Origin of the sequence: Halobaculum magnesiiphilum (assembly GCF_019823105.1) — an archaeon.
Lineage (GTDB): Archaea > Halobacteriota > Halobacteria > Halobacteriales > Haloferacaceae > Halobaculum > Halobaculum magnesiiphilum.
Map to the genome: position 1 here is coordinate 163,592 of NZ_CP081958.1, position 452,239 is coordinate 615,830.

Annotated in this window: 439 protein-coding genes, 10 tRNA genes, 3 rRNA genes, 1 other RNA gene and 5 pseudogenes (1 of these 458 only partly in view); 247 read left to right on the forward strand and 211 right to left on the reverse strand. The window is 69.8% G+C overall.

Annotated features, from left to right (window positions below):
* Positions 1-62 precede the first annotated feature (62 nt).
* From K6T50_RS00905 to K6T50_RS00930, 7 genes are all read left to right on the forward strand, one after another.
* On the forward strand, positions 63-383 hold the full coding sequence (locus tag K6T50_RS00905) for a hypothetical protein (protein WP_222607580.1): 321 nt from the start codon (positions 63-65) through the stop codon (positions 381-383).
* The gene (locus K6T50_RS19100; protein ID WP_275673108.1) at positions 383-505 is read left to right on the forward strand and encodes a hypothetical protein; all 123 of its coding nucleotides are present in this window, start codon (positions 383-385) and stop codon (positions 503-505) included. The genes K6T50_RS00905 and K6T50_RS19100 overlap by 1 nt, the downstream gene beginning before the upstream one ends.
* Positions 502-711, forward strand: a complete 210-nt coding sequence (locus K6T50_RS00910; RefSeq protein ID WP_222607581.1) for a hypothetical protein — start codon at positions 502-504, stop codon at positions 709-711. The genes K6T50_RS19100 and K6T50_RS00910 overlap by 4 nt, the downstream gene beginning before the upstream one ends.
* A gap of 38 nt (positions 712-749) precedes the next feature.
* Positions 750-1,736: a tyrosine-type recombinase/integrase gene (locus K6T50_RS00915; protein WP_345778664.1), complete on the forward strand. Its 987-nt coding sequence runs from the start codon at positions 750-752 to the stop codon at positions 1,734-1,736.
* 367 nt (positions 1,737-2,103) lie between these two features.
* On the forward strand, positions 2,104-2,508 hold the full coding sequence (locus tag K6T50_RS00920; protein WP_222607583.1) for a type IV pilin domain-containing protein: 405 nt from the start codon (positions 2,104-2,106) through the stop codon (positions 2,506-2,508).
* A 6-nt stretch (positions 2,509-2,514) separates the two neighbouring features.
* Complete coding sequence (locus K6T50_RS00925; RefSeq protein ID WP_222607584.1) at positions 2,515-2,952, forward strand: type IV pilin domain-containing protein; 438 nt, start codon at positions 2,515-2,517, stop codon at positions 2,950-2,952.
* A gap of 112 nt (positions 2,953-3,064) precedes the next feature.
* Positions 3,065-4,492 carry a DUF7289 family protein gene (locus K6T50_RS00930; protein WP_222607585.1) on the forward strand — a complete coding sequence of 476 codons (1,428 nt, stop codon included), beginning with the start codon at positions 3,065-3,067 and terminating at the stop codon, positions 4,490-4,492.
* A 43-nt stretch (positions 4,493-4,535) separates the two neighbouring features.
* Here K6T50_RS00930 and K6T50_RS00935 read toward each other — a convergent pair whose 3' ends face one another.
* From K6T50_RS00935 to K6T50_RS00980, 10 genes are all read right to left on the reverse strand, one after another.
* Positions 4,536-5,294, reverse strand: coding sequence for a DUF7289 family protein (locus K6T50_RS00935; RefSeq protein ID WP_222607586.1), 759 nt, complete (start codon positions 5,292-5,294; stop codon positions 4,536-4,538).
* Positions 5,291-5,782: a DUF7266 family protein gene (locus K6T50_RS00940; RefSeq protein ID WP_222607587.1), complete on the reverse strand. Its 492-nt coding sequence runs from the start codon at positions 5,780-5,782 to the stop codon at positions 5,291-5,293. The genes K6T50_RS00935 and K6T50_RS00940 overlap by 4 nt, the downstream gene beginning before the upstream one ends.
* A complete protein-coding gene (locus K6T50_RS00945; RefSeq protein ID WP_222607588.1) occupies positions 5,775-6,794 on the reverse strand; it encodes a DUF7261 family protein in 1,020 nt (339 codons plus the stop codon). The genes K6T50_RS00940 and K6T50_RS00945 overlap by 8 nt, the downstream gene beginning before the upstream one ends.
* A complete protein-coding gene (locus K6T50_RS00950) occupies positions 6,782-7,363 on the reverse strand; it encodes a DUF7288 family protein (RefSeq protein WP_222607589.1) in 582 nt (193 codons plus the stop codon). Before K6T50_RS00950 ends, K6T50_RS00945 begins: the two co-directional genes overlap by 13 nt.
* Positions 7,364-7,365: 2 nt before the next feature.
* The gene (locus tag K6T50_RS00955) at positions 7,366-7,932 is read right to left on the reverse strand and encodes a DUF7287 family protein (RefSeq protein WP_225935345.1); all 567 of its coding nucleotides are present in this window, start codon (positions 7,930-7,932) and stop codon (positions 7,366-7,368) included.
* A complete protein-coding gene (locus K6T50_RS00960; protein ID WP_222607590.1) occupies positions 7,929-9,986 on the reverse strand; it encodes a type II secretion system F family protein in 2,058 nt (685 codons plus the stop codon). Before K6T50_RS00960 ends, K6T50_RS00955 begins: the two co-directional genes overlap by 4 nt.
* Positions 9,987-13,049, reverse strand: a complete 3,063-nt coding sequence (locus K6T50_RS00965; protein ID WP_222607591.1) for a type II/IV secretion system ATPase subunit — start codon at positions 13,047-13,049, stop codon at positions 9,987-9,989.
* A 396-nt stretch (positions 13,050-13,445) separates the two neighbouring features.
* Positions 13,446-13,518: transfer RNA gene (locus K6T50_RS00970), tRNA-Arg, on the reverse strand.
* Positions 13,519-13,568: 50 nt separating this feature from the next.
* Positions 13,569-13,871, reverse strand: coding sequence for a Sec-independent protein translocase subunit TatA/TatB (locus K6T50_RS00975; protein WP_222607592.1), 303 nt, complete (start codon positions 13,869-13,871; stop codon positions 13,569-13,571).
* A gap of 294 nt (positions 13,872-14,165) precedes the next feature.
* On the reverse strand, positions 14,166-14,756 hold the full coding sequence (locus K6T50_RS00980) for a zinc-ribbon domain-containing protein (protein WP_222607593.1): 591 nt from the start codon (positions 14,754-14,756) through the stop codon (positions 14,166-14,168).
* A gap of 239 nt (positions 14,757-14,995) precedes the next feature.
* Here K6T50_RS00980 and K6T50_RS00985 point away from each other — a divergent pair, with 239 nt between their 5' ends.
* Positions 14,996-15,814 (forward strand): HD domain-containing protein, encoded by an 819-nt coding sequence (locus K6T50_RS00985; RefSeq protein WP_225935428.1) that lies wholly within the window; start codon positions 14,996-14,998, stop codon positions 15,812-15,814.
* Positions 15,815-15,931: 117 nt separating this feature from the next.
* Positions 15,932-17,239, forward strand: a complete 1,308-nt coding sequence (locus K6T50_RS00990; protein ID WP_222607595.1) for an MFS transporter — start codon at positions 15,932-15,934, stop codon at positions 17,237-17,239.
* A gap of 150 nt (positions 17,240-17,389) precedes the next feature.
* Here K6T50_RS00990 and K6T50_RS00995 read toward each other — a convergent pair.
* From K6T50_RS00995 to K6T50_RS01020, 6 genes are all read right to left on the reverse strand, one after another.
* A tRNA-Gly gene (locus K6T50_RS00995) sits at positions 17,390-17,461 on the reverse strand.
* A gap of 141 nt (positions 17,462-17,602) precedes the next feature.
* Positions 17,603-18,745, reverse strand: coding sequence for an NAD(P)/FAD-dependent oxidoreductase (locus K6T50_RS01000; RefSeq protein ID WP_222607596.1), 1,143 nt, complete (start codon positions 18,743-18,745; stop codon positions 17,603-17,605).
* A gap of 131 nt (positions 18,746-18,876) precedes the next feature.
* Positions 18,877-19,602 (reverse strand): class I SAM-dependent methyltransferase, encoded by a 726-nt coding sequence (locus K6T50_RS01005; protein WP_222607597.1) that lies wholly within the window; start codon positions 19,600-19,602, stop codon positions 18,877-18,879.
* A complete protein-coding gene (locus K6T50_RS01010; protein ID WP_222607598.1) occupies positions 19,599-21,731 on the reverse strand; it encodes a type II secretion system F family protein in 2,133 nt (710 codons plus the stop codon). Before K6T50_RS01010 ends, K6T50_RS01005 begins: the two co-directional genes overlap by 4 nt.
* Before the next feature lie 3 nt (positions 21,732-21,734).
* Complete coding sequence (locus K6T50_RS01015; protein ID WP_222607599.1) at positions 21,735-23,615, reverse strand: type II/IV secretion system ATPase subunit; 1,881 nt, start codon at positions 23,613-23,615, stop codon at positions 21,735-21,737.
* 130 nt (positions 23,616-23,745) lie between these two features.
* Positions 23,746-24,279 carry a DUF7549 family protein gene (locus tag K6T50_RS01020; RefSeq protein ID WP_222607600.1) on the reverse strand — a complete coding sequence of 178 codons (534 nt, stop codon included), beginning with the start codon at positions 24,277-24,279 and terminating at the stop codon, positions 23,746-23,748.
* Positions 24,280-24,408: 129 nt separating this feature from the next.
* Here K6T50_RS01020 and K6T50_RS01025 point away from each other — a divergent pair, with 129 nt between their 5' ends.
* Positions 24,409-24,882 carry a DUF5793 family protein gene (locus K6T50_RS01025; RefSeq protein ID WP_222607601.1) on the forward strand — a complete coding sequence of 158 codons (474 nt, stop codon included), beginning with the start codon at positions 24,409-24,411 and terminating at the stop codon, positions 24,880-24,882.
* Between the two features lie 25 nt (positions 24,883-24,907).
* Here K6T50_RS01025 and K6T50_RS01030 read toward each other — a convergent pair whose 3' ends face one another.
* On the reverse strand, positions 24,908-25,435 hold the full coding sequence (locus K6T50_RS01030) for a GNAT family N-acetyltransferase (protein WP_222607602.1): 528 nt from the start codon (positions 25,433-25,435) through the stop codon (positions 24,908-24,910).
* Positions 25,436-25,548: 113 nt separating this feature from the next.
* On the opposite strand from K6T50_RS01030, the gene K6T50_RS01035 reads away from it, so the two are divergent.
* The gene (locus K6T50_RS01035) at positions 25,549-26,286 is read left to right on the forward strand and encodes a uracil-DNA glycosylase family protein (protein WP_222607603.1); all 738 of its coding nucleotides are present in this window, start codon (positions 25,549-25,551) and stop codon (positions 26,284-26,286) included.
* 69 nt (positions 26,287-26,355) lie between these two features.
* Here the strand turns inward: K6T50_RS01035 and K6T50_RS01040 are convergent, their stop codons facing one another.
* A complete protein-coding gene (locus tag K6T50_RS01040; protein WP_222607604.1) occupies positions 26,356-27,651 on the reverse strand; it encodes a sensor histidine kinase in 1,296 nt (431 codons plus the stop codon).
* A gap of 235 nt (positions 27,652-27,886) precedes the next feature.
* On the opposite strand from K6T50_RS01040, the gene K6T50_RS01045 reads away from it, so the two are divergent.
* Both K6T50_RS01045 and K6T50_RS01050 read left to right on the forward strand, forming a co-directional pair.
* The gene (locus K6T50_RS01045) at positions 27,887-28,909 is read left to right on the forward strand and encodes an MBL fold metallo-hydrolase (protein WP_222607605.1); all 1,023 of its coding nucleotides are present in this window, start codon (positions 27,887-27,889) and stop codon (positions 28,907-28,909) included.
* Positions 28,910-29,064: 155 nt separating this feature from the next.
* Positions 29,065-29,373, forward strand: coding sequence for a DNA-directed RNA polymerase subunit L (locus K6T50_RS01050; protein WP_222607606.1), 309 nt, complete (start codon positions 29,065-29,067; stop codon positions 29,371-29,373).
* Positions 29,374-29,505: 132 nt separating this feature from the next.
* Here K6T50_RS01050 and hisF read toward each other — a convergent pair whose 3' ends face one another.
* On the reverse strand, positions 29,506-30,336 hold the full coding sequence (gene hisF, locus K6T50_RS01055) for an imidazole glycerol phosphate synthase subunit HisF (protein ID WP_222607607.1): 831 nt from the start codon (positions 30,334-30,336) through the stop codon (positions 29,506-29,508).
* A 119-nt stretch (positions 30,337-30,455) separates the two neighbouring features.
* Positions 30,456-30,782, reverse strand: coding sequence for a hypothetical protein (locus tag K6T50_RS01060; RefSeq protein ID WP_222607608.1), 327 nt, complete (start codon positions 30,780-30,782; stop codon positions 30,456-30,458).
* Positions 30,783-30,915: 133 nt separating this feature from the next.
* Between K6T50_RS01060 and K6T50_RS01065 the strand changes: the two genes are divergently transcribed.
* Positions 30,916-31,074 carry a DUF7550 family protein gene (locus tag K6T50_RS01065; RefSeq protein WP_222607609.1) on the forward strand — a complete coding sequence of 53 codons (159 nt, stop codon included), beginning with the start codon at positions 30,916-30,918 and terminating at the stop codon, positions 31,072-31,074.
* Between the two features lie 7 nt (positions 31,075-31,081).
* Here K6T50_RS01065 and K6T50_RS01070 read toward each other — a convergent pair whose 3' ends face one another.
* Together K6T50_RS01070 and purL are read right to left on the reverse strand one after the other, a co-directional pair.
* The gene (locus K6T50_RS01070; protein ID WP_222607610.1) at positions 31,082-32,488 is read right to left on the reverse strand and encodes a hypothetical protein; all 1,407 of its coding nucleotides are present in this window, start codon (positions 32,486-32,488) and stop codon (positions 31,082-31,084) included.
* Positions 32,489-32,581: 93 nt separating this feature from the next.
* Entirely contained in the window at positions 32,582-34,735 is a 2,154-nt protein-coding gene (purL, locus tag K6T50_RS01075; protein ID WP_222607611.1) for a phosphoribosylformylglycinamidine synthase subunit PurL, read from the reverse strand.
* A gap of 129 nt (positions 34,736-34,864) precedes the next feature.
* Between purL and K6T50_RS01080 the strand changes: the two genes are divergently transcribed.
* Positions 34,865-35,548, forward strand: coding sequence for a PHP domain-containing protein (locus K6T50_RS01080; RefSeq protein ID WP_222607612.1), 684 nt, complete (start codon positions 34,865-34,867; stop codon positions 35,546-35,548).
* 20 nt (positions 35,549-35,568) lie between these two features.
* Entirely contained in the window at positions 35,569-36,690 is a 1,122-nt protein-coding gene (locus K6T50_RS01085) for an asparagine synthase C-terminal domain-containing protein (RefSeq protein ID WP_222607613.1), read from the forward strand.
* Positions 36,691-36,902: 212 nt separating this feature from the next.
* Here the strand turns inward: K6T50_RS01085 and K6T50_RS01090 are convergent, their stop codons facing one another.
* Positions 36,903-37,385: an NUDIX hydrolase gene (locus K6T50_RS01090; RefSeq protein ID WP_222607614.1), complete on the reverse strand. Its 483-nt coding sequence runs from the start codon at positions 37,383-37,385 to the stop codon at positions 36,903-36,905.
* A 78-nt stretch (positions 37,386-37,463) separates the two neighbouring features.
* Complete coding sequence (locus K6T50_RS01095; RefSeq protein ID WP_222607615.1) at positions 37,464-38,453, reverse strand: transcription initiation factor IIB; 990 nt, start codon at positions 38,451-38,453, stop codon at positions 37,464-37,466.
* Positions 38,454-38,848: 395 nt separating this feature from the next.
* Here K6T50_RS01095 and gatC point away from each other — a divergent pair, with 395 nt between their 5' ends.
* From gatC to K6T50_RS01110, 3 genes are all read left to right on the forward strand, one after another.
* Entirely contained in the window at positions 38,849-39,160 is a 312-nt protein-coding gene (gene gatC / locus K6T50_RS01100) for an Asp-tRNA(Asn)/Glu-tRNA(Gln) amidotransferase subunit GatC (protein ID WP_222607616.1), read from the forward strand.
* Positions 39,157-40,515: an Asp-tRNA(Asn)/Glu-tRNA(Gln) amidotransferase subunit GatA gene (gene gatA / locus K6T50_RS01105; protein ID WP_222607617.1), complete on the forward strand. Its 1,359-nt coding sequence runs from the start codon at positions 39,157-39,159 to the stop codon at positions 40,513-40,515. The genes gatC and gatA overlap by 4 nt, the downstream gene beginning before the upstream one ends.
* 73 nt (positions 40,516-40,588) lie before the next feature.
* Complete coding sequence (locus K6T50_RS01110; protein WP_222607618.1) at positions 40,589-40,804, forward strand: hypothetical protein; 216 nt, start codon at positions 40,589-40,591, stop codon at positions 40,802-40,804.
* A 22-nt stretch (positions 40,805-40,826) separates the two neighbouring features.
* Here K6T50_RS01110 and K6T50_RS01115 read toward each other — a convergent pair whose 3' ends face one another.
* The gene (locus tag K6T50_RS01115) at positions 40,827-42,452 is read right to left on the reverse strand and encodes a TrkH family potassium uptake protein (RefSeq protein WP_222607619.1); all 1,626 of its coding nucleotides are present in this window, start codon (positions 42,450-42,452) and stop codon (positions 40,827-40,829) included.
* 156 nt (positions 42,453-42,608) lie between these two features.
* Here K6T50_RS01115 and K6T50_RS01120 point away from each other — a divergent pair, with 156 nt between their 5' ends.
* The 6 genes from K6T50_RS01120 (at position 42,609) to K6T50_RS01145 (ending at position 46,308) form a co-directional block, all read left to right on the forward strand.
* Positions 42,609-42,932, forward strand: a complete 324-nt coding sequence (locus K6T50_RS01120; protein WP_222607620.1) for a DUF7471 family protein — start codon at positions 42,609-42,611, stop codon at positions 42,930-42,932.
* The gene (locus K6T50_RS01125; protein WP_222607621.1) at positions 42,929-43,462 is read left to right on the forward strand and encodes a winged helix-turn-helix transcriptional regulator; all 534 of its coding nucleotides are present in this window, start codon (positions 42,929-42,931) and stop codon (positions 43,460-43,462) included. Before K6T50_RS01120 ends, K6T50_RS01125 begins: the two co-directional genes overlap by 4 nt.
* 140 nt (positions 43,463-43,602) lie before the next feature.
* Positions 43,603-44,598 (forward strand): metal-dependent hydrolase, encoded by a 996-nt coding sequence (locus K6T50_RS01130; RefSeq protein ID WP_222607622.1) that lies wholly within the window; start codon positions 43,603-43,605, stop codon positions 44,596-44,598.
* Between the two features lie 85 nt (positions 44,599-44,683).
* Positions 44,684-45,322, forward strand: coding sequence for a hypothetical protein (locus K6T50_RS01135; RefSeq protein ID WP_222607623.1), 639 nt, complete (start codon positions 44,684-44,686; stop codon positions 45,320-45,322).
* On the forward strand, positions 45,319-45,993 hold the full coding sequence (locus K6T50_RS01140; RefSeq protein ID WP_425601393.1) for a DUF2238 domain-containing protein: 675 nt from the start codon (positions 45,319-45,321) through the stop codon (positions 45,991-45,993). The genes K6T50_RS01135 and K6T50_RS01140 overlap by 4 nt, the downstream gene beginning before the upstream one ends.
* Positions 45,994-46,107: 114 nt before the next feature.
* On the forward strand, positions 46,108-46,308 hold the full coding sequence (locus K6T50_RS01145; RefSeq protein WP_222607624.1) for a dodecin: 201 nt from the start codon (positions 46,108-46,110) through the stop codon (positions 46,306-46,308).
* Positions 46,309-46,322: 14 nt separating this feature from the next.
* Here K6T50_RS01145 and K6T50_RS01150 read toward each other — a convergent pair whose 3' ends face one another.
* Positions 46,323-47,381 carry a mechanosensitive ion channel family protein gene (locus K6T50_RS01150; RefSeq protein WP_222607625.1) on the reverse strand — a complete coding sequence of 353 codons (1,059 nt, stop codon included), beginning with the start codon at positions 47,379-47,381 and terminating at the stop codon, positions 46,323-46,325.
* Positions 47,382-47,554: 173 nt separating this feature from the next.
* Here K6T50_RS01150 and K6T50_RS01155 point away from each other — a divergent pair, with 173 nt between their 5' ends.
* From K6T50_RS01155 to K6T50_RS01165, 3 genes are all read left to right on the forward strand, one after another.
* Complete coding sequence (locus tag K6T50_RS01155) at positions 47,555-48,472, forward strand: proteasome assembly chaperone family protein (protein ID WP_222607626.1); 918 nt, start codon at positions 47,555-47,557, stop codon at positions 48,470-48,472.
* A 113-nt stretch (positions 48,473-48,585) separates the two neighbouring features.
* A complete protein-coding gene (gene trmB, locus K6T50_RS01160) occupies positions 48,586-49,623 on the forward strand; it encodes an HTH-type sugar sensing transcriptional regulator TrmB (protein ID WP_222607627.1) in 1,038 nt (345 codons plus the stop codon).
* A 79-nt stretch (positions 49,624-49,702) separates the two neighbouring features.
* Entirely contained in the window at positions 49,703-49,867 is a 165-nt protein-coding gene (locus K6T50_RS01165; RefSeq protein WP_222607628.1) for a hypothetical protein, read from the forward strand.
* Positions 49,868-49,925: 58 nt separating this feature from the next.
* Here K6T50_RS01165 and K6T50_RS01170 read toward each other — a convergent pair whose 3' ends face one another.
* Positions 49,926-50,990, reverse strand: coding sequence for a zinc-binding metallopeptidase family protein (locus K6T50_RS01170; protein WP_222607629.1), 1,065 nt, complete (start codon positions 50,988-50,990; stop codon positions 49,926-49,928).
* A 152-nt stretch (positions 50,991-51,142) separates the two neighbouring features.
* On the opposite strand from K6T50_RS01170, the gene K6T50_RS01175 reads away from it, so the two are divergent.
* Positions 51,143-51,418: a hypothetical protein gene (locus K6T50_RS01175; RefSeq protein WP_222607630.1), complete on the forward strand. Its 276-nt coding sequence runs from the start codon at positions 51,143-51,145 to the stop codon at positions 51,416-51,418.
* 79 nt (positions 51,419-51,497) lie between these two features.
* Here the strand turns inward: K6T50_RS01175 and K6T50_RS01180 are convergent, their stop codons facing one another.
* Positions 51,498-52,361, reverse strand: a complete 864-nt coding sequence (locus K6T50_RS01180; protein ID WP_222607631.1) for a M14 family metallopeptidase — start codon at positions 52,359-52,361, stop codon at positions 51,498-51,500.
* Between the two features lie 129 nt (positions 52,362-52,490).
* Here K6T50_RS01180 and K6T50_RS01185 point away from each other — a divergent pair, with 129 nt between their 5' ends.
* The 4 genes from K6T50_RS01185 (at position 52,491) to K6T50_RS01200 (ending at position 56,795) form a co-directional block, all read left to right on the forward strand.
* Positions 52,491-53,009, forward strand: a complete 519-nt coding sequence (locus K6T50_RS01185; RefSeq protein WP_225935346.1) for a DUF6789 family protein — start codon at positions 52,491-52,493, stop codon at positions 53,007-53,009.
* A 109-nt stretch (positions 53,010-53,118) separates the two neighbouring features.
* Positions 53,119-53,925: a cytochrome c oxidase subunit II gene (gene coxB, locus K6T50_RS01190; RefSeq protein ID WP_222607632.1), complete on the forward strand. Its 807-nt coding sequence runs from the start codon at positions 53,119-53,121 to the stop codon at positions 53,923-53,925.
* Positions 53,922-56,513, forward strand: coding sequence for a cbb3-type cytochrome c oxidase subunit I (locus tag K6T50_RS01195; RefSeq protein ID WP_222607633.1), 2,592 nt, complete (start codon positions 53,922-53,924; stop codon positions 56,511-56,513). Before coxB ends, K6T50_RS01195 begins: the two co-directional genes overlap by 4 nt.
* Before the next feature lie 12 nt (positions 56,514-56,525).
* On the forward strand, positions 56,526-56,795 hold the full coding sequence (locus K6T50_RS01200) for a cytochrome C oxidase subunit IV family protein (RefSeq protein WP_222607634.1): 270 nt from the start codon (positions 56,526-56,528) through the stop codon (positions 56,793-56,795).
* Positions 56,796-56,854: 59 nt separating this feature from the next.
* Here the strand turns inward: K6T50_RS01200 and K6T50_RS01205 are convergent, their stop codons facing one another.
* The 5 genes from K6T50_RS01205 to K6T50_RS01225 form a co-directional block, all read right to left on the reverse strand.
* The gene (locus K6T50_RS01205) at positions 56,855-57,577 is read right to left on the reverse strand and encodes a DUF7546 family protein (protein ID WP_222607635.1); all 723 of its coding nucleotides are present in this window, start codon (positions 57,575-57,577) and stop codon (positions 56,855-56,857) included.
* Between the two features lie 6 nt (positions 57,578-57,583).
* Entirely contained in the window at positions 57,584-58,018 is a 435-nt protein-coding gene (locus tag K6T50_RS01210; protein WP_222607636.1) for a hypothetical protein, read from the reverse strand.
* Between the two features lie 86 nt (positions 58,019-58,104).
* Complete coding sequence (locus K6T50_RS01215; protein WP_222607637.1) at positions 58,105-58,509, reverse strand: hypothetical protein; 405 nt, start codon at positions 58,507-58,509, stop codon at positions 58,105-58,107.
* A 96-nt stretch (positions 58,510-58,605) separates the two neighbouring features.
* On the reverse strand, positions 58,606-59,637 hold the full coding sequence (locus K6T50_RS01220; protein WP_222607638.1) for a M42 family metallopeptidase: 1,032 nt from the start codon (positions 59,635-59,637) through the stop codon (positions 58,606-58,608).
* An 83-nt stretch (positions 59,638-59,720) separates the two neighbouring features.
* The gene (locus tag K6T50_RS01225; protein ID WP_222607639.1) at positions 59,721-60,206 is read right to left on the reverse strand and encodes a DUF309 domain-containing protein; all 486 of its coding nucleotides are present in this window, start codon (positions 60,204-60,206) and stop codon (positions 59,721-59,723) included.
* A gap of 223 nt (positions 60,207-60,429) precedes the next feature.
* Here K6T50_RS01225 and K6T50_RS01230 point away from each other — a divergent pair, with 223 nt between their 5' ends.
* The 3 genes from K6T50_RS01230 (at position 60,430) to K6T50_RS01240 (ending at position 61,296) form a co-directional block, all read left to right on the forward strand.
* A complete protein-coding gene (locus tag K6T50_RS01230) occupies positions 60,430-60,627 on the forward strand; it encodes a hypothetical protein (RefSeq protein WP_222607640.1) in 198 nt (65 codons plus the stop codon).
* A gap of 71 nt (positions 60,628-60,698) precedes the next feature.
* A tRNA-Leu gene (locus K6T50_RS01235) sits at positions 60,699-60,782 on the forward strand.
* Positions 60,783-61,089: 307 nt separating this feature from the next.
* The gene (locus K6T50_RS01240) at positions 61,090-61,296 is read left to right on the forward strand and encodes a hypothetical protein (protein ID WP_222608951.1); all 207 of its coding nucleotides are present in this window, start codon (positions 61,090-61,092) and stop codon (positions 61,294-61,296) included.
* Between the two features lie 114 nt (positions 61,297-61,410).
* Here the strand turns inward: K6T50_RS01240 and K6T50_RS01245 are convergent, their stop codons facing one another.
* Together K6T50_RS01245 and K6T50_RS01250 are read right to left on the reverse strand one after the other, a co-directional pair.
* Complete coding sequence (locus K6T50_RS01245) at positions 61,411-61,662, reverse strand: hypothetical protein (protein ID WP_222607641.1); 252 nt, start codon at positions 61,660-61,662, stop codon at positions 61,411-61,413.
* A gap of 145 nt (positions 61,663-61,807) precedes the next feature.
* Positions 61,808-62,122 (reverse strand): DUF8101 family protein, encoded by a 315-nt coding sequence (locus K6T50_RS01250; protein WP_222607642.1) that lies wholly within the window; start codon positions 62,120-62,122, stop codon positions 61,808-61,810.
* A 90-nt stretch (positions 62,123-62,212) separates the two neighbouring features.
* Between K6T50_RS01250 and K6T50_RS01255 the strand changes: the two genes are divergently transcribed.
* From K6T50_RS01255 to K6T50_RS01275, 5 genes are all read left to right on the forward strand, one after another.
* Complete coding sequence (locus K6T50_RS01255) at positions 62,213-63,034, forward strand: inositol monophosphatase family protein (protein WP_222607643.1); 822 nt, start codon at positions 62,213-62,215, stop codon at positions 63,032-63,034.
* Positions 63,035-63,125: 91 nt separating this feature from the next.
* Positions 63,126-63,575, forward strand: coding sequence for an Lrp/AsnC family transcriptional regulator (locus tag K6T50_RS01260; protein ID WP_222607644.1), 450 nt, complete (start codon positions 63,126-63,128; stop codon positions 63,573-63,575).
* Positions 63,576-63,697: 122 nt separating this feature from the next.
* Positions 63,698-64,342 (forward strand): helix-turn-helix domain-containing protein, encoded by a 645-nt coding sequence (locus tag K6T50_RS01265; protein ID WP_222607645.1) that lies wholly within the window; start codon positions 63,698-63,700, stop codon positions 64,340-64,342.
* Positions 64,343-64,460: 118 nt separating this feature from the next.
* Positions 64,461-64,772, forward strand: a complete 312-nt coding sequence (locus K6T50_RS01270) for a HalOD1 output domain-containing protein (RefSeq protein ID WP_222607646.1) — start codon at positions 64,461-64,463, stop codon at positions 64,770-64,772.
* 131 nt (positions 64,773-64,903) lie between these two features.
* Positions 64,904-66,079: an HD domain-containing protein gene (locus tag K6T50_RS01275; protein WP_222607647.1), complete on the forward strand. Its 1,176-nt coding sequence runs from the start codon at positions 64,904-64,906 to the stop codon at positions 66,077-66,079.
* Between the two features lie 41 nt (positions 66,080-66,120).
* On the opposite strand, the gene K6T50_RS01280 is transcribed toward K6T50_RS01275, so the two are convergent.
* A complete protein-coding gene (locus K6T50_RS01280) occupies positions 66,121-66,861 on the reverse strand; it encodes a DUF7537 family lipoprotein (protein WP_222607648.1) in 741 nt (246 codons plus the stop codon).
* Between the two features lie 130 nt (positions 66,862-66,991).
* Here K6T50_RS01280 and K6T50_RS01285 point away from each other — a divergent pair, with 130 nt between their 5' ends.
* The 5 genes from K6T50_RS01285 (at position 66,992) to K6T50_RS01305 (ending at position 70,906) form a co-directional block, all read left to right on the forward strand.
* On the forward strand, positions 66,992-68,239 hold the full coding sequence (locus K6T50_RS01285) for an HD domain-containing protein (RefSeq protein ID WP_222607649.1): 1,248 nt from the start codon (positions 66,992-66,994) through the stop codon (positions 68,237-68,239).
* A complete protein-coding gene (locus tag K6T50_RS01290) occupies positions 68,236-69,285 on the forward strand; it encodes an amidohydrolase family protein (protein ID WP_222607650.1) in 1,050 nt (349 codons plus the stop codon). Before K6T50_RS01285 ends, K6T50_RS01290 begins: the two co-directional genes overlap by 4 nt.
* 37 nt (positions 69,286-69,322) lie before the next feature.
* Positions 69,323-69,769: a hotdog family protein gene (locus tag K6T50_RS01295; protein WP_222607651.1), complete on the forward strand. Its 447-nt coding sequence runs from the start codon at positions 69,323-69,325 to the stop codon at positions 69,767-69,769.
* A gap of 73 nt (positions 69,770-69,842) precedes the next feature.
* The gene (locus K6T50_RS01300; protein WP_321170118.1) at positions 69,843-70,064 is read left to right on the forward strand and encodes a hypothetical protein; all 222 of its coding nucleotides are present in this window, start codon (positions 69,843-69,845) and stop codon (positions 70,062-70,064) included.
* Positions 70,061-70,906: a beta-keto acid cleavage family enzyme gene (locus K6T50_RS01305; protein WP_222607652.1), complete on the forward strand. Its 846-nt coding sequence runs from the start codon at positions 70,061-70,063 to the stop codon at positions 70,904-70,906. The genes K6T50_RS01300 and K6T50_RS01305 overlap by 4 nt, the downstream gene beginning before the upstream one ends.
* Positions 70,907-70,993: 87 nt before the next feature.
* Here K6T50_RS01305 and K6T50_RS01310 read toward each other — a convergent pair whose 3' ends face one another.
* Together K6T50_RS01310 and tmcA are read right to left on the reverse strand one after the other, a co-directional pair.
* Positions 70,994-71,485: a DUF456 family protein gene (locus K6T50_RS01310; RefSeq protein ID WP_222607653.1), complete on the reverse strand. Its 492-nt coding sequence runs from the start codon at positions 71,483-71,485 to the stop codon at positions 70,994-70,996.
* Between the two features lie 101 nt (positions 71,486-71,586).
* Positions 71,587-73,938, reverse strand: coding sequence for a tRNA(Met) cytidine acetyltransferase TmcA (tmcA, locus tag K6T50_RS01315; RefSeq protein ID WP_222607654.1), 2,352 nt, complete (start codon positions 73,936-73,938; stop codon positions 71,587-71,589).
* A 93-nt stretch (positions 73,939-74,031) separates the two neighbouring features.
* On the opposite strand from tmcA, the gene K6T50_RS01320 reads away from it, so the two are divergent.
* The 6 genes from K6T50_RS01320 (at position 74,032) to K6T50_RS01345 (ending at position 80,141) form a co-directional block, all read left to right on the forward strand.
* The gene (locus K6T50_RS01320) at positions 74,032-74,361 is read left to right on the forward strand and encodes a 4Fe-4S dicluster domain-containing protein (RefSeq protein ID WP_222607655.1); all 330 of its coding nucleotides are present in this window, start codon (positions 74,032-74,034) and stop codon (positions 74,359-74,361) included.
* A 142-nt stretch (positions 74,362-74,503) separates the two neighbouring features.
* Positions 74,504-75,355, forward strand: coding sequence for an electron transfer flavoprotein subunit beta/FixA family protein (locus K6T50_RS01325; protein WP_222607656.1), 852 nt, complete (start codon positions 74,504-74,506; stop codon positions 75,353-75,355).
* Positions 75,356-75,357: 2 nt separating this feature from the next.
* A complete protein-coding gene (locus tag K6T50_RS01330) occupies positions 75,358-77,109 on the forward strand; it encodes an electron transfer flavoprotein subunit alpha/FixB family protein (RefSeq protein WP_222607657.1) in 1,752 nt (583 codons plus the stop codon).
* Positions 77,102-78,817, forward strand: coding sequence for an FAD-dependent monooxygenase (locus K6T50_RS01335; RefSeq protein WP_225935347.1), 1,716 nt, complete (start codon positions 77,102-77,104; stop codon positions 78,815-78,817). Before K6T50_RS01330 ends, K6T50_RS01335 begins: the two co-directional genes overlap by 8 nt.
* 7 nt (positions 78,818-78,824) lie before the next feature.
* Positions 78,825-79,250: a DUF8055 family protein gene (locus K6T50_RS01340; protein ID WP_222607658.1), complete on the forward strand. Its 426-nt coding sequence runs from the start codon at positions 78,825-78,827 to the stop codon at positions 79,248-79,250.
* A gap of 156 nt (positions 79,251-79,406) precedes the next feature.
* Positions 79,407-80,141 (forward strand): GNAT family N-acetyltransferase, encoded by a 735-nt coding sequence (locus K6T50_RS01345; RefSeq protein WP_222607659.1) that lies wholly within the window; start codon positions 79,407-79,409, stop codon positions 80,139-80,141.
* On the opposite strand, the gene K6T50_RS01350 is transcribed toward K6T50_RS01345, so the two are convergent.
* Positions 80,142-80,336, reverse strand: a complete 195-nt coding sequence (locus K6T50_RS01350; RefSeq protein ID WP_222607660.1) for a DUF8014 family protein — start codon at positions 80,334-80,336, stop codon at positions 80,142-80,144. It lies immediately after the preceding gene.
* Between the two features lie 140 nt (positions 80,337-80,476).
* On the opposite strand from K6T50_RS01350, the gene K6T50_RS01355 reads away from it, so the two are divergent.
* The 11 genes and pseudogenes from K6T50_RS01355 (at position 80,477) to K6T50_RS01405 (ending at position 87,778) form a co-directional block, all read left to right on the forward strand.
* Positions 80,477-81,178, forward strand: a complete 702-nt coding sequence (locus tag K6T50_RS01355) for a cyclase family protein (protein ID WP_321170119.1) — start codon at positions 80,477-80,479, stop codon at positions 81,176-81,178.
* A 210-nt stretch (positions 81,179-81,388) separates the two neighbouring features.
* Positions 81,389-81,751: a 50S ribosomal protein L7Ae gene (gene rpl7ae, locus K6T50_RS01360; RefSeq protein ID WP_159669356.1), complete on the forward strand. Its 363-nt coding sequence runs from the start codon at positions 81,389-81,391 to the stop codon at positions 81,749-81,751.
* Between the two features lie 6 nt (positions 81,752-81,757).
* Positions 81,758-81,982 carry a 30S ribosomal protein S28e gene (locus tag K6T50_RS01365; protein ID WP_222607661.1) on the forward strand — a complete coding sequence of 75 codons (225 nt, stop codon included), beginning with the start codon at positions 81,758-81,760 and terminating at the stop codon, positions 81,980-81,982.
* A gap of 4 nt (positions 81,983-81,986) precedes the next feature.
* Positions 81,987-82,157 (forward strand): annotated as a pseudogene (locus K6T50_RS01370) (50S ribosomal protein L24e); the annotation flags it as partial.
* Positions 82,158-82,159: 2 nt separating this feature from the next.
* The gene (gene ndk / locus K6T50_RS01375) at positions 82,160-82,633 is read left to right on the forward strand and encodes a nucleoside-diphosphate kinase (protein WP_222607663.1); all 474 of its coding nucleotides are present in this window, start codon (positions 82,160-82,162) and stop codon (positions 82,631-82,633) included.
* 200 nt (positions 82,634-82,833) lie between these two features.
* On the forward strand, positions 82,834-83,826 hold the full coding sequence (gene cofD / locus K6T50_RS01380; protein ID WP_222607664.1) for a 2-phospho-L-lactate transferase: 993 nt from the start codon (positions 82,834-82,836) through the stop codon (positions 83,824-83,826).
* A gap of 65 nt (positions 83,827-83,891) precedes the next feature.
* Positions 83,892-84,692 carry a tRNA-dihydrouridine synthase gene (locus K6T50_RS01385; RefSeq protein WP_222608783.1) on the forward strand — a complete coding sequence of 267 codons (801 nt, stop codon included), beginning with the start codon at positions 83,892-83,894 and terminating at the stop codon, positions 84,690-84,692.
* Entirely contained in the window at positions 84,689-85,582 is an 894-nt protein-coding gene (locus K6T50_RS01390; RefSeq protein ID WP_222607665.1) for a triphosphoribosyl-dephospho-CoA synthase, read from the forward strand. Before K6T50_RS01385 ends, K6T50_RS01390 begins: the two co-directional genes overlap by 4 nt.
* Entirely contained in the window at positions 85,579-86,319 is a 741-nt protein-coding gene (locus K6T50_RS01395; RefSeq protein ID WP_222607666.1) for a DUF447 domain-containing protein, read from the forward strand. Before K6T50_RS01390 ends, K6T50_RS01395 begins: the two co-directional genes overlap by 4 nt.
* A 64-nt stretch (positions 86,320-86,383) precedes the next feature.
* A complete protein-coding gene (locus K6T50_RS01400) occupies positions 86,384-86,578 on the forward strand; it encodes a 30S ribosomal protein S17e (protein ID WP_222607667.1) in 195 nt (64 codons plus the stop codon).
* A 96-nt stretch (positions 86,579-86,674) separates the two neighbouring features.
* The gene (locus tag K6T50_RS01405; RefSeq protein ID WP_222607668.1) at positions 86,675-87,778 is read left to right on the forward strand and encodes a DUF63 family protein; all 1,104 of its coding nucleotides are present in this window, start codon (positions 86,675-86,677) and stop codon (positions 87,776-87,778) included.
* 48 nt (positions 87,779-87,826) lie between these two features.
* On the opposite strand, the gene K6T50_RS01410 is transcribed toward K6T50_RS01405, so the two are convergent.
* The 3 genes from K6T50_RS01410 to K6T50_RS01420 all read right to left on the reverse strand — a co-directional run bounded on the left by K6T50_RS01410 (position 87,827) and on the right by K6T50_RS01420 (position 90,987).
* Positions 87,827-88,198, reverse strand: a complete 372-nt coding sequence (locus K6T50_RS01410) for a nuclear transport factor 2 family protein (RefSeq protein ID WP_222607669.1) — start codon at positions 88,196-88,198, stop codon at positions 87,827-87,829.
* Positions 88,199-88,325: 127 nt separating this feature from the next.
* On the reverse strand, positions 88,326-90,194 hold the full coding sequence (locus K6T50_RS01415; protein ID WP_222607670.1) for an acetyl-CoA carboxylase biotin carboxylase subunit: 1,869 nt from the start codon (positions 90,192-90,194) through the stop codon (positions 88,326-88,328).
* A gap of 130 nt (positions 90,195-90,324) precedes the next feature.
* Positions 90,325-90,987 carry a helix-turn-helix domain-containing protein gene (locus K6T50_RS01420; protein WP_222607671.1) on the reverse strand — a complete coding sequence of 221 codons (663 nt, stop codon included), beginning with the start codon at positions 90,985-90,987 and terminating at the stop codon, positions 90,325-90,327.
* Positions 90,988-91,080: 93 nt separating this feature from the next.
* Here K6T50_RS01420 and K6T50_RS01425 point away from each other — a divergent pair, with 93 nt between their 5' ends.
* Entirely contained in the window at positions 91,081-92,541 is a 1,461-nt protein-coding gene (locus tag K6T50_RS01425) for a cytochrome P450 (RefSeq protein ID WP_222607672.1), read from the forward strand.
* A 31-nt stretch (positions 92,542-92,572) separates the two neighbouring features.
* Here the strand turns inward: K6T50_RS01425 and K6T50_RS01430 are convergent, their stop codons facing one another.
* From K6T50_RS01430 to moaA, 16 genes are all read right to left on the reverse strand, one after another.
* Positions 92,573-92,851: a DUF8022 family protein gene (locus K6T50_RS01430; RefSeq protein WP_222607673.1), complete on the reverse strand. Its 279-nt coding sequence runs from the start codon at positions 92,849-92,851 to the stop codon at positions 92,573-92,575.
* 1 nt (position 92,852) lies between these two features.
* Positions 92,853-94,397, reverse strand: coding sequence for an acyl-CoA carboxylase subunit beta (locus K6T50_RS01435; RefSeq protein ID WP_222608784.1), 1,545 nt, complete (start codon positions 94,395-94,397; stop codon positions 92,853-92,855).
* An 85-nt stretch (positions 94,398-94,482) separates the two neighbouring features.
* A complete protein-coding gene (locus K6T50_RS01440) occupies positions 94,483-95,493 on the reverse strand; it encodes an ATP-dependent ribose-1-phosphate kinase (RefSeq protein ID WP_222607674.1) in 1,011 nt (336 codons plus the stop codon).
* Positions 95,490-96,491 (reverse strand): ribose 1,5-bisphosphate isomerase, encoded by a 1,002-nt coding sequence (locus tag K6T50_RS01445; RefSeq protein ID WP_222607675.1) that lies wholly within the window; start codon positions 96,489-96,491, stop codon positions 95,490-95,492. Before K6T50_RS01445 ends, K6T50_RS01440 begins: the two co-directional genes overlap by 4 nt.
* Before the next feature lie 77 nt (positions 96,492-96,568).
* Entirely contained in the window at positions 96,569-97,306 is a 738-nt protein-coding gene (locus tag K6T50_RS01450; RefSeq protein WP_222607676.1) for an enoyl-CoA hydratase/isomerase family protein, read from the reverse strand.
* Between the two features lie 127 nt (positions 97,307-97,433).
* The gene (locus K6T50_RS01455) at positions 97,434-97,904 is read right to left on the reverse strand and encodes a dCTP deaminase/dUTPase family protein (RefSeq protein ID WP_222607677.1); all 471 of its coding nucleotides are present in this window, start codon (positions 97,902-97,904) and stop codon (positions 97,434-97,436) included.
* Positions 97,905-97,979: 75 nt separating this feature from the next.
* Positions 97,980-98,453: a BGTF surface domain-containing protein gene (locus K6T50_RS01460; RefSeq protein WP_222607678.1), complete on the reverse strand. Its 474-nt coding sequence runs from the start codon at positions 98,451-98,453 to the stop codon at positions 97,980-97,982.
* A 262-nt stretch (positions 98,454-98,715) separates the two neighbouring features.
* The gene (locus tag K6T50_RS01465) at positions 98,716-99,798 is read right to left on the reverse strand and encodes a methionine synthase (RefSeq protein ID WP_222607679.1); all 1,083 of its coding nucleotides are present in this window, start codon (positions 99,796-99,798) and stop codon (positions 98,716-98,718) included.
* Entirely contained in the window at positions 99,795-100,823 is a 1,029-nt protein-coding gene (locus tag K6T50_RS01470) for a 5-methyltetrahydropteroyltriglutamate--homocysteine methyltransferase (protein WP_222607680.1), read from the reverse strand. The genes K6T50_RS01465 and K6T50_RS01470 overlap by 4 nt, the downstream gene beginning before the upstream one ends.
* A 59-nt stretch (positions 100,824-100,882) precedes the next feature.
* Positions 100,883-101,545: a HemK2/MTQ2 family protein methyltransferase gene (locus K6T50_RS01475; RefSeq protein WP_222607681.1), complete on the reverse strand. Its 663-nt coding sequence runs from the start codon at positions 101,543-101,545 to the stop codon at positions 100,883-100,885.
* A complete protein-coding gene (locus tag K6T50_RS01480; protein WP_222607682.1) occupies positions 101,538-102,803 on the reverse strand; it encodes a mechanosensitive ion channel family protein in 1,266 nt (421 codons plus the stop codon). The genes K6T50_RS01475 and K6T50_RS01480 overlap by 8 nt, the downstream gene beginning before the upstream one ends.
* Complete coding sequence (locus K6T50_RS01485) at positions 102,800-103,660, reverse strand: 16S ribosomal RNA methyltransferase A (RefSeq protein WP_222607683.1); 861 nt, start codon at positions 103,658-103,660, stop codon at positions 102,800-102,802. Before K6T50_RS01485 ends, K6T50_RS01480 begins: the two co-directional genes overlap by 4 nt.
* A gap of 121 nt (positions 103,661-103,781) precedes the next feature.
* The gene (locus K6T50_RS01490; RefSeq protein WP_222607684.1) at positions 103,782-104,465 is read right to left on the reverse strand and encodes a DUF655 domain-containing protein; all 684 of its coding nucleotides are present in this window, start codon (positions 104,463-104,465) and stop codon (positions 103,782-103,784) included.
* Positions 104,466-104,567: 102 nt separating this feature from the next.
* Positions 104,568-104,924 carry an RNA polymerase Rpb4 family protein gene (locus tag K6T50_RS01495; RefSeq protein ID WP_222607685.1) on the reverse strand — a complete coding sequence of 119 codons (357 nt, stop codon included), beginning with the start codon at positions 104,922-104,924 and terminating at the stop codon, positions 104,568-104,570.
* A gap of 5 nt (positions 104,925-104,929) precedes the next feature.
* Entirely contained in the window at positions 104,930-105,223 is a 294-nt protein-coding gene (locus tag K6T50_RS01500; RefSeq protein WP_222607686.1) for a 50S ribosomal protein L21e, read from the reverse strand.
* A 99-nt stretch (positions 105,224-105,322) separates the two neighbouring features.
* Entirely contained in the window at positions 105,323-106,333 is a 1,011-nt protein-coding gene (moaA, locus tag K6T50_RS01505) for a GTP 3',8-cyclase MoaA (protein ID WP_222607687.1), read from the reverse strand.
* A 170-nt stretch (positions 106,334-106,503) separates the two neighbouring features.
* Here moaA and K6T50_RS01510 point away from each other — a divergent pair, with 170 nt between their 5' ends.
* Positions 106,504-107,577 (forward strand): Mrp/NBP35 family ATP-binding protein, encoded by a 1,074-nt coding sequence (locus K6T50_RS01510; RefSeq protein ID WP_222607688.1) that lies wholly within the window; start codon positions 106,504-106,506, stop codon positions 107,575-107,577.
* Positions 107,578-107,683: 106 nt separating this feature from the next.
* Positions 107,684-107,983: a DUF7976 family protein gene (locus K6T50_RS01515; protein ID WP_222607689.1), complete on the forward strand. Its 300-nt coding sequence runs from the start codon at positions 107,684-107,686 to the stop codon at positions 107,981-107,983.
* Between the two features lie 164 nt (positions 107,984-108,147).
* On the opposite strand, the gene K6T50_RS01520 is transcribed toward K6T50_RS01515, so the two are convergent.
* The gene (locus K6T50_RS01520) at positions 108,148-110,409 is read right to left on the reverse strand and encodes a CDC48 family AAA ATPase (RefSeq protein WP_222607690.1); all 2,262 of its coding nucleotides are present in this window, start codon (positions 110,407-110,409) and stop codon (positions 108,148-108,150) included.
* On the reverse strand, positions 110,406-110,660 hold the full coding sequence (locus K6T50_RS01525) for a DUF7127 family protein (RefSeq protein WP_222607691.1): 255 nt from the start codon (positions 110,658-110,660) through the stop codon (positions 110,406-110,408). The genes K6T50_RS01520 and K6T50_RS01525 overlap by 4 nt, the downstream gene beginning before the upstream one ends.
* Before the next feature lie 169 nt (positions 110,661-110,829).
* Between K6T50_RS01525 and K6T50_RS01530 the strand changes: the two genes are divergently transcribed.
* Positions 110,830-111,600, forward strand: coding sequence for an alpha/beta fold hydrolase (locus K6T50_RS01530; RefSeq protein WP_222607692.1), 771 nt, complete (start codon positions 110,830-110,832; stop codon positions 111,598-111,600).
* Positions 111,601-111,779: 179 nt separating this feature from the next.
* On the opposite strand, the gene panB is transcribed toward K6T50_RS01530, so the two are convergent.
* Positions 111,780-112,592 carry a 3-methyl-2-oxobutanoate hydroxymethyltransferase gene (gene panB / locus K6T50_RS01535; protein WP_222607693.1) on the reverse strand — a complete coding sequence of 271 codons (813 nt, stop codon included), beginning with the start codon at positions 112,590-112,592 and terminating at the stop codon, positions 111,780-111,782.
* 136 nt (positions 112,593-112,728) lie between these two features.
* Here panB and K6T50_RS18830 point away from each other — a divergent pair, with 136 nt between their 5' ends.
* The gene (locus K6T50_RS18830; RefSeq protein ID WP_345778298.1) at positions 112,729-112,965 is read left to right on the forward strand and encodes a DUF5822 domain-containing protein; all 237 of its coding nucleotides are present in this window, start codon (positions 112,729-112,731) and stop codon (positions 112,963-112,965) included.
* Positions 112,966-112,989: 24 nt separating this feature from the next.
* Here K6T50_RS18830 and K6T50_RS01545 read toward each other — a convergent pair whose 3' ends face one another.
* Both K6T50_RS01545 and K6T50_RS01550 read right to left on the reverse strand, forming a co-directional pair.
* Positions 112,990-113,517 (reverse strand): HAD family hydrolase, encoded by a 528-nt coding sequence (locus K6T50_RS01545; protein WP_222607695.1) that lies wholly within the window; start codon positions 113,515-113,517, stop codon positions 112,990-112,992.
* A gap of 4 nt (positions 113,518-113,521) precedes the next feature.
* A complete protein-coding gene (locus K6T50_RS01550; protein WP_225935348.1) occupies positions 113,522-114,685 on the reverse strand; it encodes an acyl-CoA dehydrogenase family protein in 1,164 nt (387 codons plus the stop codon).
* Positions 114,686-114,838: 153 nt separating this feature from the next.
* Between K6T50_RS01550 and K6T50_RS01555 the strand changes: the two genes are divergently transcribed.
* Positions 114,839-116,155 carry a hypothetical protein gene (locus K6T50_RS01555; protein WP_222607696.1) on the forward strand — a complete coding sequence of 439 codons (1,317 nt, stop codon included), beginning with the start codon at positions 114,839-114,841 and terminating at the stop codon, positions 116,153-116,155.
* 56 nt (positions 116,156-116,211) lie between these two features.
* On the opposite strand, the gene K6T50_RS01560 is transcribed toward K6T50_RS01555, so the two are convergent.
* The 6 genes from K6T50_RS01560 to K6T50_RS01585 all read right to left on the reverse strand — a co-directional run bounded on the left by K6T50_RS01560 (position 116,212) and on the right by K6T50_RS01585 (position 121,914).
* Positions 116,212-117,429, reverse strand: a complete 1,218-nt coding sequence (locus tag K6T50_RS01560) for an alanyl-tRNA editing protein (RefSeq protein ID WP_222607697.1) — start codon at positions 117,427-117,429, stop codon at positions 116,212-116,214.
* Between the two features lie 174 nt (positions 117,430-117,603).
* Positions 117,604-118,152 (reverse strand): helix-turn-helix domain-containing protein, encoded by a 549-nt coding sequence (locus K6T50_RS01565; protein WP_222607698.1) that lies wholly within the window; start codon positions 118,150-118,152, stop codon positions 117,604-117,606.
* Between the two features lie 84 nt (positions 118,153-118,236).
* Positions 118,237-119,211 (reverse strand): D-2-hydroxyacid dehydrogenase, encoded by a 975-nt coding sequence (locus tag K6T50_RS01570; protein WP_222607699.1) that lies wholly within the window; start codon positions 119,209-119,211, stop codon positions 118,237-118,239.
* Positions 119,212-119,325: 114 nt separating this feature from the next.
* A complete protein-coding gene (locus K6T50_RS01575; RefSeq protein WP_222607700.1) occupies positions 119,326-120,042 on the reverse strand; it encodes a fumarylacetoacetate hydrolase family protein in 717 nt (238 codons plus the stop codon).
* 99 nt (positions 120,043-120,141) lie between these two features.
* Entirely contained in the window at positions 120,142-121,446 is a 1,305-nt protein-coding gene (gene aceB, locus K6T50_RS01580; RefSeq protein WP_222607701.1) for a malate synthase AceB, read from the reverse strand.
* 96 nt (positions 121,447-121,542) lie between these two features.
* Complete coding sequence (locus K6T50_RS01585; protein WP_222607702.1) at positions 121,543-121,914, reverse strand: VOC family protein; 372 nt, start codon at positions 121,912-121,914, stop codon at positions 121,543-121,545.
* Positions 121,915-122,055: 141 nt separating this feature from the next.
* On the opposite strand from K6T50_RS01585, the gene K6T50_RS01590 reads away from it, so the two are divergent.
* Complete coding sequence (locus K6T50_RS01590) at positions 122,056-125,094, forward strand: FAD-binding and (Fe-S)-binding domain-containing protein (RefSeq protein ID WP_222607703.1); 3,039 nt, start codon at positions 122,056-122,058, stop codon at positions 125,092-125,094.
* 29 nt (positions 125,095-125,123) lie between these two features.
* Here the strand turns inward: K6T50_RS01590 and asd are convergent, their stop codons facing one another.
* Both asd and K6T50_RS01600 read right to left on the reverse strand, forming a co-directional pair.
* Positions 125,124-126,164, reverse strand: coding sequence for an aspartate-semialdehyde dehydrogenase (gene asd / locus K6T50_RS01595; RefSeq protein WP_222607704.1), 1,041 nt, complete (start codon positions 126,162-126,164; stop codon positions 125,124-125,126).
* 227 nt (positions 126,165-126,391) lie between these two features.
* Positions 126,392-127,594 (reverse strand): cystathionine gamma-synthase, encoded by a 1,203-nt coding sequence (locus tag K6T50_RS01600; protein ID WP_222607705.1) that lies wholly within the window; start codon positions 127,592-127,594, stop codon positions 126,392-126,394.
* Between the two features lie 205 nt (positions 127,595-127,799).
* Here K6T50_RS01600 and K6T50_RS01605 point away from each other — a divergent pair, with 205 nt between their 5' ends.
* A complete protein-coding gene (locus tag K6T50_RS01605; protein ID WP_222607706.1) occupies positions 127,800-128,912 on the forward strand; it encodes a pyridoxal-phosphate-dependent aminotransferase family protein in 1,113 nt (370 codons plus the stop codon).
* 246 nt (positions 128,913-129,158) lie between these two features.
* Here K6T50_RS01605 and K6T50_RS01610 read toward each other — a convergent pair whose 3' ends face one another.
* Entirely contained in the window at positions 129,159-129,632 is a 474-nt protein-coding gene (locus K6T50_RS01610; RefSeq protein WP_222607707.1) for a GNAT family N-acetyltransferase, read from the reverse strand.
* A 142-nt stretch (positions 129,633-129,774) separates the two neighbouring features.
* Here K6T50_RS01610 and K6T50_RS01615 point away from each other — a divergent pair, with 142 nt between their 5' ends.
* The 4 genes and pseudogenes from K6T50_RS01615 to K6T50_RS01630 all read left to right on the forward strand — a co-directional run bounded on the left by K6T50_RS01615 (position 129,775) and on the right by K6T50_RS01630 (position 134,402).
* Entirely contained in the window at positions 129,775-130,986 is a 1,212-nt protein-coding gene (locus tag K6T50_RS01615; RefSeq protein WP_222607708.1) for a DUF502 domain-containing protein, read from the forward strand.
* 156 nt (positions 130,987-131,142) lie between these two features.
* Positions 131,143-131,547 (forward strand): annotated as a pseudogene (locus K6T50_RS01620) (archease); the annotation flags it as partial.
* Positions 131,548-131,643: 96 nt separating this feature from the next.
* A complete protein-coding gene (locus K6T50_RS01625) occupies positions 131,644-132,849 on the forward strand; it encodes a DoxX family protein (protein WP_222607710.1) in 1,206 nt (401 codons plus the stop codon).
* 35 nt (positions 132,850-132,884) lie between these two features.
* Positions 132,885-134,402, forward strand: coding sequence for an RtcB family protein (locus tag K6T50_RS01630; protein WP_222607711.1), 1,518 nt, complete (start codon positions 132,885-132,887; stop codon positions 134,400-134,402).
* Between the two features lie 189 nt (positions 134,403-134,591).
* Here K6T50_RS01630 and K6T50_RS01635 read toward each other — a convergent pair whose 3' ends face one another.
* On the reverse strand, positions 134,592-135,008 hold the full coding sequence (locus K6T50_RS01635) for a DUF7969 family protein (RefSeq protein WP_222607712.1): 417 nt from the start codon (positions 135,006-135,008) through the stop codon (positions 134,592-134,594).
* A gap of 101 nt (positions 135,009-135,109) precedes the next feature.
* On the opposite strand from K6T50_RS01635, the gene K6T50_RS01640 reads away from it, so the two are divergent.
* From K6T50_RS01640 to K6T50_RS01650, 3 genes are all read left to right on the forward strand, one after another.
* On the forward strand, positions 135,110-135,502 hold the full coding sequence (locus tag K6T50_RS01640) for a nuclear transport factor 2 family protein (RefSeq protein WP_222607713.1): 393 nt from the start codon (positions 135,110-135,112) through the stop codon (positions 135,500-135,502).
* The gene (locus tag K6T50_RS01645) at positions 135,502-135,723 is read left to right on the forward strand and encodes a hypothetical protein (RefSeq protein ID WP_222607714.1); all 222 of its coding nucleotides are present in this window, start codon (positions 135,502-135,504) and stop codon (positions 135,721-135,723) included. Before K6T50_RS01640 ends, K6T50_RS01645 begins: the two co-directional genes overlap by 1 nt.
* 62 nt (positions 135,724-135,785) lie before the next feature.
* The gene (locus K6T50_RS01650; protein WP_222607715.1) at positions 135,786-136,160 is read left to right on the forward strand and encodes an avidin-fold protein; all 375 of its coding nucleotides are present in this window, start codon (positions 135,786-135,788) and stop codon (positions 136,158-136,160) included.
* A 27-nt stretch (positions 136,161-136,187) separates the two neighbouring features.
* On the opposite strand, the gene K6T50_RS01655 is transcribed toward K6T50_RS01650, so the two are convergent.
* Complete coding sequence (locus tag K6T50_RS01655; RefSeq protein WP_222607716.1) at positions 136,188-137,192, reverse strand: zinc-dependent metalloprotease; 1,005 nt, start codon at positions 137,190-137,192, stop codon at positions 136,188-136,190.
* Positions 137,193-137,326: 134 nt separating this feature from the next.
* On the opposite strand from K6T50_RS01655, the gene K6T50_RS01660 reads away from it, so the two are divergent.
* Complete coding sequence (locus K6T50_RS01660; RefSeq protein WP_222607717.1) at positions 137,327-138,721, forward strand: NAD(P)/FAD-dependent oxidoreductase; 1,395 nt, start codon at positions 137,327-137,329, stop codon at positions 138,719-138,721.
* A gap of 33 nt (positions 138,722-138,754) precedes the next feature.
* Here the strand turns inward: K6T50_RS01660 and K6T50_RS01665 are convergent, their stop codons facing one another.
* From K6T50_RS01665 to K6T50_RS01675, 3 genes are all read right to left on the reverse strand, one after another.
* Positions 138,755-139,027, reverse strand: a complete 273-nt coding sequence (locus tag K6T50_RS01665) for a DUF7111 family protein (protein ID WP_222607718.1) — start codon at positions 139,025-139,027, stop codon at positions 138,755-138,757.
* 136 nt (positions 139,028-139,163) lie between these two features.
* An RNA gene (gene ffs / locus K6T50_RS01670) (signal recognition particle sRNA) lies at positions 139,164-139,478 on the reverse strand.
* 74 nt (positions 139,479-139,552) lie between these two features.
* Positions 139,553-139,966 carry a DUF7548 family protein gene (locus K6T50_RS01675; RefSeq protein ID WP_222607719.1) on the reverse strand — a complete coding sequence of 138 codons (414 nt, stop codon included), beginning with the start codon at positions 139,964-139,966 and terminating at the stop codon, positions 139,553-139,555.
* A gap of 136 nt (positions 139,967-140,102) precedes the next feature.
* On the opposite strand from K6T50_RS01675, the gene K6T50_RS01680 reads away from it, so the two are divergent.
* The 3 genes from K6T50_RS01680 to K6T50_RS01690 are packed head-to-tail and all read left to right on the forward strand — an operon-like array spanning position 140,103 to position 142,172.
* Positions 140,103-141,260 carry a thiolase domain-containing protein gene (locus K6T50_RS01680; RefSeq protein ID WP_222607720.1) on the forward strand — a complete coding sequence of 386 codons (1,158 nt, stop codon included), beginning with the start codon at positions 140,103-140,105 and terminating at the stop codon, positions 141,258-141,260.
* On the forward strand, positions 141,257-141,694 hold the full coding sequence (locus K6T50_RS01685) for an OB-fold domain-containing protein (RefSeq protein ID WP_225935349.1): 438 nt from the start codon (positions 141,257-141,259) through the stop codon (positions 141,692-141,694). The genes K6T50_RS01680 and K6T50_RS01685 overlap by 4 nt, the downstream gene beginning before the upstream one ends.
* Positions 141,695-141,722: 28 nt before the next feature.
* Complete coding sequence (locus tag K6T50_RS01690) at positions 141,723-142,172, forward strand: hypothetical protein (protein ID WP_222607721.1); 450 nt, start codon at positions 141,723-141,725, stop codon at positions 142,170-142,172.
* A 31-nt stretch (positions 142,173-142,203) separates the two neighbouring features.
* Here the strand turns inward: K6T50_RS01690 and K6T50_RS01695 are convergent, their stop codons facing one another.
* Positions 142,204-143,238: a DUF7547 family protein gene (locus K6T50_RS01695; protein ID WP_222607722.1), complete on the reverse strand. Its 1,035-nt coding sequence runs from the start codon at positions 143,236-143,238 to the stop codon at positions 142,204-142,206.
* 74 nt (positions 143,239-143,312) lie between these two features.
* Positions 143,313-144,410: an NADH:flavin oxidoreductase/NADH oxidase gene (locus K6T50_RS01700; RefSeq protein WP_222607723.1), complete on the reverse strand. Its 1,098-nt coding sequence runs from the start codon at positions 144,408-144,410 to the stop codon at positions 143,313-143,315.
* Positions 144,411-144,549: 139 nt separating this feature from the next.
* Between K6T50_RS01700 and K6T50_RS01705 the strand changes: the two genes are divergently transcribed.
* Positions 144,550-145,389: a hypothetical protein gene (locus K6T50_RS01705; RefSeq protein ID WP_222607724.1), complete on the forward strand. Its 840-nt coding sequence runs from the start codon at positions 144,550-144,552 to the stop codon at positions 145,387-145,389.
* Positions 145,390-145,471: 82 nt separating this feature from the next.
* Positions 145,472-145,645, forward strand: a complete 174-nt coding sequence (locus K6T50_RS01710) for a hypothetical protein (RefSeq protein WP_222608952.1) — start codon at positions 145,472-145,474, stop codon at positions 145,643-145,645.
* 133 nt (positions 145,646-145,778) lie between these two features.
* On the opposite strand, the gene dpsA is transcribed toward K6T50_RS01710, so the two are convergent.
* Positions 145,779-146,327: a DNA starvation/stationary phase protection protein DpsA gene (dpsA, locus tag K6T50_RS01715; RefSeq protein WP_222607725.1), complete on the reverse strand. Its 549-nt coding sequence runs from the start codon at positions 146,325-146,327 to the stop codon at positions 145,779-145,781.
* A 68-nt stretch (positions 146,328-146,395) separates the two neighbouring features.
* A complete protein-coding gene (locus K6T50_RS01720; protein WP_225935350.1) occupies positions 146,396-147,229 on the reverse strand; it encodes a carbon-nitrogen hydrolase family protein in 834 nt (277 codons plus the stop codon).
* Between the two features lie 92 nt (positions 147,230-147,321).
* On the opposite strand from K6T50_RS01720, the gene K6T50_RS01725 reads away from it, so the two are divergent.
* Positions 147,322-148,635 carry a HEAT repeat domain-containing protein gene (locus K6T50_RS01725; protein ID WP_222607726.1) on the forward strand — a complete coding sequence of 438 codons (1,314 nt, stop codon included), beginning with the start codon at positions 147,322-147,324 and terminating at the stop codon, positions 148,633-148,635.
* 30 nt (positions 148,636-148,665) lie between these two features.
* Here the strand turns inward: K6T50_RS01725 and K6T50_RS01730 are convergent, their stop codons facing one another.
* Complete coding sequence (locus tag K6T50_RS01730) at positions 148,666-148,905, reverse strand: hypothetical protein (RefSeq protein WP_222607727.1); 240 nt, start codon at positions 148,903-148,905, stop codon at positions 148,666-148,668.
* Between the two features lie 130 nt (positions 148,906-149,035).
* On the opposite strand from K6T50_RS01730, the gene K6T50_RS01735 reads away from it, so the two are divergent.
* A complete protein-coding gene (locus tag K6T50_RS01735; RefSeq protein ID WP_222607728.1) occupies positions 149,036-150,769 on the forward strand; it encodes a phospholipase D-like domain-containing protein in 1,734 nt (577 codons plus the stop codon).
* A gap of 61 nt (positions 150,770-150,830) precedes the next feature.
* On the opposite strand, the gene han is transcribed toward K6T50_RS01735, so the two are convergent.
* Entirely contained in the window at positions 150,831-152,747 is a 1,917-nt protein-coding gene (han, locus tag K6T50_RS01740; protein ID WP_222607729.1) for a Hef-associated nuclease, read from the reverse strand.
* 138 nt (positions 152,748-152,885) lie between these two features.
* Here han and K6T50_RS01745 point away from each other — a divergent pair, with 138 nt between their 5' ends.
* Positions 152,886-153,374 (forward strand): Mov34/MPN/PAD-1 family protein, encoded by a 489-nt coding sequence (locus K6T50_RS01745; RefSeq protein ID WP_222607730.1) that lies wholly within the window; start codon positions 152,886-152,888, stop codon positions 153,372-153,374.
* A complete protein-coding gene (locus tag K6T50_RS01750) occupies positions 153,367-153,882 on the forward strand; it encodes an FAD synthase family protein (RefSeq protein WP_222607731.1) in 516 nt (171 codons plus the stop codon). The genes K6T50_RS01745 and K6T50_RS01750 overlap by 8 nt, the downstream gene beginning before the upstream one ends.
* Before the next feature lie 84 nt (positions 153,883-153,966).
* On the opposite strand, the gene K6T50_RS01755 is transcribed toward K6T50_RS01750, so the two are convergent.
* From K6T50_RS01755 to K6T50_RS01765, 3 genes are all read right to left on the reverse strand, one after another.
* Entirely contained in the window at positions 153,967-154,293 is a 327-nt protein-coding gene (locus K6T50_RS01755) for a hypothetical protein (RefSeq protein WP_222607732.1), read from the reverse strand.
* A gap of 144 nt (positions 154,294-154,437) precedes the next feature.
* Entirely contained in the window at positions 154,438-155,373 is a 936-nt protein-coding gene (locus K6T50_RS01760; protein WP_222607733.1) for a DUF1028 domain-containing protein, read from the reverse strand.
* 147 nt (positions 155,374-155,520) lie between these two features.
* A complete protein-coding gene (locus tag K6T50_RS01765) occupies positions 155,521-156,036 on the reverse strand; it encodes a VOC family protein (RefSeq protein ID WP_222607734.1) in 516 nt (171 codons plus the stop codon).
* Between K6T50_RS01765 and K6T50_RS01770 the strand changes: the two genes are divergently transcribed.
* Complete coding sequence (locus K6T50_RS01770; RefSeq protein ID WP_222607735.1) at positions 156,035-156,814, forward strand: DUF7117 family protein; 780 nt, start codon at positions 156,035-156,037, stop codon at positions 156,812-156,814. The two genes, K6T50_RS01765 and K6T50_RS01770, sit on opposite strands and share 2 nt — an antisense overlap.
* A 47-nt stretch (positions 156,815-156,861) precedes the next feature.
* On the opposite strand, the gene K6T50_RS01775 is transcribed toward K6T50_RS01770, so the two are convergent.
* Together K6T50_RS01775 and glyA are read right to left on the reverse strand one after the other, a co-directional pair.
* Complete coding sequence (locus K6T50_RS01775) at positions 156,862-157,746, reverse strand: tetrahydrofolate dehydrogenase/cyclohydrolase catalytic domain-containing protein (protein ID WP_222607736.1); 885 nt, start codon at positions 157,744-157,746, stop codon at positions 156,862-156,864.
* Between the two features lie 116 nt (positions 157,747-157,862).
* Positions 157,863-159,110 (reverse strand): serine hydroxymethyltransferase, encoded by a 1,248-nt coding sequence (gene glyA / locus K6T50_RS01780; protein ID WP_222607737.1) that lies wholly within the window; start codon positions 159,108-159,110, stop codon positions 157,863-157,865.
* Positions 159,111-159,205: 95 nt separating this feature from the next.
* On the opposite strand from glyA, the gene K6T50_RS01785 reads away from it, so the two are divergent.
* Positions 159,206-161,287 carry a hypothetical protein gene (locus tag K6T50_RS01785; RefSeq protein ID WP_222607738.1) on the forward strand — a complete coding sequence of 694 codons (2,082 nt, stop codon included), beginning with the start codon at positions 159,206-159,208 and terminating at the stop codon, positions 161,285-161,287.
* Positions 161,288-161,323: 36 nt separating this feature from the next.
* On the opposite strand, the gene K6T50_RS01790 is transcribed toward K6T50_RS01785, so the two are convergent.
* Positions 161,324-161,518, reverse strand: coding sequence for a hypothetical protein (locus K6T50_RS01790; protein WP_222607739.1), 195 nt, complete (start codon positions 161,516-161,518; stop codon positions 161,324-161,326).
* A 143-nt stretch (positions 161,519-161,661) separates the two neighbouring features.
* On the opposite strand from K6T50_RS01790, the gene tbsP reads away from it, so the two are divergent.
* From tbsP to K6T50_RS01815, 5 genes are all read left to right on the forward strand, one after another.
* A complete protein-coding gene (tbsP, locus tag K6T50_RS01795) occupies positions 161,662-162,480 on the forward strand; it encodes a transcriptional regulator TbsP (protein WP_222607740.1) in 819 nt (272 codons plus the stop codon).
* A gap of 81 nt (positions 162,481-162,561) precedes the next feature.
* Entirely contained in the window at positions 162,562-164,280 is a 1,719-nt protein-coding gene (locus K6T50_RS01800; protein WP_222607741.1) for a YcaO-like family protein, read from the forward strand.
* Positions 164,281-164,679: 399 nt separating this feature from the next.
* Positions 164,680-166,230, forward strand: coding sequence for a bifunctional metallophosphatase/5'-nucleotidase (locus K6T50_RS01805; RefSeq protein ID WP_222607742.1), 1,551 nt, complete (start codon positions 164,680-164,682; stop codon positions 166,228-166,230).
* 96 nt (positions 166,231-166,326) lie between these two features.
* Positions 166,327-166,779 carry a universal stress protein gene (locus tag K6T50_RS01810; RefSeq protein ID WP_222607743.1) on the forward strand — a complete coding sequence of 151 codons (453 nt, stop codon included), beginning with the start codon at positions 166,327-166,329 and terminating at the stop codon, positions 166,777-166,779.
* Positions 166,776-167,801: a biotin--[acetyl-CoA-carboxylase] ligase gene (locus K6T50_RS01815; protein WP_222607744.1), complete on the forward strand. Its 1,026-nt coding sequence runs from the start codon at positions 166,776-166,778 to the stop codon at positions 167,799-167,801. Before K6T50_RS01810 ends, K6T50_RS01815 begins: the two co-directional genes overlap by 4 nt.
* Positions 167,802-167,888: 87 nt before the next feature.
* On the opposite strand, the gene K6T50_RS01820 is transcribed toward K6T50_RS01815, so the two are convergent.
* The 8 genes from K6T50_RS01820 to K6T50_RS01855 all read right to left on the reverse strand — a co-directional run bounded on the left by K6T50_RS01820 (position 167,889) and on the right by K6T50_RS01855 (position 173,356).
* Positions 167,889-168,335 carry a universal stress protein gene (locus K6T50_RS01820; RefSeq protein WP_222607745.1) on the reverse strand — a complete coding sequence of 149 codons (447 nt, stop codon included), beginning with the start codon at positions 168,333-168,335 and terminating at the stop codon, positions 167,889-167,891.
* Between the two features lie 198 nt (positions 168,336-168,533).
* Positions 168,534-168,800: an elongation factor 1-beta gene (locus K6T50_RS01825; RefSeq protein ID WP_222607746.1), complete on the reverse strand. Its 267-nt coding sequence runs from the start codon at positions 168,798-168,800 to the stop codon at positions 168,534-168,536.
* A gap of 2 nt (positions 168,801-168,802) precedes the next feature.
* Positions 168,803-168,988 (reverse strand): HVO_2753 family zinc finger protein, encoded by a 186-nt coding sequence (locus K6T50_RS01830; RefSeq protein ID WP_073309961.1) that lies wholly within the window; start codon positions 168,986-168,988, stop codon positions 168,803-168,805.
* A 141-nt stretch (positions 168,989-169,129) separates the two neighbouring features.
* The gene (locus K6T50_RS01835; RefSeq protein WP_425601394.1) at positions 169,130-170,386 is read right to left on the reverse strand and encodes a tripartite tricarboxylate transporter permease; all 1,257 of its coding nucleotides are present in this window, start codon (positions 170,384-170,386) and stop codon (positions 169,130-169,132) included.
* A 178-nt stretch (positions 170,387-170,564) separates the two neighbouring features.
* On the reverse strand, positions 170,565-170,915 hold the full coding sequence (rpl12p, locus tag K6T50_RS01840) for a 50S ribosomal protein P1 (protein WP_222607747.1): 351 nt from the start codon (positions 170,913-170,915) through the stop codon (positions 170,565-170,567).
* Positions 170,916-170,933: 18 nt separating this feature from the next.
* Positions 170,934-171,977: a 50S ribosomal protein L10 gene (locus tag K6T50_RS01845; protein WP_222607748.1), complete on the reverse strand. Its 1,044-nt coding sequence runs from the start codon at positions 171,975-171,977 to the stop codon at positions 170,934-170,936.
* Positions 171,974-172,612 (reverse strand): 50S ribosomal protein L1, encoded by a 639-nt coding sequence (locus K6T50_RS01850; protein WP_222607749.1) that lies wholly within the window; start codon positions 172,610-172,612, stop codon positions 171,974-171,976. The genes K6T50_RS01845 and K6T50_RS01850 overlap by 4 nt, the downstream gene beginning before the upstream one ends.
* A gap of 255 nt (positions 172,613-172,867) precedes the next feature.
* Positions 172,868-173,356, reverse strand: a complete 489-nt coding sequence (locus tag K6T50_RS01855) for a 50S ribosomal protein L11 (protein ID WP_222607750.1) — start codon at positions 173,354-173,356, stop codon at positions 172,868-172,870.
* 151 nt (positions 173,357-173,507) lie between these two features.
* Between K6T50_RS01855 and K6T50_RS01860 the strand changes: the two genes are divergently transcribed.
* The 15 genes from K6T50_RS01860 (at position 173,508) to K6T50_RS01930 (ending at position 192,056) form a co-directional block, all read left to right on the forward strand.
* Positions 173,508-174,476, forward strand: a complete 969-nt coding sequence (locus K6T50_RS01860) for an aldo/keto reductase (RefSeq protein WP_222608789.1) — start codon at positions 173,508-173,510, stop codon at positions 174,474-174,476.
* A gap of 139 nt (positions 174,477-174,615) precedes the next feature.
* Positions 174,616-175,593: an aldo/keto reductase gene (locus K6T50_RS01865; protein WP_222608790.1), complete on the forward strand. Its 978-nt coding sequence runs from the start codon at positions 174,616-174,618 to the stop codon at positions 175,591-175,593.
* Between the two features lie 78 nt (positions 175,594-175,671).
* Positions 175,672-176,736, forward strand: a complete 1,065-nt coding sequence (locus K6T50_RS01870; RefSeq protein WP_222607751.1) for a TrmB family transcriptional regulator — start codon at positions 175,672-175,674, stop codon at positions 176,734-176,736.
* A gap of 251 nt (positions 176,737-176,987) precedes the next feature.
* Entirely contained in the window at positions 176,988-178,496 is a 1,509-nt protein-coding gene (locus K6T50_RS01875; RefSeq protein WP_222607752.1) for an extracellular solute-binding protein, read from the forward strand.
* A 57-nt stretch (positions 178,497-178,553) separates the two neighbouring features.
* Complete coding sequence (locus tag K6T50_RS01880) at positions 178,554-179,564, forward strand: carbohydrate ABC transporter permease (protein WP_425601395.1); 1,011 nt, start codon at positions 178,554-178,556, stop codon at positions 179,562-179,564.
* On the forward strand, positions 179,561-180,502 hold the full coding sequence (locus K6T50_RS01885) for a carbohydrate ABC transporter permease (RefSeq protein WP_222607753.1): 942 nt from the start codon (positions 179,561-179,563) through the stop codon (positions 180,500-180,502). The genes K6T50_RS01880 and K6T50_RS01885 overlap by 4 nt, the downstream gene beginning before the upstream one ends.
* Positions 180,503-180,508: 6 nt before the next feature.
* Positions 180,509-181,693 carry an ABC transporter ATP-binding protein gene (locus K6T50_RS01890; RefSeq protein ID WP_222607754.1) on the forward strand — a complete coding sequence of 395 codons (1,185 nt, stop codon included), beginning with the start codon at positions 180,509-180,511 and terminating at the stop codon, positions 181,691-181,693.
* Between the two features lie 2 nt (positions 181,694-181,695).
* The gene (locus K6T50_RS01895; protein ID WP_222607755.1) at positions 181,696-181,890 is read left to right on the forward strand and encodes a DUF8005 family protein; all 195 of its coding nucleotides are present in this window, start codon (positions 181,696-181,698) and stop codon (positions 181,888-181,890) included.
* 66 nt (positions 181,891-181,956) lie between these two features.
* Positions 181,957-183,039: a Gfo/Idh/MocA family protein gene (locus K6T50_RS01900; RefSeq protein WP_222607756.1), complete on the forward strand. Its 1,083-nt coding sequence runs from the start codon at positions 181,957-181,959 to the stop codon at positions 183,037-183,039.
* A 91-nt stretch (positions 183,040-183,130) separates the two neighbouring features.
* On the forward strand, positions 183,131-184,210 hold the full coding sequence (locus K6T50_RS01905) for a CNNM domain-containing protein (RefSeq protein ID WP_222608792.1): 1,080 nt from the start codon (positions 183,131-183,133) through the stop codon (positions 184,208-184,210).
* 129 nt (positions 184,211-184,339) lie between these two features.
* Positions 184,340-185,308, forward strand: coding sequence for a sugar phosphate isomerase/epimerase family protein (locus K6T50_RS01910; RefSeq protein ID WP_222607757.1), 969 nt, complete (start codon positions 184,340-184,342; stop codon positions 185,306-185,308).
* Between the two features lie 26 nt (positions 185,309-185,334).
* On the forward strand, positions 185,335-186,459 hold the full coding sequence (locus K6T50_RS01915) for a Gfo/Idh/MocA family protein (RefSeq protein WP_222607758.1): 1,125 nt from the start codon (positions 185,335-185,337) through the stop codon (positions 186,457-186,459).
* A gap of 78 nt (positions 186,460-186,537) precedes the next feature.
* On the forward strand, positions 186,538-188,097 hold the full coding sequence (locus K6T50_RS01920) for an NADH-ubiquinone oxidoreductase-F iron-sulfur binding region domain-containing protein (RefSeq protein WP_222607759.1): 1,560 nt from the start codon (positions 186,538-186,540) through the stop codon (positions 188,095-188,097).
* Positions 188,094-191,549: a formate dehydrogenase subunit alpha gene (fdhF, locus tag K6T50_RS01925; protein ID WP_225935351.1), complete on the forward strand. Its 3,456-nt coding sequence runs from the start codon at positions 188,094-188,096 to the stop codon at positions 191,547-191,549. The genes K6T50_RS01920 and fdhF overlap by 4 nt, the downstream gene beginning before the upstream one ends.
* A 42-nt stretch (positions 191,550-191,591) precedes the next feature.
* Entirely contained in the window at positions 191,592-192,056 is a 465-nt protein-coding gene (locus K6T50_RS01930; protein ID WP_222607760.1) for a hypothetical protein, read from the forward strand.
* A 42-nt stretch (positions 192,057-192,098) separates the two neighbouring features.
* On the opposite strand, the gene K6T50_RS01935 is transcribed toward K6T50_RS01930, so the two are convergent.
* Entirely contained in the window at positions 192,099-192,953 is an 855-nt protein-coding gene (locus K6T50_RS01935; protein WP_222607761.1) for an eIF2B alpha/beta/delta subunit family protein, read from the reverse strand.
* 132 nt (positions 192,954-193,085) lie between these two features.
* On the opposite strand from K6T50_RS01935, the gene priS reads away from it, so the two are divergent.
* From priS to bcp, 3 genes are all read left to right on the forward strand, one after another.
* Positions 193,086-194,255, forward strand: a complete 1,170-nt coding sequence (gene priS, locus K6T50_RS01940) for a DNA primase small subunit PriS (RefSeq protein ID WP_222607762.1) — start codon at positions 193,086-193,088, stop codon at positions 194,253-194,255.
* Between the two features lie 23 nt (positions 194,256-194,278).
* The gene (locus K6T50_RS01945) at positions 194,279-195,247 is read left to right on the forward strand and encodes a DNA replication complex subunit Gins51 (RefSeq protein WP_222607763.1); all 969 of its coding nucleotides are present in this window, start codon (positions 194,279-194,281) and stop codon (positions 195,245-195,247) included.
* Positions 195,248-195,311: 64 nt separating this feature from the next.
* Positions 195,312-195,788 (forward strand): thioredoxin-dependent thiol peroxidase, encoded by a 477-nt coding sequence (gene bcp / locus K6T50_RS01950; protein ID WP_222607764.1) that lies wholly within the window; start codon positions 195,312-195,314, stop codon positions 195,786-195,788.
* Positions 195,789-195,827: 39 nt separating this feature from the next.
* On the opposite strand, the gene K6T50_RS01955 is transcribed toward bcp, so the two are convergent.
* The 3 genes from K6T50_RS01955 to K6T50_RS01965 form a co-directional block, all read right to left on the reverse strand.
* Positions 195,828-196,613: a DMT family transporter gene (locus K6T50_RS01955; protein WP_225935352.1), complete on the reverse strand. Its 786-nt coding sequence runs from the start codon at positions 196,611-196,613 to the stop codon at positions 195,828-195,830.
* Positions 196,614-196,850: 237 nt separating this feature from the next.
* Positions 196,851-197,900 (reverse strand): geranylfarnesyl diphosphate synthase, encoded by a 1,050-nt coding sequence (gene idsA3 / locus K6T50_RS01960; protein ID WP_222607765.1) that lies wholly within the window; start codon positions 197,898-197,900, stop codon positions 196,851-196,853.
* A 2-nt stretch (positions 197,901-197,902) separates the two neighbouring features.
* A complete protein-coding gene (locus K6T50_RS01965) occupies positions 197,903-199,255 on the reverse strand; it encodes a ribonuclease J (protein WP_222607766.1) in 1,353 nt (450 codons plus the stop codon).
* A 337-nt stretch (positions 199,256-199,592) separates the two neighbouring features.
* Here K6T50_RS01965 and K6T50_RS01970 point away from each other — a divergent pair, with 337 nt between their 5' ends.
* The 3 genes from K6T50_RS01970 to purF all read left to right on the forward strand — a co-directional run bounded on the left by K6T50_RS01970 (position 199,593) and on the right by purF (position 201,801).
* On the forward strand, positions 199,593-199,808 hold the full coding sequence (locus K6T50_RS01970; RefSeq protein WP_222607767.1) for an LSM domain-containing protein: 216 nt from the start codon (positions 199,593-199,595) through the stop codon (positions 199,806-199,808).
* Positions 199,805-199,981: a 50S ribosomal protein L37e gene (locus K6T50_RS01975; protein ID WP_159669710.1), complete on the forward strand. Its 177-nt coding sequence runs from the start codon at positions 199,805-199,807 to the stop codon at positions 199,979-199,981. Before K6T50_RS01970 ends, K6T50_RS01975 begins: the two co-directional genes overlap by 4 nt.
* 281 nt (positions 199,982-200,262) lie before the next feature.
* Positions 200,263-201,801: an amidophosphoribosyltransferase gene (gene purF, locus K6T50_RS01980; protein ID WP_222607768.1), complete on the forward strand. Its 1,539-nt coding sequence runs from the start codon at positions 200,263-200,265 to the stop codon at positions 201,799-201,801.
* A gap of 413 nt (positions 201,802-202,214) precedes the next feature.
* Here the strand turns inward: purF and K6T50_RS01985 are convergent, their stop codons facing one another.
* Complete coding sequence (locus K6T50_RS01985) at positions 202,215-202,805, reverse strand: DUF420 domain-containing protein (protein WP_222607769.1); 591 nt, start codon at positions 202,803-202,805, stop codon at positions 202,215-202,217.
* Positions 202,806-202,977: 172 nt separating this feature from the next.
* On the opposite strand from K6T50_RS01985, the gene K6T50_RS01990 reads away from it, so the two are divergent.
* From K6T50_RS01990 to K6T50_RS02020, 7 genes are all read left to right on the forward strand, one after another.
* A tRNA-Leu gene (locus K6T50_RS01990) sits at positions 202,978-203,062 on the forward strand.
* A 184-nt stretch (positions 203,063-203,246) separates the two neighbouring features.
* Complete coding sequence (locus K6T50_RS01995; RefSeq protein ID WP_222607770.1) at positions 203,247-203,834, forward strand: thymidine kinase; 588 nt, start codon at positions 203,247-203,249, stop codon at positions 203,832-203,834.
* Positions 203,835-203,928: 94 nt separating this feature from the next.
* Positions 203,929-204,531, forward strand: a complete 603-nt coding sequence (locus K6T50_RS02000) for a YIP1 family protein (RefSeq protein WP_222607771.1) — start codon at positions 203,929-203,931, stop codon at positions 204,529-204,531.
* A gap of 169 nt (positions 204,532-204,700) precedes the next feature.
* A complete protein-coding gene (locus tag K6T50_RS02005) occupies positions 204,701-206,860 on the forward strand; it encodes a DHH family phosphoesterase (RefSeq protein ID WP_222607772.1) in 2,160 nt (719 codons plus the stop codon).
* A 401-nt stretch (positions 206,861-207,261) separates the two neighbouring features.
* Positions 207,262-209,028: a tRNA uridine(34) 5-carboxymethylaminomethyl modification radical SAM/GNAT enzyme Elp3 gene (locus K6T50_RS02010; protein WP_222607773.1), complete on the forward strand. Its 1,767-nt coding sequence runs from the start codon at positions 207,262-207,264 to the stop codon at positions 209,026-209,028.
* 120 nt (positions 209,029-209,148) lie between these two features.
* The gene (locus tag K6T50_RS02015; protein WP_222607774.1) at positions 209,149-210,351 is read left to right on the forward strand and encodes a mechanosensitive ion channel family protein; all 1,203 of its coding nucleotides are present in this window, start codon (positions 209,149-209,151) and stop codon (positions 210,349-210,351) included.
* A 117-nt stretch (positions 210,352-210,468) separates the two neighbouring features.
* Positions 210,469-211,308 (forward strand): ZIP family metal transporter, encoded by an 840-nt coding sequence (locus tag K6T50_RS02020; RefSeq protein WP_225935353.1) that lies wholly within the window; start codon positions 210,469-210,471, stop codon positions 211,306-211,308.
* Positions 211,309-211,518: 210 nt separating this feature from the next.
* On the opposite strand, the gene K6T50_RS02025 is transcribed toward K6T50_RS02020, so the two are convergent.
* Positions 211,519-212,778: a M20 family metallo-hydrolase gene (locus K6T50_RS02025; protein WP_222607775.1), complete on the reverse strand. Its 1,260-nt coding sequence runs from the start codon at positions 212,776-212,778 to the stop codon at positions 211,519-211,521.
* A 164-nt stretch (positions 212,779-212,942) separates the two neighbouring features.
* On the opposite strand from K6T50_RS02025, the gene thrS reads away from it, so the two are divergent.
* Together thrS and K6T50_RS02035 are read left to right on the forward strand one after the other, a co-directional pair.
* Positions 212,943-214,877 carry a threonine--tRNA ligase gene (gene thrS / locus K6T50_RS02030; protein WP_222607776.1) on the forward strand — a complete coding sequence of 645 codons (1,935 nt, stop codon included), beginning with the start codon at positions 212,943-212,945 and terminating at the stop codon, positions 214,875-214,877.
* A 323-nt stretch (positions 214,878-215,200) separates the two neighbouring features.
* Positions 215,201-215,569, forward strand: coding sequence for a DUF8009 family protein (locus tag K6T50_RS02035; protein WP_222607777.1), 369 nt, complete (start codon positions 215,201-215,203; stop codon positions 215,567-215,569).
* Between the two features lie 4 nt (positions 215,570-215,573).
* Here K6T50_RS02035 and K6T50_RS02040 read toward each other — a convergent pair whose 3' ends face one another.
* The 3 genes from K6T50_RS02040 to K6T50_RS02050 all read right to left on the reverse strand — a co-directional run bounded on the left by K6T50_RS02040 (position 215,574) and on the right by K6T50_RS02050 (position 218,772).
* Positions 215,574-215,768, reverse strand: coding sequence for a cold-shock protein (locus K6T50_RS02040; RefSeq protein ID WP_222607778.1), 195 nt, complete (start codon positions 215,766-215,768; stop codon positions 215,574-215,576).
* Between the two features lie 338 nt (positions 215,769-216,106).
* Positions 216,107-217,603 carry a zinc ribbon domain-containing protein gene (locus K6T50_RS02045; protein ID WP_225935354.1) on the reverse strand — a complete coding sequence of 499 codons (1,497 nt, stop codon included), beginning with the start codon at positions 217,601-217,603 and terminating at the stop codon, positions 216,107-216,109.
* Entirely contained in the window at positions 217,600-218,772 is a 1,173-nt protein-coding gene (locus K6T50_RS02050; RefSeq protein WP_222607779.1) for a thiolase C-terminal domain-containing protein, read from the reverse strand. Before K6T50_RS02050 ends, K6T50_RS02045 begins: the two co-directional genes overlap by 4 nt.
* Before the next feature lie 329 nt (positions 218,773-219,101).
* Between K6T50_RS02050 and K6T50_RS02055 the strand changes: the two genes are divergently transcribed.
* Together K6T50_RS02055 and K6T50_RS02060 are read left to right on the forward strand one after the other, a co-directional pair.
* Positions 219,102-220,112 (forward strand): transcription initiation factor IIB, encoded by a 1,011-nt coding sequence (locus K6T50_RS02055; RefSeq protein WP_222607780.1) that lies wholly within the window; start codon positions 219,102-219,104, stop codon positions 220,110-220,112.
* Between the two features lie 143 nt (positions 220,113-220,255).
* Positions 220,256-220,435 (forward strand): DUF7836 family putative zinc-binding protein, encoded by a 180-nt coding sequence (locus K6T50_RS02060; protein WP_222607781.1) that lies wholly within the window; start codon positions 220,256-220,258, stop codon positions 220,433-220,435.
* Positions 220,436-220,470: 35 nt separating this feature from the next.
* On the opposite strand, the gene K6T50_RS02065 is transcribed toward K6T50_RS02060, so the two are convergent.
* A complete protein-coding gene (locus K6T50_RS02065) occupies positions 220,471-220,875 on the reverse strand; it encodes a translation initiation factor IF-2 subunit beta (RefSeq protein ID WP_222607782.1) in 405 nt (134 codons plus the stop codon).
* 254 nt (positions 220,876-221,129) lie between these two features.
* Between K6T50_RS02065 and K6T50_RS02070 the strand changes: the two genes are divergently transcribed.
* A complete protein-coding gene (locus K6T50_RS02070) occupies positions 221,130-221,372 on the forward strand; it encodes a UPF0058 family protein (RefSeq protein WP_222607783.1) in 243 nt (80 codons plus the stop codon).
* A 124-nt stretch (positions 221,373-221,496) separates the two neighbouring features.
* On the opposite strand, the gene K6T50_RS19200 is transcribed toward K6T50_RS02070, so the two are convergent.
* Positions 221,497-222,039 carry a DUF555 domain-containing protein gene (locus tag K6T50_RS19200; protein ID WP_222607784.1) on the reverse strand — a complete coding sequence of 181 codons (543 nt, stop codon included), beginning with the start codon at positions 222,037-222,039 and terminating at the stop codon, positions 221,497-221,499.
* An 89-nt stretch (positions 222,040-222,128) separates the two neighbouring features.
* On the opposite strand from K6T50_RS19200, the gene K6T50_RS02080 reads away from it, so the two are divergent.
* Both K6T50_RS02080 and thiD read left to right on the forward strand, forming a co-directional pair.
* The gene (locus K6T50_RS02080; RefSeq protein ID WP_222607785.1) at positions 222,129-223,058 is read left to right on the forward strand and encodes a sulfide-dependent adenosine diphosphate thiazole synthase; all 930 of its coding nucleotides are present in this window, start codon (positions 222,129-222,131) and stop codon (positions 223,056-223,058) included.
* A gap of 3 nt (positions 223,059-223,061) precedes the next feature.
* The gene (thiD, locus tag K6T50_RS19180) at positions 223,062-224,507 is read left to right on the forward strand and encodes a bifunctional hydroxymethylpyrimidine kinase/phosphomethylpyrimidine kinase (protein WP_222607786.1); all 1,446 of its coding nucleotides are present in this window, start codon (positions 223,062-223,064) and stop codon (positions 224,505-224,507) included.
* Between the two features lie 25 nt (positions 224,508-224,532).
* Here thiD and K6T50_RS02090 read toward each other — a convergent pair whose 3' ends face one another.
* The 3 genes from K6T50_RS02090 to K6T50_RS02100 all read right to left on the reverse strand — a co-directional run bounded on the left by K6T50_RS02090 (position 224,533) and on the right by K6T50_RS02100 (position 228,196).
* Positions 224,533-225,462, reverse strand: a complete 930-nt coding sequence (locus K6T50_RS02090; RefSeq protein ID WP_222607787.1) for a DNA-3-methyladenine glycosylase family protein — start codon at positions 225,460-225,462, stop codon at positions 224,533-224,535.
* A 117-nt stretch (positions 225,463-225,579) separates the two neighbouring features.
* Positions 225,580-227,160: an APC family permease gene (locus K6T50_RS02095; RefSeq protein WP_222607788.1), complete on the reverse strand. Its 1,581-nt coding sequence runs from the start codon at positions 227,158-227,160 to the stop codon at positions 225,580-225,582.
* Between the two features lie 73 nt (positions 227,161-227,233).
* Complete coding sequence (locus K6T50_RS02100; RefSeq protein ID WP_222607789.1) at positions 227,234-228,196, reverse strand: mechanosensitive ion channel family protein; 963 nt, start codon at positions 228,194-228,196, stop codon at positions 227,234-227,236.
* 160 nt (positions 228,197-228,356) lie between these two features.
* Here K6T50_RS02100 and K6T50_RS02105 point away from each other — a divergent pair, with 160 nt between their 5' ends.
* The 3 genes from K6T50_RS02105 to K6T50_RS02115 all read left to right on the forward strand — a co-directional run bounded on the left by K6T50_RS02105 (position 228,357) and on the right by K6T50_RS02115 (position 230,214).
* The gene (locus K6T50_RS02105) at positions 228,357-228,608 is read left to right on the forward strand and encodes a DUF8015 family protein (protein WP_222607790.1); all 252 of its coding nucleotides are present in this window, start codon (positions 228,357-228,359) and stop codon (positions 228,606-228,608) included.
* Between the two features lie 90 nt (positions 228,609-228,698).
* On the forward strand, positions 228,699-229,697 hold the full coding sequence (locus tag K6T50_RS02110; RefSeq protein WP_222607791.1) for an ornithine cyclodeaminase family protein: 999 nt from the start codon (positions 228,699-228,701) through the stop codon (positions 229,695-229,697).
* Between the two features lie 37 nt (positions 229,698-229,734).
* The gene (locus K6T50_RS02115) at positions 229,735-230,214 is read left to right on the forward strand and encodes a hypothetical protein (RefSeq protein WP_222607792.1); all 480 of its coding nucleotides are present in this window, start codon (positions 229,735-229,737) and stop codon (positions 230,212-230,214) included.
* A 6-nt stretch (positions 230,215-230,220) separates the two neighbouring features.
* Here the strand turns inward: K6T50_RS02115 and K6T50_RS02120 are convergent, their stop codons facing one another.
* The 7 genes from K6T50_RS02120 to K6T50_RS02150 all read right to left on the reverse strand — a co-directional run bounded on the left by K6T50_RS02120 (position 230,221) and on the right by K6T50_RS02150 (position 238,767).
* Positions 230,221-231,540: an MFS transporter gene (locus K6T50_RS02120; RefSeq protein WP_222607793.1), complete on the reverse strand. Its 1,320-nt coding sequence runs from the start codon at positions 231,538-231,540 to the stop codon at positions 230,221-230,223.
* An 86-nt stretch (positions 231,541-231,626) separates the two neighbouring features.
* A complete protein-coding gene (locus K6T50_RS02125; protein WP_222607794.1) occupies positions 231,627-232,163 on the reverse strand; it encodes a GNAT family N-acetyltransferase in 537 nt (178 codons plus the stop codon).
* A 2-nt stretch (positions 232,164-232,165) separates the two neighbouring features.
* Complete coding sequence (locus K6T50_RS02130) at positions 232,166-233,233, reverse strand: mRNA surveillance protein pelota (protein WP_222607795.1); 1,068 nt, start codon at positions 233,231-233,233, stop codon at positions 232,166-232,168.
* An 89-nt stretch (positions 233,234-233,322) separates the two neighbouring features.
* Positions 233,323-234,051, reverse strand: coding sequence for a DUF4013 domain-containing protein (locus K6T50_RS02135; RefSeq protein ID WP_222607796.1), 729 nt, complete (start codon positions 234,049-234,051; stop codon positions 233,323-233,325).
* A gap of 24 nt (positions 234,052-234,075) precedes the next feature.
* Positions 234,076-234,798 (reverse strand): DUF4013 domain-containing protein, encoded by a 723-nt coding sequence (locus K6T50_RS02140; protein WP_222607797.1) that lies wholly within the window; start codon positions 234,796-234,798, stop codon positions 234,076-234,078.
* 3 nt (positions 234,799-234,801) lie between these two features.
* Positions 234,802-236,925 (reverse strand): ribosome rescue protein RqcH, encoded by a 2,124-nt coding sequence (gene rqcH / locus K6T50_RS02145; protein WP_222607798.1) that lies wholly within the window; start codon positions 236,923-236,925, stop codon positions 234,802-234,804.
* A gap of 507 nt (positions 236,926-237,432) precedes the next feature.
* Positions 237,433-238,767: an MFS transporter gene (locus tag K6T50_RS02150; RefSeq protein WP_222607799.1), complete on the reverse strand. Its 1,335-nt coding sequence runs from the start codon at positions 238,765-238,767 to the stop codon at positions 237,433-237,435.
* Positions 238,768-239,007: 240 nt separating this feature from the next.
* Here K6T50_RS02150 and K6T50_RS02155 point away from each other — a divergent pair, with 240 nt between their 5' ends.
* Together K6T50_RS02155 and K6T50_RS02160 are read left to right on the forward strand one after the other, a co-directional pair.
* Positions 239,008-239,376 (forward strand): hypothetical protein, encoded by a 369-nt coding sequence (locus K6T50_RS02155; protein ID WP_222607800.1) that lies wholly within the window; start codon positions 239,008-239,010, stop codon positions 239,374-239,376.
* A 48-nt stretch (positions 239,377-239,424) separates the two neighbouring features.
* Positions 239,425-239,754, forward strand: a complete 330-nt coding sequence (locus K6T50_RS02160) for a DUF5785 family protein (RefSeq protein ID WP_222607801.1) — start codon at positions 239,425-239,427, stop codon at positions 239,752-239,754.
* 158 nt (positions 239,755-239,912) lie between these two features.
* On the opposite strand, the gene udk is transcribed toward K6T50_RS02160, so the two are convergent.
* Entirely contained in the window at positions 239,913-240,590 is a 678-nt protein-coding gene (gene udk / locus K6T50_RS02165; RefSeq protein WP_222607802.1) for a uridine kinase, read from the reverse strand.
* Positions 240,591-240,713: 123 nt separating this feature from the next.
* Here udk and K6T50_RS02170 point away from each other — a divergent pair, with 123 nt between their 5' ends.
* The 6 genes from K6T50_RS02170 to K6T50_RS02195 all read left to right on the forward strand — a co-directional run bounded on the left by K6T50_RS02170 (position 240,714) and on the right by K6T50_RS02195 (position 245,697).
* Entirely contained in the window at positions 240,714-242,063 is a 1,350-nt protein-coding gene (locus K6T50_RS02170) for an ABC transporter substrate-binding protein (protein ID WP_222607803.1), read from the forward strand.
* A gap of 198 nt (positions 242,064-242,261) precedes the next feature.
* On the forward strand, positions 242,262-243,410 hold the full coding sequence (locus K6T50_RS02175) for a metal-dependent hydrolase family protein (RefSeq protein WP_222607804.1): 1,149 nt from the start codon (positions 242,262-242,264) through the stop codon (positions 243,408-243,410).
* A gap of 89 nt (positions 243,411-243,499) precedes the next feature.
* On the forward strand, positions 243,500-243,655 hold the full coding sequence (locus tag K6T50_RS02180; RefSeq protein ID WP_222607805.1) for a DUF7563 family protein: 156 nt from the start codon (positions 243,500-243,502) through the stop codon (positions 243,653-243,655).
* Between the two features lie 129 nt (positions 243,656-243,784).
* A complete protein-coding gene (locus K6T50_RS02185; protein ID WP_222607806.1) occupies positions 243,785-245,125 on the forward strand; it encodes an amidase in 1,341 nt (446 codons plus the stop codon).
* A 103-nt stretch (positions 245,126-245,228) separates the two neighbouring features.
* A tRNA-Glu gene (locus tag K6T50_RS02190) sits at positions 245,229-245,303 on the forward strand.
* Between the two features lie 208 nt (positions 245,304-245,511).
* Positions 245,512-245,697: a DUF1328 domain-containing protein gene (locus tag K6T50_RS02195; protein WP_225935392.1), complete on the forward strand. Its 186-nt coding sequence runs from the start codon at positions 245,512-245,514 to the stop codon at positions 245,695-245,697.
* 184 nt (positions 245,698-245,881) lie between these two features.
* Here the strand turns inward: K6T50_RS02195 and rrf are convergent.
* The 3 genes from rrf to K6T50_RS02210 form a co-directional block, all read right to left on the reverse strand.
* Positions 245,882-246,003: ribosomal RNA gene (gene rrf, locus K6T50_RS02200) — 5S ribosomal RNA — on the reverse strand.
* A gap of 111 nt (positions 246,004-246,114) precedes the next feature.
* Positions 246,115-249,033, reverse strand: a 23S ribosomal RNA gene (locus K6T50_RS02205).
* A gap of 349 nt (positions 249,034-249,382) precedes the next feature.
* Positions 249,383-250,854 (reverse strand): 16S ribosomal RNA (locus K6T50_RS02210).
* The 16S, 23S and 5S rRNA genes sit together here, the layout of an rRNA operon.
* Before the next feature lie 326 nt (positions 250,855-251,180).
* Here K6T50_RS02210 and K6T50_RS02215 point away from each other — a divergent pair.
* Positions 251,181-252,752: an HTTM domain-containing protein gene (locus K6T50_RS02215; RefSeq protein ID WP_222607807.1), complete on the forward strand. Its 1,572-nt coding sequence runs from the start codon at positions 251,181-251,183 to the stop codon at positions 252,750-252,752.
* 164 nt (positions 252,753-252,916) lie between these two features.
* Here the strand turns inward: K6T50_RS02215 and K6T50_RS02220 are convergent, their stop codons facing one another.
* The 3 genes from K6T50_RS02220 to K6T50_RS02230 all read right to left on the reverse strand — a co-directional run bounded on the left by K6T50_RS02220 (position 252,917) and on the right by K6T50_RS02230 (position 258,126).
* Positions 252,917-254,206, reverse strand: a complete 1,290-nt coding sequence (locus tag K6T50_RS02220) for a Cdc6/Cdc18 family protein (RefSeq protein ID WP_222607808.1) — start codon at positions 254,204-254,206, stop codon at positions 252,917-252,919.
* 1,103 nt (positions 254,207-255,309) lie between these two features.
* Positions 255,310-257,268 carry a helix-turn-helix transcriptional regulator gene (locus K6T50_RS02225; protein ID WP_222607809.1) on the reverse strand — a complete coding sequence of 653 codons (1,959 nt, stop codon included), beginning with the start codon at positions 257,266-257,268 and terminating at the stop codon, positions 255,310-255,312.
* Between the two features lie 183 nt (positions 257,269-257,451).
* Positions 257,452-258,126: a DUF7504 family protein gene (locus K6T50_RS02230; protein ID WP_222607810.1), complete on the reverse strand. Its 675-nt coding sequence runs from the start codon at positions 258,124-258,126 to the stop codon at positions 257,452-257,454.
* Positions 258,127-258,425: 299 nt separating this feature from the next.
* Between K6T50_RS02230 and K6T50_RS02235 the strand changes: the two genes are divergently transcribed.
* Complete coding sequence (locus K6T50_RS02235; protein ID WP_222607811.1) at positions 258,426-259,214, forward strand: N-acyl homoserine lactonase family protein; 789 nt, start codon at positions 258,426-258,428, stop codon at positions 259,212-259,214.
* 54 nt (positions 259,215-259,268) lie between these two features.
* Here K6T50_RS02235 and K6T50_RS02240 read toward each other — a convergent pair whose 3' ends face one another.
* A complete protein-coding gene (locus K6T50_RS02240; protein WP_222607812.1) occupies positions 259,269-260,249 on the reverse strand; it encodes a winged helix-turn-helix domain-containing protein in 981 nt (326 codons plus the stop codon).
* 120 nt (positions 260,250-260,369) lie between these two features.
* On the opposite strand from K6T50_RS02240, the gene K6T50_RS02245 reads away from it, so the two are divergent.
* From K6T50_RS02245 to K6T50_RS02260, 4 genes are all read left to right on the forward strand, one after another.
* A complete protein-coding gene (locus tag K6T50_RS02245) occupies positions 260,370-260,951 on the forward strand; it encodes a biotin transporter BioY (RefSeq protein WP_222607813.1) in 582 nt (193 codons plus the stop codon).
* Between the two features lie 9 nt (positions 260,952-260,960).
* The gene (locus tag K6T50_RS02250; RefSeq protein WP_222607814.1) at positions 260,961-261,809 is read left to right on the forward strand and encodes an energy-coupling factor ABC transporter ATP-binding protein; all 849 of its coding nucleotides are present in this window, start codon (positions 260,961-260,963) and stop codon (positions 261,807-261,809) included.
* Complete coding sequence (locus K6T50_RS02255; protein WP_222607815.1) at positions 261,803-262,531, forward strand: energy-coupling factor transporter transmembrane component T family protein; 729 nt, start codon at positions 261,803-261,805, stop codon at positions 262,529-262,531. Before K6T50_RS02250 ends, K6T50_RS02255 begins: the two co-directional genes overlap by 7 nt.
* Before the next feature lie 135 nt (positions 262,532-262,666).
* Complete coding sequence (locus K6T50_RS02260; protein ID WP_222607816.1) at positions 262,667-262,861, forward strand: hypothetical protein; 195 nt, start codon at positions 262,667-262,669, stop codon at positions 262,859-262,861.
* 47 nt (positions 262,862-262,908) lie between these two features.
* Here the strand turns inward: K6T50_RS02260 and K6T50_RS19105 are convergent, their stop codons facing one another.
* Entirely contained in the window at positions 262,909-263,034 is a 126-nt protein-coding gene (locus K6T50_RS19105) for a hypothetical protein (protein WP_275673109.1), read from the reverse strand.
* Positions 263,035-264,348, reverse strand: coding sequence for a phosphoribosylamine--glycine ligase (locus K6T50_RS02265; RefSeq protein ID WP_222607817.1), 1,314 nt, complete (start codon positions 264,346-264,348; stop codon positions 263,035-263,037).
* 217 nt (positions 264,349-264,565) lie between these two features.
* Here K6T50_RS02265 and K6T50_RS02270 point away from each other — a divergent pair, with 217 nt between their 5' ends.
* The 4 genes from K6T50_RS02270 (at position 264,566) to K6T50_RS02285 (ending at position 267,873) form a co-directional block, all read left to right on the forward strand.
* Complete coding sequence (locus tag K6T50_RS02270; protein ID WP_222607818.1) at positions 264,566-265,327, forward strand: TetR/AcrR family transcriptional regulator; 762 nt, start codon at positions 264,566-264,568, stop codon at positions 265,325-265,327.
* Positions 265,324-266,799: an MATE family efflux transporter gene (locus tag K6T50_RS02275; RefSeq protein WP_222607819.1), complete on the forward strand. Its 1,476-nt coding sequence runs from the start codon at positions 265,324-265,326 to the stop codon at positions 266,797-266,799. The genes K6T50_RS02270 and K6T50_RS02275 overlap by 4 nt, the downstream gene beginning before the upstream one ends.
* 313 nt (positions 266,800-267,112) lie before the next feature.
* A complete protein-coding gene (locus K6T50_RS02280) occupies positions 267,113-267,415 on the forward strand; it encodes a DUF7967 family protein (RefSeq protein WP_222607820.1) in 303 nt (100 codons plus the stop codon).
* An 80-nt stretch (positions 267,416-267,495) separates the two neighbouring features.
* Positions 267,496-267,873 carry a DUF8124 family protein gene (locus K6T50_RS02285; protein WP_222607821.1) on the forward strand — a complete coding sequence of 126 codons (378 nt, stop codon included), beginning with the start codon at positions 267,496-267,498 and terminating at the stop codon, positions 267,871-267,873.
* Between the two features lie 44 nt (positions 267,874-267,917).
* Here the strand turns inward: K6T50_RS02285 and K6T50_RS02290 are convergent, their stop codons facing one another.
* The gene (locus K6T50_RS02290) at positions 267,918-268,811 is read right to left on the reverse strand and encodes a hypothetical protein (protein WP_222607822.1); all 894 of its coding nucleotides are present in this window, start codon (positions 268,809-268,811) and stop codon (positions 267,918-267,920) included.
* A gap of 96 nt (positions 268,812-268,907) precedes the next feature.
* On the opposite strand from K6T50_RS02290, the gene K6T50_RS02295 reads away from it, so the two are divergent.
* From K6T50_RS02295 to K6T50_RS02310, 4 genes are all read left to right on the forward strand, one after another.
* Positions 268,908-269,456 carry a hypothetical protein gene (locus tag K6T50_RS02295; RefSeq protein ID WP_222607823.1) on the forward strand — a complete coding sequence of 183 codons (549 nt, stop codon included), beginning with the start codon at positions 268,908-268,910 and terminating at the stop codon, positions 269,454-269,456.
* Between the two features lie 77 nt (positions 269,457-269,533).
* Positions 269,534-270,094 carry a TATA-box-binding protein gene (locus K6T50_RS02300; RefSeq protein ID WP_159668101.1) on the forward strand — a complete coding sequence of 187 codons (561 nt, stop codon included), beginning with the start codon at positions 269,534-269,536 and terminating at the stop codon, positions 270,092-270,094.
* Positions 270,095-270,247: 153 nt separating this feature from the next.
* Positions 270,248-270,880 carry a hypothetical protein gene (locus K6T50_RS02305; protein WP_225935355.1) on the forward strand — a complete coding sequence of 211 codons (633 nt, stop codon included), beginning with the start codon at positions 270,248-270,250 and terminating at the stop codon, positions 270,878-270,880.
* Between the two features lie 84 nt (positions 270,881-270,964).
* Positions 270,965-272,902, forward strand: a complete 1,938-nt coding sequence (locus tag K6T50_RS02310; RefSeq protein WP_222607824.1) for a DEAD/DEAH box helicase — start codon at positions 270,965-270,967, stop codon at positions 272,900-272,902.
* Positions 272,903-272,919: 17 nt separating this feature from the next.
* On the opposite strand, the gene K6T50_RS02315 is transcribed toward K6T50_RS02310, so the two are convergent.
* Positions 272,920-273,501, reverse strand: a complete 582-nt coding sequence (locus K6T50_RS02315) for a cupin domain-containing protein (RefSeq protein WP_225935356.1) — start codon at positions 273,499-273,501, stop codon at positions 272,920-272,922.
* Positions 273,502-273,503: 2 nt separating this feature from the next.
* On the reverse strand, positions 273,504-274,286 hold the full coding sequence (locus K6T50_RS02320) for a hypothetical protein (protein ID WP_222608799.1): 783 nt from the start codon (positions 274,284-274,286) through the stop codon (positions 273,504-273,506).
* Positions 274,287-274,406: 120 nt separating this feature from the next.
* Between K6T50_RS02320 and K6T50_RS02325 the strand changes: the two genes are divergently transcribed.
* A tRNA-Tyr gene (locus tag K6T50_RS02325) sits at positions 274,407-274,480 on the forward strand.
* A gap of 272 nt (positions 274,481-274,752) precedes the next feature.
* Entirely contained in the window at positions 274,753-275,586 is an 834-nt protein-coding gene (locus K6T50_RS02330) for a DUF4097 family beta strand repeat-containing protein (RefSeq protein ID WP_222607825.1), read from the forward strand.
* Between the two features lie 137 nt (positions 275,587-275,723).
* On the opposite strand, the gene K6T50_RS02335 is transcribed toward K6T50_RS02330, so the two are convergent.
* The 4 genes from K6T50_RS02335 to K6T50_RS02350 form a co-directional block, all read right to left on the reverse strand.
* Positions 275,724-276,449 (reverse strand): sensor domain-containing protein, encoded by a 726-nt coding sequence (locus K6T50_RS02335; protein ID WP_222607826.1) that lies wholly within the window; start codon positions 276,447-276,449, stop codon positions 275,724-275,726.
* A gap of 94 nt (positions 276,450-276,543) precedes the next feature.
* Positions 276,544-276,828 (reverse strand): DUF7521 family protein, encoded by a 285-nt coding sequence (locus tag K6T50_RS02340; RefSeq protein WP_222607827.1) that lies wholly within the window; start codon positions 276,826-276,828, stop codon positions 276,544-276,546.
* On the reverse strand, positions 276,815-277,165 hold the full coding sequence (locus K6T50_RS02345; RefSeq protein WP_222607828.1) for a hypothetical protein: 351 nt from the start codon (positions 277,163-277,165) through the stop codon (positions 276,815-276,817). Before K6T50_RS02345 ends, K6T50_RS02340 begins: the two co-directional genes overlap by 14 nt.
* Positions 277,162-277,506, reverse strand: a complete 345-nt coding sequence (locus tag K6T50_RS02350) for a helix-turn-helix domain-containing protein (RefSeq protein ID WP_222607829.1) — start codon at positions 277,504-277,506, stop codon at positions 277,162-277,164. Before K6T50_RS02350 ends, K6T50_RS02345 begins: the two co-directional genes overlap by 4 nt.
* Positions 277,507-277,673: 167 nt before the next feature.
* On the opposite strand from K6T50_RS02350, the gene K6T50_RS02355 reads away from it, so the two are divergent.
* Entirely contained in the window at positions 277,674-278,441 is a 768-nt protein-coding gene (locus tag K6T50_RS02355) for a sensor domain-containing protein (protein WP_222607830.1), read from the forward strand.
* A gap of 12 nt (positions 278,442-278,453) precedes the next feature.
* Here the strand turns inward: K6T50_RS02355 and K6T50_RS02360 are convergent.
* Positions 278,454-278,633, reverse strand: a pseudogene (locus tag K6T50_RS02360) ((2Fe-2S)-binding protein); the annotation flags it as partial.
* A gap of 130 nt (positions 278,634-278,763) precedes the next feature.
* Here K6T50_RS02360 and K6T50_RS02365 point away from each other — a divergent pair.
* The 4 genes from K6T50_RS02365 to K6T50_RS02380 all read left to right on the forward strand — a co-directional run bounded on the left by K6T50_RS02365 (position 278,764) and on the right by K6T50_RS02380 (position 282,081).
* Positions 278,764-279,252 (forward strand): 6-pyruvoyl trahydropterin synthase family protein, encoded by a 489-nt coding sequence (locus tag K6T50_RS02365; RefSeq protein WP_222607831.1) that lies wholly within the window; start codon positions 278,764-278,766, stop codon positions 279,250-279,252.
* A 2-nt stretch (positions 279,253-279,254) separates the two neighbouring features.
* Positions 279,255-280,085, forward strand: a complete 831-nt coding sequence (locus K6T50_RS02370) for a 7-carboxy-7-deazaguanine synthase QueE (RefSeq protein ID WP_222607832.1) — start codon at positions 279,255-279,257, stop codon at positions 280,083-280,085.
* Between the two features lie 5 nt (positions 280,086-280,090).
* On the forward strand, positions 280,091-280,903 hold the full coding sequence (queC, locus tag K6T50_RS02375; RefSeq protein WP_222607833.1) for a 7-cyano-7-deazaguanine synthase QueC: 813 nt from the start codon (positions 280,091-280,093) through the stop codon (positions 280,901-280,903).
* Between the two features lie 254 nt (positions 280,904-281,157).
* Positions 281,158-282,081: a DMT family transporter gene (locus K6T50_RS02380; protein ID WP_225935357.1), complete on the forward strand. Its 924-nt coding sequence runs from the start codon at positions 281,158-281,160 to the stop codon at positions 282,079-282,081.
* 44 nt (positions 282,082-282,125) lie between these two features.
* Here K6T50_RS02380 and K6T50_RS02385 read toward each other — a convergent pair whose 3' ends face one another.
* Positions 282,126-282,611: an SRPBCC family protein gene (locus K6T50_RS02385; protein ID WP_222607834.1), complete on the reverse strand. Its 486-nt coding sequence runs from the start codon at positions 282,609-282,611 to the stop codon at positions 282,126-282,128.
* A gap of 139 nt (positions 282,612-282,750) precedes the next feature.
* A complete protein-coding gene (locus K6T50_RS02390) occupies positions 282,751-282,927 on the reverse strand; it encodes a hypothetical protein (protein ID WP_222607835.1) in 177 nt (58 codons plus the stop codon).
* Between the two features lie 173 nt (positions 282,928-283,100).
* On the opposite strand from K6T50_RS02390, the gene K6T50_RS02395 reads away from it, so the two are divergent.
* Positions 283,101-284,525 (forward strand): class II fumarate hydratase, encoded by a 1,425-nt coding sequence (locus tag K6T50_RS02395; RefSeq protein WP_222607836.1) that lies wholly within the window; start codon positions 283,101-283,103, stop codon positions 284,523-284,525.
* Positions 284,526-284,547: 22 nt separating this feature from the next.
* Here the strand turns inward: K6T50_RS02395 and K6T50_RS02400 are convergent, their stop codons facing one another.
* Positions 284,548-285,150, reverse strand: a complete 603-nt coding sequence (locus K6T50_RS02400) for a winged helix-turn-helix transcriptional regulator (RefSeq protein ID WP_222607837.1) — start codon at positions 285,148-285,150, stop codon at positions 284,548-284,550.
* 214 nt (positions 285,151-285,364) lie between these two features.
* Between K6T50_RS02400 and K6T50_RS02405 the strand changes: the two genes are divergently transcribed.
* From K6T50_RS02405 to K6T50_RS02415, 3 genes are all read left to right on the forward strand, one after another.
* Entirely contained in the window at positions 285,365-285,532 is a 168-nt protein-coding gene (locus K6T50_RS02405) for an HVO_2901 family zinc finger protein (RefSeq protein WP_222607838.1), read from the forward strand.
* Between the two features lie 101 nt (positions 285,533-285,633).
* The gene (gene gatE / locus K6T50_RS02410; protein ID WP_222607839.1) at positions 285,634-287,508 is read left to right on the forward strand and encodes a Glu-tRNA(Gln) amidotransferase subunit GatE; all 1,875 of its coding nucleotides are present in this window, start codon (positions 285,634-285,636) and stop codon (positions 287,506-287,508) included.
* 449 nt (positions 287,509-287,957) lie between these two features.
* Positions 287,958-288,554, forward strand: a complete 597-nt coding sequence (locus tag K6T50_RS02415) for a uracil-DNA glycosylase (RefSeq protein ID WP_222608801.1) — start codon at positions 287,958-287,960, stop codon at positions 288,552-288,554.
* Positions 288,555-288,590: 36 nt separating this feature from the next.
* Here the strand turns inward: K6T50_RS02415 and K6T50_RS02420 are convergent, their stop codons facing one another.
* Positions 288,591-288,809, reverse strand: a complete 219-nt coding sequence (locus K6T50_RS02420; RefSeq protein WP_222607840.1) for a hypothetical protein — start codon at positions 288,807-288,809, stop codon at positions 288,591-288,593.
* 60 nt (positions 288,810-288,869) lie between these two features.
* Here K6T50_RS02420 and K6T50_RS02425 point away from each other — a divergent pair, with 60 nt between their 5' ends.
* Positions 288,870-289,616, forward strand: coding sequence for a hypothetical protein (locus K6T50_RS02425; RefSeq protein WP_222607841.1), 747 nt, complete (start codon positions 288,870-288,872; stop codon positions 289,614-289,616).
* 115 nt (positions 289,617-289,731) lie between these two features.
* A tRNA-Ser gene (locus tag K6T50_RS02430) sits at positions 289,732-289,813 on the forward strand.
* A gap of 47 nt (positions 289,814-289,860) precedes the next feature.
* On the opposite strand, the gene K6T50_RS02435 is transcribed toward K6T50_RS02430, so the two are convergent.
* A complete protein-coding gene (locus K6T50_RS02435) occupies positions 289,861-290,295 on the reverse strand; it encodes a DUF3054 domain-containing protein (protein ID WP_222607842.1) in 435 nt (144 codons plus the stop codon).
* 60 nt (positions 290,296-290,355) lie between these two features.
* On the reverse strand, positions 290,356-290,940 hold the full coding sequence (locus K6T50_RS02440) for a class I SAM-dependent methyltransferase (RefSeq protein ID WP_222607843.1): 585 nt from the start codon (positions 290,938-290,940) through the stop codon (positions 290,356-290,358).
* 66 nt (positions 290,941-291,006) lie between these two features.
* Here K6T50_RS02440 and K6T50_RS02445 point away from each other — a divergent pair, with 66 nt between their 5' ends.
* The 3 genes from K6T50_RS02445 to K6T50_RS02455 all read left to right on the forward strand — a co-directional run bounded on the left by K6T50_RS02445 (position 291,007) and on the right by K6T50_RS02455 (position 292,897).
* Positions 291,007-291,651 carry a GNAT family N-acetyltransferase gene (locus tag K6T50_RS02445; RefSeq protein WP_222607844.1) on the forward strand — a complete coding sequence of 215 codons (645 nt, stop codon included), beginning with the start codon at positions 291,007-291,009 and terminating at the stop codon, positions 291,649-291,651.
* An 89-nt stretch (positions 291,652-291,740) separates the two neighbouring features.
* Positions 291,741-292,718, forward strand: a complete 978-nt coding sequence (gene fen, locus K6T50_RS02450; protein ID WP_222607845.1) for a flap endonuclease-1 — start codon at positions 291,741-291,743, stop codon at positions 292,716-292,718.
* 104 nt (positions 292,719-292,822) lie between these two features.
* Positions 292,823-292,897 (forward strand) — tRNA-Glu (locus K6T50_RS02455).
* A 148-nt stretch (positions 292,898-293,045) separates the two neighbouring features.
* On the opposite strand, the gene K6T50_RS02460 is transcribed toward K6T50_RS02455, so the two are convergent.
* The 5 genes from K6T50_RS02460 to K6T50_RS02480 form a co-directional block, all read right to left on the reverse strand.
* Entirely contained in the window at positions 293,046-293,846 is an 801-nt protein-coding gene (locus K6T50_RS02460; RefSeq protein ID WP_222607846.1) for an HpcH/HpaI aldolase family protein, read from the reverse strand.
* Between the two features lie 102 nt (positions 293,847-293,948).
* Complete coding sequence (locus K6T50_RS02465) at positions 293,949-295,940, reverse strand: SpoVR family protein (RefSeq protein WP_222607847.1); 1,992 nt, start codon at positions 295,938-295,940, stop codon at positions 293,949-293,951.
* Position 295,941: 1 nt separating this feature from the next.
* Positions 295,942-297,282: a DUF444 family protein gene (locus K6T50_RS02470; RefSeq protein ID WP_222607848.1), complete on the reverse strand. Its 1,341-nt coding sequence runs from the start codon at positions 297,280-297,282 to the stop codon at positions 295,942-295,944.
* Positions 297,273-299,558, reverse strand: a complete 2,286-nt coding sequence (locus K6T50_RS02475) for a PrkA family serine protein kinase (RefSeq protein ID WP_222607849.1) — start codon at positions 299,556-299,558, stop codon at positions 297,273-297,275. Before K6T50_RS02475 ends, K6T50_RS02470 begins: the two co-directional genes overlap by 10 nt.
* 2 nt (positions 299,559-299,560) lie before the next feature.
* Entirely contained in the window at positions 299,561-301,675 is a 2,115-nt protein-coding gene (locus K6T50_RS02480; protein ID WP_222607850.1) for a PrkA family serine protein kinase, read from the reverse strand.
* A gap of 563 nt (positions 301,676-302,238) precedes the next feature.
* Here K6T50_RS02480 and K6T50_RS02485 point away from each other — a divergent pair.
* From K6T50_RS02485 to K6T50_RS02495, 3 genes are all read left to right on the forward strand, one after another.
* Positions 302,239-302,631 (forward strand): DUF5820 family protein, encoded by a 393-nt coding sequence (locus K6T50_RS02485; protein WP_225935394.1) that lies wholly within the window; start codon positions 302,239-302,241, stop codon positions 302,629-302,631.
* Positions 302,632-302,740: 109 nt separating this feature from the next.
* The gene (locus tag K6T50_RS02490) at positions 302,741-303,196 is read left to right on the forward strand and encodes a UPF0179 family protein (RefSeq protein WP_222607852.1); all 456 of its coding nucleotides are present in this window, start codon (positions 302,741-302,743) and stop codon (positions 303,194-303,196) included.
* 15 nt (positions 303,197-303,211) lie between these two features.
* Positions 303,212-304,021, forward strand: a complete 810-nt coding sequence (locus K6T50_RS02495) for a DUF7537 family lipoprotein (RefSeq protein WP_222607853.1) — start codon at positions 303,212-303,214, stop codon at positions 304,019-304,021.
* Positions 304,022-304,089: 68 nt separating this feature from the next.
* Here the strand turns inward: K6T50_RS02495 and K6T50_RS02500 are convergent, their stop codons facing one another.
* On the reverse strand, positions 304,090-304,791 hold the full coding sequence (locus K6T50_RS02500) for a hypothetical protein (RefSeq protein WP_222607854.1): 702 nt from the start codon (positions 304,789-304,791) through the stop codon (positions 304,090-304,092).
* A gap of 391 nt (positions 304,792-305,182) precedes the next feature.
* Here K6T50_RS02500 and K6T50_RS02505 point away from each other — a divergent pair, with 391 nt between their 5' ends.
* Positions 305,183-307,981, forward strand: coding sequence for an AAA domain-containing protein (locus K6T50_RS02505; protein ID WP_222607855.1), 2,799 nt, complete (start codon positions 305,183-305,185; stop codon positions 307,979-307,981).
* Positions 307,982-308,023: 42 nt separating this feature from the next.
* Here K6T50_RS02505 and K6T50_RS02510 read toward each other — a convergent pair whose 3' ends face one another.
* The 3 genes and pseudogenes from K6T50_RS02510 to K6T50_RS02520 all read right to left on the reverse strand — a co-directional run.
* Complete coding sequence (locus K6T50_RS02510; protein ID WP_222607856.1) at positions 308,024-310,030, reverse strand: PH domain-containing protein; 2,007 nt, start codon at positions 310,028-310,030, stop codon at positions 308,024-308,026.
* Positions 310,030-310,488, reverse strand: a complete 459-nt coding sequence (locus tag K6T50_RS02515; protein WP_222607857.1) for a PH domain-containing protein — start codon at positions 310,486-310,488, stop codon at positions 310,030-310,032. Before K6T50_RS02515 ends, K6T50_RS02510 begins: the two co-directional genes overlap by 1 nt.
* Positions 310,489-310,658: 170 nt before the next feature.
* A pseudogene (locus K6T50_RS02520) lies at positions 310,659-315,158 on the reverse strand (ATP-dependent helicase); the annotation flags it as partial.
* A gap of 132 nt (positions 315,159-315,290) precedes the next feature.
* On the opposite strand from K6T50_RS02520, the gene K6T50_RS02525 reads away from it, so the two are divergent.
* The 3 genes from K6T50_RS02525 (at position 315,291) to K6T50_RS02535 (ending at position 318,812) form a co-directional block, all read left to right on the forward strand.
* The gene (locus K6T50_RS02525) at positions 315,291-316,163 is read left to right on the forward strand and encodes an MBL fold metallo-hydrolase (protein ID WP_222607859.1); all 873 of its coding nucleotides are present in this window, start codon (positions 315,291-315,293) and stop codon (positions 316,161-316,163) included.
* A 13-nt stretch (positions 316,164-316,176) separates the two neighbouring features.
* Positions 316,177-317,160 (forward strand): DMT family transporter, encoded by a 984-nt coding sequence (locus K6T50_RS02530; RefSeq protein WP_222607860.1) that lies wholly within the window; start codon positions 316,177-316,179, stop codon positions 317,158-317,160.
* A 107-nt stretch (positions 317,161-317,267) separates the two neighbouring features.
* Positions 317,268-318,812: an ATP-binding protein gene (locus tag K6T50_RS02535; RefSeq protein ID WP_222607861.1), complete on the forward strand. Its 1,545-nt coding sequence runs from the start codon at positions 317,268-317,270 to the stop codon at positions 318,810-318,812.
* A gap of 25 nt (positions 318,813-318,837) precedes the next feature.
* Here the strand turns inward: K6T50_RS02535 and K6T50_RS02540 are convergent, their stop codons facing one another.
* A complete protein-coding gene (locus K6T50_RS02540; protein ID WP_222607862.1) occupies positions 318,838-319,584 on the reverse strand; it encodes an isopentenyl phosphate kinase in 747 nt (248 codons plus the stop codon).
* Positions 319,585-320,601 carry a mevalonate kinase gene (gene mvk, locus K6T50_RS02545; protein ID WP_222607863.1) on the reverse strand — a complete coding sequence of 339 codons (1,017 nt, stop codon included), beginning with the start codon at positions 320,599-320,601 and terminating at the stop codon, positions 319,585-319,587.
* A gap of 358 nt (positions 320,602-320,959) precedes the next feature.
* On the opposite strand from mvk, the gene K6T50_RS02550 reads away from it, so the two are divergent.
* Positions 320,960-321,307: a hypothetical protein gene (locus K6T50_RS02550; RefSeq protein ID WP_222607864.1), complete on the forward strand. Its 348-nt coding sequence runs from the start codon at positions 320,960-320,962 to the stop codon at positions 321,305-321,307.
* Between the two features lie 188 nt (positions 321,308-321,495).
* Here the strand turns inward: K6T50_RS02550 and rpsB are convergent, their stop codons facing one another.
* The 17 genes from rpsB to K6T50_RS02635 all read right to left on the reverse strand — a co-directional run bounded on the left by rpsB (position 321,496) and on the right by K6T50_RS02635 (position 333,638).
* Positions 321,496-322,272 carry a 30S ribosomal protein S2 gene (rpsB, locus tag K6T50_RS02555; RefSeq protein ID WP_222607865.1) on the reverse strand — a complete coding sequence of 259 codons (777 nt, stop codon included), beginning with the start codon at positions 322,270-322,272 and terminating at the stop codon, positions 321,496-321,498.
* Positions 322,269-323,480 (reverse strand): phosphopyruvate hydratase, encoded by a 1,212-nt coding sequence (gene eno / locus K6T50_RS02560; RefSeq protein ID WP_222607866.1) that lies wholly within the window; start codon positions 323,478-323,480, stop codon positions 322,269-322,271. The genes rpsB and eno overlap by 4 nt, the downstream gene beginning before the upstream one ends.
* Before the next feature lies 1 nt (position 323,481).
* The gene (locus tag K6T50_RS02565) at positions 323,482-323,664 is read right to left on the reverse strand and encodes a DNA-directed RNA polymerase subunit K (RefSeq protein ID WP_222607867.1); all 183 of its coding nucleotides are present in this window, start codon (positions 323,662-323,664) and stop codon (positions 323,482-323,484) included.
* Complete coding sequence (locus tag K6T50_RS02570; RefSeq protein WP_222607868.1) at positions 323,661-323,855, reverse strand: DNA-directed RNA polymerase subunit N; 195 nt, start codon at positions 323,853-323,855, stop codon at positions 323,661-323,663. The genes K6T50_RS02565 and K6T50_RS02570 overlap by 4 nt, the downstream gene beginning before the upstream one ends.
* Before the next feature lie 12 nt (positions 323,856-323,867).
* On the reverse strand, positions 323,868-324,266 hold the full coding sequence (locus K6T50_RS02575) for a 30S ribosomal protein S9 (RefSeq protein ID WP_222607869.1): 399 nt from the start codon (positions 324,264-324,266) through the stop codon (positions 323,868-323,870).
* Positions 324,260-324,727: a 50S ribosomal protein L13 gene (locus K6T50_RS02580; protein WP_222607870.1), complete on the reverse strand. Its 468-nt coding sequence runs from the start codon at positions 324,725-324,727 to the stop codon at positions 324,260-324,262. The genes K6T50_RS02575 and K6T50_RS02580 overlap by 7 nt, the downstream gene beginning before the upstream one ends.
* Entirely contained in the window at positions 324,724-325,080 is a 357-nt protein-coding gene (locus tag K6T50_RS02585; RefSeq protein ID WP_222607871.1) for a 50S ribosomal protein L18e, read from the reverse strand. The genes K6T50_RS02580 and K6T50_RS02585 overlap by 4 nt, the downstream gene beginning before the upstream one ends.
* Before the next feature lie 63 nt (positions 325,081-325,143).
* A tRNA-Leu gene (locus K6T50_RS02590) sits at positions 325,144-325,228 on the reverse strand.
* Positions 325,229-325,372: 144 nt separating this feature from the next.
* Complete coding sequence (locus tag K6T50_RS02595) at positions 325,373-326,122, reverse strand: DNA-directed RNA polymerase subunit D (protein ID WP_222607872.1); 750 nt, start codon at positions 326,120-326,122, stop codon at positions 325,373-325,375.
* Positions 326,123-326,125: 3 nt separating this feature from the next.
* Entirely contained in the window at positions 326,126-326,521 is a 396-nt protein-coding gene (locus K6T50_RS02600; protein WP_222607873.1) for a 30S ribosomal protein S11, read from the reverse strand.
* Positions 326,522-327,046 carry a 30S ribosomal protein S4 gene (locus K6T50_RS02605; RefSeq protein ID WP_222607874.1) on the reverse strand — a complete coding sequence of 175 codons (525 nt, stop codon included), beginning with the start codon at positions 327,044-327,046 and terminating at the stop codon, positions 326,522-326,524. It lies immediately after the preceding gene.
* The gene (locus K6T50_RS02610; RefSeq protein WP_222607875.1) at positions 327,043-327,579 is read right to left on the reverse strand and encodes a 30S ribosomal protein S13; all 537 of its coding nucleotides are present in this window, start codon (positions 327,577-327,579) and stop codon (positions 327,043-327,045) included. Before K6T50_RS02610 ends, K6T50_RS02605 begins: the two co-directional genes overlap by 4 nt.
* A gap of 19 nt (positions 327,580-327,598) precedes the next feature.
* Positions 327,599-327,682, reverse strand: a tRNA-Ser gene (locus tag K6T50_RS02615).
* A 242-nt stretch (positions 327,683-327,924) separates the two neighbouring features.
* On the reverse strand, positions 327,925-329,472 hold the full coding sequence (locus tag K6T50_RS02620) for a sensor histidine kinase (protein ID WP_222607876.1): 1,548 nt from the start codon (positions 329,470-329,472) through the stop codon (positions 327,925-327,927).
* A gap of 90 nt (positions 329,473-329,562) precedes the next feature.
* Positions 329,563-330,198, reverse strand: a complete 636-nt coding sequence (locus tag K6T50_RS02625) for an IS6 family transposase (RefSeq protein ID WP_222606963.1) — start codon at positions 330,196-330,198, stop codon at positions 329,563-329,565.
* Positions 330,199-330,266: 68 nt separating this feature from the next.
* Positions 330,267-331,736 (reverse strand): CoA-acylating methylmalonate-semialdehyde dehydrogenase, encoded by a 1,470-nt coding sequence (locus K6T50_RS02630; RefSeq protein ID WP_222607877.1) that lies wholly within the window; start codon positions 331,734-331,736, stop codon positions 330,267-330,269.
* Positions 331,737-331,844: 108 nt separating this feature from the next.
* Entirely contained in the window at positions 331,845-333,638 is a 1,794-nt protein-coding gene (locus tag K6T50_RS02635) for a glutamate--tRNA ligase (protein ID WP_222607878.1), read from the reverse strand.
* Positions 333,639-333,973: 335 nt separating this feature from the next.
* On the opposite strand from K6T50_RS02635, the gene K6T50_RS02640 reads away from it, so the two are divergent.
* Positions 333,974-334,420, forward strand: coding sequence for a MaoC family dehydratase (locus tag K6T50_RS02640; protein WP_222607879.1), 447 nt, complete (start codon positions 333,974-333,976; stop codon positions 334,418-334,420).
* Positions 334,421-334,479: 59 nt separating this feature from the next.
* Here the strand turns inward: K6T50_RS02640 and K6T50_RS02645 are convergent, their stop codons facing one another.
* Positions 334,480-335,292: an RNA methyltransferase gene (locus K6T50_RS02645; protein WP_222607880.1), complete on the reverse strand. Its 813-nt coding sequence runs from the start codon at positions 335,290-335,292 to the stop codon at positions 334,480-334,482.
* Positions 335,289-335,882, reverse strand: a complete 594-nt coding sequence (locus K6T50_RS02650; protein WP_222607881.1) for a DUF8114 family protein — start codon at positions 335,880-335,882, stop codon at positions 335,289-335,291. The genes K6T50_RS02645 and K6T50_RS02650 overlap by 4 nt, the downstream gene beginning before the upstream one ends.
* Before the next feature lie 172 nt (positions 335,883-336,054).
* Between K6T50_RS02650 and folP the strand changes: the two genes are divergently transcribed.
* The 3 genes from folP to K6T50_RS02665 all read left to right on the forward strand — a co-directional run bounded on the left by folP (position 336,055) and on the right by K6T50_RS02665 (position 338,805).
* Positions 336,055-337,200 carry a dihydropteroate synthase gene (gene folP, locus K6T50_RS02655; RefSeq protein WP_222607882.1) on the forward strand — a complete coding sequence of 382 codons (1,146 nt, stop codon included), beginning with the start codon at positions 336,055-336,057 and terminating at the stop codon, positions 337,198-337,200.
* Between the two features lie 128 nt (positions 337,201-337,328).
* Entirely contained in the window at positions 337,329-338,003 is a 675-nt protein-coding gene (locus tag K6T50_RS02660; protein ID WP_222607883.1) for a 6-hydroxymethylpterin diphosphokinase MptE-like protein, read from the forward strand.
* Positions 338,004-338,094: 91 nt separating this feature from the next.
* The gene (locus tag K6T50_RS02665; RefSeq protein WP_222607884.1) at positions 338,095-338,805 is read left to right on the forward strand and encodes an Ntn hydrolase family protein; all 711 of its coding nucleotides are present in this window, start codon (positions 338,095-338,097) and stop codon (positions 338,803-338,805) included.
* Here K6T50_RS02665 and K6T50_RS02670 read toward each other — a convergent pair.
* Positions 338,775-339,917, reverse strand: coding sequence for an ArsR/SmtB family transcription factor (locus K6T50_RS02670; RefSeq protein WP_222607885.1), 1,143 nt, complete (start codon positions 339,915-339,917; stop codon positions 338,775-338,777). The two genes, K6T50_RS02665 and K6T50_RS02670, sit on opposite strands and share 31 nt — an antisense overlap.
* Positions 339,918-340,049: 132 nt before the next feature.
* On the opposite strand from K6T50_RS02670, the gene K6T50_RS02675 reads away from it, so the two are divergent.
* A complete protein-coding gene (locus K6T50_RS02675) occupies positions 340,050-341,534 on the forward strand; it encodes a cryptochrome/photolyase family protein (RefSeq protein WP_222607886.1) in 1,485 nt (494 codons plus the stop codon).
* An 18-nt stretch (positions 341,535-341,552) separates the two neighbouring features.
* On the opposite strand, the gene K6T50_RS02680 is transcribed toward K6T50_RS02675, so the two are convergent.
* Positions 341,553-341,693 carry a hypothetical protein gene (locus tag K6T50_RS02680; RefSeq protein ID WP_222607887.1) on the reverse strand — a complete coding sequence of 47 codons (141 nt, stop codon included), beginning with the start codon at positions 341,691-341,693 and terminating at the stop codon, positions 341,553-341,555.
* Positions 341,694-341,800: 107 nt separating this feature from the next.
* Between K6T50_RS02680 and K6T50_RS02685 the strand changes: the two genes are divergently transcribed.
* Positions 341,801-342,424, forward strand: coding sequence for a DJ-1/PfpI family protein (locus K6T50_RS02685; protein WP_222607888.1), 624 nt, complete (start codon positions 341,801-341,803; stop codon positions 342,422-342,424).
* Positions 342,425-342,460: 36 nt separating this feature from the next.
* Here the strand turns inward: K6T50_RS02685 and K6T50_RS02690 are convergent, their stop codons facing one another.
* Complete coding sequence (locus K6T50_RS02690) at positions 342,461-343,429, reverse strand: bile acid:sodium symporter family protein (RefSeq protein WP_390182299.1); 969 nt, start codon at positions 343,427-343,429, stop codon at positions 342,461-342,463.
* Between the two features lie 243 nt (positions 343,430-343,672).
* On the opposite strand from K6T50_RS02690, the gene sod reads away from it, so the two are divergent.
* The 5 genes from sod (at position 343,673) to K6T50_RS02715 (ending at position 347,032) form a co-directional block, all read left to right on the forward strand.
* A complete protein-coding gene (sod, locus tag K6T50_RS02695) occupies positions 343,673-344,272 on the forward strand; it encodes a superoxide dismutase (RefSeq protein WP_222607890.1) in 600 nt (199 codons plus the stop codon).
* 159 nt (positions 344,273-344,431) lie between these two features.
* Positions 344,432-345,133 (forward strand): MBL fold metallo-hydrolase, encoded by a 702-nt coding sequence (locus K6T50_RS02700; protein ID WP_222607891.1) that lies wholly within the window; start codon positions 344,432-344,434, stop codon positions 345,131-345,133.
* A 123-nt stretch (positions 345,134-345,256) separates the two neighbouring features.
* The gene (locus tag K6T50_RS02705; protein WP_222607892.1) at positions 345,257-345,718 is read left to right on the forward strand and encodes a cupin domain-containing protein; all 462 of its coding nucleotides are present in this window, start codon (positions 345,257-345,259) and stop codon (positions 345,716-345,718) included.
* A 118-nt stretch (positions 345,719-345,836) separates the two neighbouring features.
* Entirely contained in the window at positions 345,837-346,196 is a 360-nt protein-coding gene (locus K6T50_RS02710; protein ID WP_222607893.1) for a DUF5827 family protein, read from the forward strand.
* Entirely contained in the window at positions 346,193-347,032 is an 840-nt protein-coding gene (locus tag K6T50_RS02715) for an ATPase (RefSeq protein WP_222607894.1), read from the forward strand. The genes K6T50_RS02710 and K6T50_RS02715 overlap by 4 nt, the downstream gene beginning before the upstream one ends.
* Positions 347,033-347,108: 76 nt before the next feature.
* Here K6T50_RS02715 and K6T50_RS02720 read toward each other — a convergent pair whose 3' ends face one another.
* Positions 347,109-347,735, reverse strand: coding sequence for an MBL fold metallo-hydrolase (locus K6T50_RS02720; protein ID WP_222607895.1), 627 nt, complete (start codon positions 347,733-347,735; stop codon positions 347,109-347,111).
* Positions 347,736-347,831: 96 nt separating this feature from the next.
* Between K6T50_RS02720 and thyA the strand changes: the two genes are divergently transcribed.
* The 4 genes from thyA (at position 347,832) to K6T50_RS02740 (ending at position 350,958) form a co-directional block, all read left to right on the forward strand.
* On the forward strand, positions 347,832-348,839 hold the full coding sequence (gene thyA / locus K6T50_RS02725; RefSeq protein ID WP_222607896.1) for a thymidylate synthase: 1,008 nt from the start codon (positions 347,832-347,834) through the stop codon (positions 348,837-348,839).
* Positions 348,839-349,417, forward strand: coding sequence for a dihydrofolate reductase (locus tag K6T50_RS02730; protein WP_222607897.1), 579 nt, complete (start codon positions 348,839-348,841; stop codon positions 349,415-349,417). Before thyA ends, K6T50_RS02730 begins: the two co-directional genes overlap by 1 nt.
* A 70-nt stretch (positions 349,418-349,487) precedes the next feature.
* Positions 349,488-350,498, forward strand: coding sequence for a lamin tail domain-containing protein (locus K6T50_RS02735; protein ID WP_222607898.1), 1,011 nt, complete (start codon positions 349,488-349,490; stop codon positions 350,496-350,498).
* A 52-nt stretch (positions 350,499-350,550) separates the two neighbouring features.
* Positions 350,551-350,958, forward strand: a complete 408-nt coding sequence (locus K6T50_RS02740) for a tautomerase family protein (protein WP_222607899.1) — start codon at positions 350,551-350,553, stop codon at positions 350,956-350,958.
* A 28-nt stretch (positions 350,959-350,986) separates the two neighbouring features.
* Here the strand turns inward: K6T50_RS02740 and K6T50_RS02745 are convergent, their stop codons facing one another.
* Positions 350,987-351,742: a class I SAM-dependent methyltransferase gene (locus tag K6T50_RS02745; RefSeq protein WP_222607900.1), complete on the reverse strand. Its 756-nt coding sequence runs from the start codon at positions 351,740-351,742 to the stop codon at positions 350,987-350,989.
* Between the two features lie 148 nt (positions 351,743-351,890).
* Between K6T50_RS02745 and K6T50_RS02750 the strand changes: the two genes are divergently transcribed.
* Together K6T50_RS02750 and K6T50_RS02755 are read left to right on the forward strand one after the other, a co-directional pair.
* Positions 351,891-352,280: a DUF7522 family protein gene (locus K6T50_RS02750; protein ID WP_222607901.1), complete on the forward strand. Its 390-nt coding sequence runs from the start codon at positions 351,891-351,893 to the stop codon at positions 352,278-352,280.
* Positions 352,281-352,326: 46 nt separating this feature from the next.
* A complete protein-coding gene (locus K6T50_RS02755; protein ID WP_222607902.1) occupies positions 352,327-353,019 on the forward strand; it encodes a YqjF family protein in 693 nt (230 codons plus the stop codon).
* A gap of 59 nt (positions 353,020-353,078) precedes the next feature.
* On the opposite strand, the gene K6T50_RS02760 is transcribed toward K6T50_RS02755, so the two are convergent.
* From K6T50_RS02760 to K6T50_RS02780, 5 genes are all read right to left on the reverse strand, one after another.
* Entirely contained in the window at positions 353,079-355,916 is a 2,838-nt protein-coding gene (locus tag K6T50_RS02760; RefSeq protein WP_222607903.1) for a DEAD/DEAH box helicase, read from the reverse strand.
* Between the two features lie 84 nt (positions 355,917-356,000).
* Complete coding sequence (locus tag K6T50_RS02765; RefSeq protein WP_222607904.1) at positions 356,001-356,150, reverse strand: rubrerythrin-like domain-containing protein; 150 nt, start codon at positions 356,148-356,150, stop codon at positions 356,001-356,003.
* A 104-nt stretch (positions 356,151-356,254) separates the two neighbouring features.
* Positions 356,255-357,397: an NAD(P)/FAD-dependent oxidoreductase gene (locus K6T50_RS02770; RefSeq protein WP_222607905.1), complete on the reverse strand. Its 1,143-nt coding sequence runs from the start codon at positions 357,395-357,397 to the stop codon at positions 356,255-356,257.
* A 304-nt stretch (positions 357,398-357,701) separates the two neighbouring features.
* Positions 357,702-358,703: a phosphomevalonate decarboxylase MvaD gene (gene mvaD, locus K6T50_RS02775; protein WP_222607906.1), complete on the reverse strand. Its 1,002-nt coding sequence runs from the start codon at positions 358,701-358,703 to the stop codon at positions 357,702-357,704.
* A 117-nt stretch (positions 358,704-358,820) separates the two neighbouring features.
* Entirely contained in the window at positions 358,821-359,678 is an 858-nt protein-coding gene (locus K6T50_RS02780) for a 3-hydroxyacyl-CoA dehydrogenase family protein (RefSeq protein ID WP_222607907.1), read from the reverse strand.
* Between the two features lie 137 nt (positions 359,679-359,815).
* On the opposite strand from K6T50_RS02780, the gene K6T50_RS02785 reads away from it, so the two are divergent.
* From K6T50_RS02785 to K6T50_RS02800, 4 genes are all read left to right on the forward strand, one after another.
* A complete protein-coding gene (locus K6T50_RS02785) occupies positions 359,816-360,553 on the forward strand; it encodes a DUF7409 domain-containing protein (RefSeq protein ID WP_222607908.1) in 738 nt (245 codons plus the stop codon).
* An 86-nt stretch (positions 360,554-360,639) separates the two neighbouring features.
* Complete coding sequence (locus K6T50_RS02790) at positions 360,640-361,455, forward strand: class I fructose-bisphosphate aldolase (protein ID WP_222607909.1); 816 nt, start codon at positions 360,640-360,642, stop codon at positions 361,453-361,455.
* Entirely contained in the window at positions 361,455-362,384 is a 930-nt protein-coding gene (locus K6T50_RS02795; protein ID WP_222607910.1) for a class 1 fructose-bisphosphatase, read from the forward strand. The genes K6T50_RS02790 and K6T50_RS02795 overlap by 1 nt, the downstream gene beginning before the upstream one ends.
* A 49-nt stretch (positions 362,385-362,433) precedes the next feature.
* Positions 362,434-362,661 carry a hypothetical protein gene (locus K6T50_RS02800; RefSeq protein ID WP_222607911.1) on the forward strand — a complete coding sequence of 76 codons (228 nt, stop codon included), beginning with the start codon at positions 362,434-362,436 and terminating at the stop codon, positions 362,659-362,661.
* 270 nt (positions 362,662-362,931) lie between these two features.
* On the opposite strand, the gene K6T50_RS02805 is transcribed toward K6T50_RS02800, so the two are convergent.
* Positions 362,932-364,827, reverse strand: coding sequence for a S9 family peptidase (locus K6T50_RS02805; RefSeq protein ID WP_222608802.1), 1,896 nt, complete (start codon positions 364,825-364,827; stop codon positions 362,932-362,934).
* 180 nt (positions 364,828-365,007) lie between these two features.
* Between K6T50_RS02805 and K6T50_RS02810 the strand changes: the two genes are divergently transcribed.
* From K6T50_RS02810 to K6T50_RS02825, 4 genes are all read left to right on the forward strand, one after another.
* A complete protein-coding gene (locus K6T50_RS02810; protein WP_222607912.1) occupies positions 365,008-366,825 on the forward strand; it encodes an acyl-CoA carboxylase subunit beta in 1,818 nt (605 codons plus the stop codon).
* Between the two features lie 422 nt (positions 366,826-367,247).
* Positions 367,248-373,454, forward strand: a complete 6,207-nt coding sequence (locus K6T50_RS02815; RefSeq protein WP_222607913.1) for a malectin domain-containing carbohydrate-binding protein — start codon at positions 367,248-367,250, stop codon at positions 373,452-373,454.
* A gap of 333 nt (positions 373,455-373,787) precedes the next feature.
* Positions 373,788-375,794: a PKD domain-containing protein gene (locus K6T50_RS02820; RefSeq protein WP_222607914.1), complete on the forward strand. Its 2,007-nt coding sequence runs from the start codon at positions 373,788-373,790 to the stop codon at positions 375,792-375,794.
* A 45-nt stretch (positions 375,795-375,839) separates the two neighbouring features.
* Positions 375,840-376,817 carry a hypothetical protein gene (locus K6T50_RS02825; RefSeq protein WP_222607915.1) on the forward strand — a complete coding sequence of 326 codons (978 nt, stop codon included), beginning with the start codon at positions 375,840-375,842 and terminating at the stop codon, positions 376,815-376,817.
* Positions 376,818-376,900: 83 nt separating this feature from the next.
* Here K6T50_RS02825 and K6T50_RS02830 read toward each other — a convergent pair whose 3' ends face one another.
* From K6T50_RS02830 to K6T50_RS02845, 4 genes are all read right to left on the reverse strand, one after another.
* Positions 376,901-377,506, reverse strand: a complete 606-nt coding sequence (locus K6T50_RS02830) for a PH domain-containing protein (RefSeq protein WP_222607916.1) — start codon at positions 377,504-377,506, stop codon at positions 376,901-376,903.
* Entirely contained in the window at positions 377,503-378,174 is a 672-nt protein-coding gene (locus K6T50_RS02835; protein WP_222607917.1) for a PH domain-containing protein, read from the reverse strand. Before K6T50_RS02835 ends, K6T50_RS02830 begins: the two co-directional genes overlap by 4 nt.
* A gap of 53 nt (positions 378,175-378,227) precedes the next feature.
* Complete coding sequence (locus tag K6T50_RS02840) at positions 378,228-378,920, reverse strand: hypothetical protein (RefSeq protein ID WP_222607918.1); 693 nt, start codon at positions 378,918-378,920, stop codon at positions 378,228-378,230.
* A 123-nt stretch (positions 378,921-379,043) separates the two neighbouring features.
* A complete protein-coding gene (locus K6T50_RS02845; RefSeq protein WP_222607919.1) occupies positions 379,044-379,517 on the reverse strand; it encodes a MaoC family dehydratase in 474 nt (157 codons plus the stop codon).
* A gap of 133 nt (positions 379,518-379,650) precedes the next feature.
* Between K6T50_RS02845 and K6T50_RS02850 the strand changes: the two genes are divergently transcribed.
* Entirely contained in the window at positions 379,651-380,535 is an 885-nt protein-coding gene (locus K6T50_RS02850; RefSeq protein ID WP_222607920.1) for an HpcH/HpaI aldolase/citrate lyase family protein, read from the forward strand.
* Between the two features lie 43 nt (positions 380,536-380,578).
* Here the strand turns inward: K6T50_RS02850 and gdhB are convergent, their stop codons facing one another.
* Positions 380,579-381,895, reverse strand: a complete 1,317-nt coding sequence (gdhB, locus tag K6T50_RS02855) for a glutamate dehydrogenase GdhB (RefSeq protein WP_222607921.1) — start codon at positions 381,893-381,895, stop codon at positions 380,579-380,581.
* Positions 381,896-382,106: 211 nt separating this feature from the next.
* On the opposite strand from gdhB, the gene K6T50_RS02860 reads away from it, so the two are divergent.
* The 3 genes from K6T50_RS02860 (at position 382,107) to K6T50_RS02870 (ending at position 385,226) form a co-directional block, all read left to right on the forward strand.
* A complete protein-coding gene (locus tag K6T50_RS02860) occupies positions 382,107-383,363 on the forward strand; it encodes a Glu/Leu/Phe/Val family dehydrogenase (protein WP_222607922.1) in 1,257 nt (418 codons plus the stop codon).
* Between the two features lie 140 nt (positions 383,364-383,503).
* Positions 383,504-384,583, forward strand: a complete 1,080-nt coding sequence (locus K6T50_RS02865) for a DUF3179 domain-containing protein (RefSeq protein WP_222607923.1) — start codon at positions 383,504-383,506, stop codon at positions 384,581-384,583.
* The gene (locus K6T50_RS02870; protein WP_222607924.1) at positions 384,573-385,226 is read left to right on the forward strand and encodes a hypothetical protein; all 654 of its coding nucleotides are present in this window, start codon (positions 384,573-384,575) and stop codon (positions 385,224-385,226) included. The genes K6T50_RS02865 and K6T50_RS02870 overlap by 11 nt, the downstream gene beginning before the upstream one ends.
* A gap of 43 nt (positions 385,227-385,269) precedes the next feature.
* On the opposite strand, the gene K6T50_RS02875 is transcribed toward K6T50_RS02870, so the two are convergent.
* The 3 genes from K6T50_RS02875 to K6T50_RS02885 form a co-directional block, all read right to left on the reverse strand.
* On the reverse strand, positions 385,270-386,952 hold the full coding sequence (locus K6T50_RS02875) for an integrin alpha (RefSeq protein ID WP_222607925.1): 1,683 nt from the start codon (positions 386,950-386,952) through the stop codon (positions 385,270-385,272).
* A 341-nt stretch (positions 386,953-387,293) separates the two neighbouring features.
* Entirely contained in the window at positions 387,294-388,532 is a 1,239-nt protein-coding gene (locus K6T50_RS02880; protein ID WP_222607926.1) for a mandelate racemase/muconate lactonizing enzyme family protein, read from the reverse strand.
* Between the two features lie 92 nt (positions 388,533-388,624).
* On the reverse strand, positions 388,625-388,849 hold the full coding sequence (locus K6T50_RS02885) for a hypothetical protein (protein ID WP_222607927.1): 225 nt from the start codon (positions 388,847-388,849) through the stop codon (positions 388,625-388,627).
* Between the two features lie 897 nt (positions 388,850-389,746).
* Here K6T50_RS02885 and K6T50_RS02890 point away from each other — a divergent pair.
* The 3 genes from K6T50_RS02890 to K6T50_RS02900 all read left to right on the forward strand — a co-directional run bounded on the left by K6T50_RS02890 (position 389,747) and on the right by K6T50_RS02900 (position 393,342).
* Positions 389,747-390,904 (forward strand): S26 family signal peptidase, encoded by a 1,158-nt coding sequence (locus tag K6T50_RS02890; RefSeq protein ID WP_222607928.1) that lies wholly within the window; start codon positions 389,747-389,749, stop codon positions 390,902-390,904.
* Between the two features lie 97 nt (positions 390,905-391,001).
* A complete protein-coding gene (locus K6T50_RS02895) occupies positions 391,002-392,318 on the forward strand; it encodes a hypothetical protein (RefSeq protein ID WP_222607929.1) in 1,317 nt (438 codons plus the stop codon).
* A gap of 91 nt (positions 392,319-392,409) precedes the next feature.
* A complete protein-coding gene (locus K6T50_RS02900) occupies positions 392,410-393,342 on the forward strand; it encodes a DUF835 domain-containing protein (protein ID WP_222607930.1) in 933 nt (310 codons plus the stop codon).
* 19 nt (positions 393,343-393,361) lie between these two features.
* Here the strand turns inward: K6T50_RS02900 and K6T50_RS02905 are convergent, their stop codons facing one another.
* Positions 393,362-393,937: a DUF7344 domain-containing protein gene (locus K6T50_RS02905; protein ID WP_222607931.1), complete on the reverse strand. Its 576-nt coding sequence runs from the start codon at positions 393,935-393,937 to the stop codon at positions 393,362-393,364.
* 721 nt (positions 393,938-394,658) lie between these two features.
* Between K6T50_RS02905 and K6T50_RS02910 the strand changes: the two genes are divergently transcribed.
* The 5 genes from K6T50_RS02910 (at position 394,659) to K6T50_RS02930 (ending at position 400,115) form a co-directional block, all read left to right on the forward strand.
* On the forward strand, positions 394,659-395,336 hold the full coding sequence (locus K6T50_RS02910; protein ID WP_222607932.1) for a hypothetical protein: 678 nt from the start codon (positions 394,659-394,661) through the stop codon (positions 395,334-395,336).
* 244 nt (positions 395,337-395,580) lie between these two features.
* Positions 395,581-396,090 (forward strand): hypothetical protein, encoded by a 510-nt coding sequence (locus tag K6T50_RS02915; RefSeq protein ID WP_222607933.1) that lies wholly within the window; start codon positions 395,581-395,583, stop codon positions 396,088-396,090.
* A 123-nt stretch (positions 396,091-396,213) separates the two neighbouring features.
* Positions 396,214-398,340, forward strand: coding sequence for a PKD domain-containing protein (locus tag K6T50_RS02920; protein ID WP_222607934.1), 2,127 nt, complete (start codon positions 396,214-396,216; stop codon positions 398,338-398,340).
* A 157-nt stretch (positions 398,341-398,497) separates the two neighbouring features.
* Positions 398,498-399,517, forward strand: a complete 1,020-nt coding sequence (locus K6T50_RS02925; protein ID WP_222607935.1) for a DUF5305 family protein — start codon at positions 398,498-398,500, stop codon at positions 399,515-399,517.
* A gap of 175 nt (positions 399,518-399,692) precedes the next feature.
* Positions 399,693-400,115, forward strand: coding sequence for a DUF5658 family protein (locus tag K6T50_RS02930; RefSeq protein WP_222607936.1), 423 nt, complete (start codon positions 399,693-399,695; stop codon positions 400,113-400,115).
* A gap of 477 nt (positions 400,116-400,592) precedes the next feature.
* Here the strand turns inward: K6T50_RS02930 and K6T50_RS02935 are convergent, their stop codons facing one another.
* A complete protein-coding gene (locus K6T50_RS02935; RefSeq protein ID WP_222607937.1) occupies positions 400,593-400,772 on the reverse strand; it encodes a hypothetical protein in 180 nt (59 codons plus the stop codon).
* 344 nt (positions 400,773-401,116) lie between these two features.
* On the opposite strand from K6T50_RS02935, the gene K6T50_RS02940 reads away from it, so the two are divergent.
* Positions 401,117-401,992, forward strand: a complete 876-nt coding sequence (locus K6T50_RS02940; protein WP_222607938.1) for a shikimate kinase — start codon at positions 401,117-401,119, stop codon at positions 401,990-401,992.
* A gap of 29 nt (positions 401,993-402,021) precedes the next feature.
* A complete protein-coding gene (locus K6T50_RS02945) occupies positions 402,022-402,360 on the forward strand; it encodes a chorismate mutase (RefSeq protein WP_222608803.1) in 339 nt (112 codons plus the stop codon).
* Between the two features lie 38 nt (positions 402,361-402,398).
* Here K6T50_RS02945 and K6T50_RS02950 read toward each other — a convergent pair whose 3' ends face one another.
* The gene (locus K6T50_RS02950; protein ID WP_222607939.1) at positions 402,399-403,460 is read right to left on the reverse strand and encodes a DUF2891 domain-containing protein; all 1,062 of its coding nucleotides are present in this window, start codon (positions 403,458-403,460) and stop codon (positions 402,399-402,401) included.
* A gap of 67 nt (positions 403,461-403,527) precedes the next feature.
* Entirely contained in the window at positions 403,528-404,217 is a 690-nt protein-coding gene (locus K6T50_RS02955; protein WP_222607940.1) for a carbonic anhydrase, read from the reverse strand.
* A gap of 267 nt (positions 404,218-404,484) precedes the next feature.
* On the opposite strand from K6T50_RS02955, the gene K6T50_RS19110 reads away from it, so the two are divergent.
* The 5 genes from K6T50_RS19110 (at position 404,485) to K6T50_RS02975 (ending at position 409,110) form a co-directional block, all read left to right on the forward strand.
* Positions 404,485-404,613 carry a DUF7989 family protein gene (locus K6T50_RS19110; RefSeq protein WP_264083997.1) on the forward strand — a complete coding sequence of 43 codons (129 nt, stop codon included), beginning with the start codon at positions 404,485-404,487 and terminating at the stop codon, positions 404,611-404,613.
* 202 nt (positions 404,614-404,815) lie between these two features.
* Complete coding sequence (locus K6T50_RS02960; protein WP_222607941.1) at positions 404,816-405,019, forward strand: hypothetical protein; 204 nt, start codon at positions 404,816-404,818, stop codon at positions 405,017-405,019.
* 128 nt (positions 405,020-405,147) lie between these two features.
* A complete protein-coding gene (locus tag K6T50_RS02965) occupies positions 405,148-406,056 on the forward strand; it encodes an ABC transporter ATP-binding protein (RefSeq protein WP_222607942.1) in 909 nt (302 codons plus the stop codon).
* Entirely contained in the window at positions 406,053-407,915 is a 1,863-nt protein-coding gene (locus K6T50_RS02970; protein ID WP_222607943.1) for a PrsW family intramembrane metalloprotease, read from the forward strand. The genes K6T50_RS02965 and K6T50_RS02970 overlap by 4 nt, the downstream gene beginning before the upstream one ends.
* Positions 407,916-408,000: 85 nt before the next feature.
* Complete coding sequence (locus tag K6T50_RS02975) at positions 408,001-409,110, forward strand: ABC transporter permease (RefSeq protein WP_222608804.1); 1,110 nt, start codon at positions 408,001-408,003, stop codon at positions 409,108-409,110.
* Positions 409,111-409,142: 32 nt separating this feature from the next.
* Here the strand turns inward: K6T50_RS02975 and K6T50_RS02980 are convergent, their stop codons facing one another.
* From K6T50_RS02980 to K6T50_RS03000, 5 genes are all read right to left on the reverse strand, one after another.
* A complete protein-coding gene (locus tag K6T50_RS02980; protein WP_222607944.1) occupies positions 409,143-410,570 on the reverse strand; it encodes a small ribosomal subunit Rsm22 family protein in 1,428 nt (475 codons plus the stop codon).
* A 117-nt stretch (positions 410,571-410,687) separates the two neighbouring features.
* On the reverse strand, positions 410,688-411,530 hold the full coding sequence (locus K6T50_RS02985) for a prephenate dehydrogenase/arogenate dehydrogenase family protein (protein WP_222607945.1): 843 nt from the start codon (positions 411,528-411,530) through the stop codon (positions 410,688-410,690).
* Positions 411,531-411,658: 128 nt separating this feature from the next.
* Positions 411,659-412,075: a hypothetical protein gene (locus tag K6T50_RS02990; RefSeq protein WP_222607946.1), complete on the reverse strand. Its 417-nt coding sequence runs from the start codon at positions 412,073-412,075 to the stop codon at positions 411,659-411,661.
* Between the two features lies 1 nt (position 412,076).
* Positions 412,077-413,285, reverse strand: coding sequence for a M24 family metallopeptidase (locus K6T50_RS02995; RefSeq protein WP_222607947.1), 1,209 nt, complete (start codon positions 413,283-413,285; stop codon positions 412,077-412,079).
* A gap of 91 nt (positions 413,286-413,376) precedes the next feature.
* On the reverse strand, positions 413,377-413,556 hold the full coding sequence (locus K6T50_RS03000) for a hypothetical protein (RefSeq protein WP_222607948.1): 180 nt from the start codon (positions 413,554-413,556) through the stop codon (positions 413,377-413,379).
* 183 nt (positions 413,557-413,739) lie between these two features.
* Between K6T50_RS03000 and aroA the strand changes: the two genes are divergently transcribed.
* From aroA to aroC, 5 genes are all read left to right on the forward strand, one after another.
* Positions 413,740-415,062: a 3-phosphoshikimate 1-carboxyvinyltransferase gene (aroA, locus tag K6T50_RS03005; RefSeq protein ID WP_222607949.1), complete on the forward strand. Its 1,323-nt coding sequence runs from the start codon at positions 413,740-413,742 to the stop codon at positions 415,060-415,062.
* A gap of 156 nt (positions 415,063-415,218) precedes the next feature.
* A complete protein-coding gene (locus K6T50_RS03010; RefSeq protein ID WP_222607950.1) occupies positions 415,219-415,743 on the forward strand; it encodes an ester cyclase in 525 nt (174 codons plus the stop codon).
* A 60-nt stretch (positions 415,744-415,803) separates the two neighbouring features.
* Entirely contained in the window at positions 415,804-417,039 is a 1,236-nt protein-coding gene (locus K6T50_RS03015; protein WP_222607951.1) for an iron-containing alcohol dehydrogenase family protein, read from the forward strand.
* A 99-nt stretch (positions 417,040-417,138) separates the two neighbouring features.
* Positions 417,139-418,515 (forward strand): cytochrome P450, encoded by a 1,377-nt coding sequence (locus tag K6T50_RS03020; RefSeq protein ID WP_222607952.1) that lies wholly within the window; start codon positions 417,139-417,141, stop codon positions 418,513-418,515.
* A gap of 95 nt (positions 418,516-418,610) precedes the next feature.
* Positions 418,611-419,798, forward strand: a complete 1,188-nt coding sequence (gene aroC / locus K6T50_RS03025) for a chorismate synthase (protein ID WP_222607953.1) — start codon at positions 418,611-418,613, stop codon at positions 419,796-419,798.
* Between the two features lie 54 nt (positions 419,799-419,852).
* Here the strand turns inward: aroC and K6T50_RS03030 are convergent, their stop codons facing one another.
* The 4 genes and pseudogenes from K6T50_RS03030 to K6T50_RS19205 form a co-directional block, all read right to left on the reverse strand.
* Positions 419,853-420,560, reverse strand: coding sequence for a DsbA family protein (locus tag K6T50_RS03030; RefSeq protein ID WP_222607954.1), 708 nt, complete (start codon positions 420,558-420,560; stop codon positions 419,853-419,855).
* A complete protein-coding gene (locus tag K6T50_RS03035) occupies positions 420,557-421,222 on the reverse strand; it encodes a CAP domain-containing protein (RefSeq protein WP_222607955.1) in 666 nt (221 codons plus the stop codon). The genes K6T50_RS03030 and K6T50_RS03035 overlap by 4 nt, the downstream gene beginning before the upstream one ends.
* Before the next feature lie 95 nt (positions 421,223-421,317).
* Positions 421,318-423,381 (reverse strand): PKD domain-containing protein, encoded by a 2,064-nt coding sequence (locus tag K6T50_RS03040; RefSeq protein WP_225935397.1) that lies wholly within the window; start codon positions 423,379-423,381, stop codon positions 421,318-421,320.
* A 357-nt stretch (positions 423,382-423,738) separates the two neighbouring features.
* A pseudogene (locus tag K6T50_RS19205) lies at positions 423,739-424,035 on the reverse strand (PKD domain-containing protein); the annotation flags it as partial.
* Between the two features lie 318 nt (positions 424,036-424,353).
* On the opposite strand from K6T50_RS19205, the gene K6T50_RS03045 reads away from it, so the two are divergent.
* The 5 genes from K6T50_RS03045 (at position 424,354) to K6T50_RS03065 (ending at position 429,830) form a co-directional block, all read left to right on the forward strand.
* Positions 424,354-426,246 carry a 2-oxoacid:acceptor oxidoreductase subunit alpha gene (locus K6T50_RS03045; protein ID WP_222607957.1) on the forward strand — a complete coding sequence of 631 codons (1,893 nt, stop codon included), beginning with the start codon at positions 424,354-424,356 and terminating at the stop codon, positions 426,244-426,246.
* Positions 426,247-426,248: 2 nt separating this feature from the next.
* Positions 426,249-427,187 carry a thiamine pyrophosphate-dependent enzyme gene (locus K6T50_RS03050; RefSeq protein WP_222607958.1) on the forward strand — a complete coding sequence of 313 codons (939 nt, stop codon included), beginning with the start codon at positions 426,249-426,251 and terminating at the stop codon, positions 427,185-427,187.
* Positions 427,188-427,346: 159 nt separating this feature from the next.
* Positions 427,347-427,775 (forward strand): HTH-type transcriptional regulator LrpA1, encoded by a 429-nt coding sequence (lrpA1, locus tag K6T50_RS03055; RefSeq protein WP_222607959.1) that lies wholly within the window; start codon positions 427,347-427,349, stop codon positions 427,773-427,775.
* Between the two features lie 144 nt (positions 427,776-427,919).
* Positions 427,920-429,359 (forward strand): DNA polymerase IV, encoded by a 1,440-nt coding sequence (gene dinB, locus K6T50_RS03060; RefSeq protein WP_222607960.1) that lies wholly within the window; start codon positions 427,920-427,922, stop codon positions 429,357-429,359.
* 69 nt (positions 429,360-429,428) lie between these two features.
* Entirely contained in the window at positions 429,429-429,830 is a 402-nt protein-coding gene (locus K6T50_RS03065; protein ID WP_222607961.1) for a hypothetical protein, read from the forward strand.
* 95 nt (positions 429,831-429,925) lie between these two features.
* Here K6T50_RS03065 and K6T50_RS03070 read toward each other — a convergent pair whose 3' ends face one another.
* The gene (locus K6T50_RS03070) at positions 429,926-430,798 is read right to left on the reverse strand and encodes a halocarboxylic acid dehydrogenase DehI family protein (protein WP_222607962.1); all 873 of its coding nucleotides are present in this window, start codon (positions 430,796-430,798) and stop codon (positions 429,926-429,928) included.
* 204 nt (positions 430,799-431,002) lie between these two features.
* On the opposite strand from K6T50_RS03070, the gene K6T50_RS03075 reads away from it, so the two are divergent.
* The 9 genes from K6T50_RS03075 (at position 431,003) to K6T50_RS03115 (ending at position 440,793) form a co-directional block, all read left to right on the forward strand.
* A complete protein-coding gene (locus K6T50_RS03075; protein ID WP_222607963.1) occupies positions 431,003-432,877 on the forward strand; it encodes a helicase HerA domain-containing protein in 1,875 nt (624 codons plus the stop codon).
* A gap of 4 nt (positions 432,878-432,881) precedes the next feature.
* Positions 432,882-433,172 carry a hypothetical protein gene (locus tag K6T50_RS03080; protein ID WP_222607964.1) on the forward strand — a complete coding sequence of 97 codons (291 nt, stop codon included), beginning with the start codon at positions 432,882-432,884 and terminating at the stop codon, positions 433,170-433,172.
* A 272-nt stretch (positions 433,173-433,444) separates the two neighbouring features.
* Complete coding sequence (gene hflX, locus K6T50_RS03085; RefSeq protein WP_222607965.1) at positions 433,445-434,791, forward strand: GTPase HflX; 1,347 nt, start codon at positions 433,445-433,447, stop codon at positions 434,789-434,791.
* Between the two features lie 36 nt (positions 434,792-434,827).
* Positions 434,828-435,190, forward strand: coding sequence for a hypothetical protein (locus K6T50_RS03090; protein WP_222607966.1), 363 nt, complete (start codon positions 434,828-434,830; stop codon positions 435,188-435,190).
* A gap of 103 nt (positions 435,191-435,293) precedes the next feature.
* Entirely contained in the window at positions 435,294-436,388 is a 1,095-nt protein-coding gene (hisC, locus tag K6T50_RS03095) for a histidinol-phosphate transaminase (protein ID WP_222607967.1), read from the forward strand.
* On the forward strand, positions 436,385-436,915 hold the full coding sequence (locus K6T50_RS03100; RefSeq protein WP_222607968.1) for an adenylate kinase family protein: 531 nt from the start codon (positions 436,385-436,387) through the stop codon (positions 436,913-436,915). Before hisC ends, K6T50_RS03100 begins: the two co-directional genes overlap by 4 nt.
* Positions 436,912-437,529 (forward strand): CDP-alcohol phosphatidyltransferase family protein, encoded by a 618-nt coding sequence (locus tag K6T50_RS03105; protein ID WP_222607969.1) that lies wholly within the window; start codon positions 436,912-436,914, stop codon positions 437,527-437,529. The genes K6T50_RS03100 and K6T50_RS03105 overlap by 4 nt, the downstream gene beginning before the upstream one ends.
* A gap of 83 nt (positions 437,530-437,612) precedes the next feature.
* Complete coding sequence (locus tag K6T50_RS03110; protein ID WP_222607970.1) at positions 437,613-438,509, forward strand: DUF7504 family protein; 897 nt, start codon at positions 437,613-437,615, stop codon at positions 438,507-438,509.
* A 49-nt stretch (positions 438,510-438,558) separates the two neighbouring features.
* Positions 438,559-440,793: a hypothetical protein gene (locus tag K6T50_RS03115; RefSeq protein WP_222607971.1), complete on the forward strand. Its 2,235-nt coding sequence runs from the start codon at positions 438,559-438,561 to the stop codon at positions 440,791-440,793.
* Here K6T50_RS03115 and K6T50_RS03120 read toward each other — a convergent pair.
* Positions 440,777-440,914 carry a DUF7503 family protein gene (locus tag K6T50_RS03120; RefSeq protein WP_222607972.1) on the reverse strand — a complete coding sequence of 46 codons (138 nt, stop codon included), beginning with the start codon at positions 440,912-440,914 and terminating at the stop codon, positions 440,777-440,779. The genes K6T50_RS03115 and K6T50_RS03120 overlap by 17 nt on opposite strands.
* Positions 440,915-441,072: 158 nt before the next feature.
* On the opposite strand from K6T50_RS03120, the gene K6T50_RS03125 reads away from it, so the two are divergent.
* Together K6T50_RS03125 and tpiA are read left to right on the forward strand one after the other, a co-directional pair.
* The gene (locus K6T50_RS03125; RefSeq protein WP_222607973.1) at positions 441,073-441,603 is read left to right on the forward strand and encodes a multiprotein bridging factor aMBF1; all 531 of its coding nucleotides are present in this window, start codon (positions 441,073-441,075) and stop codon (positions 441,601-441,603) included.
* 144 nt (positions 441,604-441,747) lie between these two features.
* Positions 441,748-442,407: a triose-phosphate isomerase gene (gene tpiA / locus K6T50_RS03130; RefSeq protein WP_225935165.1), complete on the forward strand. Its 660-nt coding sequence runs from the start codon at positions 441,748-441,750 to the stop codon at positions 442,405-442,407.
* Positions 442,408-442,411: 4 nt separating this feature from the next.
* On the opposite strand, the gene K6T50_RS03135 is transcribed toward tpiA, so the two are convergent.
* From K6T50_RS03135 to malQ, 4 genes are all read right to left on the reverse strand, one after another.
* Positions 442,412-442,768, reverse strand: a complete 357-nt coding sequence (locus tag K6T50_RS03135; RefSeq protein WP_222607974.1) for a hypothetical protein — start codon at positions 442,766-442,768, stop codon at positions 442,412-442,414.
* A 68-nt stretch (positions 442,769-442,836) separates the two neighbouring features.
* Positions 442,837-443,574 (reverse strand): fumarylacetoacetate hydrolase family protein, encoded by a 738-nt coding sequence (locus tag K6T50_RS03140; RefSeq protein ID WP_222607975.1) that lies wholly within the window; start codon positions 443,572-443,574, stop codon positions 442,837-442,839.
* 104 nt (positions 443,575-443,678) lie between these two features.
* Positions 443,679-444,287, reverse strand: a complete 609-nt coding sequence (locus tag K6T50_RS03145) for an archaellin/type IV pilin N-terminal domain-containing protein (RefSeq protein WP_222607976.1) — start codon at positions 444,285-444,287, stop codon at positions 443,679-443,681.
* 139 nt (positions 444,288-444,426) lie between these two features.
* The gene (gene malQ, locus K6T50_RS03150) at positions 444,427-445,926 is read right to left on the reverse strand and encodes a 4-alpha-glucanotransferase (protein WP_222607977.1); all 1,500 of its coding nucleotides are present in this window, start codon (positions 445,924-445,926) and stop codon (positions 444,427-444,429) included.
* A 196-nt stretch (positions 445,927-446,122) separates the two neighbouring features.
* Here malQ and K6T50_RS03155 point away from each other — a divergent pair, with 196 nt between their 5' ends.
* Positions 446,123-447,193 (forward strand): glycosyltransferase family 4 protein, encoded by a 1,071-nt coding sequence (locus K6T50_RS03155; protein ID WP_345778650.1) that lies wholly within the window; start codon positions 446,123-446,125, stop codon positions 447,191-447,193.
* Positions 447,194-447,234: 41 nt separating this feature from the next.
* Here the strand turns inward: K6T50_RS03155 and K6T50_RS03160 are convergent, their stop codons facing one another.
* Positions 447,235-447,687, reverse strand: coding sequence for a DUF7510 family protein (locus tag K6T50_RS03160; protein WP_222607978.1), 453 nt, complete (start codon positions 447,685-447,687; stop codon positions 447,235-447,237).
* Positions 447,688-447,797: 110 nt separating this feature from the next.
* On the opposite strand from K6T50_RS03160, the gene malA reads away from it, so the two are divergent.
* Together malA and K6T50_RS03170 are read left to right on the forward strand one after the other, a co-directional pair.
* Positions 447,798-449,735, forward strand: coding sequence for an alpha-amylase MalA (gene malA, locus K6T50_RS03165; protein ID WP_222607979.1), 1,938 nt, complete (start codon positions 447,798-447,800; stop codon positions 449,733-449,735).
* Between the two features lie 142 nt (positions 449,736-449,877).
* A protein-coding gene (locus tag K6T50_RS03170; protein ID WP_222607980.1) for a DUF7997 domain-containing protein crosses the window boundary here: on the forward strand, positions 449,878-452,239 show its 5' portion. 2,198 nt of this gene lie beyond the right edge of the window; only the first 2,362 of its 4,560 coding nucleotides appear in the window; it begins with the start codon at positions 449,878-449,880; its stop codon lies off the right edge, out of view.

A 452,239-nucleotide genomic window follows, 5' to 3' on the forward strand; every position in this document is an offset into this window, starting at 1 on the left:
TTCCGCCGGCGCGGTGCTGCAACACCGCGCCGGGGGCGGGTTTCGTGCGGAAGCACGAACCCATGTCAGCGAAACCAGTCGCGGGCGATCAAGCCCGCACCGACGGAGAGGAGTCGATTTCTGATAACAGCAGCGGATGCGCCGCCTGCGGAGCGGCCCCCGACGGCGTCCGCGTTCTCGGGAACAAGCAGGTTCCCGTGTGCGCCGAGCACGCGAGCGCCGACCCCCGCGAGGGCGACACCATCGTCTACGACGTGGGGATGCGCACCCGCGGCGTCGTCATCGGTCGCAACGGCGACAGCGTCCACGTCGCCGGCGTCGCCGAGGAATGGATCACGGTCGGGCAGGTGCTCGACGTGATCGAGCGCGACGGAGGTGCCTGATGGCCCGCACCACCTACACGGTCGCGGGCGGCCGCTACGGCACGACCGACTCGGCCGAGGTCGCCGAAGTGTGGTCGCGGGCGGGCGTTCCCGTCACCGCCGTCACGGAGCCCGACGCATGAGCGTCGACGTACTGCCCGAGGTCGCCTACGAGAGCGACAAGCGCGGGGCCAACGGCGGAAAACTCCACCTCGTCCCGGACTGTCCACAGCTCGCGGCGACGACGCCGCGGGAGGTGTCGCTCGACGCCTTCCCGCCCGCCCATCGGAACTGGTGCGGCGTGTGCGGCCCGGACGACGATCCCGACGCCGGAGGTGCGTCCGCGTGACGAACCTCCAACCGCTCGGGCCGAGCGAGGCCGTCGAGATGTACTTGCAGAGCCGCGAGCCCGAGGTCTCCGTGAAGACGCTGCAGAACCACCGGTACCGACTCAGCCACTTCGTCGCGTGGTGTCGCGAGGAGGAGATCGAGAACCTCAACCGCCTCACGGGGCGGATGCTCCACCAGTATCGGACGTGGCGCGCCGAGCAGGTGAAACGCGTCACGCTCGTCAACGAGCTGCGGACGGTGCAGCAGTTCCTCGGGTTCGCGGCGTCGATCGACGGCGTCGAGGAGGGGATGCGCGAGCGCGTCCGTATCCCGCCGCTCGATCCGGAGGAGGAGGCGCGCGATGTCCGGCTCGAAACTGAGCGCGCCCAGGAGATCCTCACGCACATGGAGCGGTACGAGTACGCCAGCCGCGACCACGTCATCATGCTGCTGCTGTGGCACAGCGGGATCCGGCTGGGGACGCTCCGGTCTATCGACGTTGACGACTACGATTCGGACGGCCGGTGCATCGACATCCGGCATCGTCCGGAGTCCGAGACGCCGCTGAAGAACGGCGATGCGGCCGAGCGGGCGATCTCGGTGTCTGAGCACTACTGCAAGGTGCTCGACGATTACATCGAGCACAACCGGCACAACGTCCGCGACGACTACGGTCGCCGACCGCTCATTTCGAGCCAACACGGCCGGCTTTCGTCGGCGCCGATCCGACAGGCGGTGTATCAGTGGACGCTACCGTGCACGATCGGCTCGTGCCCACACGACCAAGACCCGGAGACGTGCGAGTGGGCCGTTCGCGATTCGAGGGCGGGGTGTCCGTCCTCGCGGTCGCCGCACGCGATCCGCCGCGGCGCGATCACGCACCAACTGCGGAACCACGTTCCCCAGAACGTCGTTGAGGAGCGGAGCAACGTCTCCGGCGAGGTGCTGGAGCAACACTACGATCAGCGCACCGAGCGCGAGAAGATGGAGGTGCGTCGTGAGTTCCTCGACGCCCTCGACAGCGATACGGAGGGTACCCGATGATTCAATTCAATTTTACCTCGTGGACGGTAGAAATCGAATCGAACTGGCAGACGGCGGCGGGGTCGCGAGTCACCGACCCCCACCGAGTCCACTCGAAATTTACCTTCTGGAGAGGGAGCGCTACTCCCCGATTCCAGCCTTCTCACGGGTGTTTTCGGGCGGAGTCCGTCGACCGTGAGCGGCGTCCGCGTCCGTGGATGGTCATCTCAGCACCCGTACCGATGACAGTGACGGGTCGGTTATCCACCGATAGTTATCACTTTTGATTCTCTCTCCGATCCAATTATTACACAGAAGGGTCGTACCGTATCAACACAGTACCGCCGGGGGGCGACTCCCTTCGGGGAGGGCTGTGGAACGAGAACAAATGAACTTCAACGCACTCTTCGACGACGACCGTGCAGTCAGCCCGGTGATCGGTGTGATCCTGATGGTGGCGATCACGGTGATCCTCGCGGCTGTCATCGGTTCGTTCGTCTTAGGTCTGGGGAACAGCGTGCAGCAAACGGCACCGAACGCGAACTTCCAGTTCAATTACAATGATACCGATGGAGTTGCAGCCACTCACACCGGCGGCGACTCGATTCCGGAGAGTCAGCTAAACGTAACGACTGGTGAACAGACTACCAGCGACTGGAGCGGAAGTGGCGATGTCTCCGCTGGAGACAACTCCAGTTACATCGTTTATGGAACCGATGACACCGTTCGCGTGATCTGGACCTCGGAGAACGGCGACACGACCCAGACGCTCGCGCAGGAGTCGACGCCCTGAACCACGATGAACTTCAAACAACTCCTCGACTACGACCGCGCGGTTAGTCCGGTGATCGGCGTGATCCTGATGGTCGCCATCACGGTGATCCTCGCGGCAGTTATCGGCTCGTTCGTCCTCGGGTTGGGGAACAGCGTCCAGCAGACGACGCCGAACGCGAACTTCCAGTTCGACTACAGCGAGACGGACGGCGGTGACTACAACGTCACTGCTACTCATACGGGGGGAAGCACGCTGAACGACCAGAACACGGGGCTGGTTTCGTTGAACGCCAGCGGTGGCCCGTCAAAGGCGTTCGGGCTCCCCGTATCCGCCGGGACCTCGGCCAATCTGAGCACCGACCACGGCGGGAATGTCTCCGCCGGGACCACCGTCCGCGTGCTCTGGACCTCGCAGAACGGCGAGACCTCGCAGGCGCTCGCGACCGGCGAGACGCCCTCGTAACGTCCCCGACAGTCTTTTCGCCAGTTATCGCCGACGAACGGAACTCGCCACAGCAATCAACCCTAATACTCGGGAACGAACGTTTATTTCACAGGCCGCCGTCGATACGACGATGCCTTTGTGGGGGGATGACGACCGGCGGGCACAGGGCGACGTGATCAGCGTCGTCCTCCTGCTGGCGATCACCATCGCGGGCGCGACGGCGGTCGTCGCGCTCGGCGGCGACGCCATCGGCGGGATCCAGCAGTCGGCCACGACGGGCGCGGCCGAACAGTCGATGACGCAGCTCGACTCGAAGGCGAGCCTCGTCGCCCACGGCGGGAGCGACACCCAGCGGGTGCGACTGGTCGGCAGTTCCGGTGCGACGCGACGCGTCGAAGCAGACGCGGGCTGGATGAACATCTCGGTGTACAACGCCAGCACGGGCGACTTCGAGTACGAGATCACGAACACGACGCTGGGCGCGGTCGTCTACCGCGACGGCGACACGTCCGTCGCGTACCAGGGCGGGGGCATCTGGCGGCGGTCCGGCAACGGCAGCGCGATGGTGTCGCCGCCGGAGTTCCACTACCGCGGCACGACGCTGACGCTCCCGCTCGTGTCCGTCGGCGGCGACGAGCGCCTCGATGGCGAGGTCGTCGTCCGGCGTTCGAGCGACCCCACCGCGGTATACCCGGACGAGGACTCCGACCGCGCGAATCCCCTCGACGAGGGGGTCGTCGTGATCACCGTCGGCAGCGAGTACTACGACGCGTGGGGCCGGTTCTTCGAACAGCGCACCAGCGGCGAGGTGTCGATCCACCACGGGAACCGAACCGCGCGGACGGAGCTGGTCGTCCCGTTCGAGACCGAGTTCGACAACGTCGTCGCCTCGACCTCCGCGGGCGGGATCTCGGCCAATCCCGGGCCGCCGCCGGAGCCGTACCGCGACGGGGTCGTGCAGCCGTCCGCAGACGACGTGATCGAGTCCCACATCGAGGAGTGCCAGACGGACCCCGACGCCTGCGTCGACGAGACCGAGAGCGACTTCGACACCGGTGACATGGACGGCGGCGAGACGTACTTCTTCGACGGCGACTACGGCGGCGACCTCTCGATCGACACGTCCGACGGGAACGTCTCGGTCGTCGTCGACGGCGACTTCGACGCCGGCGACGTGGACGTGACCGGGGGGAACTCGACTACCTGGTACGTCCGCGAGGACTTCTCCGTGAGCGGCGATGTCAACCCCGACGGTCCCGCGAGCCAACTCCGCGTGCTCGTCCACTCCGACGGGGACGTCTCGTTCAACGGGAACTACCTGTTCGTCGGGTTCGTGTACGCGCCCGGATCCGACGTGGACCTCAACGGCGGGGGCGGTCCGGGGACGAACTTCGAGGGCGGCCTCGTCGGCGACACGATCGACGTGAACGGACAGCCGAACGACTTCGAGTACGACCCGAGCGTCGGGACGATCGACCTCGACGTGAGCGCGTCGAACGCCCCCCGGATCACCTACCTCCACGTTTCGGTCACCGAGATCGAGGTCGACGAGGACTGAGCCGCGCCGAACCTCGAAGGGGACCTCCGCCGGTCAGATCGTGTTACCCCTCTAACTCCACGGAGACGGTCGTCTGCTGGACGACCACGCTGTCCACCTCGAACCGGTAGGTGACCTCGCCGTCGTCCGGGTCGTCGTCGACGGCGGTGAACCCCTCGGACTCGAAGTAGCGCTTCCAGGCGTCCGCCCGGGGCGATTCCACGGTGACGGTAACCGTCACATCGTCGTCATCGTCACCCGCGGCGACTTTGCCCGCGATGCCCCGCCCCGTCACCTGCCCACGGATCAGCACGGTTGAACTCCCGCCGAACGCGACGCGATCGCCGGTTCGGTCGGTGACGACCAGCGGGATCAGCGCGTGGTCGTCGTCGATCACCCACCCCGGCTCCGAGCGCATCACGGCGGCGTCGCCGTCCTGCCTGAACACCGCGCCGTGCGCGGAGGCGACCGTCGTGTCGCCCTCGCTGTAGGTGATCGGCGTGCTCTCGTCGGAGACGGTGAAGTTCTCCCCCCTGGCGGGGTTCGGCGTCGTCGCGTTCACCGTGATCGTCGTCGACCCGTTCACCGCCAGTGTGCCGCCGTTGAGCTTGATCTCGGTCGCGCGGCTGGGCGCACCCTCCCGCGAGAGGTCGTCGAGATTGTCGTCGAGCACGTCGAACGCCCGCTCCATGTTTTCGAGCTGTTCGCCCGTCCGGAACTCCTCCAACGCCGGGTACCCCGCTGCGTACACGGTCCCGACGGTGAGCACGATCAGGGAGAACACCAACACGAACCCGATCGCGTCGCTTTGCGCGCGGCTCACGCCTCCCGCACCTCCAGTTGGCCGCCGGCGTAGACGATCTCCACGTCGCCGCCCGACAGGGTCGTCTCGGCGACGGGCGTGCGCGTCGGGGCCGCCACCGTCACCGAGACTCGCGTGCCTGTCGCGGTCAGCTCGATCGTCGCTGGTGACCCTGGCTCAATGGCGATCGAGTAGGTGCTGCCGGCGACCGTCTCGGGGTACGTACCCCGTACGCTTACCTCGCTCCCGCCGGCGGCGACGAGGCGGTCCGCGGCCATGAGGCGCGAGGAGAGCTGCTGGCCGACCACCTCCATCGCCTCGCGCGTCGTGTCCTCGCGCTGGCTCTCGACGGCGCCGCCGGCCGCGACGAGCAGGCCGCTGATCAGCAGCGCCGTGATCCCCAGCGTCAACACGTACGAGAGGGTCGTCGCGGTCCCGCGGTCCCGGTGGGGTCGCGACCTCGCCCCGTCCGATCGCGTTCCGGCGCCCGGTCGACGAGGGTCACTCATCGCGTTCCCCCGGCGCGACGCGGACGGTTTCCGCGTACGTCACCTCGCTGGTTCGGTAGTCGATCGGCACCTCGACCGCGTACACCGCCGGCACACTGTACGGCTCGTCGGCCGACGGCGTCGCCGAGAGGTTCCCCGCCGAGACCGACCCGGACCCGGCCGTCCGGACCGTCAGGTCGTACCCGCCGGCGGCGCGGTCGCCGTTGCGGACGAGCATGTCGTACCCGTCGGTCGTCGCGCCGCCGGCAACGTCGCCGCCGAACGCCAGCCCCGGGCAGTCGACGCCGCCGAGGCGTCCCCCGGTGAAATCGACCGTGGCGTTCGACGCCGACACCGAGCAGACCTGGCTCGTCGCCGATGCGGGCTCGCCGGCCGGCTTGACGGCGACGGCGATCGTTCCGCTGCTGCTGTTCTCGTACACGTACGCGTGCCACGCCGCGCTCCCGTTGGTCACCACGACGTGGAAGGCGTCGTCGGGATCGCTCTCGGAGGCCGGTTCCAGCGAGTTCGCCGTCACGACGGCGACGAACCCGCGCGTCGCGTTGCCGTCGCTGGCGCGTTCCAGGTCGGTCGCGACGGTCCAGTCGGCGTCATCGCTGACGTTCGTGAACTGCCGCGGGTCGTCCGCAGTCCCGTTCTGCCGCACCAGCGATCCGTTGGTGTAGGTTGCGGCGTCCACGTCAGCGCGGGCGCTGGCGGCGCGCCGGGCGGCTGACTCGCGCAACTCCGAGTCGAGGGCGGCGAGCCCCGCGGTGACGTTCTCCTCCAGCGGCTCACGATCGTCGTACTCGGCGGCGTTCTCCCGGTCGACGATCCCGCCGGCGCCGTCGACGACGGACGAGCGATAGCCGAGTACGTCGCGCTCGCCGACGCCGTTGTCGCGGGTCGCGAGGTTCTCGGTGAAGATCGCGGTGTTCGCGAGCAACACCAACGCGACGAGCACGATCGCGAGCGCGAACCCCGCGACGAGCACGAGCTGTCCGCGGCCGTCGCCGTCCATCAGATCCGCCATACGACGATGCGCACCTCCATGACGCCGTACAGCGGCCCGTCGTCCGTATCGTCCGCGTAGAACTCGCGGTCCGGGTCGGACGCGACCTCCGCGAGCGTCCCGGAGCCGTCGCCCACGGGGTCGTCGTCGAACAGTACCACCGTCCGGGTCGCCGCGACGGCGTTGTCGCTAGGGGAGCCCATGTACACCATCCGCGTCCGACCGCGGCCGCCCGGAGTTCGAAAGCTCACCTCGACGTTGAACGCGATACGGTCCTCGCCGAACGTCTCGTTCAGCGTGTGGCCGAACGGGGTCGGCGGTCCCCTGCCGGTGTACACTCCGTCCGATCCGGAGCCGATGAACCGCTCGCCTGATGAGTTCCACTGGAGCAGCGCCGGCGCGAGCGTCCCGTTCGCTTCGGCGGCGGCCAGTGTCCCCTCGGCGACGGCCGCCTGTTGGTTCTCGATGTGCTGGTTCGAGGTACTGGCCGTCAGCGGCGTCACCGCGGTCGCCTGCAGCGCGAAGAGGACGCCGCTCAACACGATGACCGCGGCCGCGAACCCCTCCAGCGTGTGTGCCTGTGCGCGCATTGTTACCACACCCGTACGACCACGGTCGCGTCCGATCCGTCGAGCAGGACCGCCCGGCGGGCGACCGACACGTCCGCGTCCCGCGGCGGCGACGGTCCCGCCGCGAGCGTCGACCCGTCGTCGACGACGGTCACGTTCACCGTCCGTGCCGGCGAGATCACGCCGAGGGCGCCCTTCAGGTCCGTGGCGTTCGCGTCATAGCGGCAGTCGTCCGACCGGTCCGGCCCGTCGGTATCGAAGAACGCTTGGGTACAGGTGGCGTTCAGGACCGTCGGTCGCGCCGGGTTCTCGACGAGCAGGTCGTTCGCGACCCGGTCGGCCGACCGATCGGCGACGACGACGGCGTCGGTCGCGTCGCCGGTGAACGGCGCGGTGAGCGACGGGGCGAACGCGAACACGAAGGCGACGACCAGCAGGAAGACGCTCACCCCGACCGCGTAGTCGATCGTCGTCTGTCCGCGTTCGCCGGCGTCGCCACCCGGGTCCGCGGCGTCGCCACCGCGGTCGCGTCCGTCACCGTCCGGTCTCTCGCCGCCGCTCCCTCCCGAACGCCACGGGTCGGCGCTCACGCAACCACCACCCACACGCCGAGTGCGACGGTGAGCAACACGACCACGTACTTCATCCCGCTCACGATGTCGGCGCTGCGGATGTACCCCGCGATGACCCCCGAGAGCACCGCCTGTATCGTCACCGCATGAAAGAACAGCACCGACAGGCGGTCGACGTTGACGTTGCCGCCGAAGCCGCCGGATCCGAGCCCGCCGCCCCCGCCCGTCGCGGTGCCGGCACCGCCGCCTCCGCCGCCAGTCTGGGCGGTCAGCCCCGCGAGCACGTCGAGGAACCGGAGCTTCAGGATCGCCATCACCGCGAGCAGGGTGAGGTACGTCATCAGGATGATCGCCACCTGCATCCGGGTGCGGGAGATCCGTTCGCGTTCGATGTCGTCCTGGTTCTCGGAGGCCTGCGCCGCGGTCGTCAGCACGTCCGTGATCTGGCTGGACGCCTGCTGGGCCTCCGAGATGAGCTTCACTGTGCGGGCGAGCCGCGGGATATGGTACTTGTTGTTGAACTCGACGAGCGCCTCCCGGAGGCTCATCCCGTAGTTCACCTTCGCGTACATCACCTCGAACTCCTCGGCGAGCTTCCCGCTCGAGGTGTCGGCCGTCGTCCGGATCGACTCCAACAGCGTCTGCCCGGTATCGTTGGCCGAGGAGAGCTTCCGGAGGTTGTCCGAGAGCTTACCGGTGATCCCGCCGCGCCGGAGCTGGTGCCATTCGTAGAAGACCACCAGCGGGATCAGCGTGACGTACGCGGGGACGTACACCCACACGAACGTCGACCACACCGGGTTCTCGACGAACCCCTGAAACGTGAGCGGCGCGTCGCCGGAGGCGACGCCGAACCCGACCAACACGAGCGCGGCGGGCCCGGTCAGCGCGAGCGTGAACAGGGGGTTGTCCCGGAAGAACACGTGCGGCGCCTTCAGCAGTTGCCCGGTCTTGTACGTCCCCTCGCGCGACCGGATCCGATCGAACAGCGAGAAGTCGCCGACGAACGCCTCGACGAGCCCGAGGTGGAGCAGTCCCTCGCGCTGCTCCTCGGCGAAGTGCTCGTCGACGCCGCCGGGGTCGAGGTAGCCGTCGCCCGGCTCGTCCTGCTTCACCGTCGACACGAGCACGAGGAAGCCGACGCCGATGAGCGGCGTGAGCAGGTACACGGTTGCCGTCAGCAGGAAGTCCTGTCCCTGCCCGAGCATCGACATGATGACGAGGATGATGATGAGCAGGAGGGGAAACAGCGACAGCGTCATGTACATCTCGCCGAACAGCTCCAGCGTCTCCAGCGTCAGCTCCTGCTGCTGTTTCGACGTGCGCAGGTGTTTCTCTTTTTTATCGTAGAGGAACCGCTCCATGTCGCCGCCGGAGTTGATGATCGACAGCATGTCCGTGAGGAACTGCGAGAACTCCTCGCTGGGCGTCTCGATGGACTGCTGGCGGACCGCGTTGCGGTAGTCGGTGCCGAAGTAGCTCGTCTCCTGGACGATGCTCTGGAACTCCTTTGCCACCTCCCCGTACGTGTCGTCGGCCTCCGCCATCGCCTCGAAGATCTCCAGTTGGTTCAACCCGCCCACCGAGAGGGCGTACATGAACGAGACGCCGTCCGCGAGCAGCATATTGATCTCGCGCTTTCGGGCGTCCGCCCGTTGGTACGGGATCGCGAGCAGCGTCCCGAACCCGAGCCCGAACCCGACGCTTCCGAAGACGACGCCGCTGACGATCACGGCCGCGGGCTCGGTGAGCGACTCCAACAGCGCCGCCTGCCCCGGAGAACTCACTGGGATTCCCAGCCCGATCGACTCAGCCTGGACGATCCCGAACGCGAACAGCCCCCAGCCAAGCAGTATCCCGACCAGCCACAGCGCCAGCCCCACGAGTACGCCGACACCGAGCGCCCGGGAGACGTACAGCTCGACGGGTTGGTTCATCCGCGCCTGCGTCAGTTTCGTATCGACGGTGTCGACGAAGTCCCCGTCCTCGTCGAACAGCCGCCGGAACAGCGGGTAGAAGGCGTCCGCGAAGCCTCGCGCGCTCCCGAAGCCCGAGTCGGTGTCGAGGCTCATCTACGTCTTCCCCTCTTCGCCGTCCGCTCCGTCCGTCGGGTCGTCGCCGTCGTCGTGTTCGCCGTCGTCGGGTTCAGCGACCTCCCCGAATCCCCAGTCGTCGATCACCTCCTCGTCGGGGGATGCCCCGTCGACGACGGGGTCGGACGCGTCCCCGTCGTCGTCTGGCGTGCCCGCGTCGATCGCCGTGTCGCCGTCCGAACGGGCGTCGTCCGGTCGGTCGTCGTCGAACTGATCGATCGCGTCGAACGCGTCGGTCGCCTCGCCGGTCGGGTCGGCCGCGCCGTCGTCCGCGTCATCTGTGTTGTCCGCGTTGGTCGCGTCATCCGACCCACCCGTGTCGAACGATCGGCCGACATCGAGCGGCTCCGGACCGATCCCGTCGAACGGTGCGCCGCCGGCGGTCGCGTCCGCGTTCGTGTCCGCGTCGCCGGCGAGCGCCTCCCCCGCCCCCGGCTCGGCGGCGACATCGCCGGCCGGCTCGACGGCGCCCAGGGCTGCCGCGACGCCGTCGGTGCGCTCGCCGCGGAACTCCGCGAGGATCGGGTCCGCCTCCTCGAGGATCGACTCCGCCTCCGCCGCCTGCGCCTCGGAGGGCTCCGGACGGGGAACCATCTCCTCTTTGTCCTCGTCCACGTCGATCAGGACCGACTCCATCTCCCGGAGGTCGTCGAGGCTCGTCTCCAGCCGTTCGTTCGCCATCAGCGAGAGGATCGTCTCGGGGTCGTTGATGAACGCTTGGAGCGTCGCCGCAACCTGCGTGTACGTGTTGAGCCCGCGGTCGATCAGGTAGGCGATCACCGCGCGCCGCTTGAGCAACTCCTCCTCGAGCGTCTCGTGACTCCATCCACGGTCGAACATGATCTCCTCGAGGGTGTTGGAGTCGCCCATGTGGAGGAACTCGTCCGTCTCGGCCTGCCACTGATAGACGTCCTGAACGTTGATCTCGTCGTTCTCGGCGTCGTAGTGGTTGATCTCCGTGAGTGATTTGTTCCGGCGGACCTTCCGACCCTGCACCCGGGTCGACGCCTGCACCGACACGAGATCCAGCGCCGTGAACATCGTCTTCGAGACGTTGATCGGCTCGGTGGTGAACCGCTTGAGTACCTCGCCGACGTTGTCCGCGTGGAAGGTCGTGTACGTCGTGTGCCCGGTCGACATGACCTGAAAGAGGGTGCGGCCCTCCTCGCCGCGGATCTCGCCCATGACGATGTAGTCGGGCCGCTGGCGCAGCGCGGCCTCCAGCAGGTCGAACTCGTCCACGTCGCCGCCGTCGTCGTCCGCGAACGAGGGGCGGGTGACGGAGGCGATCCAGTTGCGCTGGGGCAGCTCCACCTCGCGGGTGTCCTCGATGGAGACGATCTTCGAGTTCGAGGGGATGAACAGCGAGACGGCGTTCAGGCTGGTCGTCTTCCCGGAGGCGGTGCCGCCCGCGAAGATCACGCTCTTGTGGTTCTCGATGCACAGCCACAGGAACGCCATCTCGTCGAGGCTGAACGTGTTCCAGTTGATGAGGTCGATCGGCGTGAACGGGACGTCCTTGAACTGCCGGATAGTGTAGTTGGTCCCGTGGTCGGACACCTCCTTGCCGAGGGTTAGCTGTGCACGCGAGCCGTCGGGGAGCGTGGCGTCGACCTGCGGGCGGCGCTTCGAGATCCCCTTCCCCGATCGCTGGGCGAGTTTGACGACGAAGTCGTCCAACTCCTGCTCGCCGTGGTAGACGTTCGAGATGATCTGCTCGTAGTCGGAGTGGTAGACGAAGACGGGGGAGTTGTACCCGTCACAGGAGATGTCCTCGACGTTGATGTCGTGTTTGATGCCGTCGATGCGCTCGTAGCCGACGAAGTCGCGTTCGAGGTAATACAGCGCCTTCGTCACGGTGTACTCGGTGAGCGTGTCCGGGTCCTCCGCGAGAACCGCGGGCTCGGGGCGCGCGGCGATGCCCTCGATCTCGCCGTCGGACTCGCGGGGGGCGACGCCGAGCGCGCGGATCAACCGACCCGCGGCGCCCTCATCGTCGACCTCGACGCCGAACAGCTCCGCGAGCTTGTCGCCGAGCTGCGGGCCGGCGTCGCGGGTGTAGAGGTCGTACCGGTCCAGCAGGTCGTACGTCTCCTCGCGGATCGTCAGCCGCCGGTGATCGTCGTCGGTCGCGACGGCGCCCTCGTCGGCGTACTTGATCGCCGAGCGGAGCTTCCCCTCGAGGAACTCGAACAGGTCCTCCTCGATGGCGTTGCGGTACGGCTCGACGACGTAGTACTTCTTCTCGTTCTCCTTCGTCGAGTGAAAGACGATCACGAACGAGTACGGCTCGTTCACCCAGTACCGCTCGACCTCGCGGAAGTGGCGCTTCTTCGGCATCGGCACCGCCTTCTCCAGGTCGTAGCGGTTCGCGACCGTCGTCGTCCCGGCGGCGTCGCTGAAGAACGCGTCCTCGTCGACGTCGTCGGCGACGTCGACCGTCCGATCGTCGACCACCTCGTCCAACTCCGGCGCGCGCTTCGCGAGGTGCCCGAGCGTCTCCTCGACGCGGTTCGGGTCGAACCCCAGCGCCTCGGCCTTGTCGGCGTCGGTGAACTCCAGGGGCTCGTCCTCCTCGTCGGTCGGCGGGTTCCCCTCCTCGTCGAGGAAGTACTCCTCGCGGTAGTCGTCCCACGTGTAGATGTCCTTCCAGACCGGGGTCTCGTCGTACGCCAGCAGCGGGGAGCGGTCCGCGATCGACTCGCCGAGCGCGCCGGCCGAGCCGACGGTCGTCGGGACATCGCCGGGGTCGATCCCGAGCGCCCCGGCGGCGACATCGGCGACGCCGAGCGCCGCCAGGTCCTCGGCGGTCGCGGCGCGGACCTCGATCCGCACGACCTCCTCGCCGTCCTCGTCCTCCTCGAGGACCTCCGTCCGGAGGCGTTCGACGAGTTCGTCGGCAGCGTCCTCGTGTCCGTGATCCCGCAGGAAGTCCGGCCACGTGTACTCCCCGACGACGGCCGCATCCCCCGAGCGCGTCGCCGACCCGGATCCGTCCTCGAATCCGGAGCCGGCGGCCGCGTCAGCCTCGTCGGTAGCCATTAAGTTGACTCAATTCGGGCGCCACGTTAAATGCTTGCCCTCCATATCACCGCTGAGAAGCGACGGTACACACGTTACATAGCCGGTTTTCGAGGGAACTCGCTTCCGTCCTGTTCGGTTTGTAATGAGTTGCTCGAAGTCGGAAAGAATTCGGCAATCGGGGTACTCGCTCGTCCCGAGCAACGCGCGATATCACTCACGGATCGCTTCGTTCGTCGTTCGATTCGAGGTCTCGCTACGCTTGACCTCGCGACGGGCGTGACGGGAGTCACGCGAGCGAGCGGAGCGAGCGAGTGTTACTACGTCACGGACGTGAACGAGCGAAGCGAGTGAACGGGCTCACGGGTCGCTTCGCTCCCCGTTCGCATCGAGGTCTCGCTGCGCTCGACCTCGCAACGGGCGTGACGGGATTCGAACCCGCGATCTAGCGGTTAGGAACCGCTCGCCGTATCCGCTTGGCCACACGCCCCGCGATGGGGAGTGTTCGGCGGGCGGGTAAAAACGGTCCGGGACGGCGCCTTAGTTTTTCTCCGTGTCGGTCTCGACGCTGTCGTCGGTCGAGCCGGTGGACGAGTCGGCCGTCGAATCGACGGTCGAGTCGGCGGCGATCTCGTCGTCCTCGTCGATCTCGCCCTCCTGCATCTCCTGAAGCTCCTCTTCGACCTGCTCGCGGCCCTTCTTGAACTCGCCCATCGCCTGCCCGGTCGAGCGGGCCAGCTTGGGGATCTTGTTCGCGCCGAACAGCAGCACCAACACGAGCAGGATGATGAGCATCTCCGGACCGCCCGGGATGGCGCCGAACAGGGGTAGGGTGGTAGGCATCTCTACTCCCGGCTTACCCGGTGGCAATTATAGGCTTTTTGGACCGAACGGTACGGCCTCCACAGGCGTTCTTGCACGGAACAACCGGAATATCCCCGTTTGACGGAGGGACGGTGTCGATCCGAAGTCGCCTCCACGGCGGGCCCGAGATCGGCAGTCGAGACGTGAACGGTGACCAGCCTGGGAAGATGTTGAGCGCAGTTGGTACGGAACCGTCGGCAGCTCGACTGCGACCGGCGCGGTGCGCGCCGGCGCGTGCATCGTGCGCCGACGGCCACCGCCGTGTCGACGGACCTATAGGAACATCATCGCGCCGAAGATCATCCCGACGACGAGGGCGAGACCGCCCCAGGCGGCCACCGCGATCCCCTGCGCTTCGTCGAAGTCCCGGTACACCCGGTAGCCGCAGTAGATCGAGAGCGGACCGAACACGATCGGAAGCAGGACGAACGCGATCAGGCCGGAGACGGCGCCGCCGACGAGGAACGTGTTCTTTCCCGTCGACGACCCGCCGGCCGCAGTTCCGGAAGCCGGGGTGCCCGTCGAACGCGAGCCGGAGACCCCGGTGTTGCCCGTCGCTACCCCACACTCTGGGCAGAGCTCGGCGTTCTTCTTGATGACCGCACCACAGGAGGAGCAGTACATGTCGTTGGGCCCCTTCTCACGGGAATCCGCGTCGTCGGGGTCCTCGTGCAGTTCCTCCGTGGCCTGTTCGGCGCCCTCGACTGAGCCGCCGCCGGTCGGGTTCTCCGTCGACTGCCCGACCCCTTCGGCGGTGCCGTCGTCAGTCGGTTTCCTTCCGGACTGTTCCACACCGTCACCGGGGTCGTCGCCGGTCGATCCCTCCGGAGAGCGCCCCGCTCCGTCGGTCGGATCGGTCACCATGCCGGGCGCATCACAGCATTCGTAAGTAATTGTTTCGACAGATCCGGTCGGAACGGGCGGTCGGAAGACGATCTCCGAGCGTCGATCCATGCCGCCGAACCCTCCAGCGCAACGATTGCGGAGGATCGAGGGAGAACCACGGGAGAGGCCGAGCCCTTTTGCGGGCGCCCCACGTCCGCCGTGGTATGAGCGACAACGCCGGTTCGACGGAGACGACTCCGGACGACGACCCGAACAAGATGAGCGTTCGGCAGTACGACCCCGACGCCGAGCACGCGTTCCCCGACGAGCGCGTGAACGAGGTGTTGGCAGCCATCGAGTCCGATCCCGAGATCCGGACGTACCTCCGCGCGCAGAACGTCAACGCCGTCACGCGCAAGGGGTACAACGACCACGGCGCCAAGCACATCGAGATCGTCCGCAACCGGGCGTTGCGACTGTACGACCTGCTGAAGCGCGGCGGCGTCGAGTTCAACGGCGCGAGCGAGCAGGGGCTCGACGAGGCCGACGAGGCGGTGATCGTCGCGCTCGCGGCCACGATCCACGACATCGGCCACGTCGTCCACCGCGACGATCACGCCTACTACTCGATCCCGCTGGCGGCCGACCTGCTGGATCGGTTCCTCCCGCAGTTCGACTACTACGGAACCGAGGAGGCCGTCCGCGTGAAAGCGGAGGTCCTCCACGCCATCCTCTGTCACCACACCGAGGAGACGCCGCTCACCCGCGAGGCGGGCGTCATCCGCGTCGCCGACGCGCTCGACATGGAGCGGGGTCGCTCCCGGATCCCCTACGAGAAGGGCGGTCGCGGCATCAACACGCTCTCCTCGCAGGCCATCAGCAACGTCGACCTCAAGCCCGGCAGCGAGGCCGACGGCCACGACGGCGACGCGATGCCCGTGCTCGTCGAGATCGAGATGGTGAACGCCGCGGGCGTCTATCAGGTCGACAACCTCCTCAAAGCGAAGCTTCGCGACTCGCTCATCGAGGACCTCGTCCGCATCGTCGCGATCAACACGAAAAGCGACGACCAGCTCGTCGAACGGATCGAGCTGTAGCGGCGTCGCCGCCGGAGCGATCCGGGGATTGCGATGAACGTACACCGTGAGAACTCACCCCGTATCCGGCCGCGATGATGGAATTTAAGCGCACCCTGTGTGTTTCGGAACGTAACAGTGGTGCAGTTCGGCAACTCCGTCGCCCTCCTGCGCGACAAGGAGTTCTCGGCGCTGGCGGGCACTGCGTTCGCGCGCAGTCAGGCGTACTCGACGCTGCTCATCGCGCTGGCGCTGTACGCCGAGGACTTCGGGACGACCGGCACGGTCGAGGGACTGTTCGGCACCGCCTTCGCCGTCGTCCAGTTGCTCATCGTCCTCCCGCTCGGCCGGAAGGTCGACACGAGCAACGCGAAACACTGGCTCCTGCTGGGGCTCGCGATCAACGTGGTCGTCTTCTTCGGGTTCATGCTCGTCGAGAGCGCGACGCACGTCATCCTCGTCCGGGTCTTGCAGGGCGTCGGCGCGTCCGTCCTCTGGATCACGGGCTCGACCGTCGTCGGCCACATCGCGCCGGACGACCAGAACGGCCGCTGGCTCGGTTCGTACAACCAGGTCGCGGCGTTCTCCAGCCTCGCGGGGGACGTGGTCGGCGGCTACCTCCTGTTCGCGGAGGGGTACACGTTCACGTACGTCGTCCTCACCGCGGTCACGATCCTCGCGTTCGTCCTCGTGTTCCTCAACCTCCGCGACGATCCCGGCGGCGGCACCGAGAACGACGCCGGCGACGGCGTCGCGACGCTGAAGGCGCTGCTCGACCTCCCGATGATCCGCGCGCTCGTCGTCTTCCGGCTCGCGTTCTCGGTCGGCAAGATGGCGGTGATCATCTTCCTCCCCATCCTCGCGCGCACCGAGTTCGGAACAACCGCGTTCGCAATCGGCTGGATCCTCGCGGGCGGGAAGCTCACGAAGTCGATCACTCAGGGGTACGTCGGCGACCTCTCCGACCGCGTCGGCAACAAGGAGTACTTCGTCGTCGCCGGCGCGTTCCTGTACGGGATCGGCACGGCGCTCATCCCCCTGAGCTACTACTTCGAGGGGACGGTCGACCCGGTTCGGTTCGTCGCCTTCGGCGGCGAGCAGGTGCTCGGCGGCGCGTTCTTCAGCCTCTTCGGGGCGTACATGATCCTGGGTGTCGCCGACTCGATCCGCCTGCCGGCGTCGATGTCGCTGTTCGTCGAGGAGGGCGAGCGCTACGACTCCGTCGCCTCAGCGATGAGCCTCCGATCGATCTCCTGGAAGGTCGGGCAGGTCGCGGGGCCGGTCGGCATCGGGGCCATCAAGCAGTACGTCTCCACGAGCGCCGCTTTCTACACGGCCGCGGGGTTCATCGTCGTCGCTTCCGGCGTCTTCTGGGTCGTGTTCCGCCGGGCGTCGGCGCGGGAGGCGGCGCTGGAGGAACTGGACGCGGACCCGGCAGACGACTGATCCCGTCGGCGCCGCTGGCGACGTGGAACCCACAAGAACTGCGCCGGCCGGGATTTGAACCACGCCCGGACGTGCTCACACCGCTGCGCGCGTCCGGTCTACTTTAAATCCCTCGAAGGCGAGTACGTCTCTCACTTCGTTCGGCAAAAATGCGCCGGCCGGGATTTGAACCCGGGTCGTTGGCTTGGAAGGCCAAAGTCATACCAGCTAGACCACCGGCGCACATCGCTCGCTTCGCTCGCTCGTGCGCCGTACCTCGCAAACCCTTCTGTTTGCTCACCACCGGCGCGCGGGAGCTACCTCACGCTTTCCGGTCCAAGAATAAGGGGTTTGCCGTTTCCGTCGGCCGGTCGTCGTCCCGGATCAGTCGTCGGCGGTCGCCTCGCCCTCGACCTCATCTGCGTCCGCCCGCGGGCCGCCTGCGTGCCCCTCGTGGGCGACGGCGGTCGCCATGAGTTCGGGGGAAACGGCCGGCACCTCGCTCTCGTCGACGGGGCCGAGGTCGGCGATGTCGTCGGTCGACCGCGGGAACGCCCGCAGGTCCATGTGGATCGCGATGCCGCACTTGGCGCCCTCGCCCATCGCGACGGGGATCTGGTTGTGACCCGGAGTGAGGTCGCCGACGGCGTACACGCCCTCGAGGGAGGTCCGCCCGTGGTCGTCGACGGCGACCTCCCCCGAGTCCTCCCGCTCCAACCCGAGCGCGTCGGCGAGTTCGGCGTGGTAGTCCGAGCCGTACATCGGGAAGCCACCCTTGTACTCGCGGACGGTCCCGTCCTCGAACTCGAAGCTCTCCAGCCAGCCGTCGTCGTCCTTGTTCATCCCCGTGATCTCCTCTCGGACCACGTCGACCGGGTGGTTCTCCAGCATCTCCGCGGTGTCGTCGGACCAGTCGGGTTCCTCGCCGCGCAGGAGGACGTCCACCTCGTCTGTGAAGTTGAGCATGATCATCGCGACGTAGGCGGCGGAGTCGCCCGTCCCCATCACGTACACCGACTCGTCGACGAACATGTACGCGTCACAGTGGAGGCAGTAGTGCAGCCCCATGCCGGTGCGGGGCAGCGGCGGGTCGGGGCGCTCGTCGGAGAACCCGGTCGCGAGCACGACGCGTCGCGTCGTCAACTCCTCGTCGCCGGTGTCGACTCGGAACCCGTCGGGGGCGCCGTCGTCCCCCTCGTCTACGTCGCCGTCGTCCCCACTGCCTCTGCTGTCGCTGTCCCCGCCGCCTCTACCGATCGCCTCGACGTGCTCCACGAACCCGCGACGGTACTCCCCGCCGTAGCTTTTGACCTGCTCCTGGGCGGTCTTGAGGAACTCGTTGCCCGAGGTCTCCTCGGTGACCCCGATGACGTTGTGGGTGTCGCGCATCATCGCCGCGCGGCCGCCGCCGCGGTTCACGACGAGCGTGTCGAGACCGAGCCTGGTCGCGTACAGCGCGCTCGTCAGCCCCGCCGGACCGGCGCCGACAACCGTCACGTCGAAGTCGAACTCGTCGTCGCTGATCATCTGTCTCGACGTTGGGTCGGCCCCCGTATAAAAACGCGTCCGGTCGTGCGGCCGGCGTATCCACCCGGCAGGCGTTCACATACACACGGACACCGCTCGCCGGCCGGTTCCATGGGCTGCGGCTCGGAAGCTCACTCCGGCGCGACGACCGCATAACAGTTGCCGCTGGAGACGACCGACCTGACGACCCGCAAGTCGGACGCGGCCAGGTCCGCGTCGAACTCCCGCGGCGCGTAGATGTGATAGAAGCGGGGCACCGTCTCCCCGCCCGGAAGGGTCCAATCGACCGTCGTGTCGAACCCTGCCTCCGAGTCCGCGTCGGCGTCGAAGCGGTCGTGGGCGGTGCTCCACGCGCTCACCAGCGCCCGACCGTCGGGCGCGAGCGCCCGGGCGAGCTCCGACAGCGAGGCGACCCGTCGCTCGCGCGGACGGAGGTGATGGAGCGCGGCGACGTACACCGCCAGATCGACGCGACTGTCGGCGACGGGAAGCGCGGCGGCGTCGCCGCGAACGAAGGACACGCCCGAGTCGTACCCGCACTCGCTGGCTCTCGCGCCAGCCTCCAGCAACAGCCCCCGGCTCACGTCAACGCCGACGACCCGGTCGACACGGTCGGCGAGCGGTTCGCAGTGACGACCGTTGCCGCAGCCGACGTCGAGCCCGACCCGCCCTGAGCGACCGTCGAGGAACGACTCCACCTCCGGCCAGGCGTGTTCACGCGTCTTCGAGAAGTGGGTCGCGATGCGGTCGTACGTCGACGCGGCCGACGGCGGCGACCGTGACGGGTCGGACGCGTCGACGCCGTCGCCTTCGGTGGGGTCCGAGTCGTCAGTGTGGGTCGGGTTGTCCGGGGTCATCCGACGATCACGAACGTGAGGTACGCGAGCAGGAGCATGACGGTCGCGTGTTTCACGCCGTCGCTGACGTTCCCCTCGCCCAACTGTCCGGCGATGAGCCCCGACGCGACCGCCTGGATCGCGGATGCGTGATAGAATATCAGGACGTAGCTGTCGGTGTCGACGCCGCCGATCCCCTCGAACACGCCGGTCGAGACGCCGGAGACGCCGCCGGGGGACGACAGCTGCGCCCCCTCGACGGCCGGAATGAACGCCACCGTCAGCGCCCCGATGATGCCGAGAAACACCGCGAAGGAGACGTAGATCACGAGCAGGTACGTCACCATGACCTGTCGTCGCTCCCTGCGGAGCCGCCGCGTCGAGCGCGCCTCGTCGGCCGCGATCTCCAGGACCGGCGCCACGTCGCCGCTCGCGTCGACGGCGTTCGTGACGAGCGCGATCGCCCGCGACACCATCGGCGAGTGAACCCGCCGGCGGAACCTGTCGAGCGCCGTCGTCACGGTCGCACCCCACTGCACGTCACGCCACGTCCGCTCTAACTCCGGGGTGAGCCGCCCGAGGTCGGATCTCGTGAGCCGACGGAGGCTCTCGATGACGCTCACGCCGGCGTCGTTGACGCTCGCCATCCGATCGAGGAAGTCGGGTACCGCGCGTTCGATCGCCCGGATCCGTCGCTTCTCGATCTCGTAGGCGAGGCCGTAGGCTGCGAGCACCAGCAGCGCCGCCTCGATCACCGGCGAGTCGACCGCCCGGGCGAACGCCGTCGGCGTGGGCCGGAACGACGGCGTCCGCATCCACACCCACCACAGCCCGACCGGAACCGTGAGGAGCGCGGTCAGCTCCGGCCGTTCGAGCACGATCCCCGCCGGGCGCCGGGCGGCGTCGAGCACGGCCTCGATCCGGTCGTACGCGGCCAGCCGTTCCCTGCTCGCCGCCCACCGATCCCCTCGCTCGGCGCCGCCGCGGTCGACGCCCGTCGCGCCCCCGTCCGTCCGAGCGCCCGAACCGTCGCCGAATCCGTCTGCGTTCGACCGGGTCACCGCGTCGAGGCGCGCGTCTCCCACCGGCTGGTCCGCCGCGATCGCGTCGCCCGTCGACCGAGTGATCGAGTCGATGTAGACGACGAAGCCGAAGCTCGCCAGCGGGATCGCGAGGTAGACCACCGCGCGCAACAGCGGAAGGGTGTCCGAGAGGACGATCCCGATGACGACCAGGATCGTGATGAAGAACAGGGGTCCCGCGACGAGTACGGTTACGTACGCCTCCGCGAACGTCGAGATGAGCTCGAGATACTGCTCCTGTTGGGACTCCGCCTCCTCCTGATACCGCTCGTACTGGTCGCGCAGGAACGCCGACAGCTCCTGGCCGCTGCCGAGCACGGACGCGAGGTTCTCGCCGAACTCGGCCATGTTCTGGGAGGGCGTTCGCTCGGCCATGTGTTCGAGCGCGGTGAGGACATCCGTTCCGAACGTGTTCATGTCGCGGACGGCGACGCCCAGCTCGCGGGCGGCCTCGCCGTACACGTCCTCGTTTCGCGACAGCGTCTCCAACACCGCCGGCAGCGCCATCCCCGAGCGCGACAGCGCGTACACGAACGCGACCGTTCGGGGGAGCGTCGCCTCGATCTGTGTCGCTCTCGCGTGTGCCCGCTGGTCGAGGATCTCCCACCGGAAGAGGTACACGGCGACGGCCGACCCGACGCCCACGGTCGCCGAGGAGAGCAAGAGGAGGGGGAACAGCTCCGTGACCGTGAGCTGGCCGATCCGGGTCAAGTCCGCGAGAAAGCCCAGCAATGCGGGCAGTGCCGTCCGGATCGCCTCCCCGCCGATCCGCAGGAGCGCCAGCGTCGCCGCGGCGACGTACACGCCGAGGACGCTCCCCGAGACGCCGGCGACGGCGGCGTACAGCAGCGTCTTCGAGGCGTACAGCCGGTGGGTGACGCCGACGTGTGCCGCCCGAAGGCGGTCGCGTTGGCGGTGCTTCCGGGGCCGGTCGGCGCCCACGTAGTCGCCGAAGGCGTGAACCGCAACCCGGGTCACTGCGAGGTTCGCCCCCGGGCTCACCGACGCCGCGGCGACGGGTGCCAGGAGGAGCAGCGTCCCGACCAGCGGCAGGAACGACAACACCATCCGTCAGTCCCCGCCGCCGGTGTCCGACCCACCCGAATCTGTCGAACCGTTCGGGTTCGTTGAATCGTCCAGTTCCGGCGAGTCGTCCGGGTCCGTCGAGCCTCCCGGGTCCGTCGGGTCGTTCCGATCCGCCGACCGATCCCGATCCGTCGGGTCGTCGCCGGCGGGGCCAACGGCTCGGTCGTCGTCCGCGGTTGGGCCGGTTGGGCCGGTTGGGCCGAGGTCAGCCGGATCCGCCGTGTCCGATCCGAGCGCTTCGCCCTCCGTGCCGTCCTCGGCCTCCTCGATCCGGGCCATCACGCGGTCGGCATCGGCGTAGTACTCGTTGACGAGCGCGGTGAACCGCCGGTAGTCGGTGACGCCGCGGTCGTGGAGGTGTTCGAGGAACCGTCTGCGGTCGCGAAGCTCCGACAGCAGCTCCGCCCGGCTCCACCCCCGTTCCGATTGGATCTCATCGAGCAGCGAGGAGTCCCGGCTGGCGAAGCTGTCCGACCCCGCCTCCCACTCGAACACCGACGAGTAGTCCAACTCGCCGGTCCGCTGGTCGATCCCGCCGATCTCGCCGACGGTCTTCGCGCGGCGCACCCTCCCGCCCTCGAAGCGGGCGAGCGTCTGCACCGACAGCAGGTCCAGCGACCGGACCATCGCCCGCGGGACGTTGATCGGCTCGTTCTCCAGGCGGTTGATCACGGTCTCGATGGAGTCCGCGTGCATCGTCGAGAACGTCGTGTGGCCGGTGTTCATCGCCTGGAACAGGGTGAGCGCCTCCTCGCCGCGCACCTCGCCGACGATGATGTATTCGGGACGGTGCCGGAGCGCCGAGCGCAGGAGGTCGTACATGTCGATGTCCTCGCCCTCGCCCATGCGCTCGCGGGTGACCGACGAGAGCCAGTTGTCGTGATACAGCGACAGCTCGCGGGTGTCCTCGATGGTGAGCACCTTCGAGCGCGGCGGGATGAACATCGACACCGCGTTCATCGAGGTGGTCTTCCCCGAGGCGGTGCCGCCGGCGAAGATGAGGCTCTTGTTGTGCTCGATGCACAGCCAGAAGTAGGCCATCTGCTCGATCGAGAAGGTGCCGTACTCGATCAGGTCGATCGGCGTGAACGGCTCCTCGGCGTACTGGCGGATGGTGAACGCCGACCCGCGCGGGGTGACCTCCTCGCCGAGCGCCAACTCGGCGCGCGAGCCGTCCGGGAGCGTCGTCTCGACGATGGGATCGCCGACGGAGATGTGTCGGCCCGACCGCTGGGCCAGGCGGATGACGTAGTTGTCGAGTTCGTCGGGGCCGAAGACGACGTTCGTCTCGATGTCGCTGTACTCGTCGTGATAGACGAAGATCGGGAGGTCGTAGCCGTCACACGAGATGTCCTCGATGTGTCGGTCCGACAGGAGCGCGTCGACCTTCCCGTACCCGCGGAAGTCGCGCCGGAGGTAGTACGACAGCGCGTGAAACGTCGACATCGACGCGTCGACGCCGTACTGTTCCAACAGCGCCGCAAGCTCGTCGCGAAGGGTCTCGTCGTCGGCCTCGTTCGGGTCGTCGCGGAACAACAGCGGGTCGCGGATGTCGTCGACGACGCGCTGGAGCAGCTCGAACTCGAAGTCGTCGAGTTCGGGTTCGACGACGTGGTAGACGTGGTTGTCGTCCTCGGTGTCGTAGGTGACGACGACGTACGCGTACGGGGCGTTCACCCAGTAGCGGTCGACCTCCTCGTGGTCGGGGGGCGGGTCGAACGACGCCAGCGGGCCGTCCTCGCCCGGGAGGAACGGCCGAACGTCGAGGTCGGCGCCCCTGAGCACCTCGATCGTCCGTTCGAGGCGCCGCCTGAGCGTCGACAGGGGGCTGTCCTCGGCCGTGGCGTCAGCGGCGTCCCCCGACATCGGTTACTGGTTGTCGTAGGGAAGTCCGGTACTTAACTTCACCACCGGCGCTCACAGATCTGATACCGTCGCGGTCCGCCCCGACGAACGGGACCCGACGTCACCGTTCTCGGTCCGTTCGTCGCGTTCCTCAGTTCACTCGGTCCGCCCGCAGGAGCACGCCGCCGAGCACGAGCTGGAGCACGGCGCCCACCGGGATCGACACGCCGGGGATCCCGCCGCCGATGCCGAAACCGATCCCGAAAAAGCGCTCCGGAAGCAACACAGAGGCGACGAGGAACAGCACGGCGGAGGCGACGAGCAGGCCGCCCAGCACGTCGACGGGATCGACGCCCCACGACTCGGCGCGCTCCTCCTCGCGGTAGTAGTACACGGAGATCACGAGCGCGACGAGATACACGGCTGCGCCGACGAGCCAGAGCCCGTAGGCGACCTGCACGGAGGTGCCCGACTGGAGGAGGAACGCCGACACCGGCGAGGAGACGCTCGTCGCCCGGACGAACGGGAGGCCGAAGGCGTAGCGGATCTGAAACAGCGGGAAGCGGACGAACAGCACCGACCCCCCGGCGACGGCGCCGTAGAACACGTTCCACGGGAGCAGCGCCGCGACCCACGTCGAGAGGACGGCCAGCTCCCCCGCGTACTCCGATCGGACCCAGACCATGTTCCCCGGAGCACGCCCCGCCGAAATAAATCGATTGGACCGTCGACCGCGCGGACGGGGGCCCACAACCGTCGTACGTTCCCGGGGCGTTACGTACTTACACACCGATCCCGTACGACCGTTCACGGAATGAGGCGCGACTACTTCGAGTTGACTGTGGAGCACATCGACTGGGTCGAGACCGACGCTGATCCCGCCAAGCCCCACGTATATATCGACTTTCACGGCCAGGAGGACCTCCTCCGGGAGCGCCTCACCGGGACCGACGGCGAGCTGCTCGACGCCGGGGAGACCGACGTGGCGTTCCGGCTCCAGTCCGACCACGAGCGCGACCCCGAGGCGACGGGCGTCGTCGGGGTGACGAACCGCCACACCGGCGATTTCGTTCTCGAACTCAACGAGTCCGCCGACGACGTGCTCCGGTTCATCCGCGCGGCCCGCGAGTACGGCCGCGCCAGCGACGGCGACGGCCGCTACCGCGTCGAGATCGACGTCGACGGCGACCCCCTCGTCACCTACGAGAAGGAGACGTTCCTCGTGTACGACGCCGAGGGGAACCTGCTTCGCCACGAGAGCCTGATCCCGTCCGGCGTCGAACTCTGACCCCGGGGCGACGTCGTCGAGGGGGTCACCGCGTTCGTCGCAGCGTGTAGTTCGTCTCCGGATACGCCTCGCCGCCGATCGTCGTCTCCGCCTCCCCCGTCCGTTCGAAGCCGAACGATCGGTAGAACTCGTTTCCGGGCTCGTTCTCCCTCAGCACCGTCGCGTGGATCCGGTCGACGCCGCGGTCGAACAGGTCGTCGCGGACCCGTTCCAGCAGCCGACGCCCACGTCCCTCGCCACGGGCGTCCGGGTGGACGTACAGCCGGAGGACGTGACCGGCGCCGGCGTTCCCGTCGACGACGCCGTGGGCGAATCCGACGATTTCCTCGGCATCGGCGGCGTCGGCAGTGGTGTCCTCGCCGCGCTCGGCCACGTACAGCAGCTCGTCGTCGGCCTCGACCGCTCCCCGGACGCGGGCGGGATCGTACCACTCCTCGACCCCGGACTCGACGCTCTCCCTGCTGAGGATCGACGGGTAGTCCGCCTCCCACGAGTCGCCGGCGATCCGCCGGATAGCGTCCGCGTCGCCGACGGTCGCGCGTCGAATTGTCATATGGTATCATACCGCTCCCTCGACGTATCCGTTTCGGCTGTCCGTCCCGCCTGCCTCACGGCCGAGCGCGCGAACCGGAAGCGCCATGTGGCTCAGACGGCCAACGAGTGTCCGTGAAGAACGTCACCGACCGCGTCTCGAACCCCTTCGGGATGGACCCGGGCTGCGAGCGGTTCGTCCCCGGGTACGGCGACGCGAACGCCGACTTCCACGTCGTCGGCGACCACCCCGGCGCTCACGGGGGCCTCGACACGGGCGTCCCGTTCACCGGCTCGCCCGCCGGGGAGCGGTTACTCGACGCGCTGGTCCGCGCCGGGCTATTGGAGTCGGCGGGCGACGCCCCGGTCGTCGACTCGACGTACCTCTCGTATCTCCACATGTGCGAGGCGACCGGCGACCGCCTCGGCCCCGACGGGGCGCCGACACAGGCCTCGTACGACGACATGGAGCGGTTCTTCGACGCCGAGCTTCGCGCCATCGCCGCCCACGTCCTGCTTCCGGTGGGCGAGCGCGCGACCCGACACGTGCTGGAGCAGTACACCGCGCAGGCGCACAAGACCCCGATCGTGATGGACGACCTTCACGGCCGCGAGATCCGCGGCTCCGGCTGGCTCGTCCTCCCGGTCAAGGAGCCCGCCGAGTGGATCCCCGGCGCCGGCGAGGCCGCCGAGTCGACCCGGGCGGCCGGCGCGACCGACGGCGGCGACGCGCCGGCTCCCGGCAACGCCACCGCCTCCGGCGACGCCGACCGGCTGATCGAGTCGCTCGCGACACTCCGGGCGACGGATTACCGGCGCGAGTCGGATCTCGGGCGGTTCATCGCCGGCTCGGACCCGTACCTCGTTCGGTGACCGTCGAGCGGACCGTCTCGCCGTTCATCGCTCGTCGGGGCTCCGGAACGTTTTCGGGCTCCGCCCCGACTATTCCGGCGGATCGGCGGCGGGAAACTCCACCGTGACCGCGGTACCCGTCTCGTCGATGTCGAAGGAGACCCGTCCCCCGGATTCCTCCGTGATCCACACGACGAGCCACAGCCCCAGTCCCGACGAGTGGGTGACGGCCGTCTCGGCCTCGGTCTGGAACGTCCGAAGCTCCTGACTGGGGATCCCCGGGCCATCGTCGGCGACCGTCACGGCGACGTACTCGCCTGATTCTCTGACGGTGACCTCGATGCCCGGTCGCTCGCGGTGGCTGTGTTCGATCGCGTTCTCGATGAGGTTCACGAACACGGTGTCTATCAGTCCGGTCGCGGTGATCCACGCCGACTCGGGGGCGTCGACGGTGACCTGCGGGTTCACGGACGGGTACTCCATGGCGAGCCCCTCGACCTGCGCGCGCACCAGCCCGGCCACGTCGAGTCGCGATCTGGCGGACACGTCCACGTCCAACGTCGCCTCGACGTGGCGAACGGTTTCCGCGCGGTCGAGCATCGTCTCGGCGGCGCCGGTGATCCGGTCGAGCGCGGTCGTCGCCTCGTCGTCGGGGGCGTCCTCGGGCGCGTCGCTCCCGGCTGCCTCTCGTCTGAGGCGGTCTTCGATCAGTTCGGTGTACCCCAGAACGACGTTCATCTCGTTCCGGAGGTCGTGTCGGAGGAGCCGGTTCAACACACCCACCCGCCGGCGAAGCCGGTGTTCGTCGGTCGCGTCGCGGAAGGTGAGAACCCGGCCCGCCAGCTCGGGTCGGCCGAACCGGGAGACGTGAAGGTCGTAGTGGCGTTTCCCCTCGTCGGTCATCCGGGTGAGACGCGTCGTCCCGCTCGCGTCAACGTCCGTGGCCGTGTCCGTGTCGGCCGCGACCTGATCGTCCTCGTCTGCGACCAACTCATCGCCGTCTGCGACCCGATCGTCGTCTGCGACCCGATCGTCGTCTGCGACCTGGTCGTCGCCGTCGGCGGCGATCGACTCGTCGACCCGAGCGGCGATTTCCGGATCGAGCGCCTCGATCGGCTCGCCGATGGCGAGCTCCTGATCGACCCCCATCGCGTCGGCCGCGGTTCCGTTACACTCGACGACGACGCCGTCGCTATCGACGACGACCACCCCCTCGGTCGCGCCGTCGACCGCGACCTCGCGTGCGATCGCCCGCGGGGCGGCCGACGGGTCCGCGGCGTCGCCGTTCCCGTACCGGACGGCGGCGGCGGAGGCCCACGCGCCGGCGGACGCCAGGACCGCGGCGACGGCGCCGCGCAGGCGGTCGCGAACGGACCGCCGGGTCATCGACACCCACCTCGGCTGCCCCGGGCTCCTGCGTTCCGGTGTGGCCGACCGCGACGATGACTGGCGCGCTGTACGGTGAACACTCGCGGGTACTTCCCGTGTTCCCGTCCGTGAAAAATGTACGTGTCGCCGCGAGGGCTGGCAGATCTTGCAACGGGTGGCGGATCGTCCCCCGTCGCGGTCGCCGTGATCCGAGTCGGAAGGGTTCTTGCCACGGGGGAGCCCATCCGTCGGCATGGAACGGATCCGTCTCACCAACACCGTCTTCGAGGGGCTGAACAACGTGTACGTGCTCGACGGCCCCGCCGACGGCGGTGACCCGGACGAACTCGTCCTCGTCGACGCCGGCGTCGCCCTCCCCGAGGTTCGCGAGCAGTTGGCCGACGGCCTTGCCGACCTCGGGTACGGGATCGCGGACGTTGACCGCGTCCTGCTCACGCACTGGCACGCCGACCACGCCGGCCTCGCGGGCGCGATCCAGTCGGAGTCGGGCGCGACGATCCACGCCCACGAGGCTGACGCGCCGCTCGTCGCCGGCGACGAGGACAGCCTCCTGGAGGAACGACGGCTCCAGGGCGAGAAGTTCCGCGAGTGGGGGATGCCGGAGGGGCCCCGCGCCGAGCTCGTCGACTTCCTCGAGGGCCACGCCGACCTCGGGGGCGAGCCGTGCGACGTGGAGCCGTTCGCCGACGGCGAGGAGTTCGCCGTGAACGACCGCACCCTCGAAGCCGTTCACCTTCCCGGACACGCAGCCGGGCTCACGGCGTTTCACGACCCCGCGGCCGACGAGGCGTTCGTCGGCGACGCCATCCTCCCGAAGTACACCCCGAACGTCGGCGGCGCGGACGTTCGCGTCGAGGCCCCCCTCGCGAGCTACGTCGGGAGCCTGCTGGAGTTGATCGACCTCGATCCAGGGACGGCGTGGCCGGGTCACCGCGACCGCATCGACGACCCCGCGGGGCGGGCGGCGACGATCCTCCGGCACCACGTCGAGCGCACCGAGAACGTCGTCGACGCGCTCGCCGACCTCGGCCCGTCGACGCCGTGGGAGGTGAGTGCCGCGCTGTTCGGCGACCTCCACGGGATCCACGTCCTTCACGGCCCGGGCGAGGCGTACGCCCACCTCGACCACCTCGCCGAGGCCGGCGTGGCCGAGCGCGACGGAACGCGCTACGCCCTCGTCGACGCCGACCCGGACGTGTCGGCGCTGTTCCCCGATCCGGGGATCGACCGCGTGGTCGAGTGGGCCGGGGAGTGACCGCCCGGGTCGCGAGCGCCGGAGGCGACGATCCGGTCGGACCCCCGGTGACGACCCGACACGGCGGCGACGACCCCACCCGCCGGCGACGAGACGGCGACGCGCGAATCCGCGGAACACAAGCTTGAAACGCGCCTGCGGCGAACGCTCCGGCAATGGAACTTCGCGTCATCGACAAGACGGACGAGGAACTCCGCATCGAGATCGCGGGCGAGGACCACACGTTCATGAACGTCCTCAAGGGGCAGCTCCTCAGGGCCGACGGCGTCGCCGCGGCGACGTACGACATGAACCCCGAGCAGTCCGGCGGTCAGACCGAGCCGATCCTCTCGATCAAGACCGAGGACGGGCTGGACCCGCTGGACGCCCTCGAACAGGCCGCCACGGGCGTCTCGGACAACCTCGAAACGCTGTACGACCGGATCGAGGCCGCCTTCGACGACGCCCCGGCCGCCGAGGCCTGAGCCGGGACCCGTCGCAGTCCGTTCCTTCGTTCTCGCTCGGTGCTCGTTCCGTGCTCGTCGGGCAGCGTCTCGCTCTTCGGAACCGCCACGTCGATCCAGTTCTCCGCCGGGACGAGCGGGCGCTCGATCGGCTCAGAGCCGGACGGGGACGCCGTGCTCGTCGAGGTAGCGCTTCACCTCGTCGATGCCGTACTCGTCGAAGTGGAAGATGCTCGCCGCGAGCCCCGCGTCGGCGCCGGCCTCGACGAACACCTCCTCCATGTCCTCGGGGCCGCCACAGCCGGAGGAGGCGATCACCGGCGTCGACACGGCGTCACACACCGCCTTCGTGAGCGGGATGTCGTAACCGTCCTTCGTGCCGTCGGCGTCGATTGAGTTGACGAACAGCTCCCCGGCGCCGCGCTCCTCGGCCTCCGTCGCCCAGGTGACCACGTCCATCCCGGTTCCCTCCCGCCCGCCCTTGACGGTGCACTCGAACCAGCACTCCTCGGTCTCGCCGTCCTCGCGTTCGATCTCGACGTAGTGGTCGCCCTCGTCGTCGAACCGCCGCCGGGCGTCGACAGAGATGACGATGCACTGGCTGCCGAACGCGTCGGCGCCCTCGGCGATCAGTTCGGGGTTCTCGATGGCGCCGGAGTTGATGGACACCTTGTCCGCCCCCGCCCGCAGCGTCTCCTTGATGTCGGCTTTCGTTCGGATGCCGCCGCCGACGGTCAGCGGGATGAAACACTCGTCGGCGACCGCCGACACGGTATCGAGCATCGTCTCGCGCCCCTCCGCGCTCGCGGTGATGTCGAGGAAGACGAACTCGTCGGCGCCGACCTCGTTGTACTTCTTCGCCATCTCGACGGGGTCGCCGGAGTACTCCAGGTTCTCGAAGTTGACGCCGGTGTAGACGGCGGCGTTCCCGTCGTCGTCGAGATCGACGTCGATACACGGGATGATCCGCTTCGTGAGGGTCATACGTTCGATAGCCCCGAACCGGGTTTCATCGTTTCGCCTGTCGGCGTGGGCGCCGCCACACCGCGAGGCGACTGCGCCCACTTCATCGTTCGTGATTCACCCGGACCCCGCTGTCCGGCTCACTGCTTCCAGCCGGCGACGGTTCCGCCGCCGTACAGCCGATCGCGAATGCGGGTGACGACCGAGTGGAGGAGGACGAACAGCACGAACACGTACGCGAGACCGACCACCGCCTGCGCCATCGGCTCGACCCGAGCGGCGACCGTCGGGAGGACGTACCGGAAGTAAAGGTACCCCCCGCCGACGACGCCGCCGAGGCTGATGGCGGCGACGCTGACGGCGTAGCAGACGAAGACGGACCACCAGATGGCCTCGGCGACGTACTCGTTTCGCTGTGCCGACCGCCGGACGAATCGGAGGAGCGACGTGTGTCCTCGGGGGACCATGCAGTCGTGTGCAGGTGTCCGTGTCAAAACCCTGATGGCCGTCGGGGCGGAGGGGCGGCCCTCCCGGCCCCGGGCGCGCGCCGCGGACCACGACGGATTAAGTACCAGCGCGACGCCCCCTCGATCACGAACCATGGCCGACCACCACGAGCACGACCACTTCAAGGAGTTCGACTACGAACGCGTCACCTCGCCGATGCAGGAGATCACGAGCGGACAGGCGGCCACCGGCGCGATCGTCGCGCTCGTCGGCATCCTCGTCACCTTCGTGGTGCCGCTGTTGCTGGTCTAACTTCGGATCATTCGGTCCCGTTCACACGGACGGTGACTGCGCCGTCCGTGCCGGATGCCGTGGCGCGCCTCACGAACCGCTCGTCCCCGAGCAGCAGCACGACCGTCCCCGGCGCGGCGCGAACGAGCCGCACCGTCGACGCGTTCGCCGGACGGTCCGCCCGCCACGTCTCGAACGCCGCCGCGAACGCCGTCGCGTTGGAGGCGTCCTCAAATCGGATCGCCCACGCGTAGCCGGTGTGTGTCGACCCGTCGTCGGCGTGCGCGACGAACCGCCGTCGCACGTCGTTGTCCCAGCCGTGTGCGGCATCGGCCGCCGTCGGCTCGTCGACGCTCGTTTCCAACAGCGTGCGGACGAACAGCTCCCCGTAGGTGTCCCTCGCCCGTCCGTCGCTGGTCCACCCGTCCCCCGGCGCATCGCGAACGGCCAGCGCCGCGAGCGGCTCGCTCCCGGGCGGGCGGTCGTGGAGCAACTCCTCGGCCGTGCGGGGCGGATCGGCGTACACCACGCGAACCTCGCCGGGATCGGACACGCGCGCGTCGACGTAGCGCGCGCCGGCGAGATACGGCGCGGTCCCGAGGCGCGTCGCCGGCGAGCCGTTCGCCGCTCGCGCGCGCAGCGGCTCTGTCGGCGTCGGTGCCTCCGGCGCGTACCTGCGGACGTACTCCCCCTGCACGTACGTCGCCGACCCCTCGACGATCGCCGCCCGGAGCAGCCGCGAGGCAGTCGATCCCGTCGGCGTCGCCGCAGTTCCCTCAAGGTTCTCGAACGCGCCCGTCCGGAACTGGACGACGTGAACCGACTCGTGGGCCAGCGTCGACTCCGCGCCCGCGGCGTCCGCGAGGACCGCCTCGTTGACGACGACCGCCTCCGGCGACGCGACGTACGCCGCCGCGGTGAGCGCGCGCCCGCGCTCGGCACCCACCCGGAAGCCGAGCAGCCGGTAGAACTTCGGATACGCGCTCCCGCCAAACTCCATCGACTCGTTCGGCTCGATGCGGACGACCGACGGCGGTTCGACCGTCGGCCGGTCCACCGTCACCGCGACCCGGGCGAACACCAGCGGGTACTCGACCGGCAGCGACCCGCCCGACACGCGAACGTCGTACCCGTCCGCGAGCGCCCGGGGCGACGGCGAGGCAGTTTCCGACGTGTTCGCGGCCGTACCGTCCGCGCCCGGCGACGACTGCGGCGACGGCTGCGGCGACTCTGCCGGCGGCTGCGCCGACTGTGGCGACTGTGCCGACGGCGTCGACGGTGACACCGTGGATATCGTGGCATCCGGCGATCCCCCGCTCGTCGTGTGGCGGTCCGAGACGGCGGGGTCGCCCTCGGTCGTCGCCGGGGGGACCGCGGGGGCCGCACAGCCGCCGATGACGAGGAGGGCTGCGAGGAGGAGGGCACGGATCGACACGACGTATTGTCAACGTGAGAACCAAAAAGCGCTCGTTCGATTCTCACGATGTCACGTCCCTGGAACGGCCGACCGGTCCGTCGACGCAGGCCGTCAGTCCAGTTCGCGCTCGATGACCGACCGGAGGTCGCGGATCGACCCGGCGTCGCGCGTCAGTTCCGAGTCGCCGACCGAAAGCGAGAGCGTCCCGTCCGCGGTCGCCTCGCCGATCTCCTCGACCGGCGCGACGCCGTCGAATGCTGCCCGGACCGCGTCCGGGTCGGCCGTCTCGATCACCGCGCGACCGGGGCTCTCGTCGAACAGCGCGAGCGCGTCGTCGAGCGCGACTTCGGCGCCGGCGTCGTCGGTCACCATCTCCGCGAGCGCGACCGCGAGTCCCCCGTGACTCACGTCGTGCACCGCGAGGGTGTCGTCGCCGTCGGCGACCGCCGCGAGCGTCTCCACGACCGCCGGCGCGTTCTCCGGAAGGGCGGGGAAGCGGTCGCTCCCGCCCGCCTGCGCGAGATACTCCGAGCCGCCCAGCGCGCCGCCGGCGGCGCCGACCGCGAGCACGCTCCCCTCGCCGGCGAACGCCGCCGGGGGCGCGTCGAAGCCCGCCTTCGTCCCGATGACCGCCAGCGTCGGCGTCGGCGGGATGGGGCCGGCGACCGAGTCGTTGTACAGCGAGACGTTGCCGCCGACGACAGGCATCGAGAGGTCCGCGCACATCTCGGCGAGGCCGTCGACGGCGGCCGCGAAGCCGCCGTACACGTCCGGCTTCTCCGGGTTGCCGCCGTTGAGGCAGTCGACCGCCGCGAGGGGGGTCGCGCCCTTCGCCGCGAGGTTCGTCGCGTTCTCCAGCGCGACTGCGCGGGCGCCCTCGTACGGCGCCGCCTCCGTCCACCGCGGCTCGGAGCCGGAGGACAGCGCCAGCCCGACCGGGTCGCCGCCGTCGGTTTCGGCCTCGCGGATAGCCATCACCGCGGCGTCGTCGCCGGGGAGCACCGAGGTCCGGACGCCGACCTCGTGGTCGTACTGGCGGTACACCCAGCGCTTGCTCGCGGTGTTCGGGTGGCCGACGACGGCGTCGAACGCCTCGCCGAGCGCGTCCGGATCGGGCTCCTCGTCCGCGACAAGTACGGGGAGGTCGCGCTCGGGCCGGCTCGGCCCCTCGCGGTCGAGGTCGTTCATCGGCGCGCCGTCGGCGAGGTACTCGGCGGGCGCGTCGACGACCGTCTCGCCCTCGAAGGTGCACACGTAGTTGCCGTCGGTCACCTCGCCGATGACCGAACAGCCCAGGTCGAACCGCTCGGCCAGCTCGGCGACGCGGTCGGTGTCCTCGGGCCGGACCTCGTACACCATGCGCTCCTGGCTCTCGGCCAGCAGGATCTCCATGGCGTTCATGTTCGGCTCGCGCTGGTGGACGCGGTCGAGGGCGATATCGGCGCCGAGGCCGCCCTTGGCGACCAGCTCGGAGGACGCGCCCCCGAGCCCGGCCGCTCCCAGGTCGCGCGCGGCGACGAGCAGTCCCTCGTCGACGAGCGCCTCGTTGCACTCGATGAGTCGCTTCTCGGCGTACGGGTCACCGACCTGAACGGCGGGGCGGTCCTCCGTCTCGGCATCCTCCGCGAGGTCCTCCGAGGCGAAGGAGGCGCCACCGAGGCCGTCGCGGCCGGTAGCGTTGCCCACGAGCACAAGCGCGTTGCCGGGCGTCTCGGCCGTCGCCGTGACGAGCCGATCCGGCGTCGTCAGCCCGACGCAGGCGACGTTGACGAGCGGGTTCCCCTCGTACCCGTCGTTGAACGCGACGGAGCCGGCGACCGTGGGGACGCCGATGCAGTTGCCGTAGTGGCTGATCCCCTCGACGACGCCCTCGAACAGGTACCGCGAGTGCTCGCGGTCGAAGTCGCCGAAGTACAGCGAGTCTGCCAGCGCGATCGGGTACGCGCCCATCGACATCGTGTCGCGGACGATGCCGCCGACGCCCGTGGCGGCCCCGTCGAAGGGGTCGACGTACGAGGGGTGGTTGTGGCTCTCGATGCCGAGCGTGGCGTACGTGTCCTCGTCGAGCGCGACGACCGCGGCGTCGTCGCCGGGGCCGATCACGACGTCCTCGGACTCGCTCTCGAAGGCGCCCAACAGCGGGCGCGACGAGCGGTACGCGCAGTGCTCGCTCCAGAGGTTCTCGAACAGCGCGGCCTCGGCTCGGGTGGGCTCCCGTCCGAGTTCCGCCTCCACCAGTTCGCGGTCCGCGTCGGCGAGGGGCATTCACGAGTACGGTCAACATCGCCGCTCAAATGGCTTTCTATGTGCACGGTCGTGCGTATCCTCGTCGGGCGCGACGGAGCGGCCGATCGGACCGGATTCCTTTTCTACGGTCCACGAGTATCCGCGACCGTGCTATCGGTCGAGCTGCACAGTCACTCCGCGCTCTCACACGACGGCCGCGACCCGGTCGACATGCTCCTCGAACAGGCGGCCGCGGTCGGGCTCGACGCGCTGGCGGTTACCGACCACGACGAACTCGATGCGAGCCTGGAGGCCGCCGATATGGCGGACGACTACGGGCTCGTCGGTATCCCGGGCATGGAGATCACCAGCGCCGCCGGTCACGTGCTCGCGTTCGGTATCGAGGAGCTGATCCCCGCCGGCCTCGACTACGACGAGACGCTCGACCGGATCCACGACCAGGGCGGCCTCGCGGTCGTCCCGCACCCGTTCCAGAAGTCCCGCCACGGCGTCGCCCCCCACATCACCGACGACCAGTTGGCGACCGCCGACGCGATCGAGGTGTACAACTCCCGGCTCCTCACGGGCCGTTCGAACCGACAGGCGGAGACGTTCGCGGTGAACCGCGGGCTCCCGATGACCGCCGGAAGCGACGCGCACATCGCCGAGATGGTGGGGCAGGCCGTCACCGAGGTGGGCGCCGACGAGCGCTCGGTCGACGCGATCCTCGAGGCGATCCGTGACGGCCGCACGAGCGTGGTCGGCAAGCGGACGCCGTGGTACATCTCCTTCCGGCAGGCCGCCGGCGGCGCCAAGCGCCGGATCGGCCGCCGCGTCGCCGACTTCCTGTGACTCGCGAGCGTCGACCCGGGGTGACGGACTTCGACGGCGACGGAGACGCCGCGGACCCCGCGGTCGTCCGCGCCGCGCTCGCGGACGGCGACCCGCTGCCCGGAACCGACGGGTTCGCGGGCGTCGTCGACGGGACGCTCGTTCGCGACGTGCTCGGTCGTCGGCCGCTGTTCGTGGACGCCGACGACCCGGACCGCTGGAGTCGCAGCCCCGACGGTCTCGAACGCCCGCGATCGCTTCCGGCGGGACACGCGCTCGACGGCGACGGCGAGCGACGCGTCTGGGCGCTTCCCGACCCCGATCCGCCGGGCGACGAAGCCGCGCTCGGCGCGGTCGCCGACGCAGTCGACACGAGCGTTCACGCGGTCGACCCCGACGGCCTCGCGGTGGCGTTCTCCGGCGGCGTCGACTCGGCGGTCGTCGCCGCCGGCGTCCCCGGGGCGCCGCTGTACGTCGCCGGCTTCGAGGGCGCCCACGACGTGGCGGCCGCTCGCGACGCCGCCGAAGCGATGGACCGCGACCTGCGGGAGGTCAGCCTCTCGCACGCGGATCTCGAACGCGCCGTCCCCGAGATCGTCGCCGCGACCGGACGGCGCAACCCGATGGACGTGGCGATCGCGCTCCCGCTGTATCTCGTCGCGGAACGTGCGGCCGCCGACGGCTACGACCGCCTCGCCGTCGGTCAGGGTGCCGACGAGCTGTTCGGGGGCTACGCGAAGCTGGTCGACCCGGCCGATGACCCCCGAGTCGACGCCGACACCGTCCGGGGTGCCCGCCGAGAGACGGTCGCGACGCTCCCCGACCAACTGGAGCGCGACGTGCTGGCGCTGCGGGCCGCCGGCGTCGAGCCCGTCGCGCCGCTGCTGCACGACCGCGTCGTCGCCGCGGCGCTGGCGCTGCCCGGACACCTGCTCGTCGCCGACGGCGAGCGGAAGGTGGCGCTGCGCGCCGCCGCCGAGGGACTCGTCCCCGAGCGCGTCCGCTCGGCGGAGAAGAAGGCCGTCCAGTACGGCACCTACGTCTCGCGAGAACTCGACCGCCTCGCCCGACAGGCGGGGTTCAAACGGCGGATGGACGACCACGTCGGTCGCTACGTCGCCGACCTATGCGGCGAGGAGTACCCGCCGGATGGCGACGCGTAGACGCCGCTCGCGGACGAACGATGGCTGACAGGCGACACGACCTCACGGGACACCGCCGGGCGACGCGGTGTCGCACACCCGCTGTGCGCCGCCCGTCTTGGGTCACTCGATGGCGGCTGTAGTCCCGGCTTCCCCGAAGAAGGTTCGCGGCGACACCGGTGCAGTCGCTCCGCGAACCGACGGCATCGATCGCCCACACCGACTTCCGTTCGTTACTCCTCGCTCGCGGCGGCGACGGTCTCGATGGCCTCGATGCCGATCCGCGTGGTGTCGCTATCGATGTCGCTCCCGCGGAGGTCCTCGGGGGTGTACCACGCCCAGGCGTCGGCGCCGACCTCGTCGTCGCCGTTCGGATCGATCCGGCGGCCGTCGACGGCGGCGAAGTAGATCGAGTCGATGTGCTGGTGACCGACGGTTCCGTCGTCGTGGACGTCGATGTCGTACAGCATCGTGTGCCGGGGGGCCGGGAGGGTCTCGCCGGCGGGTGCCTCGATATCGGGCGTGTCGTCGACGAGCGTCGGATCGAGGCCGGTCTCCTCGCGTGCCTCGCGCAGCCCCGCCTCGTGGGGGAGTTCGTCGCGGTCGACGTGGCCTCCAGGGGGGATGCGGATCCCGAGTTTCGGGTGTTCGTGCAGCGCGGTCGCGCCGTCGTGGACGAGATAGACGGTCGCGGTGAAGTGGCGCGTGGTTTCCATACCCGTGGCTGGCGGGTGGGTGGCTTCGACGTTACGAAAGCGCGAGCGCGTTCGGGGCCGACGAGAGAGACGCCAGAATCAGCCGAGCTGGACTTCTTCCTCGGCTTCCAGCAGCTCGTGGTAGCGGTTCCGGATGGTGACCTCCGAGATGTTCGCCACCTCGCTCACCTCGCTTTGGGTCACCTTCTCGTTGGTGAGCAGCGACGCGGCGTAGACGGCCGCGGCGGCGAGTCCCACCGGCGACTTGCCCGAGTGGACGCCCTCCTGTTTTGCCGTCTGAAGGAGCTGTCTGGCGCGACGCTCGGACTCGTCGGACAGGTCCAGGTCGGAGGCGAACCGCGGGACATAGCTCTCGGGGTCGGCCGGCTGGATCTCCAGCTTCAGTTCGCGGACGACGTAGCGGTACGTCCGGGCGATCTCGTCCTTCTCGACGCGCGAGACGTTCGTGATCTCGTCGAGGCTTCGAGGTGTCCCGGCCTGTCGAGCAGCCGCATACAGGCTCGCGGTGGCGACACCCTCGATGGAGCGGCCCGGGAGGAGATCCTCGTCGAGCGCGCGACGATAGATGACGGAGGCGGTCTCGCGAACGTTGTCCGGGAGTCCGAGGGCGCTCGCCATGCGGTCGATCTCGCCGAGCGCCTGCTTGAGGTTGCGCTCCTTGGAGTCGCGCGTGCGGAAGCGCTCGTTCCAGGTACGCAGGCGCTGCATCTTCTCGCGCTGGCGGCCCGACAGCTGGTTGCCGTAGGCGTCCTTGTCCTGCCAGCCGATGTTGGTCGACAGCCCCTTGTCGTGCATCATGTTGGTCGTCGGGGCGCCGACGCGGGACTTCTCGTCCTTCTCCTTGGAGTCGAACGCGCGCCACTCCGGCCCGTGGTCGATCTCGTCCTCCTCGACGACGAGGCCGCAGTCGCGACACACCGTCTCGCCGCGCTCGGTGTCGTTCACGAGGTCGCCGCCGCACTCGGGACACTCGAGCTGTTCTCCCTCCGACTCGGACGCCGACTCGTCCTCGTCGATGGTGGCCGTACTCGATCGGTCGTCCGTGTAACTTCGGACGTTCTCACTCATTGTGGGGTTGGGGAACGAAAGCCAGAGAGGCGTCTCTCTGCCTGGTTCGCTGTACCCATTGCAGGTTCGCAAGCCACTTATACCTGCTGGCGGATTACGACGGGGCGTCCGTGAAAATCTACCCGACGGCGACGGGGTCGGATCGCGCCGATCCGATCGCGGCGAACCGTCCGCTCGATCACTTGATCTATTGATCCCCACGCAGGAGTACCCGTCGCCGAACGCGGCAGTCGATCCCGGCTAACCGTGGATCGTCGTGGATGATCGTGGATCGTCGCCGAGTGTCGTGGTCTGAACGTTGGATGTTCGGGGTGGCCCGAGGGAACAGCGTCGCCCCGAGATCCGGTGTCGGGGGTATCGAAACCCTTACTCGCGGTCCGCGGCACCCATCGCACATGACAGCGACGGACGAGGGCGACGCGTCGGCCGCCGACGCGGACGCCGTCGATCCCGACGAGGTCCGCCACGTCGCCGATCTCGCCCGGGTCGACCTCGACGACGAGGAGGCAGCGGCGTTCGCCGAGCAGTTCGCGGACGTGCTCGACTACTTCGCGGCGCTCGACGAGGTGCCCGAGGTCGCGGACGACCCCGACCTGGTGAACGTGATGCGCGCCGACGAGGTGCGCGAGGGCCTCTCCCAGGAGGAGGCGCTGGCGAACGCGCCCGACTCGGAGGCGGGCTTCTTCAAGGGGCCGAAGGTCTCATGAGCGCCGACGACGCCCCCGACGGCGACGCGGCGGGCGACCTGAACGCGTTCCTCACCCGCGAGACCGTCGAGGGCGACGCCGACGGGCCGCTCGCGGGCAGGACGGTCGCGGTGAAGGACAACATCTCCACCGAGGGGATCCCCACGACCTGCGGCTCGGCGATGCTCGCTGACTACGTGCCGCCGTACGACGCCACGGTCGTCGAGCGCCTCCGCGACGCCGGCGCGACCATCGTCGGCAAAACGAACATGGACGAATTCGGGATGGGCGGCACCACCGAGACCTCGGCGTTCGGACCGACGAAGAACCCCGTCGACCCCGAGCGCGTCCCCGGCGGCTCCTCGGGCGGCTCGGCGGCGGCCGTCGCCGCCGGCGAGGCGGATCTGGCGCTCGGCTCCGACACGGGCGGCTCCGTTCGCAACCCCGCCGCGTTCTGCGGCGTCGTCGGGATCAAGCCGACGTACGGGCTCGTCTCGCGGTACGGCCTCGTCGCGTACGCCAACTCGCTGGAGCAGATCGGTCCGTTCGCTCGCACCGTCGAGGACGCGGCCGCGCTCCTGGACGCGATCGCTGGCCCCGACGAACACGACGCGACGACGCGCTACGACGCCGCCGAGGGCGGCGCGGCCGACGCGCCCGGCGTTCCGGACGACACCCACCCCGCGGACGCGACCGAGTACGCCGCCGCCGCCGACGGCGACGTGGACGGCATGACCGTCGGCGTCCCGACCGAGCTGGTCGAGGGCGCCGACGACGAGGTCGTCGCGGTGTTCGAGGACGCGCTCGCGGACCTGGAAGCGAAGGGCGTCGAGACCGTCGAGGTGTCGCTCCCCTCCGTCGAGCACGCGGTGCAGGCGTACTACGTCATCGCGATGTCGGAGGCGTCCTCGAACCTCGCGCGCTTCGACGGCGTCCGCTACGGCGTCGACGGCGGCGAGGGCAACTGGAACGAGTCGTTCGCCCGGTCGCGCGAGGAGGGCTTCGGCGACGAGGTGAAACGGCGGATCCTGCTCGGGACGTACGCGCTCTCGGCTGGCTACCACGACAAGTACTACAAGAAGGCCCAGGACGCCCGGGCATGGGTGAAGCGCGACTTCGACGAAGCGCTCTCGGAGGCCGACGTGCTGGCGACGCCGACGATGCCCGTTCTCCCCCCGAAGCGCGGCGAGAGCCTCGACGACCCGCTCTCGCTGTACCTCATGGACGCCAACACCGTGCCGGTGAACCTCGCGAACCTCCCGGCCATCTCGGTGCCGGCGGGCGAGGCCGACGACCTCCCCGTCGGGATGCAGTTCGTCGGCCCCGCCTTCGGCGAGGAAGCGGTCATCCGCGCCGGCAGCGCCGTCGAGGAGTAGGCTGCGCGGCCGCCGGCCAGTCGGGGAGTCGCCCCATCAGTACGCTTTTGCTCCCGAGTTTAACGCTCCAAGTATGGACGAGGCCCTCCACCGGCGACTCGGCGCCGTCGAACGTCGCCAGCGGATCGTGATCACGCTGCTGGTGATACCCTACGTGCTCGCCGCGTTGTGGTTCCTGTTCGGAACCGGCGCCGGCGGGCTCGTGTTCACGGTCGTCGGGACGTCGTTCCTCCTGCTGATCGGTACCCTGTATCTCGGATATCGCGGGCGACGGCCGTCGCGGCGGTAGCGTCGCCGCCGACCCGAACCCCTCACCGTCGCCAGTACTCCGGCGTGAAACAGACCAGCACCGGGATGATCTCCAGTCGGCCGATCCACATGAGGAAGATCATGTACAGCCTGCTCGCGTTCGTGAACGGGAGGTAACTCCCCATCGGGCCGAGCGCGCCGAACCCCGGCCCGACGTTCCCGAGCGTCGTCGCGGCGGCGCTCAGGATCTCGAGGACGGAGAAGGCAGTGTCCGCACGGACGCTGTCGAGGAACAACACCAGTGCCGAGAGGAAGAACAACGAGATGTACAGCAGCGTGAACGCGAAGATGCCGCGCACGCCGCGCTCGTCGAGCGCGCGGCCGTTGAGCCGCACCGGCCGGACGGCGTCGGGGTGGGCCGTCGTAAACAGTTCGCGCCGCAGCGACTTCGCGATGACGACCCACCGAATGATCTTGATCCCCCCGCCCGTCGACCCGGCCGAGCCGCCGAGGAACATCCCGAACAGGAGGACGTACTGCGCCGCCGGCGCCCACGTGTTGAAGTCGATGCTGGCGTACCCGGTGGTCGTCACGATCGCGAGCGACTGGAACACCGCGTGCCGGAGCGCGGGTTCGAGGTTCCCGGAGACCGCGGCCGTCACCTGCGCCAGGTAGTCGGCGTCGAAGGTGGCGTCGCCCGCGGGCACCGCGTCGACGAACCCGCCCGTGAACAACAGCCCCGCCAGGAGGACGGCGACGGCGCCCACGGCGCCGACGTACGCCCGGAACTCCACGTCGCGGAGCATCCCTCGCGGGTTCCCGGTGATCACACCCCAGAACAGCGCGAAGTTGATCCCGGCGGCCACCATGAACGGGACGATGACCCACTGCACCGCCGCGGAGAACGCCTCGATCGATCGAGCCTCCGGCGAGAACCCGCCCGTCGGCATCGTCGTCAGCCCGTGGGCGACGGCGTTGTACAGCGTCATGTTCGGGGCGAGCTCCGGCATCCCGAGCGCCGGGCCCGCGACGTGCATCCCGTACAGGAGGACGATCTCGAGGGCCGTGATGCCGGCGTAGACGCCCCACAGCACGCGGGCGGTCTCGGCGATCCGCGGCGTGAGCTTCTCGATGCCCGGGCCGGGCGCCTCGGCGTCCATGAGCTGGGCGCCGCCGACGGAGAGCTCGGGGAGGATCGCGACCGCGAGGACGACGATCCCCATCCCGCCGAGCCACTGGGTGAGCTGGCGCCACAGCATGATCCCGCGACCGTGGGTGTCGAAGGAGATGTCGCCGAGGACTGTCGCGCCCGTCGTCGTGAAGCCGGACATCGACTCGAACAGGGCGTTCACGGGGTTCGCGAGCGTCGAAGCCGGCGCGAGGGGAGCGACGATCCCGGGGACCCCGTGGGCCTCGATCAGGTACGGGACTGCCCCGACGAGCCCGACCGCCAGCCACGTGACCGCGACCATCAGGAACCCCTCGCGGGCACCCAGTTCGGGCTCGGGGTCGAGGCGTTCGAGCCCGGTGCCGACCCCCAGCGCGAGCGCGATGGTGACGAGGAACGGGGCGACCGACTCGCCGTAGTACACCGAGACGAGAAGCGGCGCCACTAGCGGCACCGAGAGGTAGCGCACGACTGTGCCGACGAGGCTCAGGCTCGCCCGGTACTCGACGCGGAGGTTCACTCTCGAATCGCGCGGTCGCGTCCGTGTTCAACGTATCGTTCTCTCGTCGACCTCCCGTCCTCGTCCTCTCGTCTTCGATCTCGCCGTTCTGCGGCGATCCATCCGGTGGCCGAGCCACCGCGCAACGGTCAAGTCGCTCGGCGAGCGATCCCGTGTATGGACACGGTACTTCACCTCGCGCCCGCCGCCCACGGCGTCGTCTACGCGCTCGTCGTCGCCCTCGGCGGGCTCGCCGGCGCCGGCCTGCTCGGGCTCGGACTCGCGGCGTTTCTTCGGCGCCGGTCGCGGTCGTACCTCCTCGTCGCGCTCGCGCTCGGCACCCTCTCGCTGCGGGCGGGGCTCGCGGGCGCGACGGCCTTCGGCCTCGTCGGCGCGGAGGCGCACCACTTCGGCGAACACCTCCTCGACGTGGTCATGGCCGGCCTCGTCGTCGCGGCGGTGTACTACGCCCGGACGATCCGGACGGAGGCGGCGTCGTGAGCGATCGCGCCACGCCGGCGACCGGGCGCCCGACCCGCGAGCGCGTCGCGGACTACGTGGTCGCCAACCCCGGACTCCACTTCAACGAGCTGGTCCGACGCCTCGATCTCGCGCCGGGGCAGGCGCAGTACCACCTCCGGCGGCTCGCGCGCGCCGACCGCGTCGTCGGCGAGCAGGTCTCCGGGCGCACGCACTACTTCGACCCCGCGCTCGACCCGCTCGAACGCCGCCGGATCGCGTTGTTCAGACGCGAGACCGCCCGCGACGCCGTAGTCGAACTCCTCGACGCCCCCGCCTCCCCCGACGCCGTCGCCGAGGCGGTCGGCGTCGCCCGCAGCACGCTCGAGCACCACCTCGACGGCCTCGTCGACGCCGGCGTCGTCGAGAAGCGCCGCGACAGCAGGGGCCGAGTGACCCTCGCACTGACCGACCCCGAGGCGACCGCCCGGTCGCTGCGCCGCATCGAGCCGTCGCTCCCCGACCGGCTGCTCGACCGGTTCACGCGGCTGGTCGACGCCCTCCTGGAGTAGCGCCACCCCCGGACTGCGGCCGCCCCGTTTTCCAGCCCGGAAGGGACACTCACCACGTGTGCCCTCCGCCGGTGTGTCGCGCGCTACCGTGTTACACGTTCTGCCGCGAGTTTAAATCCGATGAGGTGGTAGAAGCTGTCATGTTCGTAGGCCACGCGCTGGCGGCGTTCGCCCTCGTCGCGCTCGTCGCGCGACGCTTCGGCGAGCGGCCGGCGCGTGCGCTCACGTTCGGCGCCGTGGCCGCGCTGTTCGCCGCCGCACCCGACGTCGACATCGGGTACGCGCTGGTCGGCGTCGTCTCGTCGCTCGGGAGCGGCGCGGGCGCGCTGGGCCTCGCGGAGTCGTTCTGGTCCACGGGGAACCTCGTCCACCGTGCGGTGACCCACTCGCTGGTCGTCGCGCCGGTCGTCGCGCTCGCGGCCGCCGCGTGGGTGGACGGCCGCGCGAGCGCCCGCGCCGTGGCGCTCGCGCTCGTCGCGGGCCTGGTCGCGGTTACGGGGACCGTCAGCGGCGCGCTCGGGGCGGTCGTGACCGTCGCGTTCGTCGTGACCGCGCTCGCGCTGGCGGCCGGGGTTCGCCGGCGGACCGAGCTGACGCCGCGGGCGACGTTCGCGCTCGCGCTCGCCGGCCTCGCCTCACACCCCTTCGGCGACCTGTTCACCGGCGAGCCGCCGGCGTTCCTCTATCCCCTCACCACCGACGTGGTGACCGCCCGGGTGGCGCTGTCGGCGGACCCGACGCTGCACCTCCTGGGCGCGTTCGCGCTCGAACTGGCGACCGTCTGGGCGGCCGCGCTGGCGTGGAGTCACCTCCGCGCCGAACGTGACGGACGGTCGCGCCGTGCGTTCGACCTCCCGCGCCGCGTGGATCCGCTCGCGGTCGCCGGAGCCGGGTACGCCGCCGGGGTCTTCCTCATTCCGGCGCCGACGCTGGACCTCTCGTACCCGTTCGTCTTCTCGGTACTCGCGGTCGGCGCCGTCGGGGTCGCGCCGGTCCGGATCCGTCGCCGGGGGCGCGCGGCGCTCTCGCCCGAGTTCGCACGACCGGGTGCCGAACGCGCCCTGTTCACCGGGTTGGCCGCGGTGACCATCGCGTGGCTGGCCTACCTGGTCGCGTACCTCGCTGGCGTCGCCTGACCGGGCGACGGGGCGGAACCCGCGGGCGGACCGTCGGGCGCCGCGGGCCGACCGTTTTACACCCCGGCGCCGAATAGCGAGTTCCATGACGCAGTCGGGGCTCCGGACCGTCGTCGAGGACCGGCGGGCGAACGCGGTGATCGGCTGGACGGTGCTCGCGTTCCTCGCCGCCAGCGGCGGGAGCGAGCTGTTGTTCGGGCAGCAGGTGTGGGGCGCGCTCGTGTTGGCACTGGTCGCCGTCGCGCTCGTGCCGCCGGTCGCGTTCCGGAACGCGACCGCGATGCTCCCCTGGGAGGTGCTGGCGCTGGCGTCGCTGCCGGCGGTCGGGCGGACGCTGATCGTCGGGGAGACGGTCGGCGGGATCACGTTCACCGGACGGGTGACGACGTATCTCGCGGTGGCGACGGTCGCGCTCATCGTCGCCGTCGAGCTGGACGTGTTCACCCCGGTCCGGATGACGCACTCGTTCGCAGTCTTCTTCGTGACCATCGCGACGATGGCCGCGGCGGGCGTGTGGGCGGTCGTCAGGTACTTCTCCGATACGTTCCTCGGCACCCGGCACATGCTCGACGGGCGCCCCGAACACGCGATCGAGACGGCGCTCATGTGGGACTTCGTCGCGGCCACCGTCGCGGGCGTCCTCGCTGGCCTCCTGTTCGAGTACTACTTCCGGCGCCGTGCCGCGGGCACCGACAGGATCGACGTGGAGGTGACGGAGGCGTGAAGTTCCGTGACGCCCTCGGGATCTCGCCCGAGCGACAGGAGCAGGCGACCCGCGCGATGCAGGTGCTCATGGTCATGTTCCTCGGGATCGGGATCGAGCGCGGCTCGACGGGGCTGATCGTCAACGGCCTCGTCGCGCTCGGGGTGACGTTCCTCCCCGCGGCGCTGGAGCGCGAGTACGACCTCCCGATGGACGCCGGGCTGACGCTGTGGATCACCTCGGCCGTCTTCCTGCACGCGCTCGGCGTCGCCGGGATACCGGGGCTGACCGGGAACCTCTACGCCGAGGCGAGCCCGATCCCGTTCTGGGACCACGTCACCCACGCGCTGTCGGCGTCGGTCGTCGCGGCGGTCGGCTACACCGTCGCGCGGGCCATCGACGAGCACACCGAGGCGGTGTACCTCCCGTCGCGGTTCATGTTCGTGTTCATCCTGGTGTTCGTCGCCGCCTTCGGCGTGTTCTGGGAGGTGCTGGAGTTCGCCATCGGCGGGGCGGCCGCGGCCGTCGGCTCCGGGAGCGTGCTCACCCAGTACGGGCTGGAGGACACCATCTACGACCTCGTGTTCGACCTGGCGGGCGCCGTCATCGTGGCCGTCTGGGGAACGGCTCACCTCACAGACGTGGCCGAGGCGGTGACCGAGCGGATCGACCGTCGCCGCGGCACGCGCTAGCGTGGAGGGGCCGACGCGACGCCGTCGCCACGGCGAACGGTGGCGTCGCGATGCCCGGTTCGAACCCGGGGCGCGGATACTTTTTTGGGTCGCCCCGGAGAGCGAACGTGTGGAATGGTCTTCAAGAAGATCACGCTGATCGGCCGGAGCACCGAGAGTTTCGACGCCGCCACGGACGACGCGATCGACCGGGCCGAGGAGACGCTGGACGAGGTCCACTGGGTCGAGGTGGAGGAGTTCGGGGTCGAGGTCGCCTCCGTGGAGGGGCGGGAATACCAGGCTGAGGTCGAAGTCGCGTTCGAGCTGCAGGAGTGAACGGCCCCGGGGACTCAGTTCTCCCCGGACGCCGAGCCCGCGCCGTCGGCGACGCCGTCCTCTCCGGGCGCGGCGTGTGACTCGTGTGTCGCGCGCTCGTGCGAGACGGCGTCCTCCTCGCGCATCGTCACCTGCGCGACGCCGCTCGTGTCGTCGAACACGAGGTGGCTGTGCGGGTAGGCGAACTCCACGTCGATGGAGTCGTCCTCCTCGAGGATGTCCCAGACCGCGGTCTGGACCTGCGACCGGACGGTCAGCGGCTTGAACGGGTTCTTCGCCCAGTAGCGCAGGGTGAGCTCGACGCCGTGATCGCCGAAGCTGTCGATGTAACAGGTCGGCTTCGCTGGGTAGCGGGCGACGCCGATCCGGATGTCCGGCCCGCCCTCGATCACCGCCTCGCAGGAGGCGGCCGCCCGCTCGATGAGCGACCGCGCGCGGTCGATGTCCGACTCGTAGGTGACGAGGATCGCAAGCGAGAGGCGCGTGCGCTCGTCCTCGGCCGAGAGGTTCGTGATGCGCTGGTCACGGATGTAGGAGTTGGGGATCACCTCGAAGGTGTTGTCGACGGTGAACACCTTCGTGTAGCGGAGGGTGATGTCGTCGACGAACCCCCGCGTGCCGTCCGGGAGTTCGACCATGTCGCCTATCTCGAACGGCTGGTCCGCGAGCACGAACACGCCGCTGATGATCGAGCCCACGATGGGGGCGAGGACGACGGCGACGACCGCCGAGAACACCGTCACCGAGAGGACGATGCTCCCGAGCTCGACGCCGGCGGCGGAGAGGCCGGCCGCGCCGAACAGGAGGACGACGACCAGCCGGATCCCCCTGAGGACGACGTGTGCGACCGACTCGCGGGCGAACCGGCGGGCGACCGGGCGGCCGAGCAGGCGGATCGCGTAGGTGGAGACGACCGCCCCGAACGCCAGGAACAGGACGACCACGGCGATCGCGACCCCGGGAACGGCCAGCGCCGACTGATAGGCGTCGGCCAGCCCGTCCAACAGGCCCGCGACGGTCGTCGCGAGCGGTGTCGCGGTCGCGACCGCCGCCGCCGCCGTCCCCGTGTGCATACAGCGGGCGTCGGCGTCGGCGCGAAAAAACGTTCCCCCTCACGCGGTCGGGGGCGGGGACCGTCGGGCGATCGATCGACGCGTGATCCACCGACGCCGGGTCGGAACACACGATACTGGCGAAGGGTCGTACGCCCGGTACTGCTAACACCGAACCGGTCGTACCAACTGACATGACCCGTCACGCCGAACCGACGACGTTCCACGTCGCGACCGAGCGTGAGCCCGCGAGCACCGTCATCGCCGGCTTCTCTCAGTTCGGGCTCGCGGGCCTGACCGCCGTCGACTACCTCGTCGACCACCTCGGACTCGAACAGACCGGCCACATCAGGGCGGAGGGGTTGCCGACGATCACGCCGTTCGAGAACGGGCGACCGCGATACCCTACTCGCCTCTTCTCGCGCGAGGGCCTCGACGTGACCATGCTCGTGGGGGAACTGTTCGTCCCGAACTCGCTGGCGGAGCCGTTCTCGCGGGCCGTCCTCGACTGGACCGAGCGGGCGAACGTCGACGAGATCGCCGTCCTGTCCGGGGCGCCGTTCCCGCACGGCCCGGCAGAGCACCGCGCGTTCTACGTCGCTAGCGACGACTATCGGGCCGCGCACTTCCCCGACGACGACCTCGACGCCGGGCCGGCCGCCGGCGATCCCGCCGAAGCTGGCGTCGGAGGAGCTGGGGGGACGGTCGAGGCGTCGGGCGCGACTGACCCGACTGACACGGTCGGCGTATCCGACGCGGCGGAACCGGCGGAGTCGGACGGGACAACCGAATCCGAGGAACCGACGGATCCGGGGACCGTGCAGCCGATGGCGAACGGCTTCCTCGACGGGACGAACGCGGCGTTGATGGCCCGATCGATGGAGTCCGACCTCCGCGGGTGCGTGTACGTCACGCCCGTTCACCCCCAGGTGCCCGACGTCGACGCGGCGATCCGGCTCGTCGAGGCGGTCGAGACGGTGTACGGCCTGGGCGTCGACACCGGACCGCTCGAGGCGTTCGCGGACCAGGTCGGCGAACACTACCGGAGCCTCGCCGAACGGCTGGAGGAACACGCCGAGGAGGAGCAGCCGTCCGACCGGATGTACATGTAACCGACGGGGGACGGGTAGACCGCGAGCCGCCCGACCGTGGTGAACTCCCTTTCGAAAATGGGTACAACTCGGTCTTCAGTAAAACCCTTAGGGGAGGGTGCAAACAGGGAGGTATGACCGACGATCTCAGGACGACGATGGAGCGGGTCGGCGAGCGGTTCAACCTCGGGGAGTACGAGATCGACGCCTATCTCGCGGTGTTGGAACACGGCGAGCTCACGGCCTCGGAGATCGCCACCGAGACCGATATCCCGCAGCCGCGCGTGTACGACACGGTTCGAAGCCTCTCGGACCGCGGGCTGGTGGAGCTTCGGGAGTCGCGTCCGATGAAGATCGTCGCGGTGGACCCCGACGAGGCGTTCGGGGACATCCGCTCGTCGCTCTCGGAGATGGTCGACGAGCTGGAGGCGCGCTACACCGCCCCGACACGGGACACCGAGGCAGTATCGCTGGTGAAGTCCCGCTCGACGATCCTCCGGTATCTCGAGGAGGTCATCGAGTCGGCCGAGTACGAGCTAGCCGTCTCGCTGACGCCCGACCTGCTGCGGCGCTTCCGCGGGATCCTCCAGCAGCGCATCGAGGACGGCGTCGCCGTCGAACTGCTCGTGACCCCCGCGTCCCGGGCGCCCTCGCCCGGCGAGTTCGACTACGACGCCGTCGCGACAGAGGCCCGCGGTCGCCGCGGCATCACCACGCCCGTCATCGCCGTCGCCGACGGGGAATACTCGGTGTACGCCACCCAGGACGCCCTCCGGGACGACCGCGACCGCTACGGCGTCATCTTCAACCGCTCGGCGCTCGGATTCCTCGTGAGCGGGTTCTTCGGGACCGTCCTCTGGTCGACGGCCGAAACGCTCTCGGCCGACGGGGAAAGCCGGCCGTTCCCCCGCACCTACGCCTCCATCCGTCGGGCCGTGAAGGACATCCACGAGCTCGACGGCGACTTCGAGGCGGCCGTCACCGGCCGCGACGTGGAGACCGGCAACGAGATCCGCGTCGAGGGGACCGTCGTCGACTACGAGTACGACGCCTCCGAGCAGGTCGCCTCCTTCACCGTCGACGACCCCGACGGCGGCCGCGTGAGCGTCGGCGGCCTCGTCGCCGCCTTCGAGGACATCGAGGGCCAGGAGATCGAACTTCGCCGCCGGTAATCGATCGGCCCGGCCGGCCGAACGCAGCGGCGCGGGAACGGCGAAACCCGCAAGTGTGTCGGCGGTGACGTGTCACCCGATGGATCTCTCCTGGTCATCGCTGTCGGACGACATCGCCCCGTCGACCGTCCTCGTCCTCGGCTTCCTGCTGTTCGTGTTCCCGGAGCCGGCGACCTCGGCGTTCGGTGCCGGGTTGCTGTTGCTCGGAGCCGCGTGGTGGTTCTACGAGTGGGACCGGTTCTGATCCGTCGACGACGACGCCACGGCGGCCCCGGACACGCCGCCGGGCGCCCGGCGGCGCCTCAGATGTCGACCGCAAAGGGCGCGAACTCGGGCGCGCGGGCGGCCATCGCGCCGAACAGGTCCGCGACGGCGACGAGGTCGGCGGCGTCGATGACCTCCACCGACGTGTGCATGTAGCGGTTCGGGATGCCGACGTTCAGCGACGCGATCCCGCCGCGGCTGGTGAAGAACGCGTCCGCGTCGGTTCCGGTGCGGATGCCCGCCGCCTGAAGCTGGTACCCGATGTCGTCGGCCTCCGCGGCCGCCCGGGCCAACTCGACGACCCGGGGGTGGTTCGCGGAGCCGCGGGCGACGACCGGGCCGACACCAAGCTCAACCGGGCCGCGGTTGGCCTCGGTCACGTCGGGGTTGTCCGTCGCGTGAGTCACGTCGGCGGCGACGGCCACGTCCGGGTCGAGGTCGAAGCCGATCATCTCGGCGCCGTTGAGGCCGATCTCCTCTTGCACCGTCGAGACGGCGTACACCGTCGCGTCGACGTCCGCCTCGACGGCTCGACGGAGCCCCTCGGCGACGGCCCACGTCCCGACGCGGTTGTCCATCCCGCGCGCGGAGACGCGGTCGCCGTGGAGGTCGTGGACCGTCGATGAGAACGTCACGGGGTCGCCGACCTCGACGAGCTCCCGGGCCTCGGCCTGGCCCGCGGCGCCGACGTCGACGAACTGCTCGGCCACGTCCTCGATCTCGTCGTCGTCGCGGTCGCGGAGGTGGATTGCGGTCTGTCCGATCACGCCGTTCACCGGCCCGTCGGCGGCGTGGACGGTGACGTGCTGCCCCTTCGAGACGGTCCGGTCGGACCCGCCGACGCGGGTGAGCCGGAGGAAGCCGTCGTCGGTGATCCGACGGACCATGAAGCCGATCTCGTCGGCGTGGCCGGTGAACGCGATCCGGGGGCCGTCGCCGTCGCCCTCGTGGACGGCGACGGCGTTGCCGTAGGCGTCGGTCCACACGTCGTCGGCGAACCGGCTGACGTAGTCGACCCAGACGCGCTGGCCGTCGGTCTCGAAGCCGGAGGGCGACGGCGTGGCGAGCAGGTCGTCGAGGAACGCTCTGCGGGAGGAGTCCATACCCGGGTTCCGCATCCGGGCCCAAATGAAGCCGCCGGTCGGCGCCCGCGGGCCGCGAGACGCGACCGCGGACCCGGTCGCGCGCCGGCGCCGGCCGCCGGCGAGATGACACGATCCAAACCGATAACAGGTCGCCGAACGATCCGTCGGACATGGCGGACATCACGCTGTTCGAGTTGCACTTTCACGACGGGATCGACGTCGGGCCCTCCTCGATCGGGGGCGGAACGGACTCCGACGCGGCGGAGGCACTCGACGCGGGCGAGGCGGACGACGAGGACGAGTCGTCCGGGTCGGGCGTCGGGAAGGCCGTCGGTATCCTCGTGGCGGTGGCGCTGCTCGTCGGCCTCGCGGTCGGCGCGAAGAAACTGTTGAGCGACGACCTCGAACCGATCGAGGAGCTCGAGGACCTGGACGAGGAGGCCTGAGTCGGCTCATCCAGCCGCAGGCGCGGATCAGTCGCATCGGACACCGACGCGGGTCAATCGCAGCGGACGCCGACGAGAGTCAGCCGTCGAGCACGCCGACGCGGTCGGCGGCGTAGCCGAACAGGTCGGCGTAGCCGTACGGCGACATCAGCGCCGGATAGAAGGACGTGTCGGCGGTGAACACCTCGCCGTCGGCGGCGGCGAAGCGCTCGCCGACGGCCACCTCGGTGAAGTTCTCGACGAACACCTCGTACTCGTCGGCCGCCGGCTTCGGCACGGGGTCGACGAGTTCGAACACCTCCACGTGCGCCGCCGTGCCGCCGTCGGAGGCGGCGTCGGCCTCGGCGTCGGACTCGGATTCTCGATCGGTAACGCCGCTCGGCGCGGGCGCCGCCGGCGTCGCCTCCGGCAGCGCCCCCGTCGCGGCGAGGAACCCGCGAACCAGCCGGTAGGCGTTCTCGGCGGCCTCGTCGGTACCCTGGAGCCCGCACTCGACCTCGATCGTGTGGGGGTGCCGGATGAGTCGTCCCTCCGCGAGCCCCTCCGTCTGCAGCAGCTTCGTCACCGAAAGGTGGGGAACGATGGCGCGGGCGATCTCGTCGACCGTCTCGGCGACGGCGAACGGCTCGGCCGTCGACTGCGTCGAGTGGAGCGCGAGCGCCGTACAGCCCTCCAGTTCGGCCATGAGGTGGTGGGCCAACTGCGACTCGTGGGTGTCACCGTTCGGGTCGCCGGGGAACGCGCGGTTCAGGTCCTCCTCGGTGTAGCGAACGCCCGCCTCCAGCGCCTTCTCGTTCGCGACGATCAGCTTCACCGGGCGCTCCACGTCGGGGTCGGCGGCGAGCAGTCTCTCGACGGCCCGCGGTCCGCAGGGCTCGTCGCCGTGGATCCCGGCGACGACGGCCACCTCGGGGACGCCCGTCCCCAGTTGGCGAATTCGCATATACCCGATCTCCGCCCGGTACGCATTTGAGGAACGCGGTTCCGGGCGCGTCCTGTCCGCGATCGGACCGGTCCGGAAAGTGTCCATTGACAACAGTTAACATACGAGGCGACGAACATCTTCGCGACAATGAGCGAGCCAACCGAGATCGCGGGCGGGGAGTCGACGGTGATCGAGTCGGGGTCGGAGCTCGCGATACCGATCACCGTCAGGGTGCTCGGGGTCGGGATGCTCGGCGGGCTGCTCGGGATGGTCACGATGATCCCGGTACTGGTCGGGGTCCCGGCGGCGCTGGGGCTGTTCCGTCCCGACCCGATCGCGGAGTTCGTCCCCCTGACGGAGCTGTTCGGCATCGAGCCGACGCTCGCGCTCGGCCTCGCGCTGTTCGCCGCCATGGGAACCGTGCTGCTGCCGATGGTGTTCCTCGTCGTCGGCGCGTACCTCCCGCCGGAGGGGCCGCGGTACCTCCGCGGCGTGACGTTCGCGACGATCTTCTGGACCGGGTTCGTCCCCGCGTTCATGCCGGAGGGGCCGGCCCTCGTCGCCGGGACGTTCCTGGTCGTCTCGCTGGTCGCCCATTGGGTGTACGGAGCCGTCCTCGCCGGCGTGCTCGACCGGACGGTCGGGATCCCACAACACGAGGTCTGACTTCGCTGGCGACGTTGCGAACGCGAGCGAACCGAAGCCAAAAAGGGGGGCAAACCGGGGTGCGATCGGCGATAGTTCTATCAATACTTGCCGTAATTGGTAGTGTGGCATGATACCGTGTGACGCTGCGGCAGTCCACGCCGTGCTCCTCCACACGGGCGGGAGCGGACTCGTCCCCCGAGGTACGAGGGCCCAGGTGTTCAACCGGATCTTCGAGGTGTTCCTGATTCTCGGGGTGGCGGTGGGCGTCGTCGTGCTCGGCTACATGGGGCTGAAGGCGTACCAGTACCGGCGCGGCGCCGACCACGACCACGACGACGTCGAGCGGCCGCAACTGGGAGAACTCCCGAAGGGAAGCGAGGGGGGCGGGAAGCTGTTCGTCTCCTTCGGCATGAGCGCGGTCATCGTCGTCTCGCTCATCTCCTGGACGTACCTCACGCTGCTGTACGTCGAGGACCCCGGGTCGACCGCGGCCGACCCCGAGGCGATCGAGGTCGAGGTCGTCGGCGGGCAGTTCTCCTGGACGTTCATCTATCCGAACGGTCACGAGAGCGACGTGTTGCGCGCGCCGACCGACACCGACGTTCACCTCGTGGTCAGCTCGCGGGACGTGTTCCACAACTTCGGGATACCGGAGTTGCGGGTGAAATCCGACGCCATTCCGGGTCAGACCACCGAGACCTGGTTCGTCGCCGACGAGCCGGGCAGGTATCAGGCCCACTGCTACGAGCTGTGCGGGTCGGGCCACTCCTACATGGACGCGCAGGTGGTGATCATGGAGGAGGACGCGTTCGAGGCGTGGTACGCGAACACGTCGGCGCCGAACGGATCCGCCGGTGACGGCGGGGCCGAGACGAACGCGAGCGTCTCGACGACGATCGACCGGGTCGCCGCGCCGGCGGGGGTGGGCGCGTGAGCGCTCCCGACGACCCGGCGAGCGTCCTCGCGACGCCGGATCTCCCGGACGCGAAGACGCTGAAGCGGTGGTTCGTCACGACGAACCACAAGGACATCGGGCTGTTGTACCTCGGCACGTCGCTGTTCTTCCTCGTGTTCGGCGGAGTCCTCGCGCTGTTGATGCGGAGCCAGATGTGGGTGTCGCGCGCGCCGGGGGAGGGGATCCTCGGGCCGGTCGCGTACAACCAGGCGGTATCCGCCCACGGCCTGCTGATGGTGTTCTGGTTCCTCTCGCCGTTCGCGTTCGGCTTCGCGAACTACATCGTCCCCCTCCAGATCGGCGCGAAGGACCTGGCGTTCCCCCGCCTGAACGCCCTGAGCTACTGGCTGTACCTGTTCTCCGGGCTGCTGTTCGGCGTATCGTTTTTCCAGGGGACGTCGTTCTCGGGCGGGTGGACCATGTACGCGCCGCTGAGCGTGCCCACGTTCCTCCCGAGCGTCGGTGCGACGGCGACGATCCTCGCGCTGGTGTTGTTCACCGCCTCGGTGACGGTCGGGTCGGTGAACTTCATCACCACCATCCATCGGATGCGCGCGAAGGGGCTCTCGCTGTGGAACATGCCGCTGTTCTCGTGGACGATCCTCCTCACCGTCTGGATGATGCTGTTCGCGTTCGCCGCGCTGTTGGCGGCGCTGCTCATCCTCTCGTCGGATCGCATCCTCGGGACGACCTACTTCGCCCAGACCAGTCCCGGCGGGTCGCTGCTGTGGACCCACCTGTTCTGGTTCTTCGGCCACCCGGAGGTGTACATCGTGTTCTTCCCCGCGCTGGGGATCATGGCCGAGACGTTCCAGACGTTCACGGGTCGGCGGATCGTCGGCCGCAAGTGGTTCATCGCCTCGATGATCCTGGTCGCGCTGCAGAGCTTCTTCGTGTGGATGCACCACATGTTCCTCACGAGCATCTCGCTGAACGCCAAAACGGTGTTCATGGCGACGACCATCGGCATCTCGTTGCCGTTCGACCTGATGGTGTTCGCGCTCATCTACACGATGAAGAAGGGCGACATCCGCTTTTCCACGCCGTTCCTGTTCAACTTCGGCGCGCTCGTGTTGTTCATCCTCGGGGGGATCACCGGCGTGTTCCTCGGGGCGGTCGTCCTCGACTACGAGTTCCGCGGCACCTACTGGGTCGTCGCACACTTCCACTACGTGATGGTGGGCGGCGTCACCGCGCTCGTGGGCGGGCTCTACTACTGGTTCCCGAAGCTCACCGGCCGGATGTACGACGAGTTCCTCGGGAAGGTCCACTTCGTGATGTACTTCGTGGGCTTCAACCTGCTCTACTTCCCGATGTTCATCGCCTGGGAGACGCCCCGCCGGGTGTTCGCCTACCAGACTGAGCTGGAGCCGTGGCACCAGATCGCGACGGTCGGGGGGTTCCTGCTCGGCTCGTCGTTCCTCGTGATGTTCTACAACCTCTACCGGAGCGCGTGGGACGGCGAGGAGGCGTCCGCCCGGCCGTGGGAGTACGCAAGCACCGCCGAGTGGACGGTGCCGTCGCCGCCGCCGCTGGAGAACTTCCCGGGGTACCCCGACTACACGTCCGGCGAACTCGAGTTCCGCGACGAGGAGGAGGTCCACGCGGAGACGGCCGGCGGCGACGCCCACGGCGCCACGGCCGCCGCCGACGGCGGAACCGCGGCGTCCGACGGCGGAACCGCGGCGTCCGACGGCGGGGCGGTCGTGACCCGCGAGGGTGCAACGCCGCCGGCGACGCCCGTCGAGACGGAACACGACGGCCACGTGAGCCACGCGAGCGTCTGGCCGGTGATCGTCTCGCTGGGCGCGTTCCTCACCCTGCTGGGCGCCTCGGGGATCAGCGAGGGGTCGTTCGTCGACGGGATGGCCGGGGACGTGTACCTCGGCTTCCTCGTGGCGGGCGGCATCGTCACGGTGAGTTCGCTCGTGGCGATGACGATGGAGCCGTTCGACGGGCCCGTGGTCGAGTGGGCCGCCCAGTGGCCCTTCGGCGACGTGGAGAACACGAAGCTCGGGATGTGGGTGTTCCTCGCCTCGGACGTGGTGCTGTTCGGCGCGTTCATCGGCGCGTACGCGTTCGTCCGGGTCGCGTACGGCTGGGAGTCGTGGCACCACCTGATCCCGGCCGCGCACGTCCCGCTCCCGGGGCTGATCAACACCTACCTCCTGCTCACGAGCAGTTTCACCGTCGTGATCGCGATGGTCGCCGCGCAGCGGCGCAAGCAACTGTGGGTGGTCGGGAGCCTCTCGGCCACCTTCCTGCTCGGGGTCGGGTTCCTGATAAACAAGGCGATGGAGTGGAGCCACCTGTTCCATGTCCACGAGGCCGGCTTCCCCGACGGGTGGGGGCTGTCGACGAACATCGCGTCGTCGACGTTCTACCTCACCACCGGCCTCCACGGCGCGCACGTCGCCGTCGGCCTCCTGATCACGCTGTACATGATCGTTCGCGCCGCCCGCGGCGCGTACCTCGGGGAGGAGGAGCCCATCGAGTACTTCGGGCTCTACTGGCACTTCGTGGACGTGGTGTGGCTGTTCCTGTTCCCGCTGTTCTACATCGTGTGAGGTGACCAGAACATGACATCACTCAAACTATACACGGCGATATACGTGGTCCTGTTCGTCATCGCGACGGCGCAGGTGGCCGTCGAGCGCGCCGGCTTCCTGGACTCGATGTACTGGACCGCGTTCGTGGCGATACTGGTGCTGTCGACGGTGAAGGCACTGTTCGTCGTCGGCTACTACCAGCACCTCAAGTACGAGCCCCGCGCGGTGACGCTGGTGGTGCTGGCCGGGCTAGTCGGCGCGCTCGCGCTGACGTTCGCCGCGGCCTACTCGATCATCTGAGCATCCGAGCGCGGTCGTCGAACCCCGCGTCGACGACCGCGCGACACACCACCCACTCCTCAGGACCGGCCGAATCGACTCGGATCCACGACCAGCAGCGCGACCGCCAGCAGGAACGCCGCCGTCGACACCTCGACGGAGGCGGCGTACAAAGCGCCGAGGGCGGCCGACGACCCGCCGGTGACGCCCGCGACCAGCGAGAGGACGACCGAGAAGCCGCAGCTCACACAGGAGGCGAGCCCCACGACGCCCGACAGCGCCGCCGCCGTCGCCGACAGCAGCCGGGCGTACACGAGATACGACAGCGCGAGGTACCCGATCAGCCGGTACGGGACGAGCGTGAACGAGAACAGCGTCCCCGCGAAGCGGACGACCGGGCCCCAGCCGGGGGAGGCCATCCCCACGTCGATCCACCCGAGCGGACCGCCCGTGCCGCCGCCGAGGAGCCCGGTCACGGCCAGCAGGACGAGGAAGTAGCCGACGGCGGCGACGCCCGCGGCGACACGGCGGCGACGCGGCGCCGGCGGGGCGTCGACGCGGACGAGCGCCCAGAGGCCGGCGTTGATCCAGACGAACGGTGCGAGGACGTAGCCGAGCCGGATCACCGTCGCGTCGGTGAGCCCGAAGTACGCGAGAAGCAGCGCGGCCTCGACGCAGAGGAGGACCGCCCACCGCAGGGCGGTCTCCCGGTCGCCGCGGTCCGACAGCGCGCTCCGGAGCCGCGACGCGCCCGCCGCCGCGTGTCCCCGCCCGTCGGCGGGGGAGCCCCCGTCACCGGACACCGTCGATCACCCGAGGACGAGCTTCGCGACGATGCCCGCGAGGAACACCGTCGCGAGCAGCCAGACGCCCGCGCCGAACGCCTGCGCGTAGGTCATCCCCCGCGACCGGCAGATGTGGTAAACCCCCCAGGTGACGTACAGCGCGATCAGGCCCCCGAACAGCCCGAAGAGCGCGCCCAACGCCGGGGTCTCGGAGACCACCGCCGCGCCGACGCCGGCGGCGGCCGCGACGACGAGCACGCCGCCGACCGCCAGCGGTGCCCCGGCGGGCTCGGTGGTTTCGCCGGGAAGCTCCGGGGTCGACCCGTCCTCGGTCCCGGCGCCCGCGCCGGTCGCACGGACCCAGCTTCCCGGGGCGAACGACCGGGCGACGTAGGCGCCGACCGCGACCAGCACCAACCCCGTGACCAGCGTGCTGACCAGGTACGCCGTCGTTGTCATGGCGCACGTGTTCGGGTCCCCCGGATATAATCCTTGCCAGATACTGACACGCATGTCGACCGATCGTCGGCGCTTCCGCCCCGCACTCAGCCCTCGCCGCCGTCCGGAACGGTCCAGCGTACGAGCACGACGCGATCGACCCGGTTGCGCTCCCACAGCAGCGCGACGTCCGAGCCGGCGTCGGCCCTGAAGACACCCGAGTCGCCCTCGGAGAGGGTTTCGGACCTCCACGTCGGGTGCCGTTCGATGTCGTCGACCGACACCATCAGGCCGTCGGGGGAAACCGTCGGCCCGCCGTCGTGGACGATCCGGGCGTGGCTGTCGTTCACCCGGTCGAAGCGCCACTGCACGTCACGCATCGGCTCGGCGGTCGAGGCGTTCCCCGAGGCCGCGACGTACCCCAGCACCCCCAGCGCGACGACGAACACGGCGGCGACGCCGACGACGGCGACCGTCAGCAGGCGGTCCGGATCCTCGGGCATGTCGGGCATGTGCTGTCATCTCACACCACGCACCCCGATCGCCATGAGCGTACCGGCGGACACCGGCGGAAGAGCGGTGCCCAGTTCATCGTGCACCTGCCCGCTCTATCGGAGGCCGTCGGGGGCCGCCTCGACGGCGGCCGTCAGGAGGTCCACGGTCGCGGTCAGGTCGTCCACGTGAGCCGTCTCGACCGTCGAGTGGTGGTAACGGACCGGGATCGAGACGGCGCCGACGGGCGTCGACCCCGCGGCGGTTTGGAGCGCGCCCGTGTCGGTCCCGATGTTCGCGGCGACCTCGCGCTGGTACGGAATCTCGCGCTCCTCGGCGAGCGCCTCCAGGCGGCGGACGACCGCCGGCGTCGGCACGACCGTCGCGTCCTTGCGCTTGACCGCGACGCCGTCGCCGAGCGTCGTCACGCGGTCGGCGGCGTCGACGCCGGGCACGCCCCGTTCGAGCGTGCCGTCGACCGCGATCGCGACGTCCGGGTCGAGGTCGACGCCGACGCCCTCGGCGCCGCGGAGGCCGACCTCCTCCTGTGTGGTCGCGACGTAGTGCACCGTCGCGTCGGGGTCGGCCCGCGCGGCCGCCCGCAGCATCGCCCAGACGCCCGCGCGATCGTCGAGCGCCTTCCCGCTGACGCATTCGCCGATGCGCTCGGTGGCCGCGCGCATCGTCACCACGTCGCCGACGGCGATCCGCTCGCGGGACGCCTCGCCGTCGAGTCCCACGTCGATCGCGATGTCCTCGACATCCTGTTCGGACTCGGTGTCGCGGACGTGGGCCGGGATCGCGCCGATGACGCCGTCGACAGGGTCGGCTCCATCGTCAGCATGAACGCGAACGCGCGCCGAGCGGAGGATCTCGGGGTTCCAGCCGCCGAGGGGACTGACGCGGACGAACCCGTCGTCGTCGACGTGGCGGACCATGAACCCGATCTCGTCCATGTGCGCGGCGATCAGCAGTTCGGGTTCCTCCGGGTCGCCCTCGACGGTGCCGACGACGTTGCCCATCGCGTCGGTTCGGACGCGGTCGACGGCGCGCTCGAACTCGCGGACGACGATCTCGCGCGGCTCCGTCTCGTAGCCGACGGGGCCGTGGGACTCGGTGAGGTCGCGGAGGAGGTCGAAACCGTTCATGATCGCCGGTTCGCTCGCGGGGCGAAAAGCGCGGGGGTCGCGGCGGTTCGGGGGATATCCGGGAACGTCGTGAGGGGGACCGTTCAGTGCTCCAGCGACTCGACGTACTCGTAGTCGGCCTCGTAGGCGGTCACGCGCTGTCCGTCGAGTTCGATCCGCCAGCCGTCGAGCACGGCCGGGTCGTCGAGCGCCCGACGGAGCGTCTCGCGCACGTCGTCGACGTTCACCCCGTAGAAGTCGTCCGGGACCCCGTGGAGGTACTGCAGCGCCGTCTCGAAGAGGCTGCGCATGCCGTCGTCGTTCTCGAAGTCGACGTGTTTGTACGCGCCGGCGGCGACCTGCACCATCCCGTGGAGGAAGGCGCTCTCGACGGAGCCGCGTCCGTAGTTGTACCACTCGTCCTCGAAGCAGTCGTGGGACTCGTGGTAGTCGCCGGCGTTGAACAGGCGGACGCCGTGTTCGGTCGCCCGTCTGAGGGTGGCGTGCTCCCAGACGCGCTCGTCGGCGCGCCACCCGGTCGGGTCGCCGAGCGGCGGCGCGACGCTCAGGTCGCGCGTGTGGTCGTCCATGTCATCGCGTCCGCGCGCGACGTTCCTAACACCATCGTCCACGACGGGTCGCCGTCGGCAGTGGCGGCAGCAGCGTCGCCACGGGGGTGGAATCCGACGAACGGTTTTACTGTCGTCGGTGCCGATGAACGCCTATCTGATGGGATTCCTTCGACGAGTGGCAGCGTGGGTTCGGTCGATCGGTAGACGGGCCCGAAACGACGCGATCCGGACGTGGCGCGTGGTGAGCGATCCGGGGTCGCGTCCGGCCGTGCTGTACGCGCTCGCGCTCGGTGCCGCGGCGGCGAGCTTCCTCCTGTTTCTCACGGGCGACGGCGGCGACCCGGACGGGGTGGAGTTCGGGCTGCTATTGGGGTCGTTCGGGACCGTGTTGTACATGTCGCTGCGGCAGGCCGGGAACGCACCGCGTCGAGGGCGGTGACGCGCCGGCGACACGGCGGTCGTCGAAAATCGGAGCATTAACCCTCGGGGGGACCCCTCCCGTAAGTGCGTGCGAGGGTAGCCAAGCCTGGAAACGGCGGCGGACTCAAGATCCGCTCCTGTAGAGGTCCAAGGGTTCAAATCCCTTCCCTCGCACTGCGCGGGCCTCGTGCCCACAGTGCGGAAGACGCTCTCACGGAGCGCTCTTCCCTCGCAAAACTCACTCTGAACACCGATGAGCCGCAGGTTCACCGTGATCCCCGATTCGCTTCTGTAGAGGCGCTACGAGCACACCGAGGGGTGCAGCGAACGGAGGTCGAACCGACCGACGAACCGCTCGTTGATTTCGGCCCACCTAAAATTCGAAACCGACTTATTCGATTAGGTTGGCCTAAATCATATGTCGAGAAAGGCGGGCCGGGACGAACGCCCGATATCCAGACGCGAGAACGGCCGCGACGATATGACGGATCGACAGAGAGCGAAACGATCGACGATGCTTGCGCGGACGTGGGTGATCGCGGGCTGTTACGACGACCCAGCCGATCACGGAGTCCCGGAGGTGCCGGCGTGGGAAGTCAGCCGGAACGGTGACCGGCTGTCGTTCGTCGCCGAGGACGGGGACGAGCCGTTCATCAGCGCCGGGAACCCGGTTCGAGCGCGACGCTGACGGGAAACGAGCTCGGCAGCTGCACGGGACGGGGTGTGAGCGAACGCGGTGGAGGGACGGCTGGATCGAGATTCGTCGGTCGACCGACGGGCCTGGGAATAGAGTAGGGTGCCGTTACTCCCCGCCGTCGGTCGCGACGCCGAGCAGTTCGTCGGCGACGCGACCGGCCTCCGCGGGGTCGGGTCGGGCGCCGTCGCGGACCTCCTCGCCGAGGACGGCCGCGAGGTCGGCCACGTCGTCGCCGCTCCCGGCGGCGTGAACGCGTTCGAACGCCGGGCGGTAGCCGGCCGCACAGCGTCGGCCGCCGTCGGTCGTCGTCGCGTCGATGACGTACTCGATCTGTCTGACCGCCTCGCCTGGGCGCATGGATGAAGGGTGTACGTACTGTGACTTAACTCCGGTCTGAGTCGAATTCGAGTAAACAGTCCTCACGGCCGCTTCGGGCGGAAATCGGCGGATGCGGCGAAGAGGAGAAACTCGGTTTCGAGTAGTCGATCGCAGCACCGGGCGGTCACGGCAGCCGACGGCGCATCGCGTCGAGGTACTCGGCGGCGACCGGGGGGTCGTCGGCCGCGAGGTCGGCGACGCGGTCACAGCCGTGGACGAGCCGTTCGGTTCGCTCGCCGTCCGTCAGCTTGTTTCGGGCGAGCGTCCGCGCCGTGTCGACGGCGGCGACAGCCTCGTCGGGGCGTCCCTCGCGGACGGCGGCGCGCGCCGACTCGATCAACTGCGTCAGGGCCGCCTCCACGTCCGCCGGGAGGTCGTCGGGCGTCGACGGCGCAGGGAGGCCCGAGGGGTCGCTCGCGTCGTCCTCGTCGTCGGGCACGTCGACGATGTTCTCGCCGGGGGGAGTAAACTCCCACGGGAACCGCACGGAACCGACGGCTATTCCGGGCTGGTGTCCGAGGGACAGCGCATGACGGCGCACGAACCCGACGGCGGGTCCGACCGGGCGGCGGTCGCCGAGGCGGCCGCGCGGGCGGGGGCGGCGGTCGCGGGGAGTCGGTTCCGCGACGGCATCGATGTGGAGCGGAAGACCGGCAAGACGGACGTGGTGACGGAGGCCGACCTGGCGAGCCAGCGGGCCGTCATCGAGCGGATCCGCGAGGACTTCCCCGAGGACGCGATCGTCGGCGAGGAGGAGGACGAGCTGAAGGCGGTCCCGGACTCGGGCGCCGCGTGGGTGATCGACCCCATCGACGGGACGAACAACTACGTCCGGGACATCCGGGCGTTCGCGACGGCCGTGGCGGCGGTCGTCGACGGCGAGCCGGTCGCGGCCGCGAACGTCCTGCCCGCGATGGACGACGCGTACGTCGCCGACGGGGAGGCGACGTATCGCAACGGAACGCGCGTGACCGTCAGCGACCGGACGGACCCGGAGACCGCGGCGGCGACGCCGACCGTCTGGTGGGACTTCGACGCGCGCGACGAGTACGCCCGGGCCTGCGCCGAGATCGTCGAGCGCTTCGGCGACATGCGGCGGTTCGGCTCGGCGCAGGCGACGCTCGCGATGGTCGCCGAGGGGGCGCTCGACGCGACGATCACGAACGTCGACTGCAACCCGTGGGACACCGTCGCCGGCGTCCACATGGTCCGCGTCGCCGGCGGTACGGTGACCGACCTCGACGGCGAGCCGTGGCGCCACGACTCGACGGGGCTGGTCGCCTCGAACGGCGGCGTCCACGGGGAGGCGTTGGCGGCCGCGCGGGCGGTTCGGTCGGTCGCCGAGGAGTAGCGATCGTACGCGGAGGAGGAGCGTTCGTCTCCGGCAGCGCGCGCGTCGTGGGAACCCAAACCGCAAAGGTGCCGAGGCGGCAGAAGCCGCTATGGAACTCGACGACACCGACCGCGAGATCCTCCGGATCCTCCAGGAGGACGCGCGGACGCCGTTCAGCGAGGTCGCGCGCCGCATCGACATGTCGAGCGCGACGGTTCACGACCGCGTCTCGCGCATGGAGGAGGCGGGCGTCCTCCGGGGGTATCGCGCCGAGGTCGACCCGAAGGCGCTCGGCTACGGCGTCTCGGCGTTCGTCGGCCTGCGGGTCCAGCAGGGCCACGAGGAGGACGCGCTCGAAACGCTTCGCGAGGTCGAGGGCGTCCGCGAGGTCCACCTCACGACCGGCGAGTACGACGTGATGCTGCGCGTGTACGCGGAGTCGACCGACGACCTCCGTGACCTCATGTTCGGCCAGATCGCGACGATGGACGGGTTCGACCGCTCGCAGACGATGGTGATCCTCGGAACCGACTACGAGGAGGCCGGCGTCCCGATCTGACGCTCGCCCGACGGGGATACCCGGGATCCGTCTGCGGCCCGGAGGGAGTATCGCGACCATAGGGAAGCAAGGCGGCCCCGTACGTCCCGGCTACCAATCCGACCGGAGCGCCGCCGCCTTCCATGGCGACTGTCGCCGAGTTCACTGTCGTTCCCGGTGACTTCCCCCTCGGAACCCTCCTTGCGACCCACCCGGAGGCGAGGATACGGCTGGAACAGGTGGTTCCGACCCGCTCCGCTCCGATCCCGTACTTTTGGGTGGACGGCTCCGAGTCCGAGGAGGTCGTCGAGGTGTTCAGGGACAGCCCCGACGTGAAGCGAACCCAGGTGATCGACGAGGTGGACGGAGAGCTCCTCGTCCGCGTCGAATGGAAGCCCGACGTGGACGGGATCTTGCGTGCCACCCGCGAGACGGATGTCACGCTTGTGTCCGCGGAGGGAACGAGCGACGGGTGGACGCTGGAAGTTCGGGGAGACGACGCCGACGCGATCAAGGCGTTTCAGGCGAACTGCACCGAGTCCTCGATCCCGCTCGAACTGCGGACGCTCCATGCGCTGATGCCGCTCGTGGGAGCCGACGAGTACAGTCTCACCGACCGACAGCGCGACGCGCTGATCGCCGCCTACGAACGGGGCTACTTCGACTCGCCGCAACGGGTAACCCTCGAGGAGTTAGGCGCCGAGTTCGGGATAACCGGACAGTCGTTCGGGTCCCGTCTCCGGCGCGGGACGAAACGGCTCATCAAGGCCGCACTCGTCGACACGTGAGGCGACGGGAAGCCGTCAGTCGTCGGGGGTCGTAAATACCTTCTTCATGTGAAGGAGTGCAGTACAACCCGGGACGTCTCATAGTACGGGTTGTATGCGAACGGATGACACAGGAGTGGTGACCGACTCCGCCGGCGGAGGCGCTGTCGATGTCAGGAACGGGGTCGCGGTAGTCGACCCGGTGGCTATCGACGAGAACGAGGCGACCGTGATCCACGCGGTCGTGGCGAGCGTCGCCTCCGTCAGCGGGAGGAACGCGCTCGAACTCCCACCGCTGTACGACGTGATCGACCCCGAGGCGTTGACCTCGCTGTGTTCCGACCGGTGGAGCGACGGGTCGGACTCCTCTGTCCGGGTCTCCTTCGAGTACGCGGATCACCTCGTAACCGTCTCGGGGTGTAGAACCGCGACGGCGACCCCGCTGGAGTAACGTCGGAGCGCGACACACGACAGCTCCCCGGACGCGGAGCGGAATCGGACCCGACAGCGTCGCCCGCGAGGACGCCCGGCTCGACACCGATACGACTACACGCCAGCCCCCGCCATCGTCGTTAGACCGATATGAAGGCGATCAAGGACAGCGTCCACGACTACATCACCCTCGACCCCGTCGCCGGGGACCTCCTCGACACGCGCACCCTCCAGCGCCTGCGCCACATCAAGCAGCTCTCCACCGTCCGGCTGGTCTATCCGTCCGCCTCACACACCCGCTTCGAGCACTCGCTGGGCGTGTACCACCTCGCCGACCGCGCGCTGGAGTACCTCGGCGTCGACGGCGACCGCGCCGACCACCTCCGCGCGGCCGCCCTCCTCCACGACGTGGGCCACGGGCCGTACGGCCACCAGACGGAGGAGGTGATCCGCCGGCGCACGGGCATCGACCACGACGAGATCGGCGACCTCCTCGGCGACACCGACGCCGGCGACGTGCTCGAATCCCACGGCCTCTCGGTCGACCGCGTCGCCGCGATCGTTCGGGGGGAAGGCGAGTTGGGACAACTGGTCTCGGGGGAGCTGGACGTGGACCGGATGGACTACCTGGTGCGCGACGCCCACCACACCGGCGTCCCCTACGGCACCATCGACCACGAGCGCCTCGTCCGCGAGCTCACCTACCAGGACGGCGCGCTCGTGCTCGCCGAGGGGAACGTTCAGACCGCCGAGTCGCTGCTGCTCGCCAGGGCGCTCATGGACGCCACCGTCTACCGCCACCATGTCTCCCGGGTCGCCGGCGCGATGCTGGAGCGCGCGTCCGAGCGACTGCTCGAATCCGACGCCGGCATCGACGTGGAGCGGTTCCGCCGGATGGCCGACCACGACCTGCTCGTCTCGCTGCGCGAGCACGTGCCCGCGCTGGGCGAGCGCATCGAGTACCGCGATCTGTACAAGCGGGCGATCTGGGCCGACCTGTCGGCGACGCCCGCGGACGTGGTCGAACTCGATCACGGCGACGAGCGCGACGCCGAGCGGGAGATCGCCGACCTCGCCGGCGTCGACGACCGCGAGGTGATCGTCGACGTGCCCGGACGGCCGACGTTCACGGAGGCCGGCAGCCGCGTCGTCGTCGACGGCGTCCCCCAGCGGCTCGAGGACGCCTCCGAACTCGTCTCCGGGCTGCGCGCCGCCCAGCGCGCCGGCTGGCGGATGGGCGTGTACACGCCCGCGGAACACACCGACGCCGTCGCCGCCGCCGCGGAGGACGTGCTCGGCGTGCGGGCGAGTTCGATCCCGGACTGAACCCGGACGGCGTCCGCGGCATCCGCTCCGGGCGGTTCAGATCAGCTCGTCGCCGACTTCGCCTCCTCCAGCCACGACGGTTCCTCGACCGTCGTCGATCCCACGTTCTCGTAGGTGATCGTCACCGAGAGCCGGGTCGGCTCGCCGAGCCCTTCGACGACTACCTGCCAGTCGACACGCTTCACCAGCCCGTCGGAGCGGACGTACACCTCGACGGTCGCGTCGGTCGCCTCCGCGTCCGCGAGCGCCTCGCCGACGTGACCGACCGCCGACTCGTTCAGCGTCGAGACGTTCGCCTCGTACACGTACGTCCGCGTGCCGTCGACCTGGGCGGTGCCGTTGGCCGAGAAGTCGAACGCCCCCGCCAACTCGGCCACCGGCGGCGTCGTGAAGCCGCTGACGTTCGGCACCGACTCGTTCTCCGGGCGGTCGTAGCGGATCGTGTTCCCGGCCCGCGTCCGGACGTACGGCCGGTCGTCGGCCGGCGCGTAGACCGAGAGGCTCCCGTCTCCCGTTTCCTGTTCCCACACGTACGTCTCGGGGTCCAACTCGACGGCCGCGGTCGTGTTGCTCGTGACGTCGATGACGCTCCCGTTCACGGACACCGTCTGGTTGTAGGTGTAGCTGCCCGCGTCGCGGATCGCCTCCTCGTGGCCGTCCTCGACGTCCTCCGCGGAGGGCGGACCGTCGTAGGGCGCGCCGCCGCCGGTACAGCCGGCGAGGACGACGAGGAGGGCGACTCCGGCAGCTATCCAGAGGGACCGTCGCGTGCCTGCTCCCATGGTCCGCCGCTCCGGCCCGACGGGTGATGTGCTTTCGGGCCACCCGTGACGGAACAAACAGGTCGGACGCCCTACGCGTGCCGACCGCGTCGCCCACAGTTTATACACGATGCCGGCGAAGCGCGGGCCAATGACGACCATCAAGGACTCCGTCCACGACCACATCTCCGTGGGCGGGATCGCCGAGGACCTCCTCGACACGGGGCCGGTCCAGCGGTTGCGCCGGGTCGCGCAGCTCGGGACGGTGAAGCTGGTGTACCCGTCCGCGAACCACACGCGGTTCGAACACTCCCTGGGCGTGTACCACCTCGCCGACCGCGCGCTCGACTCGCTGGGGATCGAGGGCACGGAGGCCGAGCGCGTCCGCGCGGCCGCCCTCCTCCACGACGTCGGCCACGCGCCCTTCTCCCACAACGTCGAGGAACTGCTCCACCGTCACACGGGCCTGTACCACGACGACGTGACGGACCTGCTCGTCGACACCGAGATCGGGGACGTGCTCCTCGAACACGACCTGGATCCCGAACGGATCGCGGGCCTCATCGCCGGCGAGGGACAGTACGGACAGCTCGTGTCGGGGGAGCTGGACGTGGATCGGATGGACTACCTGGTGCGCGACGCCCACCACACCGGCGTCCCCTACGGCACCATCGACCACGAGCGCCTCGTCCGCGAGCTGACGTTCGCCGACGGCGACCTCGTGCTCGACGAGGGGAACGTCCAGACCGCCGAGTCGCTGTTGATGGCGCGCGCGCTGATGACGCCGACCGTGTACGCCCACCCCGTCGCGCGCATCTCGAAGGCGATGCTCCGCCGGGCGACCGAGCGACTGATCGCGACGCCGGACATCGACGCCCGTTCGGTGCGCCGGATGGACGACTACGACCTGATCAGCGCGCTGCGGATGACGCCCGAGACCGAGACGTTCGCCGACCGCTACGACCGGCGCGACCTGTTCAAGCGCGCCGTCTGGGCCGAGTACGACGACACCCCGGCCTCGCTGCGCGAGGCGGACCACGAGGCGATCCGGGAACTGGAGGCGGACATCGCCGAGCGCGCGTCGGTGTCGCCGTCGGAGATCGTCCTCGACGTGCCGGCCGAACCGTCGATGGCCGAGTCGACCTCCGACGTGCTCGTCGGCGGCGAGGTCCGCCGGCTGGGCGACCACTCGCCGCTCGTGACCGCCCTGCGGACCGCCCAGGCACGGCAGTGGCGCATGGGCGTGTACACCGTCGCCGACGCGACCGACCGCGTCGGGAAGGCGGCCGTCGACGTGCTCGGGCTCGACATCGAGGGAACGCTCGTCTCGGACGTGCGCCAGCGTGTCCACGCGACGCTCGACGAGTTCGGGGCCGACGCCGCGGGGGTGGACGAATGACCGACGACGACGACGCTCCGGGAGTCACCACCTACGAGGGGACGATCCTCGTCGGCCGCGACTTCGAGGCCGTCGAGGGTCGCCTCGTCGTCGAGGACGGGACGATCGCGGCGATCGAGGAGGCCGCCGTCGCCAGCGACGACATCGTCTGCCCGGCGTTCGTCAACGCCCACACCCACATCGGCGACTCCGTCGCGAAGGAGGCCGGCCGGGGGCTCGATCTCGACGAACTGGTCGCTCCGCCGGACGGACTGAAACACCGGATCCTCCGGGACACGAGCACCGAGGAGAAGGTGGCGGCGATGCGCCGCTCGCTGCGGTACATGCACGCGACGGGGACGACCGCGCACGTGGAGTTCCGGGAGGGCGGCGTCGCCGGCGTCGAGGCGATCGAGGCTGCCGTCGACGGCCTGCCGGTCGAGTCGGTCGTGCTCGGCCGCGAGACGGTCGAGGCGATGGAGCACCCCTTCGCCGCCGGCTTCGGCGCCAGCGGCGCCCGCGACGCCGACTTCGGCGCCGAGCGCAACGCGACCCGCCGGGCGGGGAAGCTGTTCGGCATCCACGCCGGCGAGCGCGACTCGCTGGACGTCGAGGCGGCGATGGACCTCGATCCGGACCACATCGTTCACATGGTCCACCCCAACGAGACACACCTCGACCGGCTCGCGGACGCCCAGTGGCCCGTCGTGGTCTGCCCGCGCTCGAACCTCGTCACCGGCGTCGGCGTTGCGCCCCTTCGCGAGCTGCTCGACCGGACGACCGTCGCGCTCGGGACGGACAACGTGATGCTCAACAGCCCCTCGATGTTCCGCGAGATGGAGTTCGCGGCGAAGCTCACCGACGCCACCGCCGTCGAGGTGCTGCGGATGGCGACCGTCAACGGCGCCGAGGTCGCGGGGCTCGACTGCGGCGTCATCGAGGAGGGCCACCCCGCCAAGCTGGTCGTGCTCGACGGCGACACCGACAACCTCGCGGGCGTCCGAGACCCCGTCCGCGCGGTCGTGCGCCGCGCCGGCGAGGGCGACGTGAAGGCGGTTCGACCGTAGCAACACGTTCACGGTTCGGGCCCCCGACGCGACGCGCATGGATCTCGACGAGCTCCCGTCGCCGGGGACGACGCTGCGCCACGAGCGAACCTTCACCGTCGAGGAGGTCGAGGCGTTCGCCGACCTCTCGGGCGACCGCGGCGAGCACCACGAGGTGCCCGACGAGGACGGCCGGCTGCTCGTTCACGGCCTGTTGACGGCGACGATGCCGACGAAGATCGGCGGCGACCTCGACGTGCTCGCGCGGACGATGGAGTTCGACTTCTACCGCCCCGTCTACACGGACCAGCGGATCGTCTGTGAGGTCACCGTCGAATCCGTCGACCGCGTCGGCGACGACACGGGCGACACCGAGGACGCCGGCGACGGCACCGACGCCGGCGACGGCCCCGACCGCGCGGAGATCGAGGCCGACATCGTCTGTCACCGCGACGGCGACGAGGTCGTGCTCACCGGCGGGTTCGAGGGCGTCGTGTTGGGGTGAGCGACCCGGCCGCCGGTTCGTCCGAGCCGTCGCGGACCGCCCGGTAACGCCGGCGTCACCGACGCGCGCTTTGATGGCGACGGACGCCGTTGGCGCCCACATGGCCTGTCCACACCTCGAATACCGGGAGTCGGACGGCGATCGGGCGTTCGACACCGCCCGCGCCTTCTGCACCGTCGCCGACGAGTTCGTCCAGCCGGTCCACGCCGACATCTGCAACGAGCGTTACGGGCTGGACCCCGAATCCGACTGCGAGATCTTCCGAGATTTCGCGGGGCTCGACTGGGACGAATGACCTACGACGAGTACCTCGACGGCAAGCCCGTCGTCATCACCGCGGCGCTCACGGGCGGGATCCAGGGGAAGGAGGCCCACCCCGGGCTCCCCGAGACGCCCGCGGAGATCGCCGAGGCGGCCGCGGCGGTCGAGGACGCCGGCGCCGCGGTCGTCCACCTGCACGCCCGCCGCGACAACGGCGAGCGGGCGTTCTCGACCGAGCGATTTCAGGAGGTGACCGACGCCGTGCGCGAGGCGACCGACGATGTCGTGATCCAGCACTCGACGGGCGGCACCGCCGCGCCGGACGCGCTGCGCGCGGAGCCGCTCCGGACGGAGCCGGCGCCGGAGATGGCGAGCCTCGACATGGGGCCGATGAACCGCGGGCGACGCCTCACCAGCGAGAACACCCGCGACACGATCGACGGCCTGCACGCGGAGATGCGCGAGCGGGGGATCAAGCCGGAGCTGGAGGTGTTCAACAACGGCCACCTCAACGAGGCGTTCCGGATCGTCGACGACCTCGCGGATCCGCCGTACCTGAACCTCATCTTCGGGCCGGGGACGCTCGCGCCGCCATCGCCCGCGAACCTCCAGCGGACGGTCGACCAGCTCCCCGACCGCGCGGAGTTCAACGTCATCGGCTTCGGTCCCCACCAGCTCCCGCTGACGACCCAGTCGATGATCCTCGGGGGACACGTCCGCGTCGGACTGGAGGACAACAGCTACCTCCGGAAGGGGGAGCTGGCGACGAACGAGGCCCTCGTCGCGCGGGCGGCCCGGATCGCCGAGGAACTCGGCCGACCGGTCGCCTCGTCCGCAGACGCACGCGATCTGCTCGGGGTCGAGTCGCGGCGCTGACGTTCGGGGGCGGGGGGTCGCGTCGCCGGCCGCGTCGCCGGCCACGCCGCGGATGCGGCTCGGCCGGGGCGGTGACCGATCGCGCGCTCAAAACACGAAGACGACCACGACGAACCCGGCGAGTATCGACAGCGTCAACGCGAGCTGCGCGACCGACGACGCGAGCATCCCGGCGACGGTGAAGGCGGCCGCTCGGGCGGCCTCGCCGGGCGCCTTCCCGGCGCGCAGCTCCGCAGCGAACACGACGCCGACGGTGCCGACGAGGATGCCGAGCGGGCCGACGACGAACAACAGGACGAGCGACGCGAGCCCCGCCGCCACCATCGTGACGGGCTCGGCGCCGCCCGCCTTCGAGGCGAGCGGGCCGCCGAGGTGTTCGACGGCGAAGGCGGTTAGCCCGACGAGCGTGAAGACGATCACCCAGCCGAGCCCTAGCGTCGGCGCCGACGGCGGCGCGAGGACGTAGTAGACGAGGACGCCCGCGACCGAGAGCGGGCCGGCCGGCACAATCGGGACGACGCTCCCGACGACGCCGGCGACGAGGAGGGCGAGCGCGACGAGGACGACGGGATCGACCATGGACCGGAATTGGCGGGCGACGGGGATAAGTGCGGGCGCGGTTCCGACTGGTCCACCCTCGCTCCCGCGGGGTCCCTCCCAGCTCCCTCCCGACTCCCTCGCTACTCGTATCGATCGCGCTCGGCGAACGCCGCCTCGTCGCCGTAGCGGTCCACGAGGGGCTGGAGCGCGCGACCGAGGCTCCGCATGCACTCGGCCGTCGAGACGTAGTCGAGTCCCTCGGCGACGCGCTCCCATTCGCGCGCCTGCAATACTTTCCGAACGAGCAGGCGCTCCGCTCGGGCGGAGAGATCCGCCTCCTGATCGAGCAAGTGCGCGAGCGCGAGCTGCCGGAACGGTCGCGGCGCCGCGTCCGCGAGGCCGGGGCCGTACGCCGCCGCGACCGTGAGACGCCACTCGTACTCGGACACGTCGACGACGGCCTCGCCGTCGGCGTCGCAGGTGGCGAGCGCGGCGCGGACCACGTCCGGGTCGAGATCGCGCAGGGCGTCCGAGAGGACCGCGCCGATCCGCTCGCGGAACCAGCGGGCGTGTCGGCGCGCGAGCGCCCGTCCGTCGTCGCTCGTCGGGGCCATCATGAGCGCCGAGTGCTCTCCGCTCGCGGCGTTGCGCGTGGTCGCGAGGTGAACCGTCCGGTACCCGTTCTCGGCCCAGAAGTCGAGCAGGCCGGGCGTCGCGCCGAACCCCGTGCCGAGGTAGTCCACGTCGTCGCCGGTCTCCCGCTCGATCTCCCGGAGCAGCCGCGAGCCCAGCCCGCGGCTCCGGACGGCGTGATGGGTCGCGATACGCATGACGCGCAGGCCGGTCGGCGCGGCCGCCTCGGGGTCGCGAAGCTGGCTCGTCAGCACGTCCGGGAGCATGTTGCCGCGGACACGCTCCCCGTCGTACATCGCTTCGCGAGTCGCGGCGTCGAGGCCGCCCTCCCGCGCCAGCAGTGCGACCGAGACGACGTGCCCCTCGTGTGTCAGCGCGCGAACCGAGAGGTTCGGCGCGTCCAGCAGGCGCGCGAGGTCGTCGGGTTCGGTACGGTAGTGCGCGAGCACCAGCAGGCCGAACGCCTCCGAGAGCAGGTGCTCGTCGGCGAGGAGGTCGTCCCCGTCGAGCGCGCGGTAGTCGACGGTCTCGGGATCCGCGTCGGCGACCGCCTCGTCGACCGGGGGTCGGGCGTCGAGCATGAGCGCGCGGAACGCCCACCCCTCGACCGGGTCGCCCCGGGCGTAGCGGATCGGGTCGTCCATCCGTACGTCGGTGACGCGGCGGTCCGACTCGTCGAGCCGGTCGCGAAAGCGGACCGAGAAGCCCCGGCCGGCGCCCTCGTAGCCGTGGACGGTCGTGACGAACGCCGCGGCGGGCGCCGCGAGCAGGTCCGCGAGCAGGCGCACCGGGAGCGCGGCCGCCTCGTCTGCGATCGCCACGTCGGCGTCGCCGGCGGCCTCGGCCGCCTCCGCTGGCGGGAGGTAGCGGATCCGGCCGCGTCCGGTCGGATCTACCGACGGTTCGTCGGCGGACGCCCCGACCTCGATCCGTCGTTCCTCGTCGACCGCCAGCGACGCGTCGAGGTCGTCGAGCAGGGCGCGAGCGCGCTCGAACAGCGCCGCGGCGCCGCCGAACGAGGGCGCAGTTACGAGCACGTCGCGGCCGTCGAGCGCGAGGTTCGCGGCGGCGAGGCCCGCGGCGCTGGATTTCCCGCGACCGCGGTCGGCCTCGACCACGACCGCCTCGGCTTGCTCGGGGGTTCCGGTTCGAAGCCGCTCCAGCGACGACAGCGCGCGCGACTGGTCCCGGGTGAGACACGACTCGTAGGCGACGGCCGGGAACGCCGCGGCGTCGGGGACGGACGGTCCCGGTTCGGCCGGGGGCGCGTCGTCGCCGGTGAGGCCGTCCCGTTCGATGTCCGCGGCGGTGCCATCGGCCGCGCTGTCATCGGCCGCGTCGTCGGCGTCGCCGTCAGCGGCGTCGTCGCCGACCCCGACGATCGCGACGCCAGGGTGCGTCCGGAGCGTCTCGACCAGCCGCGTGCGGAAGCGACCGGACACGTCGTCGAGGCCGAACGGCGGGACGGCGAGCGACTCGTCGAAGTCGTCGCGGCGGTCGGGCCACTCGTCGAGCGGCGGCGCGAGGAGGACGTAGAGGCCGCCGCCGTCGACGGCACCGACGGACTGACCGACGACGTCGGGCGAGAACTCCGCGAACGCGTCGAGGATCACAGCCTCGCGGGTGGTCCCGAGCAGTCGCTTGGCGTGTTTCGGCCGGTGGCGCTCGAAGCGGAACCCCTCGCGGGTCGACAGGAGCGTCGTCTCCTCGTCCGCGATGTCGGCGGACTCGACGGCGGTGAAGGCGGCGTCGAAGCAGGCGTCCCGGTCGCCGTGGAGGACGAGCAGGCGCCGCTGGTTCGTCCGACGCGCCTCCGTCCCGAGGTCGGCGGCGAGGGAGGCGAGGGCGGCGATGTCCATACCTCCGGTTTCCCGCGTCCCGAGTTGGGTCTTTCCGTCGCCGGGACCGACACCCATGTTTAACTACTCGTGTGAGAGTGTGCATAGGTAGCGATGCCCATAGACCCGAGCTTCGAGGAGAACCGCGAGCAGGTCGACGAGCACGAGGGCCACGCCGTCTGGGGGCCGGTCGACGAGCCGGAGGAGCTGGGGATCCACGGGACCCACGTCGCCGTCGACTTCGACATCTGTCTCGCCGACGGCGCCTGTCTGGAGGACTGTCCCGTCGACGTGTTCGAGTGGGTGGACAGCCCCGGCCACCCGGAGAGCGAGTTGAAGGCCGACCCCGCCAACGAGGACCAGTGCATCGACTGCATGATCTGCGTCGACGTGTGCCCGGTGGACGCCATCGACGTGGACGCGGGGCGGGCGGGGCGGATCTGACTCGCGACCGGGGCGAACGCCGAGCGTGAGGCCGGCGGCGCGATCGACGCGGACCGAGAGCGGCGCTTCTGGGGGCCGGCGGGGGCGACGACGGAGAAACGTTTACTTTCGACTCGTGACATTAGATAGATTAGTGGTACCAATGCACACAGTCGTGATGACGAAGGGAGTCCCCGACTTCCGCGAGGGGAAGGTCGCCTTCGACGAGGACGGACACTTGGAGCGGGGGAACACCCCGACGGTGATGAACCCGAACGACGAGCACGCGTTGCGGGCGGCGCTCCAGACCCGCGTTCGACACGGCGGGCGCGTGAGCGTGATGAGTATGGGCCCGCCCGGGTACGAGGACGTGCTCCAGGAGGCGATGGAGTCGGTGTACGCCGACGACTGCTATCTCGTCTCGGACAAGCAGTTCGCCGCGGCCGACACGTGGGCGACGGCGATCACGCTCGCGACGGCCATCGAGCACCTCGGCGAGCCGGACCTCGTGTTCGCGGGGTTCAAGACCGCCGACGGGGAGACGGGACACACCGGGCCGCAGACGTGCTGGGGGCTCGACATACCGATCGTCACCCACGTCGTCGCGCTCGACATCGACCCGGAGGAGCGGACGCTGCGCGCGAAGCGACTCGTCGAGGGCGATATCGAGGAGATCGAGACGGTGGAGACGTCGCTGCCGGCGTTCGTCGTCGCCGACCCGGAGTTCGAGCCGTCCTACCGGACGGCCCGTCACCGGCTCGAACGCAAGCGGCTCCGGGAGGAGGCGCGAGAGCGAGCCGCCGACATCGACGAACACGTCACCTACTGGGACCACGAGGAGCTGAACCTCGACCCGGACTACGTCGGCCTGGACGGGTCGCCGACGATCGTCTCCTCGGTCGATCCGATCCCGCGAGCGCCCGCCGAGCGGGAGGCGACCGAGGTCGACCCGACGGATCCGGAGGCGCTGGGCGAGGTCGTCGAGGAACTGACGCCGCACGCGGGGGGTGACTGAGCGTGCCCGAGTTCGACCCCGCCGAGTTCGACGTCTCCGAGCTCGGCCCGAAGGTCCAGTCGATCGACGACCCGGCGGAACTCCGCGCGGTCCTTGAGGCCGAGCGCGACGGCGACAACCGCGACGCCGTGATCACCGTCATCGAGAGCAGGTTGGAGCAGGTGTCCGAGGACGACGGCGGCGACGATGGCGAGATCGATCTCGACGCGATGTCGGTGGCGGACATCGGCAACGCGCTGCAGAACGTCGACGACCCCGAGCGCCTGCGCGACCTCCGCGAGCGCGAGGTCGACGGCGAGGACAGAGACACCGTCCTCCGGCTGATCGACCGTCGCCTCGACTCCGTCGAGGGGGGAGAGGAGGGCGAGACCGGGGGCGCGGAGACCGACCGCGAACCGCCGGAGGAGCGCCACCCCGAGTTGGACCACCCGACCGCGGACAAACGCCACGTCAGGGCGCTGGAGGACGGCACCTACCGCGACATGTGGGTGTACTGCGAGACGCAGGCGGGCGACCTGCTCGACGTGTCCCGCGAGATGCTCGGGAAGGCGCGGGAGCTGATGGACGGCTACAACGACGACTACGTCGGCGACGACGGGGACGACGAGCGCGTCGTCGCGGTCCTGATCGGCGACGACGTGGCCGACCACGTCGACGAGTGCATCGAACTGGGGGCGGACGTAGTCGTCTACCACGAGGACGACCGGCTCGCGCGGTTCCAGCACAAGCCGTATACGGAAGTGTTCGCGGACATGGCCCGGTGGGGCGCCGACCCGCCCGCCCGCGACGAGGACCGCGAGGCTTCGCCCCCCGACAACGCCGACTGGCGCGACTACGACGAGCCGAGATACGTGCTGTTCCCGGCGACGCACAACGGCCGCGACCTCTCGGCGCTGGTGCAGGCGGAGCTCGACTCCGGGCTGGCGTCCGACTGCTCGGGGCTGTTCATCGACGACGTGGGTATCTCCAACCCGGTGAAGACCGGGGCGCCGGGGACCACCCGAACGTTCGAGCGCGTCCTGCACATGAAGCGGCCGGACTTCTCCGGGTTCGAGTACTCGACCATCCTCTGTCTCGACAACCCCGACCGGGAGTTCCACCCGCAGGGCGGCTCGGTTATCCCCGGCAGCTTCGAGGTTCCCGACCCGGGCCCCGGGCGCGAGGGTGAGGTGATCGAACACGAGGGCGACCTCGACGACGGCTGGTTCCGCGTCGAGGTGACGGAGTTCGATCGCCTCGACGGCGGCGTCGACCTCTCGGGTCACGACGTGGTCGTCGCCGTCGGCCGGGGCATCGGCGACGACCCGACGCGCGGGATGGAACTCGCGCTCGAACTGGCCGACGCGTTCGATGACGCCGCCGTGGGCGTCTCCCGCGGCATCGTCACCGGCTCGTACAGCTTCGACGGCCATGTCGAGGAGTACACCGCCGAGGAGCGCCAGATCGGCGAGACCGGACAAGTGGTTGAGCCGTCCGTCTACATCGCCGCGGGGATCTCCGGGGCGGTCCAGCACAAGGTGGGCTGTGACGAGGCCGACACCATCGTCGCCGTGAACACCGACCCGGACGCCCGGATCCACGACTGGTGTGACTACTTCGTTGAGGGCGACCTCTTCGAGGTGCTCCCGCGGCTGACGGAGGCGGTGAAGACGGGGAGCGTCGACGCCGAGGCGCTCGCCGACGGCGGGGCCGGGGAGCCCGCGACCGACGGCGGGACCGTCGCCGGCGACGCCGGGGGTGAGCTCGATGAGTAACATGGACGAGGTCGGCTTCGACTCGTCGGCCGCCGTCGACGGCGGGGAGTCGTTCGAGGCGGTCGTCGTCGGGGGCGGTCCGGGCGGCGCGGCCGCCGCGGCGGTCCTCGCCGAGAACGGCGTCGAGACGCTCGTCCTGGAGCGGGGCGTCGAGGCCGGCTCGAAGAACGTCTCGGGTGGTCTGCTGTACGCCGAGGAATCCGCCCCCTACACGCTCGACGGGCTGTTTCCGGGCTTCCGCGACGAAGCGACCGAGCGGCCCGTCACCCGCAACTACATGGACAACCTCGCCGACGGAAAGGTCCACACCGTCGACCTCGGCGGCGTCCACCACCACGACACCGAGTGGTGCGACTCGGTGCTCCGGCGACCCATGGACTCGTGGGTCGCAGAGCGCGTCCACGAGCGGACCGTCGAGGCCGGCGGCGGCCTCCTGACGGGCGTGCGCGTGAACGGCCTGCTTCGCGAGGGCGGCGAGATCGTCGGCGTCACCTGCGACGAGCTCGACCCGATCCGCGCGGACCTGATCGTCGCGGCCGACGGCGTGAACAGCGAACTCGCCCGCGACGCGGGGCTGATGGACTGGGACGAGCCCGAGGAGTGGTTCCAGGGCGTCAAGGCCGTCGTCGATGTTCCCCCCGAGGAGGTGAACGACCGGTTCGGCATCGACGACGACGAGGGCGTCGCCCGCCTGTTCGCCGGCGACCTGTTCGAGGGCGTCCGCGGCGGCGGCTTCCTCTACACGAACCGCGACTCGCTGTCGATCGGGACGGTGTTCCACCTCGACAGCCTCGCGGCAGAGCGCGCCGAGCCCCAGGAGCTCCTCGACGCGCTGCTCACCCATCCCCACCTCGGACAGTGGCTGCCCGACGAGTACGACGAGTACGACGAGCGCGAGTACTCGGCGAAGCTCGTCCCGGACTCCAAGAAGGTCGCCCACCCCTCGCCCCACGAGGGGCGCCTGCTGCTCGTCGGCGACGCCGCGGGCCAGATGCAGGCGCAGGGGCCGATCATCAAGGGGATGAACCACGCCGTCTCCGCGGGCGGGCTCGCCGCCGAGGCGTACATCGAGGCCCGCAACCGCCGCCAGCCCGAGAGCGCGGGCGAGCGATACGAGCGACGGCTCCACGACTCCGGCCTGTACGGGAAGCTCAGACCCCGGCGGTACGAGGCGCTCGGGCGGTTCGGCGAGCGCGAGGTCGTCGCCGACGCGGTCGACGACCTCGCGGGTTCGCGACTGGGTCGCCTCGGCGTCCGGATCGCCGGCGGCGTCGTCGAGCGCGCGTTCAACTCCCCGTTCCTGCTCGGAGCGCTCCCGGACACGCGGACCGCCTACGCGACCGTCCCGCGGGTGCTCGCGGAGGAGCTCGGCGAGCCGGTTCGGGGCGACAACGACGCCGACCCGCCGTCGCTGGAGGAGCGCATCGGCGACCTCACCTACGACACGGACGTGGGCAACCCGCACATCGAGCTGATGGACAACTCATTCGAGGCCAGCGGCACGGCCGTGACCGCGTGCCCCGTGAGCGCCGAGGGCTTCGGCGGCGGCTGCTACCGCGAGGAAACCGTCCGCGCGAACGGCGACGAGGAGCGCGTCGTGAGCCTCGACACGCAGCCGTGCGTCGAGTGCGGCACCTGCGCCGTCGTCGCCGACACGGAGTGGACGCACCCCCGCGGCGGCAAGGGCGTGGACTTCCGACAGGGGTGACGGACGGATGAACGAGGGCCAGGTGGACGGCGAGACGGGCGGCGAGGTGGACCGGGAAACGGACGCCGACGCCGGCCGCGAGTCGGACATCGCCGCGCTCACCGCCCGGGCGGCGACGGCCCGGGAGCGATCCGAGTCGGCCGAGGTACCGGACGAGGCCGCGGCCGCGGACGCCGCCCGCGACGGGCTCGGTCCCGTGGTCGCGCGGTACATCGAGGCGCGAACCGGGAACGTCGAGCGCCTCTCGGTGGAGGGACTCGGCGACCTCGACCGCGCCTGCAACGACTGGCTCGTCGTGTACGCGCGGCGCTACGGCGTCGAGTGCGACCCGGGTGTTCCGGTTCGTACCGCCGCGGAGGCGCTGCTCGACACCCACGACATCGTCGCGACGGCGCGGGTGCTCACGGGCGTTCCCGCCCCCGGAGACGGGTAGCGCGACGGGCGGGGACCACGGGCGGCGACGCCCGGCGAGAACGCCGGCTGCCGGGTGGACCCTCGATCGCGACGAACCGGAACTCGCCGGGTCGACGTGTCTGTCCCCCGACCCCGACGGACTATCATTAAGTGTAGTGGTGTGTTAACAGGAGCCATGGAACTGACCGAGCAGTTGTCGTTCAGCCACGACGACCGGCGGGACCTGTACGAGTACGTCGAGGAGCACGGGACGGTCCACGAGCGGGAGGCGCGGCGGGCGCTCAACATGGACCCGACGGCGTTCGGCCACCACGCGACCGTGCTGGTCCGCGACGGTTACCTTACCTGGGAGGACGACCGCCTGAGCGTCGCCTACGAGGAGGAGGACACGAGCGACCACGAGGCGAACGGGTTCACGTACACGGTCCGGATGGCCGCACAGCGCGACCTCGGCGGGCTCGTCGGCGCCATCCGCGAGGTCGCCGAGGAGGGGACCTACATCGAGGCGGAGACGGTGGCGGACATCATCGAGCACGACGAGGTCGTCCTGCGACACAACGAGCTCGGGTCGCGGCTGTTCTTCGTCGCCGCCGTCGACGACGACGTCATCGGGTGGGTCCACCTCGAGTTGCCCGAGGCGGAGAAGCTGAGCCACACCGCGGTGTTGACCGTCGGGCTCCTTCCGGAGTACAGGGGCAAGGGGATCGGGTCGACGCTCCTGGCGCGCGGCGAGTCGTGGGCCGCCGACAACGGCTTCGAGAAGCTGTACAACAGCGTGCCCGCGACGAACGCGGACGCCGTCGAGTTCCTCGTGGCCCACGGGTGGGAGCGGGAGGCCGTCCGGGAGCGGCACTACAAGATCGACGGCGAGTACGTGGACGAGCTCATGCTCGCCAAGCGGATCGACTGATCAGCCCCACCCGTTCCCGTCGCCGGGAAGCGGTTCCGCGACCACCCCGTCACGCTGGGCGAGCACCCGCCCGTGGGCGGCGCACACGTCGCGGTCGGCCTCCCACGGGACGTACAGCCGTACCGCGGCCTCCCGCGTGCAGCCCTCCTCGGCGCACTGTTTCTCGTCGCCCCCGTCGCCCGCGGACTCGGCCATCTCGGTCCAGGGTTCGTGGTCAGTCGGGTTTACTCCATCGCCGGATCGAGGTATTCCGCGGATCCACTCCATCGGCGGTCCCGACTCCGTCCGGGAGTCGCTGTCGCCACGTTCAGGGTACCGGGCCGCGGCGTTCGGGTATGGACCCCATGGACCTCACGCGACCGATCGAGCCGGGGATGCCCGTCTACCCTGGCGACCCCGGCGTCTCGGCCGACGCGAGCGCGACGATGGACTCGGACGGCTACCGCGTCACGCACCTCTCGTTCACCACCCACGTCGGGACGCACATCGACGCGCCGGCGCACATGGAGCCCGAGGGGGCGACGCTCGACGAGTACGGGATCGCGGATTTCCGGTTCGACGCGCGGCTGGTCGACCTCGCGGGCGGGGGGCGCGACTCAGCCGACGACCCCGTGCTCGACGCGCGCGAGGCCATCGAACCCGCGATGCTCCCGGACGGGGACGACCTCGACGCCGATATCGATATGCTCGTCCTCCGAACCGGCTGGGGCGCGTACTGGGGCGACGAGCGCTACTTCGACCATCCGTACCTGAGCCCGGAGGCCGCACGGCACATCGCGGATCTCGACTGCGCCGTCGGGCTGGACACGATCAACCCGGACCCGACGCCGACCGAACGTGCCGGGGAGGCGAACGCGGAGCCCGAGGGCGTGCCCGCGCACCACGAACTCCTCGGCGCGGGGACGTTCATCGTCGAGAACCTGGATCTCTCGGCGGACCTGCCCGAGCGGTTCACGCTGCGCGCGTATCCCCTCCGCGTCGACGCCGACGGCGCGCCGGTTCGGGCGGTCGCCGAGCGACCATCGCGAGCCCACTGAGCCGGCGCGGAAGCCGTCCCGTCCGCCGATCGGACGCTGCCGGGAAGTGTCGTGGTGGGGGCTCACACGGGCGCGAAGCATTGAACACGTTTATACCGCCATCCCGACTACCGATGGAGTACGACCTGCTCGGGGTCGTGACCCGCTCCGTCGTCAGGGAACTTACGACCGGCGGAGGTGTCGAGCCACCGAGCGGGAAGCCACACAACAATGTCAGTCTACGTCGACTACGAGACCCCTGCGGACCTCGCGGAACGAAGCCTCGACGCGCTCGAGGTCGCCCGCGACACCGGCATCGTGAAGAAAGGAACCAACGAGACGACCAAGGCGGTCGAGCGCGGCAACGCCAAGCTCGTGTACATCGCCGAGGACGTCGAGCCCGAAGAGATCGTCATGCACCTCCCCGAGCTGTGCGAGGAGAAGGGCATCGCCTACGTCTTCATCGAGACGCAGGACGATGTCGGCCACGCCGCCGGCCTCGAGGTCGGCTCCGCGGCCGCCGCCGTCACCGAGACGGGCGACGCCGAGGAGGACATCGACGACATCGCCGGGAAGGTCGAGGAACTGCGGTAAGCCACCATGTCCGCTGAAGAGCAAGAGAGCGGCTCCACGCCCGCCGAGGTCGTCGAGATCGTCGGCAAGACCGGGATGCACGGCGAGGCCATGCAGGTCAAGTGCCGCATCCAGGAGGGCGAAAACCAGGGCCGCATCATCACGCGGAACGTCCTGGGTCCCGTCCGGATGGGGGACATCCTCCAGCTGCGCGAGACCCAGCGCGACGCCGACTCCATCGGAGGTCAGTAAGCCAATGCCCCAGCAACGAGACTGCGACTACTGCGGCGCCGACATCGAACCCGGCACGGGCACGATGTTCGTCGCCGTCGACGGCAGCGTCACGCACTTCTGTTCGGCGAAGTGCGAGAAGAACGCGGACCTGGGTCGCGAGGCGCGCGACCTCGACTGGACGGCGGAGGGCCGCGAATGAGCGAGCACGACGAGCGGACGTTCGTGATGGTCAAGCCCGACGGCGTTCAGCGCGGGCTCATCGGGGACGTCGTCTCCCGGTTCGAGCAGCGCGGCCTGAAGCTCGTCGGCGCGAAGTTCATGCAGATCGACGAGGACCTGGCCCACGAGCACTACGGCGAGCACGAGGGCAAGCCGTTCTTCGAGGGCCTCGTCGAGTTCATCACCTCCGGACCCGTCTTCGCGATGGTCTGGGAGGGCGCCGACGCCACCCGTCAGGTCCGGAAGATGATGGGCGAGACCGACCCCGCCGACTCCGCCCCGGGCACGATCCGCGGCGACTTCGGCCTCGATCTCGGCCACAACGTCATCCACGGCTCCGACCACGAGGACGAGGGCGCAAACGAGCGCGAGATCGCCCTCTTCTTCGACGAGGACGAGCTCGTCGACTGGGACCTCGACGCCGCGTCGTGGGTCTACGAGGACGAGTAACGCCGCTCGCGACGGCCGCGTCGCTCGACTGCGGTTTGCGGTTCCCGATTTATCGACGCGAATCACGTCCATAGCGGCCGGTCCGTCCCCGTCCTTTCGCGTTCCCGACACGCCCGGTCGCCAGGGAGGCGACGGGTGGCGGCCCCGCGATCCCCGTCCCCAACGACAGCATACAAGCCGACCGCCGTGTAACTCCGGCCATGGTCACGTTCCTCGCCGGCGGCACCGGCACGCCGAAGCTCCTCGACGGCGCCGCGGGCGTGTTCGATCCCGCCGAGACGACCGTCGTCGGGAACACCGGCGACGACGTGGAGATCGGCGGCCACCTCGTGTGCCCGGACGTGGACACGGTGTTGTTCCACGGCGGCGGCGTCCTCGACACGGAGCGGTGGTGGGGGATCGCCGACGACACGACCGAGACTCACGAGGAACTCGAACGACTCGCCGACGCCGCGGGCCTCGACGCCGGCCCGCGCTACCTCCCAGAGGAGGCACAGATAACGGGCCGAGAGATCGCTCGGTGGCGTCGCTTCTCGGGCGTCGCGGAGTTCATGGAGATCGGGGACCGCGACCGCGCGGTCCACGTCACGCGCACCTCGCTGCTCGACGAGGGACGCTCGCTCACCGCGGTCACGCGAACGCTCGCCGAGGCGTTCGACCTCGACGTCGACCTGATCCCGATGAGCGACGACCCCGTCGCCACGATCGTTCACACCGAGGACGGGTCGATGCACTTTCAGGAGTACTGGGTCGCACAGCGCGGCGAGCCCGCCGTGGAGGACGTCGAGTTCCGCGGAAGCGACGCGGCCGAGCCGACCGACGCCGTCCGCGCGGCCCTCCGCGACGAGGTGGTTATCGGCCCGTCGAACCCGGTCACGAGCATCGGCCCGATGCTCGCGCTCGAGGGCGTCCGCGAGGCGCTCGCGGGGACGAGCGTCGTCGCCGTCTCGCCGTTCGTCGAGGACCGCGTGTTCTCCGGCCCGGCGGCCGACCTCATGCGCGGCGTCGGTCGCGAGCCGAGCACCGCGGGCGTCGCCGACGCGTACCCGTTCGCCGACGCGTTCGTGCTCGACGACGCGGACGGAACCGACCTCGACCGGCCGGTCGTCCGCACCGATACGCGGATCGACGAGGCCGACGACGCCGAGCGAGTCGCGCGCGCCTGCCGTGAGGCGCTGGAGGTGGTCGGGTGACCGGCGGCGACGCGGAACCGCCGGCGACCGTGGGGGCCGCCGAATCCGCGGCGACCGCCGCCGATCTGGGGTTAGACCCGCCCCTCGCGCTCGCGAGCCTCTCCGGGGAGTCGGACGCCGAGTGGGCGCGAGCCGGCGACGACTACGCCGGGGCGGCGTTCCTCGGAGGGATCGCGGTGGACGCGGAGAGCCGCGCGGCCGTTCGCGAGATGGTCGCCGACCGCGACCGCGACGAGTTCCTCCCCGATGACCCGCTCGCGTGGATCGACGACCAGCTCGACGCGCTCGTCGGATCCGCGGTCGACCTCCGCGCGGGGGTGAACGTCCGCGCGACGACCCCGACCGCGGTCCGCGACGCGGCCGCCGTCTGTGCCGACCACGGCGCGATCGTGGAGGTGAACGCCCACTGCCGACAGGCGGAGCTGTGTGCCGTCGGCTGCGGCGAGACGCTGCTTTCCGACACCGACCGCCTGTCGGAGTACGTCGCCACGGCGGCCGGGACCGGCGCCGACGTGAGCGTGAAGGTCCGCGCGGAGGTCCAGAGCGTGGATCTCGCCGAGGTCGCCGGCGCGGTCGCCGACGCCGGCGCCGACGCGATCCACGTCGACGCGATGGACTCCGAGGGCGTCGTCGGAGTCGTGAAGGACGCGGCGCCCGAACTGGTCGTGATCGCGAACAACGGCGTCCGCGGCCGGCGGACGGTCCGCGAGTACCTCGCGGCCAGCGCCGACGCGGTGAGCGTCGGCCGCCCGAGCGACGCCGAGCGCGTGCTCCGTCGGGTTCGGGCGGCGGTCGACGAGTGGACCGACGAGGCCGAACAGCCGGGGGTCGCCGCCGAAGCGGGGCCGCCGGAGGTGGGACGGTGACCGACCCTGGCCCCGTCACGGACGCACCACGGCGCGGCCCGGCGGCCAACGCCGAACTCGCGCTGCTGCTGGAGGTCGCCGGGACGCCCAAACCGGGCAACGTCGACCGGGCACGCGACCTCGCGGCCCTGCGGTTCGAGCACTTCCTCGCGGGCGCCGTCGGCGCCCGGCCGGGGTTGGAGCGCGCGGCCGCCGGCGACCCGGTCGGCGTGGCGTTCGAGACGGCCGTCGCCGGCATGAGCGAGCAGTCCGGCGGCAACACGCAGTTCGGCTGTCTCCTCCTGTTGACGCCGCTCGTGCGCGCGGCCGCGGCCGAGGACCGCGCGCTCTCGCCCGACGGCGTCGCCGCGGTTTGCGAGGGCACGACCGTCGACGACGCCGCGGGCTTCTACCGCGCGTTCGAGCGCGTCGACGTGGCGGTCTCCGACCCACCCGAGGGAATGGACGCCCTCGACGTGCGCCGCGGCGCCGACGCGGTGCCGGCGCTGCGCGAGCGCGGGACGACGCTGTTCGACGTGATGCGCGAGTCGGCCGCGCCGGTCGACGACCGGGGACCCCCCGGCGACGCGAACGCCCGCGAGTGGGTCGCAGGGTTCCCCCGGACGTTCCGCGCGGCCGAAGCGATCGCCGCCGACAACGGCCCGATCGTCGACCGTGCGGCCCGCGCGTTCCTCGACCTGCTCGCGGAGACGGAGGACACCCTCGTGCGGACACAGCACGGTCCCGATGTCGCCCGCGAGGTGCGCGACCGGGCCGGGGAGATCGACTCGCTCGACGGGGCGGCGGCGTGGGCCGACGAGTTGGTCGAGCGCGGGATCAACCCCGGGACGACCGCCGACGTCACGGCGGCGGCGCTGTTCGTCGCGCTCGAACGCGGGGTGTCGGTGTGACCGACGCCCCCGCCGGAGGCAACGGCGACAGCGACGACAACGGCGACGACAACGCGGCGGTCGACTGGCCCGTCAATCTGACGGGCGTCACCGAGTCGGTGGTCGCGACCCTCGGCCCGAACGGGCTGTGGAACCTCGCCGCGCTCGGTCTCCACGCCCCCGAACACGACGGCCGACCCGCGGACGCGCCGGTGCGCGCGCGGACCTGGGGGCGGACGCGGACGCGACGCAACTTCACGGAGCGCGGCGGCGGCGTCGTCCAGTTCGTCGCCGACCCGCGCGACTTCGTCGACGCCGCGGCGACGGTCCGCGAGGAGGGCGAGCCGGTGCTCGACTCGGCGGACGCGTGGGTCGAAGTCGAGGTCGAACGCGTCGACGCCGGCGAGCGCGGCGGCACCGAGTGGGTCGACTGGCACCTGTACGTGACCGACGCCGCGGTCGAACGGACGGCCGTGCGGACGATCAACCGGGGGTTCGGCGCGGTGATCGACGCGACGGTCGCCGCCTCCCGGCTGGACGTGCCGGCGTACGACACCGGGGAGCTGCTGGCGCGGCTCCGATACTTCGCGGACGTTGTCGACCGCTGCGGCGGTCCCGCCGAGCGCGATGCGTTCGAGCGACTGCGCGAGGCGAGCGGGTGGGAGAGTCGAGACCACGGCGACGACGCCGACGGCGGGAACCGAGATGGCGGCCGGGGCGACGGGCACCGCGACGGCGACGACGCGAACGGACGGTAGCGACGGGGCGACGGAGCCGGCCCGGAACGAACGCTTTTAGTTCGCGTTGCCTGTACGATCGGGCATGGCGATCAAACCGAAGTACGTCAAGCAGCTCGCGACGCTGCTGCTGGAGAAGTACCCGCAGTCGTTCAACACCGACTTCGAGACGAACAAGGAGAACGTCGAGAAGCTGACCAACGTGGAGTCGAAGGGCGTCCGCAACCGCATCGCGGGCTACATCACGCGAAAGAAGGCCGGCAGCGCGGCCTCGGCGTAATCGGGTCATCGAGTTCTCACGGAAACCGCACCGCGGAGCGGCGGCGCCGGCGCACGCAACCGACAGCTTGAACGACGAGGGCCGCCCGTCCCCGATATGTCGAGTTCATCGTTCGCGGACCGCCTGGGAACGTCCCCGGAGGCGGCGTATCTCGGGGGCGTCTCCGCGGCCGTCGTCGCGATCGTCGCTGCCGCGCTCGCGTTCCCGGAGGCGGTGTACGACGGCTTCGTCTGGCACTACTTCTGGGGCCCCGTACAGGCCGACGCCAACTCCGCGGTGTGTGCGATCCGTCCGGGCAGCACCGTCGAGTACCTCTACTCCAGCGCGGAGTGTTCGGCCGCGGCCGAGCCGGTCGCGTATCCGGGGTACACCCTCGTGTCGGAGGTCGGGTACGTGCTCATCCTGTTGGTCGCGCTCGCGGGCGTCGTATTGCTGCTTCGCCGCCTGGACATCGCCCGGACGACTGACTTCTTCCTCGCGCTCGTCCCCTTCTTCCTCTTCGGCGGGGCGCTGCGGGTCGTCGAGGACGCCGACAACGCGATGGCGGACACCCTGTTCCCGTACCCCTGTGACACCCTGATCATCAGCCCGTTCATCTACTTCACCGTCTTCGGGATCACGCTGGCGGTCGTCGTCGCGGCCGTCTGGCTGAACCGCAGGGGATCGATCGACGGGATCGAGCGGCCGATCCTCCTCGCCGGGATCGCGCTCAACGTCGTCACGATCGGCTTCCTCGTCGCGCTCGCGGCGACGCCGGGGAACCCGGTGACGTTCTACCCCCAGGTGATCGCCGTCATCCTCGTCGGTACCGCGGTCTCGACGGCGGCGGCGTGGTACGCGACGAAGGCGTGGATCCCGTGGGTCCACTCGGGCACCGGCACCGCCGGGATCGTCGTCCTCGCGGCCCACGCGCTCGACGGCGTCGCGAACGTCGTCGGCCTCGACTACATGGTCGCGCTGGGCGCGGGCCCGAACCTCGTCCCGAAGCACCCGGTGAACGCGTTCATCGTCGACGTGGCCGGCGCGGCGTGGCCGTTCCTCGTCGTGAAGATCGTCGCCGCCGTGTTCGTGCTCGCCATCTTCGAGGAGGAACTGTTCGAGGAGTCGCCGCGCTATGCGGTGCTGCTGCTCATCGCGGTGACGGCCGTCGGGATGGGCCCCGGATCGCGGGACATGCTGCGCGCGACGTTCGGGATCTGAGTCGGGGATCGGGTTCCGGGGCCGCGAACGCCCCGGGCGGGGACGCGGTCAGTTCTTCGGGTTCACCACCGCGCCGAGCGTCTGCGTCGAGATCACCCCGTCGTGGACGTGGAACGTGTCGGTCGCGAACTCGTAGCTGTTGTCCGGCGTCTCGGCGTGCCAGACGATGTAGGCGATGTCGTCCTCGACGACCTTCCGGTCCAGCTGGAAGTCGACGTCCTCCTGTTCGAACTCCGCGAACAGCCCCTCGAACAGCGTGCGGATCTCGTCGAGGCCGTGAAAGGTTCCGGCCGTGTTCGTGATGACGACGGAGTCGTCTGTGTAGTCCGCCAGCATCTCCTCCATGTCCTGGGTCGCGAACGCGTCGAGATGGTGGTCGAGCACTGACTCGGTCGTGGCCGATGAACCGGTGGATGCCATGCGGGATCGGATCGACGGTTCGACCGCGACGGGGAACTTCGTATCGTCAGATAAGCGTCGATTGCGTGTCAGAAATTCAACCGAGCCCCGCGACGGTCGGCGGATCGGCGGGTGACGCCGCGCCGGGTTACTCCAGCACGACGAGCACGTCGCCCATGTCGACGGAGTCGCCCTCGCCGACCAGCACCCGGCTCACGACGCCGCCCTTGTCGGCGACCACGTCGTTCTCCATCTTCATCGCCTCCAGCACGCACACCACGTCGCCGGCGGCGACCTCGTCGCCCTCGCTCACGTCGACCGAGAGGATGGTGCCCTGCATCTCGGCGGCGATCGCCTCGCCGTCGCCCTCGACGACGACCTCGTCGCCGCCGTCGTCCTCCTCGGCCACGTCGGGGCGCTCCATCCGACCGGAGCCCGCACTGCCGCCGTTGGGCGTCGGGATCGCGGGCGCGCCGCGCTCCTCGAGACTTACCTCGAAGCGCTTGCCGTTCACCTCGACGGTGAACTCGCGTTCGGTCGACTCCTCCTCGTCGGCGTCAGATCCGCCCAGGTCCGCGTCGCCGGTGCCCCACCGCTCCTGGGCCTCGGCGAACGTCGAGCGGTCGGCCTCCTCGTCGAGGTACTTCGTCGTGTGCTTGCCGGCGACGAACGCCTCGTCGGTGAGCATCAGCCGGTGGAACGGGACGATGGTGACGACGCCCTCGATGTCGTACTCCGCGAGCGCGCGCCGCGACCGGGCGATGCACTCCTCGCGGTCGCTCCCGTGGACGATCAGCTTCGCGATCATCGAGTCGTAGTCGGTCACGAGGTCGTCGCCCTGTCGGAGCGCGTCGTCGAGGCGGACGCCGATGCCGCCCGGCGGGTCGTACGTCTCCAGGCTGCCCTGGTTGGCCGGCGCGAAGTCGTTGGCGGCGTTCTCCGCGTTGATGCGGAACTCGATCGCGTGGCCCTCCAGCTCGACCTCCTCCTGCGCGAACCCGATCTCCTCGCCCATCGCGACCCGGAGCTGCTCTTTCACGATGTCGATGCCCGTCAGCTCCTCGGTGACGGTGTGCTCGACCTGGATCCGGGTGTTCACCTCCAGGAAGTAGAAGTTCGTGTCCGGGCCGAGCAGCTCGCCGTCCTCGCGGTCGGTGTCCTCCTCGACGAGGAACTCGACGGTGCCGGCGTTCGTGTAGTCGGGCGCGCGGACGCCGCGGCGGGCGGCCTCGCCGATCTGCTCGCGCAGTTCGTCCGATAGCGCCGGCGACGGTCCCTCCTCGATGACCTTCTGGTGGCGCCGTTGGAGCGAGCAGTCGCGCTCGCCGAGGTGGCGGACGTTGCCGTGGTGGTCGGCGACGATCTGCACCTCGATGTGGCGCGGGTTCTCCAGGTACCGCTCCAGATAGACGGAGTCGTTGGAGAAGTACGCCTCGCCCTCACGTTTGGCGGATTCGAGCTGATCGGCCGCCTCGTCCTCGCCCTCAACGACCTTCATCCCGCGGCCGCCGCCCCCGCCCTCCGCCTTGATGGCGACGGGATAGCCGTGCTCGTCGCCGAAGTCGGTGACCTCCTGCGGGTCGTCGACGGGTTCGGTCGTCCCGGGGACGATCGGCACGTCGGCCTCGCTCATGATCGTCCGGGCCTTCGTCTTCTCGCCGAGCGATTCCATCGCCTCGGCGTCCGGGCCGACCCACGTGATGCCCTCGGCGTCGCCGACCTTTGCCGCGAAGTCGGCGTTCTCCGCGAGGAAGCCGTAGCCGGGGTGGATCGCGTCGGCGCCGGCCTTGCGGGCGGCCTCGACGATCGCGTCCTGGTCGAGGTAGGAGTCGGCCGCGCGGGCGGGACCGACGTTGTACGCCTCGTCGGCGTAGCGGACGTGACCGCCGTGTTTGTCCGCCTCGGAGTACACCGCGACCGTGTCGATGCCGAGCTCCTCGCAGGCGCGCATCACGCGCACCGCGATCTCCCCGCGGTTGGCGACGAGCACCTTGTCGAACGCCTGGGTTTCGGTCATTCTTGCGAGGTGGTTCCGCAGGCCGTCTACTCAAACCGTCGGTTCGGGATCGTCCAGCGTGGCGGCCGGATCGGTTGACCGGACGAACGAGTTTCGCGGACCCGAGTAAACGCTCCCAACTCCGTGGCGTTCACTCCGCCCCGAGCGCGTCGGCGACGAGCGCGCGTTCGGCCTTCCGGAGGTGCGCGGAGACGGTCGCGCGGGCGCAGTCGAGCTCGTCCGCGACCGCATCGAGGTCGGTCTCCCGGGGAACCTCGTAGTAGCCGGCGTCGAAGGCGACCGCGAGCGCCTCGCGCTGGCGGGCGGTGAGACGGGCCGCGGGTGAGCCGAGTCGATGGTCGAGGTCGCCGACGTGGTGGACCGTCGCCGAAAGTCCCTCGGGAAGGTCACGAAACGCCGACCGAAGCGCCCCCGCCTCGCCGACGACGCGTAGACGCATCCTCCCCCCGGCGTCGTACAGGACCGGGAACGTCACCACGAGGCCGCGCTCGGCGAAGGCGGCGCGCCACGCGGCGTCCTCGGGCCGCGTCTCCTGCACCACGAACGAGTGAAACCGGTCCTCGTCCACCGGCGAGAGCTGGAACTCGGGGACCGAGTCGACGCCCGCGATCGCCTCCCGGTAGCGGTCGAGGTCGCCCTCGACGAGGAACAGCGCGTACTCGATGTCCCGTCCGGGGACGGCCTGCCACGCGAGCAGTTCCTCCCGGCGGACGGCGTCCGTTTCGGCGATGAACGCCTGCATCGGGTGGCGGGTCGACGCCGGCTGGTCGATCGTCGCGTCGAGGTAGCGCATCCGTCCGATCGTCGGGATCCGTCCGCGATACCAAATAACTACACGACGTGCTTCGCGCGAACGTCAAACTGACCACGTCGGCAACACACGGGTATGAACGGTTCGACCGCCTCCGAGGGCGCCGCGGCGGACGAGCAGTCGCACGGCCACGCGCGACGGAGCCACGATCCGGACGCGGCGATCGCGGACCGTCGCACCGAGGGTCCCGCAGCGGCGGGGTCGGACCCCGAGCGTGCGCCGCTGCCGCCCGGCCCCGACGGCGTCCCGGTGCTCGGGACGCTGCCGCGGTTCGTGCGGGACCCGTTCGCGTTCTACGACCGCCTGTTCGCGTACGGCGACGTGGTGTCGTACGACTTCGGCCTGTGGAACAACGTCACGCTGTTTCACCCGGACGATGTGCAGCGGGTTCTCGTCGACGACGCCGACCGCTTCCGGAAGTCGCACGTCCAGCGACGCTCCGGGGTCGACTTCCTGGAGAACGGCCTGCTGTTGACCGAGGGCGAGGAGTGGCGCGAGCAGCGGACGCAGCTCCAACCCCTGTTCTACCGGGAGAAGATCGAGACGTTCGCGGGTGCGATGGTGGAGGAGGCCCGGGAACTGGTCGACTCGTGGGACGACGGCGAGGTGGTCGACCTGGTCGACGCCTACTCGACGCTGGCGATGCGCGTGCTCGGCCGGACGCTGTTCGGCGTCGACGTGCACGACGGCGACGGGTACGAGGTGATCCGGAGGGCCGCGACGAGCGTACAGGAGCGCGCGGACGCGGGGTCGGTCACGGCGTTCCTCCCCGACTGGGTTCCGACGCCGGCGAACCGCCGGTTCGCGCGCGACACCGACGCCTTTCGCGAGTACGTCGACCGGCTGGTCCGCGAGCGTCGCGGGAGCGATCCCGCCGACGCCGACGACCTGTTGACCCTGCTGGTCGGGCTCGGCGAGGGCGACGCCCTCTCGGACGAGGCGGTGCGCGACCAACTGATGACGTTCCTGTTCGCGGGCCACGAGACCACGTCGCTCGCGCTCTCGTACGCGACCCACGCGCTCGCTCGCCGTCCGGATATCGCCGACGACCTCCGCGCCGAGGCGGCCGCCGCGGGCGACCTCGACGCGGCGGCGATACGGTCGCTCGATCTGACCGACCGCGTCGTCTCGGAGAGCCTCCGGACGTACCCGCCCGCGTACGTCCTGTTCCGCGAGCCGACCGAGGACGTGGTCGTCGGCGGCTACCGGATCCCGGCGGGAACGAACATTTCGCTCCCGATCTGGCGACTCCACACTGACCCGCGCTGGTGGGACGACCCCGAGTCGTTCGACCCGTCGCGCTGGCTCGACGAGGACCCCGACCGGCCGGAGCACGCGTACCTCCCGTTCGGCGCCGGGCCGCGCCACTGTATCGGGATGCGGTTCGCGTCGCTGGAACTTCGAGCGACGCTCGCGACCGTGTTCCGGGAGATCGCGTTCGACCCCGTGCCGGCCGACGCCGGCGAGCCGTCCTTCGAGGCGGCGGCGACGCTCCAGCCGAGCGAGCCGCTCCGCGTTCGCGTCTCGAAGCGGTAAGGGGTCGCCTCCGCGGTGGGGCCCCGTCCGTTCAGAACCGATCCGTCCGGCCGCTCGCGGTCCACGCGTCCGTGGGGGCGCCGCGAGGGACGCGCGCGCCTCGACCGCCCAGGGAGTCGAGGCGGCCCGCGAAGGCCCACCGCTTGCCGTCCCACGTCTCCTCGCCGCCGTCCTCGGCGGCCGCGGCGGCGGTCGCCTCCGAGTCGCGGACGTGCGCGCCGACAGCCGCGAGGATCGCGGCGGCCTCCTCGTCGTCGGCGTCGTCCGGGAGCGTCAGGCGCTCGGCGACCGGGGGGTCGTCGTCGACCATCTCAGATCGGGATGTTGCCGTGCTTCTTGTCCGGAAGCGACTCGCGCTTCGACAGCAGCATCTCCAGGTCGTCGATCAGGCGCGGGCGCGTCTCCGTCGGTTCGAGCACGTCGTCGAGGAACCCCTTGTCCGCCGCGGTGTAGGGGTTGGCGAACTCCTCGCGGTACTCGTCGATCAGCTCCTGACGCTTCTGTTCGGGGTCGTCGGCGTCCGCGAGCTCGTCGTCGTAGAGGATGTTTACCGCGCCCTGCGGGCCCATCACGGCGATCTCGGCCGTCGGCCACGCGTAGTTCACGTCGCCGCCGATGTGCTTGGAGGCCATCACGTCGTAGGCGCCGCCGTAGGCCTTGCGCGTGATCACCGTCAGGAGCGGGACCGTCGCCTCGGAGTAGGCGTACAGCAGCTTCGCGCCGTGGCGGATGATCCCGTCGTGCTCCTGGTCGGTGCCGGGCATGAACCCGGGCACGTCGACGAACGTCAGGATGGGGACGTTGAACGCGTCACAGAAGCGGACGAAGCGCGCGCCCTTCTCGCTGGCCTCGATGTCGAGGGTGCCGGCGTTGACGCGCGGCTGGTTCGCGACGACGCCGATGGAGTGGCCGTCGAGCCGGGCGAAGCCGGTGACGATGTTCTTCGCGAAGTCGGCGTGCGTCTCGAAAAAGGAGCCCTCGTCGACGACCCGGTCGACGACGTTCGTGATGTCGTACGGCTTGCGCGGCTGGTCGGGGACGATCTCGGTCAGCTCCTCGTCGCGACGGTCGGGGTCGTCCCACGGCTCCACCCTGGGCGGGTCCTCGACGTTGTTCTGCGGGAGGTACGACAGTAGCCGGCGCATGTCGTCGAGCGCCTCCTCCTCGGAGTCCTCGGCGAAGTGCGCGACGCCGGAGGTGCTGGCGTGAGTCTGTGCGCCGCCGAGGTCCTCGAAGCTCACCTCCTCGCCCGTGACGGTCTTGATGACCTCCGGGCCGGTGATGAACATGTGGCTGGACTCCTTCACCATGAAGACGAAGTCCGTGATCGCGGGTGAGTACACCGCGCCGCCGGCACACGGGCCCATGATCCCCGAAAGCTGCGGGATGACGCCCGACGCCTCGGTGTTGCGCCGGAAGATCTCCGCGTAGCCCGCGAGCGAGCCGACGCCCTCCTGGATCCGCGCGCCCGCGGAGTCGTTGAGGCCGACGACGGGCGCGCCCACGTCCATCGCCTTGTCCATCACCTTACACACCTTCTCGGCGAACACCTCGCCCAGCGAGCCGCCGAAGACGGTGAAGTCGTGTGCGAACACGAACGTCTTGCGGCCGTTCACCTCTCCGTAGCCGGTGACGACGCCGTCGCCCGGGATCTGCTTTTCCTCCATCCCGAACGAGTGGGTGTCGTGGGTGCGGAACTGGTCGAACTCGTGGAAGGTGTCGTCGTCGAGGAAGTAGTCGATGCGCTCGCGCGCCGTCATCTTCCCCTTCTCGTGTTGGCGCTCGATGCGCTCCTCGCCGCCGCCCTTCTCGGCTGCCGCGCGCTTCTCGCGGAGCTCCTCGATGCGGTCCTCCATCGTCACGGTCGGTCACCTCGGGTCACAGCGGTCATTCGTTGCGTGGTGGGTGCGGCGAGGCGGCCCTTAGGGGTTCCGTAACAGGCTACGCTCCCCCGGGGTCGCCGGCGGCGGCGCCGTCGACCACCGCCGCGATCCGCTCCCACGTGATCTCGACGCGCGCGCCGACCTCGCCGGCGGCGACCGCGCCGCAGGCGTTCGCGACCGAAAGCGCCCGGTCGAAGTCCCCGCCGCCGAGCCGCGCCGCGAGAAACCCCGCGGCGAAGGCGTCGCCGGCGCCGGTCGTGTCGACCACGTCCGCGTCGAAGCCGCCGTGGGTGTACGTCCGCCCGGCCGCGCGGTCGTGTACCTCCGAGCCGTCGCCGCCGTGGGTGACGACCAGCGTCGCGTCCTCGCGGAGCGCGCCGTAGCCGGTCGCGCCCTCGCCGTCCTCGTCGAGCAGGGCCGCCGCCTCCCGGCGGTTGCAGAACACCAGATCCGCCAGCGAGAGCGCCTCCGTGAAGTCGCGCTCGGCGAACTGGCGGCCGGGGGCGACGCTCACGGTCGCGCCGATCTCGCGCGCGCGCTCGGCGAGCGCGGCCGCGACCGCCGGCGGCTGGTTCGTCAGGTGCAGGTGGTCGGTGGCGCCGGTCAGCGCGTCCGGCGGGAGGTCCTCGGCGGCGAACGCCTCGTTGGCGCCCTCGTTCGAGAGGACCATCACCTCGCCGTCGGCGTCGACGATCAGGTACTTCACGGCGGTCTCGCCGTCCGACTGGACGAGGTGGATTCGGACGCCCGCCCGCGACAGTTCCCGTTCGGCGAACGATCCGGACTCGTCGTCGCCGACCGAGCCGAACAGCGAGGCGTCGCAGTCGAGCCCCGCGAGGACGGCCGCGACGTTGGCCGCGCTGCCGCCGCCGGCCTGATGACGTCGCCGGATCTTCACCTCGCCGTCCGGCGCGGGGAGCCGGTCGACGATCAGCGTCACGTCCCAGTTGACGTGGCCGACGCACAGCACGCTCGGGGCGTCGGCCGACGAAACGTCGCCGCCGACGCGGTCCGCACCGTCGCGGTCGGCCCCGTCGCGACCGTCCCGTCGGCCGCCCTCGCCGCTCATGCGGTCGGCCCCGTCGCGTCCGCCGTCGTCGCGTCGGGCTCCTCCCAGGGCCGGTCGGCGCTCTCGCCGAACAGTTCGCGCATCAGCGTGACGATGCTCTCGGGCGGGAACTGCCCCGACTCGGTGACGATGGCGTCGACGTACCGCGGCGGCGTCACGTCGAAGGCGGGGTTCTCGACGGTGATGTCGCCGATGTCGGCGCGGTCGTCCTCGTCGATCACCTCGGTCTCGTCGCGCATCTCGATCTCGACGGTGTGGCCGGTGAGCGTGTCGGGGTGGAGCTTGATCGTCTGGGCGGCGACCATGATGGGGACGCCCCGTTCGCGGGCGTTGACCGCGAGCCCGGAGGTGCCGATCTTGTTGACGACGCCGCCGTCGGCGGCGATGGAGTCGGCGCCCACGAGGACGTGGTCGGCGTCGTCGAGGTACCGGCGCGCGGCCGAGTCGACGACGAGCGTCACGTCGACCCCCAGCTCGCGAAGCTGGGTCGCGGTGATGTGCCCCTGGTTGCGCGGGCGCGTCTCCTTGACGATCGCGGAGACGTCCTTGCCCTGATCCACGGCGTGTTCGACACACGAGAGCGCGTCCGTCGAGTGGCAGTGGGTCATCACCGTGTCGCCGTCGCGGAGGCGGTTGGCGCCCACCCGACCGAGGTCGTTTTGCGCGCGGTCGAGGCGGTCGGTGAACGCGGTCGCGGCCGCGAGCACCGAGTCCCGGAGGGTGTCGACGTCGTCGCCCTCCATCCGGCCGAGCGTGTAGCGCAGCGCGTTCGGCAGCGACACGGCGGTCGGGCGGGTGTCGTACAGCCGCCGTCCGGCGCGGCGCATCGTTCGATCGAACTCGTCGGGCGTCGTCGTCCCGTCGGCCGTCTCGCGTGCCTGTCCCGCGATCGCGTCGGCCGCGGCGCGGGCGATGGTGGCGGCGCCGCGGATCTCCATCGAGGCGATGTCCTCGGCGGTGGACTCGACCGCGTCCGAGAGCGGCGGGTCGCTGGTCATGCCCCCTTCGTTGGCGGCGGTGGGTTATCAGTTGTCGGGTGACGGTCTTCCCGCTCGCGCTCCACCCCCGGGCCGGCTCACTCGCCGCCGGAGAGGAACCGCTCGGCCGCGGCGAGACACTCCGGCTCGTCGGCGACCGCCGAGAACCCCTCGACGAGCCGCGCCCGCTCGTCGGCGTCCTCGGTGGCCGCCCGCACGTACCGCTTCACCAGCGCCACCGAGGGCCCGGGCACCGAACACACCGCCTGAGTGAGGTCGTCGACGGCGTCGTCGAGGCCCGATCCCTCGACGACGCGGTTGCACAGTCCCCACTCGCGGGCCGTCTCGGCGTCGATGGGCTCGCCGGTGAGCGCGAGTTCGAGCAGTCGCTTGCGGCCGCACGCCTCGCCGACGCGCGCGACGGCATAGGGCGGGTACGCGCCGATCGTCGCCTCCGGGAGCGCGAAGGCCGCGTCGGCGGTCGCGACCGCCAGATCCGCCGCGGCGACGATCTCGAACCCGCCGCCGTACGCCGGGCCGTCGACGGCGGCGATGACGGGTACCTCGACCTGCTCGGGGCCGAACAGGGCGTCGTACAGCCGGGTCGCCAGCGTCGCCGGGGCGACCTCCTCGCCGAGCCCCGCGACCGAGGCGATGTCGTCGCCGGCACAGAAGGCGTCGCCGGCGCCGCGGAGCACGACGACGCGCGCCTCCTCGGCGCCGCGGTCGAGCGCCTCCCGGAACTCCGCGAGCCCGTCGAGGGTCAGGGCGTTGCGCTTCTCCGGGCGGTCGAACGTCACCGTCGCCACCTCGTCGGTCAGGTCGTAGCGGATCACGCGCCCCTGTTCCGGGCGGGACACGAAAAGCGAGGGGGCGCGTCGCGGGCGTCGAACGGCCGTGGGGGACGACGGACGGCCGCCCCGGCCGTCGCACGAGGCGGCGATGGACGCGAAGGGCGGTCGCTCACTCCGGCAGGAGCGTCGAGACGCGGGCGTTCTCCTTCAGTCGGAGTCCGACGGTCTCACGGGTCCCTCCGGCGTTATCGAAATCGACGTCGCCGGCGCCGGAGGCCGTCCGACTCACGGTCAGGGGAACCGGCGGGAGCGACGCGGTCCGGAGGGTCGGGTGGGTCGCGCCGCGCGCGACGAGTTCCGTCCGAGGCTGGAGCGTGACCGTGTCATCGCCGGACAGCGACTCGTTCAGGGTGACGAGGTACGTCCCCGGTTCGAGGTCCCACCAGCCGTAGTCGTCGTCGGGGTCGCGCTTCTCGGGCTCGATCGTCGCGAACGACGCGTCGGCGAGTTCGCCGCCGCCGAAGTCGACGGCGCCCGGGTCCGCTATCTCGTGGACGCCGGCGAGCGTCAGGTCGACGCCGGGTCCCTCGGTCTGGGTTTCCTCGTGGACGATGTCGTCGAGGCGGTCGATCAGTGACATGGCTGGCGGGGTTGTTGTCGCGGGCGAAGGAAGAACGCGGCGGCGGCCCCGCCCGAGGTGCCGCGCGGGCGACGGTCAGCCGCGACGCCGGGCCATGAACGCCGCACCGAGACACACCGCGGCGGCCGCGGCTCCGATTCCGAAGCCCGGACCGGTGGTCTCGGTGGTCGTTTCGGGAGTACCAGTCCGGGTGACGGCAACGTCGTCGGCGACGACCTCCCCCTCCGCCTCGGCGATCGTCGACCCGTCGTGCACGACGTTCACGGTGAACGTGTCGCCGGGGGCGTGCTCGGAGAAGTCGAACGTGGCGGCGACGGTCCCGTTCTCGCCGGTGCGGACCTGCCGGCTTCTGAAGAACCGCGGCGTCGTGTCCCCGCTCGACTGCACCCGGACCGAGACGTTCGCGCCTGCGTCGAGGTCGGTCGTCCCGGTGACGGTCGCGTCCTCGACCGCGTGAGCGCGAACGGTCTCGTTCACCGTCGAGAGGGAGGCGTCGGACGCGCCGGCGGCGGCGCCGGCGGTGCCGGTCAGCCCGGCGACCGCGATCAACAGTACGGCGATAGTTGCGACTCGTCTGTGTGTGGAGGGCCTCATCCGTGTCCGTCGCTGGCGGCGGCGACGTACTAGTCGTATCGGAGACGAAGAAACTCGTTTTCGTTATCAGGTCACACGGGGTCGGTGGGTCACGCCGCCGTCCTGTCGGGGCGGTCCCTCGCGTCGCTTGCTCCCGTCGGTTGTGGGCGGCTCGGCACGGAGACCTCGCCGCCGTCGTGTCGAGGCGGTCGCTCGCGTCGCTCGCTCCCGCCTCGCTCTAATCGTCCGCGGGGGCGGCGTCCTCGACGGCGGGCACGTCGATCTCGCCGGCGTCGAGTTCCGCTTCGACTTCGCGGGCGGCCTGCACCAGGTTCTCCATCTTCCCGTAGGCGGCCTCCCGGGGCAGTAGCTTCAACCCGCAGTCTGGGCTGACGGTCAGCTTCTCCGGGGGCACGACCTTCAGGCCCTGCCGGATGTTCTCCTTGATCTCCTCGACGGACTCCACCTCGGCGACGTGTGCGTCGACGACGCCGAGGGCCAGATCGGGCGCGAACTCGCCGTCCGCGAACGTCTCGATCTGCTCGTAGTCGTCGTTGCACAGTTCCACGTCGAACTCGTCGATCGGGTAGTCGTTGATCTCGGGGTAGACGCGCGAGTAGTCGCCGTAACAGACGTGGAGGCCGATGCGGACCTCGTCGTCGATGTCGCTGACGATGCGCTCCAGGCACTCGCCGACGATGGCGTGGTCGTCCGGCGTCGTCGCCAGCGCGGGCTCGTCGATCTGGATGTAGCGAGCGCCCGCCTCGACGAGCTTCTCGATCTCCTCGTTCACCAGGTCCGCGAGATCGTACGCCAGCGCCTCGTCGTCGTCGTACGCCTCGTTGAACGCCCAGTTGGCGAGCGTGTACGGGCCGGTGATCGGCACCTTCACCGGGCGCGAGGCCACGTCGTCGACGAACTCGAACTCGTCGACCAGCCACGGCTCGTCGTACTCGACGCCCTCGACGACCGACGGCTTGTCGAAGTAGTTGTGGCCCCACACCTTCACGGGGCCGTTGAACTCGTAGCCGTCGATGCGCTCGGCGAAGAACTCGACCATCTCCTCGCGGCGCATCTCGCCGTCGACGACCGTGTCGAGGCCGGCGCGCTCGTGCTCGTGGGTGATGACGCGACAGGCGTCGTCGGTCGCCTCTTCCCACTCCGCCTCGCCGAAGGAGTGCTCGTCGTCCTCGAAGTGGTCGCGCGCGCGGTTCAGCCATTTCGGCTTCGGGTACGAGCCGACGACGGTCGTCAGCAGGAAGTGGTCGCTGTCGTGCCCATCGGGACGGAACTGCTCGCGGTTGGCGGGATTTCGGCTCACGCCTCCACCTCCGTCTCCGCGGCGTCGGCGTCGGCGATCTCGGCCGCCTCCGCGAGCACCGACAGCTTCGCCTGATGCTTGTTCACCGGCAGGTAGAACGTCTCGGTGTTGGGCGTCACGTAGGTGGTCTCGAACGTCTGTGCGGGGATCTGGTCTTGGACCCACTGGACGCGCTCGGCGACCGTCCCGGCGTCCTCCACGAGGGTGTTCTGGCCGTCGATGAGCCCCAGCGCGATGTCGTCGGCCGTGCCGAGTTCGTTGATGCACTCCAGGTTCACGTCGCGGTCGGCGGCGACGAAGTCGAAGCCGACGGCGTCCACGTCCGCGTCCATGAGGTGGGCGTACGCCTTCTCCTCGAAGGCCTCCCAGTACGTCTGGACGACCACGTCGGCGTCGGTCGCGCCGGCGACGCGGTCGATCGTCTCGCTCGCGAGCTCGTTCAGGTCGTCGCCCGGCGCGTTCGTCACGTAGGAGGGTTCGAGCAGGAACAGCGTCTCGTGGGAGGGGAACGCCGCGACCTCGCCCGCGAGGAACTCGCCGACGGCGTCGAGGAACTCGGCCTCGTCCCCGTAGTGTTCGTCGTTCGCGAGGTCGGCGAGGGTGTACGGTCCCGGAAGCACGGCTTGGAGCGCGTCGTCGTCGCCCAGGAGGTCGGCGGAGGCGTTCAGTTCGTCGGCCACGTCGCCGGAGGCGGTGAGGTCGCCGACGACGCGCGGGTCGCGGTAGAAGTTGTTGTTGTCGTAATACCGCACGATCCCGCCCGTCTCCACGCTGTCGTGGACCGTGAGCGGGTGCGCGAGCATGTCGTCCCAGCGACCCTGGCCCTCGACGATCCGGTCGAGGCCCGCGTCGCGCTGGTCCGCGACGAACTCCGCGCGAACGTCGTCGTACGCGTCCGCGACGGCGGCGCCCTCGTCGCCGTCGATGAGGTCGTGTTTCTGGTGGCCCTTCAGGTCGGAGAGGTCGTCCTTCGCCCAGTCCGGAAGCGGATACAGCCCCGGAGTGGTGGCGACTACATCGGTCATCGACAGTGGCTACGAAATGCCGACGCATAATACTTCTTGTTCGGATAAATGCCCAGTAGTTATGGTTCGTGGTCCCGGTGTCGCAACGCGAGGATCGAGAGCGTCTCGAAAGGGTACGACTCCTCGGCGACGGTCTCGGCGTCGAACCCTCGGTCGACGGCGTACTCGACCACGTCCGCGAAGCCCGTCAGCGACGAGACCAACAGGAGCGCGACGCCGTCGGGAGCCAGCGCCCGGGGGAGGTCGTCGAGGAACGGCTCGATGAGCTTGCGGCCCGACTCGCCGCCCGACAGCGCCACCTCCTGCCAGTCGTCCCACTCGTTGTCCGGGTCCGTCGGGAGGTACGGCGGGTTGAACAGGACGGTGTCGAGCGCGCCGTCGCGAAACGCCGCGAGCAGATCGACGCGGACCGCTTCGACGCCGCGGTCGCGGGCTCGCCGGCACGCGTGGGGGTTCACGTCGCTGCCGAGCACTCGGGTCGCGTCGCCCTCGCGTCGCACCTGCTCGGCCACCCATCCCGACCCGGTGCCGACCTCCAGCGTCACGCCGCGGGCGTGCTCGACGGCCGCCGAGGCGAGCAGGCCGGAGTCCTCGGCGGGTTCGTAGACGGGCGCGTCGAGCCCTCTGCGCTCGGCAAGGGCGTCGCGGGTGTCTTTCGACTCTGTCGACCCCGCTGACCCCGCCGACTCCGTCGCGTCGGCCTCGTCGTCGCCCTCAGGCATCGTCGCCCCCGGACGACGCCCCCTCCGCGGCTGCGCCGTCCGTCTCCACGTCCCCTGGCGGGGATTCCCCCGTGGCCTCGGGGGGAACGTCGTCGTCCGGGACTTGGGGCCAGCCCGACTCGGGGCGCCCGGACAGCTCGCGCTGCGGGAACGGGATCTTGATGCCGGCGTCGTCGAACGCCCGCTTTACCGCGACTGTCACCCGCGTGCGCGCCTTCCACATCTTCCGGGCGCTGGGGTTGCTGATGTAAAATCGCAGGCGCATACCGATCGCGGAGTCCTCGAATCCGGTGAGCACGGCGTGGGGCTCCGGCGGAGACAACACGAGCTTGTGGTCCCGCATCGCCTCCTCGGCGACCTCGATGGCCTCCTCGAGGTCCGTGTCGTAGTCGAGGGCGACATCGACGTTCAGGCGGAGGCGACCCTTCCTGGAGCGGTTGACCACGTCGGTGTCGGTGACGAGGTCGTTGGGGATCATCACGTACTCGTCGTCGAACGTCCGGATCTGGGTGTTGACGATCGTGATGTCGGTGACGACGCCCTCCTGGTCGTCGATCACGACCCAGTCTCCGAGCTCGAACGGCCGGGAGAACAGGACGACGAACCCGGCGAGCACCGCCCCGAGCGTCTGTCGGGCCGCAAGCCCGAGGACGATGCCGGCGAACCCGGCGCCGACGAGGAGGCTCCCCGGATTGACGCCCCAGACGGCGAACACGACGATCAGCGAGATCACGTACACCGAGACCTGCACCACGTGGTGGGCGATCTCGCTTTGGTGGTCCGACAGCGCGCTCTGCTCGCGTCCGATGTTTCGGATGGCCCGCTTGGTCACGCGGGTGATCAGGGTCGCGCCGGCGAGGATCCCGACGGTCAACACCGTCCGGGCGACGTTGCGGCCGGCGAACACCTCGCCCGGGAGCGCCGCGCCGACGAGCGACACCCCGCGCCACACGACGATGACGAACAGCCCGAGCGCCGCAACCGTCGTCGTGATCGCGGTCGCCTGCGCCGACTCGACCAGCAGATCGCGGTCGTCGAGGCGCTCCTTGAGAACGGGGCCCGCCCGGCGGACGGCCGTGATCACGGCCACTAGCACAAGGATCGCGAACACGGTGGCCGCGATCTGCGCGCCGGTCGTCGGGACCGCCGACTGGATCCACGAGACGAGGTCGGTCGCGGTCGACGCCGCGGCGTCGCCGCCGGGGACGCTCGGCGTCGCCGTGCCGCCCACCGGCTGTGTCGTTCCGTTCTGTGTCACTGTCCCGGACCGATCTCGCTCGTCTCGTGTGCCAGTTCGGCCAGCTCGGCGAACGCCGCCGGGGGGAGCTCGCCCGGCCGCTTCGAGAGGGTGTCCTCGTCGACGGCGTCGACGACCGCGTCGGCGTCCGCCAGCCCCGAGATGTGCGCCGTGTTCCGGATCGCGTTGCGAACGGTCTTGCGGCGCTGGGTGAACAGCGCCTTCACGAACCGCAGGAAGAACGCCTCGTCGTCGACCTCGTAGTCGGGCGCGCGCGGGAGACACCGGACGACCGCGCTCTCGACGCGCGGCTGCGGGTCGAACGCCTCCGGCGGGATCCGCTCGACGATCTGTACGTCGGCGTAGTGCTGTGCCGACACCGACAGCCGCCCGTACTCGGACGTTCCCGGCTCGGCGACCATTCGGTCGGCGAACTCCGCCTGGAACATCAACGCCATCGGCCGTCTCAGCGGGAGCAGCCTGAACGCGACCTCCGAGGAGACGCCGTACGGGAGGTTCGAGACGCACGCGGTGAACTCGGGGAGCACGACGTCGAGGGCGTCGCCCTCGACCACGTCGAGCGCGCCGGCGTCGACGGCCTCCGTGAACTCCTCGCGGAGGAACGCCGCGAGGTCGCGGTCGCGTTCGACGACCGTCACCCGGTCGGCGGCCGCGAGCAGGCGGTCCGTGAGCGCGCCCGTTCCGCCGCCGATCTCCAGGACGTGCGATCGGTCGGCGTCCCCGGGGAGGTACCCGGGAAGCCGGTCGAGCACGCGGTCGTCCACGAGGAAATGCTGGTCGCGGTCGGGGTCCCCCCGGACCCCGGCGCGCCGCCGGAGGTCGTCCGGATCGCGGAACTCCGGGGTAGCGTCGGTCATTACCCCCCGTTGACCGTCGGCGGCGGTAAATCCGTCCATTCGGTTCGAGCGGCGGACCCGGCCCGCGGGAGGGAGTCGCCGGTCGGACGGGAACGGCGGTCGGAAGCGATCGCCGCTCAGATCACTTGTTCGCCGTCGGCGCGTCGACGCCGACGAAGATGCGGTACTTCAGGTCGTCGTCGCGCAGCTCCTCCATCACACGCTCGACGAGCTTCTCCTTCGGGCTGTGGAGCCCCGACACCCGGTCGCTCAGGTCCTCGAACGACTCGAAGGGGCCGCGCTTGCGCGCGTCGAGGACGTTGTTGCGCAGTTTCTTGCCGATCCCCGGGAGGAGGTTGAGCTGGTGGAGCCGCAACGAGATCGGCTCGGCGTCGTTGTAGAAGTCGACGAAGCGCCGTTCGTCGGCCTCGATGATATCCTCGACCACGTACTCCAGCTCCTGGCTCGCGCCGCGGTTGAGGTCGTCGTAGCCGACTCGCCGCGCACGTTTGATGCCGGGAGCGGTCTCCGGCTCGATCTGCACTCGGTCGTCGATGCCGAACTCGGCGTCGTCGGTCAGCTCGAACTCGAACAGCCGGAAGTCACGCTCGTCGAGCCCGTACGCCACCGCCGGGCGCCGGTGCTGGGGCCGGTCGTCGTCCGCGCGCCCGTGCGGGAGGTACTCGAGGACGTACGCGTAGACGGCGTCGTCCTCGATGCCCTCGGCGTCGTCCGCGCGGCCCTCGGGCTCGGCGGCACTCTCGTCGACAGCGTCCGCCGCGTCGGGTGGGTCGCTCGCCGTCTCGGGATCGCGCTCGTCGGTCATGCTCCGTGATAGGTTGCCGGAGGTGATAAAAGGTCGTCGCCGTCGTCGCGTTCCGACACCCGGAAGGACCGCGAGGCGGGCATCGCCGAGTCGGGGACCGCGTTACGCGTACTTCGCGACGACGTCGAGGATCGCGTCGAGCTCGTCGCCGTCGAGGGCGTACCGCTCCTGGGCGTACACCGCGCGGACCTCCGTCCGGTCGCGCGGGAGCAGGTCCGCGATCTTGTACGCCTGCGGTTCGTCGACCTTCTCCAGTTCGAGCAGCTCCTCGACGAGTTCGAGCGACTCGTCGGCCTCGAGGAACGCGAACCGGTTGACGTGGTCGACGGCGCGCGCCAGTTCGTAGCGCATCTCGCGGTCCTCGTCGGTCGCGCGGTCGGCCTCGACCGAGCTGAGCAGCTCCTTCGCCTCGGAGACGGTGAGGAACTCCTCGCTCAGCTTCTCCTTGAAGATCGTCATCGGGTCTACTCGGTCTGGGCCTTCAGGTGCGCGGGCTTGGCGAGGATCGTCTTCGTCTTGCCGCCGTCGACGATCTCGACCTTGAACGCGGCGCCCTGCTTGCCGACGACGGTGCCGGTGTGGCCGTTGAAACGGGCGTGGAAGCGGCCGTCGTTGACGGAGGGGTCCAGCTTCAGGTGGACCTTCTGGCCCTCGTCGAACTCGGCGATGGCGCGCTGAGGGGGCGAGGTGCCGCGGTCACGGGGGTCGTTCGAGAGCTTTCCGCGCGTGCTGTGAAGGGGTCCGTTCGAACTCGGCATAGTCGTGCGCACGTCTTCTCCTGTCGCGGGTATAAATGGTGCGTTCCGCGGGCCGGTTGAGTCGAGTTCACACGCGGTCGCCGTGATCGCGCGGATCGTTCACGCCCCGATGTACTCCTCGTTGATCTCCCACTCGCCGCGGTCGTTCTCGACGAGGTACTCGCCGTAGTAGGGGACACGGTCGGCGACCACCTCGCGGAACGCCTCGCGGATCTCGGGTTTCGTCATCTCGCCCATCGACTTGAGGTCGTCGTTGCGGTTGAGACAGCCCTTGAGATACCCCTCGTGGGTGACGCGTACCCGTCCGCAGTTGGCGCAGAAGTCGTCGTTCTCGACGGGGTCGACGATCTCCACCATCCCGAGCCCCGCGGCGTCCGGCGATTCCGCGGACGCCGCGTCGGCGTCTCCCACGTAGTAGCGCTTGCGGTCGTGCATCTCGCGGTGTTCGACGCGGACGGCGATGTCCGACAACCAGTCGTGCACGCGCTGGATGTCGATGTTCCACTCGGGCTTCCCGGTCAACTCGGGCATGTACTCGATGAGCTGGAGCTGGAGGCCGTCGTTCTCGGCGACGTGCTCGACCATCCCCTCGACGTAGCCGGCGGTGTGCTCGAACACGACCATGTTCAGCTTCACCGGGTCGAGGCCGGCGTCCACTGCACAGCGGACGCCTTCCAACACCTGCTCGTAGGCACCCGATTTGGTGATCTCGGCGAAGGCCTCGGGGTCGAGCGCGTCCTGCGAGACGTTGACGCGGTCGAGCCCAGCGTCGACGAGGTCGTCCGCGCGACCGGGCAGGAACGTCCCGTTGGTCGTCATCGAGGTCTCCATCGAGTCGGGCGTGCGCCGGATGATCTCCTCCAGGTCGTCCCGGAGCATCGGCTCCCCGCCGGTGAACTTCACCGCGTCGACGCCGAACTCGGCGGCGACCTCCAGAAATCGGACCACGTCGTCGGTGGACATCTCATCGTCCTGCGGGTCCATCGGCCCGCGCGTGTCCCCCAGCCCCTCGTTGTGACAGTAGACGCAGTCGAAGTTGCACCGGTCGGTCAGCGAGACGCGCACCCCGGTCACCTCCCGCCCGAAGTCGTCGACCAGCGGTGTCGGCATTATGTACCAACCTTCGTTCGAGCGTACTTGAACGTGTGGGGCGATCGGGGGTGAATGTAACCTCGAAACGTTACATTCGACGTATCTAAGTAGATACAACGGTCGCCCACGTCCGGCGGGAGAGTGCCACGTGGGAAACCCTTATTCGGAGCGCTCGCCGACGGCAAGCCATGGACGAAGCCGCCGTACGCGAGCGACTCTCGGGCGTCGAGGACCCCGACCTCGGGGAGGACATCGTCTCGCTCGGCCTGGTGAACGCGGTACAGGTCGACGACGAGGACGGCGTGATCCGGGTGTCGCTGGCGCTGGGGGCGCCGTACGCGCCGAACGAGACGGCCATCGCCGAGGGCGTCCGCGACGCGCTCGCGGAGGCCGACTACGCGCTCGACATCTCCGCGAACGTCGAGTCGGACCTCTCGGAGGGCGAGGAGGTGCTCCCGAACGTGAAGAACGTCATCGCCGTCGCGTCCGGAAAAGGGGGCGTCGGGAAGTCGACGGTCGCGGTGAACCTCGCGGCGGGACTCTCACAACTGGGCGCGCGCGTCGGCCTGTTCGACGCGGACATCTACGGGCCGAACGTGCCGCGGATGGTCGACGCCGACGAGGCGCCCCACGCGACCGATCAGGACACGATCATCCCGCCAAAGAAGTACGGGATGAAGCTGATGAGCATGGCGTTCCTCGTCGGCGAGGACGACCCGGTTATCTGGCGCGGCCCGATGGTCCACAAGCTGCTCACGCAGCTCGTCGAGGACGTGGAGTGGGGCGCGCTCGATTACCTCGTGCTCGACCTGCCGCCGGGGACCGGCGACACGCAGCTCACGATCCTCCAGACGCTGCCGCTCACGGGCGCGGTCATCGTCACGACGCCCGAGGACGTGGCCCTCGACGACGCGAACAAGGGGCTGCGCATGTTCGGCAAGCACGACACGAACGTGCTCGGCATCGTCGAGAACATGTCCGGGTTCGTCTGTCCGGACTGCGGCTCCGAACACGAGGTGTTCGGGAAGGGCGGCGGCAAGCAGTTCGCCGCTGACAACGACCTCCCGTTCCTCGGGGGGATCCCGCTGGATCCGGAGGTCCGCGCGGGCGGCGACGGCGGCAAGCCGGTCGTGCTCGACGACCAGCCCGGCGAGGTCGGCGACGCGTTCAAGATCGTCACGGAGAACGTCGCGAACAACGTCGGCGTCGTCCAGCGCCGGACAGTGAGCCGACGCGCACAGGGGAACTCGCCGACGCAGTAACGGCTCGGACGGTCACTATCGGCCGTACCGACGCGCGACACACCAGTTTTCATGAGTGTCTGACGGAGTCGGAAAGTCATTAGCGCCGGGACCACAGAGGCCGAACATGGCCGACGACGAGGACGATCGCCTCCCCGCGGACCTCCGGGAGGACGACGACCCCGACTGGCAGCTCGCGCCGGACTCCGACGAGGGGTTCGTCGCCGACGCGGAGACGAGGGAGATCCTTCGCACGGTCGCCGAGGACGTCCGGGGCGACTCGGGCGAGTCGAAGCAGCTCTCGGCGATCCTCTATCGCATCTCGGACCTGTACGACCCCGACGAGGACACGTCCCCGGAGGAGATCTATCTGAACGTGAGGCGGATCATGCAGATCAAGGAGAGAGGCGGGCTGAAACGGGAATAAGAGCGGTCACGGTAGCGGTGCGGATGCGGTGCGGAAATCACCAGCAGTTGTTCCGCGAGTGAGGGCTGACTCCGTCAGCCCGAACGAGGGGTCGTTTTGGCATGAACGGGTTTTGACGGGGTTCGAGCGCGCCGGAGGCGCGCGAGGACCCCGTTAAAAGAGGTTCATTGGAACGTCCGACCCAGCTCCCGGTCCTGTTCCTCGCGGGGCTCGCGGTTCCGGAACCGCTGTTCGATCTCCTCGTAGCGCTCCTTGGTCTCCTCGGTGACCGAGGGGCTGACCTCGTCGAGCGCGTCCTCGAAGTGCGCCATCGTCACGCGGACGTTGCCGACGGAGTCGTCCACCTCCTCGGGCGACACGGAGGTGATGAACTCCCGCGAGGCGTTCATCGACGCCTCGCGGCAGACGGCCTCGATGTCGGCGCCGACGTAGCCGTCGGTCTTGCGCGCGAGCTTGTCGAGGTCCACGTCGTCCGCCAGCGGCTTGTGCTCGGTGTGGACCCCGAAGATCTTCCGGCGCCCCTCCTCGTCGGGGACGGGCACGTGGACGTGGCGGTCCAGGCGACCCGGACGCAGCAGGGCGTTGTCGATGAGGTCCGGCCGGTTGGTCGTCGCGATGACGACCACGTCCTCGAGCGTTTCGAGGCCGTCGAGCTCGGTCAGCAGTTGGGAGACGACGCGCTCGGAGACGCCCGAGTCGCCGGTGTTGCGGCCGCGCTCGGTCGCGATCGCGTCGATCTCGTCGAAGAAGATGACGGTCGGCGCGTTCTCGCGGGCCTTGCTGAAGATCTCGCGGACGCCCTTCTCGGACTCGCCGACGAACTTGTTGAGCAGTTCGGGCCCCTTCACGGAGATGAAGTTGGACTCGGACTCGTTGGCGACGGCCTTCGCGAGCAGCGTCTTCCCGGTGCCGGGCGGGCCGTACATGAGCACACCCTTGGCGGACTCCATGTCCATGGCCTCGAACACCTCCGGGTAATCGAGCGGCCACTGGATCGTCTCGCGAAGGCGTTCTTTCGTGTCCTCCAGGCCGCCCACGTCGTTCCACGTCACGTCGGGGACCTCGACGAACACCTCCCGCAGCGCGGAGGGCTCGATCCCCTTCAGCGCATCCTTCATGTCGGCGCTAGTGACCTGGATCGATTCCAGCACCTCGGCGTCGATCTCCTCTTCCTCCAGGTCGAGCTGCGGGCGGATGCGCCGCAGCGCGTTCATCCCGGCCTCCTTCGCGAGGCTCTCGAGGTCGGCACCGACGAAGCCGTGGGTCGTCTCGGCGTACTCGTCGATATCGACGTCGTCCGACAGCGGCATGTTCCGCGTGTGAACCTGCAGGATCTCGCGGCGCCCGTCGCGGTCCGGGACGCCGACCTCGATCTCGCGGTCGAAGCGGCCGCCGCGCCGGAGGGCTGGGTCGATGGCGTCGACGCGGTTGGTGGCCCCGATGACGACGACCTCGCCGCGCTCCTCCAGTCCGTCCATCAGCGAGAGCAGTTGAGCCACGACGCGGCGTTCCACGTCGCCGCCGGCCTCCTCGCGCTTGGGCGCGATGGAGTCCAGCTCGTCCATGAAGATGATCGCGGGGGCGTTCTCGGCGGCCTCCTCGAACACCTCGCGGAGCTGCTCCTCGGACTCCCCGTAGTACTTCGACATGATCTCGGGGCCCGAGAGCGTCTGGAAGTTGGCGTCGATCTCGTTGGCGACGGCCTTCGCGATCAGGGTCTTCCCGGTGCCCGGCGGACCGTGGAGGAGCACGCCCTTCGGCGGCTCGATGCCGAGGCGCTTGAACAGCTCCGGGTGGCGCATCGGCAGCTCGATCATCTCGCGTACCTGTTCGAGCTCGTCGTCGAGCCCGCCGATGTCCTCGTAGGTCACGTCCGGCGTCTCGGCGCCGCCGCCGGCCGCGCCCTCGGCGATCTGCTCGGCCGGTTTCTCGGAGATGTCCACGTCCGTGGAGTCGGTGATGACGACGGTTCCGGAGGGGTTCGTCGAGGCGATCTTGAGCGGCACCGCCTGCGATCCGCCGCCCATCAACCCCAGCCCAAGCGGGAACCGGATCGTCTGTCCCTGGGTGACCGGCTGCCCGGAGAGCTTGTCGCGGATCATTGAGCCGATGTTGCCCCGGACCCCGAACTGCTGGGGGAGCGCGATCGTGATCCGCTCTGCGGGCTCGACCTCGGCCGGCTCGACGGTCACGCGGTCGTCGATCCCGACGCCCGCCTCCTGCCGGAGCTGGCCGTCGATCCGGACGATGCCCGTGTTGTCGTCCTCCGGGTATCCCGGCCACACGCGGGCGATCCCGGTCGAGTCGCCCTCGATACGGATGTAATCGCCGCCCGAGAGTCCGAGCTCGTCGGCGGCGACCCGGTCGATCGCGGCGAGACGACGCCCCGCGTCCTTCTGTTTCAGGGGTTTAACCGTGAGCTTCATGCGTTGATCCCGATCGTGAGTACGCCGTTCTCGATGTCAACACTTGCGGCCGGGCCGGGGAGATCGAACTCGAACTCCTCGTCCTCGCGGTCGCCTTCGCCGTCGATCACGACGATCGCGGTCCCGTCGACCGTGTCGACCGTCACGTCCTCGTCGGCGGCGTTCAGGTCCGCAGCGATGACCGTCCCGTCGTCGTAGTCGTACCGGCGGAGGAACCGTTCGCGCCGGTCGACGGAGGTGCGTTGATTCATTTGTCCTAACAACAAGTAACACACTCAAATATATAAACCTTTCTCCGATGAATCGCAGTAGGGCGTAGCGTATCCTAGTTTACGGTCGATTTGCAGTTCGAGATACAGCCGTCGTCGTCACCGCGCTCCCCCCGGCCGATTTATGCCCCCACCCGCGCGAGACACCTGCATGAACACGGTGACCCATCACGGCCGGGAGACGGCGTATCGGACCCGCGGCGGGGCGGCGGAGGGGCCGGGGCTGGTGTGCGTGCACGGCAGCGGAGGAACGAACGACGTGTGGACGGGACAGTCGCGGCTCGCCGACCGGACGCCGGTGACGGCCCTGGATCTCAGCGGACACGGCGACAGCGACGATGTCGACGCCCAGCCCGGGCCGGAGGCTCTCGAGGCGTACGCCGACGACGTGGTGGCAGTCGCGAACGCCACGGACGACTCGGTGCTCGTGGGGAACTCCCTCGGCGGCGCGATCGCGATGTGGGTCGCGCTCGAACGCGACCTCGCGCTCGACGGGCTCGTTCTGACGGGGACGGGAGCGAAGCTGGCCGTGCTCGACGACCTGCTTGTGTGGCTACGAACCGACTTCGACCGTGCCGTCGAATTCCTTCACCAACCGGACCGTCTGTTCCACGACGCCGAGGAGGACGCGCTCGACCGCTCCCGTGCGGCCATGCGCGACGCGGGCCGGCCAGTCGTCGAGCGCGACTTCCGCACCTGCCACGAGTTCGACGTACGCGACCGACTCGGCGAGATCGACGTTCCAGCCCTCGCGATCGTCGGCGAACACGACGGGCTCACGCCGCAGCGGTACCACGAGTATCTCGCCGAGGAGATCCCCGAATGTGACCTCGCGGTGCTCGACGACGCCGCGCATCTGGCGATGATCGAGCGACCGGCGGCGTTCAACGACGCCGTCGCGACGTTCCTCGACGGATTGTAGCGACCCTGCGCGCGGCCGGGTCGATCGGCCGACCCGCGACCGGCGAACGTTCAAATACCATCCCGGCACCAACGGTCCCGTGCCGATCTGAACGGCCCGGGTCGTCCAGCGGGTGTGCGACTCACCGACCCGGGAGCGGCGCGAGTCGCCTGTCAGCCCCAAACTACTCCAAAGGACGGTCAGTACACGTCGTCGACGTCGTCCTCGACGTGGCTGTGTTCGTCCGCCGGGAACTCGCCGCTTTCGACCTCGCGCTTGTACGATTCGACCGCCGAGGTCATCTCCCCGCGGAGGTCTGCGTACTGCTTGGAGAACGGCGGCGACCACTCGTCGAGGCCGAGCACGTCGGTGATCACGAGCACCTGGCCGTTCGTGTCCGGACCCGCCCCGATACCGATCGTCGGGATGTCGAGCGCCGCCGTCACCTGCGCCGCGAGGTTCGCGGGCACGTGTTCGAGCACGAGCGAGAACGCGCCGGCGTCCTCGTGCTCGCGCGCCAGCTCCAGCAGTTCCTCGGCCGCATCAGGGTCGGTACCCTGCCGTTGGTAGCCGCCGAGCTGGTTCACGTGTTGGGGCGTTAGCCCGAGGTGCGCCATCACGGGAATCCCGAGCTGGGCGAGCTTCCGGGTCAACTCGACCGTGTGCGGCCCGGACTCGATCTTCACGGCGTCGGCGTCCGCCTCCTTCAGCATCCGGCCGGCGTTCTCGACGCTGTCGGCGTCGTCGACCCCGAAGGAGAGGAACGGCATGTCGGCGACGACGAGCGCGTCCTCCGTGGCGCGAGCGACGGCTCCGGTCCGGCTTTGCACCTCCTCGAGCGTGACGGGGAGCGTCGAGTCGTGCCCGAGCACGGCGTTGCCCATCGAGTCGCCGACGAGGATCACGTCGATCCCGGCATCGTCGATGACCGCCGCGGTCGGCGCGTCGTACGCCGTCAGCATCGTGATGGGCTCGTCGCCCGCCCGATCTCGGAGCTCGCGCGTGGTTACCATGCCCGGGGTATCGACCGCCGACCGGATTAATCGGTGCGATCCCGGCGACCGCCGACGTCCGCGGGCGTCGGTCGGCACCCCTCGGGTCGCCACGACGGATCGACACGGCTTACCCGGTCGCCTCGAACCTCGGACCGTGCCCGAGCGCGTCGAGTCGACCGATCCGGATGGTGTCGATTACGGGTGGGTGATGCAGATGACGTTCGTCGTCACGGTGACTGCCGGCGCCGTGCTCGTCGCGGCGCTGTCGGCGTTCGTGACGCTCCCCACCTGGGGTGCGCGCGCGAGCTTCGCGATCCGAGTCGGCGCCGTGATCTGGATCGTGACCGCGCTGGCCGCCTACTACTACGAGAGGAACGTCCGGGCCGAGTGAGCGGCGGCACTCCCTCCGGCGACGTTACACCCACCGGAAGTCGACGCCCGCGCGCCGCGCGGTCACGGCGTCGCGTTCGGAGTCGCCGACGAACAGCGCCCCCTCGGTATCCGCGCCCAGATCCCGCAGCGTCGCGACCAGCGGCTCGGGATCCGGCTTGTACGTTGCCACCGAGTCGCGGCCGACGACGGCCCCGACGTGGGGGGTCAGGTCGTGGCGGTCCAGCGCCGTCCGACACGCGGCCTCGCAGTTGAGCGAGCACACCCCCGTCGGAACCGACAGCGGGAGATGATCCGCGTGCGGGAGCCGCGTCGACGCCGCGGCGCCGTGCGTCTCGTGGTCCGCGAGCACCGCCTCAAGCTCCGGGCGAAGTCCCGCCTCGTCGGCGCGTTCCAGGAGCCCCCACAGGTCGGCGCCGGCGGCGTCGTGGCCGTTGCGCTCGAACAGGCCGATCGCGTCGCTCGCGGCCGCGTCCCAGTCGACCGCGAGGTCGACGAGCGTGCCGTCGAGATCGAACACGACGGCCTCGTAGTTCGCGTACGCTCCGGTCACGGGACTACAACAGCTCCCGGGCGATGATCGTCTTCTGGATCTCCGTCGTCCCCTCGTAGATCGTCGTGATCTTCGAGTCGCGGTAGAACCGCTCCACGTCGAACTCGCTCATATAGCCGTAGCCGCCGTGGATCTGAACGGCCTCGTTGGTCACGTCGACGGCCGACTCGCTGGCGAAGTACTTCGCCATCGATGCGGCGAGCCGGGGATCCTCGCCCGCGTCGGACTGACGCGCGGCCTCCCGGACGAGCAGTCGCGACGCCTGCACCTTCGTCGCCATCTCCGCGAACGTGTTGCGCACCGCCTCGATCTCGGCGATCGGCGCGTCGAACTGCTCTCGCTCGTGGGCGTACTCGCGGGCCTCGTCGAAGGCTGCCTGCGCGAGGCCGACCGCCTGTGCGGCGATCGCGATCCGGCCGCCGGTGAGCGTCTCGAACGCCGCGGACAGGCCCTTTCCCTCCTCGGTGAGGCGGTACCGCTCGGGCACTCGCACGTCCGAGAACTGCATCCCGACCGTGTCGGAGGCGCGCAGGCCGAGCTTCTCCTCCTTCTTGCCGACCTCGACGCCGTCGAAGTCGGCGGGGACGAGGAACTGGGTGATCGAGCCCTCGTCGTCGGCGTCGCTCTTCGCGAAGACGATGTAGACGCCGGCGCGCTCGCCGTTCGTGATCCACTGCTTCTCGCCGTTCAGAACGTATTCGTCGCCGTCGCGCTCGGCGGTCGTGGTCATCTCCGCCGGGTTCGACCCGGCCCCGGGTTCGGAGAGACAGAAGGCGCCGACCGGGCGACCGTCGACCATCTCGGGGAGCCACTCGTCCTTGACGGCCTCAGAGCCGAAGTTGGCGATACAGGAGGTCGCGAGGCAGTGAACCGACAGGGCGGTCGCGACCGCGAGCTGTCCGTACGCGAGTTCCTCGTTCACGATCGCGTACGTCGAGCGGTCGGCGTCGAAGCCGCCGTACGCCTCCGGGACCGTCAGCCCCGTGAGATCGAGGTCGGCCAGCTTGTCCCACGCCTCCTCGGGAAACTCCTCCGTCTCGTCGGCCTCCCGGGCGCCCGGGCGGAGCTCCTCGACGGCGAACTCGCGTACCACCTCGCGGATCGCGCGTTCCTCGTCGTCAAGCATCGACGGGGAGTGCGCGTACGCGTCCGCGTTCGCGTGTGCCATGTCGGTGGCTTCGGCGCGCGGAGGTTAAGCGTGTCTGACTCCTCGGTGGCCGGGGGTGCGGGGGCGACCGCGGGGACCCGGGTTCAGTTATCGACCCCTTGTCGGCGCGAAAGTCGCGCTTACCTTTCCGGGAGGACCACGAGTTCCGACCCGATGCGTCCCTACACGCGACCGCTGCTCATCGCGACGGTGGTGCTCCTCGGGCTCGCGCCCGCCGTCGGCGCGGTCGGCGCCGGACAGCCCGGCCCCGCCGCCGGCGTCGACGCGGCCGACCCCTCCGCACAGGAATCGACGGTCACCCTCACGATCGCAGTGCAGACCCCCGAGGGCGATCCGGTCTCCGAGGCGGATCTCACCGCAACGTGGGAGAACGGCTCCGCGACGGCGACGACCGCCGGCAACGGGCGCGCCTTCGTCGACGTTCCCGCCGGCTCGACCGTCGAGATCGGTGTCGACCACCCGGAGTACGTCCGGAACGCGCCGTTCGTCGTCGACTCCACCGACGAGGAGACCGTCCGGGTCACCGTCCGCCAACGGGGAAGCCTCACCGTCTCGACCGAGGACGATAGGGGAGATGCCGTCGCCGATGCGCGCGTCATCGCACGCGTGGACGGCGAGATCGTCGTCAACGGGCGGACGAACGACGACGGGCGCTTCACCACGGGAACGATCGAGCAGCGCGAGTACAGCCTCACCGTCGTCAAGGAGGGATACTACCGGGTCGTCCGCGACGTGCAGGTGGGCGACTCCTCCCGCGAGACTGTCGCGATCGAGCGCGGCTCGATTACCCTCTCGTTCGAAGTAGTCGACGACCGGTTCGACCCGGCCGAGCCCGTCCCGGACGCGCAGTTGATACTGGAGACGGCCGGGACGTTCCGGACGCTCCAGAACGGGGAGGCGACCGCGCAGGTCCCCGTCAACGCCGACCTCGACCTGGAGGTGACCAAGGAAGGGTACGAGACTGTCTCGCGAACGGTTCGGGTGGGCGAGTCCGCGCGCCCGGTGTCGGTGAACCTCAGCCGGACGCCGACGCTGAACGTCACCACGGTCAACGACCGCGTGCTCGTCGGCGAGCGAAACGTCGTCACGGTCACCGACGCGTACGGCGACCCAGTCGCGGACGCGCGGGTGCTCGTGGACGGCGAGGCGGTCGGCACCACCGGCGGCGACGGGACGCTGACGGTCCGATTAGATTCGGCCGGAAACCGGACGGTGGTCGCCGAAACGGAGGATCTGACCTCGTCGCCGCTGACGATCGCGGTGGTTCGCGAGCGGACGCCGACCGCGTCGCCGACGGCGACCCCGACCGACACGCCGGCCCCGACGGCGACCGCCACGCCGACCGCGACCACGACGCCGCCGTCCGAATCGTTCGTCAGCTTCCCCGGCTTCACGTCGCTGTCGGCGGTCCTCGCGCTGCTGGCGCTTGCGGGTGCGGCCGGGATCGCGGCCCGAAAACGGAACGAGTAGAAGCGGGATGACCGGTACCGGCGGCCCCGGCGACGCCCGGGGTCGAGTCCCGGTGCTTACTCGTCGGTCCTTTCGAGGAACGCGACGACGGCGCCGGGGTCAGCGTCGATCCCGCCGCCCTGCGCGAACGTCGGCGCCCCGCCGCCGCCGCCGCCGAACTCGTCGGTCACGCGGTCGACCACGTCGCCGGCGTCGACGGCGCCCGCGGACGCGACGACGACGAACGGCACCGGTCCGCCGCCGACCGCGGCGACCACGTCGGGGGCGTCGGGCGCCTCATCCGCGTCGCCGACGACCGACTGCGCGGCGTCGCCGACCGCGTTGGCGTCGAACCCCTCGACGACGCCGATCCGCCAGTCGTCGCCGTCGCGGTCGACCGCCGGGAGGTCGCGGACGCGGCCGACGAGCACCTCCTCCCGCAGCGACGCGAGGTCGTCCGCGAGCTCGTCGCGCTCGCTCGCCAGTCGGGCCACCGCGTCGGCGACGCCGTCGAGACCGACCCCCGCCTCGCGGGCCGCCGCGCGGAGTTCGCGGTGCGTCTCGGCCCGCCGGCGGATCCCCGCGGGGCCGACGGCGAACTCGACGCGGGTGAGCCCCTCGCCGGGGTTCGAACGTTCGAGCACCGTCACGGGCCCGATCTCGCGGGTGTTGGAGACGTGCGTGCCGCCGCAGGCTGCCTCGTCCCACCCCTCGACGGTGACGACGCGGACCGAGTCCGCATCGGCCATCACGTCGTCCTCGGTCTTGTCGTTGAACGCGACGGCGTCGTCGCCGCGGGCGTCCTCGACGGCGCGGGTCTCCCACGAGACGGGCAGCGAGTCCCAGACCGCGCGGTTGACGAGCCGTTCGAGGTCGACGAGCACGTCGTCGGTGATGTCGGTCGAGGTCTCGAAGTCGACGCGGACCTTCTCGTCGGTTATCCCGAACCCGCCGTAGCCCAGATCGTCGAGGAGCCGCCGTCCAGCGCCGTAGAGCACGTGGCTCGCCGTGTGGGCGCGCATGCAGTACGTCCGGAAGTCGTCGTCGACGACGCCAGCGACGGTGTCGCCGGCGGCGAAGTCGGGGTCGGCCGCGAGCGTGTGGACGACCGCGTCCCCGTGGGACTGCACGTCCACCACGGGGACGCCGCCGAGCGTCCCCCGGTCTGCGGGCTGGCCGCCACCCTCTGGGTAGAAGTACGTCTCCGCGAGGGTCACGTCGCGTCCGTCGACCGATCCGACCGTCGCCTCGAACTCCCGGACCTCGGGGTGTGCCGGCGCCAGCGAGTCGCTCATGGACGGTGGTCGCCGCCGGGGGCGAAAAAGCGTGTGCCCGCGGCAGCGTCGACCGGTCGCGCTTCGTTCGTGGGCAGTCCGGGACCTCTCTTCGGTTGACCGCGTTCCATTCCTGGGCGGCTCGCCCGCAAGCTCGCCGCCCTCTTACGAGGCCTCCCTCCGGTCGGCCTCGCCTTACTCGTCGACGAGTTTCACGTCGAGCACCTGCTCGATCCCCCGAACCGTCGATCCGCCGACGCCCGCGCGAGCCGCCCGTCCGTCCTCGACGGCGTGGATCTGCTCGGCGTCGACGCCGAGCTCGGCCGCGAGATCCTCGGCGGTCATCCCGGCGTCCTGACGCGCCTCGGTGACGACCTCGCCGTACCCCTTCACGAGGTACGGGAGCCGGTCCTCCTCGTAGTCGGTCCCCTCCTCCTCCCAGTGGCGCGAGTCGCCGGTGGAGGCGTCCATCGCCTTCGCGACGTTCTGTGCGGCGCGCTTCTTCCGGCTCGGCTCGTCGGCGTCGCGACCGGTTCCCCCGCCCCCGCTTGCGCCACCGCCGCCGCGGCCGCGGTCGGAGCCGCCGCTCCGGGCGTTGTCGTCGTGGGGCGCGCAGTCGCCGCAGACCAACAGCCGCGCGCCGGCGACGTTCGCCTCCGACAGGCTGGTGTCCTCGCGTCCGCACAGCTCGCACGCGTCGCCGTCGCCGCCGCCACCGCCGCTCCCGGTGGAGTACTTCGCCATGCACCCTGCTACGTCCGCCGGGGGATAAAACCGTGTTCCGTGTTCGGGGGTGGTGCAACCGTCACCGTCGCCACGGGCGTTCGCTCAGACGACCCGGTTTTCGAGGTCGGGAACGTCGTCGTCTCCGGCGTCGCCGGCGGCTTCGGCGGCCTCCAGCCGCTCGACGTTGCCCGCGAGGATGTCGGCGACGCGCTCGAAGTACCGCGGCGTGTGCCCCGCGTTGTGCGGGGTGATCCGGGCGTCGTCGAGCCCCCACAGCGGGTGGTCCTCGGGGAGCGGCTCGGGGTCGGTCACGTCGAGGAACGCCCCGCGGATCTGATTCCATCGCAGCGCGTACACCAGGTCGTCGGTGTCGACGACGGGCCCGCGGGCGATGTTCACGAGCGTCGCGTGCGGCGGGAGCGTCCGAAACGCCTCGCGGTCGATCAACCCCTCGGTCGTGTCCGTCAGCGGGCACGCGAGAACGAGGTGGTCTGTCCGCGCCAGCACCTCGTGGAGGTCGTCGAAGCCGTACACCTCGTCGACGGGCCCGCCCTTCGCGGGCGTGTACCGGACGCCGAGCGTCTCGACGCCGAACGGCTCCAATCGCTCGGCGACCGCCGAGCCGATGGCGCCCAGCCCGACGACCGCCACCGTAGAGCCGTACAGCTCCCGCGTCCGGTACGCGCGCCACTCGCGGCGGTCCTGCTGGCGGGTCGCCCGGCGGAAGTCGCGCGCGAGCGAGACGAGCGCGCCGATCACGTACTCGGAGATGTTCGGCGCGTGGACGCCCGAGGCGTTCGTGACGGCGACGCCGGCGTCCTCGAAGGCGTCGAGATCGAGGTGGCCCACGCCGGCGTACACGCCAGCGAACAGGCGAAGCGACTCGGCCCCCCCGAGATGTTCCTCCGCGGCTGCGCCCTCGCCGGTGACGACGTCGGCGGTCCGGATCTGCTCGCGCTCCTCCGCCGGGGTTTCCGCGAGGACGACCTCGTGATCGGGGAGTCGCTCGCGCAGCAGCTCGGCGTACTCCGCGGCCGGGTGGCCGTGGATCTTCTGTCTGGTGACGACGATTCGCATGCGCGCCGCCACGACCGGCCCCGACTTAACCGCGCCGACAGCGGCGGACCACACCGCGTCCGCGACCTCCGGATCGCCGCGCTCGCCGGGGTCGCCGCGTGCGCCGCGCGGCGATCAGTCGCCGGCGACGACCTCGTTCACGAGCGTTCCGACGCCCTCGTAGGTGATCTCGACCGTGTCGCCGGGCTCGACGAGGCCGGGATTGGCCGGCGACCCGAACGCGACGCAGTCGCCCGCGCGGAACTCGAAGCGCTTCGAGAGGTACGAGACGACCTCGTGGGGGTCGAACAGCATCAGCTCGGTGTTGGCCTCTTGGCGACGCTCGTCGGCGACATCCGTGTACATGTCCAGGTTTGTGGGGTCGACATCCGTCTCGATCCACGGTCCCAGCGGCCCGGACGCGGTGAACGCCTTGCGCGCGGTTCTGCCCTGCTGGTCGAGCGCGTCCACGTCGTTCATCACCGTGTAACCGCGAACGGCGTCGGGCACCTCCTCGGGCGCGAGATCCGAACACGGCTCGTCGATCACGGCGACGAGTTCGCCCGCGTAGGTGAGTTCCCCCGTCCACTCGGGGTACGGGATCGGGTCGCGGTGGCCGACGACGGAGTGCGGCGGCTTGATGAAGAAGTCGGGCTCCTCGGGGCGCTCGTAGTCCATCTGGTCGAGCGTCGCCGCGAAGTTCCGGCCGACACAGAACAGCGCGTCGGGGTCACACGGCGCCAGCAGGTCGGCCTCCCCGACTTCGTACTCGGCGTCGTCGGTGAGCAGCGTTCCGTCGTGGTACTCCCCCTCGCGGACCCCGTCGGCGGTGCGGGCGCGTGCGAGTCGCATGCCTCGAGTGGGCGTCGGACGGCGAAAAAGCGTTGTCGTCGCGGCGACGGCGGCCGGGCGGGCGGGAGGACGCCGGCGGCCCGCGACGCTATCGGTCGCTCAGTTCCCGACCTGCGTCGCGCGCTCCACCACGTCCGAGCCGTAGATCTCCGCCAGCTCGTCGTGCTGGTCCGGCCGATGCTCGTACACGTCCTGGAACAGCGTGATCGGCGTCTGGGCGGCCTGATAGGTCGCCTCGTCCCACATACGGTCCTTGCTGAGGTCGATCTCGACGCCGTCGATGGACAGCGTCGCCGACTGCGTCATCGCGATGGCGCCCTTGCCGGCCTCCTTGGCCGCCTCGAACTCCTCCATCGACTCGACGATGTCGTCCATGCTCGGGACGTACGACGTGCGGTCGAGCAGCTCCTCGCGGAGCTCGTCCTCGGTCAGCTCGTGCTCGTCGCCGTCGATCGCGAGCACGTACGAGCCGCCCGACTCAGACAGCGACACGCCGTCGCCGTCGTAGACTTCCCGGCCGCCCTCGCTGACGAGTTCGACCTCCTCGCCGTCGACCTCGAACAGCCACGTGCCGTCCTTCGGGGGGAGCGGGGCCTTGTTCGCGACCTCGACCTGCTTCGGGGTGAGCGACCAGATGCCCGTCATGCCCTTCGCGCGGTTCGCCTCCATTCGCTCCTTGTACCCTTCCACGTCGCGGATGTTGTCGAACGGGCCGTCGACGGCGATGAGGCCGGCGGCGCTGGCGCCCTTCGAGGTGTTGTGGCGCAGCTCGGGCCACTCCGGCAGCTCGCCCGTCGGCGTCATCGCGCGCATGTCCTTCGTGTAGTCGACCTCGCCGTCGACGAGCAGGAACATGCGTTCGAGCGTGTTCGAGGGCTTGCCCATCTCGTCGCGCACGCGGTTGAGGGCGATCTCGGCCTCGCCGGACTCGACGATCACCGACATCGAGAGGCTCCCCTCCTCCAGCCCGTGCTCGGCCTCGATCATCTGGAAGCACTCGTCGGCCTTCTTCCAGTCGTCGATGTCGCCGACCTCGGGGATGACGAACCCGTCGATGTGGTCGACCGCGCCGTTGGCGGGGTCGGCGATCTCGCGCATGTACTCGAAGCCGGCGAGGCGCTTCTCGGCGTCGTCGCGGTGCCAGACGACGCGCGGGTGGATCTCCCCGGGGAAGTCGGCGCCGTGCTCGGCGACCACCTCGATGATGTTTCGCGCGCCCTCGTCGCGCATCGACGGCGCCGTCGCGTCCTCGTTGTCCGGCACCCACACGTCCGGCGCCTGGATGCCGCGAAGCCCCGCGGCGCTCCGGATCATCTTCGCCGAGTCGTCCTCCCCCTGGACGGCCGTCGGCGACGTGAAGAACGTTCGAACGAACTCGCGTTCGTACTTCCGTTGTACACTCATGTCTACCGGTTTCACCGTCCCCCGGTACTATCATAAACGTTCGTTCTAAACACAGTATTGCCCGCTGTGGACCCCGTCGCCGCGGGCGTGAGTGAGCTACTCCAGCGGCTGCACCAGTTCGACGGTGTGGCCGTCCGGATCCTTCAGGAACGCCGTCCGTGCGCCCGCCTCGGGCTGGTCGCCCGGCTCCTCCACGACGCCGTGGTTGTCGATCCGCTCGAAGGCGGCGTCGACGTCGTCCACCTTCACCGCGAAGTGGTCGTAGGCGGTCCCCTCCTCGAACTCGTCGGCACCCTCGGTGTCGGACAACTGGAGTTCGACGCCGTTCCCGTCGGCGACGTAGAGGTTTCGCGTGTCGCCGTCGGGCGTCGTGAACTCCCACGAGCGCTCGAAGCCGAGGTTGTCCGCGTACCAGTCGGCCGCGCGTTCGGCGTCGGCGACGTTGAGACAGACGTGGATGAACGCCATGCGAGACTCCCGCGCACCCACGAGTATAATCGTTCGCGTCGGCGCAACCCACGCGGGAGCTGGGATGGGGGGGGCCGATCGGGCCGCCGGGTGGCAAATGTTGACAAAGGGCTTTTACACGATTGTTCCTTCGGATTCCCCATGGCAACTCACGACCCGGGGAGCGACGGACGCTGGGACACGTCCGCCGCGTCACTGGGGTACGATCGACCCGACGTACGGGAGTACGCCGAGTTGGCGTCCGATCTGCGCGAGCGCGTGGCCGGCGAGGTACAGTTCGACGAGTACGCGCAGGTGTTGTACGCGACCGACGGCTCCATCTACCAGGCCGAGCCCGCGGGCGTCGTCTGCCCGCGCGACGCCGACGACGTGGTCGCGACCCACGAAGTCGCCGCCGACCACGGGGTACCGGTGCTGCCGCGGGGGACGGGGTCGTCGCTGGCGGGCCAGACCGTCGGCCCGGGCTGCGTCGTCATCGACACCACGCGCCACATGGACGACATCGTCGAGGTCGACGCCGAGGGACAGGAGGCGACGGTGCAGCCGGGCGTCGTACAGGACCACCTCGACGCCCGCCTCGCGGAGGACGGCCTGAAGTTCGCACCCGACCCGGCCTCCTCCGGCCGCGCGACCGTCGTCGGCGGCATCGGCAACAACACCACCGGCGCCCACTCGGTGCGATACGGGATCACGGACGCCTACACCGAGGAACTGGATGTGGTGCTCGCCGACGGCACGCGGATCCACACCCGCGAGGTCGTCCTCGGCTCCGACGAGCACGAGGAGATCATCGACGGCGGGGGGATCGAGGCCGAGCTCTACCGCACCGTCGAGGGACTCGTCCGGGAACACGAGGCCGAGATCGACGAGAAGTATCCGAACCTGAAACGGTCGGTCTCCGGCTACAACCTCCACAAGGTGATCTACGAGACCGACGACGGCGAGGAGGTGATCAACCTCTCGAAGCTGTTCGTCGGCGCGGAGGGCACCCTCGGGACGATCGTCGAGGCGACCGTCTCGCTCGTGACGAAACCCGAGGAGACCGCGCTCGCGCTCTACTGCTTCGACGACCTCGTCGACGCGATGGAGGCGGTACCCGTCGCGCTGGAGTACCCCGTGAGCGCGGTCGAGTTGATGGACGACGAGGTGTTCCGGCTCGCCCGCGAGTCGACCGAGTACGCCCAGTACGAGGAGCCGATCCCCGACGGCGCGGCGGCGGCGCTGATGCTCGAGTGGGACTCGGAGTTGGTGGACGACTTCGAGGGTGCGATGGCCGACACCACCGAGGAGTTCGTTACCGACGGCGCCGCCTTCGACGTGTTGGAAGCCTACGAGGAGGACGAACAGGAGAAGCTCTGGAAGCTCCGGAAGGCCGCGATCCCGCTGCTGATGAGCCTGGAGGGGGACCCGAAGCCGTACCCGTTCATCGAGGACGCGACGGTGCCGCCCGAGGAGTTGGCCGAGTACGTGGGGGAGTTCGAGGAGGTACTGGATGACCACGGCACCTCCGCCGCCTACTTCGCACACGCCGGTTCCGGCACCCTCCACATCCGGCCGATCCTGAACCTGAAGGACGGGGAGGGGATCGAGAAGATGCACTCGATCACCGACGACGTGACCGACCTCGTGCTCGACCACTTCGGCGCGTTCTCCGGCGAGCACGGCGACGGCCTCGCGCGCACGGAGTTCAACCCCAAGATGTACGGGGAGGACCTGTGGGGCGCGTTTCAGGAGCTCAAGTCCGCGTTCGATCCCGACTGGCGGATGAACCCGGGCAAGGTCGTCTACGTCGACGGCGACACCGCCGCCGAGCACGGCTACCCCGACTCGGCCGCCGACACGGACATGCGGGAGAACCTCCGGTACGGCGCCGACTACCGATCGATCGAGCCGCGGACGGCCCTCGACTTCGACGACGAGGGCGGGTTCTCACACCTCGTCGAACTGTGCAACGGCTGCGGCACCTGCCGGGAGACCGAGGGCGACGTGATGTGTCCGACGTACCGAGCCTCGGGCGAGGAGATCCAGGCGACGCGGGGCCGCGCAAACATGCTTCGCGCTGCCATCTCCGGAGAACTCTCGGAGGACGAGATCCACTCCGACCGCTTCCAGGAGGAGGTGCTCGGGCTGTGTGTCGGCTGTAAGGGCTGCATGTCGGACTGCCCGACCGGCGTCGACCTGGCGAAGCTGAAGGCGGAGGTGAAACACGAGCACCACGAGGAGGCGGGCGCGAGCCTGCGCGAGCGCGTCTTCGCTAACATCGACACAGCCAGTCGGATCGGGAGCGCGCTCGCGCCCGTCGCCAACGCGGCGACGGCTGTCCCCGGCGCGCGGACGGTGATGGAGAAGGCACTGGGAATCGCGAGCGAGCGCGAGCTCCCGACGTTCACCCGCGACACCTTCCGGAAGCGGTGGGACCGCCGCGGCGGCGCCGCGGTCAGCGCCGCGGAGGCGGACGCGCGGGTCGTCCTGTTCCCGGACACGTACACGAACTACAGCATGCCCGACGCGGGGATGGCCGCCGTCGAGGTGCTGGAGGCGGCGAACGTCCACGTCCGCGTGCCCGAGGACCTGGCCGCCTCCGGGCGGGCGGCGTTCTCGACGGGCTTCCTGGGGACCGCCCGTGAGCGCGCCGCGGAGAACGTCGAGAAGCTCGAACGTTTCGTCGATGAGGGATACTCCGTCGTGTTCGTCGAACCGTCGGACGCGGTGATGTTCCAGGACGAGTACCGCGACCTCCTCGACGGCGACGCGGTCGAGGCGGTGTCGGCCGCCAGCTACGGCGTGCTGGAGTACGTCGACACCGCGCGCCTGGACGAGGCGATCGAGTTCCGCGAGGCGCCCGAGCGCGGCGAGTCGATCGCGTATCACGGCCACTGCAACCAGAAGTCGCTGAACAAGGACCACCACGCGGTCGGCGTGCTCCGGCGCGCCGGTTACGACGTGGACCCGCTGGACACCACCTGTTGCGGGATGGCCGGGAGCTTCGGCTACGAGGCCGAACATTACGAGCTGTCGAAGGCGATCGGCTCGCTGTTGTTCGACGCGGTCGACGAGAGCCCCGCCGAGAGCGTCACCGCACCCGGCGCCTCCTGTCGGTCACAATTGGGCGACCGCGAGGAGGCGGACGAACAGCCGCCCCATCCGATCGAGAAGGTGGCCGCGGCGCTGGCGGAGTAAGCGCTACGAAGAGTCGGTCCTCCCGCGTTTCAGATCCAGCCCTCGTTCGCGAGCAGTTCGCCGTTGAGCAGCGAGGCGCCCGCGGCGCCGCGGATCGTGTTGTGCGCGAGGCAGTTGTACTTCACACCCGCGGGCGTCGTCTGGACGCCGCCGGCGACGACCTGCATCCCGTCGCCGCGCATGCGGTCCATCCGGGGCTGCGGGCGCTCGGGCCGGTCGTCACCGAAGACGTGGATGAGCTGATCCGGCGACGAGGGGAGGTCGGCGCTCGGGTACGACTCCATCGCCGCGCGTACGTCCGCGGGCTCGGGGTCGTCGGCGAGTTCGGCGAACACGTTCTCCAGGTGGCCGTCGATGGTGGGGATCCGGTTGCACGAGGCGGCGACCTCCGCCGAGTGGAGGCTGAGTTCGGCGCCGTCGAAGTCGCCGAGGAGCTTGCGGCTCTCGGTCTCCATCTTCTCCTCCTCGCCGCCGATGTGGGGGATGGCGTTGTCGATTATCTCCATCGAGGTGACGCCCGAGTAGCCCGCCCCGGAGACCGCCTGCAGCGTCGACACCTGTGCGCGTTCGAGGCCGAACTCGTCGAGCGCCGCCAGCGTCGGCACCATCGTGATCGTCGAGCAGTTCGGGTTCTTCACGAGCGCGCCGTCCCAACCGCGCTCGTCGCGCTGGACCTCGATCAGGTCGAGGTGATCGGGGTTGATCTCGGGAATGGTGAGCGGCACGTCGTCGGCCATCCGGTCGTTCGAGGAGTTCGAGGAGACCACGTAGCCGGCCGCACAGAGGTCGGGCTCGATCTCCGCGGCGACGCCGGAGGGGAGCGACGAGAACAGCAGGTCCACGTCGTCGGGGATCTCCGCCGGGTCGGTCGCGCGGACGGTGATGTCCCGAACCGGCTTCGGGATGGCGGAGTCGAGACGCCACTTGGCCGCCTCGCGGTACGGCTTCCCCGCGGAGGCGTCGCTGGCGGTCAGACACGCGATCTCGAACTGCGGGTGGCCGTCGAGCAGCTGGATGAACCGTTGGCCCACGGCGCCGGTGGCGCCGAGGATGCCGACTCGATGAGTCATTGTGTGTCGGTGTGTCACACTCGAATAAGACCCTTCGGATACGCGCGGGCCCGGCGAGGATTGCCGCAGTCACGGACCGTCGCTTCCGGGGGCGAGCCACCGAGATTCCGTCGGGTGCTCGGCCGCGACGACGAGGGATCGTCGGCCGTCGACCGTCGGCAACCAGCCGGCGGCGATCGGTCATCGGCACGCGGTTCGCGATCCCCGCGGGCCGGCGACGGCCTCGATTACTCCGCGGCCGCGTCGAACGCCGCCTGCAGGTCGGCCTTCATGTCGTCGACGTGTTCGACGCCGACGGAAACGCGGATGAGCCCGTCAGTGAGCCCGGCGGCCTCGCGCTCCTCCTTCGGAATGGCCGCGTGTGTCATCGCCGCGGGCTGCTCGATGAGGCTCTCGACGCCGCCGAGGCTCTCCGCGAGCGTGAACACCTCGGTCTCCTCGACGACGGTGCTGGCCTGCTCCAGCGTGCCGTCGAACTCGAACGAGAGCATGCCCCCGAAGTCGTCCATCTGCTCGCTCGCGAGGTCGTGCTGCGGGTGCGAGTCGAGCCCCGGGTAGTAGACGCGGGAGACGGCGTCGTGGTCGTCGAGCCACGCCGCCAGGTCGCGGGCGTTGTCGCAGTGGCGGTCCATCCGCACGGGCAGGGTCTTCGTCCCGCGGAGCACGAGGAAGCAGTCGAACGGCGACGGCGTCGCGCCGACGGAGTTCTGATAGAAGCCGATGCGCTCGTCGAGGTCGGCGTCGTCCGTGACGAGCGCGCCGCCGACCACGTCCGAGTGGCCGCCGAGGTACTTCGTCAGCGAGTGGGAGACGATATCGGCGCCGTGCTCCAGCGGACGCTGGAGGTACGGCGTCGCGAACGTGTTGTCGACGGCACACAGCGCGTCGTGGTCGTGGGCGATGTCCGCGAGCGCGTCGATGTCGTTGACGCGCATCAGGGGGTTGGTGGGCGTCTCGACCCACAGGAGTTCAGTTTCCTCGCGCATCGCGTCGCGGACGGCGCCGTGATCGGTGGTGTCGACGAAGTCGAACTCGAGGTCGTACTCCTCGTACACCTGCGTGAAGATGCGGTGGGTGCCGCCGTACACGTCGTCGCCGGTGACGACGTGGTCGCCCGCCGACAGCAGGTTGAGCACGGTGTTGATCCCGCCCATTCCCGAGGAGAACGCGCGGCCGTACTCGCCGCCCTCCAGGGCCGCGAGGTTCGCCTCCAGGTCGGTCCTGGTGGGGTTGCCGGTGCGGCTGTACTCGTACCCGCGGTGGTCGCCGGGGCCGTCCTGCTTGTAGGTCGAGTTGGCGTAGATGGGCGTCATCAGCGCGCCCGTCTCGGAGTCGGGCTGTTGGCCGGCGTGGATCGCGGTCGTCTCGATGCGGAACCGGCTCTCGTCGCCGGCGGCGTCGACGTCGTCCGCGTCGTCGTGGTCGCTCATACCCGGGGCGACGGTACCGGTCCGTGTGATTCTTGCCATTCGGGCGTCGCGCTCGCGGTCGTCGGTCGCCGCCCACTGCTCCCGGCCCCTGCAGACCGCTCCCGGTAGTAGAACGCTCCCGTCCACCGATACACAGGCTTCGTCGTTGGGGGAATCACAAACACCTTGCCACCCGGACACGGATCCACGGGTATCAGGTGATTTCGTGACCGAGAAACGTGAGTACACGGACGATTACCCCGAGAAGACGCTGTACATCCCCGGGCCGACGGAGGTCCGCGAGGACGTGATCGAGGAGATGGCCCAGCCGATGTTCGGCCACCGGATGGACCGGATGACGGACCTCTACACGACCATCGTCGAGGACACCAAGGACTTCCTCGGCACCGATAACGAGGTGATGATCCTGACGGCCTCCGGGACGGAGTTCTGGGAGGCGTCCACCCTGAACCTCGTCGACGAGAACGTCCTCGTGCCGACCTGCGGGAGCTTCAGCGAGCGCCACGCCAATGTCGCCGAGCGCCTCGGCAAGAACGTCGACCGCTTGGAGTACGAGTGGGGCGAGGCGATCAAGCCGGAGGACATCCGCGAGCACCTCGAAACGAGCGACACGCACTACGACGTGGTCGCGACCGTGATGAACGAGAGCTCGACCGGCGTCCGCAACCCGATCGAGGAGATCGGCGACGTGATCGCCGAGTATCCGGACACGTACTTCGTCGTCGACGCGGTCTCCGCGCTCGGTGGCGACTACGTCGACATCGACGCCCACGGCATCGACGTGATCTTCGCGTCGACCCAGAAGGCGTTCGCGATGCCGCCGGGGCTCGCCGTCTGCGTCGTCAGCGACGAGGCGTACGAGCGCGAGGTCGGGAAGGACTCGGCGTCGTGGTACGGCGGCTTCCAGCGCGCGCTCGACTACTACGACCGGAAGGGACAGACCCACTCGACGCCCGCGATCCCGGTCATGCTCGCCTACCGCAAGCAGATGAAGAACATGTTGGAGGAGGGCCACGAGGGGCGCGACGCCCGCCACCGCGAGATGGCCGAGTACACCCGCGAGTGGGCGTACGACCACTTCGACATGTTCCCCGAGGAGGGGTACGAGTCGCAGACGGTCGCATGCATCGAGAACACGCGGGGCATCGACGTGGCGGCGACGATCGAGCAGGTGAGCGAGGAGTACGACATGGCGTTCTCGAACGGCTACGGGTCGCAGTTGGGCGAGAAGACGTTCCGCATCGGCCACATGGGCGAACACGACGTGGAGTCGATCAAGGAGCTGACCGACGCCATTGAGGACGTGGCCGGGCTGTAGTTCGACGCGGGGCTGCGGCTCGTCGGGACGGAAGGTGTCGCCCGGAACACTAACGAGCCGGCGTCATCCCGTGGCGGCGTGCCGCGTCGGCCGGTAAACCCTCGTGCCGGGCGTCCGCGATCGCGGCTCGCGGCGGGCCGTGTGTCGCGCGCCCGGGTTCTCCGCACCGTCATCGCACCCTGGCGGGTCTACTGGGGCGGGGACTGAAGGCGCGCACCTCGGACTAGCGGCCGGCGGTACAAACCGCTACCGGAGGAACTTCGAGAGCCGGTCCCTGAGCGAGGAGTCCTCGCCCAACTTCAGGTAGAACGCGTCGCCGCCGTCCTCGTAGTAGTTCTCGATGCGGCGGACGACCTGAAAGCCGATGTGTTTGTAGAAGTTCAGCGCCGCCTCGTTCGTCGTCCGCGCGTGACACGACACCGTGCGGTTCTCCTCGGCGACCTCGGCGACGAGGCGCTCCCCGTACCCCCGTCCCCGGACCCGCGGCGCGACGGCCAGAAACAGGATGTAGCCGTCGCGGCGCGACGCGGCCAGCCCGACGAGCTCGTCGTCCTCGACGAGCAGGTGGCACTCCGCGCGCTTGTAGGCGTTCATGAAGAAGTCGCGCCGCTGCTTGAGGACACCCTCGTGCTCGCGGATCTCCTCTTTCAGCGCCCAGGCGGCCTCCGCGTGTTCGGCCTCCCCCGGGGGGTCCATGCGCTTTTCGACGTTGACGCTCACGCGAGAGGTTCTACTGCTGAAGCGCATTTAACTCCACCGTCGGCGGCGCTCTCCGCCGGACGTGCGCTCGTCGTCGCCGACAGGCCTGCACCCGCTCCGGAAGCAGTACCGTTTTTATTCCCGTCGCTCGACGAGGTGGGTAATGCCGAGTTGGTCTCCCGACCGGCTGAGCGGGTCGATCGTCGGGCCGGTCCGGAGCGCGTTCGTCACCGGCGTCGCGGTGGTCGTGCCGCTGTTGCTCTCGCTCATCGTCCTCGCGGTCGCCGGCCGCTACGTCTACCAGTACCTCGACCTGTTCTCGACGCTGGTGCTCGACCTCAGTCCGAGCGCCCGGTACGTCCTCTCCGTGTCCGGGGTCAGGCTCTCGCTCACCAAGGAGGCGCTGATCGAACTCCTGACGCCGTTGGTGTTGGCGTCGCTGATCGTGACCGTCGGACTGTTCATCAACGCGTCGCGGTTCGGGGCCCTCGCGGTCGACTACTTCGACGCCGCGGTCGCGCACGTGCCCGGCATCGGCGCCGTCTACGAGTCGTTCCGACAGATGTCCGACGTGATGATCAACGAGGACGCACAGAACTTCCGGGACGTGAAGCTCGTCGAGTTCCCCCACGAGGGGGCGTACACGCTCGGGTTCCTCACGACCGAGACGCCGGACCCCCTCCGCGAGCCCGCCGGACACGACCGGATGTTGACGCTGTTTCTCCCGCTGGCGCCGAATCCGGTGATGGGCGGCCACCTCGTTCACATGCCGGCCGACCGCGTGATGGACGTGGACATGACCGTCGAGGAGGGTCTCCGCGCGGTCGTCACGAGCGGCGTGGCGGTGTCGGGCGGGTCGGGCGCGAGCGACGACGGGCTCTCGGCTCGACAGCTCCGAACGCTCTCGCGGGTCGAACACGCCGACCAGCGCCTCGACCCCGAGGCTGACTCCCCGGATATCCGGCGCTCCGAACCGGAGGCCGCCGAACGAGCGGACGAATGGGACCGACAGGTCGACCCCACGCGCTCCGAGACGCCGACCGACGTGGCTCGGCGAACGCGCGCACAGCGGGACCCGATCGAGGGGGACGAGGAGGATCTCGACGACCGTCAGCCGTACTCGCTGTACGGGAACTCGGAGGCGACCTCGACGCCGGCTCGCGAGGCCGGCCGCTACGGTGTGGAGTCCGACGGGAACGAGGAGGTCCCAGAGCACGACGCCGACAGGCCGTCCGCGGAGCGCGACGGCACCGACTCCCCGCCGGCCGCGGAACAGCGGGGCGGCGAGGGAACGGCTGCTCGGGCGGACGGGGACGAGGAACTGGATGACGACCGCGCCCGCGACGACGGCGATCATGATCGAGGCGACGAGTAGGTTAACAGCCGGCGGCGCGAACCCGATATCGAACCCGTGAGCGACGACCCCGATCGACCCCTCGACGCTGAGGACGACCCGGACGATCCCGCCGCCGACGACGATACTACCGCCACTGCCGACCACGACGCCGGCGCCGCTGACGCGCGTGGCCGATTCGAACTCCGCGAGCACACCGCCGACGTGGCCGTCGCGGCGACCGCGGACTCGCTGGGCGGGGTGTTCGCCGCCGTGGCGGAGGGGCTGACCGCGGCGATGTGCGACTCGGCCCCCGCGACCGGCGACCGGTTCACGTTTCGCGTCCGGTCGGAGTCGCCGGAGGCGGCGCTGTTCGACTACCTCGACGAGTGCATCTACGAGCGGGACGTGCGCGGCGTCTTGCCGGTCGATCACCGGGCGACCGTCCGCGGCGAGGGGGACGAGTGGGTCGTCGAAGCGAGCGCGCGGGGCGTCCCGCTCTCGGCCGTCACCGCGCGCGACGTGAAGGCGGTGACGTACTCGGAGATGGAACTGGCGGGGACTGCGGACGGGTGGCGCGCGTACGTGGTCTTCGACGTCTGAGCGTCGACTTCGTGATCGACAGCGAACAGCCGACTTCGGAGCAGTCCATGTGAATCGGTCGCAGGACTTACCATCGCAGCGCCCGGACTGCGAACGATGCGACCGCGTTCCCGACACGTCGTCGCCGCGTCCGCCGCGAAGGTCGGCGCGCTCGCCGCGTTTGTCGCGGCCGCGTCGGGTGTCGCCGCCGCACACGTGGAGTACGTGACCGACGCCGAGAACGGCGACCCGATCGCGTTCCTCACGTCGGCGTTGTCCGACCCGGTCGTCGTGCTGGCGCTCGGCGCCGGCGGCGTCGCCGTCGTCGGGACCATGGCGGGGTATCTCCGCGTTCAGCCCCTCCGGGCCGACGTGGCCGCGATCCGGCGCGCGCTCGTCGACTACGCCGATCTGCTCCCTTGGCTGCTCCGACTCAGTATCGGGTTGCCGATGGTCGGCGCCGGCTTCGCGGGCTACCTGTTCACGCCGCTTGTCACGGCGGCCGACACCGCGGTTCCGGTCCGCCTGTTCGGCGTCGCCGTCGGCTTCGCGCTGCTGTTCGGGCTCGCGACGAGATTCGTCGCCGGAGTCGCGCTGGCGTCGTATTTGGTGTTGCTTCCGGTACACCCCTCGCTGTTCTTCGCCTTCGAGTACGTCGCCGGCCTCCTCGCGATCGGTATCGTCGGCGGCGGGCGCCCGAGCGCCGACCACGTCATCGCGCGACTGGCCGCGAACGACGAGACGGTGTACTCCCGGTTCGATCCGTTCTACCGCCGGATCGCTGTCCCCGCGGGAGAGGCCCTCGACCCGTACCGACGGTACGTGCCGACGGTCGTCCGGATCGGGATGGGTATCGTCTTCGCGTACCTCGCGCTCGCCGAGAAGCTCCTCGCGCCGAACCAGGCGCTCGCGGTCGTCGAACAGTACGGGCTCTCGACGCTGTTACCCGTGCCTCCGGAGCTGTGGGTGCTCGGTGCCGCCGTCACGGAACTGTTCCTCGGAGTCCTGCTCGTGGCAGGGCTCTTCACGCGGGCCGCGTCGACCGCGGCGTTCGTCGTGTTCACCACCACACTGTTCGGACTCGCGGACGACCCGGTACTCGCGCACATCTCGTTGTTCGGCCTGGTGTCGGTACTGCTCGTCACCGGGGCCGGGCCGTTCTCCGCCGACCTGGCTGTTTTCCGGTCGCCGAACGAGCGGGGCGCTCCCGAGATGGGCCCGGACGCGGTTCGCGCCGCCGCGTCCGAGCCGTCGGAGGCGTCCGGGACGACACGATCCGTCGAGCGGTCGGCCGACCGAAACCCGAATGACGCCGACCGGTAGTAACGCTATTCCGTCCGCCAGCGGGAGAGACGTACATGACCGACACGCCCGAAACCCGCGAGTACGACGGGGTCGAACTCCGGAAGGTCCGCGAGTTCGTCTGGGAGATCCCGCAGGAGGGCGAGATGAACGCCCCCGCGCGCGTCCTCGCGAGCGACCCGCTCCTCGAACAGATCGCCGACGACAAGACGCTCCAGCAGCTCCGCAACGCGACACATCTGCCGGGGATCACGACCTACGCCGCGTGCATGCCCGACGGCCACCAGGGGTACGGGTTCCCCGTCGGCGGCGTCGGCGCGACGGACGCGACCGACGGCTGTATTTCCCCCGGTGCGGTCGGCTACGACATCAACTGCGGCGTCCGGATGGTCCGGACGAACCTCACCTACGAGGACGTGCAGGGCAAGGAGGAGGAGCTCGTCGAGAGCCTCTTCGCGAACGTCCCCTCGGGCCTCGGCGGCGGCGGGATCGTCGAGGGCGACGTCGACACCGTGGAGGCGGTGCTCGAACGCGGGATGGAGTGGGCACTGGCAGAAGGGTACGCGACCGAGGACGACCTCGCCCACTGCGAGGACCAGGGGCGCCGGCCCGACGCGCGCCCGGAGTTCGTTTCCCAGAAGGCGAAGGACCGCGGCCGCAATCAGCTCGGCAGCCTCGGCTCGGGGAACCACTTCCTCGAGGTCCAGCGCGTGACCGATGTGTTCGACGGGGCGGTCGCCGATTCCTTCGGTATGAAGGAGGATCAGATCGTCGTCCTGATCCACTGTGGCTCGCGCGGACTCGGCCACCAGGTGTGTACGGACTACCTTCGGAAGATCGAGAAGCGCCACGGCGACCTGCTCGACCGGCTGCCCGACAAGGAACTGGCGGCCGCGCCCGCCGGCTCGGAGCTGGCCGACGAGTACTACGGCGCGATGTGCGCGGCGATCAACTTCGCGTGGGTGAACCGGCAGCTCATCACCCATCGGACGCGCCGCGTGTTCGAGCGCGTGTTCCGCGCGGACGCCGACGAACTCGGAATGGAACTACTGTACGACGTGGCGCACAACATCGCCAAGAAGGAAGTCCACGAGGTCGGCGTCGACGACGACGGCACCGCCGTACCGACGGAGGACGCCGTCGCTCACGAGGAACGCGAGCTGTACGTCCACCGCAAGGGCGCGACGCGCGCGTTCCCGGCCGGCCGCGAGGAGGTGCCGGCCGCCTACCGCGACGTGGGACAGCCGGTGATCATCCCCGGGAGCATGGGCGCCGGCAGCTACGTGCTCGTCGGCGGCAACGAGTCGCTCGCGCAGACCTTCGGCTCGACGGCCCACGGCGCCGGCCGCGTGATGAGCCGAACCGCCGCCAAGCAGGAGTACTGGGGTGAGACCGTCCAGGACGAGCTCCGCGACCAGGACCACATCTACGTGAAGGCCCAGTCGGGCGCCACCGTCGCCGAGGAGGCGCCCGGCGTGTACAAGGACGTCGACGAGGTCGTCCGCGTGAGCGACGCGCTCGGCATCGGAGACAAGGTCGCCCGGACGTTCCCCGTCTGCAACATCAAGGGGTAGCGGCACGGCTCCGTTGGGGGTGGGCTGACAGGCGACGCCCCGCAGCGACCACGGCACGCGGCGTCGCACACCCGCGCTCGCGCCGTGGTGACCGTCACGTCACGGCGGCGATGGTCCCGGGTTCGTATTTCAACGTTCGGGCGTGGAGCGGCCGCATTCGCGCGGGTGGATCCTCCGATAGCGCGGGGATCAGTCGAAGCCGTCGGTCGGACCGGAGGGACTGTCGGGTCCGGTCGGCCCGCGCGGCGAGTTCGGCCCGCTCCTCTCCGCGAGCTCGACGCGCTCGCCGTCGGTGTCGGCGTGTCGCGGATCGATCTCTCGGCCGTCTTCGAACTTCACGAACGAGAGGTAGAACCGTTCCCCGCACCCCTCGGCGTCCGAAGCACCCGATACGTCCGTGGCGTTCCCACCGTCCGTCGGCGGCGACTCGCCGCAGACGAGCGCGACGCCGTCGGCGGCGCCGTCCTCGAACTCCTCGTCGGGGGCGACGTACTCCCAGCCCTCGAACGGGTACGGCGTGACGGCCTTGTCCGAGAGGTAGCCCTCACGCTCCAGTTCGACGAGCGTGCCGCAGTGAGGACAGTAGTAGGTGACCGGATAGCTCATGGGAGCGAGGAGGGGGCGGCGGGACTTGTCTTCGTCGGCGGGAACACTCCGCGGCTTCCGGAACGCGGATTTCAAGCCCCCCGGCCACGAGTCGGAACACGATGACACCCGAGGAGACGGTTCGGGCGTACTACGACGCCCTCCGCGCGGGCGAGGCACTCGCGCCGTTTTTCGTCGAGTCGCCGGCGACGGTGAAGGTGGGGATCAGCGAACGCCTCGTGGGCTACGCAGAGATCGCGAAGGGGCTCCGCGAGCAGTCCCGGACGACGGAGGACTGGACCGTCGAGAGTCACGACCTCGATATCGTCGAGCGCGACGCGGCTGCCGCCGTCAGCGACGCGGTGTCGCTGTCGTGGTACGACGCCGAGGCGTTCGCCGAGCGCTCGTTCGAGACGCGCTGGAGCGGGACGCTCGTTCCGACCGACGACGGGTGGGCGTTCGCGGGACTGCACGTCTCGGCCCCGACCGACCTCGATTCGGGTGTCGATCGCTGATGGTTGGCCCGAGCATCACCAAGGAGAAGCGCGACGCGACGAACCGACGGCTCAAGGTCGGGTTGGTCCTCCTGATCGGCGTCTCCGGCGGGCTCGTGTCGCTGCAGGCGGACCCGACGCCGGAACAGATAGCCGCCGCCGTCGCCGTCTCGCTCGTCATCGGCGCCGCGTTGACGTGGTTCGTCGTGCGGACGCTGGAGGAGTTCTCGCCGAAGCGGTAGGGATCCGCGAGCAGGGTGGCGAGCGGGCGAAGAACCATGTCGTCCCGCATCCACCACGGAATATGGCCGAGGACATCTCGCTCGACGGGCGGACGCTCGTCGGCGTCGCGAACGACGAGGACGGCGAGGTCGGCACGAAAACCCGTTTCAGGTTCGAGCAGACGGGCGACCGGATCCACGCGGCGTACGCCGGCGGCGACATCGCTGAAGGTCACCTCCTCGGGACGTTCGACGGGAGGAAGTGGGAGATCCGCTACACACAGATCAACGTCGACGGCGACACCGCGTCCGGACGCTCGGTCGGCACCGTCGAGGAACTCGCGGACGGTCGCGTGCGGGTCGAGGACGAGTGGGAGTGGGAGTCGAAGGCGGGCGCCGGGGAGTCGGTGCTCGAAGAAGACGAGGAAATAGACGAGATCGACGAGATCGACAAGTGAACCGGGCGCCGCGGACCGCCGGACGGGTCAGGCGACCCGCCGGATCCACGCGTCGGGGTCGTCGAGTTCCTCGTCAGTCGGGAGGTTCTCGGGGCGCTCCCACACCAGCGACGCCGTTCGGAGGTCCCGCCGATCGGCGACTGCCGTGAAGAAGGCCGCGCCCCGCTCGTACTGTCGGCGCTTCATCCCGAAGCCGAGCAGTCGCTTGAACAGGTTCGTGATCGGGTCGCCGCCCTGGCGACGCGCGTCGAGTTTGGCGCGCAGGTCGTCGTACTCGTCGTCGAACGCCCGGTCCATCAGGAGTTCGGCGTAGCCCTCGACGGCCGTCATCGCCGTGTTGAGGTCGGCGAAGGCGTCGACCGGGGTTCCCCCGTCGCGATCGGGACGGGCGAGTTCCAGCAGCGAGGACTCGTCGGTGACCGACGAGATCCCCGATTCGAGGCGGGCCTCGAGATACCCGGGCAGCCACGGCGCCGCCGCGAATTCGGCGGCGTGGGCGACCTCGTGGAACGCGATCCACCGGCGGAACCGCGGGTAACCCACGTCCAGTTCCACCGCGGCCTCTTGGATGTTCGGGCGGACGAAGTACAGGCCGTGGTCGTCCGGGTCGGCCTCCGCGAGCAACAGCGGGTCGTACTGTCCGAGGACGTTGCGCGCGAGGAACGCGACCGTCACCGCCATCGTGCCGGAATTCAGCGACCGGGCCACGCCGGGGACCATGCCGCCGGTCGCGGTGTCCTCCAGCGGGCGAAGCACCCGTCGGAACGTGTCGACGTTCGCGTCGATCCAGTGGTGGCGGTGTTGCACCTCGATGCTGCCGGGGAGGTCGAAATCGACGCCGGAGGCCGCACGGAGGCCGTCGCGGGCGGCGCGCACGTCGTCGGCGAACGCCGCGCGCTCGGCCGGCTCCATCCGCAGGTCGCCCGGCTCACAGCCGCCCTTGGCCGCCTCCGCGACGGCGTCCCAGTCGATGGCGCCGTCGGACGCGTCCGCCGCGTCGGCGATGGCGCGGACGCTCCGGGAGAGATCCATACCACACCTCCGCCGTCCGGCGGGATAGGCCTTCCCCCGACGCGCCGGGTTCCGGGTCGACGGACGCTGGACCGCGGGGGGTCGCCCGGGTGCGCTTCGGACGTTTTAAGAGCGATCCGCGGTCCGATCGGAGCATGCAACGAGTCGACGTCGCCATCGTCGGCGGCGGGCCGGCGGGGTCGGCCGCCGCACACGCCGCCGCCTCCCGCGGCGCCGACGCCCTCGTCCTGGAGAAGGGCGTCCCGCGGGAGGACCGCGACCGCCTCGGACCGGACTCCACGGACGCCGCCGGAATTCTCGACTACTGGGTGGACATCATGGGGATCCACCCCGACGAGTTCCCCGAGGGCGTCGTCCAGGACGAGCTCGACCGCGCGGAGTTCGTCGGTCCGAACGAGGCCTGCACCCTCCGCTCGACCGGGATCGAGTCGAGCTACGACGGCTTCGGCTACACGATGCACCGCGCGCGCTTCGACGACTTCATGCGCGATCGCGCGGAGGACGCCGGCGCCGAGTACCGCGTGAAGGCGTCGGTGAAGGGCGTCGAAACCGATCCGTCGGCGGGCGTCGGCGGCGACGACCCGCGCCACGTGCTTTCCTTGGCCTCCGGAGAGGAGATCGGCGCGGACTTCCTCGTGCTCGCGGACGGGCCCCAGCGCACGGTGACGAACCGCGTGCTCGACCGGTTCCTGCCGGACGGACGGAAGGCCTCCGAGCGGCTGGCCTCGACGGAGAACAACCACATCGCCTACCAGGAGTACCGAAAGTTCCCGGAGGAGGTGTACGACGAGGTCGACGGCGCGATCACGTTCTGGTGGGGGGTCATGCCCGGCCACACCGCCTACCCGTGGGTGTTCCCGAACGCCGACCGCGTCTGTCGCGTCGGGCTGACGATGCCCATCGGGATGGACCTGGACGAGGTCGACGAGCGCGAGGCGTACGCGCTCATCCGCGAGGACGACGAGCGAGTTCCCTCGGGGACGGAGTACGTCCGGCGGATCCTCGAACGCGAGTGGGGCGACGAGTACGACATCGAGGAGGACTTCCCCCTCGTCGAGGACGCAGGCAAGACCAAGGGGACCGAGACGTACCCCATCTCCTCGACGAACCCGATCGAAAGCCCGGTCGACGCCGGCGTGTGCGTCGCCGGCGGCGCCATGGGCGCGACGAGCGCCTTCCACGAGGGCGGCGACCACGTCGCGGTCCGGACGGGCGCCATCGCCGGCGAGTTGGCCGCCGAGGGCGACGTGAGCGCGTACAACGAGCGGTGGCACGAGGCCATCGGCGACGAGCTGCTTCGCAACGTCGCGCTCGCGGAGCTGTGTCGCGGCTACGGCCCGGACGACTGGGACGACACGTTCCGGATCGGACGCGAGATGCTCGCCGAAGAGAAGGGATTCGGGATGTTCGAGCGGAAGTTCGGCGCCGGCTGGGGCGCGACGAAGCTCCTCCTGCGGTACCAGTGGATCAAGTGGCGCAACCGCGACGGGCGGTACGTCCAGATGACCGAGGACGAGTACGCGTACTGAGTCACGAACGACGAGCGCGCGTCTCGGTTCGCCCTACATTCCCATGTCCTCGGCGTCCTCGGGAACCGGAAGGTCGTGGACCGCGACGCCGAGCAGCTCCGCGACGTGATCCAGCGCCATGTCGAAGCCGTAGTAGCGTTCCAGTTCGTCGCCGCCGGCGCCGCCCTCGCGCACCTTCAACATGGCGTACCCCTCGATGTTCTGCGCCACGGCGGCGCGGCGCCCGTCGCGTTCGAACGTCAGCAGGCGCTCGGTCTCCGTCTCCTCGTACGTCGCGGTGATGCCGTCGGCATCGACGCTGCTCATGTGCGTTCGTGGGACGGGAGGTACTCGGCGGTTGCGGTCGCGACAGATCGACTGCGTGTCCGACGACACGCAGAGAGCGCGTCCGACGACCCGACCGCCGGCCGCGTCGCTCGCGGGGACGTGAATACGGGATGAATGGCGGACGGGCCGGAGTTGCCCGGGAGTTCCATCGGGGGGAATCCCGGTCGCTGACTCCGCCCCGCGACCCGACGAGCGACGGACGTCCGGCGGTGGGCTGCTCGCTTCCGCGCCTGGCCCGGTGCCACCGGCGAACCGTGGGAGAGCACCCCTGCGGGTGCGTCCCGGCGGACCGTCGTCCCCGGCGGACGAGGCTTCTCCGTCAGCTTCCGAGGCCCTCGATGGGCGTCCCGGACGCGTCCGGCGTTCGGTCCCCGCTGAAGACTCTATCGCGGGAGACGAGCAGGGCCTAACTGCCCGACCTAGTCCATCCCGAGGTAGTCCGCTCCGACTTATGGGCCTTGCGGTACGCGCCGCCGAGCCGTCGCCGGAATCGACAGCCGGCGGCTACACGACGGCGCTGGCGAACGCGCCCGCGCTGAGGGGGACAAGCGCCGCGACGCCGACGACGAGCCAGCGGTGCCAGAGGATCCACGTCGCCGACTGCGGGAACGAGTAGAGGTTCTGAACGTCGACGGCGAGCGCCCACGCGATCGCCAGCGCCAGCAGGCCGACGCCGGCGACGAGCGCGACGCCGGCGACGGTGTCGGCCGGCCGGCGCTCCTGGCGACCCGAGAGGAAGACGACGACGAGGAGGATCGCGAGGAACGCGACGCCGGCGGCGCCGACGGTTCCGGAGGCGTAGTAGACGCCCAGCCCCGTACCGGCGTCGGCGATGAGGAGGAACGGCGCGGCCAACACGACCAACAGCGCGAGGCAGGCTGCGACGCCCGCCGCGGGCGCGGACTCGGCGAGGTTCATGCGACCGGATACCCGTCCGGCGCGCACTTAACGCCCCGCGATCCTCGCCCCGCGGAGGGTGATCGGGTCGGGGACACATCCCCGTCCGGATCGCCCGAAGGGGAACGCCGAAGTGGTCTCACCCGGAGGGGCAGGTATGGAAGACGTCGCAATCGTCGGCGCGTCGATGACCCCGTTCGGGCAACGCGACGCGTGGATCCGGGAGCTGTTGGCGGAGGCCGGACAGGCGTGCCTCGAGGACGCGGGCGTGTCGGCCGACGCCGTCGACCACCTGTACGTTTCGAACATGGCGAGCGGCGAGTTCGAGGGGCAAACCGGCGTCCCGAACGCGCTCGCACACGACCTCCAGGCAGTGCCGGCCTACACCGCCCGCATCGACCAGACCTCCTCCTCGGGCGGCGCGGGCATCTACGCGGCCTGGCAGTCGGTCGCCTCCGGCGCCTCCGACATGACGCTGCTCGTCGGCGGCGAGAAGATGACCCACCGGACGACCGCGGAGGCGACCGACGTGATCGCCTCGCTCACGCACCCCTGCGAGTACAAACACGGGCTCACGCTCCCGAGCTTCGCGGGGCTCACCGCCCGGCTGTACCTGGAAACGTACGACGCCCCGCGCGAGAGCCTCGGGAAGGTCGCCGTCAAGAACCACCGGAACGGCGTCGACAACCCGCACGCGCAGTTCCGCAAGGAGGTCGACCTCGACACCGTGCTCGACTCGCCCATCGTCGCCGACCCGCTCCGGCTGTACGACTTCTGTCCGATCACCGACGGGTCGGCGGCGCTCCTCCTGTGTCCCGTCTCCGTCGCCGAGGAGTACGCCGACGAGTACGTCACGGTTGCGGGCATCGGCGGCGCGACCGACACCCACGTCGTCCACGAGCGCGCGGACCCGACGACGATGCGCGGGGTCGTCGAGTCGAGCGATCGGGCCTACGAAATGGCCGACCTGTCGCCCGACGACGTGGACGTGGCGGAGCTGCACGACATGTTCACGATCCTCGAGTTCCTCCAGTTCGAGGACCTCGGGTTCGCCGAGAAGGGCGAAGGGTGGAAGGCCGTCGAGGAGGGTCGCACCGACCGCGACGGCGAGTTGCCGATCAACACCTCCGGCGGCCTGAAGTCGAAGGGCCACCCGCTGGGCGCCTCCGGCGTCGCGCAGGCGTACGAGATCGTCCAACAGCTCCGCGGCGAGGCCGGGAAGCGACAGGTCGACGCCGACGTGGGCCTCGCGTGCAACGTGGGCGGCTTCGGGAACTGCGTTACCACCGCGATCTTCGAGGGGGTGGACGCATGAGCGACGAACGCGCGGACGAGCGGAGCGAGTCCGCGAACGGAGCGGGGAGCGGAGCGACCCGCGACGACGCGCCCGCCTTCGAGGCCGCGCGCTACCCGGACGGGTCGATCACCTATCCCGCCCACCCGGTCGGCCCGGGCGGCGAAGCGCCGGTCGACACCGTCGACCTCTCTGAGTACACCGCCGAGGTGATCACCTGGACCACGTCGACGGCGACGCCGCCGGGCGTACGAGAGCCGAACCACGTCGCGATCGTCGAGTTCGACGTGGACGGCGAGCCCGTTCGCGCCATCGGACAGGCGACGACCGGCGACATCGAGATCGGCGACGAGGTCGAGCCGGTGTACTGCGAGGAGCTTCGCGACCCCGACGCGGGCATCCGCGAGCCCGCCAGCCAGGAGTGGGACGGCTTCCGGTTCCGTCCCGTCGAGTGATGCCGGGGGAGCGGGAGGGGGTCGAGCCGTGAGCGACGACGGCGCCGATAGTGTCGGCGACTCCGATAGCGTCGACGACGCGGACGGCACCGACGGAACCGGCGGGCTCGCCGTCAGGACCGGAGTCGCGCTCGGCGTGCTCGGCTCGCTCGTGGCCGTTCGCGTCTCGCTGGCGCTGTTCGATGTGGTCGTTCCCGCGCCGGGGACGGCCGCGTATCTCCTCGTCGGCGCGGTCGTCGCCGGCGCGGTCGCGGGCTGGGCGCGCACGAGTCGCGGACTGGTCTCCCCGACGGCCGTCCCGGCGGTCGTCTTCCTCGGTGCCGTGACAGCGACGTGGGCGCAGTACGTCGCTCCGGCGACGACGCCGACGCCCGTCGACCCGACGCCGTTGGGGTGGGTGCTGCTCGGATGGCCCGCGGTCGTCCTCGTCGGCGTTGCCGCCGGCGCGGTCGAACTGTACGCGAAAACGCGCGACTGAGTTGCCGCCGATCGGGCGATCCCCGCCAGGATCAGGCTGTCGGGTCGTCCGCGTCGCCGTCGATGCCGTCCGCGGCGTCCCCGCGGCCGTCGGTGTCGTCGGTGTCGTCGCCGTGGTTCCCCTCGTCCCCCTCCTTGTCGTCGTCGTCGTTCCCTTTCCCGACCTCCCGCTTGATCGACTCCAGTTCCGCGTCCACGTCGACCTCGGGAGCGTCGTCCTCGTCCGATCGGTTCACATCGTCGGGTCCGTCGTCGGATCCGTCCTCAGTTTCGTCCCCGTCCTCGCCCGGCTCGTTGGACTCGCCGGAGCCGTCAGGCTCGCCGACCTCGATGCTGACGGGCCCGCCGTCGTCGGCGGCTCCCCCGTCGCTGCCGCGGTCCGCGCGCCGTTCGCGGTCGCGCTCCCGGTCGACCGTCTCGCGGGACTCGCGGACCCGGCGCTCCAGTTCCGCGCTCAGATCGCGCGCGTCGGCGACCAGGTCCCGGCTCTCCTCGTCCTCGGGAAGGTCCGCCTCCGAGAGCGTCTCGCGGAGCCGTTCCAGCGCGTCTGCCGCGTCGGCTGCCGCGCGGTCGGTCGCGGCGGTGACGCCCTCGCCCACAGCGTCCGACAGCATCGTCCGGGCGAGCCCGCGCGAATCGCGACGGTCGCGTCGGCCCCCGCGAGCGCCGCGCCCGCGGTTCCTGCGAGCCGGCGTCTCCCCCGGGGCGGCCAGATCGATCACTCCCTGGAGGAGTTCGAGCGCCTCGATCGTCGCTTCGAGGACCGCCACGACGGTCGGAATTGTGTAATCACTCGTGAACCGGAACAACTCTCCGGGGGACGGGGGACGGGGCGGGCGAGGACGGTCCCGTCGCCCCCGGGTGTCGTCGAGGATTCGTCGGTCGCGATCTGCCGAGGACCGTTCGACGCGGCCGCCACCGCGGTCACCGCGGCGGTCGGCGTCGCGTCCGGCACCGCGCTCGCGGTCCGTGAGCTCGTCACGCAGGTCCGCGAGCGTCGTCTCCAGCTCGGAGACCAGCGCCGCGAGGTCCTCGTCGTCGCCGGGATCGCGGGAGGGGTTACTCATACCGGAACTGTTGGGCGCGTTCCGTCAAAAGGGTTCACACGCGATCGGGTCGGTCACCGTGAGTCGGTGACGGGTCAGCGCGGCTTCGCTCGGCGGTACTGCACGGGCCACTCGATCTCCTCGTCGAGTTCGTCGGCCGCGTGCAGCGGCCAGTACGGCGACCGGAGGAACTCCCGGGCCATGAGCACGGCGTCCGCGCGGTCGTTCGCGACGATCGCCTCGGCCTGTTCCGGCTCGGTGATGCCGCCCACGGAGGCGACCGCGATGTCGGCGCCGACCTCCGCGACGTGCTCGCGGATCGCCTCGGCGTACGGGAGCTGATAGCTCGGGCCCGCGTAGGGTACCTCCTGTGCGGGCGAGATACCGCCCGCGCTCACGTCCAGCAGGTCGGCGCCGGCCTCGGCCAGCAGCGGGGCGAGCCGGGCCGACTGCTCGACGTCCCACGACTCGCGGTCGTCGATCCAGTCTGTCGCCGAGATCCGAACGAACACGGGCTTGTCGTCGGGCCACACCTCGCGCACCGCCTCCGTCACCTCGCGCACGAGCCGGGTGCGGTTCTCGAAGGAGCCGCCGTACTCGTCGTCGCGGTCGTTGGCGACCGGCGAGCAGAACTCGTGGAGCAGGTAGCCGTGGGCCGCGTGCACCTCGGCGACCTCGAAGCCGGCCGCCAGCGCGCGCTCGGCGGCCGCGCGGAAGTCCTCGATCACGCCCTCGATCCCGGCCGTCGAGAGGCTGTTCGTCGGGTGTTCGTCGCCGTCGCGGGGGTACGGCCCCGACGGCGCGTCGACCTCCCAGCCGCCCTCCTCGATCGGGACGGGATCGCCGCCGTCCCAGGGCCGGTGGGTGGACGCCTTTCGCCCGGCGTGAGCCAACTGGATCGCGGGCACCGACCCCTGTGAGTCGATGAACTCCGCGATCCGGGCCCACTCGTCGGCCTGCTCGTCGGTCCAGATCCCCGTGTCGTGGGGCGTGATCCGACCCTGTGGCGAGACCGCCGTCGCCTCGGCCATCACGAGGCCGGCCCCGCCGACCGCGCGCGATCCGAGGTGGACGAGATGCCAGTCGGTCGGCACGCCCTCGCTCGCCGAGTACTGGCACATCGGCGAGACGAACACGCGATTGGGGATCTCGGTGTCGCGCAACGAAAGCGGGGAGAACAGGTGTTCGACCATGCGCCCGGTAGGACCGCGCCGGTACAAACGGCTGGCGACGACAGAGGGGATTGCCCCTACCGACGACCCGCGTGATCGTGGCGCCGTCCGGGGTTTCCGGTTCCCGCGGCTTTTCAATCGGCGTCCGTCTGTCCCCTGCATGGGACTCACCACGGACGAGGTCATGCAGATCAGTCTCGATCTCGTCGACTGGGACGACACGCCGGCCGACAGCACCGTCTACGTCCCCGGCGAGGAGATCGAGACCGCGCTCGTGGGCATCGATCTCGAATCCCCCGAGATACGGTTGGCCCACGACCTCGGGTACGACCTCGCGCTCGCACACCACCCGACCGGGATGAGCGCCCGGCTGGACTTCCCGGAGGTGCTCGACACGCAGGTCGAGTTCATGACCGACCACGGCGTTCCCGAGGACGTGGCCGAGGAGGCCGTCTCGGATCTGCGCTCGCGAATGGACCACGGCGGGCACTCCAGCAACTACCGCCACGACCCGAGCGTCGCCGAGCTGCTCGACCAGCCGTATCTCAACACCCACCTCGCGCCCGACGAGTACGGCCGGCGTGTCTTCCGCGAGGTCGCCGACGGGATGGACGACGACGCGACGGCCGGAGACTTCGTCGACGCACTCTCGGAGATCCCGGAGTTGGCCGCGGCGGAGACGGACGTGCGCCTCCGCGTCGGCGACGCGGACAACGACCTCGGCGAGGTGGCCGTACACCACGCCGCGGGCACGAACGGCGGCGCGTCCGTCGCCCGCGCGTACTTCGAGCACGGCGTCGACACCGTCCTCTACATCCACGTCGGCGCCGGCGACACCGCCGAGTTGCGCGAGGAGTTCGGCGACGCGCGGAAGAACCTCGTCGTCACCGGGCACGTCGCCAGCGACGCGATCGGAATGAACGCGGTCGTCGACGCCCTGGAGGAGCGTGGCGTCGACTGTGACACCATCTCCGGATGCGGGATCGGCCGCGACGAGTGACCGACCGCGCCGTCGGTTTAGGTCGGCCTACCGTTTAGGGATACCAAAACCTATATCTTCGCGGGGGCGTGAGAGACCGGTAATGACGCACGATCTGCTCGCGGAGCGGGACGACGAGGCGTCGTCCGAGCCCGAGTTCGTCCCCGAGACCCCCGTCGCCGCCCTCCGGACGTGTCCCGAGAGAACGGTGTTCTCCGAGAACGGCAACGCCGACGGCTGGATCTCGACGGACCTGACGGTCGAGCTGGAACGGTAATTCAACGGTTCTCGCGGATCTCTCGGGCGTCTCGCGCCCGTTCCGCCATCGTCCACATCGTACCCGCGACTACTCTCGCGGCGGTTCGAAAAATCGGAGACGATTCGAGTTCTGAGGGGCGTCGCGTCCCGACTTACTGCATCGTCCCCTCGGTGACGAGGGTGTCGTCCTCGAGGTAGTGCTCGATGTGGTGGGCGTCCTCCTCGACCTGCACGATGTTCTCGCGGAGGATCTCGCCGGTCGTGGGGTCGCCGAGGCCGTCGGCGAGCTCGACGTGCTCGCGCAGCGTCTCGATGATGTCGCCGTACATCTCCATGTCGTTCGCCAGCGACGTGCGGATGTCGTAGACGTCCTCGTCCTCGGGCTCGATAGGGGCCTCCTCCTGCAGCGTCGTCATGGACGCGTGCGGGACGCCGCCCAGGGCCTGCACGCGCTCGGCGAGTTCGTCGGCGAACGCCTCGGCGTTCTCGGCGGCCTCGCCGAGGAAGATGTGCAGGTCGCGGAACTCCGCGCCCTCCACGTTCCAGTGATGCTTGCGCAGCTGGTGGTACAGCACGTACGTCGCCGCGAGGTCGGTGTTGAGCGCGTCGATGATCTGCTCGGCCTTCTCGGCGTCCATCCGAAGCGCTTCGCTTCCCTCGACATCGCCGGCGGACTTCAGCACACGCTTTTGAGTACTCATCTGTACCCGAACGTACGCCCGCCGGACACATAAAACCCCGTGTCACGACAAGAATTCTTTTGGAATACCTAAACACCGTTATCGTTTCGGGAACCAGAACGCGGATTCGGGGTGTGGAGGTCGTCGTTCCCGGCCGCGTCGAGAACCGGGATGAACTCGCGCTGTTCGGCGAGCACTTCGGGGTCGAGGTCGGCGATCAGGTCGCGCTCGTCGCGGTTCAGCGCCGCGGCGACGGCGCCGTCCGGACGGACGACCGCCGACCGCCCGGCGTAGACCGTTTCGGGTGCGTCCGGTACGTCGCGCGCGCCGGTCCACCCGGCGCCGACGACCCAGCGAACGCCGTCGAGCGCCCGGGCGCGCAACAGGAGTCGCCAGTTCTCCGAGTGGGCCGCCGGCCACGCGCCGGCGACGAACAGCGCGTCGACCCGGTCGGCCGCGAAGGCGGCGCTGTCGCCGACGACGTTCAGGTCGTAGCAGGTGACGAGCCCCGTCGACCCCGCGGGCGTCTCGACGACGACACGCTCGTCGCCGGCGGTCACCACGTCCGCCTCGCTCCCCCGGAGGTGTCGCTTGCGGTAGACGGTCGTGTCGCCGTCGGGGGCGACGTACGCGAGGGCGTTGTACAGCCGGTTGTCGCTCGCGGCGCGTTCGAGGTAGCCCGCGACAATGGCGAGGTCATTGGCGGCCGCGACCGACCGGAGCCGGTCGAGTTCCGGCCCGTCGCGGTCGAGGGCGACCGCTCGGGCGCGTTCGTCGGCGACGAAGCCCGTCAGCGCGTACTCCGGGAACAGCGCGACGGCGACGCGGTCCGGCAGGGCGGCGACGCGCTCGGCGACGGCGTCGAGGTTTGCCGCGGTGTCCAGATTGGCGACGGACAACTGGGGGACGGCGACGGTTGGCACGCCGAACCGCTCGGCCCCCGGCCGCAAAACGACGGCGGTCGCACGCCCGGAATATGGAAACGCCCTTGTAGCCGACACACCCATCATCGGCCATGAGCGACGACGACCCGGCCGAGGAGTCAGGCGACCCCGAGGACGCCGAGGAGACGGAACTCGTCCCCGAGGTGTCCGCGGAGGATCTCGACACTCGGCTGGACGAGACCGCCGAGGCGCTCGAGGCCGCCGAGACCGAAGCCGACCTCGACGATGTCGAAGCCGACCTCGACGACATCGAGGAGGACCTCGAACGCGCCGAGCTCCCGGAACCGGACGAGGACGACGAGGACGCGGAGGACCCGCGCGAGGAGTTGGAGTCGCGCCTCTCCGACCAGCGTGACGACCTCGAAGAGCAGCGTGGCCCCTACGCGTCCGACGTGGTCGACGACATCGAATCGGCGCGGGCGACGATCGCCGATACGCGCTGGACGGAGGCGGGAGAGGCCGACCTCCCCGGCGTCGTCGACGAGTTCCTCGCCGCGGTGACCGACGCGCTCGATGCGGATCTCGACCGCACGGGCGACGACGACCTCGAGTCGCTGGCCGACGCGCTCGACGACGCCGTCGCGGCCGTCGAGGACGCTGACTTGGACGCCGACGAGGACGCCGACACCATCGCCGCCCTGCTCGAGGCGACTGACGCGCTGGAGACGGGCGTCGACGACGCCGAGGAGTGGGACGACCTCGAAACGCACGAACAGCTCCAGGCGCAGGGATTCTACGACGTACTCGGGCACTACAAGGACTTCCCGCCTGAGCTTGCGGCGCTGAAGGAGCACGAGCAGCAGGGCAACGTCGAGATGGTGCTGCTCGCGCTCGACTCCCTGCAGTCGGAGTTCATGGAGGAGCACTGTCTGGACGCGCTCACGCGGATGAACGACGAGGGCGCCTTCGAGGCCATGCACCAGCGCGCACAGAAGCGCGACCAGCCCGCGATCCGCGCGCTCGGCAAGATGGCCGCCGAGAACGCCGTCGAGACGCTCGTCGAGTACGTCGACTCCGACTCGAACCCCGCCCTGCAGAAGGTGACGTTCAAGGCGCTCGGCGAGATCGGCCACGCCGACGCCGTCCAGCCGCTCGCGAACAAGCTCGCCATGGACAACGACGAGGTGCGCCCCTATGCGGCCCGCGCGCTGGGGCTCATCGGCGACGCCCGCGCGGTCGACCCGCTGGCGGACGCCGCGGCCGACGACGAGAGCGACAACGTCCGCGCGGCCGCCCTGTGGGCGCTGCGCCAGATCGGCACCGAGGACGCGCTGGAGGCGGCCGCCGAGTTCGACGACGACCGTGCGTTCATCGTGCAGACGGAGGCCGAGAAGGCCCGCGACGCCCTCGACGCCGCCGGCGAGGGCGAGGAAGTCGCCGCGTAATCGCGACAACCCCGCCGTCGCGACCGGTTCTTACAGCAGTTCTCCGACGAACAGCAGCGTGAACCCCAGCGAGACCAGCAGGCCGCCGACCCGGCCGAGGTTCGTGTGTTCGGTGACCTCGGCGGGCGCGATGTCGACATCGTAGCTGTCCCACTCCTCCTCGTAGGTGACGTACGAGGGGACCTGAAAGAACTCCAGGGCGACGAGGGCGCCCCCGACGGCGCCCAGCGCGGCCCCGGCGAGCGTGACCCCCTCGGCGACGGTGACCATACCGGGTATCCGCAATCGTCGACGCAAAAACGCACCGAAGGCCGCCGGGTCGACCGCCGACGTGGACGAGTCGAACTCCGGCGTCGACGCGGCGAGGGTTGAAATACGAACGCGCGGCCAACGCGTCCCAGTGGCACGCAGCATCGCGGCCGTCGTGTTCGCGCTCCTCCTCCTCGGAGCGACAGCCTCGGCGACGGCGACAGCGGCGGCGGCAGCGCCGGCACCGACGACGGCGACGCCGACGCCCCCATCGCCATCGCCACCGGCGGCGGTCGCGACCGCACCGAAATCACCGGCGGCGAGTACGGGGGAGCCGACCGCCCCTCGGATCGTCGGCCTCCTCCCGAACCCCGTCGCCGACGACGACGCCGGCGAGTACGTATACCTGCGGCTGCCGGCCGGGAACTGGAGCCTCGACGACGGCGAGGACGTAGTCACGATCCGGCAACGACAACCAGGGACGGTCGTCGTGACCGCCGATCCCGGAGCGTTGGTCGATACGCCCGACGGATGCGTCGTCGCCCGCGGGCTCGCGCTGTCGAACACGGGCGAGCGCGTCGTGCTCCGGCGGGGCGGAGCGAACGGGACGGTCGTCGACGCCGTCGAGTACGGTCGCGCGCCCGAGGGCGAACGCTGGGCGCGCGGTGGGGACCCTCGATGGCGACCGGTCGGGTTCGACCCCAGGGAGCCGGTTTCGCTGGGGGCCGCGAACGCGACGGCGTTCGTGCTTCCCGACGCCCCCGGAGAGGCAGTCGTACCCATTCGAGCGGCGGACGACCGCGTCCTGCTCGCGGGGTACACCTTCGCCTCCGAGCGCGTCGCCGACGAGTTGATCGCCGCACACGAACGCGGTGTCTCGGTCCGAGTGCTCCTCGAGGGGGGACCCGTCGGCGGGATCTCCACGCGTCAGGCCGAGCTCCTCGACGCGCTCGTCGCCGCGGGCGTCGAGGTTCGCGTGGTGTCGGGAACTCGCGCCAGGTTCCGGTATCACCACGCGAAGTACGCCGTCGCCGACGACGCGGCGGTCGTCCTCACGGAGAACTGGAAGCCGAGCGGGACGGGCGGCGGCGACAGCCGCGGGTGGGGCGTCACGCTCCGGTCGCCGCGGGTGGCCGACGCGCTCGCCGACCTCTTCCGCGCGGACGCCGGATGGCGCGACGCCGTCCCCTGGGAGCGGTACCGCGCGGGCAGGTCATTCGAACCCGTCGAGGCGGCGACCGGCTCGTATCCCACCAGGCACGCGCCGGCGGACGTACGGGCTGAACACGTCCGGCTGCTGACCGCGCCCGGAAACGCGGAGTCGGCGGTCGTCGCAACGATCGACGACGCGGTCGCCAGGGTCGACGTTCTCCAGCCCACTGTCGACGACGGCTCGCTGCTCGCGTCGCTTCGCCGCGCGGCCGAGCGCGGCGTCCGCGTGCGGCTGCTGCTGTCGAACGCGTGGTACGTCGCCGAGCGGAACGCCGCGCTGGTAGCCGACCTGAACCGTTGGGCCGACGCCGCGGACGTTCCGTTCAAGGCGCGCGTCGCGGAGCCGTCCGGTCGCTACGGGAAAGTCCACGCGAAGGGCGTCGTCGCCGACGACACCGCGCTCGTGGGGTCGCTCAACTGGAACCCGACGAGCGCCCGCGAGAACCGCGAGGTTGTCGTCGCGCTGGAGGGCGAGGCGATCGCGGGCTACTACCGCGAGAGCTTCGAGGCCGACTGGCGCGCCGGCGGCGGGAGGTGGGACGATCTGCCGCCCGCCGTCGCGGTCGCGGCGGTCGGAGCGGTCGCCGGCGCGGCGCTGTTCGTCAGGCGACGGCTGACGTTCGACGACTCGGCGGAAAACGATGGAATCGATCGACCGGGGCCGATCGGGTGAGCCATCCGTTTCATCTGATGAGCGTGCCGTTCCGTCGGGGGGAGCCTTCGGTCCGGCCCCGTCAGTCGTCGAGCTCGACCGTCGTCGACAGCTCCTCGTCCAGCTCGGCGTCGGCCATCTTGTCGACGAGCGCGTCGATCACGTCCTCGCGGCGACCCTCGACGAACTTGATCGAGCCGACGACGAGGTGGCCGCCGCCGGAGACGCCCCCGCCGACGACCTCCTCGTTGAGCTCGGTCACCATCTGTGGGATGTCGAGGCGGACGCCGTCACTCCGGAGGACGGCGAAGTCCGGTCCGTAGCCGATCGTGATGACGGGTTCGCCCGTCGCGCGCACCTTCCGGTCGTGGAGTTCGCCGGTGGTCTTGCCGGGCGCGGGGTAGGTGAACCGCTTGGCGAAGTTCTCCAGGTCGATGCGGTAGAGGTGGGCGTCGGAGTCGAGCCGTTCGTGTTCGACGTGCGGCTCGACGGCGTCGAGCTGCTCCTCCACGTCGCGCTCGGCGCGCGTCGAGAGGAACTCGACGAGGTCGCGGTGGCGGTCGGCGTCGTCGCTGCCGACGTCGAGCACGTCGCTCACGAGCGTCTTGCCCTCGCTGTAGCGCAGCCAGTGGGCGGCGTAGTCGAGCGCCTCGCCGATGTCCTCGATGTCCTCGCGGTCGTAGCCGGCCGCGTCCGCCAGGTCGACGAACTCGTCCATCACCTCGGCCTTCGAGCGGTCCGACAGCCCCGCGACCGCGGGGACGTGTCGGAGCTCGTCGGTGACGCTCGGGTCGATGAGGCGCGCGAGCTCGACGCACATCATGCCCGTCGTGATGCGGTAGTCCTCGTCGTGGAGGTAGGGGTTGACGTGCGCGTCGAGCAGGTCGTTCACCGCCTCGGGATCCGGGTGGTGGTGGTCGACGACGGCGATGGGCACGTCGTAGTGGGCGAGGTTCTTGTAGGCGGGCACGTCCTCCTCGGTCGACCCGTTGTCGAGCATCAGGAGGAACGGGAGCTTCTGACCGTGGCGGGCGCGACCCTCCAGCGCGAAGTTGAGGTCGCGGGTCACGTCCTCCATCTCGTAGAAGGGCGCCTTGCTCGGGAGGCGCTTGAGGGTGTGGCGCGCGGCGTCGTCGCCCTCGTGGACCTCCTCGATGAAGTTCTCAAGCGCGAGTTGGACCGGGATGGCCGCACACATGCCGTCGCCGTCGGCGTGATGGCGGATGCGGATCGGGCGCCCCTCCAGCACCGTGCGCCGGAGCGTGCGCGCGAGGTCCTCCAGCTCGGGGCGGAGCTTCTCGAACGCCGGCCAGTCGACGAGCGGGTCGACCGACTCGGGCTCGGCACGCTCGCGCATCGCTTCGTCGAGGCGCTCGCGGGCGGCCGCGGCCGTCTCGCCGTCGAGCACGGCGATGTCGTCGACCTCGAGCTGGGTGGTTCCCTCGTGGGTCTCGACGGAGCCGGACACGCGGACGACGTCGCCGATCTCGACCTCGGGGTAGGCGCGGACGCCGGCCTCCTCGAAGGCGGCCGCCGCCATCACGCCGGTCTCGTCGGCGACGTGGAAGATGGTCGGGCCCCCGGTCTGTTTGATCTGGGAGATCTCCCCCTCGACGGTGACGGCGTCGCCGACGGTCGCGTCGGCGATCGCGACGATCTCCGGCTCGTGTTCGACGGCCAGGACGTTCGCGTCCGCGAGGTCGACGTCTGCGAGGTCGAACGACACGTCGCCGTTCTCCTTCAGTTCCTCGAGGACGACGACCAACTCGTCGCCCACGGCGAACGTGTCGCCGTCGAGGTTCGACTCGTGCAGCAGTCCCGATACCTCATCGGAGACGTCGACGAAGACGCCGTAGTCGACCACGCCGTTGACCTCCGCGCGGTAGCGCGCGCCGACGTCCACGTCGGCCAGCGTGCAGGCGGGATCGAGCTCGTAGACCACGGGGCGGGAATCCCCCTCCCCGTTCTCGCCGGGTTCCCCGGCGGCGGAATCACTCATATCGGGTGGTGGGTGACGGCGGGTGTTAAGGGTTGTAGTATCGCTTCAGGGGTGTGCTGGAGCCACACCCCACGGAGTCGTCGGGTCCGAAGCGGGGCCATCGACACCCTTAGTTGGCGCCCGGTCGGAGATCCGCCAATGCGACTGTTCCGGTCGAGCGAGCTGCTCGGCATCGCGGCCGAGACCCTCACGTTCGCGCTGGAGGCGTCCCGGGACACCCACCCGAACGAGTACATGGGCTTTCTCCGGGCGACCGACGCGCGCGATCTCGGCCTCGACCGGAAGGGACAGGTGATCACCGACGTGCTCGTCATTCCCGGCACCACGTCGACGCCGGAGTCGGCGACCGTCCGCGAGCACATGAAACCCAACTCCTCGCGGGCGGTCGGCTCGATCCACTCCCACCCCAACGGCGTCCTCCGGCCCTCCGACGCCGATCTGGCGACGTTCCACGCCGGCGAGGTCCACGTCATCCTCGGCGCCCCGTACGAGCGCGACTGCTGGCGGGCGTTCGACTCCGACGGCGACCCCCGCGATCTGGACGTGATCGACGTGGCGCTGCCCGAGGACGAGGCGTTCTTCGACTTCGACCAGACCGATATCGACGCGGAGCTGTACGATGAGTGAGGGACCCGACGGAGGGCGACGCGAGGACGGAAGCGATGCCGACGGCGACGATGGCCCCCGGATCGCGCTCGCGCAGGGCACCTTCGACATCCTCCACCCCGGTCACCTCCACTACCTGGAGGACGCAGCCGCCCGCGGCGACGAACTCCACGTCATCGTCGCCCGGCGCGACAACGTGACGCACAAGCCCAAGCCCGTGTGCCCGGACCGACAGCGTCGGGACATGATCGCCGCCCTCGAGGTCGTCGACGAGGCCCACCTCGGGCACCCCGAGGACTTCTTCGTCCCCGTGCGCGATATCGACCCGGACGTGATCGTGCTCGGGTTCGACCAGCACCACGACGAGGCCGCCCTCGCCGACGCGCTCGCGGCGGCTGGCATCGACGCGGAGGTGGCGCGTGCGACCGCCCGCGACCCGCGCTACGAGGGGGAACTCCTCTCGACGGGCGACATCGTCGACAAGTTGCTTCGCGAGCGCGACCGACGCTCGCACTCGGAACCGGAGTAGCGCGCTCGAAAACCGGAACGGCTCCCGGAACTGGCGAGGCCCGCGACCGCCGTCGAAACGGGGCCCGCGGGTAAGTCGGACATGTCACGCCTCCGCAAGCGTCGCCTGCCAGAGGTATGCCGGCGCGAGCGCGACGACGAGGGCGCCGAGGGCGACCGCGACGATCCCGAACGAGCGCAGCGTCGGCGCCGCCGCCAGCGCCCCGCGGAACGCCGCCGGCGTGCCGGCCGCGAGCAGGAGCGCCCCCGCGGCCCACAACCCGAACGCCCGCCGCGTGATCGCGTCGGGAACCCCGTCGCCGAGGCGGACGTACACCGCGACGAGGCCGATCCCCGCCGCCAGCGCGACGCCCGCGCCGACGAACGCGAGGACGACCGTGAGCAGCTGGAACGCCGGAAGCTGCGCGATCATCGCCGTCCCTCCGACCGCAGACGACGTCGGCGGGAGCAGTGCCGGGAGTGTTGCCGACGGTGTTGCTGCCGCCGGTCGGAGAGTCGCTGACGACCGGCGGGCGTCGGCGGACGCGGTGCGGCGACGAGCGACGACATCTGCGAGTTACAGTCGGTCGTACCGTTGGAGGCCGTGCCAGATGGCGTCGACCATCCGCGACTCGGCGTCCGCCTCCGGCTCGGTATCGTCGCCGGCGGCCGCCTCCTCCCAGCCGCGCGCGAGCGCGTCCTCGATCACGGCCAGCGAGTGGTTCTCGAAGTTGTTCATCCCGCGGAAGTCCTCCAGGGCCGCACGCTCGGGGGCGCCGAACGACGCGCTCGGTTCGGCGTCGAGAAAGCCCATATCCGCGAGCACCTCCGATACCGCCATCGCCGCCTCGCCCGACAGCTCCGCGGGGTCGTCGGGCTCCTCGCGGGCCAGGAGGGTCACGTCGTACAGCTTGAACACCCGCTCCAGTTCGTCGATCGGGCGCTCGTGGTCGTCGACGCGCACGTCGATCCAGCGGTCGTTCTTCCCGTCGTAGCCGCCCTCGGGCTTGGCGACGTACAGCGCGGCCGACTGCTCGCCGCGGGAGTCGCCGCCGGCGTCGTTGCCGGCGTGCAGCGCGGCGATGAGTCGCTCGGGGAGCCCGCCGTCGCCCCTCTCGAACGCCTCGGCCATCGCGTCGAGCGTCGCCTCGTTCTCGAGGATGTTCCCCTGCACCGTGTAGTGCTCACCCTGCCGGTCGCCGGAGACCGCGAAGCACTCCTCGCCGGTGAACGCCGCCGGCTCGCTGTCGAGGTCGACGACTCCGACCTGCCGCTGTGCGGCCTCCTCGTCGGCGGCAGTGAGCGCCTCGATGGCCTCGGCCGGGGTGTGACCCTCGCGGAGGAGGTCGAGCCCGTCCGGCCCGTACGCGACGTTGGCGAAGCTCTGGGTCGCGACCGCGCCCGCGTCGGCCGAGACGAACGGGACGACGGCGCCGACGGAGACGAACTTCGACTGGACGGCGACGCCGACGGCGTCCGTCTCCGGGTCGCGCGCCGCGATGGAGAACGTCATGCCGTGAGTGGACCCTCGGCGGCGACAAAAGCGTGCCGGGGTGCGGGACGGCCGTGTGTGCGACCCCGGGGGATCTGGCGGCCGAACCCGCGCGTGTCGGTCGAACGCGGCGGGCTCAGTCCGCCGTCCGGGCGGTCCGGATCCGGATCACGAGACGTGTTCGATGAGTTCGACGATGGAGCCGGCCGGGTCGACGAGGAACGCGATCCGGAGGTCGCCGAAGCGCTCGGGGCCCATCACCCAGTCGACGCCGGAGCCGACGCCGTCGATCGCCTCGCGCGCATCGTCGATGTCGTCGACGACGAACCCGAAGTGGAGCAGACCGTTCGGCATCGACGCCACGTCGCCGGTCGCCTCGTACGGCGCCCGGTCGAAGACGTACACGCGCTTGTCGGCCACCTCCAGGGCGACGTGATCGACGGCCGTCGGGCCCTCGCCGTCCTCCGCGCGTCCACGCTCGATGATCGTTCCGTCGAACGGCTCCTCGTAGAACGCCGCCGTCGCGTCCACGTCGTCGGCCTTCAGCGCCACGTGAAAGAACGAGTTCGGTGTCACGGTCGACCCCTCACAGCCCGGGACCAAGTCGTTGCCGGCGGCGACCAGGTTACCGGGCCGCCGCGGCGACGAGGCGTTTTTCACCGTCCCGGCGGAACGTGCGACCATGGAAGTCCGGGGCGAGCGCGAGTGTACGGAGTGCGGGACCCGCTGGTCGTACTTCGAGACGGGGAGCGTCGCCTGTCCGGACTGCGGAAGCCTCCGGAGCGTGGGCACCGGCGAGCGCCGCAAACACACCGACGCGCCGGCGGAGATAGACCTGACCTCCGTGCTGGCGCGGCTCGACGACACGCCGCTTTCGGACCTCGTCGACGAGATCAAAGCCGAGTGTCGGACGTACCTCCGCAAGCGGGGGTTCATCCGCGGGGGCGAGCTCGCGCCGCTGGACGACGCGTACCTCGCGGTCGCCGAACTCCGCCACGCGGCCGACGTGTACGGCCGGATCGCCGGCCCGGGCGGCGGGCGCGCGGACGCGACGATCCACGACGGGGACCGGGGTCCCGAGGGCGCCAGCCCCGGCGTCACCGACGACGAGGAGTGGTACCTCACGACGTTGCTGCGGTCGGCCGACACGGGCGAGCGCCCGGACGCCGACGACGTGCCCCCGCGGATGCACGAGGCGCGCGGGCTCGCCGCCGCGGAGGCCGCCCTGGAGTACCGGACGGACGTGTCGACGTACCTCGACGAGCACCCGGACCCCGAGGCGAACCGAACGCTCGGCGCGATCCGCGACCGCGCGAAGCGGATCGACGCGCTCGGCGGCGACGTGGAGCCGGCCGAGGCCGACGCGCTCGTCGCCGCCGCCGCGGAGCTGGGTCGCTATCTCATCGCCGGCGACGAGGACGCGCTGGCGAGCGCACGAGAGCGGCTGGAACGAATGAACTGAGTCGCCACGGCTGCCGGAAACCCGAACCGGAGAAACGGTGGTAGTGTCTACGGGAGGTCGATCTCGACGCCGTGCTGCTCGCTCGCGGCCTTCACCGTGTTGTAGAGCAACATCGCGCGCGTCATCGGGCCGACGCCGCCGGGAACGGGCGTGATGGCGCCCGCCTTGTCCGCGACCTCGTCGTAGGCCACGTCGCCGACGAGCGTCGACTCGCCGTCGCGCTCGACGCGGTTGATCCCCACGTCGATGACGGTCGCCCCCTCTGAGATCATGTCCGCGGTGATGAACTCGGGGATGCCCGCGGCGGCGACGACGATGTCCGCCCGGCGGGTGTGGCTCGCGAGGTCGTCGGTCCGCGAGTGACACACCGTCGTGGTCGCGTTGCCGCCCTCCCCGCGGCCGAACAGGAGGTTCGCCATCGGCTTGCCGACGATGTCCGAGCGGCCGACGACGACCGCCTCCTTCCCCTCGGGGTCCACGCCCGCGGCCGCGAGCAGGCGCTGGATGCCGTGGGGCGTGCAGGGCTTGAACCGCGGGTTGCCGGCGACGAGTCGGCCGACGTTCTCCGGGTGGAACCCGTCGACGTCCTTCGCGGGGTCGACCGACCGGAGGACGCGCCGGGTGTCGACCTGATCGACGACGGGCATCTGCACGAGGACGCCGTGGACCGAGTCGTCGGCGTTCAGCTCGTCGACGGTGTCGTACAGCTCCTCGGCCGGGGCGTCGTCGTCCACGTCGACGTGGATGCCGTCGATGCCGACCTCCTCGCAGTCGTTCTGCTTCATCGAGACGTACGTCTCGCTGGCGGGGTCGTCGCTCATCAGCACGGTCGCCAGCGCCGGCTCGACGCCCGCCCGTTTCAGCGTCTCCACGCAGTCGGCGACGCCGTCGCGGATCTCGGCGGCGACGGCGTTGCCGTCGATGTCGGTCATGGTCGATGGGGCGGCGGCGACGCCTAAGAATCCTCGGGTTCGTGCACAACAGGGCGTCGGGGGAGAGAGTAACTATGCGAAAACGTGGATCGAACGGGCGATCAGTCGGCGATCGCCTACTCGTACAGCGGGTGCGCGTCGGTCAGCTCGTCGACGCGATCGCGCACCTCGGCGATCACCGACTCGTCCCCGACGTTGTCGACGACCCGGTGGATGAGGTCGCCGACCTCGCGGCAGTCGGCCTCGTCGAAGCCGCGGGTGGTGAGCGCAGGAGTGCCCGCGCGGATGCCCGAGGGGTCGAACGGCGAGCGCGTCTCGCCGGGCACCGTGTTCGCGTTGAGGACGATGCCGGCGTCGGCGAGCGCCTCCTCGGCGTCGCCGCCGGAGGTGTCCGGGTGGGACTCTCGCAGGTCGACGAGCACGAGGTGGGTGTCGGTGCCGCCGGAGACGACCTCCAGCCCGTTGTCCTCGAAGGAGTCGGCGAGCGCCTCGGCGTTGTCGACGACCCGCCGAGCGTACTCGCCGAACTCGGGTTCGAGCGCCTCGCCGAAGCCGACGGCCTTGCCGGCGATGTTGTGCATCAGGGGGCCGCCCTGCCCGCCGGGGAACACCGCGGCGTCGACGTCGTCGGCATGCTCCTCGCCGCACATGACGATGCCGCCGCGGCCCGCGCGGATCGTCTTGTGGGTCGAGCCGGTGACGAAGTCGGCGACGCCGACGGGCGAGTCGTGGACGCCCGCGGCGACGAGCCCGGTGATGTGGGCGATGTCCGCGAGGTGGTACGCGTCGACCGCGTCGGCGACCGTCTGGATGCGCTCCCACTCGACCTCCCGCGGGTACGCCGAGTAGCCCGAGACGATGATGTCGGGGTCGAACTCGTCGGCCTGCTCGGCGAGCGCCTCGTAGTCGATGTACCCCGTCTCGGGGTCGACGCCGTACTGCTCGACCTCGAACAGCTGGCCGGTGAAGTTCGCGGGGTGGCCGTGGCTGAGGTGCCCGCCGTGTTCGAGTTCGAGCGAGAGGATCTTGTCGCTGGGGTCCAGCGTGGCGAGGTACACCGCCATGTTCGCCTGCGTGCCGGAGTGCGGCTGGACGTTGACGTGCTCGGCGCCCCACAGCTCCTTCGCGCGCTCGATGGCCAGTTGCTCGACCTCGTCGGCGTACTCGCAGCCGGCGTAGTAGCGCGCGCCGGGGTAGCCCTCCGCGTACTTGTTCGTGAGCGCGCTCCCCTGCGCCTCCAGGACGGCCTCCGAGACGTGGTTCTCGGAGGCGATCATCGCCAGCGTGTCCTGCTGTCGGCGAACCTCGCCCTCGAGCGCGTCGGCGACCGCCGGGTCCGTCTCGCGTACCGCGGGATACTCCATACCGACGCTCCGGCGAGCGGCGACAAAAAGCCATCCGTACTCGGGCGGCCGGCGACACCGATAAATGGGGCCACTCCGGACGTGCGTGCAGTCCGATGCAGGTCGAGGGAACCGAGGACGGGCTCCGCGCGGTCGACGCCGCCAAACACTCCGTCGACGTTCGGGCCGACGGGTGGAGCGACGGCGCCGACACGTCCGCGCCGTCGCTGTCGGCGGCCATCGACGCGCTCGATCTGGGGGACGCCTGGACGCCGGACGCGACGGTGTCCGGCTCCGTGGAGTCGCTCGGGTTCCCGCCGGTATACGCGCCGGTTCGCGACGTCGACACCGGGGAGGTGTTCGACCTCGGCAGCGGCACCGGTCCGCTGACGATCCCCGAAGGGAGGTACGCGCTCTACGTCGAAAGTCGGATCGACGTGTACGTCCGGTTCGACGGCGCGGCGACGATCGAGAAGCCGCGCTACGAGCGCCTACACGTCAGGTTTCCGGAAGAGACGGCCGTCGAGATCGGCTTCGGCGGCGGGGTCACCGACGACCCCGAGACGGTGACGGTGCCGGCGACGCCCGACGGCGTCGCGACGGCGCTGTCGACGTTCCCGGCCGGGCACCGCACCGCGACCGCCGACCGGTCGTTCGACAGCATGCGGGGGGTGCCCCCGAAGATCGCGTTCGGCGACGCCGTCTCGATCCCCGACACGCTGCGCGAGCGACGCGACGACGCCGGCGTGCGCGTCGTTGTCCCGCCGGATCTGGACCACCTGTTCGTCGCCTCGCCGCTTGCCCACTACGTCGGCGCCGAGGTCGTCGTCGAGCCCGACGCGCGACCGCGGGTGGAGACACCCGGGGGGACGCACTCGCTCCCGCGGCTCCCCGAGTTCCAGGACGCGGTCGCCTCGCTGCTCGAACGGGCGTTCTACCTCGACTGCGTCGTCAGGGACGCCGGCCCGTACGGCTCCGGGCTGTCCGTCGCGGAGGTGACCGCCGAACTCGGCCTCGACTCCGGGTCGCTGTACGCCGCCTCGCCGGGCGAGCGGCTCGACGCGTACCTCGCGACGGCGTTCGAGTCGGTCCGCGACCGGTTCCCGGAGTGGCACCTGTCGATGTCGATCGAGCCGACGTACGAGCACGTCCCGACGCTGTCGCACCTCCTCGCGAACGTCCCGCACGTCCGGGTCGCGGAGTCGACCACGCTCGCGGAGTCGGAGTGGCTCGACACTTCGCTGTCGGACTTCTACCGGCGCGACGTCGGGGAGGTCGCGTCGGTCGAACTGGTCCAGCCCGAGTTGGGTCGGGCGCGGACGCACGGCTGGCTCGCCGACGGCGTGCCGATAGACGCGTTCAAGACCGTCCCGGAGGCGTACGAGAACCGGGCCCGGTACCTCGACGCGGCCGGCGAGCCGATCTCGATCGTCGCGATCTTGAACGACGGGGACATGCGCGAGGAGCACGACGGCGTCGCCGCCCACTACCGCGAGCGCGCCGAGGCGCTCGACCTCGACCTCACGTTGAAGGAACACCTCACCGTCGACGAGCTCGCCTCCGTGTTCGAGTCGCGGACAGACCTCGTTCACTACATCGGCCACTGCGAGCGCGAGGGGCTCCGGTGTACCGACGGCTACCTCTCGGCGTCGAGCCTCTCGGCGTCGAACGCACAGACCTTCTTCCTGAACGCCTGCGGCTCCTTCCACGAGGGGATCGAGCTGATCCGGAAGGGGAGCGTCGCCGGCGCGGTCACCTTCAGCGAGGTGCTCGACGGCCAGGCGGCGACGGTCGGTACGATGTTCGCCAGGCTGCTCGTCACCGGCTACTGCATGGAGCGGGCGCTGGACAAGTCGCGACGCCAGATCATGACCGGGAAGGATTACGCCGTCGTCGGCGACGGGACGCACGTCCTGACGCAGTCGGAGGACATCGTCGGGACGGACGTCCGGGTGACCGAAGCGGGGCCGGATCGGTTCGACGTGACGGTGACGATGGGCGCGCCCTGGATGGCCGGCGGGTTCTTCCGGCCGTACCTCCAGGAGGGCGACGAGACGCACCTCCTCGGCGCACGTAGCGAGTTCACGGTGGGTCGCGCGGAGCTGGTCGAGTTCCTCTCGTATGCTGACAAGGCCGTCCTGTTCGACGGCGCGCTCCGCTGGTCGGACGTGCTCGCCGAGGAGCTTCGGGAGTCGTAGCCGCTCCGGGAACCGTACCCGCGGGCGGTCGATCCCTCAGGGCCCGGAGGACACGTCGCCGACACCGGACGGGTCGACCGCGACGTCGGCCGCCGCGGCCACGTCAGCGGTCAGGAGCAGCACCAGCACACACGCCAGAACCGTCACCGCCGTCGCCACGAGTCTCGGATGAATGCGACCGACCGCCGCCAGTGTCGATCCGCCCGTTCGCGATCGGGGTGAGCGAAGCATGGAGGCCGATGGGCGTGCGTGTCCTTAACACTCATGGCCCCGGCCCGTCCGCCGTCCGGGTCTCATATTCCCCCCGTAGAGCGCTTGATTCCTCCGTATTCCCGTTAGTATTAAATATTCAACTGGCGATGTTCTACGTAGTTATGACCGAGAACGTATTCGAGCGATCGATGGGCGCCGCCCTCGAGACGCTCTTCGATCGATCGGCCGGCGAGCTCGTGATCGTCGACCCCAACGCCGCCGTGATCGAGTCGCTCGTCGACGCGGGATCCGACTACGACGACGAGCTTCCGACGCTGAACGTGCTCGCGGACGGCCGGATGCTCAAGGACGTGATGGACGACTTCCTCGTCGCCGGCGACGCCGCCGACCTGGTCGACGCCGGGTCGATGACGCTGCGCGAGCTCGACGGGGACGCGGACAATACGCTCGTCGTCGGCGAGGACGAGCTGTACGCCGTCGTCTCGGCGGGCGAGCACGTCGCCGCGCTCGCGGCCGACGACGAGTCGTTCGCCGCCGACGCCTACGAGACGTACCGCGACCAGTGGGCGGACGCGGCGGCGTTCAACCTCCGAACGCCGGCGCTCTCGCGCGTCCGCGAGACGCTGGACGAGGACATCGGCGAGGCGGCCCGCGCCGACTTCGACTCGGTGCTGGCGTCGCTGGAGACCGCCCGCGGCGACGGCGACGGCCTCGACGAGGTGACCATCTCGCTGCTCGTCGCCGCGAAGAACGACGTGCTGCTGTACGACATCAGCAAGTGGGGCGAGGACGTGGGCATCGCCTCGAAGGCGACGTTCTCGCGGACGAAGACCCGCCTGGAGGACCTGGGGCTCATCGACACCGAGAAGGTCCCCATCGACGTTGGGCGCCCCCGCCTGCGCCTGAAACTCGGCGACGACCGGCTGCGCGACGCCTCGAGCGACGAGCTGGCGAGCGTCGCCCACCGACTGCTGAACTGAGCGTCGAGTCCGTTCGCGGATCCCGACAGCCGACCCCGCCGACCGACCATCTTTTTGTGCGATTCACCCCACGGGCGGGGCATGGACATCGCAATCGTCGGTCCCGACCCCGCCGCCGAGCCGCTGCGGGGCGCCTTCGCCGACATCGAGGCGAACGTGATGGAGGTGGAGGCCGGCCTCCTGGACGGGTTCGACTTCGCGGTCGTCGTCGGCACGACCGGCGACGACGCCTTCCGCACCGCGACGCGGCTCGTCGACGACTGGGTCGCCGTCGAGATCGGGGGGATCGGCGGCCGCGCGATCGAGGGGCTCGACGCCGCGGTCACCGTCTTCTCCGCCGAGACCGGCTGTTACGACTGCCTGCGCGACCGCGTTCGCGCCAACGTCCCCTCGACGGACGCGACGCCGCAGGGCACCCGCAGCGCCGTCCGCTTCGCGGGGGCACTCGCGGGCCGGCGCGCCATCCAGCACCTCTCGGGGGACGGGGTCGCCGGCACCGTCTCTGAGGTCGACGGGCCCGAGCGGACGTTCCTCCCGTCGCCGGGGTGCGACTGCGGCGCCGCGCCGACGGGGTTCGAGCTTCGCGCGCCCACGGAGCCGGTCGACCTCGACGACGCCGTCGACCGGATGGACCGCGCGGTCGACGACCGACTCGGGGTCGTCACGGACGTGGGCGAGCGCGAGTCGGTGCCGGCGCCGTACTACATCGCGCGGACGACCGACACCGCGGCGTTCGCCGACACGCGCTGTACGGAGTTCGCCGCCGGCGTCGCCGCCGACTGGGACGCCGCGTACGCGAAGGCGATCGGGGAGGGGCTGGAACGCTACTGTGCGGGCACCTACCGCGCGTCGTCGTTCCGGTCGGCGCCCACGACGGGCGTCGTCGACGCCGTCCCGGTCGATCGGTTCGTTCGTCCCGACGATACGGAGACGCCCGACCCCGAGGATCACATCCCGTGGATCGCCGGGATCGATCTGGCGACCCGCGAGTCGGCGTCGCTGCCGGCGGAGTTCGTCGTGTTCCCGCCGCCCGAGGAGCGGTTCGCCCCGGCGATCACGACCGGGCTCGGGCTGGGGAACTCCACGGCCGAGGCGGTGCTGTCGGGGCTGTACGAGACCGTCGAGCGGGACGCCTCGATGCTGTCGTGGTACTCCACGTTCGAGCCGATGGGGCTGTCCGTCGACGACGAGGGGTTCGAGACGCTGCACAAGCGGGCGCGCGCCGAGGACCTCTCGGTGACGACGCTGCTGCTCACGCAGGACGTGGACGTGCCCGTCGTCGGGGTGGCCGTCCACCGCGACGCCGAGGCCGACGAGTGGCCGCAATTTGCGATGGGGTCGGCCGCGGACCTCGACGCCGCGGCCGCCGCCCGGAGCGCGCTCGCGGAGGCGCTGCAGAACTGGATGGAGCTGCGCGCGATGGGGCCCGAGCAGGCGAATCAGGAGGAGGGCGCCATCGGCTCGTACGCGGACTTCCCCGAGCGCGTCCGGGAGTTCGTCTCGCCCGAGGTGACGGTCCCCGCCGAGGACGTGACCGACGACGAGGCGGCGGCCCTCGACGGCGTCGCCGAGGTCGAGGCCGTCGTCGACCGCCTCGCGACCGCCGGGCTCGACGCCTACGCCACGCGCCTCACCACCCGCGACGTGGCGGCCCTCAGCTTCGAGGGCGTGCGCGTGCTCGTCCCCGAGGCGCAGCCGCTGTTCACCGCCGAGCCGTTCTTCGGCGACCGGCTGGAGACGGTCTCGGCGTCGATGGGGTTCGAGCCGGAGCCGGAGAAGGCGTATCATCCGTTCCCGTGAATCGGTAGTGCTGAACCCCGTCGTGGCGCGTGCCGCCGCGACTCCGTTCGCGGCGGACGCGCGCGAGGGATGAGCACCGCAACGCGAACGCAGTGAGCGTGAGGAGCGCAATCGGTTGGGGAGGAGGTGGCTGCGGTGTGGTGCTGTCGGGTGGGACTGAAAGGGGCCGGCGCCGTCGGCGAGCGAGACGACGCAAGCACTGCAGCGATCGCCGAAGGCGCGAGCGAAGCGCGCAGCGAGACGCAGCCGTCGACGGCGTCGGGGGCTTTCCCTCCTTCTCGGTCGTGATGACTGCCCCAACCAGGCCGATAGCGACCGCTGTAGAAACCCCGGCAGCTCCGATAACCGATCGAACCCGGAGCGTTCTTGCCCGCCACCCCACACCGATCACCCACTCGAATGCCCCGGTTCGTCCACTACTCCGACATCGAGAACGTCTACGACGACCCCGAACGGGCGGGTCGCCTCGCCGGCCTGATCACCGCCCTCGACGGCCCGGACGCCGCCGTCGTCGGGTCCGGCGACGACACCGCCCCCGGCGTCGCGGCGACGGTCTCGAAGGGGCGCCAGGCGGTCGACTTCTTCCGCGCCGTCGGCACCGACGTGGAGACGTTCGGTAACCACGACTTCGACTTCGGCACCGACGCGACCCGCGCCATCGTCGCTGACTCCCCCCAGACGTGGGTGTCGGCGAACGTCCGCGACGAGGACGGCGAGCCGTTCGGCGCGGCCGAGGGCGTCGTCCCGTGGACGGTCGAGGTCGTCGACGGCGACCGCGTCGGGTTCCTCGGCGTCACCGACCCGAGCACGGACTCGCTGAACCCCGCGGCCGCCGACATGACGTTCACTGACCCCTACGAGGCCGCCCGGGAGGCGATCGCGGCGATGGACGGCGACGCCGACGCCGAAGCCGGAACCGGCCCCGAGGACGAGGGCGACAGTGTCGACTACGTCGTCGCCGTCTCCCATCTCGGCGGCGGCGACGACGAACTCGCGCGCGTCGACGGCGTCGACCTCGTGCTCGGCGGCCACATCCACAGCGAGCGCGCCGAGGAGGTCGACGGCGTCCTGTGCACCCGCCCGGGCGTCAACGGCGAGACGGTGCTGGAGGTGACGCTGGACGACGACGGCGCGAGCGTGACGCGCCACAGCCCCGCCGACGCACCGGTCGACGAGCACCTCGCCGACGGACTCCGCGAGCGCATCGCGGCCGCCGGCCTCGACGAGGTCGTCGGCCACGTGGACGAGCCGATCGTCCGCACCGACGCGACGGTCCACGGCGGCGAGTGCCGCCTCGGTAACCTCGTCGCCGACGCCTACCGGTGGGCCGCCGACGCCGACGTGGGGATCCAAAACGCCGGCGGGCTCCGGCTGGGCGACGACCTCGCGGGCGACGTGACGCTCGCGGACCTGCTGTCGGTGCTGCCGTTCGAGGAGCCGATCGTCGTCGTCGAGCTCACGGGCGCGGAGCTTCGTGCTGCGTTCGCGGAGATGTCCGCCTCCGTCGTCGACTTCGGCGAGGAGGACTGGTGGCACGGCCACCTCAGCGGCGCGCGCGTCCTCTGGGACGACGACCGCGAGGAACTCGTCGACGCGCGCGTCGACGGCGAGGCGATCGACCCGGAGCGGCTCTACCGCGTCGCGACGCCGGAGTACCTCCTGCACTCGGATCACGAGTTCCCGACGATCGAGGAGCGCCACCGCGCCGGCGAGCACGGGATCCAACACGAGGTGCTCGGCGAGTACGTGCGCGAGCACGGGATCGCCCCCGAGATCGAGGGTCGGATCCGGCGCGTGTCGGGCGAGGACGCGGATGTCGAGGACGCGGCGCACGCGGGGGATGCCGCGGACGCCACGGGGACCGGGGCCGACGCCGCATCCGCCGACACCCCGAGCGAGTCGGGCGATCCGGGCGACGCGTCGGCGTCCGGCCGCGTCGACGACGAGTGACGGTCGAGGTCCGTCGCCGGCGGCGGACCGGGACGCTCCCCTGTCAGCGGTGAACCAAGAGGAAGTGTTTACACGCGTCGGCGCGTCCGACCGACAATGACGTTGGTCGTCGTACCGGTTCGATACCCGCTCTCGAAACACTCCAAGGCGACGCTGTCCGAGGCGATCCGGATCGCCGAGGAGCGCGACGCCGAGTTGACTATCCTCCACGTGGACCTGTATCAGGAGGGCCGGGAAGTGACCCGGACGCAGCTCAAACGCGCGGTCGAGCGCGAGTTCGGCCGGCTCCCCACCGTTCGCTATGTCATCCGCCGGGGGTTCCTCGTGGAGGAGACCATCCTCGACGAGGTCGCCGCCGAGGAGGCCGACGTGGTCGTCATCGGCGCCAAGCAGGCGAGCCGCTGGCGGCGGACCATCCGGAAGCTGTTCTCCGATCCCGACATCGAGACGTTCCTGAAGGGGAAGCTCGACGCGACGGTGATCACGGTCCGCGCGAACGGGGAGTCGACGGAGCTCGCGCCCGCGAACAGTGGCCGCGGCGACCCGTGACGGGCGACGACGACCGGAACGGCGGCGCCGGGGACACCGACACCGGCGTTCCCGCGACCCGCCGAGCCCTCCTGGATGCGCTCGGGGACGGACCGGTGACCGGGCCGGCGCTGGCCGACCGCCTCGGCGTGTCGCGCGCGGCAGTCTGGAACCACGTCGAGGCGCTGCGCGAGGCCGGCGTCGCCGTCGAGAGCGCCGCCGACGGCTACGTCGTGACCGACGTGTCCGGGTACTCCGGCGAGGCGATCGCCTACGGCCTCGACGCGCCGTTCGACGTGGAGTACCACGACGCCGTCGGTTCGACGAACGACCGCGCCCGCGAACTCGCGGCCGCGGGCGCGGACGATGTCGCGGTCGTTGCCGACGAGCAGACCGCCTCGCGCGGCCGGCTCGACCGCGAGTGGGTGTCGCCGCCGGGCGGCGTCTGGCTGTCGGTCGTGTGCCGCCCCGAGGTCCCCCCCGCCCACGCCCCGGCGTACACGCTCGCGATGGCCGTCGCGGTGACGCGCGCCTGTCGCGAGACGGGTGTCGACGCGCGGATCAAGTGGCCCAACGACGTGCTCGTCGGCGACGACGGGGGGACCGGGGCGGAGTCGACCGAGCGCGGCGGCCGGAAGCTGTGCGGCATCCTCACCGAGATGGAGGGGGAGGCCGACCGCGTCTCCTGGCTCGTCGTCGGCGTCGGCCTCAACGCGAACGTCGACCCCGCGGACCTGCCGGCGTCCGCCGACGCGACGAGTCTCCTGGCCGAGCGCGGCGGGCCGGTCGACCGGCGCGTGCTCGTCCAGCGGATCCTGGAGGGGTTCGACGACCTCCGCGGCGACCTCCGCGGGGCCGTGTCGGCCTGGGAGGAGTATGCCGACACCGTGGGCCGACGCGTCCGCGTCGAGACCCCCGGCGGCGTCGTGGAGGGCGAGGCCGTCGGGATCGAGTTCCCCGGCGCGCTCGTCGTCGAGACCGACGAGGGGACCGTCCGGGTGACCGCGGGCGACTGCGAGCACCTGCGGCCGGCCGACCGCTGATCGGCGCGTTCGCTACGTCGCGTCGTCGCCTCCGCGGACCCCGAACCGTCGCCTCGGGACGCTCGACCCGTTCTCTCGCAAACCTCGTTACGTCGCGTCCGCGACCCGAACCGTGAGTACCGGCACGCTCGAGGACCGGACGACCTTCTCGGCGACGCTGCCCAGCAGCAGTCGGTCGATGCCGCCGCGGCCGTGCGTCCCCATCACGATCAGGTCGCAGCCGTTGTCCTCGGCGTAGCGGACGATCTCCCGGCTCGGCGAGCCGTCGATCACCGCCGTCTCGACCGGGACCTCGTAGTCGTCGCCGAGCGCCTCGACCAGCGACACCGCGTCCTCGGCGTCGCCCCGGAGCATCTCGTCGATCCCCTCCCAGCTCGACTCCATCGGCATCCCGGCGTACGACGCCGAGTTGACGACGTACAGCGCGTGGACGGTCGCCCCGTGCTGGACCGCCAGGTCGACGGCGTGGCGGACCGCGCGCTCGACGCCGTCGGAGCCGTCGGTCGGAACGAGGATCCGGTCGTACATCCCCATGTGACTGTCTGTCGTACCCAGACGGCGGGGTCGCATTAAGGCTTCGCACGACGGCACCGGCGTCTCGCGATTCCGTGTTTCGATTCGTAACGTACGGGTACCGCGGTTCCGACGACCGAGCCGACGGCTCGCGGAGAACTGCGTCACACGCGAAAATCGCGGTCGGCTCGGCTCGGTGCCGGGGTCGAGCGCCGTCGATTACAGGCGGCCGACTTCCTCGACGCTCACGCTCTCGACGCCCTCGACGTCGGAGAACGACTCCTCGACGGCCTCGGTGCCGCCGGCGTCGTCGGGGACGACGACCATCGGCAGAAGGGCGACGAGGCCGAACGCGACGTCGTCGCGCTCGACGTTGCGGATCTCCGCGCCCTGTGGGAGCGACTCCTCCAGCTTCTGCTGGAGCTCGTCGAGGTCAATGTCGGGGCTCTGCGGCATGACCTTCATCTTCGCGGCGACCTTCCCCATCGTTACGGCCCCCGGAACCCGCAGTCGGGACACTCGAAGAGGTTGCTCTGCTTGCGGCACTTCGCGCAGCGACTGATCTGCGTGCCACAGTCGGGGCACTTGAACGTCGCCGCGGCCGTCCCCGCGACGTTGATGCCACAGGAGACGCAGCGTCGCTCGGAACGCTGCTCGGACTCTGACTGGCTCATACGGCTAGAGACCGGCGCGCGGCTTTTAACGGTTGTCTTTCAGACGGCGCGAACGGTACATCCAGCCCCCATCATGTGGGTCGCTGTCGTGCGAATTGTTGTCGTGCGAAACCTGATTGTGACTGGTGTCGTGCCGACTGCTCACGCGATCACGAGCGGCCCGAGCAACACGCCCATCAGGTGGACCCGTCGGCAGCCGAGCCGGACGGGGACGAAGCCGACCGCGGCCGCGGCGACGAGCACGGCCACCCCGAGCGGGCCGGCGAACGCGAGCGACAGCAGCGCCAGCCCGACGATCACTCCCGCGACCAGCGGGGCGTGCGGGAGTCCGCCGACGACGCGGAGCGCGGCGTCGCCGACCAGCACGACCGCGACGGTTCCGACCGCCCCCGCGACCACCACCGCCGAGAGCAGCGCCGGGAGCGCGGCCGGGACGCCCGCCCCGTCGAGGGCGACGAACACGCCCGAGCGCGTCGCGTCGAACGACCAGTACGCGAACAGCGCGAACACCGCGGTCGCCGTGTTCGCCCCGCTGGTCGCGACGACGTACTCCCGCGCCGGGTCGCGGCCGGCGGTGGCCGGCAGCGCCAGCACGGCCGCCACGCCCGCGGAGACGCCGGGGAGGTACCCGACCGCGGCGCCGCCGCCGGTGCCGGCGGCGGCCGCACCCGTCAGCTCGCGACCGGACAGCCCCAGGCGGGCGTCGGCCTGCGACGGGACGCCGGCGCCGCCGAGCGCGTCGACCAGCACCGGCACGCCGAACAGCCCGGCGAACAGCGGGGCGAGGACCCCGCCGGCGGCGACGAGCGGGTCCGTCGGCGCATCGAGCGTGACCAGTCCAAGCGCCGTCGCGAGCGCGAACGAGAGCGCGCCGGCGAGCCGACAGCGGTTGCTCGACTCGGTGAGCACGAGCAGTAGCGCCACCCCTGCGAGCACGACCGGCAGCCACGCGCGTAGATACGGATACGCGACGCGCATCCCCGCGGTGACGACGGCCGCGGCGGGGAGCGCCAGTGCGAGCGCCACCCCGGACCCGACCGCCGAGAGACGCATCGCCTCGCGCCCGCGCCCCTCCGCGACCAACCGATGGCCGGGGAGCGCCGCGGCCGCCATCGCGGCGTCGGGGAGGCCCAACGCCAGCGACGGCACGATGTCGAGGAACGTGTGGACGACGCCGGCGGCCACCATCGCACAGCCGAGCGGGACCGGCGGGGCGTCCAGCGCCGGCGCGGCGGCCGCCAGGAGGAACGCGAAGTTGTTCGCGTGCAGCCCGGGGACCAGTCCGCTGCAGCAGCCGAGCGCACAGCCCGCGAGCGTGTACGCGAGCAGAACGGTGCCGGCGGGTGGGGCGACGGCGAGAACTCCGGCGGGCGGGACGACGGCGGGAAGCGGGAACACCGGGACGGAGTGGATCCGTCATCCGGTTTCAACGCTCGGGTCCCGAGCGACGCTCGAAGCTCGACGGGCGAGCCGCCGCGGCCGTCGCTCATATCGGCGGCGCTGTCCCTCGGGAGTAGGCCTCGAAAGAAGTGCGATCTGCGGTCGAGTCGGTCGAGACGAGTGAGCGTCGCCGGCGTCAGCCGAAGAGCTCGCCCAGGCCCTCGCCCGAGCCCTCGTCGTCGTCCTCGTCGTCGTCGTCAGCGGCGGCCTCGTCGGCGGCCTCCTCCTCGGCCTCGTCGTCGCCGTCGTCGGCCTCCGCCTCGTCGGCGGAGCCGCCGGCGGCGCCGGCCGAGGCGCCCGCGGCGGGCGCGGCGGCGGCCGTCTCGATGGCCTCCTCGATGTCGACGTCCTCCAGCGCGGCCACGAGGGCCTTCACGCGGGATTCCTCGACGTCGACGCCGGCGGCTTCCAGCACCGCCGTGACGTTGTCCTCGTTGATCTCCTCGCCCGTCTCGCTCAGGATGAGTGCAGCGTAAACGTATTCCATGGTCCTGTGTAGTGTGTCTTATCCGAACATCGCGCCGAGGCCCTCCGCTCCGTCGCCGTCGTCGTCATCGTCGTCGGCGTCGTCGGGCTCGGCTTCCGTGTCCTCGTCGTCGCTCGATTCGTCAGTCTCCTCCTCGGCCTCGGCGGCCGGCTCGGGCGCGGGCGCCTCGACGCCGCGGAGCTCCTCGGGGAGCGCCTCGTCGTCGTCGATGGCGGCCGCGAGCGAGCGCAGCTGCGCGTCGGCGCGGCTCACGAGGTCGGGCATGAGTTCCTCGTCCTCGATGGCCGCGAACAGGCCGACGGACTTCGCCTCGCCGGCGGCCTTGCCGAGCAGGGTGCCCGCGGTGCGGGCGGTCGGGTAGGCGGCGTTGACCGAGAGGTTCCGCGCCGCCGCCGCGGCGGACTGGACGTCCGCGCGGTACTCGTCCACGTCGATGGCGAGCTCGTCCGGCTCGAACAGCACGCCGTCGGCGAAGACGGCGCGCAGGTCCAGCCCGACTTCCTTCGGCTCGATGCCGAGCTCGCCGAGCACGTTGGCGAGTTCGTCCGACACCGCCTCGCCGGCGTCGAGCACGTGCGAGTCGGACATGACCTTGATCGACCCGCCGTCGATCCGGGCGTCCGCGCCCACCTGCTGCAGCTCGCCGACGAACGGACCGGGGTCGACCCCCGTGTCACCCTCGGGGATGACGACGTCGTTCGGGGCGACCTCGCCCGCGCCGATGGGCGCGGACGTCTTCGACGCCTCGAGCTGCTTGTACAGCCCGAAGGGGTTGTCGTCCGTCCCGATGAGGCCGACGTGACCGGAGACGAACTGTCCCAGGTCCTCGACGCCCTCGTCCACCTCGTCGAGCGCGCGCTCGATGAGGGTGTTGCGGGACATCCGCAGCTCGGCCCGCCCGTGCAGGTCGCGGCGCATGTCCTGGAGCTGCCGGCTCGGGATGCCCGTGAGGTCGACGACGCCGACGGCGTCGTACGAGTCGACGAAGTCGGTCAGCTCGGCGACCTCCTGGCGCTTCCACTCCGGAATGGTCTCGGTCTTGCGCTCCTCTGCGGCGCTCATACGGGCACCTCCACGGACGGCCCCATCGTCGTCTTGACGTAGATGCCGTCGATGTTGAGCGGCCCCTTCTCGAGGTCCGCCTCCAGCCGGCGGACGATCACGTCGATGTTGTCGGCGATCTCGTCGGCCGTCATGTCCTCGGCGCCGACGCGCGTGTGGAACGTGCGGCGGTCGCGCGAGCGGATCTGGACGGTGTTTTTCATGCGGTTGACGGTTTCGACGACGTCGTCGTCGGGCTGGAGCGGCGTCGGCATCTTGCCGCGCGGCCCCAGAATGCGCCCGAGGTTGGACGCCACGTCCTGCATCATGTCGGCCTCGGCGATGAAGAAGTCGGTCTCATCGGCGAGATCCTTGGCGTCGTTCTCTTCGGATGCGAGCTCCGAGAGGTCGTCGCCCGACAGGACTCTGTCGGCTACGTCTTCCGCGCGCAGGGCGGTCTCGCCCTCCGCAATGACGACGATCTGTGTCTCCTGGCCGGTGCCGGCCGGAAGCACGACTTCGTCGTCAACTCGATTCGACGGGTCGTTGAGGTCCAAGTCCCGGAGATTGATCGCCAAATCCACGGTCTCGCGGAAGTTGCGAGGGGGGGCGTCCTCCAGTGCTTGGGATACTGCGTCCTCGATTGAATCTGCCATTTTTCACCTCCGTAGTACGCAGGAATGCTCCTACGGGTCAGTGAAACAGGCGTACGCCTGTCTCACCGTCGAATCCGCCCACGCGACACTTAAGACCGTCGAAGGGCCGAGGGGCGCGAGAGCCGTTCACACGGCCCGCCACGGCTGCGGTCGTCGCCCGTGATCGCCGACGAGTCGCCGACGCCGTCGCTGACGGGAGGCGGTCGCGAACCGACCGCCGAATCCGGCGGCCGGGGGCGAGAAGTGGAACCGGAGTTACGCCGTCGCTTCCTCGGCGAGGACGTCGTCGTACTCGCCGGCGTCGACGCGGTCGTCGAACGTGCGGGCGTCCTCGCCGTCGATGGTGACGCCGAGCGACGCGCACGTGCCGCCGACCTCCTTGGCGGCGGCCTTCACGTCGTACGCGAGCAGGTCGGACAGCTTCTGCTCGGCCACCTTCCGAACCTGTTCGACGGTCATGTCGGCGACGAAGTCCTTCTGGGGCTCGCCCGAGCCCGTCTCGAAGCCGACCTCGTCCTTGATCAGTTCGGCCGTCGGCGGGACGCCGACCTCGATGCTGAAGGAGCCGTCGTCGTCGTATTCGACGGTGACGGGCACTTCCATGCCGTCGAACGCGGCGGTCTGGTCGTTGATCTCCGAGACGACCGCCTGCACGTCCACCGGCGTCGGACCGAGCTCGGGACCGAGCGGCGGGCCGGGATTGGCCTGGCCGCCGGGAACGAGCACTTCGATGGTTCCAGCCATACGTTCGGATTCCCCGTCGCGTCGTTTAAGGATTGTCTTTGCGACCGCTTCCGGCGATCGCGTGGGTGTGAACCGCTCGCATTCGGGCTCCGGATCATCGGCGCTTATGCCCGGCGGCGACGGCGTCGAACGCATGTCCGAGTCGGACTCGATGGCGTACACGAGGCTGGGCGACACCGGGCTGGAGGTGTCGCGCCTGTGTCTCGGCTGCATGAACTTCGGGAGCGAGCGGCCGTGGATGATGAACGACCGCGACGCGAGCGTCGACCTGATCCACGAAGCCCTGGATCTCGGCATCAACTTCCTCGACACCGCGAACGTGTACTCGACCGGCGAGAGTGAGGAGATCGTCGGCGACGCCGTCGCCTCCGCGAACCGCGACGAGCTCGTCCTCGCCACGAAAGTCTTCGGCGAGATGCGCGACGGCCCCAACGGCTCGGGCCTCTCGCGCAAACACATCCTCGATCAGGTGGAGGCCAGTCTCGATCGGCTCGACACCGACTACATCGACCTGTATCAGATCCATCGCTGGGACGAGGAGACGCCGATCGAGGAGACCCTCTCCGCGCTCGATCACCTCATCGAGACGGGTCGCGTGCGCTACATCGGCGCCTCCACGATGACCGCCTACCAGTTCACGAAATCCCTCTACACCAGCGACATCGAGGACTACGAGCGGTTCGCCTGCATGCAGCCCGAGTACTCCGCGGTCGCCCGGTACGAGGAGGCGAACCTCCTGGACGTGTGCGAGGGCGAGGGCGTCGGCGTGATCCCGTGGTCGCCGCTGGCGGGCGGCTTCCTCACCGGAAAGTACGACCGGGATTCGGAGCCGACCGACGGCACCCGCGGGGCGGCCTCCGAGTCGGTTCGGGGGTACTTCACCGAGGAGAACTGGGCCGTGCTCGACGCCGTCCGGAGCGTCGCCGAGGAGGTCGACGCGACGCCCGCGCAGGTGGCGCTCGCGTGGCTGCTCGAACGGGAGGTCGTCACCGCGCCGATCATCGGGCCTCGGTCGGTCGAGCACCTCCGCGAGAACGTCGGCGCGATCTCGGTCGACCTGAGCCCCGAGCAGGTCGAGCGCATCGCCGAGCCGAAGACGCCGCGGTATCCCGCCCCGTAGCGCGAGATCATCCCGGTCTGCAGGCCCGGCCGGTGTCCCCGGCGTGTCGCCGGGGCGGTATCCCTCTCCGGCGCCGGGACGATTATCTATCTGCGCCGAGTCCGTGTGTCGCGTGAGCGACCCACACGAGTTCGACGGGATGACGTACACGAAGCTCGGCGACACGGGGCTCGACGTGTCCCGGTTGTGTCTCGGCTGCATGAACTTCGGATCCGGGGAGCCGTGGATGATGAACGACCGCGACGCGAGCGTCGACCTCATCCACGAGGCGCTCGATCTCGGCATCAACTTCCTCGACACCGCGAACGTCTACTCCACCGGCGAAAGCGAGGAGATCGTCGGCGACGCCGTCGCGTCGGCGAACCGCGACGAACTCGTCCTCGCCACCAAGGTGTACTGGGACATGTTCGACGGCCCGAACGGCTCGGGCCTCTCGCGCAAGCACATCCTCGATCAGGTGCAGGCGAGTCTCGACCGGCTCGACACCGACTACATCGACCTGTATCAGATCCACCGCTGGGACGACGACACCCCGATCGAGGAGACGCTCGCGGCCCTCGACCACCTCGTCGAGAGCGGGCGGGTTCGATACATCGGCGCCTCCACGATGACCGCCTATCAGTTCACGAAGGCGCTGTACACCAGCGACATCGAGGACTACGAGCGCTTCGCCTGCATGCAACCCGAGTACAACGCCGTGGACCGCCACGAGGAGGCGAACCTGCTGGAGGTCTGTGCCGGCGAGGACGTGGGCGTGATCCCGTGGTCGCCGCTGGCGGGCGGCTTCCTCACCGGAAAGTACGACCGCGACGACGACACCGAGGAGGGATACCGGGCCGAGACGGACGAGTACACCCGGAACCGATTTACGGACGAGAACTGGGCCGTGCTGGACGAGATCCGCGCGATCGCCGACGAACGGGGCGTCACGCCGGTTCAGGTGTCGCTCGCGTGGCTGCTCCACCGCGACGTGGTGGACGCCCCGATCATCGGCCCCGGATCGAGCGAGCACCTCCGCGAGAACGTCGCCGCCCTCGGCGTCGATCTGACCGACGATGAGATGACGCGTATCGAGGCGCCCAAGACGCCGCGGTGGCCCGCGCCCGGGAAAGACTGAGCTCCCGCGAGCACGCGCAGACATAGAAGACTTGTCCATAGGCGGTACGGTTTTCCCCCAGCACGACAGCCACCCGGCATGGAGACCGAGTCGCTCGTCGAGACGCTGGAGGCGGCGGGCCTGTCGCCGTATCAGGCGGAGGCGTACGTCGCGCTGCTGGAGTTGGGGACGGCGTCGGCGACCGACGTGGCGGAGGCGAGCGGCGTCCCGGCCCCTCGCATCTACGACGTGCTACGGACGCTCGAAGAGCGGGAGTACATCGAGACGTACGAAGCCGGCTCGCTGCAGGCGCGGGCACACAGCCCGTCGGTCGTGTTGGAGGACCTCCGGAGACGGGCCGACCGGCTGGAGGCGGCCGCCGAGGAGGTCGAACAGCGATGGGAACAGCCCGAGTTGGAGGCCGGCGGCGCCAGCATCGTCACGCGGTTCCGGACCGTCATCGAGCGCGCGGAGGCGTTCATCGAGGAGGCCAGCCACCAGATCCTGCTGTCGACGACGACCGCGAACCTCCGACGGCTCGCGCCCGCGCTGCGCGACGCGACCGACCGGGGCGTCTCGGTGCGCGTGTCCGTCCACACCGACGACGCGAACGAGCGGCCGGACCCGACCCTGTTCGAGGACATCTGCATGGAGGCGCGCCACCGCCCGCTTCCCGCGCCGTTCGTGGCGCTGGCCGACCGCAGGCAGGCCTCGTTCGCCCACCACCCCGACTTCTACGACCGCTACGGCGTCCTCGTGAACGACCGGACGCATACGTACGTGTTCTACTGGTACTTCCTCACGACGCTGTGGGAGCCGTGGAAGTCCGTGTACGACGCGAGCGAGCCGGGGCTTCCGATCGAGCATCTCGACGTTCGCCACCTCGTTCGCGACCTCCGGGAGCTGGGGTGGCAGAACGCCCCCATCCGCCTCCGCGTCGAGGGGTACGAGACCGACACGGGCGAGGAGTGCACCGTCGAGGGCACCGTCGTCGACGTGCGGGTCCCGTTCGCCTCGGAGGCCGACACCGGCTTCGAGCTGGCCGGACAGGTCACGGTCGACCTCGACGTCGACGGCGAACACGTCAGCGTCGGGGGGTGGGGCGCGATCGTCGAGGACGTCGAGGGAACGAGACTCACGATCGTCGACGCGCCGATCGAGTGAACGGGGACACGCGAGTCACACGGCAATCGTAATTGGCTCGGGGGGAGTGTGATTTTTTGTCGGCAGCGTAAACCGATGCCCGGTTTCGACTGCAGGCGGGCCGTCGGAGTGATTGCGACGGTGGCACGCAAAGCGGCCGTGACGGCGGTTCTCCCGCCGATCCTCCGCGGCCACCATTGCGTGCCTGTTCTTAACAACTACTGTTGTAAAAGCCATAGCCTATATTAATGATTGTTCCCTATACCACCCTGATGTCTGACGACAACACACGGAACGGGGTATCGCGGCGGGACTACCTCGCTGCGGCCGGCGGCGCCGGGGCGACGCTCGGGCTGGCGGGCTGCATGGGAGGCGGCAACGGTGGCGGCGGGGGCGGAAACGGCGGTGACGACGGCACCGGCGAGCCGATCGACACGGAGCCGCCCGAGGAGGACGTGACCATCCAGATCGCGGCCGACTCGAACTTCGCGAACGCGGCCGAGGATATCAAGCAGACGCTCCACGAGGACGGTGGACTGCCGGACAACATCTCCATCGAGTTCCTCGCCGGGTCGTTCACCACGGGCGACCGGCGCTCGCAGTACCAGCAGATCCTCTCGGCCGGCCAGGAGCGACCGACCGTCCTGATGATGGACAACGGGTGGACGATCCCGTTCATCGCGCGCGGCCAGCTCGCGAACCTGAGCGAGGAGCTGCCCAGCTCCATCGTCGACCAGGTGCAAAGCGAGTACCTGTCGAACATGGTCGCCACCGCCCAGGACACCGAGGGCGACCTCTACGGGATCCCGCTGTTCGCCGACTTCCCCACCATCCAGTACCGCAAGGACCTGATGCGGGAGGCCGGCTACACTGACGAGGACTTCGACACGTGGGCGACCGAGCCGATGACGTGGTCGGAGTTCTCGACGGTCGTCACCGACACCCTCGAGGCGACCGACACGCAGGACGGATTCACCTGGCAGGGGGCTTCCTACGAGGGGCTCGCGTGCTGTGACTTCATCGAGTTCATGGGCTCGCACGGCGGCTCCTACTTCGGCGAGTTCGAGAACTACTTCGGCCCCGTCGGCGACCGCCCGGTCACCGTCGACGAGGAGAACGTGATCAACGCCGTCCGCATGATGCGGACGTTCATCCACGGGCAGGACGACGAACACTCGCTGGAGGGGTACGACCAGATCTCCCCGCAGGCGGTGGTCCAGTACACCGAGGAGCCGTCGCGTGAGCCCTTCACGAACGGCAACGTCGTCGCGCACCGCAACTGGCCGTACTCGATCAACATCAACGGCGCCGAGGACGTCTTCGGCGAGGACCTTGGCGTGATGCCGATCCCGTACGCGGTGTCCGAGGAGGACTCCCCGTACAGCTCCATCGGCGGGACCACCTCGGCGCTTGGCGGGTGGCACCTCACCCTCAACCCGAACGCGAACGACAGCCGCAAGCGCGCCGCGCTTCAGCTGTTCCGGGCGCTCCAGGAGGACGAGGTTCGCCTCCGCATGTTCGAGATCGGCGGATGGACGCCGCCCATCTCGGACCTCATCAACACAGAGCGCACCCGGGAGCTCGAACTCATCGGCCGCTACGTGGACACGCTGCAGGTCGCCGGCGAGGCCGCCCTACCGCGTCCGGTCACCGTCGTCTGGCCCCAGGAGTCGAGCCAGATCGCCAGCGAGGTCAACGCAAGCATCCGCCAGGAGAAGGGCCCGGAGCAGGCGATGACCGACCTGAAGGAGTCGCTGGAGTCGATCGAGAGCCAGGCGTAAGCCGGCCGGCTCCCGCACCACACTTAAGACCATCATTTCCAATTGTTACCAAGACGCATGAGCACAGACCAACAGACGGGCGACCTCCCCGGCGGGACACGGAGCGGGCCGTACGCGAGCGCCGTCCGGTGGATGGAGAACCTGTCGGAGACACAGTACGCGTACCTGTTGTTGAGTCCGGCGCTCCTGCTGCTGGGCGTCGTCGCGTTCTGGCCGCTGTTGTCGACGTTCCGCCTGTCGCTGTTCGCCGACAGCTTCGGGCAGGCGAGCGTCGGGAACTTCGTGGGCCTCGGGAACTACGTGGCTATCGTCACGGGCGAACGGACCGCGCTGTTGCCGTCGCCGTTCCTGCCGCAGTCGCTGACGGTCAACGCGATGTTCAACAGCGCGATCGCGGTCACGTTGGTGTTCACGATCATCAGCGTCTCGATCGAGACGGTCATCGGCTTCGCGCAGGCGCTGATCCTCGACCAGGAGTTCCGCGGTCGCCGGTGGGTCCGGGTCGCGATCATCCTCCCGTGGGCGATCCCGATCGTCGTCCAGGGGATGATCTTCTACCTGATGTTCCAGCCGAACATCGGCTTCCTCGTCGGGACGCCGGAGGCGCCGGCGCTGTTGAACTCGCTGGGGCTGATATCGTTCACGCCGCTGGCGAACGCACAGGACGCGACGATGATCGTCATCGTGGCCGACGTGTGGAAGACGACGGCGTTCATGGCGCTGCTCATCCTCGCGGGGATGCAGTCGATCGACCGGAGCCTCTTCGACGTGGCGAAGGTCGCGGGCGCCTCGCCGTGGCAGCGCTTCAAGTACATCACCCTGCCCATCATCCTCCCGACGGTGATGGTCGCGATGCTGTTCCGGACGATCCAGGCGATGCGGATCTACGGGCTCATCGAGACAGTCGCGGGGTGTACGACGGTGCCGTCGCTGTCGTGTCTGGTGGTGACGACGTTCAGCAACCGGATGCTCGGCTCCTCGGCGACGGTCGCGTTCATCACGGCGGCGGTCATCGGGGTCGTCGTCTCGGTGTACATCGTCGGGTACGCACGGGGTGATGTGGCATGACGAACGAACCGCGAACGGACGGCGGCGTTCAGGGAGAACCGGAACTCAAGCGCGGGCCGCTCCAGCGGTGGGTCGCGAAGTCGATCAAGGACCCGGAGCGCGCCTACCGGGCGATGTTCTACGTCGCGACGATCTTCTTCCTCGCGACGACGCTGTTCCCGTTCTACTTCCTGCTCGTGCTGGCGGTGACGCCGGACAACGCGCCGCTGAGTCTCGCGTTGTGGCAGACGCCGACGAACGTCGGCGTGTTCCTCGACGTGTTCGAGCGGATCAATTTCCTGCGATACATGTTCAACAGCCTCGTGCTCGCGCTGTCGACCACGGTCATCGTGTTGATCCTGGCGAGCCTCGCAGGGTACGTGTTCGGTCGGCTGGAGTTCCCCGGGAAGGCGCCGCTCATGCTGCTGGTGCTCGCGATCAGCTACTTCCCGCCGGCGGCGTTCTTCGTCCCGCTGTACCGGCTGTTCACGGGGAACGTCATCAGCGGGTTGAGCCTCTACAACACGCCGGGATCGATGATCCTGCCGTTCAGCTCGTTGTTCATGCCGCTGTCCATCTTCATCCTCACGACGTTCTACGGACAGATCCCCGACGGACTGGAGGACGCCGCGCGCGTCGAGGGGACCACCCGACTGGGGGCGCTGTTCCGGGTGATCATCCCGCTGTCGGCGCCGGGCGTCGCCACCGCCGGTGTGTTGACGTTCATCTCCGTGTATAACGAGTTCTTCTTCAGCCAGCTCATGAACAACGGGCAGCCGGAGAACTGGGCGCCCATCGTGGGCGGCCTGCTCCAGCTGCAGCGGGCGGGACAGTTCGAGGTCACCTACGGCGTGATGGCCGCGGGCAGCATCGTCGCGGTGGTGCCGGTCGCCATCCTCGTCGTGGTCGCACAGGAGCGCATCGTCAGCGGACTGACGGCGGGCGCACTCAAGGAGTAACCAACAATGGCACGAGTACACTTAGAGGACGTGACGAAGCGCTACGGGGACGTAACGGCCGTCGAGGGCATGAACCTCGACATCGAGGACGGCGAGTTCGTCACGCTCGTCGGTCCCTCCGGGTGTGGGAAGTCCACCACCATGGAGATGGTCGCCGGGCTGACGACGCCCACCGGGGGGACGGTCACCATCGGCGACCGCGACGTGACGACGCTCCCGCCGAAGGACCGGGGCATCTCGATGGTGTTCCAGAACATCGCGCTGTTCCCGCACATGGACGTGTACGACAACATCTCCTTCGGGTTGCGGCTGCGCAACTACGAGAAGGAGGAGATCGACCGCCGCGTCGAGAACGCGGCGAGCGTCGTCCAGATGGAGGGGATGCTCGACCGCATGCCCGACGAGATGTCCGGCGGGCAGCGCCAGCGCGTCGCCATCGCGCGCGCCATCGTCCGCGAGCCCGACGTGTTCCTCATGGACGAGCCGCTGGCGAACCTGGACGCGAAGCTGCGCGTTCACATGCGCACGGAGCTCCAGCGGCTCCACAAGGAACTGGACACGACGATCATCTACGTCACCCACGACCAGGCGGAGGCGATGACGATGTCCGACCGCATCGCGGTCCTCAACGAGGGCGAGCTCCAGCAGTTCGACCCGCCGCTCGTGTGCTACAACGAGCCCGCGAACGAGTTCGTCGCCGGCTTCATCGGGTCGCCGTCGATGAACTTCACCGAGGGCGAGTTCACGAACGCCGGGTTCACCTCGGAGTACTACGACGTGAGCTTCGACGTCGGCGCGCTCGGCGAGAGCCCCGGAAGCCCCGTGACGCTCGGGGTCCGGCCGGAGGACGTCCACCCCGTCGAGGTCGGCGACGACGCGGCCGACCCGACGGAGCCGATCAGCGCGACCGTCGACGTGCTGGAGCCGATGGGCGACGAGATCTTCGTCTACCTCATGCTCGCCGACGACCACGAGGGCGGAATGGGCGGCGCGGCGACCGGCGACGACAGCCTGCTCATGAGCGTCTCGCCCGACAGCGACATCTCGGAGGGCGACGACGTCGACGTGGTTCTCGACCGCGAGAAGATCCACCTGTTCGACGACGGGACGAGCGAGGCTATCACCCACGGCGTCTCTGGGGCTGCCACGGCCGCCGCCGACGCCGACCCGCAGGGGGAGGAGGCCGAGTAGGGATGGTCGACACCCTGTACCTCGCGGCGGTGACGCTGCTGTTCGTCCCGTGGGTGTACGGGCTGTACGCGCTCGCTCGAGACGGGAAGAACCGCCTTCTCCCGCTCGTGCGCCGGTACCTTCGCGGGCGTCGCCGCCTCACGGAGGAGGCCGAAGCGGAGGCCGAGCGCGAGGAACAGGAACGACAACTATACTGACCCCCCTCTCTTCCGTCCGAACATGATGTGTTACTCGATCGCGAGTAGTATCCCCGGGGTGCGACGATGACGCTCGTCGACGGCTTCGACCCGTCCGGGATCCGCGTCGGCATCGTCGGGCTCGGCGGCATCGGGCACCATCACGCCGAGCGCCTGGAGTCGCTCGGGGCGGATCTCGTCGGCGGCATGGACGTCGACGCCGGCGCCCGCGAGCGCTTCGTCCGCGAGTTCGACGCACACGCGTTCGAGGACGCCGGAGAGCTGTTCGACATGGTCGACGCCGTCCTGATCACGACGCCGAACCGGTTCCACGAGGAGTACGCCGTCTCCGCGCTGGAGTGGGGGCTCGACGTGCTCCTCGAGAAGCCGCTGGCGCACACGCTGGAGTCGGCCGAGCGGATCGCCGCGGCCGCCCGCGATGCTGACGGGATCTGCATGGTCGGGTTCAACAATCGCTTCGCGGCGCCCGTCGAGGTACTGAAACACTACCAGGCCGAGGGGCGCTTCGGCGACGTGAACCACGTCGAGGCGAACTACGTGCGGCGCCGGGGCGTCCCCGGTCGCGGCTCGTGGTTCACGAGCAAGGAGGTCTCCGGCGGCGGGAGCCTCATCGACATCGGCGTCCACGCGATCGACCTGGCGCTGTACTTCCTCGATTTCCCGGAGGTCGTCGAAGTCTCCGGGATCGCGCGCTCGGAGTTCGGCGGCCGCGACGACTACACCTACATCGACATGTGGGGCGACGACTCCGGCCCGGAGGACTTCGACGTGGACGACTCCGTCTCGGCGTTCATCCGCACCGCCGACGGCGCGACCGTCTCGCTGGAGGCCGCGTGGGCGACGAACCGACCGGAGAACAACGACTTCTTCGTCCGCGGGACGGAGGCGGGCGCACACTTCGACCGCAGCAGCGGCGACCTCACGCTCTTCGAGAACGGGATCGGCGGCGGCCACCACCTCACCGACACGGACGTCGACACCCGCGAGGTCGACACCCACCGCGCCGAGCAGGCGGCGTTCCTCGAGGCGGTCGAGGCCGGCGAGGAGCCCACCCGGAACACCGTCGATCAGGCGCTGACGGTGCAGCGCGTCATCGACGGCATCTACCGCTCGACCGACGAAGGTCGGGCGGTCCGGCTCGACGAGTAGGCCGCCGCGTCGCCGGCGACCGTTCGGTCTCCGACGGCCGTCCGGTTTTTGGTCTCCCCTCGGCAACCCGGAGGCGATGGTTACCACAGCGATGAGCACGCCGGAGATCCTGTTCAGACTCGTCGCGGGTATCGGCCTGATCCTCGCGAACGGCTTCTTCGTCGCGATCGAGTTCGCGCTGACGCGTGCGCGCCAGTTCACCGAGGAGGAGTTCGTCGGCGACACGCCGGCGCTGGAACGCGCCTGGGAGATGACCCAGAACCTCGAGATCTACCTGACGACCTGTCAGGTCGGAATCACCGCATCGAGCATCGCCGTCGGGATCGTCGCCGAGCCGGCGCTGGCGGCGTTGTTCGCGCCATTGTTCGAGAACACCGCACTCGCGGGGGTTGGAACCGGGGCGCTGATCGCGTTCCTGATCATCAACCTCCTGCACCTCACCCACGGCGAGCAGACGCCGACGTACCTCGGCGTGGAGCGTTCGCGGATGGTCTCCCGGTACGGCGCGACGCCGCTGTACTACTTCCACATGCTGATCTCGCCGATCATCACGTTCGGTGACTGGGTCGCGAAGGGGACGCTGAAGCTGTTCGGGATCGAGATGACCGGCGCGTGGCTGGAGACCGAGGAGGACGTCATCGAATCGCGCGCGGACCTCCACAGGGAGCTGTCCTCGACGCTCGAGGCGGGCGATCTCCCCGAGGAACGGCGCGAGGAGATCGTCAACGCCCTCCGGGTGGGCGACCGGACGGTCTCGGAGATCATGGTCCCGCCCGAGGACATCGTGTCGCTGTCGACGGGGAACACCGCCGCGGGGAACCTCGCGACGATGCGCGATCACCCCCACACGCGGTTCCCCCTTCTGGGTGACGACGGCGAGGAGTTCCTCGGCATCGTATACGTCCCGGCGTTCATCCGGGAGGTCGACGTGCTCGACGACCCCGACCTCGACCTCGGCGAGATGGCGGCGCCGCCGATGACCCTGTCGCCGGACGCGACCGTCTCCGACGCGATCGACCGGTTCCAGGTCGAGGGACAGGAGCTCGCGCTCGTCGTCTCCGACGGGGAGATCCGCGGGCTGCTCACGGCGACGGACGCCTTCGAGGAGGTCATGGGCGAACTCGAGGACCCCATGGACCGACGCGCCGCCGAGAGCGACGCCGCCGCATGAACTGAACTCCCTCGATTCCGCACCTCCCGACGACGGCCCGCCTTCGGCGGCGTCGATCGCACGGACGGTCCCGATCCCGACCCCCATCCGACATATAGATTTATTCGGATCGTTGTACAAACCGCGAGCATGGACATCGGCGTACTGACCGTACCACTCGGTGGCGAGTCGCGCGCGGACGCGTTCGAGTATCTCGCCGGGATCGGCGTCGAGACCGTCGAGCTCGGCGTCGGCGGCTACCCCGGACAGGATCACACCGACCGCGAGGCGCTGTTGGCCGACGGGGGCGCGCGCGATGCGCTCCGTGCGGATCTGGACGAGCACGGCCTCCGCGTGAGCGCGTTCGCGACGCACAACAACCCGTTACACCCGGACGAGGATACCGCGGCCGAGGCCGACCGGGAGCTCCGAGAGGCGGTCGAACTCGCCGACGAGTTCGGCGTCGACACCGTCACCTGCTTCTCGGGGCTGCCCGCCGGCGGTCCGAACGACGAGGTTCCCAACTGGGTCACGGCGCCGTGGCCGACCGACCACGCGGAGGCCGAAGCGTATCAGTGGGAGGTCGCCGAGGAGTACTGGTCGGACCTCGCCGCCCACGCCGACCACCACGGTGTCGATCTGGCGATCGAAATGCACCCCAACATGCTCGTGTACGAGCCCCACGGCATGCTGAAGCTGCGGGAGCTGACGAACGAGCGCGTCGGCGCCAACTTCGACCCCTCGCACCTCTACTGGCAGGGGATCGACGTGACCGAGGCGATCCGCCTGCTCGGCGAGCACGACGCGATCCACCACGTCCACGCGAAGGACACGCGGGTGTACGAGTCGCAGTCGCGCGAGAAGGGCGTGCTCGACACGACCGACTACGCCGACACCGAGAACCGGTCGTGGCTGTTCCGCTCGGTCGGCTACGGCCACGGCGAGGAACACTGGAAGGACGTGGTCAGCACGCTCCGGATGGTCGGCTACGACGGCGCGCTCTCGATCGAACACGAGGACGCGCTCACCTCCTCCCGGGAGGGCATGGAGAAGGCCGTCGACCTCCTGCAGCGCGCGCGCTTCGAGACCACCCCCGACGACGCCTACTGGGCGGAATAATCACACGGACCTCGCGAGACACAGACATGACCGACGAACCCATCGACATCGGCGTCCTGGGGTATCGCTTCATGGGAAAGGCGCACGCGAACGCGCTCGACCGCCTACCCATGTTCTTCGAGGACGCGCCCGAGACGAACCGCCACACGGTGATCGGCCGCGACGAGGAGGCGTTGGCCGAGGCCGCCGAGACCCTCGGCTTCGAGCACACCGCGACCGACTGGCGCGACGTGATCGACGAGGTGGACGCCTTCTACAACCTCGGGCCGAACCACCTCCACGTCGAGCCGTCGATCGCCGCGCTGGAGGCGGGCACGCCCGTTCTCTGTGAGAAGCCGCTGGCGCCGACGCTTTCGGGCGCCGAGGAGATGCGCGACGCCGCCGCCGACGCGGACATGCCCGCCGCCTGCGCGTTCAACTACCGGTTCGTCCCCGCGATCCGCTACGCGAAGCGGCTGATCGACGCCGGCGAGATCGGAGAGATCCGGCAGGTCCGCGGCCGGTACCTCCAGGACTGGCTGTCGGACCCCGAGGCGCCGTGGAGCTGGCGCAACGACGAGGAGATGGCCGGCTCGGGCGCGCTCGGCGACCTCGGCGCGCACACGGTCGACCTCGCGCGCTTCCTCGTCGGCGACCGCGTCGGCGAGGCCGCGAGCGTCTCCGGCCACCTGAAGACGTTCACCGAGGAGCGCCCGGTCGAGGGCGCCGACGGCGAGACGCGACCCGTCACGGTCGACGACGCTTACTCCGCGCAGGTGGAGTACGATTCGGGCGCGATGGGGACGTTCGAGGCCTCCCGGGTGACGGAGGGCCACAAGAACGACCACACGATCGCCGTCCACGGGAGCGAGGGGAGCCTCGAATTCTCGCTGGAGCGGCTGAACGAGCTGGAGGTGATGACCGGCGACGCGCGCGGGTACGAGACCGTGCTCGTCACCGACGAGGACGACCCGTACATCGACCACTGGTGGCCCCCGGGCCACGTCATCGGCTGGGAACACACGTTCGTCCACGAGAACTACGAGTTCCTGAAGAGCGTGGCGCGAGGCGAGGACTTCTCCCCGAGCTTCGAGGACGCCTACGAGGTCCAGCGCGTGCTCGACGCCGTCGAGCGCTCCGACGCCGAGGGCGTTCGCGTCGCTCTCGATTGATCTCGCGAGCGACATCATCGCGGCCGGTCCTCGCCGACCGTGCGAACGTTTTTGCCCGAATCCGCGAAAGCGTGGGCCATGACGACAGCCGACGCGGCCGCGACGACGGTCCGGGTCGCGTTCGACGTCCCCGAGGGGCGTGCGGCCCTGGAGGCGGCCCGGCGGGCCGCCGACGCCGCAAGGGACCCAGAGGGACCGCCGATCGAGACGCTGGCGGTCGGGTCGCCCGGGACGGTTCACCTCCCGCTCGTCGCCGTGACACGCGGCGACCGGACCGTCGTCCACCGGTCGGTCGACCCGAACGAGGCCGCGAGCCTGGTGAGCCTGCTCGCCGACGGCGACGACGACCTCCCCGTCGACGGTGCGTCCGCCGTCGTCGACCACGAGCCTGGCCCCGAGGACTTCCCCGTCGGCGACGGCGCCCTGTCGGCCGGAACGCGACGCACGCTCCACGGCGCCGGATGGATCGACCCGACCGCGTTCCAGTCGCCGGCGATCCTCGGTGCCGACGCGCTGACGGCGATCTCGGACCTCGGCGTTCGCGGTCGGGGCTGGGGCGACGCCCGACAGGACGAACCGCTGGCGGCGGGCTGGCGCGAGGCCCGCGACGCCGACGGCGACCCGGTCGTCGTGATCAACGGCCTCGACGCGGACCCCAAGGCCGACGGCGACGGACTTCTCCTCGGGAGCCTCGCCGGTCGAGTGATGGCGGGCGCGGTCGTCGCCGCCAGCGCGACCGACGCCGAGGACATCGTTGCCGTCGTCCCCCAGGACGACCCGGTCGTCGCCGACCGCGTGCGCGCCGTCGCCGACCGCGTCGGCGACGAGACGGATCTGACGGTGGAACTCGTGAGCGCCGGCGCCGACTACATGACCGCCGAGCACACCGCCGTGCTGGAGTCGCTGGAGGGGAACGACCGGATCGAGGCGCGGCGGCGGCCGCCCGGGCCCGAGACCTGGGGACTGTTCGAGCGCCCGACCCTGGTGCATACGCCGCGGACGCTCGCGGCCGTCGAGCGGGCGGTCGCCGACCCCGACGCCCTCGACGCCGACGCCGCCGATCCCGGAACCAGGCTCGTGACCGTCGTCGGCCCCGAGCGGCGCACGGTCGAGCTGTCCACCGATTCGAGCCTCTCGCGCGCGCTCGTCGCGGGTGAGTTCGGCGGAGAGGCGACCGGACGGACCGGGGGAACCGACGGGTCCGGCGCGTTCGCCTGCGTCGGCGGGCAGTTCGGGGGGCTGACCCGCGACCTCGACACTCCGGCGTCGGCGCCCGCGCTGCGCGGGGCCGGGTTGGGGACCAACGGCTCGATCGAGCCGTTCGCGGCGGGCGCCGACGGCGGCTGTCCGGTCGTCGTCGCGGGACGCCGGATGCGGGTCGCCCGCGAGGACAACTGCGGGCGGTGTGTCCCGTGTCGCACGGGCAGCGTCCGCGCCCACGAACTGCTGCGGGAGGTGTACGCCGGCGAGTTCGCGGAGTCGCGGTTGCGGGAACTGGCGCGGACGATGGAACACACCTCGCTGTGCGGCTTCGGGACCGACGCGGCCCGGCCGCTCGCGACCGCGCTCGACGAGTTCGCGGCCGACCTGCGCGCGCACGCCGACGGTCGCTGTCCCGCGGGGGTGTGTGACCCGTGAGCGCCGACGAGCAGGACGGGGACGATCCGCTCCCCCGGGTCCCGGACGCGACGCGGGTGTCGGATCCGCGAACGTCGACGCCGGTGACCGAGACGTTCGCGCCCGGGACGGCGTCGGATCCGCCGGTCGGGACCGCCGAGAACGACGACGCCGGATGCGGCTGCGGGTCGTGTGGATGTGGCGACGACGCCGGCCCAGTCGACAGCAGCGCGTCTGTCGCCGACGACGCCGAGTCCGTGACCGTCGTCGTCGACGGCGCCGAGGTGTCGGTGGCCGCGGGCGCGACCCTGCTCGACGCGATGGAGCGCGTCGACCACGAGGGAACCGTCCCGGCGCTGTGCGCGTACGACCGCGACGGCGGCGACTGCTCGGACGACATCGGGCCGCGCTCGACGTGCCGGACCTGCACCGTCGAGGCCGACGGGGAGCTGGTGGCGGCGTGCTCGCACCCGGCCGAGGGGGGGACCGAGGTCCGCACCGACGACCCTGACGCGCGCGAGAGCCGCGAGGTGAACCTCGATCTCGTCCTCTCGGATCACAACCTCCGGTGTACCACCTGCAACCAGAACGGCCGCTGTGAGCTACAGGACGCCGCGATCGAGACGGGCGTCGAGGAGCCACGGTTCGGCGTGTTCGACGAGCGCGCGGAGTACGAGCCGCTGGACGACACCTCGCCGTTCATCCAGATCGACCGCAACAAGTGCATCACCTGCGCGCGCTGCGTCGACGCCTGCAACGACGTGCAGGTGTCGGGCGTCCTCCGGATCGAGGGGACCGGCGAGGACACCGAGATCGGCTTCCAGTCGGACGCAGGGACGATGGCCGACTCGGCGTGCGTCTCCTGCGGCCACTGCGCGACGGTGTGCCCGACGGGCTCGCTGACCGAGCGGGGGTTGGCCGGGCTGGCGACGCTGCCGATCCCCGGGTTCACCCACGCCAACAGCGTCGGGACGTCGCTGACGGCGGAGGCCGAGAAGGCAGCCCGGGCGACGAGCGAGACGGGCGGCCGGCGCGGAGCCGGCGGCGGACCCGGGGACGCGAACGGTGCGACCGAGGATGCCGCCGGCAGCGGCGACGCGGGCGCGACCGCAACCGCCGGACGCGATGACCCTCGCGGCCCCTCGCCGACCCGCGAGCGCGCCGAGTCGGACGGCCTCGCCTCGGCGCTGCGGTGGGCGAAGCGAACGGCGAGCGACGCCGGCCGGTCGGCGATGCTCGCGGGCGAACACGCCGCCGAGTCGCTGGCTGCGCGGACGATGAAGGAAGGCTGGCTGTTCGACGCCGCGAGCCGGGTCGCCGACCACCGCCTGAAGGAGGTGGAGTTCACCGAGACGACCTGCGGCTTCTGTGCGGTCGGCTGTCGCTTCCAGCTGGTCTCGAAGGGAGACGAGGTGCTCGGGGCGGTGCCGACCGACGACCCCGACGACGCCCCGGTGAACGACTTCTCGACGTGCGTGAAGGGGAAGTTCGGCTACGAGTTCGCGAACTCGGACGAGCGGCTGACGACGCCGCTGGTGCGCGGCGAGGACGGCGAGCTTCGGGAGGCGTCGTGGGAGGAGGCGCTGTCCCGGGTCGCCGAGGGGTTCGAGTCGATCCGCGAGCGCTCGGGGCCGGACGCGCTGGCGACGTTCGCCTCCTCGAAGTGCACGAACGAGGAGAACTTCCTGATGCAGAAGTTCGCGCGGGGCGTCCTCGGGACGAAGAACATCGACAACTGCGCGCGCCTGTGCCACTCCTCGACGGTCGCGGCGCTGAAGCAGACGCTCGGCTACGGCGCGATGTCCAACCGCATCAACGAGGACATCGGAGAGGCCGACGCCTACCTCATCACCGGGTCGAACACGACCGAGAGCCACCCCGTGCTCGCGACGCGGATCAAGCGCAACGTCGACGCCGGCGCGGACCTGGTCGTCTTCGACCCCCGGAGGGTCGAGATCGCCGAGCACGCGAGCCAGTACGTGCGCACCGAGCCGGGCTACGACGTGGCGTGGATCAACGGCCTGATCCGATACATCGTCGCCAACGACCTCCACGACGCCGAGTTCGTCGAGGATCGGACGCGAAACTTCGAGGCCCTCCGCGAGAAGGTGGAGCCGTTCACGCCCGAGGAGGTGGAGCGGCTCGCGGGCGTCGCCCCCGAGGACCTGAAGCGGGCGGCCGAGAGCGTCGCCGCCGCCGACTCGGTCGTCTTCGGGTGGGCGATGGGGATGACCCAGCACAGCCACGGCACCCAGAACGTCCTCGCGCTGGCGGACCTCGCGCTCGTCACCGGCAACCTCGGCAAGCCGGGCGCCGGCGTCTCGCCGTTCCGCGGCCACAACAACGTCCAGGGCGGCGGCGGCGACATGGGAACCCTCCCGAATCTCCTGCCCGGCTACCGCGACCCCGGCGACCCGGACGTACTCGACGAGTTCGAGGACGCGTGGGGCGTCCGGCCGCCAGCCGAGGAGGGGTTGACGGTGCCGGAAGTGTTCGACGAGGCGCTCGCGGGCAACGTGGAGGGGCTGTACGTGATGGGCGAGAACCCCGCGCTGTCGGAGCCCGATCTCGCCCACGCGGAGGAAGCGTTGCAGGCGCTGGACTTCCTCGTCGTGCAGGACGTCTTCCCCACCGAGACGGCCGCGTACGCCGACGTGGTGCTCCCGGCGGCGACGTTCTCCGAGAAGGAGGGCACGTTCACGAACACCGAGCGGCGCGTCCAGTTGGTCGGGAAGGCGACGAAGCCCCCGGGCGACGCGCGCCAGGACTGGACGATCATCCAAGCGCTGGCGAACCGGATCGACCACGCGGGCGACGCGTGGGCGTACGACGGTCCGGCCGAGGTGATGGACGAGATCAGCGAGGTGGCGCCGATCTACGGCGGGGTCACCCACGACCGCCTCAGCGACGAAGGGGGGCTCCAGTGGCCCTGCGAGGACGAGTCGGACCCGGGGACGCCGTACCTGTACGAGGAGGAGTTCAACTTTTCCGACGGAAAGGCGCGGTTCGTGCCGGCCGACACGGGCGAGCCGGGGGATCTCCCGAGCGAGGAGTTCCCGCTCACGATGACGACGGGGCGCGTGCTGTACCACTGGCACACGGGGACGCTGACGCGGAAGGTGGAGGGGCTGCTCGATCACGTCGGCGAAGCGTTCGTCGAGGTGAACCCCCAGACGGCCGAGCGACTCGGCATCGCCGACGGGGAGCGCGTCCGCGTCGAGTCCCCCCGCGGCGCCATCGAGGTGCGCGCCGAGATCGGCGACCGCCCCGGCGACGGCGTCGTGTTCGTCCCGATGCACTTCGCCGACGGCGCCGTGAACCGGCTCACCGGCGACCACGTCGATCCGACGAGCGGCATCCCCGAGTACAAGGTGTCGAGCGTCCGGATCCGACGCCTCGGCGACGAGCGGGAGCCCGAGTCGTCGCGCCCGCCGGCCGACACCGATTCGGACGGCGTCGCGGGCGACGACTGACGCCGCCGAAAGGGCTATTCGCGAGCCTCGCCAGGCCGGACCGTGAACCCTCTCCAGGGCGGCGCACCCGAGCCGAACGTGCTCGCGCTGACCGTCTGGGCCGTCGGTCACTTCCTCGCGTGCCTCGTCGCCGCGGCGGTCGCCGACGGCGCCGCCGGCCGACGGCTTCGGCCGGCCCGCGCCATCGCGGGGGCCGTGGCGCTCGCGATAGCGATCCCGATTGCGGCGGCGGGCGCGCTCCGGCTCGACCTCCTCGATCCGGTCAGCGCGCTCGCCGGCCGTGGCGGATTCGGCCCGCCCCTCGCCATGGCGAGCGCGCTCGGGGTCGCCGCGGTCGTCGTCGCCTCCGCGGCCGCCGACGCGGATCTGACCGATCCGGGCTACCCGAGCGTCGCCGCGGCGGTGCGGGCGCAGCTGTCCGGCGACGACTTCACCGGTATCGTCGTCGCGACGGTGGCGTTGCTGTCGGGCGAGTTCGCGACGCTGACAGTCGTGAACTGGCTGTGAGCGCGGGGGGCAGCCGGCGATCGGCGGGGTGTGACGCGCCGATCAGCGATCGATCACGCCCTCGTCGGTGATGACCTCGCCGACGAGGTGCATGGGCGTCGCGTCGTAGGCGGGGTTCTCCAGGGTGATGCCGTCGGCGGGTTCGAGCATCACCTCGGTTGGCGGGCGGAACTCGTTCTCGAATCGGAACCCGCCGTCGATGACCTTGGTCCCCGAGCCGACGACGGTGACCGGGACGCCGACCTCCGCGGCGGCGGCCGCGATCGGGAACGTCCCGATCCGGTTGTAGAGGGTGTCCTCGACGATGCAGTCCATACCGACGACGACGCGGTCGGGCTCGACCTCGCGCAGGAGGTGACCCGCGGCGGCGTCGACCGAGAGGTGGGCGTCGACGCGGTCCATCGCCGCGAGCGTCCGCGCTGTCTTGCGGCCGAGGAACCGCGGCCGCGCCTCGGTGACGTACGCCGTCAGGTGCGTGCCGCCGGCGACAGCCGACTCGATCGCCTCCAACACCGTCGAGGAGTAATCGTGCGTGAGGAACGTCTCGCCGTCCTCGAAGGTGTCCGCGGCGTTGGCCGCGGCCTCGCGCTTCCCGGTCTCGATCCGGTCGACCTCCCGGTCGACCGCCGCTTCGAGGAGGTCTTTTCCGCCCTCGACGGTCTCGGCGTTGCCGAGCACGTCGTCGGCGACCGCGCGCATCGTCCGGTGGAGGCTCGCGTGCGAGGGGTTGGCGCGCCGCAGCGCCCCCGCGTTGTGGTCCAGGTCGCGCTCGAACTCGTCGAGCGTGGCGTACTCGCGGTCGAGCAGCTCCCGCAGCGCGCGGGCGGCCTTCACCGCGACGACCGACGAGGAGTGCGTCTGCATCTCCCGGATCTCGGCGACCGTCTCGTCTATCATGCGTCCGTGGTCGTCGCTTCGGCGGTTAGGTGTTCCGGGACTCGACGTCGCGCCCGCCGCCCAGACCGGGCCGATCGCGCGGCCCAGACGGCAACACTCATACCGGCGTCGGCACTACCCACCCTCCGTCGGATGAACCGCCGCACCCGCGAGTACCTGAGGGGACGCTTCGGCGACTACTACCGGAGCGCGTCCGTCTCCCCGCCGCCGCAGGCCAACGAGCGCGAGTGGGGACACATCCCATTCACCGCGGGCGACGGCACCACGATGGTTCGCCACCAGTCGCTGCTTGACATCGGCGAGGTGGGCGAGTTCCTCGCGCGCGAGACGCCGCGCCACGCCTACTTCTCGGCCGCCCGGTACGACGACCCGGCGAACAAGCGGATGAGCGACAAGGGGTGGCGCTCGGCCGACCTCGTGTTCGACCTCGACGCCGACCACCTCCCCGGCGTCGACCCCGAAGAGACGAGCTACGGGGAGATGCTCGCCGCCTGCAAGGAGGAACTGCTCGCGCTGTTGGACGTCCTCGGGGACGACTTCGGCTTCGCGGACGACGACATGCAGGTAGTCTTCTCCGGCGGCCGCGGCTATCACGTCCACGTCCGCGACGACGCCGTCGCCGACCTCGACTCGACGGCGCGACGTGAGGTCGTCGATTACGTCCGCGCGGTCGACCTCAACTACGACGGGCTCATCGAGCGTCGACCCAACGAGCGCGGGACGACCCTCCAGAAGCAGCTCCGCCGCGAGGGCGGGTGGGGGCGGCGCGTCCACGAGGAACTCGTCGCCTACGCCGAGGGCCTGCGTGCGATGGATGAGGCCGACGCGCTCGCGGAGCTCCAGGAACTCGACGGCGTCGGCGAGAAGACCGCCCGAACCATCTACGGGGTGCTCGAACGCAACCCGGAAGGGGTGAAATCGGGCAACGTCGAGTTGGGGCCCGGCGCCTCGACGCTCGTTCGGGCGATCGCCGAGCGCGTCACCGCCGAGCAGACCGCCCCCATCGACGAGCCAGTGACGACCGACATCCGCCGGCTCATCCGGCTCCCCGGCTCCATCCACGGCGGCAGCGGCCTGCTCGTGTGCCCGCTGGAGCGCGACGCCGTCGACGAGTTCGACCCGCTGACCGACGCCGTCCCCGATCGCTTCCGCGGCCGGGACATCCTCGTGGACGTGCACGACCCGGGCCCGGTCGACGTGGGCGACGATAGAGATAAGGTGGAGGAGGGAATCGTCTCTGTCCCGGAGTACCTCGGCGTGTTCCTCATGGCGAGAGGACGCGCGGAGAAGTCGCGCGAGTAGCGGGTTCGAGGAAGTAACACACGATGGACCTAGACGAACTACGCTCGGTACAATCCAAGGAGCGCACCAAGGACAGCCTCCAGCACCTGCGCGACTCCTTCTACGAGGACGTCGCCGCCTATCTCGCCGAGCGCAAGCGCCAGCGCGACGAGCGCGCCGCGGGCGTCGACAACCCCTTCTCCGACGAGCGGGTCCGAAAGCTCTCAGACGAGATCGAGACGGCCGAGGAGGTCGTGGAGTCGCTGTACGAGCGTCGCGTCGGCAAGGTGGTGAAACTCTCGTCGTTCGCCGCCGCCGGCGCGCCCACCGACACGGACGGCATGACGGTCCAGGAGGCGGAGCTGTTCGAGGACCTGGTCGTCCGCATCGAGCAGAACAAGGGACGCGTCCTCGACGTGCTTGAGAACGGCGCCGACGTGGACATCGACGCCGAGGCGGCCGCCTCCGAGGTCGCGGGGGCGGAAGCACCCGACGCGGAGCCGACGGCGTCCGCGACCGTCGAGGACGCCCCCGCAGGCGAGGCTCCCGGCGACGCCGCCGGCGATGCGGGCGGCGTCCTCGCGGACGCGATGGGTGCCGACGACGGAGCGGTCACGGACGAGACCGCCGAGCAGTCCGTCGAGGGGACCGAGAGTGACCACCCGCCTGACGCCTCGGCGTCGACGGACGCCGAATCGCCCGCCGAGGCCGACACACCGACAGAGGACGGGCCGGCGTCGGACGCCCCGGCACGCGACCCCGACGACCCTCCCGAGGAGTTCGTCCCGGGATCGGAACCGGACCGTGCGGGCGGGACGGACGACGGGTCCGTCGAGGCAGGCGGGTCGGGCGACGGCACCGACCGCCGAACGGTCCGGATCACCCGCGACGTGGGGGAGATCCTCGGCGTCGACGAGCGCGAGTACGAGCTCGCGAGCGACGACGTGGTGACGCTGCCGGCGGCCAACGCCGACCCGCTCGTCGAGCGGGACGCCGCCGAGCCGATCGAGTGAACACGGCGGGAGTATCGCCGCCGGCACCGACACGCCTTTTCGGGCCGCCCGCACATCGCCACACATGCTCGACACCGGCACCGATGCGCCCGCGTTCTCGCTTCCCGATCACGTCGGCCGCGAGGTCTCGCTCTCGGAGTTCGAGGGGCGACGCCTCGTCCTCTACTTCTACCCCCGGGCCGACACGCCCGGCTGCACGACCGAGGCGTGCGGCTTCCGCGACGCGTACGACGAGTTCCAGGAGCGCGACGCGGCGATCCTCGGCGTGAGCGACGACCCGGCCGACGACCTCACCGACTTCGCGCGGAAGCACGACCTCCCGTTCCCGCTGCTGTCCGACGAGGACGGCTCCGTCGCCGACGCGTACGACTCCTACGGCGAGAAGAACGTCTTCGGCAACGTCGTCGAGGGCGTGTTCCGCAACACGTACCTCATCGGCCCCGACGGGACGATCGAACGGACCTACGAGGGGGTCTCCCCGGAGGACCACGCCGAGGAACTGCTCGCGGACATCGACGAGCTGCGCGAGGCCGAGTCGTAAGCCAGGCGGAGAGCCCCACACCCGGTCGGTCGCGGCCGATCACCACGGATGCTCGCGTAGCTCCCGACGGATCGCCTCGCGTTTCACGAGCGCGAACCCGACGACGACCACGACGAAGCCGGCGACGGTCAGCGGCGTCACCGGCTCCGAGAGGACGACCGCGCCGGCGACGGTCGCGACGACGGGGACGACGTAGCTCACGAGGTTGATCTCGAACGGCCCCAGCAGGTCAAGCAGGCCGAAGTAGATGGCGTAGCCGACCGCCGAGGCGAACACGCCGAGGAACGCCAGCGAGAACACCACCGCCGGCGACAGCGCCGTCGGAAGCGGCTGTGGTTCGCCGGCGGCAACGCTCATGCCGTGGAGCAACACGGCGCCGAGCGCCATTCCCCAGGCGGTCCGGGGAAGCGCCTCGGAGTCGGGCTCCAGCCAGCGGGTGGCGACGCTCCCGAAGGAGACGGCGACGGCGGCGACGAACACCAGCGCGACGCCGATCGTCGTGTCGCCGGCCAGATCGGTGGGGGACGGCTGGGCGACGAGTCCGACCCCGACCACGCCGAGCAGCACCCCGACGTAGCCCCGGAGGTCGAGACTTCCCTCCCCGAGCAGCCACACGGTGAAGAACGTCGTCAGTATCGGGTTGAGGCTGTAGACGATTGACGCGATCCCGCCGGTCGTGTACTGCTGGCCGTACGCGAGGAAGGTGATGTTGGCGACGACGAACAGCAGGGCCGCGACGGCGACCGCGCCGAGGTCCGCCCGCGAGCGCGGGACGGGCTCGTCGGCGCGCCAGAACACGTACGCGAGCGCGACGATCGCGCCCACGTCGAAGCGGTAGCGCCGAGCAACAGCGGACGCAGCTCCGTCAGTCCGACCTCTATCGCCGGGAAGCTCCCGCCCCAACAGATCCCGAGCGCGAGAAACAGGGCCGCGTTCCGGGAGGTTCTCACGGAAGACTCACGGATGAGCCAGCGGTCGGGACCGACTTCGGCGTTTCCGTTCCGGACGGGACGACCGGATCGCGACGGGCGGTCACGCCGGACCAGTCACGGCGCGGCCGCCTCAGTAGCCCCGGGTGATGAGGTAGTCCGCCAGGTCCGCGAGCAGGTCGCGTGCCGGCCCCTCGGGGAGCACCGTCAGGCGCTCCTTCGAGCGCGCGGTGAGGTCCTCGGCCATCTCGCGGGCGTAGTCGATGGAGCCGACCTCCTCGAGCGTCGAGACGGCCGCGTCGATCTCCGCCTCGCTCACCTCGGCCGGCGTCTCCGCGCTCACGAGCGCGTCCACGTCGACGCCCTGCTGGCGCGCGTGGAGCGTGATGAGCGTCTCCTTGTCCTCGACGAGGTCCGAGCCGCGCTGTTTGCCCAGCTTCTCGGAGGGGACCGTGAGATCGAGCACGTCGTCCTGGATCTGGAACGCGCGCCCGGAGTCGACGCCGTACTGGTACAGGGCCTCCACCGTCTCCTCGTCGGCGCCCATGAGGACCGCGGGGATGGCCGCCGACGCGCCGTACAGCACGGCTGTCTTCAGCTCGACCATCTCCAGGTACTCCTCGGGGGTCACGTCGTCGCGGGTCTCGAACTCCACGTCGAGCGACTGCCCCTCGCAGATCCGGGTACACGCGGACGCGAGCCGATTGACCGCCTCGACCGTGTTCGCCGGGGTGGCGCCGGTGTCCGAGAGCAGCTCGAACGCCTTCGCGTACAGCGTGTCGCCGGCGAGGATCGCCGTCTCGATGTCGTACGCGCGGTGGACCGCCGGCTCGCCGCGCCGGAGGTCGTCCTCGTCCATGATGTCGTCGTGGATGAGGGTGAACGACTGGATCACCTCGACGCTGACAGCCGTGCGCATGAGGTCGAACGGCTCGCCGTCCAGCGCCGGGAACGACCGGTAGTCGGTCGTCGCGTCGGCGTCGACGCCGGCAAGCGCCTCGCCGACGAGGAGCGCCGCCGTCGGTCGGAGGCGCTTGCCGCCCGCCTCGAGGATGTACCGGCTGGCCTCGTACAGCCGCTCCGGCTCGGCCATCGGGAGGTCCTCGTCGATGGCGGCGTTGACGCGGTCGCGGCGCTGTTTCACCGCCGCGAGCACCCGTTCGGCCGTCGCGTCCTGCGTCATCGTTACTCGGTCAGCTGGATCATGTTCCCGTTCTGCGTGACGTGGAGGTCACGACCCAGCTTGTACCCCTTCTTGCCCGCGAGGTCGACGTACGGCGAGAAGCCCTTCATGTCCTGGTGGGCCGGGATGACGTGCTGGGGCTCCAGCGCGTCGAGCATCTGGTAGTGCCCCTCCTCGCGGAGGTGGCCCGACACGTGGATGTCGTCGTAGATGCGCGCGCCCTGCATCTTCAGGAGGCGCTCGGACTGGTAGCGCTGCCCCTCGTTCGTCGGCTCCGGGATGACCCGTGCCGAGAAGACGACCTTGTCGCCGTCGTCCAGTTCGTACGGGGTCTCGCCGCGGCCCATGCGGGTGAGCATCGCGCGCGGCTCGCCCTGGTGACCCGTGACGATGGGGAGGTACTTCTCCTTGCCCTCCTGCATGATCCGCTTGAACGTCCGGTCGACGGACTTCCGGTGGCCGTACATCCCGAGGTCGTCCGGGAAGTCGACGAAGTCCAGGCGCTCCGCCGTGCCGGAGTACTTCTCCATCGAGCGCCCCAGGAGCACCGGCTCGCGCCCGATCTCCTGTGCGAACTCGACGAGCGAGGAGACGCGCGAGACGTGCGAGGAGAACGTCGTGGCGACGATGCCGCCGTCGTAGTCCTCGATGCTCATCAGCGTGTCCTTGAGGTGGTTGCGCGCGTGCGACTCCGAGGGGGTGCGTCCCTTTCGGCCAGCGTTCGTGCAGTCCTCGATGTAACAGAGGACGCCGTTGCCCTCGCGGCCGATCTCGCGGAAGCGCTCCATGTCGATGGGGTCCTCGAGGACCGGCGAGTGGTCCATGCGCTTGTCGAGCCCGTAGACGACCGCGCCCTCGGGGGTGTGGAGGACCGGGTTGACCGCGTCGATGATGGAGTGCGTGACGTGGACGAACTCCATCTCGACGTTTCCGGAGTCGCCGATGGACATCGTCTCGCCGGCCTCCATCTTGACGAGGTCGTTGTCGACGTTGAACTTGTTCTCGCCTTTCACCTGCTGTTTGACCAGCTCGATGGTGAACGGCGCCGCGACGACGGGCGCGTCGTAGCGGTGCGCCAGCTTCGAGATGGCGCCGATGTGGTCGAGGTGGCCGTGCGTCGGCACGATGGCCTGCACGTCGCCCTCCATGTCGCTCATGATCCGGTCGTCCGGGATGGCCCCCATGTCGATGAGGTCCAGGCTGTGCATCTTCTCTGTCTCGACGTTGTCGTGGATCAGGACCTGACTCAGGTTGAGGCCCATGTCGAACACGACGATGTCGTCCCCTGCGCGAACTGCCGTCATCTGGCGGCCGACTTCCTCGTAGCCGCCGATTGTTGCGATTTCGACTTCCATTGTGTTTCGTAGTCTGCGTTGCGAGCGTGAATCCCGCGCGTCGCGCGCGGCCGATGCTCGTACGGAAAGCCCCGGTACGGGTCGCTGTGGACCCCGGCGTCTTACAGCGCGTCGGTCCGCAATCCCGCAATACGGGGTCGATCCCCGTACTTACCCGCGGGCGATGGTAGTTGTACCGTATCGGTCATCTGTTAAAACTGCTCGGGTTCGAGCGCCACGACGACGGGGGCGTTCGTCGCCCGTCGGTTCCCATAGAAGAGCGTTCAACGGGTGCGTGGGCGTCTCGCCGCGTCCGCCGTCCGGTACGCTTAAACCCGAATCCGCCGACGACCCGAACATGACTGGCCGCCCGCTCGACGTGCTCGAGGAGGCTCTGGACACCCCTGTAACGGTCCACCTCAAAGACGAAACCGCTCACTTCGGCGTCCTCGCCGGATACGATCAGCACATGAACGTCGTGCTCGATCCCACCGAGCTGGAGGGCTCGGCTGACGACGAAGTCGAAGACACAACGATTATCCGTGGCGACAACGTCGTTTCCATCAACGTATGACCGGAGCCGGAACGCCGTCTCAGGGGAAGAAGAACAAGACGACGCACGTCAAGTGTCGACGCTGCGGCGAGAAGTCCTACCACGTCAAGAAGAAGAAGTGCTCCTCGTGCGGCTTCGGCAAGTCCGCCAAGCGCCGCGACTACGAGTGGCAGTCGAAGGCCGGCGACAACTGAGCGACGTTTCTCCCTTCTCGACTCGACCGGACCGATCAGCCCCGGCTCCGTCGCTTCCGTGGCAGATCTTCACCGATCGCTGACGGCTCCCTAGCCGACCCTCACTGGCAACGAACATCTCCGAGCGTATCGCCGTTCGCGACCGATCGGAATCGGAGGACTCGGGAACGGTCGGCCAGCGAAACCGAATTGATCCATATTTCTGCACATCTATTCGAATTCTCTCGGCGACCTACGCACGATAACGAGGGTTTTTGTGGAATCGGCGTTCAGTACCGACCATGTCACACGGCGACCCCGGTGACGACGGGGCGGCACCGGTCACATCGCTCACCGAACCGCTCGGCGACGGTTCGCGCGAGCCGACCCCCGTCGACGGGCCCACCGAGAAGTGCGGCGTCGTCGGCGTCTCGCTGGCCGACCGAGACGCCGCCCGGCCGCTGTACTACTCGCTGTACGCGCTCCAGCACCGCGGGCAGGACTCCGCCGGGATCGCCACCCACGACGGCTTTCAGCAGCACAGCCACGTCGAGATGGGGCTCGTCGGCGACGCCTTCTCGCAGTCGGATCTGGACAGCCTCGCGGGATCGGCGGGGATCGGCCACGTCCGCTACCCGACCGCCGGCGGCGTCAACGCCTGCTGTGCCCAGCCGTTCTCGGTGTCGTTCAAGTCCGGCGCGCTCGGGCTCGCGCACAACGGGAACCTCGTCAACGCCGACGAGATCCGCGACGAACTCGCCGAATCGGGCCACGCGTTCACCTCGCAGGGGGACACGGAGGTCATCGCCCACGACCTCGCGCGCAACCTCCTGGAGTCGGACCTGATCCGGGCGGTCAAGCGGACGATGAGCCGGATTCACGGCTCGTACTCGCTCACCGTGATGCACGACGACACCGTCATCGGGGTTCGCGATCCGCGGGGGAACCGTCCGCTGTGCATCGGCGAACTCGAGGACGGCTACGTCATCGCCAGCGAATCGGCGGCGATCGACACGCTCGACGGGGAGCTCGTTCACGACGTGAAACCCGGCGAGCTCGTCGTCCTCGACGGCGACGGGAGCGGCTTCGACTCCTACCAACTGTTCGAGGAGGAGAACTCCGCCCACTGCTTCTTCGAACACGTCTACTTCGCGCGCCCCGACTCGGTGATCGACGACACGCTCGTCTACGAGGCCCGACGCGACCTCGGCCGGGCGCTGTGGGACGAAGCCGGCGTGGACTCGGACGTCGTAATGCCAGTTCCGGACTCGGGGCGCGCGTTCGCCTCGGGATACGCCGATGCGGCCGCCGAGGACGGGGCCGACGTGGAGTTCGCCGAGGGGCTGATGAAGAACCGCTACGTCGGCCGGACGTTCATCATGCCGACGCAGGACGAGCGCGAGCGGGCGGTGCGACTCAAGCTGAACCCGATCCGCTCCACCGTCGAGGGGAAGACGGTCACGCTCATCGACGACTCGATCGTTCGCGGGACGACCTCGACGCAGCTCGTGCAGCTGCTCCGGGACGCCGGCGCCGAGGCGGTCCACGTCCGGATCGGGGCGCCCGCGATCGTCGCGCCGTGCTACATGGGTATCGACATGGCGACGCGCGAGGAGCTCATCGCCGCGGACCGCTCGGTCGAGGAGGTGCGGGAGGACATCGGCGCCGACTCGCTGTCGTACCTGTCGGTCGACGCCGTCGCCGGCGCGCTGTCGTCGACGACGGCTGACCTGTGTCTCGGCTGTGTCACCGGCGAGTATCCGTACGACATCGACGGCGAGGCGACCGACCGCGACGTGACCCGGCCGACGGTGGATGAAGCCTCCCCCGCGGACGACTAACGCGAGGGCGAGCGAACGGAGTGAGCGAGCCCTCGGAAGGACGGCGGTGAGGTCTTCGTGCCGAGCCGCCCATCGAACAGCGAGCGAACGGAGTGAGCGAGCCCTCGGAAGGACGGCGTTCACAAATCGCTGCGCGATTTGTGAGCTCACGAGACCGCAGATCTCGTGAACGGTGAAGTCTTCGTGCCGAGCCTCCCCTGCCGAGCGCGCTCGCTGCGCGATCGATCGCGTGTGAGACCGCGATAGCGAACAGGCGACACCCGCACCGCCCGCGGACCGCCGTGTCGCGCACCCGCTGTCGGTCCGCGGCGACGATCACCGCATCGACGGCACTGGCCCCGTCATCGTATTTCAAGCCTCGCGAGGCACCCATCGCGAGCGACGGCGCGGGGGCCGTACGCCTCGGGGTCGGTTCAGTAGACGAGATACAGCAGCACGTACACTGCGACGCCGAGGCCGAAGGAAACGACCCACAGCACGGCCGCCACGCGACCGATCCGCTTGTGGGCGGTGTCGAACAGATCGGCGATCGGACGCGTCGCCGCGAGCGTGAGCACGTACACGACGAGCGGAACGCAGACGATCGCGAGGAGGATGTGCACGGCAAGCAGGGGGAGGTAGACGAACCGCTCGACGGCTGCCGGACCCGCGAAGTCGGTCGTCCCGAGGACTGCGAGCCGGTAGAGGTACATCGCGAGGAACGTGCCGAACAGCCCAGTCGAGGTGAGCATGAACCGTCTGTGGGTCTCGAAGTCGCGGGCACGGGCCGCGCGGACCCCCAGCGAGATGGTAGCGATCGCCGCGAGCGAGACGACGGCGTTGAGCGTCGGGATCGCGTCGAGCACCGCCGGGGCACGCGGGAGCACCGAACCGGGAACGAGTCCCCCGACGACCGCGAAGACGAGACCGAGCGCGACCGCCGAGAGCGCCCCGGCGACGCCGAGGGTGTGCTCGCGCGCGAATCCGGAGACTCGACTACCAGACGACGGGGCGTCCGTGCTCATTGTCGGGAGGAGGGACGGGAGGAGTAAAGCCGTTGTCCGATCGGCGAGACCGGGCGCCCCCTGTCGGAGACGGATAACTCTCGACGCGTAGGATCCCCTGGCGGATACTCGTCCGAATGGAAAGCCCTTTATCTGTAACCGGGATACATCGCAATGCGTACTGACGCACGATGCGTGGGTAGCCAAGCCAGGCCAACGGCGCAGCGTTGAGGGCGCTGTCCTGTAGAGGTCCGCCGGTTCAAATCCGGTCCCACGCATCTCACGTGGCGCGTCGCGCCACAGGATGCAGGTGCTGTGCGCCCTTCGGGGCGCCCTACAGACAGCACCCACGCACAATCCTTCCGAACGCTACACCTCCACCGACGGGTGTCTCTCCGGATGTCATCCACTCGGAATCGCAGAGAGTAACGGTTTTCCGGGGAGCAACCGCCCTCACCTGGTATGCACGCGATCACCGGCTCCGGGTGGATCGAGGTCATCTCGGGGTCGATGTTCTCCGGAAAGACGGAGGAGCTCCTCCGACGGCTTCGTCGCGCGGAGATCGCGGGCCAGGAGATCGCCGTCTTCACGCCCGCGCTCGACGACCGCTACGGCGAGACGACCATCGGGACCCACAACGGCCGCTCGTGGGAGGCGAGCGTCGTCGACAACGAGGGCGAGGGGCCGTGGGACATCGCGGACGAACTCAACGGAGAGATGGTCGTCGCCGTCGACGAGGCGAACTTCTTCTCCGACGCGCTCGTCGAGGTCTGTCAGGCGTTGGCGGAGGACGACCGCCGGGTGATCGTCTCGGGCACCGACCAGACGTACCGCGGGGAGCCCTTCGACCCGCTGCCGGACCTGATGGCCGTCGCCGAGTACGTCGACAAGCTCCAGGCGATCTGCGCGGAGTGCGGGGAGCCCGCGACGCGCAACCAGCGGCTGATCGAGGGGGAGCCGGCCCACGTCGACGACCCGACGATCCTCGTCGGCGCCGAGGAGAGCTACGAGGCGCGGTGTCGGAACTGTCACGTGCTCCGGCGCGACTGAGCCGGATCTGGATCGACCGCGCTCCCGATCGTCCCCGTCCCGTGCTCGCCGGAGAGACCGCAACCGTCATGGCCGCGCCGTCGCTACGTCTGGTGTGACGACATGGGTCGAGAACCCCGAGGGGGGACGGGCACGCGGGCCGGTCGCGGTCGGGCGGGCGTGGGCCGAGGTGCTCGTTCGCCCGACCAGGTTCTTCCGGACCGGCGTCGCCCCCGGCGATCAGGCGCCCGGGCTCGTGTTCGCCGTCTGTGTCGCCGTCGCGTTCGCCGGGAGTCGGTTCCTGCTCGACCCGGCGACGATCCCGACGGCGTTCGGCGGTCCGGCGCTGTCGGCGGTCGTCTCGCTGCTGTTCGTCGCCGTGTTCATCGCGCCCGCGAGCCTCCATCTGACGGCGGCGCTCCAGACGGTGTTACTGATCGTGTTCGTACGCGATCGCGCCGGGATCAGCGAGACGGTACAGGTGATCGCGTACGCGAGCGCCCCCTGTGCGCTCGCCGGCGCGCCGGTTCCAGCGCTTCGGGCCGCGTGCGCGCTGTACGGCGCAGGATTGCTCGCGGTGGGGATCCGGGAGGTCCACGGAACGACGACACGGCGCGCGGTCGCCGCGACGGCCGTGCCCGCGACGCTGGTGTTCGGCTACGGCTTCCGCGGCCTCGACGCGATCGCGACGCTGCTGGCGCAGTGGTACATCATCTGAAGGTGTCGCCACGGCCGGGTCAGGACTCTCGTCGAGATCCGTGGTGAACCGCACGTAATCGATCGTGCGAGTCGGCGGGACACGGGGACGACGTGGTGATCGCCCGCTGACCGCGCGCGCGTCGGCGTTTCGACAACCGTTTTAGGCAGGGACCATTCGCTTCACACAAATGGGTAAGTGTATCATCTGTGGTGCGTCCGTGGACGGACGCATCTGCTCCTCCCACGAGGAAGACGTCGTCTTCGAGTTCCGCGGCAACGACCCGAACCAACTGAAGCCGAACCGATTCTACAGCGGCGTCGTCGACGGCTACGCCGACTTCGGCGTGTTCATCGACCTGTCGTCGAACGTCACCGGGCTCCTCCACCGCTCGGAACTGGACCGCCGGATCGAATCCCTCGACTGGGAGCCCGGCGACGAGGTGTTCGTTCAGGTGAAGAACGTGCGCGAGAACGGCAACGTCGACCTCGCGTGGTCCATCCGCCAGGCCGAACGCGAGTTCCGCGGCGTGCTCGTTCAGGAGGGAACACAGGAGGTCGAACCCGGGCCCGACGAGGACGACGACGACGGTGGCAACAACGGCGGCGTCACCCACAAGCCAACTCCGGACAAGCCGGGCGACGAGTCCGACGGCGAGTCCGATGCCGAAGAATCCGAGGACGACGCGGGTACGACCGACGAGCAGCCCGCCGATGACGCCGGCGAGGCCGGCGCGGGCCCGGACGACGCCGGCCGCGCGACGGCCCCCGAAAGCGACTCCGACGGGGGCGACGCCGGCGGCGACGACATCGAGGCCGTTCGCGAACGGAAGCAGTCGACGCCCGACGGCGACGTCGAGCGCGTCGAGATCGGCACGCTCTCGGACCGCGTCGGCGAGACGGTCCGGATCGAGGGCGAGGTCGTCGGGGCCCGCCAGACGGGCGGGCCGACCGTGTTCGAGCTGCGCGACGAGACGGGCGTCGTCGACTGTGCGGCGTTCGTGAAGGCGGGCGTCCGTGCGTACCCCGAGATCGAGGTCGGCGACATCGTCCGCCTCGAGGGCGACATCGAGGTCCGGCGCAACGAGATCCAGGTCGAAACGGAGGCGCTGGCGGCGCTTGAGGGAAATGAAGCCGCGGCGGTCGAACAGCGGCTCGCCGACGCGCTGAGCGACGAGGCACGTCCCGACGGCGTCGCGGCGCTGGGCGACCACCCGGCGGTCGACGCCGTCGGCGACGACCTGCTCGAGGCGGCCGAGTCGATCCGCCGCGCGGTCATCGAGTCGCGCCCGATCGTCGTTCGACACGCCGCCACCGCCGACGGCTACGTCGCCGGCGCGGCCGTCGAGCGCGCCGTGCTCCCGCTGATCCGCGAGGAGCACGCCAAGAGCGACGCCGAGTACCACTACTTCACGCGCCGGCCGCTCGACGACCCGGTGTACGACATGGACGCGGCGACGAAGGACACCACCCGGATGCTGCAGGACCGCGACCGCCACGGCGAGCAGCTCCCGCTCGTGTTGCTCGTTGGGACGGGATCGACCGTCGAGTCCGAGGACGGCCTCGACCTGCTGGGCGTGTACGACGCCGAGCGCGTCGTCGTCGACGCCGCGACCGCGGACCCGGAGATCGCCGACGCCGTCGCGACGCTGGTCAACCCGGGCCTGGCGGGCGCCGAGACGGCCGACCTGACCACGGGCGCGCTCGCGTCGGTGCTGGCGGCGACCGTGAACGGGGACGTGGCCGACGACCTCGCACACCTCCCGGCCGTGAGCTACTGGGAGGGGACGCCCGAGGCGTACGCCGACCTCGCCGAGGACGCCGGCGTCGACGCCGAGCGCGTCACCGACCTGCGCGAGGCGGTCGCGCTCGAGGCGTACTACCAGAGCTACCAGGACAAGCGCGAGCTCATCACCGACATCCTCTTCGACAGCGAGGGCGGCGACCTCGCGGGGCACATCGCGGGCCAGTTCCGCGAGAAGCTGGAGACGGAGCTGGACACCGCCGAGGCGAACATCGAGGAGCGCGAGGTCGACGGGCTCACGTTCGCGACGCTGGACGCCGACGCGTACAGCCACCGCTTCGACTTCCCGTCGACGACCCTGCTGGCGGACGAACTCCAGCGTCGCGGCGACCGCGACGCGACGGTCCTGTACGGCACCGACGAGCTCTACGTGCGCGCCGACGACGAGGTCGACGTGCGGGAGGCCGCCGGCGACGCCGCGATGGCGGTTCCGGACGCGAGCGTCACCGCCGTCGGCGTCCGCCAGGGCCGCATCGAGTACCTCGCGGGTCGCCGCGACGAAGTGACCGACGCCGTCGTCGACGCCGTCGCCGGGCAGCTGAACTGAGCGCGACTCGACCGCCTTCTGCGATAATCGTTCTCCAGGGGGAGCGACGCGTTTCTTCCTGTCCGTTGTGGCGCGTGCCGGCGAGCCTCCGTGCTCGCCGGACGCGCGCGAGGGATGAGCGACCGAGCAGCAGCGAGGGAGCGAATCGGTTGGGGAGGGCGTGGTTGCGGTCGGTCCTGTCGGGTGGGACTGAAAGGGGCTGCTGCTCTCGATAGGCGAGCCGACGCAAGCACCACAGCGAACGAAGTGAGCGAGGAGCACAGCGAGGCGCAGCCATCGAGAGCAGCAGGGGCTTTCCCGGAAGATCACGTGGTTGTAGCAGTGACAATAGTTCCGGCAACAGAGAACGTCGATCCCCACGAACGAAACCCTTACCCACCGAACGCGACCACTCACACCCAATGAGCGGCACCGCGGAGCCGGACCCGGAGCTGTCCGAGTACGCCGAGGAGTCCGACGAGCCCGAGGCGTTCGAACGCGCGTGCGCACACCTCGTCGAGCGCATCCTCGAGGGCGAGATCGACCGCGACGACCTCGAGTCCGCCAAGCTCGACGCCTGCTCAGCGTTCTCTTCCCCGAAGGTGCCACAGAACACCGACCTGCTCCAACGCGCCCCCGGGGGGCGCCGCGAGGAAGTGCGGGAGGTCGTCCGGCGCAAGCCCGTGCGCACCGCCTCGGGCGTGTCGCCGGTCGCGATCATGACCTCGCCGCACACGTGCCCGCACGGGAAGTGCCTCTACTGCCCCGGCGGGCCGGCCTCGGAGTTCGACTCCTCCCAGAGCTACACCGGACACGAGCCCGCCGCCGCCCGCGGCCAGCAGAACGATTACGACCCGTACGGGCAGGTCACCCTCCGGCTGGAACAGCTTCGCCACATCGGCCACCCCGTCGACAAGGCGGAGCTGATCCTGATGGGCGGGACGATGACCGCCCGCAGTCACGACTACCAGGAGTGGTTCGTCAAGCGCGCGCTTCAGGCGATGAACGAGTACGACACCGACGCGCGGCCGAACCCCGCCGAGGGACGCAGCTTCGCGCAGGACCCGGGAGAGTACGACTTCGAGTACCTGGAGGACGTGAAATCGCGCAACGAGAACGCGGACGTGCGATGCATCGGCATCACCTTCGAGACGAAGCCCGACTGGTGTGACCCCGAACAGATCGACCGGATGCTGACGCTCGGCGGCACCAAGGTCGAGGTCGGCGTCCAGACCACCTATGAGCGGGTCAACCGCGAGATGCACCGCGGCCACGGCAACCAGGCGTCGATCGACGCGAACCGCAGGCTGCGCGATGCGGCGTTCAAGGTCGGATTCCACATGATGCCGGGCCAGCCCGGAATGAGCAGGGAGATGTGCCGGGAGGACTTCCGCCAGCTGTTCGAGAACCCCGACTGGCGCCCGGACTACCTGAAGATCTATCCGACGCTCGTCGTCCGCGGGACGCGGGTGTACGACTCGTGGCGCCGCGACGAGTTCGAGCCGCTGGACAACGAGGAGGCGGCGGATCTGGTCGCCGAGGCGATGAACGAGATCCCGAAGTACTGCCGCCTCCAGCGCGTCCAGCGCGACATCCCCGCCGACTTCATCGACGCCGGCGTCTGGAAGTCGAACCTCCGGCAGCTCGCCGAGCAGCGCGCCGCCGAGAAGGGGTACCAGCTCCGGGACATTCGCGCCCGAGAAGTCGGGCACAACGACGCCGACCCGCGCCCCGAGGACGTCGAGCTGGACGTGGTGACCTACGAGTCCGGCGGCGGGCTGGAGCACTTCATCTCATTCGAGGACACCGAGCAGGACCTCCTGGTCGGCTTCTGTCGCCTGCGGTTCCCCTCCTACTCTCACGCCGCGCCGGGTGCCGGGCCGGCCGCCGGCGGCGACGCGGTGCGCCGGGAGCTGACGGACGCCGCGCTCGTCAGGGAGCTGCACGTGTACGGGTCGCCGGCGACGTTCGACGGCCCGGACGGAGCCGGTGAGGGAGGCGGAGACGGCCGCGACGGCGACTGGCAACACCGCGGGTACGGCCGGCGGCTGCTCAGGGAGGCCGAGGACATCGCCGCCGACGCCGGCTTCCCGAAGCTGTCGGTCATCTCGGGCATCGGCGTCCGCGGCTACTACCGCGACAAGCTCGGCTACCACCAGGACGGGCCGTACGTGAGCAGGCGACTGTAACCGGGGTCGGAGAGTCGTCGGCGACCCGCTCGGACAGCGAGGTCGACCGCGAGCGACCGGGAAAATCGCGTTCGATAGCCGCACCGCCGCGCTTTTTGGGCTCGTATCGTTTCGGCGCGTATGCAACTCGCCTTCCTCGCGACCCTCCGGGAGACGCTCGAGGGCTTCGTGACCGTCGAGGCACGCCTCGCCGCGACCGCCGTGCTCCTCGCGGCCGCGGGCGTGACGGCGCTGCTGCTCGCCCCGCGGGCGGTGCGGGCCCTCCACCGGCTCGTCCGCGACCGGGTGCTCGGCAGCGAGCGCGTTCCCGTGGAGGTGACGGAGTTCGACTGGCACCTTCCGGTGACGGGGATCGTCCGCACGCTCCAGTTCGCGGTGGTCCTGGCTACCGGCCTCGCGGCCCTGATCCTGTGGGGATACGTGAACGTGGCGCTGGCGGCGGTGACGACGATGGCCGCGGCGCTGCCGACGCTCGGGAGGACGGTGACGAGCGTCGCGCTCGTCGCCGGCGCGCTGATCGCCATCGACGTGCTGGAGACCCGGCTCGACGACTACGCAGCCGAGTCGGACGCGATCAACCAACACCAGAAGGGGATCGTCTTCCGCGTGCTCCAGTTGACCGTGCTGGTCGCCGCCATCGTCGGCGGGCTCACGGTGTGGGGGGTCAACCTCGGCGGCCTGCTCGTCGGCGCGGGCTTCCTCGGCATCGTCGTCGGCACGGCCGCCCGCAGCACCATCGGCTCGCTCATCGCCGGCTTCGTGCTCATGTTCTCGCGGCCGTTCGAGCTGGGCGACTGGGTCGAGATCGACGGCGAGGAGGGGATCGTCGCCGACATCACCGTCATCAACACCCGGATCCGCACCGCCGGCGGCGAGGTCGTCGTCATCCCAAACGACCGCGTCGCGAACGCGACCGTCTCCAACCGGACGCGGCTGGGCCAGCTTCGCCTCTCGATGGACGTGGGAGTCGACTACGAGGCTGACTTGGAGACCGCCGAGTCCGTCGTCGCGGACGCGCTCGCGGCCGTGAGCCACGTCGAGAACAACCCGCCACCGCAGGTGGTTCCGAAGTCATTCGGCGACTCGGCGGTCGTGCTGGAGTGTCGCTTCTGGATCGACACGCCGAGCGCGCCCAAGCGCGCGCTGGCGACCGCGGCGGTCGTCCGCGAGGTGAAGGCGGCGCTCGACGACGCCGGGGTCAAGATCCCGTACCCCCAACGCGAACTCTCGGGCCGCGCGGAGACCGGGGGCTTCCGCGTCGCCGACGGCGAGGAGGTGGGCTCCGCGGCCGTCGCCCCGCCCGACCCGACGGGCGACGACTGAGGTCCACGGTCGACCGGCGTCGGCAGGTCGCCCCGGTGGAGACGCCCTTCGGGGGTTCGGCCTCGGGCGATCGCCACGGCCGGTAGCTTTTGATGGCCGCCGGTCGGTGTCGGGGACGTGTTTGAGGAACAGTTCGTCCGGCTCGTCGGCGCCGACCCCGTGTTCCAGGCGCTCGTCGGCGGCGTCGTCATCGCCGGGATGAACATGGTCGGCGCGCTGCTGGTGCTCGTCGTCCGCGATCCCAGCGAACGCCTGCTCGACGGCGCGCTCGGGTTCGCCGCCGGCGTCATGCTCGCGGCGTCGTTCACCTCGCTCATCGTCCCCGGGATCGACCTGACGGAGATCGTCGTCCCCGGCGTCCCCGCGACGGGGCTGCTCTCGCCTGTTCCGGTGCTTGCGGGGATCGTCCTCGGCGTGCTCGTACTTGACCAGGCCGACCACTGGGTGCCGCACGTCCACGTGCTCGTCACGGGCCGGGCCCGCCCCGACCAGACCGTCGTCGACGCGAAGGTCGCCTCGGTGATCCTGTTCATCGTCGCCATCACCATCCACAACATGCCCGAGGGCCTGGCCGTCGGCGTCGGCTTCGGCTCCGGGAACGTCGCGAACGGGCTCTCGCTCATGCTCGCGATCGGCCTCCAGAACGTTCCCGAGGGGCTCGCCGTGTCGATCGCCGCGGTGAACGCCGGCTTCGACCGCCGGACGTACGCCGTCCTCACCGGGATACGGTCGGGGCTCGTCGAGATCCCACTGACGGTGCTGGGCGCCGTCGCCGTCGCGCTCGCGGCGCCGGTGCTCCCGTACGCGATGGGTTTCGCCGCCGGCGGCATGCTGTTCGTCATCTCCGACGAGATCGTCCCCGAGACGCACTCTCGGGGTCACGAGCGCGTGGCGACGCTCGGGACGATGCTCGGGGTGGTGGTGATGCTGTATCTCGACGTGGCGCTAGCCGCTTGAGTTCGAACGAACGCGCCGCATGTCGTCCTCGTTCGCGACGCCGACGGGACGGTGACCAGGACCGTGAACGAGACGACGCTGACCGCGAAAGTCCCACCCGGCGGCTGTTCGGCGATCGTCGCCGCGGCGGTTCTCCTGCGGTCGTTGCCTCGGGCTCCCCTCGGACCGCGGCGGGGAGTCGGTAATCGTCGCACCGGGGGTCGACGGACGTTATTCCGCGCCGGCGACGTCGGCGATCGCGCCCGCCAGCACCCGTGTGGCGGCGGCACAGTCGTCCCAGTCGGTCCACTCGCGGGGGTTGTGGCTGATGCCCTCCCGAGAGGGGGCGAACAGGAGGCTCGCGTCCGTCACGTCCGCGACGTACATCGTGTCGTGGGCGGCGCCCGAGTGCAGGTCGAGGGTGTCGATCCCGGCGCCGTCGCCGGCGCGGTGGGTCGCCTCGCGGAGGCGTTCGGCCATCGGCGTCGGGCGGAGGTCGAACGGGCGCGCGAGCTCGGTGTCGACGCCGCGCTCGTCCTCGATGCGTGCGAGGGTGTCGCGGACGGCGCCGACGACCGTCTCCATCGAGTCGTACTCGACGTCGCGGATGTCCACGCCCGCCTCGACGTGGCCGGGGACGACGTTCGTCGCGTTCGGCGACACCGAAAGCGAGCCGACTGTGCCGACCGCCGAGTCGCTGCTCACCTCGACCACGTCGTTCGCGGCCGCCTCCACGTCGAGGACGAGTTCGGCCGCGGCCGCGAGCGCGTCCGTCCGGTCGCGCATGTGGGTGGCGCCAGCGTGGTTCGCCTCGCCCAGGATCTCCACGTCGAGGTGGGTGATCCCCGTGATCGTCGTCACGACGCCGACGGGAACGCCGGCCTCCTCCAGGGTCGTGTCCTGCTCGATGTGCAGCTCGTAGAAGGCGCCCCACTCGCTCGCGTCGAGGCGACCCTCGCCGCGGAAGCCGATGTCCTCCAGCGCCGCCTCGAGGGTGACGCCGTCGTCGTCGGTGAGCGCGAGCGCCTCCTCGACGGTGCGCTCGCCGACCGCGACGGAGGAGCCCAGCAGACCGTCCGCGAAGCGCTGGCCCTCCTCCTCGGTGAAACAGACCACGACCACCGGGCGGTCGGGGGTCGCGTCCGCCTCCTGCATCGCGCGAACCGATTCCAGCGCGGCGTACACGCCGAGCGGGCCGTCGAAGATGCCGCCCTCCGGCACCGAGTCGAGGTGGCTGCCGGCGGCGACGGGTGCAGCCTCGGGGTCGGCGCCGTCGGGGATCCAGGTGCCCGCGACGTTGCCGACGGCGTCGACGGTCACGTCGAGCCCGACGGCCTCCATGCGGTCGACGAGGTACTCGCGGGCGCGGCGGTTCGCCTCGGTGCCGACGAGGACGGTCCGCCCGCGGCCCTCGCCGGCGTCGATGTCCCCGAACGCGGCGGTCGCTTCGATGTCGTCGCGGAGGCGGTCGCCGTCGACGGTGAGGTTCATGGCTCCCGATTCTCCGCCGTCGGTGTTGGGTCTTTCCGAAGCGGGGATGTGGGCCGAGCGGGCGGGGATCGAGCGACCGGATCTAGCGCCCGCGATCGGTGGCGTCCGTGGCGCTCTCGCACGGTTCGACAAGACTTATTCGCGCCCCCCGGCACCGAACGCGTATGAGCGACATCGTCGTCACCCTGCCGGACGGCTCGGAGCTGTCCGTGCCGGAGGGTGCTTCCGTCGAGGACGTGGCGTACGAGATCGGGCCGGGACTCGGGAGCGACACCGTCGCCGGCGTCGTCGACGGCGAACTCGTCGACAAGGCCGCCCCCGTCCACGACGGCGCGCGGATCGAGATCGTCACCGACCAGTCCGAGGAGTACCGACAGGTGCTTCGCCACTCGGCGGCCCACGTGTTCGCGCAGGCGCTTCAGCGGGTGTACCCCGAGGCGAAGCTCGCGATCGGCCCGCCGACGGAGGAGGGGTTCTACTACGACGTCGCCGGCGTCGACATCGACGAGGACGACTTCCCGGCCATCGAGGCCGAGATGGCCGACATCGTCGATGCCGACTATGACATCCGACGCCTGGAGGTGTCCCGCGAGGAGGCGCTGGCCGAGTACGAGGACAACGAGTACAAAACCGAGATCCTGAACGAGGAGGCCGCCGGCGAGGACCCCGTCTCGGTGTACGAGCAGGACGACTGGCGCGACCTGTGTAAGGGCCCGCACGTCGAATCGACGGGCGAGGTCGGCGCGTTCGAGCTGCTGTCGATCTCGTCGGTCTACTGGCGCGGCGACGAGGAGAACGACCAGCTGACGCGCGTGTACGGGACGGCCTTCGAGTCGGAGTCGGAGCTCGAGGAGTTCCTGAACATGCGCGAGGAGGCCAAGGAGCGCGACCACCGCAAGATCGCCCGCGAGATGGATCTGTTCTCCATCCCGACGGTGACGGGGCCGGGGCTGCCGCTGTATCACCCGGCGGGCAAGACGATCCTCTCGGAGCTGGAGGGGTACGTCAACGACCTCAACGACGAGGCGGGCTACGGCGAGGTCGAGACGCCGCACGTGTTCCGGACGGAGCTGTGGGAGCAGTCGGGCCACTACGACAACTACCAGGACGACATGTTCCTGTTCGACGTGAACGACGAGGAGTACGGCCTCAAGCCCATGAACTGCCCCGGGCACGCGACTATCTTCGACCAGGGCTCGTGGTCCTACCGCGACCTCCCGGTTCGCTACGCCGAACACGGGAAGGTGTACCGCAAGGAGCAGCGAGGCGAGCTGTCGGGCCTCTCGCGTACCTGGGCGTTCACCATCGACGACGGCCACCTGTTCGTGCGCCCCGACCAGATCGAAGCCGAAGTCCGCAACGTCATGGACGGCATCGAGCAGGTGCTCGACACCTTCGATCTGGACGTGTCCGTCGACCTCGCCACGCGCCCCGAGAAGTCCGTCGGCGGCGACGAGGTGTGGGAGCAGGCCGAGTCACAGCTGGAGTCGGTGCTGGAGTCCTCCTCGCTGGAGTGGGGGATCGAGCCCGGCGACGGCGCGTTCTACGGCCCGAAGATCGACTTCTCGTTCGAGGACGCGCTGGGGCGCTCGTGGGACGGGCCGACGGTCCAGCTCGACTTCAACATGCCCGAGCGGTTCGACCTGACGTACACGGGCGAGGACAACGCCGAGCACCGCCCGGTGATGATCCACCGCGCGCTGTACGGGAGCTATGAGCGCTTCTTCATGGTGCTCATCGAGCACTTCGGCGGCGACTTCCCGTTCTGGCTGGCGCCCGAGCAGGTCCGGGTCCTCCCCATCTCCGACGACAACCTCGGGTACGCCCACCGGGTGAAGAACGAGCTCTCGGAGTTCCGCGTCGAGGTCGAGGACCGCGACATGACCGTCGGCCGGAAGATCCGCGCGGCCCACGACGACCGCGTGCCGTACATGGTCGTCGTCGGCGGCGACGAGGAGGAGGCCGGCACCATCTCGGTGCGCGACCGCTTCGAGAACGAGCGCAACGACGTCGACCCGAGCACGTTCGTCGAACACCTCCGCGGCGAAGTCGACGAGCGGACGGTCAAGCCCGACTTCGTCACCGACCACGAGGAGTAGCGGGCGCGTCGCGTCCGCGGCGGCAACAGGTTTTCTTCAGAGGCGACCGCCGACACTACAGCCACAGGTCAGTTCTCGGATCGACGCCGACAGCGACGGCGACGCCCTCGCGTCGGATCGGCTCCGGAGCCGATGCAAGTATCTCGGCCACCACACCGTGGTAACATTTAACACCACATCTCTCATACGCTCGGTCGATGGTCGGACGGTCCTTCGTCTGTCGCGAGTGCGAAACGAGCGTCAGCGCTCTCTCCTACCGGGCGACGTGTCCGGACTGCTCGGGGCCGCTCGAACAGCGAACGTTCACGGGGACGTAGGTCCGCGTGCCGCAGTCCGACGACTCCGACCCTTCAGTCATCCGCCAGCTCGCGGTGACCACCGACGACGTGCTCGCAGCACTCGAGGCCCGCGACCGCGGGCGACGCGAGGCGGTGCTCCGGATCACGCCGCCGTTCTCGGGACGGATGCGCGCACGGCTCCACGTCGCCGGCGCGGAGGGGGAGTACGGGTACGACGGCGACGCCGAGCCGATCCACGTCGAGCCGCGGGCGTTCCTCCCCGACGACTTCCCGCGATTCCCGGGCACCGGCGCGGAGCGCTGGCGCTCGGCGGCGCGTGACTCGCTGCAAGAACGGGTCGAACTGAGTGGCTCCGACGGACCGGTAACGGTCCGGGTTCGATACCTCGGATAGCGCCCTACAGGCGCTGGAGGTTCGTGGCCCGTGGGCCCTTCTCGGCCTCCTCGATGTCGAACTCGACTTCCTGTCCTTCCTCGAGATCGGGACCGCCGACGTCCTCCATGTGGAAGAAGACGTCGTCGTCCGCGTCCTCGGTTTCGATGAATCCGTAACCGCCAGTGTCGTTGAAGAATGCGACCGTGCCTTTCGCCATTCGCGTGTACCTCGTCCCACAGTGAGGCGACTTCGGTATTTATATCTGTGGGTCGATGTGGCACGACACCACCCCCGACGGGCTCGACACCGCGGCCCCGGAGGGTTGCGATCCGGCCGCGGTCAGCCGTAACGCTGATTACACACAACGGGGTTAGTCAACACTGCCTGCGGACGGCCGTCCCGTCGTGTGCCTCTCTCATCCCCCCCAGGTACGACGTGGCCCCCGCGGGCACTTTTCACACCGAGTTCGGATCGAGCGTCTAGCCGTCGCCGTAGCGTGAGGCGATTGGGACGTGTTCGCGCCGACGGTCGACACCTTCGGGCTCGGAACGTTCGCTACCCGTCGCCGACCGCCGGAACCGCCTTCCGTCCGTACCGGATCACGCCCTCCTGTTCGTAGATCCGCCTGAATACGGCGCGAACCGGGTCGCCCGCCGCGACCGACTCGGGGTCGGCGTCCGCGACCTGCATGGGCACGCTCGCAGCCGTCCCCCCGCGCTCGAACCGGACGATCGCGACCGCGTAGTCGCCGCCCCGCTCGGCCTGGCGGGCGAACTCGGGGGGCGCCCCGTCGGGAGAGACGCCGGTCACGGTCTCGACGGTACCCTCCGAGGGAAGCCCCACCGACTCGTAGTCGACCAGTTCATGACAGTCCGGACACGCGTCCTCCGGCGGGAACGCGAGCCCACCGCAGTCGGGACAGCGACCCGCCCGGAGGCGATAGCGCGCGGGGATCGACCGTCGCCACGTCGGGACCGACACCGCCGCGCCGCCGCCCGCCGGCGGATCGTCGCTCGCGATCTCGCCGCGGCGTCGCAGCGCCACCGCGTACGACAGCTCACGGTCGGCGTCGAGGTCGCCCTCGACGGGCGCGAGCCCGTCGACGAGGAGCGCGTCGGCGCCGGCGCCGCTGCCCCAGCCGACGACGAGCGTCCGGGTCGCGCCCTCCCGAAGCGCCGCCGTCAGGCCGACGAGCGGCCCGGCCGCGCCCGTGTCGCCGAGGGTGTCCACGGGCGTCGAGACCGCGTCGGGGGAGAGCCCGACCGTGCGCGCCGCCCGCGCGGGGAGGTCGCCGTCGGGCGCGGTGACCGCGAACGCGGCGGCCTTCTCCGGGTCGAACGCGTCCGCGTCGTCCCCGAGCAGGTCGACGGCCGCGCGGATCGGGCGAGTGAACGCCTCGCGGTCGTAGGTGGTGACGCCCAGTCCCTCGACGCCGTCGTCGGCATCCCCCGCGCGCCGGAAGCGGGTTCCGGGGTAGTCGGCCGCGACCTCCGCGTCGCCGACGAGGCCCGCGCCGGACCCCGAGTCGGGACCCAACACGACCGCCGCCGCGCCCGCGCCGGCGGCGTGGCCCTCGGGGGCGTTCGGCGCCGCACGCGGCGCGTCGGCGGCGACGACGAGCGCCGGGAACGCGGCGGCGTCGCGGGCGGCCCGCAGCGCCCGCGTTCCCGCGCGTGTACTCCGGCCGACGTAGTGGGTTCGCGCGTCGCCGGGGGCGCCGAGGGCGGCACCGAGGCGTGGGAGGAGGTCCTCCTCCTCCAGGGGCGGCGTGGTCGTCGCGAACGCGAGGCCCGCGAGGTCGCCGGCGTCGACCCCGGCGGCAGCCAGCGCGCGCTCGCCGGCGGCGACACCCATCGTGAGCGCGTCCTCGTCGGGTTCCGGGACGGCGACGGCGTCGATCCCGCGGGCCCGCGAGCGACCCCACGCCTCGGCGACCGCCTCGCGGGGGAGTCTAGCGGACGGCGCGTACGTGCCCGCGCCGAGGATCCGGGCGTCGGCATCGAGGCGATCGGCGGCCGCTCCCGCCCCCGGACCCGGTTCGGGCGCGCTCACGCGCCGGTCACCCCCTCGGCCTCGAACACGTGAACGACGGCCGCGCCGCCCGAGCCGCCGACGTTGTGCGTTAGCCCCCGCTCGGGGTCGTCGAGTTGGCGCTCGCCCGCGCGGCCGGTCAGTTGGTCGAACGCCTCGACGGCCTGCCCGGCGCCGGTCGCGCCGATCGGGTGGCCCTTCGCCTTCAGCCCGCCGGAGGTGTTAACCGGGAGGTCGCCGTCGGCGGCCGTGACGCCCTCCAGCGCGAGGTCGGCGGCCTCGCCCCGGCCGCAGAAGCCGAGGTCCTCGTAGGCGAGCAGCTCGGCGATCGAAAAACAGTCGTGTACCTCGGCGAAGTCGAGGTCGTCCCGCGGGTCGGCGAGGCTCGCGCGGTCGTAGGCCGTCTCGGCGGCCGACTCGCTTGCGGGGATCGCGGTGTAGGTGTCGCGCTGGAACAGGCCGACGCGGTCGGAGGCGGCGCCGACGCCGGCGACCCGGACGCGGTCGTCGAACGATCGGGCTGCGCCCTCGCCGGCGACGAGCACCGCCGCGGCACCGTCGCTCGTCGGACAGCAGTGATACAGCGTGAGCGGGTCGGCGACGACGGCGGCCGTCTCGGCGTCCTCGATCGAACACTCGAACCCGAGGTGCGCCTTCGGGTTGCGCGCGCCGTTGGCGTGGCTCTTGGCGGCGACCGCCGAGAGCGCCCGGCGCGGGGCGTCGTACTCGCGGAGGTACGCGTCGGCCATCTGGGCGTACACGCCCGAGAAGGTCGTCCCGGCCATGCGCTCCCACTCGGTCTCGCCGGAGACGCCCAGCCAGTACTTCGTCGCCTCGGCGGACGCGTCCGTCATCACCTCGACCCCGCCCGCGAGCACGAGGTCCGCCATCCCGGACTCGACGGCCATCACGGCCTGGCGAAGGGCCGAGCCCGACGCGGCGCAGGCGTTCTCCACGCGCGTGCATGGGACCCCGTGGAGCCCGACGTGCTCGGTGACGGCGGGGCCGGCGAGGCCGATCTGTCGGCCGCCGACCCCGAGCGTCCCGACGAACGCCTCGTCCACGTCCGTCGGCGTCAGATCCGCGGGCGTCGCGGCCTCGTACGCCTCGCGAAAGAGGGTCCGGTACGTCTCCTCGGGGAACGAGCCGAACGACGACTGGCCCGCCCCGACGATGTAGGCGTCGGTCATGGCGGAGACCGGCCCCGCGTCGTGGTAAGTGTTGCCGGTCGCCGACCGACGCCGAGCCGTGGGCGGCAGACCCGGAGCCGGCGGCACGACGAACTGGACGGGAACGGACAGTGTGAACGAGTACCGAACGATTTTTAACTATGATCTCCCCCTGTCATGACCGATACGAAACACCCTGTTTCCGGCGTTTTCGGGCTCATGGCGGCGTGAGAACCCCATACACATCAGCGAAACGTTTATATACTTTTCGTTCGTAACGAGTAGTAAGGACGACACGGTCGGAGGTCGATTTTTTCGCCTTCGGTCCGCCGTCGATCCGGGAGCACACCATGAGCGAGTCAGAAACCACCATCAGTAGTTACACGCGAGACGAAAGGGAGTCAGACGAACGAACCGAGGAGAGCGAATCCGTCCGCGTCTGCCCCGAGTGCGGCGGCAGCGTCGTCGCCGACGAGGAGCACGGGGAGACCGTCTGTACCGACTGCGGGCTCGTCCTCGAGGAGGACGCCATCGACCGCGGCCCCGAGTGGCGGTCGTTCGACCGCGAGGGCGAGAGCAAATCGCGCGTCGGCGCCCCGACGACGAAGATGATGCACGACAACGGCCTCTCGACCAACATCGGCTGGCAGAACAAGGACGCCTACGGGAACACGCTCTCGGCCGAGCGTCGCCAGCAGATGCAGCGCCTGCGCACCTGGCACGAGCGGTTCCGCACGCGCGACTCCAAGGAGCGCAACCTCAAGCAGGCGCTCGGCGAGATCGACCGCATGGCGAGCGCCCTCGGGCTGCCCGAGAACGTCCGCGAGACCGCGTCGGTCATCTACCGCCGCGCGCTCTCGGAGGACCTCCTCCCGGGCCGCTCCATCGAGGGCGTCGCCTCGGCGAGCCTGTACGCGGCCGCCCGCCAGGCGAACACCCCCCGCTCGCTCGACGAGCTGACGGCCGTGTCTCGGGTCGACCGGATGGAGCTCACCCGGACGTACCGCTACATCGTCCGCGAGCTGAAGCTGGAGGTCGCGCCCGCGGACCCCGCCCAGTACCTCGCGCGGTTCGCCTCCGAGCTCGGCCTCTCCGACGAGGGCGAGTGGCGCGCCCGCGGGCTGTTGAAGACGGCCGAGGAGGCCGGCGTCACCAGCGGGAAGTCCCCGGTCGGGCTCGCCGCCGCGGCCGTCTACGCCGCCTCGCTGCTGACCAACGAGGCGCTCACGCAGAGCCAGGTGAGCGATGTCGCGGGCGTCAGCGAGGTGACCATCCGGAACCGCTACAAGGAGCTGCTCGATGCGGCCGAGACCGCCGAGGGCACCCCCGGCGCGGGCGACCGTAGCCCCGCCGGCGCCTGATCCCGCCGCTCCCGTCGACGGTCGACACCCCGATCGCTGCGATTCCGTTCTATTGTCCTGTTCGGCTTCACGAACCTGAGCCATGGCCGACGCGTGAAACCGCCCGCAAGGATTTATTGGGCCGCCGGGCGAGGGGACCGCGTATGGTGGAGGCCTTCGTCCGACTGCTGTGTCCCGAGTGCTCGAAAGACTGGGAAGAGGCGCCCACCGACCTCCCGAACCACAGGGAGAACTTCTCGTGTCCCTCGTGTCACGCGACGCGGCGGCTCGCGGAGTTCATGCGGACCGAGCGGGACCTCGACGCCGTAAAACAGTTCGAGTGAGCGTCGCAGACGCCCCGGACGTCGCAGCGGCGTGACTACCGTCCCAGGCTGGAGATCGCGCCACAGGCGTCGCACTTGAGCACGTCCGTGCCGCCCTGCTCGACGATGCGCGTGTCCGGGAGTCCACACTCCGAGCAGATGACGTACCCCTCGGTGTACGCCTCCACGGCGTCGGCGACACGGCCCTGCTTGAAATCGCCCGTGAGGCGTGCACGCCCGGACTCGTCGATGCGCGCGGCCGTCCCGAGTTCGTCCTGAAGGAACTTCAACAGGGCCGACTCCTCGCGGTTCAGCGTGTCGACCAGCTCCTGGAAGTTCTCGACGACGGTGACGTTCCCCTCCGGCCGGACGACCGGGTCGGGAACCTCGAACCGCGAGCCGCGCTCGTCGATGTCGGGCGTCTCCTCGATCGCGCGGTCTAACATGTCGTCGTACTCCATACACGCCCGTAGGCGCGCGCCGGCCCAAAAAACGTTCGTGGCCCGCCGGGCGTCCGCTCGCCGCGAGGACGGCGTCCGCGCGAGACCGAAATCGGCCGGGAATCGGGCCCGTTTCCCGCCGAGACGGCCGAAACGAACCGTCCGAATACTCAATTTCTAGACCCGTCCGCTCGACCTACCTAAATCCGTCGAGGACCGTGCTAACGAGCCTCAAGATAAGTCTTTAACCCTTGGGTCGCAACCCGGATTCGTCCATGAAGAAGCAGGAGCTCATTCACCTGCACGGCCTTCTCAGCGAGGTACGCAGCGAGTACGAGCAGTGGGGCACAGATCTCGACCTGACCGAGTACCAAGAACTCGGCGTCAAACCGACATCGATCCACCGATCGAAGACGGACCACAAGGCGGCCGTGTTCAAGCTGGCGTCCGGAATCACGTCCTCCGCCGAGGAGACGACCGAGGCCGAGGCCGAGACCGTCGCGCCTCGCGCCGACTGAAGTCGGGCACTTACTCCCCCGCAACGACCACCCGTCCCCCAGCGACGGCTCCGGGTCTGCGTCCATCCGATACCGCACACGACGACCGCGAGCGACGCCCGAGGCGTGGCGTCGACGGGCCCCCTCAGCGTTCGTCCTCGACCATCTCCTCGAACTCCGGGAGCAAGTCGTCCTCCGCGTCGCCCTCGGCGTCCGGGTCACCATTGTCGGACCCGTCCGACCCGTCGCCGTCGCGTCCGTCGTCTCGGTCGTCCCCCCGATCGTGGTTACTGCCGCCGTCGCCGCCGTCCCCGCCCTCGTCCCCGTTGCCGTGGTTGCCGTGGTCCTCGCCGTCCTCCAGCGGCTCGACGCGCAGGACCTTGAGCGGGATGTCGTGGAGTCGTTGGCCGATCTCCTTGCGGGCGATCCGCGCGGCGTGTTCCTCCCGCTCGACGTTGAACACGGACATCTCCAGCTCCAGCGCCACCAGCGCCTCGTCGGCCGCGACGAACGCCGGCGGCAACTGTTCGCCGTCGGGCGACGTGCGCGTCCCCATCGAGATCTCGACGTAGTTGAGGTCGGGGTTGAGCATCTCCCCCGTCTTCGAGATCGCGATGCGGACCGCCTCGTCGGTCGTCTCGACGTCGTACACCGGCACCGCGGCCTCGACGACGACCCTACAGTCCATGTCAGATAGTACCACTGGCTCGGGCATGAATGTTCGGCCGGCCCGGAGTGAGAAACGACTAATAGCCAGTAATATTACTAGGTAGTCGCATGCAGTTCGACGGCTTCACCGACGCGAGCGAGGCACAGGTCACCCGAGCCATCGGCGACTCATGGCACGGGGAGTTCATGGACGGCACGGAGACGGAGGTCATCGTGATCGGCGGCGGTCCCTCGGGGCTCACCGCCGCGAAGGAGCTGGCCGAGCGCGGGGTCGACGTGACCGTCGTCGAGAAGAACAACTACCTCGGGGGCGGCTTCTGGCTCGGCGGCTTCCTGATGAACAAGCTCACCGTGCGCGAGCCGGCCGACCGGATCCTCGACGAGCTCGGCGTCCCGTACGAGGAGAGCGACGAGGCGTCCGGCCTCCACGTCGCGGACGCACCGCACTGCTCGTCGGCGCTGATCGAGGCCGCCTGCGCGGCCGGCGCGCGGATCCAGAACATGACCGAGTTCACCGACGTGGTAGTTCGGGAGGACCACCGCGTCGCCGGCGCCGTGGTGAACTGGACGCCGGTCCACTCGCTTCCGCGCGAGTTGACCTGCGTTGACCCGATCGCCGTCGAGTCCGACCTCGTCATCGACGCGACGGGCCACGAGGCGGTCGTCGTTTCGAAGCTCCACGAGCGCGGCGTCATCGACGCCCCGGGGATCGGGCACGCAGGCGAGCACAATACCGGGATGGATGGGACCGCCGACGGCGAGTACGGCGCCCCCGGACACGACTCGCCGGGTCACGACTCGATGTGGGTCGCCGACAGCGAGGACAAGGTCGTCGAGGAGACCGGCGTCGTCCACGACGGCCTGATCGCCGCCGGCCTCGCGACCGCGACGACCCACGGGCTCACCCGGATGGGGCCGACCTTCGGCGCGATGCTCGTCTCGGGCAAGCGCGCGGCCGAGGTCGCGCTCGAGGAACTCGGCGTGGACGCCAGCCCCGTCGAGCTTGGCGGGTCGACGCCGGCCCCCGCGGACGACTGAGCCGTGGCCGACCACACGGCCCCGAACCGCGCCCGCGACCCGGCTCGCGACTCAGCCAGCGCCGTCGACTGGGCCAGCGATCCGGCCAGCGCCGGCGACCCGGCGGCGACCCCGCCGGTCGCGCTGACGGTCGCCGGCACCGACAGCGGCGGCGGCGCCGGCGTCGCCGCCGACCTCAAGGCGATGGCCGCACGCGGCGCGTTCGGCACGGCCGCCGTCACCGCCGTCACGGCGCAGAACACCGCCGGCGTCGACTCGGCGCACCCGGTGCCGCCCGGGGAGGTGGCCGCCCAGATCCGCGCGGTCGCCGCCGACCTCCCGGTCGCGGCAGCCAAGACGGGGATGCTCGGCGACGCCGAGCGCGTCGAGGCGGTCGCCGAGGCGCTCCCCGAATCGCTTCCACTGGTCGTGGATCCCGTGGTCGTCGCCGCCTCGGGTGCCCGTCTACTGGACGAGGCGGGCGTCGAGGCCCTCCGCGAGCGCCTGCTCGACCGCGCGACCGTCGTCACACCGAACGCCCCCGAGGCGGAGCTGCTGACTGGCCGGGAGGTGGCGACGCCCGCGGACGCGCTGGCGGCCGCCCGCGACCTCCGGTCGGCCGGCGCCGAGGCGGCGCTCGTGACGGGCGGCCACCTCGATCCGGGGCCGGGTGACGGCGTCGTCGACGCGTTCGCGGGTCCCGAGGGAATGGCGCGCTTCGAGCGCGACCGCGTGGACACGGACGCGACCCACGGCACCGGCTGCACGCTCTCGGCGGCGATCGCGGCCGAACTCGCCGGCGGGGGGTCGCCGCGGGAGGCGGTCGCCGGCGCGGAGTCGTACCTCGACCGAACCCTCCCGCGGGGGCTCCCCTACGGCGACGGTCCCGGGCCGGTGAACCACCTCGGCGCGACGCGGACCGACGCCGCGACGCCGGCCGCCGCCGCACGCCTCCGGGCTGCGGTCGGCCGGCTCGAACGCGCCGGGTCGGCTGTCGCCGACGCGGTCCCCGAGGTGGGGACGAACGTCGCGGCGGCGCCCGCGGGGGCGCGCGAGCCCGGCGAGGTCGTCGCCGTCGAGGGTCGCCTGCGCTCGACCGGCGAGGGCGTCCGCGCGGCCGGCAGCGTCGCCCGCGGCGCCTCAGATCACCTCGCGCGCCTGTTGTGTGGCGTCCGCGAGGTCGACGCCGGGACGCGCGCGGTGGCGAACGTCCGGCCGACCGAGGCGGCAGTCGACCGGCTCTCGGACCTGGGCGACGTGGTCCGCGTCGACCGGCGAGAGGAGCCGGCGGAGGCCGACGGGACGATGGACTGGACGGCCGCGACGGCGATGGCCGACAGGGCGCGCGCGCCGGTCGCGATCGTCGACGACGGCGCCCACGGCAAGGAACCGATGGCGCGGGTGTTCGGCGACTCGGCCGCGACGGTGGTCGACCGGATGCTCGTTGCCGCCGGCGTCGACGGCGACTGAGTTCGAATCGTCGGCCGCCGGCGACTCACTCCCCACCCGCGCGGAGGTAGTAGAAGACGTACGTTTGCGCGTAGCCCGCGTACTCGCCGCCGAAGCGCTCGCGGATCGCGCGGCTCGTCTCCGCGTAGCCGCCGGCGTCGCACTCCGGGTAGTAGTCCGCGATCGCGGTCCGGATCCAGGTGTCCAGGGGGACGGCTTCGAGGAAGTCGAGCGAGAACAGCAGGACGCAGTCGGCGACCTTGTCGCCGACGCCGACGAATTGCGTCAGGTACTCGCGGGCCTCCTCGTAGGCCATGTCGCGGGCGGCGGCCGGGTCGACCGCGCCGTGCTCATTGCTCGCGTCGCCCGCGACCATCTCCGCGGTGCGCTGGACGTACGGCGCGCGATAGCCCAGCGAGAGGTCGCGCAGTTCGTCCTCGGTGCGCGCGGCGAGTTGCTCGGCGTTCGGGAACGCGTGGAGCGTCCGGCCGTCGAACTCGACCGGGTCGCCGAACCGTTCGGCCATGCGCATCTGCATCCCGTGGATCCGGCTGACGCGCATCTGTGCGGAGCAGATGAACGAGATCAGACACGGGAAGACCGGGTCGCGGACGAGCCGCATCCCGCGGTACTGCTCGTACGCCCGGTTCAACAGGGGTAGGTCCGGCGTCGACTCCACGATCGCGTCGAGGTCGTCGTCCAAGCGAAGGAGGTGCCTGAGGATCGGCACCGCGTCGGTCGTCGACTCCCACTCCAGTCGCCCGTCGGCCTGGCGAACGCGGACGACCGCGCGCTCGTCGCTGACGCCCGCGATCGGAGGGACGACCGTCTCGTACCAGTGGTCGCCGCCGTGGGCGGACATCGTCTCGTACATGTTCCCGTCCGCGCGGTCCCACAGGTACGTCTGGCCGCTCTCGACGGTCGCCTGCAGGTCGAACGGGCCGACCGAGTCGAGGGGGATGGCCCCGGTCTCCATTGGGGAACATCAGCACCGCCAGCCGGTTCCGGGTTACGATCCCGGCGGACCACGGACGGGTCTCCGGGTTGGCGGGTCGGCGGATCGAGCGTTCGGGGTCACTCCCACTCTCCGGAGTCACTCTCCCTCCTCGGCGGCGGCATCGAGCGGGGGGAGGTCCGCCCCGGTCGAGGCCCGGTAGTCGCCGAGCACGACGTACAGGCCGGCGCCGACGAGTTCCACCGCCAGCAGCGCGAGGACGTGCCCGCCCAGCGGGTCGGCCACGAGCTCGAACTCGAACACCGCGAGCGCGACGCGGTGGAGCGTCAACGACAGCGTCGTCGCCGGATCGCTCGCGAGCGCAACCCCCAGCAGCGAGGCCGCGACGGCGACGCCCCCGAGGATCGTTCCCCGGCCGAGCGTCCCCGACGGCCGGACCGCACACGCGGCCCACAGGTCGGGGCGTCGAGAAGGCATCGCCGCGACCGCCACGGCGACCGCGAGATACGACAGCGCCAGTCCGGGGACGGCGACGTACAGTGCCGCCGCGACGAGATCCCCGACGGCCAGCGCCGCCGCGACGGCGTAGACGACCGCGAACACGAGGCCGGGCCGGTCGTCGGTTCGTCGTCGAAGCGGCGGGAACAGCTCTGCCACCCCCGCGAGGGTGCGCGCCGCGGGGACGGCGAGCGCCACCAGCGCGGCGACCCCGGCGACCAGCGAGACCGCGACCGTGGTCCCGATCGGGTCGATCGGGAGGTACGCCGCGATCGCGTCGGCCGCGGGCACGTCCGCGAGGTTGAGCCTGGCCCAGTTGACGACGCCGAGCGCCACCAGCGCCGCGAGCGAGACCAGGACCGCGAGCACGGCGGCGGCAACGACCGGGGCGTACGCTTCGTACCCAGTGTGGGACGCCGTATTCCCCGCGTCGCTCGTGGGGCTATCCGTCCCGGAAGCATCGCGCTCCGAACGCCCGGGCGCGCCCACTCCGTATGCCGCCGCCTCGACGCCGAGGAAGGCGAACAGCGCCGCGCCGACGCCGCCGACGAGGCTGGCGACCGGGGCGCTCCGGAGCCCCTCGGTCGGGTACAGCGGGTCGAAGTTCCCGGGGACGAACTCCCCGATCCCTGGGACGAACGCCGCGATCAGCAGGGCCGCGAGCCCGGCGACAACCGACCAGGCGAGCAGCGCCGCCGCCCCCGCGGCGCGGCGTCTCCCCAGCAGGTGCACGCCGAGCGCGAGGGCGCAGGCGGCGACGGCGACCGCGTCGCCGACGGGCGGCGCGACCGACTCGACCCCGAGGACGGCCGCGAGCCCGGTGGGCGCGTCGAGCGTGCCGGCGACGTACGCGCCGGTGCTGCGCGGCAGCGGGGCGAGCCGGCCGAGCCACTCGGCCAGCAGCGCGACGAGCGCGACGTAGCCGACGAGCGCGGGCCAGGCCGCCAACGCGCCGACGAACCGTGACCCCCACACTCGCGAGACCGACCCGTACACCGGCCCGCGGTCGGCGAACGGGCCCGACGCGACGACCGCGAAGGCGACCGCCAGACAGACGACCCCGCAGCCGGCGATGAGATACGCCGCCGGCGCGGGCGGACCGGTTCCCTGAGCGACCCCGTCGGGGACGTACAACAGCCCGCCGCCGAGCATGGCGGCGATTCCGAGGCCTGCCGGCCGGGCCGTCGCGCGGACGACGCCGAGGAGTCGCCCCGTATCCATATCCGGAGTGTGGGACGGAGTAGCAAAAGTCCGCGGGCGGGTGGGCGGCGCCGTCGGGCACGCGTGAGTGTCGTCAGCGGTTCCGGCTGACCGGGAACGCCACGCGGTCGGGCGCCTCGTTGAACTCGGCGAGCACGCGCTCGTAGAGGGCGTTGCGGACGCGGGTCGCGCGGCGGTGGTGGACAAGGTAGCGCAGGCGGAGCTCGACCCACGACTCCCGCTGGACGACGTTCACCGAGGGCCCGTCCGCGACATCCAGGTCGACGGCGGTCTCGTCGAGTCGATCCCGATAGCGGTCGACGGCGTCGCCCATCTCCTCGCCGAGGTAGTCGGCGGCCACACCGGCCATTCGCTCGCGGGCGAACTCGAGGTCCGTCTCGTAGGCCACCTGCACCGAGAGCTCGTTGTAGACGTACGGGGAGCCGGCCCCGGCGAAGTTCACCGCCTCCGAGGAGAGCACCAGGCTGTTCGGGACGGTGACCACCCGGCCGGAGGGCTGGTTCGTCGAGACGAGCGGGCCGTTCACCTCCCACAGCGTCGTCACGAGGAAGTCCACCTCGACCACGTCGCCGCTGACATCGCCCAGCTGGACGCGGTCGCCGACGGCGTAGGGACGCTTCACCACGAGGTAGAACCAGCCGACCAGCGACAGCAGCGGCTGCTGGAGCGCGAAGGTGATGGCGACGCCGACGACGCCGAGGGAGACGAGCAGGCCGACCCACTGGTCGGTGAGCACGCCGAGCACGCCAGCGAGCGCGAGTCCGCCGAACACCAGCCGGAGGACGTTGCGCACGTCGTGGGCGCGACGCTTGGTCGTTCGTCCGACGGCGAATTCGGAGACCACGAGGTACGCCCCGTTGGCCGCCAGCGCGACGGAGCAGGCCAACAGCGCCGTCGCCGCCGCCGCGTCCGGGGGCGTGTCGCCGAGCGCGGGCACGGCCAGGTCCGCAAGCGGCGTCGCGGCACGGACGACGCCGGCGGCGACCGCCGCGACGAGGGCGGCCGCCACCGACGCGTAGCCGATCGGTCGTCGCACGGGCGGACCTGTCCCGGCGGGAGCAAAAACCGTTGGCATCGACGCGGGTCGCGAGGCCACCGTTCATAAGTTATACCGTGGTTTTCTGTCGCCACGGGGACATTGACTGGACAGCTATGGGAAACACCTATAGTACACCCATCCATAGTATGAATTGTCTATGACCGGCTACTACGACTACGTCCTCGGCCTCATCCCCGCCGCGTTGCTCGGAACCACGTTCGCGCTGGAGGGGCTGGGCTGGTCGATGCAGGTGGCCGTTCCCGTCGGGGGCGCCGTCGCGGCCGGGCTCGTGGCCCACGCGATGTTCGTTCGCGGCCCCGCCTCCGGCGCGACGGTTCCGGACGCGCCGGCGCGCCCGACCGGCACCGAGGCCGGCGGATCCCCCGGGGCGCCGCAGAACGCCGACTGATCCGGTTGGGTTCGGCCGAGTTCATTTCGGCCACTTCGGGGTCGCGCGAGGCCGGCCACGCTTTTCACCACCGCGGCCCAACCGCCGCACATGACGGAGACGCTGTTCCTGACGAGCGAGGAGGTCGCCGGACTGGCCGACCCCGCGGAGTACGTGGACGCTGTTCGCGACGCCTACCGCCAGATCGGCGAGGGAGCGCCCGCGGAGCCGCGGACGAAGCTCGTGAACGCCGACCCGCCCGGGTTTCTCACCACCTACGCCGCGGTGCTCCCGGAGACGGGAGCGATGGGCGGGTACACCTACTCCGCCGGGTTCGGCGGGCGCGACGCGTGGTTCATGACGCCGCTGTTCGACGCGGAGTCGGGCGAGCCGCTCGCGCTGCTGGACGGCGCCTCGATGAACCCCCACAAGACGGGCGCCGCCGGCGCCGTCGGCGTCGACGCGCTCGCCCGCGAGGACGCGACCTCGGTCGCGGTGATCGGCTCGGGCGCGCAGGCGCGGGGACAACTCCGTGCGACGGCGACCGTCCGCGACCTGGAGACGGTGTGGGTGTACTCGCCGACGAAGGAGCACCGCGAGGCGTTCGCGGGCGACATGAACAAGCGCCTCGACGCCTCGGTCGCGGCCGTCGCGAGCGCCGCGGCCGCCGTCGAGCACGCCGACGTGGTGATCACCGCGACGAACGCCGCCGAGCCGGTGTTCGACGGCGCCGACCTCGACCCCGGCACCCACGTCACCGCGATGGGGCAGTACAACGCGGACAAGCGCGAGCTCGACCACGCGACGATCGAGCGCGCCACGTACGTACCGGACCTACGCGCCCGAGCACACCAGGACGCCGGCTCGTTCCTCTCGGCGCTGGAGGCCGGCGTCGTCGACGAGGACCACATCCACGCCGAGTTGGGGGAGGTCGTCGCCGGCGTCGAACCCGGCCGGACGAGCGACGAGGAGATAACCGTCTTCGACTCCGGCGGCACCGGGATCGAGACGGCCGCGTCGGCGTACCTGCTGTACGAGAAGGCCGTCGACGCCGGGCTCGGGGAGACGATCGAGTTCGCACCCGCGAGCGAGGCGCTGACCGGCGAGTAGGACAACGCTGATTGCGACGCGCGAACGTCCCCGAGACGTGTCCGGCACCGCCGCGGCCGTCCCCCTCCGACCCCGAGCCCGCGAGTCGCCGCTGATCGTGGTCAGCGGCGGGATCGCGCTCGTCGTTCTGCTCGGGGCCGTCGCCGTGCTCGTGACGCTCGTCGGGCCCGGTCGGATCCCGGACCCCGGCGGGCGCCGGCTCGGGACCGCGATCGTCGCGGCGATGGTCCTCGTCGTCCTCCTGTGGCTGTCGGTCGTCGCGCGGGCGGTCGCGGGCGTCGTCGCCTACGCCGACGCGGGAGACCGACCGACGGGCGTCGCCCTGGCGCTCGCGGTCGTCGAAGGGGTGATCGCCGTGGCGATGCTGGCCGTCGCGAGCGCCGTCGGTGCGCTGGGCGGAACGGGTTCGGAACCGGAGGTGTACGCCATCGCCGCGTACGCCGTCACCGCGATCGGGGTCGTTCTGGCGCCCGTGTCGCTGGCGCGTGCGGGCCTCGCGCTGTTGGGCGACTTCTGATCCCCCTCAGTCGCCGCCGGAGGTCGACGCGGTCCCCGGCGCGTCCGGCGACCGCCCCTCGCGACGGCGCACGCGGACGTGGAGCGCGATCGCACACAGCGTCGCGATCACGCCGCCGAGCACGACGATCCCGAACGCGACTCGGTAGCCGGCCACGGAGTACGCCCGCGCGCCGTCGACGACGCGTCCGGTCCAGAAGGCGTCGAGCGCCGCCCCGAGCACCGCGGGGAAGACGGCCGCCCCGAAGTACGCCATCCCGTTGACGGTGCCCGTGGCCGCGCCGCTGTCGGCGGCGTGGCGCTCCTTCGCGACCGTGTAGGCGACCGAGGCCCCTCCGGTGATCCCCATCCCCACGAACAGCGCGAGCGCGACGACGAACAGCGGCGGCGTCACGGTGACGAACACCACGCCGTAGGCGATCACGAACGCGAGACACGAGCCCACGATCACCTCCGTCCGGCGGCCGGTGCGGTCCGACAGCGCGCCGAAGGCGGGCGAGCCGACCGCGAAGCCGATGTTCGCCGCCAACACCGCCCAGGCGGCCGTCGCCACCGGCACGTCGTAGAGGTGGACGATGTAGGGGACGCCCCACAGCCCGACGACGGTGAAGTTGAGCCCGAAGATCAGGAACAGCGTCGTCCCCATCAGCCACGTGTCGAGGTCGCCGAGCACGCGCCGTGCGCCCGCGAGCACCTCCCGCAGCGAGTCGGTGTCGGTTCCCGAGTCCGCCCCCTCCGGGCGGTCCTCGGGGTCCGCCGGTCGGTCGCGGACGAAGCCGCCGACCGCCAGGCCCGCGAGCAGCACCCCCGCGGCGGCGGCGTACAGCACCGACCGCCAGCCGGCCGCCTCGGCCGCCAGCGCCAGCGGCGTCGTCGCCAGCACGCCCCCGATGCCGGCGGCGGCGATGGTGAAGCCCGTCATCGTCGCGAACTCCTCGGGCGCGTACCAGTTGGCGCAAAACCGGAGGACGGCGACGTAGATCGCCGCGCCGCTCAGGCCGGCGAGAAAGCGCGCCGCGAAGCCGACCGCAAAGGAGTCGGCCGCGGCGAAGCCCGCGACCCCGGCGGCCATGCCGACGAGCCCGATCGACACGATGCGGCGGGGGCCGTACCGATCGACGACCAGTCCGGCGGGGAGCTGCGCCGCGGCGTACACGTAGAAGAACGACGAGTGGAGCAGCCCCAACTCCGAGGCGGTCGCGTCGAAGACGGCGGCGAGATCCCCCGACAACACGGCCGTCGAGTTGCGGAAGAAGTTGACGAACAGGAAGCCGAACGCGAGCGTCGCCCACATCAGGTGGCGTCGATACCGGCGCGGGATCGCCATTGTGTGCCTCTGTGTTTCACACCGGGGCTTGTACCTTCGGGCCACGGCGATCCGATCGACGGCGGGGTGGAAGCGACTGCGGCGGCTCAGAGCTGGCGTCGCATCCGGACGTGCTCGATGCCGTCCTCGTCGAACGTACCGACCGCCTCGTCGACGGCGTACCCCAGCCCCTCGTAGAAGCCGGCCGTCTGCGTCTGCGCGTGCAACATCGCCTCGGTCAGCCCTCGGGCGCGGGCACGGTTCTCGACGGCGCTCATCACGCGCGCGCCCCAGCCTTCGCCGCGGCGATCGCCGGCGACCGCGATCCGCTCGATCTTCGCGACGCGCTCCGTTCCCTCCGCCAGCGCGCCGTACTCGTGGGCGTCGACCGCGCGGAGGCGGGCGACCGCGACCGCGTCGCCGGCGGCGTCGCGGACGAGCAGGTGGTCCACGTCCGACTCCAGCGGTTCGGCGTCGTGCTCGTCGAGTTCGAGGTGCTCCGGAACGCCCTGCTCGTCGACGAAGACGGCCATCCGCAGGTCGACCACGGTGTCCCAGTCGGTCTCGGTGGCGACGACGGTGGCCGTCCAGTCGGCGTCCGCGGGAGCGAGGTCGGCCTCCGCCGACGTGTCGTCCTCGGGCATCGTCACTGGAGGCGGTACCGCAGGAGCGCGGCGACGCCGCCGAGGTTCTTCAGTTGCTGCCCGGGCGCGAACTCCTCCGAGAAGACGACCACGTCCCCGCCCTTCTGCTCGGCGGTCTCGACGAGGTCGTTCACGTCGATGTCCCAGTCGCCCTCGCCCTGGCGCTCGGCGCGGAGTCGATCGTCGACGATGAGCAGCGTCTCGATGGCGCCGAACTCGGCGGCCTCCATCGTCTCGGTGACGCCGTAGGTCGCCTTGGCGCCCTCGGCGATGCGCTCGGTGAGCTCGTCGATCAGCTCGGCCTCGCGGGCGATGCGCGTCTCGCGTTGCACCTCGTCGACGGCGCCGCGCTTGAGCACCTCGTGGACGCCGCGGTCGCCGGCGGCGGAGGTGTTCACGACCGAGATCCGGTCGCTCAGGTCGCGATAGTGCTCGTCGATGTAGTCGTTGGCGTCGTTCTTCGTGAAGCCCGGACCCGCGAGGATGACCGCCTCGGGGTCGAGGTGCGACAGCGCGGAGCCGAGCTCGTCGAACAGCTCGTCGCGGGGCCGGGCGTACTCACCCTTCCCCGTGGGCTTGGTGAAGCTCGCGTACTCCTCGGTGCCGTACTGCTGGACGGTGTGGATGTACGCGGCACCCTCCTCGACGGTCGCGATGGCGACGTCGGGCGCCCCGGTGGCCTCCTCGGCCTCCTCGATGCGCTCGATCTGGTCGGCCTTGAAGTGTTTCTCGACGGTGATCTCCGAGCGCTCCTCCACGTTGATCGTGTGGTGGTGACCGATCTCGTCCTCGCGCGAACAGCCGACGATGACGCCGCCGACGCGCAGCCGGTTGGCGAAGCGGGCGAACTCCACGTCCTCGACCTCGAGGGTGACGCGCATGTGCTCGCGCTCGCCGCCCGTGTCGCGGAGCTGGTCGTCGTCGCGGGTGACCCGGCGGGTCGTGTCCGCCTCGACCAGATCGCCGGGTTCAAGGACGTGCGAGAGGTGCCACAGGTCGTCGGTGGTCTCGGGCGTGACCGTCAGGCGCTCGCGCCCCTCCTCGCCGCGGCCGCGCGAGTCGATTCGCATATCAGCGAGTGCGTCGGGCGCGTACAAAGGCCCTCCGAGACGGTGACCCAAACCGTGGTCCAGCTTCCGGAAGGCTCCCGGGGACTACCTCACCGACCCACTCGCGGGTTCGCCGGCCCGGACGCGCCGCCCTCGTCCGCGGATTCGTCCGCGCCCTCCCCGGGGGTGTCGGTCGCCTCGGCGAACCCGCGGCCGAAGCAGTAGTACGTGACCACCTGCCCGTAGAACAGCGCCGGGATCCCGATCAGGATCAGCGCGAAGGGGCTCGCGACGCTGTTGATCACGGCCCCGAGGACGACGCCGAAGAGGACGCCGACGAGATACCGCCCCGAGAGGGCCGCCTCGCGCAGCGCCTCGACGTCGAAGGCGGCGCCCAGCTCGCCCGCGAGCGCGAAGTTGGTCATCGCCGCCGGCATGACGTACGCGACGAGGATCGACAGCAGCGTCGCCGCCAACACGAGGAGGAGGCTGACGGCGCCGAACGCCGCGACCCCCGCGTCGCTGCCCGTGACGCCGCCCGCAACGCCGCCGATGAAGAGCGCGACGACCGCGGCGACGATCGGGATCGAGACGACGAGGCCGTAGGCCGCCTGCACCACGACGAGCTTCAGCCCGTCGACGAACAGCTCCCCCCAGTCGGTGAACGACGGGGCCGCGCGGTCGTCGGTCGCCGCCGAACGCAACACTCGGAGGAGGTACCCCTGTAACACGAACAACGGCAGCACGAACACGCTCGCGACGATCAGCGCGCCGCCGATGACGAGCGTGGCGACGCGGTCGTCCGTTCGCAGGGGGTACCCGAGCGCGTCCTCCAACATACCCGACCGTCACCAGGGGCGTGGTTAACGGTTTCCACCGATCCCGCGGCTCCACGCCGCGGCGGCCGCGACCTCGAGATAGAACAGCCCGAAGAAACCGACGAGCCGGGCCGTCCGGGACCCGGCGCCGGCCAGCGCCGCCCCGAACGCGAGCAACATCGCGCCGAGGGTCCACGCGTAGAAGTACCGCCCGGAGGTGACCGTCCGCCGCAGCGATCCGAACGAGATCCCCGCCGCGACGCGTGTGCGAACGGTCCCGGCCGGGTCCGCACGAGCGTACCCCGCGAGGATCGCCGGCAGCGGGTAGGCTATTGCGACCGCGAGCAGCAGGCTCACCGTCCCGCCGACGAGCGTCACGCCGTACCCCAGCGGCGTCGTCGGGTCGATGAGACCGCCGCCGGCCGCGCCCGACACCGCCCCGCCGACGGTGACCAGCAGGACGACGACCGGGACGAGCAGCACGCCGACCGAGACCGCGCTCGCGACGAGTCCGTCCCGGAGCAGCGACAGCGGACGCCGAAACGTCGGGAGCGTGGCGGGGTCGTCAGCGTCGCCGGCGGCCCCGAGCACGCGGACGAGGTAGCCGACGACCGGCACGATCGCGACGGGCGAGAGCAGCGTGAGCGGCCACAGCGGCGCGACGATCGCGGCGAGGAGGTGGAGCCCGCCGCCGGTCGCGAGCACCTCCGCCGCCGCGCCGCGGTCCGCTGCCGATCCCAGCGGGTAGCGAAGCGCCTCACGGAGCACGCGTTACGCCTCGTGGATGTCGCTCTCGCCGGGCGGGAGGAACTCCTGGATCCGGTCGGCGGAGGCGACCTTGCGGACGAACCCCTGGTCGGCGAACCGCGATTTGAGCTCCCGGTAGCACTTCATCGCCGCGTCGTTCTGGGCGAAGCGTCCGGGCGTGAGGCGGATCGTCGTCTCCGCGCGTTCCTCGATCGCGCTCGGCGGCCCGCCGATCACCCGCGTCTCGGGGTCGACCTGGACGCCGACGGCGACCTCGGCGGGCATGTCGCGGTAGTAGTCGCGCTCGCCGCGGATGACGAATCCCCCCTTCTCGATGTACTCGCCCGACTCGGGCGTCTTCGACACCTGATCGGGGGTGACGACGTACGCGTCGCCGGCGCCGCGGCCGTCCTTCCACACCGAGGAGTACGAGACGGCGAACTGTGCGGCCTCCTCGCGCGACTGCTCGGGGATGGTCACGTCGCGGGCGGCCTCCGAGGGGTCGGTCGCCTTGACGATCGTCACCGGGCCCCCGTGGGCCTGCGCGTGACAGAACAGGTCCCGCCCCTCCATGTAGTTCTTCACGAGCTCCTCGTTCTGGTCGGCGTTGCGCCCGCCGATGACGAGGAAGCCGTCGCTCGTCTCGAACCAGCGGAAGCGGTCGTACCAGTGATCCTGCTGCCTGACGGGGATCGACGGCCGCGAGAGCCAGTCGACGTCCGCGTGCTCGTCGTCCTCGTCGCCGTCGGCGTCGGCCTCCTCGTCGCCGCCTTCGGCGTCCGGGTCGCCGTCGGCCGCCTCCCACTCCTCCCTGCGCTGTTTCACGGCAGCCAGTTCCTCGCGGGTGTTCTCGATGGCCGCGAGCGCGCCCTCCTTCTTCTCCTCGATGCGCTTGGCCTCCGTGTACAGCCGGTCGGCGTTCTTCTCCGGCCCGGTGGCGGCGTCGAGGGTGACGACCGTGCCGTCGAGGTCCACGTCGACGGTCCCCTCGGAGCCGTCGACGCCGCGGACTGCCTCGGCCTCGGGGATGCCGCGGTCGGCGCCCTCGAGGAACGTCTCGTCGATCTCCTCCCAGCCTCGCCCCTCCTCGCGGGCGGCCTGGATCGTCGAGAGCACGTCGGCGACGAGGTCGTAGTGGGCGTACACGGCCTCGGCCTTCTCGCGCTCGGCCTCCGCGCGCTCCTCGAAGTCGTCGATCGCGCCCTCCTGCTGGTCGATGATCCGCTGCTTCTTGGCGATCTCCGCCTCGAAGTCGGGCGAGTCGTCGACCTCCTCGTCCTCCGTGAGGTCGAGCCGGTGGAAGTACGCGTCCAGCGCGGCGTTGAAGTCGTCGTACGCCTCCGACTCCATTCCCTCGCGCTCCTCCAGCGGGAACGGGGTCACGTCCACGACCGCTCCGTCCTCCAGGTAGACGCGAGGGTCCAGATCCCCGGACCGGAGGCGCTCGCCCATCCGCCGGATCGCGTCGTAGATCGCGCGGTACTGCGCCTCGCCGGCGTCGGCGATGTCGAGGGCCTTCTCGACGCCGGCGCGGGTGCAGAACTCCTCGGCGTAGAGGCCGCCCATGTTGAGTTGGGTCGCGAGCGTGCGCACCACGTCGGTGTCGGACTCCTCCATCCTCGCTTCGAGCACCTCGTAGCGCACGTCGAAGGGGTTGATCCGCGACTGGGGGTACTCGTACCGGCTCCCGGGGGCGACCGTTCGCGACTTGAGGCGGACGGTTTCGAGGCTGCGCTGAACCTCGCCGGTCTCGTCGAGCACGGCGACGTTGCCCTCGCCGAACAGCTCGGCGACGACCGTCGTGTTCGCGTCGGGGCGCTCGAAGTCGAACGTGAGGATGCGGTCGAACTCGTATTGAGCAACGTCGGCGAGCTCCCCGCCGGCGAGCCGCGAGCGCAGCGTCTTGGCGAACTCCGGTGGCCGGCCGGGCGCGTCCGGCACGTGTGCGGGGTCGGCGACGTGACACCGCTTCACGTCGCCCGTCTCGACGAGGAGTTCGACCCGCCCGCGGTCGTAATCGCGGAGCTTGAAGCGGACGAGGTCGTCGCCGTAGAGGTAGACCTTGTCCACCTTCGCGCCCTCGTACCGGGAGAGCTCCCCCGCGAGGGCGGCGAGGTCGACGCTCGTCATCTCGGTTTTCGGGTCCATCTGATTGTGTGTGGGTACTTGGGGCGGGTGTTTGGGCGTTGCGGGATTGAGACGGATTCTCGCGTGTTGTCTTCAGCTTCAGCGATATATCGAAGTTGGTGTTTGGTACTCTGTCCCCTCGAAAGCCCCCACGGCTCTGCGGTCGGGGGACTCGCTGTGCGTGGTTCGAGACGGCTCCGCCGTCTCGTCATTACCGGACGCCGGAGGCGTCCGGTCAGCAGCCAGAACGCTCCGCGTTCTGGCAGCATCACGAGAGACGCGAAGCGTCTCTCGAACGACTTCGCTCGGGCTTCGCCCTCGCTCCAGTGCTTGCTTCCTCCGCCTTCCCGCAGAGCCGTGGCCCCTTTCAGTCCCACCCACTGCCGCGACCGCACCACGACCTCCCCAACCGATTCGCTCGTCGCTGACGCGACTCACTCATCCCTCGCGCGCGTCCGGCTGACACAGAGGTCAGCCGGCGCGCGCCACCGCAATAGATCGGATTTGGAACTCGACCGACGACGGAGGCTACCTGCGCGCCAGCACCACGCCCGTCGCCGAGGCGACGAACCCGATGGCAGCGAGCACGCCGAACAGCGTCGGCGGGTTCGCGTACGTCAACACGGTGCCGGCGACGGCGCCGCCGAGGGCGCCGACGCCGAAGACGCCGAGATACGTGTAGCCGTACGACAGCCCGCGGGTGCCCGCGGGAGTGTACTCGGCGACGGTGGCCTGATAGAACGGCTGGACGACGAACAGCGCGGCGCCCAGCACCGCGCCGAAGACGAGGAACGGCCCGAACCCGAGGTTCGCGACCGGGAGGAACAACAGCGCCAGCACGCCGAGCACCCCGAAGCTCAGCGCGATCCCCCGCTCGACGGGGATCCGGTCGGTGAGCTTCCCGCCGACGTACTGGCCGACGACGCCGACCATCAGGAGGCCGGAGTAGACGTAGTTCGCGGGCGAGACCTCCCGGCCGCCGAGCCCGCCGAGGAGGTCGGCGACGCCGCCGGGCAGCAGCGACCCGACGACGACCGGGGCGAAGCCGGGGAGGTCGTCGAGCAGTTCGGGCATGAACGTGAGCACGCCCCGGTAGTACAGCCCCGACAGCATCACGACGAGGAACACGAGCGCGAAGCTGCCCGTGAACAGCACGCGCGACTCGGCGACGAACTCCGAGAACGAGTCGACCCCGGCGTCGGCCTTCGAGTCGCCCGCGTCCGTGCCGCCGTCGGCGGCGGTCTCCACGGCCGCCGTCTCGTCGAAGCTCGCTCGGACGGCGTACAGCGCCGCAAGCAGCGCCGGCGCCGCGAGGATCGCCGCGGCCGTCCGCCAGTCGAGGGCCAACAGCATGAGCGTCGTGAGCAGCGGCCCGAGCCCGATGCCGAGGTTGCCCGCCATGCCGTGGTACGCGAAGCCGGTGCCGCGCTCCTCGACACCCTTCGAGAGCAGCGCGAGCCCGGCCGGGTGGTACACCGACGCGGAGACGCCCCACACCACCATCGCGAGGGTGATCGACACGAGCCCGGGCGCGACCCCGAGCAGGACGAAGGACGCGGCCATGCCGACGAGGCAGGCGGTGATGAGCCGCCTCGATCCCACGCGGTCGACGAGCACGCCGCCCGGGAGCGCGCCCAGGCCGAACAGCCCGTAGCCGACCGTTACCAACAGCCCGAGCGTCGCGGAGGTGACCGCGACCTCGACGGGGCCCAGCGCCACCACGTCGAACTCCGCCAGCCAGATGGGGATGAAGATCGGAATGGACAGCTCGTAGGTGTGGACCATCCCGTGGGCCAGCATGGTGAGCCCGACGATGGACCTGTCGTTCCGGTTCACACGCGAACGAGGCCACTCCGGCGGCATGTACGCGTCGGTGTCGGCACGACCGGCCGGGGAGTCCCGACTGCCGGCAACGGCTCCCGCTGACCGACCGCCGGTCGACCGCCGAACGATCGGGAACCGACCCTGTCGGTCGGTATCGCTCCGGAGCGCGGGGGAGCGTACCGGTCGGATACCTGCAAGAAATATCAACGATGCGACGTGGCTCGAAGAACTTAATATGCCGAACACGAATCGCTCCGCCCAGGCTCTCTCGAAGGACCGATGTACTGTATCCACTGCCGCGCTCCCGTCCGCTACAACCGGGCGCTCGTGCGCGAACACGACGGCCGAACGCTCGCCGGACTGTGCTCGGAGTGCGAGCGCGAGCAGTTCGGCCGGGTCCTCCGGGGCGGCTACGCGGACCCGAGCGGGGCGTGTCTGTTCTGCTCGCGGCCGGGCGCCCTCGCGCTCCCGGTCCACCGCATCGACCTGGACGACGGTCCCGACGACCACTCCGAGACCAGGGGCTACCCGGTCGAGGTGACGACCCCCCGCCTGTGTGACGGGCACGCCGGCGAGGCGTTCGGGCTGGAGGCCGAGCGCCTCCGGTCGGAGGCGACGCTCGCGACGTACGCCGTCGACGACGACTGACCGTCGGAAACGAAACGACTAATCGCCCCCCGCGACTACCGCGGGGTAATGAGCGCGCACGACTGGCCCCACGACCCCGACGGCGAGCAGGGCAGCGAGGGACGCCGAAAGTACGGGCACGCGGTGCTGGTGAAGAAGGTCGACGAGGAGGAGGACTTCCCGCTTCGCGCCGGCGACTACCGCGAGGAGTTCGGCGACCACCCGGTCCGACTGGACGCGGACACCGTCGTCTCCGTCGACGACATCTTCGAACACATCGACGACGACGCCGAGTTCGAGGACATCGTCGCCTTCCACAAGGCCGTCGGCGAGACGATGCGCGCCAACGACTACTGGACGTACGAGGGCGCCGACGCGTTCACCCGCACGCGCGGATAGCACGGTTGATAGATCCCACGGTTGGATCTTGGACCGCGCCACGGTCGGATCGCGCGACCCTCGACCGTCTCCGATGAACGTCGGATCGAGTAGTCGCATCCGGTCGCGTACAACCGTGTTCGGAGTCTAGCCGACCCGGCGTCGGTGCGCGGCCCCGTTCACCGCGTCCGTCCGCCGATCTCGCGCTCGAAATCCTCGCGCTCCCACGTGCGCGTCCCCTCGCCCTCGACCTCGTTTTGGAGCTTCTCCTCGAGCAGATTGATCGCCATGCGGTTGGCCCCCTCGGGGATGATCAGGTCCGCGTGCTTCTTGCTCGGCTCGATGAACTGTTCGTGCATCGGCTTCACCGTCGAGAGGTACTGGTCGATCACGCCCTCCAGGTCGCGCCCGCGGTCGACCACGTCGCGCTCGATGCGCCGGAGGATACGCACGTCGGCGTCCGTCTCGACGTACAGGCGGAGGTCCAGCATGTCGTTGATCTCCTCGTCGTACAGCGCGAGGATCCCCTCGACGACGATCACGTCGGTCGGCTCGACGGTCTCCGTCTCCTCCTTGCGGTTGTGGATCTCGAAGTCGTACTGCGGCATCTCGACGCTGTTGCCCGACAGCAGCGTCTCCAGGTGTTCCCGGAGGAGTTCCCACTCGAACGCGTCGGGGTGGTCGTAGTTCACCTCCGCGCGCTCCTCGAGGTCGAGATGCGAGAGGTCCCGGTAGTAGTTGTCGAGCGGGATGCGGGTCACCGAGTCGGCGACGCGCTCGGTGATCAACCGGGAGACGGTCGTCTTTCCGGCGCCGGTCCCCCCGGCGATGCCGACGACGAACGAGGGGTACGTCATTCGCCCTGTCATCCCCGGCGCGTCGGCTTGGGCGTGTCGGTCCACCGGTCCCGTGCTCGATGCTCCCGTGTGTACCGTTCACATTCGGTCAACTTTATAAACGGCTACGGCATTGGCTCTCACATGGCACGCAAGATCGATCGCCGTGACGTCCTGAAGGGCGCCGGCACGGCAGGCGTTGTCGGACTCGCAGGATGTATCACCCAGAACGAATCGGGCGGCGGAAACGGTGGCGGCGGCGGCGGTGGCGGTGACGGCGGCGACGACGAGGAGACCGAAGCCGAGGGGGAGACCACCGAGGCACCCGACGACTCCGAGTCGATGCGCACCGTGATGCACTCGGTGCTGATGCCGCTCACCGGCGACCTCGCGTCGCTCGGCGGTCCGATCCGCGACGGCGGGACGCTCCCGGTGAAGCAGCTCCGCGCCGCCGGCGACATGCCCGTCGAGTTCGACCAGACGGTCGAAGACACCCAGACCGACCCGCAGGCGGGGATCCAGGCGGCCAACGGGCTCGCGAACGCCGGCTACCCGACCGTGTGTGGACCGGCCTCCTCCGGTGTGAACCTCCAGGTCACCCGAGAGGTGTTCATCCCCAACGGGATGATCGGCTGCTCGCCGTCCTCGACGTCGCCCAACGTGACGACGCTCGACGACGACGACCTGATCTTCCGGACGGCGCCCTCGGACGCGCTGCAGGGTCAGGTCATGGCGCAGGTGGCCAACGAGGAGCTCGACAACTCCAGCGCCTCGATCCTGTACGTCAACAACGACTACGGGCAGGCGTTGGCCGACTCGTTCTCCCAGTCGTTCGCGGACAACTACTCCGGGTCGGTCCAGGAGTCGGTCGCGTTCGAGCAGGAGCAGTCCAGCTACACCTCGCCGCTGTCGACGGCGATGAACGACTCGCCGGACATGCTCGTCGTCATCGGCTACCCGGCCTCCGGGATCCAGATCTTCCGCGACTTCTACGCGAACTACGACAACGAGACGGAGGTGCTGGTGACCGACGGGCTCGTCGACCCGACGCTCCCCGACGAGGTCGGCAACGACATGGCGAACGTGTACGCCACGACGCCGCAGGCGACCGGCCCCGGCCAGGACGAGTTCGCCTCGCTGTACGAGGACGAGTACGACCGCGCGCCCGGCGTGTTCAACGCCCACGCGTACGACGCCTCCGCCGTCTGCCTGCTCGCGAACGTCAAGGCGGGCGAGAACGACGGCGACGTGATCAAAGAGGAGATGCGCGCGGTGGCCAACCCCAACGACGGGATGGAGGTCACGCCCGGGAACCTCGCCGAGGGGCTGCGGGCCGTCGCGAACGGCGACGACGTGTACTACCAGGGCGCCTCCTCGTCGGTCGACTTCGACGAGAACGGCGACATGACGGCCGTCACGTACGCGTTCCTCCAGTACAACACGGACGTGGAGGGCAACGTCGAGACGATCAGCACCATCGACTTCGAGGCCTGATCGGCCGGCCGCGGTCGACCGCGTTCGGATTTTTTATTCGCGTCCACACGTCCACAGCCGCCGGCTCGACCCCGCTCGTCCACGCCCGTCAGTTCGTCCCCACCCGCCGGTTCATCCGTCGACCGACCCCCGCTCCGTCTCGCCGTCCTCGACCGCCGCGACCCTCGGATTTAGGCCCTCCCCGGCCGCAGCCAGGGTATGCACGTACTGAAGAACGGAACCGTCGTCGACGCCGACGGCGCGCGCGAGGCGGACGTGGCGATCGTGGACGACGAGATCGTCGCCGTCGGCGAGGTGGGACGCGGCGACACCGAGACCGACGTGAGCGGGCAGTTCGTCGCGCCCGGCCTGATCGACTCGCACGTTCACCTGATGATGGACGGCCGTCCGGACGTGGCGACCGCACAGGACGAGAGCGACTTCGACCACACGTACATCGCCGCCGCGAACCTCCGAAAGGCCGTGGAGGCCGGCGTGACGACGGTTCGCGACCTCGGCGCCAACGGGACGCTCGCGCTCGATGCCGGCCATGCGGTCGCCGAGGGGCGGCTCGTCGGCCCGCGCGTGCTCGCGTGCGGGGAGAACGTCGTGATGACCGGCGGCCACGGCCACTGGTTCGGCCGGGAGGCCGACGGTCCCGACGAGGTCCGCAGGGCCGCCCGCGAGCAGCTCAAACGCGGCGCCGACGTGATCAAGTGCATGGCGACCGGGGGCGTGCTCACCGAGGGCGCACAGACCGGCGCGCCGGAGCTCACCTACGAGGAGCTGGAGGCGCTCGTCGACGCCGCCAGCGCGAAGGGCGTCCCGACCGCCGCACACGCCCACGGGAAGGAGGGACTGCTCAACGCCGTCGACGCCGGCATCACCAGCATCGAGCACGGCACGTTCATGGATCGGGAGGCGGCGGAGGCGATGGCCGCCGGGGGGACGTACTGGGTTCCGACCGCCGCGGCGCTGAAGAACATCGTCGAGAACCCCGGCTCCGGGATCCCGCAGTCGGCGATGGCGAAGGCCACCGAGGCCGCCGAGGCGTTCGCCTCCTCGTTCGACCACGCCGAGGCCGCGGGCGTCGACATCGCGATGGGCACCGACGCGGGCACGCCGTTCAATCGCTTCGACAACATCGCCGACGAGCTGTCGTACATGGTCGAGTTCGGGATGAGCCCCGAGGCGGCGCTGGAGGCCGCCACCGTCACCGCCGCACGGCTGTGCGGACTCGACGATACCGGCCGCGTCGCCGAGGACTACCGCGCGGACCTGGTCGTCCTCGACGGGAACCCCGCCGAGGACGCCGACGCCTGGCAGGACCCGAGCGCGGTGTTCGCCGCCGGCGACCGGGTCGCCTGATCGGTCGACTCCACGAGGTCGCTCGCTCGGTACAGCCGAGCGAGATCCGGGGCGTGCCTTTTTAGCGATCAAACGAATTGGTCCGCTCGATGCCGGAGTGTACAAACTGTGGCGGGTTCGTCACCGAAGGGTACGTACGGGTGTTCGCGCCCGACGGGCTGGAGACCGTTCGGGTGTGCCCGAACTGCGAGGACAAGCTGCGCGACGGGGCCGACGTTCGCGACGCGCGGTCGAAACGGAACTGATCGGGGATGATCGCCGTGAGCCCTCCGTCGCTCCGTCCGTCATCCGGAGCGGCTCACCGAACTCCCTCCGACAACGAATAACCGAACTCCCTCCGAAGAACTACTACCCGACCGAGGGAAGTGGTGGGCATGCGCACAGACCTCACCGGCGAGGCGCTCGCCGACCTCGCACGCGCGCTCCGAACCGGCGAACGAACCCCGGGGGCGTACGCGAACGACGTTCGGGACCGGATCGACGACCGCGACGGCGACGTTCGCGCGTGGGTCGACGGCGGCAAGTCGCGCGCGTGGCTGACCGCCGAAGCCGACGCCCTCGAGGCGCGACACGGCGGGGCGGACCCCTCGACGAACAGCGCGGCCGGCGGCGACCGTCCGCCGCTGTTCGGCGTCCCCGTGGGCGTCAAGGACATCTTCCACGTCGACAGGCTGGCGACCCGAGCCGGGTCGGAGCTTCCCGCGGCCGCCCTCGCGGGCCCCGAGTCGACGGCGGTCCGACGGCTCCGCGCGGCCGGCGCATACGTTGCCGGGAAGACGCACACGACCGAGTTCGCGTACTTCGCGCCGGGACCGACGCGCAACCCGCACGACCTCGACCGGACGCCCGGCGGATCGTCGAGCGGGTCGGCGGCGGCCGTCGCCGCCGGCACCGCGCCGCTCGCGCTCGGGACCCAGACCGTCGGCTCGGTCATCCGGCCCGCGGCCTTCTGCGGCGTCGTCGGCTTCAAACCCACCCGCGACCGGATCCCGACCGACGGCGTGATCCCCCTCGCGGAGTCCGTCGATCACGTCGGAACCTTCACGCGCGACGTCGCCGGCGCGTCGCTCGCGGCGTCGGTGCTCCTCGACGACTGGGAGGACGGACGGACGGGCGAGCCCGACGAACCGGTGACGCTCGGCGTCCCGGACGGTCCGTACCTCGATCAGGCGTCCGACGCCGGGCGGGAGGCGTTCGAGCGGGCGCTCGATGCGCTCGCGACCGCCGGGTACGACCTCGTGCGCGTCACGGCGTTCCCCGACATCGACGACGTGAACGACCGACACGACACGCTCGTCGCCGCCGAGGCCGCGCTCGCGCACGGCGAGTGGTACGACCGGTACGCCGATCGCTACGCCGAGGCGACCCGCGAACTGATCGAGGACGGGCGGTCCGCGCCGGTTTCGGCGCTGATCCGGGGTCGACGCGGGCGGGACGAACTGTGCGACTCACTGGCGGCGACCGCGGCGGAGCACGGCATCGACGCGTGGGTCGCGCCGGCGGCTCCCGGGCCGGCGCCCGAGGGGATCGACGACACCGGGGACCCGGTGATGAACCTCCCGTGGACGCACGCCGGGCTCCCGACGGTTGGCCTCCCCGCCGGCGATGTGGACGGCCTCCCCGTCGGCGTGCAAGTCGCCGCCGGGTTCGGCGAGGACGAACGGCTCCTGTCGTGGGCCGACGGGATCGCGGGGGCCGTCGACGACGCCGCGTAGGCAGCCAGCTGGCACGCCAAACCCACACACGGCGGGGGCGAACCGACACCGTTTTACAGGTCACAGGCGTACGCTGAGGTGCACACACGCAGTGCATCACCGCGCTCCGGTGGTGTAGTCCGGCCAATCATATTGCCCTCTCACGGCAATGACCAGGGTTCAAATCCCTGCCGGAGCACTTCTCTTCCGTTCCGCCCGTCGAGTAACCACGCCCTTCCGACGGGCTCCGTCCGTGTCATCGCGAGGAGTTCCCGCTCGGTGCGTATCGCGTTCGGGATCCATCGTTCGACCGGACGGGGGGCGTACGTGCGTTGTAACAAACCGACTGTGTGGCGAGGAGTGGGATACCGATGCCCCACACGGCCGCGGTTGCCTGACTCGGATCGCTGTCGGCTTCCATCCCGCTGCAGTTCTTCAGCGGCGAGTTCCTCCAGTACGCGGTCGTCTTCTTCGTGCTGGCGCTCGTCGCGGCCGTCCTCGGTGCTCGGGGCGTCGCCGGGGTGAGCATGACGATCGCGAAGTGGCTCGTGATCGTCTTCCTCGTTCTCACGGTCGTCACGCTGGTGCTTTGAACTGAGGACCCGAACGGGAATCCCCGGTCGGGAGCCTCCGAACGACCTGCGTTGCCACTGTTGGATAGGTTCGACGACAGCGATCGACGAAGCCGTCGCTGGCGGCGTGTACGTGCGTGTGTCTATAAATGCAGAACGGCCCACCAGCGCGGTGCTGGTGAGCCGTTGTGTGTTGCGTATGAGTGGTGGGCGGCGAACCGGTGTTTCCAGAGGCTCTCGCACTCCAGGACTTGCCGGAACGCTGGCGGGCTTAACTTCCGTGTTCGGGATGGGTACGGGTGGTGCCCCGCCGCTGTGGCCGCCCGAAGGCCGACCATCGGGAACGATCCGATGTAATGCCTGCGTCGGTCTGTCGACCAGTATGTACGTGCAATCCAGGTAACGCCTGGACCCGTTCACGATGGGTCCCAGTGCATATGAGTGTGGCTTGACCTGTTAGTGCTCGTGGACTGAACGCCTCGTTGCCTCGGCGCGTACATCCCGAGTCTATCGAACTCGTCTTCTACGAGTGGTCTCGGTGGTACTTCTTTTTCAGGTGGGTTTCGAGCTTAGATGCGTTCAGCTCTTACCCCGTGTTGCGTAGCTTCTCGGCAGCTGCCCTTTCGGACAACCGATACACCAGTGGCAACCAGTCGTAGTTCCTCTCGTACTATACGACCGTTCCCGTCAAGTACCGTAACACCCCCAATAGATAGCAGCCGACCTGTCTCACGACGGTCTAAACCCAGCTCACGACCTCCTTTAATAGGCGAACAACCTCACCCTTGCCCGCTTCTGCACGGGCAGGATGGAGGGAACCGACATCGAGGTAGCAAGCCACGCGGTCGATATGTGCTCTTGCGCGTGACGACTCTGTTATCCCTAAGGTAGCTTTTCTGTCGTAAATCCGGGCCATTGAGGCCCGTGATCCGTTCGCTAGACCACGCTTTCGCGTCAGCGTCACTCGCTTGGAATGACACTGTCAGACTTCCTTGTGCTCTTGCGCTCTTCCGCGGGTTCCTGTCCCGCGTGAGGAAATCTTGGGGCGCGCTCGATATCTTTTCGAGCGCGTACCGCCCCAGTCAAACTGCCCGGCTACCGGTGTTCTCCTCCCGGAGTGAGAGTCGCAGCCACTGACGGGTAGTATTTCAGTGATGTCTCGGTGGCCCGCTAGCGCGGGTACCTGTGTACTGACTCCTACCTATCCTGCACGTCAGCGGCCACGTCTCAGCGACAGCCTGCAGTAAAGCTCTATAGGGTCTTCGCTTCCCCTTGGGGGTCTCCAGACTCCGCACTGGAACGTACAGTTCACCGGGCCCAACGTTGGGACAGTGTGGCTCTCGTTGATCCATTCATGCGAGTCGCTACTGAAGCGACAAGGTACTACGCTACCTTAAGAGGGTCATAGTTACCCCCGCCGTTGACAGGTCCTTCGTCCTCTTGTACGAGGTGTTCAGATACCTGCACTGGGCAGGATTCAGTGACCGTACGAGTCCTTGCGGATTTGCGGTCACCTGTGTTGTTACTAGACAGTCGGAGCCACCGAGTCACTGCGACCTGCCTCGCGAAAGGCAGGCATCCCTTATTGCGAACGTACGGGACTAACTTGCCGAATTCCCTAACGTCGGTTGTTCCCGTCGGTCTTGGCTTGCTCTGCCAGGGTACCTGTGTCGGATCTCGATACGAACACCACGCTCGTCTTTTCACGGGCTCTAGGTAGTGGTGACTTGCGCTGTCTCAGGCTTCTCTCGCTTCGTGCCGTTACGGCTTCCACGGGATTCCCTGATTCGACCGGGCGAACGCCCGGCTCACCAGTTCCCAAAGCGTCGACTTTCAGTGCGTGGTGGCACTGGAATATTAACCAGTTCCCCGTTTGTCCGGTTCGACTTACGGCCGGACTTAGGATCGGCTAACCCTCGGCTGATTGGCAGTGCCGAGGAACTCTTACCCTTCAGACCTTCGGGGTTCGCACCCGAATATCGCTGCTACTGTGACCAGGATTGTCGTTACTGAACGGTCCACGCGAGCTCTCGCCCGAGCTTCCATCCGTACAGTACGCCGACCTACACGGTTCCCTTCTTACAGGGACGGTTAGGTATCAGAAGTGGATTTGAGTCCCGATCATTTTGGGCGCCTTGAACCTCGGCCGGTAAGCTGTTACGCTTTTCTTAGCGGGTAGCTGCTTCTAAGCTCACCTCCCGGCTGTTTAGGGCTCAAGACTACCTTCAGAGGATTACACTTAATCCACATTTTGGGTCATTAACCTAACTCTGGGTTGTTCCCCTCACGGTGCCCAAGCTTACCCCGGGACACCGGACTCCCTCCGTCGACAGCGTTCGTACGTTCGGAGTTCGACAGAGAGGCCGACTCCTCTCGGAGGCGGGTCTCTCAATCGGTGGCTCTACCGCACGAACTACCTCGGGAGAGGTCATGCTTCGACATGTTTCGGTCGGAACCAGCTGTTGCCGAGTTCGATGGGCCTTTCACCCCTACTCCAAGATCACGCGAGGGTATTGTAGGACACCAACGCTAACGGACCTCCACGTGCCTTTCGGCACGCTTCATCCTGCCTCGGAGTAGATCACTCGGTTTCGGGTCGTACCTCTTCGACTCCCCGCGCTTGAACACGGTGGCCCTCGTCGTAAGACTGCGGCCATATCGGTTTCCCTGCGCCTTCCACGATGCGCGTGTTAGACTCGCCGGAGAAGTACACTCCCTGGTTCGTTTTTCAAAACGCACGACGCGACTTCGGCTCCCCTCACGTCTTACTGGTGGGTCGCCCCACGGTCATTCTGTGAGGGGCCTTTCAAGCCCCGTCGCTCAATCGCCAGCTGATTTCAGGCCCTATTGCACCGCCCTTCTCGGGGTGCTTTTCAGCGTTCGCTCACGCTACTTGTTCGCTATCGGTCTCGAGGAGTGTTTAGTCTTCTCAGTCGATGCCTGAGATATTCACGAGGGATATCCAACCCCCGCTACTCTGGGAACTGATCCACAGAGACGGTCGACGATACGGGACTGTCGCCCTGTATCGTGCTCCGTTCCAGGAGACTTCTCGTCGACTGTTTCTGTTTGCTATCAGCCCGAACACCACATTGCCCGTGAGGGCTTCGGTTTGGACTGTGTCGCGTTCACTCGCCGTTAGTAACGACATCTCGGTTTGATTTCTCTTCCTGCTCCTACTGAGATGTTTCAATTCGGAGCGTTCCCCATTGCGCGAAGCAATTGTAGAGGGATTCCCATTCGGAGATCCGTAGTTCTTCGCCTCCATGCGGCTCCCTACGGCTTATCGCAGCTTGGCACGTCCGTCGTCGGCTCTCGAGCCGAGCCATTCACCAGCTGGCACAGTAGCCAGTTGACTGATGGTACACTGTGACCCGGTGAACGGGTCCAGTGGACGTCTGGATTGCACGTACATACGGTCGTCATCGCACGTCGCGTGGGTGGCACGCGAGCGTACATCGACCCTTCCCATTCCCGCTCTCGCGGAATGGTGCATCGATCGTGTGTACCAGTTCATCTCCCCGTGCCACACTTAAGGGGCACGGTTCGAATCGCGGTACGAGAGTGACCTACAGGGAATCGAACCCTGTCGAGGTACCAACGAGGTCTGAAGGCGAGCCCCGATAGTTCGAAGGTGTCTGGTCGCATCCACGAGTGCCACGAAGACCTCTAGGTGGGCCAGGCGCGTCGGCCTGGTCCCGTTCTGTGGAGGTGATCCAGCCGCAGATTCCCCTACGGCTACCTTGTTACGACTTAAGCCCCCTTGCGAAGCCCAGATTCGACCTGGCAACCCAGGCCTCATCCGGACCTCACTCGGGTGCTTTGACGGGCGGTGTGTGCAAGGAGCAGGGACGTATTCACCGCGCGCTTGTGACACGCGATTACTACCGAATCCAGCTTCATGTGGGCGAGTTTCAGCCCACAATCCGAACTACGACCAGGTTTCTGAGATTACCGTCCCCTCTCGGGGTAGGAACCCATTGTCCTGACCATTGTAGCCCGCGTGTAGCCCAGCCCATTCGGGGCATACTGACCTACCGTTGCCCGTTCCTTCCTCCGCCTTGGCGGCGGCAGTCTCCCTAATGTACCCAACGACCTCAAGGGTCTTGCTGGCAATTAGGGACGCGGGTCTCGCTCGTTGCCTGACTTAACAGGACGCCTCACGGTACGAGCTGACGGCGGCCATGCACCTCCTCTCTGTAGGTCTTCCAAGCTCATCACACTGGGATTCATTCCTACAGTCGGGGCTGGTGAGATGTCCGGCGTTGAGTCCAATTAAACCGCAGGCTCCTCCGGTTGTAGTGCTCCCCCGCCAATTCCTTTAAGTTTCATCCTTGCGGACGTACTTCCCAGGCGGTTCGCTTCTCGGCTTCCCTACGGCACAACACAGACTCGTAGTCTGCGTCGCACCTAGCGAACATCGTTTACAGCTGGGACTACCCGGGTATCTAATCCGGTTCGAGACCCCAGCTTTCGTTCCTGACCGTCGGATCAGTTCTCTCAAGGTGCTTTCGCCATCGGTGGTCCGTCCAGGATTACGGGATTTCACTCCTACCCCGGACGTACCCCTTGAGTCTCCCTGTCCCAAGCCGAGCAGTTTTCGCCGGACGCCTACCAGTTGAGCTGGTAGATTTCCCGACGAACTTGCCCGGCCGGCTACGAACGCTTTAGGCCCAATAAGATCGGTCATCACTCGAGCTGCCGGTATTACCGCGGCGGCTGGCACCGGTCTTGCCCAGCTCTTATTCGTGCACCGCCTTAGGGTGCACAAAAGCGAAGGCACTATGCCTCCGCACTCGGAGTCCCCCTATCGCACTGTCGTGCAGTGTAAAGGTTTCGCGCCTGCTGCGCCCCGTAGGGCCCGGAATCTTGTCTCAGATTCCGTCTCCGGGTTCTTGCTCTCACAACCCGTACCGATTATCGGCACGGTGGGCCGTTACCCCACCGTCTACCTAATCGGCCGCAGCCTCATCCTACAGCGCCGGAGCGTTTCCGGTCCCGGCTGTTCAAAGCATGGGACCGTATTCGCTATTGACCTCAGTTTCCCGAGGATATCGCGATCTGTAGGGCAGATTGGCCACGTGTTACTGAGCTTTCCGCCACGGGTCTAACCCCGTGCGACTAGCATGGCTAAATCGGACTCCGATAGCAATGACCTCCGGCAGGATCAACCGGAATGTTCCTCCCCGCGAGGGGAGGGGGTGGCGGGTCATATCGTGGCGACATCGTGGAACCGACCAGATGTCACCGAACTATCGGGGCTCACATCAGATACCGTCTTGCGGCGGACCGCAGGGGCGGAATCCTCATAGCGTGACGCCGCGCCGACCGCGGCGCGCTTCACATCACATCGAATGGCAGTGGTACGTATAAGCCCGTCGTCTCGCGGTCGGCGAGGTACTGCACCACGTGGGTACGGATATCACGCCACCGCCCCGACGGTGTGCGGTTTCGGCGAGGTACTCGTCACAAACTATTCAACTCGATGAACGAACCACTGACTCGTGGCCCTCCGAACGCATCTCGCGTCCCTCCGTCGCGACCTCCAAACCGCACTCGCACGAAGACTCTTCGTCGACCGGCGAGCGCTCGTCGCCCTCCGGGTCGCGCTGGGGACGCTGTTGCTCACGGACCTCCTGTTGCGCGCACGGTCGCTGGCGTTCTTCTACACGGATTCGGGAGCGCTTCCGCGTTCGGCGCTGTTGGCAAGATACCCGATCACGGCGAACGTCTCGGTGTACACCCTGTTCGGGGGCGAATGGTGGGTCGGGCTCCTGTTCGTCGCCGCCGGGATCGCCGCGCTGGCGCTGGCGCTCGGCTACCGGACCAAGGCGGCCGCGATCTGTTCGCTGATCCTCCTCGTCTCGCTTCACGCGCGGAACCCGCTCGTGTTGAACGGCGGCGACTCGCTGCTTCGACGGACGCTTCTGTGGTGTCTCTTCCTCCCGCTCGGATCCGGGCTGCTGCTCGGTGATCGAACGCGATGCCGACACCCGGCGGCTATCGGCCTGTTGGTGCAGCCGGTGGTCCTGTACGTGATCAACGCGGTGATCAAGCTCAGGGGGGATGCGTGGCCGAGCGGGCGGGCGGTACCGATGGTGTTCAGCATCGACTCGCTGACCGTCCTGCTCGGGGATCGGCTCGCGGCGTACCCGGATCTGCTTTCGGGACTTGGGTTCGCGTGGATCGTGCTGTTGTGCTGTTCCCCGCTGCTCGTCGTCGCCACCGGTCGAAGACGAACGGCCCTCGTCGGCGCGTTCGCGTCCGCGCACGCGGGGATGGCGCTCACGCTCGGCGTCGGGCTGTTCCCGTTCGTCAGCCTGGCGGCGTTGCTCCCGTACCTCCCTCCGAGAGTGTGGGACACGGTCGAGAAGCGATGGAACCGAACCGTCCGGACGATCGCGGCGACACCGGCGGGCCGGACGCTCCGGATGGCACGTTCACTCGGTGCCAGCGTTCGGTCGGGGTCCGTGGAGATCGGGGCGGCTCCGGCTGCGTTGCGCGGGGTTCTCCCGAGCCGGATCCCGGCGGATGGTGACCGCCGTGGACCCATCACGTCCCGGCTCGTCGATCGCGAGCGGCTCGCGGCCGCCGCCAGGAGTACGGGCCGCGGTGTCGCGACGGTGTTGTTGCTCGTCGTCGTGGTCTGGAACGCCGCCGCGTTGGGGTACGTCGACGTCCCCGAGACGGACGCGGTCGAGGTGACCCCCCGAGAAACGAGGTGGGACATGTTCGCGCCGTCGCCACCGATCGAGGACGTGTGGTACGTCGCCGTCGGCACGACGGGATCCGGCGAGACGGTGGACGTGATCCACGGGGGCGATCCGAACCTGCGGCCGTCGGAACGACCGAAGGGCGCCTATCCCAGCGCGCGCTGGCGGAAGTACCTGGAGGTCGTCCGCTGGAGCGACGACGACGCGCTTCGGGAACGGTTCGCGTCGGCGCTGTGTACGCGGTGGAACGCGAACCACCGGACACACGTCGAGGCGATCAACGTCCACGTGCTGTCGCAGCCGACCCGATTGAACGGGACTGAGCCGATCCGTGAGTCGCGCGTTCGAACGCACGCGTGTTGATTCGAACCAGAGATAACAGTTGACGGGCGTAGCTGCGGGATGCAGGAGTCAGAGCCGTCAAGCCGGAAGGTTTGAGGTCGGCTCGACCGGGATGACGGTCCAGGGGGAGCACTCGAAAACCGGTGTCGCCGGCGGCGAGGAACCGAACCGGCTCGCGGAGCGTCTCAGGTGTCGACGAGGCCGGCGTCGCGGAGGATCCGTTCGATGTCGAGCGAGACGCCGTCGAGGGGGAGTTCCGACTCGGCGATGGCGTCCCGGACCTGTTCGACGGTGAGCGCCTCCGAGAGCTCGTAGGTGTTGTACTGGCCGCCGCGGAGGCCCTCGTTGTTCTGATACGAGTGGAGGAACCCGAGCATGTCGAGTCGGGTGAGGTGGTTGTACATCCCCCGTTGACTCAGCGGGTCGTCGCCCGCGGCCTGCGCGAGTCGGCGGTAGGCGGCGTGGATCGCCTTCGTCCGCACCGGCGTGCGACCGTCGGCGTCGAGGCGCGCGACCGCCGAGAGGATGAGCTGCTTGTGTTGGTCCTGGTCGGCGACGGACTCGACCATGTCGCCGTAGTCGAGTTCCTCCTTGGCCGCGTAGACATCGTCCGGCTCGATTGGGACGTGCCCCTCGTTTTCCGCCTGTTCGGCGGCCTGTTTGAGCAGGTCCATCGCGCGGCGGGCGCTGCCCGAGGAGTTCCGGACCGCGAGCGCGGCACACAGCGAGAGCACCTCCTTCCCGTAGGTGTCGGGGTGAAGCGCCCGCTCGGCGCGCGCCTCGATGATCTCCTCCAGCTCGGCGGCGGTGTAGGCGGGGAACTTGATCTCCGTCTCACACAGCGTATCGCGGACCTTCGGCGAGAGGTTCGAGCGGAACGTGTAGTCGTTGGAGATCCCGATGAGCCCGATCCGTGTGTTCTCTACGTACCCGATGTCACGCGCACGCGGGAGGTCGTACAACAGCGTGTCCGACTCGCCGACGCGGTCGACCTCGTCGAGGACGATGAGGACGGTGCCGCCGATGGCGTCGAGCTCGTCGTACAGCATCTCGTACACCTCGCGCGCGGCGTACCCGGTCGAGGAGACGGTCTCGCCGTCGCGGAGCTCGTTCACCAGCGCGATGGCGACTTGATACGAGGAGGCGGTCCCGTCGGCCGGCGCGAGGTTCTGGCAGTTGACGCGAACGTAGGTGAACCCCCGCTCGTCGCCGGGCGCGTCGGCGTTTCGCGAGTCGATGTCGGCATCGAGCTCCTGGAGGAGGTACTTCGTCGCCGCCGTCTTCCCGACGCCGGTGTCTCCGTAGAGAAAGGCGTTTCTCGGAGGTCTCCCCTTGTAGACGGGTTTCAGGGCGTTCACGTAGTCCTGCATCACGTCGTCACGGCAGAGAATCTCCGCCGGGGTGTGCTCCTCTGTGAAGAGATCCGCGTTGCGGATGATCTCCACGTCGTCCTCGAATATCGAACTCGACCCCATGTCGCACCAGCCTCTGCGGCCACCCGAGTGATAAGGGTGTGGAAGTTCGAGTGCTTTCGCGTGCTTTCGAGTGTTACACCGGGGGGTTGCGAGTGCTCTGCGAGTGACTGCGGGTGACTGCGAGTGTTGCGCCCGGAGACACCGGAATCAGCACCGGTTTTCGAGTGCTCCGGCGATTAGAGAACACCGGCGGTTCGAGTGCTCCGGCAACGCGCAGCCCTGTCCGGCGACGGGCGATCGGCGTCGATTCGTGCGATCCACTCCGATGACGTGTGAACGCGGGGGGAACACACCGAGAACACACACCGGTTTTCGAGTGCTTTCGGGTCGGCGCCGCGGCGGCGTGACGGATCTCTCGCCACCCGGCCGGCGCGACACCGGATTTCATGTGCTTATCGCACTCGAACAATCCGACTGCGTAGTGGATCCGTCCAGGATCGGGGTCTCAGACCGCATCCGTGAGAGTGCGGGGATCGAACGCACCGTGAGGTGACGGCGGATCCGCGACAGTCGTCGGTCCGCCCCGTCGACCTCCCTCACACCGGATTTCGAGTGCTTGTGTGAACGAACGTTGGCTTGACCCCGACGAGGTCGCTCCGTTCGAAGTCCGGTATATAAATGGCCGAGTCCTGTTGCTTCGAGATCATAAGTCGGTGCCGGAGTGCACCGAATTTCCGGCGTACGCTCGGTACCGTCTTCTTCTTCTAGCTAGGATCGATACCGATATATTATACGCGAGAGCGTCCCGCCTCGACCCCACCCCGCTCCCTCGTCGGAAAAGCACACGAAAACTGGTGTCAGAGGGTGGCCGACTCGACCACACCACTTTGCAAGTGCTTCACAGGCGGGGGCCGGGCGACCGAGTCGTCGGCGTACCGACCGTCCGCATCGACGACGGTACGTCCACGGTCACACACCGTCTCGTCGACCCCTCCTCACACCGAGTTTCGAGTGCTTCCGGCGGGGTCATCCGCCACGAGAACCACCCGCCGCGATACCGTCGAGTCACGAGGGAGTTCGACCGATCAGGACCGTCCGAACGGGTTCCGAGGATCCTCCCCCCTCAGAGAAGCGTACCGAAGCGACTGACGCGACCGGCTCGATCACTCGTCGTCCTCGAAGGGCGAACGGGCCCCGTCGGGGGTGTGCTCGGGCAGGGAGATCACGTTCCCGCGACCGATCGTCGTCTTCTCGATGGCGCCGGCGTCGTCCATCCGCGACAGCGTCCGACTCACCTTCGATTTCGACCATCCGGTGCGCTCGACGATCTCCGACTGCTTGAGGCGGCCGCCGTTCGCCGCCAACACTGACTCCACCTCCTCCTCGGGAGTGAGCGCCCGCGGGTCGTGTACGGCGGCGGTTCGATCCGCACCGCCGGCGTCATCCGAGTCCGCCCCGTCCCCCGATTCGGCGCTGCCGTCGGCGGCAGCACCCGGGTCGGTACGCTGCCCATCGTCGCCGTCGTGTTCGTCGGCGACCGCGTGTCCCCCGTCGGCCTCCGTCGCGTTCGTGGGCGACGAATCGGGATCGACCGCGGCCGCACGCGCGGCCGCCGCCGCCGAGCGCAGCCGTCGACCGGCGTCCCGGATCGTTCGAACCGCGGCGTCGACGCGGGTCGTCGGAACCGCCGATCCGACCCGGTCGAGCGCCCGCGACGTTCGAACCGACTCGCGAACGCGGGCCGGGACGAGGGGGAGCCAGCGGTCGCGCACGAGCCACATGAGCACGATCGTGCCGAGCGCCGCCGCGACGACCGCGAACGACGTTCCGACCCCGACGACCCACGGCGCCACCGCGCCCTCGTCGACCTCCTGGGCGTCCGGAACGCCGTCGCCGTCGGTGTCCGCCGCGAGCGGGTCGGTCCCGTAGCGGTTCACCTCCTCGCCGTCAGCGAGGCCGTCGCCGTCGGTGTCGACCACGAGCGGGTCGGTCCCGTACTCGGACACCTCCGCCCCGTCGTGCAGCCCGTCGCCGTCGGTGTCGACCGCCGTCGGGTCCGTCCGGAGCTCGTGCATCTCGCGGCCGTCGGACAGGCCGTCGCCGTCCGTGTCGGCGGAGTTGGGGTCCGTCCCGGTTCCGTGGATCTCGTGGGTGTCCGAGAGCCCGTCGTCGTCAGTGTCGGGGTCCGTCGGGTTCGTGTCGTGGTCGTTCACTTCCGCGCCGTCGACGAGCCCGTCGCCGTCCGTGTCGACCTCGGTCGGGTCCGTCTCGTGGACGCGCACCTCGCGGCCGTCCGAGAGCCCGTCACCGTCCGTGTCGACTTTGGTCGGGTTCGTCCCCGTTTCCTCGATCTCGCGGGCGTCGGAGAGCCCGTCCCCGTCCGTGTCGGTCGCCGTCGGGTCGGTCCGCGTCTCGTGTATCTCCGTCCCGTCGTCGAGGCCGTCGCCGTCGGTGTCGGCGACGAGCGGGTCGGTGTCGTAGGTGTCGAGCTCCAAGCCGTCGACCAGGCCGTCGTCGTCGGTGTCGGGGTCGTCGAAGTCGGTCCCTGCGGCGATCTCGCGACGGGTCGTCGCCCCGTCGCCGTCCGGATCGGCCTCCTTCCGGATCACGGAGACCTCGTGGGTCGCGTTCGCGGCGACTTCGGCATCGAGCGTGTCGGGAGTGATCACCGCCTCGATCGTTCGGCCGCCGGTCCCGCCGGCCGCCCACGAATCGACGCGGAAGGTGACCTCTGTGGTGGTGCCGCCCGAGAGGACGAGCGACTCGCAGGCGATCTCGCGGACGCTCCCGTCGTCGCCGCGGGACCGGAGGCACGCCTCGTAGTAGCCCTCGCCGTCTCCCTGGCCCGTTTCGAGCAACAGCGTGAACCGGGCGGGCTCGTCGTACCACAGGTACGCGGTTCCGTCGCGTTCGAGTACCACGTCGCCGTCAGCGAAGCCGCTCTCGGTGATCGCGACCTCCCCCGCCGGACGCGCGTCGGCCGCTCCGGCGCCGGTGACCGCGGCCGCTCCCCCGCCGGCGAACGTGGCGGCGCCGACGAGTGTGCCGCCCAGGACCGCGACCACGATTACAACTGCAGCCAGCGCCGGGGTCACGGGGCCATCAGTTTGTCTCGCGCACATCCCCCTCGTTGCGGGCTTCTCCGGGAGGGGCTTAACGCTTTCTCGCCGCGTCTCACGGAATGAAACTGTCCGAAACGATCCGAAACAGTCCGCAACGGTCCGCTACCGTACCGTTTCGATCACTGTTACGTACGCTGGTTATTGAGTAACCTATCGGTATCCAATCATTCGATCTTCGGCTCCTTACCGTCGCCGGCTCCTGACGACATCCAGGCCGTCCCCGGCCGACGACGGCTCGGCGACGATATCGAACAGCGACGCCATCGTGTCGATGGTTCGCCGGTCGTGTGCCGCCGGTTCGATGTGTGCGTGGGTCGATCCCCCGAGCGACGCCACGCGGGCCGTAACGGCGTTCACGAACCGGTACGCTTCCCGGGCGTCGACGTACTGCAACAGCGCCGTCAGCGACCCGAGACAACACACCGGTCCGCCCGATCCCCCGCCGGTGTCGCCGGCGGTCACGTCCATGTCGTCGAGCGCGTCGGTGACCCGCACGCCCACGTCGGTGAGGTTCGCGGGCCCGGACGCGGTGACGGTGACCACCCCCTTCTCACCCTCACGCTCGCCCGACTCGTCGCCGCCGACGGAGCACGGGGTCGAGTCGACCACGCGCACGTCGGCGCCGTCCCCAGCCGCGCGAACCCATTCCTCGGGCGGCGACAGCCCGCCCCGGGTGAACGCCACGCGAAGGAACCCGCTCGTCCCCGTCGCCGCGGCCGTCCCGTCGTGTGCCTCTCTCGAGCACGGGCAGTGGCCCCCGATGGCGGACGGTGCGGCGAGGACGAGCGTGTCGGCGTCCGACGAGCCCTCGACCGGGTGCGTCGGATCGTGTCCCGCTCGCGACGGCGTTCCTGACATGGCAACCGCTCCGATGGGAGGGGACAATAAAACCCCCAACGGTCGTTCCGGCCCGTTTCACCGGGTGTAGGCGTCCGTTCCACTTCGTTGCACGCGGCCGATCGGACCGGTCGAACGACGGGCCGGATCCGACCGTGCAACGGAGCGAAACGGTGTCGTTCCGGATCGTTGCAACACGGTAGCCCGAGCCTTGTAGCACGGGAGCCGGAGCGTTGTTGTACGGTATTCGGAGCCTCACAGCGCGACACTCCGACCGCACGACGCGTACGTTCAAGCACCCGGCGCCCCAGTCGGTAGCCATGCCGGAGGTGACCCTCGTCGACCGCGGGCGGGTCCGTGCGGACCGGGCGTACGTGGTCGACGGCGCGTCGATGGCCAGCGCGGCGGAACCGGAGCCGGAACACACCCGCGTCGAGTTCGTCGTCTGGAACGCCGTCGTCGAGGCCGACGGCCGGACGTACCTGTGGGACACGGGCGTCCCGACCGACGCCGCGGAGTACTGGCCCGACCCGCTGTACGGCGCCTTCGAGGCACACGACGCGAACGAGCACCCCCTGGAGGGCGATCTCGCGCACGCGGGGTACGACCTCGCCGACATCGACGCGGTGGTAATGAGCCATCTCCACCTCGATCACGCGGGCGAACTCGACGCGTTCGCGGGCACCGACACCCCGGTGTACGTCCACCGCGACGAACTCCAGTTCGCCTTCTACTCGGCACACACCGACGAGGGGTCGATCGCGTACCTCGCGTCCGACTTCGACGGCGACCTGAACTGGCGCGTGGTCCATCGCCACCGCCACACGCTCGCCGAGGGGTTCGAGCTGCTCCACCTTCCGGGGCACACCCCGGGGCTCCTCGGGGCCCGGATCGAGACCCCTGAGGGGACCCTCCTCGTCGCCGGCGACGAGTGTTACGTCGACGCCAACTACGCCGAGGGCGCGCCGCTGGGGCCGGGCCTGCTGTGGAGCGAGCGGGACTGGCGCGAGAGCTTGGAGACGCTCCGCGAGTTGGAGCGGCGAACCGACGCGGACGTGCTGTACGGCCACGACCTCGACCGGTTCGAGACGCTCGCGGCACGCTACTGACCGACCACGGCCGCGGTGTGAGACCGCCGCGCCGGCGGCGTTCGTCCCGTTCCGCTACCGGAGGATCCGGATGTCGCCGTCGACGACCACCCGAACCCGCCCGGCGGCAAGGTCGTACTCGACGGCCGGCTCGTCGCCGTCGACGACGTGTACGGTCCATCCGGCGGTGACGGCGAAGGCGTCGTACCCCAAGCTGTCGACGCCAGCGGCCGCCAGCGCCTCGCGGAAGGGAGCCCGATGGCTGACCATGCACGCCGCGGGTGAGATCCCGCCCTCGGAGCACACCTCACAGGTCACCTGGACCGTCGCGGACATGGTCGTGCCGCACTCGACACACGGGCCGTCGCTCGCGTCGTGCTCCGTGCACACCCGAATGCGTGACTCGGTTCGGCCGCCACAGCGCGGACAGCTCCCGTCGCCGAACGTCCGAGCACGGTGACAGAACCTGCCGTGAACGCGGTCCAGGAGCGCCTCCGGTGCCGCCTCGATCTCGTCGCCGACGGCGGCTCCCGGGACGGGTATCGAACTCAGCGTCCCCTCCGGCATGTAATCGAACCCGAGCGCGCCCCGGCAGTCCGTACACTGTCCCGAGACGTACCCGTACGTGTACGCCACGCACACCGGCGCTCCACACAGATAACACGACGCGCTGGTCGGTTCCGAAACGGCGTGTTCGGTGGGACCGACGGCACCGCTTTTCACCGTCCGGACCAGCTCCGTTCCGGGGTACAGGATGGCGTACCCCTCGGGCCGCTTCTCGACGAACTCGCCGAGCAGTTGGTTGAGGTGGTAGCTGAACTTCCCGCTGTCGGGCTCGCCGACCGCCTCGCGGAGCTCGGTGAACGGGACGGTGTACTCGGTGCGGTCGGCGACCGCGACTCGGTCGTGAAGCTCGCGGAGGATCGACAGCCGCGTGTCGTTGGCGACGACCGCGAACGAGTCCTCGGGCGACTGTCGGTCCGCCTGGGGGTCCGAGGACGGCTCCTCCTCGGCGACAGGTTCGGGCGACTCGCCGAGGGGGGCGTCGTCCGACATACGCTCGACTCGGCGGGCCGCGGCCATAAGCGTGGCTCCGGCCCGACGGGATGCGGCGATCGGCGGTCGCCCGGAACGTTCCGTAAAGCCTAACCGAAGACTCGGTTTACGGCCTGGCACATGAGTACCGCAACGGAGGACGTCGACCTCGTCGGCGAGGAGATCGCCGCCAACGTGGCGCGGGCCGCGCTGTTCGCGGCGTTGACCGGCGTGTTCGCGTACGTGTCGTTTCAGCTTCCGGTGACCTCGGTGCCGTTCACCCTGCAGGTGTTGGGCGTGTTCCTCGCCGGGGTGTTCCTCGGCCCCGTGTGGGGCGCCGCGTCGATGGTCATCTACGTCGTCGCGGGGGCGGTGGGCGCGCCGGTGTTCGCGTACGGGTCCGCCGGCCTCGGGTCGCTGTTCGGGCAGTGGGGCGGCTACCTGTGGTCGTACCCGTTCGCGGCCGCCGTCGTCGGCGCGGGCGTCCACGGCGCGGGCGACCTGGTCGACCCGGGGTCGGTCAGCATCGGTCGCCTCGTCGGGTCGATGACGGTCGGAACGCTCGTGATCTACGCGTTCGGAACTCTCGGCTACGCGGTCGTCGGCGACGTGACCCTCGTGACCGCGGTGCTGGCGGCGGCGGTTCCGTTCGTCCCCGCGGAGGCGATCAAGGCGGCGGCGACGGTGGCGATCGTCCGCAGCGACGCCGTCGTCGCCCGGTAGTCCCGAGCCGTGATCGAGGTTCACGACCTCACGCACCGCTACGGGAACGGCGAACGGACCGGCTCGCGCGACGCCGACGCGTCCGGCGCGGGCGACGACGCGTCCACCGGAGGCGACGACGCCGATGACGACGACAGCGGCAACGACGACAGCGACGCCGGCGCCGGAGCGACCGCCGTCCGCGACGTGTCGCTGCAGATTCCGGACGGCGAGTTCCTCGTGCTCGCGGGGGCCAACGGCTCCGGAAAGTCGACGCTCGTGCGGCACTTCAACGGCCTGCTCGACCCCGACGGGGGCGAGGTGCTCGTCGACGGTGACCCCGTCGGCGACGACCTCGTCGCCGCCCGGACACGCGTCGGGATGGTGTTCCAGGAGCCGCGTGACTGCTTCGTCGCCGCGACGGTCGCCCGCGACGTGGCGTTCGGCCCGGAGAACCTCGGCCTCCCCAGAGCGGAGATCGACGCCCGGGTCAAGCGCGCGCTGGCGGCGGTGAACTTGGCCGGCCGCGGCGACGAGCGCATCGACCGGCTCTCCGGCGGCGAACAGGAGCGTGCCGCCGTCGCCGGCGCGCTCGCGATGGAGCCGAGCCATCTCGTCCTCGACGAGCCGTTCACGGGGCTCGACGAGCCGGCCCGCGAGTCCGTCCTCGCGCACCTCGTCGAACTCAACCGCGACGGCACCGGGATCGTCCTCGTGACCCACGACCTGCGCGACGTGCTCGACCCGGCCGACCGGCTCGTCGTGCTCGACGACGGCGCGGTGGCGGTCGACGCGCCCCCGTCCGCGGCCGTCGAGGCGCTCGACGACCTCCCGGTCCGTCGACCGGACCCCCCCGCCCGTCTGCCCGAGCGATGCTGACCTACGAGCCGGGCGACTCGGTCGGCCACCGGCTCGACGCGCGCAGCAAGCTGCTCCTGCAGGCGACGTTCGCGGGGGCGGCGTTCGCCTACACCGACCCCGTGGGGTTGGCGGCGCTCACCGCGCTCGTGCTCGGGTTGCTGGCGCTTTCGGCGACGCCGCCCGGCGTCGTGTTCGCGGAGTACCGCGGCGTGCTCCCGTTTCTGGCGGCAGCCCCCGCGATCGAATCGCTACAGCTCACGGCGCCGTGGGTCGACCCTGCCGCGGCGGTCGGCCCGACGCTCGCGGCCTACCGGACGCTGCTGCTGCTCGCGCTGGTCGCGGCGTACGTCCGGACGACGCCCGTCCGCGAGTCGGAGGCCGCCGTCGGGCGCCTCGTGCCCGGCAAGCCGGGGCGGCTCCTCGGGCTGGGCGTCGGGCTCGTGTTCCGCTTCCTCCCGGTGTTGCAGGCAGACCTCGCCCGGACGCGCGAGGCGATGGCCGCCCGTCTCGGCGACGAGCGGTCGATCCGGGAACGGGTGCGGATCGTCGCGACCGCGGGGCTGAACCGGGCCCTCACGCGCACCGACCGGCTGGCCGTCGCGCTCCGCGCGCGGTGTCTCTCGTGGAACCCGACCCCGCCCGAGTCGACGTTCGGCCGCGACGACGCCGCGGCGCTGGCGCTCGCGCTCGCGCTCGCGGCGTCGGCCGCGTGGCCGGCGGTCGCGGCGGCGGCGTGGTAGCGCGCCGCTGTCTCGAAGCCATCGAGTCGGTGTGGTCACGGCGACGCAGTCCCGGCGATGTCGCGACCGCCACCGAACGACCCGGTCGCATGCCGACGCGCTTTTACCGGATCGAGAAGCAACCTCCGGACAACAATGAGTGAGCGCGAGGCTGAGGACTGGCTGATCCGCTACCTGGTCGTGATGGTCGTCGCCGCGACGGCGCTGTTGATGCTCATCTACGGGCTCGTGTTCGCGCCGAGCGTGGCGGTGACCGCCGGCGCGCTCGTCGCGCTCGCGGCCGTCTCCGCCGTCGTCGTCATGGACCTGCGGTCGTGGCGCACGGCCTGAGACGGCCCGCGCCGACCGCGTAAACGGCACCGATCGCGACCGTCACGTCACTCGCCGGCGCCGTCGAGTCGGATTACCTCTTCGTCCGAACGAGCGAGCAGCCACGCGAGCGCGACCCGCCTGCGGGTGAGGTCGTGGGCGACGGCGACCTCCTCGAACGCGGTGTCCGACACTCACGCCGGCCCGAGGTAGCCCCACGCCTGCAGTCGGTCGCCGTCGCCGTCGATCCACCGCTCGCCGATGTCGTCGCGGTAGTACATGTTCGGGATCACGATGTCGTCGATGCGGCCGTACGCCTGCTCGCGGGCGGCCCCCATCGTGTCCCCCTTGCCCGTCACGACGAGCGGCATCCCGCTGTCGCCGGCGACGCGCCACTGTCCGTCCACCCGCTTCGTGTCCTCCAGGTGGATGCCGTCGCGGTCCTCGATGTCGAACACGACGGCCGCGTTCCGTGAGTTCTCGTCGTAGGTCGTCTCGTCGTCGAACGGGAACGGCGGCAGGACGACGCGGACGCCGATCTGGTAGCCGTTGTGGACGTCCAGTTCGGGGTCGTAGCCGTGGGCGAGATCGAAGAAGAACTGTCCAGTCGGGGACTCGAACGACTCCTCCTGCAACGCGATCGTCGGGTAGCCGAACCGGGGGGTGAACTCCAGGGGGTAGATGCCGTTCTCGTTGACGATGCAGTTGATGTCGATACTTCCGACGTACCCCTCCTCGGCGAGCCAGTCCTCCAGCTTGCCGAGTGTCTCCTCGAACAGCTTGTTCTGGCCGGCCCAGAACATCGACGTTCCCATCTCGCCGGTCGAGGGGCCGATGTTCCCCGGGAACAGCTTCTTGTGCTCGAAATTGAAGTTGACGTGGTCGACGAACCCGTTGCCGTCGAAGAACCCGCAGATCGCGACCTCGACGCCCTCGACCTTCCGTTGGAGCTGAAACCCCTTCATCCGGTGGCCCCACGCCTTCTTGTAGGCACGGAGCACGTCGACCACGTCGCTGCCGTCGTCCTCGTTGCCGACGTAGAGGAGCCGTTTGACGTTCTGGACCTCCCCGAGCGGTTTGATCACGTACGGCGCCGGGTTCGCCTGGACGTGGCGGGCGGCCTCGTCGAAGTCGTGGAAGACGTGGTGTTCGATGGTGTCGACGCCGTGCTCCTCCAGGATCTCCATCGCGTACCCGCGGTCCTCCTCGAGACGGTCGGTTGAGGGCGTCCCCCCGACGACGGCCTTCCCCTCCTCGCGGAGTTCCCGGGCGAGTTCCCCCGTACCGATGTCGGAGCCGACCCAGATGTCGTCGAAGACGATCACGTCGGCCCACTCGACCTCCGCGCGCCAGTCGTCGGTCTTGGGGACGAACCCGTCGCCGATCTCCCCGTCGCGCTCCGCCTCGATGTAGTACCGGACGTCGTGACCCTCATCGTGGACTTGCCACGCGAGGTCGGTGATCAGCGCGGCGTCGGCGGAGACGAACAGGAAGTTGTGGCGGTCCATGCGGATACGACGGCGCGGACGGGATTATACCCGGCGACGATCCGGTCGCCGACGAGAGGCGGATCCGGCCGATCCACTCCCGTGTGACGGTACCGCATCCCGGACCGTTCCGAAGCCGAACACTTTTTGACTGACTGGCCAGTTAGTTAGGGCAGACGCGGCGACCGGTCCTCGCGGACCGCCACGGCACACCCGCCCGCCGCACCCCGAACCACCGATGAGTCAGGAGCAAGACACGCAGACGGAGTTCATGGAGGCGACGTACCGCGCGCTGTGTAGGCACGGGTACGCCGACCTCACCATGCAGGACATCGCCGACGAGACGGACAAGAGCAAGGCAGCCCTCCACTACCACTTCGACGGCAAGGACGACCTGTTCCGGGAGTTCCTCGCGTACCTCCACGAGGGGTTCGCGGAGAAGATCGCGGACCATCCGGACGGGTCCCCCGTGACGAAGCTGGTGGCGCTGGTTCGCCGCGTGCTTGACCCGGTGGACGACGAGTCCGACCAGCAGTTCAACACGGCGTTCATGGAGATCAAAGCGCAGGCGCCGTATCGCGACGGCTATCGCGAGATACTACGGCGCTTCGACGCCGATCTGCGCGCGGAGATCGCCGGTCTCGTTCGGGCGGCGATCGACGCCGGACAGTACGACGAGGAGACCGACCCCGAGGAGGTCGCGGAGCACGTCCTCACCTACATCCACGGGACGTGGACCCGCGCGGCCGCCATCGGCGCGGACGTGGTGACGATGCGCGAGCACCTGATCGACGACCTCCTCGACATGCTCGTCGAGGACGCGACCGTTCCCGTCAGTGCGGAGTCGCCCGATGCGCCGGCGCTGGCCGACGACGACGATGACGCACTCGACGAGGACGCGACCGACGGCACCGCCGCCGGCGACGCGGACATCGACGACGGTGCCGACGCTGACGCCGACGACGACGCCGACGACAGCGACGAGGTGTCGCGCGAATGAGCGCCCGCGACCGACTTTCGTCGGTGTTCAAGGGTCGAGACGAGTTCGACCTCACCGACGGCAGCATCGGGAAGCCGCTGTTTTACCTCTCGCTGCCCATCGTCGTCACCAACCTCCTCCAGACAGCGTACAACCTCGCGGACACTCTGTGGCTCGGCCGATACAGCACCGAGGCGCTGGCGGCGATCTCGTTCGCGTTCCCGATGGTGTTCCTCCTGTTCTCGCTGGGGATGGGGATCACCGTCGCGGGCTCGGTGCTCGTGGCCCAACACATCGGTGCGGGCGAGGAGGCGGAGGCGAAGTACGCCGCCTCGCAGACCGTCTCGTTCGCGGTGATCGTCTCGCTCGTGCTCGGCGGCGTCGGCTACTTCGTCGTCGGCGACCTGCTCGGGCTGCTCGGGGCGTCGCCCGACGTGCTCCCGCTCGCGACGGAGTACATGCGGGTCATCTCCTCGGGGCTGGTGTTCATGTTCGGCTTCTTCGTATTCACCGCGCTCATGCGCGGCTACGGCGACACGATCACGCCGATGCTGGTGATGCTGCTCACGGTGATCGTGAACATCGTCATCGACCCGTTCCTCATCTTCGGGTGGTGGATCTTCCCGGAACTCGGCGTCGAAGGCGCCGCCTACGCGACGATCTTCTCGCGGGCGCTCGCGTTCGTCGTCGGCATGGCGATCATGCTCCGTGGCACGCGTGGCGTGCAGATCACCCCCCGCGAGATGGTTCCCAACCTCTCGTACGCGAGGAAGATCGTCCGGATCGGCGTTCCCGCCTCGATCGAGGGGACCGGCCGGTCGCTGTCGGTGAACCTGATGCTCGTCATCGTCGGGCTGTTCCCGACGACCGTCGTCGCCGGGTACGGGATCGGCGTGCGCGTGTTCTCGGTCATCTTCCTCCCCGCCATCGCCGTCGCTCGCGGCGTGGAGACGATGACGGGGCAGAACATCGGCGCCGACAAGCCCGACCGCGCCGCGACGGCCGCCGGGATCGCCGCCAAGACGATGTTCGCGATACTCGGCACGCTCGGGATCGTGGTGATCCTCGGCGCCCGTCCCATCGCCGCGGTGTTCACCGACGATCCGGCCGTCGTCGCGGTGACCGCCGACTTCCTGCGGTGGGTCGCGCCGACGTTCGGGTTCATCGGCGTGATGCGCGCCTACACCGGGAGCTTCCGGGGCGCCGGCAAGACGATGACCGCCGCCGCCATCTCGATCCTGATGCTCGGGTTCATCCGCCTCCCGGTGGCGCTGGGGCTCGCGCGCCCGGACATCCTCGGGCTGCCGCTGCCCGCGTTCGACTCGACGGGGATCTGGATGTCCTTCGCCGTCTCGAACGCCGCCGGCGCCGTCATCGCGTACCTCTGGTACCGTCGCGGCACCTGGCGCGACGCCGACCCTCGCGGGGAGGTCCCCGTCGGCGACGAGGACGACGAGCCCTCCGACGCCGCCCTCTCGCCGACCGACGACTGACCGAGCACAACTGACGGCGCCTCCGCTCCCGTACGGTCCGTGGGTGTACCTACTCGGCTTCACGCTGTGCTGACAGGCGACGCCGTCGCGATCCGCGGGACGAGGCGTCGCGCACCCGCGTGCGCCCCGCGGCCGGATTCAGATGATGTCGGGCCTGGTCCCGGTATCGGATATGAACGTTCGCGTCGTCCCCCCGATAGGACACCGACCCCGTTCCGTACGACGGAGTCGAACCGGAGTCGAACGGACGGCCGGATCCCCGGCTCCGGGAGTCGACGGGCCGTTTTTGTCCGGCCGCGACGACGTTTCGGACGTGAGCACCGACCTCGACGACGGAGCCGTCGACGGAGACGATACCGTCCGCGTCTGGCTCGTGGAACGGACCTACGGCGACGACGAGTTGAACCTCGTTATCCTCGTGTACGCCGACGAGACCGGCGAGCGCTACTTCCGGAAGGAGCGCGCGTTGACGAGCTTCGACGACGAGCGCGAGACGCCCGTCTCGCTGGTCGTTCCCGCGGACGAGCTCGGAACGACCGACGAGGGCGATCGCGAGCGTTACGCCGCGGAGGCGACGAGAATGGCCGCCGCTCACGACCCGGACGATCACGTCTGAGTGCCGGCCGACCCGTCGGGCGGGAGGCGACCGCCCAGAGCCCGACGGACTCTTGCGCGCTCGCCGAGTATCCGTGTGCAATGAGCGACGACGGGCCCGACGCGACGGCGGTCGACGTTGATAACGCGTCAGACTGCGAGAACGCGTCAGACGGCGAGGAGGGTTCCGACGACGAGGGGAGGTCCGACGGCGACACGTTCGGCGTCGGCATCCACGTGACGAGCGAGGAGTTTCAGTTCGTCGTCCACGTCCCGTCGGCGATCGACTCGGGGTGGAACGATCCCGACGAGTTCCAGCGACTGATCGAGCAGGTGACGTGGGAGACGCTCGACCAGCAGGAGACGCTGCGGGCGGTCGCGCGGACGACCGACGAGGGGGAGACGGCGACGCTCGGCACGGTGACGATGCGACCCGACGGCGACGTGGTCGATCGCTCGCTCGCAGTACCGGGGGAATAATCGCCTGATTGCGGTGCAGCCCGCCGAGGGCGTCGAGCGTGCTCTCAGCCGTCGTCCAGCGCGTCCAGCGACGAGCCGATCGCGTCGACGCGGGCGGGGTCATAGCGGGTGAGGTCGTAGCGGTTCGCCGCGACGGTGTCGCCCCAGACGTCGAGCGCGCCGAGGGTGACGAGCCCCTGTAGCGCCGCGCCCAGCGTTCGGGGCGTCGTCTCCGGGTCGGGAATGCTCGCGTGGATCTGTTTCGACTGCGGATAGCTCATCTCCACCGCGGTCAGCCCGCGGCGCGCCTCGCGCCAGTGCTGCCGGAGGTATCCGAAGTTGGTCGGGTCGCTGCGACGGAGGTGGGAGATCAGTCGCTCGGTGATCGCCCGCTCCGCGTCGTCGGCTGCGGCCGGGAGCCGCCGCGAGAGCGCCGAGAGGGCGGCATCGGATCCGCCGTCGGCGTCGACAGCGCTGTCGGGGGCGGCCGCGGTCGTATGGAACTGCACGCCGGCGGACGCGGCCACGTCGACGAGCTCCGAGACGGTCGCGTCGACATCCGCGCCCTCTGGAACGAGCGCGCCGAGATCGTCGACGACGACCGTTCCGCCGGCGTCCAGCTCGTCGTCGAGGTCGGCCAACGCGGTGTGGAGGTATTCGACCGGATCGGGAAGCGGGGCCTCGACGGTGTCGACGACGACCCCGCCGCCGATCGGCCGACCGGCGGACGCCGGCGAGGTGGCGACCGCGTCGCCGCGGACCGTCTCGTCGACGCCGACGAGGTACGAACGAGAGGGCGAGGACGGCCCCGCCGCCTCGACGGCGTGGTGCCACTCGTCGACCGACCGGTCGGCGAGCAAGGCGAGATGAACCCCGCCGGCGGCGGCGGCCGCCCTCGCGAGCGACGCCCCGTCGGCGTGGATCGCGCCGACCGATCGCTCGAGTACCTCCCCGGACATAACAGTATCAACGGCACACGCACCAGACATAAATTTACTGGGACAGATATCGGAAGTGATGTCGCACACCGTCGAACTCGTCCACGTACACGGGCAATGAGCGAGGAGCATACCGCGGGCGAACGCGACCCGAACCGGCCGTTCGAGGCCGTGCAGAACGCCGCCGTCGAGCACGCGCTGACGGCCGGCGAGTCGCGTGACGCGCTGGCGCTCGTCGGCGCGCTCGAACCGGTCCGGGGGCGACGCTCCGACCGCGATTCGGGACTCGGTCGGCTTGGGGACGCCTCCGACCGCGATCGCGAACCCAAATCGGCGTCGCGAACCCGGACTGGCACGTCCTCGGACGCGCCGTCGATGACGCTTTCGGTGGTGCTGGGCGCGTGGAACGGGCTCCGTTCCGGACCGGAGAACGAACTCCCGGCCGCATCGCCGTCCGCGGCGGCGACCGAGCCACGTCCGTTCAACGCAGACGATGCCGGCGGTCCGCCGGCGGTAGTCGGCGCCGCCGTCGCCTGCGAGCGGTTCGACCTGTCGCCCTCGGACGCCGCGTCGCTCGCCGAATGCGGGACGGCATCGGTCCGGCGGCTGGTCGCCGAGCGCGGCGGATCGGACGGGGCGGTGAACGACCCCCCGAGCGAGCGGTGACCGGGGGGCGGCGACCGCGGAGACACCCGGCTTTATAACCCCGCGGTTTATAAAAGAACGCAGAGGAACGACGACGCATGACGGACCCGGCAGAATCCATCGAGATTCAGAACGTTGTAGCATCGACGGGGATCGGGCAGGAGCTCGACCTCGAAGCCCTGGCCGAGGACCTCCCGGGCGCGGACTTCAACCCGGACAACTTCCCCGGGCTGGTGTACCGAACGCAGGAGCCGAAGGCGGCCGCCCTCATCTTCCGCTCCGGGAAGATCGTCTGCACGGGCGCCAAGAGCATCGACGACGTGCACGAGGCCCTCGGGATCATCTTCGAGAAGCTCCGCGGGCTGAAGATCCCGGTCGAGGACGACCCGGACATCACCGTCCAGAACATCGTCTCCTCGGCCGACCTGGGCCACCAGCTCAACCTCAACGCCCTCGCGATCGGGCTCGGGCTGGAGGACGTGGAGTACGAGCCCGAGCAGTTCCCCGGCCTCGTCTACCGGATGGACGAGCCGGACGTGGTGATCCTCCTGTTCGGCTCGGGGAAGATCGTCATCACGGGCGGCAAACGCACCGACGACGCCGAGGAGGCGGTCGAGGAGATCGTCGACCGCATCGAGGCGCTCGGCCTCCTCGGGTAGGCCCCTCACCCTCTCCGGGTAGGCCCTCCCTCCCACGGTTCCCCGCGGCCACGGTAGCGACCGCCTACCGTTCGGTCCGCGACCCGATCGCCGTCCGAACGCCGTGTTGTCGGGGAAATAAGTATATACTCGGAGGGCACATGCCCCGACATAGTGGCTTCCCGACAGGGCGCCGCCGACGCTCCAACGGCGTCGGCGCACACCGGTCGCGGCGGCTCGTCCACGAACACCCGGGCACGCACCCGCTCGCCCGACACACCCGAACGGGCGCGTGACGTTTCCGCGCCGCCCGAACGCGACCCCGGACGGTACGCGCAGACGGACCACTTCCGACGCCGCCTGCGCCAGCAGGGTCGGTACATCACCCTCCCAGTGGCAGGTGAGGCTATCAGGAACGGCCAGCTCCGGTGGAACACCTCCGACGGCTGGCGGTTCGCGCTCGTGCGCGACGGCGTTCGCTACGTGATCGTCGTCGGCGACACGGAGACCCCCTCGCCGGTGCTGGTCACCGGCTGGACGGAGATCGCCGACTGGGACGCGGCGACGGCGTCCGACCGCTGGGACGAGGCCGACATCAACACGATCCAGCTGCGCGCGGACCTCTCGGAACACAAGGAGCGGCAGATCCCCGGGCGGATCCGGCCGCGCGTCGTCACCCGTCCGTTCACGGTCGGCGGCCACCGCGTCCGCACCGGCGCCGGCGACGGGCACGTCGACTGCGTCGACTGCGGCGCGCGGTTCCGCTCGAAGCGCGAGCTGTGCGAGCTTCCCTGCGGCGCGCGCTGACCGCGGGGGACACCGCTTCTCGGCGTCCGCCGGAGCCGGCCGCCGAGCGCGGTTCCTTTACGCGCCGGCGACGTACCGCGAGCAATGACTGACGACGGCGACGAGCCGCCCGTGGGCGGTGGCGTCGACGAGGACGGCGACGGCGTCAACGTGAACGACGACGACGGCGTCGGCACGGACGACGACATCGTCAACGAGGGCGTCGCCGACGAGACCCCCGCCGACCTCACGATCGACGGCTTCTACGACGCCGTCGAGGCGGCGGGACGCCCGGTGCTCACCGCCTCGGGGGTCGCACGCGAGACCGACCGCACGCAGGCGGCGGCGCGCGACCACCTCGACGCGCTCGCCGCGGAGGGGTCCGTCGAGCGCGTCGACGTGGAGGCGGACCCGGTGGTGTACTACCCGAGCAGCTGGGGCGACCTCGCCGAGCGCGAGCGGGTGGTGATGTTCCCGACGCGCCGGCAGATCGTGGTGGACCAGCCGACGCAGTACACCCGCGCGATGCTCGCGGACTTCGCCCACCTCGTCGACTCGACCGGGACCGAACCCGGCACCCGCGGCTACCTCTATGAGATCCGCCAGGAGGACATCTGGGCGGCGCCGTTCGAGGAGTTCGCCGAGTTGCTCGCGCGGATGCGGTCGGTGCTGCCGCGGCGCTCGCCGCATCTGGAGGAATGGGCGGAAAACCAGTGGAAGCGCGCGCGGCAGTTCCGCCTTCGCACCCACGAGGACGGCTACGTGATCCTCGAGGCCGACCGCGAGGAGCTGATGGGCAACGTCGCCCGCCAGAAGCTCGACGGGTCGGCGCTGCAGGCGGAGCTTTCGGACACCGAGTCGTGGGTGAACGACGAAGAGATCGGCCACGTGAAGCGCGTCCTCTACGAGGCGGGCTACCCCGTCATCGACGAGCGCGACCTCGAATCGGGCGACCCCCTCGACGTGACGCTGGAGGCGGACCTCCGCGCGTACCAGACGGACTGGGTCGACCGCTTCACCGAGCAGCGCGCGGGCGTGTTCGTCGCGCCGCCGGGGTCGGGCAAGACCGTCGCCGCGTTGGGCGCCCTGGAGGCGGTCGGCGGCGAGACGCTGATCCTCGTCCCCTCCCGGGAACTCGCCGGACAGTGGCGTTCCGAGATCCTCGCCCACACCGACCTCGAGGACGCCGATATCGGCGAGTACCACGGCGGCGAAAAGGAGATCGCGCCGGTGACGATCGCCACCTATCAGACCGCCGGGATGGACCGGCACCGCTCGCTGTTCGACTCCCGCGAGTGGGGGCTGATCGTCTACGACGAGTGCCACCACATCCCCAGCCCGGTGTTCAAACGCTCCGCCGACCTCCAGAGCAAACATCGCCTCGGCCTGTCCGCGACCCCGATACGGGAGGACGACAACGAGGAGGAGATATTCACGCTCATCGGGCCGCCCATCGGCACCGACTGGGGCGCGCTGTTCGACGCCGGGTTCGTTCAAGAGCCGGAAGTCGAGATCCGGTACGTCCCGTGGCGCGACGACGAGGCCGAAAACGAGTGGGCCAGCGCCGACGGCCGCCAGCGCCACATGGCCGCCGCACGAAACCCCGCGAAGGCCGACGAGGTGCGTCGCCTGCGCGAGCGTCACGGCGACGCGAAGGCGCTCGTGTTCGTCGACTACCTCGATCAGGGCGAGGCGCTCGCGGCCGAGTTGGGCGTCCCGTTCGTCTCCGGGGAGACGCGCCACCACGTCCGACAGCGTCTGTTCGAGGAGTTCCGGCAGGGCGAGCGCCGGACGCTCGTCGTTTCGCGGATCGCCGACGAGGGGATCGACCTCCCGAACGCGGAGCTGGCGGTCGTCGCGTCCGGGCTCGGGGGGAGTCGCCGACAGGGCGCACAGCGTGCAGGGCGGACGATGCGTCCCGCGGGATCGGCGCTCGTGTACGTGCTCGCGACCCGGGGGACCAGCGAGGAGGACTTCGCACAGCGGCAGATGAACCACCTCGCGGAGAAGGGGATCCGCGTCCACGAGCGGACCGTCGAGTAGCCGACGCCGGCGCCGTCCTATCGTTCCAGCGGCGCGTCGTCGAACCGCGCCCCACAGTCGCCGCACTCGACGACCGGGTCGTTCGCGTCGTCCGTCGTGAACCCGAGGTCGTCTCTCCCGCAGTCCGGACACGGCGCGGGCGTGTGTTCCGCCTCGCAGGCTGGACACGCGAACGTCAGGTCGCCGTCGGTGGCGAGCCGGAGCGAGTCCGCCCCGCAGTCGGGGCACGTCGCCGGGACGCGCACGTCGTCGCTGTCGCGGGGCGCGCCGAGCGCGAACGCGACGAGGTCGTCGTCGCCGTCGCCGTCGTTGTGTCCGGTCTGGAACTCGCCGGGCGCGAACCGGATCGCCTCGCCCGCCTCTACCCGAACGTCCCCCTCGAGCGTCTCGAACGTCGCCGACCCGGCGACGACGACGAACACTTCCTCCTGATCGGCGTGTGCGTGGAGGCCGCTCGGGAACCCGTCGCCGGGAGCGATCCGGTAGCGGTTGATCGCGACGTGTTCGGTTCCGAGCGCGTCGCCGAGCCGGACCGTTCCCCGCTCCTCGTCGCCGCCGTCGCCGCCGTCGCTGCCGTCGCGAAACATAGCGTACTCCACGGCTACTCGCCTTCGCCGTCGTCGAACTCCGGTTCCGCCCACTTGTCGTCGGCGTCGACAGGGTCGACCGCGTGGGCCACCTGCGCGCCCGAGAAGTCCACGTCGTGCAGCGCCATGTTGAGCCGCTGCCAGCGGGCGCTTTGCTCGTCCTCCCCGGTCGGACCGACGCGGGCGCCGTGGGTCTTGAAGAACTCCCCGTCGCGGCCCATGCGGCTCCCCTCCCCCGTGTGCTTGTCGAACGCCACGTCGTACTCGCCGCCGGGCTCGAACTCGCCGACCGGGAAGTCCACCTGCGGCTCGCCGCCCGTTTCGCGCGCCTCGGCACGCTCGGCGGCGGCGTTTCGGAAGAACTCGTCGGCGTTCGGCGCCTCCCGGGAGGAACTCGCGCGTGCGCACGCCAGCGCGGCGTGGATCGCACACAGTCGGCCGCGCCACTCGGCGGGGTCCCAGCGGTCGGTCGCGAGCGTCTCGTAGCGGTCGACCAGCAGCGCGACCTCCTGGCCGGCACGGAGGTCCTCGACGACGTACAGGTGGAGGCGCTCCCAGAGGTTCCACGCGAACCCCGAACGGGCCAGTTCCCAGGCGGCCCACGCGGCGACCTCCTCGTCGGAGCGGCGGACCGCCTTCTGGAGCAGGCTGGACACCGCATAGCGGTTGTACCCGCCCTGCGTCTCGTCGGCGTCCATCGGTTCGCCGAAGTCGTTCGTGTCGTCGGCGTCCGGGTCGCGATCGGAGAGTTCCCCGTCGGCGCCGAACGTCGTCTGTCGGCTCGCGTCGTCGCCCATGACATCCGCGCTGTCCACGTCGCGTGCGATAAACCCCCCGACGGGGGCGTGGCTCGGCGTGACGTAGTGGGGTCGAATGAGAACCCTTAAGTCCGAATCGGCGGGTATCTGTTGATGTATCCGGGTTTAGCTCAGCCTGGTAGAGCAGCCGACTGTAGATCGGCTTGCCCCCCGTTCAAATCGGGGAACCCGGACTTTCTGTCGCCGCCACGGCGAGGGAGCGGAGCGACCGAGCCGGCGGCGACGAAGCCGATCCGTGAACCGATTTGAAGAGACGAGTCGCAGTCCGGAACGGCGAGCGGAGCGAGCCGCATGCCCGAACCGTCTCGGCGTATTCAAATCGGGGAACCCGGACTTCTGTTGCTGCCGTCGCTCCCGACCACGACCATATATAATCGTTTCCACGAGTTGTCGAGCCGACATGGTTCGTCACCGGTTGAAGGGGTGGGCTGTCGAACGCGAGAGCGTGAGCCGAGATCTCACGCGTCGCCGCGTCCTCGCGGGCGGCGCAACGGCCCTCCTGGCATCGATCGGCGGCTGCAGCGGCGCGACGCCGTTCGTCGGCAAGCGAACCGAGCGCGACGAGACGGTCGCCGTCGACGGAGCCGAACGGCTCGTCGCTCGAACCGACTTGGGCGACGTGACACTTCGTGCCGAAGCGCGCGACGACATCGGCGTGCGGATCACGAAGCAAGCCAGCAGCGTCACGGCGGACCTCTCGGATCTCTCCTTCCGGGTCGAGCGGTCGGGGGGCGATCTCGTCCTCCGTTCGGAGTTCACCGGGGACACGGAGTTCTTCGGCGGCCGCCCGTCGATGTCGCTCGACGTGACGCTGCCCCGGTCGCTGCCAGTGTCGGCCGTCCGGAGTTCCGTCGGCGACATCTCCGTCGACGGCGTCGACGGCGACGTGGACGCCGAGACGGACACCGGTGACGTCCGCCTCCGCGGCGTCTCAGGGTCGGTCCGGGCGGCGGCGTCGACCGGCGACGTGACGGTGGCCGATCCTGACGCGATCCGAGGCGCGCGGACCCAGACCGGCGACGTGACCGCCGATGTCCCCGACCTCGACGGCGACGTCCGGGTCGAGTCGCGAACCGGCGATGTCGCGGTCGCGGTCGGCGGGAACGTCGACGCCGACCTCCGGGTCGCCACCAGCACCGGCGACGTGTCGGTCGACGGGGTGTCGCTGTCGGAGGCGACCCGGACCGACGACCTCGTGACCGGCACGCTCGGCGACGGCGGCCCCTCCCTCGCCGTCGAGACCCGTACCGGCGACGCGTCGGTCTCCCCGCTGAACTGAGCCCCCGCCGAACACCGTCCCCCGATTCGGCCCTCCCCTCGTTCTCGATCGGTTCCCCGACGGCGAGCCGCATCACGTCGCGATCGCCACGGCGAACCTCCGGGTCGACGAGTCACAAAAAAGCGCGTGCCAGCGTATCAGGCGTCGGTTCGCGCGTCGGCGTCCGAAGCGTCGTCTCCGTCGCCCTCCGCGTCTCCGTCACCCTCCGTGTCCCTGTTTCCCTCGGCGGCGACGACGGAGCTGTCGTCGACGAGCGTCGACGTGACCGCCGCGGCGACGCGCCCGAGGAGGTTCGCGGCGTAGAGGGTGAGCAGGCCGACGAGCGCACCCAGACCCGCGGCGCCGAGCGCCCGCGGGAGCGTGTTCACGCGGTACACCCCGAGCTGATAGTCGATCAGCAGGAACTCGCCGTACGCCAGCGGCGCGACCAGCAGCCCCGACGCCAGCGACAGGCCCGTCGTCAACACGACGAGCGCGATCACGGCCAGCACCATCCGCCAGCAGAGGTACAGCAGGCCGGTCCACGTCGGGCGAGCGAACACGAGCCGCTTGCAGAACTCCGCGATCCCGAGGTCCCGCGACGGGAACCACGGCGACACCTCGACGCCGAGCAGGCCGGCCGTCAGCTTCGCGTCGGCCCAGACGACCGCGACCGCCAGCAGCAGCGTTCCCAGCACCGCCACCGGGGCGAGGATCGTGACGCTCAGCCCCAGCGTCAGCGACCCGGCCGCCGAGAACGCGATCAGGTAGCCGAACCCGAGCGGGACCGCGAGCGCGAGGTACAGGAGGCTTCGGTACGTGCGGGGATCGAGGGGCGCGCCCGCGAACGAGGCGAACGCGTCCCGGTAGTTCGTCGTCGTCATGCGACGGCGGGTACTGCGGCCCGAAGCCCGGTAAAACGGGAGCGCCGGCTGTTCGCCCGGCGGACCGTCGAAGGATACAAGTAGGGGTCCCCGGTCAGGTGCCGTCCAGCGAGTAGATCAGCGCGAGCAGGCCGGCGACGTTCGCACACAGCACCGCGAGGAGCGTCGTCGCGTCGTCGAGTCCGACGAGCGGCGCGACGCCGTAGGTGATCGGGAACGGCGCGACCGCGACGAGGGCGATGCCGACGGCGAGGTATCGCATCATCGCGCTGTCGTGTCGGCGGTACCCCCGGTAGGCCGTCACGGCGACGGCGGTGCCGGCGAGGGCCGTCGCCGCGGCCGTCAGGAACAGCAGCGTGCCCGCGTCAACGGCGGTCATAGATCACCCCCAACACGACGAGGAGCCCGACGAGCTGGCTGGCGGTCACCGCGAGCGAGCGAACCGTCGGGTCGGTTCCGGGGACGTTCGACAGCAGCAGGCGCAGGAGGATCGGAACCGTCGTCACGAGCACCAGCCCGACGCCGAGCAGGAGCCTCCGTCGTCCGCCGCTGTCCCGGTAGCCGTCGTACAGGCGACGGGCGAGATACAGCGAGAGCACGACGGCCACGAACAGCGCGGCGAAGACCAGCAGGACGACCGTCGGCGACCCGCCTGTCGTCGTCTGGAGCGTCGGGAGCGTCGGGACCGCGGCCGATCCGGCGAGCGCGCCCGTCATTTGAATCCCTCGTACAGCCGCGTGAAGCGGTCGGCGGCGTCGGATTCGGGTCTGTCGACCGTCACCTCGAACCCCTCGTCGGACAGTTCGAGGTGGACCGCCCTGACGCTGGCGCGATACGTCTTGTAGTGGTGACCGCCCGGATCGAGCTGCTGTTCGTCTTCCAACAGACCGGCGTCCTGGAGGCGCTGGACCCGACGGTAGACGGTCGAGGAGTCGGCGTCGCACGCCTCAGTGAGCGACTCGACGGACTTCGTGTCCCCGTACGTCTCCCGGAGGATCGTCCGGGCGTAGTCGTCGCCGAGGAGGTCGACGATCCCGTCCCCGTCGTCCCCGGCCATGATCACAGTCGTGTCGAGCAGCCGGCAAAAGCGTCCCGAATCCACGGTCGGTGTCGACACATCGTCCACGCGTACCCGGACGACACCCAAAACGACGGGCACACGGTTGCAGCGCCCCCGGATCGACCCGAACGTTTATGTCCTCAGATCGGACTGTTTTCGCGTGTATGTCCCTCCGAGCGAGCGTCGGCGTCGGACGGGGAGTCGCCGCGTTCCTCCTGTCGCCGTTCCGCCGCCAGACGTATCGCAACCTGGCGTACCTCGCGTTGGCGGTCCCGCTCGGGTTCGCCTACTTTCTCCTCGTCGCGGTCGGCGTCCCGCTGGGGATCGGGCTGGCGTTCGTGGTCGTCGGGATCCCGCTGCTCGCGCTCCTCGTCGCGTTCGCCCTCGGGCTGGCGGGGGTCGAGCGGTGGCTCGCGACGGCGCTCCTGGACGTGGAGATAGACCGCTCCGGCCCCGAACTCCCCGGGGACTCCCGTCGCGAGCGCCTCGTCTCGCTCGCGACCGACCGCTCCACGTGGACGGCGCTCGTGTACCTCCCGACCAAACTAGTCCTCGGGACGGCGTCGTTCACCCTGATCACGAGCACACTGACGACCGGCGTCAGCCTCCTGCTCGTGCCCCTGTACTACGACCAGCCGGGCCTGTACGTCGGCGTGGTCACCGATCGACCGGTGGAGTTCCACCCCGCGCTGTACGTCGGCTGGAACCGCCTGCTCGTCGGCTACGAGACGGTGTTTCGTCTCGACGCCTGGCGCGTCACGACCCTCGCGGAGGCGGTGGCCGTCGCGCTCGTCGGCGCGTTCGTCCTGCTGGTCGGGCTGCAACTGCTGAACTGGCTCGCGCGCCTCTCGGGGTGGTACACGCGGCTGATGCTCGATGGGACGTACGACATCGCGGGCGCGGTTCGACGGGCGGTCGGCGGTCGCGCGTGACCGGACGGCCGGCTACTCGCGCCCACCCCACACCCGTTTATCGGTGACCAGCTCGACCGTCATCGCCTCCCGGACGACGACCTGACACGACAGCCGCGGATAGCCGAACCGCTCGGCGGGTCGGTCGTGCCGTGGGACGGCGCCGGTCGACAGTCCTCGGACGCCGCAGGTGGCACAGAGACCCCGCCCGCCGTCGGCGACTCCCTCCCTCATGTCGAGAGGCTCGGCGCCGAACCGTAAAGGCCCCCCCGCGGACGCGACCGGCCCGGTCGACCCTCACAGAGTGAACAGGGATTTATACTGTGCTGGATATTCCACAGATATGACTAAGAGAGTATCTAAGGAACATGGGAACCGGACCGCCCCCGACGACGCGGTCGCCGAGCGGCTGGCCGACGCCGGCGAGCGAGAGTTGGTCGTCGGCGGGGACCGGCCGATCCGGATCTCCGCGGGCCATCGGCTCCTGCGACACGACGGGAAGTGCAGCCGGCCGCACGGCCACAACTACGAGGTGACCGTCCGGGTGACGGGCAAGCTCAGCGCCGAGGGATGGGTCGTCGACAAGGGCGAGGTGACCGCCGTCATCGACGAGTGGGACCACCGGTTCCTCGTCGAGTCGGGCGACCCGCTCGTCGATGGGTTCGAGGCGTCCGGCGACGACGACGCGCTCGTCGTCCTCGACGCGCCGCCGACAGCGGAGGTGATGAGCGTCGCACTGGAGGAGAAGCTCACCGAGCGCCTCCCGGACAGCGTCTCCGAGGTCGCCGTCGAGGTGTCGGAGACGAGCGAGCTGTGCGCGGGCGGGATCTGACGATGCCCGTCAGCGACGAGGTCGACGCCTCGACGACTGCCCCCGAGGGGCCGGCGCTCCCGATCAACGAGCTGTTCGCCTCCCTCCAAGGCGAGGGGAAGCTGGCAGGCGTCCCGAGCACGTTCGTCCGCACGAGCGGCTGCAACCTCCGGTGTTGGTTCTGCGACTCGTATCACACCTCGTGGGAGCCGACGCACGCGTGGATGGGCGTCGAGGATGTCGTCGCGGCCGTGGACGAGCGCGACCCCGACCACGTCGTCCTCACCGGCGGCGAGCCCACGATCCACGAGGAGAGCTTCGAACTGCTCCGACGCCTCGGGGACGACTACCACCTGACCGTCGAGACGAACGGAACCGTCGTTCCGCCCGAGGACACTCCGATCGACCTCGCGAGCATCAGCCCGAAACTGGCCACCTCGACGCCGACGCCGGACCGACCTCCCGCGGGGGCCGGTGGCGACGGCGTCGCCGACGCTGCCGACGCCGAAGCTGCCGACGCCGACCCGAAAGCGACCGACTGGACCGAGCGCCACGAGGCGAACCGGATCGACGTCGACGCGCTCGTGACGCTCGTCGAGCGCTACGAGAGCCAGCTGAAGTTCGTCGTCACCGGGCCGGAGGACATGTCGGAGATCACCGACCTCGTCGAGCACGTTCGCGACGCCGCGAGCGTCCAGATACCCGACCACGAGGTGCTCCTCATGCCCGAGGGACAGACCCGCGAGCAGTTGGCCGAAACCCGGACGACGGTCGCGGAGTTGGCCGCCGAGTACGGCTTCCGGTACACGCCGCGCATTCACGTCGACCTCTGGAACGACGCCCCCGAAACCTGATCGCTATGACCGACACGGAACCCACCGATACCACCGATTCAGTCGATCGAACCGACACGGAAGCATCGACCGCCGACCGCTCCGACCGGTCCGACCGCCCCGGAGCGGTCGTCCTCGTCTCCGGGGGGATGGACTCCGCGACGACGGCCTACGAGGCCCGCGAGCGCGGCTACGACCTCCACTTCCTGCACACCTCCTACGGGCAGAACACCGAGACGAAGGAGCGCGAGTGTGCCGAGGCGCTTCGCGACGAACTCGGGGTCCCGACCGATCGGTTCCTCCACATCGAGACGGACCACCTCGCACGCATCGGCGCCTCGTCGCTCACCGACGCCTCGATGGCCGTCGAGGACGCCGACATGGACGGCGAGGGCGACGAGATCCCCTCCTCGTACGTCCCCTTCCGCAACGCGAACCTCCTCTCGATGGCGGTCTCCTACGCCGAGGCGAACGACTGCGAGGCGGTGTTCGTGGGCGCCCACTCGGAGGACTACTCCGGCTACCCCGACTGCCGCCCCGAGTTCTTCGAGGCGTTCGAGCGCATGGTCGACGTCGGGACGAAGCCCGAGACGACCATCGACATCGTCGTGCCGTTCGTGGAGGACTCCAAGACCGACATCGCCGAGCGCGGGACCGAACTGGGCGTTCCGTACGACCTGACCTGGAGCTGCTACCGAGAGGAGGCGCCCGCGTGTGGCACCTGCGACGCCTGCGCGTTCCGGCTGCAGGCGTTCCAGCGGCTCGGGATCGAGGACCCGATCGAGTACGAGGAACGCCCGGACTACACCGGCGACGAGGACCCGACCGCCGGGGTGTAGCGTCGCCCCGTCCCGAAGAGAGCGACGCCGCCCCCGGCGGGCTCGCGAACCTTCTTCAGCGATCACGGATCCAGACGCACCGTGACACCGTGACCTGACCCTGACCCGCGGGCGTGAAGCGGTCGCGCGACGCACCGCCCGCGGTTCCGCCGGCTCGCGCCGCAGCGCCGCGGCCGGCGTTCGCGTCGCCAGTTCGCATCTCCCTGACAGACCGGAACCGCAAGGGATTCCCGCACACTCGCGTAGCCTCGGGTGTGCCGACCGTCGCCGCCATCGACGCGCTCGAGGATCGGGTGCCGCCGCTGGTCGGGCTCGCAGTCGCTGTCGTGGCGATCTCGACGAGCGCCATCCTCGTCGAGTTGAGCGGCGCCCCGAGCCTCGTGAAGGCGCTGTACCGCGTCGTGTTCACCACCGCGCTGCTGCTCCCGATCGCGGTGTCCCGACCGAGCGACCGCGCCGCCTTCGGCGACCTCGGCCGTCGAGATCTCCTGCTCGCGGGGGTTTCGGGCGTCGCGCTCGCGGTCCACTTCGCGTCGTGGTTCGAGAGCCTGCGCTGGACGAGCGTCGCCGCCAGCGTGACGCTCGTCCAGGCGCAACCGCTGTTCGTCGTCGCCGGGGCGTGGGCGGTGCTCGACGAGCGTATCGGCCGGACGACGGTCGTCGGCGTCGGCGTCGCGCTCGTCGGCATGGCTGCCATGAGCGTCGGCGACACGCTGCTGGGCGCCGCGCCCGCCATCACCGGGCCGGACCCGCTGCTCGGGAACGCGCTCGCGGTGCTCGGCGCCGCGGCCGCCGGCGCGTACGTGCTTCTGGGTCGGTCGCTCCGCCAGCGATTGCCGTTGCTCCCGTACGTGATCGTCGTCTACGGGACGTGTGCGCTCGCACTGCTCGCGGCGACGATCGCCCGCGGGCACCCGCTCGTGGGGTACGGGACCGACGAGTGGCTACTCTTCCTCGCGATGGCCGCGGGGCCGGGCGTGTTCGGCCACACGGTGATCAACTGGGCGCTCGCGCACGTGGAGTCCAGCGTCGTCTCGGTCTCGCTGCTGGGAGAGCCAGTCGGCAGCACGATCCTCGCGATGGTGCTGCTCGCGGAGTACCCGTCGCTGGTGACGCTGGTCGGCGGCGCCGTGGTGCTCGCGGGCGTCGTCACGACGACGCGGGCCCGCGAGACGTAACCAAGGGTCGCGGTCGGATCTCGTCGACAGTGTCGCGGGCGACCTCACTCCAGCAGTTCGCGCGTCTTCCGGTGACGATACCGGAACATCGCCTCGAACCCCGGCCAGCCGAGCGGCGACGCCGTCCGGCCGAGCGAACCGCCGGGGAGTTCGTACCGGACCTCGTCGTCGACGACGGCCTCCTCGCCGCTCTCGTAGAAGCGGTGGGTGTGGCGCCACGTCGGGAACGGGCCCCCGTCCATGGTGTCGACGAACCGCGCGCGTCCGGCCTCCGGGTCGACCTCGCGTTCCTCGATGTGCGAGGTCCACGACTGGCGCGGGCCGACGCCGAACGGTCGGGCGCTCATCTCGATAGCCGTGCCGGCGGTCAGCACTTCCGGGCTCTCCTCGCCGTCAGGTCCGACGACGCGCTCGACACGGAGATTCATAAATCCGGGCGTCAGCGCTTCGAGCCCGCCGATGCCGGAGTGGAACTCCCACACCTCGTCGAACGGCGCCGCGACTCGCACGCGTCGTCGGTACGTCGCCATGGTCGATACAAGGGTCGCAGGGTGAAACACGCATCGGCGGCGGCGATCGCTCGGTCTTTCACGAAGCCGTCGGGCACCTGATTGCGACAGGAGCGACGAAGGGGAGGTGGGGAAAGGGTCGGAGGAACGCGATCGGGCGTCACCGCGTAGCGGCGACGCCGACGGCGCCGACGAGCGCGCCGACGAGGAAGGCGGGTTCGGCCAGCGCGAACAGCGTCAGCGGGAACGCGGCGGCGACGGCGAACGCCGTCGCGAGGTCCGTCGGAGGGCGGTACGTGTCGTCGTGCCGGCCGTGGGCCGACTGTCGGGGATACATCGTCCTGGATGTGGTGTCGGTTAGCTGTCGATCCGGGGCCCGTCGCCCCTCGTGACACCCATTAGCTGAGTCACACTTGAACGTGAGCCAGCCGTGTCAACACACCCCGCGCCTTCCGGCGACACACGGCCGTATCGGTGGCTTTTACGACCGCTCCCCCCGAGGCGTCGCGTATGAGCGAGGACACCGACGAGAGCCAGGAGTTCCGCACCGAGTCCGACAGCCTCGGCGAGATGCAGGTTCCGGCGGACGCCTACTGGGGCGCCCAGACCCAGCGCGCCGTCGAGAACTTCCCCATCAGTGGCGTCACGTTCGGGCGACGCTTCGTCCGCGCGCTCGGTGTCGTGAAGAAGGCCGCCGCGCAGGCCAACCGCGACCTGGGGCACCTGGATGAAGACACGGCTGCGGCGATCGTCGAGGCAGCGGACGAGGTCATCGCCGGCGAGCACGACGACCAGTTCCCGGTCGACGTGTTCCAGACCGGCTCGGGCACCTCCTCGAACATGAACGCCAACGAGGTCATCGCCAACCGCGCCGCCGAGATCTCCGGGGCGGAGATCGGCGACCGCGTCATCCACCCGAACGACCACGTCAACTTCGGGCAGTCGAGCAACGACGTGATCCCGACGGCGATGCACGTCGCCGCGCTGGAAGCGGTCGAGAAGGACCTCATGCCCGCGCTGGAGGAGCTCCACGCCGCCCTCGAGGAGAAGGAGGCTGAGTTCGACGGCGTCGTCAAGACCGGCCGCACGCACCTGCAGGACGCGACGCCCGTCCGCCTCGGCCAGGAGTTCGGCGGCTACCGCGCGCAGATCCAGAAGGGGATCAAGCGCGTCGGCGACACGCGGTACCACCTCCGCGAGCTCGCGCTCGGCGGGACGGCCGTCGGCACCGGCCTCAACACGGACCCGGAGTTCCCCGAACTCGCCGCGGAGTACATCTCCGAGGAGACGAACACGCAGTTCCGCGAGGCCGACAACCACTTCGAGGCGCAGGCGGCCCACGACGCGATGTCGGAGGCACACGGCGCGCTCCGCACCGTCGCCGGGAGCCTCAACAAGATCGCCAACGACCTGCGGCTGCTCGCCTCCGGTCCCCGGAACGGCCTCGGCGAGATCGAACAGCCGGAGAACCAGCCGGGCTCGTCGATCATGCCCGGGAAGATCAACCCCGTCGTCGCCGAGGCGGTGAACCAGGTCCACAAGCAGGTCGTCGGCAACGACGCCGCGGTCTCGGCGGGCGCCGCCGAGGGGCAGATCGACCTCAACCTCTACAAGCCGGTGCTGGCGCACAACTTCCTCCAGTCGACGGCGATGCTCGCGAACGCGAGCTCGGTGTTCGGCGAGCGCTTCGTCGCCAAGCTCGAGGCCAACGAGGAGTACGCCGCCGAGCGCGTCGAGCAGTCGATGGCGCTGGCGACGGCACTCAACCCCGCGATCGGCTACGACAAGGCCAGCGAGGTCGCCAAGACCGCGCTGAAGGAGGACAAGACGGTCCGAGAGGTCGTGCTGGAGAAGGGGTACCTCACCGAGGAGGAGGCCGACGAGGTGCTCGACCCCGAGGCGATGACCCACCGCGGGATCCTCGGCGAGGAGTAACTGAAACGGAGCTGACCGCGGCTCAGTCGGATTCGGCCGCGCCCTCCTCCATCCGTTCGTAGCGCTCTCGGAACGTCGACTCGCAGGTGGGACAACAGAAGTGATACAGCGTCCCGCCCACCCGGCTCGCCACGCCCTCGCTGGTGACGCTGTTGCCGCACTCGGCACACTCCAGGGCGAACTCGGTCGCCGTTACGCTCGGGCTCCAGTCGACATCGGAGACGAGCTCGACCGTGTAGTCGTCGATCGCGTCGGCGCCGACGACCTCGGCGACCCACTCGTCGACCGCGTCGTCGGCGACCCGAGCGAACGCCAGCACGTCGCTCCCGGCGGTCGTGAACACGTGTTCGACCGCCTCGCTCGTCCGAAGCGACTCGCGGAGGGTGCCGGCGTCGCCCGGCGGGAGTTCGAACCTGAGCAACACCGGGGTGCCGGCCCGCAGCAGCGACCGGTCCACGTCGATCGTGAACCGCCTGATGACACCCGACTCCCGGAGCCGCGAGACGCGGTCCGACACCGCGGGCGCCGAGAGGTCGACCGCGTCACCGATCTCGCTGTAGGAGCGCCGGCCGTCGGCCGCGAGCATCCGGAGGATCTCCATGTCGGTCTCGTCGAGGTCGCGCATCGATCGGGGCGACGCGCGGGGCGGTGAAAAACGACTCCCCCGCCCGGTCCCGGCGACGCGGCGTCGGTCGGCCGCGGCGGGTGGCCTCCGATCATGACGACTGAAGGCCCCCGATCGCCGCGCCGGCTGTCGATCCGTCAAACATCCGATCCCGACAGTCTACGGGCCGGAACAGACCGGTACGTTCAATTCCTCCCGCTCGAAGGTATCAGGTATGCCTCAGCTCACAGCGAGAGCCACCGGTCGGGATCTCCTGCGATGTCGACGATGCGGGACGGAGTTCCCCGAGGGACGTGCGACCGAGGACGGCTGGCACTACGCGTGTCCCGAGGACGGCTGTGACGCGAAGGGGCTCGGGAAGGGCCTCAAGCGCGTCGAGTGACGGGAGCGGCGCGGCGACGCCGCGGCCGACGGGTGTGGTGACGATCGGGTTCCCGCACGGACTCACACCCTTTTTCTCCCCGGCCGCCGCAGGTTCGCGCAATGACCGATCGCTCGTTCGACCCCGAGGAACTCGGCCTCGTCGCGGGGCTGGAGATCCACCAGCAGCTCGACACGGCGACGAATCTCTTCTGTGACTCGCCGACGGCGCTCCGCGAGCCCGAGGAGGCCGAGCACACGATCACGCGCTACCTCCACCCGACGAAGTCGGAGCTGGGCGAGATCGACGACGCCGCACTTGAGGAGTCGCAGGTCGATCGCACCTTCGAGTACCTCGCGTACGACTCCACCTGTCTCGTCGAGGAGGACGACGAGCCCCCCCACGAACTCGACGGGGAGGCGCTCGAGGTGGCGATGCAGATCGCCGACCTGCTCGACATGCACGTCGTCGACCAGGCGCACGTGATGCGCAAGATCGTCATCGACGGGTCGAACACCTCCGGGTTCCAGCGCTCGACGCTGCTCGCCCAGGAGGGCGAGATCGAGACCGCCGACGGGCCCGTCGGGATCGAGGACCTCATGCTGGAGGAGGAGTCGGCGAAGCGCGTCGAGGAGACCGAGGAGGGCGTGCGCTACTCGCTGGATCGGTTGGGAATTCCACTGGTCGAGATCGGCACGAAGCCGGACATCACGACGCCCGAACAGGCCCGCGAGGCCGCCCAGCGCATCGGGATGCTGCTGCGTTCGACGGGCACGGTGAAGCGCGGGCTCGGCACGATCCGTCAGGACGTGAACGTCTCCATCGCGGAGGGCGCCCGCGTCGAGATCAAGGGCGTGCAGGCGCTCGACCAGATCGACGAGATCGTCGAGACCGAGGTACGCCGCCAGAAGGAACTCGTCGACATCGCCGCGGAGCTCCGCGAGCGCGACGCCGCCGTCGGCGACCCGGTCGACGTGACCGACACCTTCGCGGACACCGACTCCGGCGTCATCGCGGGCGCGCTCGACTCGGGCGGCGTCGTCCACGCGGTCCGGCTCGCCGGCTTCGACGGCCTCGTCGGGAAAGAGATCGCCCCCGACCGCCGGCTCGGCACCGAACTCTCCGATCACGCGAAGCGCCACGGCGCCGGCGGTATCTTCCACACGGACGAGCTGCCGGCCTACGGTGTCACCGAGGCCGAGGTCGAGGCGCTGCGGGAGGCCGTCGACGCGGCGGAGAACGACGCGGTCGCGCTCGTCGCCGACGATCCCGAGACAGCCGAACTCGCCATCGACGCGGCCGCCGAGCGCGCGGAGACGGCCATCAACGACGTTCCCGAGGAGACGCGCGGCGCCAACGACGACGGCACGACCCGCTACATGCGTCCGCTGCCCGGCGCCGCTCGGTTGTACCCCGAGACCGACGTGCCGCCCGTGGAGCCGGATCCCAGCGAGGTCGAGACGCCCGAACTCCTGACCGAGAAGGTCGAGCGGTATCAGGAGGAGTACGAGCTGGGCGCCGGGCTGGCCGAGCAGGTCGCGTACGGCCGCCGGATGCCGCTGTTCGAGTCGGTCGTCGCCGACGGCGTCGACACCACCTTCGCGGCGACGACGCTGGAGTCGACGCTGACGGAGCTGCGCCGCCACGACGTGCCGGTCGGCGAGCTGACCGACGACCACCTCCGCGACGTGCTCGCGCTCGTCGAGGACGGCGAGTTGGCGAAGGAGGGCGTCGGCGACGTGCTGACGGTGCTCGCGGAGCAGCCCGACCTCGACGCCGAGGAGGCGGTCGAGGAGGCGGGACTGTCGGGCGTCGACGAGGACGAGGTGCGCCAAGCGGTCGCAGAGGTCGTCGAGCGCAACGCCGAACAGGTCGAGGCCGAGGGGATGGGCGCGTTCTCGGGGCTGATGGGCGAGGCGATGGGCGCGCTGCGCGGGAAGGCCGACGGCGAGGTCGTCAGCGACGTGCTCCGGGAGGAGATCCAGAAACGGGCGTAAGACGGGACGGTTCGGCGGCTCCGACACGATTCTCCCGTTAATCAGGCAGCCGTGGTGGCGCGCGCCGGCGGGCCTCCGTGCCCGCCGGGAGCGCGCGAGGGATGAGCACCGCAACGCGAGCGGAGCGAGCGTGAGGAGCGCAATCGGTCGGGGAGGACGAGGCGGCGGTGCGGTCGCCGGGGGTGGGACTGAAAGGGGCCGCGGGGCTCGGCGAAGGAGCGGAGCGGTGAGCACCGCAGGCGAACGGAGTGAGCCGAGGAGCGCGCCGCCCGCACCGAGTCGAGCCCCGCGGGGGCTTTCGCGGTCGGCACCACGGTAGTCCGATCCAAGCCAGTCCGAACCGATACGCCACCGACGGCCACTCGTCCCGATCAACCACACGATTAAACCCCGCAACCACCGAACCAGGATCAGTGCCGCATCAGGAGGAACTCTCGAACCCCTACGGGATGGACACCGACTGCCGACACTGTCCCGCGCTCGTCGACTGCCGCGAGCGCGTCGTCCACGGCTACGGCGACGCCGAAGCGGAAGTGCTGGTCCTCGGGGAGGCGCCCACCGCGGGCGCCGAGCGCACGGGCGTCCCGTTCACCGGCGACGAGGCGGGCGAGCGGATCCAGGGGATCCTCGCCGAACTCGGCCTCTCACGGTCGCCGCCCGACGCCGACGAGCCCGACCTCCAGAACGTCTACACCACGTACCTCACGCGGTGTCGCCACCCCGACCGGGGACCGACCGACGAGGAGGTGGCGAACTGCGACGCCTTCCTCACCGCCGAGGTCCGGATGATCAACCCCGAGCTGATCGTTCCCGTCGGCCAGCGCGCGCTGGAGGCGCTCGCGATCGAGTACACCACCCGCGCGCCCGACTCCTTCGACGCCGAGGCCGAACACGCGACCACCGTCCGCGGCCGAGGGTTCGAGCTCCTGCCGATGAAGGACCTCGACGACCTCACCGACGCGGACGCGGACCGGTTCCTCGAACACGTGCGGGAGAACGTCTTCTCGCGCGACTACCGCCAGACGAAGGGCCGGCGCAGTCGCTGACCGCGGGCGATCACGGGTCGTCGACGCGCGGATGGCTCACCAGTACGGCGTTTCCCAGCGAGCGGGCGCGGTTCGGCGTCCCCACGCGACCGCGACAGCGACCGCGCCGGCGACGAGCGCGAACGTGGCGAGCAGCCCGAGTACCGGAACGCCGTCGGCGCCGACGCCGCCAGCGGCCAGCAGCGCGAGCGCGGCCGCGGCGGCGAGCACCGACACGAGCGAGCCGAGTCGGACGAGGGCGGCGGTCAGGTCCATGCCGACGCTGCGGCGCGGCGTTTGATAAACCCCTTTGCCGCTCGCGCCCCACCACGCCGTATGACCGTCGTCGCCGTCCTCGCCGACCCGCCACGTCCCGGACTCGCCCTGCCAGACCTCGTCGAGACGACCCCGCTGTCGGCCGCGGACGCCGCCGACCTGTACGCGGCGTGCCTGAAGGACGTCTTCCGCGCCGTCGAGCGCTCCGGCGGCGACCTGCTCGTCAACTACCGTCCCGACGACCTCCTCCCGGACGAGCACGTGACCGACACGTCGAGCGAGGCACAGCTGCGCGCGCTCGCCGGCGAGACGCTCGACGACGTGACCGAGGCGCGCATCGAGCCGCAGGTCGGCTCGACAGTCTCGGCGCGCGCGGGCAACACCGCGACGCATCTCCTGCGCGAGGAGGGCGTCGACTCCGTCGCGGTGACGCGGGGGACCGCCCCGCTGCTCACCCGCACCGTGATCGACTCGGCGGCGATGAAGCTCCGCGGGAACCAGACCGTCCTCGGTCCCTCGACGCGCGGGCGGACCTACTACGCGGGCTTCACGGCCCCCGTCGACTACGAGGACGCCTTCGGGGGGCCGGAGCTGGAGACGCTCATCGACCGCGCGAACGACGCCGGCCACCGCGTCGAGTTCCTCCCGATGCACGTCGGCGTCGAGACCGCCGCGGACCTGCGTGACCTGCTTCCGGTGTTGTGGAGCCGGATCGAATCCGAGCGGGTCGTCCCCGAGCACACCGCGACGTTCGTCCACGAGCGCGGCCTGCGGGTGCGCGACGGGGCAGTCGTGCTCGACGGCTGACCGAAGGAAGCCGGCGATCCGCTCGGAACTCGGCACCAAGCGGTGAATCGCTCGGACATCGACGCCGGCCGGCGACCGTTAGGACTTAGACGCGGACCGCGGAAGGACCGAGTGTGGTGGGGTGGCAGAGTGGCCTATTGCGTCTGCCTTGAAAGCAGATGGCGCAAGCCTCCTGGGTTCGAATCCCAGCCCCACCGAACTTCTCGAAAAACAGCGACACGTGAGCGGTTCGACCGCCCCGACCCTACAGGAACTGCCCGGCGACGTACCGCCAGACGCCCAGCGACACCGAGCCGACGATCAGCATCACGGCCGCGAAGGTGATCGCGACGCCGCCCTCGACGACCGGGGTCGCGCGGACGAGTAGTCCGATGACGGCCGCGGGGATCCACGACCGGATCGCCAGCGGCACCGACGCCTTCGCCGACTCGGCGGCGCCGGCGGAGTACGCGCCGATCAGCGGCGCGGCGACGACCCATCCGAGGAGGAACGGTGCAGCCACCGACAGCAGCGTGAGCACGTCGCCCGCGCCGGCCGGCGGGAACGGGACGGTTCCGTGCTGGATCGTGCCGGCGTAGATGAACGCGACGATGACGAGCAGGTCGCCGACCGCGAGCGGGAGCGCGGCCCTGTCGACCCGGTTCGCGAGGAACGAGCCCGAGCCAGTGTCCGTTGCCATACCCGTCCGTTCGTCCGATCCGGCTTAACGCCCGCGTTCCGCGATCGGTGCCAGCCGGCGTTATGGACTCGGCTTCACGCCGGCGACGGTGTACCCGAAGCCGGGCTCGACGACGTGTCCGCGCAGCCCCGCGTCGTCGAACAGCTCGGCGAGCGCGTCCGCCTCGAAGAACCGCGAGTCCATCCCCGCGACCGACTCCAGCGTCGCGAGCGCCCGTCCGCGGCGAGTCGAGGGGTCGAACTCCCTGATCACGAGCACGCCGCCGGGCGCCAGCGCGCGTTCGACCTCCCGGATCGCCGACTCGGGGTCGGGGAAGTGGTGAAGCGCGTCGGCGACGACGACTGCGTCGAGGCTCGCGTCGCGGACCGGCAGCGTCGCGGCGTCGGCGCGGACGCCCTGAAACCCGTCCTCGCGGGCGCGCCGGAGCATCCCCGCGGAGTAGTCGAACACCGTCGCGTCGACCCGCAGGTCCCGGAGCGTTCGGCTCGCGCGGCCGGTCCCGCCGCCCAGGTCCACGACGCGTTCGAGCGGGCGGTGCGCGAACGCCAGTCCCGCGCGCAGGTCCTCGGCGCGCGCCGGCGGCATGAACACGTCGTACAGGGGAGAGATCCGGTCGAAAAAGCCCACGTCGCCGTGACCGTACATACCCGACCCGACGGGGCGCGGGAGATTAGGCGTGGCGCTGAAGTCGCGGCCGCGCGTAGCCGACGCGTGGAGTTCCGACTGCTCGGCTGGCCCGAGGACGGAGTCGTCCTCCGGCTCGACCACCGCGAGTACGCGTACGCGGGGAAGTTCGTCATGTCGAGTACGGGGAAGGCTGTGGCCGTCGGCTCCGACGGCGACGCCGATACCAGCGACCGCGGCGACACGGATACCGACGACGGCGGCGCCACCGACGACGACGCCGTGTTCCGGCTCCCGGACGACCCGAAACGGGAGTACGTCGTGCCCGCGGGAGCGGTGGCGTTCAACGAGGACCGAAGCGACGCCGACGCGCTGTGGCTCCGCTACGTGACCGTCCGCCGCGGGCGACGCGGCGAGGGGATCGGTCCGCGCCTGTGCGCGTTCGTCGTCGCCCGCGCCGCGGAACGCGGCTACGAGCGCGTCCGCATCGCCGTCAACAACGCCTACAGCTACGAGGCGCTCCACAAGGTCGGGTTCGCATGGACGGGTCGCGAAACGGGGATCGCGGAACTCGTACTGGAACGCCCCTCGGGTGAGCCTGCCGTCGTCGACTCGGCCACCTATCGCGAGGGGCTGGCGACTATCGTCGCCCGCGACGACGTGGACGACGGCGAGCGGGCGTTCGCCGAGCGAAAGCGCGAGCGCGGACCGCCCGCGGTCGATGTCGCCTGAGCGGTCGCCGACGGTTGCGGACGGTCCCCGACGGTCGCCGCCCGCAGCGACTCGGGAGCTTCAAACGCCGCGGGCCCCACACGCCGACAATGGGAAACGCGGACCTGCGTGACATCGCGCACATCGAGGCGGTCGCCTTCGAGGACCTCTCCGGGGTGGTCGCCGTGGACGCGCACAACTGGCTGTATCGCTACCTCACGACGACGGTGAAGTTCACCAGCGACCACCGCTACACGACTGACGCGGGCGAGGAGGTCGCGAACCTCATCGGCATCGTGCAGGGGCTGCCGAAGTTCGTGGAGAACGACCTCACGCCGGTGTTCGTCTTCGACGGCGGCGTCACCGACCTGAAGGACGACGAGGTGGCGAAGCGCCGCGAGGCGCGAGAGAAGGCAGAGGAGCAAAGGCAGGCGGCCGAGGAGCGCGGCGACTCCGTGGAGGCCGCCCGGCTGGAGGCGCGCACGCAGCGACTCACGGACACGATCCACGAGACATCCCGGGAACTGCTCCGCTTGCTCGACGTGCCGGTCGTCGAGGCGCCCGCCGAGGGCGAGGCGCAGTGCGCGTACATGAACCGCGTCGGCGACGCCGACTACTCGGGCAGCGAGGACTACGACACGATGCTGTTCGGCGGCCCGCGCACGCTCCGCCAGCTCACCTCGAAGGGGGATCCCGAGCTGATGGACCTGGAGGCGACGCTCGCCGACCACGACATCACCCTCGAACAGCTCGTCGACGTGGCGATGCTGTGCGGGACGGACTTCAACGAGGGCGTCTCCGGGATCGGCCCGAAGACGGCGCTGAAGGCGGTGAAAGAGCACGGCGACCTGTTCGCGGTGCTTTCGGCGCGCGACGCGGAGATCCCCAACGCCGAGCGGATCCGGGAGTTCTTCCATTCGCCGCCGGTGACCGACGACTACGACCTCGACGCGACGATCACCCCGGACGTGGACGCCGCCCGCGCGTACGTCGTCGACGAGTGGGAGGTCGACCCCGACGAGGTCGAGCGCGGCTTCGAGCGCATCGAGGAGGCGCTCACCCAGACCGGGCTCGACGACTGGACGTAGGCGCCCCTATGGCGGCCGCTGTTCGGAACCGATGCGACCGACGCTCCGACGCTTTCGGTCGGATCCGATGGGATTAACACTGCCCGCCGGATAGTCGGAGACGCGCTCGGTTGGTGTAGTCCGGCCAATCATGTTGGCCTTTCGAGCCGACGACCAGGGTTCAAATCCCTGACCGAGCATGGTTCTCGGAACGGAGTGGAGAGAGCCACGCGCAGCGTCGGGATTTGAAGTAGACGGGACGCAGCGACCGAGCGGAGCGAGGTCGACCGTCCCGGTGTGGTTCAAATCCCTGACCGAGCACTTCTCGCGAACGGCTCCCGACCAACCTTAGCTCCCTTCACGCGGACCGTCGTACGCGTCGAGCCAATCCCCCACCACCGACTGGACCGCCCCGGCGGTGCTCCCCAGATTGAGGATCCGGTAGCCGTCGCCGACCTTCTCGTTCACGTCGTCCATGCCGAAGCCGAGCCCGCCGACCGGAACGTCCGCCTCCAGCGCCGCGGTCCGGACGCGTTCGACGGCGTCCTGAACCGCCGGGTGGTCGAGTTCGCCCGGGTGGCCGAGGCCCACCGACAGGTCGAGCGGGCCGATGAACACGAACCCCAGATGGGGGACATCGAGGATCGATTCGACGTTCTCGACGGCCTCGACCGTCTCGACGGTGGTGCCGACGAGCGTCTCGCGGTCCTCCGCCTCGACGTAGTCCTCCTTGAGCCCCCAGCGACGCGCGCGCGGCGCGGCGAGGCCGCGGTCCCCCGGCTCGCCGTCGTAGCGAAACCGGGCGGACCTGACGGCCGCCTCCACCTCCGCGGCCGTCTCCACCCGCGGGAGAAACAGCGACCGGACGCCGAGATCCAACGCCTTCCGCACGAGCGTCGGATCGGTGTCGGGGAGGCGCACGAGCGGCTCGATCCCGGTTCGCTCGGCCGCCCGCAGGAGACCTTCGACGGTCGCGCCGTCCCAGGGGTCGGGCCCGCCGTGCTCCATGTCGAGCCAGACGAAGTCCAGCCCGAGCTCCCCGTACAGTTCGACCATCGAGGGGTCGTACGTCGAGTCGAGCACGCCCAGCGCGACGCCGCCGTCCTCGATCCGGGCGCGAAGGCCGTTTCGGGGCTCCGAGATCGTCATGCGGTCGGTTCGACGGCGTGTCGGAAAAGCGCCCCGCGGATTCCAACCGGGCGGGGGCGAGGTGAGGTGAGATGTAGTGAGGGTGACTGTGTGACCGGCGGTTCAGGCCAGCCATTCCTCGGGCGTGGTGTCGTAGTCGACTTCGTCGGCCGCGATCTGTTCGGCCAGCTCCGGCTCCAGCGCGTGGCGTTCGACCGCCTCGCCGTCGTAGCGGAGCCGGATCGGCACCTCCTCGCCCTCCGGCTCGTGGCCTCGCCGGCGCGCGATCTCCACCTCGTGGTCGTCGTACTCGGTGACGATCGTCGCGAGGTTCACCGGCCGCCCCCACAGGTCGAACACGCGTTCGAGCGTCTGTTTCGCCTGCTCGATGTCGAGCGCGACGCCGTTGTAGCGGTGACCCAGGAGGAGCTCCCCGCGGTTGTCGTAGTTACCGTCGTACACCGCGACCGTCGGCTTCCCGAAGTTCGTGAACCGGAGGAGGAGCTTCCGCTTCACGTCGTCTGGGTCGACGCTGGCGACGCGGTACCCCTCGGCGGCCTCGGAGTACTCGTAGGTGAAGTAGTTCCCCTCGACGACGAACTCCTCGGTGAGGAACTCGTCGATGAACGTCACGTCGTTGTGGCTCTCGCGCACCTCGCGCATGCGCTCCCAGCCGGCGCCGTAGTCCACGTCCGCCAGCGCCGACGCCACGTCCGGGTACACCTCGTCGTCGAACATGTACCGCCCGATTCGCTCCAGCTCCGAGCGGCCGATCCGTTCGAGGAAGCCGCGGTTGGCCGGCTTCGACAGCGAGAAGTGCCGCTCGCACAGCCCCTCGTAGGTGAGGACGGCCCACGGGTACGCGTCCGCGTCGAGCTCGCCCTCTTTGGCCGCCGCGAGCGCGTCGGCGTCGACGCGGGGATCCTCGGGATCCAGTTCGTCGAGCGTGTCGGCCGTGACGCCCGCGATCTCCGGGTCGGGCTCCAGAAGGTCGGCGACCTGCTCGAAGTCGATCACGTCGTGGAAGGTGCGCCACGTGACCCCCTCGACGCGCAGCAGCTTGTCGACGACCTCGCGGCGGTTCGCGCCGTTCTCGACGTACCGCCAGATCTCGAAGCCGAGCTTGTAGGGGTTCAGCCCGGGCGAGCCGAGCACCCGCGCCATGTGGTCGGCGTAGGTGACGAACTCGTCGTCGCCGGCGAAGCGCTCGTCGCCCATCATCAGCGACTCCCAGTAGCTGGCCCACCCCTCGTTCATGACCTTCGTGAGCCGCTGTGGCGCGAAGTAGTACGCCTCCCGGCGCAGGATCTCGATCACCTCGTCCATCCACGGCTCGCGTTCGACGGCTTTCCCCTCCTCCTCGTCGTACCGCTTGCCGTGCTCGCGGAGGTACGAGAGCACGTCCGGGCGGGGCTCGGGCAGGCGGTCGCGGTCGCGCTGGGCGTCCACCCAGTCCTGGTCGAACACCTGATCGCGCACGTCCGCCGACAGGCCGAGCCGGTCGAGCCGCTCCTCGATGTCGGCCAGATCCTCCTCCAGCTCCTCGTCCCCGCCGCGCTCGGCAGCGAGCGCGCGGTGCTGATCGATGGTGTCCTCGACACACAACACGGCGTCGATGAGGCGCTCGACGTCCTCGCGGTCGATCTCGGGGTCGTCGACGTGGTCGGCGACGGTCTCCGCGTGGCGCTCCAGCATCGCGGCGGCGTCGGGGTCCTCGCGCTCGCCCGCGAAGCGGCCGAACCACTCGTTGTTGCGGAAGAAGTCCGCGTGCGCCTCGACGTGGGTGATCACCGCCTTCTGGTCGGCGGGCGCGTTCGACTCCTGCAGGAACGCGTGACAGGGGTTGTCGTTGTTGACGATCTCGAACGCCTTCCCCATGCCGAAGGTGTCCTGCTTGCGCTGGCGGTCGTACTTCATCCCCCACCGCCAGTGCGGGTACCGCGTCTGGAACCCGTCGTAGGCGATGAGCTCGTTCATCTCGTCGTGGGTCACGACCCAGTAGTTCACCGGGTACGGCCGGAGGCCCAGCTTCCGGGCGAGTTCCCTCGCCCGCTCGGCCGGCTCCTCCAGCTCGGCGGCGACGCGTCGGGTCGCGACTCTGTCGTCGTGGATCATCTCAGGTGTCCTCCGTTCCGTCCTCCGTCGAGAGGATCGTCCGGATCGCCTCGGGCACGTCGTCGCTCCCGGCGACGCGGGCGACGGCGACGTTGTCGCGGTCGGCCAGTTCCCGTTCGATCTCCTCGGCGTGGGTGGCGTTGATCGTGTTGCCGCCGGGCTGGGTCTCCACGTACGCGTGGAGGTTCGCGTCGATCTCGCGCATCAGCGGCACGACGTTCTCGACGGTGTCGTTGCTGGAGTTCTCGGAGTCGCCGGCGGCGAACACGTAGCGGTTCCACTCGCTCCAGGGGTACTCCTCGAGGATCTCGGCGGCCAGCTCGTAGGCGCTGGAGATGCGGGTCCCACCGCCCGAGCGGATGCCGAAGAACTCCCCGCGCTCGACCTCCCACGCGTCGGCGTCGTGGGCGACGTAGCGGAACTCCGCCTCGTCGTACTTGCCGGTGAGATACCAGTCAAGCGGCGTGAACGTGCGCTCGACGAGCTCGCGTTTCGTCTCGCGCATCGACCCGCTCACGTCGCGGATGTTGACGACGACGACGTTCTTCTGCTTCTTCTCGATCACCTCGGGCTGGCGGTAGCGCTCGTCCTCGCGGCGGAACGGCACGTCCCGCAGTCCGTCGCGCCGGATGCGCTCGATGACCGGGTCGCGCTCGACGCGCGCTGTGAAGTCGTCGAAGTCGGCGTACTCGTCCAGCGAGACGCCCGCCGCCTCGAGGTCGCTCACCGCCTCGCGGATCCACGCCAGCGAGACGAGCACGTTCCCCTCGCGGCAGAACTCGAAGACGTCGCGGGCGTCGGCGCCGGCGACCCGGCACGCCTCCTGGACGTACGACTCGTCGAAGTCGGTGGCGAGCTTCCGCTTGAGCCCGCGCTTGAACAGCTGCTCGAAATCGAGCGTGGAGTTGGGTCCCGCGCGCGTCAGCTCGGTGAAGTCGCCCTCCACCTCCTCGACGACGCGTTTGCCCTTCGGCTCCAGGTCGAGCCCGAGCTCCTCGTCGAGCTCGCGGGCGAACTCCTCGGGGTCCATCTCGTAGTAGCCGTGCTCGCCGCCCTCCTCGCCGGGCTCGCCCTCCTCGTCGCCGTCGCCGTCGGCGTCCCCGGGGTCGCCGGGCACGTCGACGGGCTGGCCCGGCTCGGGCGTGTCGCCGTCGCCCTGGCCGACGCCGCCCATGTCGCGGCGGTCGTACTCGAAGCCCGGGAGGTCGACGAGCTTCACCGGGATCCGAACCCGGTCGCGCGAGGAGCCCGAGAGGTCGCCCTCGCGGATGAACTCCTCGAGGTCGGGCCGGCGCTCGTCGCCGATCTCCCGGAACCGTTCGAGGTCCTCCCTCAGTCCCATCGTCCCTTCACCTCGCGCATCACGCGCCTGCTTGCCAGCTCGGCGGACGCCTCGCTGTACCCCTGTTCGGTCGTCATGTGTTCGATCGCCGCCCGCTTCACCCGGGCGGTCTCGGTGTTCGCCGGCGGATCCTCCCACTGTGCGGGGTCGAAGTCGTCGTAGATGCGGCGGACGTCCTCCCACGAGTGCGCCTCCAGCACGGCGCGGATCACCGGGACCGTCGAGAGGTCCACGTCCTCGACGGCGAACTCGTCGTCGCGGTGCTCCCACGCGTAGCGGTTCAGCGCCGTGATCACCGTCTCCCTGCGGAACTCCTCGACGGCGTCGCTCGGTTCGTTGCCGGCGTACTCGTCCTCGTCGAACCGACCCAAGTGCTCGGTTTCGAACACATTCATCAGCAGCGGGTCGGGGTCGACCGGGCCGCGGTCGGTCTCGACCTGTTCGTCGGCGTCCCAGGCGAACACGTGCTCGACGTACTCGGCGACCGTCTCCTCGGGGACGCCCTTGTCCGAGAGTACCGCGTCGAGCACGTCCGCCTCCTGGAGCTCGAAGGCGTGATCCTTCACGGTCGCCAGCCGGCTCTCGTACTCGGCGATCTCCGCGCGCGAGAACACCGGCGCCGACGACAGCCCTTCGGCCATCGCGTTGAGCACGTCCTCGGGGGTGAGCACGTCCTCGACGGGAAGCTCGGGGTGCGCGCGGTCGGTCTCGCCGTGGAGCAGGTCCGCGATCGTGTCGCGGGTGTACGTCACGGGGATGCCGTGGGCGCCGTCCTCGCCGTCGAAGTCGAACTCGTCGGCGTCGATCCGCTCCTCGCCGTCGGCGATCGTCCCCGTGTCGAACAGCAGCGCCTTGTCGAGCAGGCCGATCGAGGCGGGGAGGTCCTCCCCGTCGAGCCGGCTGACGACGGCGTACGTCGCCGCCGCCTCCAGCGCGTGGGGCGCCAACTCGCGCTCGCGGAGTTGGCCGCGGTCGTCGCGCATCCGCACCGACAGCGGCGCGGCCATCCGCTCGCGCAACCGCTCGTGTTCGGTCTCGGGGTCCGCCGCGTCGATGTCGGCCGCCCAGACGGTCGTCTCGTCGGTCAACTCGCGGTGGATCAGCTCCGTCTCCAGCGAGACGCTCGTGAGATAGCGGAACTCGTGGCGGTCGAGGCGACGCTTGAGCGCCTTCAGCGGGTCGCGGTCGTTGCGGTCGGCGAACTGCTCCAGCTCGGCGTCCAGATCGGGGTTCGAGATGACGACCAGCTGGGTGTCGAGGTCCATCCCGATGCTCTTGTCGAGCTTCACCCGCTTCTCGTCGGGGACGTTGAGCAGCTTGCGCAGCAGGTCTGCGTGCTGGCTGGCGTCCTCGACGACGGTGAGCAGGCCGTTGCCCTGCGAGAGCACGCCGTCGTAGCTGAACGCGCGGGCGTCCTTGCGGCCGCGGGCGCCCAGCTCGCGGAGCATCCCGGGCATCCACGAGCCGACGAGTCGCTCCTTCGGGCTGCCGTCGTCCTCGGCGTGGAGGACGCCGACGCCGCGGCCCACGTCGACGACGTAGTTCTTCACCCGGAGGTGGCGGCGATCGGTCGCCGCCGAGAACAGGTCCCGGCGGCCCTCCCGCCGGTACCGTTCCTCGAGGATGTCGAACGCCTCGCGGCTGAACGGATCGAGGTCCGACTCCGCCCGGATCGGGACGTGGTCGTCGTGGGCCTCGTTGAGCGCCGCCACGAGGTCGTCGCGGACCTCCTCGGGGAACACCGACAGCGGATTCGCCTGCACGGGCGACTCGTACCAGTCGTCCTCTGCGTCGTCGCCGGCGGCGTAGCTCAGCCCGCGCTCTTCCTCGCGGGCGGCGATGTTCCACTCGATCGTGTACCGCCGGCCCTCCTCGGTCCGCGAGTACGCTCGCAGGCCGTTGATCAGACAGCGCTTCAGCTCGGACTTCCCGGTCGCGGTCGGCCCGTCGAACCAGTGGATCTTCTCGTCTTTCCCGCGGCCGGCCGCGACCGTGCGGAGGTCGTCGACGAAGGCGTTGAGCACGCCCGTGTTGCCGAGGACGGCGTGCTCGCCGTCGTTCGCCGGGTCGTCGAAGAAGCGGTAGCGCTCGCGCTCGACGCCCTCCTCGACGACGGTTCGCGTGCCCATCGACTCGATCGCCGACAGGAGGTACTTGGCGGCGTGGCTGACGGCGTCGGGGCGCTCGAACGCGAGGTCGACGAACTCCGCGAGCGAACGCGGCGGCTCGTAGGCGCCCTCCAGCGCCTCGTCGGCGCGCGCGAGGTAATCGGTCATGCTCACTCCTCGAGTTCGCTCTTGGCGACCTCCGCGCCGGCGAACTCCAGTACCTCGCGGGCGCCCTCGGCGGAGTACCCCTGCTCCGTCAGGGCGTCGACCCACGCGGCGCGCTCGTCGTCGTCGAGTTCTCCGGCCGACACCAGCGCGGAGAAGTTGATGTTGTGTTTCTTGTCCTCCCAGAGCTTGCGCTCGAGGGCGCGCCGGAGGCGGTCGTTCTCCTGGGGATCGAAGCTCGACCCCTCGCGGGCGCGGCGGCTCACCCAGTTGGCGACCTCCTGGCGGAAGTCGTCCTTGCGGTCGCCGGGCACCTCCAGCTTCTCCTCGACCGACCGGAGGAACGTCTCGTCGGGCTCCTGCTCGCGCCCGGTGAGGTCGTCCTCGACGGTGGTGTCGTCGATGTACGCCATCACGTGGTCCATGTACTTCTCGCCCTGGCGGCGGATCTCGTCGACGTCGTACGCCAGCGCGTGGCGCACGTCCTCGATGGCGCGCTCCTTGTACTCCTCGCGGACGAGTTCGAGGTAGCGGTGATAGGTGTCGAGGTTCTCCTCGGGGATCGACCCGTGGTTCTCGAGGTTCGTCTCGAAGTGTTTGAACACCGCCAGCGGCGAGAGGTAGCCGCGGTCCCTGTGGCGGGAGTCCATGATCGCCTCGGCGATCTCGTCGCCGATGAACCGGGCGGAGACGCCCTCCATTCCCTCGGCGATGTCGGCGGCGCGGTCGCCGTTCTCCCTGAGCTTGCGCTCGTCGATCTCGTCGGTCTCGTCGATCTCGCCGTTGTACGCCTTCGCCTTCTGGACCAGCGAGACGGACTCGTCGGTCGGCTCCTCGATCCGGGTGAGCACGCCGAAGAGGCCGGCCATCTCCATGGCGTGGGGCTCGATGTGAATGTCGGGCACGTCGGCGTTGCGGAGCATCTTCCGGTAGATCTCCGCCTCCTCGTCGTACTCCAGGACGTACGGGTAGTCGATCCGCTTCGTGCGGTCGTTGAACGCCTCCATCTTCTCGTCGCCCTTCTTGTCGCGGTACTCGGGCATGTTCGTCCGGCCGACGATCACCTGGTCGATGTCGATCCGCGGGTTGTTTCGCGGCTTGATCGTCTGCTCCTGGCTGGCGTGCAGGAAGTCGTAGAGGAACTCCCGCTGGAGCTTCAACAGCTCCTCGCCCGAGAAGATGCCGCGGTTGGCGTTACAGAATGCCCCCGCGTAGTCGAACGCTCGCGGGTCGTTCTCGCCGTACACCGCGAGCTTCGAGTAGTTCACGTCGCCGGTGAGCTCCGTCTCGTCCTGGTTCTTCTTGTCCTTGGGTTCGAACGTCTCGATGCAGCGGCGCTGGTTCTCGTCGGCGACGAGCCGCACCACCTCGACGTGGTTCTCCAGCACCGCCTGCAGGTCGTCCTCGTAATGGGCGAGCAACTCGTCCATGTAGAAGCCAGACGCGGGGTCGAGGCTCTGCTCGTTGCGGACGGTGTAGGGCGCGTCGAGGTTCCCGTTCAGCTCCGCGATCACCTCGTCGCGCTGTTCCTGCGGAAGCAAGACGAGGGGCTCCTGGTTCATCGCCGAGCGAACGGTGTCGTCGGCGGGGTCCTGGTCCTCGATGACCGAACAGAGGTCGGTCCACCTGAAGGTGTACATCCGGCCCTCGTCGCTGCGGGTGTAGTCCTCGAAGTACCGCCGGACGAGCCAGTCGAAGTGGCTCTTGCCCGAGCCGACCGGGCCCAACAGCAGCTTGATGCGCTTCTCGGGGCCGAGCCCCCGCGCGCCGGATTTCACCTTGTTGACGAACTCGTGGATCGACTCGTGGACCTCCCGGCCGTAGAAGGCGTTCTCGCCGTCGTGAAGCGGGTCCTCCGAGGCGAGGAGGTACTCCACGACGCCCGCGTCCTCGTCGTAGCGCGTGCCGTAGTGGTCGAACATGTCGGCGACGCGCTGGTGGGTGTTGCGTGCGACTCTGGGGTCGGCCGTGACCTCCCGGAGATACCATTCGAACGGCTTCGCCTCCCGGAGGTCCTCCGGGACCGATCGCTTGTACTCCCGGCTGAGCTCCTCGAGTGTGTGCGTGCTCGATACCTCCCCTGACGCGCGGTCGTTCGCGTTGTCGGTCTGTTCACTCATTGTTAGCCACGTGTGCGGGGACGACCGCGACGGTCCCGCTCCGCAGGCACCCGGTGTCGACGCCGACGCCCGCTCCGTCGGCTGACCCCGATCCGAGCGCCGCCGGACCGTCGTGTCCGCTCGTGCCACACGACCGCGCGGGGATCCGGCGTGGGCGGCGTCTCCAACAGAACTCGTCGTGAGGGCGGCCGGTGGGGGTCGTTGCCTCCGTCCCGTGGTCGGACCGAGACTATATGTTGTGGTGGGTGTTAACACACATAAGCCTGTCGGCAAACGGGGCCGGTACCGTCGCGCCCTCGATCGGTTGTGCGATCGACGCATGTGCCGAATACCACCGAGAGGGCCCCGTTCATCGTATTTACCGGACGACACCGTCGTCGCGGACACGCGAGCGTGGCGCCTAAGCCGCCGGGCGGGCAAGAGCCGCCATGACCGACGACGGCGACGGGCGGCCCCCGGTCGACGGACCCGGGATCGGCGACGAGAGCGGGGAGGCGACCGAGGGCAGCGCGCTCGATGGCGACGGGCTCGACACGGGCGCGCGCGACGCCGACGCGTTCGATCTGGACGCCCTCGACCCCGACGAGCTCGCCGACGGCTGGCGGCTGTGGAACGAGGAGCCGAACGGCCGCGCGATCGTGGTGTTCCGCCCCGACGTGTTCGACGCCGATCGGTTCCCCGCGCCGTGTCTCCCCACGGTGTATCTCACGAACGGCTCCCGCCGCGCGCGACCGGGGTCGGGCCAGCGGACCACCGACGAGTGGCACGTCATCCTCTTCCTTGAGCCCGAAGTCGAGGTCGAGTCGACGACGTTCGACGACCGGACGGCCGCGCTCGACGGCGTTCGCGACGTGACCGAGCGGTTCGTCGCCGGCGACATCGACCACCGCGGCGCCTACCAGGTCCCGCGGGAGGCGTACCTCGACGCGCTCGACGACCTGCTCGGCGAGGAGTGACGCGGCGCCGGGTCGCCGCCGGCGGCGACGCCCTGTCGGAACCGCGGGGGACGACGACCCGGAGCCCCTCGGCGACGCCGTTATCTGCGGCGCGCGGGATGATCGAGACATGTCCACCGTCACGCTCATCGGCACGCGACTCGCGTCCGAGGGCACCGAGTTCGTTTACCGAGGGGAGTCGAGCGCCTGCGAGGGCTGTCCCTACCGCGGGCAGTGTCTCAACCTCGTCGAGGGGCGACGCTACCGGGTGACCGGCGTCCGCGACGGGACGCAGGCGCTCGACTGCGCCGTCCACGCCGACGCGAGCGTCCGCGCCGTCGAGGTCGAACCCGCCGAGATCACCGCGAACGTCGCCTCGCGCGGCGCGTACGCCGGGTCGCGGGCGTCGCTGGAGGGGCCGTGTCCGCACGTCGACTGCCCGAGCCACGAGCTGTGCGAGCCACTGGGAGCCGATTTCGACGAGGAATATCGTATCGCGGAGGTACAGGGCGACCCGCCCCACGAGGTGTGCCACCTCGACCGCGACCTGACGACGGTGACGTTCGAGACGACAGACGGGGGATAGCAGGGTCCCGTCGCGATGCGTCGTCCGGCCGCGGTCCTCGCGTGTCTGTGTCTCGTGCTCGCCGGGTGCGGCGCGACGGGGTCGCCCGGGGGCGACGCGCGGACCGTCGCTCCCGCGCTCGCGGGGACCCCGACCCCCACCGCGACCCCGGAGACGCCGGTCCGGCCGCCCGGCGTGAACGCCAGTGCATCCGGAATCGACCGCCGCGCCCTGGTGGCGGCCCACGAGGAGGCGCTCGACGGCCGGTCGGTGACGGTTCGGACGAGCCGCCGCGTCGTCGCGGACGACGGGACCGTGATCCTCGACGGGTTCCGGCGCTCCCGGACGGACGGGCTCGCACAGTTCTTCAGCCGACGGATCACCGAAACGCCGTACCGGCGGGCGGACGGTCGGACGTTCAACGTCTCCTACTGGCGCAACGACACCGTCACCGTCCGTCGGTGGCCCGACGGGAACCGGTCGGTGACGCTCGACACCGACTTCCCGACCCGGCAGTTGTTCGACCGGACGGGCGCCGCCGCCGTCGAGACCATCCTTTCCGGATACGAACTCCAGTATGCGGGGACGACGACGCGCGACGGGGAGACGCTCCACGTGCTGACGGAGGCGTCCGCCGAACAGCGGTACCGACCGCTTCGGACGAATGTGTGCCTGCGCGTGCTCGTCACCGGGGAGGGCGTCGTTCGGTCGATCACGGCGACCTACCGGACCGACGAGTACGGGCGGTCGGCGCGTGTGACCGTCGAGTTCCGCGTCACGAACGTCTCGGATACCGAGGTCCCCCGGCCGGAGTGGGTCGACGAAGCGCTCGCCGAGGACGGCTGACGGGTGACGGATGAGCCGTGTCCCCGGCCGGTCCGGGCCCCAGATACGCAGGTCGTCCCCGCTCGACGCTACTCGTCGCCCCGGGGCGTTCGGGTGCCGCTGGCGTTGACCGCCGCCAGCTCCTCGCTGTCGAGTTCGCGCATGGGGTCGGGGAGGTGGTCGGCGGCGGCGTCGAGGGCGGCCATCGCCTCGCGGACGGCGTCCGACTGCGGCCCCTCGCCGAGGTTGAGCTGCCGGAGGTACCCCCGAGCGAGGGCGGTGTAGACGCCGGCCTCCGCGAGATACGAGCAGCCGAGCATGTTCGCCCAGACGTGGCCCGGGCGGTTCACGGTCCGGTGGAACGCGTACGACCCGCCCAGCTCGCCCTCGATCGCCGCGACCGCGAGCGTCGACAGCCGCGACTTCGCCTCGACCCACGTGTCGAGGGAGCCGCCCCAGTAGCCGCGGAGCCGCTCGGCGTCGTACGCGAGGTCGACGTCGTAGGCGTCGTCGGGGACCGCCCGCGCCGAAAGCGCGTCGCCGGCGTCGGCGCCGGCGACCGCCGGGTCGACCCCCTCCTCGACGCCGCAGACGACCCGCAGGGTCGGCACCTCATAGCGGCCGGCGGCGTCCCAGAAGGAGTGAAACCACAGCGCCACCGCCCCCTCCGCCGCGGCCTCCCGCATCGCCGGCGCGACCGTCCGCGTGAGCACGCGGTGTTTGCCCGCCAGCGCGCCGTCGGAGTCGGCCGCGAGCTCGCGCCAGCGCACCGCGACCGCGAGGTAGTCCATACCGCGTGATCCGCGGTCCCGTCGGATAAACACCGATGGATGCGCGGACGACACCGGACGGGAACCGACACCCCGCCGCGGCGTCTCTCGGGTGTCCGTGCGTTCACGAGTCCAGACGGCTGCCGGCGACGATCCTCGTTCGTCCGAGGGCGGGAATGGAAGGGGCCGCGGGGGTGCGCGAAGGCGCGGACGGACAAGCACCGGAGCGAACGGAGTGAGCGAGGAGCGCAGCCGCCGCACCGAGCGCACCCCTGCGGGGGCTTCCGCGGTCGTCGGAACGCAGTCCGCGAGGACCTGAGACGGGGAACGACGGTTCGAGCCCGGGACAACCCACGGGGCCGACGGGGTTCGCACCGACACCGTTTTTCCCGAGCACCCGCCCACTCCGGTAGTGAACGTTCGCGGTCCCCTCCTGGAGGTCGGCGAGATCCGGCAGGTGAGCACGAAGTACGGCGAGCGCGACCTCGCGGAGTTGACGGTCCGACCGGATGGGGGTGCCGCGGACCCCGTCACCGTCACCCTCTGGGGAAAGTGGACCCACACCGCCGAGCACGCCGAGCCGGGGATGGAGCTGCTCGTCACGGACGCCGAAGTCGACGATTACGGCGACCGCGAGGGGTACACCACCTCCGCGGACTCGTACGTCGTCCTCGAACCGGACTTCCTCGTCGACGTGACCGACATCCGCTCGTGGGTGCAGTGCCCGCGGATGTACTACCTGAACAAGCTCTCGGGCATCCCGCTGAACTACCCGGTCGTCAAGGGGACGGTCGTCCACGAGGTGTTCGGCGACCTGCTTCGCGGGGTCGAGTTGGAGGAGTCCATCGACGACCGCGTCGCGGAGGCCGGGCTCGAACTCGGCCTGCTCGGGATGGAGCGCGAGGAGGTCGCCGACGAGGTGCGCCGCAACGCCGCGGCGATCGAGGGATGGCTGAATCAGGGGACGCTCGCGACCGACGGCGACGCCTCCGCGGGCGCAGAGGGCGAAACCACGGTCGTCGGCAGCGACGCGTCCACTGAAGCCTGCGACGACGCATCGACGAACACCGCCGCCGACGAAAACGCCTCCCGCTCGGAGTGGGACGGCGGCCCCGACGAGTCGGAGTGGCGCTCGGAGTACACGCTCATCTCGCCGACCTTCGGCGTGAAGGGGCGCGCAGACGCGCTCCGCCGCGGGCAACCCGTCGAGCTCAAGACGGGCAAGAACACGAACCGCGAGCCGCGGTTCCAGGACAAGATCCAGGCGGCCTGCTACGCGCTCCTGTTGCGCGAGCGCGGCATCGACGCCGACACCGGCACCCTGCTGTATACCAAGAACACCGCCCTGGAGCGCGGCGAGGAGTCGGGCGACCTCTCGCCGGCCAAGGAATTCTCCGTCGGGAAGGGGCTGCTCGATTTCGTCGTCCGCCAGCGCAACGAGATAGCCGCGACTGAGTTCGACATGAGCGTCCCGACGGGCTACGAGGCCGACGCGAAATGCGAGTACTGTTTCGAGCAGGACACCTGCATGGTCGTCTCGGGCCGCCTCGATCAGGAGTCGAAGGCCGGGCAGATCGGGACGGCACTCTCCGAGGAGGAGCGCGAGTACTTCGATGAGACCTATCGCGCGCTGGAGGAGGAACGCCGCGAGACACACGCCGAGTACCGGAAACTGTGGGAGCAGACCGCCGAGGAGCGCGCGGCCGACGACCGCGCGCTGATCGACCTGGAGCCGGTCAGGGAGGAGCCGCTCGGCGACGGCCGGTGGGGACTCACCGCCCGCAAGGAGTCCGACGCCGTCTCGAAGCTCCGCGAGGGCGACGTGGCGCTCGCCTCGGACGGCGATCCCGCGTCGGGCCACTCCGAGTTGGGCCGGATCCAGAAGCTGGGCGAGGAGGTCGTCGTCGAGACGGACGAGCCCGTGAAGCTGTGCCGTCTCGACGTGTACCCCTCGGAACTGTCCGTCTCGCGGATGCACACCGCCGTCCACGACTTCGTACTCAAGGGCGACCCCGACCGAAAGGACGTGCTGTTCGGCCGCCGGGAGCCCGCCTTCGGCACGCGTGACGACGACGCGACGCCGTTCATCGACAACAACGAGGCGCAGAACGCCGCCGTCGAGCGGGCGGTCACCGCCGAGGACTTCGCGCTCGTCCACGGTCCGCCGGGGACGGGCAAGACGTACACCATCGCCCGCATCGTCCGCGCGCTCGTCGAGCGCGGCGACAGGGTCCTCCTGTCGGCGTTCACGAACCGCGCGGTCGACAACGCCGTCGAGGCGCTGCGGGCGCAGGGCTTCACCGATGTCCTCCGCGTCGGGACGGAGACGGGCGTCCGCGGCGACATGCAGGACATCCGTCTCGTCACGCGCGGGGAACCGAACGACCGCGCGGCGAAGCTGAACTCGGCGCCCGTCGTCGCCGCCACCACCTCCTCCTGTGGGTCGCGGACGATGCGCGAGCAGGAGTTCGACGTGGCGCTCGTCGACGAGGCCTCCCAGCTTACCGAGCCGGGGACCCTCGCAGCCATCAACCTCGCCGACCGGTTCGTGCTCGTCGGCGACCACGAGCAGCTTCCGCCCGTCGTGCGCGCCGAGAACCGCCTGCGCGAGTCGCTGTTCCAGCGCCTCATCGAGGAACACCCCGACGCGGGCGTCATGCTCGACCGCCAGTACCGCATGAGCCAGCGCATTCAGGCGTTCTCCTCGCGGGAGTTCTACGACGGGAAGCTCCGTCCCGCGACACCCGAGGTGGCCGGGCAGACCCTCGCGGATCTCGGCGTCGACACCGCGGACCTCCCGCCGGAACTCCGGGATCCCGTCTCGTTCGTCGACCCCGACGGCGCCCGCGAGGGCAACGCCAACCCCGCCGAGGCCGACCGCGTGGCCCAGGTCGTGGAGGCGTACGTCGCCGCCGGCGTCGACCCCGACGACATCGGCGTCATCGCGCCGTTCCGCGCGCAGGTGGCGGAGATCGGTCGCCGGACGGACGTGACCGTCGACACGGTCGACCGCTTCCAGGGGTCGAGCGAGGAGGTGATCGTGGTCTCGTTCGTCGCGACGGGCGACCTCGACGGCCCGATCTTCGAGGACACCCGCCGCGTCAACGTCGCGCTGACGCGGGCGAAGAAGGCGCTGTGTCTCGTCGGGGACGCCGAGGCGCTCGCGTCCGAGCCGTTCTACGCGCGGATGCTCGATTGGGCGCGACGGTAGTCGGTCGGCGACATCGCCTCCGGCGTCCGCATCGCCCGCGACTCAGTCGTCCCGTTCCCCGTCGCGGTCCGATCGTCGGTCGGCGGCGTCATTGCCGCCCTCAGTTTCGTCCCCCTCGGTGTCTTTCCCCCCATCGCCGTCCTGGGTGTCGCTCTCCTCGTCGCCGGACCCCCGGCCGTTGGTCGCGACCGAGTCGGGTCCGTATGGCAATCCGTGGTCTGGCCCGACGGCGTCCGTCGTCGCGTCCGAACCCGCGTCCGGACCGATATCCGAAGTCGCCTCCCCCTCGGTCGCGCCTCCCTCGGCGCGACGACGGCGGTCGTGCCGCACGCGCCGGCGAGCCGCGAGGTCGTCCTCCAGCCTGTCGAGCAGTTCCTCGCGGAGCGCGTCGGCGTCCGCGGCGTCGAGGTCGTAGGCGATCGCGTCGCCGCCGAGCAGCCCCGAGGAGGACGCCGAGTCGCCGACGACGGACGCGAGGTTCCGTCTGCGCTGGAAGACGGTCCGGGAGACGAACACCGTCTGGAGCCGGAAGTACGGCACCAGCCGGGTGTGTCGACGCAGCACCCCGGTCCGGGTGACGAACCCGTCGCCGACGGTGGTGTGCCCGCGGTTCGCCCACGTCAGGTGCCCCGCGATCGGTGCCAGCGCGACGCCGACCAGCGGGAGCAGGGGGAGGGCCCCCGGGAGGTCGAACACGAGCCGGTCGACCCCGACCGCGAGGGCCGTCGCCACGAGCGCAGCGATCGCGTAGCGGGCGACGTACCGGCGTCTGGCGCGCGTCGGCGGGCGCGCGACCGTGTCGACGCCGAAGGCGTCGTCCGGGTCGTCAGGATCGTTCGGGCTGTTCGGGGCCTCCAGGTCGTCTACCTCCGCGTCGGCGTCCGTGCCCAGCTCCGCCCGCACGTCGTCGGCGAGCGCGACGACCCGAGACCGGGTGTCCAGCGGAACCGCCGTCTCGGCGCCGCCGTCGCCGCCGCCCCCACCCCCCGAACCCGGGGCGTACCCGGCCGTCTCGATCGCGAGGCTCGCGTAGCCGAGCCGGCGCATGACGGCGTTCTCTGAGACGGTGACCGTCTGGACCTTCGAGAGGGGGACCGTCCCGCTGTAACGGCCGAGGAGGCCGCGCTCGTAGCGGAGCTCGTCGCCGACGCGCTCCAGCCGGAACCCGTAGTAGCGGACGAACGTGAGCGCGGCACTGACGACCCACACGACCAGCAGGAAGCCGACTGCGCCGAGCAGACCCAGCGACAGCAGGTCGCCCGTCCCGAGCGAGGGCACGTCGCCGGGGCCGACCTCGACGTCGATGATCCCGTAGCGCACGAGCAGCCGGCCGCCGTCGAACAGCAGGTCGTCGAAGAGGCTCGCGCCGACGAACGGCGCGATCACCGCGCCGGGGCGGAACGACACCGCACACAGCGTCGCGAAGCGCCGCCCCGTGAGCTCGTACAGCGTCTCCGACTCGGCGGCGACCCCGCCCGACTCAGCGGAACCCGCGGATCCCGTCGCCGCGGTCGCACCGGCGGCGGTCGCCGACGGTCGCGTCCCGGCGCGTTCGGCCGTGGAGGCGTCGTCGGACGCCGACTCGCGGTCGTCGCGGGACTCGTCACCCCGGCCGCGGCGACCCAGTTCCGCCCGGAGCCGGTCGGCCTCGTCGCTCCCGACGGCGTCGAGGGTCGCCTCGGTGGCGCCGCCGCCGGCGGTCTCGACGGTCACGGTGGCGAGCCCGAGCGCCCGCTGGAGGATGCTGCGGCGCACGTCCACGTTCTGAACGCGGTGGAGGGGGATCTCCCGGTCCTGTCGGGAGACGACGCCGGATCTGACGACCAGCCGGTCGGACAGCACCTCGTACTCGAACCGGTACCAGCGGGCGAGCGCGGCGCCGGCGCCGACGAGGAACGCGGCCGGGACCGCGAGAAACGCCACCGGTCCGGGGCCGTCGCCGCCGCCCATCCCGGCGAAGGCGGTGCTCGCGAACAGCGCGAACAGCGCCAGCTGGCCGCCCGAGCGGAGCGCGCTGACGGCGGCAGAGGCGGGATGCAGTCGGGTCATCAGACGGCGTCGAACTCCGATTCGGTCGCGAGCTCGCGCAGGCGCTCGCGGAGCTCGCTCGCCCGCGCCGGCGTCAGCCCGGGGATCGTGATGTCGGCGCCGCGGGAGCCGGCCGTGTAGACGACGACCGAGGCGAGCCCGAGGGCGCGCTCGACGGGTCCGCGCCGGGTGTCGACGTGCTGGACGCGCACGTACGGCACCGACGTGTCGACCCGGGTGAGGACGCCGCGAACGAGATACAGCGAGTCCTCGCGCACCTCGAAGCGCCACACGCGATAGCGAACGACCGCGGCCCCGAGCCCGAGCACGACGACGCCGAGCGCGACCGCCGCGGCCCACGCCGGCGACACCGGAGCGCCGACCCGTTCGGCGACCAGTCCGGCGGCGAGTATCACGCCGCCCGGGACGAGTGCGCCGACGACCCACGCGAGGCGGACCCGCGGATCCAGCGATTCCATACCCGGCGTTCGGTCGCCTCCGGTAAACGCTGTGGGGTTGCCCGACCGGACGTGGTCGCGGCCGCGGTCAGGCCGCGGGTCGCTCAGTCGCGACCGGAGTCGGTCGGCGTCTCCGAATCGGCGAGCACGCCCCCGAGGTCGACGCCGTCGTACCCGTCGCCCCCGTCGTCGACCCCCTCGGCGTCGGCCGTTTCGTCGTCCAACTCCTCCATCACGCGGGCGTGGAACTCCGCCAGCGCCGCGTCCTCGTCCTCGGCGAGCACCGTGTCGCTGGCCGACAGCGTCGCCAGCCCGAACGCCCGCGGCGAGGGCGCGTCGACCTCGTGGCGGACCACCTCGATCTCGCCGGCCCGGATCGCCGCGAGCACCTCGCGGATCCCCGAGAGGTTCAGCTTGTCCTCGACGATCTCGCGGTACGTCTCCTCCAGCACCGCGAACGAGTCGAGGCCCTCGGCGAAGGAGACGAGCATCTCCGCGGACACCTGCTGTTGGGCGGCGGACTTCTCGTACCCTTTGTACCGCTTCAGGATCATCAGCGACCGCGTCGCGTTGATGCGGAAGTAGCGCTTCAGCAGGTCGGTCCCCCGGAGCGCCGACCGGAAGTCCGGGTACGCCTCCTCGGAGTCGATCGAGGCGATCACGTCCGCCACGTCCACCTTCCGGTTCAGCGGCATCGTGACGGTGAAGCCGTTGTCGGCGACGGCGACCTGGACGTTCGCGTTCGCCCGCCGCGAGCAACGGTACGCGACGAGCCGCGAGAGGCCGTCGTTGAACTCCCGGCCGTAGGCGCTGTGGACGTGGTAGTGGCGGCGGTACTCGGTTCGGTCGAGCACCTGCTCGACGACGAGCCGGTCGGGCGTCGACACCCCCTCCGGGCCGAGATACCGGCGCTGCTCGTCGAACATCCGGGTGATCGCGCGCACGGCGTTCTCGTCGAGCGGGAGCCGCCTGAGCCACCGGCGCGCGTCCGCCGGTCCGCCGGCGCCGAGCCGGTCCGTCACCTCCGCTTGGAACGCCAGGATCTCCCGGCCGAGGTCGTAGCTGAGCGGGAGCCGCTCGGAGAACCACGAGGGAACCGTCGGCCGCTGGCTCGACGGGTCGACGTACACCTTCGAGCCCCGGCGGTAGCTGTACTGGTACGTCGACCCGCCGAGTTGGAACACGTCGCCGGGCTCCAGCGTGTCGAGGTAGCCCTCGTCGAGTTGCCCGACCCACTCGTCGCCGCCGCGGACGAACACGTCGATCGTGAACGAGTCCGGGATCGTGCCGATGTTCGTCATGTAGATGACGCGCGCCAGCCGGCCTCGCTTCCCGATCAGCGGCTCGCCAACGTCGAACTCCTCATAGTGGTGCTCGCCGTCGGGCGGGTCGTTGGTGTCGCGCCACACCTTCGCGTACGCGTTCCGCTCCTCCATCCCCTCGTAGTCGGCCGTGAGATACCGCCGGAGCTGCTCCCACTCGGCGTCGGAGTAGTTCCGGTACGGGTACGCCGACCGAAGCGTGTCGCGCACGTCCGCCTCCCGCTTCACGCCGTTGATCGCCATGCCGTACACCTGCTGGGCGGCCACGTCCTGGGCGTTCTCGGGGACGAACACGCGGTCGACGAACCCCTCCTCGGCCTTGCGGAGCATCACCGCACACTCGACGAGTTCGTCGCGGTCGAGCGCGATCACCCGGCCCTCGACGGTCCGCCCGAGGCGGTGGCCCGCGCGACCGACCCGCTGGAGCAGCGAGGCGACCGACTTCGGGGAGCCGACCTGTACCACGAGGTCGACGTGCGGCATGTCGATCCCCAGCTCCAGCGACGTGGAGGTGGTGACCACGTCCACGTCGCCGGACTTCAGCTTCTCCTCGACCGCCTCGCGGTGCTCCTTCGACATCGAGCCGTGGTGACAGCCCGAGTCGGCCTCGTCGTAGCCGTAGCGCTCGCGGAGGTTCGTCAGTACACGCTCGGCGCCCGAGCGCGTGTTCGTGAACACGAGGGTGTTCTCGTGGCCGTCGATCAGCTCGCGGAGGCGGTCGTAGAAGCGCTCGTTGACCACGTCGCGGGGCGTGTCGATCAGGTCGTCGGTCGGGCACTCGAGCCGGAGGTCGAAGTCGCGGACGAACCGCGTGTCGACGATCTCGCAGTCGCGTGGTTTCCACTCGTCGCCGTCTGTCCCGTCTGCCGCGTCGATCGTGCCGTCGCCGGCGGCGTCGACCTCGCCGTCCCCCGCCTGCCCGCCAACCAGGAACGTCGCCATCGTCGACAGCGGCTCGATCGTCGCCGAGCAGCCGATCCGCGTCGGCGACCCCTCACACAGCCGTTCGAGCCGCTCCAGCGAGACCGCGAGGTGGGTGCCGCGCTTGTTGTCCGCGAGCGAGTGGATCTCGTCGACGACGACGTACTCGACGCTGCGGAGCGTCTCCTTGAACTTCGGGGAGTTCAGCAGGATGGCGAGCGTCTCCGGCGTCGTGTTGAGGACGTGCGGCGGCGACTCCAGCATCGCCCGGCGCTCCCCGTCGGGGGTGTCGCCGTGGCGGATCGCCTGGCGGATCCCGGTGTCGTGGCCGCGGTCAGCGAGGTTCGCCGTGATCCCCTCGATCGGCTCCGCGAGGTTGCGGGTGATGTCGTTCGCGAGCGACTTCAGCGGCGAGACGTACAGGCAGTAGACGCCGTCGTCGAGGCCCTCCTCCGCCTCGCGTTCGCGGCGAAAGAGGTCGTTGAGGATCGCGGTGAAGCTCGCGAGCGTATTGTGGAGATACATCGCACCTCGACCCCCGACAAAGTTGTGCGTATCCGGAACGCTGAGATCGACGATTTCACCGCTGTATGAAACGGTTCCGGTATCGGTCACCTCGAGCCACATGACGTTCTCGTCCCGCCGTCGGTTTACCTTGGAAGCGAGTTCGGTCGTAAAGGGGTCCGTAGGAAGATCAGACAGGACCTCTTCGAGGGCCGCCAGTGCACGTCCTGTCGCGTAACCGCTCCGTCTGACGACTTCGTATACGTTACCGAGCGCGTCGTCGAACGCCTCATCGTCCTCAAAGTATCGAGAGAGCCGTCTGATGTCCCGGTAGTCGAAGGCGTACTTGTCCGTCCACGTACCCGAACTTCCCCCGTCAGTATACGTCACGAGAGAGTCCCAGTTCTGGTGCTGTACATCGAACTCAGCGCACAGCTTCCGGAGGTTCGGCTTGCCTCTCACCGCGAGTTCGAAGTAGATACGTTCGGTCGCGTCTTCGGTGTTCGTCGCCGACTTCTGCATCGATCTGCGGGAACAAGTGATCCCGAACGAGAGGAAGAGGGCGTTCAGCTGTTCGATCTTGATCTCGTTCGCTTGGGTAACGCGAACTTCGTTCTCACGAACCTCCGACTCTAAGGACAGGAATGTCGATACGAACGCCCGTTTCACGTCGTCAGGAGCGTTCAATACCCAATCCGGGAACCGTACCTGACGCCCGCGTCCCGGGTCGATACTGAGATACGTTGAGAGGAAGACTGCGAACGCGCTCCCGCCGACCGTGTAGTTCGGACCGTCGTGGTGACGAACCTCCAGATCGAACCGATCCCGGACGGTCTCTCGGACGGTGTCCAGCACACCGTCACGGACGCTCTGTGCAATCATCACGCTCTCGTTGCGTTCGTACTCGCCGATGAGTCCCTCCGCGAGCACGAACGCGGCGAACGTCGCGATGTCCTCATCGACCGTTCGCGGCGAACGGAACCGCTCAACGGTGCCGTTCCCTTTCTTCGTGAGAATCTCGCGCTCGTCGAGCGACTCGGCCTCTCTTTTCAGGAGATTCACAAACTCCGTCGACCGGTGATCCGAGCGCCCAGTCACGAGATTGTACACTGTGGCAATGCTGACCCCGAGGCGCTTGGAGACATCCTCCATCGATAGCTCTGCGAGGGCCAGCGAGTCTCTGAGTTCCTCCTCGGATACGTCGGCAGTATCGTCAGCGGCCGAGAGCGCCGATAGGATCCGGTCCGCATCCGATCCCGTGAGAACCCTCGAAAATCGCTCACGAAGCCGTTCGATCGCGGCTGCTCGATCCGGTTCGATCGTTTGGGAGGGGAGATCGATCCGTTTCGGAACGCCGATCCGGTCGCCCTCGGAGACATCCGAGGCACTGACCCACTCTCTCCCGTCTGGACGCTCCATGAGCAACGGGTGATCCGGAGTCACCTCGACTTCGCGTCCGTACACCGTCTCGATCCGCCTGAGCTCGCCGTCGTACTGCTCCGTGTATACGAAGGAGTCCCTCGTTTCGACGTCGTCACCGTGTAGGGAGTACGCCGAAACGTCACTATCGTAGAGCTCACCCGTCTCTTCCACGTCGGCGAGTTTGTCAGTCCGCCGCTGCTTCAACTCCTCGGCGCGTATCACCCTCGCCTCACCAGCAGCTGTGACGACCATCGGAGTGTCGGGCCGCACGCACTTCCCGCTCCCCGTCGGCGACGCGACCAGACAGTTCTCGCGGTCGTCAATGAGGGGGATCGCCTCGCGCTGTGGCGGCGTGAAGAAGCCGCCGTTGCCCCCGACGTACGGGCCGAACTGGTCGACCCACCACTCGCGAACGCTCGGTTCCAGCCGGTCGAGCACGTCGCCGTCGGCGATCTCGACGGTTTCGGGATCGAAATCGTAGTCGGCGTCGGTCGCGGCGAGCAGCTCCCGACCGTCGGTCATTGCGATCGCCAGGGGCCGCGGCGGTAAGTGGGTTGTGGGGGTCAGGGGCGCGCGAGCGACGCCGCCCGAGCGATACGGTGCGTCGTCCGCCCGAACCGCAACCCCTTCCCCGACCGACGCGGACCCACGACCATGCGCGTCACGTTCCTCGGGACCGGCTCGGCGATGCCCGTCGCCGACCGCGTCCAGACCGGCCTGCTCGTGGAGTCCGCGCCGGGCGACCGACGCCCGCTGCTGGTCGACTGCGGCGCCGGGATCGTCCACCGGCTCTCCCAGACCGACCCCGGCTACGAGGCCGTCTCGACGGTCCTGTTGACGCATCACCACCTCGACCACGTCTCCGACCTCCTCGCGCTGCTGAAGGCGCGCTGGCTCGCCGGCGAGGAGCGCCTCCACGTCGTCGGCCCGCCCGGCACGAAGGCGCTGCTCGACGACCTGCTGTCGGTCGGCGCCTACGAGTACCTCGACGGCCGCGCGGACCTGAGCGTCCGCGAGGTCCACCCCGGCGCCGAGTTCTCGCTGGCCGGCCTGGACATCGAGGCGTTCGAGACCCGCCACTCCAAGCAGTGTCTCGCCTACCGGTTCGCGGATCGGGGCGGCGAAGCGGACACCGCTGACGACGGGGGCGACGCCGAGGCGACGGACGACGACCCGACGGACGGCGACACGGACCCGGATGCGGCGGAAGATACGACCGACGACGCCGCCGGCGGCGACTTCGTCTTCTCGGGCGACTCCGAGGCGTTCGCGGGGCTCGCGAACTTCGCCGAGGGGGCGCGCGTGCTCGCGCACGACTGCTCGTTCCCCGACGAGGTCGACGTGGACAACCACCCGACGCCGACGCAGTTGGGCGAGGCGCTCGCCGGCCGCGACATCGACCGCGTCTACCTCACGCACCTGTACCCCCACACCGAGGGTCGCCACGAGGAGATGCTCGAATCGATCGGCCGCCACTTCGACGGCGACGTGCGGGTCGCACGCGACGGGCTCAGGTTCGAGCTGTGAGCGAGGGCACGCGGTGAACCGCGACGCGCTCGGGTTCCTCACGCTCGCGGCGCTGTGGGGCACGGCGTTCGTCGCGACGAAGGCTGCGCTCGCGGAGTTCCCGCCCGTATTGCTCGCGGCGCTACGCTTCGACATCGCCGCCGCGGTCCTCGTCGCCGTCGCGGTCGCCTCGGGCGGGCGGTTCAGGCCGACGGGGTGGGGAGACCTCGCGCCGATCCTCGCCGGAGGGACGTTCAGCATCGGCCTCCACCACGCGCTGTTGTTCACCGGACAGCAGTACGTCCCCAGCGCCGTCGCGGCGACGCTGCTCGGGCTGATCCCCGTGCTCACGCCCGTCGCCGCCCGCGCGGTCCGGCCGGACGAGCGGATCGACGCCGTCGGCGCCGTCGGCCTGCTCGTCGGCTTCGCCGGGCTCCTCCTGATCGCCGACCCCGACGCCGGTCGACTCGCGGTCGAGGCGGTGCTCGCACGCGGCGACGGCCTGCTCGTGGGCGGAGCAGGTACGGGGCTGGGGGCGGTCCTCGTCGGCGGATCGGCCGCGAACCTCGGCGCGCTGTTCGTGTTCGGGTCGGCCGTCGCGTGGGTCGCGGGCGCGGTGACGACCCGCGAGGACGACGCGACGCTGGGGCCGCTCGCGTTGCAGGCGTGGATGGCCGTCGTCGGCGCGGTGTTGCTCCACGTCGCCGCCGCGGTCGTCGGCCAGTCGCCCGCCGCGCTCGACCCGTCGACGACCGGGCTGGCGTGGCTCGCGTACCTCGCGGTCGTCCCCGGCGCCGGCGGGTTCCTGTTGTACTTCCGACTGCTCGACCGGCTCGGCCCGATCCGGGCGGGGCTGTTGGAGTACGCCATCCCGCCCTTCGCCGCGCTGTTCGGGTTCCTCGTGCTCGGCGAGACGCTCGCGGCCAACACCGCATGGGGGTTCGGCTGCATCTTCGCCGCGTTCGTCCTGGTCCAGCGCGCGCCGATCCGGGGGGCGCTCCGGCGACAGTTCGGGTGAGTTCGTCGGCTCGGATCCACGGACTCGACGCCGTCGGCGACTTGTTGGCTGAGTGAGGACTCATGGCGAAACGGAGGGTTAATCCGTTCGTACTGTCAGTTCTCGGTATGTACGGGACGCCCGCCGATCGCGCGCTCGCGGTCCTCGCGGTCGGAGCGGACGCGAGCCGGGTGGGTCCGTCGTCAGCTCTCGAACGTGCCCTCCCCGAGTCGTCGTCCGTCGCGACCGTCGACTCGATCGCCGCCACCCTCGATCGCGACCTCGACGCGATCGATTGCATCGTCACCGCGTTCACGCTCGCCGACGGCACCGCGGTCGACCTCCATCGGCGGCTGTCCACGCTGACGGCCCCGCCGCCCGTCGTGCTCGTCGTCGACGCGAGCGACGGATCGGTGCCCGCGGGCGCCGTCTCGACGCCGTTCGCGGATGTCTTCGCCGCCGACCGTGACGAGGACGAACGCACCGACCGAGATCGGTCCGATCCCGCCCGCCTCGCGGCGGCAGTCACGTCCGTCGTCCCCGGCGACGACGGCCCGACGGTCGCCGACGGGCTTCCCCGGGACAGGCGCTCGCTCGACGCCCTGAAGGCGACCCTGTTCGACCGACTCTTCACCGAGATCCCGCTGCACTCGTACGTCAAGGACGGGGAGGCGCGACACGTGATGGTGAGCGAGGCGCCCGTCGACAGGCGGATCCACCGGTTCGGCGAGGAGTACCTCGGCCGACGCGACATCGACGGCGTCGTTCCGGAGTCGGACGCGCGCGAGCCGTACGAGGACGACCTGCGCGTGATCGAGACCGGAACGCCGATCGTGAACAAGGAGGAGCACTACGCGTCGGCCGACCGGTGGTTCCGGACCTCGAAGGTGCCGTGGACCGACGGCGACGGCGAGGTCGCCGGCCTGATCGGCATCTCCCAGGAGATAACCGCCCGAAAGGACCGCGAGCGCCAACTGGAGATCACCCACCACGTCGTCCGGCACACGCTCCGGAACAAGCTGAACGTGATCCTGGGTCGGTGCGACCGCATCCGTCGGGGCGGCCGCGTCACGAACAACGTCGAGCGGATCGCCGAGGCCGCCGCGGCGCTGACCGACACCGTCGACAACCAGCAGACGATCCTCGGGATGATGCTCGGGGACCCGGACCCGACGCCGACGGACCTCACGTGCCTCGTTCGCCACCGGATCGAGGCGGCCCGGACCCGTCGACCGGACGCCGAGATCGACGCCGCCCTCGACGACGGCGTCGTCGGGCTCGCTACCGAGAGCGTCGACCGCGCGGTCGACCAGCTCCTCGGCAACGCGTTCGACCACGCCGACGGCACCCCGGAGGTGACGGTCACGCTCGAGGACGGGGACGACGAGGCGCGGCTGTGCGTCCGCGACGGGGCGCCGGAGATCCCGGCGTTCGAGGTCGAGGTGCTGACCGGTCGCCGGTCGATCGACCACCTCAACCACACCGCCGGCCTGGGGCTGTGGATCGTTCAGTGGGCGATGAAACACTCGGGCGGGGAGGTCTCGTTCGACCGGACCGACGACGGCGGCAACGAGGTCACGCTGACGTTCCCGTATCCCGAGGCCGAGCGTGACGCCGTCGCGGACGACGGAACCCCCGAAAAAGTCGGGTCGGACGGCGCGGACGGCGCCTGACTCGCCCGATCCGCGTCCCGCTGACTCACCCGATCCGCGTCCCGGCGTCCCCGCCCGCGAGGAACGTCCCGACGGCGTCGGGACCGAACACGTACGCCGGCGAGCCGAGCGCGAGCAGCTCCCGCACCTTCGCGGCCATCCCCCCGGTCACGTCAGTCGAATCGCTGGCCCCGAGCGCGTCGGCGACCTCGTCGAAGTCGTCGATGTGGGGGATCACCTCGTCGTCGCCGTCGAGAACGCCCGGAACCGTCGAGCAGAGCCCCACGCGGTCCGCGTCGAGCGCGCTCGCCAGTTCCGTGACGAGTTCGTCGCCCGAGAGGACGGTGACGCCCTCGCCGGCGTGGACGACGCCGTCGCCGTGGAGCACCGGCACGAACCCCTCGTCGACCATCGTCGCGACCTGCTCGGTCATCAGCGTGAGGTCGCCGTCCGCGTCGCGGGCGGCCGCCGAGAACGGGTGCACCGGGACCGCGGGCACGTTTTCGCTATCCAGCCGCGAGAGGACGAACTGGTTCAGCGTCTTCATCGCGCCGTGGACGGCCATGATGCCGCCAACGTCGCGGATGCCCTCGCTCGCGCTCACGCCGTGTTCGGCGGCGTGGTGGTGGCCGAATGAGCCGCCGCCGTGGACGACCACGAGGTCCTCGACGGCACCGTCGTCGAGGGCGGCCGCGATCGCCTCCGCCAGCGCAGCGAGCGCCTCGCCGTCGAGCGTCTCCGGCCGGTCCTTCTCGGTGATGACCGACCCGCCGAGCTTTACGATTGTGACCATCTACGCCGCCTCCACGCGGACGCCCTCGGTCGCCAACTCGGCGCGGAACGACTGCTCGCACTCGGCGGTGTAGCCGAGCGCGTGCTGCGTCTCGTCGGTCGGATCGAGCGCGACGATGCAGCCGCCGCCGCCCGCGCCGGTGAGCTTCGCGCCGGCGGCGCCCGCGTCCCGGGCGGCCCACACCATCGCGTCCAGCGAGCGGGCCGAGACGCCGAGCGCCTCCAGCAGCCCGTGGTTGAAGTTCATCAGCTCGCCCAGATCGGCGAGCAGGTCGTCGCCGGGCTCGCGTTCGGGGTCGGCATCCGACAGGAGCCGCTCGCCCTCCCGGGTGAGGTCGCCGACCGTCTCGACGGTGTCGGCGGCGAACGCGTGCTCCTCCCGAAGCGCGCGAACCCCCGCGACGAGTTCGCCGGTGTCGCCGGCGCCGCCGTCGTAGCCGACGACGAACGGCAGCGGCGGGGCGTCGATCGTCCGCGTGTCGTCCCCCTCGACGCGGACGGCCCCGCCCATGGCGGAACAGAACGTGTCCGCGCGGGAGGCCTGGCCCTCCTGCACCTCGTACTCCGCCTCGTAGGCGCGCCGGGCGACCTCCTCGGGGTCGAGTTCGGTCCCGAGGGCGCGCGTCGCCGCGTCGATGCCGGCGACGACGACGGCCGCCGAGGACCCCAGTCCCGCGCCCAACGGGATCGCCGACTCGACGGTGATGTCGAAGCCGGCGTCGGGACGGTCCGCGGCCTCGCGCGCCTGTCGGACCGCCGCCTCGATGTACTCCATCGCCGCCTCGACCAGCGGCGCCGGGGCGTCGATGTCGGGTCGGTCGTCGATGCTCCCGCCCCAGGTGACGGTGAAGCCGTCCAGCGAGAGGTCCGCCGCGTCGACGCGGACGCGGCCGTCCTCGCGCGGCTCGACGGTCACCCGCGCGCGGCGCTCGACCGCACACGGCACCGCGGGCTCGCCGTACACGACCGCGTGCTCGCCGAAGAGGTACACCTTCCCCGGCGCGCTGCAGGTTGTCATACCCGCGACCAACACCCCGCGCCTAACAGCCGTTTCGACTCCCGCCGGCGAACCCCGCTCTCGACTTCGATACGCGCTGCGGTACGATTATATGAGACGCCCTCCCGTGTCGAACTGTGGTGCGGGGGAACCGCCCTTCGGCGGCGCCCGTCCGGCCACGCTCGAAACCGCGGACACGCGACCCGGGGAAAGAGGGAACGCACGCCGTCGCGACCGCGATCCGGTCCGATCGGCTCCGCGGTGGCGACTTCGACACGACGGCCGTCCCGACCCGATCGGCCGCACGCGAGTCGCCCCGATTATCTCGTTCGATACTATGGGCGCTGGAATTATGTGGGCGGCCGTGCCAGCGGATCGCATGAGTTCGACGACGCCGAACGCCGCCCCGAACGTGGACCGAAGTCGGGACGGCACGTGCTTGCGGGTCGAGCTCTCGGGGGAGTTCGAGGCCGCGGACGTCGTCACCGCGATGGCGCGTGCGCGCCACGTCGCCGAGGACTGCGACGCCGAGTTCGGTGTCGTCGTCGACGTTCGCGAGTTCACCGCCCGCGGGACCGCCCTCGCCGCGCTCGGCGAGTGGGAGACGTTCCTGCGCATGGCGGGCGCGACCGCGGTCGTCCGCGTCGGCGACGACGACGACGCCGTCGGCGGCGCCGACCGTCGTGCGTCGTCGATCGAGGAGGCCGAACGGATGATCTCCCAGTAGACACCGCGCTCGCTCGTTCCGATTCCGAGTTCAACCCGCGAGCGACGGCGTCGGTCGACTTCGCCACGACGCGACGGTGCACCGATGGGGAGCGACGGCGCCAGGACGCATCGACGCACCGGCGGGGGACGGCGCCGCCGCTGGCGGGCGTGAAGACAAAGGAGTGATCGCGAAATCCAGCCGCCGGCTTACAGCTCGGCCTCGAAGTCCTCGAGGGCGTAGCCGGGCTCGGCGCCGCGGTTGTCGAGCGTCTCGTTGGCGAGCAGCCAGTAGACGACCGACAGGGCGCGGCGACCCTTGTTGTTCGTCGGGATGACGAGGTCGACGTTGGAGACCTGGTTGTTCGAGTCGCACATCGCGATGACGGGGATGCCGACCGTGATAGCCTCCTTGACCGCCTGCGCGTCGCCGATGGGGTCGGTGACGACCACCACGTCCGGCTCGATGTAGCCGGCGTACTGGGGGTTCGTCAGCGTCCCCGGAATGAAGCGCCCGGTGCGGGCGCGCGCGCCGATCGCGTCGGCGAACTTCTCTGCCGGGAAGCGACCGTACTGGCGCGAGGAGGTGACGAGCACCTGCTCGGGGTCGTAGTTCGCCAGGAACGAGGCCGCGGTGCGGATGCGGCCGTCCGTCTTGCTCACGTCGAGCACGTACAGGCCGTCGTCGCGGACGCGGTGGATGAACCGCTCCATGTCCTTGGTCTTCTGCTGGGTCCCGATGTGGACGCCGGCGGAGAGGTAGTCCTCGACGGGGATGAGGAGGTCGGCCTCGTCGTCGGGCATGACGTCCTCGTCGAAGCGCGGACCGGCGTCCGCCTCCTCGTCGGCGGCCCCCTCGGCCCCCTCGGTCTCCTCGGGCTGTGCGTCTGTCTCGTCGGGCGACTCCTCGGCCGCGGCGGTCTCTGCGACCTCCTCCTCGGCGTCGGGCGCCTCTTCGGTGTCTGCGTCGTTCTCGGATTCGCTCATACTGCCTCCTCCGCGATGCGGATGAGTTCGTTCAGCTTTGCGGTGCGCTCGCCGCCGACCGTCCCCGTCTTGATGAACGAGGCGCCGGTCGCGACGGCGAGGTGTGCGATGGTCGTGTCCTCGGTCTCGCCCGAGCGGTGGGAGACGACCGCGTCCAGCCCGTTGCGCTGGGCCAGCTCGACGGCGTCGAACGCGTCCGACAGCGTCCCGATCTGGTTCGGCTTGATCAGGATGCTGTTGGCCGCGCCCTCGTCGATCCCCCGCGAGAGGCGCTCGACGTTCGTCACGAACAGGTCGTCGCCGCAGATCAGCGTGCGGTCGCCGACCTTCTCCGTGAGCTCGGCGAACCCGTCGTAGTCGTCCTCGTCGAGGGGGTCCTCGACGTACGCGAGGTCGTACTCGTCGACCAGCTCGGCCATGTAGTCGACCTGCTCGGCCGAGGTCCGCTCCGTGTCGCCGTAGCGGTAGACGCCGGCGTCGGCGTCGTACAGCTCGGAGGCGGCCACGTCGAGGCCGAATCTGATCTCGAAGCCGAGCGCGTCCTCCACGCGGGAGGTCGCCTCGTCGACGATCTCGAACGCCTCGGCGTCGGAGACCGCCGGCGCCCACGCGCCCTCGTCGCCCTTCGCGGCGGCGACGCCGCGGTCGTCGAGGATGTCGGCGACCGCAGCGTGAACGTCCGCGTTGGCGAACACCGCCTCCGCGACGGAGGGGGCGCCCACGGGCGCCGAGAGGAACTCCTGGATGTGCGTCGCGTCGGCGGCGTGCTCGCCGCCACCCACGACGTTCCCCAGCGGGATCGGGAACGACCGGTCCGCGTCCCGGAAGGTGCCGCCGAGGTGCTGGAACAGCGGCGCGCCCAGCACGTCGGCGCCGGCCTTCGACGCCGCCATGCTGATCGCGACGGCGCTGTTCGCGCCGATCTCCGAGAAGTCCTCGGTGCCGTCGGCGCCGTGCAGCGCCGCGTCCACGTCGCGCTGGTTGCCCGCGTGGACCGAGCCGACGAGCCGCGGGACCGCGTGCTCGCGGGCCCTAGCGATCGCCTCCTTGGGCGGGAGCTCGATCGCCTCGTACTCGCCCGTCGACGCCCCGGAGGGCGCCGCCGCGCGGCCGAAGCCGCCCGACTGGGTGAGCACGTCCGCCTCGACGGTCGGGTTGCCCCGCGAGTCGAGCACGCGCCGCAGCGACACCGACTCGATCAGCGTCACGTCACTTCCCCTCCCGCCGGACCGTGAACGGCAACACGCCGGCGTCGTACTCCTCGGCCGCGATGAGGATCGGCTCGGACTGGTCGCTGTCGATCAGCGCCGGCGCGCCGTACGCCAGCTGGAGCGACCGTGCGCCCAGGATGCGGGCCTTCTCGTACCGGTTGTATTCGAGGTTCCCGCTCATTGGTAGGGGGAGACGACGTCAACTAGGTCTGTGTGACTCACCATCATCCGCCGGCAGCAGTGGCGGTCCACGCCGAGCTCGTCGAGGACCGCCGCGGGGTCCTCGTCGCCCTCCTTGGCGCGGGCCTTGAACTCCTCCCAGTGTTCACCGATGACGTTGCCGCACGTGAAACACCGGACAGGGATCATCATGGGTGGATCACCTCAGCGGTACGACTTCTGGTAGCGGGCGCGCGCGCCGGGCCCGCCCCACTTCTTCGGTTCGCTCTGCCGGGAGTCGTTCACCAGCAGGGAGCGGTCGAACTCCATGAACGCGTCGCGCAGCTCCGCGTCGTTGCGGTGCTGCACGAGGCCGCGCGCGATGGCCGTGCGGACCGCGTCCGCCTGGCCGGCGAAGCCGCCGCCGTTGACCGACACCTCGACGTCGACCTCCGAGCGGAGGTCCTCGCCGGCGACGCGGAACGGCTCCAGCATCTTCAGCCGGGCCATCTCGGGTTCGACCAGCTCGACGGGCTGGGAGTCGATACGCACTCGCCCCTCGCCGTCCGTGACGGTGGCGCGGGCGACGGCGGTCTTCTTCTTACCGGACGTGTTCGTTACCATGTGACGTTAGCCCCCAGGTCCTCGGCGATCGCGCCGAGGGTGGTGAACTTGATGTTCGACAGGCGATCGAGGGAGGTGCCGTCGAGCACCTCCGGCTCCGGGGCGTCCTCGTCGGGCGAGGTCGTCTCGGAGTCGAACGGGTTGCCGACGTACACGCGGACGTTCTCGAACGCCTCGCGACCCTTCGTGGTCTTGTACGGCAGCATGCCGCGGACCGACCGCTTGAAGATGCGGTCGGGCCGCTTCGGGTAGTACGGCCCCGAGTCGGAGCCGAGGTTCGCGCGGGTGCGGTACTTCTCGAGCGTCGCCTCGGTGTTGCCCGTGATGACCGCGCGCTCGGCGTTGACGATCGCGACGCGCTCGCCGTCGAGCGCCTTCTGTGCGACCTGCGACGCGACGCGACCCATGATGGCGTCGCGTCCGTCGACGACCACGTCGGCCTCGAACTCTGCGAGACTCATCGGATCACCCGGACGTCGGTTCCTTCGGGGTTGTTCGACAGCGCTTCCTCCAGCCGGACGGCCTCGCCGGCCTGGTCGATCTTCGTCTCGGCGGTGCCGGAGAAGTCGACGGCGGCGACGGTAACGTCCTTACGGAGCACGCCCGAGCCGAGCACCTTGCCCGGCACGACGACGGTCTCGTCCTCGTTCGCGTACCGCTCGATGCGGCCGAGGTTGACCTCCGCGTGCGTGCGCCGCGGCTTTTCGAGCCGGTCGGCGACGTCCTGCCAGACGCTGGCATCGGACGAGCGCGCGACCGACTTCAGTTCGGCGATGAGGTTCTGAAGTCTCGGATTAGTCTTGCTACTACTCATAACGTAACCTCCTGAGTGGGAGTCGGTGACTCGGTAGCGACCGAGTCGATGTGAGAACGGGAGTGCAGGGGGCAGGATTTGAACCTGCGAACCTCTACAGGACAGCGCCCTGAACGCTGCGCCGTTGGCCAGACTGGGCTACCCCTGCTCGCGTCCCGTCGTTTGCCGTCCCACCGGATAACCCCTTCGGTCCACCCCGTCCGTGCGAGACGGTGACGGCGGGTCCGCTGGCCGGTCGAACCCGACGCGGGGGCGGACGTTCGGTGGGTGTGGTGAGACGACATGTGTTCGGTTAGACTGCGACCTTGTCTGCGAGTTCGTCCGCGCGGTCGCGAAGCGACCGGACCGCACGGAGAGTGAGTTCATCGACGGACATCGACCCGTCCGTCTCGATGTGGAAGACGAACGCGCCGGGAACGTCCTCGATATCCAGCTCCTTGCCGGGGTATCGGTTGGTGAGGTCGGACCCGAACTCCTCGGTGTGGACGAGCTCGCCGTCCTCGGTCTCGATGACGCCGCGGAGGATGTTCGGCTCCTCCTCGTCGAACTCGTCGGCGTCGCCGACGACGGTCACGCGCTGCAGGTGGCGGTAGCCGACGGCCACGCCGCCCTGGTGTTTCGCGTGTTCCTTGCCGGAGTCGAGCACCGCGTCGGCCTCGAACTCCAGGCGCTGTCCCTCCTTCAGCTCGATGATGGGGACGTTCTCGTCGGCGGGCTGGACGAGGTCGTCGGACGTCTCGATGTCGCCCGAGTACGCCGTCGCCGGCCCCTCGACGTCGAGCGCGAGGGTGACGGTGTCGCCGACCTCGTAGTCGTCGAGCGGCGTCGTCAGCGGGACGAGCCCCAGGCGGAGCCCGACCATCTCGTCGAACATCACCGACGAGTTCTCGACGAACCGGACGGTGTCGATCGAGAACGTCGGGACTTCCGAGAGGATCGTCCGGCGCAGACCGTTCGCTACCGCGGGGGTGAGCCCGCGGACGAGCAGCCGCGCGGATCGGTCGTCTCGGCTAACTACCTCGACGTCGAAGTCGTCCGCCATGGGTTACAGGCGGTTCTTCTTGGGCGCACGAGTGCCGTCGTGCGGGATCGGGGTCACGTCCTCGATGCGACCGATCTCGATCCCGGCGCGGGCGAGCGCGCGGATGGTCGGCTGCGCGCCCGGCCCGGGGGACTTCTGGGCGTTGCCGCCGGGACCGCGGATGCGGACGTGGACGCCCTCGATACCCTGCGCCTTGAGCTGCTCGGCGACGCCCTCGGCCATCTGCATGGCCGCGTACGGCGACGCCTCGTCTCGGTTCTGCTTCACCACGGCGCCGCCCGAGGACTTGATCAGCGTCTCGGCCCCGGTGATGTCGGTCACCGTGATGAGGGTGTTGTTGAACGACGCGAACACGTTCGCGATCGCCCAGCGACTCTCGGTGGTCTCTGATTCGCTCATTTACTGACCCTCCGCGCGTTCGGGGTGGAGTTCGTCGGCGAGCGGGGAGATCTCGTCGAAGTCGACGAGGTCCTCCTCGGCCGTCTCGACCTTGTACGACGGGCGCGTGACGCGGGCGTCCCCGACGACCACGTGGCCGTGGAGGATGAACTGCCGCGCCTGCTTCGTCGAGTTACCGACGCCGTTGCGGTACGCGACCGTCTGGAGCCGGCGTTCGAGCACGTCGGTCACGTCGAGCGACAGGACGTCCGTGATGGCGTCCGTGTCGTCGAGGATCCCGAGGCGCTGCAGTCGCGCGACGAAGTCGGCGCCGGCCTCGTTGGCCGCCTCGACGTCGCCCTGCGACTCGCCGATGAGGCTCCGCGCCTCGCGGCGGTAGCGACGCAGTTCCGACTGCGCACGCCACAGCTCCTCCTTGTTCTTCAGGCCGTAGCGGGAGAGCAGGTCCGACTCCTCGTCGATACGCTCGCCCTGGTACGGGTGGTTCGGCGTCTCGTAGCGCTTGGTGGAGGTTCCGGTACTCATTCGCCTTCATCCTCCGCGGCCGCTTCCTCCTCGGCCTGTTCTTCGCGGATCTCCTCGACGTTGACTCCGATGGTGCCCTCGGTCCGGCCCGTGGACTTGGTCCGCTGTCCGCGGACCTTCTGCCCGCGCTTGTGGCGGACGCCTTTGTAGGAGTCGATCATCTTCATCCGGTTGATGTCGTGGCGGCGTTTCTCGTTGACGTCCGCGCCCACGATGTGGTCGGTCTCGCCGGTGAAGAAGTCCTTCTGCCGGTTGACCATCCACTCGGGCACGTGCTCCGAGAAGTTCTGGACGACGTCGACGACGGCGTCGATGTCGTCCTGATCGAGTCGGCCGAACGTGGCTGTCCGGTCCACGTCGGCCGTCTCGGCCACCAGGCGCGCCGTGCGCTGGCCGATGCCTTTCATGTCGCTGAGGCTGCGCTCGACGGTCTTCGTCCCGTCCAGGTCCGTCTGGCCGATGCGGACGAAGTACTGGAGGTCCTCGTCGTCCTCCTCCGCGTCGGGCGCGTTCTCTGGTTCTTCTGCACTCATGTCTTGGGTGTGTGGTCAGCGTTGCGGCGGGGATTCGAACCCCGGAGGCTTGCGCCACTGAGTTAGCAACCCAGCGCCTTGGGCCAGGCTTGGCTACCGCAACACCGTGTGCTGTGTTATCGTCGCCTCGCGAGCCGCCGCGGCTCCGGACTCGGGACCCGATGCCCCTACAGTGTCTGCGTTCGGTGTAACTCGGAGCCCGCACTTAAGCATCACGAAACCCCCGGTCGCCGTGCCAGGGCGTCACGACCGTGTGAACGACCGACACGCCCGGGGCGGCCGGAGCCGATCGATCGGGGCACCCTGCGTGGCAGCGACCGTCTCGGATCTCAGGCGTGGTACATTTCAGGCGGACTCCACGTCGAGGAACTCGAACCGGGCACCGCCGGCCCCCGAGGCCGTCGCCGACGCGGTCCAGCCGTGGGCCGTCGCGATCCCGCGGACGATGCTCAGGCCGAACCCGGTCCCCTCCTCGTGGGTGGTGTATCCGTGGTCGAACACTGCCTCGCGATCTCCCTCGGGGATCCCCGGGCCGTCGTCGGCGACGTAGAACCCGGAGCGGTCGGGGTCGTCGATCCGACCGACGGTCACGTGCACGTCGTCGCCGCCGTGTTCGACCGCGTTGCGAAAGAGGTTCTCGAGGAGCTGCACCAGCCGACTCCGGTCGGCCCTGACCGACGGCGCGTCCGACGCGTCGAGCGTCGCCGCGGCGGTATCGACGGTCGACCATGCCTCCGGTGCCGCAGTCGACAGGTCGACCGGCTCGGTCTCCTCGACGACGCTGCCCGTCCGGGCCATGGTCAACACGTCGGAGATGATCCGCTCCATCCGCTCGTGCGCCCGAGCAGCCTTCTCCAGACGTTCGTCGTCGACCGATTCGGCCGCCAGCTCCGTCTGTCCCTTCGCGACCGCCAGCGGGTTCCGGAGGTCGTGGCTCACGATCGTCGCGAACTCCTCCAGCCGGTCGTTCTGGCGCCGGAGGTCCTCCTCGACGACCTGTCGCTCCAGCTGCGCGGACACCCACACGGCCATCAGCTCCACGAGCGTCACCTGCCAGTCCTCGAACGGCTCCTCGCGGGCGTCGCGGTCGTAGAAGCAGAACGTGCCGTACACCGATCCGTGGACGCGGACCGGCGCGCCCAGATAACACGAGATCCCCCACTCCGCGTGGCCGACACGCGCAGCAAGCTCCTCGTCGTCGCTCACGTCTGCCAGCGCCAGCGACTCCTCGGCGAGGACCACGCGCTCGCAGTTGGTCGCCGACAGGTCCACGGCGTCGCCGGCCTCGACGCTGTCGTCGGGGGCGTACACCACCTCGAACACGTACCGGTCCTCGCGGATCCGCGAGAGCGTGCCGTACTCGGTGTCGAGCATCTCCGCGCCGATCCCCAGCAGCTCGGAGACGCGCTCGTCGAACGGCCGGTCGGCGGCGACGAAGACCTCCGTGATCGCGGTCAGCGCCTCCTCGTGCATCCGGAGGCGCTCGCGCCGGTCGTGCTCCTCGGTTACGTCCCGGACGAACGCCGACAGCCCCGACGCCGACGGGTAGGCTCGGACCTCGAGCCAGGCGTCCAGCGGTTCGTAGCGCGTCTCGAACTCCACGGGCGACTGCGACTCCATCGCCTCGACGTATCCCTCGTGGACCTCGGTGTCGACGAACTCGGGGAGGAGTTCCCGGACGTCACGACCGACCAGCTCTTCGTCCGGGTCGGCGTCGGCGGCGTTCCGGACCATCTCGGCGGCCTGTTCGTTGAGATAGGTGAGCCGCCATTCGTCGTCGAGCGCGAGGAACGCGTCCGTCATCCGGTCGAGGAGCGCGGGTTCGATCAGCGAGTCGGCGTCGACGCCGGACATCTCGCCTCGCTGTGGGGTTCCCTCCTCGCGGTTCGTCATCACCGGTGGGGGGTCAGGAACACGGATAAAGTGTGCGCCGAACGAGCCGTCCGATCCGGATTAATTTTGGCTCTCCGTCGGAGGTAGTGTTCAGATAAGCTGATTCCATGCGAAGGCGAACGCTTGAAGCCAATTTTCGGCAGTCTCTGCTTCGGCGTGGCTGAAACAGTTTGAGAACTGGTTGGTTCGGCGTTTTAGTTCTCGAAAGACACGTTCGACGCTGTTCCGAGTACCGTGTTTCTCGTACCTGTACTCGAGGCTGTGGCGGTGGAGAGCTGCTTGCAGCCACGGTGCAGAATCGACGAGAAAGACCGCGTTATCGACGAGATGTTTGTCGCGGAGTTCGGCGAGGAACATCTCGGTGATCGCTTGATTTCTCGTCGGAGAGAGCTTGACGTGCAGCAATCGGTTCGTGTTGGGATCGACAGCAGCGTACAGCCAGAAGCGTTCGTCGTTGAGTTGGATCACGGTCTCGTCAACTGCGACGTGATCCGGGTTCGCACCATCGAGGGGCTGTAGATCGGCCTTCTGCACCCAGTTATGGACGGTCGTCCGACAGCGCTTGACACCCAACCTATCGAGAATCGAAACGGTATCCGAAAGTGATAGTCCAGCCAGATGGAGTCGGATACCGAGCTTCATCGCGGGCTCGGGTGTCGCCTCTCGCTCCAGAAAATCTAACTCGAAGCAGTCGCTACCTCCGTTGAGGCGGGCGATTTCGAGCATGAACCACTCAAATATCGTTCCGCCTCACTCTTCATCCTTATCTGAACACCGCCCCGTCGGAGGATCGATCAGTTGTCCGGCCAGCGCTCGATGTACACCGTCTCGTCGGTGTAGAAGCGCACGGCGTCGTCGCCCTGGGCGTGCAGGTCGCCGAAGAACGAGTCCTTGTCGCCGCCGAAGTGGAAGAACGCCATCGCGGCGGCGGTGCCGACGTTGACGCCGACGTTGCCGGCGTCGATCTCCAGACGGAACCGCCGGGCCTCGCCGCCGGCGCTGGTGAACAGCGACGCGGCGTTGCCGAACTGCGAGCGGTTCACCAGCGAGAGGGCGTCGCCGAAGTCCTCCGCGCGGATCAGCGCCAGCACCGGGCCGAAGATCTCCTCGCGGGCGATCGTCGCGTCCGGATCCACGTCGCCGAAGACGGTCGGACCGAGGTGATATCCCGACTCGGGCACGGCCTGCTCGCGACCGTCGAGCAGCACCTCCGCGCCCTCCTCGACGCCGGTCTCGACGTACTCCAGCACGGACTCGCGATGCGGGCCGGACACGAGCGGACCCATGTCGGTCCCCTCCTCCAAGCCGGGACCGATCTCCATCGACTCGGCCTCCTCGACCAGTCGCTCGGCGAACTCGTCGTACACCTCGTCCTCCACGACCGCGACGGGGTTCGCGAGACAGCGCTGGCCGGCGTTGGCGAACGCGGACGAACAGGTCTGCTCGGCCGCGAACTGCAGGTCCGCGTTCGCGCTCACGACGACGTGGTTCTTCGCGCCGCCCTGCGCCTGCACGCGCTTGCCGGCGCCGGCTGCCGTCTCGTACACGTGCTTCGCGATCGGCGTCGACCCCACGAACGAGACCGCCTCGATCCCGTCGTGCGTGATGAGCCGGTTCACCGTGTCGGGGCCGCCGTGGACGACGTTGACGACGCCGTCGGGGAAGCCCGCCTCGTCGACGAGGCTCGCGATCCGGTTGGCCGTGAACGGGTCGCGCTCGCTCGGCTTGAGGACGAACGTGTTGCCCGTCGCGACCGCGTACGGCAGGAACCACAGCGGGATCATCGCGGGGAAGTTGAACGGCGTCACCGCCACCACGGTGCCGAGCGGCTGTCGGACGGCCGTCTCGTCGATGTCCGGCGCCGCGTGCGGGAGGTGGCCCGCCTGCATCATGGTCGGGATGCCGCAGGCGACCTCGACGTTCTCGATCCCCCGCCGTATCTCGCCCATCGCCTCCGCCTTCGTCTTGCCGTGTTCGGTGACGAGTACCTCCGCAAGCGACTCCTGGTGCTCCTCGAGGAGCGCCTTCAGTCGGAACAGCGGCTGAATTCGCTCCTCGACGGCGGTCGTGGACCACTCCTCGAACGCCTCGTTCGCCAGCGCGATCGCCTCGTCCTCGTCGTCGGCCGACGAGAACGCGACCGATCCGACCCGCTCGCCGGTCGCGGGGTTTTCAACGTCCAACGACTCGTCGCCGGTCGCCTCGCGCCACTCACCGCCGACGTAGTTGTGAGCCACTTCGCCGTCCCCGATAGGGCCTACCATGACGATCGATCACGCACCTCGTGGGAAAGAGCTACCGTTGCCGGTAGTGTTGTGCGGGATCTCGGTCGGGAGCCGCGAACGGAACAGGACGGAGAACTGATTCGCCAGTTACGGGTGCGCGTAGAACGCGAGGTACTCGCCGGCGTCGGCCTCCTCGGCGTCGCCCGGGGCGGCGTCGAAGCGGGCGAAGCCGACGCGCTCGAACTGCACCAGGTCGTCCACGTCGTAGTCGGCGTAGCCGGGCTCGGCGTGGCCGACCACGTCGCCGTCCATCGTTCGGAGGCGCACGCGGACGTGCTCGTCGTCGCCGGCGCCGACCCAGTGGACCACGGGGACGCCCTCCTCGCGCACGAGGTCGATGTCGGTGCCGACCCACGCGAGCTCGTCGCCGTCGCGGCGCAGACAGCCGAGGCCCTTGAGCCAGACGCGCTCGCCGTCCGCGGGCGCGTCCTCCGACTCCAGCAGGACGCCCTCGCTCGCGGGCACGTCGCGGTCGCCGCGGTCCTCGTGGTTGGGGTGCAGCGGCGGGTGTCCGGCGTCGGGTACGTCGCCGGCGAGCGCGAACTCCTCGGGCGCGCCCGCGGGGAGCCGGTCGCGGTCGGTCGCGTCGGAGGCGTCGCCGTCGCGGACGAGGAACCGGCGGTCGGTGTCGTCGTCGATCAGGTCGCGGTTGTTCGCGTAGATGCTCGACATCGCCAGGTCGACGTTGCTCGTGGAGACGCCCAGTTCGACCATCGCGTCGACGATGGCCTGCCCGCGGATGCCGCGGCGCTTCACCGACGCCAGCGTCGGCGCGCGCGGGTCGTCCCAGCCGGTCAACTCGCCGGCGTCGACCTTCTCCTTGATCGTCGAAGTGGACATCGGCACGTCGTAGGCGTCGATCTGGACGTGCCCCCAGTGGACGACCTCGGGGTACTCCCAGCCGAAGTAGTCGTAGACGAACCGCTGGCGCTTGGCGGAGTCCTGGAGGTCGATGCCGCGGATGATGTGCGTGACGCCGGTGAGGTGGTCGTCGATGCCCGACTGGAAGTCGAGCATGGGCCACGCGCGGTAGTCGGCCGCCTCCTCGCGCGGGTGGGGCGTGTCGACCATCCGAAAGGCGACGAAATCGCGCAACGCGGGGTTCTTGTGGTGGATGTCGGTCTTCACGCGGAGGACCATCTCGCCGTCCGAGTACTCGCCGTCGACCATCGCCTCGAACTCCTCTCGAACGGTCTCGACGGACTTGTCGCGGTGCTCGCAGGCTTCGGCGTCGGCCTTCAGGCTCCGGAAGTGCTCGGCCGGACACGAGCAGGTGTAGGCGCCGCCCTTCTCGATCAGTTCACGGGCGTGGTCGTAGTACGTCTCGACGCGGTCGCTCGCCTTCAGCACCTCGTCGGGCTCGAAGCCGAGGTAGCCGATGGCGTCGAGGATCTCGTCGTAGGCGTCGAGATCCGGGCGCTTGGTCTCGGGGTCGGTGTCGTCGAAGCGGCAGAGCATCCACCCGTCGTAGATCTCCTTGTACGTCCCGATAACCGCGGGCATGCGCGCGGAGCCAAGGTGCCACGGGCCGTTCGGGTTCGGCGCGAGGCGCATCCGGATCTCGTCGTACTCGTCGGCGTTCGGGAGGTCCGGGAGGACCGACTCGTCCTCCTCGTCGTCGGCCTCCAGCTCCTCGACGAGGTCGGGGTCGAGTTCGAGCAGTCGCTCGCGGCGCTCGTCGTCGCTCATCCCCGAGACCTCCGCGACCACCGGCGCGACGACGCCGGGCACCTCGTCGCCGTGCGGTCGGAAGTCGGGGTTGTCGCCCATCAACGGGCCCATGATGGCGCCCACCTCCGGGTCCGAACCGTGCTTCAGAGCGTTGTAGAGCGCGTGCGTCTCCGCCTCGGCGCGCACGCGCTCCTCGAGATCGTCGTCCATTACGCCGGCGTTCTCCCCGCGCGCCCAAAACCGGTCCGGATCGGACCCGGATCCGGGTCCGAACCGCGACTCGCGTGCCCCGGGCTCGGGAGCGGTGAGAAACGGGTCGCGCCGGCGGGCCACCCCACCATGGGTCCGTTCCCGTCGACGCGACCGAGTGGTGTGCGTCGTGGCACACGCGGGTAGGGGCGTTCGGAGGCAGGGGACTCGCCGATATATGGGCGTCGACCGTTCACGTCGTTTCACGCCGGCGTCGACGCGCGAGCGACCGGTAGTCCGTGCGTACCGCAGTCGGCCACACCGGGTTTCATGTGCTCGCGAGTGGACCCCCGGCCATGCCAGTCTACTACGAGGACGTCGAGGTCGGCGATGTCGAGACGCACGGCGACTACGAGGTGACTCGCGAGGAAATTCTGTCGTTCGCCGAGCGGTACGACCCGCAGTGGTTCCACACCGACCCCGACCGGGCGGCCGAGGAGTCGCCCTACGGCGGCGTCATCGCCTCCGGGTGGCACACCGCCGCGATGACGATGCGTCTGCTCGTGGAGGGGACGCTCGCCGAGGCCGCGACCGTCGGCGCGAAGGGCGTCGACGAGCTCCGCTGGCCGGAGCCGGTGCGGCCGGGCGACACCCTCCGGATCGAGAACGAGGTGCTGGAGAAGGTGCCAGAACGCCCGGAACGGGGGCTGATCCGTGCGCGAACGCGAACGTACAACGGGGACGACGAGGCCGTGTTCTCGATGATCGGGAACGTGATGTACCTCCGCCGAGGCGACGACTAGGCCCCGATTACCGTTGCATGAGGCCCGATGAGTCGGACGACTCGTCGTTGGGGGCGACCTCAGCGCGCCCGCGGTTCGTCGTCGCGCTCGCGGTCGCCGTGGTCGGCGTGCTCCATGAGGTCGGTCGCCCGACGGAACACGCCCGTCAGCGTCGTCACCTCCTTGCTCGTCGGGTGCGCGCGGCCGACGAGCCGGCGGATCAGCCGCTCGCTGCGCTCGCGCTTGTGGTCGCGCGACTCCGCCTCCTCAAGGAACGCGCCGAACTGTTCGTAGAAGCGTTCGATCTCCGGCTCGGCGGCGCGCTCGTGTTCCACGTCCGGAAGCTGGTACTCGTCGAGGAACAGCGAACGGAGCTCGTACAGCGTCACCGTCGCCGCCTGCCCGAGGTTCATCACCGGGTACTCGGGGTTCGCGGGGACGGAGACGAGCTCGTCCAGTTGCGCCAACTCCTCGTTGTTCAGTCCGGTCCCCTCGCGGCCGAACACCAGCGCCGTGTCCGTGTCGACGGTCGCCAGCGACTCCCGCAGTTCGGCGGGCGTCTTGAACGGGAACCGGACGTGCCGGCGCGCGTCCTCGCCGGTGATCGCGGTGGTGCCGACGGTGTGGTAGTTCTCGACGACCTCCTCCAGCGCCACCGTGTCGGCGTTGGGCAGCACGTCCTCCCGGGCGTGACCCGCGAAGCCGTACGCCTCGCTGTCGCGATCGATCTCCGGCGGGTCGACCAGCTTCAGGTCGGCGAGGCCGAAGTTCTTCATCGCCCGCGCGATGGTGCCGACGTTGCCCGGCGTCTCCGGCTCGACCACGACGACGACGAACTCGCGGTCGTCGTGTGCCGAGTCAGCGGCGGTCGCCTCGGTCGCGTCGTCGCTCATGTCGGATACTCCCGATCGAGATCGAGGTCGAAATCGTCGTCGCCGCCCTCGGCGTCGTCCTCGTCGCCGTCGGCATCGTCGCCGTCATCGTTCCCCTCCCCGTCCTCGAAGTCCGGCCGTTCGTCCGCGAGGAGGTCGTCGTCCTCGTACAGGTCCTCGGGGTCGCGCAGGTCCGGCAGCTCCTCGGGCGCCTCCTCGACGTGCTCCATGCCGCCGTAGCCGTCGGGGGCGCGGCCGCCGTCGTCGAACCACTCGTGGAACGCGTCGCGGAACGTTTCCTCGCCGGCGATCGAGGAGCCGCCGCGCTCGCGGAACCAGTAGAGGAAGTCCGCCTCGTGTTCGTCACACAGCAGCACCTCGTCGAGCGGCTCGCCGTAGACGATGCTCGCGACCCTGCACTGCCGTTTGTTCTCCTCGCCGTGGATCAGATAGCAGGCGTCGCAGGGCTTGTTCATCACGACCTGAAGCCGCACGAGCCGGTGGCGGGGCTCCTTCGGGATCTCCTCCAGCGGCCTCCAGCCGCCGGCGTCGGTGAAGACGTCGTCCTCGTCGAAGCGCCAGCCGCGCAGGCCGATGCTCACCTTACCCATTTGCCCCGTCTTGCCGCGCGCCGGGGATAAGCGGCGCGCTCTCGGGCCCCGGGGGTTGGAGCAGGGGAGGGGGCGTGCTCCCGGCGCCGGCGGGCCGTGACCGTCGGTCCCATCGGACGCCGACGGCTCCGCGATCACAACACCGAAGCGCGACCCGCCCCTGCAACGGTTCATGCGAACTGTGGACGCCGCCGGCCTCCCGATCGGCGACGATCACCCGCCGCGGATCATGGGCGTGTTGAACGTCTCGAAGGAGTCCCCCTACGATCCCAGCGTGTACGACGACGCCGGCGAGGCCGCCCGCTACGTCGACGAGGAACTGATCGGCGAGGGCGCGGACATCGTCGACGTGGGTCTCGAATCCGCGAACAAGCGCTTCGAGGTGCTCTCGGCCGAGGAGGAACTGGAGCGACTCGACACCGCGATCGAGACGATCGAGAGCGTCTCCGGCGACGCCGTCTTCTCAATCGAGACGCGCTACCACGAGGTCGCCGACGCGGCGCTGGACCGCGGCTTCGACATGGTGAACGACATCTGCGGCTTCGCCGACCCCGAGATGCCCCGCGTGTGCGAGGAACACGACGCCGCGGTGGCGAAGATGGCGTCGCCGCCGGACCTGGAGCGACCGGGCGCCGTCGAGGAGGTGGACGACATCTACGAGGCGCTGTCGCTGAACGGCTTCACCGACAAGACCATCGTCGACCCGGCGTTCGGCGGCTGGTCCGAGGAGAAGACGCTGGCGGACGACCGCGAGACGTTCCGCCGCCTCCGGGAGTTCCGCGGCTACGGTCGCCCGATCCTGGTGTCGATCAACCGGAAGAACTTCCTCCGGAGCGTCGCCGGCCGCGACACCGAGGAGGCGCTGCCCGTCTCGCTGGCGGCGACCTCGATGGCCGTCGAACGGGGCGCACACATCGTCCGAACGCACGACGTGGCCGAGACCCGGGACGCCGCGCTCATCGGGACGGAGTTCGCCCGCGACCGCGTCCGGGCCCGGGGCGAGGTGTCCGTCGAGGAACTGGACGTGGCGACGACCGGCGACGCCCGCCGGCACGTCGACCGGCTCGGCGGCGACTCCGCCGTCGCCGACGACGCCGTGGCACGGGTGTACGAGTTCGGCGGGCTCGAACCAGAAGAGATCGGTGCGCTGCGCGCTTCTACCGCCGATTCGTCGGCCCTTCTCGTCGCCGACGGGACGGGATCGTCTGCCCTGCTGATCGGCACCGTCGCCGAAACTGTGGCGGCCGCACAGGCCGCGAGCGGGGCTACGGAGGCGTTGGACGCCGCGCTGTCGTGCGTCGCGCGTCCGACAGAGTAAGAAAACTTATACCCGATCGGTCGATAGCAGACGATGGAAGCCGGAAGGGCACCGCGGGTAGGGGTACTCTGGTGCGCTTTCGGCCCGATCCCGTATTACTGTGAGCCGTCACGCCGGTAGTCACCACCATGGAGTTCACCGACTGGGAGCCGATCTACGCGGCGATCCTCGCCGACTTCGGGTTCGACCGCGCCGCCGACGAGGCGGTCAGGGACCGCGCCGCCGCGTTCGCCGAGCCGTTCGACCTCGACCGGCTGGACTGTTCGGGCGCGACCGTCGCCGTCGCCGGCGCGGGGCCGTCGCTGGAGGCCGACGCGTCCCTCGCTCGCGACGCAGATTTCGTATTCGCTGCTTCGACCGCCACGGACCGCCTCGTCGCCGAGGGCGTCGCGGTCGACGCGATGGTGACGGACCTGGACAAGAACCCCGGGACCGGACTCGCGCGGACCGAGCGCGGCGCCGTCGTCGTCGCCCACGCCCACGGCGACAACGGGGACCTGATCGAGGAGTGGCTCCCGCGCTACGACGCCGCGAACACGCTCGTCACGACGCAGGCGGCGCCGGTCGACGCCGTCGCCAACTACGGCGGCTTCACCGACGGCGACCGCGCGGCGTTCCTCGCCGATCACTGCGGCGCCGAGCGGCTCGTCTTCCCCGGCTGGGACCTCGACGACCCCGAGGTGGACGGCGTGAAGGCACGCAAACTGGACTGGGCCGAACGCCTGCTCCACCTTCTGGAGCGCCGCCGGGGCGAGCGATTCGCCGTCCTCGACGGCCGACGCGACGGGATCGATCCGCTGTGACTGTTCCACGGCGTCCCTCTACCTCGGTTCCGCCCACCCGCTAAAGGATATTTTAGCTGATACTTATCCGCCGCGGGCGACACGGGACGGTATGGACGACACGGACACCGGCGCGGCGTCGCTCGGGACGACCATCGTCGGGATCGTCGCGCATGGAGACACGAACCGCGAGGGCGAGCCGACGAACAATACCGCCGGTGTCGACGCCGGCAACGGCGACCGCGGCGACCACGGTGATCGCGGCGACGCGGTTGTACTCGCCTCTGATCGTCGCGCGAGCCTCGGACGGATGGTTTCGAGCAAGGACGCCCGGAAGGTCCACCCCATCGGCGACGCGGCGGCGCTGGCGTTCACCGGCTCGGTCTCGGGCGCGCAGGCGCTCGTCGCCGACCTGGACGCCGAGCGCCGCCTCTACGAACTCCGCCGGGGCACCGAGATGTCGACCACGGCGCTGGCGGGGTATGCCGCCACCGCGATGCGCAAGCAGCGCTACGGCGTCCAGCACCTCCTCGGCGGCGTCGACGGCGACGGGGCCCACCTCTACACCTTCGACGGGGGCGGGTCGGTCCTCGAACAGCCCTACGCCGCCGACGGCTCCGGCGGGCAGTTCGCCTACGGCACTCTGGAGGACGGCTACCGGGAGGGGGTCGGCGTCGCCGACGCGGAGACGCTGGCCGCGCGCGCCGTCGCCGCCGCCAGCGAGCGCGACACCGCCTCCGGAAACGGGCTCCACCTGGTGACGATCACCGATGACGGGGTCGAGGAGGTCGTCTACGACGACCCGGCGGCGGTCGCCGCCTGATCGTCGGCGTCGTCTCCCTCCGGGCCGCCCTCCGTCGACCGCTCGGTCGGTCCCGTTCCCGATCGGTCGTCTTCCGCCGCGGTCACGCGGTCGGTCTCGACCACGGTCGGTCCGTCGCCCACGAGGAGCCGGAGCGTCTCCCCGTCGCCGGCGACCGAGACGCGGACGGCCGGCGGATCGGTCGACAGCACGCCCTCGGCCCACTCCGACCCGAGGTTCCAGATCGGCCGCTCGCGCACGTCGATCCCGTGATCGTCGCAGAAGGCGACCACGGCCGGGTGCTCCGCGAGCGCGACCGACACCGGAACCCGGACGCGGAAGTCGCAGTCGGCGCACGCGCCGGCGACGACGGGACGCGCCGGCGCGTCCGCGGCGTCCGCATCTCGTTCCCCCGCCTCGGCGGCATCCGGCAGCTCCGCCGGCTCGACGAACGTGATCTTCCCCTCGGCGCGGCCCGCGCAGTCGGGACAGACGCCGTCGGCGAGCTGCCGGAGGCGCGCCCGGTGGTAGGCGTCGAACGCCGGGAGCACCTCGTCGGTGTCGCGGTCGCGGACGCCGCCCGGCGGGAACGGGAGCGCGAGGAGTTCGGTCGCGCAGTCGGTGCAGGCGACGCCGACGTGGTTGTCGGCGATCCGCGCCTCCAGCGCCGCCGCGCCGCAAACCGGGCAGTCGCCGTCGACCGGCTCGGGGTCGCGATCCACGCGCTCGGTGTAGACGCCGGCGTCGAGCGCGCGGGCGGCCTGTCGGCCGGCGAACGTCGGCCGGTAGCGCCCGTCGTCGTCGGTTCTCACGTACCGGTCCGTCAGCTGCCGGAGGTGGTAGGCGAACCCCGCCGACGGGCCGTCGGGGTCGTCGGCGACGCGCTCGAACAGCTCGGTGAACCCGAGGGGACGGTCGGCGGACGCGAGCGCCCGGACCGTCCGGAGGCGCGTCTCGTCGGCCAGGGCGGCGAAGGCGTCGTCGGGCGCGACAGCGGACGCCCCCGCGTCGTCGACCTCGTCGGGGCTCGCGCCAGCCGCATCGGTCGCGTCGGCGTCTGCGGCGTCCGCGTCGTTGGCGGCGACGCCCGCGTCGGCTCCGTGGCCGGGCGACGCGTCGTGACCGTCGTTCATACCCCGCAGGATCACCGGCGGGGACAAGAAGCTGTCCCGGCCGGCGGACCGGCGCGCGGAGCCATCTGCGCGGCAGCGCGTCGCCTCGCCGTCGCCCCTGCGCTTACTACCGTCGCGCCCGTGTCCGGTTTCATGCGACTGTTCTGGCACCGGCGGGACCTGCGCGTCGCCGACAACCGCGGCCTCGCCGCCGCGGCCGACGCGACCGGGGACGACGGGGCGGTCGTCCCCGTGTTCGTCTTCGACGACGACGTGCTGGCTCACGGTGCGCCGCCCCGCGTCCGGTTCATGCTCGACGCGCTCGCGGCGCTTCGGGACGACTACCGCGACCGTGGCTCGGACCTGGTCGTCGCCCGCGGCGACCCGGCGGAGGTGCTCCCGGAGCTGGCCGACGAGTTCGGCGCCGAGGCGGTCGTCTGGAACGAGGACTACTCCGGGCTGGCCCGCGAGCGCGACGCCCGCGTCCGGATGGCGCTGGACGCCGCCGGCGTCGCTCGCGAGACCCGTCACGACGCCGTCCACCACGAGCCGGGCACGATCACGACGAACCAGGGCGACCCCTACGCAGTGTTCACCTACTTCTGGAAGAAGTGGCGCGACCGCGAGAAGGCCGATCCGGTCGACCCGCCCGCGGGCGACGACCTCGCCGACGCCGTCGCCGGCGAGCGTCTCCCCGGCATCGCGGACCTCGGGTTCGAGGAACCGGAGGCCGACGTGCAGGCCGCCGGCACCGACGCCGCCCGCGACCGGCTCGATAAATTCTGCGAGGACGCCATCTACCGCTACGACGAGGACCGTGACTATCCGGCGAGGGAGGCCACCTCCCGGCTCTCGACGGATCTCAAGTGGGGAACGATCGGCGTGCGGGAGGTGTACGCCGCGACCGAGGAGGCGAACGCCGAGACGGCAGCGATGGCCGACGACACTGTCGAGGACGACGACGCCGTCGAGGCGGTCGAGGAGTTCCAGTCCCAGCTCGCGTGGCGGGAGTTCTACACGCAGGTGCTGTGGGCGAACCCCGAGGTGGTGACGGAGAACTACAAGGAGTACGACCGCCCGATCGAGTGGCGGGACGACGAAACTGCGATTGAACACCTGGCGGCGTGGAAGGAGGGGAGAACCGGCTATCCGATCGTCGACGCGGGGATGCGCCAACTGAAGGAGGAGGCGTACATGCACAACCGCGTGCGGATGATCGTCGCGTCGTTCCTCACGAAGGACCTGCTGCTCGACTGGCGCCACGGCTACGAGCACTTCAAGGAGCACCTCGCGGACCACGACACCGCCAACGACAACGGCGGCTGGCAGTGGGCCGCCTCGACCGGGACCGACGCCCAGCCGTACTTCCGCATCTTCAACCCCATGACGCAGGGGGAGCGCTACGACCCCGACGCCGAGTACGTCGCGGAGTACGTCCCCGAGCTCGCGTCGATATCCGCCGACAACGTTCACTCCTGGCACGAGCTGTCGGTGGGTCGCCGCCGACAGCTCGCCCCGGAGTACCCCGACCCGATCGTCGACCACTCCGAGATGCGCGAGCGGGCGCTCTCGATGTTCAAGCGCGCCCGCGGCGAGGTGGAGGGAGAGGAGGAAGAGGAGGAGGCGAGCGCCGACTGACGCCGACGGCCCGTCGGATCACACGCCGATCTCGCTCACGCCCAGGATCGCCCCGCAGGCAGCACACTCCCAGACCGTCGCGTCTCCGGTGAACCGGGCGTCGGTCTCGCTCTCGACGACCTCGCGGATGTCCGTGTCGCAGTGGGGACAGTGACCCATGCGCCCTTCGAGCGGCCGGCCGCACATGAACCTGATCGCCGCGCCGTCGCTCCTCGTGACGGCACGGCTCACGGTACGACTATGCCGCCGGAGACCCTCCACGGGGTATGGACATCGCCGTGCTGCTGTACGAGGGGTTCGACGAGTTGGACGCGGTCGGCCCGTTCGAGGTGTTCCGCAACGCCGAGGCCGCCGGCGCCGATTTCCACACGGAACTCGTCTCGCTCGACGGTCCCGGAACGGTCACCGCGAGCCACGGGATGCGCGTCGAGGCCGAGGGCGACCTCCCCGAGCCGGGCGACCTCGACCTGCTCGTCGTCCCCGGCGGCGGCTGGAACGACCGCAGCGAGGCGGGCGCGTGGGCGGAGTACGAGCGCGGTGCGATCCCGGAGGTCGTCGCCGCCCACCACGACGCCGGCGCGACCGTCGCGTCCGTCTGCACCGGCGGGATGTTGCTCTCGAAGGCCGGGGTCTTCGACGGTCGTCCCGCGGTCACTCACGCCTCAGCCCTCGAGGACCTCCGCGACACCGACGCCGACGTCCGCGAGGAGCGCGTCGTCGACGACGGGGACGTGCTCTCGGCGGGCGGCGTCACCTCGGGGATCGACTTGGCGCTCCACATCGTCGAACGCGAGGCGGGCGCCGAGATCGCCGAGTCGGTGGCGACGACGATGGAGTACACCCGCCAGCACGACGCCTACGAGCCGGGCGCGATCGCGCGATCGGAGTGACGCGCCGGACGGAACGTCTCTTTTCGTCGCCGGCGCTCAGTCGTCGGTCGCCGGCGCCGCCGCGGGCTCCGGGGAGCCGTCGACCGCGTCGTCGCGCCAGGTGAAGAAGCTCGCGAGCGCGGGGCCGGAGACGTTGTGCCAAACGCTGAACAGCGCGGGAACGAGCGCCGCCGCCGGCGAGAACAGCGAGGTCGCGAGCGCCACCGCGAGGCCGCTGTTCTGGAGACCGACCTCGAACGCGCAGGTCCGCCGCCGGTCCGCGGACATCCCCGCCGCACGGCCGACGCCGTAGCCGGCGCCCAGCCCGATCGCGTTGTGGACCACGACGGCGAGCAGTACCAGCGCGCCCGCGGTCAGGATGTTGTCGACGTTCGCGCCGACCACGCCGGCGACGATGGCGACGATGGCGACGACGCTGACCAGCGGGAACACGTCGACGCCCGCCTCGGCGGCCTCGGGCGCCCGCCGGTCGAGGACGTACCGGATCGCGAACCCGAGCACGACAGGAACGATAACGATCTGGACGATGCTGCCGAACATCTGCGCGAACGTCACGTCGACCGTCTCCCCGAGCGCGAACAGCGTCCACGCGGGCATGACGATCGGCGCCGCGAGCGTCGTGAGCGTCGTGACGGCCACCGACAGCGCCACGTCGCCGCGGCCCAGGAACGTCATCACGTTCGAGGCGGTGCCGCCGGGGGCGGCGCCGACGAGGATCAGTCCGACGCCGATGGCGTCCGGGAGGTCGAGCAGGATGTACAGCCCGTAGGCCGCCAGCGGCATCACGAGCCACTGCGCGGCCGCGGCGATCCCGACGTCGACGGGGCGCTCGACCAGTCGCTCGAAGTCCTCGGGTTGGAGCGTCAGCCCCATTCCGAGCATGATCACCCCCAGCAGCGGCGTGACGTAGTCGAGGACCGGGATGAACGGGTCCGGGCGCACGAGCGCCGCGCCGGCGGCCGCGAGGACCCACACGACGAAGTACTTGCTGGCGATCCGACCCACCGCAGCGAGCTGATCGATCAGGGACACGACGTGACCGACGACCCCTCGCGCGTGAAAACGTGTCGCAGTGTACAAATCTCGCGAACCTGAGGTAAGCGCCCGCCCGACCGAGAACCGAACGGGCGGGGACGGATCGCAAGCCTGCGTCGGTTTCGGAGCGAAACGCTCTTGTGAAGTGCTAGCAGTCAACTTCTCAATCTTTAACAGCTATCCCGCCGTTGTACTGGCTGGAGGAATTCAACCATGAGCTACGAACTCGATCCGTTGCCGTACGACTACGACGCACTCGAACCACACATTTCCGAGCAGGTGCTGACGTGGCATCACGACACCCATCACCAGGGCTACGTCAACGGCTGGAACTCGGCCGAGGAGACGCTCGAGGAGAACCGTGAAAACGGCGAGTTCGGCTCGTCGCCCGGTGCCATTCGGAACGTGACCCACAACTCCTCGGGGCACATCCTGCACGACCTGTTCTGGCAGAACATGAGCCCCGAGGGCGGCGACGAGCCGTCGGGCGCGCTCGCCGACCGGATCGCCGAGGACTTCGGCTCCTACGAGGCGTGGAAGGGCGAGTTCGAGGCCGCCGCCGGCAACGCCTCCGGCTGGGCGCTGCTCGTGTACGACACGTTCTCGAACCAACTGCGCAACGTCGTGGTCGACAAGCACGACCAGGGCGCGATCTGGGGCGGCCACCCGATCCTCGCGCTGGACGTGTGGGAGCACTCCTACTACTACGACTACGGCCCCGCCCGCGGCGACTTCATCAGCGCGTTCTTCGAAGTCGTCGACTGGGACGAACCCTCGACCCGCTACGAACAGGCCGTCCAGCTCTTCGAGTAAGTCGGAGACGACGAACGGATCCGGAGGGATCCGAGCCGAGCGTTCGATTTCTTTCGACGCACCGCTCGTGAGGGGCGGCTCCGCGCCGCCGTGTACTCCCGCGTCGGGGGCGAGACGCCGACACCCACAGTTAGGACCCTCGCGACCGACACGCCGTCCATGGAACTCGCCGACGGCGTGTACGCCCTGGAGTTGACGATGGAACGGGAGGACGGCACGGCCACCTTCCACCCGGCGGCCGTGGAGACGCCGAAGGGACCCGTGCTGATCGACGCCGGACTCCCGGGACAGACTGACCAACTGGCTGACGCGCTCGCGACCCACGGGCTGGATCTGGCCGATGTTCGCACGGTCCTCCTCACGCACCACGACGGCGATCACGCGGGCGGCCTGGCGGCGGCGTGTGAACGCGCCGCCGACCCCGTCGTGTACGCCCACGAGGCTGCGGCGCCGTACGTCGACGGCCGGGAGTTTCCTATCAAAAGCGATCCCGAGGGCGAGCGCTACGAGCCCGTTCCGGTCGACGTGGCGTTGCAGGACGGCGTGACGTTCCGGACGGACGCGGGGCCGATGCGCGCGGTGTTCACGCCGGGTCACGCGCCCGGACACCTCGCGTTTCACTTCCCCGAGTCCGGCGTGCTGCTCGCGGCCGACGCGCTTCGCGGGGAGGACGGCGACCTGGTCGGCCCCGCGGAGCACTTCACGCCGGACATGGCCGAGGCGACCCGGTCGGTGGGTCGGCTCGCCGAACTGGGGGCGGGCGTGGGGACGATCCACTGCTATCACGGCGGGACCGTCGACGCCGGAATCCCCGAGATCGAAGCGATATACGAGTCGCTGGCGGCCGAGCACCCGGAGTAGAACGCGAGAGCCAAGGCGGGATCGAAGAAGTGAGCGTGGGCGAAGGCGATGGCGAGAGCGAGTCGGCGACCAGGGCTGCCGCCGCCGGACGATTCATACCGTCGCCGGCCGAGACGCCGACCGATGGAACACATCGACATCGACGACGCCGAGACGGGCGGGTTCGGCAGGGACGTGGAGATGCGCCGGCTCACCGACGCGCTCGGCGCCGAGGACATGGCGATCAACCACTACCGGCTCGACCCGGGCGAGGGGTTCTCCAGCGGAATGCACACCCACCTGGACCAGGAGGAAGTGTTCGTGATCCTGTCGGGGACCGCGACGTTCGAGACGGAGGACGGCGCCGTCGAGGTCGACGAGGGCGAGGCGGTCCGGTTCGCCCCCGGCGAGTACCAGACCGGGAGCAACGAGGGCGACGATCCGGTCGAGGCGCTCGCGCTCGGCGCGCCGGCCGACTCGACGGAGGTGCGCGTTCCGGTCACGTGTCGCGAGTGCGGGCACGACGCGCTCGCGGCGGTCCCCGGCGACGACGGCATGGGGTTCGTCTGCCCCGAGTGCGGCACCGAGGCGGACCTCCCGACGTAGACAGACCTCTCGACGGAGGCCGACTTCTCGACGTGGCCGGTCTCCCGCGCGTCGCCGGCGACGGGGACGCCTCCCGCAACCCGCCGCGTTTTAGCGACGGGCGGGGCTACGGTCGGGTATGCCGATCGAGAAAGCCGAGTTCCCCGGGCTGTACCCATGCGACTTCTACACGCCCGCGGAGCTGTTCGAGCCGGACCGAATGTACACAGTCTACGAGATCGCACGGCTCCTGCAGGGGCTGGAGCCCGACGCCGAGATCGACGAAGGGACCGAGGAGGTGCTGCTCGACTGGGCGATCCCGTGGATCATGACGAACGCCGAAGACCTCGTCGTCGCGGAACCGCGCGGGGACGACGAGCCGGGGTACTACGGCCTGCGGCGACCCGAGGATCTCGCTGGCGCCGATGGCAACGACGACGGCTCGACCGCCGGCGACGCCCCCGGACACCCGGACGACCCGTCGCCGGACGAGCAGTGAGGCTCCTCGTCGCCGGCGCGGACCCGGTGGACGCCGGCAAGACGACGTTCGCGGTCGGGCTCGCGGCGCGGCTCCGCGCCGACGGCGAGGGGACGCGCGTGTTCAAGCCCCGCGCCGGCAACGACCGGTGGTTCGACCACGACGACGTGCGCCAGGCGGCGGGCGACAGCCGCCTGTACGGGAAGGACATCGACCGACTGCTCCGGGCCGCCGACAGCGACGCGAGCCACGAGACCCGGAACCCGATCCACCGGCTCTGGCGACCGACACCGGGCGAGACCGGACTGCTCGGCGAGTCCGGGCGGACGTTCCTCGTCGACCGCGTCCGGACCGCCGACGGCGACGAGTGGGTGGTGAACGATACCGTCGAGATCCCGTCTCGGCTCCGCGAGGACCTCCCGCTCGCGGACGCCCGCCAGGTCGACTCGGTTCGGGCGGTCAACGACGCGATGGCTGACCTCCACCTGCCAGCGCTCGACCGACTGTCTGAGGACGTTCGGTCCGCCGGCGACGCGGGCGTCGCGCTCGTGGAGTCGTACGGCGACGTGGCGACCCCGCTGCGCGAGGTCTCCTTCGACGCCGTCGCCGTCGTCGACCCCGGCCGGTGTCGGGTGTACGGCGGCGACCGTTGGGCGCTCGCCCGAGAGGCCGCGACCGGCGGCCGCGACGAGGGAACGCTGGAGGTCCGCGTCGAGCGCGTCACCGAGATGCTCGATCCGCTCTCGACGCACGATCTCCGCCCGCTGACGGACGAGGAACGGGCCGACCCGGACGCCGTCGCCTCGGCCTACTCGGCGGCGTACGATGACCTTCTCGGGGCGGCCGGCGGCCGGTAGCTCAGGTCCGGTCCGGCCGATAGCCCGGGTTCGATCCGGCCGGCACGACTTCCCTCCGACCGAACCGATCCGGGAGCTAGCGCGTTCGCGCCGCCCGCCCGGCGAGTTCCACGTGCTCGAACGGCGAATCCAGCACGCTCGGCCCGTGGCCGACGTGGAGTTCCCGGAGGCCGTCGCCGTCGACGCGCTCGCGCACGCGGTCGATGCTACGGATCAGCGCGTCGCGGTCGCCCTCCTCCAGGTCCGTCCGCCCGAAGCCGCCGTTCTGGAAGATCAGGTCGCCCGCGAACAGCACGCCCGCGTCCTCGTCGTAGAAGCAGAGGTGGTCGTCCTTGTGCCCGGGCGTGTGCAGCGCCTCGTAGCTGCCGAGCCCCATATCGACACGTCCGCCGTCGGGGATCTCGTTGTCCACGCTCGGCTGGCTCGTGTCGAAGCCCCACGTCTCGACGCCGAAGGCGTTGCGGACGGCCTCGACGTTGCCGACGTGGTCGTGGTGCGTGTGGGTGAGGACGATCGCGTCGAGGTCGTCGACGCGTTCGCGGACGAGCGGGAGGATATCGAAGTTCGACCCGGTGTCGACGAGGACGCGCCGGCCGTGGTCACCGTCGTCGGCCGTCGCGGGCGCGTCGGCGCCCGCGGGGCCGGAGACGAGGAACGCGTTGCTCGTGAACGCCTGCACGCCGGCGGCGAGGTTGTGGATCATGGACGACGATAAGCGACGGCGGGTCTTGGGGGTTGGCGTTCCGGACGGGTGGCCGGGTCCGGTAGGTCTATCACGGACGCCCCGCCCTTCTCGCGTATGCAGCAGTACCTCTCGACCGTCGAGGACGTGATCCGGGACGGCACCCACAAGCCGAACCGGACCGGCGTCGACACGCTCTCGTCCTTCTCGGCGCACTACGAGGCCGACCTCGCCGACGGCTTCCCGCTGCTCACGACGAAGGACCTCTCGGGCTTCCGCTGGAAGTCGCTCATTCACGAGCTCCTGTGGTACCTCTCGGGCGAGGAGCATATCCGAGACCTCCGCGAGAAGACGGGTATCTGGGACGCGTGGGCCGACGAGGAGGGTCGCCTCGACACCGCCTACGGCCGCTTCTGGCGGCGCTACCCCGTTCCCGAGGAGGGGCTGGAGGGCGAGACGTGGCCCGACGACAGCCACCGCTGGATGAACGACGACGAGCGCACGTTCGACCAACTGGCGTACGTCCTCGACACGCTGCGGGAGAACCCCCAGTCGCGCCGGATCGTCGTCAACGCCTGGCACCCGGCGAACGCCACGGTGTCGACGCTGCCGCCGTGTCACTACACCTTCGTGTTCAACGTCCAGGGCGACCGCCTGAACCTTCATCTCACTCAGCGCTCGGGCGATCTGGCGCTCGGCATCCCGTTCAACATCGCCGCCTACTCGATCCTGCTGACGGCCGTCGCTCAGCGCACCGGTTTCGAACCCGGGACGTTCGCCCACAGCGTCGTCGACGCCCACGTCTACTGCGGCACCGGCGAGCGCGGCGACTGGTACGGCGACGCCGACGCCCGCGCGATGCTCCGTGACGGCCTCGCGGACGCCGAGTCGCGCGAGGAGTACGAGCGGCTGGCCGACTGGGTCGAGGAGACCGCGCCCGCCGAGGCCGACGGCGACGAGAAGAAGGATCACGTTCCGGGGCTGCTGCGGCAGCTCGGCCGCGAGCCGCGCGAGAAGCCGACGCTGCGCGTCGCCGACAAGCCGCTCGACGAGTTGGCGTTCGACGACATCGAGCTGCTGGACTACGACCCGGCACCGGGCATCGAGTTCGCGGTCGCCGAGTGATGCCGGACGGTCCCGGCCCGACCGACGGGTCCCCTTCGGCCGGCGCCGACGCGGGCGGTGACGCCGACGGCGGCGGCGATATTCGCGTTTCGCTCATCGCCGCCGTCGCCGCCAACGGCGTCATCGGCGCCGAGGGCGGGATGCCGTGGCACTTCCCCGCGGACATGCGCCACTTCAAGGAGACGACCACGGGACACCCCGTGATCATGGGCCGGCGGACGTACGAGTCGATCGCGAGGGACATCGGGGGCCCGCTCCCCGACCGGACGAACGTCGTCCTCTCGCGGTCGAACCCGGACCTCCCGGAGGAGGTGATCGTCGCCGGGTCCGTCGAGGAGGCGCTCGCGGCCGCCCGCGCCGACGCCGCCGAACGGGGCGTCAACACCGTGTACGTCGCCGGCGGCGGCGCCGTCTACGGGCAGTTCCTCCCGCTCGCGGACGAACTGGTGTTGACGGAGGTCCACGAATCGTACGAGGGGGACACCGAATTTCCCGAGTTCGACCGGGGTGAGTGGGTCGAGGTCGACCGGGGGGAACACGACGCGTTCGACTTCGTCGTCTACGAACGCCGGGAGTAGCGCGCGCGGTCGAGGACAGCCGCACCATGCAGAACGGCTTTCCGCCCGCCGCGCCATCCGTCGAGCGAACATGGTTCGCCCCCGCCTCGTCGCGCTCGCCTGCTGCCTCCTGCTCGTGCTGGCGGGTTGTGTCGTCGGGCCGGCGGGCAGCGACGCGACCGTCGGCGGCGGGGACACCGCGACCGCGCCGCCCGGTTCGGGCGGAACGCCGGCCACCGCCGCCCCGCCGGCGGACGGCATCCGCGTGACCGTCGTCGAGATCGTCGACGGCGACACGTTCCGGTTCGAGTACGAGAACGGCACGACCGACACGGCCCGCCTCCTTGGCGTCGACACGCCCGAGATCTACGGCGAGAACTCCCCGGACGAGTTCGAGGGCGTCCCGGACACCGAAGCTGGTCGCGCGTGTCTCCGCGAGTACGCCGACCGCGCCAGCGCCTACGCGAAGAACCGCCTGCTCGGCGAGGAGGTGACGATCGCCTTCGACGCGAACGAGCCACGTCGCGGGTACTACGACCGGCTGCTCGTGTACGTCCACCACGACGGCGGGTCGTTCAACTACGCGCTGATCGACCGCGGACTGGCCCGCGTGTACGACTCGTCCTTCGAACGCGGCGACCGCTTCTACGCCGCCGAGGAGCGGGCGATGGCCGCCGACCGCGGGCTGTGGACCTGCCGCGACGGCACGCCCGGCCCCGCCGGCGACGACGAGACGACCGCCACCGCGTCCGCGACGGCGACGCCCGCCGGCGACGGGGTCGTCGTCTCGCGGATCCACGCCGACGCCGAGGGCGAGGACGGTGAGAACCTCAACGACGAGTACGTCGTCCTCACGAACCGCGGCGACGAGCCGGTCGACCTCTCGGGGTGGACGCTGTCGGACGAGGCTGGCTTCACCTACGAGTTCCCCGACGGCGTGACGCTCCCCGCGGACGCGTCGCTCACGCTCCACGTCGGCAGCGGCGAGGACACCGAGACGGACCTGTACTGGGGCCGGGAACGACCGACGCTCAACAACGACGGCGAGACGGTGACACTGCGCGACGAGGACGGAAACCTCGTCGCCGAGCGGTCGACCTGAGGCGCCCCGCCTCCGGCGACACAGCTATCCGTCGCACGTGGATCGTTCGCATGTGCCACATCTTCGCTTCGACCTCTCGGTCGCCGTCACCGACGACGAGCGCGCGTCGTTCGCCGACTGGGTCGCCGAGACGTACGCCGAGGTCATGGACACCGGAACCGACCACGTCGGCGTGGCGGTCGTCGAGAGCGACCCGCAGTTGGGCGGGGCCGGGGAGGACGACCCGGTCGCGCTCGTGAACGCGGACGTGCGCGTCGGCCGGACCGTCGACCAGCGACACGCGCTTGCCCGCCGCCTCACCACGGAACTCGGTGACCGGTTCGGGATTCCGGAGCGGACGGTGTACGTCGTCCTCACCGAACACGAGGGCGCCGACTTCGTGCTCGGCGGGGAGCCGCTCGACGCGTGGGACCCCGCCGAGCGCGACGGTGCGAGCGTCGCCGGCGACGAGGGTTCGTAGGGGTCCCGGATCACGGAAACACCGTTTCTCAGGGTTTCCGCAGCACCGCCTCGTAGTGGTGGTCGTTCGAGTACCGGACCGTCGCGACCGGCCACTCCGAGCCGACGCACGCCTCCCGGAGCACGTCGGGCGCGAACGGCCGGAACAGCAGGGTGTCGCCCACGTCCCCCTCGTACTCGAAGTGCATCACGCGGTAGCCCATCCCCGGCGTGGGGTCCGGCCGCCAGCCGAGGAGGTCGCGCGCGCCGTCGGCCTCGGGGTCGTAGTTGTCGACGACGGCGACGGCGTCGTCGGTCGTCACGAACGCGAGGTCGGCGAGGAACTCGCGGAGGCGGTGCGGCGGTCGCGCCAGTCCGAGCTGGGTGCCGTGGGCGTACACCCCGCGGAAGCGGTCGCGGTCGAACGACTCGCGCAGCGCGAACATGTCGCCCCGGACCGCCGACTCGACGCCGCGCTCGCGCATCGTCGCGACGAGGTGGGCGGACGGCTCCAGCCCGACCACCTCCCCCTCGTAGCGCTCCTGAAACCGGAGCACGTCGCGTCCGGCGCCGGCGCCCAGGTCGAGCAGCGGCGCCGTCAGTCCGTCGGAATCGACCGTCTCGTAGGCCGACTCGTCGCGATCGGCGAAATAGAACCCCTCGATCGGGTGCTCGACGCGCTCGGCGCCGTCGACGCACCACAGCGGCTCGGTCTGCTCGTCGCGCGCGAACTCGCGGATCGCGCGGCCGAACGGGTCCGTTCGGTCGCCCTCGACGGCGTCGCCTCCGGGATCGGCGGTCGACATACCGACCACGACGGAAGTGGTCGGGAAAACGATATGTGAATGATGGTAGCATATGACATAGTGGGTGGGCACGGACAACGAGGGCGCAGAAACCGGCAAGGTTGGCAGCTACCACACCGACTACCGACGCGGCCGGCAGTCGGGTGGTATGTCCCAACTGCTGCCCGACGAGGCCGCGGACCGACTCGTGTCGACGTGCCGGACGACGGTCGGCGACAACGCCCGCTCGGTGACGTTCTTCACGCGGACCGACCACGAGCAGCTCTACCTCCGTGACGACCTGGAGCAGGACGCCGACCTGATGGCCTTCATCGGCACCGAGCGACAGGACTTCGCGATGGCCAGCGACGGCTACTCGGGCACCGAGTTGGGCGAGTACCGCTACACGCTTCGGGTGTTCGAGAACGGCTACGCCGTCCGGATCGACGGACGCGACAAGGGCGTGCTCGTCACCAGCGACGGCATGGAGCTTCGCGACTTCAACCACCTCGCCAGCGCCGTCTCCGCGACGCTGGAGGAGTGGGAAGGCGAGGACTGAGGACGAGCGCCCAAAGACGTTTCTCGTTCCTGCACCGAGTTTCGGCATGGTCCTCCCGCTCGAGATGGGCTGGCGACACCTCCTGTTCGAGAACTGGCCCGTCGACCCCGACGTGATGGACGCGCACCTTCCCGAGAGGCTGGAGCCGGACACCTACGACGGCTCGGCGTGGCTCTCCGTCGTCCCGTTCACCAACGTCGCCGTTCGGCCGAAGGGGATGCCGGAGGGCGCCGGCATCCGACTCCCGGAGCTCAACGTCCGCACGTACGTCACCCGCGACGGCGTCCCGAGCGTCTACTTCTTCAGCCTCGACGCGCAGGGCGTCGCCAGCGTCGTCGGCGCCCGGGTGTTCCACCGCCTCCCGTACTACTACGCGCGGATCTCGCTCGACTCGGACGGCGCGGGCGGCGTCCGCTTCCGGAGCCGTCGCCTCCACCCCGGCAGCCGGCCGGCGCGCTACGAGGCGACCTACCGCCCGACGGGCGATGCGTTCGACGCCCCCGACGACCCGCACGCCGAGTTCCTCGTCGAACGCTATCGCTTCTACACCGAGGCGCAGGACGGATCGATCCGCTACACGGACGTGGACCACGATCCGTGGACGCTGTACCCCGCCGAGGCCGACGTGACGACGAACACCCTCCTGCAGTCCCACGGCTTCGCGACGCCGGACGCCGACCCGGTGTACCACTACAGCCCCGGGTTGGACGTGGTAACGTCGCGGAGCAAGCGGCTGTAAGCGGAACCGCGGACGGACGTGAGGCGTCGCGGGCGACGACTACTTCCAGAGGGCGACGACTACTCCCAGAAGCTCTTCGTCCGCGCGTACTGGCGCTCCTGTTTCAGGATGTCGCGGTAGAAGTCGTCCTCGTCCTCGCGCAGTTTCCCGATGATCCGCGCGGCGTTGTGCGGGCCGACGCCGCGGGCGGCGAGCGCGATCACCGCCTGCTTGCCGTGCGCCTGCACGAGGTTCGCCGCGCGGTTCGCCTTCCGGGTCAGCTTCTCCTGTTCGTCGTCCTTGTCGCTCGCGCGGACCGCCTTCACGACCTCGTCGGCCCACGGATTCAGTGCGGCGATGCGGGTGGAGCCACACTCGGGACACTCCGGCGTGTCGCGGACGCGACGGACCTTCGTCCGCTGCTTCCATTCGCCGCAGTGGACGCACAGCTGGATCACGTGGTCGTCCATGATGCGGTCGCGGATCGTCTCGATCACGGAGGCGTCTGCGTTCTCCGGGACGAGGAACTCCCGCCCCGAGGAGCGGCCGTCCGTCCCGAGCGGCGTGCGTTCGCGGGCGGCGACGACCTCCACCTCGCCCTCGTCGATGTCCGCGAGCATCTCCGCGGTCTCCTCGACGGCGAGTTCGGTGTGGAACACCTCCCGAACCGCCTCGTCGAAGACGGGCGTGTCCTCCAGCGCGGCCATGAGGCGGTCGCCGCCGAAGCGCTTGTTCCCCTGGTAGCGCTTGAGCGCGCCGAACTTCGCGGCGACGTGCGCGAGCGTGAACTTCAGCGTGTCCGAGTGCTTCAGGGCGAGTTCGAGCAGGGCCTCGACGTGCTTCGGGTCGGTCTCCTCCAGCACCTCGATGACGGTTCCGGGGGTGACGCCGTTGGGCACCTCCAGCTCGACGCGGTAGGGGTCGGCCTCCATCCCGACCGACGAGCCGGTCCGTTGGCCGATGAGCGCAGAGAGGAGGCGCCCGAGGGTACGGTTCACCTCGTGGCCGAAGGCGGCGTTGACGGCGATGCTCCGCCCCCGTCCCTCCACGACGATCCGGTCGTCCGTCGGCATCGGGTGGCCGGCGTCGACGTGGCGCCCGACCGTGTCGAGGCCGACCGAGACGGTGTCGGCCTCGGCGGGATAGCGGCCGGCGAACTCGCGGGCGACCGCGTCGGCGTCGGCGCCGCCGGCGAACTGCGGCTCGGCGACGCCGCGCATCTCCCCGACCTCCGCGGCGACGGCGCGCGGGACGGGGATCTCCTGACCGGTCCAGGAGGGCACCTCGCCGGCGGGGTCCTCGATGGGCGCCACGTTCACCTCCGCCTCCTCGTCGTCGATGTCGTTGATGCGCCACAGCTCCCCGCGCTGGATGAACGCCTCCCCCGGCGCCGCGAAGTTGACGACGAACCGTTCGTCGAGCGTGCCGATCTGCCGGCGCGAGGAGATATCGTACACGTCGTACGTCTCCTCGTCGGGGATCATCGAGAGGTTCCGGTAGTAGTACTGCCAGGTGCCGCCGGAGGTCTCCAGCACGTCTCGTTCCTCGTCGATCCACAGCAGGCGGTTGCCCGACAGCTCCCTCGCCACCTCGCGGAACGTCTCCTCCGGGAGGTCGCGGAAGGGGTACGCCCGGGTGATCAGCTCGTACGCCTCGCGGGCGTCGACCTCGCCCATGTCCATGAGGAGGCCGACGATCTGGTTCGCGAGCGTGTCGAGGCTGCCGTGGTGGATTCCGGAGTCCTCGACCTCGCCCGCGACGGCCCGCCGGGCGATCGCCAGCGCCTCCATCGTGTCGTCGGGGGCGTCTGTGACGACGGTGCCGTGGCTGGTCTCGTCGCGGCGGTGGCCCGCGCGGCCGACGCGCTGGAGCAGGCGTGCGACCTCGCGCGGGGAGTTGTACTGAACGACGTGGTCCACCCGTCCCACGTCGATCCCCAGCTCCATCGACGAGGTGCACACGAGGCCCGCTATCTCGCCGGCCTTGAACGCGTCCTCGACCTCGATGCGGGCGTCCTTCGACAGCGACCCGTGATGGACGCCGATCGGCTCCCCCAGCGTCTTGAACCGGGATCCGAGCGCCTCCGCGGTCTGTCGGGTGTTGACGAAGATCAGGACCGACTCGTGCTCGCGGACGATGTCGCGGATCAGCCGCACGTGGCTCGCGATGTCGGTGTCCGTCGCCAGCTTCCCGGCGAGGCGTTCGTCCTCGGGCGTCGTCGCCGGCGACACCACGTCGAACTCGACCTTGCTCCCCACGTCGACCTCGATCACCTCACAGCCGCGGTCGCCGGTGAGGAACCGCCCCACCTCCTCCGGGTCGCCGACGGTCGCCGAGAGGCCGATCCGCTGGAAGTCGCCCGCGAGTCGACGGACCCGCTCCAGGCCGACGGTCAACTGCGCCCCCCGCTTCGAGGCCGCCAACTCGTGAACCTCGTCGACGACGACGTGATCCACGTCCGCGAGGGCCGCGCGGAGCTTCTCTCCCGTCAACATCGCCTGGAGCGTCTCCGGCGTCGTCACCAGCACGTCCGGCGGGTCGTTCGCCTGCTTGCTCCGCTGGTAGTCGCTGGTGTCGCCGTGGCGAACCTGTACGTCGAGGTCGAGGTAGTCGCCCCACCACTCCAGGCGCTCGCGCATGTCGCGGTTGAGCGCCCGCAGCGGCGTCACGTACAGCGCGCCGAGCCCCTCGGGGCGAGTCTCCGCCAATGCCGACAGCACGGGCAGCATCGCCGTCTCCGTCTTGCCGGTCCCGGTCGGGGCGATGACGAGGGCGTCCTTTCCGTCCGCAAGCGGCGGGATCGCCCGTCGCTGCGGCGCCGTCGGCGTCGCGAACCCCCGCTCGGAGAGGGCCGATCGCACCTCCTCGCCCAGCGCCGCGAAGGCGTCCATCCCCGTCGCTCGCGGCGTGTCGCTCATCGACGCGGATTGCGTCGCGAGCCGGTTAAGCGTCGCGCTCCCGGCGCTTGCCGGCCGCCTCGTTCCCGGCGCTCGGACCGCGCGTTACTCCCGGCTGACGGCGATGTTTCGGACGGCGCCGTCGCACTCCGGACACGTCCCCGGGTGGCTGTTCGACCGGGTCCGCGTTCCGCAGCCGAGGCACTCGAACACGCCCTCAGACGGGGTATAGGGGTCGATATCGTTTGTCGGCATGTCACACCGTATCATCCCCGAGGTTGTAACTGTTTCCTGCGAATCACTATGAGTAGTACTAGGTGTAAAAGGAGTGACGGTGAACGAACGTCCATTTCTATCCGCTACAGCAGCTCCTCCTCGGCCAACTCGACGGCCTTGCGAACGGCGCCCACCGAGGTGAGGTAGCCGGCGCCGACGCCCGCCTTCGACGCCTTCGCGGCCGCGCCGGTGAGCACTGTCGGTCCCAACTGCGCGACGGCGCCGTCGCCGACGGAGACGAGCCACCCGGGCACGTCGAAGCGATAACTGGCGAGCCGCGGCGCGAAGTCGTCCGGGGAGGCAGACAGCTCGTGGTCGACCAGCCGGCCGACGTTCTCGGCGGCCGTCTTCGCCTCCCGCACCGCCGCCGACGCGGACGCGGGAACCGCCTCGCCGTCGGCGTCGACGACGCGGGCGGCGTCGCCTAACGCGAACGTGCGGTCAGTGAGCCGGAGGTCCGCCCGGACGACGGGTCGGTCGCCGTCGAGGGCGTCGTCGCCGGCGATGCCGCCGGTCCAGACGAGTTGGTCATAGCGGAGATCGCCCGCGTCGGTGACGATCCGGTCGTCGAACACCGCCTCGACGGCGGTGCCGGTCTCCACGTCGACGCCGCGCGCCTCCAATTGCTCCCGGATCGCCCGGCCGAAACTCGCGGGGAAGTTCGGGGCGACCTCGTCCAACTGTTCCACCAGGGCGATCTCCACGTCGTCGGGCACCTCCACCCCCTCCTCGCGGGCCAGCGCGGCGAGCTCGCCGGCGACCTGCACGCCGGACAGGCCGGCCCCGCCGACCACGACGCGGCCGCCGCCGTCGGCCACGTCGAGGAACCGCTCCCGGATCGCGGCGGCGTCGTCGAGCGACTTCATCGGCGTCGCATGCTCGTGCAGCCCCTCGATCCCGTAGTAGGCGGTCTCTGAGCCGAGACAAACCGCCCCGAAGTCCCACTCGATCGCGTCGCCGTCGGCCAACTCCGCGCGGCCCGCCCCCGCGTCCACGTCGACGACGCGGTCGACGACCAACTCCGCGCGGTCGAGCAGGTCCCTCAAGGGAACCGAGATCGCGTCGGCGACCGCGGGGCGGCGGATCGCGCGGTGGGTCTCGTGGACGAGGACGTGCTCCTCGCCGTCGTTGACGAGGGTGATGTCGACCGCCGACGGGAGCCGGGATTCGAGCCTGCGGGTCAGGGCGACGCCGGCGTAGCCGGCGCCGAGAACGACGACGTGCATTCGGTTCGGGTACGGCCGCCGCGGGTAAGGGCGTGACGGGCGTCGCGCTCGTCGGTTCGTCCGAACGTTCACATATCAAGCCGGAACCAGCAGCTCCGTGACCTGAGGTCGACCCGCGGGCGACGAGCGGGTGTGCGGCGCACCGCTCGCGGGGGGCGGGGACGACCGACGGGGCCGAGACGACCGCGCCCCGTCGTCCCCGGACGCAGCCGCGCCGCCTGTCAGCCCGGGGCGCAGCGACGGCTCCGCGTTCGCCGGACCTGTGTCCCCACCCGTTCACGAAGTTCGGAGCGGTGTCCCCGGATCAGAACAGCGCCTTCGACTCGCCGAGGACGCGCGCCGGGCCGCCGACCTCCCAGATGTCGGTCTCGACGCCGACCTCGGCGACGCGCTCCTCGACGCGCTCGGCGTGCTCGGCGGGCGTGTTGACGTAGACGCTCGCGCCGGTGTCCGTCGAGAAGTACACCGGCACGTCTTCCTCCTGTCGGAGCTCGCGGACGGCGTTGAACACGGCGATGGTCTCGGGCTGCCAGTACACCCAGCCGGCGGGGCCGGTCATCGTCGTCGCCGTCAGCGACAGCGAGTCGTGCTCGGCGATCTCGAAGATGCCCGAGAACTCCCCGGTGCGAAGGCGGTCGCGCATCCGCTGGAGCTGCTCGTGGACGTGGGCCATCCGGGCGTCGAACATGTGGCTCGCCTCCGCCTCGCGGTGGGCCTCCTCGGTCTCCTTGTACGCGGGAACGAGCGCCGTCACGACGCGGAGGTCCTCCTCCGGGTCGAAGCCGTCGGGACCGACGCCGACATCGAGACGCTCCGAGCGGCAGTCCTCGTCGTTCATCCCGGCGTACAGCACCGAGTACGCGCCGGTAACCGCGCGCGCTGCCGACGAGGAGCCGCGGCGCGCGACCGTCGATATCTCGGGGCGCGTCATGTCGAGCCCCGCGGCTTCCACGAGCGACATCGCCAGCGCGGCGAAGCCCGATGAGGAGGAGCCGAAGCCGACGTTCGACGGGAAGGAGTTCTCCGACTCGACGCGGACGGCGGCGTCCAGGTCCGCGAGGTCGCGGACGTGGTCGGCGACCATCCCGATACGCTCGGCGCCGCGGCCGTCGACGACCTCGCCGTCGATGCGGTACTCGTCGTCGTCGGGTGCACCGTCCGGTTCCCACTCGACGGTCGTCGTCGTCCGCGAGGGGGCCGTACAGAGGCTGATCGAGTCGTGGTACGGGAGCCGCCGCTCGGCGTCGCGCATCCCGTGGTACTTCACGAGGCCCTGAATGGGGTGGGCCGTCGCCGTGGCCTTCATACCCGCCGAACGGGCGGGCGGGTGGTTAGTCGTTCCGAATGGTCGTATCCGGACCGTCGGCGTCGGCAGCGGTGCCGTGTCCGGGACCGCGTCGGCGTCGACGGCGGCCGGCCCGCGTCACTCGTACTCGTAGAACCCCTTGCCGGTCTTCTTGCCGAGGTCGCCGGCGGCGACCTTCCGCTTGAGGAGGTACGCCGGCTTGTAGCGGTCGCCAAGCTCCTCGTGGAGCGTCTCGCTTGCGTCGAGACAGATGTCGAGGCCGATGTGGTCGGCCAGTTCGAGCGGGCCCATCGGGACGTTCGTACCGAGCTTCATCCCCTTGTCCATGTCCTCCTTCGAGGCGACGCCCTCGTCGTATGCGCGGATCCCCTCGTTGATCCACGGCATGAGCACGCGGTTGGTGACGAACCCGGGCTTGTCGTCGCTCTCCCAGGTCTCCTTTCCGAGGTCCTCGGCGAACGCGTGCGCCAGATCCGTCACCTCGGCGGCCGTCTTCTCGCCGGTGACGACCTCGACGCCCGCCATGATCGGGACGGGGTTCATGAAGTGGAGGCCGACGACGAGGTCCTCGCGGTCGGTCGCCGAGGCGATTGTCGTGATGGAGAGCGTCGAGGTGTTCGTGGCGAGCACGACATCGTCGTCGGTCACGTCCTCGAGGTCCCCGAAGATGTCCTGCTTCACCTCCATGTCCTCGAGCGCCGCCTCGACCACGAGGTCGGCGTCGGCGAGATCGCCGATGGCTGTCGTTCCCGTGATCCGGTCCTGGATGGCCTCGGGCGACTCGTCGAGTTCGTCCTTCGCGTCGAGCCGGGACAGCGACGACTCGATCGACTCCAGCCCGTTGTCGACGAACCGTCGTTCGATGTCGCGCATCACCACGTCGTAGCCGGCGGTCGCGGCGACCTGGGCGATGCCGTTGCCCATGGTTCCCGCGCCGACGACGCCGACCGTCCGAATATCCGAGAGTCCGCGCATGGGAGGTGATGCCCCGGCGGTCACCGTAAGCGTAGCGGAGCGGCAGCGAGGGAACGCCGACGGAATTATCCACGAATGAGAATGTGCGCAGAAAGATTAAACCGTCCGGGTCCGACGCATCCGACAGGTGACCAGGTGTGGGGGATGAGGATGTCAGGGAGTTGAAATTCGTGGGGCCGGCGACGGCCGCGGTCCTCGCGGACGCGCCGTTCGGCGCGGCGGACGTTCGCGAGAAGGCCGTCTCCTACCGGATGCTGATCGACGCCGGGGTGAATCCGGGCGTCGCCGCTCGCATCCGTCGTGAGCACTCGCTGGCGTGGTCGTTCGAGTCGGAGGGCGAGGACCTCGCCCGCCGCTCGAGCCAGGTCCGTGGTCTCGGCGACGCCGAACGGGCGTGGGTCGCCGCCTCGTCCGGCGACTGGCAGGGCCAGGACTCCGAGGGATCCGACGCCGCGGAGGGCGGTGCGGGCGGCGACGACACTGACGACGACGTTCGGGTCGACACCGACGACGCTGCTGCCACGGCCAACGACGACACCGCGGCCACGACCGACGACGAGGAGACGGACGACGGGGAGGCCGCCGAACGGGCGTGGGTCGCCGCCTCCGCCCGCGGCGACGCGTCGGGCACGAAAACCGACGGCTCGGGCGACCCCGTCGCCGCGGAGTCCGCGTGGCGCGAGCGCTCCCGACCGACGCCAGTTGTCGACGTAGCGGGGGTCAACGATCGGGACGCAGCCGACCTCGCGGAGGCGGGGATCACCTCCGCACGCGCGCTCGCCATCGCCGACCCAGAGGAGATCGGCGAGGCCCTCGATCGCGACGCCGCGCACGTGGCAGAACTCCGCGACGCGGCCGCCGAACACGTCGACTGATCGACGGAAGGCGATACTCGCTGCCGAGTAAATATCAATCCTCGTACACCATTTGATTTATCATCGATGGCGTGGCGGAATCATACATGCTCCCCGACGCGGACGCGGCGATCACCCGGGACGGTAAGGCGCTCATTCTCGCGTACGACCACGGGATCGAACACGGCCCGGTGGACTTCGAGCCGAACCCGGAAACGGCCGATCCCGAGCGGGTGTTCGAGCTGGCGACCCACGACGCGGTGACGGCGCTCGCGGTCGGGAAGGGCGTCGCGGAGGCGCACTACCCCAGCTACGACGACGACGTGGCGCTGTTGGCGAAGCTCAACGGCACCTCGAACCTCTGGATGGGCGAGCCAGACTCCGCCGTGAACTGGTCGGTCGAGTACGCCGCCGAGCTCGGCGCCGACGCGATCGGCTTCACGCTGTACGGTGGCTCGAACAACGAGGTGGAGATGGCCGAGGAGTTCCGCGACGCACAGGAGGCGGCCCGCGAGCACGACATGGGCGTCGTGATGTGGTCGTACCCGCGCGGACAGGGGCTGAAGAACGACACCGCCCCCGACACGATCGCGTACGCCGCCCGGCTCGGGCTCGAACTCGGCGCCGACATCGCGAAGGTGAAGTACCCCGGATCGCCGGAGGCGATGGCTCACGCGGCCGAGATGGCCGGCCCGACGAAGGTGGTGATGTCCGGCGGGTCGAAGACCGACGACCGCGCGTTCCTGGAGACGGTCGCCGGCGCGATCGACGGCGGCGCGAAGGGGCTCGCGGTCGGCCGGAACGTCTTCCAGCGGGAGAACCCCGAGGAGATCCTCGACGCGCTGGAGGCGGTCATCTTCGAGGAGGCGTCCGTCGACGAGGCGCTCGAACACACCTCCGCCTCCGCCGTCGCCGACGACTGATGGAGGGAGCCGACTCCGATCCCGGCGACGGCGCCGCGGACTCGGCCGATCCCGACGCGGTCGCCGTCGCGGAGACGACACTGGAGGCCGTCGCCGCGGCGGCTCCCGAGATCCGCGCGGGGCTGCCGGGGCGACGGCGCTACCTCGACGACGAGAACCCGTCCGGCGAGGACGTGCTCGCGGCCGACGTGTACGCCGACGAGCTGCTGGAGGCGACGTTGGGCGACATCGACGGCGTCGGCACCTACGCCAGCGAGGAGCGCGAGTCGACGGTCGACACGGGCGACGGGGCGGTGTCGGTCGCGGTCGACCCGCTGGACGGCTCCTCGAACCTGGAGTCGAACAACCCGATGGGCACGGTCGTCGCGATCTACGACGGTGACCTCCCGGCCTCCGGGCGCGACCTCGTCGGCGCCGGGTTCGTGTTGTACGGCCCGGTCACGACGATGGTCGCCGGCGTCGGCGCGCCCGCTGACGCGACGATCCGAGAGTACCTCGTCACCGGAGAGGGCGACCGGGAGAAGCTGGAACGGATCGAACTCCCCGACGACCCGACCGTCTACGGCTTCGGCGGGCGCGTCCCCGACTGGCCCGACGACTTCGCCACCTACGTCGACGAGATCGAGGACGAGCTGAAGCTACGCTACGGCGGCGCGATGATCGCGGACGTGAGCCAGGTGCTCTCCTACGGCGGCGTGTTCGCGTACCCGGCGCTGGAGTCCGCGCCCGACGGGAAGCTCCGCCTCCAGTTCGAGGGCAACCCCGTCGCATATCTCGTGGAGGGCGCCGGCGGGCGCTCCTCCGACGGCGCCCGGTCGCTGTTGGACGTGGAGGCGACCGGGATCCACCAGCGGGTGCCGGTCCACGTCGGGAACGAGGCGCTGATCGAACGGCTCGAAGCGGCGCTCGACGAGGTTCCAGCCCGATAGCGCTTCCCGAACCGATAGACCCACACGTCGGGCGTGCCGAGGCTGGGTAATGAGAGACCGCTACAAGGCGCTCATGCTGCGCAGCTTCAAGGACGCGATGGACATCGTCGACGAGTACAACGGGTGGGCCGAGAAGGCCTTCGACGACTCCTCGCCGGTGCCGCCGCAGGCGGTGCCGCAGGTCGCATTGATGTTGTACCAGAGCCGGGTGATGGACGGGTGGGGCGGCGAGGGTGGGTTCGACGTGCCGGAGTTCGACGACAAGATGTTCGACTAGCGTCGCCGAACGAGCGAACGGAGTGAGCGAGTGAGGCGACGGTACCACGGCGTTCACAAATCGCACCGCGATTTGTGAGCTCACGAGACCAAAGGTCTCGTGAACGGCGAGGTCTGCGGGCCGAGCCGCCCAGAAAATTAGCGAGGCGCGAGGGAGCGAACGGAGTGAGCGACCGAGCGCCTCGGCCACACGGCGGCGAGCTTGTGGCCGAGCCACGAACATGGGTAGCGTCGACGAACGAGCAAGGACGCCCGCGACGGATGCCCTGGTTCAGTCGTCGCTCGCGGCCACGTCGGCTTCGACGGTGCCGACACGACGCTCGAAGAAGTCGTCGAGCAGTTCGAGGCTCCGGATCTTGTCGTCGATGTCCGAGGAGCCGTGGCCCTCCTCGCCGAGTTCCTCGTACTCGTAGTCGTCGCCCTCCTCGTAGCCGGCGTCCTCGAGGGCGTCGCGGAAGATGCGCGCCTGCGACACCGGGACCCGACGGTCGTTGACGCCGTGGACGATCAGGAGGGGGGCCGCGAGGTTGTCGACGTGGGTGACCGGCGAGCGCTCCTCGTACAGCGCCTCGTTCTCGTCGGGCTCGCCGAGGTACTTCACCATCAGCTCCGAGCGGAAGTGGGGCATGGTGTTCTCGGCCATGTCGAACAGGTCCGAGACGCCGACCCACGCGACCCCCGCGTCGTAGAGGTCGGGGAACTGCACCAGCTGCCAGTACGCCGAGTAGCCGCCGTAGGAGCCGCCGAAGACGACGACGCGGTCGTCGTCCAGCCAATCGTACGCGGCGAGGACGTGCTCGGCCGCGGTGGCAACGTCGCCCTGCTCGGCGCCGCCCCAGTCGTCGTACAGCTCCTCGACGAACTCCCGGCCGCGGCCGGTGGAGCCGCGATAGTTCACCTGGAGCACGGAGAAGCCGCGCGAGAGCAGGAACTGCGTGCGGTAGCCGAACGAGAGCGTGTCGCGGTGGCGCGGGCCGCCGTGGGGGTTGACGACCAACGGCGACGGCCGCTCGCCGGAGTCGTAGAAGATCGCGCCGATCTCCAGTTCGTCGTACGGGTCGTGCTCGACGGCGCGCTGCGGCGTCTCGGGCACGCCGTCAGACTCGACGGTGATGTACTCCGCGTCGGCGAAGTCGTCGGGGGAGAACGGGCCGTACTCGGCCTCCAACACCGTCTCGTATTCGTCGGCGTGGAGGTCGTACGCGAGCAGTTCGGGCCGGCGAGTCGGCGTGGTGTGCATGAGCAGCACGCGGTTCTCGTCGAGGACCCACCCGTCGTCCGAGGGGCCGCGACCGAAGGTTGACACGCCGCCGGGCACGTCGAGTTCGCGCCCCTCACCGGTCGTCGTGTCGTAGACGACCGGGACGACCTCGGCGTCGCGCGTCCGCGTCGCGAGGAAGCGATCGCCGTCGGGGAGGAAGAACTCGGGCGTCTCCTCGTACTCGCTGGTCCCGAACCACGTCACGTCGTCGGCCTCGAAGTCGTACACGCCGCAGCGACCCTTGTCCGGCGTGTTGTCGGAGACGAGCAGCGCCTCGCCGTCGGGGTGCCAGTCCGCCGGCGCCGACTCAGCGCCGGTCTCGCCGATCTCGAGGCTGCGGGCGTTCGATCCGTCGAGATCGTCGCCGGCCGCCGGCCGGCTCTCCGTGGCGCTTCGCGCCACGCTGGCGACGAACACGTCCGCGTTGTCGTAGTCGTCAGACGTGTTCGTCGTGAACGCGAACCGCTCGCAGTCGGGCGACAGCTCCGCCGTCCAGACGGCGCGGTCGTAGTCGGTGACCTTCGTCGTCTCACCCGAGGGGAGGTCGTGGCGGTAGACGTTCATCTGCCCGTCGGCGTTCGACCCGACCAGCAGCGTCTCGCCGTCGTCGCCGACCGACTGGAGCGTCACCTGTCCGTCCATCTCGACGACCGGTTCGGCGGTGCCGTCGCGGTCGATGGCGTGAACGTCGTTCTGCTCGTTGCCGGCCTCGTCGAGGTGGAAGAGGACGCGCTCGCCGGCGGCGTCCCACGCGAAGCCGTGGCGGGCGTCCTTCGGAACCTGACCGTCGGACCACCGGTCCAGTTCTCCGGTGTCGGGGTCGAGGAGGTACAGTTCGTTGCGGCCGTCGATGTCGTAGTACAGCGCGATTTCGGACCCGTCCGGGGTCGACGCGGGGTGCGCCATCGTCGGCAGCTCTGCGAGGGCTCGGAGGGTGTCGTCCGGGGTATCGGTCACGTCCACCGATTCGACCCCGGAACCTTCAGTGTACCCAGAATCGAATTTCTGAAAGTTTCCTGAACCGTTTGGCGGGGAGCGTCGCCCGCCATGGAAAACCCTTTCCGCAATTCTTGCGCACACCACCGTATGAAAGTCCACGTGGGCGCGGGTGCGACCGAGGAGGAGGCCGGCGCCATCGCCTCGGCGCTGGCCGAGCACTTCGGCGTCGACATCGAGGTGTACGCCGGCGACGACGCTCATGACGACGGCGGCGCTGCCGACGAGCCGATCGCGACCGCCGAGCCGCCCGAGATCGAGTACCCCTTGGACGACGACCTGGGTCCGACCGACCGCGAGGCCGAACTCCGCGCGGAGATCGACGACATCCTCGAGGGCGGCCCCGAGAAGTACAAGCAGCGGCTCCCCGAGCAGGGGAAGCTGTTCGTTCGCGACCGCCTCGACCTGTGGTTCGGCGACGGCGGGGCCGGGGGGACCGGCGACGCGAGTACCGAAGACGCCGCCGACGGCGTGAAGTTCGAGGACGGGAAGTTCGCCCACTTCGACGCCTGGCACGGGAACTCCCCCGACGTGGCGGAGGCCGACGAGGGCAACCGGCTCCCCGCGGACGGGCTCATCACCGGCGCCGCCGAGTTCGAGGGGCGCGACCTGCACTTCATGGCGAACGACTTCACCGTGAAGGCGGGGTCGATGGCCGGTCGCGGCGTCGAGAAGTTCCTCCGGATGCAACAGCGCGCACTCAAGAACGGGAAGCCGGTCCTCTACCTGATGGACTCCTCGGGCGGCCGGATCGACCAGCAGACCGGGTTCTTCGCCAACCGCGAGGGGATCGGGAAGTACTACTACAACCACTCGATGCTCTCGGGGCGCGTCCCGCAGATCTGCGTGCTCTACGGCCCCTGTATCGCCGGCGCCGCCTACACCCCGGTGTTCGCCGACTTCACCGTCATGGTCGAGGGGATGTCCGCGATGGCGATCGCGTCGCCGCGGATGGTGAAGATGGTCACCGGCGAGGAGATCGAGATGGACGACCTGGGCGGTCCTGACGTGCACGCGAAGTACTCCGGCAGCGCAGACCTCGTCGCCGAGGACGAACAGCATGCCCGACAGCTCGTCGCGGATCTGATGAGCTACCTCCCCGACAAGGCCGGCGAGAAGCCGCCCCGCAGCGAGCCGAAGCCGCCGACGTATTCGCCCGACGGCATCGACGAGCTGATCCCGGAGGCGCCGAACCGCCCGTACGACGTCCACGACCTGCTCGACCGCATCTGCGACGCGGAGTCCGTTTTCGAGCTGAAACCCGAGTACGGCACGGAGATCGTCACGGCGTTCGCCCGCATCGACGGCAAGCCCGTCGGCGTCGTCGCCAACCAGCCGACCGAGCGCTCGGGTGCCATCTTCCCGGACGCCGCCGAGAAGGCCGCCGAGTTCATCTGGACCTGTGACGCCTACGAGATCCCCCTGCTGTACCTCTGTGACACGCCGGGGTTCATGGCCGGCTCGCAGGTCGAGAAGGACGCCATCCTCGAGAAGGGCAAGAAGTTCATCTACGCGACCTCCTCGGCCACCGTCCCCAAGCAGACCGTCGTCATCCGCAAGGCGTACGGCGCGGGCATCTACGCGATGGGCGGCCCCGCCTACGAGCCGGAGTCCGTCATCGGGCTCCCCTCCGGCGAGATCGGGATCATGGGCCCCGAGGCGGCGATCAACGCCGTCTACGCCAACAAGCTCGCTGAGATCGACGACCCCGACGAGCGCGCCGAGCGCGAGGACGAACTCCGCGAGGAGTACCGCCGCGACATCGACATCCACCGGATGGCGAGCGAGGTCGTCATCGACGAGATCGTCCCGCCCTCCGACCTCCGCGAGGAGCTCGTCCAGCGGTTCGACTTCTACGAGGACATCGAGAAGTCGGTCCCCGACAAGAAGCACGGGACCGTTCTCTAGGGCCGGATCCGACCCGCCCGGTCCGACAGTCGTTCCGTTCACTGCTCGGATCCCTCAGACCGGCTGTTACCGCTGTGATAACGGCGGGTGACCGGATCCTTCCGGCTATCTGTTCGCGGTCGGAACGATAGATTTTACGATGGAGACCATCCCGTCACGCGATCCGACGGGCGTCGGTCGACGCCGCAGAAGTGAGGACAGAGCGCGCGTCAAGACCTCGATTTCGACCGGTAATGGACGGATCTTCGGCGGGTTCGGGACCAGCTATCGTCCGAGTTATTGTACTTTTACTGAACTTTAGAAGTGTCGTGGCTTCTCTCACCCTCGTCGGAGCGAGCGCGCCTCCGCGGGGAGAGGAGCGATGACAGAGACATATCAACACGAGCGATCGAGGAATCGGGAGGCCCGCGAGGATGAGACGAGTGGGTAGAAAACAGGTATTCGCGGTACTGTTCGCGGTACTGACGGCGACGTCGATGGCCGTCGGCACGGTCGCGGTCTCGGGGGGGGCCGCCGCCGCGGCGCCCGGCGATGTCGTTTACCGCGTGAACGCCGGCGGCTCGACCGTCGCCGCCGCCGACGGCGGCCCGGACTGGGCCGCCAGCGACGGAACGTACGTCTCCGGAGGGAACACGTACTCCCAGGACGTGAGCGTCTCGACGGACGCGAGCGTTCCAGGGTCGACGCCGACATCGGTGTTCACCTCGGAAGTGTACGGTAACCAGGAGTGGACCTTCTCGGAGAACATCCAGAGCGGCCAGCAGTACGAGGTCCGCCTGTACTTCGCCGAGATCTTCCATGGGGTTGACGGCGACGCCGGAGGCGAGGGGGACCGCGTCTTCGACGTCAGCGTCGAGGGCGAGACGGTCCTGGACGGCTACGACATCTACGCCGACGTCGGCGCGGCGACCGGAACGATGCAGTCGTTCACGGTGACGCCCGAGGACGGCGAGATCGACGTGGATCTCGCGACCGAGGTCGACAACGCGAAGATCTCCGCGATCGAGATCGTCGAGGCGGAGCCGCAGCCCGACACGCTCGGCGGCCCCTCGGACGCCGACTTCGGGTCGGTCGTCGTCGACGATTCCGCGACCGAGACGGTCACGGTGACCAACCTCGGCGCCGACGGCGACGGCGACATCACGATCACGGACGCGTCGGTGACCGGCACGGACGCGGGCGAGTTCTCGGTCGGCACCCCGTCGCAGACGACGCTTGCGCCCGGCGAGTCCGCGGACGTCCCCGTGACGTTCTCGCCGTCCAGCGTCGACCCGAAGAGCGCGACGCTGGAGGTGACCCACGACGGATCCAACAGCCCGTTGACGGTCGATCTCGCCGGCGAGGCGACGAGCGCGACGGAACCCAGCTTCGACAAGTCCACGCTGGAGGGATTCAGCGCGGGCAACCCGACCGCGATCGAGATCGGCCCGGACGGCCGGGTGTACGTCTCGACGCAGGGCGGCACCGTGTATGCGCTGTCGGTCGAGCGCACGGGTGACAACAGCTACGAAGTCGTCAACGAGGTCGAGATCGACGCGATCGAGGACATCCCGAACCACGACGACCTCGGGAACCTCGAATCCGGCCAGGACGACCGGCAGATCACCGGCCTGACGGTCGGCGGCACCGCCGAGAACCCGGTGGTGTACGTCTCCTCGAGCGACCCCGAGATCTCCGTCGGACAGGACGACGACACGACGGACACGAACTCCGGGGCCATCTCGAGGCTGACGATCGACGCCGGGAGCGACGAGACGCTGCAGACGAGCGATATCACGCACGAAGTGCTGGTGCTCGGGCTCCCGCGCTCGGAGGAGAACCACGCGACGAACGGGCTCGACCTCTCGGCGGACGGCGACACGCTGTACGCCGCCCAGGGCGGCCACACCAACAAGGGCGCGCCGGGCGACAACTTCGGCCACACGCCAGAGTACGCGCTGTCGGCGGCGATCCTCGAGATCGACCTGGCACAGATCGAGGGGATGTCCGCCGACAGCCACCAGACCTACGACAGCGATTATCCGGACCTGCCGTTCTACTACGCGTTGCCGACGATCGGCGACGACGAGGTCCTGCCGTTCGGCGGCGACGACGGCGCCAACCAGGCGGAGCTCGTCGAGGACGGGCCGGTCCAGATCTACTCGCCCGGCTACCGGAACCCGTACGACCTGGTCGTCGCGGAGAGCGGGCAGGTCTACGTCGCCGACCACGGTCCGAACGGCGGCTGGGGCGGCCAGCCCGCCGACCAGAACGGCGACACCGTCGCCGACGCCGCGTCGGTGACGAACCACCCGAACGAGGACGGCAGCTACTCCACGAGCGACCAGCTCGTGAAGGTCGACGAGGGGGACTACGGCGGCCACCCCGCGCCGATCCGTGCCAACCCGACCGGCGCCGACCTCTACGACGCGAACGGGGACGTGAGCCTCGACATCACGGAGTCGAACTCGCCGGTCCCCGAGAGCATGGTCGACCCGCGGCAGGCCGACTACATCCCGCCGACCGCCGGATCGCCCGACCCGGGCGCGCCCGCCGGCAGCGCGAACACGATGGAGGACCAGAGCGGGAACAAGGTCCTCTTCGCTCCGACCGGCGGGACGGCGCAGTACACCGCCTCGAACTTCGGCGGCGCGATGGAGGGCGACCTCCTGCAGGTCGAGCTCGGCGGCTCGATCAAGCGCGTCGAGTTGAGCGCCGACGGCTCGACGGTGACGAACGTCGAGACGGTCGGCAACACGAACGGACCGCTCGGCATCTCCGCCCAGGACGACGACGAGGTGTTCGGCGGGACGATCTGGATCGCCAACCACGGCGGCGACGACATCACGGTGTTCGAGCCGGCCGATTACGGGAGCGACGACGGTGACGGCGACGACGGCGCCGGCGACACCTGTACCGGCGCCGACGACGCCTCGCTCGACGAGGACGGCGACGGCTACGACAACGCCGACGAGATCGACGCCGGCACAGACCCGTGTTCGGCCAGCTCGACGCCCGTCGACTTCGACGACGACGGCACGTCGAACCTGAACGACCCCGACGACGACAACGACGGCCTCGACGACACCGAGGACCCGTTCGCGGTCGACCCGGACAACGGGCTCGACACGACGGCTCCCGTCCAGCACGACCTCTCCGAGCTGAGCCTGTTCGGCGAGAACGGGCAGGGCTGGACCGGCGTGATGACGAACGGGCAGGACTACCAGGACCTCTACGACCCGACGGAGATGACGGTCGGCGGTGCGGCCGAGGTGCTCACCGTCGAGGAGGTCCCACAGGGTGACGCGTACGCCGGCACGAACACCCAGCAGTACGGCTTCCAGTTCGGCGTCGACACGCCCGACGAGCCGTTCGTCGTCGAGACGACGGTCGCCTCGTTCCCGGAGAACCCGGAGGACTACCAGTCGGCCGGGCTGTTCATCGGGACCGGCGACCAGTCGAACTACGTCAAGCTCGTCGCCGCGGCCGACGGCGGCGACGGCGGCGTCGAGTTCGCCCAAGAGGTGGACGACTCCTTCGACGGCCAGATGACCGGGGAGAGCGCGGTCACGGGCAACGATGTCACGCTTCGAATGACCGTCGAACCGACGACGGACCCGGCGCCGAACAACGGCGTCGACGAAGTCGCGGTCACCGCCGAGTACGAGGTCGACGGCACCACGACCGAGGTCGGAACGACCGCGATGCCGGCGAGCTGGCTCGACACCTCCGACGGCGTCGCGCCCGCGGTCGGCATCATCTCGACGTCCAACGGCGCGAGCAGCACGTTCCCGGCAACGTGGACACAGATCTCCGTCGATTACGTGAACCCGCCCGCGAACGAGCCGCCCACGGCCGACGCGGGCGCCGACCAGACCGTCGAGGAGGGAACCCAGGCCACGCTCGACGCCTCCGGGTCACAGGACCCGGACGGTGACCAACTCGGGTACACGTGGACCCAAACGGACGGTCAAGACGTCGACCTCAGCGTGAACGACGGTGAGCAGACGACGTTCACCGCTCCCGACGTCGGATCGGAAACGACGCTGACCTTCCAGGTGAGCGTCTCGGACGGGCAGGACAGCGACGCCGACTCGGTGAACGTCACCGTGCAGCCCTCCGAGGACGAGCCGCCGGCAGGCGACGGGATGACCGTCGCGGAGGCGGTCGCACTGGGCGGCGAGAACGACTCGCAGATCGAGAACGCGGAGATCCAGCAGGCTATCAGCTGGTGGTCTGCCGGCAGCGAGGTCCCCGACACCGGCGGGGAGACCATCACCAACGCCCAGATCCAACAGCTCATCAACTACTGGTCGACTGACGCGGCCGTCGGCGACGACGGTGACGACTCCGACGACGGCGACGACGGCACCGACACGCCCGCCTCGGCGACGATCGAGGTCACGCCGGACACCGGCACCGAGGCGAGCACCTACGGCGGCGGCTCGTTCACGATCGAGAACACCGGCGACGAGGAGGTCTCCTCGGTCACCTTCGACCTCTCGTCGTCGGCGATGCCCGACGTGGTGTTCGACCCCAACGGAACGGCCGGCGATTCGGCCGCGAAGGGGCTGAACATCGACTCGGAGTCGGGTGACGGCGTCGGCGTCGTCAGCACCGACGACGGCGACGTCTTCAGCCAGCCGCACAACGGCGTGAACGGCTCCGACGGCTACGACGTGATGACCGTCGAGTTCGACGACTTCGACCCCGGCGAGTCGGTGTCCCTCTCGGTGGACAACGACCCGACGAGCATCAAGGACGCGAGCCTCGCCTCGCAGGAGGCCGGACCGATCTCCGGCCTCGAACTCGCCCGCTCCACCGTGAGCGTGGAGTACGGCGACGGCGGCGTTCAGGAGACACAGCTGTTCGGCGACGGGAGCGCGGGCGGCGCACAGGCGACGCTCGACGAGTCGGTCGCGCCGGCACCGAGCATCGACGTGCAGGACGTCGATCTCGACGACGGCGCGCTCCGCGACCACCACGGCGCGGCCACCGTGAGCGATGCCGACCAGACCGTGACCGTCTCCGGCGAGCCCGGCGAGACGGTCACGCTGCTTCACTTCGAGGGCGAACTCGAACTGACCAACGTCCCCGAGTACGACGGCACGCCCGGTTACGACATCGACGCCTACGAGGCCAACAAGATCGAGCAGGTCGACTACGAGACGGTCACGCTCGACTCGAACGGCGAGGCCGAGATACCCGTCACGCTACTCAACTCGACCGACGTCGGCGGCTACAACTACCTCGTGGCGACCCACGGCGAGCCCGGGTCCGACACCGGCCTCGCCTCGAACGTGGTCGTCCTGAAGTACGAGGAGAGCGCCGGCGACGGCGATGACGACGGTGCCGCCACCAGCTTCGCGGTGAACGCCGGCGGCGACGCCTACACCGCCGCCGACGGCACGGAGTTCCAGGCCGACACGAACTTCGACGGCGGCACGGCGTTCGCGACGGGAGGTTCGGGCACGCCCGCGGATCCCGAGATCGCGAACACCGACGACGACGAGCTGTACCACACCGAGCGGTACGGCGACTTCAGCTACGACGCCCCCCTCGCGGACGGCACCTACGAGGTCACGCTGCACTTCGCCGAGCTCTACCAGGGCGTGGCGAACGACGGCGGCGAGGGCGATCGGCTGTTCGACGTCTCGATCGAGGGTCAGCAGGTCCTCGACGAGTACGACATCTACGCGGAGGCCGGCGGTGAGCACGCGGCGATCACCGAGACCGTCACCGTGGAGGTCACCGACGGCGAGCTGAACGTCGACTTCAGCACCGTCGAGGACAACGCGAAGGTGTCGGCCATCGAGGTCGAGCCGGCCGACGGAGACGACGGCGGCGACAACGCCGCGCCGACCATCGGTTCCATCGCCGACCAGACTGTCACGGAGGGCGACTCCGCGAACGTCTCGGTCGATACCGACGACCCCGACGGCGACCCGGTGTCGCTGTCGGTGAGCGGTCCGGACTTCGTCGCCGTCTCGAACGGCGAGGTGACGGTCACCCCCGCGTCGGGTGACGCGGGGACCTACACGGTCGACGTGACGGCCGACGACGGCAACGGCGGAACGGCGACCGAGTCGTTCCAGCTCACCGTCGAGGAGCAGTCCTCAGACGACGGCGCCTCCCAGCAGGTGCTCCACCGCGTGAACGCGGGCGAGGGCGAGACGATCCCCGCGACCGACGACGGTCCCGACTGGACCGGCGTCGCGGACACGAGTTCGCCGTACCTCGCGGCTGCCGACGGCGGCAACTACGGCGACGGCACGATCGCCTCGACGACCGCGAACGTCCCGGCGAGCACTCCGGACGGAGTGTGGGACGCCGAGCGCTACGGGAACATGACGTGGGAGTTCGCGGTCGACGCCGGCGAGGACGTCGAGGTTCGACTCTACCTCGGTAACTCGTTCAGCGGCGCGAGCGAGCCCGGCGACCGCCAGTTCAACGTCTCGATCGAGGGTCAGCAGGTCCTGACGCAGTACGACCCCGTGGCCGACGTCGGTCACGCGACGGGGACGATGAAGAGCTTCACCGTCACCGAGGACGGCGACGGGACGATCACGGTCGTCTTCGAGCAAGGGGCGGTCGAGAACCCGGAGGTTCGGGCCATCGAGATCCTCGGACCGGAGGACAGCGACTCGTAGTCCCAACGCTCCGCCCGAACCGATGACCGGAACCTCCACACGCGCCGTCGCTGTCCGCCCGCGGTCAACCGGCGGGGTCGGCCCCGACAGCGACGGCCGCGCGAGGACGCGGACCGCCGACGACAGCCGACCGCTCTCGTGTGTCGCGACGCGGCCCCGACCGGCGCCCTTCGGGGGTAACGCTCACGAGAACCGACTCGCGCCGGTCGGGCCACTTCGGCCCCCGAGGTTCTCCCGCTCATCGGTCGCGGTCGGGCGAGACTGCCCCGACCAGCGAACCGAGCGACGAACGATCCCACGACGACACCCAACTCAACGACACCGACAACAACGATGAACGATACAGCACGCAGACATCTCAGACAGACGGTCGCGACGCTCGTCGCGCTCTCGATCGTCCTCTCGGTCCTCGGACCGGTGGGGACGGTTGCGGCGGATCCGAGCGTCTCGATCGATCAGACTGCCGGCAGCGACACGGTCGAACCGGGAGAGACGGTGACGATCACGACGACGCTGACAGCGGAGGACGTTAACGGTCCGCTCGTCGAACTGGACTTCCCGGACGGCTGGGAAGGCACGGTTACCGACTCGGACGGCGGAGCGGTGAACCCGCAGGACGACAACGGTAACGTCCTCTCGTCGAACTCCCCGTCGATCGTCTGGCTCAGCTCGGGGACCTACGAGGTCACGACCGAGCTCCAGGTGCCGGAGGACGCGACTCCCGGCGAGTACACGATCTCGACCACGGGGTCGGGAGTCGACCCGACCGACGATGACTCGCTCGCCAACGAGGACGACGAGATAGACTCGACGGAGACGACCATCACGGTCCAGGACCCCGACCAGAACGAGGACCCCACGGCGGCGTTCACCGCGAGTCCGTCCTCGCCCGACGCGGGTGAGGGGGTCTCCTTCGACGCTTCCGGCTCCAGTGACGCCGACGGTTCGATCGCGAGCTACGAGTGGGACTTCGGTGACGGGTCGACCGCCACCGGTGTCTCGCCGTCGCACACCTTCGACGACGCCGGCGAGTACGACGTGACGCTCACGGTCACGGACGACGACGGCGCCACGGCGACGACCACGGAGACCGTCTCCGTGAGCGAGCCCGAGCCCGCGAACGAACCGCCGACGGCCGACGCGGGCGCCGACCAGACCGTCGATGAGGGCGACGCCGTGACGCTCGACGCGTCCGACTCCAGTGACGCCGACGGCTCGATCGCGAGCTACTCGTGGACGCAGACCGACGGCCAAAGCGTCGACCTGTCGGACGCCGACGCGGCGCAGCCGACGTTCGACGCCCCCGCGGTCGACTCCGACCAGCAGCTCACGTTCGAGGTCGACGTCACCGACGACGACGGCGACACGGCGAGCGACACGGTCGTCGTGACCGTCGAGGCCGCCGACGAACCGCCGGAGAACCAGGACCCGACGGCCGACTTCTCCGGCCCCTCGAACGCCGAGACCGGCGAGTCGGTGAGCTTCGACGCGTCCGCCTCGTCCGACACCGACGGTTCGATCGCGAGCTACGAGTGGGACTTCGGCGACGGGTCGACCGCGACCGGCGTCTCGCCGTCACACACGTTCGACGACGCCGGCGAGTACGACGTGACGCTCACCGTCACGGACGACGACGGCGCCACGGCGACGACCACGGAGACAGTCACCGTGACCGCGGCGTCCGACGAGCCCGACAACGAGACGCCCGCGTCGACGACGATGAGCCTCTCGCCCGAGAGCGAGCTCGTCGCCGTCGGCGACACCGCCGAGTACGATATCGTCGTCGACGACGTCGAGAACGGGGTCGGCGCGTACGTGCTGACCGTCACCGTCGACGACCCGAGCGTGGCCTCGATCACGGACGTCGAGCTCGCGGACGTCTCCGACGAGGACCTCACCGACGTGCAGATCGCCGAGGACGGCTCCTCGGTGACCGTCGAGGCGGTCCTGGTCGACACCGACGACACCGGAGCCGTGACCGTCGGAACGGTCACGGTGGAGTCCGCCGGGGAGGGGACAACGGGGGTCTCGCTCGACGTCTCCGAGCTCGGCGACGAGTCCGGCGACCCGTACGAGGTGACGGACACGTCCGGCGCCTCGCTCGAGGCGTCCACCCTCGTCGTCGGCGAGTCCGACAGCCCGGCGCAGGACCCGGACGGCGACGGCGACTTCGAGGACATCAACGGTGACGGCACCGTGGACATCCTCGACGTCCAGACGCTGTTCGCAGACCGAGACGGCGAGGCCGTGCAGAACGCGCCCGACGCGTTCGACTTCAACGGGGACGGCGAGTTCACGCTGCTCGACATTCAGGCGCTGTTCGCCGAGGAGACGGGGTGAACTGAACGGATGTGGATGCCAGGGATCGACGCTCCGACGTCGTCCGTGACGGCGGCCCTGCTGGGGCTGCTGCTGGTGACCGCGGCGGCGGCTCCGGCCGTCGCGGCGACGGACACGACCGTGCGGCTCGTCGGGGCCGGGGGGACGACGGCCGTCGGCGAGACCACGACGGTCGCCGTCGTCGTCGCGGACGCCGAGGACGGGGTCGGCGCGTACGACCTGACCGTCGCCGTCGAGGACCCGGACGTGGCGACCGTGGTCGACGTGGAGCTCGGCGGCGACCCCGGACTCCGTGACGTCGAGGTCGCCTCGGACGGGTCGAGCGTATCAGTCCGCACGGCGCTGATGGAGACGGACGACGAGGGCGAGGTGACGGTCGCGACGGTCACCGTCGCCGGCGAGTCCCCCGGCTCGACCGACCTCGACCTCTCCGTCGAGACCCTCGGCGACGAGGAGGGGCAGGCGTACACGGTGACCGACGAGGACGACTCCTCGATCGAGGTCGCCGACGACGCCGGCTCGGACGGCGAGTCGGACGACACGGACGACGGAACCGGCGACAGTTCGACCGGCGACACGGACGACAGTTCGGGTGACACCGACGACGGGACTGACGGTACCCCCGACGACGGGTTCGACGGTACCCCCGAGGACGATTCCGGTTCGAACGCCGGCTCCGGTTCGGACGACACCGGGTCGGACGACACTGGGTCGGATTCCGGTTCGGACGACGCCGGATCGGACTCCGACTCGGGATCCACGACGACTTCCGTCGCGGACGACGGGGCGGAACCCACCCCGTCGCCCGAGGCCACGGCGACCCCGGCTGCTGAGACTGCCACGGAGGCGACCGACTCGTCGACGGAAGCCGCGTCCGACGCGGACGAGGACGACGAGCTCCTGGCCGTCGGGGTCGGGACCGACGGCTCGAACGCGCCGCTGCAACCCACGACGGTGGTCGTTCCGCTGGTGGCCGGGCTAGCCCTGGTCGGCGGCGCCGCCTACCTGTACCGGCTGCGCTGACCGGGCGGTTCCGGCCCTCGTTTTCCCCGTTCTTCCATCCTCGATCGCCCGAGCGACGCTCGTGGTCAGCGAACGGTGCCGGCTCACCGATCGAGCGCCGCGCGGAGCCGTCCGACCTCCTCGCGGACGGCCCGCCACGAGTCGATCGAACCCGGGATCGACTCCGTCTCGCCTTTCCGCCCGGATCGCGTGTGCTCGTCGACGAGCGACCGCACCGCCTGCGGGTCGTCGACGCGGCGGAAGGCGAGGTCGCCGCCGGCCGTCTCCAGCTTCACCGTCCCGTAGCCGAACAGCGATCCGGTGACGGACTGCTCGTACGCGGTGTTCTCGGCCATCGAGAGCCGCGCACGGGCGACGCGCCGGCCGACGATCCCGGTCTTCACCGACGCCGCGCGGTCGGTGAGGACGTACCGGGTGTTCACGAGCGACAGCACCGCGACCCCGGGGATCGCGAGGCCGACGAGGACGGCGAGCGCCGCGATCGCGAGCCCGAAGCGGCTCGTCGCCGCCGGCCCGACGGCGACCGCCATTCCGCCACCGGCGACGAGCAGCCCGACGAGGCCGGCCGGAGCCGCAGCCGAGAGCCGCGGCCGCCCGGTCCAGCGCACGACCTCGTCGTCGTCGACGGTGACCGACGCCGGAACGGCCCAGTCGGTGACGACACCGTCTGGTTCCGCGTCGGCGGTCATCGGTCGTCGTCGCCGGCTGTCGACGACGCGTCGGCGTCGGGGCCCTCGCCATCGCCGCCGACAGGGCCGTCCTCGCCGTCGCGGTTGTCGGCGTCGACGTCGTCCCCGGCGGCGTCAGCGGCGGCGCCGTCGTCCTCGACGGCCGCGCGGATCGCGCGCAGTTCGCCGAGGATGTCGTCGAGCACGTCGGCTTTCGTCTCCCCGTCGCCGGCGTCGCCGCGGCGGTCGCGGGCGCGGATGCGCTCGTTCACCAGCTCCTGGATCCGCTTGGGCTCGGCGACGCTGTCGAAGCTGAGCTCGACGCCCGAGCCGCCGGCCGTGGAGATGTCGACGCTTCCGTAGCCGAACTGCGTGCCGAAGAAGTCCTGCGAGTAGGAGGTGTCCTGCACCTTCTCGAAGCCGACCCGCTTCACGTCCCGGGAGACGACGCCGCGCTTCTTGTACAGCGCCTCGGTGGTGATCACGTACTCCGTGTTCTCCCGCGAGAGGTACGCCGAGACGACGATCGGAATGCCGACGAGCACCAGCGACAGGGGCACGCCGACGACGAGCGCGGGGACGAGGCTCATCGAGTGCGGCTTGCCCGTCCAGACGACCTCCTCCTCGGGGTCGAGCGAGAGCCAGTCGAAGCCGTCAGGAAGCGTGTCCTCGGTGGAGGGAGATTCCATGACCGTTGCTCCCGCGTCGGAGGTGATAAAATTCCGCGCCGACGCGCCGCGCGTCAGTCCGCCCGGTGGGACAGGAGGATCCGGCGGTAGTACGGCTCCATCACGCGGATCGCCTCCTCCCAGTGATCAGTGGTGTGGCGGTCGTGAAGTTCGACCCCGAGGAGATACCGAACCGGCGCGGCGCCGAACCCCTCGCGGCCGTCGCTCGGCTTGGTCGGGTACTCTTCGTCGCCGACCGCGGCGCGGTATTCGAGCAACTGCGCGCGCAACATCGGCGTCCAGTAGTCGCCGTTCGCCTTGTGGTTGCGCCACGCCCGGGTCGTCGCGGTCGCGTACTCGCGGTCGATGTCGGCGACGGCGGCACGCTCGGCCAACGCATCGTAGACGCGCCCCCAGTCGCCGCCGCGGATCGACTCGGGGTCGATCCGGTCGCCGTCCATGTGGTCGGTCTCCAACTCGTCTTTGGCCCACAGCGCGTCGACGTACGCGCGGGCCGCGCGCCGCGCGGTGTCGTCGTCGACGTGGGCGAACTGCCGGCGATCGACCTCGCCGAACGACTCGACGGCCGCGTCCCGTTCGCCCCGGTCGTGATACCGGAAACCTGCACACAGCTCGCGTGCCATGTGACGGGCGACGTGCTCGACGCGGTCGGCGTCTTCGTCGGCATCGTTCCGATCCGGGTTCTTCAGCGTCCGATCCGCCTCGCGATGTGCCTCGTGTCCGCGCGTGGGTTCGTTTCTCGTCATGTGCGGCGGCGGATCCCCTCCACCGGTGACACTACCAGTTTTCGATCAGACAGCGACAAAATCCTACTCCGGGCGATCGGAGAACATCGGATCGAACCGCGGCCGGTCCGACCGTCCGACGACCTACTCGGCGTGCTCGCGCTTCAGCGACAGCACGGTCCGCTCGAACGTGCACACGAGCGTCTCGCCGTCGTCTGCGTCCGGATCAAGCTTGTACGCGTCGACGCGCATCGTCACGACGCCGCGCTCGCCGTCGCTGGTCTCGCGCTTGTCGAGCACCGTCGACTCCGCGCGGACCGTGTCGCCGTGAAACACCGGGTTCGGGTGCTCCACGTCGTCGTACGAGAGGTTCGCGACGATGGTGCCGTCGGTGGTGTCAGGGATGGAGAGTCCGGTCGCCAGCGCCATCGTGTAGATGCCGTTGACCAGGCGCTCGCCGAACTGCGTCTCGGCCGCGAACTCGGCATCGAGGTGGAGCGGCTGCTGGTTCATCGTCATGTCGCAGAAGACCTGGTTGTCCCGCTCGGAGACGGTGCGGCGCTTCTCGTGGACGATCGTCTCGCCGACCTCGAACTCCTCGTAATACTTGCCGGCCATGCGTGGACCGACGGCCGGCCGGGTGAAAACCGTGCGGGAACCGTCGCCGTCGTGTCCGGTACCCGCCGCTGCCTCCGCGGTCGCCGCGACCCAGTCGGCGGGATTGATACGCCGGTCCGACGAACCTCGACCCATGCCACGACGCAGCGTCATGTTCTCGCCGGGCGACCGCCCCGAGCTGATGCGGAAGGCGCCCGCGACGGGGGCGGACACGATCGTCTTCGACCTGGAGGACGCGGTCGCGCCGGGCCGCAAGGCGGAGGCGCGGGCGGCCGTCCGCGACGTGCTCTCCGACCCCGACTTCGACCCGGACGCCGAGGTGTGCGTCCGCGTCACCGGCACCGAGACGTACCGCGATCTGGAGGTCCTCACGGACGACGGTGACGCCGCCTTCGACGCGGTGATGCTCCCGAAAGCGGAGTCGGGAGACGCGGTCGAGCATCTCGGCGACCAACTCCGCGAGCACGGCCGTCGGGTTCCCGTGATCGCGCTGATCGAGACCGCCCGCGGCGTCCTCCGCGCCGAGGCGATCGCGGACGCGAAGCCGACCGACGCGGTCGCCTTCGGCGCCGAGGACCTCTCGGCGGACCTGGGCGCGACGCGGACCGACGAGGGCACGGAGGTGCTGTACGCCCGCGAGAAGACAGTCACGGCCGCTGCGGCCGCCGGCGTCGACGCGATCGACACCGTCTACACCGACTTCGGCGACGAGGCGGGACTCGCCGAGGAGACTCGCTTCGCGGCGACGCTCGGCTACGACGGCAAGATGGCGATCCACCCCTCGCAGGTGCCGGTTATCAACGACGCGTTCACCCCCGACGACGAGGAGATCGCGTGGGCCCGGCGCGTGCTCGCCGCCCGCGAGGAGGCGGCCGCCGACGATCGCGGCGTCTTCGAGGTCGACGGCGAGATGATCGACGCGCCGCTCGTCGCGCAGGCCGAGCGGGTCCGCGAGTACGCGAGGCTGGCGGACGAGTGGGAGACTGAGGAGGAGGAGGAGGGAGAGGAGAGACAGTAAGGGTCGGCCCTCGATCCGGGTCGCTCGGCGGTTCGCTACCGGGTCAGGGCCACAGGCCGCGGACGCTCTTCGCCTCCGCGATACGGTCGAGCGCCACGACGTACGCTGCGTCGCGCCAGGTGACGTCCCTGTCCTCGACCTCGTCCCTGACGGCGTCCCACGCCGAGAGCATCTCCGACTCCAGTTCCTCCTGGACCTGTTCGAGCGTCCACGTGCGGCGATTGATGTCCTGGAGCCACTCGAAGTAGCTGACGGTGACGCCGCCGGCGTTCGCGAGGATGTCGGGGATGACGTGGACCCCGCGCTCGGCGAGGATCTCGTCGGCCGGGAACGTCGTCGGGCCGTTGGCGCCCTCGACGACGATGTCGGCGCGGATCTCGTTCGCGTTGTCGACGGTGATCACGTTGCCGACGGCCGCCGGGATCAGCACGTCGACGTCGAGTTCGAGGATGTCGTTCCCCTCGTCGAGCAGGTCGGCGCCGTCGGCGTCGGCGCCGTACTCGGTGACGGCGTTCGGCTGCTCGGCGAAGCTCGGGATCGCGTGCGTATCGAGCCCCGACGGGTCGTGAACGGCGCCGCCGGAGTCGGAAACAGCGACCACGTCCGCCCCCCAGTCGTCGAGCAGGCGGGCGGCGTTGGCGCCCACCGAGCCGTACCCCTGCACGGCGACGGTGAGGCCGTCGAGGTCGAAGTCGTAGTACCGGGCCGCCTCGCGCGTGATGATCGCGACCGAGCGACCGGGCGCCTCCTCGCGTCCCTCCGAGCCGCCGACGACGGGCGGCTTGCCCGTGACGACGCCGGGGATGGTCTCGCCCTCCTGCATCGAGTACGCGTCCATGAACCACGCCATCGTCTGGGCGTCGGTGCCCATGTCGGGCGCCGGGATGTCCTTCTTGGGCCCGACGAACTTGCGCAGTTCCTCGGCGAACCGGCGGGTGAGCCGCTCCTTCTCGTCGGTCGACAGCTCCTTCGGGTTGACGACGACCCCGCCCTTGCCACCGCCGAACGGGAGGTCCATCACGGCGCACTTCCAGGTCATCCACATCGAGAGGCCGACGCACTCCTCCTCGCTCACCTCCGGGTGGAAGCGCAGGCCGCCCTTGTACGGGCCGCGCACGTCGTCGTGCTGTGCGCGGTAGCCGGTGAACACCTCGACGGAGCCGTCGTCGCGCTCCAGCGGCACCGCGACGCGGTGGACCGTCGTCGGGTGCTTGAGGCGCTCGATGACGCCGGGGTCGACGTCGAGGTGGGCCGCGGCGTGCTCCAACTGCCGGCGCGCGGTCTCCAGCGCCGATTCGGGCTCGTGCTGTTCGTCGGTGGCGACGCGCTTCTCGCCGGTGCCTGCTGTTCCGGTGGACATGATGGGGTGTCGACCGCCGCGGACGCGGCGGCGTCGATGTCCGCCGGTCGGAGACAGATGAATATAGTATTGATGGTATGGTTGTTTCTAAGGTATATATATTCAATAATATCCGAGGCGATCCCGACGGTTCCCGGCGTCCTCGGGCGTCGTAACGCCAGTTGACCGTCCTCCGGTAAACATAACCGCCGACCGACGGAACGGGGGATCAATGACCGACCAAGCGAACCCCTTCGAGAGTCTCCAGGAGCAGGTCGACGACGCGGCGGCGCACCTCGACGTGGCCGACGACGTGCTCGAACGGCTGAAACATCCCGAGCGAGTGCTGGAGTTGAACCTCTCCGTCGAGCTGGACGACGGGTCGCTGGAGCGGTTTCGGGCGTTCCGGTCGGAGTTCAACGGCGATCGCGGCCCGTACAAGGGCGGGATCCGCTATCACCCGGGCGTCACGCGCGACGAGGTGAAGGCGCTGTCGGGGTGGATGGTGTACAAGTGCGCCGTCGTCGACATCCCCTACGGCGGCGGCAAGGGCGGGATCGTCCTCGACCCCTCGGACTACTCCGACGCCGAGATCGAGCGGCTCACCCGCTCGTTCGCCGAGGAGCTGCGCCCGTTCATCGGCGAGGACAAAGACATCCCGGCGCCGGACGTGAACACGGGCCAGCGGGAGATGAACTGGATCAAGGACACCTACGAGACGCTGGAGAACACGACCGAACCGGGCGTGGTCACCGGCAAGTCGCTGGACTCGGGCGGCTCGGAGGGGCGCGTCGAGGCGACGGGCCGGTCGACGATGCTCACCGCCCGCGAGGCGTTCGACTACCTCGACACGGACATCGAGGGGGCCAGCGTCGCCGTCCAGGGGTACGGCAACGCCGGCCACATCGCGGCGTATCTCATCGAGGACATGGGCGCGAACGTCGTGGCCGTCTCCGACTCCTCGGGCGCCGTCTACGCCGAGGACGGGCTCGACGCCCGCGACGTGAAGCAACACAAGAACGAGACGGGCTCGGTGACGGGCTACGCCGGCGCCGACGAAGAGTTCTCGAACGAGGACCTGCTCACGATGGACGTCGACCTGCTCGTGCCCGCCGCACTGGAGAACGCCATCGACGGCGACCTCGCCCGCGACGTGGAGGCTGACGTGATCGTCGAGGCCGCGAACGGGCCGCTCACGCCGGAGGCCGACGACGTGCTCACCGAGGCCGACGTACACGTGTTCCCCGACATTCTCGCGAACGCCGGCGGCGTCACCGTCAGCTACTTCGAGTGGGTCCAGAACCGCCAGCGGTTCTACTGGACCGAGGAGCGGGTCAACGAGGAGCTGGAGCGCCACATCGTGAGCGCCTTCGACGATCTGGTCGAGAGCTACGAGTCGCTCGACCTGCCGAACTTCCGCACGGCGGCGTACGTCGTCGCGGTCCAGCGGGTCGCCGACGCGTTCGCCGACAGCGGCAACTGGCCCTGAGGCGCCGAGGGCTCGACCGCCCCGTCTCTCGCAACCGCAATCGCTTTCGCGTGAACGGAATCGGTCTCGCGGATCGGAACCCGTGCGATCGCCTCGCACGACCGGACTATCCCTATTGTCGCGGTCATCCTCGTGTTCACATGCAACGCGCGCTCACGAGGCGACGCCTGCTCGGGGCGCTCGGACTCACAGGATCCACGGCGCTGTCGGGCTGTGTGGGCGGTATCTCCGGGCGCGGAGACGGCGCAATCACGGCCGGCGGCGTGTCGGGACCCCCCCAACGTGACGGTCCCTTGTATCAGCCGTGGGATCGCGAGACGGTGCGGGAGGCCGTCGTCGACGGCGGCCCCGGGAAGGACGGCATCCCGTCCGTGGACGACCCGTCGTTCGCGCCCGCGAGCGATGCGGAACTCGCCGACGACGAGGTGGTGTTCGGCTACGCCGGCGCCGAGGACGTGAAGGCGTACACCCAGCGCGTGCTCGTCTGGCACGAGATCGCCAACGACACCCTCGACGGGACGCCGGTCGCGGTCACCTACTGCCCGCTCACCGGCACCGCGATGGGGTTCGAGCGCGGCGAGACGACCCTCGGCGTCTCCGGACGGCTGGTGAACAACAACCTCGTCATGTACGACCGCGCGACCGATTCCCGGTGGCCGCAGGTGCTCGCGACGGCCGTCGACGGCCCGCTCTCCGGCGACCAGCTCAGGGAGTTCCGACTCGTCTGGACGACGTGGGGGCGCTGGCGCGAGGCCCACCCCGACACGCTGGTGCTGACCGAGGAGACCGGCTACGCCAAGCGGTACGGCTCGGACCCCTACGGCAACTACAACCCGACCAGCGGCTACTACGGCGGCGGGAGCCCGCTGTTCGAGTCACTCGACGATGGGTGGGCGGAGCGACAGGAGGACGCCAAGCGCGTCGTGATCGCCGCGCGGACCGCCGACCGGGCGCTGGCGTTCGACAAGCCGGCGCTACGCGAGCGCGGGCTGCTCGCGAGCGACGACGGCGCGGCGGTCGCCGCGTACGACCCGCGCCTCGACACCGGGTGGGTGTACCGCACCGACGGGGTCGACGTGTCGCTCGCGGAGCCCGGTCGGGTGTCCGTGGACGGCGAGCGCTTCCGGGCGGACGACCTCCCGCTCTCGCGTGTGTACGGCTTCGACGCGATGTGGCACGCCGCCGGCGGCTTCTATCCGGAGGTGGAGTATGTCGCGTGAGGCGGACGACGCCCCGTCGCGTCCGATCCTCGGCGCCGCGGCGGCCCGGACCCGGCGGGCGCTCGCGGCGACGCTGGGGGACCGTGTCGCCGCCGCCGTTCTCGCGGGGTCGACAGTGCTGTATCTCCTCGTGTACGCGGTCGCCGTCGGCGACCTGGGACTGACGGGCGACGGTGCGGCGGGGGACGGTACGACGAGATTCGCGGCCGTCGACGTGATCGTCGCCGCCGAGCCGGTCGCTCGGGCGGTCGGGGGCGAGGCCGTCGCGCTCGTTCGGGTCGGCCCCGTCGAGGCGTTGTTCGCGCCGGCGACGCTCGCGGTCGCCCTCGGGCTCGCCGTGCTCGTCGGCGCGAACCTCGCGCTCTCGGTGCTCGCGTGGCGTCGACCCGCGGCGTGTGCGGTCTCGCCTGCCTCGGGACTCGCGGCGGGGGTGCCGGCGCTGCTGTCGGGGACCGCCTGCTGCGGGCCGCTGGTGTTCCTCGCGCTCGGCGTGCAGGCGACGAGCGCGGCGCTGACTGCGGTCACGTGGCTCCGCCCCGTCGCCGCGCTGCTGCTCGTCGCCTCGCTGGTGTGGGCTGCGTGGCGGCTGGACGTTCGATCGCCGGAGAGTGAGTTCCCGGCGAAATCGCCTGCCGAGGCGTGATCGCCCGGGAAACGCGAGGTACGGCTACCCGTCCCGGTTCCGCTCAGTCGTCGCGCTCGTCATCCTCATCGTCTTCGTCTTCGCCGTCCGCCGTCTCACAGTCCCCGGGGACGACGGCGGTCTCGCCCGCGTCGCGGTCGCCGTCGTCGGCGAACGGCGCGCCGATCGCGATGTCGCGAACGTCGTCGTCGGTCACGTCGCCCACGTCGGCGACCGCGAAGCCGGCGCGGTCGACCGAATCGTCGCCGAGGAACGTGGCGGTCGCGTCCGCCAGATCGACCGTCCGGCCGTCGTCGTCGCCGGTCACGAGGTAGGCTGCGCCCGCGAGGAGTCCGGCCTCGGAGTCGTGGTGGGGGGCGCCGACAAGGACGGCGGCGTACTCGTCACAGGAGTCGTCGACGCCGGCGACAGCGAATCCCGCGAGGTCGCCGCGTCGCTCTCCCAGCAGCGTCCGGTCGGCGTCCGCGAGGCTCGCGTCGGCCCGCGACTCGTCGTCGAAGTCGCCGCCGTGGACGACGTACGCGGCGCCGGCGTTGCGACCCGCTTCGTCGTTGTGCGGCGCGCCGACCACCACGTCGCCCGCGCCGTCGCCGTTCACGTCGCCGGCGACGGCGACGGCCCAGCCGGCCTTGTCGCCTCTCGCCTCGCCGGCGAATCGCGCCGTCGCGTCCGCCAAGCTCCGCTCCCCGTCGGCGTCCAGGGCGTCCGAGACGACGTACGCCGTGCCGGCGTCCGTCCCCTCCGCGTCGCTGCCGGGTGCGCCGACGATCAGGTCCGACCGATCGTCGTCGGTCACGTCGCCGGCGGCGACGGCCCAGCCGGCCACGTGCTCGCGGTCCTCGCCGTGGAAGGTCGCGTCGGCGTCCGCCAGCGAGATGCTCGTCTCCTCCGGGCCGTCCCGGAGATCGACGACGTACACCGAGCCGGAGGCGTTGCCCGCCGGGTCGGCGGCCGGCGCGCCGACCACCGCAGCGCCGCCCTCGCCGTCGCCGGCGCTCAACACGTCGACCGCGAAGCCGGCGCGGTCGCGCTTCTCCTCGCCCGTGAGTCGGACGTCGGCCACGTTCGGCAGACTTCCATCTTCGATGTCGGAGCCCCCGTAGACGACGTACGCCGCGCCGGCGTCGGTCGCCTCGGCGTCGTCGCTCGGGACCCCGATGATCAGGTCGCTGTACTCGTCACCGTCGAGGTCGCCGCCGGCGACGGCCCAGCCGGCCACGTCGTTCTCGTCGGGCGCCGTGAACGTGTGGTCCGCCTCCGAGACGTCGATCTCGTCGGCGTCGACGGGGCCGTAAAAGAGGTACGCCGCCCCGCCGTTCTTCTCGCTCGTGTCCGCGCTCGGCGCCCCGACCAGCAGGTCGTCGTGGCCGTCGCCGTTCACGTCGCCCACGCCCGCGACGGACCAGCCTGCGTAGTCGGCCCGCTCGTCGCCGACGATCAGCGTGTCGGCGTCCCCGAGGTCGATCCCGCCGCCGGCGACGCCGGCGGGTCCGCCGCCCGTCGAGGATGCCCGGTCGGCAGCAGGGTCACCGATCTCCGTGCCCACGTCGGTCGCGGCCGCGAGCCCGGTGACGCCGACCGCGGGTGCAACCACCAGCACCGCGACCATCACGATGACCGCCGCCGGAACCCGTCTCATCGCCTCGAACCGTCGATCACGCTCCCCATCGTCCGGTTCACCGCCGCCGAGTTCGGCCCCGTTGAGTTCGTCGTCGCTAGTGACCATGGAACCCGCACGCGACGCGGGAGTTTTGTTATGAAGTTGACTCGATACGCGCCGGGACGAGTAGCGTCACAGTACGTGGCGAAACGTCCGCTTTCGGTCGGTTATCCAGGGGACGGCTCGCGATCGAGAGACACCGACGTGAACCCGAACACGAGGAGGACGGCGCAGTCTTCGGGTACGGTCGGCCAACTCGGGTCAGTGTCGGGTGCGGCGCTCGACCGTGACACGTAGCGCTCTGCGATTCGCACCGTGAGTTCGAAGAAAATCTGAGCGTTTCGAGTTCGATGAAGCTTACGCCTCATCGAACTACGAAAATCGGAGATTTTCGATTTGACTTCGACTTACGCCTCGTCAAACAGGGTCTCGCCGTCGACCATGTGTTCCTCGACGGTGTCCATGTCGAGGGTGAGGCCGATCCCGGGCTCCTCGGGGATCGTGATGTAGCCGTCCTCGATCACGTCCTCCTCGACGAGGTCCTCCCACCAGCCCAGCTCGTAGGAGTGGTACTCGACGGCCAGCGAGTTGGGGATGGCGGCGCCGACGTGGGCGCTGGCCATCGTCGCGACCGGCGAGGAGACGTTGTGCATCGCGACCGGGACGTAGTACTGGTTCGCCACGTCCGCGATCTTGCGGGTCTCGCGCATGCCGCCGACCTTGGGCATGTCGGGGGCGATGATGTCGACCGCCTGGTTCTCGATGAGCCGGCGCTCCTCGGTGACGCGGTAGCGGTTCTCGCCGACCGTGATCGGCGTGACGGTGGACTTGGTGACCTCCTCTTGCACCTCGAGGTTCTCCGGCGGGACGGGGTCCTCCAGCCACCACACGTCGTACTCCTCGATGGCGTCCGCGAGGCGCTTGGCGCTGCCGCCCGAGAACGTCCAGTGGCAGTCGAACGCCACGTCCGCTTTGTCCTTGACGCGCTCGGTCACTTTCTCGACGATCTCGGCCTTGTGGCGGATCTCGCCCGGCCGGAGGTGGCGGTTCGCGCGGTCCTTCTCGAAGCCGGAGGGCACGTCGAGGTCGAACTTGAGGGCGTCGTAGCCCAGCTCCTCGACGACGCGCTCGGCCTCGTCGGCACACGCCTCGGGGTCGGCCTCCTCCTCGGTGTGGCAGTCGCAGTACACCCGCATCTCGTCGCGGTACTTGCCCCCGAGCAGCTGGTAGGCCGGGACCTCGAGGATCTTGCCCGCCAGGTCGTGGAGCGCGACCTCGATGCCCGAGATGGCGGTGACGGTGACACCCTCGACAGTCCCCTCGCCGCTCATCTTCTGGATGAGGTGCTCGTACAGGCGGTCGATGTCGAGGGGGTTCTCCCCGACGACCATCGGCTTCATCCGCTCGATGAGTTCGGGGACGCCGGCGCCCCAGTACGCCTCCCCGGTGCCGACGATGCCCGCGTCGGTGTACACGCGCACGAGCGTCCACGGGAAGTTCCCGTCGACCATCGTGCACTGCACGTCCGTGATCTCCACGTCGCGGCCGCCGCCTCGCTTCGCCGTCACGCCCATCGTCCCGCTCGACAGCTCCCGCATCGTGTACTCCGCGTTCGGGTCGTGGAGCGAGTCGTAGTTCCTGCTCATACTCGCCTGTTTACTCGCATTAGTGTAAAGGTTGGCAGTCTCTCGCGGGGGTCGGTCGCGAGGGACGGTCGGCGGTACCCCGGCGGAACGATTCAGCGACCGCCCGACGAGCGGACGAGCTCGACGGCGCGGTAGGCGCCGTACGAGAGCGCGACGAACCCGACGACGAAGACGACGGCGCCGACCGCGAGGCCGTAGTCGCGCCAGGCGACGTTGACGGCGACGAGCAGGAGGTACACCAGTCCGGCGAGCGCGGGCACGCCGAGGATCGCCGCGATCAGGGATTTGGTCTCGTCGAACGGACGGCGGGAGGACACGGTGGTGGGCCTGACACGTTCTTGTGTGCTAAAGGACACGGAATCCCGAGTGTTGTCACGACGGCTACGCGTGTCACCACGAAGGACTGCCGAAGGTGACAGTCGCTTCCTGTTCGGTGATCAAATTTCGATCGCTTCACAGGAGCGCACCACGGTCCCTGTCTCGTTCAGAGAGTTTGAGAAGCGAGCAGCTCGCAATGAGAGGTGATCGTGCCACTCGCAGACCTACTCAGTTCCGGACTGGTTCGATGCGAATCGACGGCATTCACTCATTTTCGTATGGGTGTTCATTGAGTGTTCGACGTTGGTTACAACACCTTCGCCACCGGTACAACCATGATCGACCGAACCAACCGCTACCTACTCAAACGCCCCTCGAGGCGGTGCTCGATTGGACAGTACCATTCCGGCAGCCGAACCTCCCATCTGGTGTGTGAACATATCCCAGAGGTTCGGTGACGACCCAGTCGGCCACGGGGCAACATACAGCTATGACCACGAGCGAGTCGAACCCGACTGTTCCTCGCGCTGGGGTTCCTGCTGCTGTCGGCAACGAAGGCGGCTGACATCCTCACGGACGCCGTCGGGGTGACGCTGATCCCAGATCTACCCGAATTCTCCCTCATCGCGGTGGTCGTCTTCCGGGAGGTGAGAGCCGTCAACGGTTCAGGGGGCTCGGAACAAGGGTCGTACTGGCGACGGCCTGGTCGTCGAATTCTCCGCCTGTGAGGCGTACCGACGTACGGGATCACCCACGTACCGTCGCTGCTTCCGATCGGAGGTACCGAAGACGCTCGCACGTGTACGCCTTCCCCGCCGTGAACAGCGCGCTGCTCGTCGCCCGGCTGTTCGAGATCCGCCTACTGTTTATCCGATCGGGCGACGTTGTCCACCGCGATGGGTGTTCGAAGCATCGTCGGGACCCTTCTCGGGGGAGCCCTACTCGTGGTTGTGGCCCTGCTGCTCGTCGGACAGCTCATGGGCCAGCCCGTGCTCCTCGGATACGTCTCCACGGGCAGCATGGCCCCGGCGCTCCAGCCCGGCGATGGCTTCGTCGCCATCCCCCCCGCGTTCGCCGGGCCGATCGAGGAGGGAGACGTCGTCACCTTCGAGGCACGCGAGCTCAACGGCGGCGGACTCACGACCCACCGAGTGGTCGGTCAAACAGAGGAGGGGTTCATCACGAAAGGGGACGCCAACCCAGTCACCGATCAGGACGGGTCCGAGCCGCCGGTGTCGCGCTCGCAGGTCGTCGCGGTAGCATGGCAAGTCGGCGGCGACGTGGTCGTCGTTCCGAATCTGGGGGTCCTTGTAACGGGTGTCGGCGACCTCATCACCGGCGCCCAGCAGCAGTTGGCGGTGGCACTCGGAACCCGTGCGCTCCTCGGCACGCAGGGACTGGCGTATGTGCTGTTCGCCGTCGGCGTCGCGGGATACGCGCTCACTGCAGTGCTCGGCGCGCGGAGCCGGGAGCGCGTTCGCGGCGCCGTCCGACGGTCGACGGGGATGGCGAACGTCTGGACGATCGTCCTCGTGTTGGCGCTCGTGTTGGCGCTCGTGCTCACGGCGAGTATGATCTTCACCGGCGGGGAGAGGACCTTCGAGGTCGTCAGCTCCCAGAGCGACGCCGCCGGGATCCGCGTCATCCCGGTTGGCGGGACGGAGGAACTCACCTATCGGATCCCGAACCCGGGGATCACGCCCGTCGTCGTATACCTGGAACCAGCGAGCGAAGGTGTGAGTATCGAGCCACAGCGGGTCCGGCTTGCGGGCGGCGAGGAGGCGAACGTCAGCGTCTCCATCTCCGTCCCGGACCGGACCGGCGTGTACGATCGAGGGTTCGTTGAACACCGGTATCTCGCGCTACTCCCCGCCGACGTTATCGACTCGCTGTACGCGATCCACCCGTGGGCGCCGATCCTCGCGATCAACGCACTTGTCTGTGGATTGTTCGTGCTCGTCGCGGTCGCGGTCGTCGGGTCCGGCGTGATCCGTCTCGACTCGCGCAATCCGAACGTCTCGACGCTCGACCGGATCAGACGCCGGCTCAGGTGATCCGTTCCTCGTGGCGCGGTTGTTTTATTCTGTGCGGAACGGGGATGACTAACGCCTAATCTTAAATGTCTGGTTTGGTATACACCTGTAGGTTGCAATGAGCGAGAACGGAGATCCGGATCGGGGAGGCCGACCCGGCCGGATCGACGAAAAGGTGCTCGGCTCCTGGATCCGGGAAGTCGCCGACGAAACGGGGATGACCGAACAGGAGGTCCTCGATCGAATGCTCTCCGCCTACTGGCTGATCGACGAGTTCGAGGACCCATCCCGCGACGATGCCATCGATCGGTCGAAGCCGCTCGGCTTCGGGTCCGATCTCCCCGACCTCGGCGCCGATTCCCTCACCCCTGGGGTTTCGAGATTCGGGAACGACGAACCGGATCCGTCGGAACCTGAAGGAGACCGGCAGGGGGAGCCCGACCCGGAGCTGGCGCAGCTCTCCGCGAAGATCGACCGCATCGTCGAATTGCTCGCCGACGAGGCGGACGAGGAGTCGGACGACGAGCGGACCGACGCCAAGCTCGACACGCTCGACGACCGGCTAGACGCGCTCGACGACCGAACGGGAGCGCTGGCCGACACGGTCGACCGGCTTCGGAACTACGTCGAGGAGATCGACAGGGAGGCGCCCGATGCGGGCACCGTCGAGCGACTGCAGGACGCCGTTCCTGAGGTCGCACGCGAGGTACAGCAACTTCGCGAGGACCAAGACACGCTTCGTTCGGAGGTCTCCGAGGACTTCGGCCACATCGAGCGGATCCTTCGGCACCTCCTCGACCGAACCGACGAGCTCGAGCGCTCACTCGAGCGGGCCCGCAGCCACGGGGAGGACCGGGAGCGGAGCCGCGTGGACGAGCGGCTTACGAAGCTGAAGCGGACTGCGAGCGCCGAGGGAATTCGCTCGGCCGAGTGCGACGAGTGCGACGGCTCGGTGGACCTCGGCGTCCTCCCGGAGCCCCGGTGTCCGCACTGCGGCGCCGAGTTCATCTCGCTGGAGCCGAGATCGTGGCTGTTCGGGTCGAACACGCTCTCGGTCCGAAGATCCCGGAACCCGGACCCTCGCGAGCCGCTCCACCCGGACCGTGGGAACTCCGCCGAGGCAGCGGAGAACGCCGCGTTGACGGACGAGTCGACTAGAACCGGTCCACCAGACGACCCCGCCGCGGTTGACGAGGGAGACGATTCCGCCGAGCCTGCTGACCGGACGGGGGAAGCAGGCGAGAGATCGTCAGGGATAGCGAGCGAGATCGACCTGAGCGACGATATTCGACCAACCGGGGACCGGAGCTCCGACACCGACGGAGATCGGGCCGACATCGAGGACGGGACGGAGACGGGGTCCGGAACGCACGCCGATGCGAACGAGGACGATGGCGAGGAAGCGGCCGGGGAGGGTTTCGACTGGGATCGATAACGTCCCGGCCCCTCGATCCCTCTGATGCGACTGAAGTGGGCGTTCACCAGCCCTCGCGGGATCGATCACAAACTATCAGCGTGGGACTACCGTGGACGACGAGACTACAGCCGACGAAGAAGAGGATCAAGGCGACGAGCGGCCGCGCAGTTCCCTCGCCGAGCTGGCGGACCGCATCGCCGGCGGCGACACCACGGACGATCGGGCCGACGGAGAGCCAGACGGAGAGCCGCGGGATCGAAGGGACGCTGACCCGGACGAGGGGAGCGGAGACGACGGGATCGGGCTGGACCTGTCGCTGTCGGGGTCGTCGTCCCACGAGTCGAGCGGCGACGAGCCGACCGGCTCTGACGACTCCGACGAGCAGTTCTCGTGGGAAGAGCTCTCCTCGGACCTCTCGGTGTCGGACGAGGCCTTCCGTGCGGACGAGGTGCTGTCCGAGGCGCGAAACGTGATGCTCATCGATTCCCATGGGGACATTTCGCAGGGGCCCTGTTTCGAGTGTCTCGCCCGAGCGCCTTCCCGCGAACTGGGTGTCGTCGTCGTCACGTTCACCGACATCGCGAGCGACTGGCTCGCCGACTGGCGGACGCAACACGGCGACCTTCCGGCACAGGTGACGTTCATCCGGATCGGGGGGCACAACCGGGATGGACGAACCGAGACGATCTCGACCGAACAGGGACGGACGCAGGTCGTGCGGACCGGCGTCAGGAGCCCCACGGACCTCACCCGACTCGGTATCTCGATCAGTCGACGGCTCGGTGAGGCGGAGGACCGCGATCTCACCCCCGTCCTGTGTTTCGACGCGATCACTGATCTGTTGGAGTACGTCGACGTAGAACGGCTGTTTCGGTTCCTCACCACGCTGACCGGTCGGGTCGGGGCCCTCGGCGGGTCCGCCCACTACCACGCCGACGCGGCGGCGACCGACGAGGAGACGATCCGGACCCTCCGACAGGTGTTCGACGACACGATGTACGTCACGGAAACCGGCAGCCTCCGACCCTCGAGGAACGATTAGGCCGCGGTTTCGCGACCGTTCACGCCTCGCTCCCGCCCAAGTTTACGTCCGGCGGCGGCCCCTCGTCACCGAGGCGCATCTGACGGCTGGAGTACAGCTGCGCGAACGCCGACAGCGCGAAGCTCGCCAACACGACCGCCCCCCACGCGAGGTCCGGTACCGCGTCGAACGGGCGGACCTCCAGCCACGCCAGCGCGAGCACGATCGCGTTCGCCGCCGACAAGCCGGCGTAGTAGAGGCTCCACGGGACGCTCTCCTTCGGGACGACCTCGAGGTAGATGTCGACCGCACGCATGCGGTCGGAGAGCTGAACCGTCCCGGCGTCGCTGTCGTACTCGACGACGCCCTCCCCGTCGAGCGTGTCGAGGTGCGACTGATACAGCGAGACGTAGACCCGCTTGCGCTCCTTGGAGGTGATCTCGTTCGGCTGCTTGTCGTTCTCCCACGCGGCGACCTGTTCGGCCAGTTCCTGTACGCTCACCGGTTCCTCGCGCTGCTTGAGGTAGTGGAGCGTGTATCGGCGGCGACGGTTGGAAAGTACGGAGTAGAGCGTGTCGGGCGAAACGTTCCGTTGGTCATCCGTGGGTGTGCTCACGCCGAGATCGTCTAGTCGATTGGCCGGCATCGTCAGTGATGACGTGATAGCTCCCTCGCGTCACAAGGAAACTGTATGAATTCGATTTAAATATGTCCATTCTGTTCGGGCTGTGACAGTCGAATCGATCCGATGGGGGATCGGTGACGCACAACTGTGTCGGGTGTCGGTCACTGTGGCGGGACCTCGATCTGGTCGGATCCAACGTATTCGCACGGTAGATCGCTTTGAAATTCCATTTCATGTGAGCTGATTCGCCGTACGGTAACCAAGACTTAATGCCCAACAGCGACTCTATTTAGCCATGGGGCGCAGAGGCCGTGGCTCAAAGAATCGGCTCGGACGCCGGCTCTTCCTCCTGCTGGCAGCCGGTTCGGTAGCCGGCGGATTCGTCACGGCCTCGGGCGCCTACTCCTCGATGCGGGCCGGTCGAGAGACCAAGATAAACGTGGCCGGAGATTCTGACGCGTACCTCGGGCTCTCGATCCCTCCGTACGTTGACGCAGGTGAAAGCGGGGAGGAGCTGGTCACGATCTCCAACAATACGGGTACCTCGCTCACGATATCCGTCGGGTTGGTCAACGCCTCGGGAACGGTGTCACCCAGTAGTACCTCGGTAGCGCCAGGCGCGTCTCAGACGTTCACCGTGGACCTCTCCGCCGACGTCTCGGCGGGGGATAACGCCCTGACCGTCGATATCTCCGCAACCGACGGATCGTCGGTGAGCGTCGAGCTCCGCCGGAGCCTGGGTGTCCGGAACTTCCTCCGGCGTCTGGAGGACCGAACGGCGAACGACAACGCGCTGTATTATCTCTCCTATCGGCTCCAGAACATCGACAACTTCCAGTCGTACGAACTCGTAGTACGGAACCTCGACTTGAACTGGGTACAGACGCGAACGTACACGAGCACGGATTACGAGCACATTTTCCGAATCCCGGCGTCGGGATCCGACGGCGGCACGGCCGGGTCCAGATACGAGTTCGACATGCGGGTCTACGACGCCAACGGGCTGGCGATCCAACGAACTATCACGGACGTCGCCGACGGCAACGATCCTCCGGACAACGACAGCATCGGCGGGGGACCGGAGGACCCGGTGGTCGTCGACTTCACGATCACCGACAACGAGCAGTACAACACGGCCCATTACGTCGTCGACTACGAAGTGGACAAAACGAGCAACCTCCAGGAGGTCCGGGTCACGTTCGACAACCAGTCCAATTCGTGGGCAGATACGACCGAGACGAGCACCGACGAGCCCACCGGGACGGTCACGTACGACCAGGGCGGCGTCGCCGGCGACACCTACGAGATCACGGTGGAGGTCGTCAACGACAACGGTATCGTCACGGACTCGCTGACGAAAACGGACGTCGCCGACGGCACGGACCCGTAGCGCGTCCCGAGCGGACCCTTGACGGCAAGGGTCGTGCCGGCGACCGCCGATTCGGCGATTCTTCGCTGAAACGTGCGATTCCGACCGAGTAGGCACGCCTACCGCACTGTCTCGGCCGGAGTAGGGAAGTGTACCGTTCGAGTAGGCCGGTCATACAAAGGAGAAACGGGTGTATGGTGGAACTAAGCCTCGACGGGTCCCGCGGTGGACCGAACGGGCGAAACACACACGAGGTACACACGATATGAGACCCAAAGGAAAGCTGTTCGCGCTGCTCACGATCTTCGCCGCCATCGGGCTGGTGACTGCGAGCGGTGCGTTCACGACGGTGCAGGCGGATCGTACAGCGAATGTTGAAGTGAGCGGAGACAGTTCCGCACTGATAGGAATCACGGAGAACGAAAGCACGTCCTTAGCCAATCTGAACACTGATGACGGTGAGGCAACGTTCGAGTTTGGTAATAGCTCACATGGTCTAAACCAGAATGCCACAACGTCACTCACGCCCATAGCCGACATCACCAACAACGGAGACGAGGACGTGGAACTGACCATCAGCTTTAGTGACCTTCCGGAAAATTGGGGTGTCACCGCGGTTGATGGTGGCAACAACACCATCAGCGAAACTACTACACTCACACCCGGTGAGTCCATCGCCTTTGGTCTGGTGTTTGATATTCCATCCCAATCGATCACGGAATCTGAGGGATTCAGCTTTACGATCGAGATAAACGCTGACAGCAGCGAGGCATAATCTCGTAGCGTTCGATAAAATCGGTTAGGCGGAGTAGACACCGCCCCTTCCTCGGTCCCCTCTGCGGGCCTTCGCCAGCATCGCATAGCCGCTTGACCGCACCCACACTACACAGTACCCACGATGAACACCACCGCCGCGAGACTGGCGTCCGTCCTCCTCCTCGTCGCGGTGGTGGCAGTCCCCGGCCAGTTTCTGCTCGCGTCCGCGGCAGCTCCCACGGACGACGTATTCTCCGACCAAGGTGTGACGCTCCGGCCTTCCGAGGGGGCGAACGGCGACTACGCCAGCATCAACGACCAGGGCAACCTCACCGTGGACATCACGAACCCCGGGGTCAACGACGAGAGCCTCACCGTCATCCAGGACGTGTTCGTCATGGAGAACACCGGCTCGGAGAACCGGACTGTGTGGATCACCCACGACGCGAACGACTCCGTCACCCTCTACCGGACGATGGAGGGGGGCCTCGTCAACGAGTTCAGCGTCGGACAGCGCGCCATCGACGGCTCCGAGGGCGCTCTCACGCTCGCCCCGGGCGAGCAGATCAGCGTCTCGATGGCCATCAACACCCGCGGAAGCAACACCGCCGCGGGCGACACGATCCTCCGGACGATCACGCTGCAGACCCGCATCAACGAGACGCCGCCCGGCGACGGCACCGGCGGGCAGCCCGGCGCCGGGAGCGGCGGTGGCAACTCGGGCGCCCCGGGGGCCGGAGCGGGTGACGGCAACGACACCGACGACAACGATACCGGCGATATCCCCGTCGGCGCCGACGACGTAGCCGCCGAGACAGACACCGGCGAGGCGATCGACGTATCCGTCGAGGAGGTCAACCCGACGAGTCTGAGCGACAGCGGGGTGCCCGGGGAGGAGCCGCCGACCGCGGTCATCAGCGACCGAGCCAGGTTCGGCGGACTCGACGAAACCGACGACCCGGGCCCGTCCAGGGTCGACATCGTCACTGGAGTCGGCGAGACTGTCGAGTTCACGGGTACGGAGTCGCTGATCAAGACCACTCGGGGCATCGACCGGAACGAGCGGATCGTGAAGGCGGTGAACATCACCGTTCCGAGGCGGTTCGAGAACGGCCCCGCGTCGGTGAGTATCCGGATCGACAAAGACCGCCTCGGGGACACAGCTCCCGAGGACGCCCGTATCGGTCGGCTCACCTCGCGCGGGTGGCAACTGCTCGAAACCACGGTCGCCTCCGAGACGGACGACTCGGTGGTCCTGCGGACACGGACGCCGGGGTTCAGTGTGTTTGCGGTGTTCCAGCGTCCGGAAGTCACCTACACCTGGACGCTTCCGGACGGGACGACTGTGAACGGAGACAACGTCCGGACGGCGTTCGATGAACCCGGGATCTACAACGTCACGTTGACCGTGACCGACTCGGACGGTGACAGCGACACGACGACCCGACGGATCGTCGTCAATGACGACCCCGTCGTCGAGATCGACCGCCCTGAGAACGTCTCCACCGGGGAGACGGTCACGCTCACGGCGAACGTGACTGACGAGGTGGGCAACGCTACCGTCAGGTGGGAACTCCCGAACGGCACTGAGGCCACCGGCGAGAGCGTGAATTACACGTTCTCTGAGGGTACGCAGACGGTGCGCGCGGTCGCCGAGGACGAGTACGGCGCCAACGACAGCGACGAGGCGGTGATCGTCGTCGGCGCAGCCACCCGTGGCAGCGGCGGGGACGGAGGAACAGTGGTCGGCGAGGGATTCCCCGTGCTGGAGTGGCTGGTCGTCCTCACGGGCGCGCTGGCGGCGTTCAGCCTGCTCGCGTACTACCGGTTGCCCGCGGCGATCCCCTCGCCGGTGCCGCTGGTGGGACGGCTGTGGCAGTGGATACTCGCCGACCGGCGCCGCCGCCCTGACGTGATCGTCTGTACGGACATCTCCTGGGACGCCGACCGGAATCTGTTCCGGATCGGCCGTCTGGAGATAGAGGCGTTCGGGGCAGGCCTCGACCGTGTGGAGCTCGACATCACCGACGAGGTCGGCGAGACGCTCGGGCGCAAACGGATCGACGTCGAGGACGTGTACGAATACGAGTCGGCACCGGAGCTGGTCCCCGGGTTCTCCGATCGACCCGTCCGGCCGAACGCGGAGTTCACCGTCCGTGTCCGCGCGGTCGACGACCGGAACGCAGAGGACATCGTCAGGCGCGTAGTCGCGCCCGGCCCGGAGTCGGCCGTCGAGGGAGGCGTCGAGAGCGGTCGGCCAGCCGACTGACAGGGCACCGGACGGCCCGCCGTCGCTGTTCTGCGACGTGATGCAAAAACGATATGCTGTCCGAGGGAGTTGGCCTCGACGAATGGTGTCGTCCTCCGACGACCGACGGACGCCGGCCACGCCACCGACTGTTCCGGCGCGAGGAGGGCACGCATAGATGGCCGTCGGAGACCAACTCAAGCTCCAGCTCGCCCGCAACGGCCTGCTCATCGCAGCCGTTGTCGCCGTTGTCGGCGCGGCGTCGCTCGCCGGCGCCGGCTACGTGTACCTGACGCCGCCGACCGAGCAGGTGACCGAGGAGACGAACCGACAGCAAGTGGCGGCCGGCGTCGACACTAGCGCCGTCGTCACCGGCAACGAGACGCTGTACGACCGCGGGACGCGTCTCCGGAACATGCCGGTGTACTTCACGTCCGCGAGCCCGGACCTCACGCTCCACGTCGAGGCCTCGGTTCCCGACGACCGGCAGGTCACCGTCGAGCATCGACTACAGGTCGTCATCAGGGGAACGCGTGCAGATCAAGTGTTCTACGAGAACGCAACCGTGCTCTCGGGCGGACGGGCGACCGTCTCGGACGGGAACTACGAGCGGAACGCGACGCTGAACGTCTCGCAGTTCAGGTCTGAGGTCGCTACTGTTCAGTCCGCCGCGCCCGTGGGGACGTTCCGGGTGCTCGTCACGCTGGATGTCTCGTACAACACCACCGACTACACGGGCGAGTTCAACACCAGCGCGCCGCTCGTGATCACTGGCGGCGCCTACTGGGTCGATGGCGACATCTCGGACAGTAGAACACACAGCAGGACTGTCACCACTCGGGAGGTCGGATCCCCGAACATGAGACTCGTGGGTCTCCTCGCGGTCCTCGGAGTGGTCCTGCTCGTCGCCGGCGTACTCGTTCGTCGGGCGCCCACGCTGGTCGATGTGACTGCCATCGAGACGCAGGTAGCCCGCGATCGCTACGATGAGTGGATCTCCAACGGCGAGATCCCGACCAAACGCGAGAAGGAGTACGTTCGGACGGACTCGCTGGAGGACCTCGTCGACATCGCGATCGACTCCAGCAAACGAGTGATCCACGACCGCGATCTGGAGGTGTACGCGGTCATCGAGGGCGACCTCGTCTACTTCTTCTCCCCGAACGAGGACGTGGTCGCCGACTGGCTCGACGTGTAACCGAATGAAGCCCCGCCGACGAGACCTCCTGTTCGCATCCGGCGACCCAGCTCCGATGCTTCGAACGATGTACGTGTAGCGGTGTCTGGCCGAATCGGAGGGGAGAGTAGTACATCATAAATATGATAGAAACATTCAATTGTAATTACACATTTAATTGAGGTGGTGTAGGTGTGTGTCACAGCGATCCCGAAATTATCGACGAATACGATTTCGATCGGTCGATCGCCGCAACAGGACGTTTCTCGTATCCGGTCTCACACTCCTCGTCGTCAGCAAGATCGCAGACGTGGTGACGACAGCTGTGGGGCTACTGTTCATACCGGGAATCACCGAACTCAATCCGATCGCACAGAGTGTGTTTCAGAGTATGGGAACGGTGGTTGGCGTCGTCGTGTTCGGGTTCACCGTCGTGTTTTGTACAGCCACCGTCGTCGAGTTGGGTGGATGCGAACTGTATCGGCAGACTGGGTCCGAAGCGGCCACAGTGTGCCTGCGGTTCGGCGCGTATGGAACTCTCTCCATGATCTACTCGTACGCCGCGTATCAGAATGCGGTGCTGATCGCCGACAACGTGTCTATATGGCTGCTGCTGTGAGTTCCGATCGCTTTCAGTCCTGTTGACGGGGCAGTCCAGAGAGCGCTCGCCGGCAGGTACAACGCATTCGCAACGATTACAACGACGATCGACCGAACCCAGCGCTAGATACTCAAACACATCTCGAGGCGATGATCAATTAGACCGTGCCCACCCACCTTTTCCACTGCGGCCGGCTTCGCCGACCCTCGGCAAAAGCTGGTGAAAAAGCACTCCTCCCTCGTGGTTCGAGAGACGGCGAAGCCGTCTCTCGTCATTACCAGACGCCGGCGGCGTCTGGTCAGCGGCCGGAACGCGGAGCGTTCCGGCAGCATCACGAAAGGCGCCTCGCGCCTTTCGAACGACTTCAGGCGGCGGAGCCGCCATCCGCTCCGTCGTCGGCCCGTTTGCTCGCTGCGCTCGCCCGCGGTGGGTTCGCCTGCGATATCGGTAAAATAGACAGCGCTGTGAACCACCTGCTGTTATTGAGTTGCTGAGCTATTCATCGGAGATAGTCGAGACGACCGCGTCGGCACCGCACTCGGGACACAGGTCGTGATCGGCGTGGAATCGCGCGTCACACGTCCGGCACCGGTACTCGGCTTCCTCCTCGGCCGCCTCCTTCGCGCTCCGCTTGAACTGTTCAACCTGCCGTCCCAACCTGCTGAACAATCCCATACTCCATTCGACTGTGGCGACCAGGATTCATAAGCGTTCGTCGGGGAACCATCGATAGTTCCACAGGATTTCGCTAACACGATCGCCGTCGTGGGAGGAGCCCTCCCACAATTCCTCGACGACGATCGGCGGTTCGTGAACCGCATTCGCTTCGAGACACGCCGACAGCGGGTCAGGGTCGCGATCGCCGACGATTCCGGGATTGTCGTGTATACGACGTGAGCCGAGAGTCGCCGATTCCGAACGCCGCCCGACGGCTGACTCCGGACGTCCCTGTTCGCACCCGCGACCGCGATGTTGACACGACCGCCATCCTTTACCCCGACGAACGCGCGCGTCGATTCATGGAAGGACGCGCCGCCGCGCCGGGCGCCGGAACCGTCGTCAACGCCCTCGCGACGGGTCGCGGCGCCGCGTTCGCGCTGGATCTGGAGACGACCGCGACGGTCGAACTCGACCCCGACGCCGAGGGCGTGACCGGCGCAATCGCCGGCGCGCCCGACGGCGACACGACGCTGATCGAGCGGTGCGTCGAGCGCGTCGTCGACCGCTACGGCGCCGACGAGGGCGGCGCCGTCGAGACCGAAAGCGAGGTGCCGACCGCCGCGGGGCTGAAGAGTTCGAGCGCGGCCGCGAACGCGACCGTGGTGGCGACGCTGTCGGCGCTCGGGCTGGACGTCGCGAACGACCCAGACGCCGACGTGACGAAGACGGAGGCGTGCCGCGTCGGCGTGCGCGCCGCGCGCGACGCCGGCGTCACCGTGACGGGCGCGTTCGACGACGCCTCGGCGTCGATGCTCGGCGGCGTCACCGTCACCGACAACCGCGAGGACGAGCTCCTCGCCCGCGACGACCCCTTCGCCGAGCACGCGCTCGTGTGGACGCCGCCTCAGCGCGCGTACTCGGCCGACGCGGACACCGCCGCGTGCGAGCGCGTCGCGCCGATGGCGGAGCTGGCGACCGAGCTGGCGCTCGACGGCGACTGCGCGCGGGCGATGACGGTGAACGGGCTCGCCTTCTCGGCGGCGCTGGGGTTCCCGACCGACCCCGCGGTCGAGGCGATGACCGACTGCGCCGGCGTCTCGCTGTCGGGGACCGGGCCGAGCGTCGTCGCCGTCGGCGACCGCGAGGCGCTGGCGGACGTGCGCGAGCGGTGGGACGACCGGGACGGGGAGACGCGGCTGATCCGGACACGCGAGACCGGAGCGCGAGTGCTGTGAACGACACGCGACACGACGACACCGAACCCATGAGCTACGAGGACTCAGACCTGACCGACGAGACGCGGCGGACAGACGACGTACCGGCCGAGCTCCAGGAGATGAGCCTGGACGAACTGCGCGAGGAGATCGCCGACATCGACCGCGAGTTGGTCGAGCTCATCGCGCGGCGGACGTACGTCGCCGACACCATCGCCGATGTGAAGGAGCGACGCGACCTGCCGACGACCGACGAGACCCAAGAGCAGGCCGTGATGGACCGCGCCGGCGAGAACGCCGAGCGCTTCGAGGTGGACGCGAACCTCGTGAAGGCGATCTTCCGGCTGTTGATCGAGTTGAACAAGGTCGAGCAGCGGGAGAACAGGTAGCCGGAATCCGATAACCTGCGGCCCTTCTCCCGAACGCCTCACGCGACGGGTCCGATACCGCCCTCCTCGCGCGTGAGGAGGTAGCAGACGAACGAGGACAGCCAGTGCGAGCCCGCGTAGTCGTCCGTGAACGCCTCCTCGACGCCGCGGCGGGCGTGCGCGACGGCGGCCTCCCTGATCGCCGTCCGCCGCGACCCGGCGGGCAGCGCGTCGGCGACGCCCGCCAGCGCCCACGCCCGCGAGACGTTCAGACCGACCAGATGGAGCGCCACCCCGTCCTCGCCGTCGGCGACGGAGACGGGCGCGGGAAGCGTGTCCGCGTCGGGGAGGAAGCCGTCGGCCCACGTCGCGAACGCGTCGCCGTCGAGGACGCGCCGCATGAGGTCGGCCTCCGCGAGCGCGGGCGAGAGGAAGTCCCACCCCAGCGGCTCGTTTCCGATGGACGCGTCGGCGTCGTCGCGGTAGAACGCCAGCGCCGTCTCGACGACGCTCCGTTCGAGCGCGTCGTCGCCGACCGACCGGGCGTAATCGAGGATCACCGAGAGCGCGAACGCGGAGTTGCCGTGCGTCCCGACGCGGAACGGTCGATCCATCGGGAGAAACCGCTCGACGACGAGGTCACGGACCCGTTCCTCCAGCGGCGCGAGCGCGTCGCCCCACCGCGCCGCCCGCGGGTCGTCCCACCGGTCGAGTTCCGCGGCGAGCGCGAGCAGCCACGCCCAGCCGTAGGGCCGCTCGAACGTCTCGCGGTTCTCGAACCACGCGAGCTCGCCGGCGACGTGCTCGGCGGTCAACCGTTCGTCGATCCCCTGGGCGATCGCCTCGCGGTCGGGGTGGTCGGGGAACAGCCGCAGCGCCCGCACCAGACACCAGTGGCTGTGGACCGCCGAGTGCCAGTCGAAGCAGCCGTAGAAGACGGGGTGACGCTCGCGCGGCGGCGTCACGTCGTCGGGCCCCTCGATCGCGCCCGTCGCGTGAGGGTACTCGGTGTCGACGCCGTCGAGCGGATGTCGGGTGAGCCGCGCGGCCGCGTCCGCGCCGATCCAGTCGGCGCGACCGGCGATCAGCGTCTCGTCGTCGGGCGGCGAGAGGTCGTCCATACGGCGGGGTCCGCCCGAACCGAGTTCAATCGGTCGCCCGCGTGCGACGCGGTCACACTCGGTTCGGTCAGTACGTCCACAGGCGGCGGATCCGGTCGGCGACGGCTCCGTGTTCGGCCCGCAGCGTCTCGGGGTCGCGCTCGCCGTCGACGTTGATCACGTGGATCTCGCCGCGCTCGCCGCCGTAGACGTCCTGGAAGTCGTAGACGACTCCGATAACGTCCGTTTCCTCGGGCACGTCGTCGCTCCCGAGCAGGTGGTCGACCTGCCGGTCGACGTTGTACTCGACGAGCCGGTTCACGGCCTCGGCGTCGTCGAGGCCATCGGGGAGCCGGTCGACGCCGGGTTCGAGATGCGGGGCGAGCAGGTCGACGCAGTGGCGGATCCCCGCCGGCTCGTCGTCGGCGTCGAAGTCGCCCGTGAGCGCGCCGTACATCGCCGTCACGGCGCCGCAGCCGGTGTGGCCGACCACGACCGCGGTCCGCGTCCCGGCGTGTGCTAGCGGGTACAACACGTCGCCGGAGACGGCCTCGCCGGCGTCGGTGCGCTGGACGACCCGGTTGCCGATGTTGCCGCAGGTGAACAGCCGTCCGGGCGTGTCGTTGCCGAAGACGTGGTCCTGAAGCACCCGCGAGTCCGAGCAACAGACCGTCACGGCCTCGGGCTGTTGTCCGTCCTGTACCTCGTCGAAGCGACCGGCGAACGCGCGGGCGTGCCCGGCGTTGTCGGCCAACAGATCGACCGCCGTCCGGTTCATACGCACGTGGTCCGCGTCCGCGTACATATGTCTGGCTCGTCGGACCGAGCACCGGCGTCGGTTCGCGACCGACCGGTGACTGTCGAGCTTCACGCGCACGGCGACCGAAATTGAACGAAGGAGGGGCTCCGAGCCGTGCGCCCGTCGGGGTTCTGATCGCGCGTCGACTCGCGACCCGGTATGGTATTATGGTCCTAATATGGTACTGTGTGTCTAAGGTAGTTCCATGCAACGCTGAAATACCGGGAGGTGTTTTTCGGAGGCACGATGACAGAGCGAACGATGGGCGACATCAGCCACACCGCACCGCACGGCGCCTCCGCGGACCCCGTCTGGGAACGAGGCGGCGAGAAACCCGAACCGCGAGCGGACGGCGGCGACCGCGACGACGACTGACTTCTCACTGCGATCGATAGGCCCCTCGGAGAATCCCACCACTAGAGCGGCCGCCAAGCCCGGCCACCGCGTCGGCACTCGTTCCCACGACCGAACAGCGACCGCTCGGTCCGTGACCCGGGTTACCACCCCGAATAAATCTTTACTCAGTATAGAGTAATCGACGGAAAGACATATTGTGGATGAGCCCGAACGATGTAGTATGCCCCAGCAGGTCACCTTCGATTCGTACGCGGCGGCGGTCGCGACCGACGCGGACGCGTGGTCGCCCGACGAACGCCCGGAGACGCCGGAATCGGCCGACCTCCCGTACGGCGTCGACGCTCCGTCCGACGGCTCCGAGACGGTCGGGATTCCCGAGCAGTACACGACGTTCGGCTGCGTGGAGTACCGTCCGCGGGAGTGAGCCGGCTGCGGAAGTGATGAGTCGGCAGTCGAAGCGAGTCGACTGCCCGGGTGACTCGGCCGGGGCGGCGTTCTCACGGCCGATAGGCGCGGCGACGGCCTCTTATCGGCGGGGGCGAATCGGACGGTGTGATAACCGTCGACGGCCTGCGGAAGGTGTACGGCGACTTCGTCGCCGTGCACGGGAGTACCTTCGACGTGGAGCCTGGGGAGATATTCGGCGTCGTCGGCCCGAACGGCGCGGGCAAGACGACGACGCTCAAGACGCTCGCGGGGCTGATCGAGCCGACCGCCGGCACCGTCCGCGTCGCCGGCGAGCCCGCGGGCGACCCGGAGACGCGCACCGCCCTGGGATTCCTCCCGGAGGAGTCGCCGCTGTACGAGGACATGACCGCGCGGAGCTACCTCCGCTTTTTCGCGGACCTGTACGACGTGCCGCGCGAGACCGCGAACCAACGGATCGAGACGGCGCTCGACGATCTCGAGCTGGAGCACCGCGACCGTCGGCTGGGGGACGTCTCGAAGGGGATGAAACGGAAGGTCGCGATCGCCCGGTCGCTGGTCAACGACCCCGACGTGTTGATCTACGACGAGCCGGCCTCCGGGCTCGATCCACTCACGACCAACTACGTGCTGGAGTACGTCCGCGACCTCGCCGACGCGGGCAAGACCGTGCTGTTCTCGGCGCACAACCTCTATCACGTCGAGTCGGTCTGTGACCGCGTCGTGATCATGAACGAGGGCGAGATCGTCGCGCGCGGCACCGTCGAGGAGATCCGCGCCGAGCACGGGGAGACGACCTACCGCGTGTTCACGACAGTCCCCGTCGAGGGGAGCGAGCCCGACGGCGACCGCCACGTGTCGACCGTCGACTCGATGGACGCCGTCGAGGCGATCCGCGGGGCGGCGGCCGACGCCGGCGGCGAGGTCGTCGACATTCGTACGCGGGAGTCGACGCTGGAGGAGATCTTCCTCGACGTGGCCGGCCAGCCGATGCCCGGAAGCCGCCGCACCGACCCCGGGGAGGTCGGGGAGTGAGTCGCCCCGGCGCGGTCGTTCGCGCGCTCCTCGCCGCCGCCCGCCGGCACGCCCGAAAGACGGGCCGCGTCGCGCGCTGGGAGGTGTCGCGGACGACCGGCACCGTCGACCGGAAGACCGCCGCCCTCGGCGCCGTCGCGCTCCTGTTGACGGTGGGCGTCGCCGCGGGCGGGTTGTTCGCCGGCGGCGTCGCCCTCGACGACGACATCTACGCGGTCGCGGTCAGTCCGGACAGCCCGTACCACGACCCCGTGAGCGACTCCACGCCGCTGGAGGCGGTGCCCGTCGGCGCGCCGGGCGCGGACGTGTACGTCGACGACCGCGACCCGACCGACCGCGAGGCGACCGTCTCGGTGGCCGACACCCGGAAGGGACAGGCCGCCCTCGGCGCGTTCCGGTCGGCCGTCGAGCGGCACAACACACAGCTCCTGTTGGCGGAGGAGAACCAGTCGGCCGCCTTCCCGGTCGGCGTCACCCTCAGCTACGTCGAACGCGCGAGCGAGCGCGTCGGCGCCAGCGACGGGGCTGCCGGCGCGGGAGGCGACGGGGGCGACGGCGAAGCTGACGCCGGAGGCGCCGGACCCGGCGGCGCCGGCGACGGATCCGGCGGCTCCGGACCCGCCGCGGGCGACGGATCCGGGGACGGGCTCGGTGTCCCCGACTTCGGCGGCGTCGCGGGGCCGCTGTTCGGCGGCCAGCCGACCGGGTCGCCGGCGGAGATCTCCCCGCCGTTCCCGTTCTCCTCGCTCGTGCTCGCGTTCGCCTTCCTCGTGCCGATGAACTTCGTGATCCAGGCGTACGGCTCCACGGTCCTCAACGAGCGGATCAACCGCCGGGGGGAGCTGCTGCTCGTCGCGCCGCTGTCGCCGGGCGACATCGTCGCCGGGAAGACCCTGCCGTACGCCGCGGTCGCGCTCCTCGCGACGGCGCTCATCGCCGCGGGGGTCGGCGGCGGCCCGCTCTCGGTGGCGGCGGTGTTCCCCATCGCGCTCGTGTTCCTCGCGTCGACGTTCGTCGGCGCGATGTTCGCGCGCTCGTTCAAGGAGCTCACCTTCGTCACCGTCACCGTCTCCGTGACGCTGACGACGTACGCGTTCGTCCCCGCGATCTTCGCGACGGTGACGCCGATCGCGCTCATCTCGCCGCTGACGATCGTCGTCCGCGACCTCCAGGGGGAGGCGGTCGTGCTCGGGGAGTACCTGTTCTCGACGGGGCCGTTCTACCTCACGGCGGCGACGCTGTTCGCCATGGGCGTCGGCGTCTACCGCGAGGAGGACATGTTCACTCAGCGGTCGGTGCCGTTGAAGTTCCTCGACGCGCTCGCGGTGCGGCTGCACCGCCCCCGCGACGTGGCGCTGCTGTCGGCGCTGTCGATCCCGTTCGTGTTCGTCGCCGAGCTGCTCGGGGTCGCGCTGCTGTTCGCGCTGCCGCAGGCGGCCGCGGTCGTCGGGCTGCTCGTGATCGTCGCGGTCGTCGAGGAGATCGCGAAGGGCGTCGCGATCTTCGCGGGGTTCCACCAGTCGCGCTTCGAGCGCGACCTCCCCACGGCGCTGAAGCTGGGCGCGCTGTCGGGCGCCGGCTTCTTCCTCGCCGAGAAGGCGACGGCGATCGTTCAGGTCGTCGGGCTCGGCTCGCTCCCGCTCGGGCAGGCCGCGTTCGGCACCGCCGGCGTCGGCGCGGAGTTCGGTCCGGCGCTCGGCCTCGCGCTGTTGGCGCTCCCGCTCCTCCTGCACGTCGTCACGGCGGCCGTCGGCGCCGTCGGCGCGACGCGCGGCTGGCGCGCGTGGACGGCCACGCTCCTGGTCGCGATGGCGATCCACTTCGCCTACGACCTCACGGTGGTGAGCGTCCTTGGCTAGCGATCGCGAGAGGGACGGCGAGGAGAGCGTCCCGGTCGCCGACGGCGTCCCCGCCGACGCATCGGCGGAGGACACCCCGAACCCGATCCCGGGCACCGTCGCCGCGGGCGACCGCGCCGGACGCGATCCCCGCTGGACGATCGCGAGGCGGGAGCTGGCGTCGCTACGGTCGGAGAAGACCATCGTGCTCGCGCTGCTCATCCAGCTGTTCGTCGCGGCGTTCTCGTCGTTCCTCGTCGTCGGGCTCGTCTCGCTGTACGACCCCGGCGCCGCGGCGAACTACTCGGTCGACACGGCCGTCGCCGGCGACGACGCGGGCGACCTGCTGCGCGCAGTCGGGGAGACCGACGGGATGGAGGCCGAGCGGTACCCGACCCGGCAGGCCGCAGCCGACGCGTTCGCCGAGGGTCGGGCCGACGCCGCGTTGCTGTCGACCGCGACCGAACGGGGCACCCTGGAGGTCCGGGTGCTCGTGCCCGACGGGAACGTCGGAACGACGCTGGTCGTCGTGCGCGCCCGCGAGGCGCTGCGGGCGTTCGAACGTCTGGAGCGCGACCAGCGCTCGGCGTCGCTTTCGGCGGCGGTCCTCGACCTGCCGCCGCGGGCGGGCTCGTCGCCGTACTTCGGGTTCACCTACACGGTGCTCGTTCCTCTGCTACTGTTCCTCCCGGTGTTCATCGCCGGCTCGGTGACGGTCGACTCGCTCACCGAGGAACTGGAGCGCGGGACGCTGGAACTGCTCCGGGTCGCCCCCGTCACGATGACCGACATCGTCGAGGGGAAGCTGCTGGCGGCCGCCGGCCTCGCCCCGATGCAGGCGGCGCTGTGGCTCGCGCTGCTGTCGGCCAACGGGACCGCCATCGCGCCGTCGCCGACCGCGATCGGCACCGTCGCCGGGGTGGTCGGACTGCTCGCGCTCACCGCGGGGCTGGCCGCCCTGGTGACGGCGCTGGGCGCGGCGCTCGCGCTCACGGCGCCCGATCGACGGGCCGCGCAGACGGTGTACTCGCTGGGCGTGCTCGGGCTGTTCGGCGCGGCGGCACTGTCGCCGGTCAACCCCGCGAACGTCGCCGCGAAGCTGGCCGTCGGCAGCGCCGACCCCGCGTCGTATCTCGCGATCGTCGCCGTCGTCGTCGCCGGCGGGGTCGCCGTCGCGGTTGCCCGCGCCGGCGTGGCACGCTACGGCCCTGCCTGAGCCGCCGGGACGCCCGTACGGGTTCGGCTTGCTCAGGCCGCGACGATGTCCACGACCGTCTCCTTGCCGCACACGAGGTTGTACGCGCCCTCGTCGTCGTTCCAGAGGATCAGGACGTTCTCGACCGAGAGGATCGCGCCGTACGGCGCCTCGCGCAGGTCGCGGTTGAGCGACGACTCGCCCGTGAGCACGAGGTAGTGCTCCAGCCGCTCGCTGCCGTCGCCGACCTTGAACAGCGGGTTCGCGTCCGCGTCGTCGGTGAGGTCGCCCGAGAGCTTCACCGCGAGGAGGTTCACCCGGTCGGTGACGTGCTCCTCGGAGTCGGCCAGGCGGTGGTAGCGCTCGGCGCTGGCGACGACCGGATGGCGGCGCTCGCCGTCGGGCCGGAGGATCGCCCACGAGAACTTCACGTCGGTGTTGACGTAGGTTCCGGGCTCCTCGTCGTACGCGCGCGCCGCGGCGTCGTCGAGCGTCCGCTGGAAGCCGGGGGTCGCGAGATCCGGGCGCTCCTCGAAGGACCACCCGCGATCCTCGGGGGCGTCGCCGGGCCATAGCCGCAGGTCGGGCGCGTACACGCTCACGTCGCCCTCGGGCGGCGTCAGGGCGCGCTCGACGCGTCGCAGTTCCGTCGAGGTGTTCAGGTCCGCCGGCGCCAGCATGACACAGGAGCCGTCGGCGGCGAGCGCGTCGAGATAGCGCGAGGCGACCGCCGCCGGGTCGTCGAGTTCCGAGAGGACGTTGCCGAAGAGGACGAGGTCCATCTCGCCGACAACGTTCGGGTCGAACGCCTCGGCACTCTCGCGGTGGACCGTCGTGTGGACGTTCGGCCGGGTGTCAGCGAGCACCTCCTCCAGCACGTCGGCGTTCGCGCTCGGCTCGATCGCGTGGTAGTCGACCAGTGCGTCGTCGGGGAGGTAGTCGAACAGCCCGAGGGCGGGGCCGCCGGTTCCCGCGCCCACGTCGAGCACGCGGAGGGTCCGGGGAAGCAGTCCGCGGTCCGCGAGCCGGTCGAGCACGTAGCCGACGGCGGCGTAGAAGTCCGGCTGGTGGTAGACCGCGTACGCGAGCGCGGCGTCGGCGTCGTACTCGACGGGGCGCCCGCGGTAGTAGTCCTCCTTCAGCCGGTCGATCGTCTCCCGGAGCGCGTCGCCGGAGTCGCCCTCGTGCCAGTCGAGGCCGTAGCGCTCGAACAGCAGGTCCTCGATCGCCTCGGCGTGCTCGTCGGGGAACGCCTCGGGCGACCAGCCAGGCGGGTCGACGGGGTCGTCGTTCGCGGGGACGAAGGTGCCGTCCTCGCGCTCGTAGAGGCCCAGATCGAACGCCTCCTCGCGGAGGGCGGTGCGCACGACCGCCGGGTGCGGTCGGTCGGGGAGGTACTCGTACACCTCCTCGGGGTCGACGGGCCGGGCGTTGCGGAGGTACTTCGCGGTGTCGCGCAGCGCCTCGCGGTCGACGCTCACGGCGACCACCCCGCGGCCGCCTGAGGTCGTGGCCGCGGACACGGGACAGCCTGCGGCGAGTGAGTCATTACCGGCGGCTACTCGGTCGGCGTGGGTAACGGTTCTGTCTCGACGGCCTCACTCGTCGACGCGCGACGCGGGGCCGTCGGTCCGCTCGTCGTTTCCGGCTTCGGTGCCGGCATCGTCGCCGTCGTCGCCGTCCACTCGCGACTCGGTGTTCACGGCGTCGCCGGCGCGCTCGAACAGCGCCGCGAACTCGTCGCGGTCGGCGGCCGCCACGGCCCGCGCCGCCTCCGCGACCGCGTCGTCGCCGTCGAACGTCTCGCGGATGTCGGCGTACACGCGTGGCTCGCCCTCGGTGACGGTGCGTGCGATCTCGGCGAGCGGCTCGGAGACGGGCGTGTGGAAGCGCTCGTCCACGTCGCCGGCGGCCAGGGCGTACGCGAGGACGGCGGTGTGGGCGCCCGTCTGGACCTTCGCCATCGCGTCGTCGTGCTCGGCCGCGGTCGTCTCGAACACCTCGTTGCAGACGGCCGCGAACCGCTCGCGGACCCGATCGACGGTTCGGCCGGAGCGACCGGGGACGTACGCGATCCGGCCGGGGCCGCGCGGCGGCGCGAACAGCGGATGGAAACTGGCGTACTCGCCGGCGGCGTGGTCGGCCATCGCCGAGAGCGGCTCGGCCATCACGCCCGACACGTCGACGAGTGCCCCGCCCGCGGCGTTGTCGGCGTACTTCGCGACCGCGTCGGCGACGACGGGGATCGGCACCGCGAGCACGACGCAGTCGAACGACTCGTCGGTGTCGACCGGGACGACGCGGCCGTCGACGACGTCCTCGGCGGCGTCCATCGCGGTCTGGGGGTTCGTGTCCGCGAGCGCGACGCGCTCGCTGACCGGGCGGAGGGTCCGCGCGGCCCACCGGCCCATCTCCCCGGCGCCGACGACGAGCAGCTTCATGCCGTTCGGTATCCGTGTGGCGACCGAAAGGGTATCGGTCGGGGCGACGGTGTCGCCACCCCGACTGTGGGGGCCCGGAGCTACTCCACGGCCGCGCTCCGGTGCTCCTCCACGGCCGCGTTCTGGAGCTACTCCACCGCCGCGATCCGGAACCACTCCGACGGGAGTGTGTCGCCGCCGTGATCCTCGGCGGAACGGAGGCGCATCCGCACCTCCGACAGCGACACCGGATCGGCGAACCGCACGCCGACCAGCGTCTCCGAGTCGACCGTGCGCGCTTCCCCGCGGAAGTCGACCGCGCGGACGGTGACGCTGTCGGCACCGACACCGCCCTCGACGACCTCGAAATGCGCCTCCAGCAGTCCGGGCGCGACCTCGACGATCTCGGCGCCGTCGACGTCGCTGGCGTCGATCTCGATGGTGTAGGTACGGACGCCGTCGGGGGCCTGCTGACAGACGGCGACGACGGCGTCGGTCAGTTCGTCTGCGTCCGCGTCGACGCCGGCAGCGTCGCCGGCGGTCGGCGCGTCGGGATCGCTCGTCACGTCACTCCACCACCAGCTCCACGGGGTAGTCGCCGGTGAGGTTCTCGTAGCCGTCCTCGGTGACGATCACGATGTCCTCGATGCGGACGCCGCCCACGTCGGGGTCGTACAGGCCGGGCTCGACGGTGATCACGTGTCCCGGCTCCAGTTCCTCCCCGCGGGGGTTGAGTCCCGGCCGCTCGTGTACGTCGAGGCCGACGCCGTGGCCCGTCGAGTGAATGAATCCCGTCTCGGTGTCCGGGTCCGAGCGCAGCGTCGGGTGGCCGGTATCCTCGTACACGTCGCAGGCGGCCGCGTGCACCTCGGCGCCCGTGGCGCCCGGTTCGACAGCGTCCAGCGCCGCCTCCAGCGCCTTCTCGGTCAACGCGAACCACTCGGCGATCGTGTCGCTCGCCTCCCCCTTCGCGAACGTGCGGGTCATGTCAGAGTGGTACTTGCTCGCCTTCTCGCGCGGGAAGATGTCGACGATGATGCTCTCGCCGGCTTCGAGCGGGCCCGACCCGCGGTCGTGGGGGTCGGCGGCGTCGGCGCCGCAGGAAACGATCGTCTCGTCGAGCGCGCAGCCGTGCCGGAGGAGGGTGACCTCGATCTCCTCCTTGACGCGCTCGCTGGTGAGCGAGGTTTTCCCGCCGTCCTCGCCGCCCTCTCTCTCCTCGATGACGAGCGTGCCGTCGTCGGCCACGTCGGCCGCGGCGATCAGCTCCTCGGCGGCCGCCATGGCGGTCTCGTTGGCGTCGGTCGCCCGTCGGACGGCGTCCAGTTCCTCCTCGGTCTTCGTCGCGCGGACCGTCTCGATCACGTCGTCGCGGTCCACGTCGACGGCGATCCCCGCCTCGCGGAGGGCGTCGGCGACGCCGACCGGGAAGCGCTCGGGGACGAGCGTCGACTCGACTTCCAGGTCCGCCAGGAAGTCGGCGTACACGCCAGCCTGCGCCGCGGCCTGTCCTTCCTCGGCGGCCCGCTCGGCGTAGTCGTACGTCGACAGCCGCCCGACGGTGTCGGCGTGGGATTCCTTCTTCGCCCTCCCGTATTCGAGCCCGGAGACGAGCACGGCGAGCTCGTCGCCGGTGTAGGCGGTGAAAAAGGGGTCGGGGGCGTCGAACCCCGAGAGGTACAGCTGGTTCGAGTCGTCGCTTCCGGCGTCGATACAGTACGCGTCGGCGTCCGTCGCCGCGAGCAGGTCGTCGAGGGCGACGAGGCTACGTGTCATACTGGTGGATGTGGCGACCGGCGGGATAGTCGTTTTCGTCCCGGGAATTCGGCCGCGAACCCGCGCGAGCGCGCCGCGTCGCGCCCAACCGTCAGGTGCGCTCTGCTTCCGCCGGCCACCGTTCGCTGATCTCGCCGTTCATCGCGTACTCGAGCGCCCGCCAGACCTCCCCCGCGTCCCGGAGTCGCTCCACGCCGTCGATCCGATCCCCGGGGATCATCCCGCGGTCGAGGAGCTCGTCGAGGAGGCACTCCGCGTGCGATTCGTCCATGAGCAATCATGTACTACATGTGTTGTATTATTTCTTCCCAACTATTTCGGTGTGTCACGTGTGGCCGTGTACCCCGTCAACAGGGCCTCTCGGGGACGATAAGTGACGAACAGGACTGTCGCCGAATCCGCAACCGCTGTCGCGGTCGGTACACACTTGCCCGGCCGGGCGCACCTGCGCCACATGGACGCACACGTCTCCCCCTCGCGGGTCGCCGGCCGCGCGCGCGCCCCGCCGTCGAAGAGCTACACGCACCGCGCGATCCTCGCCGCCGGCTACGGCGCGGGGACGACCGTCACGGACCCGCTCGACTCCGCGGACCCGCGGGCGACCGGACGGGCCGTCGAGGCGTTCGGCGGCGAGGTCGCGTGGGTCGGTGGGAGCGACACGGAGGGCGACGACGACGGCGGCGCGAGCGCCGTCGAGGTCGAAGGCTTCGCGGGGCGACCGAACACCCCCGACGACGTGATCGACTGTGCCAACTCGGGGACGACGATGCGACTGGTCACCGCGGCCGCCGGACTGACCGACGGCCTCGCCGTGCTCACCGGAGACGAATCGCTGCGCTCGCGCCCGCAGGGGCCGCTCCTCGACGCCGTCGCGGGCCTGGGCGGCCGGGCCGAGTCGACCCGACGCAACGGGCAGGCGCCGCTGGTCGTCGGCGACGCGATGGCCGGCGGGACGGTCGCCATCCCCGGCGACGTGTCCTCACAGTTCGTCACCGCGCTCCTGATGGCCGGCGCCGTCACCGACGAGGGGATCGAGGTGGATCTCGAAACCGAACTCAAGTCCGCGCCGTACGTCGAGATCACCCGCGAAGTGCTCGCCGACTTCGGCGTCTACACCGAGCGCACGGAGACGGGCTTTCGCGTGCCCGGCGGGCAGACCTACGAGGCCGACGAGTACGCGGTCCCGGGCGACTTCTCGTCGATGTCGTACCTGCTCGCCGCCGGCGCGGTCGCCGTCGCCGAGGCCGAGTCGGTCGTCGTCGAGGGCGCCCGCCCGAGCGCGCAGGGCGACTCAGCGATCGTCGGCGTGCTCGACCGCATGGGCGCCGACATCGACTGGGACGAGGGCGCCGGCGAGATCACCGTCCGCGGCGGCGACCTCTCCGGGGTCGAGGTCGACGTGGGCGACACGCCGGATCTCCTCCCCACCATCGCCGTGCTCGGTGCCGTCGCCGACGGCGAGACGCGGATCGTGAACGCCGAGCACGTCCGCTACAAGGAGACCGACCGCGTCGCCGCCATGGCCGAGTCGCTGGAGGCGATGGGCGCCGAGGTGACCGAGACGCAGGACTCGCTGACGGTCCACGGCGGCGACTCCGACCTCGTCGGCGCGACGGTCCACGGCCGCGGCGACCACCGGCTCGTGATGGCGCTGACCGTCGCCGGCCTCGTCGCCGACGGGGAGACGACGGTCACCGGCGCCGAACACGTCGACGTGTCGTTCCCCGGCTTCTTCGCGACGATGGGGGAACTGGGCGCGGACGTGTCGGTGGAATAGGCCGGTTCCGTCTCCCGCGGGGCGACGACGCGTCGCTCCGCCGGCCTCGTCTGACTCGCCGGATCCGAGGAGCGGCGAGTCCGTCGACGCCGCGAGGCTCTCGATCCGAACAGCTTTGCTACTACACAACATACTTCACAGATCGGTGATCTACTCATGGCAACCGAGGACGTCGGCGGAACCGTGGCTGAGCCCGACGAGGCGGTCGTCGAGGCGTTCCTGACGGCGTTCGTCGCCGGCGACGCCGACCGGATGAGTGACCTCGTGACGGACGACTGCGTGCTCCACCGGCCGCGGTGGCCGCTCGATACGGAGGGTCGGGCCGCGATCGTCGAACTGACCGAGGGCAACGAGGGGAGCTTCGCTGACGTGACCGTCACGGTCGAGCAGTCCGTTCGATCGGGCGACCGCATCGCCGCGTACGCCACCGCGAGCGGGCACAACGTCGGGCCGATGCGGATGGAGGGTCGCGAGATCGCCCCGACGGGGCGGCGCTTCGAGGTGCCGCAGTTCGGCATCTACCGGGTCGAAGGCGGCCGAATCGCCGAGACCTGGGTGCTCGCGGACGCGCTCGGGATCGTCGAGCAGCTCGACAATCTCCCGACGGGACCGAGCGCGATGACTCGGATCGCGGTGAGGCAACTCCGGTGGCGCCTCGGCGGCCGACAGCGGCTCCACTGAGCGGCCGGTCCCCCTTCCGCCGTCGGTGCCGTTTTCGCCCGGGAGAGAGACGATCCGGCCATGACCGACCTCGACACGCCGCCGTTCGCGTTCGACTACGACCCCGGCACGATCCACTACGGTCGCGGCCGTATCGCCGACATCGGCGACGCGCTCGACGAGCGCGACCGCGACACCGCGCTCGTCGTCTGCGGCTCCAACGTCGCCGCCAACGCTGAGCTGATGGACGCCGTCGGCGACGGCCTCGGCGACCGCCTCGCGGAGGTGTTCGCCGGAACGACCACGGAGAAGCGCCTGCGGGAGGCGGCCCGCGCCGCGGAACGCGCGGACGACCTGGGCGCCGACGCATTCGTCCCGGTCGGCGGCGGCTCCAGCCTCGACGTGGCGACTGTCGCGTCGGTGCTTCGCGCCCGCGACCTGTCGCTGGCGGACGCCCGCGCGGAGGTGGCCGAGACCGGCGGCATCGCGACGCCCGAGGACCCCGCCTCCCTGACGCCGCTGTTCCCGGTGCCGACGACGCTCGCGGGGGCGGACCTCTCGGTCATCGCCGGCATCGCCGCCGAGGTCGACGACGGCGAGGACGGGGCGGACGGCACTCGGGTCGTCTCCACGGGCGTCGGCGGCCGCGACCTGATGCCGGAGGCGCTGTTCTACGACCCCGACCTCTTCGAGACGACGCCCGAGGGCGTGCTCGCGGGGTCCGCGATGAACGGCTTCGACAAGGCGATCGAGTCGCTGTACGCCGGTACCCGGACCGCCGTCACGGACGCGACCGCGACGCGGGCGGTCCGGCTGCTCGCCGACGGGCTGCCGGAAATGACCGACGACCCGGCGGCGATGGACCGCGCGGTCGCCGGGGTCGTTCTCGCGCAGTACGGCATCTCGCGCCCGGGCGACATGACTATCAACGTGATCCACGCGTTCGGCCACGGCCTGCGCGACGCCTTCGGGATCCAGCAGGGGCTCGCGCACGCGGCGGTCGCCCCCCACGCGCTGCGGGCGATGGCCGACGCCGGCGTCGACCTCTCGCTGCTGGCGGCGGCCTTCGAGGTGGATGGCGACGGCGGCGACGGCGGCGTCGAAGACCCTGCGGTCGAGGAAGCGATCGCCGAGGTCGAACGGATCCGCGACGGGCTCGGCCTGCCCGCGTCGCTGTCGGCGATCGACGGCGTCGACGCCGACGGGCTCGACGAGGCCGCGCGCGTGACCGCCGGCGACTCGCTGTTGTCGTACGCGCCAGACGGATACGATCTCACGGAGGCGGACGCGCGGGCGGTGCTGGAGGCAGCGTTCTGATCCCACGAGGGGTCGGACGCCGTCCGGACCGGCGACAACCGAACTGAACCGACCCGGCGTTCACCAACCGCTTTGCCCCCTCGACACGGATCGGGTCGCATGAGCGACACGGATTCCCCGCCGCGCCCGCCCGACGCCGTCCCCGGCCCGGACGGCCTCCCCGTCCTGGGCTCGTTTCTCGAGAACCGCCGCGACTTCTTCGCCTTCCGCGACCGCGTCGCCGCCGAGTACGGCGGCGTCGCGCGCTATGAGATCCTCGGACAGGACGTGATCCTGCTGACCGACCCGGACCCGATCCGGACGGTGCTCGTGGCCGAGAACGAGACGTACGTGAAGGGCGACCTGTTCCAACAACAGCTCCGACCAGTGCTCGGCAACGGGCTGCTCAACAGCGAGGGCGACTTCTGGCGCCGACAGCGGCACCTCATCCAGCCGGCGTTCACCCCCGACCGCATCGCGGGCTACGCCGACATGATGGTCGAGACGACCGACCGGACGAGCGCCCGCTGGGACGACGGCGAGGTCCGCGACGTGCACCGCGACATGATGGGGCTGACGCTCGACATCGTCGCCCGCGCGCTGATGGGCGTCGACATCCGCGATCGAACGCCCGCGATCGGCGGCGCGCTCGACACCGTGATGGAGCAGTCCGCGGGCGGGAGCCTGCTCGATCTCCTTCCCCCGTCGGTGCCGACGCTCGGGCGTGAGAGGCTCCGCGAGGCGGTCGCCTCGCTCGACCGCATCGTCGACGAGCTGGTCGACGAGAAGCGCCGCGCGCTGCGGGAGGGCGAGATCGAACCCGACGCCGACGTGGTCTCGGCGCTCCTGACGGCCGAGGACGACGACGGCGAGCGGATGGCCGCCGAGCAGGTGCGCGACGAGGTGAAGACGCTGCTGCTGGCGGGTCACGAGACGACGGCGCTGTCGCTGACGTTCACCCTCCACCTGCTCGCGCGCCACCCCGACATCGAGCGACGACTGCTCGACGAACTGGAGGCCGAACTCGGCGACGACCCCGCCGGGTTCGACACCGTGCGGGATCTGGAGTACCTCGATCGGGTCGTCACCGAGTCGATGCGGCTGCTCCCGCCGGTTCACGGCATCCTCCGCGAGCCGACCGAGGACGTCGAACTCGGCGGCTACCGCGTGCCGGAGGGAACTCCCATCGCGATCAGCCAGTGGGTCGTCCACCGCGACCCCGCCCACTACGACGACCCGCTGGAGTTTCGCCCCGACCGCTGGACCGACGAGATGGAGGCCGACCTGCACCCGTTGGCCTACTTCCCGTTCTCCTCGGGCCCGCGCCGGTGCGTCGGCGATCGGTTCGCCCTGTTGGAGGCGAAGCTGATCCTCGCGACGCTGCTGCGGCGGTACGCCTTCGAGGTCGTCGATCCGGTCGACCTCGAATCGAACCTGGAGGCGAGTATCACCACGCGCCCGACCGGACCGGTCCGAATGCGGCTTCACGAGCGCTGACGGGGGCCGTCCGACCGATCCCGTCCGCCGCCTCCGCCCCGGCGGTTCTTCGGACGTTCGCCGCATTTTATACCGCCGACCCCCCGAACACGAGCATGAACGGCAACGAGTTCGGCCGGCTGTTCCGGCTGACAACCTACGGCGAGAGCCACGGCGAGGCCATGGGCTGTACGGTCTCGGGGGTGCCCGCGGGCGTCGAGTTGGACGAGGAGCGCATTCAACGCGAGCTCGACCGGCGCAAGCCCGGCCAGTCGATGATCACGACCAGCCGCGGCGAGCCGGACGAGGTGCGGATCAACTCCGGGATCCAGGACGGCTACACCACCGGCACCCCGATCGGGATGGTCATCCAGAACAAAGACGCCCGGTCAGGCAAGTACGAACCCTTCGTCACCGCGCCACGTCCCAGCCACGGCGACTACACGTACTCGGCGAAGTTCGGCACGCGAAACTGGGGCGGCGGCGGCCGTTCCTCGGCCCGGGAGACAGTGAACTGGGTCGCCGGCGGCGCCGTCGCGAAGGCAGTACTCGACCAGAGCGACTACGACGTACAGATCAAAGCGCACGTCAACCAGATCGGCGACATCGTCGCGCCGGAGGTCACTTTCGAGGAGATGCTGGAGCACAGCGAGGAGAACGAGGTCAGGTGCGCCCACACGGAAACGGCCGCGGAGATGCGGGAACTGATCGACGAGTACCAGGAGGCCGGCGACTCCATCGGCGGCGCCATCGAGTTCGAGGCGCGCGGCGTCCCGCGCGGACTCGGCGCGCCGCGGTTCGACGCCTTCCCCGCCCGCCTCGGCCAGGCGATGATGTCGATCCCCGCGACGACGGCCTTCGAGTTCGGGCTCGGCCGCGACGCCCGCGAGGTCACGGGACACGACCGCAACGAGAACTGGGAATTCGACGAGGGCGACCACCCCGAAACGGTCAGCGAGGAGGGCGACCCCGTCCCCGTCGGCAACGATCACGGCGGCCTCCAGGGCGGGATCACGACCGGCGAGCCGATATATGGCGAGGTGACCTGGCACGCGCCCACATCGATCCCGAAAGAGCAGACGACCGTGGACTGGGAGACGGGCGAGGAGAAGCAGGTGCAGGTCGTCGGCCGCCACGACCCGGTGCTGCCGCCGCGTGCGGTCCCCGTGGTCGAGGCGATGCTGTACTGTACGGTGCTCGACTTCATGCTGCTCGGGGGACGGATCAACCCCGACAGGCTGGACGACCGCCCCGGCGAGTACGACACCGACTACCACCCGAGCAGCCCCGGGAACGAGGAGTAGCGGGAACGAAGCCGGAGGACGGATCGCACGCACCCGGCCGCCAGACTCCCCCTGTTATCGTCGAGATTCGACGAACTCCCGGATATCGGCGGCCGTGGACCCCTCGATCGGGTCGGTTCCCCACCGGAACGCCGGGAGCGTCTCGACGCCGCTGTCGCGGCCCAGTTGTCGGTCGGAGAGCGTCTGATTCCGCCGCCGTCGCGTCCGTGCGGCCTCGACCACCGCGTCGCCGTCGACGCCCACGTCTCCGGCGAGCTCCCGAAGCAGGTCTAACGAGTACTCCGGCGCCGCCTCGACGAGCGCCTCGTGGAACGCCCACGCGTCGGCGCGGCTGCCCCGGGCGCGAACCTCGAACAGCGCGCTGGGCAGCAGCATCGACCACTCGTTGACCGGAAGCGGGAACATCAGTAGCGTCGGTCGGAACCTGCCCTCGGCGAGGAGGTCCGACAGCTTTGGGAACTCCTCACGCCACCACCGGATCGACGGCTCGTGGGCGTAATCGAAGTAGACGGCGACGAGCGTGCCGCCGCCCGCATAGATCTGCTTCACGCCGGCGTATGGGGTACGAGTCCCTTCACGGTAGCTGAACGTCTTCGTCGCCTCGGCGGTAGTGAACTCCTCGGTGTGCCAGCCGCTGCGGGGCTCGTCGCCGTCGGCGTCGCCGCGCAGCCAGCGGAGGCACCCGGATGTTCCGGCGAGTGTCGCGGTACCTGCGGCCGCGAGGAACCGTCTGCGCGTGGGCCCGTGTTCGAGACCGGTCATGATTCGTTTTCCTCCCCCGGGTTAGCGTCGCAGAAATTCACTGTAGCGTACGTTCGCCCGTCCTGAACGATGTATATCCCGACGCCGATGGTGTCGTGACTCGGAAGGAGCATCCCCGTGTTGTGTTCCGGGGATCGAATGAATCCACGAAGGATGACCTCTGCAAGCTCCTCTTCCGTTTGCGTATAGCTCCTGTTCCAGAAGACTCCTCTGAGGTTTTCGCCACCCCCACCGCAGGCATAACTGCTTGCCCGAACGCGGTCCGTGAACGTCTCACCATCGGGATTGGTGTGGTTAAAGAAATCCCGTGTGGCCATGTCATACGAGTGATGGCGAGCGATACGGGCAAGTCGAGGATCTGAGACCAATCGCCCAGAGCCACTATCTGCTCGATAGTTGTTTATTTTATCAACTAATATATACTCAGATAATGTAACATTAACATCCTCACGTGGAGTCTTATTTTTTAACGGAATTGGGGTCTTGACTTCGCTATCCAATTGTTGATGACCAAATTTCGGAGTTTTCGGGTTGTTGCCTTCCATTTCTACTGGCTCTTGGCTATGAACGATCGGCTCGGGATTCGAACCGACGGAGGAGAGACAACCAGCTAACGAGATCATCGCGACAAGTGTGAGTGCAATCGTGAATCTTCTATTCATTGTACCGACCTCGGGCGGGACAGACCGGTTTGAACGATCGAGATTGCCATAATATCAGTGATAATTTATCATATATGTATGTTCGTAATTAGTCGTCAGCACATAACGGAATCGTGATTGCTCTCCTCAGATCCACACCGAACTTCGACCGTCCGGAGAGTCCCCGAGATATACGAACCAGTCTCTGGCTTCTTGAGTGAGTGCTCTTGTTTCACGGTCCTTCCTTCACGCTCCCACAACCATTCGGTCCAGGATTCCGTTTCCGCGAATGTTTCCGTAGTAACGGTGAACTCACGCTCGCTCGCGTACTCGTGGTAGTGAACTGTCCGAGTCCGTTCGACCTCGGTCTTGTACAGGTAGTCGGTGTCGTAGTACGTGTAGCCGCTGTGGTCGTGGCCGGTGTACCAGACATCGGTATCGTATCTCCAGTTGGAGCACTCGCGTGAGAACCCTCCGTACGGGCTCGGATCGAGGTCCCAGTTCGTACACGTTCTCGTGGTCCGGGTGTGTCGCTCGCGGTCGTGATTATGTCCGTCGCCGACGACGACCCGATCAGTTCTGGTTTCGCCAGTGTAACTCCACCCCGGGCGCTGGAACTTGCTCGAAAGCCACTGGTATTTGTCCTCGTAGTACGTCCGTTCCTCGGTCCGAACGTTCCGTTCCACGATCTGCCAGTCGTCTCCTGCCCCGTCCGGGTCCGACTGCCTGACACGAGTGATCCGGCGCGATCGCTGCTCAACGCTCGTCCCGGTCGATACCCAGTTGTCTCCGAGCATGGACGGTCGTCCTGCGTCGGCCCTGACAGAGACCGTTCGTCCCGTAAAGTACGTCCCGGAGTCGTATACCGATCTTTTGAACCAGTCTTTCCCTGATGGTCGATCCTCAGAGATGACACGTTCAATCGTATTACCAGTTCTCTCGTACCAGTACTCGGTGTAGGTCTTCGGTCGAACGTTGATGTCGACGGTTTTCAACGCCTCACCGTTCGGGCCCTGTGTCGAGATCAGCCTCGCCTTGTACGCTCCTGGGTCGTCGTACGTGTGAGCGATCTCGACGTTCCGCAGTGACGAGGTTCCCGAACCGCGCGCAGCACTCCCGTCACCGAAGGTGAGACGGTAGTTCTGGTTCGATCCGACGATGAACGTGACCTGAACGCCGGGTTCGATCTTCAAGCTGTGTTTCCTCGCTGAGTCACCCGATTTCATCGCATAGAATACGATGTCGTCGTGAGTCTGCACCGAGTGAACGCGGCTTATCCACTTCTGTTCGTCCCGATCGCCGTCCGCGTCGATCGCCGAGAGCGAAACCTCCCTTGTGACCTTCCCACCGTGTTCGGAGACGAACATATGACGGATCCCGGTGTCGCGAGTGCCCGAGAATCGGCCGAGTGTATCGACGACGACGGCCCGATTCGTGTCGTTTATGCGCCACGTCGCGCGAACGATCTTCGGCTCTTCATGTGTGACCGTCGCTAGAAATTCGTAGGTGCCGAGTTCTACGGAGTCCGTTTCCGATGTCTGTTTCGTGTCGTCAGTGGCGTATCTCGACGAGATTTCCGAGATATAGGGCACGGCCTCTCCGGTCCCGAAACTCGTCTGTGTCTCCACGTTCGTCTCCTTCACCGCGGTCACGGTGTTCCCCTCGTCGTCCGTAACCGTCGCCGAGACTTCCACCGTGTCCCCAAGCAGGCCATCGATCCCGACGTTGTTCACGTACCGATTCGACTTCCGTTCGAGCTGGTTCTGCGGAGGTTCCCAACTGATCGTCAGCTCCCCGCCGTCCGGATCGTACGCCTCCAGCGTGTACTCCTGAGTGCTCCCCATCGGCGCGGTGTCGGGGCCGTCGATAGAGACCACCGGCGGTCCCTCGTCGTACACTTCGACGGTCTTCGTCGCGGTTGCTCGCGCCCCGTCGTCGTCAACGACAACGCCGCGCAGCGTGTACGTCCCCGTTTCCGTGAACGTGCGCTCGACGGTCGCGCCAGTCTCAGAGCGATCGGGCCACAGTCGTCGAACCACGGTTCCGTCCGGGTCGCTCCCTCGGAGCACGAACGTCGCCTCGTGGCCGGACGCGACGCGGTCCGGGCCCGCAATGCGGGCGGTCGGGCCCTCGTTCGAGTCGTCGGTCGTGGATCCGGTGGCGTCGTTCGACGCGAGCACGCGCACCGACTTCCGGAACGTCTCGGTCGCGCCGTCGTCGTCCGTGACGCGGACGCTGAACGCGAACGTCTCGCCCGCCGGAAGATCGACGATGCGATCGACCTCGCGGGTCGACTGCCCGTCCGACCAGGCGTAGGAGGTGATCTCCCCGTCGGGGTCGTACACGTCGGCCGTGAACGTCGCCGTCTCGCCGCGGACGACGCTGTCCGGTCCGCCGATTTCCCCGGTCGGCGGTTCGTTCGGCTGCGGGGTCGATTCTCCGGACTCGGTGTCGGACGGCTCCTCGTCCGGGGCGGCCACGTCGACGTACAGCGTGTCGCTCCGCTCGACGCCGTGGTCGTCGGTCACGGTTAACGTGACCTCGTATCTGCCGACGGTCGACGCGGTGAACGTCGTCGAGACCGCCGTCGGATCGCTCGGCTCGATCTCCCGGCCGTCGGGAGTTCGGATCGCCCACTCGTGGGCGACGAGCTCCCCGTCGGGGTCGAGCGAGCCGCCGCCGTCCAGCCACACTACGGTGCCGCGCTCGACGTGTTGATCGAGACCGGCGTCGGCGAGCGGCGGATCGTTTTCCGCCGCATCGTGCGCGGCGACCGACGCGGGAACGGCCGCCACGACGAGGATCGCCGCGACGGCCAGGGAAGCGCATCTCATACTCTCTGTCCGAGATGCCTCGCTATCTGTTATAAGATTTTAGAACTCAAGCGAAAAATTATAGTTTCGAAACGAGAGTCTCAGACCCCGGAGCGTGTCGATCGACCGAGCTGTGGGCCGACCGTCACCGATATCGTGATCGTCGCGTGTCATTTGGTGAACCGACACCGGTTCCCGTCGGACTGGGCAGCCGATCACTCGTCGGCGGGGTCGATCCCCGAAACCCTCACGATCGACCCTTTGCGAACCTATAGCAAGGCATTTTACGTGCGCAAGACAACCGTCAAATACTGCCCATCGGAGGGCCGATCAGTACCTATGTCAGCCGACGAACTCATCTGGCGGATCGCTGGCGGGTCGGGGGACGGTATCGCCTCGACCAGTCAGAACTTCGCCAAGGCCCTGATGCGGTCGGGGCTGCACGTCTTCACGCATCGTCACTACCCCTCGCGCATCCGGGGCGGCCACACCTACGTCGAGGTACGCGCCTCCGCCGATCCCGTCAAGTCGCGGGGCGACGGCTACAACTTCCTGCTGGCGCTTGGCGACTCGTTCGCCCGCAACCCGCAGGACGAGGCCTACTACGGGAACGAGGAGGCCAAGCCGCTCGCGGAGAACCTCGACGAGCTCCGCGAGGGCGGGGTCATCGTCTACGACTCCGGGCTGCTCGACCCCTCGGAGGTTCCGAACTTCGAGGAGCGCGTCGAGGAGAACGACTGGCACGTGTACGACATCGACCTCCGGTCGCTCGCGCGCGAGCAGGGCCGGGAGGTCATGCGCAACACCGCCGGCGTGGGCGTCACCTGCGCCATCACCGGGATCCCCCTCGAAGCGATCGAGGAGCTGATGCGCGACGCCATGCCCGAGAAGATCCTCGAGCCGAACCTCGAGATCATGCAGACGGGCTACGACCTCGTTCGCGAGGAGTACGACGTCGACGCCCCCGACGTGTCCGTCCCGTCGGGAGAGCACGACGAGGAGCAGGTGCTCATGTCCGGCTCCGACGCCATCGCCTACGGCGCCATCGACGAGGGCTGCCGGTTCATCGCCGGTTACCCCATGACGCCGTGGACCGAGGTGTTCACCATCATGAGCCAGAACCTGCCCGAACTGGGCGGGATCTCCGAGCAGGTCGAGGACGAGATCGCCGCGGCCGCGCTCGCCATCGGCGCCTCCCACATGGGCGTCAAGGCGATGTCCGGCTCCTCCGGCGGCGGCTTCGCCCTGATGGGCGAGCCGCTCGGCCTCGCGGAGATGACCGAGACGCCGCTGGTGCTCATCGAGGCCATGCGCGCCGGTCCCTCGACCGGGATGCCCACCAAGCCAGAGCAGGCCGACCTGGAGCACGTCCTGTACACGTCACAGGGCGACTCCCAGCGCGTCGTGCTCGCGCCTGGCACCGTCGCCGAGGCGTACGAGGCGTCCCGACGGGCGTTCCAGCTCGCCTACGAGTACCAGATCCCGACGATGATCGTCTACGACCAGAAGCTGTCGGGCGAGCTGACGAACGTCCCAGCCTCGCACTTCGACCGCGAGCCCAACGGCGACATCGGCATGACGCTCACCGAGGACGAACTGGCCGACCAGCCGCACACGGCCGACGGCAAGTTCCACCGCTTCCAGCACGAGGGCGAGAACGGCGTCTCGCCGCGCTCGGTGCCCGGCCAGAAGGCCGGCCGCTACCTCGCGACCGGCAACGAACACAACCCGGCCGGCCACATCAGCGAGGACCCGGACAACCGGGTCGCGCAGATGGACCGTCGTCAGCGCAAGCTCGACGCCATCCGCGCGGACCTCGACGACGACGGGCTGCTCGTCGAACACGGCCCCGAGGAGGCCGACTACGGCATCCTCACCTTCGGCTCCCAGCAGGGGACCGTCGAGGAGGCCGTCGACCGGCTCAACGAGAACGGCACGTCGGTGAAGGCGCTGACCGTCGCCGAACTCGCGCCGTACCCGGTCGACGCGGTTCGGTCGTTCCTCGACTCCGTCGACGAGGCGCTCGTCGTCGAGATGAACGCGTCGGCGCAGTTCCGCGGTCTGACCCAGAAGGAGCTCGGCACGCACGGGGAGATGCTCTCCTCGCTGCTGAAGTACAACGGAAACCCCTTCGAGCCCGCGGAGATCGTCGAGGGGTTCACCACGAAACTCGTCGACGGCGGGGAGCTCCCCGGCAACGAGACGAAGTTCGTGCCCGCGGCAGGTGACTGACAATGAGCGCATTCAGTGCAATCGGCGAGGAACGCGAGATCGACCGTAACGAGTACACGCCCGAGATCGAACCGCAGCCGACGTGGTGTCCGGGCTGTGGCGACTTCGGCGTCCTGAAGGCGCTGAAGGGCGCGCTGCCGGAGGTCGGCCGCACGCCCGAGGAGACGCTGCTGGTCACGGGGATCGGCTGTTCGGGCAAGCTGAACAGCTACCTCGACAGCTACGGCTTCCACACGATCCACGGCCGCTCGCTGCCGGTCGCCCGTGCGGCGAAGCTCGCCAATCCCGGCGTCGAGGTCGTCGCGGCCGGCGGCGACGGCGACGGCTACGGGATCGGCGGGAACCACTTCATGCACACCGCCCGGGAGAACCACGATATGACGTATATCGTGTTCAACAACGAGATCTTCGGGCTGACGAAGGGGCAGACGTCCCCGACCAGCCCGAAGGGGCACAAATCGAAGACGCAGCCCCACGGCTCGGCGAAGACGCCGATCCGGCCCCTGTCGCTGTCGCTGACCTCGGGCGCGTCGTTCGTCGCCCGGACGGCCGCGGTCAACCCGAACCAGGCCCAGCGTATCCTGAAGGAGGCGATGGAGCACGACGGCTTCGCGCACATCGACTTCCTGACGCAGTGCCCGACGTGGAACAAGGACGCGAAGCAGTACGTCCCGTACACGGACATCAACGAGTCCGACGACTACGACTTCGATCCGACGAACCGCGCGGACGCCCAGGAGCTGATGCGCGAGACCGAGGACAAACTGTACGAGGGCGAGGTGCTCACCGGTGTCTACTACCGCGAGGACGACCGCCCCTCCTACCAGCAGGAGAAACAGGAGATCGGCGAGATGCCCGACGAGCCACTGGCGGAGCGGTACTTCGACGGCGACTACGAGTGGGAGCGCTCGTACGACAACTTCATCGACAAGCACAAGTGAGCTGTCGGGCGGACGCACCCGTCTGACGGCCTCGTCGTCACGCGAATCGGCGGTCGCGGACCGCCGTCCGCTTCCGGCCGGCTCGCGGGGTTATCGTCGACACAACTACCGTTTTCTTATTCGCAAGGTATTTTTTCTGCGGGGCGAAATCATACGGCAATGAGTACGTCCTCGACGGCCGACCGCATCCTCGAAGCGCTCGAGGAGGACGCCCAGGCCTCCTACGCCGAGATCGCCGACCGCGCCGGCGTCTCGAAGCCGACGGTGCGGAAGTACATCAACAAGCTCGAAGACGAGGGCGTCATCGTCGGGTACTCCGCGGAGATCGACCCCAAGAAGCTCTCCGGGCAGACGATCGCGCTCGTCGGCATCGACGTGGACAGCGAACGCTACGTCGAGGCGACGCGGGCGCTGAAGGAGCTCGACTCGGTCGTCTCGCTGTACACCTCCTCGGGCGACCACATGTTCATGGCCGAGGTCCGCGCGGCCGACGGCGAGGAACTCGGCGAGGTGATCTCCGAGGACATCGGCGGCGTCGAGGGCGTCACCGCGGCGCATCCGTCGGTGCTGCAGGAGCGACTGAAATAGCCGACCGGGCGACCGGTTGGGCGTCTGGTTGGACGGTCGACCGTGGCGGCCGGCGGGGCCGCCGGGGGGACACTTCGACCGATCGGCTTCACTTTCACCGCGGGTGGCGACGGTTTTTGAGGGTTCGGGGACTCACCGACACGTATGGAGGAGACGCTCCCGGGGGCGCCGACGGACGAAAGTCGCGGCGAGCGCGTCGTCCTCCACGTCGACATGGACTGTTTCTACGCCTCCTGCGAGCGGCTGAAGGAGCCCGATCTCGCGGGCGAGCCGATCGTCGTCGGGATGGGGTACGAGCCGGGCGACACCATCGGCGCGGTCGCGACCGCGAGCTACGAGGCGCGCGAGTTCGGCGTCGAGTCCGCACAGCCCATCTCGAAGGCGCTGGAGCGACTCCCCCGCGTCGCTGACGCCGACCCCGACGACCCGGACGCGCCCGACCCCGCGGAGGCGGGCCACTACCGGCCCGTCGACATGGCGTTCTACAAGGAGGTCGCCGGCGACGTGAAGTCGGCGCTGCACGACCTCGCGGACACGGTCCGGGAGGTGAGCATCGACGAGGCGTACCTCGACGTAACCGACCGTACCTCCTGGAACACGGGCGAGGGCGCCGGCGACGCACCGCTCGCGGAAGGGTTCGCGCGCCACGTCCGCGAGCGCATCGAGCGCGAGGCGGGCGTGTCCGCGAGCGTCGGCGTCGCGCCGAACATGGCGACCGCGAAGGTCGCCTCCGACTACGACAAGCCCGAGGGACTGACGGTCGTCGAGCCGGGGGAGGTGGCCGACTTCCTCGCGCCGCTTCCCGTCTCGGACATCCACGGCGTCGGTCCGGTCACGGCCGGCGACCTCGCGGACATGGGCATCGAGACGGCCGGCGACCTCGCCGACGCGGACCCCGCCGAGCTGGAGGCGCGGTTCGGCTCGCGCGGCCGGGAGTTCCACGAGCGCGCGAACGGGCGCGACGACCGCGAGGTGACGCCTACGGGGCGCCCGAAGTCGCTGTCGCGGGAATCGGCCGGGCGGACCGCCGACGCGGAGACGCAGCGCGAGCGGGTTCGCGCCTTGGCGGCCGACGTGGCCGAGCGTGCGCGCTCGCGCGGCGCGATGTACCGTACGATCGGCGTGAAGGTCGTGTGCCCCCCGTTCGACGTGAACACACGCGCCGACTCGCTGCCGGGGCCGGTCGACGACCCCGACCTCGTCGAGGAGGTGGCGCTGGACCTGCTGGAGGAGTTCGCGGGGGAGACGGTCCGCAAGCTCGGGGTCCGCGTGTCGAACCTCTCGTTCGCCGCCGAGGAGCAGGCGACGCTCGGCGGGTACGAGGGCGCGGCGCCCGCGTCGGCGGCCGACTCCGAGGAGGACCGCGACGACGACCGCGGAGCCGACGCGGACGCCAACGCAGACTCGGATGCGGAGGCCAACGCCGACGCCGCCGGCGACGCGGACGCGGACGACGTGACGCGCCGGTCGGCCGACGGCGATGCGACGCTCGACGAGTGGGCCGACGAGGGTGACCCCGACGCCGAGCGGGAGCGCCGCCGGCGACGCCGACGGGGACAGGTCGACCTCGGGGAGTTCGGGTAGGCCGTCGACGACGGCGGCGGGTTGCCGCCCGCCGACGAACCTTTCGGGCGCGGACGACACGGATCGAGCATGGCAGGCGTCGCGACCGGACTGGTGCTCGGGAGCCTCGTGGGCGCGGTGGCGACGGCCGCCGGGTCGTACTTCGTGTTCCGCCGCCGGCGACGCGCCGAGACGGACCACCTCCGCCTCGCGTTCCGAACCGAACTCGAGGCGCTGTCGTACGTGGCCGACCTCGCCGAGGAGGGTCGCTACGAGGCGCTCGCCGCGAGCGTCGAGCCGCCGCAGGTGTACGAGAACAACGCCGACCGCGTGGGGCACCTGACGGACGACGAGGTCGAGGCGCTGGTCGCCTTCTACACGGACCTGTACTGGCTCCGGGACCAGCAGGACATCGAGGACAAGAAGGACCGCGCCGACGAGGTGGCGCGCGAGTGGCACGAGGCGGTCGAGGCGGTCCGGGCGGCCGGCTGACCGCGCGGCCGACCGACCGGGCAGTCGCCCGACCGGATCACCTCCGTCACCTCGCTTGCCGCCGCCGCGCCTCGCGTCCTACAGGCGTTCGCGTGCTACAGCCGACGCCGTCCGCTCGCGCCGACGGCGTCGGCGAACAGCGGCAGCGCGGGGATGACCGTCTCGACGGGACCGCCGTTGAACCGTGCGAACAGTCCCGCCACGTCGTCGACGGCCTCGGCGTCGAAGCCCGCCGCCACCGCGGATTCCCGCGAGAGCGCCGGGCGGTAGGCCAGCCCCTCGACGTAGTCGTCGACGACCGCCGACGCGTCGGTGACGGCGGCGTCGAAGTCATCGGAGAGCAGTTCGGGTTCGAGGTCGCCCCACAGCCGATCGAGGAAGCCGGGCCACTGCGCGAGACAGCGGTAGATACTCGGGAGGCTGTCGTCGTCGAAGCCGTGGAACGCACGGACGGCGTCGACGGCGTCGGCCGCGGCGTCGGGGACGGCGTCGACGGCGACCATCGAGGGGTCGAGCCCGCGGTCGGCGTCGAGGCCGGCGGGGTACGGCCCGGTCGCGGACGGGTCGTCGGGCACCGCGGTCCCCACGTCGCCGCCGTTCATCGCGCGGTCGACCAGCTCGAACAGGGTCGCGAGCCGCGGCGAGACGGCGTCGAAGGTGGCGATCTGGCCGCGCAGCTCCCGCGCCTCCGCCGGCGCGAGGTCGAGGTCGCCGGGGCGGTAACGGGGGCCGTCGACGGCCGAGAGGACGGCGTCGCGGTAGGCGACCGACGCCTCGGCGAACGCGCGCGTCTCGAACGCCGGTTTCACCTGTCCCCACAGGTAGCGGGTGAACTTCGGGTGGTTCGCGGTCGCCGTCCGCCAGATCCAGTTGACGACCGGGGCACGGAACGTGGCGCGGACGTCGTCGTACACCCCTGCGCGCCAGCCCGTCGCGTCGGCCGCGTGGAGTTCCAGGCTCGTGTCCATGCGCGGGCCGTCGATCGGTGTGCACCTAAATCCACGCCGCGGCTGTGCTGGCGACGCATCGTGGGACGACGCCCAAGGGAGTGTTCGCCGCCCACACCGACCATCCGCCGCCCATACGGAACGTTCGCCGTCGACCGCCGGCGTCAGCCGTACGTCTGACGCGACTGCCGAACTTTATACCCGGTGGGGAGCCAGGGTTCGGTAATGAGCGATGAGACCATCACCGTCGCGGACGTGAGCGACGGGGCCGGCGGCGAGTCCGGGCTGTCGGCCGGCACGCCCATCTCGCTCCCGGTGGTCGAGATCCTGACCGGGCGAGGGTTCATCACGGGCAAGTCCGGCAGCGGGAAGTCAAACACCGCCTCGGTCGTCATCGAGAAGCTCCTCTCGAACAGCTTCCCGGTCCTCATCGTCGACTCCGACGGCGAGTACTACGGGCTGAAGGAGGAGTTCGAGATCCTCCACGTCGGCGCCGACGAGGAGTGCGACATCCAGGTATCGAGCGAGCACGCGGGCAAGATCGCCTCGCTCGCGCTGGAGGACAACGTCCCGATCATCCTCGACGTGTCCGGCTACCTCGACGAGGACGAGGCCTCCGACCTGATCCGCGAGACGGCCAGACAGCTGTTCGCCAAGGAGAAGAAGCTCAAGAAGCCGTTCCTGATGCTCGTCGAGGAGTGCCACGAGTACATCCCAGAGGGCGCCGGGCTGGACAAGACCGGCAAGACGCTGATCAAGATCGGCAAGCGCGGGCGCAAACACGGCCTCGGCATCGTCGGCATCTCCCAACGCCCCGCCGACGTGAAGAAGGACTTCATCACCCAGTGCGACTGGCTCTGCTGGCACCGGCTCACCTGGGACAACGACACGAAGGTCGTCTCCAGGATATTGGGAAGCGACTACGGCGAGGCCATCGAGGACATGGACGACGGCGAGGCGTTCCTGATGACCGACTGGGCCGAGTCGATCCGCCGGGTGCAGTTCCACCGCAAGCAGACGTTCGACGCCGGCGCGACGCCCGGTCTCGACGACTTCGAGCGCCCGGACCTCAAGTCGGTGTCGGGCGACCTCGTCTCGGAGCTGCAGACGATCACCGACGAGCGCGAGCGCACCGAGTCCGAACTCGCCGATCTGCGCCAGGAGCTGGACAAGAAGAAGCAGAAGATCACCCAACTCGAACGCGAGCTGGAGGAGGCGCGGGACATGTCCGACATGGCCGACACCTTCGCGCAGGCGCTGCTCCAGAAGGCCGATGCCCCCTACCGCGGCGGGAGCGGGGAGAACTTCGGGCGGGGGGCGGGCGACGTCGGGGCGGCATCCGAGGCGAGCGGGTCGGCACCGGAGCCGCAACGCCGCGACGGGGATGCCGAATTCGGTGGAGTCCCGGGCAACGACCAGTCCGAACTGCACGACTACGAGGACCCCGAGGCCGCGGCGGCCGCCATGCCGGTCGAGACGGACGACGGCGGACGGGACGGCGCCGCGTCCGAGCAGGCGGGAGAGCGCACAAGCGACGTGTCCGACGCGGCCGCCGGCAACGGAACCGCGGAGGCGGCGGGAGCGGCCGACGCCGCCGGCGACGCTGCCGACCCGGCGGACTCGTCGAGGGGGGCGAGCGACGACCGCGTCGCGAGCGCGGTGCCCCCGACCGACGGCGTGGACATCTCGCCGGCCCGGTCGCGCTCCGGGTTCGACGGCATCGAGGACGCGGCGGCGTTCATCGACGGCGACGAGTTGCGCCGCCGCGAGGCCGTCGTCGCGGGGTTCGTTCGCGCCGTCGAGTCGCTGGAGGAGGTGACCCGCGGGATGCTGTCGGCCTACCGCCACGCCGGCCGCGCGACGCCGGTCGAGGCGCACCGCGCCGCCGACGGCTCGGGCGACCGTCGGTACGCGTACGCCCGCAACAAGGTGCTGCGACGGGCGGGATTCGTGGAGCATCGCAGCCGCGGCGAGTACGCCTACGCCCTGCCCGAGCTGGTTCGTCGGGTGTACGGCGAGCACACGGACGAACAGGACCTCGTGGAAGTGATCGCCGAGATCGAGGCGCGCGCCGGGCTCGACCCGGACGTGTCGCCGTGAGGCCGTGACGCTGAAACTCCCGCCCAGCGGCGACGACCGCTGGCGGCTGGCGGCGCACGCGCGGGTCATCGTCTACGAGACCGACGACGGCAACGAGCTCCTCACCGTGTACGACTGCGGCGCCGCCCAGAAGCCGCCGTCGGCGCAGGTGATCGGCAACCTCGTGCGCGTGAACGCCGATCACGAGCTCGAACACGGCCCGACGGGGTACGCCGTCAGCATGCGGGAGGCCGCGGACCTGGTCAAGCAGGACGACCACCACTACCTGATCGAGGCGGTCGACCGGGACGACTGAACTCCGCTGGACGGCAATCGAGTGTCGACGCCCGCGTCCGTGTGTGAGTAGTTCACGATCCGGGGGAAGCCTCTTGACGCTCGGTGTCGACGCTGTCGTCAATGGAGACCTCTTCTCCGTCCCGTTGACCGACGCGTCGGCGAGGGCGCGCCGGTCGACACGGCGGGGACCGCGCGGTCCCCGGGACGCACGACCAGCGAGCGATCGGCGGCGGGCGCGGCGGGGTCGGGACTCACCTCCCGACTTCGACGGGCGCGCGGCCACAACACACAGTGAACGTACGAGACAGACTCACCGGCGGGCGGGCGGTCGTCGCCGCCCGCGACGAGGATTCGACGCCCGATACGACGGAGATCCGGCGCCTCGCCGAGGCGGCGGGCTACGACGTGGTCGGCGAAGTGACACAGCGACGCGCGGAGGACCTCCGATACAACCTCGGCGAGGGGAAGGCGGGCGAGTTGGCGGACCTCGTCGCCGAGGTCGACGCCGACGCGGTCGTCTTCGAGGGCGCGCTCACGCCGGGACAGTACGCCGACCTGCTTGACCTGCTCCCGCCGGCGGCGACGCTGGTGGACCGCTACCGGCTGGTGCTGGAGATCTTCGCCGAGGGGGCGGGGTCGGCCGCGGCGAGGACGCAGGTGCGGCTGGCGACGCTGCGGTACGAACTCCCGCGGGTGCGACGCACGACCGAGGAGTCCGTCCTGAACCGGGCCACCGAGAAGGGGTCGCCGGTGCTGGACGTGGAGCGTCGGATCGACACGCTGGAGGCGAAGCTCGACGACATCGCCGACGCGGCGGCCGACCGCCGCGAGCGACGCCGCGAGGAGGGGTTCGACCTCGTCGCGCTCGCGGGCTACACGAACGCCGGGAAGTCGACGCTGCTGCGGCGACTGGCGGACGACCTCGCGGTCGAACCGGACGACAGCAACGACGGCGACGACGACCCCGGAGGTAGTCACGCGGACCTGACGGAGACGGCGCCGACGGAGGACCGCCTGTTCGAGACGCTGGAGACGACGACGCGCCGGGCGACGCTCGGGGGCCGACGGGCGCTCCTCACCGACACGGTGGGGCTGGTGGCCGACCTCCCGCACGACCTCGTGCGATCCTTCTCGGCGACGCTCGACGAGATCGGCGCCGCCGACGCCGTGCTCGCGGTCGTCGACGCGAACGCCGACGAGGAACAACTCCGGCGGCGCCTCGAAACGACCGTCGAAGTGCTCGCGGCGGACGCGACCGGGCCGGTGATCCCCGTCGTGAACAAGGTCGACCGACTGGACGACGCCGAGCGCGAGGCCGCCTTCGCGGTCGTCGACGAGGTGCTCGCCGCCGGCGACGTGGACACCCGCGAGCCCGTGGCGATCAGCGCGCTCGACGGGACGGGCGTGGACGCCCTCCGCACGACGGTGATCGAGGCGCTTCCCGGCGCGACGGCGACGCTCCGCGTGCCCAACTCGGGCGAGGCGCAGGCGCTCGTCTCGTGGCTCCACGACCGCGGCGACGCCGACGTGACCTACGGCCCCGAGTCGATCGAGGTCGCGTTCGCGGGGAGGCCGTCGATCGTCGCGGAGGCCCGGCGCCGCGCCGCCGACCTCCGGCCGGACGACGGCGACGGGTAGCCGAAGGCACATCCGCGTCGAAGGCCTTTCACCGGTATGGACGCGACGCTCGAACTCCCGACGGGCGAGACGGTCGACACGGAGACGGTGTTCAGCTTCAACGGCTACCCGTACCGCTTCCGTCCCCTCGACCACGGGGAGTACGCGTTCGCGCTCTCGCCGCTGGTGTGGGGCGGCGGCGACATGGACGTGCCCTTCGAGGACCGCGCGGAGCTCCGCGAGCAGTGGGGCCCCGAATCGCGTGGCGTGCTGACCGACGAGGAGTGGCGCGACTGGCTGGTCGAGGCCCGGGCGGACGACCGCTTCGGCGACGACGAACTCGACGCGGTGGAGCGGGAACTGTTCGGGACCGAGGCCGGGCTGCTCGACCGCGTGAAGCGGACGTTGGGCGTTGGATGACTGCGGGCGGCGACCGCGTCGCCCCCGGCCGCGCGGTCGCCGAGGATCCGAGCGCGCGGCCGGAGTACGCATCCTTAAGAAGCGTCCACCACTTCTCTCGCGCATGAACACGCGCGACCTCTCGGCGAACGCGCCGTACGTCCCCGGCCGCGGCGTCGAGGAGGTGGCCCGCGACCTCGGGCTCGACCCCGACGAGCTGGTGAAGCTCTCCTCGAACGAGAACCCGTTCGGTCCCTCGCCGAAGGCCGTCGAGGCGGCGAAGGCAGCCGCCGAGTCCGCCCACGTCTACCCGAAGGCCGCACACGCGGACCTCACCGAGGCACTGGCCGAGAAGTGGGATCTTGCCCCCGAACAGGTGTGGGTGAGCCCCGGCGCCGACGGCTCGCTCGATTACCTCTCGCGGGCGATGCTGTCGCCCGGCGACCGGGTGCTCACGCCCGACCCGGGGTTCGCCTACTACCCGATGAGCGCGCGCTATCACCACGGCGAGGTGGCGACGTACCCACTCGAGAAGGGCGACGGCTTCGCCCAGACCGCCGACGCGATCCTCGACGCCTACGACGGCGAGCGGATCGTCTACGTGACGACGCCGCACAACCCCACGGGGAGCGAACTTCCCCGCGACGAGCTCCTCGCGCTGTTGGAGGGCGTCGGCGAGGAGACGCTCGTCGTCGCCGACGAGGCCTACGGCGAGTACACCGAGACGCCCTCGGCGGCGGGGCTGCTCGGCCAGTACGAGAACCTCGCGGTCACGCGCACCTTCTCGAAGGCGTACGGGCTCGCAGGGCTTCGTATCGGCTACGCGCTCGTACCCTCTTCGTGGGCCGACGCGTACGCCCGCGTCAACACGCCCTTCGCGGCCAACGCCGTCGCGCTCGACGCCGCGCTCGCGGCGCTCGGGGACGACGAGCACGTCGAGAAGAGCGTCGAGTCGGCGACGTGGGCGCGGGAGTACATCGCCGACGAACTCGACGCGCCGACGTTCGACAGCGCCGGCAACTTCGTGCTCGCGGAGGTCGGCGACGGAAACGCCGTCGCGGAGCGCACACAGGAGCGGGGCGTGATCGTCCGCGACACCGGCTCGTTCGGGCTTCCCGACTGCGTACGGATCTCCTGCGGCACGGAGGCGGAGACCCGCGAGGCGGTCGCGACGCTGAACGAGGTGCTCGCGGACCTGGAACTCGGGGTCGAAGCGTGACTGGGGGCGGTCCCGTCGACCGCCTCGCGGTCACGGGCACCCCGGGGACCGGGAAGACCACCGCGACGGACCTGCTGGCGGCCGAGCGCGGGATCGAGGTGGTCCACCTCAACGACGTGATCCGCGAGGAGGGGCTGTACGCCGAGCGCGACGAGGAGCGCGACTCCCTCGTGGCCGACCTCGATTCGGTCGCCGAGCACCTCGGTGACTGGTCGGGCGTGGTCGACTCCCACCTCGCGCACTACCTTGACGCCGACCGCGTCGCAGTGTTGCGGTGTCGCCCCGACGTGCTCGAACGGCGGCTGATCGAACGCGGGGAGAGCGAGGCGAGCGCACGCGAGAACCGCGAGAGCGAGGCGCTGGACGTGATCCTCGGCGAGGCCGTCGACCGCTTCGGCGAGGATCAGGTGTACGAGATCGACACGACCGACCGCGACCCGGAGCGCGTCGCGACCGAGCTGGGCCGCGTGCTCGACGGCGACCGAGAGCCGTCGGCGGGCGAGGTCGACTTCGTGGAGTACCTATGACGCTGGATCAGCTCCGGCCGTTGGCGGAGAAGGGCCTCAGCCCGTTCGTCCGGGTCGCAGACGGCCTCGGGCTCTCCCCCGACGGCGTGAGCGTCATCGCGTTCGCGTGCGCCGTCGCCGCCGGCGTCGCGTTCGGGCTCGCGCCCCCCGCGGAGGCGCCGCTGTCGTACGTCGCCGGCTCGCTGCTCGTGTTCGCCAACGGGTGGCTCGACCTCGTCGACGGCGCGCTCGCGCGGGCACAGGGGACCGACTCTTCCGGCGGCGATCTGCTGGATCACGTGCTCGACCGCTACGCCGACATCGCGGTGCTCGTCGGCCTCTCGGCCGGGATCGGCCGCTACGGGCTCGGGCTCGCGGCGGTGACGGGGGTGTTGATGACCTCGTATCTCGGCACGCAGATCCAGGCCGTCGGCATCGGCCGCGAGTACGGCGGGCTGTTGGGTCGCGCGGATCGGCTCGCGCTCGTGGGCGTCGTCGGCGTCGTCGCCGCCGCGGTTCCGGGGCCACTGGTCGCCGGCCTGGGCGCGGTCGCGGTCCTGTTGCTCGTGTTCGCGATCGTCGGCCACCTCACCGCCCTCCAGCGCTTCTGGGGCGCGTGGACCGACCTCCGGTGATCGCGGTCGTGTCGCGCGAACCGACCGACGCGGGACGTGTGCGCGGACGAATACTTTTGTCCCCCGGGTGGAATGGCGATGGTATGACCGGTACGACGGAGGGCCCCGACGCCGCCGAACCGATCCGCCGCGGGTCGGATTCCACGCTCTCGTCGGCGCTGGCGAAGCTCGACGACGGGTGTTGCGTGCTCGTCACCGGGGACGTCTCCGAGGAGGCCTATCGCGTCGCGTCCTCGCGGTACTTCGGCGCGCCGCACCGACGGCGACGGCGGGTGCTCGCGCTCACGACCGGGGGCGCGGCGTCGCCGGAGGCGTGGCTTCCGGACGGCGTCGACGCGGCGGACGACGGTGCCGCTGTCGTTCGCCTGGACGGGACGGTCCGGGACCCGGCCGCCGCGGCGGGATCCGACGCCACCGGATCGGGATCTGACGCCGCCTCATCCGGACCTGACGCCGCCGCGCCGTCGGCGTTCGAGTCGGAGGCCGAGACGACCGAAACGCCGAACGCGGATACCGACTCCGGCGCGGGTCCGGATCGACTCGATCTCGACGGGACCGTCAGCGACCACAAGACCGTCAGCGACGACGGAGCGACGGACGGGGAGGCGGCGACCGTCCGGACGACGCTGCTGGACGCGATCGACGAGGTCGACGAGGACCGATCGAACCGGCTGGGCCTCCGGGTCGGCGTCTTCCGGGTCGACATGCTCTGGGCGACGCTGGGCAGCGAGGCGACGGGGCAGCTGTTGCGCGAAGTGTCTCGAACGACCCGCGATCGCGGCGGCATGGCGCACTTTCACCTCCCACGACCCACGGACGGAGACCCGCGTTCGGACCCGATCGTCTCCGAGTTCGTCGAACTCCTCGACGACGACCTCGACGTGATCGTCGAGCTACGATGCCGTGAGTCGGCGCCCACCCCGGAGGAGCGATGGCACATCGTCGGCTGGGGAACGACCGAATGGAACGCGCTCCGGTGACCGCATGACGGAACGAACCTCCCGATCGCCGACGGACGAGGATCCGGACATGGACGAGGCTCCGGACGCGGCCGCGGTTCGGCTCGTCCCGGCGCGGGGGCGTGGGCCCGGAACGTTCGAACTCGTCGACTCCATCGAGGAGGTTCGCCTCCCTGTCGCCATCGAGGGGAGCGAGAACGGCTCCCGGCCGGCGACGACGCGGCTGACGACCGCCGGCCGGTTTCACGCGCCGGTTGACGGCTGCTGGGCGGTCGATGCGACGGCGGTGACGCCGCTTTGTACGGCCGACGTGTACGTCCGCGACGCGGACAACACCGTTGTCGCGACCGCGACGGCGGAGGCGCCCGCCAGGATCCCCGCCGGCCCGCACGTGTTGGAGCTGTCGACGGCCCCCGTGAAGACGTACGTCGCCGTCGACGGACCCGCTCGCGTCTCCTACGAGGACCGGTACCCGCGGGTCTCGCTGGACGTTCCGGAGCGCGGCTCCGGCGACGACGCCGACGGCGAGATCCTGCTCGGCGCCCGGTCGCGGCGCACGTCGCCGGCGGGAACGGTGACGGTTCCGGACTCGCCGGCGGGGCTCGCGCGCGCGGTCTCGACGTTCGGGTCGGCGCTCGCGACCACCTCCCCGGAGCGGTCGTTCCCGACGCTTCGGGGACACCCGCCACTGATCGAGCGCGGGGAGTCGTTCGAGACGCCGCAGTTCGTCGAGCGCGTCGACACCGGCGTCACGATCGGGGTACCGTTCGCGTACGACGCCCTGTACTCGGCGACCCCGCTGGCGTTCTATCTCAGCGCGGACATCGAGGAGAGCGCCGACCCGTACCTCCGGGCCGGCGAGTACCGCCACGACCTCCCCCGGGACCCGGACACGCTCGCGGCCGAGCTCGGCGACCTCCTCCGGCACTGCTTCACGCTCGATTGTGCGACGCGGGCCTGCTCGGTCGGACTGTACGATGTGGACCTGCACGTCCACGAGGTGCTCACCGAGCGCCTCGACCCGCCGTGGGCGGAGTGGTACGAGGCCGACCTCGCCGAGCGCACCGCCGCGTACCTCGACGTGCCGACGGAGGCGACGCTCGACTGTCTCGACTGGCCGCACACGACGGACGTGGTTCCGGTCGCGGAGAACGCCTCCGCGCTGCCGTTCCTCGCGGCCGACCTCTCGGTCGTGCGCTCCCCGCCGCCCGAGACCGACGCGACCAGCGACGGCGGCGTGACCGAGCTCGACGACTTCGTTCGCACGTCGCGGGAGGCCGTCAGGAACGCCGCGCTGACGCGCAGCGCGAGCGAGGCGGACGGCCCCGCCCTCGACCCGACCCGGGGGCCGACGCAGAACGCCCTCGACGACTCCGAGTCGATCGTGACCCCAGAGCCCGCCGACAGCATCGCGCAGGCGTGGATCGGTCCCGGGTTCCCGATGCGGGCGGCCAAGCCGACCGTCGAGACGTACCGCCGCCGCCTCGATCGCACGCCGGCGGAAGACCTGACGATCGGCGTCACGGTCGTCTGCAACGACGAGGCGATGGTCGACGAGCTCGGCGACACGTACGGCTTCCGCGATCACGTCACGTTCGACATTCGCGAGGAGCGGGATTTGACCGTCGAGGAGCTGCGCGAGCTGCTCGCCGACGAGCACGACTTCTTCCACTACGTCGGCCACGTCGACGAGCGCGGGATGGAGTGTTCCGACGGCTTCCTCGACCTCCGGAGCCTGCAGACGACGGGCGTCGACGCGTTCCTGCTCAACGCCTGTACGTCCTACCAGCAGGGGATGGGACTGGTCGAGGCGGGCGCGCTCGGCGGCGTCGTGTCGCTGACCGACCTGCCGAACTCGCTGGCGACGCGCGTCGGCCGCGACCTGGCGCGGCTGTTCGACGCCGGGTTCCCGCTGTACGCCGCGCTCGACGTGGTCGGGACGGGCCCGTTCGCCGAGAGCGCCTACAGCATCGCGGGGGATCCACTGGTACAGTTGTGTCAGTGCTCGACGGGAGTCGGGTTTTTACTAGAAATAACGGACATAGAGATGGAACAGCGGGAAGTAGAAGTCACACCGAGCTGGTATCCTACAAAGCGACATGGCTTGGGTGGGATGGCAAAGCCAATTATGATGAGTGTAGAGAGGCAGTGGATCGCGACCGGAGCAACAGCTGCTATCGATACCTCGATAGACCGCCTATTCGAGTGTCTGAACTCTGGCAGATTCCCAGTCCGATTTGACGGGGATCTGTTGTGGAATTGGGATATTACGGAAGAGATGTTGTCATCTACGGGCCAGACGTGACCGTAGCGCCGGCGACGGCATTCCCCGCACTCGACAACAACAGCACGAGCGCGAACAGCGCGCCCATCATCCGCGGGTGGTCAGCCAGCCATTCCGTCATTGCGGCGTCGTTGTCGGACATTGCAATCCCTTCCTTCGTTGGTTTCTGAATGAATATATCGGAAAGATTCTGATATCAAATAACGCGAACCAACTACTGATATTTAGGGTATTTAAATACCGGTCGAACGGGCCGGCGGTGGCACACGTTTTATACCGCACACCGCGCTAGGTCGAGGTATGCCCCAGTGTGAGATGTGCGGCGCGGAGAAGGCGTCGCTCACCACCACGAAAGTCGAGGGCGCGGAGCTGGAGCTGTGCTCGGACTGCTCGGACTTCGGCACCGAGGTCCGCACCGAGAGCTCCTCCTCGACGTCCACGAAGTACTCCACCTCCTCGTCTTCGTCGTCCTCGTCGGACTCCGCGAGTTCCTCGTCATCGTCGTCGTCCTCGTCGTCGTCGGGACGCCGCCGCGACATGTTCGACGACATGGAGACGGTCGCGGGCGACTACGACGACCGGATCCGGCAGGCCCGCGAGTCGGCCGGGCTGAGCCAGGAGGACCTCGCGAGCGACATCAACGAGAAGGCATCCGTCATCCGGAAGCTCGAACGCGGGGACATCCTCCCCTCCGACGAGGTCCAACAGAAGATCGAAAAGAAGCTCGGGATCTCGCTGGTCGAGGGCGAGTCCGTCGACGACGCCGACTGGGAGAGCTCCTCCTCGGGAAGCATGACTCTCGGCGACGTTGTCAAGCGCAACGACAACTGAGCGACGCCGCGGTCATCGCGATCGTCCCCGCCCCCTCCGGCGCCGCACGTTGTCGGGTGCATCCCCCGCCGTCGGCACCACCGCCGTCCGCAACCGCTGTCGCGACCGAAGCGACTTTTCGCGCGCCCCCCGGACCCATCGACCGTGAGCGACTCCGACACCCTGATCCTCGTCAACCTGAAGGCGTACCCGTGTGACCCCGTCGAGATCGCCGAGGCGTGCGCGACCGTCGCCGACGACACCGGCGCGCGCGTCGCCGTCGCGCCGCAGGCGGCACACCTATCGGCCGTCGCGGACACCGGCGTCGAGACGTGGGCACAGCACGTCTCACCCGTCGAGCACGGCAGCCACACCGGCTCGACGCTGGCGGAGGCCGTCGCCGACGCGGGCGCGACGGGCACGCTGATCAACCACTCCGAGAACCGGCTGAAGCTGGCCGACATCGATGCCTCGCTCGCGGCCGCCGGGCGCGCCGGACTGGAGACGGTCGTCTGCGCCAACAACCCCGCGCAGTCGGGCGCCGCGGCCGCCCTCGGTCCTGATGCCGTCGCCGTCGAGCCGCCGGAACTCATCGGCGGCGACGTGTCGGTCGCGACGGCGGACCCCGCGATCGTCGAGGACTCCGTCGCCGCCGTCGAGGCCGTCGACGCCGACGTGGACCTGTTCTGCGGCGCCGGCGTCTCGACGGGCGAGGACGTGACCGCCGCGGGCGAACTCGGCGCGACGGGCGTGCTCCTCGCCTCCGGCGTGGCGAAGGCCGACGATCCCGAGGCGGTGCTGCGGGACCTCGTCTCGGGGCTGTAAGCGACTACCCCTGCTCTCGGTCACTTTCGTGCCGGGCCTGTTCGTCGATCTCCCGGATCGCCTGCTCCTGTTCGCTCCGGGTGATCCCGCCGGCCTCGGCGAACCGACCCTCGTACTGCCAGTCGGGAACGAGCGACCAGCCGTCGCCCTCGCCCTCGCCGTCGTCGCCGCTGCCGCCGCGATCGGCGTCGGTCCGGCCGCTCACGACCGCGCGAAGGCGTCCGAGGAGGACAAGTACGACCAGCGCGAGCGTGGCGCCCGCGATCGCGATCCCCAGCCGCTCGTCGAGGTTCCAGAGCACGGAGGCGACGATCGGGCCGATCAGGAGGGACACGAGGACCACGGCGGTGACTCGTCGCATTGGGAGACGATCGATGCGACGGTACAAACGAGTACCGCCGCGTTCGCCGGGACAGCCCCGATCGACCGTTACTCCTGATTAACGTCGTGTTCGAGGACGCCGACGCCCTCGACCTCGACCTCGACGCGGTCGCCGTCCGCGAGCGGACCGACGCCCGCGGGCGTGCCGGTCGCGACCACGTCGCCCGGCTCCAGCGTCATGTACGTCGTGATCTCCTCGACGAGCTCGGGGATGGAGAACATGAAGTAGTCGCGCGAGGAGGACTGCTTCGTCTCGCCGTTCACGCGGAGTTCGACGGCCGCGTCCTCGGGCACGTGCTCGGGGTCGGCGATGCAGGGGCCGATCGGCGCGGCGCCGTCGAAGGCCTTGCCGCGCACCCAGTTTTGCTCCTCGTTCTGATCGTCCCGGTTCGACACGTCGTCGAGGCAGGTGAACCCCGCGACGTAGTCCATCGCGTCCGCGGCGGCGACGTTGCGCGCCTGCTCGCCGATCACGAACGCGATCTCGGCCTCGTGATCGACGCGCTCCTTCCCGCCCGGGAGCGTGACCGTCGAGTTCGGATCCGCGACCGCGTTCGGGGGTTTGAGAAACAGCAGCGGGCGATCCGGGACCTCGTTGCCGAGCTCCTCGGCGTGATCGGCGTAGTTGCGGCCCACGCAGACGATCTTCGTGGGCTCACAGGGTGCGAGCAGGTCCACGTCGTCGGCGTCGGTGTCGTACGTCTCGCCGCCCGCGGTCACGGTGCCGTCGTCGTACGTGCCGCGTCGGACGGTCCCTGCCGGGTCGCGGATCCTGGCGTAGCGCATTGTCGACGGGTCGGCTGGCTGGTGCTTAGGCGTTGTGAGTCCGGTAGCCGACGGCGCCGCGGCTGGCGTCGTGGAAGCCGAGAGAACCGGGATGGCTGCCGCGGTTACAGCTCGACGGCCTGCTTCTGCCCGAGCGATTCGGGCACCGTGAAGCGGATGGTCGTCGTCGCGCCGGCCATCGTGTTGATCTTGATCGTGACCTCGTCACCCTCGCCGAGGTTGCTCGGGGCGTCGGCGGGGCCGTTACCGTGGTCGTTCAACTCGAACTCGACGTTGAAGCGGTCGTCGGCGTCGTTGAGGACCGTATCGGAGTCGTCGGTGTTCTTCACCTGGTAGGTGTTGAACGTCCAGTCGGTCGCGCTGGAGGTGGAGTGGGTCAGTGTCTCGGTTCCGCTCGGGCCGATCCAGTTGATCGTCGCGTTCTCCAGGTCGATCTCGCCGGCGCCGGGCGCCTGCGTCACGGTGACGTTGACGCTCTCGACCGAGTTGTCGGTCGTGTTGACCGTCCCGGTCGTGACGACCTCCTGGAGGCGGTTGCTAACCTGTTTACTGCTCTGTTGACCCGTTTCCTGCGACTTGCTCTGGAGGAAGCCGGCGGTGTTGATGAGGACGCCGGCGGCGATCGCCGCCACCAGCACCATCGCGATGAACACGATGAGCGTCCCGATACCCACCTGCCCGCGCTCTTCCTCGTCCGTGATGAATTCGAACATCGGTGGTTGTGCTCCCACGCGCTCTCGCACGTCGGTTACCCGACTCGATGCCGCTCCCCTACATATACTTCAGCCGCCGAGAATCAACCCTGAATATCGGTCGTGTCGAGCCGATGCGGACTCACCGAGGGGTCCCGTCTCACCGAACGGTCGCGTCCGTGATCCGCGCGAGCCGTTCGGCGACGGCGTCGTTCAGGCCGTCCTCGGTGACGCGCCAGCGCCAGTTCCCCTCGGTCGTGCCGGGCGTGTTGAACCGGGCGTGGCTGTCCAGCCCGAGCAGGTCCTGCATGGTCGTGACCGCGAGCGTCGCCTCGGAGTTCCACACCGCCTCGACGAGGTCCCACTCGATCTCGACGCCGTCGGTGCCGAGGTTGTAGTGGAGGCAGTCGCGCTGTCGGTCCCCCAGCGACTCGTAGTAACCGACGGCGGTATCGGTGTCGTGGGTCGACGTGTACGCGACGCAGTCCTCCGGGTAGTGCATCGGCTGATACATGTGGCCCTGCTGGCACCAGTCGGCGTACTGGGGCACGCGCATCCCCGGGAGGTCGAACGCCTCGCGCAGCCCCGCGCTCTCGGCGTCGAGAAAGCCCAGGTCCTCCGCGACGAACGGAAGGCGACCGAACTCCCCGCGCACGGCCTCGAAGAACGCCTCCCCCGGACCCTCTCGCCACTCGCCGTCGGCGGGGTCGTCGCTGTCGGCCGGGATCGCCCAGAACTCGTCGAACCCCTTGAAGTGGTCGAGGCGGGCGTAGTCGACGAGGTCGAACAGCCGACGGAGCCGGTCGAGCCACCACTCGTACCCCGTCTCGGCGAGGCGGTCCCAGTCGTACACCGGGTTCCCCCAGCGCTGCCCGGAGTCGCCCATGTTCGGCGGGACGCCCGCGACGGCGGCGGGGCGGCCGTCGTCGTCGAGGTCGAACGCCTCGGGCGCGGCCCACACGTCGGCGGAGTCGAGCGCGACGTAGATCGGGAGATCGCCGAGGATCTCGACCCCGCGGTCGGCGGCGTCCGCGCGCAGGTCGCGCCACTGTCGGTCGAACGTCCACTGGCAGAACGCCCGGAAGTCGACCTCGTCGGCGAGCTCGTCACGGTAGTCGGCGAGCGCGTCGGGGTCGCGCGTCCGAACCGGCTCGGGCCACTCGGTCCACAGGGTCCCGTCGAACTCGCGTTTGAGCGCGCGAAACAGCGCGTAGTCGGCGAGCCAGTCGGCCTCGCGCTCGCGGAACGCGGCGAACGTCTCTCGTTCGTCGTCGCTCGCGACCTCGCGGAAGCGGTCGAACGCCGTCCGGAGACGGTCCAGCTTGACCGACTCGACGGCGTCGTAGTTCACCTCGTGGGGAGAGAAGTCGACGCTTTCCCCGGCGTCCGGGGCGGCCTCGTCGTCGAGGTAGCCGCGCTCGGCGAGGTCGACGAGGTCGATCAACAGGGGGTTCCCGGCGAACCCGGAGAACGTCTGGTACGGGGAGTGGCCGTGGATCCCGACGGTCGGTCCCAGCGGGCACACCTGCCAGATCGACTGGTCGGCGCGGTCGAGGAACTCGAGGAACGAGCGCGCGCCCGCGCCGAGGTCGCCGATGCCGTGGGGACCGGGGAGCGCGGTGGGGTGGAGCAGGACGCCGCTCCGGCGGTCGAATCGCATCGGGTGTGGGCTCGGTGGCGAGCGGTATCAAGTTCCGGGTCGTCGGGGAGGGATCGGGACGCCCGGCGAGCGTCGGGTGACCGGGAAGACGAGTCGCCGACCGAGCCATCCGATGTCGTCGCACGGTCGTCCCAAGGGATCGATCCCTCACATCGACGCCAAGTGACTAAGTACTGCACCTGCAATACTCGACTCGATGCCGTACACGGTCCTAATGCTCGGGTGGGGGTTTCCGCCGAACGTGACCGGAGGACTGGACACGGCGGTCGGCGAGCTGTTCGAGCGCCTCGACGCTCGCGAGGGCGTCGAGGTGAAACTGGTGTTGCCGGCGGAGTACGCCCCGGAGGGACGCGACGGGATCCACGGCGTACCGACCGGCGAGGGCGACATCATCACCCGGATCGGCCGCCTGTCCGGGGAGTTCGTCGAGCGCGCGGCCGACGCCGACATCGTCCACACGAACGACTGGTTCGGCTACAACCCCGGCTCGCGCGCGCAGGCCAGCCACGACGTGGAGTGGGTGACGACGTTCCACTCGCTGTCCTCCGACCGCAACGCGGACCCGCCCGAACGCGAGAAGCGAACCGAGGCGCGCGTGGTGAACCGATCGGATCACCTGCTCGCGGTGAGCGAGTTCACCGCCCGCAAGATCGCCCACGAGTACGGCGGCGACGCGGAGGTCATCTACAACGGCTTCTCGCGGGTCGAGCCGACCGGTCGGGACCTGAAGGCCGAGCTCGGGATCGACGGCGAGATGCTGTTCTTCGTCGGCCGCCACACCGACCAGAAGGGGCTGGCGTACCTCCTCTACGCGCTGCCGAAGGTCCGCCGCGACGACGTGACGCTCGTCATCGGCGGCACCGGCCACCTCACCGACCAGCTGAAGCGGTTCGTCGAGTTACTCGGGATCGGTGACAGCGTCGAGTTCGTCGGCTACGTCCCCGAGGAGGAGCTCGGCGACTACTACGCGAGCGCGGATCTGTTCGTCTCGCCGTCGCTGGCGGAGCCGTTCGGGATCACCATCGTCGAGGCGCTGTCGGTCGGCACGCGCGTCGTCGCCGGCCCCAGCGGCGCTGCGGAGGTGCTCCCCGGCGACTGCCTCATCGAAGTCGAGCCGAACTCCGACGCGATCGCCGCCGGCATCGAGCGCGCGCTCGCGCTGGACACGCCCATCGAGTACGAGGAGCGAACCTGGGACCAGGTCGCGGACGAACACGTCGCCTTCTACGAACGGATCCTTTCGGAGGAGTCACCCGACGGGGAGTGACCCGGCGGACCCCATGGACCCGGCGCGAACCGCCGGTGTCGCTATCTGAGCAGCCGAAAGTCGGTGACCGGCTCGGGATGCACGATCCGGAAGCCGTCGGCCGTCGGCTCGAGCCCGACCCGATCCGGCGCGGGGCCGCCGCGCTGGTACGGGCTGTCCGACTCCCCGGGCGACTGGTAGGGGCTGTCGGATGTCGCGGACTGATACGGACTGTCCGAGGTCGCAGACTGGTAGGGGCTGTCGGACGGCCGAGGACCGGTGCCGTAGGCGTCCTGGCGCGCGCCGTCCTCGGACTCGGGGGGCCGCTCGAAGTCCTCCGGCGGGAGGTAGATCCGCTCGCCGGAGGCCGACTCGACGACGACCGCGGCGTCGCGATCGCCCGTGACGACGATCACGGTCCGGCCGTCGGCGATCTCCACGTCGACGGAAACCGGGCGGTCGCTCCCGTCCGTCTCCCGACGCCCGTCCTCCGCGTCCTCGCCGTTTCCGTCCATACCCCGACGATTCATCGGCGGGCACTTAGCGATTCCCCGCGTCGACGCGAGCCGGGACCCGGGGGTCGTCCGGCGAAAGAGCGAAACCGCTACCGCTCCAGCGGCCAGCCATGGAGCATCCGGGGCAACCGCGCGTGTGTGCGGCGGGCGAAGCCGTCGAGCTCGCGCCGCGCGATCCCGATCCGGGCGTCGACTACGAGTGGAGTGTCGTGCAAGCACCTGCCGGATCGACGGCCGAGACCGGCGAGGAGCCGGTGCAGTGGTTCGAGCCCGACGTGCCCGGCCGGTACCGGCTCAGGCTCGCCGGCGGGGGAACGACGCACGACCTGACCGTGCGGGCGTTCGCCCCGGGAACCGCCCCCGCCGGCGGGGACGGCCGGTCCGCCAGCGGCGACGCCGTCGGCGACGATCGGTCGGGACAGGAGGGACAACGGTCCGGATCGGGCTCGGCCGCCGGGTCGGCGACGCATTCCGGGTCCATCGGCGGCGGGGGCGACCCCGAGCGCCCGCGCGTCCACCTGGAGACCGCCGTCGGCGACGAGGAGGTCCGGATCGACGCGCGCCTCGATCCGGCAACCGGAACGCGCGTCGAGTTCCTGCTGGACGACCGCGACGACCTCGGCGAGTCGGACGTAACTGTCGAGGGCGGGACGCTCACGGTCGCGCGCGACCGGCTCCCCGAGCGAGCGCGGGTGTACGCCGTTCCCCTCACCGACGACGCCTACGGCGTACAGGACGCCGTCGACCTGCGCCGCGCCGGCGACGAGGTCGCGGTCGACCGTCCGTACGACCCGCCCGAATGGGCGCTCGACTCGACCATCTACGAGGTGTACGTCCGCACGTTCGCCGACCCCGAACGCGGCCGCGAGCCGTTCGAGGCGATCCGCGGGCGGCTCGACCGCCTCGACGAACTGGGGGTCGACACGCTGTGGCTGACGCCCGTCCTCCAACACGACGGCGAGCCGCACGGCTACAATATCACGGACTTCTTCGAGATCGCCGCGGACCTGGGCGGCCGCGAGGAGTACGAGGCGATGGTCGACGCCGCCCACGAGCGCGGGATGACCGTGCTGTTCGATCTGGTGTGCAACCACTCGGCGCGCGATCACCCGTTCTTCCAGGACGCGTACGGGGACCCCGACAGCAAGTACTACGACTGGTACGAGTGGCAGGAGAACGGCGAGCCGGGCACGTACTTCGACTGGGAGCTGATCGCCAACTTCGACTTCTCCTCGCTGGAGGTGCGCCGGCACCTGCTGGACGCCGTCGACGAGTGGGCGCCCCTGGTCGACGGCTTCCGGTGTGACATGGCGTGGGCTGTCCCCGACGGCTTCTGGACGGAGGTCCACGACCGCGTGAAGGCCCACGACTCGGAGTTCCTCCTGCTCGATGAGACCATCCCGTACATCCCCGACTTCCAGGGAGGGCTCTTCGACATGCACTTCGACTCGACGACGGCGTTCACCCTCCGCGAGGTCGGCGCCGGAAACCGGCCCGCCGAGGCCGTGCTTGACGCCGTGGACCAGCGCCGGAGCGTCGGGTTCCCGGAGCACGCGTCGTTCATGCTGTATCACGAGAACCACGACGAGTCGCGCTATCTCGCCTCCTACGGGGAGGACGCGGCGTTCGCCTCCGCGGGGGCGCTCGCCACGCTGCCGGGCGCGCCGATGGTGTACGCCGGCCAGGAGACCGGCCAGCTCGGCCGCCGCGACCAGCTCGACTACGGGAACGCCCGCACGGACCTCACCGAGCACTACCGGCGCCTGCTGGCGCTGCGCGGGGACCACCCGGCGCTTGCTCACCGGGCGACGCTGTCGCGCGTCGACTACGAGGTCGCCGCCGGCAGCGCCGAGTCGGTCGTCGCCTACCGCCGCGAGGCCGCCGACGGCGAGGCGGTCGTCGTCGCCCTCAACTTCGCCCCCGAGCCCGCGACGGTCGCCGTCGACCCCGCCGTCGGGACCGAGGACCTCGTGACTGGCGCGGCGGTCCGACGCGACGACGGGGCGGTGACCGTCGACGACGTGGTCGTCGTGCCCGTCCGCGGGTAGGCGAACGCGACGCTCCCGCGTGTCGCCAGTTCGGGCGGGTCGCAACCGCGGTTCGACGGGGCCGGACCGCCCGCGTCGACCCCGACTGTGAACTGATCACGTACCGCTGAGACTTTACCCGCCCGAGTTGTTGCTCGGGTAAATGCGGCTGCGAACGGCACTCAACGACTACAAGCGCGACCGGGAGCACGGCTCGGCCGGCACCGCCAGCACCGTCCGCGGCGGGCTGTCCGGACGCGGCGAACGGCTTGTTCACGTCGCCCCGACCGGCGGGATCCGCGACTTCTCGTCGGCGCTGTCCGGGCTCTCGGGTATCGACCGCTCCCGGTTCGGTATCGAGACCGGCGAGAAAACGTACTGGTTCGACGAGCTGGAGACGGTTCGCCAGCACTACTACCGCGAGACGACGCTCGTCGAGACGGAGTACGACGCCGGCGAGTTCACCGTCCACCAGTACGACCTCACGCTCGGGCGCGAGCACGTGACCCACGTCGAGCTCCGCGGGTCGATCCCGCCGGAGGCCCACCTGGTCGCGTTCCTCACGCTCGCGCCGGAGGGCCAGGAGACGCGCGTCGGCCGGCTCATCCACGAGGGCGCGGGCCCGATCGACGGCGACGCGGTGGAGGTGTTCCACCGCGACGAGCACGACTTCGTCACCGCCTCCACCGGGCTCGAGGACGTGCGCGGACAGATCCCCGAGCGCTTCGAGGAGCTGCTCGACCCCGACCCGATCGCGCTCCCGCGCGACGGCGCGTTGAACCGCTACGAGGACACACACCTCAGCGGCGACGTGGTCGTCACCGCGCCCCTCGAACGGGCCGGTCGCGGGCTCCGAACGACGCTCGTGAGCGCGTTGACCGACGGCGACACCGACCGCGAGCGTGCCCTCGCGGACCTCCGCGAGTGTGCGACCGACCACGCCGACGCCGACGAGCTTCGAACCGTCGCGCGCGAGCGCGCCGCCGTCGCGATCGCCGACGACGGTCCGCGGCGGGGGACGGTCCGCGCCGACATGCGGGCGCTGTCGCTGCTTGAGGCGCCCAGCGGCGCGCGGATCGCGGGTCCGGAGTTCGACCCGTTCTTCCGAAACTCCGGCGGCTACGGTTACACCTGGTTCCGCGACGACGCGCGGATCTCCCACCACTTGCTCGATGCGAGCGAGCCGCTGGGGCTGGATCTCGACCCCGAGGTGCTCGCGCGAAGCGCCCGCTTCTACTGTGAGGCCCAACAGCCTGACGGCTCCTGGCCCCACCGCGTGTGGGCGGTCGACGGCTCGCTGGCGCCCGGGTGGGCCAACGCGCACGTCGAGGGACGCGCCGGCTCCGACGAGTACCAGGCCGACCAGACCGCGATCACCGTCGCGTTCCTGGCGACGCTGCTTCGCGAGCACCGCGACACGCTGTCGCACGACGACGAGCGGCGGATCCGCGAGAGCGTCGCCGCCGGCGTCGACGCGCTCGAGGACGCCCGCGGGGACGACGGCCTGCCGCGGCGCTGTCAGAACCTCTGGGAGGACATGGCGGGGCGGTTCACCCACACCGCCGCGACGTTCATCGAAGCCTACGCCGCCGTCGCCCGCGCGCCGGTGAGCGAGGACCTCCGCGAGCGCGGCCGGGCGGCCGCCGAGGGGACGTTCGGGGCGCTCGACGCGCTGTGGGACGACGAGCGCGGGACATACGCGGTGCGGCTCGTCGGCGGCGAGGGCGACGACCGCCTCGACGCCTCGACGTTCGCGCTCGTCGACGCGCTCGCGGCCGTGGAGGCGGTCGACGGGATCCGCGTCGACCCCGAGGACGTCGACCGCGTGGCCGATCACGTGCGGGCGTCGCTGGAGGGGCTGTACCGCGACCCGGCCGAGTCGGCCGTCGAGGGGCTGATCCGCTACGAGGGCGACGAGTGGCGCACCGAGGGGCAGGACGGCGAGAAGGTGTGGACGCTCGCGACCGCGATGGGCGCCGGCGGCGCCGCGACGCTGGGGGCGCTGTTGGAGGACCGCGGGCGCGAGGAGACCGCGGCGTGGCTGTTCGAACGCGCGGCGGAGCTGTACGGCCTGCTCGAGGACGGCGGGCCGTTGACGACGCGGATGGGGTACCTCCCGGAGCAGTGGTACGACGACGGTACGCCCGACAGCGCGACGCCGCTCGGGTACGCTCACTGCTTCCGGCTGGGCGTGACCGCCACGCTCGCCGAGCGCGACGCCCTGCCGAGCGCGGCCGCGGCGCCGTCGGCGCCCACCGACCGGCCGCGGTGGACGACCGGCGAGAAGTTCGGCGTCGGTACCGTCGCCGACCACGGCGAGCCCGACGCCTCCCGCGTCTGGTTTACGCTGACCGAGGGGGCGCTCACCGAGGTCCGCTTCCCCCGCGTGGACCTGATGAACCTGCGCACGCTGGATTTCATCGTCTCGGCTGCCGACGACGACTACACGGTCCGGACCCACGTCGAGGGGCAGCGCGACGACGAGGACACCGTCGAGCGACGCGTCCGTCCGGTCGCCGACGACG

Coding starts and splice junctions, on each gene's coding strand:
- K6T50_RS01150 (WP_222607625.1), bottom strand. CDS start 47,381: ATGCACACGGGGACGGCGGCGGCGGCGGTCGCGACCGCGACACCGCTC.
- K6T50_RS01340 (WP_222607658.1), top strand. CDS start 78,825: ATGAACGAGGGCCAGGTGGACGGCGAGACGGGCGGCGAGGTGGACCGG.
- K6T50_RS01860 (WP_222608789.1), top strand. CDS start 173,508: ATGGCGTACACGAGGCTGGGCGACACCGGGCTGGAGGTGTCGCGCCTG.
- K6T50_RS01680 (WP_222607720.1), top strand. CDS start 140,103: ATGGAAGACGTCGCAATCGTCGGCGCGTCGATGACCCCGTTCGGGCAA.
- K6T50_RS01700 (WP_222607723.1), bottom strand. CDS start 144,410: ATGGTCGAACACCTGTTCTCCCCGCTTTCGTTGCGCGACACCGAGATC.
- K6T50_RS01020 (WP_222607600.1), bottom strand. CDS start 24,279: ATGGTCTGGGTCCGATCGGAGTACGCGGGGGAGCTGGCCGTCCTCTCG.
- K6T50_RS02935 (WP_222607937.1), bottom strand. CDS start 400,772: ATGGGATTGTTCAGCAGGTTGGGACGGCAGGTTGAACAGTTCAAGCGG.
- K6T50_RS03065 (WP_222607961.1), top strand. CDS start 429,429: ATGGCAGGCGTCGCGACCGGACTGGTGCTCGGGAGCCTCGTGGGCGCG.
- panB (WP_222607693.1), bottom strand. CDS start 112,592: ATGGTAACCACGCGCGAGCTCCGAGATCGGGCGGGCGACGAGCCCATC.
- K6T50_RS01155 (WP_222607626.1), top strand. CDS start 47,555: ATGACCCGTCACGCCGAACCGACGACGTTCCACGTCGCGACCGAGCGT.
- K6T50_RS01875 (WP_222607752.1), top strand. CDS start 176,988: ATGTCTGACGACAACACACGGAACGGGGTATCGCGGCGGGACTACCTC.
- K6T50_RS02105 (WP_222607790.1), top strand. CDS start 228,357: ATGACCGGCTACTACGACTACGTCCTCGGCCTCATCCCCGCCGCGTTG.
- K6T50_RS02880 (WP_222607926.1), bottom strand. CDS start 388,532: ATGAGCAGGAACTACGACTCGCTCCACGACCCGAACGCGGAGTACACG.
- K6T50_RS02225 (WP_222607809.1), bottom strand. CDS start 257,268: ATGTGCGCGAGACAAACTGATGGCCCCGTGACCCCGGCGCTGGCTGCA.
- K6T50_RS02630 (WP_222607877.1), bottom strand. CDS start 331,736: ATGGTAGGCCCTATCGGGGACGGCGAAGTGGCTCACAACTACGTCGGC.
- K6T50_RS02465 (WP_222607847.1), bottom strand. CDS start 295,940: ATGATCCACGACGACAGAGTCGCGACCCGACGCGTCGCCGCCGAGCTG.
- K6T50_RS02535 (WP_222607861.1), top strand. CDS start 317,268: ATGTACGGGACGCCCGCCGATCGCGCGCTCGCGGTCCTCGCGGTCGGA.
- K6T50_RS02475 (WP_222607849.1), bottom strand. CDS start 299,558: ATGACCGATTACCTCGCGCGCGCCGACGAGGCGCTGGAGGGCGCCTAC.
- K6T50_RS01405 (WP_222607668.1), top strand. CDS start 86,675: ATGTCGAGTTCATCGTTCGCGGACCGCCTGGGAACGTCCCCGGAGGCG.
- K6T50_RS03090 (WP_222607966.1), top strand. CDS start 434,828: ATGGACGCGACGCTCGAACTCCCGACGGGCGAGACGGTCGACACGGAG.
- K6T50_RS01345 (WP_222607659.1), top strand. CDS start 79,407: ATGGAACTGACCGAGCAGTTGTCGTTCAGCCACGACGACCGGCGGGAC.
- K6T50_RS02755 (WP_222607902.1), top strand. CDS start 352,327: ATGGTCCTCCCGCTCGAGATGGGCTGGCGACACCTCCTGTTCGAGAAC.
- K6T50_RS02920 (WP_222607934.1), top strand. CDS start 396,214: ATGAACACCACCGCCGCGAGACTGGCGTCCGTCCTCCTCCTCGTCGCG.
- K6T50_RS02845 (WP_222607919.1), bottom strand. CDS start 379,517: ATGGCCGGCAAGTATTACGAGGAGTTCGAGGTCGGCGAGACGATCGTC.
- K6T50_RS02345 (WP_222607828.1), bottom strand. CDS start 277,165: ATGACGGGCGCGCTCGCCGGATCGGCCGCGGTCCCGACGCTCCCGACG.
- K6T50_RS01410 (WP_222607669.1), bottom strand. CDS start 88,198: ATGGCATCCACCGGTTCATCGGCCACGACCGAGTCAGTGCTCGACCAC.
- K6T50_RS01635 (WP_222607712.1), bottom strand. CDS start 135,008: ATGAGCTATCCGGTCACCTACTACTGTCCTCACTGCGGCACGCTCGTC.
- K6T50_RS01185 (WP_225935346.1), top strand. CDS start 52,491: ATGAGCGAGCCAACCGAGATCGCGGGCGGGGAGTCGACGGTGATCGAG.
- K6T50_RS01935 (WP_222607761.1), bottom strand. CDS start 192,953: ATGATAGACGAGACGGTCGCCGAGATCCGGGAGATGCAGACGCACTCC.
- K6T50_RS01970 (WP_222607767.1), top strand. CDS start 199,593: ATGACTGGCCGCCCGCTCGACGTGCTCGAGGAGGCTCTGGACACCCCT.
- K6T50_RS01710 (WP_222608952.1), top strand. CDS start 145,472: ATGACGCACGATCTGCTCGCGGAGCGGGACGACGAGGCGTCGTCCGAG.
- K6T50_RS02335 (WP_222607826.1), bottom strand. CDS start 276,449: ATGACGACGACGAACTACCGGGACGCGTTCGCCTCGTTCGCGGGCGCG.
- aroA (WP_222607949.1), top strand. CDS start 413,740: ATGGACGCACACGTCTCCCCCTCGCGGGTCGCCGGCCGCGCGCGCGCC.
- K6T50_RS02575 (WP_222607869.1), bottom strand. CDS start 324,266: ATGGTAACGAACACGTCCGGTAAGAAGAAGACCGCCGTCGCCCGCGCC.
- K6T50_RS01885 (WP_222607753.1), top strand. CDS start 179,561: ATGACGAACGAACCGCGAACGGACGGCGGCGTTCAGGGAGAACCGGAA.
- K6T50_RS03015 (WP_222607951.1), top strand. CDS start 415,804: ATGACCGACCTCGACACGCCGCCGTTCGCGTTCGACTACGACCCCGGC.
- K6T50_RS01685 (WP_225935349.1), top strand. CDS start 141,257: ATGAGCGACGAACGCGCGGACGAGCGGAGCGAGTCCGCGAACGGAGCG.
- K6T50_RS02610 (WP_222607875.1), bottom strand. CDS start 327,579: ATGAGTGCAGAAGAACCAGAGAACGCGCCCGACGCGGAGGAGGACGAC.
- rpl7ae (WP_159669356.1), top strand. CDS start 81,389: ATGTCAGTCTACGTCGACTACGAGACCCCTGCGGACCTCGCGGAACGA.
- K6T50_RS02665 (WP_222607884.1), top strand. CDS start 338,095: ATGGACGACACGGACACCGGCGCGGCGTCGCTCGGGACGACCATCGTC.
- K6T50_RS01310 (WP_222607653.1), bottom strand. CDS start 71,485: ATGGTCGATCCCGTCGTCCTCGTCGCGCTCGCCCTCCTCGTCGCCGGC.
- K6T50_RS02685 (WP_222607888.1), top strand. CDS start 341,801: ATGGACATCGCCGTGCTGCTGTACGAGGGGTTCGACGAGTTGGACGCG.
- K6T50_RS02060 (WP_222607781.1), top strand. CDS start 220,256: ATGGTGGAGGCCTTCGTCCGACTGCTGTGTCCCGAGTGCTCGAAAGAC.
- K6T50_RS01965 (WP_222607766.1), bottom strand. CDS start 199,255: ATGGAAGTCGAAATCGCAACAATCGGCGGCTACGAGGAAGTCGGCCGC.
- K6T50_RS03020 (WP_222607952.1), top strand. CDS start 417,139: ATGAGCGACACGGATTCCCCGCCGCGCCCGCCCGACGCCGTCCCCGGC.
- K6T50_RS03045 (WP_222607957.1), top strand. CDS start 424,354: ATGTCAGCCGACGAACTCATCTGGCGGATCGCTGGCGGGTCGGGGGAC.
- mvk (WP_222607863.1), bottom strand. CDS start 320,601: ATGACAACCTGCAGCGCGCCGGGGAAGGTGTACCTCTTCGGCGAGCAC.
- udk (WP_222607802.1), bottom strand. CDS start 240,590: ATGACGTACCCCTCGTTCGTCGTCGGCATCGCCGGGGGGACCGGCGCC.
- aroC (WP_222607953.1), top strand. CDS start 418,611: ATGAACGGCAACGAGTTCGGCCGGCTGTTCCGGCTGACAACCTACGGC.
- K6T50_RS02275 (WP_222607819.1), top strand. CDS start 265,324: ATGAGCGCCCGCGACCGACTTTCGTCGGTGTTCAAGGGTCGAGACGAG.
- K6T50_RS01570 (WP_222607699.1), bottom strand. CDS start 119,211: ATGCGAATCGTCGTCACCAGACAGAAGATCCACGGCCACCCGGCCGCG.
- K6T50_RS02870 (WP_222607924.1), top strand. CDS start 384,573: ATGTCGCGTGAGGCGGACGACGCCCCGTCGCGTCCGATCCTCGGCGCC.
- K6T50_RS02065 (WP_222607782.1), bottom strand. CDS start 220,875: ATGGAGTACGACGACATGTTAGACCGCGCGATCGAGGAGACGCCCGAC.
- thyA (WP_222607896.1), top strand. CDS start 347,832: ATGCAGCAGTACCTCTCGACCGTCGAGGACGTGATCCGGGACGGCACC.
- K6T50_RS02285 (WP_222607821.1), top strand. CDS start 267,496: ATGAGCGACGACGGGCCCGACGCGACGGCGGTCGACGTTGATAACGCG.
- K6T50_RS01210 (WP_222607636.1), bottom strand. CDS start 58,018: ATGACAACGACGGCGTACCTGGTCAGCACGCTGGTCACGGGGTTGGTG.
- K6T50_RS02995 (WP_222607947.1), bottom strand. CDS start 413,285: ATGACACGTAGCCTCGTCGCCCTCGACGACCTGCTCGCGGCGACGGAC.
- K6T50_RS01000 (WP_222607596.1), bottom strand. CDS start 18,745: ATGATCAGCGACGACGAGTTCGACTTCGACGTGACGGTTGTCGGCGCC.
- K6T50_RS02310 (WP_222607824.1), top strand. CDS start 270,965: ATGACTGACGACGGCGACGAGCCGCCCGTGGGCGGTGGCGTCGACGAG.
- K6T50_RS03125 (WP_222607973.1), top strand. CDS start 441,073: ATGCCCCAGTGTGAGATGTGCGGCGCGGAGAAGGCGTCGCTCACCACC.
- K6T50_RS01880 (WP_425601395.1), top strand. CDS start 178,554: ATGAGCACAGACCAACAGACGGGCGACCTCCCCGGCGGGACACGGAGC.
- K6T50_RS01830 (WP_073309961.1), bottom strand. CDS start 168,988: ATGAGCCAGTCAGAGTCCGAGCAGCGTTCCGAGCGACGCTGCGTCTCC.
- K6T50_RS02490 (WP_222607852.1), top strand. CDS start 302,741: ATGTCCACCGTCACGCTCATCGGCACGCGACTCGCGTCCGAGGGCACC.
- K6T50_RS01760 (WP_222607733.1), bottom strand. CDS start 155,373: ATGACGTTCTCCATCGCGGCGCGCGACCCGGAGACGGACGCCGTCGGC.
- K6T50_RS01420 (WP_222607671.1), bottom strand. CDS start 90,987: ATGCGCTACCTCGACGCGACGATCGACCAGCCGGCGTCGACCCGCCAC.
- K6T50_RS02565 (WP_222607867.1), bottom strand. CDS start 323,664: ATGAGCGGGAACCTCGAATACAACCGGTACGAGAAGGCCCGCATCCTG.
- K6T50_RS01045 (WP_222607605.1), top strand. CDS start 27,887: ATGGAACGGATCCGTCTCACCAACACCGTCTTCGAGGGGCTGAACAAC.
- K6T50_RS02835 (WP_222607917.1), bottom strand. CDS start 378,174: ATGGAATCTCCCTCCACCGAGGACACGCTTCCTGACGGCTTCGACTGG.
- K6T50_RS02460 (WP_222607846.1), bottom strand. CDS start 293,846: ATGACGATCTCGGAGCCCCGAAACGGCCTTCGCGCCCGGATCGAGGAC.
- K6T50_RS01810 (WP_222607743.1), top strand. CDS start 166,327: ATGACGTTGGTCGTCGTACCGGTTCGATACCCGCTCTCGAAACACTCC.
- K6T50_RS02080 (WP_222607785.1), top strand. CDS start 222,129: ATGCAGTTCGACGGCTTCACCGACGCGAGCGAGGCACAGGTCACCCGA.
- K6T50_RS01975 (WP_159669710.1), top strand. CDS start 199,805: ATGACCGGAGCCGGAACGCCGTCTCAGGGGAAGAAGAACAAGACGACG.
- K6T50_RS01790 (WP_222607739.1), bottom strand. CDS start 161,518: ATGCTTCGCTCACCCCGATCGCGAACGGGCGGATCGACACTGGCGGCG.
- K6T50_RS02635 (WP_222607878.1), bottom strand. CDS start 333,638: ATGGACGACGATCTCGAGGAGCGCGTGCGCGCCGAGGCGGAGACGCAC.
- K6T50_RS02675 (WP_222607886.1), top strand. CDS start 340,050: ATGCGACTGTTCTGGCACCGGCGGGACCTGCGCGTCGCCGACAACCGC.
- K6T50_RS01555 (WP_222607696.1), top strand. CDS start 114,839: ATGCGTCCCTACACGCGACCGCTGCTCATCGCGACGGTGGTGCTCCTC.
- K6T50_RS02735 (WP_222607898.1), top strand. CDS start 349,488: ATGGTTCGCCCCCGCCTCGTCGCGCTCGCCTGCTGCCTCCTGCTCGTG.
- dpsA (WP_222607725.1), bottom strand. CDS start 146,327: ATGAGTACTCAAAAGCGTGTGCTGAAGTCCGCCGGCGATGTCGAGGGA.
- K6T50_RS02765 (WP_222607904.1), bottom strand. CDS start 356,150: ATGCCGACAAACGATATCGACCCCTATACCCCGTCTGAGGGCGTGTTC.
- K6T50_RS01470 (WP_222607680.1), bottom strand. CDS start 100,823: ATGACCGATGTAGTCGCCACCACTCCGGGGCTGTATCCGCTTCCGGAC.
- K6T50_RS01180 (WP_222607631.1), bottom strand. CDS start 52,361: ATGCGAATTCGCCAACTGGGGACGGGCGTCCCCGAGGTGGCCGTCGTC.
- ndk (WP_222607663.1), top strand. CDS start 82,160: ATGAGCGAGCACGACGAGCGGACGTTCGTGATGGTCAAGCCCGACGGC.
- K6T50_RS01485 (WP_222607683.1), bottom strand. CDS start 103,660: ATGACCGACGCTACCCCGGAGTTCCGCGATCCGGACGACCTCCGGCGG.
- K6T50_RS02925 (WP_222607935.1), top strand. CDS start 398,498: ATGGCCGTCGGAGACCAACTCAAGCTCCAGCTCGCCCGCAACGGCCTG.
- K6T50_RS03120 (WP_222607972.1), bottom strand. CDS start 440,914: ATGTCCGACAACGACGCCGCAATGACGGAATGGCTGGCTGACCACCCG.
- K6T50_RS01200 (WP_222607634.1), top strand. CDS start 56,526: ATGACATCACTCAAACTATACACGGCGATATACGTGGTCCTGTTCGTC.
- K6T50_RS02160 (WP_222607801.1), top strand. CDS start 239,425: ATGAGCGCGCACGACTGGCCCCACGACCCCGACGGCGAGCAGGGCAGC.
- lrpA1 (WP_222607959.1), top strand. CDS start 427,347: ATGAGTACGTCCTCGACGGCCGACCGCATCCTCGAAGCGCTCGAGGAG.
- K6T50_RS02650 (WP_222607881.1), bottom strand. CDS start 335,882: ATGGGTAAGGTGAGCATCGGCCTGCGCGGCTGGCGCTTCGACGAGGAC.
- malA (WP_222607979.1), top strand. CDS start 447,798: ATGGAGCATCCGGGGCAACCGCGCGTGTGTGCGGCGGGCGAAGCCGTC.
- K6T50_RS02235 (WP_222607811.1), top strand. CDS start 258,426: ATGCCGGAGGTGACCCTCGTCGACCGCGGGCGGGTCCGTGCGGACCGG.
- K6T50_RS01800 (WP_222607741.1), top strand. CDS start 162,562: ATGGACATCGCAATCGTCGGTCCCGACCCCGCCGCCGAGCCGCTGCGG.
- K6T50_RS01755 (WP_222607732.1), bottom strand. CDS start 154,293: ATGATCGCGCAGCTTCCGGCGTTCCAGCTGCTCACGGTCGTCCTCGCG.
- K6T50_RS01435 (WP_222608784.1), bottom strand. CDS start 94,397: ATGGAGGACCGCATCGAGGAGCTCCGCGAGAAGCGCGCGGCAGCCGAG.
- K6T50_RS02620 (WP_222607876.1), bottom strand. CDS start 329,472: ATGACGAACCGCGAGGAGGGAACCCCACAGCGAGGCGAGATGTCCGGC.
- K6T50_RS02500 (WP_222607854.1), bottom strand. CDS start 304,791: ATGGACTACCTCGCGGTCGCGGTGCGCTGGCGCGAGCTCGCGGCCGAC.
- K6T50_RS03070 (WP_222607962.1), bottom strand. CDS start 430,798: ATGGACACGAGCCTGGAACTCCACGCGGCCGACGCGACGGGCTGGCGC.
- K6T50_RS02170 (WP_222607803.1), top strand. CDS start 240,714: ATGGCACGCAAGATCGATCGCCGTGACGTCCTGAAGGGCGCCGGCACG.
- K6T50_RS01650 (WP_222607715.1), top strand. CDS start 135,786: ATGGCCGAGGACATCTCGCTCGACGGGCGGACGCTCGTCGGCGTCGCG.
- K6T50_RS00950 (WP_222607589.1), bottom strand. CDS start 7,363: ATGCGCGCACAGGCACACACGCTGGAGGGGTTCGCGGCCGCGGTCATC.
- K6T50_RS01575 (WP_222607700.1), bottom strand. CDS start 120,042: ATGCGACTCGCACGCGCCCGCACCGCCGACGGGGTCCGCGAGGGGGAG.
- K6T50_RS02350 (WP_222607829.1), bottom strand. CDS start 277,506: ATGGCCGGGGACGACGGGGACGGGATCGTCGACCTCCTCGGCGACGAC.
- asd (WP_222607704.1), bottom strand. CDS start 126,164: ATGACTCATCGAGTCGGCATCCTCGGCGCCACCGGCGCCGTGGGCCAA.
- K6T50_RS01870 (WP_222607751.1), top strand. CDS start 175,672: ATGGAGACCGAGTCGCTCGTCGAGACGCTGGAGGCGGCGGGCCTGTCG.
- K6T50_RS01855 (WP_222607750.1), bottom strand. CDS start 173,356: ATGGCTGGAACCATCGAAGTGCTCGTTCCCGGCGGCCAGGCCAATCCC.
- K6T50_RS01665 (WP_222607718.1), bottom strand. CDS start 139,027: ATGAGCAGCGTCGATGCCGACGGCATCACCGCGACGTACGAGGAGACG.
- K6T50_RS01290 (WP_222607650.1), top strand. CDS start 68,236: ATGACCGACGACGACGACGCTCCGGGAGTCACCACCTACGAGGGGACG.
- hisF (WP_222607607.1), bottom strand. CDS start 30,336: ATGACCCTCACGAAGCGGATCATCCCGTGTATCGACGTCGATCTCGAC.
- purF (WP_222607768.1), top strand. CDS start 200,263: ATGTCACACGGCGACCCCGGTGACGACGGGGCGGCACCGGTCACATCG.
- K6T50_RS02865 (WP_222607923.1), top strand. CDS start 383,504: ATGCAACGCGCGCTCACGAGGCGACGCCTGCTCGGGGCGCTCGGACTC.
- K6T50_RS02550 (WP_222607864.1), top strand. CDS start 320,960: ATGAGTTCGACGACGCCGAACGCCGCCCCGAACGTGGACCGAAGTCGG.
- K6T50_RS01590 (WP_222607703.1), top strand. CDS start 122,056: ATGGCAACTCACGACCCGGGGAGCGACGGACGCTGGGACACGTCCGCC.
- K6T50_RS01895 (WP_222607755.1), top strand. CDS start 181,696: ATGGTCGACACCCTGTACCTCGCGGCGGTGACGCTGCTGTTCGTCCCG.
- K6T50_RS01890 (WP_222607754.1), top strand. CDS start 180,509: ATGGCACGAGTACACTTAGAGGACGTGACGAAGCGCTACGGGGACGTA.
- K6T50_RS01725 (WP_222607726.1), top strand. CDS start 147,322: ATGAGCGACGACGACCCGGCCGAGGAGTCAGGCGACCCCGAGGACGCC.
- K6T50_RS01525 (WP_222607691.1), bottom strand. CDS start 110,660: ATGAATCAACGCACCTCCGTCGACCGGCGCGAACGGTTCCTCCGCCGG.
- K6T50_RS01600 (WP_222607705.1), bottom strand. CDS start 127,594: ATGAGCGACCACGACGACGCGGACGACGTCGACGCCGCCGGCGACGAG.
- K6T50_RS01770 (WP_222607735.1), top strand. CDS start 156,035: ATGGAAGTCCGGGGCGAGCGCGAGTGTACGGAGTGCGGGACCCGCTGG.
- K6T50_RS02175 (WP_222607804.1), top strand. CDS start 242,262: ATGCACGTACTGAAGAACGGAACCGTCGTCGACGCCGACGGCGCGCGC.
- K6T50_RS00930 (WP_222607585.1), top strand. CDS start 3,065: ATGCCTTTGTGGGGGGATGACGACCGGCGGGCACAGGGCGACGTGATC.
- K6T50_RS01820 (WP_222607745.1), bottom strand. CDS start 168,335: ATGGGGATGTACGACCGGATCCTCGTTCCGACCGACGGCTCCGACGGC.
- K6T50_RS03145 (WP_222607976.1), bottom strand. CDS start 444,287: ATGTTCGAATTCATCACGGACGAGGAAGAGCGCGGGCAGGTGGGTATC.
- K6T50_RS00945 (WP_222607588.1), bottom strand. CDS start 6,794: ATGGCGGATCTGATGGACGGCGACGGCCGCGGACAGCTCGTGCTCGTC.
- K6T50_RS02595 (WP_222607872.1), bottom strand. CDS start 326,122: ATGGCGGACGACTTCGACGTCGAGGTAGTTAGCCGAGACGACCGATCC.
- K6T50_RS00940 (WP_222607587.1), bottom strand. CDS start 5,782: ATGAGTGACCCTCGTCGACCGGGCGCCGGAACGCGATCGGACGGGGCG.
- K6T50_RS02790 (WP_222607909.1), top strand. CDS start 360,640: ATGCTCCCCGACGCGGACGCGGCGATCACCCGGGACGGTAAGGCGCTC.
- K6T50_RS01475 (WP_222607681.1), bottom strand. CDS start 101,545: ATGCCTGAGGGCGACGACGAGGCCGACGCGACGGAGTCGGCGGGGTCA.
- K6T50_RS02860 (WP_222607922.1), top strand. CDS start 382,107: ATGACCGACCAAGCGAACCCCTTCGAGAGTCTCCAGGAGCAGGTCGAC.
- hisC (WP_222607967.1), top strand. CDS start 435,294: ATGAACACGCGCGACCTCTCGGCGAACGCGCCGTACGTCCCCGGCCGC.
- K6T50_RS01365 (WP_222607661.1), top strand. CDS start 81,758: ATGTCCGCTGAAGAGCAAGAGAGCGGCTCCACGCCCGCCGAGGTCGTC.
- K6T50_RS01015 (WP_222607599.1), bottom strand. CDS start 23,615: ATGTCGGGGGACGCCGCTGACGCCACGGCCGAGGACAGCCCCCTGTCG.
- K6T50_RS01245 (WP_222607641.1), bottom strand. CDS start 61,662: ATGCGCCCAGGCGAGGCGGTCAGACAGATCGAGTACGTCATCGACGCG.
- K6T50_RS03110 (WP_222607970.1), top strand. CDS start 437,613: ATGACCGGTACGACGGAGGGCCCCGACGCCGCCGAACCGATCCGCCGC.
- K6T50_RS01050 (WP_222607606.1), top strand. CDS start 29,065: ATGGAACTTCGCGTCATCGACAAGACGGACGAGGAACTCCGCATCGAG.
- dinB (WP_222607960.1), top strand. CDS start 427,920: ATGGAGGAGACGCTCCCGGGGGCGCCGACGGACGAAAGTCGCGGCGAG.
- K6T50_RS02700 (WP_222607891.1), top strand. CDS start 344,432: ATGGAACTCGCCGACGGCGTGTACGCCCTGGAGTTGACGATGGAACGG.
- K6T50_RS02300 (WP_159668101.1), top strand. CDS start 269,534: ATGACGGACCCGGCAGAATCCATCGAGATTCAGAACGTTGTAGCATCG.
- fen (WP_222607845.1), top strand. CDS start 291,741: ATGGGAAACGCGGACCTGCGTGACATCGCGCACATCGAGGCGGTCGCC.
- K6T50_RS01130 (WP_222607622.1), top strand. CDS start 43,603: ATGTTCGTAGGCCACGCGCTGGCGGCGTTCGCCCTCGTCGCGCTCGTC.
- K6T50_RS02095 (WP_222607788.1), bottom strand. CDS start 227,160: ATGGATACGGGGCGACTCCTCGGCGTCGTCCGCGCGACGGCCCGGCCG.
- K6T50_RS03075 (WP_222607963.1), top strand. CDS start 431,003: ATGAGCGATGAGACCATCACCGTCGCGGACGTGAGCGACGGGGCCGGC.
- K6T50_RS02320 (WP_222608799.1), bottom strand. CDS start 274,286: ATGGGCGACGACGCGAGCCGACAGACGACGTTCGGCGCCGACGGGGAA.
- K6T50_RS02525 (WP_222607859.1), top strand. CDS start 315,291: ATGCGCGTCACGTTCCTCGGGACCGGCTCGGCGATGCCCGTCGCCGAC.
- K6T50_RS01660 (WP_222607717.1), top strand. CDS start 137,327: ATGCAACGAGTCGACGTCGCCATCGTCGGCGGCGGGCCGGCGGGGTCG.
- K6T50_RS02795 (WP_222607910.1), top strand. CDS start 361,455: ATGGAGGGAGCCGACTCCGATCCCGGCGACGGCGCCGCGGACTCGGCC.
- K6T50_RS02875 (WP_222607925.1), bottom strand. CDS start 386,952: ATGGTCACTAGCGACGACGAACTCAACGGGGCCGAACTCGGCGGCGGT.
- K6T50_RS01060 (WP_222607608.1), bottom strand. CDS start 30,782: ATGGTCCCCCGAGGACACACGTCGCTCCTCCGATTCGTCCGGCGGTCG.
- K6T50_RS01865 (WP_222608790.1), top strand. CDS start 174,616: ATGACGTACACGAAGCTCGGCGACACGGGGCTCGACGTGTCCCGGTTG.
- K6T50_RS01900 (WP_222607756.1), top strand. CDS start 181,957: ATGACGCTCGTCGACGGCTTCGACCCGTCCGGGATCCGCGTCGGCATC.
- K6T50_RS01175 (WP_222607630.1), top strand. CDS start 51,143: ATGGCGGACATCACGCTGTTCGAGTTGCACTTTCACGACGGGATCGAC.
- K6T50_RS00965 (WP_222607591.1), bottom strand. CDS start 13,049: ATGGCTACCGACGAGGCTGACGCGGCCGCCGGCTCCGGATTCGAGGAC.
- K6T50_RS02435 (WP_222607842.1), bottom strand. CDS start 290,295: ATGGCAACGGACACTGGCTCGGGCTCGTTCCTCGCGAACCGGGTCGAC.
- K6T50_RS01335 (WP_225935347.1), top strand. CDS start 77,102: ATGAGTAACATGGACGAGGTCGGCTTCGACTCGTCGGCCGCCGTCGAC.
- K6T50_RS02070 (WP_222607783.1), top strand. CDS start 221,130: ATGAAGAAGCAGGAGCTCATTCACCTGCACGGCCTTCTCAGCGAGGTA.
- K6T50_RS01995 (WP_222607770.1), top strand. CDS start 203,247: ATGCACGCGATCACCGGCTCCGGGTGGATCGAGGTCATCTCGGGGTCG.
- K6T50_RS03115 (WP_222607971.1), top strand. CDS start 438,559: ATGGACGAGGCTCCGGACGCGGCCGCGGTTCGGCTCGTCCCGGCGCGG.
- K6T50_RS01495 (WP_222607685.1), bottom strand. CDS start 104,924: ATGACGATCTTCAAGGAGAAGCTGAGCGAGGAGTTCCTCACCGTCTCC.
- K6T50_RS02840 (WP_222607918.1), bottom strand. CDS start 378,920: ATGACGAGAAACGAACCCACGCGCGGACACGAGGCACATCGCGAGGCG.
- K6T50_RS02400 (WP_222607837.1), bottom strand. CDS start 285,150: ATGCGCGACCTCGACGAGACCGACATGGAGATCCTCCGGATGCTCGCG.
- K6T50_RS02240 (WP_222607812.1), bottom strand. CDS start 260,249: ATGTCGGACGACGCCCCCCTCGGCGAGTCGCCCGAACCTGTCGCCGAG.
- K6T50_RS01645 (WP_222607714.1), top strand. CDS start 135,502: ATGGTTGGCCCGAGCATCACCAAGGAGAAGCGCGACGCGACGAACCGA.
- K6T50_RS00925 (WP_222607584.1), top strand. CDS start 2,515: ATGAACTTCAAACAACTCCTCGACTACGACCGCGCGGTTAGTCCGGTG.
- K6T50_RS02125 (WP_222607794.1), bottom strand. CDS start 232,163: ATGCCCGAGGACGACACGTCGGCGGAGGCCGACCTCGCTCCCGCGGAC.
- K6T50_RS02255 (WP_222607815.1), top strand. CDS start 261,803: ATGCTGACCTACGAGCCGGGCGACTCGGTCGGCCACCGGCTCGACGCG.
- cofD (WP_222607664.1), top strand. CDS start 82,834: ATGGTCACGTTCCTCGCCGGCGGCACCGGCACGCCGAAGCTCCTCGAC.
- K6T50_RS01025 (WP_222607601.1), top strand. CDS start 24,409: ATGAGGCGCGACTACTTCGAGTTGACTGTGGAGCACATCGACTGGGTC.
- K6T50_RS02055 (WP_222607780.1), top strand. CDS start 219,102: ATGAGCGAGTCAGAAACCACCATCAGTAGTTACACGCGAGACGAAAGG.
- gatA (WP_222607617.1), top strand. CDS start 39,157: ATGAGCGCCGACGACGCCCCCGACGGCGACGCGGCGGGCGACCTGAAC.
- K6T50_RS02180 (WP_222607805.1), top strand. CDS start 243,500: ATGCCGGAGTGTACAAACTGTGGCGGGTTCGTCACCGAAGGGTACGTA.
- K6T50_RS19100 (WP_275673108.1), top strand. CDS start 383: ATGGCCCGCACCACCTACACGGTCGCGGGCGGCCGCTACGGCACGACC.
- K6T50_RS01515 (WP_222607689.1), top strand. CDS start 107,684: ATGGCCGACGACGAGGACGATCGCCTCCCCGCGGACCTCCGGGAGGAC.
- K6T50_RS02780 (WP_222607907.1), bottom strand. CDS start 359,678: ATGCGCGGACTCTCGGATATTCGGACGGTCGGCGTCGTCGGCGCGGGA.
- K6T50_RS01655 (WP_222607716.1), bottom strand. CDS start 137,192: ATGGATCTCTCCCGGAGCGTCCGCGCCATCGCCGACGCGGCGGACGCG.
- K6T50_RS01775 (WP_222607736.1), bottom strand. CDS start 157,746: ATGACCGACATCGACGGCAACGCCGTCGCCGCCGAGATCCGCGACGGC.
- K6T50_RS02155 (WP_222607800.1), top strand. CDS start 239,008: ATGTACTGTATCCACTGCCGCGCTCCCGTCCGCTACAACCGGGCGCTC.
- K6T50_RS02050 (WP_222607779.1), bottom strand. CDS start 218,772: ATGACCGACGCCTACATCGTCGGGGCGGGCCAGTCGTCGTTCGGCTCG.
- K6T50_RS01445 (WP_222607675.1), bottom strand. CDS start 96,491: ATGACCAGCGACCCGCCGCTCTCGGACGCGGTCGAGTCCACCGCCGAG.
- K6T50_RS03000 (WP_222607948.1), bottom strand. CDS start 413,556: ATGGACGAATCGCACGCGGAGTGCCTCCTCGACGAGCTCCTCGACCGC.
- K6T50_RS02940 (WP_222607938.1), top strand. CDS start 401,117: ATGGAAGGACGCGCCGCCGCGCCGGGCGCCGGAACCGTCGTCAACGCC.
- K6T50_RS02290 (WP_222607822.1), bottom strand. CDS start 268,811: ATGTCCGGGGAGGTACTCGAGCGATCGGTCGGCGCGATCCACGCCGAC.
- K6T50_RS02890 (WP_222607928.1), top strand. CDS start 389,747: ATGGGTGTTCGAAGCATCGTCGGGACCCTTCTCGGGGGAGCCCTACTC.
- K6T50_RS01765 (WP_222607734.1), bottom strand. CDS start 156,036: ATGGTCGCACGTTCCGCCGGGACGGTGAAAAACGCCTCGTCGCCGCGG.
- K6T50_RS02185 (WP_222607806.1), top strand. CDS start 243,785: ATGCGCACAGACCTCACCGGCGAGGCGCTCGCCGACCTCGCACGCGCG.
- purL (WP_222607611.1), bottom strand. CDS start 34,735: ATGCCCCTCGCCGACGCGGACCGCGAACTGGTGGAGGCGGAACTCGGA.
- coxB (WP_222607632.1), top strand. CDS start 53,119: ATGATACCGTGTGACGCTGCGGCAGTCCACGCCGTGCTCCTCCACACG.
- gatE (WP_222607839.1), top strand. CDS start 285,634: ATGACCGATCGCTCGTTCGACCCCGAGGAACTCGGCCTCGTCGCGGGG.
- K6T50_RS01500 (WP_222607686.1), bottom strand. CDS start 105,223: ATGCCGAGTTCGAACGGACCCCTTCACAGCACGCGCGGAAAGCTCTCG.
- K6T50_RS01785 (WP_222607738.1), top strand. CDS start 159,206: ATGCAGGTCGAGGGAACCGAGGACGGGCTCCGCGCGGTCGACGCCGCC.
- K6T50_RS01625 (WP_222607710.1), top strand. CDS start 131,644: ATGCGACCGCGTTCCCGACACGTCGTCGCCGCGTCCGCCGCGAAGGTC.
- rqcH (WP_222607798.1), bottom strand. CDS start 236,925: ATGGACCCGAAAACCGAGATGACGAGCGTCGACCTCGCCGCCCTCGCG.
- K6T50_RS02645 (WP_222607880.1), bottom strand. CDS start 335,292: ATGAGCGACGACGCGACCGAGGCGACCGCCGCTGACTCGGCACACGAC.
- K6T50_RS02710 (WP_222607893.1), top strand. CDS start 345,837: ATGCCGATCGAGAAAGCCGAGTTCCCCGGGCTGTACCCATGCGACTTC.
- K6T50_RS02340 (WP_222607827.1), bottom strand. CDS start 276,828: ATGACCGCCGTTGACGCGGGCACGCTGCTGTTCCTGACGGCCGCGGCG.
- K6T50_RS02135 (WP_222607796.1), bottom strand. CDS start 234,051: ATGTTGGAGGACGCGCTCGGGTACCCCCTGCGAACGGACGACCGCGTC.
- K6T50_RS01910 (WP_222607757.1), top strand. CDS start 184,340: ATGGACATCGGCGTACTGACCGTACCACTCGGTGGCGAGTCGCGCGCG.
- K6T50_RS02405 (WP_222607838.1), top strand. CDS start 285,365: ATGCCTCAGCTCACAGCGAGAGCCACCGGTCGGGATCTCCTGCGATGT.
- K6T50_RS02230 (WP_222607810.1), bottom strand. CDS start 258,126: ATGTCAGGAACGCCGTCGCGAGCGGGACACGATCCGACGCACCCGGTC.
- K6T50_RS02750 (WP_222607901.1), top strand. CDS start 351,891: ATGTCCCAACTGCTGCCCGACGAGGCCGCGGACCGACTCGTGTCGACG.
- K6T50_RS01275 (WP_222607647.1), top strand. CDS start 64,904: ATGAAGGCGATCAAGGACAGCGTCCACGACTACATCACCCTCGACCCC.
- K6T50_RS02355 (WP_222607830.1), top strand. CDS start 277,674: ATGTCCCTCCGAGCGAGCGTCGGCGTCGGACGGGGAGTCGCCGCGTTC.
- K6T50_RS03135 (WP_222607974.1), bottom strand. CDS start 442,768: ATGCGACGAGTCACCGCCGTGGTCCTCGTGTCCCTCCTGATCGGCCCG.
- K6T50_RS01255 (WP_222607643.1), top strand. CDS start 62,213: ATGACGGCGCACGAACCCGACGGCGGGTCCGACCGGGCGGCGGTCGCC.
- K6T50_RS02110 (WP_222607791.1), top strand. CDS start 228,699: ATGACGGAGACGCTGTTCCTGACGAGCGAGGAGGTCGCCGGACTGGCC.
- K6T50_RS02440 (WP_222607843.1), bottom strand. CDS start 290,940: ATGTACGGTCACGGCGACGTGGGCTTTTTCGACCGGATCTCTCCCCTG.
- K6T50_RS01090 (WP_222607614.1), bottom strand. CDS start 37,385: ATGGAAACCACGCGCCACTTCACCGCGACCGTCTATCTCGTCCACGAC.
- folP (WP_222607882.1), top strand. CDS start 336,055: ATGCGAACTGTGGACGCCGCCGGCCTCCCGATCGGCGACGATCACCCG.
- K6T50_RS02150 (WP_222607799.1), bottom strand. CDS start 238,767: ATGCCGCCGGAGTGGCCTCGTTCGCGTGTGAACCGGAACGACAGGTCC.
- K6T50_RS01030 (WP_222607602.1), bottom strand. CDS start 25,435: ATGACAATTCGACGCGCGACCGTCGGCGACGCGGACGCTATCCGGCGG.
- K6T50_RS01530 (WP_222607692.1), top strand. CDS start 110,830: ATGAACACGGTGACCCATCACGGCCGGGAGACGGCGTATCGGACCCGC.
- K6T50_RS02120 (WP_222607793.1), bottom strand. CDS start 231,540: ATGGCGATCCCGCGCCGGTATCGACGCCACCTGATGTGGGCGACGCTC.
- K6T50_RS00905 (WP_222607580.1), top strand. CDS start 63: ATGTCAGCGAAACCAGTCGCGGGCGATCAAGCCCGCACCGACGGAGAG.
- K6T50_RS02365 (WP_222607831.1), top strand. CDS start 278,764: ATGACTAAGAGAGTATCTAAGGAACATGGGAACCGGACCGCCCCCGAC.
- K6T50_RS01220 (WP_222607638.1), bottom strand. CDS start 59,637: ATGAACGGTTTCGACCTCCTCCGCGACCTCACCGAGTCCCACGGCCCC.
- K6T50_RS02040 (WP_222607778.1), bottom strand. CDS start 215,768: ATGGCGAAAGGCACGGTCGCATTCTTCAACGACACTGGCGGTTACGGA.
- K6T50_RS01430 (WP_222607673.1), bottom strand. CDS start 92,851: ATGGTCGACGACGACCCCCCGGTCGCCGAGCGCCTGACGCTCCCGGAC.
- K6T50_RS01040 (WP_222607604.1), bottom strand. CDS start 27,651: ATGACCCGGCGGTCCGTTCGCGACCGCCTGCGCGGCGCCGTCGCCGCG.
- K6T50_RS01510 (WP_222607688.1), top strand. CDS start 106,504: ATGGACGAAGCCGCCGTACGCGAGCGACTCTCGGGCGTCGAGGACCCC.
- K6T50_RS02955 (WP_222607940.1), bottom strand. CDS start 404,217: ATGAACCGGACGGCGGTCGATCTGTTGGCCGACAACGCCGGGCACGCC.
- K6T50_RS00915 (WP_345778664.1), top strand. CDS start 750: ATGTACTTGCAGAGCCGCGAGCCCGAGGTCTCCGTGAAGACGCTGCAG.
- K6T50_RS01320 (WP_222607655.1), top strand. CDS start 74,032: ATGCCCATAGACCCGAGCTTCGAGGAGAACCGCGAGCAGGTCGACGAG.
- K6T50_RS02805 (WP_222608802.1), bottom strand. CDS start 364,827: ATGGCGCACCCCGCGTCGACCCCGGACGGGTCCGAAATCGCGCTGTAC.
- K6T50_RS01300 (WP_321170118.1), top strand. CDS start 69,843: ATGGCGACGGACGCCGTTGGCGCCCACATGGCCTGTCCACACCTCGAA.
- K6T50_RS02660 (WP_222607883.1), top strand. CDS start 337,329: ATGGAGTTCACCGACTGGGAGCCGATCTACGCGGCGATCCTCGCCGAC.
- K6T50_RS03160 (WP_222607978.1), bottom strand. CDS start 447,687: ATGGACGGAAACGGCGAGGACGCGGAGGACGGGCGTCGGGAGACGGAC.
- mvaD (WP_222607906.1), bottom strand. CDS start 358,703: ATGAAGGCCACGGCGACGGCCCACCCCATTCAGGGCCTCGTGAAGTAC.
- K6T50_RS01295 (WP_222607651.1), top strand. CDS start 69,323: ATGGATCTCGACGAGCTCCCGTCGCCGGGGACGACGCTGCGCCACGAG.
- tbsP (WP_222607740.1), top strand. CDS start 161,662: ATGACCGAGAACGTATTCGAGCGATCGATGGGCGCCGCCCTCGAGACG.
- K6T50_RS02585 (WP_222607871.1), bottom strand. CDS start 325,080: ATGAGTAGTAGCAAGACTAATCCGAGACTTCAGAACCTCATCGCCGAA.
- K6T50_RS02130 (WP_222607795.1), bottom strand. CDS start 233,233: ATGCGAATCGACTCGCGCGGCCGCGGCGAGGAGGGGCGCGAGCGCCTG.
- K6T50_RS01165 (WP_222607628.1), top strand. CDS start 49,703: ATGGATCTCTCCTGGTCATCGCTGTCGGACGACATCGCCCCGTCGACC.
- K6T50_RS01225 (WP_222607639.1), bottom strand. CDS start 60,206: ATGGACGACCACACGCGCGACCTGAGCGTCGCGCCGCCGCTCGGCGAC.
- K6T50_RS02385 (WP_222607834.1), bottom strand. CDS start 282,611: ATGGCGACGTACCGACGACGCGTGCGAGTCGCGGCGCCGTTCGACGAG.
- K6T50_RS02800 (WP_222607911.1), top strand. CDS start 362,434: ATGAGAGACCGCTACAAGGCGCTCATGCTGCGCAGCTTCAAGGACGCG.
- K6T50_RS02600 (WP_222607873.1), bottom strand. CDS start 326,521: ATGAGCGAATCAGAGACCACCGAGAGTCGCTGGGCGATCGCGAACGTG.
- K6T50_RS01145 (WP_222607624.1), top strand. CDS start 46,108: ATGGTCTTCAAGAAGATCACGCTGATCGGCCGGAGCACCGAGAGTTTC.
- K6T50_RS01260 (WP_222607644.1), top strand. CDS start 63,126: ATGGAACTCGACGACACCGACCGCGAGATCCTCCGGATCCTCCAGGAG.
- K6T50_RS02745 (WP_222607900.1), bottom strand. CDS start 351,742: ATGTCGACCGCCGATCCCGGAGGCGACGCCGTCGAGGGCGACCGAACG.
- K6T50_RS01425 (WP_222607672.1), top strand. CDS start 91,081: ATGAACGGTTCGACCGCCTCCGAGGGCGCCGCGGCGGACGAGCAGTCG.
- K6T50_RS02705 (WP_222607892.1), top strand. CDS start 345,257: ATGGAACACATCGACATCGACGACGCCGAGACGGGCGGGTTCGGCAGG.
- K6T50_RS03105 (WP_222607969.1), top strand. CDS start 436,912: ATGACGCTGGATCAGCTCCGGCCGTTGGCGGAGAAGGGCCTCAGCCCG.
- K6T50_RS02495 (WP_222607853.1), top strand. CDS start 303,212: ATGCGTCGTCCGGCCGCGGTCCTCGCGTGTCTGTGTCTCGTGCTCGCC.
- K6T50_RS02895 (WP_222607929.1), top strand. CDS start 391,002: ATGAGCGAGAACGGAGATCCGGATCGGGGAGGCCGACCCGGCCGGATC.
- K6T50_RS02480 (WP_222607850.1), bottom strand. CDS start 301,675: ATGAGTGAACAGACCGACAACGCGAACGACCGCGCGTCAGGGGAGGTA.
- K6T50_RS02005 (WP_222607772.1), top strand. CDS start 204,701: ATGGGTAAGTGTATCATCTGTGGTGCGTCCGTGGACGGACGCATCTGC.
- K6T50_RS01585 (WP_222607702.1), bottom strand. CDS start 121,914: ATGGCGTTCATCCACGTCTGTCTCAACGTCGCCGACGCCGAACGCGCG.
- K6T50_RS03155 (WP_345778650.1), top strand. CDS start 446,123: ATGCCGTACACGGTCCTAATGCTCGGGTGGGGGTTTCCGCCGAACGTG.
- K6T50_RS00980 (WP_222607593.1), bottom strand. CDS start 14,756: ATGGTGACCGATCCGACCGACGGAGCGGGGCGCTCTCCGGAGGGATCG.
- K6T50_RS02580 (WP_222607870.1), bottom strand. CDS start 324,727: ATGAGTCTCGCAGAGTTCGAGGCCGACGTGGTCGTCGACGGACGCGAC.
- K6T50_RS02605 (WP_222607874.1), bottom strand. CDS start 327,046: ATGAGTACCGGAACCTCCACCAAGCGCTACGAGACGCCGAACCACCCG.
- K6T50_RS01985 (WP_222607769.1), bottom strand. CDS start 202,805: ATGAGCACGGACGCCCCGTCGTCTGGTAGTCGAGTCTCCGGATTCGCG.
- han (WP_222607729.1), bottom strand. CDS start 152,747: ATGAGTGATTCCGCCGCCGGGGAACCCGGCGAGAACGGGGAGGGGGAT.
- K6T50_RS01285 (WP_222607649.1), top strand. CDS start 66,992: ATGACGACCATCAAGGACTCCGTCCACGACCACATCTCCGTGGGCGGG.
- K6T50_RS02470 (WP_222607848.1), bottom strand. CDS start 297,282: ATGGGACTGAGGGAGGACCTCGAACGGTTCCGGGAGATCGGCGACGAG.
- K6T50_RS02420 (WP_222607840.1), bottom strand. CDS start 288,809: ATGGACCTGACCGCCGCCCTCGTCCGACTCGGCTCGCTCGTGTCGGTG.
- K6T50_RS01305 (WP_222607652.1), top strand. CDS start 70,061: ATGACCTACGACGAGTACCTCGACGGCAAGCCCGTCGTCATCACCGCG.
- K6T50_RS01845 (WP_222607748.1), bottom strand. CDS start 171,977: ATGAGCGCCGCAGAGGAGCGCAAGACCGAGACCATTCCGGAGTGGAAG.
- K6T50_RS01095 (WP_222607615.1), bottom strand. CDS start 38,453: ATGAGTGAGAACGTCCGAAGTTACACGGACGACCGATCGAGTACGGCC.
- K6T50_RS02015 (WP_222607774.1), top strand. CDS start 209,149: ATGCAACTCGCCTTCCTCGCGACCCTCCGGGAGACGCTCGAGGGCTTC.
- K6T50_RS01915 (WP_222607758.1), top strand. CDS start 185,335: ATGACCGACGAACCCATCGACATCGGCGTCCTGGGGTATCGCTTCATG.
- K6T50_RS02720 (WP_222607895.1), bottom strand. CDS start 347,735: ATGATCCACAACCTCGCCGCCGGCGTGCAGGCGTTCACGAGCAACGCG.
- K6T50_RS01120 (WP_222607620.1), top strand. CDS start 42,609: ATGGACACGGTACTTCACCTCGCGCCCGCCGCCCACGGCGTCGTCTAC.
- K6T50_RS02945 (WP_222608803.1), top strand. CDS start 402,022: ATGAGCTACGAGGACTCAGACCTGACCGACGAGACGCGGCGGACAGAC.
- priS (WP_222607762.1), top strand. CDS start 193,086: ATGAACCGCCGCACCCGCGAGTACCTGAGGGGACGCTTCGGCGACTAC.
- K6T50_RS01565 (WP_222607698.1), bottom strand. CDS start 118,152: ATGGCGAAGTACTCCACCGGGAGCGGCGGTGGCGGCGGCGACGGCGAC.
- trmB (WP_222607627.1), top strand. CDS start 48,586: ATGACCGACGATCTCAGGACGACGATGGAGCGGGTCGGCGAGCGGTTC.
- K6T50_RS02640 (WP_222607879.1), top strand. CDS start 333,974: ATGCCAGTCTACTACGAGGACGTCGAGGTCGGCGATGTCGAGACGCAC.
- K6T50_RS02370 (WP_222607832.1), top strand. CDS start 279,255: ATGCCCGTCAGCGACGAGGTCGACGCCTCGACGACTGCCCCCGAGGGG.
- K6T50_RS01705 (WP_222607724.1), top strand. CDS start 144,550: ATGGGACTCACCACGGACGAGGTCATGCAGATCAGTCTCGATCTCGTC.
- K6T50_RS02260 (WP_222607816.1), top strand. CDS start 262,667: ATGAGTGAGCGCGAGGCTGAGGACTGGCTGATCCGCTACCTGGTCGTG.
- K6T50_RS00910 (WP_222607581.1), top strand. CDS start 502: ATGAGCGTCGACGTACTGCCCGAGGTCGCCTACGAGAGCGACAAGCGC.
- K6T50_RS01490 (WP_222607684.1), bottom strand. CDS start 104,465: ATGACCGACGAGCGCGATCCCGAGACGGCGAGCGACCCACCCGACGCG.
- K6T50_RS03050 (WP_222607958.1), top strand. CDS start 426,249: ATGAGCGCATTCAGTGCAATCGGCGAGGAACGCGAGATCGACCGTAAC.
- K6T50_RS03035 (WP_222607955.1), bottom strand. CDS start 421,222: ATGAATAGAAGATTCACGATTGCACTCACACTTGTCGCGATGATCTCG.
- K6T50_RS01550 (WP_225935348.1), bottom strand. CDS start 114,685: ATGGCACACGCGAACGCGGACGCGTACGCGCACTCCCCGTCGATGCTT.
- K6T50_RS01640 (WP_222607713.1), top strand. CDS start 135,110: ATGACACCCGAGGAGACGGTTCGGGCGTACTACGACGCCCTCCGCGCG.
- K6T50_RS01455 (WP_222607677.1), bottom strand. CDS start 97,904: ATGTCACTGATCGACCGCCTCGACGACATCGTCCACGAGGAAACCCAG.
- K6T50_RS02810 (WP_222607912.1), top strand. CDS start 365,008: ATGAAAGTCCACGTGGGCGCGGGTGCGACCGAGGAGGAGGCCGGCGCC.
- K6T50_RS01805 (WP_222607742.1), top strand. CDS start 164,680: ATGCCCCGGTTCGTCCACTACTCCGACATCGAGAACGTCTACGACGAC.
- K6T50_RS00920 (WP_222607583.1), top strand. CDS start 2,104: ATGAACTTCAACGCACTCTTCGACGACGACCGTGCAGTCAGCCCGGTG.
- K6T50_RS03030 (WP_222607954.1), bottom strand. CDS start 420,560: ATGACCGGTCTCGAACACGGGCCCACGCGCAGACGGTTCCTCGCGGCC.
- K6T50_RS02220 (WP_222607808.1), bottom strand. CDS start 254,206: ATGGGGTCGAGTTCGATATTCGAGGACGACGTGGAGATCATCCGCAAC.
- K6T50_RS01170 (WP_222607629.1), bottom strand. CDS start 50,990: ATGGACTCCTCCCGCAGAGCGTTCCTCGACGACCTGCTCGCCACGCCG.
- K6T50_RS01675 (WP_222607719.1), bottom strand. CDS start 139,966: ATGAACCTCGCCGAGTCCGCGCCCGCGGCGGGCGTCGCAGCCTGCCTC.
- K6T50_RS02820 (WP_222607914.1), top strand. CDS start 373,788: ATGAACGATACAGCACGCAGACATCTCAGACAGACGGTCGCGACGCTC.
- K6T50_RS01110 (WP_222607618.1), top strand. CDS start 40,589: ATGGACGAGGCCCTCCACCGGCGACTCGGCGCCGTCGAACGTCGCCAG.
- K6T50_RS02950 (WP_222607939.1), bottom strand. CDS start 403,460: ATGGACGACCTCTCGCCGCCCGACGACGAGACGCTGATCGCCGGTCGC.
- K6T50_RS01825 (WP_222607746.1), bottom strand. CDS start 168,800: ATGGGGAAGGTCGCCGCGAAGATGAAGGTCATGCCGCAGAGCCCCGAC.
- K6T50_RS01280 (WP_222607648.1), bottom strand. CDS start 66,861: ATGGGAGCAGGCACGCGACGGTCCCTCTGGATAGCTGCCGGAGTCGCC.
- K6T50_RS02025 (WP_222607775.1), bottom strand. CDS start 212,778: ATGAACCTCACCGTCGACGGCGACCGCCTCCGCGACGACATCGAAGCG.
- K6T50_RS01850 (WP_222607749.1), bottom strand. CDS start 172,612: ATGGCAGATTCAATCGAGGACGCAGTATCCCAAGCACTGGAGGACGCC.
- K6T50_RS02850 (WP_222607920.1), top strand. CDS start 379,651: ATGCCACGACGCAGCGTCATGTTCTCGCCGGGCGACCGCCCCGAGCTG.
- K6T50_RS02270 (WP_222607818.1), top strand. CDS start 264,566: ATGAGTCAGGAGCAAGACACGCAGACGGAGTTCATGGAGGCGACGTAC.
- K6T50_RS02540 (WP_222607862.1), bottom strand. CDS start 319,584: ATGGTCACAATCGTAAAGCTCGGCGGGTCGGTCATCACCGAGAAGGAC.
- K6T50_RS01630 (WP_222607711.1), top strand. CDS start 132,885: ATGACCGACACGCCCGAAACCCGCGAGTACGACGGGGTCGAACTCCGG.
- K6T50_RS02830 (WP_222607916.1), bottom strand. CDS start 377,506: ATGACCGCCGACGCGGAACCAGACGGTGTCGTCACCGACTGGGCCGTT.
- malQ (WP_222607977.1), bottom strand. CDS start 445,926: ATGCGATTCGACCGCCGGAGCGGCGTCCTGCTCCACCCCACCGCGCTC.
- queC (WP_222607833.1), top strand. CDS start 280,091: ATGACCGACACGGAACCCACCGATACCACCGATTCAGTCGATCGAACC.
- K6T50_RS01905 (WP_222608792.1), top strand. CDS start 183,131: ATGAGCACGCCGGAGATCCTGTTCAGACTCGTCGCGGGTATCGGCCTG.
- K6T50_RS02415 (WP_222608801.1), top strand. CDS start 287,958: ATGGACACCGACTGCCGACACTGTCCCGCGCTCGTCGACTGCCGCGAG.
- K6T50_RS01615 (WP_222607708.1), top strand. CDS start 129,775: ATGCCGAGTTGGTCTCCCGACCGGCTGAGCGGGTCGATCGTCGGGCCG.
- K6T50_RS01440 (WP_222607674.1), bottom strand. CDS start 95,493: ATGAGCGGCGAGGGCGGCCGACGGGACGGTCGCGACGGGGCCGACCGC.
- K6T50_RS01325 (WP_222607656.1), top strand. CDS start 74,504: ATGCACACAGTCGTGATGACGAAGGGAGTCCCCGACTTCCGCGAGGGG.
- K6T50_RS00960 (WP_222607590.1), bottom strand. CDS start 9,986: ATGAGCCTCGACACCGACTCGGGCTTCGGGAGCGCGCGAGGCTTCGCG.
- K6T50_RS01415 (WP_222607670.1), bottom strand. CDS start 90,194: ATGACCGAAACCCAGGCGTTCGACAAGGTGCTCGTCGCCAACCGCGGG.
- K6T50_RS02265 (WP_222607817.1), bottom strand. CDS start 264,348: ATGGACCGCCACAACTTCCTGTTCGTCTCCGCCGACGCCGCGCTGATC.
- bcp (WP_222607764.1), top strand. CDS start 195,312: ATGCTCGACACCGGCACCGATGCGCCCGCGTTCTCGCTTCCCGATCAC.
- K6T50_RS02670 (WP_222607885.1), bottom strand. CDS start 339,917: ATGAACGACGGTCACGACGCGTCGCCCGGCCACGGAGCCGACGCGGGC.
- K6T50_RS01265 (WP_222607645.1), top strand. CDS start 63,698: ATGGCGACTGTCGCCGAGTTCACTGTCGTTCCCGGTGACTTCCCCCTC.
- K6T50_RS01920 (WP_222607759.1), top strand. CDS start 186,538: ATGACGACAGCCGACGCGGCCGCGACGACGGTCCGGGTCGCGTTCGAC.
- K6T50_RS02245 (WP_222607813.1), top strand. CDS start 260,370: ATGAGTACCGCAACGGAGGACGTCGACCTCGTCGGCGAGGAGATCGCC.
- glyA (WP_222607737.1), bottom strand. CDS start 159,110: ATGGAGTATCCCGCGGTACGCGAGACGGACCCGGCGGTCGCCGACGCG.
- idsA3 (WP_222607765.1), bottom strand. CDS start 197,900: ATGACGCAGGACGCGACGGCCGAACGGGTGCTCGCGGCGGTGAAACAG.
- K6T50_RS02625 (WP_222606963.1), bottom strand. CDS start 330,198: ATGCTCGAAATCGCCCGCCTCAACGGAGGTAGCGACTGCTTCGAGTTA.
- rpsB (WP_222607865.1), bottom strand. CDS start 322,272: ATGAGCGAATCCGAGAACGACGCAGACACCGAAGAGGCGCCCGACGCC.
- K6T50_RS19200 (WP_222607784.1), bottom strand. CDS start 222,039: ATGGACTGTAGGGTCGTCGTCGAGGCCGCGGTGCCGGTGTACGACGTC.
- K6T50_RS01005 (WP_222607597.1), bottom strand. CDS start 19,602: ATGACCCCGGACAACCCGACCCACACTGACGACTCGGACCCCACCGAA.
- K6T50_RS01750 (WP_222607731.1), top strand. CDS start 153,367: ATGAGTGAGGGACCCGACGGAGGGCGACGCGAGGACGGAAGCGATGCC.
- K6T50_RS02960 (WP_222607941.1), top strand. CDS start 404,816: ATGCCCCAGCAGGTCACCTTCGATTCGTACGCGGCGGCGGTCGCGACC.
- thrS (WP_222607776.1), top strand. CDS start 212,943: ATGAGCGACATCGTCGTCACCCTGCCGGACGGCTCGGAGCTGTCCGTG.
- K6T50_RS03140 (WP_222607975.1), bottom strand. CDS start 443,574: ATGCGCTACGCCAGGATCCGCGACCCGGCAGGGACCGTCCGACGCGGC.
- K6T50_RS02515 (WP_222607857.1), bottom strand. CDS start 310,488: ATGGAATCGCTGGATCCGCGGGTCCGCCTCGCGTGGGTCGTCGGCGCA.
- K6T50_RS02915 (WP_222607933.1), top strand. CDS start 395,581: ATGAGACCCAAAGGAAAGCTGTTCGCGCTGCTCACGATCTTCGCCGCC.
- K6T50_RS01135 (WP_222607623.1), top strand. CDS start 44,684: ATGACGCAGTCGGGGCTCCGGACCGTCGTCGAGGACCGGCGGGCGAAC.
- K6T50_RS00985 (WP_225935428.1), top strand. CDS start 14,996: ATGAGCGTTCGGCAGTACGACCCCGACGCCGAGCACGCGTTCCCCGAC.
- K6T50_RS01065 (WP_222607609.1), top strand. CDS start 30,916: ATGGCCGACCACCACGAGCACGACCACTTCAAGGAGTTCGACTACGAA.
- K6T50_RS03010 (WP_222607950.1), top strand. CDS start 415,219: ATGGCAACCGAGGACGTCGGCGGAACCGTGGCTGAGCCCGACGAGGCG.
- K6T50_RS01350 (WP_222607660.1), bottom strand. CDS start 80,336: ATGGCCGAGTCCGCGGGCGACGGGGGCGACGAGAAACAGTGCGCCGAG.
- K6T50_RS02010 (WP_222607773.1), top strand. CDS start 207,262: ATGAGCGGCACCGCGGAGCCGGACCCGGAGCTGTCCGAGTACGCCGAG.
- gatC (WP_222607616.1), top strand. CDS start 38,849: ATGACAGCGACGGACGAGGGCGACGCGTCGGCCGCCGACGCGGACGCC.
- sod (WP_222607890.1), top strand. CDS start 343,673: ATGAGCTACGAACTCGATCCGTTGCCGTACGACTACGACGCACTCGAA.
- K6T50_RS02680 (WP_222607887.1), bottom strand. CDS start 341,693: ATGGGTCACTGTCCCCACTGCGACACGGACATCCGCGAGGTCGTCGAG.
- K6T50_RS01215 (WP_222607637.1), bottom strand. CDS start 58,509: ATGCCCGACATGCCCGAGGATCCGGACCGCCTGCTGACGGTCGCCGTC.
- K6T50_RS19110 (WP_264083997.1), top strand. CDS start 404,485: ATGACAGAGCGAACGATGGGCGACATCAGCCACACCGCACCGCACGGC.
- tmcA (WP_222607654.1), bottom strand. CDS start 73,938: ATGGACATCGCCGCCCTCGCCTCCCTCGCCGCCGACCTCGGGACGGAG.
- K6T50_RS02510 (WP_222607856.1), bottom strand. CDS start 310,030: ATGACCCGACTGCATCCCGCCTCTGCCGCCGTCAGCGCGCTCCGCTCG.
- K6T50_RS02390 (WP_222607835.1), bottom strand. CDS start 282,927: ATGTATCCCCGACAGTCGGCCCACGGCCGGCACGACGACACGTACCGC.
- K6T50_RS02425 (WP_222607841.1), top strand. CDS start 288,870: ATGACCGTCGTCGCCGTCCTCGCCGACCCGCCACGTCCCGGACTCGCC.
- K6T50_RS02770 (WP_222607905.1), bottom strand. CDS start 357,397: ATGCACGTCGTCGTTCTCGGCGCCGGCTACGCCGGCGTCGCCCTGACC.
- K6T50_RS01560 (WP_222607697.1), bottom strand. CDS start 117,429: ATGAGCGACTCGCTGGCGCCGGCACACCCCGAGGTCCGGGAGTTCGAG.
- K6T50_RS01745 (WP_222607730.1), top strand. CDS start 152,886: ATGCGACTGTTCCGGTCGAGCGAGCTGCTCGGCATCGCGGCCGAGACC.
- K6T50_RS02090 (WP_222607787.1), bottom strand. CDS start 225,462: ATGGAGACCGGGGCCATCCCCCTCGACTCGGTCGGCCCGTTCGACCTG.
- aceB (WP_222607701.1), bottom strand. CDS start 121,446: ATGAGTGTACAACGGAAGTACGAACGCGAGTTCGTTCGAACGTTCTTC.
- K6T50_RS02730 (WP_222607897.1), top strand. CDS start 348,839: ATGCCGGACGGTCCCGGCCCGACCGACGGGTCCCCTTCGGCCGGCGCC.
- gdhB (WP_222607921.1), bottom strand. CDS start 381,895: ATGTCCACCGGAACAGCAGGCACCGGCGAGAAGCGCGTCGCCACCGAC.
- K6T50_RS00975 (WP_222607592.1), bottom strand. CDS start 13,871: ATGCCTACCACCCTACCCCTGTTCGGCGCCATCCCGGGCGGTCCGGAG.
- K6T50_RS01730 (WP_222607727.1), bottom strand. CDS start 148,905: ATGGTCACCGTCGCCGAGGGGGTCACGCTCGCCGGGGCCGCGCTGGGC.
- K6T50_RS01355 (WP_321170119.1), top strand. CDS start 80,477: ATGGACCCCATGGACCTCACGCGACCGATCGAGCCGGGGATGCCCGTC.
- K6T50_RS02395 (WP_222607836.1), top strand. CDS start 283,101: ATGAGCGAGGACACCGACGAGAGCCAGGAGTTCCGCACCGAGTCCGAC.
- K6T50_RS01520 (WP_222607690.1), bottom strand. CDS start 110,409: ATGAAGCTCACGGTTAAACCCCTGAAACAGAAGGACGCGGGGCGTCGT.
- K6T50_RS02295 (WP_222607823.1), top strand. CDS start 268,908: ATGAGCGAGGAGCATACCGCGGGCGAACGCGACCCGAACCGGCCGTTC.
- K6T50_RS01945 (WP_222607763.1), top strand. CDS start 194,279: ATGGACCTAGACGAACTACGCTCGGTACAATCCAAGGAGCGCACCAAG.
- K6T50_RS01010 (WP_222607598.1), bottom strand. CDS start 21,731: ATGGTGTTGTCGTTCCTGCCGCTGGTCGGGACGCTGCTCCTCCTGGCA.
- rpl12p (WP_222607747.1), bottom strand. CDS start 170,915: ATGGAATACGTTTACGCTGCACTCATCCTGAGCGAGACGGGCGAGGAG.
- K6T50_RS02985 (WP_222607945.1), bottom strand. CDS start 411,530: ATGAAGCTGCTCGTCGTCGGCGCCGGGGAGATGGGCCGGTGGGCCGCG.
- K6T50_RS02760 (WP_222607903.1), bottom strand. CDS start 355,916: ATGAGCGACACGCCGCGAGCGACGGGGATGGACGCCTTCGCGGCGCTG.
- K6T50_RS01400 (WP_222607667.1), top strand. CDS start 86,384: ATGGCGATCAAACCGAAGTACGTCAAGCAGCTCGCGACGCTGCTGCTG.
- moaA (WP_222607687.1), bottom strand. CDS start 106,333: ATGCCGACACCGCTGGTCGACGACTTCGGGCGGGAGGTGACCGGGGTG.
- K6T50_RS01240 (WP_222608951.1), top strand. CDS start 61,090: ATGACGGATCGACAGAGAGCGAAACGATCGACGATGCTTGCGCGGACG.
- K6T50_RS02570 (WP_222607868.1), bottom strand. CDS start 323,855: ATGATGATCCCTGTCCGGTGTTTCACGTGCGGCAACGTCATCGGTGAA.
- K6T50_RS01695 (WP_222607722.1), bottom strand. CDS start 143,238: ATGAGTAACCCCTCCCGCGATCCCGGCGACGACGAGGACCTCGCGGCG.